This is a genomic window from Pseudomonas sp. KT_2_4 (genome assembly GCF_041410225.1).
Taxonomy (GTDB): domain Bacteria; phylum Pseudomonadota; class Gammaproteobacteria; order Pseudomonadales; family Pseudomonadaceae; genus Aquipseudomonas; species Aquipseudomonas paracarnis.
On record NZ_CP166962.1, the window covers coordinates 630888 to 1092260 of the forward strand.

At 59.4% G+C, this 461373-nt stretch carries 414 protein-coding genes, 2 tRNA genes and 12 pseudogenes (2 of these 428 running past the window's edge); 218 read left to right on the plus strand and 210 right to left on the minus strand.

Annotation, left to right across the window (positions count from 1 at the left end; all coding sequences use genetic code 11):
* The 10 genes from AB9N64_RS02780 to AB9N64_RS02825 form a co-directional block, all read right to left on the minus strand.
* A protein-coding gene (locus AB9N64_RS02780) for a hypothetical protein (protein WP_146036630.1) crosses the window boundary here: on the minus strand, positions 1–174 show its 5' portion. Its footprint begins 558 nt before the window's first position; the window shows 174 of its 732 coding nt (coding positions 1–174); the start codon lies at positions 172–174; the stop codon falls past the left edge of the window.
* 233 nt (positions 175–407) lie between these two features.
* Positions 408–3149, minus strand: a complete 2742-nt coding sequence (locus tag AB9N64_RS02785; protein ID WP_371359949.1) for a conjugative transfer ATPase — start codon at positions 3147–3149, stop codon at positions 408–410.
* Positions 3146–3562, minus strand: a complete 417-nt coding sequence (locus AB9N64_RS02790; RefSeq protein WP_102879525.1) for a TIGR03751 family conjugal transfer lipoprotein — start codon at positions 3560–3562, stop codon at positions 3146–3148. Before AB9N64_RS02790 ends, AB9N64_RS02785 begins: the two co-directional genes overlap by 4 nt.
* Positions 3525–5042 (minus strand): TIGR03752 family integrating conjugative element protein, encoded by a 1518-nt coding sequence (locus AB9N64_RS02795; protein ID WP_102879524.1) that lies wholly within the window; start codon positions 5040–5042, stop codon positions 3525–3527. The genes AB9N64_RS02790 and AB9N64_RS02795 overlap by 38 nt, the downstream gene beginning before the upstream one ends.
* Positions 5032–5847, minus strand: a complete 816-nt coding sequence (locus AB9N64_RS02800) for a TIGR03749 family integrating conjugative element protein (RefSeq protein ID WP_102879523.1) — start codon at positions 5845–5847, stop codon at positions 5032–5034. The genes AB9N64_RS02795 and AB9N64_RS02800 overlap by 11 nt, the downstream gene beginning before the upstream one ends.
* A complete protein-coding gene (locus AB9N64_RS02805) occupies positions 5844–6485 on the minus strand; it encodes a PFL_4703 family integrating conjugative element protein (protein ID WP_102879522.1) in 642 nt (213 codons plus the stop codon). The genes AB9N64_RS02800 and AB9N64_RS02805 overlap by 4 nt, the downstream gene beginning before the upstream one ends.
* A complete protein-coding gene (locus tag AB9N64_RS02810) occupies positions 6482–6895 on the minus strand; it encodes a TIGR03750 family conjugal transfer protein (RefSeq protein WP_102879521.1) in 414 nt (137 codons plus the stop codon). Before AB9N64_RS02810 ends, AB9N64_RS02805 begins: the two co-directional genes overlap by 4 nt.
* Positions 6896–6902: 7 nt before the next feature.
* Entirely contained in the window at positions 6903–7274 is a 372-nt protein-coding gene (locus tag AB9N64_RS02815; protein ID WP_060738069.1) for a TIGR03745 family integrating conjugative element membrane protein, read from the minus strand.
* A 17-nt stretch (positions 7275–7291) separates the two neighbouring features.
* Complete coding sequence (locus AB9N64_RS02820) at positions 7292–7531, minus strand: TIGR03758 family integrating conjugative element protein (protein ID WP_102879520.1); 240 nt, start codon at positions 7529–7531, stop codon at positions 7292–7294.
* On the minus strand, positions 7528–7863 hold the full coding sequence (locus AB9N64_RS02825) for an RAQPRD family integrative conjugative element protein (protein ID WP_102880068.1): 336 nt from the start codon (positions 7861–7863) through the stop codon (positions 7528–7530). Before AB9N64_RS02825 ends, AB9N64_RS02820 begins: the two co-directional genes overlap by 4 nt.
* A 299-nt stretch (positions 7864–8162) precedes the next feature.
* On the opposite strand from AB9N64_RS02825, the gene AB9N64_RS02830 reads away from it, so the two are divergent.
* On the plus strand, positions 8163–8744 hold the full coding sequence (locus AB9N64_RS02830; RefSeq protein ID WP_102880067.1) for a hypothetical protein: 582 nt from the start codon (positions 8163–8165) through the stop codon (positions 8742–8744).
* A 20-nt stretch (positions 8745–8764) separates the two neighbouring features.
* Here the strand turns inward: AB9N64_RS02830 and AB9N64_RS02835 are convergent, their stop codons facing one another.
* The 12 genes from AB9N64_RS02835 to AB9N64_RS02890 form a co-directional block, all read right to left on the minus strand.
* On the minus strand, positions 8765–9496 hold the full coding sequence (locus tag AB9N64_RS02835; protein ID WP_102879519.1) for a TIGR03747 family integrating conjugative element membrane protein: 732 nt from the start codon (positions 9494–9496) through the stop codon (positions 8765–8767).
* Positions 9497–9585: 89 nt separating this feature from the next.
* Entirely contained in the window at positions 9586–11691 is a 2106-nt protein-coding gene (traD, locus tag AB9N64_RS02840; protein WP_102879518.1) for a type IV conjugative transfer system coupling protein TraD, read from the minus strand.
* A 9-nt stretch (positions 11692–11700) separates the two neighbouring features.
* A complete protein-coding gene (locus AB9N64_RS02845; RefSeq protein ID WP_102879517.1) occupies positions 11701–12216 on the minus strand; it encodes an integrating conjugative element protein in 516 nt (171 codons plus the stop codon).
* Complete coding sequence (locus AB9N64_RS02850) at positions 12213–12761, minus strand: lytic transglycosylase (protein WP_102879516.1); 549 nt, start codon at positions 12759–12761, stop codon at positions 12213–12215. Before AB9N64_RS02850 ends, AB9N64_RS02845 begins: the two co-directional genes overlap by 4 nt.
* On the minus strand, positions 12743–13456 hold the full coding sequence (locus AB9N64_RS02855; protein WP_102879515.1) for a TIGR03759 family integrating conjugative element protein: 714 nt from the start codon (positions 13454–13456) through the stop codon (positions 12743–12745). The genes AB9N64_RS02850 and AB9N64_RS02855 overlap by 19 nt, the downstream gene beginning before the upstream one ends.
* Positions 13457–13465: 9 nt before the next feature.
* Complete coding sequence (locus tag AB9N64_RS02860) at positions 13466–14134, minus strand: chemotaxis protein (RefSeq protein ID WP_102879514.1); 669 nt, start codon at positions 14132–14134, stop codon at positions 13466–13468.
* Entirely contained in the window at positions 14131–14673 is a 543-nt protein-coding gene (locus tag AB9N64_RS02865; protein ID WP_102879513.1) for a PilL N-terminal domain-containing protein, read from the minus strand. The genes AB9N64_RS02860 and AB9N64_RS02865 overlap by 4 nt, the downstream gene beginning before the upstream one ends.
* A gap of 88 nt (positions 14674–14761) precedes the next feature.
* Positions 14762–15517 carry an ABC transporter substrate-binding protein gene (locus AB9N64_RS02870; RefSeq protein WP_102879512.1) on the minus strand — a complete coding sequence of 252 codons (756 nt, stop codon included), beginning with the start codon at positions 15515–15517 and terminating at the stop codon, positions 14762–14764.
* A gap of 52 nt (positions 15518–15569) precedes the next feature.
* Positions 15570–16064: a DNA repair protein RadC gene (gene radC, locus AB9N64_RS02875; RefSeq protein WP_102879511.1), complete on the minus strand. Its 495-nt coding sequence runs from the start codon at positions 16062–16064 to the stop codon at positions 15570–15572.
* A gap of 100 nt (positions 16065–16164) precedes the next feature.
* A complete protein-coding gene (locus AB9N64_RS02880; protein ID WP_102879510.1) occupies positions 16165–16422 on the minus strand; it encodes a hypothetical protein in 258 nt (85 codons plus the stop codon).
* Between the two features lie 70 nt (positions 16423–16492).
* Complete coding sequence (locus AB9N64_RS02885; protein WP_102879509.1) at positions 16493–17074, minus strand: STY4534 family ICE replication protein; 582 nt, start codon at positions 17072–17074, stop codon at positions 16493–16495.
* Positions 17075–17986: 912 nt separating this feature from the next.
* On the minus strand, positions 17987–18328 hold the full coding sequence (locus AB9N64_RS02890) for a helix-turn-helix domain-containing protein (protein ID WP_102879508.1): 342 nt from the start codon (positions 18326–18328) through the stop codon (positions 17987–17989).
* A gap of 208 nt (positions 18329–18536) precedes the next feature.
* Here AB9N64_RS02890 and AB9N64_RS02895 point away from each other — a divergent pair, with 208 nt between their 5' ends.
* A complete protein-coding gene (locus AB9N64_RS02895) occupies positions 18537–18791 on the plus strand; it encodes a hypothetical protein (RefSeq protein ID WP_102879507.1) in 255 nt (84 codons plus the stop codon).
* Between the two features lie 41 nt (positions 18792–18832).
* Here AB9N64_RS02895 and AB9N64_RS02900 read toward each other — a convergent pair whose 3' ends face one another.
* The 12 genes from AB9N64_RS02900 to AB9N64_RS02955 form a co-directional block, all read right to left on the minus strand.
* Positions 18833–20800, minus strand: a complete 1968-nt coding sequence (locus AB9N64_RS02900) for a DNA topoisomerase III (protein WP_102879506.1) — start codon at positions 20798–20800, stop codon at positions 18833–18835.
* Between the two features lie 222 nt (positions 20801–21022).
* Entirely contained in the window at positions 21023–21493 is a 471-nt protein-coding gene (locus tag AB9N64_RS02905) for a single-stranded DNA-binding protein (RefSeq protein WP_102879505.1), read from the minus strand.
* Complete coding sequence (locus AB9N64_RS02910; protein ID WP_102879504.1) at positions 21490–22008, minus strand: DUF3158 family protein; 519 nt, start codon at positions 22006–22008, stop codon at positions 21490–21492. The genes AB9N64_RS02905 and AB9N64_RS02910 overlap by 4 nt, the downstream gene beginning before the upstream one ends.
* Positions 22005–22760 carry a PFL_4669 family integrating conjugative element protein gene (locus AB9N64_RS02915; RefSeq protein WP_102879503.1) on the minus strand — a complete coding sequence of 252 codons (756 nt, stop codon included), beginning with the start codon at positions 22758–22760 and terminating at the stop codon, positions 22005–22007. The genes AB9N64_RS02910 and AB9N64_RS02915 overlap by 4 nt, the downstream gene beginning before the upstream one ends.
* 145 nt (positions 22761–22905) lie before the next feature.
* The gene (locus tag AB9N64_RS02920; RefSeq protein ID WP_102879502.1) at positions 22906–24096 is read right to left on the minus strand and encodes an STY4528 family pathogenicity island replication protein; all 1191 of its coding nucleotides are present in this window, start codon (positions 24094–24096) and stop codon (positions 22906–22908) included.
* Complete coding sequence (locus AB9N64_RS02925) at positions 24093–24641, minus strand: DUF2857 domain-containing protein (RefSeq protein WP_102879501.1); 549 nt, start codon at positions 24639–24641, stop codon at positions 24093–24095. Before AB9N64_RS02925 ends, AB9N64_RS02920 begins: the two co-directional genes overlap by 4 nt.
* Positions 24638–26218, minus strand: coding sequence for a ParB family protein (locus AB9N64_RS02930; RefSeq protein WP_102879500.1), 1581 nt, complete (start codon positions 26216–26218; stop codon positions 24638–24640). Before AB9N64_RS02930 ends, AB9N64_RS02925 begins: the two co-directional genes overlap by 4 nt.
* 14 nt (positions 26219–26232) lie before the next feature.
* Positions 26233–26442 carry a hypothetical protein gene (locus tag AB9N64_RS02935; protein WP_102879499.1) on the minus strand — a complete coding sequence of 70 codons (210 nt, stop codon included), beginning with the start codon at positions 26440–26442 and terminating at the stop codon, positions 26233–26235.
* Between the two features lie 85 nt (positions 26443–26527).
* On the minus strand, positions 26528–27367 hold the full coding sequence (locus AB9N64_RS02940) for a ParA family protein (RefSeq protein ID WP_102879498.1): 840 nt from the start codon (positions 27365–27367) through the stop codon (positions 26528–26530).
* A 4-nt stretch (positions 27368–27371) separates the two neighbouring features.
* The gene (locus AB9N64_RS02945) at positions 27372–27602 is read right to left on the minus strand and encodes an AlpA family transcriptional regulator (RefSeq protein WP_102879497.1); all 231 of its coding nucleotides are present in this window, start codon (positions 27600–27602) and stop codon (positions 27372–27374) included.
* A 109-nt stretch (positions 27603–27711) separates the two neighbouring features.
* Positions 27712–28467 (minus strand): hypothetical protein, encoded by a 756-nt coding sequence (locus AB9N64_RS02950; RefSeq protein ID WP_169905052.1) that lies wholly within the window; start codon positions 28465–28467, stop codon positions 27712–27714.
* Between the two features lie 284 nt (positions 28468–28751).
* Positions 28752–29030, minus strand: a complete 279-nt coding sequence (locus AB9N64_RS02955) for a hypothetical protein (RefSeq protein WP_102879496.1) — start codon at positions 29028–29030, stop codon at positions 28752–28754.
* 1031 nt (positions 29031–30061) lie between these two features.
* Here AB9N64_RS02955 and AB9N64_RS02960 point away from each other — a divergent pair.
* Both AB9N64_RS02960 and AB9N64_RS02965 read left to right on the plus strand, forming a co-directional pair.
* Complete coding sequence (locus AB9N64_RS02960) at positions 30062–30250, plus strand: hypothetical protein (protein ID WP_102879495.1); 189 nt, start codon at positions 30062–30064, stop codon at positions 30248–30250.
* A 301-nt stretch (positions 30251–30551) separates the two neighbouring features.
* A pseudogene (locus AB9N64_RS02965) lies at positions 30552–31010 on the plus strand (glyoxalase superfamily protein); the annotation flags it as partial.
* Between the two features lie 606 nt (positions 31011–31616).
* Here the strand turns inward: AB9N64_RS02965 and AB9N64_RS02970 are convergent.
* The 4 genes from AB9N64_RS02970 to AB9N64_RS02985 all read right to left on the minus strand — a co-directional run bounded on the left by AB9N64_RS02970 (position 31617) and on the right by AB9N64_RS02985 (position 38196).
* The gene (locus AB9N64_RS02970; RefSeq protein WP_102879494.1) at positions 31617–34703 is read right to left on the minus strand and encodes an efflux RND transporter permease subunit; all 3087 of its coding nucleotides are present in this window, start codon (positions 34701–34703) and stop codon (positions 31617–31619) included.
* The gene (locus tag AB9N64_RS02975) at positions 34700–35704 is read right to left on the minus strand and encodes an efflux RND transporter periplasmic adaptor subunit (RefSeq protein WP_169905047.1); all 1005 of its coding nucleotides are present in this window, start codon (positions 35702–35704) and stop codon (positions 34700–34702) included. The genes AB9N64_RS02970 and AB9N64_RS02975 overlap by 4 nt, the downstream gene beginning before the upstream one ends.
* Positions 35705–35857: 153 nt before the next feature.
* A complete protein-coding gene (locus AB9N64_RS02980; RefSeq protein WP_102879492.1) occupies positions 35858–36691 on the minus strand; it encodes a MipA/OmpV family protein in 834 nt (277 codons plus the stop codon).
* A complete protein-coding gene (locus AB9N64_RS02985) occupies positions 36688–38196 on the minus strand; it encodes an efflux transporter outer membrane subunit (protein WP_197880421.1) in 1509 nt (502 codons plus the stop codon). Before AB9N64_RS02985 ends, AB9N64_RS02980 begins: the two co-directional genes overlap by 4 nt.
* Positions 38197–38280: 84 nt before the next feature.
* Here AB9N64_RS02985 and AB9N64_RS02990 point away from each other — a divergent pair, with 84 nt between their 5' ends.
* The 11 genes and pseudogenes from AB9N64_RS02990 to AB9N64_RS03040 all read left to right on the plus strand — a co-directional run bounded on the left by AB9N64_RS02990 (position 38281) and on the right by AB9N64_RS03040 (position 46738).
* The gene (locus AB9N64_RS02990) at positions 38281–38982 is read left to right on the plus strand and encodes a response regulator (protein WP_102879491.1); all 702 of its coding nucleotides are present in this window, start codon (positions 38281–38283) and stop codon (positions 38980–38982) included.
* On the plus strand, positions 38979–40163 hold the full coding sequence (locus AB9N64_RS02995) for an ATP-binding protein (RefSeq protein WP_102879490.1): 1185 nt from the start codon (positions 38979–38981) through the stop codon (positions 40161–40163). The genes AB9N64_RS02990 and AB9N64_RS02995 overlap by 4 nt, the downstream gene beginning before the upstream one ends.
* Positions 40164–40426: 263 nt before the next feature.
* Positions 40427–41032: a paraquat-inducible protein A gene (locus AB9N64_RS03000; RefSeq protein ID WP_102879489.1), complete on the plus strand. Its 606-nt coding sequence runs from the start codon at positions 40427–40429 to the stop codon at positions 41030–41032.
* A complete protein-coding gene (locus AB9N64_RS03005) occupies positions 41029–41649 on the plus strand; it encodes a paraquat-inducible protein A (RefSeq protein WP_232103917.1) in 621 nt (206 codons plus the stop codon). Before AB9N64_RS03000 ends, AB9N64_RS03005 begins: the two co-directional genes overlap by 4 nt.
* A complete protein-coding gene (locus tag AB9N64_RS03010) occupies positions 41642–43333 on the plus strand; it encodes an intermembrane transport protein PqiB (protein WP_102879488.1) in 1692 nt (563 codons plus the stop codon). The genes AB9N64_RS03005 and AB9N64_RS03010 overlap by 8 nt, the downstream gene beginning before the upstream one ends.
* Before the next feature lie 77 nt (positions 43334–43410).
* Positions 43411–43932 carry a membrane integrity-associated transporter subunit PqiC gene (locus tag AB9N64_RS03015; protein WP_102880063.1) on the plus strand — a complete coding sequence of 174 codons (522 nt, stop codon included), beginning with the start codon at positions 43411–43413 and terminating at the stop codon, positions 43930–43932.
* A 66-nt stretch (positions 43933–43998) separates the two neighbouring features.
* The gene (locus AB9N64_RS03020) at positions 43999–44340 is read left to right on the plus strand and encodes a multidrug efflux SMR transporter (protein ID WP_102879487.1); all 342 of its coding nucleotides are present in this window, start codon (positions 43999–44001) and stop codon (positions 44338–44340) included.
* A gap of 2 nt (positions 44341–44342) precedes the next feature.
* The gene (locus AB9N64_RS03025) at positions 44343–44672 is read left to right on the plus strand and encodes a multidrug efflux SMR transporter (RefSeq protein ID WP_102879486.1); all 330 of its coding nucleotides are present in this window, start codon (positions 44343–44345) and stop codon (positions 44670–44672) included.
* Between the two features lie 135 nt (positions 44673–44807).
* Positions 44808–45331 (plus strand): annotated as a pseudogene (locus AB9N64_RS03030) (acyloxyacyl hydrolase).
* Positions 45332–45560: 229 nt separating this feature from the next.
* Positions 45561–46241 carry a DUF3313 family protein gene (locus tag AB9N64_RS03035; RefSeq protein ID WP_102879485.1) on the plus strand — a complete coding sequence of 227 codons (681 nt, stop codon included), beginning with the start codon at positions 45561–45563 and terminating at the stop codon, positions 46239–46241.
* Positions 46242–46351: 110 nt separating this feature from the next.
* Positions 46352–46738, plus strand: coding sequence for a hypothetical protein (locus AB9N64_RS03040; RefSeq protein WP_146036628.1), 387 nt, complete (start codon positions 46352–46354; stop codon positions 46736–46738).
* Between the two features lie 33 nt (positions 46739–46771).
* Here the strand turns inward: AB9N64_RS03040 and AB9N64_RS03045 are convergent, their stop codons facing one another.
* The 4 genes and pseudogenes from AB9N64_RS03045 to AB9N64_RS03060 form a co-directional block, all read right to left on the minus strand.
* Positions 46772–47566: an IclR family transcriptional regulator gene (locus AB9N64_RS03045; RefSeq protein WP_102879484.1), complete on the minus strand. Its 795-nt coding sequence runs from the start codon at positions 47564–47566 to the stop codon at positions 46772–46774.
* A 113-nt stretch (positions 47567–47679) separates the two neighbouring features.
* Positions 47680–48285, minus strand: coding sequence for a sarcosine oxidase subunit gamma (locus AB9N64_RS03050; protein WP_102879483.1), 606 nt, complete (start codon positions 48283–48285; stop codon positions 47680–47682).
* Between the two features lies 1 nt (position 48286).
* A pseudogene (locus AB9N64_RS03055) lies at positions 48287–49945 on the minus strand (glycine cleavage T C-terminal barrel domain-containing protein); the annotation flags it as partial.
* Positions 49917–50348, minus strand: coding sequence for an alcohol dehydrogenase catalytic domain-containing protein (locus AB9N64_RS03060; RefSeq protein WP_102879482.1), 432 nt, complete (start codon positions 50346–50348; stop codon positions 49917–49919). The gene AB9N64_RS03060 and the pseudogene AB9N64_RS03055, both read right to left, overlap by 29 nt.
* Positions 50349–50383: 35 nt before the next feature.
* Here AB9N64_RS03060 and AB9N64_RS03065 point away from each other — a divergent pair, with 35 nt between their 5' ends.
* A complete protein-coding gene (locus AB9N64_RS03065) occupies positions 50384–51355 on the plus strand; it encodes a LysR substrate-binding domain-containing protein (RefSeq protein WP_102879481.1) in 972 nt (323 codons plus the stop codon).
* A gap of 15 nt (positions 51356–51370) precedes the next feature.
* On the opposite strand, the gene AB9N64_RS03070 is transcribed toward AB9N64_RS03065, so the two are convergent.
* From AB9N64_RS03070 to AB9N64_RS03120, 11 genes are all read right to left on the minus strand, one after another.
* Positions 51371–52828 carry an aldehyde dehydrogenase family protein gene (locus AB9N64_RS03070; RefSeq protein ID WP_102879480.1) on the minus strand — a complete coding sequence of 486 codons (1458 nt, stop codon included), beginning with the start codon at positions 52826–52828 and terminating at the stop codon, positions 51371–51373.
* Positions 52829–52870: 42 nt separating this feature from the next.
* Positions 52871–53968, minus strand: coding sequence for an NAD(P)-dependent alcohol dehydrogenase (locus AB9N64_RS03075; protein ID WP_102879479.1), 1098 nt, complete (start codon positions 53966–53968; stop codon positions 52871–52873).
* Positions 53969–54235: 267 nt separating this feature from the next.
* Positions 54236–54988 (minus strand): SDR family oxidoreductase, encoded by a 753-nt coding sequence (locus AB9N64_RS03080; protein ID WP_102879478.1) that lies wholly within the window; start codon positions 54986–54988, stop codon positions 54236–54238.
* 44 nt (positions 54989–55032) lie between these two features.
* Entirely contained in the window at positions 55033–56466 is a 1434-nt protein-coding gene (locus tag AB9N64_RS03085) for an aldehyde dehydrogenase family protein (RefSeq protein WP_102879477.1), read from the minus strand.
* Positions 56463–57197 carry an ABC transporter ATP-binding protein gene (locus tag AB9N64_RS03090; protein ID WP_197881983.1) on the minus strand — a complete coding sequence of 245 codons (735 nt, stop codon included), beginning with the start codon at positions 57195–57197 and terminating at the stop codon, positions 56463–56465. The genes AB9N64_RS03085 and AB9N64_RS03090 overlap by 4 nt, the downstream gene beginning before the upstream one ends.
* The gene (locus AB9N64_RS03095) at positions 57194–57934 is read right to left on the minus strand and encodes an ABC transporter ATP-binding protein (protein ID WP_102879476.1); all 741 of its coding nucleotides are present in this window, start codon (positions 57932–57934) and stop codon (positions 57194–57196) included. The genes AB9N64_RS03090 and AB9N64_RS03095 overlap by 4 nt, the downstream gene beginning before the upstream one ends.
* Positions 57931–58872 carry a branched-chain amino acid ABC transporter permease gene (locus AB9N64_RS03100; protein WP_102879475.1) on the minus strand — a complete coding sequence of 314 codons (942 nt, stop codon included), beginning with the start codon at positions 58870–58872 and terminating at the stop codon, positions 57931–57933. The genes AB9N64_RS03095 and AB9N64_RS03100 overlap by 4 nt, the downstream gene beginning before the upstream one ends.
* On the minus strand, positions 58872–59774 hold the full coding sequence (locus tag AB9N64_RS03105; RefSeq protein ID WP_102879474.1) for a branched-chain amino acid ABC transporter permease: 903 nt from the start codon (positions 59772–59774) through the stop codon (positions 58872–58874). The genes AB9N64_RS03100 and AB9N64_RS03105 overlap by 1 nt, the downstream gene beginning before the upstream one ends.
* On the minus strand, positions 59771–61051 hold the full coding sequence (locus tag AB9N64_RS03110; protein WP_197881981.1) for an ABC transporter substrate-binding protein: 1281 nt from the start codon (positions 61049–61051) through the stop codon (positions 59771–59773). The genes AB9N64_RS03105 and AB9N64_RS03110 overlap by 4 nt, the downstream gene beginning before the upstream one ends.
* A gap of 397 nt (positions 61052–61448) precedes the next feature.
* Complete coding sequence (locus AB9N64_RS03115) at positions 61449–62438, minus strand: zinc-dependent alcohol dehydrogenase family protein (protein WP_102879473.1); 990 nt, start codon at positions 62436–62438, stop codon at positions 61449–61451.
* A gap of 77 nt (positions 62439–62515) precedes the next feature.
* Positions 62516–63379 (minus strand): NmrA family NAD(P)-binding protein, encoded by an 864-nt coding sequence (locus tag AB9N64_RS03120; RefSeq protein ID WP_102879472.1) that lies wholly within the window; start codon positions 63377–63379, stop codon positions 62516–62518.
* Positions 63380–63614: 235 nt separating this feature from the next.
* Between AB9N64_RS03120 and AB9N64_RS03125 the strand changes: the two genes are divergently transcribed.
* The 3 genes and pseudogenes from AB9N64_RS03125 to AB9N64_RS03135 all read left to right on the plus strand — a co-directional run.
* Positions 63615–64037, plus strand: coding sequence for a helix-turn-helix domain-containing protein (locus tag AB9N64_RS03125; protein ID WP_102879471.1), 423 nt, complete (start codon positions 63615–63617; stop codon positions 64035–64037).
* A 203-nt stretch (positions 64038–64240) separates the two neighbouring features.
* The gene (gene namA, locus AB9N64_RS03130; protein WP_232104046.1) at positions 64241–65242 is read left to right on the plus strand and encodes an NADPH dehydrogenase NamA; all 1002 of its coding nucleotides are present in this window, start codon (positions 64241–64243) and stop codon (positions 65240–65242) included.
* Between the two features lie 135 nt (positions 65243–65377).
* Positions 65378–65935, plus strand: a pseudogene (locus AB9N64_RS03135) (zinc-binding alcohol dehydrogenase family protein); the annotation flags it as partial.
* A 168-nt stretch (positions 65936–66103) separates the two neighbouring features.
* On the opposite strand, the gene AB9N64_RS03140 reads toward AB9N64_RS03135, so the two are convergent.
* On the minus strand, positions 66104–67372 hold the full coding sequence (locus tag AB9N64_RS03140) for an integrase arm-type DNA-binding domain-containing protein (protein WP_102879468.1): 1269 nt from the start codon (positions 67370–67372) through the stop codon (positions 66104–66106).
* Positions 67373–67525: 153 nt separating this feature from the next.
* A complete protein-coding gene (locus tag AB9N64_RS03145) occupies positions 67526–68440 on the minus strand; it encodes a LysR family transcriptional regulator (protein ID WP_014718389.1) in 915 nt (304 codons plus the stop codon).
* Positions 68441–68708: 268 nt separating this feature from the next.
* Here AB9N64_RS03145 and AB9N64_RS03150 point away from each other — a divergent pair, with 268 nt between their 5' ends.
* The 4 genes from AB9N64_RS03150 to pgm all read left to right on the plus strand — a co-directional run bounded on the left by AB9N64_RS03150 (position 68709) and on the right by pgm (position 75050).
* On the plus strand, positions 68709–69731 hold the full coding sequence (locus AB9N64_RS03150) for a zinc-dependent alcohol dehydrogenase family protein (protein ID WP_014718390.1): 1023 nt from the start codon (positions 68709–68711) through the stop codon (positions 69729–69731).
* Between the two features lie 706 nt (positions 69732–70437).
* The gene (locus tag AB9N64_RS03155; RefSeq protein ID WP_371359950.1) at positions 70438–71862 is read left to right on the plus strand and encodes a hypothetical protein; all 1425 of its coding nucleotides are present in this window, start codon (positions 70438–70440) and stop codon (positions 71860–71862) included.
* A 36-nt stretch (positions 71863–71898) separates the two neighbouring features.
* Positions 71899–73302 (plus strand): PLP-dependent aminotransferase family protein, encoded by a 1404-nt coding sequence (locus AB9N64_RS03160; protein ID WP_060766471.1) that lies wholly within the window; start codon positions 71899–71901, stop codon positions 73300–73302.
* A 104-nt stretch (positions 73303–73406) separates the two neighbouring features.
* Positions 73407–75050: a phosphoglucomutase (alpha-D-glucose-1,6-bisphosphate-dependent) gene (gene pgm, locus AB9N64_RS03165; RefSeq protein ID WP_060766472.1), complete on the plus strand. Its 1644-nt coding sequence runs from the start codon at positions 73407–73409 to the stop codon at positions 75048–75050.
* Positions 75051–75122: 72 nt separating this feature from the next.
* Here pgm and AB9N64_RS03170 read toward each other — a convergent pair whose 3' ends face one another.
* Positions 75123–75818 (minus strand): pirin family protein, encoded by a 696-nt coding sequence (locus tag AB9N64_RS03170; protein WP_014718393.1) that lies wholly within the window; start codon positions 75816–75818, stop codon positions 75123–75125.
* A gap of 217 nt (positions 75819–76035) precedes the next feature.
* Between AB9N64_RS03170 and AB9N64_RS03175 the strand changes: the two genes are divergently transcribed.
* Positions 76036–78498: a UvrD-helicase domain-containing protein gene (locus AB9N64_RS03175; protein WP_106111143.1), complete on the plus strand. Its 2463-nt coding sequence runs from the start codon at positions 76036–76038 to the stop codon at positions 78496–78498.
* 264 nt (positions 78499–78762) lie between these two features.
* Here the strand turns inward: AB9N64_RS03175 and AB9N64_RS03180 are convergent, their stop codons facing one another.
* A complete protein-coding gene (locus AB9N64_RS03180; protein WP_014718395.1) occupies positions 78763–79035 on the minus strand; it encodes a DUF1652 domain-containing protein in 273 nt (90 codons plus the stop codon).
* Between the two features lie 257 nt (positions 79036–79292).
* Between AB9N64_RS03180 and AB9N64_RS03185 the strand changes: the two genes are divergently transcribed.
* From AB9N64_RS03185 to AB9N64_RS03205, 5 genes are all read left to right on the plus strand, one after another.
* Complete coding sequence (locus tag AB9N64_RS03185; RefSeq protein ID WP_014718396.1) at positions 79293–80102, plus strand: AraC family transcriptional regulator; 810 nt, start codon at positions 79293–79295, stop codon at positions 80100–80102.
* A 49-nt stretch (positions 80103–80151) separates the two neighbouring features.
* Positions 80152–81558 (plus strand): FAD-binding oxidoreductase, encoded by a 1407-nt coding sequence (locus AB9N64_RS03190; protein WP_038450061.1) that lies wholly within the window; start codon positions 80152–80154, stop codon positions 81556–81558.
* 23 nt (positions 81559–81581) lie between these two features.
* The gene (locus AB9N64_RS03195) at positions 81582–81923 is read left to right on the plus strand and encodes a cupin domain-containing protein (RefSeq protein WP_032903416.1); all 342 of its coding nucleotides are present in this window, start codon (positions 81582–81584) and stop codon (positions 81921–81923) included.
* Positions 81924–81983: 60 nt separating this feature from the next.
* A complete protein-coding gene (locus AB9N64_RS03200; RefSeq protein WP_014718399.1) occupies positions 81984–83063 on the plus strand; it encodes a polyamine ABC transporter substrate-binding protein in 1080 nt (359 codons plus the stop codon).
* Positions 83064–83252: 189 nt separating this feature from the next.
* Positions 83253–83720 carry a M10 family metallopeptidase C-terminal domain-containing protein gene (locus AB9N64_RS03205; RefSeq protein WP_371359951.1) on the plus strand — a complete coding sequence of 156 codons (468 nt, stop codon included), beginning with the start codon at positions 83253–83255 and terminating at the stop codon, positions 83718–83720.
* A 2-nt stretch (positions 83721–83722) separates the two neighbouring features.
* Here AB9N64_RS03205 and AB9N64_RS03210 read toward each other — a convergent pair whose 3' ends face one another.
* Positions 83723–84508, minus strand: a complete 786-nt coding sequence (locus AB9N64_RS03210; protein ID WP_014718401.1) for a helix-turn-helix transcriptional regulator — start codon at positions 84506–84508, stop codon at positions 83723–83725.
* Positions 84509–84707: 199 nt separating this feature from the next.
* On the opposite strand from AB9N64_RS03210, the gene AB9N64_RS03215 reads away from it, so the two are divergent.
* From AB9N64_RS03215 to AB9N64_RS03260, 10 genes are all read left to right on the plus strand, one after another.
* The gene (locus AB9N64_RS03215) at positions 84708–86072 is read left to right on the plus strand and encodes an APC family permease (RefSeq protein WP_014718402.1); all 1365 of its coding nucleotides are present in this window, start codon (positions 84708–84710) and stop codon (positions 86070–86072) included.
* 9 nt (positions 86073–86081) lie between these two features.
* The gene (locus AB9N64_RS03220) at positions 86082–87185 is read left to right on the plus strand and encodes a P1 family peptidase (protein ID WP_019820089.1); all 1104 of its coding nucleotides are present in this window, start codon (positions 86082–86084) and stop codon (positions 87183–87185) included.
* 369 nt (positions 87186–87554) lie between these two features.
* Positions 87555–88988 (plus strand): serralysin family metalloprotease, encoded by a 1434-nt coding sequence (locus AB9N64_RS03225; RefSeq protein WP_014718404.1) that lies wholly within the window; start codon positions 87555–87557, stop codon positions 88986–88988.
* A gap of 48 nt (positions 88989–89036) precedes the next feature.
* A complete protein-coding gene (locus AB9N64_RS03230) occupies positions 89037–89405 on the plus strand; it encodes an AprI/Inh family metalloprotease inhibitor (protein ID WP_014718405.1) in 369 nt (122 codons plus the stop codon).
* A 100-nt stretch (positions 89406–89505) separates the two neighbouring features.
* Positions 89506–91257 carry a type I secretion system permease/ATPase gene (locus tag AB9N64_RS03235; protein ID WP_371359953.1) on the plus strand — a complete coding sequence of 584 codons (1752 nt, stop codon included), beginning with the start codon at positions 89506–89508 and terminating at the stop codon, positions 91255–91257.
* On the plus strand, positions 91254–92567 hold the full coding sequence (locus AB9N64_RS03240; protein ID WP_014718407.1) for an HlyD family type I secretion periplasmic adaptor subunit: 1314 nt from the start codon (positions 91254–91256) through the stop codon (positions 92565–92567). The genes AB9N64_RS03235 and AB9N64_RS03240 overlap by 4 nt, the downstream gene beginning before the upstream one ends.
* 2 nt (positions 92568–92569) lie before the next feature.
* The gene (locus AB9N64_RS03245; protein ID WP_003191155.1) at positions 92570–93910 is read left to right on the plus strand and encodes a TolC family outer membrane protein; all 1341 of its coding nucleotides are present in this window, start codon (positions 92570–92572) and stop codon (positions 93908–93910) included.
* A gap of 125 nt (positions 93911–94035) precedes the next feature.
* The gene (locus AB9N64_RS03250) at positions 94036–96993 is read left to right on the plus strand and encodes an autotransporter serine protease (protein WP_038450070.1); all 2958 of its coding nucleotides are present in this window, start codon (positions 94036–94038) and stop codon (positions 96991–96993) included.
* A 205-nt stretch (positions 96994–97198) separates the two neighbouring features.
* Positions 97199–100306, plus strand: a complete 3108-nt coding sequence (locus tag AB9N64_RS03255; protein WP_371359954.1) for an autotransporter domain-containing protein — start codon at positions 97199–97201, stop codon at positions 100304–100306.
* A gap of 128 nt (positions 100307–100434) precedes the next feature.
* Complete coding sequence (locus AB9N64_RS03260; protein WP_058410435.1) at positions 100435–101859, plus strand: lipase; 1425 nt, start codon at positions 100435–100437, stop codon at positions 101857–101859.
* Between the two features lie 123 nt (positions 101860–101982).
* Here AB9N64_RS03260 and AB9N64_RS03265 read toward each other — a convergent pair whose 3' ends face one another.
* The 3 genes from AB9N64_RS03265 to AB9N64_RS03275 all read right to left on the minus strand — a co-directional run bounded on the left by AB9N64_RS03265 (position 101983) and on the right by AB9N64_RS03275 (position 103451).
* Positions 101983–102819, minus strand: coding sequence for an IS3 family transposase (locus AB9N64_RS03265; protein WP_371360382.1), 837 nt, complete (start codon positions 102817–102819; stop codon positions 101983–101985).
* On the minus strand, positions 102816–103118 hold the full coding sequence (locus AB9N64_RS03270) for a transposase (protein ID WP_014717988.1): 303 nt from the start codon (positions 103116–103118) through the stop codon (positions 102816–102818). The genes AB9N64_RS03265 and AB9N64_RS03270 overlap by 4 nt, the downstream gene beginning before the upstream one ends.
* 108 nt (positions 103119–103226) lie before the next feature.
* Entirely contained in the window at positions 103227–103451 is a 225-nt protein-coding gene (locus tag AB9N64_RS03275) for a YgdI/YgdR family lipoprotein (RefSeq protein ID WP_003191162.1), read from the minus strand.
* Between the two features lie 189 nt (positions 103452–103640).
* Between AB9N64_RS03275 and AB9N64_RS03280 the strand changes: the two genes are divergently transcribed.
* Together AB9N64_RS03280 and AB9N64_RS03285 are read left to right on the plus strand one after the other, a co-directional pair.
* Positions 103641–105287: a VRR-NUC domain-containing protein gene (locus AB9N64_RS03280; protein ID WP_102666186.1), complete on the plus strand. Its 1647-nt coding sequence runs from the start codon at positions 103641–103643 to the stop codon at positions 105285–105287.
* Positions 105284–107545, plus strand: coding sequence for an ATP-dependent DNA helicase (locus AB9N64_RS03285; protein ID WP_106111149.1), 2262 nt, complete (start codon positions 105284–105286; stop codon positions 107543–107545). The genes AB9N64_RS03280 and AB9N64_RS03285 overlap by 4 nt, the downstream gene beginning before the upstream one ends.
* Positions 107546–107576: 31 nt before the next feature.
* On the opposite strand, the gene AB9N64_RS03290 is transcribed toward AB9N64_RS03285, so the two are convergent.
* Entirely contained in the window at positions 107577–108527 is a 951-nt protein-coding gene (locus AB9N64_RS03290; RefSeq protein WP_014718413.1) for an alpha-E domain-containing protein, read from the minus strand.
* Positions 108528–108529: 2 nt separating this feature from the next.
* Entirely contained in the window at positions 108530–109939 is a 1410-nt protein-coding gene (locus AB9N64_RS03295; RefSeq protein ID WP_014718414.1) for a circularly permuted type 2 ATP-grasp protein, read from the minus strand.
* A 407-nt stretch (positions 109940–110346) separates the two neighbouring features.
* On the opposite strand from AB9N64_RS03295, the gene AB9N64_RS03300 reads away from it, so the two are divergent.
* The 3 genes from AB9N64_RS03300 to AB9N64_RS03310 all read left to right on the plus strand — a co-directional run bounded on the left by AB9N64_RS03300 (position 110347) and on the right by AB9N64_RS03310 (position 111336).
* Positions 110347–110892, plus strand: coding sequence for a hypothetical protein (locus AB9N64_RS03300; RefSeq protein ID WP_014718415.1), 546 nt, complete (start codon positions 110347–110349; stop codon positions 110890–110892).
* An 85-nt stretch (positions 110893–110977) separates the two neighbouring features.
* Positions 110978–111190: a hypothetical protein gene (locus tag AB9N64_RS03305; protein WP_014718416.1), complete on the plus strand. Its 213-nt coding sequence runs from the start codon at positions 110978–110980 to the stop codon at positions 111188–111190.
* 11 nt (positions 111191–111201) lie between these two features.
* Positions 111202–111336 carry a hypothetical protein gene (locus AB9N64_RS03310; protein ID WP_014718417.1) on the plus strand — a complete coding sequence of 45 codons (135 nt, stop codon included), beginning with the start codon at positions 111202–111204 and terminating at the stop codon, positions 111334–111336.
* Here the strand turns inward: AB9N64_RS03310 and AB9N64_RS03315 are convergent.
* The 3 genes from AB9N64_RS03315 to AB9N64_RS03325 form a co-directional block, all read right to left on the minus strand.
* A complete protein-coding gene (locus AB9N64_RS03315) occupies positions 111327–111674 on the minus strand; it encodes a helix-turn-helix domain-containing protein (RefSeq protein WP_014718418.1) in 348 nt (115 codons plus the stop codon). The genes AB9N64_RS03310 and AB9N64_RS03315 overlap by 10 nt on opposite strands.
* Before the next feature lie 55 nt (positions 111675–111729).
* Positions 111730–113076: a sodium:proton antiporter gene (locus AB9N64_RS03320; protein WP_019820078.1), complete on the minus strand. Its 1347-nt coding sequence runs from the start codon at positions 113074–113076 to the stop codon at positions 111730–111732.
* Between the two features lie 214 nt (positions 113077–113290).
* Entirely contained in the window at positions 113291–113734 is a 444-nt protein-coding gene (locus AB9N64_RS03325; protein WP_014718420.1) for an Lrp/AsnC family transcriptional regulator, read from the minus strand.
* 108 nt (positions 113735–113842) lie between these two features.
* Here AB9N64_RS03325 and AB9N64_RS03330 point away from each other — a divergent pair, with 108 nt between their 5' ends.
* The gene (locus AB9N64_RS03330; protein WP_032903427.1) at positions 113843–114751 is read left to right on the plus strand and encodes a DMT family transporter; all 909 of its coding nucleotides are present in this window, start codon (positions 113843–113845) and stop codon (positions 114749–114751) included.
* A 76-nt stretch (positions 114752–114827) separates the two neighbouring features.
* Here AB9N64_RS03330 and AB9N64_RS03335 read toward each other — a convergent pair whose 3' ends face one another.
* From AB9N64_RS03335 to fabF, 3 genes are all read right to left on the minus strand, one after another.
* Positions 114828–116807: a U32 family peptidase gene (locus AB9N64_RS03335; protein WP_014718422.1), complete on the minus strand. Its 1980-nt coding sequence runs from the start codon at positions 116805–116807 to the stop codon at positions 114828–114830.
* Between the two features lie 262 nt (positions 116808–117069).
* A complete protein-coding gene (locus AB9N64_RS03340; protein WP_014718423.1) occupies positions 117070–117450 on the minus strand; it encodes a RidA family protein in 381 nt (126 codons plus the stop codon).
* 71 nt (positions 117451–117521) lie between these two features.
* Entirely contained in the window at positions 117522–118790 is a 1269-nt protein-coding gene (fabF, locus tag AB9N64_RS03345; RefSeq protein WP_371359955.1) for a beta-ketoacyl-ACP synthase II, read from the minus strand.
* A gap of 107 nt (positions 118791–118897) precedes the next feature.
* Here fabF and AB9N64_RS03350 point away from each other — a divergent pair, with 107 nt between their 5' ends.
* Positions 118898–119374, plus strand: coding sequence for a helix-turn-helix domain-containing protein (locus AB9N64_RS03350; RefSeq protein WP_014718425.1), 477 nt, complete (start codon positions 118898–118900; stop codon positions 119372–119374).
* A gap of 4 nt (positions 119375–119378) precedes the next feature.
* Here AB9N64_RS03350 and AB9N64_RS03355 read toward each other — a convergent pair whose 3' ends face one another.
* Positions 119379–120248, minus strand: a complete 870-nt coding sequence (locus AB9N64_RS03355; RefSeq protein ID WP_019820071.1) for an oxaloacetate decarboxylase — start codon at positions 120246–120248, stop codon at positions 119379–119381.
* Between the two features lie 142 nt (positions 120249–120390).
* Here AB9N64_RS03355 and AB9N64_RS03360 point away from each other — a divergent pair.
* From AB9N64_RS03360 to AB9N64_RS03395, 8 genes and pseudogenes are all read left to right on the plus strand, one after another.
* Positions 120391–120507, plus strand: a pseudogene (locus AB9N64_RS03360) (ATP-binding protein); the annotation flags it as partial.
* A gap of 176 nt (positions 120508–120683) precedes the next feature.
* Positions 120684–121640 (plus strand): ABC transporter substrate-binding protein, encoded by a 957-nt coding sequence (locus tag AB9N64_RS03365; RefSeq protein ID WP_019820070.1) that lies wholly within the window; start codon positions 120684–120686, stop codon positions 121638–121640.
* Between the two features lie 22 nt (positions 121641–121662).
* Positions 121663–122994 carry an LLM class flavin-dependent oxidoreductase gene (locus tag AB9N64_RS03370; protein ID WP_371359956.1) on the plus strand — a complete coding sequence of 444 codons (1332 nt, stop codon included), beginning with the start codon at positions 121663–121665 and terminating at the stop codon, positions 122992–122994.
* 101 nt (positions 122995–123095) lie between these two features.
* Positions 123096–123935, plus strand: coding sequence for a helix-turn-helix transcriptional regulator (locus AB9N64_RS03375; protein ID WP_014718430.1), 840 nt, complete (start codon positions 123096–123098; stop codon positions 123933–123935).
* Positions 123936–123971: 36 nt separating this feature from the next.
* Entirely contained in the window at positions 123972–125354 is a 1383-nt protein-coding gene (locus tag AB9N64_RS03380; protein WP_014718431.1) for an aspartate aminotransferase family protein, read from the plus strand.
* A gap of 145 nt (positions 125355–125499) precedes the next feature.
* Positions 125500–126879 carry an APC family permease gene (locus tag AB9N64_RS03385; protein ID WP_014718432.1) on the plus strand — a complete coding sequence of 460 codons (1380 nt, stop codon included), beginning with the start codon at positions 125500–125502 and terminating at the stop codon, positions 126877–126879.
* 222 nt (positions 126880–127101) lie between these two features.
* The gene (locus tag AB9N64_RS03390; RefSeq protein ID WP_371359957.1) at positions 127102–128592 is read left to right on the plus strand and encodes an aldehyde dehydrogenase; all 1491 of its coding nucleotides are present in this window, start codon (positions 127102–127104) and stop codon (positions 128590–128592) included.
* Positions 128593–128723: 131 nt separating this feature from the next.
* A complete protein-coding gene (locus AB9N64_RS03395; RefSeq protein WP_371359959.1) occupies positions 128724–129656 on the plus strand; it encodes a cupin in 933 nt (310 codons plus the stop codon).
* A gap of 1 nt (position 129657) precedes the next feature.
* On the opposite strand, the gene AB9N64_RS03400 is transcribed toward AB9N64_RS03395, so the two are convergent.
* The 3 genes from AB9N64_RS03400 to AB9N64_RS03410 form a co-directional block, all read right to left on the minus strand.
* On the minus strand, positions 129658–130563 hold the full coding sequence (locus AB9N64_RS03400; RefSeq protein WP_371359960.1) for a LysR substrate-binding domain-containing protein: 906 nt from the start codon (positions 130561–130563) through the stop codon (positions 129658–129660).
* A 117-nt stretch (positions 130564–130680) separates the two neighbouring features.
* The gene (locus AB9N64_RS03405) at positions 130681–130941 is read right to left on the minus strand and encodes a metallothionein (protein ID WP_014718436.1); all 261 of its coding nucleotides are present in this window, start codon (positions 130939–130941) and stop codon (positions 130681–130683) included.
* A 56-nt stretch (positions 130942–130997) separates the two neighbouring features.
* Positions 130998–131225, minus strand: a complete 228-nt coding sequence (locus AB9N64_RS03410; RefSeq protein WP_003191203.1) for a hypothetical protein — start codon at positions 131223–131225, stop codon at positions 130998–131000.
* A 217-nt stretch (positions 131226–131442) separates the two neighbouring features.
* On the opposite strand from AB9N64_RS03410, the gene AB9N64_RS03415 reads away from it, so the two are divergent.
* The 9 genes and pseudogenes from AB9N64_RS03415 to AB9N64_RS03455 form a co-directional block, all read left to right on the plus strand.
* Positions 131443–133170, plus strand: coding sequence for a hydrogenase maturation protein (locus AB9N64_RS03415; protein ID WP_371359961.1), 1728 nt, complete (start codon positions 131443–131445; stop codon positions 133168–133170).
* Between the two features lie 142 nt (positions 133171–133312).
* Positions 133313–133922: pseudogene (locus tag AB9N64_RS03420) on the plus strand (dTMP kinase).
* A gap of 319 nt (positions 133923–134241) precedes the next feature.
* A complete protein-coding gene (locus AB9N64_RS03425) occupies positions 134242–134490 on the plus strand; it encodes a CsbD family protein (protein WP_014718439.1) in 249 nt (82 codons plus the stop codon).
* Between the two features lie 490 nt (positions 134491–134980).
* Positions 134981–136348 carry an epoxide hydrolase family protein gene (locus tag AB9N64_RS03430; protein ID WP_288856694.1) on the plus strand — a complete coding sequence of 456 codons (1368 nt, stop codon included), beginning with the start codon at positions 134981–134983 and terminating at the stop codon, positions 136346–136348.
* Between the two features lie 62 nt (positions 136349–136410).
* Positions 136411–137484: an alpha/beta fold hydrolase gene (locus AB9N64_RS03435; RefSeq protein ID WP_288856695.1), complete on the plus strand. Its 1074-nt coding sequence runs from the start codon at positions 136411–136413 to the stop codon at positions 137482–137484.
* A 24-nt stretch (positions 137485–137508) separates the two neighbouring features.
* Complete coding sequence (locus tag AB9N64_RS03440; RefSeq protein WP_288856697.1) at positions 137509–138018, plus strand: cytochrome P460 family protein; 510 nt, start codon at positions 137509–137511, stop codon at positions 138016–138018.
* 25 nt (positions 138019–138043) lie between these two features.
* Positions 138044–138820 carry an alpha/beta fold hydrolase gene (locus AB9N64_RS03445; RefSeq protein WP_288856698.1) on the plus strand — a complete coding sequence of 259 codons (777 nt, stop codon included), beginning with the start codon at positions 138044–138046 and terminating at the stop codon, positions 138818–138820.
* A 12-nt stretch (positions 138821–138832) separates the two neighbouring features.
* Positions 138833–138910, plus strand: a pseudogene (locus AB9N64_RS03450) (creatininase family protein); the annotation flags it as partial.
* A 74-nt stretch (positions 138911–138984) separates the two neighbouring features.
* Positions 138985–139161 (plus strand): annotated as a pseudogene (locus AB9N64_RS03455) (aldehyde dehydrogenase family protein); the annotation flags it as partial.
* 99 nt (positions 139162–139260) lie between these two features.
* Here AB9N64_RS03455 and AB9N64_RS03460 read toward each other — a convergent pair.
* The gene (locus AB9N64_RS03460; RefSeq protein ID WP_014718445.1) at positions 139261–140472 is read right to left on the minus strand and encodes a cytochrome c biogenesis protein DipZ; all 1212 of its coding nucleotides are present in this window, start codon (positions 140470–140472) and stop codon (positions 139261–139263) included.
* Positions 140473–140502: 30 nt separating this feature from the next.
* A complete protein-coding gene (locus AB9N64_RS03465; RefSeq protein ID WP_014718446.1) occupies positions 140503–140763 on the minus strand; it encodes a DUF2790 domain-containing protein in 261 nt (86 codons plus the stop codon).
* Positions 140764–141067: 304 nt separating this feature from the next.
* Between AB9N64_RS03465 and AB9N64_RS03470 the strand changes: the two genes are divergently transcribed.
* Together AB9N64_RS03470 and AB9N64_RS03475 are read left to right on the plus strand one after the other, a co-directional pair.
* Complete coding sequence (locus AB9N64_RS03470; RefSeq protein WP_014718447.1) at positions 141068–141808, plus strand: response regulator; 741 nt, start codon at positions 141068–141070, stop codon at positions 141806–141808.
* Complete coding sequence (locus AB9N64_RS03475; RefSeq protein ID WP_102666198.1) at positions 141805–143112, plus strand: HAMP domain-containing sensor histidine kinase; 1308 nt, start codon at positions 141805–141807, stop codon at positions 143110–143112. The genes AB9N64_RS03470 and AB9N64_RS03475 overlap by 4 nt, the downstream gene beginning before the upstream one ends.
* Positions 143113–143543: 431 nt before the next feature.
* On the opposite strand, the gene AB9N64_RS03480 is transcribed toward AB9N64_RS03475, so the two are convergent.
* The 4 genes and pseudogenes from AB9N64_RS03480 to AB9N64_RS03495 all read right to left on the minus strand — a co-directional run.
* Positions 143544–144125 carry a hypothetical protein gene (locus tag AB9N64_RS03480; protein WP_201915053.1) on the minus strand — a complete coding sequence of 194 codons (582 nt, stop codon included), beginning with the start codon at positions 144123–144125 and terminating at the stop codon, positions 143544–143546.
* Between the two features lie 162 nt (positions 144126–144287).
* Entirely contained in the window at positions 144288–146138 is a 1851-nt protein-coding gene (locus AB9N64_RS03485) for a hypothetical protein (protein WP_371359963.1), read from the minus strand.
* Between the two features lie 51 nt (positions 146139–146189).
* Positions 146190–147053, minus strand: a complete 864-nt coding sequence (locus tag AB9N64_RS03490; protein WP_370694803.1) for a methyl-accepting chemotaxis protein — start codon at positions 147051–147053, stop codon at positions 146190–146192.
* Between the two features lie 42 nt (positions 147054–147095).
* Positions 147096–147803 (minus strand): annotated as a pseudogene (locus tag AB9N64_RS03495) (MCP four helix bundle domain-containing protein); the annotation flags it as partial.
* A gap of 157 nt (positions 147804–147960) precedes the next feature.
* Between AB9N64_RS03495 and AB9N64_RS03500 the strand changes: the two are divergent.
* Positions 147961–149172: a multidrug effflux MFS transporter gene (locus AB9N64_RS03500; protein ID WP_014718460.1), complete on the plus strand. Its 1212-nt coding sequence runs from the start codon at positions 147961–147963 to the stop codon at positions 149170–149172.
* Between the two features lie 96 nt (positions 149173–149268).
* Here the strand turns inward: AB9N64_RS03500 and xerC are convergent, their stop codons facing one another.
* Positions 149269–150183, minus strand: a complete 915-nt coding sequence (gene xerC, locus AB9N64_RS03505) for a tyrosine recombinase XerC (RefSeq protein ID WP_371359964.1) — start codon at positions 150181–150183, stop codon at positions 149269–149271.
* A 108-nt stretch (positions 150184–150291) separates the two neighbouring features.
* Positions 150292–151104, minus strand: coding sequence for a M949_RS01915 family surface polysaccharide biosynthesis protein (locus AB9N64_RS03510; RefSeq protein ID WP_032902545.1), 813 nt, complete (start codon positions 151102–151104; stop codon positions 150292–150294).
* Between the two features lie 411 nt (positions 151105–151515).
* Here AB9N64_RS03510 and arnC point away from each other — a divergent pair, with 411 nt between their 5' ends.
* The 12 genes from arnC (at position 151516) to AB9N64_RS03570 (ending at position 164602) form a co-directional block, all read left to right on the plus strand.
* A complete protein-coding gene (arnC, locus tag AB9N64_RS03515; protein WP_003191219.1) occupies positions 151516–152550 on the plus strand; it encodes an undecaprenyl-phosphate 4-deoxy-4-formamido-L-arabinose transferase in 1035 nt (344 codons plus the stop codon).
* On the plus strand, positions 152547–154538 hold the full coding sequence (gene arnA, locus AB9N64_RS03520) for a bifunctional UDP-4-amino-4-deoxy-L-arabinose formyltransferase/UDP-glucuronic acid oxidase ArnA (RefSeq protein ID WP_038450150.1): 1992 nt from the start codon (positions 152547–152549) through the stop codon (positions 154536–154538). Before arnC ends, arnA begins: the two co-directional genes overlap by 4 nt.
* Positions 154538–155422, plus strand: coding sequence for a 4-deoxy-4-formamido-L-arabinose-phosphoundecaprenol deformylase (gene arnD / locus AB9N64_RS03525; RefSeq protein ID WP_289329098.1), 885 nt, complete (start codon positions 154538–154540; stop codon positions 155420–155422). Before arnA ends, arnD begins: the two co-directional genes overlap by 1 nt.
* Positions 155419–157074, plus strand: a complete 1656-nt coding sequence (arnT, locus tag AB9N64_RS03530; protein ID WP_014718465.1) for a lipid IV(A) 4-amino-4-deoxy-L-arabinosyltransferase — start codon at positions 155419–155421, stop codon at positions 157072–157074. Before arnD ends, arnT begins: the two co-directional genes overlap by 4 nt.
* Complete coding sequence (gene arnE / locus AB9N64_RS03535; RefSeq protein WP_014718466.1) at positions 157071–157418, plus strand: 4-amino-4-deoxy-L-arabinose-phosphoundecaprenol flippase subunit ArnE; 348 nt, start codon at positions 157071–157073, stop codon at positions 157416–157418. The genes arnT and arnE overlap by 4 nt, the downstream gene beginning before the upstream one ends.
* Positions 157415–157828 carry a 4-amino-4-deoxy-L-arabinose-phosphoundecaprenol flippase subunit ArnF gene (arnF, locus tag AB9N64_RS03540; protein ID WP_371359965.1) on the plus strand — a complete coding sequence of 138 codons (414 nt, stop codon included), beginning with the start codon at positions 157415–157417 and terminating at the stop codon, positions 157826–157828. The genes arnE and arnF overlap by 4 nt, the downstream gene beginning before the upstream one ends.
* A complete protein-coding gene (locus AB9N64_RS03545; RefSeq protein WP_014718468.1) occupies positions 157825–159207 on the plus strand; it encodes a UDP-glucose/GDP-mannose dehydrogenase family protein in 1383 nt (460 codons plus the stop codon). The genes arnF and AB9N64_RS03545 overlap by 4 nt, the downstream gene beginning before the upstream one ends.
* A complete protein-coding gene (locus AB9N64_RS03550; RefSeq protein WP_371359967.1) occupies positions 159208–160830 on the plus strand; it encodes an ArnT family glycosyltransferase in 1623 nt (540 codons plus the stop codon).
* Between the two features lie 329 nt (positions 160831–161159).
* The gene (locus AB9N64_RS03555) at positions 161160–161336 is read left to right on the plus strand and encodes a hypothetical protein (RefSeq protein WP_014718470.1); all 177 of its coding nucleotides are present in this window, start codon (positions 161160–161162) and stop codon (positions 161334–161336) included.
* A 165-nt stretch (positions 161337–161501) separates the two neighbouring features.
* A complete protein-coding gene (locus tag AB9N64_RS03560; RefSeq protein ID WP_019817055.1) occupies positions 161502–162212 on the plus strand; it encodes an HPP family protein in 711 nt (236 codons plus the stop codon).
* Positions 162213–162343: 131 nt separating this feature from the next.
* Positions 162344–163447, plus strand: a complete 1104-nt coding sequence (locus tag AB9N64_RS03565; RefSeq protein WP_014718472.1) for an enoyl-CoA hydratase/isomerase family protein — start codon at positions 162344–162346, stop codon at positions 163445–163447.
* A gap of 3 nt (positions 163448–163450) precedes the next feature.
* Positions 163451–164602 (plus strand): acyl-CoA dehydrogenase family protein, encoded by a 1152-nt coding sequence (locus tag AB9N64_RS03570; protein ID WP_014718473.1) that lies wholly within the window; start codon positions 163451–163453, stop codon positions 164600–164602.
* A gap of 131 nt (positions 164603–164733) precedes the next feature.
* Here the strand turns inward: AB9N64_RS03570 and AB9N64_RS03575 are convergent, their stop codons facing one another.
* From AB9N64_RS03575 to AB9N64_RS03595, 5 genes are read right to left on the minus strand one after another with little or no spacing between them, the layout of a single operon-like run.
* Entirely contained in the window at positions 164734–165507 is a 774-nt protein-coding gene (locus AB9N64_RS03575; protein WP_014718474.1) for an enoyl-CoA hydratase, read from the minus strand.
* A gap of 11 nt (positions 165508–165518) precedes the next feature.
* Positions 165519–166646, minus strand: a complete 1128-nt coding sequence (locus AB9N64_RS03580) for an acyl-CoA dehydrogenase (protein WP_019817058.1) — start codon at positions 166644–166646, stop codon at positions 165519–165521.
* A 9-nt stretch (positions 166647–166655) separates the two neighbouring features.
* Positions 166656–167840, minus strand: a complete 1185-nt coding sequence (locus AB9N64_RS03585; protein ID WP_371359968.1) for an acetyl-CoA C-acyltransferase — start codon at positions 167838–167840, stop codon at positions 166656–166658.
* A gap of 12 nt (positions 167841–167852) precedes the next feature.
* Positions 167853–168620, minus strand: coding sequence for an SDR family NAD(P)-dependent oxidoreductase (locus tag AB9N64_RS03590; protein ID WP_014718477.1), 768 nt, complete (start codon positions 168618–168620; stop codon positions 167853–167855).
* Between the two features lie 21 nt (positions 168621–168641).
* Positions 168642–170291, minus strand: a complete 1650-nt coding sequence (locus tag AB9N64_RS03595) for an AMP-binding protein (RefSeq protein ID WP_014718478.1) — start codon at positions 170289–170291, stop codon at positions 168642–168644.
* Positions 170292–170668: 377 nt separating this feature from the next.
* Between AB9N64_RS03595 and AB9N64_RS03600 the strand changes: the two genes are divergently transcribed.
* From AB9N64_RS03600 to AB9N64_RS03625, 6 genes are all read left to right on the plus strand, one after another.
* Positions 170669–171562 carry a bestrophin family protein gene (locus AB9N64_RS03600; protein WP_014718479.1) on the plus strand — a complete coding sequence of 298 codons (894 nt, stop codon included), beginning with the start codon at positions 170669–170671 and terminating at the stop codon, positions 171560–171562.
* Positions 171563–171632: 70 nt separating this feature from the next.
* Complete coding sequence (locus tag AB9N64_RS03605) at positions 171633–172691, plus strand: tetratricopeptide repeat protein (RefSeq protein ID WP_003191245.1); 1059 nt, start codon at positions 171633–171635, stop codon at positions 172689–172691.
* 156 nt (positions 172692–172847) lie between these two features.
* The gene (locus AB9N64_RS03610; protein WP_371359969.1) at positions 172848–174347 is read left to right on the plus strand and encodes an ATPase domain-containing protein; all 1500 of its coding nucleotides are present in this window, start codon (positions 172848–172850) and stop codon (positions 174345–174347) included.
* Positions 174347–176017, plus strand: coding sequence for an ATP-binding protein (locus tag AB9N64_RS03615; RefSeq protein WP_371359970.1), 1671 nt, complete (start codon positions 174347–174349; stop codon positions 176015–176017). Before AB9N64_RS03610 ends, AB9N64_RS03615 begins: the two co-directional genes overlap by 1 nt.
* 121 nt (positions 176018–176138) lie before the next feature.
* Positions 176139–178979 (plus strand): hypothetical protein, encoded by a 2841-nt coding sequence (locus tag AB9N64_RS03620; protein ID WP_371359971.1) that lies wholly within the window; start codon positions 176139–176141, stop codon positions 178977–178979.
* Positions 178980–179050: 71 nt separating this feature from the next.
* Complete coding sequence (locus tag AB9N64_RS03625) at positions 179051–179473, plus strand: hypothetical protein (RefSeq protein WP_371359972.1); 423 nt, start codon at positions 179051–179053, stop codon at positions 179471–179473.
* A 108-nt stretch (positions 179474–179581) separates the two neighbouring features.
* On the opposite strand, the gene AB9N64_RS03630 is transcribed toward AB9N64_RS03625, so the two are convergent.
* From AB9N64_RS03630 to AB9N64_RS03650, 5 genes are all read right to left on the minus strand, one after another.
* Positions 179582–179959 carry a response regulator gene (locus AB9N64_RS03630; RefSeq protein WP_005788286.1) on the minus strand — a complete coding sequence of 126 codons (378 nt, stop codon included), beginning with the start codon at positions 179957–179959 and terminating at the stop codon, positions 179582–179584.
* A 78-nt stretch (positions 179960–180037) separates the two neighbouring features.
* On the minus strand, positions 180038–181231 hold the full coding sequence (locus AB9N64_RS03635; RefSeq protein WP_020302773.1) for a hybrid sensor histidine kinase/response regulator: 1194 nt from the start codon (positions 181229–181231) through the stop codon (positions 180038–180040).
* Positions 181225–181824 carry a chemotaxis protein CheB gene (locus tag AB9N64_RS03640; protein WP_020302772.1) on the minus strand — a complete coding sequence of 200 codons (600 nt, stop codon included), beginning with the start codon at positions 181822–181824 and terminating at the stop codon, positions 181225–181227. Before AB9N64_RS03640 ends, AB9N64_RS03635 begins: the two co-directional genes overlap by 7 nt.
* Positions 181821–182651 carry a protein-glutamate O-methyltransferase CheR gene (locus AB9N64_RS03645; RefSeq protein WP_019817062.1) on the minus strand — a complete coding sequence of 277 codons (831 nt, stop codon included), beginning with the start codon at positions 182649–182651 and terminating at the stop codon, positions 181821–181823. The genes AB9N64_RS03640 and AB9N64_RS03645 overlap by 4 nt, the downstream gene beginning before the upstream one ends.
* Positions 182652–186149: a response regulator gene (locus tag AB9N64_RS03650; protein ID WP_014718486.1), complete on the minus strand. Its 3498-nt coding sequence runs from the start codon at positions 186147–186149 to the stop codon at positions 182652–182654.
* Between the two features lie 262 nt (positions 186150–186411).
* Between AB9N64_RS03650 and AB9N64_RS03655 the strand changes: the two genes are divergently transcribed.
* Both AB9N64_RS03655 and AB9N64_RS03660 read left to right on the plus strand, forming a co-directional pair.
* Positions 186412–186765: a response regulator gene (locus tag AB9N64_RS03655; RefSeq protein WP_014718487.1), complete on the plus strand. Its 354-nt coding sequence runs from the start codon at positions 186412–186414 to the stop codon at positions 186763–186765.
* A gap of 114 nt (positions 186766–186879) precedes the next feature.
* Positions 186880–188280, plus strand: a complete 1401-nt coding sequence (locus AB9N64_RS03660; RefSeq protein ID WP_371359973.1) for a DUF1254 domain-containing protein — start codon at positions 186880–186882, stop codon at positions 188278–188280.
* A gap of 52 nt (positions 188281–188332) precedes the next feature.
* On the opposite strand, the gene AB9N64_RS03665 is transcribed toward AB9N64_RS03660, so the two are convergent.
* Entirely contained in the window at positions 188333–189004 is a 672-nt protein-coding gene (locus AB9N64_RS03665; protein WP_038450173.1) for a DUF3313 domain-containing protein, read from the minus strand.
* Positions 189005–189216: 212 nt separating this feature from the next.
* On the opposite strand from AB9N64_RS03665, the gene AB9N64_RS03670 reads away from it, so the two are divergent.
* On the plus strand, positions 189217–189924 hold the full coding sequence (locus tag AB9N64_RS03670; RefSeq protein ID WP_019817064.1) for an aspartate/glutamate racemase family protein: 708 nt from the start codon (positions 189217–189219) through the stop codon (positions 189922–189924).
* A 123-nt stretch (positions 189925–190047) separates the two neighbouring features.
* Here the strand turns inward: AB9N64_RS03670 and AB9N64_RS03675 are convergent, their stop codons facing one another.
* Positions 190048–190560, minus strand: a complete 513-nt coding sequence (locus AB9N64_RS03675) for a GNAT family N-acetyltransferase (protein ID WP_020302768.1) — start codon at positions 190558–190560, stop codon at positions 190048–190050.
* A gap of 227 nt (positions 190561–190787) precedes the next feature.
* Here AB9N64_RS03675 and AB9N64_RS03680 point away from each other — a divergent pair, with 227 nt between their 5' ends.
* The 4 genes from AB9N64_RS03680 (at position 190788) to AB9N64_RS03695 (ending at position 195017) form a co-directional block, all read left to right on the plus strand.
* Positions 190788–191759 carry a helix-turn-helix transcriptional regulator gene (locus AB9N64_RS03680; protein ID WP_073452454.1) on the plus strand — a complete coding sequence of 324 codons (972 nt, stop codon included), beginning with the start codon at positions 190788–190790 and terminating at the stop codon, positions 191757–191759.
* A 99-nt stretch (positions 191760–191858) separates the two neighbouring features.
* Entirely contained in the window at positions 191859–192731 is an 873-nt protein-coding gene (locus AB9N64_RS03685; protein ID WP_019817065.1) for a transporter, read from the plus strand.
* Between the two features lie 22 nt (positions 192732–192753).
* Complete coding sequence (locus AB9N64_RS03690) at positions 192754–193908, plus strand: MFS transporter (RefSeq protein WP_038450181.1); 1155 nt, start codon at positions 192754–192756, stop codon at positions 193906–193908.
* The gene (locus AB9N64_RS03695) at positions 193905–195017 is read left to right on the plus strand and encodes a class II histone deacetylase (RefSeq protein WP_073452450.1); all 1113 of its coding nucleotides are present in this window, start codon (positions 193905–193907) and stop codon (positions 195015–195017) included. The genes AB9N64_RS03690 and AB9N64_RS03695 overlap by 4 nt, the downstream gene beginning before the upstream one ends.
* Here AB9N64_RS03695 and AB9N64_RS03700 read toward each other — a convergent pair.
* A complete protein-coding gene (locus AB9N64_RS03700; RefSeq protein WP_019817067.1) occupies positions 195007–196146 on the minus strand; it encodes a glycerate kinase in 1140 nt (379 codons plus the stop codon). The two genes, AB9N64_RS03695 and AB9N64_RS03700, sit on opposite strands and share 11 nt — an antisense overlap.
* Positions 196147–196279: 133 nt before the next feature.
* A complete protein-coding gene (locus AB9N64_RS03705) occupies positions 196280–197380 on the minus strand; it encodes a sugar diacid recognition domain-containing protein (protein WP_073844687.1) in 1101 nt (366 codons plus the stop codon).
* 157 nt (positions 197381–197537) lie between these two features.
* Here AB9N64_RS03705 and AB9N64_RS03710 point away from each other — a divergent pair, with 157 nt between their 5' ends.
* Positions 197538–198848 (plus strand): MFS transporter, encoded by a 1311-nt coding sequence (locus tag AB9N64_RS03710; RefSeq protein WP_032903042.1) that lies wholly within the window; start codon positions 197538–197540, stop codon positions 198846–198848.
* A gap of 48 nt (positions 198849–198896) precedes the next feature.
* On the opposite strand, the gene AB9N64_RS03715 is transcribed toward AB9N64_RS03710, so the two are convergent.
* Positions 198897–199601: an SDR family oxidoreductase gene (locus tag AB9N64_RS03715; protein ID WP_038450187.1), complete on the minus strand. Its 705-nt coding sequence runs from the start codon at positions 199599–199601 to the stop codon at positions 198897–198899.
* A 101-nt stretch (positions 199602–199702) separates the two neighbouring features.
* Between AB9N64_RS03715 and AB9N64_RS03720 the strand changes: the two genes are divergently transcribed.
* The 3 genes from AB9N64_RS03720 (at position 199703) to rarD (ending at position 202615) form a co-directional block, all read left to right on the plus strand.
* Entirely contained in the window at positions 199703–200605 is a 903-nt protein-coding gene (locus tag AB9N64_RS03720; protein WP_014718500.1) for a LysR family transcriptional regulator, read from the plus strand.
* 81 nt (positions 200606–200686) lie between these two features.
* Positions 200687–201697 carry an aldo/keto reductase gene (locus tag AB9N64_RS03725; protein WP_122365609.1) on the plus strand — a complete coding sequence of 337 codons (1011 nt, stop codon included), beginning with the start codon at positions 200687–200689 and terminating at the stop codon, positions 201695–201697.
* A gap of 36 nt (positions 201698–201733) precedes the next feature.
* Positions 201734–202615, plus strand: a complete 882-nt coding sequence (gene rarD / locus AB9N64_RS03730) for an EamA family transporter RarD (protein WP_014718502.1) — start codon at positions 201734–201736, stop codon at positions 202613–202615.
* Between the two features lie 58 nt (positions 202616–202673).
* Here rarD and AB9N64_RS03735 read toward each other — a convergent pair whose 3' ends face one another.
* From AB9N64_RS03735 to AB9N64_RS03745, 3 genes are all read right to left on the minus strand, one after another.
* On the minus strand, positions 202674–203834 hold the full coding sequence (locus AB9N64_RS03735; protein ID WP_200599205.1) for a dermonecrotic toxin domain-containing protein: 1161 nt from the start codon (positions 203832–203834) through the stop codon (positions 202674–202676).
* 235 nt (positions 203835–204069) lie between these two features.
* The gene (hppD, locus tag AB9N64_RS03740; RefSeq protein WP_371359974.1) at positions 204070–205146 is read right to left on the minus strand and encodes a 4-hydroxyphenylpyruvate dioxygenase; all 1077 of its coding nucleotides are present in this window, start codon (positions 205144–205146) and stop codon (positions 204070–204072) included.
* 246 nt (positions 205147–205392) lie between these two features.
* Positions 205393–206316: a DMT family transporter gene (locus AB9N64_RS03745; protein ID WP_191948715.1), complete on the minus strand. Its 924-nt coding sequence runs from the start codon at positions 206314–206316 to the stop codon at positions 205393–205395.
* 77 nt (positions 206317–206393) lie between these two features.
* Here AB9N64_RS03745 and AB9N64_RS03750 point away from each other — a divergent pair, with 77 nt between their 5' ends.
* The 3 genes from AB9N64_RS03750 (at position 206394) to AB9N64_RS03760 (ending at position 209632) form a co-directional block, all read left to right on the plus strand.
* Entirely contained in the window at positions 206394–207272 is an 879-nt protein-coding gene (locus tag AB9N64_RS03750) for a LysR family transcriptional regulator (RefSeq protein WP_014718506.1), read from the plus strand.
* A 255-nt stretch (positions 207273–207527) separates the two neighbouring features.
* Positions 207528–209072, plus strand: coding sequence for an EAL domain-containing protein (locus AB9N64_RS03755; RefSeq protein WP_072434588.1), 1545 nt, complete (start codon positions 207528–207530; stop codon positions 209070–209072).
* Between the two features lie 194 nt (positions 209073–209266).
* Positions 209267–209632, plus strand: a complete 366-nt coding sequence (locus tag AB9N64_RS03760) for a histone-like nucleoid-structuring protein, MvaT/MvaU family (protein ID WP_014718508.1) — start codon at positions 209267–209269, stop codon at positions 209630–209632.
* 110 nt (positions 209633–209742) lie between these two features.
* Here the strand turns inward: AB9N64_RS03760 and AB9N64_RS03765 are convergent, their stop codons facing one another.
* Complete coding sequence (locus AB9N64_RS03765; protein WP_032872390.1) at positions 209743–210279, minus strand: DUF4946 domain-containing protein; 537 nt, start codon at positions 210277–210279, stop codon at positions 209743–209745.
* Positions 210280–210458: 179 nt separating this feature from the next.
* Here AB9N64_RS03765 and gloA point away from each other — a divergent pair, with 179 nt between their 5' ends.
* Complete coding sequence (gene gloA / locus AB9N64_RS03770) at positions 210459–210980, plus strand: lactoylglutathione lyase (protein ID WP_003191301.1); 522 nt, start codon at positions 210459–210461, stop codon at positions 210978–210980.
* A 132-nt stretch (positions 210981–211112) separates the two neighbouring features.
* On the opposite strand, the gene ahpF is transcribed toward gloA, so the two are convergent.
* The 5 genes from ahpF to AB9N64_RS03795 all read right to left on the minus strand — a co-directional run bounded on the left by ahpF (position 211113) and on the right by AB9N64_RS03795 (position 218087).
* A complete protein-coding gene (gene ahpF / locus AB9N64_RS03775; protein WP_020302758.1) occupies positions 211113–212678 on the minus strand; it encodes an alkyl hydroperoxide reductase subunit F in 1566 nt (521 codons plus the stop codon).
* A 130-nt stretch (positions 212679–212808) separates the two neighbouring features.
* A complete protein-coding gene (gene ahpC, locus AB9N64_RS03780; protein ID WP_003191303.1) occupies positions 212809–213372 on the minus strand; it encodes an alkyl hydroperoxide reductase subunit C in 564 nt (187 codons plus the stop codon).
* A gap of 133 nt (positions 213373–213505) precedes the next feature.
* Positions 213506–214438, minus strand: coding sequence for a site-specific integrase (locus AB9N64_RS03785; RefSeq protein ID WP_020302757.1), 933 nt, complete (start codon positions 214436–214438; stop codon positions 213506–213508).
* Between the two features lie 33 nt (positions 214439–214471).
* Positions 214472–217501, minus strand: a complete 3030-nt coding sequence (locus AB9N64_RS03790) for a Tn3 family transposase (RefSeq protein WP_010799689.1) — start codon at positions 217499–217501, stop codon at positions 214472–214474.
* Positions 217485–218087: a recombinase family protein gene (locus AB9N64_RS03795; RefSeq protein WP_010465829.1), complete on the minus strand. Its 603-nt coding sequence runs from the start codon at positions 218085–218087 to the stop codon at positions 217485–217487. Before AB9N64_RS03795 ends, AB9N64_RS03790 begins: the two co-directional genes overlap by 17 nt.
* A 191-nt stretch (positions 218088–218278) precedes the next feature.
* Here AB9N64_RS03795 and AB9N64_RS03800 point away from each other — a divergent pair, with 191 nt between their 5' ends.
* Genes AB9N64_RS03800 through AB9N64_RS03840 form a run of 9 tightly spaced genes read left to right on the plus strand, consistent with a single transcriptional unit; the run spans position 218279 to position 222620 of the window.
* Positions 218279–218656, plus strand: a complete 378-nt coding sequence (locus AB9N64_RS03800; RefSeq protein WP_003151133.1) for a type II toxin-antitoxin system RelE/ParE family toxin — start codon at positions 218279–218281, stop codon at positions 218654–218656.
* Positions 218637–218972 carry a helix-turn-helix domain-containing protein gene (locus AB9N64_RS03805; RefSeq protein WP_001172026.1) on the plus strand — a complete coding sequence of 112 codons (336 nt, stop codon included), beginning with the start codon at positions 218637–218639 and terminating at the stop codon, positions 218970–218972. The genes AB9N64_RS03800 and AB9N64_RS03805 overlap by 20 nt, the downstream gene beginning before the upstream one ends.
* Positions 218973–218986: 14 nt before the next feature.
* Entirely contained in the window at positions 218987–219322 is a 336-nt protein-coding gene (locus tag AB9N64_RS03810) for a hypothetical protein (protein WP_000741275.1), read from the plus strand.
* A gap of 23 nt (positions 219323–219345) precedes the next feature.
* Positions 219346–219672, plus strand: coding sequence for a hypothetical protein (locus tag AB9N64_RS03815; RefSeq protein WP_000091614.1), 327 nt, complete (start codon positions 219346–219348; stop codon positions 219670–219672).
* A 15-nt stretch (positions 219673–219687) separates the two neighbouring features.
* Positions 219688–220029: a hypothetical protein gene (locus AB9N64_RS03820; RefSeq protein ID WP_025999701.1), complete on the plus strand. Its 342-nt coding sequence runs from the start codon at positions 219688–219690 to the stop codon at positions 220027–220029.
* A gap of 40 nt (positions 220030–220069) precedes the next feature.
* Positions 220070–220360 (plus strand): hypothetical protein, encoded by a 291-nt coding sequence (locus AB9N64_RS03825; protein WP_004423344.1) that lies wholly within the window; start codon positions 220070–220072, stop codon positions 220358–220360.
* Positions 220357–220701, plus strand: coding sequence for an IS66 family insertion sequence element accessory protein TnpB (tnpB, locus tag AB9N64_RS03830; RefSeq protein ID WP_004423345.1), 345 nt, complete (start codon positions 220357–220359; stop codon positions 220699–220701). The genes AB9N64_RS03825 and tnpB overlap by 4 nt, the downstream gene beginning before the upstream one ends.
* A gap of 28 nt (positions 220702–220729) precedes the next feature.
* Positions 220730–222361: an IS66 family transposase gene (locus AB9N64_RS03835; RefSeq protein ID WP_004423346.1), complete on the plus strand. Its 1632-nt coding sequence runs from the start codon at positions 220730–220732 to the stop codon at positions 222359–222361.
* On the plus strand, positions 222351–222620 hold the full coding sequence (locus tag AB9N64_RS03840) for a hypothetical protein (RefSeq protein ID WP_003458515.1): 270 nt from the start codon (positions 222351–222353) through the stop codon (positions 222618–222620). Before AB9N64_RS03835 ends, AB9N64_RS03840 begins: the two co-directional genes overlap by 11 nt.
* Before the next feature lie 185 nt (positions 222621–222805).
* Here the strand turns inward: AB9N64_RS03840 and AB9N64_RS03845 are convergent, their stop codons facing one another.
* A complete protein-coding gene (locus AB9N64_RS03845) occupies positions 222806–223135 on the minus strand; it encodes a four-helix bundle copper-binding protein (RefSeq protein ID WP_032489165.1) in 330 nt (109 codons plus the stop codon).
* Between the two features lie 192 nt (positions 223136–223327).
* On the opposite strand from AB9N64_RS03845, the pseudogene AB9N64_RS03850 reads away from it, so the two are divergent.
* Together AB9N64_RS03850 and AB9N64_RS03855 are read left to right on the plus strand one after the other, a co-directional pair.
* Positions 223328–223414: pseudogene (locus AB9N64_RS03850) on the plus strand (AAA family ATPase); the annotation flags it as partial.
* Between the two features lie 476 nt (positions 223415–223890).
* Entirely contained in the window at positions 223891–224898 is a 1008-nt protein-coding gene (locus AB9N64_RS03855; RefSeq protein WP_020302756.1) for a DNA-binding protein, read from the plus strand.
* On the opposite strand, the gene gorA is transcribed toward AB9N64_RS03855, so the two are convergent.
* Positions 224899–226257, minus strand: a complete 1359-nt coding sequence (gorA, locus tag AB9N64_RS03860; protein WP_282399080.1) for a glutathione-disulfide reductase — start codon at positions 226255–226257, stop codon at positions 224899–224901.
* Positions 226258–226362: 105 nt separating this feature from the next.
* Positions 226363–227202, minus strand: coding sequence for a UTP--glucose-1-phosphate uridylyltransferase GalU (gene galU / locus AB9N64_RS03865; RefSeq protein WP_003173830.1), 840 nt, complete (start codon positions 227200–227202; stop codon positions 226363–226365).
* Between the two features lie 311 nt (positions 227203–227513).
* Here galU and AB9N64_RS03870 point away from each other — a divergent pair, with 311 nt between their 5' ends.
* Positions 227514–227699, plus strand: a complete 186-nt coding sequence (locus tag AB9N64_RS03870) for a hypothetical protein (protein ID WP_003191311.1) — start codon at positions 227514–227516, stop codon at positions 227697–227699.
* Between the two features lie 139 nt (positions 227700–227838).
* A complete protein-coding gene (locus AB9N64_RS03875) occupies positions 227839–228120 on the plus strand; it encodes a hypothetical protein (protein ID WP_014718514.1) in 282 nt (93 codons plus the stop codon).
* Positions 228121–228125: 5 nt separating this feature from the next.
* Here AB9N64_RS03875 and AB9N64_RS03880 read toward each other — a convergent pair whose 3' ends face one another.
* Both AB9N64_RS03880 and AB9N64_RS03885 read right to left on the minus strand, forming a co-directional pair.
* A complete protein-coding gene (locus AB9N64_RS03880) occupies positions 228126–228356 on the minus strand; it encodes a hypothetical protein (protein WP_003191314.1) in 231 nt (76 codons plus the stop codon).
* Between the two features lie 145 nt (positions 228357–228501).
* The gene (locus AB9N64_RS03885; RefSeq protein WP_003191317.1) at positions 228502–228852 is read right to left on the minus strand and encodes a hypothetical protein; all 351 of its coding nucleotides are present in this window, start codon (positions 228850–228852) and stop codon (positions 228502–228504) included.
* A 212-nt stretch (positions 228853–229064) separates the two neighbouring features.
* On the opposite strand from AB9N64_RS03885, the gene AB9N64_RS03890 reads away from it, so the two are divergent.
* The 11 genes from AB9N64_RS03890 to AB9N64_RS03940 all read left to right on the plus strand — a co-directional run bounded on the left by AB9N64_RS03890 (position 229065) and on the right by AB9N64_RS03940 (position 238803).
* On the plus strand, positions 229065–229367 hold the full coding sequence (locus AB9N64_RS03890) for a DUF1883 domain-containing protein (RefSeq protein ID WP_003191319.1): 303 nt from the start codon (positions 229065–229067) through the stop codon (positions 229365–229367).
* 26 nt (positions 229368–229393) lie between these two features.
* Positions 229394–229561: a hypothetical protein gene (locus AB9N64_RS03895; RefSeq protein ID WP_014718516.1), complete on the plus strand. Its 168-nt coding sequence runs from the start codon at positions 229394–229396 to the stop codon at positions 229559–229561.
* A gap of 3 nt (positions 229562–229564) precedes the next feature.
* Positions 229565–230230 carry a DNA oxidative demethylase AlkB gene (gene alkB / locus AB9N64_RS03900; protein ID WP_020302754.1) on the plus strand — a complete coding sequence of 222 codons (666 nt, stop codon included), beginning with the start codon at positions 229565–229567 and terminating at the stop codon, positions 230228–230230.
* A gap of 75 nt (positions 230231–230305) precedes the next feature.
* Positions 230306–231379 carry a bifunctional DNA-binding transcriptional regulator/O6-methylguanine-DNA methyltransferase Ada gene (gene ada / locus AB9N64_RS03905; RefSeq protein WP_014718518.1) on the plus strand — a complete coding sequence of 358 codons (1074 nt, stop codon included), beginning with the start codon at positions 230306–230308 and terminating at the stop codon, positions 231377–231379.
* A gap of 71 nt (positions 231380–231450) precedes the next feature.
* Positions 231451–232515, plus strand: coding sequence for a nitronate monooxygenase family protein (locus AB9N64_RS03910; RefSeq protein ID WP_014718519.1), 1065 nt, complete (start codon positions 231451–231453; stop codon positions 232513–232515).
* A gap of 112 nt (positions 232516–232627) precedes the next feature.
* The gene (gene modA, locus AB9N64_RS03915) at positions 232628–233380 is read left to right on the plus strand and encodes a molybdate ABC transporter substrate-binding protein (RefSeq protein ID WP_371359975.1); all 753 of its coding nucleotides are present in this window, start codon (positions 232628–232630) and stop codon (positions 233378–233380) included.
* Positions 233381–234061, plus strand: coding sequence for a molybdate ABC transporter permease subunit (gene modB / locus AB9N64_RS03920; protein WP_072434594.1), 681 nt, complete (start codon positions 233381–233383; stop codon positions 234059–234061).
* 5 nt (positions 234062–234066) lie between these two features.
* Positions 234067–235146: a molybdenum ABC transporter ATP-binding protein gene (gene modC / locus AB9N64_RS03925; protein ID WP_014718522.1), complete on the plus strand. Its 1080-nt coding sequence runs from the start codon at positions 234067–234069 to the stop codon at positions 235144–235146.
* A gap of 74 nt (positions 235147–235220) precedes the next feature.
* A complete protein-coding gene (locus tag AB9N64_RS03930) occupies positions 235221–236261 on the plus strand; it encodes a DNA topoisomerase IB (RefSeq protein ID WP_072434596.1) in 1041 nt (346 codons plus the stop codon).
* Positions 236262–236394: 133 nt separating this feature from the next.
* Positions 236395–238029, plus strand: a complete 1635-nt coding sequence (locus tag AB9N64_RS03935) for an ABC-F family ATP-binding cassette domain-containing protein (protein ID WP_014718524.1) — start codon at positions 236395–236397, stop codon at positions 238027–238029.
* A 69-nt stretch (positions 238030–238098) separates the two neighbouring features.
* Positions 238099–238803: a YoaK family protein gene (locus tag AB9N64_RS03940; protein ID WP_014718525.1), complete on the plus strand. Its 705-nt coding sequence runs from the start codon at positions 238099–238101 to the stop codon at positions 238801–238803.
* A 147-nt stretch (positions 238804–238950) separates the two neighbouring features.
* Here the strand turns inward: AB9N64_RS03940 and AB9N64_RS03945 are convergent, their stop codons facing one another.
* From AB9N64_RS03945 to AB9N64_RS03960, 4 genes are all read right to left on the minus strand, one after another.
* Positions 238951–239304 carry a hypothetical protein gene (locus AB9N64_RS03945; protein ID WP_014718526.1) on the minus strand — a complete coding sequence of 118 codons (354 nt, stop codon included), beginning with the start codon at positions 239302–239304 and terminating at the stop codon, positions 238951–238953.
* A 172-nt stretch (positions 239305–239476) separates the two neighbouring features.
* Complete coding sequence (locus tag AB9N64_RS03950; RefSeq protein ID WP_014718527.1) at positions 239477–239788, minus strand: AzlD domain-containing protein; 312 nt, start codon at positions 239786–239788, stop codon at positions 239477–239479.
* On the minus strand, positions 239785–240480 hold the full coding sequence (locus tag AB9N64_RS03955) for an AzlC family ABC transporter permease (protein ID WP_014718528.1): 696 nt from the start codon (positions 240478–240480) through the stop codon (positions 239785–239787). Before AB9N64_RS03955 ends, AB9N64_RS03950 begins: the two co-directional genes overlap by 4 nt.
* 72 nt (positions 240481–240552) lie before the next feature.
* Complete coding sequence (locus AB9N64_RS03960; RefSeq protein WP_003191339.1) at positions 240553–240768, minus strand: hypothetical protein; 216 nt, start codon at positions 240766–240768, stop codon at positions 240553–240555.
* Between the two features lie 224 nt (positions 240769–240992).
* Between AB9N64_RS03960 and AB9N64_RS03965 the strand changes: the two genes are divergently transcribed.
* The 7 genes from AB9N64_RS03965 (at position 240993) to AB9N64_RS03995 (ending at position 248936) form a co-directional block, all read left to right on the plus strand.
* Positions 240993–242276: an arsenic transporter gene (locus AB9N64_RS03965; protein WP_073452436.1), complete on the plus strand. Its 1284-nt coding sequence runs from the start codon at positions 240993–240995 to the stop codon at positions 242274–242276.
* Positions 242277–242287: 11 nt separating this feature from the next.
* Positions 242288–242770 (plus strand): arsenate reductase ArsC, encoded by a 483-nt coding sequence (locus AB9N64_RS03970; protein WP_371359976.1) that lies wholly within the window; start codon positions 242288–242290, stop codon positions 242768–242770.
* A gap of 750 nt (positions 242771–243520) precedes the next feature.
* Positions 243521–244132, plus strand: coding sequence for a LysE family transporter (locus AB9N64_RS03975; RefSeq protein WP_014718532.1), 612 nt, complete (start codon positions 243521–243523; stop codon positions 244130–244132).
* 316 nt (positions 244133–244448) lie between these two features.
* Entirely contained in the window at positions 244449–244742 is a 294-nt protein-coding gene (locus AB9N64_RS03980; protein ID WP_014718533.1) for a hypothetical protein, read from the plus strand.
* A gap of 236 nt (positions 244743–244978) precedes the next feature.
* Positions 244979–247693, plus strand: a complete 2715-nt coding sequence (mgtA, locus tag AB9N64_RS03985; protein WP_371359978.1) for a magnesium-translocating P-type ATPase — start codon at positions 244979–244981, stop codon at positions 247691–247693.
* A 64-nt stretch (positions 247694–247757) separates the two neighbouring features.
* A complete protein-coding gene (locus AB9N64_RS03990; protein WP_003191350.1) occupies positions 247758–248105 on the plus strand; it encodes a DUF2493 domain-containing protein in 348 nt (115 codons plus the stop codon).
* Between the two features lie 18 nt (positions 248106–248123).
* Positions 248124–248936: a hypothetical protein gene (locus AB9N64_RS03995; protein ID WP_166405581.1), complete on the plus strand. Its 813-nt coding sequence runs from the start codon at positions 248124–248126 to the stop codon at positions 248934–248936.
* Here AB9N64_RS03995 and AB9N64_RS04000 read toward each other — a convergent pair.
* The gene (locus tag AB9N64_RS04000) at positions 248933–249631 is read right to left on the minus strand and encodes a tellurite resistance TerB family protein (protein WP_032903063.1); all 699 of its coding nucleotides are present in this window, start codon (positions 249629–249631) and stop codon (positions 248933–248935) included. The genes AB9N64_RS03995 and AB9N64_RS04000 overlap by 4 nt on opposite strands.
* A gap of 124 nt (positions 249632–249755) precedes the next feature.
* On the opposite strand from AB9N64_RS04000, the gene AB9N64_RS04005 reads away from it, so the two are divergent.
* A complete protein-coding gene (locus AB9N64_RS04005) occupies positions 249756–250283 on the plus strand; it encodes a DinB family protein (RefSeq protein ID WP_371359979.1) in 528 nt (175 codons plus the stop codon).
* Between the two features lie 137 nt (positions 250284–250420).
* On the opposite strand, the gene AB9N64_RS04010 is transcribed toward AB9N64_RS04005, so the two are convergent.
* On the minus strand, positions 250421–250897 hold the full coding sequence (locus AB9N64_RS04010; RefSeq protein WP_019817088.1) for a hypothetical protein: 477 nt from the start codon (positions 250895–250897) through the stop codon (positions 250421–250423).
* Positions 250898–251121: 224 nt separating this feature from the next.
* On the opposite strand from AB9N64_RS04010, the gene AB9N64_RS04015 reads away from it, so the two are divergent.
* A tRNA-Leu gene (locus AB9N64_RS04015) sits at positions 251122–251208 on the plus strand.
* A gap of 209 nt (positions 251209–251417) precedes the next feature.
* Here the strand turns inward: AB9N64_RS04015 and AB9N64_RS04020 are convergent.
* The 8 genes from AB9N64_RS04020 to AB9N64_RS04055 form a co-directional block, all read right to left on the minus strand.
* Entirely contained in the window at positions 251418–253664 is a 2247-nt protein-coding gene (locus tag AB9N64_RS04020; protein WP_014718540.1) for a TonB-dependent siderophore receptor, read from the minus strand.
* A 158-nt stretch (positions 253665–253822) separates the two neighbouring features.
* Positions 253823–254806, minus strand: a complete 984-nt coding sequence (locus AB9N64_RS04025) for a siderophore ABC transporter substrate-binding protein (protein WP_069868512.1) — start codon at positions 254804–254806, stop codon at positions 253823–253825.
* Entirely contained in the window at positions 254803–255585 is a 783-nt protein-coding gene (locus AB9N64_RS04030; RefSeq protein ID WP_019817091.1) for an ABC transporter ATP-binding protein, read from the minus strand. Before AB9N64_RS04030 ends, AB9N64_RS04025 begins: the two co-directional genes overlap by 4 nt.
* Positions 255582–256532: an iron chelate uptake ABC transporter family permease subunit gene (locus AB9N64_RS04035; protein ID WP_371359980.1), complete on the minus strand. Its 951-nt coding sequence runs from the start codon at positions 256530–256532 to the stop codon at positions 255582–255584. Before AB9N64_RS04035 ends, AB9N64_RS04030 begins: the two co-directional genes overlap by 4 nt.
* The gene (locus AB9N64_RS04040; RefSeq protein WP_014718544.1) at positions 256529–257473 is read right to left on the minus strand and encodes an ABC transporter permease; all 945 of its coding nucleotides are present in this window, start codon (positions 257471–257473) and stop codon (positions 256529–256531) included. The genes AB9N64_RS04035 and AB9N64_RS04040 overlap by 4 nt, the downstream gene beginning before the upstream one ends.
* Positions 257470–259239: an ABC transporter ATP-binding protein gene (locus AB9N64_RS04045; protein ID WP_019817094.1), complete on the minus strand. Its 1770-nt coding sequence runs from the start codon at positions 259237–259239 to the stop codon at positions 257470–257472. The genes AB9N64_RS04040 and AB9N64_RS04045 overlap by 4 nt, the downstream gene beginning before the upstream one ends.
* Positions 259233–261026: an ABC transporter ATP-binding protein gene (locus tag AB9N64_RS04050; RefSeq protein ID WP_371359981.1), complete on the minus strand. Its 1794-nt coding sequence runs from the start codon at positions 261024–261026 to the stop codon at positions 259233–259235. The genes AB9N64_RS04045 and AB9N64_RS04050 overlap by 7 nt, the downstream gene beginning before the upstream one ends.
* A gap of 108 nt (positions 261027–261134) precedes the next feature.
* The gene (locus tag AB9N64_RS04055; protein WP_014718547.1) at positions 261135–261686 is read right to left on the minus strand and encodes a sigma-70 family RNA polymerase sigma factor; all 552 of its coding nucleotides are present in this window, start codon (positions 261684–261686) and stop codon (positions 261135–261137) included.
* Positions 261687–261916: 230 nt separating this feature from the next.
* On the opposite strand from AB9N64_RS04055, the gene AB9N64_RS04060 reads away from it, so the two are divergent.
* Complete coding sequence (locus AB9N64_RS04060; protein WP_371359982.1) at positions 261917–264082, plus strand: condensation domain-containing protein; 2166 nt, start codon at positions 261917–261919, stop codon at positions 264080–264082.
* Between the two features lie 47 nt (positions 264083–264129).
* On the opposite strand, the gene basC is transcribed toward AB9N64_RS04060, so the two are convergent.
* The 3 genes from basC to AB9N64_RS04075 all read right to left on the minus strand — a co-directional run bounded on the left by basC (position 264130) and on the right by AB9N64_RS04075 (position 269904).
* On the minus strand, positions 264130–265449 hold the full coding sequence (gene basC, locus AB9N64_RS04065; protein ID WP_014718549.1) for a putative histamine N-monooxygenase: 1320 nt from the start codon (positions 265447–265449) through the stop codon (positions 264130–264132).
* 92 nt (positions 265450–265541) lie between these two features.
* Complete coding sequence (locus tag AB9N64_RS04070) at positions 265542–266429, minus strand: hypothetical protein (protein ID WP_371360383.1); 888 nt, start codon at positions 266427–266429, stop codon at positions 265542–265544.
* Positions 266410–269904 (minus strand): AMP-binding protein, encoded by a 3495-nt coding sequence (locus AB9N64_RS04075; protein ID WP_371359984.1) that lies wholly within the window; start codon positions 269902–269904, stop codon positions 266410–266412. Before AB9N64_RS04075 ends, AB9N64_RS04070 begins: the two co-directional genes overlap by 20 nt.
* A 140-nt stretch (positions 269905–270044) precedes the next feature.
* Here AB9N64_RS04075 and AB9N64_RS04080 point away from each other — a divergent pair, with 140 nt between their 5' ends.
* From AB9N64_RS04080 to AB9N64_RS04095, 4 genes are read left to right on the plus strand one after another with little or no spacing between them, the layout of a single operon-like run.
* Positions 270045–271190: an isochorismate synthase MenF gene (locus tag AB9N64_RS04080; protein WP_323558344.1), complete on the plus strand. Its 1146-nt coding sequence runs from the start codon at positions 270045–270047 to the stop codon at positions 271188–271190.
* A 26-nt stretch (positions 271191–271216) separates the two neighbouring features.
* Positions 271217–273052: a (2,3-dihydroxybenzoyl)adenylate synthase gene (locus AB9N64_RS04085; RefSeq protein WP_019817101.1), complete on the plus strand. Its 1836-nt coding sequence runs from the start codon at positions 271217–271219 to the stop codon at positions 273050–273052.
* A 39-nt stretch (positions 273053–273091) separates the two neighbouring features.
* Entirely contained in the window at positions 273092–274306 is a 1215-nt protein-coding gene (locus tag AB9N64_RS04090) for a histidine decarboxylase (RefSeq protein WP_137270473.1), read from the plus strand.
* A gap of 14 nt (positions 274307–274320) precedes the next feature.
* Positions 274321–274656 (plus strand): isochorismate lyase, encoded by a 336-nt coding sequence (locus tag AB9N64_RS04095; protein WP_014718554.1) that lies wholly within the window; start codon positions 274321–274323, stop codon positions 274654–274656.
* Positions 274657–274692: 36 nt separating this feature from the next.
* On the opposite strand, the gene AB9N64_RS04100 is transcribed toward AB9N64_RS04095, so the two are convergent.
* From AB9N64_RS04100 to AB9N64_RS04175, 16 genes and pseudogenes are all read right to left on the minus strand, one after another.
* Entirely contained in the window at positions 274693–274842 is a 150-nt protein-coding gene (locus tag AB9N64_RS04100) for a hypothetical protein (RefSeq protein ID WP_156890641.1), read from the minus strand.
* Between the two features lie 194 nt (positions 274843–275036).
* Positions 275037–275474: a hypothetical protein gene (locus tag AB9N64_RS04105; RefSeq protein ID WP_020302733.1), complete on the minus strand. Its 438-nt coding sequence runs from the start codon at positions 275472–275474 to the stop codon at positions 275037–275039.
* A gap of 3 nt (positions 275475–275477) precedes the next feature.
* Positions 275478–280490, minus strand: a pseudogene (locus tag AB9N64_RS04110) (hemagglutinin repeat-containing protein); the annotation flags it as partial.
* A gap of 284 nt (positions 280491–280774) precedes the next feature.
* Positions 280775–282634: a calcium-binding protein gene (locus AB9N64_RS04115; protein ID WP_371359985.1), complete on the minus strand. Its 1860-nt coding sequence runs from the start codon at positions 282632–282634 to the stop codon at positions 280775–280777.
* 369 nt (positions 282635–283003) lie between these two features.
* Positions 283004–283621: a hypothetical protein gene (locus AB9N64_RS04120; RefSeq protein ID WP_020302730.1), complete on the minus strand. Its 618-nt coding sequence runs from the start codon at positions 283619–283621 to the stop codon at positions 283004–283006.
* Positions 283621–284319 carry a hypothetical protein gene (locus AB9N64_RS04125; RefSeq protein WP_019817111.1) on the minus strand — a complete coding sequence of 233 codons (699 nt, stop codon included), beginning with the start codon at positions 284317–284319 and terminating at the stop codon, positions 283621–283623. Before AB9N64_RS04125 ends, AB9N64_RS04120 begins: the two co-directional genes overlap by 1 nt.
* Before the next feature lie 56 nt (positions 284320–284375).
* Entirely contained in the window at positions 284376–285137 is a 762-nt protein-coding gene (gene pstB, locus AB9N64_RS04130) for a phosphate ABC transporter ATP-binding protein PstB (RefSeq protein WP_019817112.1), read from the minus strand.
* Between the two features lie 76 nt (positions 285138–285213).
* Positions 285214–286107, minus strand: a complete 894-nt coding sequence (gene pstA / locus AB9N64_RS04135; RefSeq protein WP_014718563.1) for a phosphate ABC transporter permease PstA — start codon at positions 286105–286107, stop codon at positions 285214–285216.
* Entirely contained in the window at positions 286107–287072 is a 966-nt protein-coding gene (gene pstC / locus AB9N64_RS04140; RefSeq protein WP_003191517.1) for a phosphate ABC transporter permease subunit PstC, read from the minus strand. The genes pstA and pstC overlap by 1 nt, the downstream gene beginning before the upstream one ends.
* 74 nt (positions 287073–287146) lie before the next feature.
* Entirely contained in the window at positions 287147–288178 is a 1032-nt protein-coding gene (pstS, locus tag AB9N64_RS04145) for a phosphate ABC transporter substrate-binding protein PstS (RefSeq protein ID WP_014718564.1), read from the minus strand.
* Positions 288179–288430: 252 nt separating this feature from the next.
* A complete protein-coding gene (locus AB9N64_RS04150) occupies positions 288431–289231 on the minus strand; it encodes a hypothetical protein (RefSeq protein ID WP_371359986.1) in 801 nt (266 codons plus the stop codon).
* A 180-nt stretch (positions 289232–289411) separates the two neighbouring features.
* Positions 289412–289795, minus strand: a complete 384-nt coding sequence (locus AB9N64_RS04155; RefSeq protein WP_014718565.1) for a nuclear transport factor 2 family protein — start codon at positions 289793–289795, stop codon at positions 289412–289414.
* A gap of 30 nt (positions 289796–289825) precedes the next feature.
* On the minus strand, positions 289826–291058 hold the full coding sequence (locus tag AB9N64_RS04160; RefSeq protein ID WP_014718566.1) for an MFS transporter: 1233 nt from the start codon (positions 291056–291058) through the stop codon (positions 289826–289828).
* A 104-nt stretch (positions 291059–291162) separates the two neighbouring features.
* A complete protein-coding gene (locus AB9N64_RS04165; protein ID WP_014718567.1) occupies positions 291163–291786 on the minus strand; it encodes a malonic semialdehyde reductase in 624 nt (207 codons plus the stop codon).
* Positions 291787–291797: 11 nt separating this feature from the next.
* Positions 291798–292793 (minus strand): VOC family protein, encoded by a 996-nt coding sequence (locus AB9N64_RS04170; protein ID WP_003191528.1) that lies wholly within the window; start codon positions 292791–292793, stop codon positions 291798–291800.
* A gap of 128 nt (positions 292794–292921) precedes the next feature.
* On the minus strand, positions 292922–293788 hold the full coding sequence (locus tag AB9N64_RS04175; RefSeq protein ID WP_057711360.1) for a fumarylacetoacetate hydrolase family protein: 867 nt from the start codon (positions 293786–293788) through the stop codon (positions 292922–292924).
* A gap of 226 nt (positions 293789–294014) precedes the next feature.
* Here AB9N64_RS04175 and AB9N64_RS04180 point away from each other — a divergent pair, with 226 nt between their 5' ends.
* The gene (locus AB9N64_RS04180) at positions 294015–294635 is read left to right on the plus strand and encodes a TetR/AcrR family transcriptional regulator (protein ID WP_014718568.1); all 621 of its coding nucleotides are present in this window, start codon (positions 294015–294017) and stop codon (positions 294633–294635) included.
* Here the strand turns inward: AB9N64_RS04180 and AB9N64_RS04185 are convergent.
* The 7 genes from AB9N64_RS04185 to AB9N64_RS04215 all read right to left on the minus strand — a co-directional run bounded on the left by AB9N64_RS04185 (position 294632) and on the right by AB9N64_RS04215 (position 301853).
* Positions 294632–295555 (minus strand): transporter, encoded by a 924-nt coding sequence (locus tag AB9N64_RS04185; protein WP_003191531.1) that lies wholly within the window; start codon positions 295553–295555, stop codon positions 294632–294634. The two genes, AB9N64_RS04180 and AB9N64_RS04185, sit on opposite strands and share 4 nt — an antisense overlap.
* A gap of 23 nt (positions 295556–295578) precedes the next feature.
* Entirely contained in the window at positions 295579–297000 is a 1422-nt protein-coding gene (locus tag AB9N64_RS04190; protein ID WP_371359987.1) for an OprD family outer membrane porin, read from the minus strand.
* Positions 297000–297956 carry an HlyD family secretion protein gene (locus AB9N64_RS04195; RefSeq protein ID WP_057711362.1) on the minus strand — a complete coding sequence of 319 codons (957 nt, stop codon included), beginning with the start codon at positions 297954–297956 and terminating at the stop codon, positions 297000–297002. Before AB9N64_RS04195 ends, AB9N64_RS04190 begins: the two co-directional genes overlap by 1 nt.
* On the minus strand, positions 297953–298162 hold the full coding sequence (locus AB9N64_RS04200; protein WP_003191536.1) for a DUF1656 domain-containing protein: 210 nt from the start codon (positions 298160–298162) through the stop codon (positions 297953–297955). The genes AB9N64_RS04195 and AB9N64_RS04200 overlap by 4 nt, the downstream gene beginning before the upstream one ends.
* Positions 298152–300299: an FUSC family protein gene (locus AB9N64_RS04205; RefSeq protein ID WP_003191540.1), complete on the minus strand. Its 2148-nt coding sequence runs from the start codon at positions 300297–300299 to the stop codon at positions 298152–298154. The genes AB9N64_RS04200 and AB9N64_RS04205 overlap by 11 nt, the downstream gene beginning before the upstream one ends.
* A 174-nt stretch (positions 300300–300473) precedes the next feature.
* Positions 300474–301100: an isochorismate family cysteine hydrolase YcaC gene (gene ycaC / locus AB9N64_RS04210; RefSeq protein ID WP_003191542.1), complete on the minus strand. Its 627-nt coding sequence runs from the start codon at positions 301098–301100 to the stop codon at positions 300474–300476.
* Positions 301101–301163: 63 nt separating this feature from the next.
* Positions 301164–301853 (minus strand): isochorismatase family protein, encoded by a 690-nt coding sequence (locus AB9N64_RS04215; RefSeq protein ID WP_003191543.1) that lies wholly within the window; start codon positions 301851–301853, stop codon positions 301164–301166.
* 338 nt (positions 301854–302191) lie between these two features.
* Here AB9N64_RS04215 and AB9N64_RS04220 point away from each other — a divergent pair, with 338 nt between their 5' ends.
* Positions 302192–303088 (plus strand): LysR family transcriptional regulator, encoded by an 897-nt coding sequence (locus AB9N64_RS04220; RefSeq protein ID WP_014718572.1) that lies wholly within the window; start codon positions 302192–302194, stop codon positions 303086–303088.
* A 66-nt stretch (positions 303089–303154) separates the two neighbouring features.
* On the opposite strand, the gene AB9N64_RS04225 is transcribed toward AB9N64_RS04220, so the two are convergent.
* Entirely contained in the window at positions 303155–303613 is a 459-nt protein-coding gene (locus tag AB9N64_RS04225) for an Hsp20 family protein (RefSeq protein WP_014718573.1), read from the minus strand.
* Positions 303614–303840: 227 nt separating this feature from the next.
* On the opposite strand from AB9N64_RS04225, the gene AB9N64_RS04230 reads away from it, so the two are divergent.
* Positions 303841–304269: a glycine zipper domain-containing protein gene (locus AB9N64_RS04230; RefSeq protein WP_014718574.1), complete on the plus strand. Its 429-nt coding sequence runs from the start codon at positions 303841–303843 to the stop codon at positions 304267–304269.
* Between the two features lie 64 nt (positions 304270–304333).
* Here AB9N64_RS04230 and treS (AB9N64_RS04235) read toward each other — a convergent pair whose 3' ends face one another.
* On the minus strand, positions 304334–306397 hold the full coding sequence (treS, locus tag AB9N64_RS04235; RefSeq protein WP_014718575.1) for a maltose alpha-D-glucosyltransferase: 2064 nt from the start codon (positions 306395–306397) through the stop codon (positions 304334–304336).
* A gap of 153 nt (positions 306398–306550) precedes the next feature.
* Positions 306551–307360: an AraC family transcriptional regulator gene (locus AB9N64_RS04240; RefSeq protein WP_014718576.1), complete on the minus strand. Its 810-nt coding sequence runs from the start codon at positions 307358–307360 to the stop codon at positions 306551–306553.
* 187 nt (positions 307361–307547) lie between these two features.
* On the opposite strand from AB9N64_RS04240, the gene AB9N64_RS04245 reads away from it, so the two are divergent.
* The 5 genes from AB9N64_RS04245 to AB9N64_RS04265 all read left to right on the plus strand — a co-directional run bounded on the left by AB9N64_RS04245 (position 307548) and on the right by AB9N64_RS04265 (position 314080).
* Entirely contained in the window at positions 307548–309173 is a 1626-nt protein-coding gene (locus AB9N64_RS04245) for an APC family permease (RefSeq protein ID WP_014718577.1), read from the plus strand.
* A gap of 11 nt (positions 309174–309184) precedes the next feature.
* On the plus strand, positions 309185–310111 hold the full coding sequence (locus AB9N64_RS04250) for a 4-hydroxyproline epimerase (protein ID WP_371359988.1): 927 nt from the start codon (positions 309185–309187) through the stop codon (positions 310109–310111).
* 37 nt (positions 310112–310148) lie between these two features.
* The gene (locus tag AB9N64_RS04255; RefSeq protein WP_038450257.1) at positions 310149–311096 is read left to right on the plus strand and encodes a dihydrodipicolinate synthase family protein; all 948 of its coding nucleotides are present in this window, start codon (positions 310149–310151) and stop codon (positions 311094–311096) included.
* Between the two features lie 162 nt (positions 311097–311258).
* Positions 311259–312830: an aldehyde dehydrogenase (NADP(+)) gene (locus tag AB9N64_RS04260; RefSeq protein ID WP_371359989.1), complete on the plus strand. Its 1572-nt coding sequence runs from the start codon at positions 311259–311261 to the stop codon at positions 312828–312830.
* Positions 312831–312832: 2 nt separating this feature from the next.
* Positions 312833–314080, plus strand: coding sequence for an NAD(P)/FAD-dependent oxidoreductase (locus AB9N64_RS04265; protein WP_371359990.1), 1248 nt, complete (start codon positions 312833–312835; stop codon positions 314078–314080).
* 3 nt (positions 314081–314083) lie between these two features.
* Here the strand turns inward: AB9N64_RS04265 and AB9N64_RS04270 are convergent, their stop codons facing one another.
* The 4 genes from AB9N64_RS04270 to AB9N64_RS04285 all read right to left on the minus strand — a co-directional run bounded on the left by AB9N64_RS04270 (position 314084) and on the right by AB9N64_RS04285 (position 317944).
* Positions 314084–314998 (minus strand): ADP-ribosylglycohydrolase family protein, encoded by a 915-nt coding sequence (locus tag AB9N64_RS04270; protein WP_020302720.1) that lies wholly within the window; start codon positions 314996–314998, stop codon positions 314084–314086.
* A 37-nt stretch (positions 314999–315035) separates the two neighbouring features.
* Positions 315036–316019, minus strand: coding sequence for a GlxA family transcriptional regulator (locus tag AB9N64_RS04275; protein ID WP_019817121.1), 984 nt, complete (start codon positions 316017–316019; stop codon positions 315036–315038).
* Positions 316020–316774: 755 nt separating this feature from the next.
* Entirely contained in the window at positions 316775–317383 is a 609-nt protein-coding gene (locus tag AB9N64_RS04280; protein ID WP_069868529.1) for a LysE family translocator, read from the minus strand.
* A gap of 111 nt (positions 317384–317494) precedes the next feature.
* On the minus strand, positions 317495–317944 hold the full coding sequence (locus AB9N64_RS04285) for a helix-turn-helix domain-containing protein (protein ID WP_019817122.1): 450 nt from the start codon (positions 317942–317944) through the stop codon (positions 317495–317497).
* A 96-nt stretch (positions 317945–318040) separates the two neighbouring features.
* Here AB9N64_RS04285 and AB9N64_RS04290 point away from each other — a divergent pair, with 96 nt between their 5' ends.
* Positions 318041–318982 carry an aromatic alcohol reductase gene (locus AB9N64_RS04290; protein WP_014718585.1) on the plus strand — a complete coding sequence of 314 codons (942 nt, stop codon included), beginning with the start codon at positions 318041–318043 and terminating at the stop codon, positions 318980–318982.
* A gap of 50 nt (positions 318983–319032) precedes the next feature.
* Here the strand turns inward: AB9N64_RS04290 and AB9N64_RS04295 are convergent, their stop codons facing one another.
* Both AB9N64_RS04295 and AB9N64_RS04300 read right to left on the minus strand, forming a co-directional pair.
* The gene (locus AB9N64_RS04295) at positions 319033–319200 is read right to left on the minus strand and encodes a hypothetical protein (RefSeq protein WP_014718586.1); all 168 of its coding nucleotides are present in this window, start codon (positions 319198–319200) and stop codon (positions 319033–319035) included.
* A 218-nt stretch (positions 319201–319418) separates the two neighbouring features.
* Positions 319419–320138 (minus strand): META and DUF4377 domain-containing protein, encoded by a 720-nt coding sequence (locus AB9N64_RS04300; RefSeq protein WP_236466805.1) that lies wholly within the window; start codon positions 320136–320138, stop codon positions 319419–319421.
* 359 nt (positions 320139–320497) lie between these two features.
* Between AB9N64_RS04300 and AB9N64_RS04305 the strand changes: the two genes are divergently transcribed.
* Positions 320498–321067 (plus strand): DJ-1/PfpI family protein, encoded by a 570-nt coding sequence (locus tag AB9N64_RS04305; protein WP_371359991.1) that lies wholly within the window; start codon positions 320498–320500, stop codon positions 321065–321067.
* Positions 321068–321134: 67 nt separating this feature from the next.
* On the opposite strand, the gene pgeF is transcribed toward AB9N64_RS04305, so the two are convergent.
* The 3 genes from pgeF to AB9N64_RS04320 all read right to left on the minus strand — a co-directional run bounded on the left by pgeF (position 321135) and on the right by AB9N64_RS04320 (position 324691).
* Positions 321135–321890 (minus strand): peptidoglycan editing factor PgeF, encoded by a 756-nt coding sequence (gene pgeF, locus AB9N64_RS04310; RefSeq protein ID WP_073452387.1) that lies wholly within the window; start codon positions 321888–321890, stop codon positions 321135–321137.
* A gap of 233 nt (positions 321891–322123) precedes the next feature.
* A tRNA-Cys gene (locus AB9N64_RS04315) sits at positions 322124–322197 on the minus strand.
* Between the two features lie 214 nt (positions 322198–322411).
* Positions 322412–324691, minus strand: a complete 2280-nt coding sequence (locus AB9N64_RS04320; protein ID WP_371359992.1) for an acylase — start codon at positions 324689–324691, stop codon at positions 322412–322414.
* A gap of 242 nt (positions 324692–324933) precedes the next feature.
* Between AB9N64_RS04320 and AB9N64_RS04325 the strand changes: the two genes are divergently transcribed.
* Positions 324934–325314 carry a hypothetical protein gene (locus tag AB9N64_RS04325; RefSeq protein WP_019817127.1) on the plus strand — a complete coding sequence of 127 codons (381 nt, stop codon included), beginning with the start codon at positions 324934–324936 and terminating at the stop codon, positions 325312–325314.
* A gap of 10 nt (positions 325315–325324) precedes the next feature.
* On the opposite strand, the gene AB9N64_RS04330 is transcribed toward AB9N64_RS04325, so the two are convergent.
* Positions 325325–325519: a hypothetical protein gene (locus tag AB9N64_RS04330; RefSeq protein ID WP_014718591.1), complete on the minus strand. Its 195-nt coding sequence runs from the start codon at positions 325517–325519 to the stop codon at positions 325325–325327.
* Positions 325520–325691: 172 nt separating this feature from the next.
* Between AB9N64_RS04330 and AB9N64_RS04335 the strand changes: the two genes are divergently transcribed.
* Both AB9N64_RS04335 and AB9N64_RS04340 read left to right on the plus strand, forming a co-directional pair.
* Positions 325692–325823 (plus strand): hypothetical protein, encoded by a 132-nt coding sequence (locus AB9N64_RS04335; RefSeq protein WP_019817128.1) that lies wholly within the window; start codon positions 325692–325694, stop codon positions 325821–325823.
* 235 nt (positions 325824–326058) lie between these two features.
* On the plus strand, positions 326059–330978 hold the full coding sequence (locus tag AB9N64_RS04340) for a membrane-targeted effector domain-containing toxin (protein WP_371359993.1): 4920 nt from the start codon (positions 326059–326061) through the stop codon (positions 330976–330978).
* 50 nt (positions 330979–331028) lie between these two features.
* On the opposite strand, the gene AB9N64_RS04345 is transcribed toward AB9N64_RS04340, so the two are convergent.
* The 5 genes from AB9N64_RS04345 to AB9N64_RS04365 are packed head-to-tail and all read right to left on the minus strand — an operon-like array spanning position 331029 to position 335434.
* Positions 331029–331790: an ABC transporter permease gene (locus tag AB9N64_RS04345; RefSeq protein ID WP_371359994.1), complete on the minus strand. Its 762-nt coding sequence runs from the start codon at positions 331788–331790 to the stop codon at positions 331029–331031.
* Positions 331787–332986, minus strand: a complete 1200-nt coding sequence (locus tag AB9N64_RS04350) for an ABC transporter substrate-binding protein (RefSeq protein ID WP_019817131.1) — start codon at positions 332984–332986, stop codon at positions 331787–331789. Before AB9N64_RS04350 ends, AB9N64_RS04345 begins: the two co-directional genes overlap by 4 nt.
* Positions 332973–333776 carry an ABC transporter ATP-binding protein gene (locus tag AB9N64_RS04355; protein WP_014718595.1) on the minus strand — a complete coding sequence of 268 codons (804 nt, stop codon included), beginning with the start codon at positions 333774–333776 and terminating at the stop codon, positions 332973–332975. The genes AB9N64_RS04350 and AB9N64_RS04355 overlap by 14 nt, the downstream gene beginning before the upstream one ends.
* A complete protein-coding gene (locus AB9N64_RS04360; protein ID WP_014718596.1) occupies positions 333773–334834 on the minus strand; it encodes an acyl-CoA dehydrogenase family protein in 1062 nt (353 codons plus the stop codon). Before AB9N64_RS04360 ends, AB9N64_RS04355 begins: the two co-directional genes overlap by 4 nt.
* Positions 334835–334873: 39 nt before the next feature.
* A complete protein-coding gene (locus AB9N64_RS04365; protein WP_032902407.1) occupies positions 334874–335434 on the minus strand; it encodes a carboxymuconolactone decarboxylase family protein in 561 nt (186 codons plus the stop codon).
* A gap of 103 nt (positions 335435–335537) precedes the next feature.
* On the opposite strand from AB9N64_RS04365, the gene AB9N64_RS04370 reads away from it, so the two are divergent.
* On the plus strand, positions 335538–336443 hold the full coding sequence (locus AB9N64_RS04370; RefSeq protein ID WP_058409931.1) for an AraC family transcriptional regulator: 906 nt from the start codon (positions 335538–335540) through the stop codon (positions 336441–336443).
* Here the strand turns inward: AB9N64_RS04370 and AB9N64_RS04375 are convergent.
* Positions 336440–337351, minus strand: coding sequence for a LysR family transcriptional regulator (locus AB9N64_RS04375; protein WP_371359995.1), 912 nt, complete (start codon positions 337349–337351; stop codon positions 336440–336442). The two genes, AB9N64_RS04370 and AB9N64_RS04375, sit on opposite strands and share 4 nt — an antisense overlap.
* A gap of 116 nt (positions 337352–337467) precedes the next feature.
* On the opposite strand from AB9N64_RS04375, the gene AB9N64_RS04380 reads away from it, so the two are divergent.
* From AB9N64_RS04380 to AB9N64_RS04470, 19 genes are all read left to right on the plus strand, one after another.
* Positions 337468–338463 (plus strand): aldo/keto reductase, encoded by a 996-nt coding sequence (locus AB9N64_RS04380; RefSeq protein ID WP_019817132.1) that lies wholly within the window; start codon positions 337468–337470, stop codon positions 338461–338463.
* Between the two features lie 133 nt (positions 338464–338596).
* Entirely contained in the window at positions 338597–339055 is a 459-nt protein-coding gene (locus AB9N64_RS04385; protein ID WP_014718601.1) for an SRPBCC family protein, read from the plus strand.
* Between the two features lie 93 nt (positions 339056–339148).
* On the plus strand, positions 339149–339595 hold the full coding sequence (locus AB9N64_RS04390; protein ID WP_014718602.1) for a DUF411 domain-containing protein: 447 nt from the start codon (positions 339149–339151) through the stop codon (positions 339593–339595).
* A 3-nt stretch (positions 339596–339598) separates the two neighbouring features.
* A complete protein-coding gene (locus tag AB9N64_RS04395; RefSeq protein WP_032872364.1) occupies positions 339599–340042 on the plus strand; it encodes a YqaA family protein in 444 nt (147 codons plus the stop codon).
* Between the two features lie 45 nt (positions 340043–340087).
* The gene (locus AB9N64_RS04400; RefSeq protein WP_060767722.1) at positions 340088–341089 is read left to right on the plus strand and encodes an alpha/beta fold hydrolase; all 1002 of its coding nucleotides are present in this window, start codon (positions 340088–340090) and stop codon (positions 341087–341089) included.
* A gap of 25 nt (positions 341090–341114) precedes the next feature.
* On the plus strand, positions 341115–342068 hold the full coding sequence (locus AB9N64_RS04405; protein WP_106111195.1) for a D-2-hydroxyacid dehydrogenase family protein: 954 nt from the start codon (positions 341115–341117) through the stop codon (positions 342066–342068).
* A gap of 480 nt (positions 342069–342548) precedes the next feature.
* Entirely contained in the window at positions 342549–344105 is a 1557-nt protein-coding gene (gene glgA, locus AB9N64_RS04410) for a glycogen synthase GlgA (protein WP_014718606.1), read from the plus strand.
* Between the two features lie 31 nt (positions 344106–344136).
* A complete protein-coding gene (gene treZ, locus AB9N64_RS04415) occupies positions 344137–345882 on the plus strand; it encodes a malto-oligosyltrehalose trehalohydrolase (protein ID WP_200599724.1) in 1746 nt (581 codons plus the stop codon).
* Positions 345879–347963 (plus strand): 4-alpha-glucanotransferase, encoded by a 2085-nt coding sequence (gene malQ / locus AB9N64_RS04420; protein ID WP_371359996.1) that lies wholly within the window; start codon positions 345879–345881, stop codon positions 347961–347963. Before treZ ends, malQ begins: the two co-directional genes overlap by 4 nt.
* Positions 347960–350710 carry a malto-oligosyltrehalose synthase gene (locus tag AB9N64_RS04425; RefSeq protein ID WP_371359997.1) on the plus strand — a complete coding sequence of 917 codons (2751 nt, stop codon included), beginning with the start codon at positions 347960–347962 and terminating at the stop codon, positions 350708–350710. The genes malQ and AB9N64_RS04425 overlap by 4 nt, the downstream gene beginning before the upstream one ends.
* 23 nt (positions 350711–350733) lie before the next feature.
* Positions 350734–351003, plus strand: a complete 270-nt coding sequence (locus AB9N64_RS04430; protein WP_282399040.1) for a DUF2934 domain-containing protein — start codon at positions 350734–350736, stop codon at positions 351001–351003.
* A gap of 121 nt (positions 351004–351124) precedes the next feature.
* Positions 351125–353284: a glycogen debranching protein GlgX gene (glgX, locus tag AB9N64_RS04435; protein WP_014718610.1), complete on the plus strand. Its 2160-nt coding sequence runs from the start codon at positions 351125–351127 to the stop codon at positions 353282–353284.
* A 1-nt stretch (position 353285) separates the two neighbouring features.
* Positions 353286–354284, plus strand: coding sequence for an acyl-CoA dehydrogenase family protein (locus AB9N64_RS04440; protein ID WP_058409923.1), 999 nt, complete (start codon positions 353286–353288; stop codon positions 354282–354284).
* A complete protein-coding gene (locus AB9N64_RS04445) occupies positions 354281–355039 on the plus strand; it encodes a PIG-L deacetylase family protein (RefSeq protein WP_371359998.1) in 759 nt (252 codons plus the stop codon). Before AB9N64_RS04440 ends, AB9N64_RS04445 begins: the two co-directional genes overlap by 4 nt.
* Entirely contained in the window at positions 355036–355635 is a 600-nt protein-coding gene (locus AB9N64_RS04450; RefSeq protein WP_201914902.1) for an SAM-dependent methyltransferase, read from the plus strand. Before AB9N64_RS04445 ends, AB9N64_RS04450 begins: the two co-directional genes overlap by 4 nt.
* Positions 355632–356291 carry a glycosyltransferase family 2 protein gene (locus tag AB9N64_RS04455; RefSeq protein WP_020302308.1) on the plus strand — a complete coding sequence of 220 codons (660 nt, stop codon included), beginning with the start codon at positions 355632–355634 and terminating at the stop codon, positions 356289–356291. The genes AB9N64_RS04450 and AB9N64_RS04455 overlap by 4 nt, the downstream gene beginning before the upstream one ends.
* Positions 356292–356581: 290 nt before the next feature.
* Positions 356582–357343 carry a PIG-L deacetylase family protein gene (locus AB9N64_RS04460; protein ID WP_014718615.1) on the plus strand — a complete coding sequence of 254 codons (762 nt, stop codon included), beginning with the start codon at positions 356582–356584 and terminating at the stop codon, positions 357341–357343.
* A gap of 212 nt (positions 357344–357555) precedes the next feature.
* Positions 357556–359703, plus strand: a complete 2148-nt coding sequence (locus AB9N64_RS04465; RefSeq protein WP_371359999.1) for a TonB-dependent siderophore receptor — start codon at positions 357556–357558, stop codon at positions 359701–359703.
* A 979-nt stretch (positions 359704–360682) separates the two neighbouring features.
* Positions 360683–361375 (plus strand): methyl-accepting chemotaxis protein, encoded by a 693-nt coding sequence (locus AB9N64_RS04470; protein WP_256200705.1) that lies wholly within the window; start codon positions 360683–360685, stop codon positions 361373–361375.
* Between the two features lie 57 nt (positions 361376–361432).
* On the opposite strand, the gene AB9N64_RS04475 is transcribed toward AB9N64_RS04470, so the two are convergent.
* The gene (locus AB9N64_RS04475; protein ID WP_060767730.1) at positions 361433–362338 is read right to left on the minus strand and encodes a LysR family transcriptional regulator; all 906 of its coding nucleotides are present in this window, start codon (positions 362336–362338) and stop codon (positions 361433–361435) included.
* Between the two features lie 68 nt (positions 362339–362406).
* Entirely contained in the window at positions 362407–363180 is a 774-nt protein-coding gene (locus tag AB9N64_RS04480; RefSeq protein ID WP_038450297.1) for an SDR family oxidoreductase, read from the minus strand.
* Positions 363181–363313: 133 nt separating this feature from the next.
* On the opposite strand from AB9N64_RS04480, the pseudogene AB9N64_RS04485 reads away from it, so the two are divergent.
* Positions 363314–363469: pseudogene (locus AB9N64_RS04485) on the plus strand (VOC family protein); the annotation flags it as partial.
* A 4-nt stretch (positions 363470–363473) separates the two neighbouring features.
* Here the strand turns inward: AB9N64_RS04485 and AB9N64_RS04490 are convergent.
* Entirely contained in the window at positions 363474–364139 is a 666-nt protein-coding gene (locus AB9N64_RS04490; protein ID WP_032902435.1) for a TIGR02466 family protein, read from the minus strand.
* A gap of 217 nt (positions 364140–364356) precedes the next feature.
* Here AB9N64_RS04490 and AB9N64_RS04495 point away from each other — a divergent pair, with 217 nt between their 5' ends.
* Entirely contained in the window at positions 364357–364617 is a 261-nt protein-coding gene (locus AB9N64_RS04495) for a DUF6429 family protein (protein WP_014718621.1), read from the plus strand.
* Between the two features lie 95 nt (positions 364618–364712).
* Entirely contained in the window at positions 364713–365330 is a 618-nt protein-coding gene (locus tag AB9N64_RS04500) for a LysE family translocator (RefSeq protein ID WP_032902438.1), read from the plus strand.
* A 273-nt stretch (positions 365331–365603) separates the two neighbouring features.
* Here the strand turns inward: AB9N64_RS04500 and AB9N64_RS04505 are convergent, their stop codons facing one another.
* From AB9N64_RS04505 to AB9N64_RS04525, 5 genes are all read right to left on the minus strand, one after another.
* Positions 365604–366119, minus strand: a complete 516-nt coding sequence (locus AB9N64_RS04505) for a GNAT family N-acetyltransferase (RefSeq protein ID WP_032902439.1) — start codon at positions 366117–366119, stop codon at positions 365604–365606.
* A 117-nt stretch (positions 366120–366236) separates the two neighbouring features.
* Complete coding sequence (locus AB9N64_RS04510) at positions 366237–367451, minus strand: aldose 1-epimerase family protein (RefSeq protein ID WP_166405669.1); 1215 nt, start codon at positions 367449–367451, stop codon at positions 366237–366239.
* Between the two features lie 109 nt (positions 367452–367560).
* Positions 367561–368469 carry a CDF family Co(II)/Ni(II) efflux transporter DmeF gene (dmeF, locus tag AB9N64_RS04515; protein WP_166405670.1) on the minus strand — a complete coding sequence of 303 codons (909 nt, stop codon included), beginning with the start codon at positions 368467–368469 and terminating at the stop codon, positions 367561–367563.
* A gap of 20 nt (positions 368470–368489) precedes the next feature.
* Positions 368490–368765, minus strand: a complete 276-nt coding sequence (locus AB9N64_RS04520; protein ID WP_014718626.1) for a metal/formaldehyde-sensitive transcriptional repressor — start codon at positions 368763–368765, stop codon at positions 368490–368492.
* A gap of 81 nt (positions 368766–368846) precedes the next feature.
* Positions 368847–369740, minus strand: a complete 894-nt coding sequence (locus AB9N64_RS04525) for a LysR family transcriptional regulator (protein ID WP_166405677.1) — start codon at positions 369738–369740, stop codon at positions 368847–368849.
* Positions 369741–369834: 94 nt separating this feature from the next.
* Between AB9N64_RS04525 and AB9N64_RS04530 the strand changes: the two genes are divergently transcribed.
* Complete coding sequence (locus tag AB9N64_RS04530) at positions 369835–371019, plus strand: MFS transporter (RefSeq protein ID WP_200601169.1); 1185 nt, start codon at positions 369835–369837, stop codon at positions 371017–371019.
* 81 nt (positions 371020–371100) lie between these two features.
* Here AB9N64_RS04530 and AB9N64_RS04535 read toward each other — a convergent pair whose 3' ends face one another.
* On the minus strand, positions 371101–372069 hold the full coding sequence (locus AB9N64_RS04535) for a hypothetical protein (RefSeq protein ID WP_019817155.1): 969 nt from the start codon (positions 372067–372069) through the stop codon (positions 371101–371103).
* 172 nt (positions 372070–372241) lie between these two features.
* Here AB9N64_RS04535 and AB9N64_RS04540 point away from each other — a divergent pair, with 172 nt between their 5' ends.
* The 4 genes from AB9N64_RS04540 to AB9N64_RS04555 all read left to right on the plus strand — a co-directional run bounded on the left by AB9N64_RS04540 (position 372242) and on the right by AB9N64_RS04555 (position 376298).
* Positions 372242–372961, plus strand: a complete 720-nt coding sequence (locus AB9N64_RS04540; RefSeq protein WP_019817156.1) for an SDR family oxidoreductase — start codon at positions 372242–372244, stop codon at positions 372959–372961.
* A 65-nt stretch (positions 372962–373026) separates the two neighbouring features.
* Positions 373027–373509: a VOC family protein gene (locus AB9N64_RS04545; RefSeq protein ID WP_019817157.1), complete on the plus strand. Its 483-nt coding sequence runs from the start codon at positions 373027–373029 to the stop codon at positions 373507–373509.
* Positions 373510–373758: 249 nt separating this feature from the next.
* Positions 373759–375135 (plus strand): pyridoxal-phosphate dependent enzyme, encoded by a 1377-nt coding sequence (locus AB9N64_RS04550; protein ID WP_019817158.1) that lies wholly within the window; start codon positions 373759–373761, stop codon positions 375133–375135.
* Positions 375132–376298 (plus strand): cystathionine gamma-synthase, encoded by a 1167-nt coding sequence (locus AB9N64_RS04555; RefSeq protein WP_019817159.1) that lies wholly within the window; start codon positions 375132–375134, stop codon positions 376296–376298. The genes AB9N64_RS04550 and AB9N64_RS04555 overlap by 4 nt, the downstream gene beginning before the upstream one ends.
* Positions 376299–376420: 122 nt before the next feature.
* Here AB9N64_RS04555 and AB9N64_RS04560 read toward each other — a convergent pair whose 3' ends face one another.
* Positions 376421–378619, minus strand: coding sequence for an OsmC domain/YcaO domain-containing protein (locus AB9N64_RS04560; RefSeq protein WP_371360000.1), 2199 nt, complete (start codon positions 378617–378619; stop codon positions 376421–376423).
* Between the two features lie 145 nt (positions 378620–378764).
* Here AB9N64_RS04560 and AB9N64_RS04565 point away from each other — a divergent pair, with 145 nt between their 5' ends.
* Entirely contained in the window at positions 378765–379325 is a 561-nt protein-coding gene (locus tag AB9N64_RS04565) for a cysteine hydrolase family protein (RefSeq protein WP_014718633.1), read from the plus strand.
* A gap of 62 nt (positions 379326–379387) precedes the next feature.
* Here AB9N64_RS04565 and AB9N64_RS04570 read toward each other — a convergent pair whose 3' ends face one another.
* The 3 genes from AB9N64_RS04570 to AB9N64_RS04580 are packed head-to-tail and all read right to left on the minus strand — an operon-like array spanning position 379388 to position 381103.
* A complete protein-coding gene (locus AB9N64_RS04570) occupies positions 379388–379837 on the minus strand; it encodes an NUDIX hydrolase (protein WP_014718634.1) in 450 nt (149 codons plus the stop codon).
* Positions 379830–380627: a nucleotidyltransferase domain-containing protein gene (locus AB9N64_RS04575; RefSeq protein ID WP_166405674.1), complete on the minus strand. Its 798-nt coding sequence runs from the start codon at positions 380625–380627 to the stop codon at positions 379830–379832. The genes AB9N64_RS04570 and AB9N64_RS04575 overlap by 8 nt, the downstream gene beginning before the upstream one ends.
* Positions 380624–381103: an ATP-binding protein gene (locus AB9N64_RS04580; protein WP_019817164.1), complete on the minus strand. Its 480-nt coding sequence runs from the start codon at positions 381101–381103 to the stop codon at positions 380624–380626. Before AB9N64_RS04580 ends, AB9N64_RS04575 begins: the two co-directional genes overlap by 4 nt.
* Positions 381104–381830: 727 nt before the next feature.
* On the opposite strand from AB9N64_RS04580, the gene AB9N64_RS04585 reads away from it, so the two are divergent.
* Positions 381831–382256: a DUF2231 domain-containing protein gene (locus AB9N64_RS04585; RefSeq protein ID WP_014718637.1), complete on the plus strand. Its 426-nt coding sequence runs from the start codon at positions 381831–381833 to the stop codon at positions 382254–382256.
* Positions 382253–383545 carry a sorbosone dehydrogenase family protein gene (locus AB9N64_RS04590; RefSeq protein ID WP_058411000.1) on the plus strand — a complete coding sequence of 431 codons (1293 nt, stop codon included), beginning with the start codon at positions 382253–382255 and terminating at the stop codon, positions 383543–383545. Before AB9N64_RS04585 ends, AB9N64_RS04590 begins: the two co-directional genes overlap by 4 nt.
* Positions 383546–383575: 30 nt before the next feature.
* On the opposite strand, the gene AB9N64_RS04595 is transcribed toward AB9N64_RS04590, so the two are convergent.
* The gene (locus AB9N64_RS04595; RefSeq protein ID WP_371360001.1) at positions 383576–384481 is read right to left on the minus strand and encodes a LysR substrate-binding domain-containing protein; all 906 of its coding nucleotides are present in this window, start codon (positions 384479–384481) and stop codon (positions 383576–383578) included.
* Positions 384482–384573: 92 nt separating this feature from the next.
* On the opposite strand from AB9N64_RS04595, the gene AB9N64_RS04600 reads away from it, so the two are divergent.
* Positions 384574–385557: a DMT family transporter gene (locus AB9N64_RS04600; protein ID WP_058411002.1), complete on the plus strand. Its 984-nt coding sequence runs from the start codon at positions 384574–384576 to the stop codon at positions 385555–385557.
* The gene (locus tag AB9N64_RS04605) at positions 385554–386399 is read left to right on the plus strand and encodes an alpha/beta fold hydrolase (RefSeq protein ID WP_019817167.1); all 846 of its coding nucleotides are present in this window, start codon (positions 385554–385556) and stop codon (positions 386397–386399) included. Before AB9N64_RS04600 ends, AB9N64_RS04605 begins: the two co-directional genes overlap by 4 nt.
* Here the strand turns inward: AB9N64_RS04605 and AB9N64_RS04610 are convergent.
* Both AB9N64_RS04610 and AB9N64_RS04615 read right to left on the minus strand, forming a co-directional pair.
* Positions 386386–387789, minus strand: a complete 1404-nt coding sequence (locus AB9N64_RS04610) for an MFS transporter (RefSeq protein ID WP_019817168.1) — start codon at positions 387787–387789, stop codon at positions 386386–386388. The two genes, AB9N64_RS04605 and AB9N64_RS04610, sit on opposite strands and share 14 nt — an antisense overlap.
* A gap of 143 nt (positions 387790–387932) precedes the next feature.
* Positions 387933–388463 carry a GNAT family N-acetyltransferase gene (locus tag AB9N64_RS04615; RefSeq protein WP_032872378.1) on the minus strand — a complete coding sequence of 177 codons (531 nt, stop codon included), beginning with the start codon at positions 388461–388463 and terminating at the stop codon, positions 387933–387935.
* 1110 nt (positions 388464–389573) lie between these two features.
* Here AB9N64_RS04615 and proP point away from each other — a divergent pair.
* Both proP and AB9N64_RS04625 read left to right on the plus strand, forming a co-directional pair.
* Positions 389574–391076: a glycine betaine/L-proline transporter ProP gene (gene proP / locus AB9N64_RS04620; protein ID WP_014718644.1), complete on the plus strand. Its 1503-nt coding sequence runs from the start codon at positions 389574–389576 to the stop codon at positions 391074–391076.
* A gap of 53 nt (positions 391077–391129) precedes the next feature.
* Complete coding sequence (locus AB9N64_RS04625) at positions 391130–391636, plus strand: GAF domain-containing protein (RefSeq protein ID WP_014718645.1); 507 nt, start codon at positions 391130–391132, stop codon at positions 391634–391636.
* Here AB9N64_RS04625 and AB9N64_RS04630 read toward each other — a convergent pair.
* Complete coding sequence (locus tag AB9N64_RS04630; protein ID WP_019817170.1) at positions 391611–392534, minus strand: AraC family transcriptional regulator; 924 nt, start codon at positions 392532–392534, stop codon at positions 391611–391613. The two genes, AB9N64_RS04625 and AB9N64_RS04630, sit on opposite strands and share 26 nt — an antisense overlap.
* 163 nt (positions 392535–392697) lie before the next feature.
* Here AB9N64_RS04630 and AB9N64_RS04635 point away from each other — a divergent pair, with 163 nt between their 5' ends.
* The gene (locus tag AB9N64_RS04635) at positions 392698–393720 is read left to right on the plus strand and encodes an alpha/beta hydrolase (protein ID WP_019817171.1); all 1023 of its coding nucleotides are present in this window, start codon (positions 392698–392700) and stop codon (positions 393718–393720) included.
* Positions 393717–394907, plus strand: coding sequence for an MFS transporter (locus AB9N64_RS04640; RefSeq protein WP_019817172.1), 1191 nt, complete (start codon positions 393717–393719; stop codon positions 394905–394907). The genes AB9N64_RS04635 and AB9N64_RS04640 overlap by 4 nt, the downstream gene beginning before the upstream one ends.
* Here the strand turns inward: AB9N64_RS04640 and AB9N64_RS04645 are convergent.
* Entirely contained in the window at positions 394900–395721 is an 822-nt protein-coding gene (locus AB9N64_RS04645) for a helix-turn-helix domain-containing protein (RefSeq protein WP_014718649.1), read from the minus strand. The genes AB9N64_RS04640 and AB9N64_RS04645 overlap by 8 nt on opposite strands.
* A gap of 102 nt (positions 395722–395823) precedes the next feature.
* Here AB9N64_RS04645 and AB9N64_RS04650 point away from each other — a divergent pair, with 102 nt between their 5' ends.
* Positions 395824–397035: an MFS transporter gene (locus tag AB9N64_RS04650; protein WP_032872382.1), complete on the plus strand. Its 1212-nt coding sequence runs from the start codon at positions 395824–395826 to the stop codon at positions 397033–397035.
* A 497-nt stretch (positions 397036–397532) separates the two neighbouring features.
* On the opposite strand, the gene AB9N64_RS04655 is transcribed toward AB9N64_RS04650, so the two are convergent.
* Positions 397533–397847, minus strand: a complete 315-nt coding sequence (locus AB9N64_RS04655; protein WP_014718650.1) for a DUF2834 domain-containing protein — start codon at positions 397845–397847, stop codon at positions 397533–397535.
* 191 nt (positions 397848–398038) lie between these two features.
* Here AB9N64_RS04655 and AB9N64_RS04660 point away from each other — a divergent pair, with 191 nt between their 5' ends.
* A complete protein-coding gene (locus tag AB9N64_RS04660) occupies positions 398039–399748 on the plus strand; it encodes an amidase (RefSeq protein WP_058410782.1) in 1710 nt (569 codons plus the stop codon).
* Between the two features lie 161 nt (positions 399749–399909).
* On the opposite strand, the gene AB9N64_RS04665 is transcribed toward AB9N64_RS04660, so the two are convergent.
* Complete coding sequence (locus AB9N64_RS04665; protein WP_014718652.1) at positions 399910–400143, minus strand: DUF6434 domain-containing protein; 234 nt, start codon at positions 400141–400143, stop codon at positions 399910–399912.
* Between the two features lie 154 nt (positions 400144–400297).
* Between AB9N64_RS04665 and AB9N64_RS04670 the strand changes: the two genes are divergently transcribed.
* Positions 400298–400729, plus strand: coding sequence for a nuclear transport factor 2 family protein (locus tag AB9N64_RS04670; RefSeq protein ID WP_014718653.1), 432 nt, complete (start codon positions 400298–400300; stop codon positions 400727–400729).
* Positions 400730–400736: 7 nt separating this feature from the next.
* On the opposite strand, the gene AB9N64_RS04675 is transcribed toward AB9N64_RS04670, so the two are convergent.
* Positions 400737–402062: a PLP-dependent aminotransferase family protein gene (locus tag AB9N64_RS04675; RefSeq protein WP_130175711.1), complete on the minus strand. Its 1326-nt coding sequence runs from the start codon at positions 402060–402062 to the stop codon at positions 400737–400739.
* Positions 402063–402151: 89 nt separating this feature from the next.
* Between AB9N64_RS04675 and AB9N64_RS04680 the strand changes: the two genes are divergently transcribed.
* The 3 genes from AB9N64_RS04680 to yghX are packed head-to-tail and all read left to right on the plus strand — an operon-like array spanning position 402152 to position 404519.
* Positions 402152–403042, plus strand: a complete 891-nt coding sequence (locus AB9N64_RS04680; protein WP_003190848.1) for a DMT family transporter — start codon at positions 402152–402154, stop codon at positions 403040–403042.
* Between the two features lie 50 nt (positions 403043–403092).
* Positions 403093–403587 (plus strand): PaaI family thioesterase, encoded by a 495-nt coding sequence (locus AB9N64_RS04685; protein ID WP_003190847.1) that lies wholly within the window; start codon positions 403093–403095, stop codon positions 403585–403587.
* Positions 403588–403631: 44 nt separating this feature from the next.
* Positions 403632–404519, plus strand: a complete 888-nt coding sequence (gene yghX, locus AB9N64_RS04690; RefSeq protein WP_032902927.1) for a YghX family hydrolase — start codon at positions 403632–403634, stop codon at positions 404517–404519.
* Positions 404520–404672: 153 nt separating this feature from the next.
* Here the strand turns inward: yghX and AB9N64_RS04695 are convergent, their stop codons facing one another.
* A complete protein-coding gene (locus tag AB9N64_RS04695) occupies positions 404673–405545 on the minus strand; it encodes a LysR family transcriptional regulator (protein WP_014718657.1) in 873 nt (290 codons plus the stop codon).
* A 129-nt stretch (positions 405546–405674) separates the two neighbouring features.
* Between AB9N64_RS04695 and ampC the strand changes: the two genes are divergently transcribed.
* The 3 genes from ampC to AB9N64_RS04710 all read left to right on the plus strand — a co-directional run bounded on the left by ampC (position 405675) and on the right by AB9N64_RS04710 (position 408015).
* Complete coding sequence (gene ampC / locus AB9N64_RS04700) at positions 405675–406817, plus strand: class C beta-lactamase (protein WP_282399180.1); 1143 nt, start codon at positions 405675–405677, stop codon at positions 406815–406817.
* 113 nt (positions 406818–406930) lie between these two features.
* Positions 406931–407494 carry a nicotinamide riboside transporter PnuC gene (gene pnuC / locus AB9N64_RS04705; RefSeq protein ID WP_014718659.1) on the plus strand — a complete coding sequence of 188 codons (564 nt, stop codon included), beginning with the start codon at positions 406931–406933 and terminating at the stop codon, positions 407492–407494.
* The gene (locus tag AB9N64_RS04710) at positions 407491–408015 is read left to right on the plus strand and encodes an AAA family ATPase (protein ID WP_014718660.1); all 525 of its coding nucleotides are present in this window, start codon (positions 407491–407493) and stop codon (positions 408013–408015) included. The genes pnuC and AB9N64_RS04710 overlap by 4 nt, the downstream gene beginning before the upstream one ends.
* A 121-nt stretch (positions 408016–408136) precedes the next feature.
* On the opposite strand, the gene ggt is transcribed toward AB9N64_RS04710, so the two are convergent.
* Complete coding sequence (gene ggt / locus AB9N64_RS04715) at positions 408137–409861, minus strand: gamma-glutamyltransferase (RefSeq protein WP_032902925.1); 1725 nt, start codon at positions 409859–409861, stop codon at positions 408137–408139.
* Positions 409862–410122: 261 nt separating this feature from the next.
* On the opposite strand from ggt, the gene AB9N64_RS04720 reads away from it, so the two are divergent.
* Positions 410123–412210, plus strand: coding sequence for a M10 family metallopeptidase C-terminal domain-containing protein (locus tag AB9N64_RS04720; protein WP_102666879.1), 2088 nt, complete (start codon positions 410123–410125; stop codon positions 412208–412210).
* 84 nt (positions 412211–412294) lie between these two features.
* On the plus strand, positions 412295–413440 hold the full coding sequence (locus tag AB9N64_RS04725; protein WP_032903947.1) for a MalY/PatB family protein: 1146 nt from the start codon (positions 412295–412297) through the stop codon (positions 413438–413440).
* A gap of 57 nt (positions 413441–413497) precedes the next feature.
* On the opposite strand, the gene AB9N64_RS04730 is transcribed toward AB9N64_RS04725, so the two are convergent.
* Positions 413498–413713 carry a molybdopterin-binding protein gene (locus AB9N64_RS04730; RefSeq protein WP_003173733.1) on the minus strand — a complete coding sequence of 72 codons (216 nt, stop codon included), beginning with the start codon at positions 413711–413713 and terminating at the stop codon, positions 413498–413500.
* Between the two features lie 334 nt (positions 413714–414047).
* Here AB9N64_RS04730 and AB9N64_RS04735 point away from each other — a divergent pair, with 334 nt between their 5' ends.
* The 5 genes from AB9N64_RS04735 to AB9N64_RS04755 all read left to right on the plus strand — a co-directional run bounded on the left by AB9N64_RS04735 (position 414048) and on the right by AB9N64_RS04755 (position 418657).
* Positions 414048–415298: a ribonucleotide-diphosphate reductase subunit beta gene (locus AB9N64_RS04735; RefSeq protein WP_032892020.1), complete on the plus strand. Its 1251-nt coding sequence runs from the start codon at positions 414048–414050 to the stop codon at positions 415296–415298.
* Positions 415299–415444: 146 nt separating this feature from the next.
* Entirely contained in the window at positions 415445–415933 is a 489-nt protein-coding gene (locus tag AB9N64_RS04740; protein ID WP_014718664.1) for a DUF1289 domain-containing protein, read from the plus strand.
* A gap of 49 nt (positions 415934–415982) precedes the next feature.
* Positions 415983–416903, plus strand: coding sequence for a class I SAM-dependent methyltransferase (locus AB9N64_RS04745; protein WP_014718665.1), 921 nt, complete (start codon positions 415983–415985; stop codon positions 416901–416903).
* Positions 416904–417051: 148 nt separating this feature from the next.
* Positions 417052–417768, plus strand: a complete 717-nt coding sequence (pcsA, locus tag AB9N64_RS04750; protein ID WP_014718666.1) for a phosphatidylcholine synthase — start codon at positions 417052–417054, stop codon at positions 417766–417768.
* A 109-nt stretch (positions 417769–417877) separates the two neighbouring features.
* On the plus strand, positions 417878–418657 hold the full coding sequence (locus AB9N64_RS04755) for a TSUP family transporter (protein ID WP_003191011.1): 780 nt from the start codon (positions 417878–417880) through the stop codon (positions 418655–418657).
* Here the strand turns inward: AB9N64_RS04755 and nudC are convergent.
* Positions 418625–419458: an NAD(+) diphosphatase gene (nudC, locus tag AB9N64_RS04760; protein ID WP_032901605.1), complete on the minus strand. Its 834-nt coding sequence runs from the start codon at positions 419456–419458 to the stop codon at positions 418625–418627. The genes AB9N64_RS04755 and nudC overlap by 33 nt on opposite strands.
* A gap of 5 nt (positions 419459–419463) precedes the next feature.
* Positions 419464–420276: a crotonase/enoyl-CoA hydratase family protein gene (locus tag AB9N64_RS04765; protein WP_032901606.1), complete on the minus strand. Its 813-nt coding sequence runs from the start codon at positions 420274–420276 to the stop codon at positions 419464–419466.
* A gap of 184 nt (positions 420277–420460) precedes the next feature.
* Between AB9N64_RS04765 and AB9N64_RS04770 the strand changes: the two genes are divergently transcribed.
* The 3 genes from AB9N64_RS04770 (at position 420461) to AB9N64_RS04780 (ending at position 422856) form a co-directional block, all read left to right on the plus strand.
* Positions 420461–421015 carry a UPF0149 family protein gene (locus AB9N64_RS04770; protein WP_019816886.1) on the plus strand — a complete coding sequence of 185 codons (555 nt, stop codon included), beginning with the start codon at positions 420461–420463 and terminating at the stop codon, positions 421013–421015.
* 133 nt (positions 421016–421148) lie between these two features.
* Complete coding sequence (gene aroA / locus AB9N64_RS04775; RefSeq protein WP_014718670.1) at positions 421149–422405, plus strand: 3-phosphoshikimate 1-carboxyvinyltransferase; 1257 nt, start codon at positions 421149–421151, stop codon at positions 422403–422405.
* A gap of 61 nt (positions 422406–422466) precedes the next feature.
* A complete protein-coding gene (locus AB9N64_RS04780; RefSeq protein ID WP_019816884.1) occupies positions 422467–422856 on the plus strand; it encodes a hypothetical protein in 390 nt (129 codons plus the stop codon).
* 1 nt (position 422857) lies between these two features.
* On the opposite strand, the gene AB9N64_RS04785 is transcribed toward AB9N64_RS04780, so the two are convergent.
* Positions 422858–423457: an NAD(P)H-dependent oxidoreductase gene (locus tag AB9N64_RS04785; RefSeq protein ID WP_014718672.1), complete on the minus strand. Its 600-nt coding sequence runs from the start codon at positions 423455–423457 to the stop codon at positions 422858–422860.
* A gap of 72 nt (positions 423458–423529) precedes the next feature.
* On the opposite strand from AB9N64_RS04785, the gene AB9N64_RS04790 reads away from it, so the two are divergent.
* Positions 423530–424132: a TetR/AcrR family transcriptional regulator gene (locus AB9N64_RS04790; protein WP_019816882.1), complete on the plus strand. Its 603-nt coding sequence runs from the start codon at positions 423530–423532 to the stop codon at positions 424130–424132.
* Here AB9N64_RS04790 and AB9N64_RS04795 read toward each other — a convergent pair.
* Positions 424122–424799 carry a GNAT family N-acetyltransferase gene (locus AB9N64_RS04795; protein ID WP_014718674.1) on the minus strand — a complete coding sequence of 226 codons (678 nt, stop codon included), beginning with the start codon at positions 424797–424799 and terminating at the stop codon, positions 424122–424124. The genes AB9N64_RS04790 and AB9N64_RS04795 overlap by 11 nt on opposite strands.
* Before the next feature lie 56 nt (positions 424800–424855).
* Positions 424856–425740: a LysR family transcriptional regulator gene (locus AB9N64_RS04800; protein WP_019816880.1), complete on the minus strand. Its 885-nt coding sequence runs from the start codon at positions 425738–425740 to the stop codon at positions 424856–424858.
* Positions 425741–425853: 113 nt separating this feature from the next.
* Here AB9N64_RS04800 and AB9N64_RS04805 point away from each other — a divergent pair, with 113 nt between their 5' ends.
* From AB9N64_RS04805 to AB9N64_RS04830, 6 genes are all read left to right on the plus strand, one after another.
* The gene (locus AB9N64_RS04805) at positions 425854–427086 is read left to right on the plus strand and encodes an MFS transporter (protein ID WP_371360003.1); all 1233 of its coding nucleotides are present in this window, start codon (positions 425854–425856) and stop codon (positions 427084–427086) included.
* Positions 427087–427124: 38 nt separating this feature from the next.
* Positions 427125–427835, plus strand: coding sequence for a FadR/GntR family transcriptional regulator (locus AB9N64_RS04810; RefSeq protein ID WP_019816878.1), 711 nt, complete (start codon positions 427125–427127; stop codon positions 427833–427835).
* A 106-nt stretch (positions 427836–427941) separates the two neighbouring features.
* Positions 427942–429135 carry an L-2-hydroxyglutarate oxidase gene (lhgO, locus tag AB9N64_RS04815; RefSeq protein WP_060767711.1) on the plus strand — a complete coding sequence of 398 codons (1194 nt, stop codon included), beginning with the start codon at positions 427942–427944 and terminating at the stop codon, positions 429133–429135.
* A gap of 56 nt (positions 429136–429191) precedes the next feature.
* Positions 429192–430517, plus strand: a complete 1326-nt coding sequence (locus AB9N64_RS04820) for an MFS transporter (RefSeq protein WP_014718679.1) — start codon at positions 429192–429194, stop codon at positions 430515–430517.
* Positions 430518–430599: 82 nt separating this feature from the next.
* Positions 430600–431451, plus strand: a complete 852-nt coding sequence (locus AB9N64_RS04825) for a CAP domain-containing protein (RefSeq protein WP_014718680.1) — start codon at positions 430600–430602, stop codon at positions 431449–431451.
* Between the two features lie 171 nt (positions 431452–431622).
* Positions 431623–433827: a GAF domain-containing protein gene (locus tag AB9N64_RS04830; protein ID WP_371360004.1), complete on the plus strand. Its 2205-nt coding sequence runs from the start codon at positions 431623–431625 to the stop codon at positions 433825–433827.
* Here AB9N64_RS04830 and AB9N64_RS04835 read toward each other — a convergent pair.
* The 4 genes from AB9N64_RS04835 to AB9N64_RS04850 all read right to left on the minus strand — a co-directional run bounded on the left by AB9N64_RS04835 (position 433806) and on the right by AB9N64_RS04850 (position 442752).
* A complete protein-coding gene (locus AB9N64_RS04835) occupies positions 433806–434966 on the minus strand; it encodes a diguanylate cyclase (protein ID WP_019816876.1) in 1161 nt (386 codons plus the stop codon). The genes AB9N64_RS04830 and AB9N64_RS04835 overlap by 22 nt on opposite strands.
* Before the next feature lie 42 nt (positions 434967–435008).
* A complete protein-coding gene (gene glgB, locus AB9N64_RS04840; RefSeq protein ID WP_371360006.1) occupies positions 435009–437255 on the minus strand; it encodes a 1,4-alpha-glucan branching protein GlgB in 2247 nt (748 codons plus the stop codon).
* Complete coding sequence (gene treS / locus AB9N64_RS04845; RefSeq protein ID WP_371360007.1) at positions 437252–440599, minus strand: maltose alpha-D-glucosyltransferase; 3348 nt, start codon at positions 440597–440599, stop codon at positions 437252–437254. The genes glgB and treS (AB9N64_RS04845) overlap by 4 nt, the downstream gene beginning before the upstream one ends.
* A 164-nt stretch (positions 440600–440763) precedes the next feature.
* Positions 440764–442752: an alpha-1,4-glucan--maltose-1-phosphate maltosyltransferase gene (locus AB9N64_RS04850; protein WP_371360008.1), complete on the minus strand. Its 1989-nt coding sequence runs from the start codon at positions 442750–442752 to the stop codon at positions 440764–440766.
* A gap of 204 nt (positions 442753–442956) precedes the next feature.
* Between AB9N64_RS04850 and AB9N64_RS04855 the strand changes: the two genes are divergently transcribed.
* Both AB9N64_RS04855 and AB9N64_RS04860 read left to right on the plus strand, forming a co-directional pair.
* Positions 442957–443121: a hypothetical protein gene (locus AB9N64_RS04855; protein ID WP_165835081.1), complete on the plus strand. Its 165-nt coding sequence runs from the start codon at positions 442957–442959 to the stop codon at positions 443119–443121.
* Between the two features lie 195 nt (positions 443122–443316).
* A complete protein-coding gene (locus AB9N64_RS04860; protein ID WP_231125710.1) occupies positions 443317–444330 on the plus strand; it encodes a M10 family metallopeptidase C-terminal domain-containing protein in 1014 nt (337 codons plus the stop codon).
* Between the two features lie 19 nt (positions 444331–444349).
* Here AB9N64_RS04860 and AB9N64_RS04865 read toward each other — a convergent pair whose 3' ends face one another.
* Entirely contained in the window at positions 444350–444841 is a 492-nt protein-coding gene (locus tag AB9N64_RS04865) for an MgtC/SapB family protein (protein ID WP_014718686.1), read from the minus strand.
* A gap of 122 nt (positions 444842–444963) precedes the next feature.
* On the opposite strand from AB9N64_RS04865, the gene AB9N64_RS04870 reads away from it, so the two are divergent.
* The 3 genes from AB9N64_RS04870 to mapR all read left to right on the plus strand — a co-directional run bounded on the left by AB9N64_RS04870 (position 444964) and on the right by mapR (position 448362).
* Positions 444964–445203, plus strand: coding sequence for a DUF3203 family protein (locus AB9N64_RS04870; RefSeq protein ID WP_014718687.1), 240 nt, complete (start codon positions 444964–444966; stop codon positions 445201–445203).
* A 184-nt stretch (positions 445204–445387) separates the two neighbouring features.
* Positions 445388–446797 (plus strand): cytochrome c oxidase accessory protein CcoG, encoded by a 1410-nt coding sequence (gene ccoG / locus AB9N64_RS04875; protein WP_371360010.1) that lies wholly within the window; start codon positions 445388–445390, stop codon positions 446795–446797.
* Between the two features lie 155 nt (positions 446798–446952).
* Positions 446953–448362, plus strand: coding sequence for a GntR family transcriptional regulator MpaR (mapR, locus tag AB9N64_RS04880; protein ID WP_103452169.1), 1410 nt, complete (start codon positions 446953–446955; stop codon positions 448360–448362).
* Here mapR and AB9N64_RS04885 read toward each other — a convergent pair.
* The 7 genes from AB9N64_RS04885 to tpx form a co-directional block, all read right to left on the minus strand.
* Positions 448359–449105: an SDR family oxidoreductase gene (locus AB9N64_RS04885; protein ID WP_014718690.1), complete on the minus strand. Its 747-nt coding sequence runs from the start codon at positions 449103–449105 to the stop codon at positions 448359–448361. The two genes, mapR and AB9N64_RS04885, sit on opposite strands and share 4 nt — an antisense overlap.
* A gap of 54 nt (positions 449106–449159) precedes the next feature.
* On the minus strand, positions 449160–451256 hold the full coding sequence (locus tag AB9N64_RS04890) for a bifunctional diguanylate cyclase/phosphodiesterase (RefSeq protein ID WP_019816867.1): 2097 nt from the start codon (positions 451254–451256) through the stop codon (positions 449160–449162).
* A gap of 364 nt (positions 451257–451620) precedes the next feature.
* The gene (locus AB9N64_RS04895; protein WP_370694787.1) at positions 451621–453078 is read right to left on the minus strand and encodes an efflux transporter outer membrane subunit; all 1458 of its coding nucleotides are present in this window, start codon (positions 453076–453078) and stop codon (positions 451621–451623) included.
* Positions 453079–453158: 80 nt separating this feature from the next.
* Positions 453159–456266, minus strand: coding sequence for an efflux RND transporter permease subunit (locus tag AB9N64_RS04900; RefSeq protein ID WP_014718693.1), 3108 nt, complete (start codon positions 456264–456266; stop codon positions 453159–453161).
* Positions 456263–459364 (minus strand): MdtB/MuxB family multidrug efflux RND transporter permease subunit, encoded by a 3102-nt coding sequence (locus AB9N64_RS04905; RefSeq protein WP_371360011.1) that lies wholly within the window; start codon positions 459362–459364, stop codon positions 456263–456265. The genes AB9N64_RS04900 and AB9N64_RS04905 overlap by 4 nt, the downstream gene beginning before the upstream one ends.
* On the minus strand, positions 459361–460659 hold the full coding sequence (locus AB9N64_RS04910) for an MdtA/MuxA family multidrug efflux RND transporter periplasmic adaptor subunit (protein ID WP_014718695.1): 1299 nt from the start codon (positions 460657–460659) through the stop codon (positions 459361–459363). The genes AB9N64_RS04905 and AB9N64_RS04910 overlap by 4 nt, the downstream gene beginning before the upstream one ends.
* A gap of 232 nt (positions 460660–460891) precedes the next feature.
* Positions 460892–461373 carry the 3' portion of a thiol peroxidase gene (tpx, locus tag AB9N64_RS04915; protein ID WP_014718696.1) on the minus strand. It continues 19 nt past the right edge of the window, so 482 of the gene's 501 nt are visible here — the last part of the coding sequence; its start codon lies off the right edge, out of view — the gene reads right to left on this strand; the stop codon is at positions 460892–460894.

Consider the following 461373-nt stretch of genomic DNA (forward strand, 5'->3'; position numbering starts at 1 on the left):
AGTGAACGCCGTGAACATGACGATCCAAAAGTTTTGTTTCTTTGTGAGGTTCGGAAAGATGACCTTTGCAATGATGTCACGGCCAACGCAAAGGGCCGCTCCAATAGCTAGTCCTGCCGGTGCTGCAATTGGTGCGACTGATTTGATTAGGTCGAGTGTAATTGTTGAAGACATAGGGGATGGCAGTGCCTAGCTATCGAGTTGATGCGGTGTGCTTGAGACTCCGCGTAGTTTGATGTTCAAGAAAGACTCTGCCGAACCACCCCTACTAGGTGTTTCACGGCCTATAGACAAGGCTCCTATCGCCCTGAGAGGGTGGCCAAGGGCCACTTGAGTATGCAAGATGCGCTAACTTGCATTGTCCAGTCAAGTTGCAAGAAAGGCAGGAGGATGCGTAAACAGATGTCCTACACAGGTTCTATTCCTCGCGCTCTATCGATCCGTTCAGCTACCCGGTAGGCCGCTTCCAACTCTGAGCAGCCGTTCTCCTGCATCAGTGTCCAGCGCTCGGCTTTTTCCTCGGGCTCCGTCATGGCCAGGGCGAGATAAAGGCTGGGCGGCACGGCCCGAAACAGCGTTTCGATCTTTTTCGACAGCACGACCCCCTCAGTGTATTTCCCCGGCTCCTTACTGGAGGAGAGCAACAAGGCTTTCTGTGCCAGCGTGAGCTTCTTGAACCGTGCGATTTCCTCAATCTCCGCGGGCGGCATGTTCAAACAAATCCACCATTCGATCATGTTGAGCATGGTCTGCGCAGCAGTGGGAAAGTCGGCAAGGTTTTGCGTCGCCAGCCAGAACCAAGCGCCGAGCTTGCGCCACATCTTCGTGCCCTTGACCACGAAGGGCGCCAGCAGCGGGTTTTTGGTGATGATATGGCCCTCGTCGGTGACCATGATGATCGGTCGCCCCAGGTATTGGTCGCGCTCGGCAAGGTTGTTCACGGTGTTCATCAGGCTGATGTAGCTGATGGACATCTGTGCCTCATAGCCTTCGCGAGCGTAAGTGGCCAAGTCGACAATGGTCACATCGCTCTCGGGCCAAGGTGTGCCCTCGCGATCGAACAACTCACCCTCGAAACCCTGACAAAACAGGTCAATGGACTCGCCCATTTCCTGGGCACGCTCACGACGCTTCTCCGGTAAGTGCGGGTCAGCAGCGACGCGCAGCAAGGCGTCGCGCACGTCGCGAGTCAGCACCTGGCGGCCCGCCGTGACGCAGGTCTGCGCCGCATCCAGGATGCACTCGCGGATCAGGCTGCGGTCGGCTCGACTCAGGCGGGCTTCTTCCTTGGCCTCGCCGCCGGTGATCATCAGCCGGGCGGTGATTTCCAATTCGCCGAGAATGTCGCGCTGGTCTTCGCGACTGGTTACCACCTCATCGTCCAGCTCATCGATCGACAGACTCGCCACCTGATCCGGCTGCTCGACCAGGCGCCTAGCATCAGTAAAGGGAGCGAGACTGACCGAAGCGCCAGGTTTCAATTGGACCTTATTGACCGACAGGCCCTGTGTCGCGAAGTAGTCGCCCTGCAAGCCGAATGAGTTACCGGCCTCGACGATAAACAGGCGAGGGCGGTACACCGCCATGACCTGCATCAGCAGGGTGACCAGGGTCGCCGACTTGCCGGCACCGGTGGGGCCGAACAACAGCAGATGACCGTTCATAGCCCGATCCAGGCGTGACAGAGGGTCGAAACTCAATGGCGAACCGCCACGATTGAACAGGGTGATACCCGGATGTCCTGTTCCTGTGCTGCGGCCCCACACCGGAACCAGGTTCGCCAGGTGCTGGGCGAATATCAGGCGCGTGTACCAGTTGCGCGTGTCTCGGGCCGGGTTGTAAGCCATCGGCAACCAACGCAGATAGCTGTTGCAGGCTGCGACTTCATCGCCTTCACGTACCGGTTGCAGCCCCGCGCCCAACAGCGCGTTGGCCAGGCTGACGGAGCGCTGGTGCAATTGCTGTTCATCGTGACCGCGCACGTAAAACGCCAGGGTTCCCCGATACAGCTTGTGCTGGCGGCCGATGATCGCGCGGGCTTCTTCGACATCCTGACGGGTTTGGGTCGAGGCCAGGTTTTCACCGATGGATTTGCGTGCCAAGCGGTTCAACTGATCCTCGAGCGCATCTTGCGGTTTGACCACCAGGGTCAGACTCATCACCGTGCCTTCAGGCAACTGGTCGAACAGGGCGTTCACCGCGTCACCCTTACGGGTTTCGCCAGTGAGTTGGCCAATCAAAGGTGCCCGCCGCAGCTTGTCCACCACCATGACCCGATGGGGTTGACCATCGAAGTACCAGAGTCCGTGCTGCACATTTGAACGCGGCTCATTGAAAAACAACCGTTCGGCGAAGTCGTGATCGAAAGGTAGTTCCAGCGACTCGCCGTTGCCTGACTCTGGATAGGCCACACGGTGATAGAACTCTTCGGGCGACTCATCGGTGAGCCTGGGTGCTGGATTGAACCAGGGCAACAACCAGGCATACAAATCTCGCCCATCGACTCGCGTTGATTGCACTCCGCACGCCTGCAACGAAGCACCGATACGTTCGCAAGCCTGTTGCAGGGATTGCAACGGGGTGAGTCCCGTCTCTTCAGCGCCAGACTCGAGCCAGCGATAGACCACCAGGCGCACCCGGCGGTTATTGCCTCGCCAGGGTAGGCGTGTCACAACCTTATCCTCAAACAGGCCACCGGGCTTGGCGATGGCCTTTAGATGACGGCGGCTGAGCTCCAAATACGCCTCGGTGAAGGCCGTGCCTCGTGCGCTGTCCTGAATGTAATCGGTAAGCCGGGACAGGTAGGTTGTGAAGTCGTTGTCGTCCTGGCAGAAAAACTGCGCCACCCAAGGCGATTGATCCAGCTCGTCAAAGCTGTCTTGCAGGGCATCCTCAAGGGCATCGCGGGCTGCCATCAGCCAATCAGGTTCGCGCCCTTCGGTGCCAACGGGCAGTAACTCAAACACCGCGCCCACCGAGCGATTGTCATCGAGCAGAAAACACTGCTCGGTGTCGAGGTACTCGACCCACGGCAGGTGATCGGTGAAGCTGGGGTTGTGCGCGTAGAGTGCGGCTTCGTCGGCTAAGGTCGCGCGAGGGCGCAAAGGGGTGCGCCAGCTTTTCCACGCGGGAGTGCCGGTTCGCATCATAAGTCTTCCTGACGTTCACCAGGTAATGCGTACTGCACACGTTGGTAGAACGGAAAGACGGTCGAGTAGCCCGGGACCGGTGCCTGCTCGGTACCACTCAAATGCGGATACACGTACAGCACTAGATCGGGATTGGGCAGGCGAGGGAACAGGTTGCGGATCTCGTTCGCTGCGGTGCGCGTATACGGTTCCTGGAGAGCCGCGGAGACATCTGCCTGAGCCAGCGGGCGGCGTAACTGCTGTCGAGCATCCAGCAGTTGCTGCTGAGTACCTTGCGAACCGGCGCCGTTCCAGATATCCATCATGGTTTGCTCGCCATGGGGCAGCAGCGTGTCTTTGTCGGTGGAACACCCCGTCAGGACCCAGCAGAGCAAGCTAATCCAGGTCAGGCAGGGAAGCATGGTCTTTTTCATGGTGAACGCTCCGGCCCTTGGGCTCGTAGTCGATGGTGATCTCATGGTCGAGGTGCAGTGCGACCTGTGCTGCAGGTGGCACGTACACGGCAGCAAAGGCTTCGCCATACAGTTTGTTGACCCACTCGCGGACGTCGCTGACCCCACCACTGAGAATTGAATTCAGTGCGCTATTGCCACTGCTGCTGGTGACCCCGAAGGCACTGCCGCCCGAACTGATCACGCTGCTGTTGTTCTGCTCATTCCCGAGCAAGGCAGCAACACCCGCGCCGGCTGCAGTGATCAGGCTCTGGCTGCCGAGGTACTGCTGTGCGTTCGAGCGGCGCTCGCCGGCAATGCAAGGAATGCCATACGGATCGGACAGGTAACCGAGCCCACCGCGGATCTTGTCGGTGTTTGAGCTCTGGGTGGTGGAGGCGTTTCGGCTGGCTACCGCCTTCGGCTGAGGCACCGTACGGATGGTGCCATCGGTAAACACAAAGGTGATCGACTCGACCTGTCCGCGTACGCACGACAGGGTCCAATCCCCGGACGCCGTGCCGCTCATCACGGCCCCCGCAATGTCTGGCAGGTCGATGCCGTTGGCGGTCAGGTTCTCCGGACCGACCAGCACCTTGAAGGGATAAGGATCATTCACTGTTCCGTCCACCGGGACTCGGCCGATCATCGCGGTCATGGCGACCGAGCCCATCAGCGTGGCGTTTTCAGGAATGGTGTAGACCGGCTTCGCGCCCTCGGTACGATCAGCGGATCGTGTCAGGTCACGCTCACCCTTGCTGACTGCACGTAGCTGTTTCTGGCTACGATCAATCGCGTTATCTTTCAAGCCTTCCAGCGAGTTGAAGGTGGTAGGCAGACTCAGTGCGGAGGCGGACTTGGTTTTGCCTCGGGCGCCGGTGGGCTGAGCATCCGAAGGTTCAATCCACTGCAGTGCATCATTGGCAGAATGCTGCCCTTCGAACTGAGCACCGTCACCCGGCTCAAGCCCCAATCCGATAGGTATGTCCTTGCCTTTGCCGGTCAGCCCCGACAACTGCTCCTGCAATTGCGTCAGCAGACCACGGGCCTGACGACTGTCTTGTTCTGCTTTGAGTCGGGCCTCGTTGGCTTGGCGTCGGCCTTCGTCGACCTGCTGGGTTACGCTGCCAAGCGCTGTCTGGATACGCGAATCGACGCTGTTTTCCCGCTCGCGCAGGCGGTTGTTCTCCGTCTGCAGCGACTCGTTGTGTTTCTTCAGGCCGAGCATGTCACTGCGCATGGCCTTCACCTGCCCGACCAGCGTGGCGACCGTGTCGCGTGGGGTATCGCCAGCAATGCCGAGCGACTTGGCTTGCTCGGCGGATAACTGAATATTTCCCTGATCAACTGGGTGCTCTGGAGAGGGCGTGCTGCCACCCGCGACCCAGCTTTTCAGGATGATCAGCACCACGCCCAGCAGCGCAGCCGGTACCAGCCATTTGAGCAAGGCGTTAGCGCTCATGGCCGCTACCTTGCGTAACAGATGGGATCAATAGGACCGCTTGTTCGAGGCCGGCACCGAGGGTGACGAGGTAGGTAATCGTGGTGTCTTCAGCATTGCCGACAGGTCCGAGGAAAGCATGCTGGAAGGCCGCGGCGAACAGCTTGGCCTGAAGCCGGCGCGGATCGAGTTGCACCGTCTCTGAACCACGATTGCGCAACTTCACCGCCGTCACCCAGTAATCACCGAGTCTCCAGGCGGCGATGGGCGTGCTGGACACGTTTTCGGTCGGCAGCAGGGTCGGCAGTTCGGTGCGCAGCTTGAGCGGTACGCGGCGTACACCGGGTAGGGATTCTACGGTGCGCAGCGGCGCGTACAGGCTCTGTGCGGCGTAGCGCGTCAAAGCGACCGGGATCGGCGTACGTTCTGGAATAGGTGCGGTGCTCGATTCCGCCTCGGTAGCCTGCACCGGAGCATTCTTGAGAATACGCACGGGCTCCAGCGGTTGATCGCCAGGGGTGGCCGCGATATCCAGGAGGATGATCTCGCCCGTCGTGACCGATTGCAGTTGCAGTCGGGTCGGTGCAATGGCTTCCGACGCTCGCAGGTACAGCGTGCCGCCGGTTGATTGCACGCGCAGCTTGCCCGTCAGGGTTGAGGGCAGGCCGACTCGAACATCCTCATCGATAAAGACCACCCGTTCCTGATTGATCACCAGAGGGACCGCGAGGGGGAGGCGTTCCCAGTGCATCAGTTCGACGGCCTGCGCCACAGCTCCCCATGTAGTCAGTGCGACGGCGAGTCCCAGGGTAGAAATCCGCTTCATGGCTCACCTCCAGGCAGGGAGATTTTTTGGGGAGTGCCCTGATAACAATCCAGTGCCAGCCCCCACTTATTGCGTTCGGCGTCCAGATCAAAACGCACCACGCGCAATGGATACCGCACCACCACCCGTTTCACCGGTTCGGCGGCGTAATATTCATCGGCATTGAGATCGAGCTTGACCAGCCAGCTGTCGCGGTCGAGTTGCTTGACCCTGAGTTCCGGATCCTCGCTGTAGCCTCGGCCCAGAATTTCGTAGACGCCACGCACCCGCTGGCGCAGCTCGCCGGCGGCCTTACGGTACTCATAATCACCGTCGAGAAAGGCCTTGCAGGCGGGGGTCAGGTAGGATTGCAAGCCATAGATGGCGCGGCGATAATCCTGCTCGCCATCCGAGGGCCAGCGGTTGAGTTGGCCAAAGATGTACAGGGCAAAGGCATAGATATTCTCTGGGGGGACATCCCACCACTTACGCGTGCTGCCCGAGCGCAGATCCGGGGGGACATGCACCGTCAGATCGGTCGGTGCCGAGCGCCAGCCATACCAAAGTCCGGCACAGACCAGGGCCAAAATCACTACCGCCAGACGCAGGCTGAAGATGTGGGCCTGTTGGGCATCCACCTTGTTTCGAAATCGGCTCATGGCTGCCACCGGGACAGGGCAGGGCGCAGCCGACGCGAACGGCGAACCGTCCAGGCGCCGGAGTGCAGGATCAGACTTCCGCGACCCAGGCGCCAACGGCTGGCCAGTACCCATTCGAGTTTGCGGTACAACCAGGTCTCTGGCCGGGCCCGTTTGGCCCGACGCAGTAGTGTGCCACCGGCAAATAGCACCACCGCCATGCCTGCGATCATGCTGGTTGGCGCCACGGCAATGGAGACGGTGGCGATCGCCAGAGGAACACCCAGCACCAGGCCGACAAGTGCGCCGGCACCGAGCGCCACCCACATCTCATCATTGGTCAAACCACGCAATACGGCAGGATCACGATTGAGTCGCTCTGGTAGAAAAACCAAAGTGCCGTCGGCAAGGTGTTCGATAGCGTCATTCATGCCAACCTCAAAGAATCGCGGCAGCCTTGGTCAGGAACCAGATGATGATCACCACCAACAGAGCACCGATACCGACCACCGCACCCAAGTCCTTCCAGGTCTTACGCTGGTTTTGCACGTCGGCGTACACGGTCAACGAATGCCAGGCCACCCCCAAGAAAGCGAGCAGGGCAATCAGCAGACCGAGCAGGATGCCGCCGTCGTAGGCGTAGTTTTTGATCGTCTCGATCAACCCGGAACCTTCACCACGTGAAGGAGCTTCCATAGTCGGTAGTTCGGCAAAAGCCAGGCTTGGACCGAGTACTAACAGCAGACCGATCAAGCGCTGGCTAGCGCGATCACGCAGATTGTTTTTCAGGGGGGCAAGGCACTTGAGCATGACGGCGATCTCCGGGGTTAGGACAAGGTGAAGAACATCAGAACCAGCAAGGTGAGCAGCACGCGCGCGGCGCTGCCGCCAAACGCGCCGAAGCGCACACTGCCTGTTGCCCAGCCCCGGTAAGCCGTCCACATCACCCAGGCACACCACAGCAAAACCAGGACGAGAACCAGGGACAGCCAGAGCGTCGAACTGCTCTGCGGTGAGAAGCCGGAGGCGTTTTGAAAGGCAGCGGTCTGCGCGTCGGTCATGCTCATGGCGACGGCTCCGGGGGCGGAGTGTCGAGGCGGTAATCGCCGACCAGCTCACCAGGATCGTGAGGTTGAGCACGCGAGGGCGACAGATAGTTCTGCATTCCTTGGCGAATGCGTTGGATGTCCTGAGACAGGCGGGGATAGTCGAAGCGATAGCGTTCGTTTGGTTCAGAGGTCCTGGCTACCTTAGCTTGCGCCGCAAGGCGCTCAATAGCATCGAGCTGCTGCTGAACTAGGCTGAGCTGTTCGCGCTCATGAGCAGATGCGGCATAGCCGCCGCTATGGAACGTCATCAATATGAGCAGCGTGCAGATTCGGAAAAATGTAGTCGGCATGTGGATAGCCCATTTGGAGATGGGGCCAGCATTCAACTAACGTCCAGAACTCAGCAGTAAGAAACACGAAACACGCAGCGTCATTTTATTTCGATACAGTCTCTGATCGTGTACCGAGTTCGAACATCGTATCGAGAGCTACGAAACGCGGAAAAATGACACGATTGGACCGCAAGTACAGCATTGGTTACTCATGAAAAACGATAAGTAGCCGTTAACGTTTGATTCCGCTAACAACATTGTTAGCGGGGCGCAGATAAGCGCGGACGAAATCAGTTAACGAAGAGTGATTGCAGAGAGTGAACATCCAACAAGCAATTCGGCGGTATCGTATTCGACAGGCCGTGGGCGTCTCCTTGATGGTCTTCGGGGCGCTATTTTATTTGGTTTCATCGTTGATTTTTCTGCACCATCAAGCAGAGATTCTCGCGAGCACAAAAATTTTTGGGCATTTTGGAGGGGTTGTGCAAAATTTAGTAGCCGATGTTTACCAGGCCACATCACCCTACATCGGTTTTGTATGGGAGCACGCGCCTACCCTCAGCCAGGAAAACCCGCTCAGCTATGGAAATTTGCTGTTTTTCGGTTTGCTGGGTGTGATGATTATTGGAAAGCAAATTCTCCTTTCCGCTAGCCAACTCAAGAGGCGTGTTCAGGTTCAACTCGAACGTCTTGAGGAAGCTCAGTGGCGCAACTCGATGCAAAATGGAGCAGCCACCCAACTCAACGCAAATCAGATCGGGCAGATCAATTTTTATCAGCAGTCTATGCCGCCGTCCCCTAGCGGTGATTGGTGGCAGCGGCCATTGGGTATTGTTGGTTTGTCTATTATTGGCGGTTATGTCGTCGCTATTTTGGCCAAATTCACCGGAATGGTTTAACACGTCAGCGTTACATTTTATTAAATGTATTTTTTAAACGTCGCCGCGGTGATAGCTGTCGTTGCTCCGAGCATCACTGCGCAAGGCAAAAAAATGGCCATGGGATTGAGCGAAAAGGGCAATGACAGGTAAATGATCCAGGGCACGATCAGCAGCGGTAGCACTGCTCGTTTAGCGCGGTGATAGACAAAACTGCTTTCTCGCCCGGCTCCAAACTTGCGCAGGTCGCGGCGCATCAAACCATCAACAAAACCGGAGAGCGTGGCCAACAAAAATAGTGGTGTGGCCAGGACTAGAATCGTCAGGCGCACCACGAAGGTAAAGGTCACATACACTGCGGCCACTACGAAATCCTCAATGCTCACGTAGAGTTGGTTGATCCAGCCCCAGATGCCGTTGCCCTGGCTCGACATCCGCGCCTGCCGGGCAAAATCCGCAAAGCCAGTCTTAACTAATAGCCATTGATTGAGAAAATCCAGCCATTGAACAATCGTCTGTCCAGGTTGTTGGAGGATGAGAGAAGATTTGAAGTGCTCACTCAGCCAGCCCAGTTCGTTCGCCAACATGGCTTGGCTGTGCCGCCAACCCTGATCGGCCCAGAACAGCAGCAAGCCGGCGAACTCGGTGAGGATCGAGAATAGCAACGAGGCAATCAGCAGTCCGATGATGCGCAGGACCAGGCTGATCGCCGAGGTGAACAACCCCGGGCGCTGGATCGGTTGTGGCGGCGTGTTCTGGACGGAAGTCGCCATCGTTCACTCCATTGCGCGCTGCAGTGTTGATGTCGTCATGAGGCCTTCTGGATAGTTTTTGCTGAATCGAAACCTGTGCCAGGGGCGGGCTACCCCACCTGATCCAGATCGAAGTTTGTTGTTGGGCCGCCACCGCTTGCGCTCCACCATTGCCCCGCCTGCTCGTTGTAGGCGGCCCGCATTCGCTGGGTGAGCTCCTGCAGGTCCTTGGGCATGGCATCGTCGTTGGAGGGTTTTGGCAAAGGCATTCGGACTTTCCAGAGCTGCCCACCGGCCTGGAAGGAGAACATTTGCCCCTTGGGCAAGCTGACGATGTGAGCGGGCTCGATCAACGGCACGCTGGTGCTGCTGACGCGATCTTGCGAGGATGAGGTGAAGTCTGTATTGGCCTCAGGATCGGAGGTGTCGGTGGCACCGGAGACCAGGGTTTTGGTCAGTACGTTGACCTTGGGCAACTGTTGGGTGAGTAGTTCAGCAGTGGCGGTCTCGCGTACCCGGAGCATCTGCAAGGTGTTGAAGTTACCAATGACCTGGCCAGCCTTGGCGCGGTTGCCGATTCGCGCTTCGATATCGCTGAGGGTCTGGGTGTAGGCCGTCACCTGGATGCCGGCCCCGCCACCCTTATTGATCAGTGGGATGAACTCATCGCCCATCAACTCGTTGAACTCATCGGCGTGCAGGTTGATCGGCAACTTGTCACTGCTGCTGCCCGATGCGGGTAGGCCATGGTCAATTCCATGTTTGTAGATGTGCCCCGCGACCGAGACCAAATCGGCGAACATGGAGTTGCCCACAGCAGCGGCCACCTCGGCGTCGGTCAGTGCATCCAGGCCGATATAGACGATGCCACGTTTTCGGATGATCTGCATCCAGTCGAAGATTGGCCGCGGGTCCTCTAAATCGGTGTAGTTGGGGGCCAGTAACTGGGCGGTCTTGCCGGTGGTGAGTTTCTCCAGCAGCGGCAGTAGCGAGGCAACGATTTTATCGAAGTACGTACGGTCATATCGTACCGCCGAACGCAGTCCGTCCATTACCGGATCAAATACACGCTTCACCGCCAGGTACTGCTCGATGGCCACCACACGCTTTTCGCGCCCGATCATATGCCGGGGAATGTTTTTCTCGGTGAGCTTGCCTTCAAGCTGGACGATCACCTCCCACGCTTTCGGATCAGTCTTGGCGAAAAACTGCTGGGCGTATTCGATGAACAGTGCGTCGATGTTGACCACATGTCGCTGGATCTGCAGGTAGTCCGGACGTCGGCCCAGCTCGATCAGGGCGCGGGCGATGATGTTGACGAAACGCCAGGCGAACTCACGGAAGGCCGCAGAGTTCCCTTCGCCACTGAGTTGCCCAGCAATGCGTGACGCCACTTCCGAGATGCGACCGAAACGTCCCACGGCGTTGTAGCGGGCGGAGATTTCTGGCCAGCCCAGATGGAAGACATAAAACTCCTTCTCCCGACCGGCTCGCTTGGCTTCGACGTACATGCGTTTGAGCAGGTCGGCATCACCCTTCGGATCGAAGACAATCACCACTTCATGTTCGACGCGGTGAATGTCCTGGGTGATGTACACCTCGGCGAGTCGCGTCTTGCCGACACGGGTAGTGCCCAGCACCAGGGTGTGTCCGACCCGTTCGCCCAGTGGCAGACTGACCTCCGTTTCGTTGGGCTCGACCCCATGCAACAGCGGCGAGCCACCTACTGGGGGCAAAGGGCGCAACGGATTGAAGGCACTGTCCCAAGCGGTGACACGGGCCAATGTGGAGAGCGGAAACGGTGCATGTTCCAGGCGGCGTTCGAGACCGCGTGCCAGACGATAGCGAGTCGGTTGGTCGATATAGTGAGCAACAGCCGGATCCTGGGCCTCGACCAAGCGCTGGGTGTGCAGGCGGGTCCAGCGAAAGCCGCGACCCATAAACAAACGCTTACGGCTGACCGGAATCTGCCGACTGGTCAGTTCGTAGCGGGGCAGCCGGCGGATATTGCGCCGATAGCGTAACACATCCCAGGCTTGTCGCAGCCGGATCAGGCCGAACAGGGCATAGGCCAGCGCTGTAACCAGACCGATCTCGGGTGACAGGGCCACAGCCCAGGGCGAGTACACGCACAACACCGCGGCAGCGATGCAGATCGCTACGGTGTACAGCTCCACCGCTGGCCGGAGCTTGGACTCCATCGCATGCTCGGCCATGACCTGGACTCACTGTTCCAGTGAGGTGGCAGTTATCAGGACGGGATAGTGCTCAATCTGCAGGCGGGTGGCGATGTCGTTGCCGTTGACCGGCAGGATGGTGATGCCCGGAGCGGCTGCTCGAATCCGGGCCAGGGCTTCAGCATCGGCCACTTCGACGGCGAGGCCGGCTGCGCCCATTTCGTGCAGTTCAGTCGCACGTTGATGCAGCCAAGCCCGCGAACGGGGATCGTCGCCCACCAGAAAGAAGGGTTGTAGGCCAGGCATGTTCAGGGTACGAGATGCGATCTGGCCGGGGCTCAAATGGGAGCTGCGGACGGGCAGTATCCAGGCTTCATCGGCAAACGTGGACAGGTCCGCCTGCATGACGCGATCAGGCTGGGTCTTGTTGTTTATTGGCGTCCTGGAACCTTGAAAATGGGGCCGGGTGAAGTCGCTAGGCTGATCCCCGGCTACGGTCAGTTCCGGCTGGGCGAAAGGAGCCAAGAGCAGGATGAAATAACAGATAAGGAATATTCGCTTCATGGCGGTGTGCCCTGTTTGAAGGAAACCTGCAGTCGTTCGAGTTGTCGGGAAAAGCCGGCGCGGTAACGCGCGGCTGGCGTTCCTCCTGCCGGGCGGTGATAACGTCCGGCAGCCAACACCCAATCACCTGTGGCAGCGTGATGCTCCTGCAACAGCGCGGCGGTCACGGCGAGATTTCGGTAGGGATCGAGAGCGTCACAGGGGCTGGAAAAACGTTGTCCCAGGTAACCCAGGTTGGTTTGTCCGAGACCGACATCGACCCGCTTGGCGTCATGCCGGGTGAGCGCTTGAAGCAAGGCGTGACAGGCGGCCTGGTGAGTGGCGAAGCGGTAGGGTGTTCCGGCGATGTTCAGGGTCCAAGGCCAGGGCAGCAGTCGACCACGGACGCGGATACCACTCTCCTGCAGGACAATCGCGAACAGCACCGTAGAAGGGATGTCGGCGTCATGCGCCGCCAGTTGGTAGGCCGGAGGCGGAAGTTCGTCAGCCTGGACGGCGAGCATTGTCAGCAGGAGCGCAATAGCACTCAGTTGAGGCGTTGCCATTTTCCATTCACCTGTTGAAATGTGGCAGGCAATGGCCCCGGAGCACCCAGGTTGAACCAGCGACCACGGTCATGGTTCAGGGTGATCTGCCGGCGTTGAACCTTGGCCGGATCGATGTCCGCTTGCCGAGCCCAGCTACGGACGCGTTTATCCTCGCCTTGGCTGCCCACCAGATAGATATCGAACGCCGTGTCGCCGCTTTGCAGACGCTGCGCTTCGGCGGTGCACGCTGGGCAGTGGTCCTCCACAAACAGGGCTTGGCGCGGCACGACCGATGAGCTGCCAGGGGACGCCGCGCCCTGGATCGGCTGCAGCCCGGGAAACAGCTTGGCCCAGGCCGCGGTGTAAGCGTTTTGGTAAGCCAACTCGCGCTCGGCGCGTTTGGCTTCCAGCGCCACCTGTAATTCGGCATAGCGCTGGCGCTCTTGGTCGGTCTGGGCCTCGACCCCGAGTGCGGTCAACGGATCGAGGTTCGGGCTCCAGAAGCTGCGCGGGCCGGCTTGGATCTGTTCGAAGCGCGTCCACTCCTGCTCCGTCAGACCCCAGCTCGCCGCCTGTTCAGAGTCAGAGCGCCCCAGCGGAGCAGACTGCGTGTCCTGGGTCCGTGACTGTGTCGTGACGGGGTTGCCCATCGCAGCGCCCATGGCCAATAGCGAAGCGAGACAGACGACGGTGGGCAGTAGCGCTCTGTTCATGATCGCTTCTCAAGGGAGGTGCACGGTCTGGTCTGGCTGAGCGGCCACCGCGAAGATAGCTGAGTTCGGCTCCAGCACTTTCAGGTGCCAGGTACCGAACTGCTCGCCGCTGTGCAGCAGCCGAACATCCATGAGCGAGCGACTGTCATGAGGTGCCACCGCCAGAAAACGCTCACCACCGCGGAACTCGACGCTCAACACTGAGAACGGTGGCGAGAGCGATACGGGCTTGGGGCGAGCGGTCTTTTTCGGTTTAGTCGCGGAAGGCGGCGGTGGGGGTGATGGCTGGGGCTTGTGCTCGTGGAACTGCTGCTCGACCTGTTCAAGGCTTGCGCGCAGCGCTGTCAGGTCTGCCGCGGTGGCGCGGGTTGCCAGACCGTCGCGCAGTTCCTGTATTTCTTGCGCCCATTGATCTAGCATCGGATCGAGGGTATTGGCCTGTTGCTCGCCGTTATCGACCATCTGCTTCAGGTCTTTTAGCGCGTACTGCAACTGCTCCTGTGCGTCCTTGAGGGCGTTTGAATCACGTTGCAGAGTGTCCAGGGTTTTTAGGTGTTGGGTGTTCGTACTCTGTAGCTCGGCCACACGTTTATACTGGTTATATAAAACCCCGCTCAGCCCGGCGGCCGCCAGACAAAGCAATCCAATAATGAAGGTTTGTAACGTCGAGGCTTTCATGGATGTGCCTCCGCCTGATGGTACGAGTTGGGTGTGACCCGCACGCTGCCGACATCAGCTTTCTGCTGTTCGAAGCAGACCGAACGGCCGACTTCATCGGCCGTGAGTTGCCAGGCGGGGCCAGCCAGCACTTGTAGCGCGCGGCGCAAAGGGATCGGGCCCAGCCGGTAATGGGCTGCGGGCAGGGGCCGGGTGAACAGCACCTTCACCGACGCAGTATCTGCGCAAAGCGCATAACCCGAACGCTGCAGCACGTAGTGCAGCGCCTCCTGTACCGAGGGGTTCAGGCTGGGCGGGATATTCACTTCAATGATTTGGGCAAGAAGATCGCGTTGTTCCTTGGTGGGCTCGGTGTTGACCAGCGTGTAGCGGCCATAACGAAGCTCTGCCGGATGGCATTCTTCGGCTATGCCCTTCGAGTGCTGGGGCCGATTGGAGCCACTGTCGATCTCTGGATTGGTCGGCAACGGGTTGGGGATTTGCGCGGTGCAGGCGCTCAACAAACCCAGCATGCAGACAGGCGTGAAAAAACGCTCCATGGAAGAAACCTCATGTCAGATTCAGTGCAGAACCTGACATGAGGTGAAGGAGCGATTCAGTGAGAAAGTTGATTCAAGGTGGGTCGTGTTAACGCTGAACACGTTGCTGTTCAACGAAAATGGCGAGCCCATCCAAGACGGCAGCGTCGGGGTCGAAGATCAAGAATCGCACATCCACCAATGCCGCCATATACAGTACGTTGACCAAGGCTTCCGGCGTACAGGCATCGAGTTGCTCCTGCCTCAGCGATGAGTAAGGACAGCCCTCGATTTTCTCCAGGTTATCGTCGGTCCAAGGCGTGCCAATCAGCTTACACCCGACGCCATTGCAGTCCGCCAGGGTAAAGGGTTCGAACAGCAGACCAGTTGGTTTGAAGTCGAAATTGCTAGCCCGGCGCTCCAAATAGCGCAATGCTTCTTCAGTGAGGTGTGCGGTACTGATCTCCCAGGTTCGACTGTAGTGTCCCGTCTCGAAGCTCAAGCAATGGATCATTGCTTGAGCATCTTCCCGGGAGTACAGATCGCCGACATGATGCCGCTCGTTAAGCATTTCGCCCATCACGGCGTAGATCACTTGGCGCACCAGTCCGGTTGATTGGAAGCGTTCATCCAACTCCTCCGGAATGGATTGGCCTTCGCTGATCAAGGCGAAATCGTCATTGAGCAGGCAGGGTAACAGTTGCAACTCATTGTCGGGCAGATGGGCTTGTGAGTCGTGCAGGGGTCGAAAGCAGGGAGGGCAGTCGTCTTCGTAAGTGATCAGTAGTCGACGTTCAATATGCAGGTTGTCGTAACCGCGAGAAAATGGGTTTGAGCCTTGCAGCAGGGCTGGGGTTTGGTTCATGAGGGTTCTCCAGAATGGAAATGAACAAGGCGCCCGTAGGCGCCTGTGAGGGTTAAAGCCAACCGTATTCGGCAAGGGAGAGAGGATGACCTTCTCCCACGATGAAGTGATCCAGTACGCGCACTTCGATTAAGGCTAAGGCCTCCTTCAGCCGTGCCGTCAGCACGCGATCCGCCTGGCTGGGTTCCGTGCACCCTGAGGGGTGGTTGTGAACAAAAATGGCGGCCGCAGCGTTATGCGCCAATGAGCGTTTAACGACCTGTCTGGGGTAAACGCTGGCCCCATCAATGCTGCCGTGAAACAGGACTTCGAACGCCAACACGCGGTGCTTTGCGTCGAGAAAGATCACACCGAAGACTTCATGCTCTTGTTGCGCAAGGTGCAGTTTTAGGTATGAGGCCACAGTATCAGGCGACGTCAGGTTAGGGCCGCGGGCGAACAGCCGACGATCCAGAATATGCAGCGCTTCGTCGATCACCTGGTTTTCTTGGACGATACGATCAGCTTCGAAATCCGAGGTTTCAATCAGTGTGAGTTGGGTGCTCATGGGGGTACCTCCGAAGGGAACAATCAGGGGTACACGCCCGAGGGGAGTGGTGTCCCCAAGGTGGATATAGAGTCGCGGGCCTTAGCAGATGGCGCGCTGTTTACAGCCGAGTGAATCGGTGGCGTTGACCGTGCAGGGGTGAACCACAACCGTCACAGGGAAATGGGGAAAAGGCTTTTATTCCCCAGCCGGCTTCGGGATCAAAGTCGGCACTGATGGGCATCAACCGAACCAGCCCACATTGCATCGCGGCGATGCGTTCCCCGGTTTCATCCGTCGTGTAGTAGAGCGATAACGTGCTGTAGTCCTCGTAAGCCGCCGCGAACAGGCAGTCGTCGCAAAGCCAGAAGGATTCCATGTGGGTTCTCCTGTGCTAATTGAAGAAAAGGCGCTCGAGGGAGCGCCTTGATGTGTACATCGTGGACTGTTCAGGCGGACTGAACGGTACGGGGGGCGTCACGGCGGGCCGTGCGGGGAGTGGGTTGAGATTCAGGTTCGACCTGAGCCTCTGTTGGGTTAGCGGTCTCCTCGGCGTCGACATCAGCCGACGTTAGAGAGGGTTCATTGATCGGCGCTTGCTCAGCAGGTGCTGTTGCTTCCTGCCTGGCGGGCGCTTTGTATTCGAACGTGCCGTTGACTTTGATCCAGTCGATGAACAGCAAACGACCTTTCAGGCTGGCGCCCGGTTGGCCTTGTTTAACGCCTTTCTCGTAGAGAAACGGATCGATCCACAGGTCGCCGATACGGAACGACAGCAAGACCTTTTTCTCGGCTTTGACGGCGTCCATATAGAGACGAATCAAGCGTTCAGCTTCACCCCCGGCGACTTTGCAGTCGAAACGGGTGTACTCCACCGCATCGGTTGCACCGTGTAGGGCTGCAATATCGCAGGCCATGAATGGCTGACCGCGGCGGACTTGTACTTCACGAACACGGTTGAGGTAACCGATACCGACGGTGTGCAGATTGAAGTAAGTGGTCGCTTCTTGGGATTGGTTGGCGTGGGCCATGGTGGTTCTCCTGTTTCATGGGAAAACGGCGACGCACAATCCCTGACGGGGATGTGAGCCCCCGTCAGGGTGGGTAGGTGAAGGCGAGCAATGTACAACTCGTCACCGGCAATCCGATGACGATCAGAACGATGCGTCCGGGGAATAGCGGTGAAGCAGAAGAGAATCCGCAGTAGTGGTCTGCGGATCTGGTGTAGTGGGCATTCATCACCGCCGAAGCGGTAACCGCGCGAGCTTCCGAACGCTGATCGCACTTGGGTAAACCACCACGAACGTGGCGTAGCCTTGAAGGTTCAAGCTACCTGGGCTGGGCTGTCGACGACAGCGAACCACGCCCTTTGTATAAGCCTGTAACAGGGGGGCGTCAAGACGCTGCAACCCGTTTTTTTAAGGCTGGAATACGGTGGCAGTCACTGGAATTAAGAAAATGAAAAAAATGAAGAGTGGGCCCGGCTGGGCGCCAGGCGAGGAAGAGAAAAGCCACCTTTGGCGGTCTTACGCAGTCGACAAGCTCCTCGCAAAACTTGGTTGAACTGCGCAATGATTCGCCAACCGACCCTTGTCGTGGCCTGGGTCGGAACATGCTGGCACGCATCCGCGCACAAAGGGTGCCCCCTTCTTTCCCCGGTGGGCTCCGGGACTGAATACGATCGCAGAAGCGGATGACCGCTATTGCCGGATAGAGGCAACAGTGGTCATCCGCCACCACAATCAGGTCGAGCAAAAAACGGGAATTAAATTCCGCAGAATAGGAGGCTCCGAACTCGAAGAGTTCGACCGAGCTGCCCGGAGCTAATCGGTCTTGGGTCGCCGTTGGCGGTGATCTGAAGCTACTACAGCAAAGAGGTCAACACGACGTCAAGTCTGTAGGAGCCCCTTCATAAGACGCTACGTTGAGCGCGATGAAAGAGGTCACTTACTGCCTAGATGTGCGGCTAATTGTTCGACGGTTGCCAAGATAAAGGCACGGTCGCTTTCTTTCAGTCCACTCAGCAGACCCGCAATCATCTGGCTCTGGTCATTGGGGCGATTACTCGATTCCGTCAGCAATTCATCCATGCGGCAATCGAAAATGTCCGCCAGTTGCATCAGTTTGACCACGGTAAGCTCCACTACTCCCCGTTCCAGGCGAGAGATGGCTTCGCTACCGATCCCTAAACGCTCAGCTACCTCTTCTTGGGTCAGATTACGTTCGCTGCGGTGCTTCGCGATCATGCGCCCGATTTGGGCTTGGGTAGGATGTTTATGTGCCAAGTGATGAGTTCTCCAGTTCAACCCGAATGGTTGAGCAAAGACCCGTTGACATGAACATCCCTAAGGGTTGAGTATCGACTCATTGGGTTGTTATAGTGACTGAAATAGCTGTGTACCGCGACGTGGTTTCTATTCCACCAGGAATCAGCGTCCAAGGTGGTCGGTGAGAATGAAAGCCTGATAGGGCCAAGCTGAGGGACGGTTGAGCATGGAAGACGAAAACAAGGACATGGATCTGATTTGGGATCGAACACTGGAGCTGTTCATCAAAATCCATGATTGCCCTGATAACCCCGAACACTTCGACAGCCTTGTTCATTGGCTCAACGAAAGTCCTGCTCATCTGAAAGCGTTCAACGAACTCGGGCAGATATGGATTTCTATTGGCATCGCCTTGGCCCGAGAAAACGGACAACCTTTGATCGATTTGGAGCGGGCTCAGGCGCCGCTGATAATGCACTGAACAGTGCAACCCCCAACATCATGACGAATTCAACTGAACGGTCATTGACGCTGCGTCTCTTTTCTTATAGGCGTCGTGCCCTTGCAGTTCGGGTACTGCGAGCATGACCAGAACGGACCAGATTTTCCCTTACGCTTGATCATTGATGCATTGCAAATGGGGCAGGTCGGCCCGGCTTTGATCGGTATCGACAAGGTGAGCGATCCACAGTGTTCGACCAATTGCGCAATCCAGTTCGCCTGCTTGGCGACGAATGCATCCAAGGTCAGGCGTCCCGCTTCGATCTCCTCCAGAGCTTGTTCCCAAACGGCGGTCATACCTGGATCTGCGACGGCGGCTGGTACCGCCTCGATCAGTGTATGGGCAGCAGCGGAGGCCATTAAGGCACGTTTTTTCTTCAGCAGATAACCGCGATCAATCAACCCCTTGATGATGCCGGCTCGGGTGGCTTCGGTACCGATACCGGTGGTGTCCCGAAGTTTCTGTTTAAGTCGTGGGTCGGTGACCAGCTTGGCGACGTTTTTCATGGCCTTGATCAGATCACCCTCGGTGAAAGGTTTGGGAGCGGTGGTACGCAAGGGCTCGAGTTCGACGTCGTCCACTGCGCACTGTGTACCCTGTTGTAAAACCGGTAAGACTTGGGACTTGTGATTGGGCTCATCCTCCTCGGTGTTTTCGCAGAGTAAGCCTTTCCAGCCCTGGACCAGGATCTGTTTGCCAACAGCGATCAAACGTTCTTCGCCACACTCCAGCTCGACCTGGGTTCGATCAAACTCATGGTGCGGCAGAAATTGCACGAGGTAGTGGCTACGAATCAGTTCGTAGACTTGGCGTTCTTGTTCAGACATCCGCGCCAGGTTTGCCGGCTCGGTGGTGGGAATGATGCCGTGGTGCGCGGTGACCTTGGCATCGCTCCACACGCGGGAGCGCAATGATCGATCGAGGCTCCCGAATGCAGGTCTGAGTGCCGGATCCGTTTCGAGCAGGGCGTCGAGCACTGCGGGCGCCTCGTTGAACATACTCTCTGGCAAATAGCGGCAATCGCTGCGCGGGTAGGTGGTGGCTTTGTGAGTTTCATACAGGGCTTGGGCGATATTAAGGGTTTCCTGGACGCCGAGCCCCAGCTTACGCGAGCAGACTTCCTGCAATGTGCTCAGGTCGAAGGGCAGGGGTGGTGCTTCGCGGGAATGTTCAGTCTGCAACGAGAGCACCGTGGCGGACTTACCATGGGTGATTGTTTGGACCGCCTGATGGGCAAGTGCCTGCTGCAGGCAGCGGCCCGTCTCATCCCTTCCCGAGTGTGGCGGTAACCACGATGCGATGAATCGATGGCCCATTGACGATAGGTGCACTTCAACGCACCAGTAAGGTACCGGGACGAAGCTGGCAATCTCACGATCCCGATCGACTACCAAACGTAAGGTGGGTGTCTGGACGCGCCCCACTGACAATACGCCGTCGTAGCCTGCCCGCCGACCAAGAAGGGTAAACAGACGACTTAGGTTCATGCCGATCAGCCAGTCGGCGCGGCTGCGGGCGAGGGCTGAGAGATAAAGCGGGTAGGTCTCCTGACCAGACTTCAGCGAGGAGAGGGCTTTGCGAATCGACGCCTCGTTGAGGGCGGACAACCAGAGGCGCTGAACGAAGCCTCGATACTTGCAGAGCTCCAACAACTCGCGGGCAATCATTTCACCTTCGCGGTCGGCGTCGGTTGCGATGACGACGGTGGTGGCTTCAGTGAGCAGGCGCTTGATGACTTTGAATTGTGCCGCGGTCTTGGGTTTGACCTTGACCTGCCACTGCACGGGAATGATCGGTAGATCATCCAACGACCAACTCTTGAATTGCTCGCCATAGGCTTGAGGCGATGCTGTCTCCAGTAGGTGGCCGATACACCAGGTGACAGTTATCTCGGGGCCGATCAGGCAGCCATCACCACGCCGGTTGGCTCCGAGAACCTTGGCGATGTCACGACCTTGGGAAGGTTTTTCGCAGAGGAAGAGGTACATATAACTACTCCGGATTGAGTTCGGAGCAGCGTTGTTCGAGGTAGCAGGGGCGAGATATGAGAAACCTGAATGGCAGGTTCCTCATATTAGTCGGTGAGGGCGGGATGGACCGAGGCTGGTACCCCGTTGTAGCGTGGACGACAGGGTCGGTCTTCACGAGCAGTGAGTAAAAGTAGACCAGCAACTTCGCGCAAAGGCGCAATTTCCATGCCTGAAAGTCTGTCAGTCCGTAGGTGGCTGCCCTCTGCGCTTTCTGGGTTTCGACGCAGGTGAACTGGCCTGTTCTGTACTTTTCCCGACGTGTGTCGCAGATACCGCCGGTTCACTGGATCGTTCGCGCATGACCACGCTGTGCACCCGGTGAGGCAGGATGCCGACTCGACGGGCCTCGATCTTGAAGGTGACCCGCGCATTGTCTTCGCTGTCCTCCCACTCATCACGTACGGTGCGGCCTTCGACCAGCACACGCATGCCTTTCTGGTACAGTGTGCTCCAGTGTTCAGCCTCACGGTGCCATAGCTCAACCGGCGCCCAATAGCCGCCTCGATCTTCATAGCTGCCCTCGCGTGGCACAGGGTTGTCGAAGTACACATTCAGCCGCAGCAAACGCCGTGGCTCGTCATTGCCTGATGGAAATTCCTGGAACTCTGGCGCACTGCCGATATTGCCTTCGCCGACAAAAAAAGTACTCATCGTGATATCTCCACTGCGGTTGTGAACTGGCGCAATAACCGTTCGGCACTGGCCATTTTGATCGCGCAGGTCGAGGCCTGGCGGTAGAGCGAATGCACCACGCTCATCTGCAGGTTCAGTGCAATGCGATCGCATTCGAAACGGTGCAATCTCTCGCGTACGGCCTGCGGCAGGGCGTTGTTGCAGATCTGGCGTTCCCAGACCGCAACCCCCATACGGGCGAAGTCACGGGTGCGCCAACGCAAAAAGGTGCTGCCTGCGCTGGTGTTCTGCAGCACTAAACGAATGTCCAGCAGCGAGTAAGGGGGCTGTCCGGCTTGCTGCACCACAGCCTCCATTAGGTGACATAACTGCGCCTCGATTTCCCTCGCCAGCTGCGCCAAGTGCTCCAACTCCCCCTTACCCTTAAAAGGTTTTAAAAGGCCTTTTAGGGAGGCTGCGTGTTCGAGCTGTCGATAGGCATCCGGTGTTAACGCTTCGAAGGGCATTGGTTGAGCCGGGATCATCCGATTCATGCTTCGTCCTCCGGCACAATCACTGTCGCAGACGACACTCCGACGTCCTCTGCCAGCGCGTCGGCGTCATGCACTGCCACAGCACCACGGCGAGTGATTGGCGGCGCGAACTGGGAGCGGCGATGACCCTCCAGGATGTCCATTGGGGGCAAACCCATCTTCTCGATGGCCGCAATGGCTCGGGCGTTGTTCGCCGCCATATCATCGCGTGTGACGCCGGCATGCCGATAGCGCTGGGCCTGGCCGAATAGGCTGCGCAACAGATGGGCGCCGTCGTCGATCCAGGCTTCCATGTCGATGCGGCCGATCAAGGCGGTGTGATGGGCCAATAGAGTCTGGCGTACCAGGGTGTCGTAGTCGGTCAGCAGGTAGACCGCGAGAAAGCCCAGCTGGCTGCCGATGTACAACGGCAAGGTGACGGGGTGGATGTTGAGGTTGTCGCCCATGTCGATCTGTGTCGGCAGGTCCTGCCTGATTCGGTCCAGCTGTCGGGTCAATTCCAGCATCCCAGCCTTGGCCTGCATCAGCTTTTCTTCGAGTTGCACCATGGCCCAGTCGGCATAGGGGTCGTCTTGGGCCGCGGTTTGTTTGATTAGGTTGGTGACGCTGATGTAGCCGGCCATGCCCATGATCGAGTGGACGCCTTCGCGTGCGGTTCGACCCTGCCAGATACGGGCGGCATGGTGAGTGTGCAGGGTCAGGGTGATGCTGCTGCGCAATGAACCCAGATTGAGTTGATAGTGATCGGCCACGGTGTTGTCCTCGCATTCGCTTGGACGGGAACGTTGCGACAGATGAGGGGCAAGGGCAGCCAAAAAGCTGAATGCGGTCTGTTCGGTTTGGTTTAAGGGGCTAACTATGAAGACCTCAGTGGATTTGATGCCACTGGCATCAAATCTACTGGCGTCCACCCCGTTTGCCGCGCAGTTGGCGCAGCTCATTCAGGCACGCTTGAGCAAGGGCAGACACGGGTTCGCCCTGTTTTCGAATCGGGCGCAAGGGTGGTTGTGCAGGCGGTTCTGCAATGGGTGGCGGTTCGGCCTGACCTGCCCAAGGATGAAAGTCACCTTTCAGCGCGCGCTGGATCAGGCCCATCAGATACGCCGCTGGCTTGCGGATTCCACCGGCCGCACAGCGTGCCCCCGCTTCGTTGAGCACCGCCTGCCGATCCGCTGGTTTGAGCTTGTTCAGCGCCACGGCGACGGCCTGACGCTCGCTTGGGCTCAGGTGCAGCGCAGCGGGCCAGTGCAGGTTATCCACCGTCGGAGTCGCGCGCGGTACTGTACAAATACTTTCTTTTAATACAGTACAGGCGGCGTTCGGATTCCGAACAGTGCCGGAAACACTGGCGTTCAGCCCCGGTTCGGAATCCGAACGAGGGCCTGCACGATTCCGAACGAGGGCATCTTCCCCCCGTCCGGAATCGAGCAGAGCGGTACCGGTTGCCGGATCCAATCCTTGCTGCGTCCAAATTTCGCCCCAGCTGTCGAGCCGTGTCGGTAATCGACCCTGATCGATATCGGTGTCCTGGCGGATTTCTTCCACAATGTTCTGCGCGACAATGCGCACCGCCTTGGTCGCATGACCGAGGGCATGTCCGACCATCGCCAGGTAATCCTGATCCAGTTCGATGGCTTCGGCGGGGGTTAACGGCTCATCGTGCAGAACGTACAGCGAACCTTGAAGACGTCCGCTGAGCTGATCGCGTCCGCGACTCACCAAACTCAGCCAACGCGTCAACCTGAGCATCGTCAACACCCGAGCAATGGTTTCCCGGGAGGCTGACGCACCGTAGGGCACGCTTGACAGGTAAGGCTGCAAATCCTCATAGCGCGGCGTGACCACGCCCTGGCCTTGCAGCATGAGTCGGAACACTTGCCAGGCATTCCGTTCCAATGGCGTCAATCGACTATCCAACAGCAGCCGACGTGGCACGACTTCGTGAGATTGGCCGCTGAACAGAAAGCCCGCCTGCAGAGCCGGGTTGGAGGGGTGTTCAGTGGTGGGGCGTGCGGGCCAGCGTTCACTCAGCTGCTGGGTGCATTGTTGCAGGACACGCTGCCAGCGACTGGAAGGGGCAGTATTCATGTGTTGTTGCTGTACTGGTCAATCTGCTGCCACACGATGGTCAAGCTGATCTGTTGCTCCTCCGCCAGCATCATCATGGCGTCGAGCTGATCCTCGGTACCGTCCTGAGCCCGCAGTTGGCACCAACGCTGCCATAGCGCGTGTTCCTGGGTTTCGCTCAAATGCTGAGGGCGGCCCTTACGGGTTTCTATCTTGAGCAGGCGTCGACGCAGGGCGGTTTCCGAATGCGCCAGGCCGAAGCACTGATACATGATGGTGCTGCTGGCGCCAAGCTTGAGCGCTCGATTGATCAAGCGCTCGTTCTGCTCGTCGCGCTCGGCTTGTTCGATCAATCGATGCAGCACCGGCGAGTCGATCTTGACCTCTACCCAAGGTACGGTGGCATGGGCCAAACGCGACAGCGTGGTGGGTGGTAAAGATTGCAGCAGGTAGATGTCGTCTTCACTCAGCCCGAGCGCCTTACAGCGTTGCAGGTTACCCAGGCGCAGCTCATGCAGTACCTGAGTCAGCATGGCCTGGTTGAGCACATTGAAGGACAGGTTCATGGCAGTTCCTTCGGTGAGTCATCTTCAGGGGTAAGTGTTAAGTCGATCAGGCGACGGGCCAGGCGGATCAGGCGATATAATTTGATTAACAGACTATCAGGTAGTCGTTCGAGGCCTACGTCCATGACGGGACGGTCTGGTAGCGAAAGTTGATAGATCCCCAGCAACAACTGGCCGAATAGCGCTGACGGCAGTTGCTTACGATCTTCCCAGTTCACGTCGTCTTGAGCGCGCAACAGGGCCAGGAGCAGCAGGTGAACGCCGGCCGCGCGAGGCGTGGCAAGATCAACCCGTTCGATGTCTAGAGCGAAGCCCAAGCCATGCTTCTGATCGATAATGCTCTCAGGATGTCCGGCATAGGCCGCCATTTCCCGAGCCAGCCCGGCAATGGCTAAACGCAGTTGTTCGGGGGTATCGAGTGCTGGTGCGATGATCCAGATGTCGTCGATCGTGCAGGTTTCGACGGTGGGCGCTGCATCGGTGGAAGTCTCGCGGTCAATCTGTTCACGAATCTTTTGAACGCGTGACGGAGGGTTGGCCGCTGAGACGACATCCATTTCAGGCGGTTCTGGCAGTTTCTCGCCCCGTGGTTCGATCAGACTCTCGGTTGACTTGGGACCGGGCTTGGAGGAACGCGGTCCTGTCTCGGCTTCATCAATACCCGGCGGAACACTGTTCTCCGAAGGTTTGGTGACTACAAAGCCAGGTGTAGGAGTGACGCGTTGGGTATCGGTCAGCTCTAAGGCCAACATACGGTAGGACTGTCCGAGTAAACCGCTCATGCGTTCGAGCAGTTCATCCTGGATCTGCTCAAGATCGAAGGATTCGGGATCGGCATCGAAGATGACCAAGGTGCCGAGCCAAAACTCGGCGAACGAAACGGTGACGGGCGGGTAACGGTTCCAGGTTCGTTCTGCCTGGCTACGCAGAGCGATCAGGCGTTCGATCTGAGGCTTACCCAATCCGGCATATAGTGTTTGCGGAATGGCGGGCAGCAAGTGTTCAAGGGTGTCCAACATTCGGCTGATATGCGACTGCGAAATGGGATAGCCGCCAGCGGCAAGACGTCGTGCCAGCTCACGTTGAGAGAGCACAGCTCCCTCTGGTTCGAGCATGGTTTTGAGTTTGGCCACGGCCAGCGCACGTTCGATAAAGGTGAGCTGACCATGCAGATCGCTTTCGGCCAAATGGCCGAGCAGGGCGGTGAGTTCATCGGTCCAGGGGCGGAACAAGCAGTGAATGCGAAAGAACCGCTCCTCGCGGGTTTCCTGCCACAGTTCGCCGAGAATCGCCAAGCGTGTATTGCCTCCGTTACGGATTATGAAATAAGACTCTCCCGGACGGCGGGTAATCGGCGGTGGTTGATCCAGCCCGCGCTCACGGATCGAGGCTTTGATATCGTCATACAGAGGATTACGGATGAAACGCGGGTTGTGTTCGTAGGGCCGCAACTGCTCCAGCGTGACCAACATAGGCGTGTCAGCAAGTGGATCGGACAGCCGCTCCAGTTCCGGCCCTCGAGGGAAATGCTCCTGGTGCAGCTTGTCGGTGATCTCTTCCTGACTGAGCTTCTTCATCGGAACAACCTCAGTTAACGCCGGTTACGCAAATGGTCACCGACCTCGAATTTTACGATCTCGGCAGTTCCCGAACCTTCGAAATGTCGGGAGAGCTCTTCGAGGAGCCAACCCATGGCCGAGCGCCCACCCCGCAGGCGAAACACCACAGTGCAGTACTCCTCGCGGGGTGGGTGCTGTGGGCGAGTGGATGGTTGAGCGATGATGGGAAGCTGATCCAACATCAAAAGACTCCTTGCCAAACGCTGTTGGCATCAATGTCGATAAAAAATGACTTGGCGAGAAATGCCGGCTTGGTATTTCGTCTTATTAAATCTCCGCGCATCCGTTCACCCTAGAGATCGCCTCGCGCCATTCCGGAAACAATTCGATAGCTAGCGATTGCATGGTTTGATGCGCGGATGGAGAGCGTTTTTGATGTGACCGACGCTTCTCGATTCGATGGGCCGGTAACCCAAGAGAAGCAGCGTTGAGATACGCCACTCGGTCAGGAACTATGTTATCTAGTACAGAGATGTTATTAACCTTAGCGAAGCTTTCACGCAGGCCACGGATGATCATTCGGCTGTCTACCCGATTGGCGTTCACTTGGTTAAGTAGTAGCCGCAAGGCTGGCGGTGAAACGCCCAGGTGACTAAACGGTTCGAGCTCACTGAGCAGCTTCAAGGTACCGCGGCGCAGTTCGCGGGCCGCGAGCATTTCCGGAGTGATGGGAGAGAGGGCGAGGTCAGAGGCCAGTAAGGCCATCTCCAGTAGGACGCTGCGTGCGCCCTGTGTATCGATCAACAGCAGGTCATAATGGGGGCGCAATGTGTATAGCAGATTGCGCAGCCGCAGCCGCCCATCTGGGGCATGTAGTAACAATGAGCTCAGTCGGCCTTGATCATCGTTGGATAGGATCAGGTCAAGTCCTACAATCACTGTCTTGGAAATAAACTGCGCAGGGGTTGTTAAGTTGAGCGCGATGAACTCGTACGCACCCACATCAGCCTTCTGACTCAAGGCGTAATAGCTGGAGAGGGTGGGTTGGCTATCCAGATCGAGTAGCAGAACGCGGAGACCCGCATCTGCCAATAGACCGCCAAGGTTGGCAGCTATTGTGGTTTTGCCCACCCCACCTTTGGTGGAGACCACCGAAATCACACGCATTGCATCAGGCCTGCGTATCTAAGCGTTCTACGACCCACTGCTCAATCTCCAGCGAGTCCCAGCCGACAGCACGCATCCCAATGCGTTTAGCCTGAGGAAATTTACCTTCCTTCATCAAGTTGTAGATGTGGGCACGCTTGAAACCGGTTTTACGCTCCACCTCGTCGCGCCGCATGATATGACGTTCGATTTGTTTTGGTGGCGGAGCAACGATGGGGGAGGATTGATGGGACATGGTGGTCACTCCTAGAGCCAGATGGCGTTGGGTGGGAAGTGACCTGGATTCAATACCAGAAAATGCTATCGGTCATTGCAATGCAACGTCGATGATTGCAATGCAATCCTCATGTTTTGGCTTGGGCGAGACTACGTTTTGCGGCTGCAAATTTCTCATCCAACGATCGCTTGCTCAGCCCTGGTACTCCGTCGTAATAAGCGGTTATGGAGTCGACGATCGAAGCCTGACTATCGAATATGGAATGCTTTCTTCCTGTTGAAGACGATCCCAGTATGGTGTTTACCAGCGCTCCAATGACATTCAGGTAGCTCGCTTTACTTTGGTTACTGATCTGCTCTTTGTTTTCGGCAAACATGCGCAGATTTTCGCGCTCCAGCCCAGCTGCTTTTAGCTCATCGATCAGCATTTGGAGATGCTTTTTGGTTGCCTTTAACTGCACCCGCAAGGCGTCCCGATCTGCTTGTAAAATCAAGTAGGTGCTGTAATGGATCGCAACCTGATCGGCTGCAACTGGGCTGAAAAGGAAGGTGGGCCGCTGATCTGGATGGTAGTGAAACATCCACCGCTTTAAGTCCGAATGCCTGACGGTCAGTAGTTTAATATCAACGGGAGTGCCTGGTGCAACCGTAGTTCCCAGAGCTCCGTAAGGTAGTTCGTGGTTTCGAATGGCATCCAGAATTTTTTCTATTTTTATGTGCAAGCAGGGCCATTGTGGAAAGGAATGGATAATCCGGCCTGGGGTCTCCCATTCTGATTCCAGAATCTGAGCCTCATAAGCAATTAAATCGCACCAGCGTATCGCTGCTTCGATGGGACTATAGAACAGCTTTTCGATCGAGCCGAAGCTATTGAGGTCGTACATAAAGGTCGCCTTGTTATCAAAGGGCAGACCCGCTAGGTATTGTCTAAAGATCCAACACTTGACCTAGGCTTCCATGCGGTTGCTGTCCTATTTCCCTGATAGGTTGCAATTTCTGTGGTCCTGATGCTGTTTTTCAGGTGGTTTTGTGGGGCACTGTTCGAAGATTGCCAGGCCGTTCCCTCACAGGGCGGTTTGGACGTCACAAAGCAACACGAACGATTGATACGATACCCGTAATTATTTTTTCACCCGTCAGTAGTCCGTTGTACCGGCTGAAGCACTCATCAACGCCATCCAACGTCATGACAATTATCGAGGCGCTGATTCAGGTGCCGACCTTGTTCGATGTCCAATATCTCGGAGACCATGAGGCCGCACAAAAAACCTTGTATTTGATGATATGTGTTTACCATTCCCGCATGATGTAGGGTTTCCCAGCGATATGCTTCGACCTGAGGCCGCAAAAGGGGCAGCTCTTCTCTAGCGTCCACCAACCGGCACAAGTCATCAAAGAACTGATTGGTGGCCGCGATGGTGGCTACGCCTTGTAGGGGCTCAAGCATGAATCGACCTCCTTCCCGTTGATACCTGACCCAGAGCGGAAAACTGACGAACATGGGGGATTCGCGCTGTCTAGAGTCAAGCCGTGATCTGCTGAAGTTTATCACCCTAATCACTATGCATTTTGGCGTCGCCCTGTCTCTGCCGCGAAGGTCTTTTACTCAAATAGGAAGCAGGGAATTCATAGTAGGTCGCACATTGGCTTTCGAACACATGAGCTTTCCGCTACCAATCGACTCAAACGAATGCTGCTATTTTGAGGCACAGCCCAGCAGGGTTAGTGAATGGCTGTGTAGACAGTATTAGCGGTCGATGAGGTTAAGTTAAGATTCTTCTTCTGATCGATAGCTAGCGTCTTGAAATCAACGATCCAGTACTAAAGTTGCCGGCAGGTCTTGGCAGCCGAGGCCTAAGGCGACAGCTGCAGGAGAAAAACGCCATAGCCCCAAAGGAGAAAATGCTTATGGCGGAGAGCCATCAGACCTCAAAGTAGGATCAACCCAATTTAAGCAAGTGGCATCTAAAACGAATTTCGCGCTGTGTCTGCCTATAGGCTGTCACTTGATTATCAAGATTGTATGAAGGATCTATCAATTTTTTATTGAGGGCTGGATATTCAGAGACTTGGGCGATGAATGGCTCATCGGCGTGCAGTAAAAGCTTCGAATGATGGCTTTTGGCCCAGAAAGCCTGAACCTGATGGCTGCCCATGGTTTCGCTAGCTGGCTGCTTGAGGCGACTCAGGTCTTGAGCATAGTGTGCCCGTCTTATCGGCCCGGCTCTATCGTTGATCAGCACTCTGAGTCTGAGAGTTCGTGGCGCAAGCACAGTCCTTCGCCAAGCAACCGCAACGTTTAACATGTGTACGCAGTTGGCTATTGCTTATTTTTTAAATCAATTGGCTGGTGATTTTGGCGAAGTTTTAGTTTCTAGTAAATCAACATCTTGACGAAATATTGAAAAAAGCTCGACCGTTTATTAAAAAACCCGAGCTAATTTTAGAGGCCATGATCATAAAAATATAGGTGTTGTGATGGCCCAAACGTCCAAGTTCGAGCGCTCGCTTATCATAAGCAAGCTTGAGTTGTATGCCGAACGGCTTGCCGAGCTAGCGTATGATCTTAAATGTTCTGGCCAACCCGACAATGCGGCCGAGTTTATGGCCCAGGTGGAGCAGTTGATCAATGTCATTGATCGCCTTATGGCGATAGATAACGATTAGTCGTGTGCGTCCGTCTAACCCACCTTGCGTGATTACACTCGGTCTACCTGAAAGATTTCGCCTCCAATAGCAGTTGAGTACTATAAGGGGTCGCCGATGCTGCCAGCCGCTCGCTCCGTAAAGGAAAGGGGAGAGCATGTTTTTACGAACCATATCGAATTTCTCTTGATGAAAGAGGTTTGGCAAGGCGAGCACCAAATGTCTCCATTTCAAGAGAAATAATGTCTTCAATCTAGAAGCCAAACGGATGGCCAAGGGCCTGTGTGCTTCGTTAGGGACGCGCAATTAACGCAATTAAGAAGTGTCGCCCACCGTTGCACTCGAACTGGTCGCACAGCAGTTGGGTTATAAGGGCTGGAAGGTAGCATCAGCGATGCTTCCGGATGAAAATCCTGACCCCGCTGTTACATTTGACAAATCGACTCCCGTATTGCGAATTTTTGACGAAACTAAGGCCCGCGAGTTATATGTTGATTTTCTGGGCTTCAGCGTCGAGTTTGATCACCGATTCGAAGCGAATCTACCGTTGTATTCAGGGGGCAACAGAAACAGTTTATAGCTCCACTTGTCCGAACAGCAGGGTGATGCCTGTCCAGGATCGACAATATTTATTCCGATGCAAAATATCGAAATTCTACGCAATGAGTTACTTGGCAAACGGTACGGATTTGGTCATCCGGATATTGTTCAGCAGGGAGGGGGGCAGGTTCTGGAGGTTTATGACCCTTTCGGTAATCGGATACGATTCTGCCAAAGTTGATTCGAGCGCCATATCGATCTGATTCGTCTCGGATCCTATAGCTAGCGGAATAGCGCTCACCTAAAACCACCTGCGTGGTTAGGTGGCGCCCACCGATTTGACAACAATTGGCCAATTTCACTCGCTCGCTGCATCGGTAGACGGGGGGAGAAAGACCTTCAAATTTTGCGTCCCAGAATCCATGGTCGAATATGGTTCTCGCGCCAATTATTATCAGTGGGTTGGCCCGCTGCGTATTACCCACATCAGGGACCTTTCCAGCAAATAAGAGAATTCCCTGCTAAGAGTGCTTCATCATGCCTCGGTCTCTGGTCGCCGAAGGGCGCGCCTCAACAAATAACCAGGACGCCTACAAAGAAATGCACCAGGCCCGTATTCACCTCTGCGCTAAAGTGGTGTGAAGAGTTTCCGATCAGTTGCACTAGGGATGGCGTTTCGCCGGAGCATTGCTTCCAATGGGTCCCATCCATGCACTCCTTCGTTGCTGGGCCTCCCTGTGATACATCGGTCTCATCAAAAAATCGACGCGACCGATGCCCGGCTCCGCCTATCACGCATCCAAGAGAACGCATATTGGGGGGGCGCTTGCGATTCAGCGCTTCCGCCTTAGACGTTCTGTTCCTTTTCCTTGTTGGTAATCCGCTCCCCGATGGCGCCCGCGAAAAGCAGGTCATACAACACCGGGATCAACCCTAATGTAACTAAGGTGCCGAGCGCCAAACCGCCAATTAGCGTGATCGCCATGCCTGTCCACAAAGGACCGGCAAACATCATCAACGGGATCAGTCCGACAATGCAGGTCAGTTTGGTCATCAAGATTGGCCGTAGCCGTTCTACTGCTGCCGTCAGTACAGCATCGTGACGGGATTGGCCTTCGGCGACACCCACCTCGATTCGCTCAAGCAGCAGGACCGCGTTGTTCACAATTATCCCTGCCAAGGATAGCAATCCAAATGTGGCCATAAATCCAAACGGATAGCCGGTCACCACCAATGCCAGTGCGGCGCCAATAAGTACAAATGGGATGCTGGCAACGATGATCAGCAGTTTTCGGAACGAGTTGAATTGCCAGACGAACAGTAACAACATCGACAATACGGCAACTGGCATATATTGCACTAACGACTCATTGGCCTCTGCGGACTCCTCCATTTCCCCGCCGATTTCAATATGATATCCAGGTGGCAGTTTAAACTCTGCCACCTTAGGCGCAATCTGCGCGACTAGGGTCGCCGCCGTCAGCCCGGGATTACGGCCTGAGATGGTAATGGTCCGATTTAAATTCCGACGCTGAATCGCAGAGGGCTCTGAACTAAGCGTCACTTGCGCGATAGCCGCCAGCGGAACCGGCGAGCCGTTCGCTTGCGGATAGATCAATGTGCTACCCACGTCTTCAGCTTGGTCACGCTCAGTCATCGACCCACGTAGCATGATTGGCACCGTCGTGTCATCGTCATGGATCTGAGACACCTGTGCGCCTGAGTACCGAGTCTGTAGCGCTTGAGCGACATCGGCGCTGGTCACGCCCGCGCGTCGGGCGCGCACTTGGTCAACCACCACTTCGTAACGTGAGATTCGAGCATCCCAATCGTCCTGCACGTTGACCGTGCCTGGCAGGCCATGCAAAGCCTTAGCTATATGGTCGGCCGCTGCACGTAATACGGTCTCGTCCGGTCCGCTGACGCGATAGACCGCCTTTCCAGATTCGGTGGTGCCAAGGGAAAATCGTTTTGGCTCAGCACGCACTTGCGGGTAGGTCTCAAGCATATGATTGCGCACGCGCGCGATCACCGCATCCATGTCGCTCCCTTGGCGCACACTGATGGTGAAGTAACCGGCGTTCGTGGCAGGCAGCGGTGGATTCAATCCCAGTACGATGCGTGGGCCACCGTCTGAGACGTAGCCGATGCTGTCGACAACTTCCGGATTTACCTGGTCATTCGCTAGCCAGTTGCTGATCTCCTTGACGGTCTGCAGTGTCTGACGAGAATCGCTACCCGGTTCAAGCGTCAATGGCATCTGAAATTGCAGCCGATCTGACTCAGGCAAAAAACTGTAGGGGAGGGACGCGAGTACGGCGACAGCTCCAGTCAGCATCAACAGCATCATGGCAATGAACATCAGTTTATGGAGCATGAGCGCTTGGATAACACGGCGATAGCCCCGATACAGTTTTGAATCGTAGGCGGCCTCCTTATTGCCCGCTGGGGCATGAGCCTTGGCAAAGTAAAGGCATAACAAGGGGGTTACCGTCAGGCTCAATACCCATGATCCCAGCAGCGTTACGGCGAGCACGATCGGAAGTGATCTCAAGTACTCGTTTGTGCTGGTCTGGCCAAGGAAAAAAGGTGAAAACGCCAACACAATAACCAACGATGAAGTCAACAGTGGAATGGCTAGCGTGCGCCCCGCCTCTATGCAGGCGGAGCGTCTCTCCTCTCCGGCCTGAAGACGTCGTTCGATGTCTTCGGCAATCACTATGCCATTATCCACCAGAAGTCCCAGTGCGATGATGATCGCTGCGATGGACACCGTTTGAAGTTCGACCTTCAGCGCGCTCATGACAATCAGTGAGCCGAGAATGGTCAGCGGCACGATTGCCCCCACCACAAGCCCAGTGCGCCAGCCCAGAAACAACATCACCACCGCCATCACAATAATGACTGTCTCGGCCATCACGCTGTTCATCTTGCCCATTTCGCGCTCAACCACGTCGGCCTGGAAGGTCACGATATGTTGGGCAAAACCGGCCGGCAGTTGCTTGGCGATTTCGTTCAATCGTTGGCGTAATTGAAGGCCGAAAGCGGCGATGTTCTGGCCGGATGCCATCGAAACGGCAAGTACCACGGCCGGTTGTCCTTCATAAATTGCCGCCGTTTCCGGCGGGTCGGCTGGCATCAAGCGAATGTCTGCCAATTCACCCAACGCCACAATTGTTGTGTCATTTCCCCTCGGGACGGAGATTAGAAATCGACGCAGGTCGTCCAGAGTTCGCATCTCTCCGGTAGTCATCACGGTGAAAGCCGATCCGGAAACAGAGGGCAGTCCGCCAGGCGTCACAACGTTTTGAGTACGCAGTTGCTCCAGTACAGCGTTGGGACCCAGCCCGAGGCCAGCAAGGCGCTGGCGGTCAAATTCGAGGTAGATGCGTTCTTCTTGTAAACCGTATATAGAGACACGTTCAACGCCTGGTAAAGCGTAGAGCTGCTCACGAGTATTTTTAAGTTGCTCGCGTATTTCGCTCATACTAAAACCGGGCGCGGTGACTGCGACGGACGCTACGGCCACGCGGCCGAAATCATCATCGACAAACGGCCCGAGGCTGCCCTGCGGGTATCCTGCAGCTGCCTCGTTCGCCTTAGCGCGTACACGCTGCCACAGCGCGCTAAGGTCTTTGACCTGATCGTAGGCCGTGATCTGAATCATTGCGCTTCCGGGGCGCACGGTTGTGATGATCTTTTTGATGCCCGCCAGTTCACGTAACTTTTCTTCGGTCGGTCTGGCTAGCAAATTTTCTATGCGCTCTGCCGGCATACCCGGAAAGTAAATTGCAACAAGCGCGTCACGAATGGTGATCGTTGGCTCCTCTTGGGAGGGGAACCGCAGGAACGTTAGTACGCCGCCTATCAAAATCAGAAGTGCGGTAAATAAGGTCAGGCGGCTGGCGCCGAGTGCGCTTCGCGTCAGGTTCATAAGGCTTTGTCTCGGCCAATGTGTGTGGCGGGTTGATACAGACGTACCTCCTGACCATCAACCAGGAATGCGGCGCCTGCGACCACGACGGTTTCGCCGACGGCAAGGCCGTCATGTACAAGTACTCGACCGTTTTCCACCGTTTCTGGGGTGACCTCGCGACGGCTGACTTTTGCGGTCCCTGAGTCATACACAAAGACACTCGCTTGTTTGCTCTGTGTTTGTGGGATAAGTGCTGTCACCGGTACAGAGGGCGATCGTGCTTGCGCTGTTGGCAATGTAATTAGTACTGCCTCGCCGCTGCGCAGCTCGCTGTTAGCATCGACGGGACGAAAGATGGCTTGTACCAGCGCGCCATTTTCCAGGCGACTGGATAGGCTTTCCAATCGGATGGAGACGATTCGCGTGGGGTTTGCATTTGTATAGGCTGACGCGACATCCCCAGGCTTAAGTTTAGTGACCAATGCCGCGGGAAGCATTCCGACGACTTCAGCCTTCTCGGCGCCCTCAATCTGAAGCACGCTTTGTCCCGCTGTCACGTCTACGAAGGGCTGAACTGAACGAGCGACGATGCGTCCATTAAATGGCGACACAATGGCGCTGGTGCGCACGGCTCGACTGGCCATTGCTTCTGTTGCCTTTGCGCTGTCCAACTGCTCGTTGGCGCTCAGGTAGGCTGCACGAGCAGCAGCGAGCGTAGCGGGTGAGATCACGCGATCATCAAACAATGCTTGTTGCTGGCGAAAATTCAGCTCTCGTTCAGCTTTTTGCGCTTTTGCAGCGCTCACATCCGCACGGGCCTGTTGTAGTTTGAGTTGTGCCGGCTCTGGATCCAGCCGTGCGAGTGTTTGTCCGCGCCGAACCGTATCGCCGACATCCACGGCAATGGAAGCTATACGGCCTGAACCTTCAAAGCTCAGATCAGCGCGTTGTTCAATCCGGACCCGACCCGTAATAGGGAGGCGATTGCCATCGCTATCCCGCACGGTTTCAACCTTCACCGAACGAGGCGGGGGTTGTGGGGGCGGTGTTGAACGACCGCACCCAGCAATTAGACTTAACATCATTATTAAAGGTACAAGAGGCGCACGAGGGGCATGGATCACGACATGTATTCCCGATATTTATAGTTGAGCGGCTGCCGTCTAGCAGGGTCAGAACGTATAACTGATGGAGGTAACGGCGCTCACAGCTCCTTTGCGTTCGATCAGAGGGCTGTCCTCAACTTTTCCGCCCAATTCCGATGCGGTTACCAGCACATACGTTGACCAGTTTTCGTCAAATTTATGAGTCCAGTTCGCGTTCAGAGCGTACTGATTCAGGCCGCCCCCAGGGGTAAATGCGGTAAACCTCGATTGCTGAGATTGCTGACCAGTTACGCCGAAATAGGCCTGGTTGTAGCGATGATCGGCAGCTCGGACGTCAAGCCCAAGCACAATGATGTCTCTGGACTGGTTCAATACCGTCGCTTCTAGCCCGGCGCGATAGCGTGTTCCCCTTTCTCCACCATCCAGCGCAAATTCGGCTTCGCCATTGACCGAGAGCCATGGCGTCACTTGCTGACTTAGATACAGAATACTGGTTGCTGTGCTGTTGACTTCGCCCATGCCTGAGAGTCGGTTAGACCCAGGCCTGAAGTCGTTATTGCGATCATCCCTGCCAGCGTCGTAGAAAAATGACTGACTGATGTAGAAGCCGGAAGACGACTGCCACTGCAAGCCTAACCCTCGGTAGGTATCAACAAAAAAAATGCCGCGGCTTAGCGAGAGCACCGGAACCGGCACACTCCGGTAATCCTTTGAGCCCATGTAGCGGGGCCCACCGGCAACACCTACACCGATGCTAGCTTGAGTTTCGCCACCAAAGATGCTGTCGGTAATTGAGGGCGTTTCAGCCTGCACTTGAAGCGCCAACGGCAAGGACATGACCGAACCGTAGAATATGTGGGCAGCAGAGCGTCTTAATGCGTGCGCAGAAAGTTTTTTCATGATTTTTTTCCTAACGTTGCTGGAGCGTTCATGGTTACGCCATAGAAGGCGTGGAAAAGGGCGATACGATTAAGGGCTAAGTCCCGTTGCGCGAAAATACCGTCGATGCGGGTTTGGTGGAGCCGAAGGCGTGCCGACAATAGCCGCGGTTGGTCCTCCCATCCCGCTTCGAAGCGCGCAGTCGCTCGCCGAACACGTTCATCCTCTGTGATCCCCAGTCCACGCTCGCTACGTACTCGTTCAATCAGCGCGGTGCGGGCAATGAGCGCATCGGATACTTCTCGGAACGCTGATTGCACGGTTCTTTCGTAGTCGGCCACTGCCGCTTCTTTACGTAGCTGTGCCAGATCGAGATTGGCGCTGTTACGGCCATGATTGAAAATGGGCAGCGTGATTTGAGGAATGAAGGTCCAAACGCGGCCACCTGAATCGAACAGGTTTCCCAGACCATCGCTGGCAGTACCCAATGAGGTACTCAACGTAATTGATGGAAAGAACGCGGCTCTGGCTGCGCCGATGTCAGCATTGGAGGCCCGCAGTTGCTCCTCCGCCTGAAGGATGTCGGGACGTTCCAGCAGTACCTCAGAGTGCAACGAATTCATCCAGTCGAGCGACTCATTGGGATTGGCCAACTCCTCGACCTTTCCCGCGGGGGGCGCGCCGGCGTAGCCAGTCAGCAACTGCAGCGCATTTCGTGCGCCAGCCGCGTCGGTTTGAGCCTGCTGCATGCTTGCGTGTGAGTGTTCGGTGTCGCTGCGTTGCAGGTTCACTTCATCTTCAGATAACGTCCCAACGTCTCGTTGGCGTTCGGCGAGATTGAGTAGGGTCAGCGTATCGAGATATGCGTTTCGCAGTTGTTGTGCTTGAGCCGCAGCTGCGCGATCAATGACATAAGCACGTAGAACTTCTGAAATCAGAGCACCGCGAAACGCGCGTTGTCCTTGAGCGCTGGCCAGATACCGATGCCTGGATGCGTCGGAAAGGCTGCGAACCCGGCCGAAGAAATCCAGCTCGAAATCCGATGTACCAATGGTCGCAGCACTCAATTTCTGTCCGTAGCGCGCATCGAGGCTGGGATCATCGAATTTCTGACGGAAGCGTTGGACTGAGGCACTCACGCTGGGAAGCTGTTGTGCGCGATCAATGCGATTTAGCGCGCGTGCTTGTTCGACCTGGAGCGTTGCGACTTTAAAGTCACGATTGTTAGCCAAAGCACGTTCGACGAGCGGGACGAGATCATCGCTTGTCGAAAACGCCTTAAGAAAAAGGCGTTCCTGCGTAGAGAGCGGTTCCGATCTTCCTTCCGAAACCTTCGAGGTGGGAACCGTCGAAGTATCAAATTTTGCAGGAATCGATGCTTCAGGTCGCTGGTACGTTGGTGCCAGTGAACAAGCAGATAGACTGATGACTACGGGGAGCAGAACCCCGAATACCAGCGTCCCACTGCGTCGGAAGAAACTGGTCTGATTCTCTGTTGGTAAGAAAGTAGCCATCAACTCAACCATTCGCTGTTATCTTGGAAACAGATGGTTGCATATGACTTTCAAGAATCGTTGCGGAAATTATCAAGGTTTCATCAAGAGGCTATTATGGTAGGCAAAAAGGTGCTGGTGGTTGAGGACGACGCCTTAAGTGCAAACACGCTCGAGGCATATCTTCGTCGTGACGGATTTGAAGTGGCTATCGCCGAGGATGGCGAGCGCGGTGTAGAAATGCATGCCCGTTGGAGACCGGATTTGGTCCTGCTGGATGTGATGCTGCCTAAACTTAGTGGTACGGAAGTTCTTTCAATCATTCGCCGTTTGGGAAACACACCGGTAATTATGGTGACTGCGATTGGTGACGAGCCAGAAAAATTAGGGGCACTTCGTTACGGTGCAGATGACTATGTTGTTAAACCTTATAATCCTAAGGAGGTGGTTGCCAGGGTAGTTGCAGTTCTTCGTAGAACAGATGCCGGTGTCCTTGCGCCAAAAAATCAACTTCGCGATGGTTCTCTACTGGTTGATCTCCAAACATTTACCGCGCATGTAGAAGGAGGGAAAATGGGTGGCGAATTGTTGGATCTCACTCCGACTGAATTTAATTTATTAGCAACCTTGCTCCGCGCCCCATTCAAAGCATTTACGCGCAATGAGTTGTTAGAGGCGTGTTTGCCTGAAAGTGGAGCTTTAGATCGCGTTATAGACACTCATATTCACAATCTCCGCAAGAAATTGGAGGTGAATGGTATAACTGATGTGTTGGTCACCGTCCGAGCCGTCGGTTATCGGTTTCGGAGGGCACAATGAAACTCCCTTTTTCGCGTAAAACTCGCTCAACACTTTGGTACTGGGTTTGCCTACGCATGAGCTTGCTTGCACTAGGTGTGGTTTTCAGTATTACATTTGGCATGTGGCTACGATTTGCGATTTGGGACTACACCACGACTCAGCAGATCCCTGCGTCGGTAAGGCCCGAACTCGAAGAGCTTCGCGCAGATCCAAATTACAATCAAGCTCGATTGTGGGAGCTATTTCAACGTTATTATGACGTAGGAGACTTTCTCCCGGGTATGGCAAACCGTGATTGGTGGTGGCTTGCACTATTTGTCATGGTCTCAATACCGGTCGTGATTTTAGGTGGCCTATTGGCTTCTCGGCCATTGTCTCAACAATTTTCAGATGTTGCCCGTGCTGCCCGGAAAGTTGCACAGGGGGACTTTTCGGTGCGGGCGCCAAGTGTCCCTGGTGCTCCCGCCGAGCTTAGAAAACTGGCGAAAGACTTCAACAGGATGACTGCGAAGCTTGAGCAGTATGAGCGCGAGGTTCGTGTGTCCAGTGCGGTGCTCGCCCATGAGCTTAGAACTCCGCTCAATGCGGCGATGGGGCGCGTGCAAGGCATGCTGGACGAGGTGTTCCCCAGTGATCCTCAACAGCTAATGCTGGTCAAAGGTCAGCTTGACCAGTTGAATCGACTAGTGGGTGATTTGCATTTGTTGTCTCTGGCCCGGGCTGGTCAGTTAGCGATGGAGAAATACCAGTTTTCCGTGAATGAGCTGATTTCTGAGCGCCTTGAATGGGCTGCGCCTCAGATTGTCGCTGCGGGTGTCGTGGTGCAGGTTAATGCTGTACGTGAATTCACGCTGATGGCTGATCGAGATAGGATTGGCCAGGCGTTGTCGATTCTGATTGACAACTTGCTGCGCTATGCCGCTCAAGGTAGACATTGCGAAGTGACAGCAAGTCAGTTTGACGGTGCTTTTTTCTTGGTTGTCGCCGATAGAGGCCCTGGAGTGAAGGAGGACCAGCTATCACGCATGTTCGACCGTTTTTGGCGAGCTGAAAGTTCTCGCGCTCGGCCTTGGGGCGGTACGGGGTTGGGGTTGTCAATTGCCTCGGCGATTTGTGAGGCTCATGGCGGTAATATCAGTGCGTCCAACCGCGATGGTGGGGGCTTGGCTATTCAAATATCAATCCCTGCGCTTAATTGAGAACCTCCACACGGTAATCGTGGCGATCGTCGCGCACTGCCTTAGTGAGTATTGCTAAATCTTGATAAAATCTTGATATTTTCTGAATCGTTTATTGAAAAGCGCAGTGTAGCCTTGCTCTGTGCTTTTCAAATTAGACCATCGCTCCCCGTTTACTGACCGCTTGTGGGTTCCTGGTTAAGAATCTTCGAGTGTTCTATACGTTTACGTAGTTACTCAGTAAGAGTGGATGGTGTGTCGAACCCACGTTTAGGAAAACTTACATGCAGCAAAATTCTGACTGGATTATCTGTGAGCATTGCGATTCAGTTTTCGAATATGTAATGCTGGAATCTGGTCAGACAGCGTTTTGCACACGGTGCAAGGGAGTGCTTCAACAGGGATCTACATTTACGATTGAACAGTTGTTTGCGATCTCTATCGCCAGTGCGCTTTTGTTCGTCTTTGCTAATGTATTTTCTGTCATAGATGTGAGTTTTCAGGGGGTGGGTAATCAGGCAACATTGTGGTCTTCGGTTTGGGCATTAGCGCAAGGCGAAGTTACCCCGATCGCTTTTGTGGCTGGATTATGCATTATTTTGGCTCCGGGTCTGCAGATTGCTTTATTGTGCTGGTTGCTTGGATTTGCTAACCGACATCGACGTGCGCCCGGTTTCGAGCGCTGCATGCGTCTGCTAGTGGACTTAAAACCTTGGAGCATGCTCGAGGTATGTTTGCTGGGTATTCTAGTCGCGCTTATTAAACTGAATGGGTTGTTAGATGTTCGGCCAGGATTGGGGCTGTTGGCGTTAGTTTTACTTTGCGTTGTCAGTATTGTTGTAACCAATAAAAGCATTGAGCAGTTATGGGGCGAGGCGCGTTACGTATGATGGCCCGACGTCCTCCAAATGCCTCAGAGTTACAGTTGGTTCTTTGTCATACCTGTAAAAAGACATGCTCCATTCTCGTGAACATTTGTGATCGTTGTGGAGCACAACTTCACCACCGTAAGCCCAATAGCCTTATTCGAACGTGGGCGCTGCTCCTCACGGGCATGATTTTTTATCTGCCGGCTAATTTAATGCCGGTTATGCGTACTGATATTCTAGGTCATGGTCGTGATAGCACCATCATGGGTGGTGTGATCGAACTGTGGAAAAGTGGTGCTTGGGACATCGCGTTATTGATATTTGTAGCCAGTGTAGTAGTGCCGTGCATGAAGTTTCTTATTATGTTCCTGCTACTGACAAGCACTCAGCGCCGCAGCCGATGGCGCACATTAGAGCGATCCAGTCTCTATCGCATTGTTGAACGCATTGGCTATTGGTCCATGCTCGATGTGCTGGTCGTCGCGGTGCTGGCTGCACTTGTACAATTTCAGTTGTTGAGCAATATCGAACCCAGAATAGGGATCGTTTTTTTTGGCCTCGTGGTGGTCTTCACCATGCTGGCTTCTATGAGTTTTGATCCCCGACTTATTTGGGATTCTGAGGTAGAAAATGTCTGATCAACTGAGTGTCGGTGCTAACCAAGAGCCTGAAAGACCTCGTGTAAAAGATCGAAGCAAGGGCTTCTCACTGGTTTGGTTGCTTCCTATAGTTGCTGCATTGATCGGCGTATCGATGGCTGCGCATAACCTTCTGTCAGAGGGACCAGAAATCCAAGTCAGTTTTTCAAGTGCCGAAGGTCTCGTGGCGGGAAAAACTCAGGTGAAATACAAAAATGTAGTCATCGGCCAAGTCGCTAATATTTCTTTGAGCGATGATCGTGATCACGCTGTGGCGACTGTTCAATTAGAACGTTCCGCTAAAGCGTTTACAGCTCAGAATTCGCGTTTTTGGGTTGTTCGACCCCGCGTCGGTGCACAGGGTATTTCGGGCATCGACACGCTTATGTCGGGCGCCTTTATTGGCGCAGATCCCGGTGAATCAAGTGAAACCAAGGTAGCTTTCAAGGGGTTGGAAAGTCCGCCGCCAATAACCTATGGGCAGAAAGGGACGCGTTTTACATTGAACGCTGACGATCTTGGCTCGCTTGACGTCGGTTCTCCGGTTTACTACAGGCGCATCGAAGTCGGGCAGGTTGTCTCTTACCAGCTGTCTGTTGATGGCAAAGGTGTCGAAATCGAAATTTTCATTAACGCGCCAAATGATAAATTTATCACCTCTGGAACTCGATTCTGGAATGCCAGTGGGGTAGACGTGAGTTTTGGCGCAGAAGGGCTGAAGGTTAATACCCAGTCTGTGGCGTCCATCGTATCGGGCGGTATTGCTTTTATGGAGCCGCCCTATGGGGCCGATGCTAAAAATACTGAAGAGCATAGCGCCTTTCCATTATTTAAAGACCAAGCAACTGCTTTGGCTCCGCCAGATGGTGAGCCCTTCTTCATTCGAATGCATTTCGATCAGTCAATGCGCGGTTTAGCGGTAAATGCGCCTGTCGAATTCCTAGGCGTGAACATTGGGAAGGTTGTGTCCACCGATCTGGACTTCAACCCGTCAACCAATAGCTTCGCGGTTATGGTTGGCGCGGTTATTTACCCCCAACGCTTAGGCCAGGCTTATGACCAAATACTTACTGCGTATGGTACAGGTGAAGATGAAGACGGTAAAAAGTCAGCACAGTTAATATCAACATTCGTCAAAGAGGGGCTGCGCGCTCAAGTCCGAACAGCAAACTTGTTGACGGGCCAACTTTATATTGCACTTGATTTCGTCCCAAATGCTCAGCCCGTACATTTTAATTTAGCCGCTCGTCCTATGGAAATGCCAACAGTTCCTGGCAGTTTAGACAAACTGCAGGACCAGGTTCAGCGTATCGTGGAAAAAATCAGTAAAGTTCCGTTCGAGCAGATTGCAGGTAACTTCAATAACAACTTAGTAGAAATGCGTAAGACGTTGCAGCAGGTTAATGGACAGGTACTGCCGCAAATGCGTGATGCGTTAGGCCAGACACAAAAAACGCTGACCATAGTCAACGAGAGTTTTGCTGAGGACTCCCCACAGCGCCAGCAGTTTGGTCAGGTGATGGATGAAGTACAACGTTCTGCACGATCAGTGCGTGTGCTTAGCGATTTGCTGAGCCGACACCCAGAAGCGTTGATTCGCGGCAGAGTGAAGGATGGGCAACCTGACGGTATTCGCTCAAGCAATTCCTCTTCACCCGCTCTATCTTCGGAGTCTTCTGAGTGAAAATAGGTTTTTATGTCCTTGTAGCGTGCCTAACCCTGACTGCTTGCAGCTCTGCGCCCACGCATTATTACACGCTGATGCCTGCTACGGATTCACTTATCACCCCAACAGTGGTGCCGTTTCAGTATGAGCTGACGACCGTTAACGTACCGGCTCAAGTTGATCAGCCTCAGATAGTTGTTCGTCAAGGAGAGAGTGGCGTTCAGATACTGGAGACAGAACGCTGGGCCTCCCCTTTGTCAGATGAGGTGAGATCTGCGCTACGGCATCACCTAAGACTGCAGATGGGGCGGGCGGACAGTGCGGGTGTCGCTCGCGACTCAGGTTTGCAAAATGCGTCTATACAGGTCGACATACGTCGTCTCGAGATGGTTCCAGGGCACTATGCTTTGATTGAGGCAATTTGGAGCCTGAGAAATACTAGGGGAGCTGGTCCACGCAGAAGCTTGAGCTGCACATCAGTGATTCGTCAGGAGGCGACCGCTGAAATGAGCGCGTTGGTTTTGGCGCATCAACAATTGATAAGGGAGCTCAGCGTCCGCATTGTTCAGACGGTGATACCTTGGATGGCAAGCTCGGACTACGCTTGCCCAAATTAAATCAAGGATTTCTACAAACTCTGGCTGTGCGGCGGCTACAGCCTAATTAGCTAACGAGGAAACCGAATGAAACAGTGGATATGGCTTCTTATGGCGATAGTACTTGAGGTTGTGGCGACGCTCTCACTCCGCGCTGCAGTGGATAATCCTCAGTGGATCGTGGTCGTTATTTGCGGCTATGTGGGGGCGTTTGTAGCGCTTTCCATGGTGCTGCGAGAAGGCATGGCTATTGGCGTCGCCTATGGTATCTGGGCCGCTTGCGGAGTGGCGTTTACCGCCGTGGTGGCACACATTTTGTTCAGCGATCCCCTTACTTGGATTATGGGACTAGGCATCGTTTGCATCATCGCTGGCGTCTGGCTAGTTGAAGCGGGATCTGTCGCATCTCATCGCAAAGTGGAGGAATGACAATGAGTTGGATCTACTTGATTGGTGCCATTTTGTTCGAAGTCGCAGGCACGCTCTCAATGCGTGCTTCAGATGGTTTTCGCCGTAAAGTATGGATTTTGCCAGTTCTGGCTTCCTATTTAATTGCGTTTTCATTGCTCAGTTTGACTCTTGCTGAAGGGTTGAGTGTCGGAGTCGCTTATGGGATATGGTCTGCCTGTGGTGTGGCCCTGACTGCAATTGTTGCGAACTATCTTTTTAAAGATCCACTTACTAAATTAATGGGGTTGGGTATTGTCTTAATCGTTGGTGGGGTTTTGCTAATTAAACTAGGCGCTCAGCAGGCTGGTTGATTGTGTCATGCTCGCAGTTAATGCTGGTCAAGGGGATGGTAGGATAATTTTTCACTAGTACTACGCATCTCGGAATCTCCCCTGGCGGTATTTTTATAGAAAAATCTTAAGTGATGGAAGAGTTAAATATCTGAAATTAAGGGGTGTGGGTATGAAAAGAGTCATCATGGCAATACTTCTGTTTTTTTTTCCTCTGCCTCGCAGGCCGTTGAGCTGTCCTCGTCTGTTGGTTCGACAAGTCAGGGCGGCCTGACTGGTCGCGCTGGTCTGAGCGTGAATTGGGGCAGTTCATGGTTGCAGAGTCGAATAGGGAAACTTACAGGATATTGGGATTTTGGTTACACCTTTTGGGAGGCTGGTAGAAAAGCTGGTGCTAGACATTCCTTATCTTTTGCTCCCGTTTTCGTCTACGAATTCGGTACCTCTCACATCAAACCTTTCATAGAGTTGGGGGTGGGTTTAGCCGTTTTCTCCGGAGGAAATGCAGGTGATAGGGCTATGGGGTCCGCTTTAACTTTGAGGATCGTCTAGGTGCTGGCTTGAAAATCGGTGAGACTCAAAAAGTAGGTGTTCGAGCAATACATTACTCAAATGCTGGGATAAAAGAACCGAATGATGGGATTGAGTCTTTTTCTTTATTCTATAGTCGCGCTTTTTAGTGCGCCTCTGCAAATGCTTTGAAGTTATGCTGATCAGACTGCTGGCTAAATTTCTAACGTCTGATATCTGAAGTTTTAGATATAATCTTTTGCACAGTGATTGTTGTTTCGGCATGTTTAATGCGAGGCGCGCGATCGCGCTGTATCCTATTTTTTTACGAGCGTTGGTTTTATGTGTTCGCGCTATTTTTGCGCGAGACCAGGTGTTTCAATCATTAAGGGCTAATATATGAATGCTTCAAAAAGTGCGTGGCGTGCAAGTTTGGTATGTGGGTCTTCGCATAAAGCCTCAGATAAAATCCATTATTTTGGGAGAGGCTGTTTTTTGATCGCGGCGGTTTTCGGTATTAGTGCGTGTGCCTCGCATACTCCACTAAAATCTGACCAGGCGACGTCTTATCAGGGCTTGGCAGCAAGTGGTGAAAACGAGATGTCGATTCCTCCCCAGCCTGTCGATTTTGGTCGGTATAGAGTGGCCGTTATAGAGTCGGTGCAGGTTGCTCCTGCCGTTGCCAAGGAAGTATCTCCTGAGGTCTGCACAGAAATTTCAGACGTGCTGCGTGATGATGTTAATGCGCAGATGCGAAAGAAGTTTGATTTGAAGGGTGACCCTACTACTGAGCCGGTTCTTCGTATAAAAATTCGTATTACACGAATTACAGAGGCATCTCCTGTGATCAATACTGTAACTTCCTTGGCCATAGGACCGCTACTGAACGGCGCCTTGGCTGTCGAATTGGAGGCGTTAGATGGCAACACTGGGGAGCAAAAGGCAATGTTGTTGTGGGCAGGCTCGGGAGGACTTAAGGAGTTCTTTGGGAACTATAGCCGTACCTCCCACGCACGTACGCTCGCTGGACGCTTCGCCGTTGATGCTACAGCGTTCATCTCTCCGTTGAGTAAACGCTGACGCTGAGCCGATTAGGCGGTGAATTAATAATTAATGGGGAAAGGTGGCGTGTGATAAACGTTTTCAATGATGATGTAAATGCTGGTGGCCTCACACGAGTTACTAGCAGGATGGCTGCTAGTGATATTAACAACACAGATGCAGCTAAGTTACAGCTCTCTAATGTAGCAGCTGCAAGAGGTGCAAACAGTTCAGAAGTTGATAAAGAAACGAGTAGGGGGGAGGGTAACTCTGGCGCTGCATCATCTGATATAATGTCGCAATTGAAACGTCAGATAGCTCAGCTTCAAAAGCAGCTCCAGCAAGAACAACAACAGCTACAAAAAATTCAATCCAGCCAACAGGCTGCCGAGTTGAAAGCGGCCGCCGTTGGCGCTGTTCAGACTCAGATATCAAGCACGTCAGCAGCGTTACAGACTGTAATGGCTGCATTGTTGCAAGCTGTAAAAGGCGCTGGGAGTGAAAATTCTGGCAATATGGTTAACGTCACTGCATAAGAGAACGGCCACTCTCATTAGAGAGTGGCTTTTTTACGGTGGCCCTTGTTGCTTTTGGTAACCTAGCTCGCTGCTAATGCTAAAGCTGCAATCCAATAATAATTCTCGATATTGCGTTTCAATCCCGTCGGGATCCATTACTGCATCGGGCCCAGACAGATTAATAGCGGCCACTACTTTCCCGCTATAATCTTTGATTGATGCTGCAATAGCTGTCGAATAATCGGACCGATGCAGTACCCAGCCTCGTGCTCTGTCTTCGGCAATCAAGCTTTGTAATTCCACTAGTGTACGGGGTGCTGGGTTCGGATAGTCGTCCAGACGGATGTGTTGATAAAGTTGTCCTAGCTCTATTTCGCCAAGTGAGGTTAGAAGCATACGACCCATTGCGGTACAGTGGCACGCAATGCGCGTGCCCACAGGAATATTCACCGAGAGCCGCTGGGCGGCGAAGGCCCGATATAGATAGACGCTGTCACTTTGCTCACGAATGCTTAGATGGCAGGACAAAGATGTGCGATCACGCAGCTCGTTTAAGTGCGGCATCGCCACTTCGACTATATCGCGGCTGGCCAGGTAACTGAAACCATCGCTGATGACGCGAGCGCCGAGTTCGTATTGAGTGTTGTGTTTGTTCAGATAACCCATTTTGGTCAGAGTGAATAGGATGCGGTATACCGCCGAAGTGCTGACCCCCAGCCGCTCAGCGATTTCCTGAATGCTTAGGATGCGTGTGCCGGCGTTGAACATGCCCAGCACACTGAGCCCACGGGTAAGAGCGGGGACACTGTAGTCGGTGTCATTGTCGGGCGTTTCGGCCATTTTCATCCGGGCGTCTCCTTGATAATAGCCCTAGTACTGCCCGTAGCGGTCCGGCTTGCCGGCAGTGAGGCTTTTGAAACCGCTGCCGCCGATAAGCTGTGCTGATAAAGGAGTTGAGTTCACTGGAGTGCTTCAATCTCCAACACCTGCCCATCGAACTCGGTAACGGCATCCATCACTGCGTCCTTGAAATACGCCAGCGACGCCCGGTCGAAGAGGATCTGGAACGCCGGTTGGTCTTTCGCTCCCAGGTTGATCACGATCACGTTGATGCGGGCCGCCGAGGTCTGCGCGACAGCGCCCGGCGGAAAGGCAGCGGGGCGCAGGTCGACGCCACAGAGTTTGGCCATGACTTCGGCAATGCATACGCCACTCAAGTGCAGCCAGGCGTGACTGTCTTCCCGGGGCAATAGGTAGTTGGCGCTGTGATCCAGCTCCCAGCGCGCTTCCTCATCGGCGATGCGTTCGCCACGGTCCTGAAGACTGCCGAGAATCAGGTACTCAGTCTGCGACAGGCGTGCCACATGGCTGCCATCGGCCTGAGTGACCGCCCGGTTTGGCTCATCCGGCAGGTTAAAACCTCGCGCCTGCAAGTAATCGGCGCTTTGTTGACCGCGAAAGCCGACCCTCGGTACTTCGGTCAGATCGACCAGCACGCATTGTTGTAAAGCGCCGAGCTGAAGCGGAGCGGGTTCGATGTATGTTTCTGTGTTGAGGCTCGACATGTCAGAGCTCCTGGCGCTGGTTTTCAGGATCGAAGAAAGGCAGTTTCACCACCGTGGCCTGGACGATCACGCCGCCCTCCACCCGAATCGGAATCTGCTGCCCTGGCTGGCTCTGATCGAACGCGGCATAGGCCAGGCCGATGATCGTGTCCAGGGATTGCGAGTACTCGCAGGAGGTCACGTTGCCGCTGATGTCCGGACCGCGGAGCACCAGATGGCCTTCCAGCGGTTGCGGGCTGGTCTTGGGCAGCGTGAAACCCACCAGTTTGCGTTTCTGCGGCTGGGCTTCGAGGATGTCCACCGAGCGGCGTCCGACGAAGAACGGCTTGGTCCGGCTCACCGCCCAACCCATGTCGATCTCTCCGGGATGGGTCATGCCGTCGGTGTCCTGACTGATGATCACGTGGCCTTTTTCCAGGCGTAGCAAGCGTTGGGTCTCGACGCCGAACGGGCGGATATCCAAAGCCTTGCCGGCTTCCATCAAAGCGTCCCACAGCTTCAGCGCATGGCGCGCGGGAAGGTGAATTTCATAGCCCAGTTCGCCGACGAAACCGACTCGTAGCAAGCGCGCCTTGATTCCCGCCACCGTGCCCTGACGCACGCCCAGATAAGGGAAGCCTTCAGCGGACAGGTCCAGGTCCTGGCATACCTTTTCCAGCACTTTGCGCGAATCCGGCCCAGCCACGTTGACCGCCGAAATCGCCGCCGTGACGTTGGCGATGTCCACATCCAGCCGCCACTGTGCGTTCCACTTGAGCATCTGCTGATAAATGCGATCAACGCCGCTGGTGGTGGCGGTGACGTAAAAATGGTGCTCGCCGAAGCGTGCGCACACACCGTCGTCGATCACCGCGCCCTGTTCGTTGGTCATTAGCGCATAACGGGAGCGACCAATCGGTTGCTTGAGGAAGGCGAAGGTGTACATACGGTTGAGCAGTTCGGCGGCATCCGGGCCGCGCACGTCCAGACCGCCCAACGTCGAGACATCGATGATGCCGACCTTGTTGCGCACGTGCAGCGCTTCAGCCTGCATGCACGCGTCGCGCTCGCTGGCCTTGCCGTAATACGCGGGACGCTGCCAGATGCCGGCAGGCATCATCTTCGCCCCGGCCTCCACATGCCGTTTGTGCATTGGCGTCTGGCGGTACGGATCGAACGCCCGCCCTGCGACATGGGCGAGTTTCTCGGCTTCAAAAGGCGGACGTGCCGTGGTGACGCCGGTTTCGCTGACGCTGCGTTGCGTCGAGGCGGCAACCAGCCGTGCGGTTGGCAGCGCCGAATGACGCCCTTGGGACGGGCCCATGCCGACCGTGGAGTAGCGCTTGACCAGCTGGATGTCGCGGTAGCCGATTTTGGTGGCATTCACTATGTCACGCACCTGCAGGTCTTCATCGAAGTCGACGAAGTCCTTGCCCTTGGGGTGTGGGAAGATCGGCCATGGGAAGTTCACCTGCGCTTCCGGGCGCATCGCCAGCGGCCTGGCAGCGAGTTCCAAATTCAGCGCCATGACGATATTGGCTGCAGCGTGAATTGCATCGGCCAGCACGTTGTCCAACGCGTGATAACCGTGGGCCGAGCCTGCAACGGTGAGGTTTTTCGGTAGACCGCTGAGGGTGAATTCCGCCAGTTGGTCATCGTAGGCCAGCTTGCCACCCGCCTGACCCTTCCAGCATGAAAGGCCATGAGGCGTCGTCGCAAATATTCTGAGAGCCCTTGCGGCACTGTGGGCAGCATCCGCACGCGAAGTTGAACGGGACGCTGACACGGGTACCTGCGGTAAGTCCTTTGACGCGTGAGCCGACTTTCTCGACCACTCCGCCAATTTCGTGACCCAGGGTTGTTGGCATTGGCAGCTTCAAACCCAACCAGGCCCAGTCGCCATTCCACAGATGCCAATCGGTACGGCAAATCCCCGATGCGGTGACCCGCACGAGGGCCTCGTCATCACCGATTTCCGGGATGTTCACTCGGCAGATCTTTAGCGGTTCTCGTAGGGTGTCTACTCGAACAGTACGCATGGTGGTCATGTTTTTCTCCATCTGTAATGCTGGTGAAAAAAGCATAGCGAGCACACATAGATTCGACTAGAGTGAACATTATGAAGAGCGAATTCACTTTAAATGAACTTAGGAAAATGGATCTCAACCTGTTGGTAGTGTTGAGCGTCTTGGTACGTGAGCGCAGCGTCAGGCAAACAGCGGCGCTTTTGCATGTGGGATCTCCCGCGATCAGCATGTCGCTGAACCGGCTTCGAGAGTTGATGAATGATCAGCTCTTGGTGCGAACGGGGAGGGGCATGGCACCTACCCCCAAGGCGTTGGAGCTGGTGACGCTGATCGATCCATTTCTGCAAGACCTTCGATTGGCACTTTTGGAACGAGGGCATTTCGATCCAGCCACCGTCACACGTGTGGTGCGATTTGCGATAGCCGATGACCTGGAGGCGGCGCTGCTTCCGCGCCTCATTCGTGCGCTTCAGGAGCAGGCACCCGGCGTTCGACTGGTCGTCAGAGACGCTGACTACCACTGCATCGACAAAATGCTGCAGTCGGGCGACGCGGAGGTGGTGCTGGCTGCATTACTGCCAGAACTGCAGCTCAGAGAGCCTTGCCAAATCCTCTATGAAGAGGGGTTTGTGGCGCTGTTTGACCCCAAACAAATCGTGTTGGCCGCTCCCATAGGACTGGATGAGTACTTAGCGACCCCGCAGCTGCTGATCTCGCCTCGTGGTGAGATCTGCGGAATGCTTGAGCCTCAACTACAGGCGCTAGGACGCACCCGAAATGTCATTGCCACATTGGCGAGGTTTTCAACGCTGCCGCTGGTGCTCAAAGAGACCCCCATCCTGTGCAACGTACCTTCCACCACAGCACACTTCCTGGCCGACCATTTCGGACTGGCCATAAGCGCTCTGCCGTTCAACTCCTCCCGATTCAATATCGGGATAGCGTGGCAGCATGTGTTGAATCAGGATCCGTTCACTCGATGGTTCACATCACTTGTGAGCGAGCTGATGATGGAGCTAAGGGAACAATCACAAGCCAATCAGGCCCCAGCGCAAACACGCTGAGGCCGCGTCCGGGGCCTATTTCTTGAACATGTAGCTCTTGGTGTTGGTGAACCCAGCCAGACCTTCCTGGCCGTTCTCAACGCCCATCCCGGATAGCTTGTGTCCACCAAACGGAATGTCAATGCCGTGGATGTGGATCTCGTTGACCCACACTGTCCCGGTTTCCATTCGCTTGGCGACCGCGATCGCGGCAGCGCGATCGCCACCCCATACAGAACCTGCAAGGCCGTAAGGGCTAGCGTTGACCCGAGCAATTACATCTTCCACATCGTCAAACGCAATGACGGGCAGAATGGGGCCAAACGGCTCCTCCTGCACAATGCGGCTATTCTCGGGCGGGTTGTCCACAACGGTAATCGGAACAAAATTGCCGGCCAGGCTCTGGTCAATAACACCGCCTAGCGGAACGTTGTAGCCCTGCTTGCGGGTATCCTCGAACAGGTCAATCAACTTTTCGTACTGCATACGGTTCTGGATCGGGCCCAGGTCAGTTGACTGATCCATCCCGTCACCCACCTTGACCGTCTTGGCGTACTCCACAAAGGCTGCTGTAAAAGCCGCATGAATGCTGGAGTGCACGTAAAGCCGCTTCACGGCAATGCACCACTGCCCAGAGTTGCCAAACGCTGCCCAGAACAAGGGTTTGACGATCGATGGCCAGTCAGCATCGGCCAGTACCACAGCTGCATCGTTGCCGCCCAGCTCCAATGTGATGCGCTTAAGATTGGAGGCGCCGCTGGCCATTACTTTCTTGCCTGTCGCGGTGCTGCCGGTAAAGCTGATCTTGGCGATAGCGGGGTGTTCTGTGATGATCTGTCCGAGTTCATTGCCCCCGGACAGCACACTGAGCACGCCTGGCGGCAACACAGACTGGGCGATCTCACCAAAGAACAGGGAGGTGAGAGGCGTGTAGGGCGACGGCTTCATCACCATGGTGTTGCCGGTGATCAGGCATGGCGCCACTTTCCACAAGCCAAGAAGCACTGGGAAGTTCCAAGGAGTGATCGCACCCACCACGCCCAATGGCGTGTGGTGAACTTCGACGACGTGCTCCGCCGTATCTTCGATCACCTGGACTGGAATTTCGCGCTTTGCCACTTCCCGAACCCAGTAGATCGCAGCTTCCACCTCTGACTTTGCCTGACTGTGCTTGGGCTTACCCTGTTCCAGTGTCAGCAAGGTAATCAGCTCATCCTGGCGGGCTTCGAGCGCGTCAGCGTATCGCAGGATGTAATCCGATCGGGTCTGCCAAGACAGAGCAGACCAGCTCTTGAACGCCTGAGCCGCAGCCTGGATGGCCTCTTCAAGCTGCTGAGCAGAAGCCTGGGGCGCCTGAGCGATGACCTTATTGTTAGCAGGGTTCAAGACGTCGAAGGAGCGGTCAGCGTCGACCAGCTTCCCATTAATGGATAGGTGGAAAACCGACGGCAATCCAGCCGCTTGGAGCAGATCCAACGAATGAGCAGTATTCATTATGCAATCCTTCTTATTATCTTCGAATGAGTAGACACATCCTCAAGGCTTCAGGATGGGCTTGAGCACGACACCGCTTTCGGAGTCGGCTACGGCCTGATTGATGTCTTCAAGATCGTAGTACTTCACTAATTGATCAAATGGGAAACGGCCGGCGCGCCATAGCTCAATCAGCTGCGGGATGAACACGTGAGGAACGCTATCGCCCTCGATGATGCCCCGCACGCTTCGACCGAAAAGCAGCGTGTTCATGTCCAGCGATACCTCGGCGCCCAGTGGAGCAGCTCCCACAAGCCCGCACACGCCCGGAATCGACAGGCAGTCGACCGCTTGGCGAAGCACTTTAGGGCTGGAGGTGCATTCAAGGCTGTATTGAACGCCGCCATCAGTGATCTCGCGGATGCGATCAAGCGCGTTGGTAGTGCCTGCATTGATGATGTGGGTAGCACCCAGTTCAAGTGCCAGCTCCAGGCGGCTATCATTCATGTCAATGGCGATGATGGTAGTGCAGCCGACGGCTTTGGCCGCCATAACGGCTGCAAGTCCTACCGAACCCGCTCCGAACACGGCAATGCTGCTACCAACGCCCGGTTTGAGCGCATTCATCACAGCTCCAGCACCCGTCTGGATGCCACAACCCAGCGGGCCCATCAGCTCCAGAGGGACATCCTGGGCGATCTTGATCGCATTGCGCTCTGATACCAGCGCATGTGTGCCGAATGAGGACTGATTGAAGAAACATCCACAGACAGTACCGCCATCCCCGCCTTTATAAGGGCTGGTCCCATCGGGCCGATAGCCGCCGAAATTCTGTTCGTAGAACTGAGAGCAATACCCGGGCAAGCCCTTCAAGCAGTTCCCACAGTGGCCGCAGCTGGCATAGCTCAGAACCACATGGTCGCCGGGTTTGAGGGTTTTCACCTCAGAACCTACCGCTTCCACAACCCCGGATCCTTCATGCCCTAACACGAGAGGAAGTGGGACAGGGTAGCCCTGATCTCTGACCACCATATCGGTGTGGCACACACCAACACCGACGATTTTTACGAGCACTTCGTCCTTACGTGGAGCCTCAAGCGTGAGGGTTTCGACCACGAAAGGAGCTGATTTTTGACGAACGACTGCCGCTCTGATTTGCATATTTATTATTCTCCGTGCGCCCCAGGCCAACTTGTTGGTGGTTTTGAAAAATGACAAGGGCGCGGCTATCGCCACCATGCATCAGAATTGGCGTAAGTTGAATCTGCATTCTGAAAAGGGGGTGTTAATCCAGGGCGAACGCTAACTGGCCGCGTTGAGCGAGCTAAATTCCAAGCATTGCGCTTTGAGTGCATGAAGAGTCCAGATGAGTCATTGAATAATCCCGAGGCACGCAGTCGTGGGCGGGCGCCCCGGGATTCAATGCATTTACACCACTCGGCCACCGTCGACCGGAAGTTCAACGCCGTTCAGGAAGGCGGCGCCGTCTGTTGCCAGGAACACTGCGACAGCCGCGATATCATCAGGCTTGGCCAAGCGACCTAACGGGATGGTGGAAAGAAACTTCTGGCGGTTCGCAGGCGTGTCCGGCATACCCATGAAGTCTTCAAGCAGGGCTGTCTCGCCCATGACCGGGCAGATGTTGTTGACCCGAATGCCGTCTGGGCCCAGCTCTACAGCCAGGGACTTGGACAGCAGATTCACAGCGCCTTTCGAGCCGTTGTACCAGGTCAGACCAGGGCGCGGGCGAATACCGGCAACCGAACCGACGTTGATGATCGAGCCGTTCTTGCGCTCGCGCATCAGTGGCACGACGGCCTTGGTCATGTGGAAAATCGATTTCACGTTGACAGCGAAGACTCGATCAAAGGTTTTTTCGTCAACGTCCATCAGTGGCTGATTGCGATGCGTTGTCCCTGCGTTATTGACCACAACATCGGGAACGCCGAAGGTCTTGACGCAAAGATCCACTGCTGCTTGAACCTGGTCTGCTTGAGTGACGTCGCAGGCAGCGGCGATCGCGTTGGCGCCGAGTTCATCGGCCAGTTTGCTGGCAGCTTCGAAGTTGATATCCGCGAGGACGACCTTGGCGCCTTCCTCGATGTAGCGACGTGCGATGCAAGCGCCGAAGCCGCTTGCCGCGCCGGTTACGATGGCGACTTTATTATTGAGCTGTGCCATTTTTCTCTCCGTTACCATTAAGAATCTGATTGTTCGATACAGGCTTAGCCGTGGTGACTGACCACGGTCTTGGTGATGCTGAATTCATCCAAGGCGAGGAGGCCTTTTTCACGCCCGTGCCCGCTTTTGCGGATACCGCCGAATGGCAGCTCGACACCGCCGCCTGCTCCATAGCAATTGATAAACACTTGCCCGCCTTCCAGGCGTTTGGCCATGCGCTGCTGACGTGCACCGTTTTCGCTCCAGATCGATGCAACCAGGCCATAGTCAGTGCCGTTGGCCAGGGCCACAGCATCGTCTTCGTCATCAAATGACAACGCCGCGAGCACAGGGCCGAACACTTCTTCACGCGCCAGTTTGTGGTCGCGTGGAACGGGGCCGAACAGAGTCGGACGCACGTAGTAGCCGCCTTTGGGCAGATCGTTGTCCATGGCACCTTCTGCGATCACTGGCAGATCGGAGTCCTTGCACTCCTGGATGAATTGGTTGACCCGGCCAAATTGAGCTTTGGTGATGATTGGGCCGCAGTCTGGCGCGGTCTCAGGCAGTCCGACACGTACTTCACGGAACTTGGCAGCTACGCGTGTGATGACGTCCTCGTAGACCTCTTTTTGAATGAGGACACGGCTACCAGCAGAGCAGGTCTGGCCTGCGTTCTGGATGATCGCTCCCACGATCACAGGCACTGCCTTGTCGAGGTCGGCATCTGCAAACACCACCTGAGGGCATTTACCACCCAGCTCCAGCACGCATTTGACGTGGTTGACGGCAGCAGCGGTTTGAATGGCGACTCCGACATCAGGAGAGCCGGTGAAGGTGATCAGGTTGATGCCTGGGTGACCCGCCAGCGCGGCGCCCGCTTCGCGACCATAGCCGGTCACGATATTCAGCGCACCAGCAGGCAGACCGGCCTCTGCGGCAATCTCGGCGAAGCGAAGCGACGTCATGCATGCATCTTCTGCTGGCTTGACGATCGATGCGTTGCCCATGGCCAACGCAGGCGCAATCGTACGCCCGAGCATCTGAGCCGGGTAGTTCCAGGGGATGATGTGACCCACCACACCACAGGCTTCTCTGACCACGCTGACCGTGTAGCCAGACAGGTACGGAATTACCTCGCCATGGACTTTATCGGCTGCACCACCGTAGAACTCAAAGTAGCGTGCAAGCGCCTCGATATCCTTGCGGGCCAGGGCAATAGGTTTGCCCGTGTCCTTGGCTTCGATCTCTGCCAGTTCCTCAATGTTCGCCAGCACGCCGTTGCCGATACGAACCAATATGCGGCCTCGCTCGGTAGCGCTCATCCGACCCCAGTCGCCATTGACTGCACTGCGCGCGGCCTTTACTGCCAAGTCGATGTCTTCAGGCATGCCCCGGGCGATTTCGGCATACGCCTCGCCAGTGACAGGTGAGTAGACAGGAATGCTCTGCCCGCCGGTAGCAGGGACTTTGCGGCCGTCGATGTAAAGCGTGCTCATGATTGTGCCTCCATTGGCAGATGGTTAATTGAGTCGGAACCAGTTTCGCGGCTGGTATTGAGGACAGGTGACAGCTCCCCCCGCTCGATGTGCAACACATGGTCAGGGACATCCTTTAGCAGGCTGCCGTTTGATTCAGTCACGACGATGCAGAGGTCTGGAAGACGCTGCTGCAGCTGTTTGAGGGCGTTGCTGTACTCGGTCGCGAGGGCAGGTGCCAAACCCTGAAATGGCTCATCCAGCAAGATCAGCTTGCTGCCGATCATAAGCGCTCGACCAAGGGCAGCCATTTTGCCTTGGCCACCTGATAAGGCTGCGCCAGAGCGGTTTAGCATGGGCTTGAGCTGAGACACGACCTCAAGCGTCGTCGCCAATCGTTCATCAACCTCACGTTTGTTCATCCCCGCAACCTGGCAGGGCAGGCGAAGGTTTTCTTCAATTGAAAGGGTCGGGAACATCACGCGCTCCTGCGGCGCGTAACCAATGCCCAGGCGTGCGCGGCCATGGGCTGGCACACGCGCAAGGTCAGCGCCTTCGAACAGGATTTGCCCTTCCTTGGGCTTGATGAGGCCCATAATCGTACGCAGCAGGGTCGTTTTGCCCGCGCCATTTCGGCCTACCACGGCGATGATGTTTCCTTTATTCAGATCAGCGTTTACGCCTCTGAGAATAGGTACTCGGACGATGTCGGCGCTGACGTTGGCAAGGTGGATCAGGATGTCGTTTTTCATTCGCCAAGCACCTCACGCTGGATGAGCGGATTGCTCAGTACACTGGCAGGACTACCGTCAGCAGCGACCGCTCCACTGATCCAGGCAGCCACGCGGGTTGCGTAACGCTTAACGATATCCACGTCATGTTCGACGAAGATCGCGGTGACCTTCTGGTCGTCCAGAGCACGCATGAGAATCTCCATCACGCCATGCTTCTCTTCTGTCGACACGCCACTGGTGGGTTCATCGAGGATCAGCAATTTGGGCTGAAGCATGAGCGACATGCCCACATCCAGCAGCTTGCGCTGGCCTTCAGGAAGGTTGTTGCACAGCTCATCCTGTCGATCGCACAGACTGATCAGATCAAGCATCCGATCGATTTCTACTGCGCTGCTGCCGCCAGCCAACGAACTCCAGGAAGACAAATTCTCAGCACGCGCGACTGCGGACAGCTGCAGGCATTCGCGCACGGTATGTTCAAGGAACAACTGGGGAAGCTGGAAAGACCTTGCCATGCCCTGTCTGACGATTTTTCGCGGTGACTGGGCTGTAATGTCACGGCCGGCGAAGCTGACCCGACCTTTGCTAGGCTTGAGCAGCCCAGTGCAAATATTGATGAAAGTCGTTTTGCCCGCACCGTTCTGGCCAATCACTGCCAGGCGCTCGCCCTGTTCCAGGCTGAAGTTGATGCCGTTTGCCACCACCAGTCCGCCAAAGGCCAGCGTCAAGTCATGAGTCTGCAAAAGCGCTGTCATGCTGCACCTCCGATGAGGCGTTTACGACGATTCATCAGACCGGTAATGCCTTTGGGCAGGAAGTAGATAATCACGATCAGGATGGAGCCCAACACGAGCTGCCAGGAACCACTGACCAACGCGGCTGCATACATCTTCAAAAACTCGTAAAGGATCGCCCCGACGAATGCGCCGACTGCGTGACCGGCACCTCCCAGGATGGCGATGAAGACGAACTCACCAGACCGAAGCCAGTAGCCCATCTCGGGTGTGACCAGACCTTGAGAGAGGCCAAACAACGACCCTGACAGGCCACACAGCGAGGCCGACAGAACGTACCCTTTCCAAAGCACCTTCTTGGCCGAAACCCCGAGGTATTCCAGGCGGGTTTCATTGGTCTTGATGGCGGCTAGGGCTTGTCCACCGCTGGACACAAAGTAGCGCTGTACCCCCCAGATAGCCGCAAGCGAGATCGCAACGACCAGTACCAACAAGGCAATCTCGAATGGGTCACGGGTCAGTTCAAACCCCAGCAGTGTCGGGCGGTTGATCCGCAATCCATCAGTGCCGCCTGTGACCGCGTAGAACTTGCCAAGGACGGTGAACAGCACCATCGAGATGGCAAGGTTAAGCATGCCGAAGAAGATCTCCCGGTAGCGAACAACGAACGCACCAATGAGCATCCCCGCGACCACACTCGCCAAGGTGCCAAGCGCGATTAGCAAGACCCCGTCCATGCCTGGGAAGCGATGCCCAACAAAGGCCACCACGTATCCAGAGATACAGGCGTACATGGCGTGACCGAACGAGATCTGTCCGGCTTTGAGCAGAACGACAATGCCCAACGCGGCCAAGCCGTAGCACAGCGACAAAATCAGGGGAAGCTTGAGCCAAGGGAATGTCATTGCCAGACCAAGGATGACAACGACCGCTGCAGCATTAAGTAGGAGAGCGCGCATCAGATTTTCCTCGCCTGAACGACAGTGAACAGGCCTTGAGGCCTCGCCAGCAACACCAGAACCATGATCAGGTAGGGCATGACGACTTCAAATTCGGGGGCAAGGTACACGCAGAAAGAACGTGATAGCCCAATCAGCAGGGCGGTGATCAGTGCCCCCGTTATTTGACCCAGACCGGCACTTGCGACGACTGCGAACGACAGTACGATCATGTCCGCGCCGATACCCGGCACCAGTGACGTGGTGGGTGAAGCCAGTGCTCCGCCCAAGGCCCCCAGGACTGCGCCGACGACAAAGGTTAGATAGGCGATGCGCCGAGCATTGATGCCAAGAGCTGTCGCCACTTCTCGGTCATGGGTGACGGCGATGATCTGCCGTCCCATTAGGGTGCTGTTCAGGAACCACTTGAGGAGGAAGTAGACCGCCATCGCCGCGCCTGGGACGAAGAGCAACTGGTAGTTCATGTACACCACGCCCAGCAGTTCAGATGTCCCCATCTGGTTGACGACATCCGCCACAAAATAAGGCTGCGTCCCCCAGATCATCCTTTGCAGATCCTCAAAGATCATGAAGGTGCCATAGGTCACCAGGAGCTGGAGAATCGGGTCGCGATCCTGGAACTGCCTGAGCAAAAGCATCAGTACCGTACCCAGTACAATCCCCACCGCGATAGCGCCTGTGACCAGCAGCAGTACGGATGCCACCGCAGATTCCGACCCCTGCCCAAGCCATAGCCCCAAAGACGCTGCACCATAGCCACCGAACGCGTAGAGGCTACCGTGTGCCACATTCAGGATGCGCACTACGCCAAAGATGAAGGTCAGCCCCAGTGCAACCAGAAACAGCAATCCGGCGTAAGACATGCCGTCCAGCATGGCCAGGATGAAAATATCCCGGCTCATTGCAAGGCGCTCACAGGTTGAACCTGGTCAAGCAACGCTGGCGTCACGGTCTTGACCCACAAAGGGGACTTTTCACCTGGCGGCGTCGTGATCTTGTCGGCAGGGACGATCACGATGTCTTTCAACACTTTGAATTTGTAGTCGGGACTTGAGGTGGTGATGCCAAAGAGCTGAGATTCCAGGCCCTGCCCGTCTTCTGGGCGTATGCGGATCTGACTGGTCAGCCCCCGAAATTCGAGCCCCTTGAAGGCATCGGCCAACTGTTCCTCATTGGGCCATTTGCCGCCGTTGGCCTGGATCGCCCTCAGGTAGGCCGCCTTCATGCCGTCGAGCGCCTGCACCATGTGGTACACCGAGTAGATCGGGTAGGTGCCCGTGCGCTCGTGGTATTTGGTGACGAACGCCTGATGCCGGGCATCCTTGGCGTATTGGGGATTCAAGAAATAATGGTCGCCGCGCGCACCAATCAGGACGCCATCAGGCAGCGTATTACCAAGGCGCTCAAGTGAGGTTTCGCCCAGGGCCAGGAAAAACTTAGAGGTCTTCAGCAGGCCTCTCTGGCTGGCTTGGCGTACGAAGGTATCCAGGTCGCCTCCCCACGAGGTGGTGAGCACGACTTCTGGTCGCAAGACCTGCAGTCGGCTGACCTCGGCAGAAAAATCAGAAGCTCCGAATTTGGGGAACAACTCAGCAACGACTTTCACGTCTGGTTTGAGCTGCTTCAGCACAGCGCTGAAGATTTCCCATGAGTCTCGGCCCCATGCGTAATCCTGGTTTACGACTGCGATGGTTTTGAAATCAGGATTGACCTTTAGCAAGTAAAGGACGCTGGCAACCATTTCGGTGACTGCGTTTGCCTGGGTGCGAAAGACATATTTGTAAGAATGGCCTTCGAGTGCTTTTTCTGTCCCACAGTCCCAGAGAATGTTCACAACCTTCAGGTCTTCAGCGACGGGGGCGAGTGTGTTGCAGTTACCGCTGGAGATCGAGGCGATCATCACCTTCGCACCCTGTTCCTGCACGACCCGGCGGTATTCAGATAAAAGCCGATCACCCCCTACGCCCTCGTCAACGTAGACAGGATCTACCTTGACGCCATCAATACCGCCGGCTGCGTTGAGTTCTTCTATATATAGCTCGGCTGCAGCCTTAGCCGGCATGCCAAAGACTGAGGCGGAGCCGGACATAAATGTCGTGATGCCGATTTTGACGGAGTCAGGCTTATCGCCTTCGGCGTACGCAGGTAGCGTAGAAAGACCCACAACCGCACTGGTCATGATCCGCACGCACATCAACTTGAGTCTGGATGGGGACATAGGAGGTATCTCGATCGGCTTTTGTTGTTTTTATGAAGCTGTGTGCCGAGGATGCGCCGGGGAGGCCGTTTACGGAATTTGCAATTTGGTAAGAGGGTGTTTAGCAAAACAAAACGCGTCGCGGCATAGCGCACATGCGGCTCCCAGCGCCTATTGGGGTCTCAGGGTAGTTTGACGGCTTTGGGATAGGATGGGATCTTGCTTAGAAAGTCGGGTTAAATACATGTGAGGGCTAAGGCATTCATGAGCAATTAATGCCGGCTTAAAGTCCCCGTCCGGCTTTAGTGACACCGATATGGTGCTATTCACCATTCAAACTGCGCTGGCGACGAAGCCACCAGACGCGGAAGAATAGATCTTAGATCTCGATAGCTATCTTGCCAATTTGTGCGTTCGACTCCATGAACCGGTGGGCGTCGACGATTTGAGCAAGCGGGAAGACCTTTGCTATCAATGGACGCAGCGAGCCGGATTGCAGGCCCTTGGTGATGAATGCTTTAGCGCCGTCCAGACGTTCGGGGTCTTGAGTGATTTCAAACAACTGGTATCCACGAATGGTCAGATCTTTGCCAAGCACTTCCATCACAGGGATGCTCATGTCTGCTGTATCGAGCGCTCCGTACTGGAAGAAAATTCCGAGGTAGGAGAGTGCTCGCAGGACATTGGCTACCTCTGGTCCGCCCACTGGGTCAAACGCCATGCGGGCACCTGCGCCTGCGGTGATCCGGTTCACTTCGGAGACGAGATCCTGTTCCTGTGTCGCAATAACGTGGGCGGCTCCCGCGTCCAACAACGCTTGGCGCTTTTCACTGGTGCGGGTTAGCGCGACCGGAACTGCCCCCAGAATGTTTGCAATCTGGATGGCCGCCAACCCTACGCTGCTCGACGCTGCGCGAATCAGAACGGTGTCACCCTTCTGCAGATTCCCGATATCAACCAGAGCACCGTATGCGGTAACGAACTGCATCCAAGTACCGGCGGCTTCTACGGATGTCATTCCTGCTGGCTGACGAACTAAAGCGTGCACCGGGGCAACAGCGAGTTCGCCGTACATGCCGTAGTCTGCGAACGAGAAAGCGGGGATTACATTCACCTCATCGCCCACAGCATACTCGGTGACACCAGGCCCAACGCTCTCGATTGTACCGGCTGCTTCGTAACCGAGAGTGGCGGGCATCTCAGGGGTAAAGGTGTACTGGCCGAGCCGATACATCGCTTCTGCTCGATTGAGGCCAAGAGCCTTAACCTTGATACGAACCTCTCCGGCGTTTGGGCTACGCACATCAACGTCATCAATCTGAAGCACTTCTGGGCCGCCGATACGGTGGAAGCGGACGACTTTGGACATAATGAATTCCTCAAGATAAAGGGCGGACACATACTCGCTCTGGACGTATGCGCCGGCCTGAAGGGTTGCGCCGGCTATTACGCCCGCTCTGCAACCAATTGCGAGATGGCTTCGTTCAACGTTGTCGAACCTTTGCGCATCTCGATACCGCCGCCTTCGAAATCAATCCACCCTTCATTGAAACCATTGATCATTTGAATGCGGGGAAGGGGATTGGTAGCCCCTTGGGATCGGAAAAGTGGCTCCCATTCGGAGCGAGGTATAACGTTGGTTGTTACTCGATGACCGAATGCGAGTGAGAGGGCATTTTCGATGTCCTTAGCGGAATAACGTGATGGGCCCTCCAGTTCCACAAACCTTGCCCCGTCCCACTCCTCATGCAGCAGTTGCGAAACCGTGGTGCCAATGTCGCGGATAGCAATCATGGGAATGGGGTGGTCGGCAGGCTGGAGAAAACTGTTGATGTTGCCGACGCGGGCGTCGCTCAAGTCCCAGGATGAGTTCTCCATAAACCATGCCGCACGCACAAAGGTGATTGGCAGGTTCAAGGTTCGAAAGCTCTCTTCGGACATCTTCAAATTGTTGAGCAGGTTCACGCGCTCGACGTGGGCGCCTACCGTAGACAACACGACGACTTTCGCTGGTTTCGCCTTATCCAGGGCTTCACGCACCGAGCGGTTTGCCTCGACGGTATCCGGGAAACCGGGTGAGGGGTCATAGTTGGGTGGCATCAGGATGAATGCACCGTCCACACCAGTCAGCGCCCGTGTCATGGCCGGTATATTGCGATTATCCGTGACGGCGACTTCACACCCGCGAGCAGCCCATACCGCACCTTTGGCAGCATCCCGGACGATCACTCTGACCTGCTCCCCGGCATCCAGCAATGCGTTGGCAACAGCTCTGCCAACTTGGCCAGTTACACCCATAACTGCAAACATTTGCACCCCCAATCATGAATACCAACATGAATCTCAACGAGAAAAAACCTTGGTCGGCCGCTCACGGCCGCCGACCTGTAGCGTGTATTCGCCCATCATTTTCGGTCGTTTGAGAAGCGAGGCGGGCCATTGCGCTCACTCGACATGCGCATGTTAAAGTTATGATCGTCACCGCGTATATGGCATTTATTTGCACGTAGTGCCAAAAAGCGTACTACCCAACTGAGGATGATGTATGACCAAGCTTAGGAACTATGACGGCGCACCGGGGTGTTCCATCGAAGCCGCGCTTCACATAATGGGCGGCAAGTGGAAGGGGGTCATCCTTTACCACCTGCTGCTGGATGGCACGCATCGATTCAATGAGCTACAACGGCGCCTTACCGGCGTACCGCCGAGATTGTTGATCAAGCAGCTTCGGGATATGGAAGAGGATGGACTTGTGGTACGCAAGGTCTACCCAGTGGTACCACCTAAAGTTGAATACTCGCTAAGCGACGAAGGTCGGAGCCTTGAGCCTTTCATCTTGGGATTATGCGGTTGGGGAGATGCCTGGTTGAAACGTCGGGGTATGACCACAGCAGCGCAGATGAGAGCGGACGAGGATGCTGCAGGGCTGAAATCAGATGCACCGTGCTTAGCTGAAGAGCAAGGGTAGGGCAGTACGCTTAAGCGTACTATATGCAAATTTTCGCAGTATTTACGTTTCTGCCCACTCCGATAGGCTTGTTTGCAAACGGGCATTTGACTGGATCGAGAACTCCAGCCTAGCCCTGAACAACCCTCGGAGGATTGATTTTGTCCGCAAAACTTTTTGAACCAGTAACCATCGGTGGCTTGACACTTCGCAACCGGATTGCGATGTCACCAATGTGCATGCACTCAGCCGATGATGGATGCGTTACGGATTTCCATACCGTGCACTACGGTGCTCGAGCCCTTGGTGGCGCAGGTCTCGTATTTCTGGAAACCACTGCCATTATGAGTAATGGAATGATTGGCCCTGGCGATATTGGGATCTGGGACGACGTCCAAGTTCCAGGGTTAGCCGAGCTGGTCAAAACTATTCAGCGGTTTGGGGCGAAAGCAGGCTGCCAGTTGGGGCATGCAGGCCGTCAGTTGGGTGTCCCAGGCCCATCCATCGCACCTTCGGCCATCTCGTTCACTGCCGATTCACCTGTGCCGCAGGCACTCGATCTGGCAGGAATCAAGCAGGTGGTAGAGGCTTTCCGACAAGGCGCACGCCGTGCTCATGAGGCGGGCTTCGACGTAGTGGAAGTGCACACTGCCCACGGATATCTGCTCAATGAGTTTCTCTCGCCACTCGCGAACCATCGCACCGACGAATACGGTGGCAGCCATGAGAACCGCTATCGCATCGTCCGTGAAGTGATCGATGCCGTTCGCTCCGAGTGGAAAGGCCCATTGTTCGTCCGGATCTCGTCCACCGACTACACCGAAGGCGGTAACACACCTGAAGACTTCCTCATCTACGGCAAATGGATGAAGGAGCAGGGCGTAGACCTCATCGACTGTTCGTCAGGCGGTATCGCTATGGTGAAGGTAAAGGCTTTCCCTGCCTACCAAGTTCCAGCGGCTGAATTGCTGCGTCGTGAGCTTGGGATCATGACAGGCGCCGTCGGTCTGATCGAAAGCGGCCGCCAGGCTGAAGAAATCGTACAGAACGGTCGGGCAGACATTGTTCTGGTTGGCCGTGACATGCTGCGAGACCCCTTCTGGGCCCGCACCGCCGCAGACGAATTGCGAACGGCTATCCCGGTTCCTCCGCAATACACCCGTTATGGATCGGTATGGCAGCGCAGCCAACCGCCGGTGCCATCAGCACCAATGACCGAAAGCTGATCTGCCCACAAGTACAACAGGCTTGATCCAATTTACCCCTGATGCGCCACGCAGCGTTCAGGGGTTTTCTCCATCCGAATTTATCCAGGTCGTTTTCTTTGTTGAAGCGGCTCCTTACCGACTTGAAGGAATAACATGAAAGCCATTGCATTCACTCAACATGGTCTGCCAATCGAAGACCCCAATTCGCTGATGGACATGGATCTGCCAAGGCCAACTCCAGGCTCGCGTGATCTATTGGTGGAGGTGCAGGCCATCTCAGTCAATCCTGTCGACACCAAGATCAGGGCAGGCTCCGCGACTACTGAACCCAAGGTGCTGGGTTGGGACGCAGTGGGAGTAGTCCGTGAGATCGGCGCTGATGTAACGCTGTTCAAAGTCGGCGACGAGGTCTTCTACGCAGGCTCTATTTTGCGTCCTGGTAGCTACAGCGAATTTCACTGCGTGGATGAGCGTCTCGTTGGTCATAAGCCTAAAACCATCAATGCAGCTCAAGCAGCAGCATTACCTCTCACGTCTATTACCGCTTGGGAGTTGCTCTTTGACCGCCTTGGCGTTGCTGAAGGGGGTGGAGAGGGGAACAGTTTACTCATCATGGGGGCTGGGGGCGGAGTGGGCTCAATCCTCGTCCAATTGGCTCGCAAGCTAACCAAAATGACAGTTATTGGAACAGCTTCACGGTCTGAAACGAACGCACCATGCATCCATCCACACGAGCCATCCTTCAGGCGTCTCTGCCTCTTCGATTTTGATCATTTCCTACTTCGGCAAGAAGGGAAACCCCTTAGATTTCAATGGGTAGGACGCTAGATGCGAGTCTCGTTTCCCGCTACAATCTCCTGATTTGTATTCGCTGTATCGTCAATCTGTGGTTATTCGCGCCGCGTTTTGACGCAACTGATCTAGGTAGTTCGCCCATTGTTGGGCAGCCTCTCGGCGTTGCGCCAGCAATTGAGCCCGTGCATACACTGCCCCGAGCGCACCCGGCATTCGGTGAGATAACGAAAGTTCGAGCACGATTGGATCGATACCCAAGTGCTCGTGGGCAATGGTTCTGTAGGTCGCGCGAAAGCCGTGGGCAGTAATGTTGTACTCCGGCCAGATACGCTGAAAGGACTTGAGCATGGAGGTCGGATTGATGGGGCGACCCGGATAGACCGGCGAGACGAACACCCAGCCTTTGCCTTCTTCATCCACCACGCGGGTTCTATGTAGCTCGCGTAACAGAATCAAGGCTTGCTCAGGCAACGGCACGATGTGTTTGCTCTTGTCCAGATGCTTGGTCTTGCTCACCACATAACGCCAATCGGCGCCCACCAAGTCGACATCTTCCCATCGCATCTGCACCAGTTCGCCTGGGCGGACGGGCAATATGACCAGCAGGCGCATTGCCGCGGCAACGCTGCCGTCGCTGCAGTCATCAAGGCGTAGAAGAAACCTGCCCAGGTCGGATGGCCTTTCGATCGCCGGGTTGCTGGTCACAATGTGGCGAATCTTCAACTCCTCAATGTTGCTGAGCGCCACGTTGCGCTCCACCCAGCCGCGACCTTCGGCAAAGCCCAGAACGGCACGTATGATGGTGCGCACGCGCCGGGCCATGGCCATGGTGCGCTGGCGGCGCAACTCAGTGATGATCGTAGTGATGTGTTCCAACTTGATCTCGCTGACCGGTTTATTGCCGATAGCGGGCAAGATGTGGTTATTCAGCGCGCCACTAAACCCCGAGATGGATTTGGGCACCAGTTCCGCAGACTTAAATGCTAACCATTGTTTGGCCACATACGCGAAGGTGCGCTCTTCGTTGAGCAGCTGTGCCTCGATCTTCGCGGTCTTGGCTTTGAGGGGAGCAATGTGGTTGGCTACGTCGCGGCGTGCGCCGCGGGCAATGTCGCGTGCCTCCTTCAGACTGATGTCAGGGTAAGCGCCAATGGAGAAGCGGTTTTCCTTACCATGCAGCCGATACTTCAAGCGCCAGAATTTGGACGGGGATTTACCGGCCCTGCTCGACGCCCTTACCTCCAAGTAGAGGCCAGGGACTTCGCCGTCGGCGTGCTTGCCGGGCTCAGTCAGCGAGCGGATGAAGGCATCGCTGAGTTTTCGTTTGAAAGCAGTAGCAATATCTGGCGGCATCGGTGGGGGCATCCTTTTTAAGGAACCGAAATTTGCCCCCAATTATGCCCCCATGAGCTCTGGAATCCACTGGATTTAGACAGGCGGCGGTGGATTGATTTTTCCTTCAAGTAGTTGTTATTTAAGGATTTTATGGAATACAGTGGAACTCCATTACAAGCTATCGGGGTCCCCAAAGAACATCTGAATCCGCGACCTCAACCACCGCTCCCCCGGGTCATTATCCTGCGAACCCCGCCACGCCATATGCAGCTCAAACGAGCGCACCGGCAACGGCGGGTCTTCGGCACGCAACCCACCCGCCGAGGTCAGCGCTTCCGCCGCATAATCCGGCACGGTGGCCAGAATGTCCGTACCCGCCAGCAAGGTACCCAAGCCATTGAATTGCGGCACCGCGAGTACAACGTGGCGCTTGCGGCCGAGTTTTTCCAGCTCTTCATCGATAAACCCGCTCAAGTCGCCGGCAAAGGACACCAGCGCGTGGGGCCGTGAGCAGAAGTCATCCAGGCTCAGCGAGCCCGGTACGCTGTCGGCGCGCAGCAGTTTGGGCAGGCTGCGGCGCAGCACCTTGCGCTTGGCGTTGGCGGGCAGGTCGGCGGTGTAGCTGACGCCAATGGAGATTTCACCGGAGGCCAGCAGGCCGGGCATCAGGATGTAGTTGACGCGGCGTACCACCAGCACGATGCCGGGGGCTTCGGAACGCAGGCGTTTGAGCAGTTGCGGGAGCAGGGCGAATTCCACGTCGTCGGACAGGCCAATGCGAAACACGGCGGTGCTGGTGGCCGGGTCGAATTCGGCGGCGCGGCTGACGGCGGTGGAGATCGAGTCCAGGGCCGGGGAGAGCAGGGCGAAGATTTCCACGGCGCGGGCCGAGGGTTCCATGCTGCGCCCGGTGCGCACGAACAGGGGGTCATCGAACAACCCGCGCAGGCGTGACAACGCTGCGCTGATGGCCGGCTGGCCGAGGAACAATTTCTCGGCGGCGCGGGTCACACTGCGCTCATGCATCAAGGTTTCGAATACGATCAAGAGGTTAAGGTCGACACGACGCAGGTCGTTACGGTTCATCTTGTGTCCTGGAAGAGTCAGCAAACTTGATGTGAGCGGTCATGTAGCAACCCCTGAGGTTCGATTCAGAGGGATGACCGGCATGAATCTTACGGGGAAAGGCTGGTACTCTGCACCGGCTAATTGATTTTTCCTACGATAGTTGAGGGGTGTTCCTCCTTCGCGGAATCAATGACAGGCATGTCGACTATTAATGGTGACCGGTGGTCTTACCCCCAAAGCCCAGATAAAGTTCATGGCATTAGAGGTTACTTTGACGAGGTTTGCGATGTCCCGCACGATCCGTTTTCACAAGTTTGGTCCGGCCGAGGTGCTCAAATGCGAAGAGCATGCGGCCGCGCAGCCCGCACCGGGCGAAGTGCAGGTGCGTGTCGACGCGATCGGCATCAGTTGGTACGACATCCTGTGGCGCCAGAACCTGGCGTCTTCCCATGCACGCCTGCCTTCTGGCCTGGGCCATGAGATGGCCGGGGTTGTGGTTGCCCTCGGCGACGGCGTGGATGACTTGGCGGTGGGCGATAAAGTGGCCAGTTTTCCGGCCGAGAGCCCCAATGATTACCCGGTGTATGGCGAGCAGATCGTCTTGCCCCGTTCGGCCCTGACCCGTTATCCGGATGTCTTGAGTCCGATTGAAGCGAGCGTGCACTACACGCCACTGCTGATTGCGTACTTTGCCTACATGGACCTAGCGCGGGTCAAACCCGGCCAGTTCGCTTTGGTGACCGATGCCAGCCACTGTGCCGGCCCTTCGTTTGTGCAGTTGGGCAAGGCCCTGGGTGTGCGGGTGATTGCCGCCACCAAAGACAGTGCTGAACGTGAATACCTGCTGTCCCTCGGGGCAGAAAAAGTCATCGTGACCGAAGAACAAGACCTGCTGATGCAGATCAACAAGTTCACCGACAACCGGGGCGTCGACGTAGTGTTCGATGGCCTGGGTGGCCCGCAGATGTCGCTGCTCGGGGACGTCCTGGCGCCGCGCGGCAGCCTGGTGCTGTATGGCCTGCAAGGTGGCAACCAGACGCCATTCCCGGCCTGTGCGGCGTTCCAGAAGAACATTCAGTTCTTTGTGCACTGTATCGGCAACTTCACCGGCAAGCCGGAGTTGGGCATTATCCAGGATCACGTGGCGTTGCAGCGCGCGTTGCGCGATATCAACCAGCTGACAGCCGACCGGGTGCTTGTCCCACTGAAGACTACGGTATTTCCATTCAGTCAGTTCGTCGAAGCGCACCGATACATGGACGAATGCCCGTGCCGCGAACGGGTGGCGTTGCAGGTTGAAGCTGTTTGAGCTGTAGGAGTATTCGCAAATGAATACGCTGGCGCCTGAGCTGATGAGGCAAATGCGCCATTTGACAGGGCTTAACCCGCACCGGGGTTGAGCCGCCGCAGGGGCGTTCTGCCCCGTAAACAATACTGTTATTGCCTTGCGCCGCCCTGAAATCCAGTGCGGCGCTTGTGTGTGGGCGTCATTTAAGTTGGGCAGGCAGTTCATCTGAGCTGCTTTTTGACGCTGTTCTGTATCTGTTAATCATTATTTGAGTGCCGATAATTGAGTCTTCATTGTTATCTCAAGGATTGAGCCATGATTGATTACACGGCAGTTGCGTCACGCACCTTCAGAACTAACGAGGCTCGGATTGTTTTTTCCCGGCAAGTGCAAAACGAATACCCTTTTGCTTTACGCGCACCCAAGGTGCGCAGGTGATTAATATTTGTCGGACAATTCTCTAATTGCTTAGTTAAAACAGTGTAGGACGTTGTCGGAACATTCCTAAGGCTAATAGCTATTTCGCTAGAGCCCGCGCAGGCGCTGGATTCTCCGGCGGGGCGGCCATAGGCCCCCTCAATGCTCTCACCTGCGCTTTTGTTGCAAGGTGCTAATGTTGACTCAAACTTGTGCTGCGCACTGGATGACAAGCCTACAGATGTAATAAGTCGAGCAACGCTGTTTGGTAGTTGCTTGAAACTGATATTTCAACTCGGGTAGTAGAACGATGAGCACTATTCATGAACAAGCCATGAGCTATGTTTACCAGCAAGTTCTGCAACGTTTAATCGGGCACTTTACGCGTGCCGAACGAACGTCACTTCAATTGCTCGTTCAGCGCATCGTGGTGGCCGCAGGCGGCATGGAACAAGTGGGCAATTACAAAGTACTGATCGCCCACGGTGGCGGCGAAGTGAGCAGCTACACCCTCGCGTTGCTGCGTGCGGCGCAACTGACCATTGCCGGCCGCTCGCCCAAGACTTTTCAGATACGGGTGGCAACATTGCGGCATGCGGGTATGACTCAAGCAACGCTCGACTGCCTGAATCAGGGCTACGCAGCGCTGTTCTTCCATGACGACCCACGGGTAGAGCTGTTGATGGTGGAAAACCATGAGGTGCTGCCGTTCAACCATCAGCGCCCGGCGTCCAGTGCCGCTCGGGAAATCAGCCAGCGTAACAAACTGATGATTGGGCACCTGACGTCCGGCGATATCCGCGCCGCCCTGTGCGATGACACGCTCCTGGCCCTGGGCGATTTCTACCAGCGGGTCGCTACCTGGAACGGCGGCGTGCATGCCCTGGTCAGCGGTGATTCAGTGCGCAAGCAAAGCCAATACATCGCGTGGCTGAAAAAAACTGCGCTGGCGACCGGCCTTGCATTTGCGCCCGGCAAGCCATCGTCGCTCAATGGGTGGTTTGCACGCATGGAGGAATGGAGCGTGGGGTGCTACCGCGACCTCTATGGCGAGCACTATGCCGGCAACGAAAGTCCGGGCCGGGGCGGGCATCGTCATTTGGCCTATATCGGCATCGCTGATCTGCTCAAGGACGCCGATGTCGCCCATGCGCCACTGCTCACCGGGTTCCTCGCCTACAAACGGGACCCGTTCGAGTTCCATTTCAGCCATCCCGCCTATCCCAACCCATTGCTCATGGCGCATTTGCACGGCGTGCAGGCCCAGTGTCTGCGTGAGCTGTCCTACGAACATGGCGTCGCGGGGTTTGTTCGGCGTGCGGCAGACTTCCTGCACCGCAGGCAAGTACCGGTCGCGCTGATCAAAGAAGCGTCAGGGCCAGAGGGGCAGTTGCTGTCCACCGCCTACATTCAGGAGTTCTCCGGCCTGGACGACAGCCAGTTGACGTGCCTGTTGTTTGCGCCCTTCGTTCAACATGGCGAACGGTTGGAGAGCTTCTTGCGTCAATGCCATCCCGGCATGCTGGTGGCACTTCCTGAACTGCACAAGGCACTACAGGGCAAACCCGCTGCGGACATCCTGCACCAGTGGCTAGTGGATACCAGTGGGCTGCCGCTGCCGCTGTTGCAGCACCTGTATCGTAAGCGCCCGCTGCTGGGAGGGCGCGGCATGCGGGTATGCAAACAAACGCTGGCGCGGCCCAAGGTGCGCATCGCCCAAGTGTCGGGGCGTTAGCAGCGTGTATTCGCCAATCAAAGCCGGTGATCAACAATGAACCTTCGGGGGGAGCGGCAAGTAGACTTTGCCTATCAGGCGGTGTACCGCTACATGATCAATCTGATCAACGAAGTCAGCCGGGAAACGCCAGTGAAACTGCCTTCCCTGCGGCAGTTATCGACGCGCATGAATGTGTCGATCTCGACGATTCAGTACGCCTATTCGTTGCTGGAAAAGGAAGGACGAGTGTACTCGGTGGCCAAGTCCGGCTACTTCGCCTGGCCCGTGGCTGCAAACGCGCCCCTTATGGCGGGTACAGACTTGCTCGAGCGCTTGTACACGGCCGCCCGGCGCCCGGCGATGGTGGTGCTCAGTGGCGATGAACCGGCGCTGTTGGGGTCGCTGGATGGCGCGTTGCTGGCGCTGGAACGTCAGCTGGTACGCCGGTATCCCCATCACCTGCAACCTTCGCAACCCTGTGGTGTGTGGGAGTTGCGCGCCGCCTTGGCCGCACGCTATACCTCGTCGCCCACCCGTTGTTGGCAAGCGGATGAGGTGTATGTGGGGGCCGACCTTCAAGGCGTACTGGACATCCTGATTGATGCCCTGGGCCTTAAAGGCACCGTGGTGGTGGTTGAATCTCCCTGCGATTACCTGGTGTTGCGCCTGCTACAGGCCGCTGGTGTGCGGGTCATTGAATGGCCCTGGCGCGCCGACGGCCGCCCCGATTTGGCCACTTTTGAGCACCTGCTGCGCCACGAGCCGGTGCACTTGGTGCTGCTCTCGTCCGTGGTCAGCATGCCCTCGGGTAACGCCATGACCGAGCCCGAGCGGCTGCACGTAGCGCGTCTGCTCGACCAGCACGGCTGCTGGTTGCTGGAGAACGATACCTTTGGTGACCTGAGCTTTGCGCCGCCCGGATCGGCCTTGCGCGGCCTGGTCAACCCAGAGCGGCTGATCGTATTTTCTTCGTTCGAAAAGGTGTTGGGCCCGGAGGCGCCCTTTGGTTACCTGCTGGCGCAGCAGATGAGCAGTGAATTGCAGCGCCAATTCTTACTGCGTTCGTTTCGATTGTCCGCTATCCGACAACGCGCCATTGCCCGGCTGTACGAAAGCGGTCGGTTCGACCAGCACCTGCAGACGTTGCGCCAGCGCCTCCATGAGCAGGCGCACGCCATGAGTCACCGCTTGGATGCGCGTATGCAAGGGCGTGTGCACTACCGCATGCCCGTGGCCGGGGCGAGTTTCTGGTTGCAGTCCATGACGCCGGTGGACATGCGCCTGGTGTTCCAACGCATGCTCGCCCAGCAGGTAGTGATTGCCCCCGGCGAGCTGTTCAGCCTCAGTGGTTTACATCACCAGCATATGCGCTTGAGCCATACCTTCAGCGGCCATCCCAACCTGGACATCGCCCTGGATACGCTGGCGCAGTCACTACGGCAGGCGCAGACTGAGTAGTGTGTGAAATTTCTCTTTAGATCGTCGGATCGATACCGTCGCGCAGTAGTCCAAGTCCCAGTAAACTGTCATTTTTTCCGAATCCTTCTTTTCGAGGTTTATGCATGACTATCAGTCCTTTTGCGGGCAAACCGGCGCCAGCCCAGTTGCTGGTGGATATCCCGCGACTGGTCACGGCCTACTACACCGGCCAGCCTGATGCAGCGATCTCCACTCAGCGTGTGGCTTTTGGTACTTCCGGGCACCGCGGTAGCTCGTTTGAACTGAGTTTCAACGAGTGGCATGTGCTGGCTATCAGCCAGGCCATCTGCCTGTACCGCGAAGCGCAGGGCATCACTGGCCCTTTGTTTGTCGGCCTGGATACCCATGCATTGTCGACGCCAGCCGGTGCCAGCGCCTTGGAAGTACTGGCGGCCAACGGCGTGCATGTGATGCTGGCCGAGGGCGACGAGTACACGCCGACGCCGGCGATTTCCCACGCCATCATCTGCTACAACCGCGGCCGTACCAGCGGCCTGGCGGACGGCATTGTGATTACACCGTCCCACAATCCGCCGCAAAGTGGCGGCTACAAGTACAACCCGCCTAACGGTGGCCCGGCTGATACCCATGTCACCAAGTGGATCGAAGCCAAGGCCAACGAACTGCTCGCCAACAAGCTGGCCGGGGTCAAGCGCATCACTCACGCCCAGGCGCTCAAGGCCGACACCACCCATCGCCATGACTACCTCAACAGCTATGTGGCCGACCTGATCAATGTGATCGACATGGACGCGATCCGCAGCGCCGACCTGCGCTTGGGCGTGGACCCACTGGGCGGAGCAGGGGTGCGCTACTGGTCGGCGATTGCCGAGCACTACCGCTTGAACCTGGAGGTGGTGAATACCGAGGTCGACGCAACCTTCCGCTTCATGAGCGTCGACTGGGACGGCCAGATTCGCATGGACCCGTCTTCCAGCTACGCCATGCAAAGTCTGATCGGGCTCAAGGAGCGTTTCGACGTTGCCTTCGCCTGCGACCCGGACCACGACCGCCACGGCATTGTCACGCCTTCCGGAGGTTTACTGGCGCCCAACAACTACCTGGCGGTGTCCATCGACTACCTGTTCCAGAACCGTCCGGACTGGCGCGCCGATGCAGCCGTAGGCAAGACCGTGGTGAGCAGCGGCCTGATCGACCGCGTCGCAGCGCGTATTGGTCGTCGCCTGTACGAAGTGCCAGTGGGCTTCAAATGGTTTGCCGATGGCTTGTTTGAAGGGTCGTTGGGGTTTGGCGGCGAAGAAAGCGCCGGTGCCTCGTTCCTGCGCAAGGACGGCAGCGTGTGGAGCACCGACAAGGACGGCCTTATCCCGGCCTTACTGGCCGCCGAAATGACCTCGCGCAAAGGTCAGGACCCCAGCCAGATCTACCGCGGCCTGACCGATGCCCTCGGTGAGCCGTTCGCTATCCGTGTGGATGCCAAAGCCACTCCAGCGCAAAAAGCCCTGCTGGGCAAACTGTCGCCGGAGCAGGTCACGTCCACGCAATTGGCCGGGGAGACCATTCAGCAGGTCCTCAGCCATGCGCCGGGCAACAACCAGGCGATTGGCGGCTTGAAAGTCATGACCGAAAACGGCTGGTTTGCCGCACGGCCCTCGGGCACTGAGGACATCTACAAGATCTACGCCGAGAGTTTCGTTGGCGAAGAGCACCTCAAGCAACTGGTGGAGGAGGCGCAGGTGTTGGTTGATGGTGCAATCAGCCAATAACTGACACTCATGCGGTAGAAGTGTGGGAGGGAGCAAGCCGCCTCCCACATTAGATAGCAACGAGAGTTGAGATCAGGCCAGGTCCACCAGCACGATTTCGCTGTCCTCAATCGCCGTTACCCGCAATACCTGTTCATCCTCAACCGCCACACCATCTCGCGCCTTTGCCTGCACGCCATTGACGTCAATCACGCCCGTGGCGGGCACCAGGTACGCCCGGCGGCCACTGTCCAGCCGGTACTCCGCACTTTCTCCAGCTTTCAGGTTAGCTGCCACCAAGCGTGCATCCGCACGAATTCGCAAGCTTTCACTGTCGCCAGCCTTGCCGCTGGCCAGGGTTACAAAGCCCTCGCGGTTGCCCTGTGGAAACGGTTTGGCGCCCCAGGACGGCGGCAAGCCAGCCTCATTGGGAATGATCCAGATCTGAAAGATCTTGGTTGGCGTAGCCTCCAGGTTGTACTCGCTGTGGGCAATGCCGGTGCCTGCGCTCATTACTTGCACGTCGCCGGCTTCGGTGCGGCCTTTGTTACCCAGGTTGTCGGCATGGCTGATGGCCCCTTCGCGCACATAGGTGATGATTTCCATGTCGCGGTGCGGGTGCTGGGGAAAGCCGCTGCCGGGGGCGATGATGTCGTCGTTCCATACCCGCAAGTTGCCCCAGTGCATGCGCTGGGGGTCGTGGTATTCGGCAAAGGAAAAGTGGTGATGAGCGTCAAGCCAGCCATGGTGGGCGCCGCCCAGTGTGTTGAAAGGTCGAAGTTCAAGCATGATCGTCTCCTGTTGATGAACCTATCATCCAGCAGCGCATTATCGAGAAAAAGCGTAAAAAATGCCTGTTTATGATTCATTTATTCGATGTTTAACCCCGGTGTTCACTTTCACTTCATCGCCTAACTGCATGACAACAAAGCATTTGGCTGGAACTGAGCGGCGTTTCCGGCGACCATGACGGCTTGGTCAAAACAAGCTCACCGCAGGAGTCCGCGTGTCGCAACAACAGCCTGATCTACCCCCCGAACTGCGCCCCTTGGCTGAAATGCCGTTGTTGAAGCGGCTTGCCGCGCGCCTGTTCGGCCATGGCCTCACCCGTTTGCGTGCGCAGCATCGATTTTCCTGGTTGCATGGCCAGGCCGACGGCTTTCGCAGTGGGCATGAGGCGGGCGTTGAGTACGGTTACCGTGAGGGTAGGGCTGATGGCATCGAGGAGGGCCGACAAGTCCTGCTGATTCGTGACTTTCGCCCCGATGAGCACCGTGCGCCAGGCATAGATGACAGCCTGTTCGACGATTGGCGATTGCCGCTCACCGCAGAGGTGAAGAAGCGCATGAAGGCCGATGTCGCGCGCCTGCTGCCAGCCCATGCGCAGCCAAGCGCGGCGCAATGGAAGATGATCTTCAGCGACACCCCCTCGACCTCAGTGATTGCGGGGGCCGGCGCTGGCAAGTCGACGTCCCTGGTGCTGCGCATCCTGCTGCTCAGCCATTACCTGGGCTTTGAACTGAGTTCGATGACTGTGGTGACGTTCACCCGCGAGTCGCGCAAGGACTTTATCAACAAACTCATGGAAATTCTCAACCTGTGGGGCCAACCCCTTGGCAGCAAGGAAGCCCAGGCGCTGGTGCGCACCTTTCATTCGCGCATCCTGCCGATGGTGCGCAGCCTGCCGGGTTTTGAGCGGCTGCAGGCCTTTGAGAACCTCAGCGGTGGTTTTGAAGACGCCGACAGCAACGCCTTCGACCTGCGTATCAGTGACGCCCAGCGCCAGCAGATGAACGCTTGTTATCACCGCTTGTATGGCCGCCATCAGCGTTTTCGCGAGTTGATTGCACCCTTGGCCCGCCATAGCCTTCAGCTCAAGGAGCTGGAGCGCGATCATCCTGACGTGCAAAAGCGTATGGCCGTGACTGAATTGGCCGCCAAGCGCGATGAAGAACTCTGTGATGTGATTGAGGACCTGTGGTTTCGCGCCGGTGCCTGGCCGATCAAAGGTATCGAACCCAGCCGTCAGACCTTTGAAATCAACGGCGCGCGATTTCATTGCCACGGCTACATCCCGGAGCTGGACGCCTGGGTGGTACTGGGGTTCGATGGGCGTGAAAACCCGCAGATCAGTCGGCCGAATTCGAAACTCTCGGTTCGTGCAGAATGGGCAGTAAAGCGCACGTTGTTTCAAGCTTTCTGTAATAAGCCGCTGATATGGCTGGATAATTACGAATCTTCAAAGCGCCTTTTGAGCAGTCTGGGCGGCGATGCCACGGCCGGGCCAGGCTTCGATTACAAGGTTAAAGGCGAACTCGCCTCGGCGCCCCTGTTGGACAGTTTTGTCATGGCAGCCGGGTTTATCGAGAACCTCGGCCTGGATGTCCCCACGGCGGTTGGCCAGATGAGTTTTGCCAAGGACGACCCGGATCGGCTGTTCTTCGAGGCCCTGAGCATTTTCTGGAAGGCGCTGGAAGATCACCTGCTGGAACAATCGCCGCCGATCATGACCTACAACCGGATGTTCTCGCTGTTTGGCGAAAACACCCCGGAGAACCTCAAGCTGCTGAGTGATCCCTTGTTGCGGCCGATGTCGCACTTGATGATCGATGAATTCCAGGACGTATCGCCGCAGATCGTGTCCTGGATCCGCGCCAGCCTGCGCGAAATCCGCAGCCGTGGGCCGGCCATGCACGTCGGGCGCGCAGCCCAACGCTCATCCTTGCTGTGCGTGGGGGATGACTGGCAATCCATCTATGGCTGGCGCGGCAGCTCGCCCAAGTACTTCATGGAGTTCAACAAGGAGTTTGTTTCGCCCAGCACCACCCGCGTGATGCTGGGCGAGAACTACCGCAGCCACCAGCACATCATCGACGCTGCCGAACATATCGTCCGTAGCGCGCCGGCCATCCCGGGCAAGAAGGCCAAGGCCAGTGGCGAGCCCAAGGTATTGGTGCCCGTCACGGTGTTGGAGCGTGACGACGCGGCACTGGGGCAGCGGTTGCTCGAGCACTATCAGCGGGGCGATTCGATCCTGATGCTTTATCGAAAAAGTAGCGATAAGTTATTGATTCAAGAGCATATTCAGTCTGTAGTTAATGTGGATTCTAGCTCGGCGCCTCAGGCGCGCAGGCTTAAACAGCTGACTTATCACAGTGCCAAGGGCTTGCAGGCGGATGCGGTGTTTTTGCTGGGCGATTGTCAGCATGTCACCAGCTCGCCGTATAAGAATCAGGTCTATCGCATGGCGGGCTTGGGTAAGGATGGCGACAGTGAGCCTTATGACAATGCCCAGAGAGACGAGGTGTTGCGCCTGGCCTATGTGGGGATCACCCGGGCGGTCAGCCATTGCTATTGGTATGTGGAGAAGCCGGAAGGCCAAGGCGTGAATGTGCCCAGGGCGTCTGAGCGGGTGGATGGCAGGAAGGTGTTTTTTGATGATCAGCGTGCGCCGAAGGGGGCTGGCTGACCTGCGATAAGAGCCCGACAGCCGACGCGTCTCTACCTGACAACACGGGATCGAACATGTGGGAGCTGGCTTGCCTGCGATGGCGGCCTGACAGCCGACGCCTATCTACCTGACACTCCACGATCCAACTGTGGGAGCGGGCTTGCTCGCGACGGCGGCCTGACAGGCGACACAGTTGGAACGGGGCGCCTGAGATCAAAAGCAGATCAAGAGCGACTCGCTTCGCATCGTGGTTACCGTCAGAGTGGGGCGGTTAGCCCCGCCTCACGCCCGCAACGAAACCGGCGGCACGAAACTCTCCAATTCATCCTCCACGGCCTCGATGATGCGCTCCACATCAGCCGCGTTCATCACCGTAGCGCACGGAATCCCCGCGATAGCGATCAACGTCTCGCCGCTGGCCCGGTCGAACAGGCGGGCGATCATGCTGCCGGGGGCGTCCATGCTGCCCTCGAAGCCCATGGGGTGAAAATGCCAGCGCATCAGCTGGCAGGCGTTGGGAAATGTCACTTTGTTCATGTTGCCCACCTTGTTCATTGAGCGCTTCCTTTAGCTCGCGGCAGGGGCCAGGACCTTCGCTGGTCATGACATCTAGGGCTTAAAAATAGCATTCGTTCGCAACGCCAAGGTGACTTTTTTGCGCCCGTTCGGCGGTTCTTTCGCCTGGTTTTGATATAGATCATGTCCTACAGAGGAATAGGCAAAAGGCCATTAGTCAGGCGCTCGATTTGACCATTGAAGGGGCGGGTAAACTTCGGCACTCTCAAACATTTTCTCCCGTCGTAGAGCCCAATATGCCCGACATCGCCCCAGACGATGAGTGTCAGAATTCCCACGCTACCGGCCAGTTGGTGCTGCGCCATCACCTGTGCTGGCGTCATCGCGATCTGGACGGGGTGATGGCTTACTACCATCCCGAGATCCAGTACCACGATTTTTTCCAGAACCGTGTGGTGGGCTATGCCGAGTTGCGCGAGTACTTGCAAGCCAGCATGCCCCGTGAGGCGGATGAGGCCATTGAACACACTGACCGCATCCGCGCCGATGGCGATACGGCGTTTATCCAGTACCGCATCACCTTGCGTGGCGGCCAGGGCCTGGTGTCGTTTCGTACCAGTGAGGCCATTACGGTGCGCGACGGGTTGATTTGGCGGGTGAATGAATATGCGTCCCTGGTGCACGAGCAACCAGCCCAGGCCTTGCGCCCTACGGTCAGCCGCCTGGGCCTGTCGCCCCAGCAGTTGGGTTATATGGCCAATGACCTGCAACAATATTTTGAGCGTCAGCAGCCGTATCTGGACCCGGAGCTGGATCTGCAGCGGGTCGCCAAGGCCTGTGGCTACAGTCGCAACCAGATGTCCTACCTGCTGAACCAAGTGCTGGGGCAGAGCTTCTATCGCTACGTCAACCAGGCGCGACTCCAGCATTTACTGGCCGCGCTGGATCACGCCACCGCGCCGGTCAAAGTTGATGAGTTGGCCTTTGCGGCCGGTTTCAATTCACTCTCGGCGTTTTACAGCGCTTTTCGCCAGCACACCGGGCAATCGCCCAAGGCGTACCTCAAACAAATTTCCCTGCGTGCACGCGCGCAAGACAGCCCCTGACACTGCACTCTAGGATCGGCCCTATCGAACCGAGGTAGGGGAAGCTGGCATGCCGGCATGGCGCAATATCAGTTTATGGATGGACCAGTTGGACGACCCGCTGTTAGCGCGTCCATCGCTGGAGCACGACCTGGACGTCAATGTGGCGATTATCGGCGCCGGCTACACCGGCCTGTGGACCGCCTATTACCTGAAGCGCCAGGCCCCCGAGCTGAAAATCGCGATCATCGAGGCACAGACTGCTGGGTTTGGCGCATCCGGTCGCAATGGTGGCTGGTTGATGGGCAACCTCTTGGGGGAAGACCGACTGCTGGCTGAGCTTGCCCCTCAGCACCGGCGCGCTTCGTTTGACCTGCTGCACGGTATCCCTGATGAAGTGGCCCAGGTGCTGGCCCGCGAAGGCATTGACTGCGACTACCGCAAAGGCGGCGCCTTGTATTGCGCCGCACGCTACCCCGAGCAGGAAGTCAGCCTGCGCCGCTATCTGGACAAGCTGTACGCCCAGGGCCTCACCGAAGACGACTACCGCTGGCTCAGCCCGCAGCAATTGGCCGAGCAGGTCCGCATTGCCAAGCCTTATGGCGGCATCTATGCCCCCCACGTCGCGACGATCAACCCGGCAAAGCTGGTGCGTGGCCTGGCGCGGGCGGTTGAGAACCTGGGCGTGACCATTTACGAAAACAGCCCCGTGACCCATTGGCAGTCCGGCGGCCTGCGCACCGCCAAGGCCAGCGTGCGCGCCGCCTGGGTGGTGCCTGCTGTCGAGGGTTACGCCAATACCTTGCCCCCATTGGGCCGCTACCAGTTACCGGTGCAGAGCTTGATCGTCGCCACCGAACCGCTGCCGGCCAGTACCTGGGCAGACATCGGGCTCAGTCAGGGTCAGGCCTTTGGCGAGAGCAGCCGACAGGTCACCTACGGCCAGCGTACGGCCGACAATCGTCTGGTCTTCGGCGCCCGTGGTGGCTATCAATTTGCCGGCAAGTTGCGGCACAACTTCGACCTGACCGACAGCGAAGTGGAGTTGCGTCGCTACCTGTTTGGCGAACTCTTCCCACAGCTGAAAAAGGCCAGGATTACCCATTCCTGGGGCGGCAACCTCGGCATGTCGCGCCGTTTTCGTCCGCACATGCTCTGTGACCACGCCACGGGCATCGCACTGTCCGGCGGTTATGGCGGGGAGGGCGTGGGCGCCACCCACCTCGGCGGCCGCACCCTGGCCGATTTGATCCTCGGCCGCGACACCTTGCTGACCCAACAACCCTGGGTGATTCGCGAAGGCGGCCTCAAAGCACTCAAGGCCTGGGAGCCGGAGCCGTGCCGCTGGCTGGGTTACAACGCGATCATCCGTAGTTTTGTTCATGAAGACCAGGTCTTGGCCAACCCCAACACTGCGCCCTGGCGCCGCAAGCTGGCGACCGGCATTGCCGGTTTCATGGAAGGTTTCATGCACTGACTCGTCACCCACAGGGAAAAACCATGAGCATTACCCAATTCAAAGACACGCTGAACACCCCTCTGCCAGATTCATCACCGGTGGCGGTGCCCCTGGGCGCGCCCATCGCCGTGGCCTCCACCTTGAGCGTGGAGCGCAACGATGGCGTCGAGACCGGCATCTGGGCCTGCACCCCGGGGCGCTGGCGTCGGCAGATCACGTCCCAGGAGTTTTGCCATTTCATCCAAGGGCGCTGCACCTTCACGCCCGACAATGGGGAAACCCTGCACATACAAGCCGGTGACGCACTGATGTTGCCAGCCAATAGCACCGGTATCTGGGATATCCAGGAAACCGTGCGCAAGACCTATGTCCTGATTCTGTAACGCTTTGATCCTTGATCGCCTGCCATAAAAACAGCCCTAAAACCGCCAGGAAATCGAACCATGAAAGCCATTGCCCTGTTGCCCTTGATGTTAGTGGCCTCTATCAGCCAGGCCGCCGAGACCGTGAAGATCTATAACTGGTCGGACTACATCGCGCCGGACACCACCAGGAATTTCCAGAAAGACACTGGCATCGGTTTCACCTATGACGTGTACGACAGCAACGAAACCCTCGACGGCAAGCTGATGACCGGTAAATCGGGCTATGACGTGGTGTTCCCCTCCAACCATTTCATGGCGCGACAGATCCAGGGCGGCGCCCTGAAAAAACTCGACAGGAGCCAGTTGCCCAACTGGAAAAATCTCAACCCCGTGCTGCTCAAGGCCCTGGAAGACAACGACCCCGGCAATGCCCACGGTTTCCCGTACCTGTGGGGCAGCACCGGTATCGGCTACAACATCGACAAGGTCAAGGCGGTACTCGGCGACAACGCCCCGGTGGATTCCTGGGACTTGATCTTCAAACCGGAAAACATGGCCAAGCTGCAAAAATGCGGCGTCGCCATTCTCGACAACGGCCCCGAACTGCTGCCAGCTGCGCTGAATTACCTGGGCTTGCCGCACCACAGCAAAAAAGCCGAAGACTACAAGAAGGCCGAGGCCTTGCTGATGAAAGTGCGACCTTACGTGGCGTATTTCCATTCCTCGAAATACACCGCCGATCTGGCCAATGGTGACATCTGTGTCGCCGTCGGTTTCTCCGGCGACATCCTGCAGGCCGAAAGCCGCGCCAAAGAAGCCAAAAACGGCGTGAATATCGGCTACAACATTCCCAAGGAAGGCGCGGCAATCTGGTTCGACATGGTCGCCATGCCTGTCGACGCACCGAATGACAAAGCCGGCTATGCGTTCATGAACTACCTGCTGCGCCCCGACGTGATGGCGAGTATCACCAACTACGTGCATTACGCTAACGGCAACGCGGCGGCCGACAGCCTGGTAGACCCGGCGATCAAGGCCGATACCAAGGTGTATCCAAGCGCGGAAATGATGGGCAAGTTATTTGCACTGCAAGCCATGCCGTTGAACATCGACCGGGTGCGTACTCGGGTTTGGAATACCATTCGTACGGGGCGTTAAATAACAGGAAAACAGCGCCACCAGGAAGGCCGATAAGTCATCGGTACTGGGTGGAATAAATAATCACGTTATAGTTAAGACATGTGATGTCAATTATTTGGAGTGGAAAGTGTTATTGCCTGCGTGAGAGATTTCAATCCGCAACGCGTAACACTTTCACATACACTCATGATCTGACAGGTGACTTATATGTCTTCCATACAAAGCCTTCCCACTGGCGGCACTTGGACCCAACCGGAAAACAGCCCGCCCACCTTACGCGGCACAGACCAGCGTGAGCGCCTCGAAGCCAGGCGTGGCGAGCCCTCGGTCCTCATCGGCGGTGGCGGTGGCGACCAGCTGGTGGGGCGCCAGGGTGAAAACACATTCAAATATGAAAAAAGTACCGACTCCCTTAGCGATGACCCTGACACCCTGTTGAATTTCAACCCCAAGGAGGATGAAATTGATGTGGCCGAGGTATTAAAAGACCACAACATCTCAGCTATTAATATTCAGCCAGGCCCGCCCGTGGAAGTGGGGGATGTGCAACTGACTCATGAGTTTGGCGTGAGCACTTTGACTATCAAGGTCAACCCTGAAGGGCCGAACTTTTCTATACGCGTTGATGGCGTAAATCTTTTGCCGCAGCATATTAATTTCTTTCATTCGGACTAAGCCTATGGATTCTCCAAGTCATGCCCCAACGACTGAATGAATAACGAAAACAACTCGGGTTGCGACGAAATGTCCAGCTTGGCGTACAAATGCCTGCGGTGCACCTTGACGGTGTCCGGCGAGATCTTCAGGCGTTCGGCCATGGCCTTGGAGGAGAAGCCCCGCAACACCAGCCGGGCGATTTCCAGTTCGCGGTCCGACAGTACACCGCTGCCGAAATGACTCAGGGCATCGCGAATCTGGCTGTCCATGGCCGGTGCCCGCTCGGTGCTTTGCTGCCAATGCTGCTGCATGAGCGGCAACACCCAGGCCGACAGCGTGGTCAACAGCCCGGTTTCTTCAAAGCTGAAGCGCCGTTGCATGCCCAGTGACAACGACAGGGTGCCGGCGCCAGGCAATTGCAGGATCAATTGCACTTCGTCTTCCAGCACATTGTCATGGAAATAATTGAGGAAGTACTCACTCTGGCGAAAATGGTCCGGCGCCACTTCCTCCAGGCGGTATACGCCGCTGGCGTAGTTTTCGCGGCAGGCCTGGTAAAACGGGTCGAGCAGGTACAAGCCGTTGAGGTACACCAGCATCGACGCCGGCTTGCTGCTGGGCTGGGCGTCGTACTCTTCCAGGGCCTGGGGCGGGCCATCCAGCGGGTAGAAAATCGCCAGAGCATTATCGAAGGGCAGGCATTGGTGCAATAACAGCACCAATTGCTTCCAGAACCGTTCGGTGCCGATCTGAGACAGGGTGCGGCCCAACCCCGCGTGCATACCGATTTCCCGGAACAGGTTCATCTCAACATCCCCACCCTCAAATGATCGGCCAAGGGTTAGGCTTCTGGGGGGCACCGTCAAGGGGAGTACGCCAATAGGGGAATTGGCCGACAGCCCCGCCAGCCGATAACGTCGTCACTGTCCAACGGGAAGCATATCCCGAGGAAAAATCATGTTTCGTTTCTGCCTCACACCAAAAACAACGACAGAGGATAACGATATGAGTGCTTCCCCCGCGCCCGATGGCGTGCTCAAGCCCACCCTGAGCGTCTTCGATGTAGTGGCCATTACCGTTTCAGCGGTAACGCCGGCCAGTTCCGTCTTCGTGATCGCCCCGTTTGCCATCCAGCAGGCGGGCAGTGGCGTGTTCCTGGCGTTTGTGATGGCGGCGTTGCTCGCGTTGATGTTTGCCTTCTGTTACGCCGAGCTCGGCCGCGCCCATAACAGCGCCGGTGGCGAATACGTGTATGCCAAGCGCGTGTTTGGTGGCATGGCCGGTTACGCCACCTTCCTGACGGTTCTGGTGATGTTGCTGTTTATCCCGCCGGTATTGGCGACCGGTGCGGCGACTTATCTGAATAACGCTCTGGGCACGACATTCGACGCGCAAACTGTCGCCCTGGTGATCGTGGTATGCAGCTATGCCCTGGGCATCCTCAATATCAAGCTCAACGCCTGGATCACCGGCACCTGCCTGCTATTGGAAGTGGCGGCGTTACTGGTGATTGTGGTGATCGGCTTCGGTAATCCGGTGCAGCCGGCCAGTGTGTTGCTGCAGCCGCAAATCGTCGAAAACGGCGTGTTGCACCTGGCGCCCTGGGCGCTGGTGATCGGCGCCGTCGGCATCGGCCTGTTCTCGTTCAACGGCTACGGCCCGGCGGTGTTGCTGGCCGAAGACATGAAGTGCGGCGGCAAGGGCGTGCACAAGGCGGTGCTCTGGTCCCTGGGGTTGGTGGTGGTGATTGAGTTGGTGCCGATCACCGCGCTGTTGATCGGCGCGCCGTCCCTGAGCGAGATGATCAGCAGCCCCGACCCGATCGGCTACCTGTTGACCAGCCATGGCAATGAAACCCTGTCGCGGTTGGTGAGCGCCGGGATCTTCCTGTCGGTGTTCAACGCCATCGTTGCCATCGTGATCCAGATTGGCCGGGTGGTGTTCAGCAGCGGCCGCGATGCGTTGTGGACGCCTGGCATCAACAAGCTGTTCACGCGTATTCACCCGCGCTGGGACTCACCGTGGCTGGCGACGCTGTTCCTGGCGATACCCTCGGCGCTGTTGAGCTTCAGTTCTAACCTGGCTGACCTGACCTCATTCAGCGTGCTGCTGATCATGCTGGTGTACCTGGTGGTGGCGCTGAGCGCGCTGATGAGCCGGGTGCTGTTGCGTGATCGCGAGCATCCCTATCGCATGCCGTTATGGCCGCTGCCGGCATTGCTGGCGGTACTGGGTGCCGGTTACCTGCTGGTCACCTTGATCCTTGAGGCCTCGGTACGCGACATCATGATCATCATCGGCTTGCTGGCCCTGTCGGTGATTTTGTATTGCATCAGTGGCCGGTTGAGTCCGGCGTTTCAGAAATTGTAAGGAGTGGGTATGCGTGCACGTCAATTGGGCATCACGTTGGGGCTGGGCATGCCCGGCGAATTGAATGCCATCACCGATGTTCCCGGGGTTCGCGTCGGTCATGCCACGCTCAAGGCACAGGTCGACGGCAAGCAGGTGCGCACCGGCGTTACGCTGATCCAGCCGCGTGCCGGGGAAGCGCGACATCAACCGTGTTTTGCCGGCTATCACGTGCTCAACGGCAATGGCGACGCCACGGGGCTTGAATGGATCAGCGAGGCGGGGCTGCTGACCACGCCGATGGCCATTACCAACACCCACAGTATCGGGGTGGTGCGCGACAGCCTGATCGCCCTGGAGCGCGAGCGTCTGGCGGACCCGGCGGTGTACTGGTGCATGCCGGTGGTCATGGAAACTTATGACGGCCTGCTCAACGACATCTGGGGCCAGCATGTTCGCCCTGAGCATGTGCGCCAGGCCCTGGACCAGGCTGAAAGCGGCCCGGTGCAGGAAGGCGCGGTAGGCGGTGGCACCGGCATGATTTGCCACGAGTTCAAGGGCGGCATCGGCACTGCGTCACGGCGCTTGCCAACGGAGCAGGGCGGCTGGACCGTGGGCGTACTGGTGCAGGCCAACCATGGCAAGCGCCAGGAGCTGCGGGTCGATGGTTACCCGGTGGGCCGTCATTTGACGGACATTGCTTCGCCCTTTGCCGAGCGTGGCACTCCCGGCATGGGCTCCATCGTGGTGATCATCGCCACGGACGCCCCCTTGCTGCCGCACCAATGCCAGCGCCTGGCACAGCGCGCGTCCATTGGCATTGCGCGCACCGGTGGCGGCACCGAGGATTCCAGCGGCGACCTGTTCCTGGCGTTTGCCACCGGTAACCGTGATTTGCCGCCGGCCGACTATGGGCGCAAGGACCTGCCGCTCAGCACCGGGTTGCAGATGGTCAACAACGACCATATTTCGCCGCTGTTCAGCGCGGCGGCAGAGGCGGTGGAGGAGGCGATCATCAATGCCATTCTGGCAGGTGAAGACATGACCACTCAAGACGGCGTCAAGGTGCCGGGCCTGGCTGGCGAAACCCTCTTGGCAGCCATGCAACAGTGTGGCTGGAGTATGTCCCGGTAATGGGGGGCAGCGCACTTTAATAGTGCGAATAGTGGCTCTTTAATGTTGCTAATGACACCGTGACAATATATTGGATCCATTAATCAAGTGGGCCGCTCACTTAGAGTGGCTTTACTTGTATTTAATATTTAAATAGTGGTGTGCGCCGATTCGGCCACACAAACGCAACGGCCCCCAATAAACACTGCGTGCGACTTCTTCAACTTGAACCTGCGTCACAAGTGTGCGATGGAAATAGATGTAGACGAAAGATTTCAAGTTGTGTCAGTTTTCTTACGCCTTCAAAAGAGGTGAGTGATAGGACTATCCTCGCCCGCGAGGTTCCTATCGAACAAAGACTGATGCACTTGCAAACAAGGAAGTACGTTTATGTCAAAAGTAAAAGACAAAGCTATTGTATCTGCCGCGCAAGCCAGCACTGCTTACTCGCAAATCGATAGCTTCAGCCATTTGTATGACCGTGGCGGCAACCTCACGGTCAATGGCAAACCGTCCTACACCGTAGACCAGGCAGCGACCCAGCTGCTGCGGGATGGTGCTGCGTACCGGGACTTTGATGGCAACGGCAAGATCGATCTGACCTACACCTTCCTCACCTCGGCTACCCAGAGCACCATGAACAAACATGGCATCTCGGGGTTCAGCCAATTCAACACCCAGCAGAAAGCACAGGCCGCACTGGCCATGCAATCCTGGGCGGATGTCGCCAACGTGACCTTTACTGAAAAGGCTTCCGGCGGTGACGGCCATATGACCTTCGGCAACTACAGCAGCGGCCAGGACGGCGCCGCGGCCTTCGCTTACCTGCCCGGCACCGGTGCGGGCTACGATGGCACCTCGTGGTACCTGACCAACAACAGCTACACGCCGAACAAGACCCCGGACCTGAACAACTATGGCCGGCAGACCCTGACCCACGAAATCGGCCACACCCTGGGCCTGGCTCACCCTGGCGACTACAACGCCGGGAACGGCAACCCGACCTATAACGACGCCACCTATGGACAGGACACGCGTGGCTATAGCCTCATGAGTTACTGGAGCGAGAGCAACACCAACCAGAACTTCAGCAAAGGCGGTGTCGAGGCTTACGCTTCCGGCCCGCTGATCGACGACATCGCCGCGATCCAGAAGCTCTACGGTGCCAACCTCAGCACCCGCGCCACGGACACCACCTACGGGTTCAACTCCAACACCGGGCGTGACTTCCTCAGCGCCAGTTCCAATGCCGACAAGCTGGTGTTCTCGGTATGGGACGGTGGCGGCAACGACACCCTGGACTTCTCCGGTTTTACCCAGAACCAGAAGATCAACCTCACTGCCACCTCGTTCTCTGATGTGGGCGGCCTGGTGGGCAATGTATCCATCGCCAAGGGCGTCACCATCGAGAACGCGTTCGGCGGTTCGGGCAACGACCTGATCATTGGTAACCAAGTCGCCAACACCATCAAGGGCGGGGCCGGCAACGACCTCATCTACGGCGGCGGCGGTGCGGACCAGCTGTGGGGCGGCACTGGCAGCGACACTTTCGTGTACGGTGCCAGTTCCGACTCCAGGCCAGGGGCTGCGGACAAGATCTTCGACTTCACCTCCGGTTCGGACAAGATCGACCTGTCCGGTATCACCAAGGGTGCGGGCGTGACCTTCGTCAACGCATTTACCGGGCATGCCGGCGATGCTGTACTGACCTATGCCTCAGGTACCAACCTGGGCACCTTGGCGGTGGACTTCTCCGGGCACGGCGTGGCGGATTTCCTCGTCACCACCGTTGGCCAGGCGGCTGCCAGTGACATCGTAGCCTGATGTAAAGCGCGCGGTGCTTCGGCGCCGCGCTCCAGGCCGGAGTTGGATATGCCACGTTTTTCCCATTTGATCGCCTGTGTTGTGCAGGTGTTGTTCGTGTCGGCAGGAGCCCACGCAATGGCTAGCAGTCTTGTATTACCCACCTCCGCGCAGCTTGCCGGGCAGTGGGAGCTGAAGCAGCAGGATCAGGTGTGCGCGCTCAAGTTAGTGGAGCAAGCCAACGCCCTGGAGGGCGATATCGCCTGTGCCGAGCAATGGCTGGGCGACAAGCCGCTGACGTGGTCGCCCACCCCGGATGGTATTTGGCTGTTTAACGCTGAAGGCTCAGGGATCACCCATTTGAATCGCCAGAAAGAGGGCGACTATCAAGCCCGCACTAAAGCGGGCGAAGTTGTAAGGCTGCAACGAAAACTTTAATTAAAAGTTATAAGCATATAACTCGATTTGTTAGGCGGCCGTACCCTACTTGGTAGGGGTGACCCTTTTGCGTAATTCGCTGCAAGGAAAAACAATTAATATGGCGAAGTCCCATGGGGTGGCGCCCTTATTCAGGGCGTTGGGTGAATACAAGAGTATTTTGATCAGCGTTGGCTGTTTCACGGCATTGATTAACCTATTAATGCTGGTGCCCTCGATTTACATGCTGCAAGTGTATGACCGGGTGTTGTCCTCCCAGAATGAAACCACCCTGGTGATGTTGACGCTGATGGTCGTGGGCTTCTTTGCGTTTATCGGCCTGCTGGAAGTGGTGCGCAGCTTTATCGTGATCCGCATTGGCAGCCAGTTGGAGCGACGTTTCAACTTGCGCGTGTACAAAGCCGCGTTCGAACGCAACCTGCAGCGCGGCCAAGGGCACGCCGGGCAATCCTTGGGCGACCTGACCGCTCTGCGCCAATTCATCACGGGGCCAGCGCTGTTCGCGTTTTTCGATGCGCCCTGGTTCCCGATCTACCTGTTCGTGATTTTCCTGTTCAATGTGTGGCTCGGCGTGCTGGCCACGGCCGGCGCGGTGCTGTTGATTGGCCTGGCGTGCCTTAACGAATACCTGACCAAAAAGCCATTGGGCGAGGCCAGCGGTTATTCGCAGCAGTCCACCCAACTGGCCACCAGCCATTTGCACAACGCCGAAACCATCCAGGCCATGGGCATGCTCGGTGCGCTGCGCCAACGCTGGTTTGGCGTGCATTCGCTGTTCCTGGGCTTGCAGAACCAGGCCAGCGACACCGGTTCGATCATCACCTCCTTAAGCAAATCCTTGCGCCTGTGCCTGCAATCTTTGGTGCTGGGCCTGGGCGCCTACCTGGTGATCAAGGGCGACATGACCGCCGGGATGATGATCGCAGGCTCCATCTTGATGGGCCGCGTACTCAGCCCCATCGACCAACTGATTGCAGTGTGGAAGCAATGGAGTTCGGCCAAGCTGGCCTATCAGCGCCTCGACGAACTGCTGCGCGAATTCCCGCCAGAGGTCGAGCACATGGCCTTGCCTGCGCCCAACGGCCAAGTCAGTTTCGAGCAGGTCAGCGCCGGCCCGCCGGGGCGGCGCATGGCGACCCTGCATCAGGTCAGCTTTAACCTGGCTGCCGGTGAAGTGCTGGGCGTGCTCGGCGCGTCCGGTTCCGGTAAGTCCACCCTGGCTCGCGTGCTGGTGGGCGTGTGGCCAACCCTGGCCGGTACCGTACGCCTGGACGGCGCGGATATTCACCGCTGGAACCGCGACGACCTCGGCCCGCATATCGGCTATTTGCCCCAGGACATCGAGCTGTTTAGTGGCAGCATCGCCGACAACATCGCGCGCTTTCGCGAAGCCGACCCGGAACTGGTGGTCAAGGCCGCGCAACAGGCCGGCGTGCATGAACTGATCCTGCGCCTGCCCCAAGGCTACGACACCGTGCTGGGCGACAACGGCGGTGGCTTGTCCGGCGGCCAGAAACAACGCGTGGCCCTGGCCCGCGCCCTGTACGGCGGGCCGCGCCTGATCGTGCTGGACGAACCCAACTCCAACCTCGACACCGTCGGCGAAGCCGCATTGGCCAGCGCCATCATGCAGATGAAAGCCCAGGGCAGCAGCGTGGTGCTGGTCACCCATCGTTCCTCGGCATTGGCCCAGGCCGATAAGTTGCTAGTGCTCGGCGAAGGCCAACTGCAAGCGTTCGGGCCCAGTCAGGAGGTGCTGCGGGCGTTGTCCGGGCAGCAGGAAGCGCCGAAAGAAAAAACCGGTGTCAGCTTCAGCCGTCACTACCAGGCCGGAAGGAATCCAGGCGCATGAGCAGCCTTACCGTTGAACCTCAAATCAAAGAACGCGATGCCGGCTTTTTCGTAAAAATGGGCTGGGTGATGACCATTGTCGGTGCCGGTGGGTTTTTCCTCTGGGCCAGCCTCGCACCGTTGGACCAAGGCATTCCGGTCCAAGGCACCGTGGTGGTGTCTGGCAAGCGCAAGGCGGTACAAACCTTCAGCCCCGGCGTGGTCAGCCGCATCCTGGTGAAAGAGGGCGAGTTGGTCAAGCAAGGCCAGCCGCTGTTTCGTCTCGACCAGACCCAGAACCAGGCCGATGTGCAATCGCTGCAAGCCCAGTACCGCATGGCCTGGGCCAGCGTGGCGCGCTGGCAGAGCGAGCGTGACAACCTCTCCAGCATCACCTTTCCTGCAGAACTGAGTGCCAACCCCGATCCGGCCTTGATGCTGGTGCTAGAAGGTCAGCGCCAACTGTTCAGCAGCCGTCGCGACGCGTTTGCCCGTGAACAAGCCGGGATCCGCGCCAGCATCGAGGGCGCAAACTCTCAGCTAAGTGGTATGCGCCGTGCCCGCAGTGACTTGACCGCCCAGGCCCAATCTCTGCGCGCGCAACTGAGCAACCTGCAACCCTTGGCCGACAACGGCTACATCCCGCGCAACCGCCTGATGGACTACCAGCGCCAGTTATCCCAGGTGCAGCAGGACCTGGCGCAAAACGCCGGTGAAAGCGGCCGGATAGAGCAGGGCATTGTTGAGTCGCGGCTCAAATTGCAGCAGCACAGCGAGGAATATCAAAAAGAGGTGCGCAGCCAATTGGCCGACGCGCAACTGCGCAGCCTGACCCTTGAACAGCAACTGACCTCCGCCGGCTTCAACCTGCAACACAGCGAGATCAACGCGCCGGCCGATGGCATCGCGGTCAACCTCAGCGTGCACACCGAAGGCGCCGTGGTGCGTGCCGGTGAAACCCTGTTGGAGATCGTGCCCCAGGGCACACGCCTGGAAGTGGAAGGGCACCTGCCGGTGCATTTGGTGGACAAGGTCGGCACACACTTGCCTGTCGACATCCTCTTCACCGCCTTCAACCAAAGCCGCACGCCACGGGTGCCGGGCGAAGTCAGCCTGATCTCCGCCGACCAGATGCTCGATGAAAAGACCGGTGCGCCGTACTACGTGCTGCGCACCAGCGTCAGCGAGGCGGCGATGGAAAAACTCAACGGCCTGGTGATCAAGCCCGGCATGCCCGCCGAGATGTTCGTGCGCACCGGCGAGCGTTCACTGCTCAACTATCTGTTCAAGCCGCTGCTGGACCGCGCCGGCTCTGCGTTGACTGAGGAATGAGCATGAAGCCAGTGTTCATTTCGCTGTTGCTGGTGTGTGGCAGTGCCCAGGCCGCGATGGGGCCCTTCGATGTGTACGAGCAGGCGCTGCGCAACGACCCGGTGTTCCTCGGCGCCATCAAGGAGCGCGACGCCGGCCTGGAAAACCGCACCATTGGCCGTGCCGGCTTGCTGCCGCGGCTGTCCTACAACTACAACAAGGGCCGCAACAATTCCGAAGCGCACCTGCCCGACGGGCGCGGCGGTAGTTACCGCGACGACCGTAACTACAACAGCTATGGCTCGACCTTCAGCCTGCAACAGCCGTTGTTCGACTACGAAGCCTATGCCAACTACCGCAAGGGCGTGGCCCAGGCGCTGTTCGCCGATGAAAGCTTTCGCGACAAGAGCCAGGCGTTGCTGGTGCGGGTGTTGAGCTATTACACCCAGGCGCTGTTTGCCCAGGACCAGATCGACATCGCCAGGGCCAAGAAGAAGGCGTTCGAACAACAGTTCCAGCAGAACCGGCATTTGTTCCAGCAAGGCGAGGGCACCCGCACCGATATCCTTGAAGCTGAGTCGCGCTACGAGTTGGCCACCGCCGAAGAGATCCAGGCCCTGGATGAGCAGGACGCCTCGCTCCGGGAGTTGGGCGCATTGATCGGTGTGCAAAGCGTCAACATCAACGACCTGGCACCGCTGAACCAGAGCTTTGCCGCGTTCACCCTGACCCCGGCCAACTACGACACCTGGCATGAGTTGGCGCTGACCAACAACCCTGTGCTGGCTTCGCAGCGCCAGTCCCTGGAAGTGGCGCGCTATGAAGTGGAACGCAACCGTGCCGGGCATTTGCCCAGAATCACCGCGTATGCCACCTCGCGCAAGCAGGAGTCCGACAGCGGCAACACCTATAACCAGCGCTACGACACCAACACCATCGGCGTCGAAGTGAGCATGCCGCTGTATGCCGGTGGCGGTATCTCGGCCTCCACCCGCCAGGCCAGCCGCGCGATGGAGCAGGCGGAGTACGAGTTGGAAGGCAAGACCCGGGAAACCCTGATCGAATTGCGTCGCCAGTTCAGTGCGTGCCTGTCGGGCGTGAGTAAGTTGCGCGCCTATCAGAAAGCGCTGGCATCCGCCGAGGCGCTGGTGGTGTCGACCAAGCAGAGCATTCTCGGCGGCGAGCGCGTCAACCTCGATGCCTTGAACGCCGAACAGCAGCTGTACAGCACCCGCCGCGACCTCGCCCAGGCGCGTTATGACTACTTGATGGCCTGGACCAAATTGCACTACTACGCGGGCAACTTGCGTGACACCGACTTGGCCAAAGTGGACGAAGCCTTCGGCCCGGATGGAAAACTGTAGGAGCGAGCTTGCTCGCGAAAAACGTCAACGATGACGTGGACATCCTGGCTACACGCGGTGCCAGTGAGTTCTTCGCGAGCAAGCTCGCTCCTACAGGGGGAATAACAATAAAAGGGAGTGTGCACATGATCACCGATTCACCACGTTTCAAACCCTTCACCGCAGGTTCCTTGCTCTTGCTGTCCGTTGCGGCACAGGCGCAATACACCGAGACCGGCCAACCGGGTAACCCCGCCAGTTGGCGCTCCGCCGAGTACCAGAGCGACTGGGGACTGGGCCGCATGAAGGCCGATGAAGCCTACGCCGCCGGGATCAGCGGCCAAGGCGTGAAAATCGGTGCGCTGGACTCAGGGTTCGATACCAATCACCCGGAAGCTTCCAAAGACCGTTTTCACCCGGTCACCGCCACGGGCACCTATGTCGATGGCAGCGCCTTCAGCACCACGGGCGCGCTCAACCCGAACAATGATTCCCACGGCACCCACGTCACCGGCACCATGGGCGCCGCCCGCGACGGCGTGGGTATGCATGGCGTTGCTTACAACGCGCAGGTCTATGTGGGCAACACCAACGCCAACGACAGCTTCCTGTTCGGCCCCACGCCAGACCCCAAATACTTCAAGACCGTGTACACCGCACTGGTGGATTCCGGCGTGCGCGCCATCAACAACAGCTGGGGCAGCCAGCCCAAGGACGTCAGCTACCAGACCTTGGACAATATGCACGCGGCGTACGCCCAGCATTACAACCGTGGCACCTGGCTGGACGCGGCCGCGGACGTGGCCAAGGCCGGTGTGATCAACGTGTTCAGCGCCGGCAACAGCGGCTATGCCAATGCCAGCGTGCGCTCGGCCTTGCCGTATTTCCAGCCGGAACTGGAAGGCCACTGGCTGGCCGTGTCCGGGTTGGATAAGGCCAATAACCAGAAATACAACAAATGCGGCGTCGCCAAGTACTGGTGTATTTCTACCCCCGGCGCGCTGATCAACAGCACCATTCCTGACGGGGGGTATGGGGTGAAGTCCGGCACCTCGATGTCAGCGCCCCATGCCACCGGCGCGTTGGCGCTGGTGATGGAACGTTATCCCTACATGACCAACGAGCAAGCCTTGCAGGTGCTGCTGACCACCGCCACGCAGCTCGACGGCTCGATCACCCAGGCGCCCAACGCCATTGTCGGCTGGGGCGTGCCTGACCTGGGCCGGGCGATGCACGGTCCTGGGCAACTGCTCGGGCCCATGGAGGTCAACCTGGCCGCCGGGCAGGGCGATGTGTGGAGCAACGGCATCTCCGACCAGGCGCTCATCCAGCGCCAGGCCGAGGACCGCGCCGAGCACACGGCCTGGCAGCAAACCCTGATCGACAAGGGTTGGCAAAACGGCGTGGGTGCCTCTGCCAGCCAGCAGGACCAGACTGATTACGCCATCGGCAGTGCCCGCGACCAAGCGGCGGCCCAGCGTGTGTACGAGGGCAGCCTGATCAAGGCCGGTGCCGGTAGCCTGGTGCTCAGCGGCGACAGCACCTATCGCGGTGCGACCCTGGTCAACGGCGGTCTGTTGGCGGTCAATGGCTCGCTGACTTCGGCAGTGACGGTCAATGACAGCGGCACCCTCGGCGGTTCCGGGCGTATCGCCGCGTTGTCGGTAAACAACGGCGGCCGTGTGGCGCCGGGCAATTCCGTGGGCACCTTGCAAGTGGCAGGGGACGTAAACCTCGGCGCCGGCTCGACCTATGCCGTGGAGCTGACGCCCACCAGCAGTGACCGCATTGTCGCCGGTGGCCAGGCGATTCTTGGCGGCGGCACCGTCACACTGGCGCTGGAAAACAGCCCGACCTTGCTCAGCCAGAGCGAGGCCCAAAGCCTGATCGGCCGGCAGTACTCGATTCTCGAGGCGGCGGGCGGCATTCAGGGCCAGTTCGGGCAAGTGCTGCCCAACTACCTGTTCCTCGGTGGCACCCTCGACTACGCCGCCAATGCCGTGCAACTGAACGTGGGTCGCAACGACGCCAGCTTCGCCAGCGTCGGCGCGACCCGCAACCAGCGCAACGTCGCGGTGGCCGCCGAGCAATTGGGCGCCGGCAACCCGGTGTATGAAAGCCTGCTGCAGTCGCAATCGGTTGCCGTGGCCCAGCAGGGCTTGCAACAACTGTCCGGGGAAATCTACCCGGCTGTGGGTGCGATGCTGATCAACGACAGCCTGCAACTGCGTAACGCCGTGGGCGAGCGCCTGCGCCATGTGCCAGTGGCCGGTGAAAGCAACCTGTGGTTCAAAGCACTGGGCGCCTGGGGCAAGACTGATAGCCGCACTGAAACGGCGGGGTCCACCACCTCCATCGGCGGCCTGTTGGCGGGTGTGGACGGCGCGCTGGATGAGCAGACCCGCGTGGGTGTGGTTGCCGGCTACAGCGACAGCTCCTTGAACATGGGCAGCGGTACCCATTCATCGGCGTCCATCGACAGCTACCACTTTGGCGCGTACGCCGGGCGCGAGCTGGGTGATTGGCGCCTGAGCGTCGGCGGTGCCTACAGCTGGCATCGCGGCGACGTGAAGCGCGACCTGCAATGGGGGGATGTCAGCGGCAAGCAAAAAACCAAGCTGGACGCGACCACGGCGCAAGTCTTCACCGAAGCCGCGTACCGCATCCGCCTGCAAGCGGTGGCCCTGGAGCCGTTCGCCAACCTGGCCTATGTGCATCTGAACAGCGAGTCCTTCCACGAAAAAGGTGATGCCGCTGCCCTGGAACGCGGCAGCGACCGGCGTGATGCGGTGCTCAGCACCCTCGGTGTGCGCGCCCTGAAAACTCTGGCCCTCAATGACCACCAGCAACTGGACCTGTCCGGTTCGTTGGGCTGGCAACACAGCCTGACGGCGGTGGAGTCAGAGGAACACCTGGCTTTTGTCGCCGGCGGGCCTTCATTTGCGGTGCGCAGTGCGCCATTGCTGCGCGATGCTGCCCTGGTGGGCGTGCAGGCCAGCCTGGCGTTGAATGCGTCGACGCGGGTCAACCTGGATTACAACGGCCAGCTGGGTGGGCGCGCGAAAACCCAGGGCGTTGGCTTGAGCCTGAACTGGCAGTTCTGAAGACACCGCGAACCTGATCGTTCCCACGCTCCGCTGATCGTTCCCACGCTCCGCGTGGTAACGCCTCTTGTGACGCTCCGCGTCACGCTTTGGGACGCAGAGCGTCCGGGGCCGCATTCCCACGCGGAGCGTGGGAACGATCAGCGGCGGTGTTCTGGAGAAAGTGATTTACACACGTGCAATAAGAAAACTAAGGAAGGTCACCGTGAAAAAACGCAAGTCAGGGTTAACTACCGCCATCCACACAGGCCCGGGCTATCCGCTCAAGGCGCTGAGCTGCGTGCCATACGGCGCGTTGCTGTGTTGCCTGGCAAGCCTGGGGACCGCCCAGGCTGCACCCTATGTGGAAACCGGCAAACTGGGCGACGCCGCCAGCTGGCGCAGCAATGAGTTCAAGGCCGACTGGGGCCTGGGCGCCGTGCACGCCGACACCGCCTATGCGGCTGGCTATACCGGCAAGGGCGTCAAGCTGGGGATCTTCGACCAGCCGGTGTACGCCCAGCACCCGGAGTTTGCCAGCCCCGACAAGGTGGTGACGATTGTCACCGAGGGCATTCGCCAATACACCGACCCGTATATCCCAGTGAAGGCCGGCGACGCGTTCCGCTACGACGGCACGCCGTCCAAGGACTCCAACGGCAAGCTAGGTAACCACGGCACCCATGTCGGCGGCATTGCGGCCGGTAACCGCGATGGCGGGCCGATGCACGGCGTGGCATTCAACGCACAAATCCTCACCGCCGAAAACGGTGACCCGGGCCCGGAAGACGGGATCATCCTCGGCAACGACGGCGCCGTGTACAAGGCCGGCTGGGATGGGCTGGTCGCCAGTGGCGCGCGTATCATCAACAACAGCTGGGGCATCGGCATCGGTGATCAGTACGCCAAGGGCGGCCGCGATCCGGCGTTCCCCAATTTCACCGTCAACGAAGCCCAGGCGCAGTTCAATACCATCAGGCCGATCCTTGGCACCCTAGCAGGTGGCGCGTACCAAGGCGCCATCGACGCGGCCCGCAGCGGTGTGCTGACCATCTTTGCTGCAGGCAATGACTACAACCTCAACAACCCGGATGCGATTTCCGGCCTTGCGTATTTTGTGCCAGAGATCGCGCCTAACTGGCTGTCCGTCGCGGCCCTCCAGCAGAACCCGAATACCGCAAGCCCCGATCCGTATGTGATCAGTACTTTCTCCTCGCGTTGTGGCTATGCGGCGAGCTTTTGCGTGTCGGCACCCGGCACCAAGATCTACAGTTCGATCATCAACGGTACCGACCTGAGCAACCTCACCACCGACTGGGCCAACAAAAATGGCACCTCCATGGCCGCACCTCACGTGGCAGGCGCCGCAGCGGTGCTGATGGAGCGCTTCCAATACATGAGCGGCGACCAGATCTCCACCGTGCTCAAGACCACCGCCACCGACCTCGGCGCGCCGGGCATCGATTCGCTGTATGGCTGGGGCATGATCAACCTGGGCAAGGCGGTCAACGGCCCCGGGATGTTTATCACCGCTGAGGATATCCCGGCCGAGTTCCGTATCGACGGCGCCTACGGCAGCGGCCAGTTCGTCGCGGACCTGCCGGGTGTCGGCGCGGTGGTGGATGCCGGCAAACCCACCCAGCGTGTGTGCGATGACCTGCACTGCGGGCGGGATGTGTGGAGCAACGACATCTCGGGCCATGGCGGCCTGACCAAGCAAGGCATCGGTACCTTGGTGCTCACCGGCGCCAATACTTACAGCGGGCCGACGCTGGTCAACCAGGGCTTGCTGGCAATCAACGGTTCGGTCACCTCCGACGTTACCGTCAGCCAGAGCGGTGTGGTCGGTGGTTCGGGGCGTATCGGTTCGCTGAGCGCGAAAAGCGGCGGCACCGTGGCGCCGGGCAATTCCATCGGCACCTTGAACGTGGCGGGCAACGTCAACTTTGAACCGGGTTCGACCTACGCGGTAGAACTGTCGCCCACCAGCAGCGATCGCATCGTCGCCGGCGGCACGGCCACCCTCAACGGCGGCACCGTGACTCTTGCCCTGGAAAACAGCCCGACCTTGCTGAGCGCCACCCAGGCCCAAAGCCTGATCGGCCGTCAGTACAACATCCTGCAAGCGGCAGGCGGCGTCACCGGTAGCTTCGCGGCAGTGGTGCCCAATTACCTGTTTGTCGGCGGCACCTTGAACTACGCCGCCAACGGTGTGCAGCTGGATGTGGCACGCACTAACAGCTTCGCCAGCGTGGCGGCTACGCCGAACCAGCGCGCCGTGGCCGCCGCCGCCGAGCAATTGGGCGCAGGCAATGGCGTGTATGAAAGCTTGCTGCTGGCACCCACCGCCGCTTCGGCTCAAGGCGCGTTCCAGCAACTGAGCGGGGAGGTATACCCGTCGCTGGAAACCGCACTGGTCAATGACAGCCGCTACGTACGCGAAGCGGTGGGCGAACGCCTGCGCAATGGCGAGATGGGCGCTACCAGCCAAGCCATCGACAGCCGTGGCAACGTGTGGGTCAAGGCACTGGGTGCATGGGGCAAGACCGACAGCCGCAACGACACGGCGGGCTACACCACCTCTATCGGCGGCATGCTCGCCGGTGTGGACGGCGCCCTCGATGAGGCCACACGCATCGGCCTGGTGGCCGGCTACAGCGACACGTCGCTGAACATGGGCAGCGGCACCCACAGCCGCGCCTCGGTCGACAGCTATCATTTCGGCGCCTATGCCGGGCATGAAATCGGCGCCTGGCGCCTGAGTGGCGGCGCGACCTACAGCTGGCACCGCGCCGATGTCAAACGCGACCTGCAATACGGCGACGTCAGCGGCAAGCAAAAAGCCAAGGTCGATGCCCACAGCACCCAGGTATTCACGGAGGCGGCGTACCGTATCAACCTGCAACCGCTGGCCCTGGAGCCGTTCGCCAATCTGGCCTACGTGCACCTGGACACTGACAGCTTCAAAGAGAAGGGCGACGCCGCCGCGCTGAGAAGTGGCGACGACAGCCGTGACCTGGTGCTCAGCACCCTGGGTATGCGTGCCTTGAAGACCTTCAATATCAACGACCATCAGCAACTGGAAGTCTCCGGCACCCTGGGCTGGCAGCACAACCTGAGCAGCGCCGATTCGGAGCAGCACCTGGCGTTTGCCTCGGGCGGCCCGTCGTTCACGGTGGAAAGTGCGCCAATGGTGCGCGATGCCGCGTTGGTCGGAGCACGGGTCAGCCTGGCATTGAGCAAGGATGCGCGGGTGAACTTCGATTACAACGGCCTGCTGGCCAGCAAGGAGAAGGTGCACGGCGTCGGCTTGAGCCTGGACTGGGCGTTCTAAAGGCCAGATGCAGTGGGTTGTGGCGAGGGAGCAAGCTCCCTCGCCACACAAGCTCGCTCCTACAGGTGGTAACGGATAACAGGTGTTTTGGCTTTCTCTACAAATCCAACAACAGAGAGGCACTACCAATGGGTATCTTTGACTATAAAAACCTCGGTACCGAGGACTCCAAGGCGTTGTTCGCCGATGCCATGGCGATCACGCTGTATTCCTACCACAACCTGGATAACGGCTTTGCCGTCGGTTACCAGAACAACGGCCTCGGGCTGGGCTTGCCTGCCACCCTGGTCAGCGCGCTGATTGGCGGCAGCAATGCCCAAGGGGTCATCCCCGGGATCCCCTGGAACCCCGACTCGGAAAAAGCCGCCCTGGAGGCGGTGCAAGCAGCCGGCTGGACGCCCATCAGCGCCAGTACCCTGGGCTACAGCGGCAAGGTCGATGCGCGCGGCACCTTCTTTGGCGAAAAATTCGGCTACGGCACGGCGCAGGCTGAGGTGCTGGGCAAGTACGATGATGCGGGCAAGCTGCAGGAAATCGGCATCAGTTTTCGCGGCACTTCGGGGCCTCGGGAAAGTGTGATCACCGACTCCATCGGCGATGTGATCAGCGACCTGCTCGCCGCCTTCGGGCCCAAGGATTATGCCAAGAACTACGCGGGGGAAGCCTTCGGCGGCTTGCTCAAAAACGTGGCGGACTACGCCAGTGCCCAGGGCCTGGGCGGCAACGACGTAGTGGTCAGCGGCCACAGCCTTGGGGGCCTCGCGGTCAACAGCATGGCCGACTTGAGCGACAACAGCTGGTCGGGGTTCTATAAGGACTCCAACTACGTGGCCTACGCGTCGCCGACCCAGAGCGCCGGCGACAAGGTGCTTAACGTCGGCTATGAAAACGACCCGGTGTTCCGCGCCCTGGATGGCTCGTCATTCAACCTGTCGTCCCTGGGCGTGCACGACAAGCCCCACGAGTCGAGCACCGACAACATCGTCAGCTTCAACGACCACTACGCTTCATCCCTGTGGAACCTGCTGCCATTTTCCATCCTCAACCTGCCCACCTGGGTCTCGCACTTGCCCACCGGTTACGGCGACGGCATGACCCGCATCCTCGACTCGGGCTTCTACGAACAGATGACCCGCGACTCGACGGTGATCGTCGCCAACCTGTCCGATCCGGCACGGGCCACCACCTGGGTGCAAGACCTCAACCGCAATGCCGAGGCGCACAAGGGCAATACCTTCATCATTGGCAGTGACGGCGACGACTTGATCAAAGGCGGCAGGGGCGCGGACTTTATCGAAGGTGGCAAGGGCAATGACACCATCCGTGACAGCAGCGGGCATAACACGTTTTTGTTTAGCGGGCAGTTTGGCAATGACCGGGTGATTGGCTACCAGACGACGGACAAGCTGGTGTTCAACGACGTGGCGGGCAGCACCGATTACCGCGATCACGTCAAGGTGGTGGGCGCGGATACCGTCATTAGCTTTGGTACGGATTCGGTGACGCTGGTGGGTGTGAGCAGTCTGTCGGGGGAGGGGATAGTCATCAGCTAACGTATTCGGTGTGGGAGCTTGCTTGCCTGCGATGGCGGCGGTCGAGACAGCCATGCGGTGACTGACAAATCGCTATCGCAGGCAAGCTGAACTGGTCAAGTAATCTTGGACACCGATTAAGGTTCACGCCACCAACCTTTCCTTCGCGACCGGCGACCGGTAGTCGTTGTAGCTGTGAGGCCTGCTGATGTTGTAGCGCGAGACATAGCGCTGCACGTCTGCCTGGGCCTCATGTTCCAGTTTGTAGCCCGTTTCAGGAACCCACTCTGATTTCAAACTACCAAAGAAACGCTCCATGGGGGCGTTGTCCCAGCACTCGCCTTTACGGCTCATACTTTGTCTAAATCCGTGTTTCACAAGCTCGTTTCGGAATTTATGACTGGTGTACTGACAACCTTGGTCTGAATGAAACAACACATCCTGGGGGCGGCCGCGTAGCTCAACCGCCATGCGTAGCGCTTCGCAGGTCAGATTGGCATCAGAAATCATCGAGAACGACCAACCCACGATCCTCCGAGCGTACAAATCCAGAACGGCGGCGAAGTACATCCATCGCTTGCCGACCTTGATGTAAGTTACGTCGCCACACCACACCTGGTTAACCGCCGTTACATCAAATTTTCGCTTGAGCACGTGCGGCGCAACCAATGCCTCAACGCCCGGCGACTTGTACTTATGGCGCCTGCGCTGACGACTAGCGATGCCAGCTTCGCGCATCAAACTGCGAGCCATATAACGTCCGATACGATGCCCTTTGGCTTTTAGCTCCTTGGACAAAGTACGTGCGCCGGCCGACTCTCTGGACGCCCTGTGGTGCTTGACCAGCGCGGCTTTGAGCTTGTCCCGTTCAGGATTTGCTCTGCCCTGGCGCCGGCGCCAGGCGTAGAAACTACTACGGTTGATCCCAAACGCCCGGCAACACCTTTTAACGCCGTATTGCTCGTCCAGCTCATCGATCAGCGTGAATGATCTTTGGCGTCCAAAAGCAGGAGAGCACTGGCCTTTTTTAGGATTTCAATGTCCAGGTCTTTCTCCCTGAGTAGGGCTTTGAGCCTCTGGATTTCTCGCTGATCAGCGGTAATTGCCTTGGCCCCTACCGGGGTCGAACCCAGGCGTTCTTTCTGCACTTGATCGACCCAGCGGCGTAGAGCAGTGGGGCCGATATCTAGGCTGGCACAGACCTCAGTAACCGGCTGGCCTTCATCCAGCACCATGCTGGCAGCCTTGAGCTTGAACTCACTCGAATAAGATTTACGCATATCCAAACACCTCAGATTTGGGCGCTATCATAACGCCCGATTGAAGTGTCCAAAATCATTAGGCCAGTTCACGCCAGCTCCCACATTTGATGGGGTGTTGCTAGAAGATCACTTTTCCTTACGCACCGTGGCCACATCATCGGCCTTGATACGAATACGCTTGCCGGCAATATCGGTGAACTCGTAGAAGCCGTCGGCGGTCTTGGCGTTGGGCGTGTCCTTGGTCAAATACTGCGTGCCGTTCTGCAAGGTCACCACGGTTTGCGTGGAGCAACCGGCCAATACCAGAAAAGTGAGTGCAACCAGTGGCAGACCCAAATTCTTCATGTTCATAACCCTTACCTTTAACCCTGAAAAGTCCCGCAGCGTCTGGCTGCGCGGCCATAAATATTACTTGATCAACCCCCTCATCAGATTGTTTTTTTGCAAAAAGTTGCAGGCGCCATTTATCTATTACTGATTGCAACAACCGCTTTGCCCCGGCACTCTGTATGCATAACCAGTATTTGATTGCTCTGCGCCATGGCCAACCCCCTCGAAGATCCCTTGTATTACCTGCATAACTTCCGCCAAGTGCTGGTTTGGTTGGGGCAGCGCTATGCCGATTTGCTCGATGCACACGAACAGCATTTCATTCAGCAATTTGACAGGTTGCCTCTGGCGTCCCAGGCGTTGTTGGTGCGGATGGTGATGCGCAAGGGCGTGCATTTTCGCGCCACCAAGCTCCATTACCTGGAAATCGGTTGCCCTCATGCGGCGGCGGGGCCACTGCGGGAGTTGGGGTGGGTGGAGGATCAAAGCCCGCTGCCGTTTGCCACCCTGTTCGCCCTGCTGCAAAAAAGTGAATTGCTCGGCGCCTTCAGGCCCTGGATCGACCAACCCAAGGGCAACAAGGCCGACTGGCTTGAACCCTTGGCGGCGCAATTTACCGAACCGCGCAGCTTTACCCAGTGGTGTCCCGACGTGGGCGATGTGCTGTATAGCCTGACAGTGATGGAGTTGTGTGATCGCCTGCGCCTGATGTTCTTCGGCAACCTGCACCAGGACTGGTCGGAATTCGTGTTGGCAGATCTGGGCATCTATACCTATGAAAAAGTCGAGTTCTGCGCCGAGTCTCGTGGTTTACGCAGCCGTGACGACGTGCATGGGTTTTTATTCCTGCACCAGTGCCAGCAAGCCTTTGAAGCCGGTGAGGCACTGGATACGGTGTTGGCGCAGGTCGCCACGTTGTGTACCGACAACCCGTGGCTGGAAAAGCGTCGTGCCAAGCTGCTGTTCCAGATCGGCCAGTATTGCGAACGGTGCGCCGAGCTGGCACTGGCCGAACAGATCTACCGCAATTGCACTCATCCCGGCGCGCGGGCGCGGCTGATCCGCGTACTGGAACGTCAGGAGGATTACGCCCAAGCCATGGCCCTGGCGACCGAGGCGCAACAGGCCCCACACAGCGCAGCGGAACACCAACACCTGCTTCGCGTAGTGCCGCGCCTGCGGCGCAAACTCGGCGGGCCGGCGCTGCCCAGGGCCAAGCCCCAAGCGGTGGCACGCCTGGACCTTTCGCTGGTGCAGGAACCGCTGCTGTCGGTGGAATCCTGCGTGCTGGCGCACTTGAGCGAACCGGATGCACCGGTGCATTACGTCGAGAATGGCCTGATCAATTCGCTGTTTGGCTTGCTGTGCTGGGAGGCGATTTTTGCGCCGCTGCCGGGGGCGTTCTTCCACCCGTTCCAGCGCGGGCCGGCGGACCTGCACAGCGAGGACTTTTATCAACGCCGAGAAGCTTTGTTTGCCGCGTGCTTTGCGCAATTGAAGGACGGTCGCTACAAGGCAAGCATCCGCCAACGCTACGTGGATAAATGGGGCATCCAGTCGCCCTTTGTGTTCTGGAACCTGCTGAGCGAAGACCTGCTGGAGCAAGCCCTGGCCTGCCTGCCCGCCGAGCATTTGCGCCATTGGTTCACGCGCCTGTTGCAGGATATCCGTGCCAACCGGGCCGGGATGCCGGACCTCATCCAGTTCTGGCCGGCGCAAAACACCTATCGCATGATCGAGGTCAAGGGCCCCGGCGACCGCCTGCAAGACAACCAGTTGCGTTGGCTGGCGTTCTGCGGCGAGTACCAGATGCCGGTCACCGTCTGCTACGTGCGTTGGGCGGAGCAACCCGCTTGAGTTACAGCGTGGCCGTGCGGGCGCTGTGTGAGTTCACGGCCAAGGTCGGCGACCTCGACCTGCGTTTTACGCCGTCGCCCAGCGCCCAGGAAGGCATCGTCGGCCATCGCACGGTGGCATCCCGGCGCAGCGCGCACTATCAGCACGAGGTCACCCTGGAGGGCGATTACCAGCAGCTCAAGGTGCGGGGCAGGGCGGACGGCTACGACCCGGACGCCAACCGCCTGGAAGAAGTCAAAACCTACCGTGGCGACCTCGCTGCCCAGCCCGCCAACCATCGGCAACTGCACTGGGCCCAGGTCAAGGTGTATGGCTGGCTGATGTGCCAGAAACTCGGGCTCGATCATATCGACCTGGCGCTGGTGTACTTCGACATCGTCGGCGAAGGCGAAACCGTGCTGAACCAGCGGTTCGATGCACCCGACCTTGAGCAGTTCTTCAATCAGCAATGCGCGCTGTTCCTGGACTGGGCCCGGCAGGAGATGCAGCACCGTGCGGCACGCAACGCTGGCGCGCAGAGCCTGGCGTTTCCCCATGTCGACTTCCGTACCGGGCAGCGCGACTTGGCCGAGTCGGTCTACAAAGCGGTGACTACGGGCCGGTGCCTGATGGCCCAGGCGCCCACGGGTATTGGCAAGACCATCGGCACCATCTTCCCGCTGCTCAAGGCCCTGGCGCCGCAGCAACTGGACAAGCTGTTCTTCCTCACCGCCAAGACGCCCGGGCGCAAGCTGGCGCTGGATGCCGCCCAGGTGCTGTACGACAGCAGCCCCGAGCTGTCACTGCGTGTGCTTGAACTGGTGGCCCGGGACAAGGCGTGCGAACACTTGGACAAAGCCTGCCACGGCGATTCCTGCCCATTGGCCAAGGGCTTTTACGACCGCCTGCCTGCCGCCCGCCAGGCCGCGTCCAAGGTGCGCCTGCTCGATCAAAAAAGTCTGCGCCACGTGGCGCTGGCCCATCAGGTATGCCCGTACTACCTGAGCCAGGAAATGGCGCGCTGGAGCGACCTGATCGTCGCCGACTACAACTATTACTTCGACTTTGGCGCCATGCTGTTCGGCCTGGCCCAGCTCAACCAGTGGCGTGTCGCGGTGCTGGTGGACGAGGCGCACAACCTGGTCGAACGCGCGCGCTCGATGTACAGCGCCAGCCTGGACCAGTACAGCCTCAAGACCTTGCGCGATAACGCGCCCGAGCCCCTGAACAAACCCTTGCAGCGCTTGAACCGTGAGTGGAATGCCTTGCACAAGGACCAACTCGCACCGTATCAGGCGTACGCCGCCAAACCTGACAAACTGCTCCAGGCCCTGAGCCTGTGCACCAGCGCCATGGGCGACTACTTCAACGACCACCCCGAAGCCCTCAGCGGTGACCTGCAAGCCTTCTACTTCGACGCGCTGCAATGGGCCAAAGTGGCCGAGCTGTTCAATGAGCACTTTATCTTCGATATCACCAAGCGCTCGTTCAGCGGCAAGCGCAATAGCTCGACTCTGTGCCTGCGCAACGTGGTGCCGGCCGAGTTCATCCGGCCCAGGCTGACCGCCGCGCGCAGCAGTGTGCTGTTTTCCGCGACCTTGAGCCCGCGCCATTATTACGCGGACTTGCTGGGCCTGCCGGCGGATACCGCCTGGGTTGATGTGGCATCACCGTTCAAGGCCGAGCAATTGCAGGTCAGCATCGTTGACCGCATCTCTACGCGGTTTGTGCATCGCCAGGCGTCGCTGGAACCTATCGTGGAACTGCTCGCGCGGCAATTCGCTGCGCAACCGGGTAACTACCTGGCGTTTTTCTCAAGCTTCGATTACCTGCAACAGGTGGCCCAGTTAATGGCCGAACGGCACCCGCAGATTGCGTTGTGGTTGCAGGCGCGGGGCATGGCCGAGGCCGAGCGCCAAGCCTTTTTGGAGCAGTTCACCCACCACAGCCAGGGCATTGGCTTTGCGGTGCTGGGCGGTGCGTTTGGCGAAGGTATCGACCTGCCCGGAGCGCGCCTGATCGGTGCGTTTATCGCCACCCTGGGTTTACCGCAGCTCAACCCGGTGAATGAGCAGATCAAGGCACGTATGGGCGCTGTTTTCGGCGCGGGGTATGACTACACCTACCTGTATCCCGGTATTCAGAAAGTTGTGCAGGCAGCGGGGAGGGTGATCCGCAGCCAGCAGGATCGCGGGGTGGTGATGCTGATCGATGACCGCTTTGGCGAATCGCGGGTGCAGCAGTTGTTGCCGCGTTGGTGGGCGATCAAGCCCCTGTAGGAGCGAGCAAGCGCGCTCCTACAGGTTTGGGCTACACCACTTCCAGGTAGGAGCTCTGTATCTCCCGGGCCAACTCACGCACGGTGTCGATGAATTCTGTCAGCCGAGTGTGCAGCCCATCTTCCAGAATCTCATCAATCCCCGTGTACCGCAGCCGCGCCTCGAACTCCGCCGCCAGGCGTTGCGCCGTGCGCCCATAACTGCCGGGCAGGTCGGCCAGGATATGGCTCAACTCCTCGATGCAGGCATGCAGCGAACGCGGCACATCGCTGCGCAACAGCAGCAACTCTGACACCGAGCGTGCATTCAAGGCATTCGGATACAGCTCGGTATAGGCCTCGAACGACGACAACGCGCGCAGCAGGGCGCTCCACTGGTAATAACCGCGTGCCGATACGTCGCTGACTTCTTCCGACTCCTCGCCGAACATCTCATATCGCGCATCCAGCAGGCGCAAGGTGTTGTCAGCACGTTCGACAAAGGTGCCCAGGCGAATGAAGCGGTAGGCGTCATTGCGCATGATGGTGCCCGAGGTCGCGCCCCGAAACAGGTGCGAGCGTTGCTTGACCCAATCACAGAAGTGGCTGATGCCATGCCGTGCCAGGCCGCCGGCGGCGATGCTGCGCATTTCCAGCCAGGTGGCGTTGAGGTTTTCCCACATGTCGGCGGTGATGCGCCCGCGTACCGCATGGGCATTGCCTCGGGCGGCACGCAGGCAGTTGTAGATGCTCGCGGGGTTTTGCGCGTCGAGCGCAAAGAAGTGCAACATGCGTTCGGCATCCAGGGTCTGGTGCCGCTCCAGGTAGCTGTCCAGGGTGCCGCTGCTGAGCAACGACATCGCCAGTTCATCCAGGCCATCGCTGCGCCCGGCCTGGGGCATCAAGGACAACGAATAACTGACTTCCAGCATGCGTGCCAGGTTCTCGGCGCGCTCCAGGTAACGCGACATCCAATACAGATCTGCAGCTGTTCTACTCAGCATACTCAGCCCTCCACCACCCAGGTGTCCTTGGTTCCACCGCCTTGCGACGAGTTGACGACCAGCGAGCCTTCCTTCAGCGCCACGCGGGTCAAGCCACCGGGCACCAGGCGGGTTTCCTTGCCCGAGAGCACGAAGGGTCGCAAGTCGATGTGCCGGGGCGCGATGCCGTTTTCGACAAAGGTCGGGCAGGTGGACAGGCTCAAGGTGGGTTGGGCGATATAGGCATGGGGGCGGGCCTTGATGCGCTGGCGGAAGTCTTCGATCTCGGCGGCCGTCGACGCCGGGCCCACCAGCATGCCGTAGCCGCCGGAGCCCTGGGTTTCCTTGACCACCAACTGCTCGAGGTTGGCCAGCACATGGGACAGCTCATCGGGCTTGCGGCATTGGAAGGTCGGCACGTTCTGCAGGACCGGTTCCTCGTCCAGGTAGAAGCGGATCATCGCGGGTACGTAGGGGTAGATCGACTTGTCGTCAGCCACCCCGGTGCCGATGGCATTGGCCAGCACCACATTGCCGGCGCAGTAAGCCGCCACCAGCCCCGGCACGCCGAGCATCGACTCGGGATTGAACGCCTGGGGGTCGAGGAAAGCGTCGTCGATGCGTCGGTAGATCACGTCCACGGCCTTGGGGCCGTCGGTGGTGCGCATGAACACCTTGAGGTCCTGCACGAACAGGTCGGCGCCTTCCACCAGTTCCACGCCCATTTCCCGGGCAAGGAAGGCGTGTTCGAAGAAAGCGCTGTTGAAGCGCCCAGGGGTCAACACCACCACATTCGGGTTATCGAGGCGGCTCGCGCTCTTGAGGGTCTTGAGCAAGAGGTTGGGGTAGTGGTCCACCGGGGCAATGCGCTGCTTGGCGAACACTTCCGGGAACAGGCGCATCATCATCTTGCGGTCTTCGAGCATGTAGCTCACGCCGCTGGGGGTGCGCAGGTTGTCTTCCAGCACGTAGTAGGTACCGTCGCCGTCGCGCACCAGGTCGACGCCCGAGATGTGCGAATAGATGCCGCGGTGCAGGTCGAGACCGACCATGGCTTTCTGATAGCCCTCATTGCCCAGGACCTGATCGGCGGGAATGATCCCGGCCTTGATAATGCGCTGGTCGTGGTAGATGTCGGCCAAAAACAGGTTCAGCGCGTTGACCCGTTGGATACAGCCGCGTTCGATCAGGCTCCACTCACTGGCGGGGATGCTGCGGGGAATGATGTCGAAGGGGATCAGGCGTTCGGTGTCTTGCTCGTCGCCATACAGGGTGAAGGTGATCCCGGCGCGATGGAACAGCAAATCCGCTTCACGGCGACGCTGGGCCAGCAGTTCCGGCGGCGTGTGGGCCAGCCAGCGAGAGAAGTCCTGATAATGCGCACGGCATACGCCGTTTGCGTCATTCATTTCATCAAAGAAAGATCGAGCCATTCCAGTACCTTGTCAGTGCCCAGTGTGGCTTTGGGTGGCACTGCCGCTTAAAAAAACGCATGTTTTTATGAGCCCGTGGCTGAAGGTGCCAACAGACCTGGTCCTTACTTTCTTATGGGGGCGGCTCTGGGTCGGGGGGTAACGCATGCTCCTGTTTTCGGGATGGTGAATGGATAAAGCAATGCCTGTGCCGGAATGCCGTTAATCCCCTGTAGGAGCGAGCTTGCTCGCGAAAAACTCACCGGCACCGCGTTTAATCAGGCAGCCCGCGTTAGCGTTGACGTATTTCGCGAGCTAACTCGCTCCTACAGAGGGCGGCGGTCGCCCTGAATTGGTGCGCGAACCTACTTGAACTTCACAAGGCCCCGATTCTTCTAAGGAGTTTCGTCACCTTGTGGAGCACCGTCGTGTCCAGAATCATCTCCCCCCACACTCCGGAAGCGGCCCTGAACGACCACAGCGAACACAACGCAAAGATATTCGGCTCGCCCAAGGACCGCCTCGACTTTTACCGGCGCGAGATCCAGTACGAAACCAGCATCCTGGCCAACCGCACCGACGCCTACCTGACCGCGCAATCCTTCCTGGTGATTGCCTTTGTCTCCGGCATGGGCAACCTCAACCCGGAATGGGGCAAGCTGTTCACGCTGGTGGTGCCGATCTTCCTGGTTTCGCTGGGTATTCTCAGTTCGCTGAATGCCTGGCCCGGTATCCGTGCGGCGTATGAAATCATCGACCACTGGCACTACAAGCAAAGCGAATTGCTGCGCAGCGAGCCAGTGATGGGCATGGCCTACGATGAGTCGCCCCTGTTTTCCGAAGTGGAGTCGAGCCACAAGGGCTATCGCAAGTCGTTGTTGTTTTCCATGCGTGCGCCGTGGTTGTTCATGGTGTTCTGGCTGGTGTTGGGCATCTATGCGTTCTATATTCAGGTGGACAATCCACTGCGCTGACCACGCGAACGGAACTTCAGCCGTGGCCGTGACGCCTTAGCTCTATGCGGTTCAGATTTTTCACCGGCCTGCAAAGAGGTGCCTCATGCCCCAGCCTAAAGATCCCCAGACCCACAATCGCAACGACCCCGCCATCGACGGCGGCGAGCCTGCCCCTGGCACCGCCGCCGATGCGCCCAAGGATCCAACGCCTGCGAGCGACCCGAAGGCCAAGGAAAACGACTACAGTCCAGACTTCAAGCCCGAGCGCGAGCACAAGCCTGAAACCGATGCCGATATCGATACCCAAGGCGGTTAGAGGAAATGCACATGTCAAAAGAACTGGACGATGAACTCAACGACCCCGGCAATGAAGACCCGGGTTCGTTGATGGACGATGCCGAGGTGCCGCTGAACGACCTGGATGAAGCGGCGGACGTTGGCAACACTGAAAATCAGGACTGATCCGGCGGCGGTCCCGAGGGATTGCTGAGCTTGAAGTAGACGTCTTCCTCGGCCCCGCCGTCCAGCGACACCTCCTGGCCCACCACGCGGTTATCGATCAGCGTCTGCGCCTGATCGCGGCTGATATTGACCACCGTGCTGCGCTTGCCAGTGATCACATACACCACATCCACCCCATGCTCGGCCAAAGCTGCCAGGTAGTTGGCATGGGGCAGGTCTTCGCCCAGTTCATATTGACGTTGCTCGCGTGTGGTCACGCCGCCTGCCTGCGCCAGGTATTGCTGCGAATATCCCAGGCGTTGGCGTTCCTCAAGCAATCGTTGGGCGATCTTTTTCATTAGCTGACTCGCAGTGTGGGTCTTGGCTGTTTGAAACCCCGGCGTGGTGCAGGATTCAATTTTTTTGCGCAGCCTGACGCTCATACCATGCCAGCATGGGCTGGGTAGTCAGGCCATGGGCCAGGATGCTCAATGCGATGACCGACAACGTCAGGTTGACCGCCACCGCACTGCTGGTGCCTACCAGACCGTGGTTGAGCGCATAGAACAGGTAGTAAATGCTGCCGATCCCACGGATGCCGAACCAACTGACCAGGCTGCGTTGGCGATGGTCCAGCAGGCGGCCCCAAGGCATGGCGAATACACTGGCGGGGCGAATCACACAGAACAGTAACGGCGCCACCGCCAACGCGGCCCACTCCCAGTGGCTGACCAGCACGATGCCCAAGACGGTCACCAGGAACACCTCCATGGCCCGCTCCACCAGACTGCCGAAGGCCAGCATGTCACCCATCATCACGCCTGCCGCGATCTGGGTGTCCTTCAACTGGCTGACGTCGCCGTGCAAGGCTTGCTCGGGCTCGATTTCGAGGTGGCCCACCACCGGTTGCGCCAGGTGCTCGGCGGGTGTCTGGGCGTTGCCGGTGGACTTCACCTCGGCCTGACGCAACCCCAGGCCCGCCGCGAATACCGACAGGAAGCCATAGCCGCCCACGGCTTCGGCGGTCACATAGGCAAGGGCGATCAATGCCAGTGTCAGGTAATCATTGGGCGAGAGGGTGCTGTCGGCATTGATCAGGCGCAGGCGCAACGTCACACGGCCGATACCTCGGCCCATCCAGTAGCCGATCAATAGCCCGACCGGCACCGCCCATACCAGGTTTTTCAACACCCAACCGCCGACCCAGTCGCCATCGAAGCCGCCGTGTTGCATGAACAGCAAGCCGAAGATCACAAACGGAAAGGCGCTGCCATCGTTCAGCCCCGCTTCGCCGGACAGACCGAAGCGCAGCGCGTCGTAGTCCTGGGCATTGTTGACCTGAACCAGACCCGCCAGCACCGGGTCGGTCGGCGCCAGGATCGCGCCCACCAACAAAGACACCCCCCACGACAGATCAAGCAGGTAATGCAGCAACAGCCCGGTGCCGAGGATGGTCAACAGCATGACCGGGCCGGCCAGGCCGAAGGCGATGCGCCAGGTGCGATGCTTGAGCGGCAGGCGCAATTTAAGGCCGCTGACAAACAGCGAAAACAGCACTGCCACTTCGGTCAGGTGCTCCATCCAGCGCGCCGACCCCTTGATGTCCAGGTGCAGCAGGTCCACACCGAGGGGGCCGATGGCGATGCCGAGCAACAGGCACACCGCCGAAGTGGTGACCGGCATCCAGCGCAGGTAGGAGGACGTGAGGGCGAGGGTGAGCAGCACCGCGCCCAATACGGCCAACCATAGAATGAAAGTCATAGTGCGTGCACCCGGCCGTGGTTCATTCAGGTTGGAGGGCGGTGGCCAAGTGCGGGTTCAAACAATCACCGGGTCGAAGTGGCATTCTGTGGGAGCGGGCTTGCCCGCGAATGCGGTATACCCGTCAACATAGTCGGTGACTGACACCCTGTATTCGCGAGCAAGCCCGCACATTTGACTGTGTTTGGTCATAACACTCCCTTGGCATGACACCTCAGCGAGCCCCCAGCGGCGGCAAGCGCCGTTTCACCGGGGTTTTCTTCACAATCGCAGTATTGGTCTCGGCGTACCCATTGATTCGGTCCAGCAGGCTGTCCAACTGATCCATGGTGCGCACATGCAGGCGGGCGATGAAGCAGTCCTCGCCGGTGACCTTGTCGCATTCGGTGAACTCAGGGATCGCCTGGATCTGGCGCTCCACCTCCTGCAGTTTGCCGGGCAGGGGGCGGATGCGCACGATGGCTTGCAGCAGGTAACCGAAGTGTTTGGGGTCGATGTCGACGGTGTAGTGGGTCAGCACGCCGCGTTCTTCCAGGCGCCGCAGACGTTCGCTGACGCTGGGTGACGACAGCCCGGTGATGCCTGCCAGGGCCTTGAGGGACAACCGCGAGTCGTCCATCAAAGCGGCGATCAATTGCTGGTCGATGGTGTCGATCATGGTCTGTGCCTAATAAGAAAAGGTGATTTCGGGCTTTTGCCTTTTTTAGTCGCTGTAGCCGTCGCCGACAGATTGCCATACTGGAGCCTCACTTGAGGAGCCTCAATCATGGATTCATCCATCCGTCGCGGGTCGTGGGAAATGGTCGCCGCCATGCTGATCTCGGGCAGCATTGGCTGGTTTGTGCTGGTGTCTGGCGTGTCGGTGATCGAGGTGGTGTTCTGGCGCTGCGTGATCGGTGCGCTGACGCTGGTGCTGGTGTGCGCCTGGCTGGGTTACCTGCGCCTGGACCTGCTCAGTTGGGCAAAACTGGGGCTGGCCGTGCTCAGCGGTGTGGCCATTGTCGGCAACTGGTTGCTGCTGTTCGAATCCTACTCCCGTGCCTCCATCGCGATCAGCACCGCGGTGTACAACGTGCAGCCGTTTATTCTGGTAATGCTGGCGGCGGTGTTTCTCGGTGAAAAAATCACCGTGCAGAAACTGGCGTGGTTGAGCGTGGCGTTCCTGGGCATGTTGGCGATTGTTACCGCCCATGGCGAGCAAACGGGTGGAGGAGATTACCTGGTAGGCATCGCGCTAGCCCTGGGCGCGGCATTTTTGTATGCGGTCGCGGCGTTGATCATCAAGCGCCTCAAGGAAGTACCGCCGCATTTGATGGCATTGATCCAGGTGGCCACTGGCGCGCTATTGCTGGCGCCGCTGGTGCCCTGGAATGGCCTGCCGGCATCCACCACGACGTGGGCGGCCTTGGTCACCTTGGGGGTGGTGCACACGGGTTTGATGTATGTACTGCTGTATGGCGCGATCCAGAAACTGCCGACGGCCATTACCGGCGCACTGTCGTTCATCTACCCGATTGCGGCGATCTTTGTGGATTGGATTGCGTTCGGGCATCGCCTGGGGTGGCTGCAATGGCTGGGTGTGGCGGCGATTCTGCTGGCAGCGGCAGGGTTGCAGCGGGGCTGGTGGTGGCCCCGCAACCTCGGTAGGCGCGAGCTTGCTCGCGAAGAAGGCTAACGATGACGCAGCGCATCGGGTTGAAACGCGGCGTCCTCGAGCTTTTCGCGAGCAAGCTCGCTCCTACAGATGAGGGTTAGTGCGTGCCCTGATAGATGAGGTTTTCCGGGTTGAAATGCTCCACCGCGCTGCCAGGCTGCGGCAGGCCGAGGATATGCCCCTTGATCTTGCCCACCACATGCATCTCGCAGGGTTTGCAGTCGAACTTCAGGGTCAGCACTTCGTCACCGTGGATCAATTGCATCGGCGCCACCTTGGTCTTTACCCCGGTCACACCCTTGGCCTGTTTAGGGCACAGGTTGAACGAGAAACGCAGGCAGTGCTTGGTGATCATCACCGGCACTTCGCCGGTTTCTTCGTGGGCTTCGAAGGCTGCATCGATCAGCTTCACGCCGTGACGATGGTAGAAGTCCCGGGCCTTCTGGTTGTAGACGTTGGCCAGGAACGACAGGTGCGCCTCAGGGTAAACCGGCGGGGGCGAGGTTTCAGCCTTGCGCCCGCCCCGCGGATGCGCGGCGACGCGTGCGGCGGTCAGTGCTTCGATCACTTCACGGCGCAAGGCCTTGAGCTGTGAATTGGGAATGAAGAACGCCTGTGGCGCATCCAGTTCGATGCGGGTGGCATGGTACTCGGTGGTGCCGAGTTGGCCGAGCAGGTCGCGCAGGGTATCCAGCGCCTGTTCCGGCTTGTTGGCCACGCCAAACGGGCCGGGCAGGGTGACGCTGGCGCTGATGCCTTCTTCGCTGGTCGCGGTGATTTGCAGCTGCTCTTCACGCAGGCACGCGACCCATGACAAGCCGATACGGCGCTCGGCCGAGGTCTTGAGCAGGGCCTGTTGCCAGTTGTGGTCCAGGTTGCGATTGAGCGGGTGATGGGGGCGCAGTTGATGCAGGCCGGCCGGCATTTCGTTGGGCTCGACGCGGTAGCGGTAGCGCTTTTCACCGTCTTCCTCGAACTCACCCTTGGGCTCGGCGATGTTGGCGCGAAAACCCACCACTTCACGTTTGATCAGCACATTGAGGCCGTCGCCGTTGGACAGCGGCTCATGGGTGACCACCTGCAAGTCGCGCTTGCCGGCTTTTTCCACGGTGCCCACGGGCAGGCCGGTAAAGGTCGGGGTGTCAAACGCGCCGATGTCGATCTTGCGGTCGCTGACAAAGTAATCGGTGCTGCCCCGGTGGAAGGTTTTTTCCGGGTCGGGCAGGAAGAAGTGCGCGGTACGCCCGCTGGAAGCGCGGGCCAGGTCCGGGCGGTCTTCGAGGATCTCGTCGAGGCGCTGTCGGTAGTAGGCGGTGATGTTCTTCACATAGCCCATGTCCTTGTAGCGGCCTTCGATCTTGAACGAACGCACACCCGCTTCGACCAGGGCGCGCAGGTTGGCGCTCTGATTGTTGTCTTTCATCGACAGCAGGTGCTTTTCAAAGGCTACCACGCGGCCTTGGTCATCTTTCAGGGTGTAGGGCAGGCGGCAGGCCTGGGAGCAATCGCCACGGTTGGCGCTGCGGCCATTTTGCGCGTGGGAGATATTGCACTGCCCGGAGAACGCCACGCACAGGGCGCCGTGGATAAAGAACTCGATGGCGGCATCGGTCTCGTCGGCAATGGCGCGGATCTCTTGCAGGTTCAACTCGCGGGCCAGTACCAACTGCGAGAAACCGGCCTGGTCGAGAAACCTGGCCCGGCCCAGGGTGCGGATGTCGGTCTGGGTGCTGGCGTGCAGCTCGATCGGCGGAATATCCAGCTCCATCACGCCCAGGTCTTGCACGATCAGCGCATCCACACCGGCATCGTAGAGCTGATGGATCAGCTTGCGCGCGGGCTCCAGCTCGTTGTCATGCAAAATGGTGTTGATGGTGGTGAAGACGCGGGCGTGGTAACGGCGGGCGAATTCCACCAGTTGGGCGATATCGCTCACCTCGTTACACGCATTATGGCGGGCGCCAAAGCTCGGCCCGCCGATGTAAACGGCGTCGGCGCCGTGCAGGATAGCCTCGCGCGCAATGGCGACATCGCGGGCAGGGCTGAGCAATTCCAGGTGATGCTTGGGCAAGGACATAGTTTTTTTAGTCAGGCTTGTCACGGTTGAGGCGCGCATTGTAGCTGTGAAATGCCTGGGCGGCATCTACCGCAGGGCTGTCGGGCCTAATGCAAGTTCGTTAAGCAAACGCAATGCTCAACGCAACGAAGCCCCAATGTGGGAGCTGGCTTGCCTGCGATGGCGATTGAACATTCACCACCGCTATCGCAGGCAAGCCAGCTCCCACCTTTTTGACCGCGTTCGACATTCCGATCAGATCGGCGCTAACGGCGTCACAGATTCAAGCCTTGGCAGCCATCGCCGTCACTTCCACCCGCATACCTTCTACCGCCAAGGCGGCAACGCCCACTGCTGCCCGCACTGGCCAGGGCTTGGCGAAAAAGCGCTTGTAGACCTCGTTGAACGCCGCGCGGTCGGCCATGTCGGTGAGGTAGATGGTCAGGTGCATGACCCGGTCCATGGAGCTGCCGGCTTTTTCCAGCGCAACTTTCAGCGCTTGCAGGGTGCACTCGCTTTGCAGGGTGATATCGCCCAGCTCCAGGCTGCCATCGGCATGGGTGGGAATCTGGGTGGAGACCAGGATGCCGTTGAAGCCGATCACGTCGGAGGAGATGGAATCGGCGTCCGGGTCAGGGGTATAGGACAGGTCGTGGTTGGCCATGGGCACCTCGTGTTGGCAGGAACAGAAAGGCGCCATGGTCGGTGAAATTCAGCCCAGGGGCAAACCCCGGCTTATATCCAGCGTCGGAACAGTACGCTGGCGTTCACGCCGCCAAAGCCGAAGCCATTGGACAGCGCATATTCAATCGGCATGGGACGCGCCTCATCGCGCACCATGTCCAGGCCGTCGGCGAGGGCGTCCGGGTTTTCCAGGTTGAGTGTCATTGGCGCGATCTGGTCACGCAGGGCAAGCACGGTAAAGACGGCTTCGATGCCCCCCGCAGCACCGAGCAAGTGGCCGGTGGCGGATTTTGTCGAGCTGATCGCCGGGCTGCCGCCGGTACCGAATACCGTCCTGATCGCCGCCAGCTCGCCTTTGTCGCCCACAGGCGTGGAGGTCGCGTGGGCATTCAGGTACTGCACCTGCGATGCCTCGATGCCCGCCTGGCGCAACGCTTGAGTCATTGCCCGGCGCGCACCGTCACCGTCTTCAGGCCCTGCGGTCATGTGATAGGCGTCTGCACTGGTGCCATAGCCCACCAGTTCGGCAATCGGCTGTGCGCCCCGCGCCTGGGCATGCTCCAGTTCTTCAATTACCAGAATGCCGGCGCCTTCGCCCATCACAAAGCCGTCGCGCGCCTGATCGAAGGGGCGCGAAGCGCGCTGCGGGGTGGCATTGAAATCGCTGGACAACGCTCGCGCTGCGGCGAAACCGGCCAGGCTGACGCGATGAATCGCCGCTTCGGCACCGCCGCATACCGCGACGTCGACTTCCCCGGCGCGGATCATTCGCGCTGCGTCGCCGATAGCCTGAACCCCGGCTGCACACGCGGTTACTGGCGCACCCAGCGGGCCTTTCAAGCCATAGTTGATCGACACATGCCCGGCGGCCATGTTGCTCAGAAACGATGGAATGGTGAAGGGCGACAGACGACGCGGGCCCTTGCTGTCAGTGGTGCGCACCGCATCGGCAATGGCCGGGAAACCACCGACACCGGAGGCGATGATGGTCGCTGTGCGCGCCTGCTCCTCAGGTGTTTTGGGTGCCCAATTGGCCTGCTTCAGGGCTTCACCCGCCGCCGCCAGGGCGAACAGGATAAAGCGGTCCATCTTGCGCTGTTCCTTGGCCGCCAACAGTCGATCAGGATCAAAACCGGCTTCGGGGTCTTGCAACGCACTTTGCACCTGGCCGCCGATGCTGACCGCCAGATCACCGATCAACTCTTGCGGCAAACGGCGGATGCCCGACTGCCCGTCCAGCAAGCGCTGCCAAGTGGATTCCACGCTCGACCCCAGCGGCGTCAGCGCGCCCATGCCCGTCACGACGATACGTTTACTCATGCTCAATCGACTCCTGTTGCTTGAAGGATACACAGCGTATGGACGTCACTATCATCATGAAAGTAACATGGTGTCGTACAAGTTTGTACTCGCACACAGGAATACTTATGCAGCGCAAATCCCTCATCAGTGCCGAATGCCCCATCGCCCGTAGCCTTGAACGGGTAGGGGAGTGGTGGAGCATGCTGATCATGCGCGATGCCTTGCACGGCCTGCGCCGTTTTGACGAGTTCTCGCGCAGCCTGGGCATCGCGCCCAACATGCTGACGCGGCGCCTTAATGGCTTGGTAGAAGCGGGCATGCTGGAGCGCCGCGCCTACAGCGAGCGGCCGCCACGGTACGAATACGTGCCGACGGCCAGGGGCGAAGACTTTCGTATGGTGCTGATGGCGTTGGTGGCCTGGGGCAATCGGCATTACGCCGAGGAGGGCATCAGTGTCGAGGTGGTGGAACGCGAGACGGGCCGGCCGGTGCAGCCGATGATGGCGACGGCGCAAGGTGCGTGGGTGGCGATGGATCAGTGCGTGGTACAGCCCGGCCCGGCCGCCAGCGCAGGGATGCGCCAACGGCTGAGCCGTGAGTGATTGATTACTCTTTTACATCCATGAACTCTTCGGCCCACGCCACATAGCTCTCAGGCAAGGTGTAGGTGTGGGTCAACTCCGTCGCACTGAGGTTCGAGGTGCTGTGGGTCAGCTGACGCTGGGCACGCAGGCTGTCGTAAGTGGCCTTGATCGCGGCGAAGTAGGCGCCATGCCCGGCCACCACGATGCGCACGCCCAGGCTGGCCAGGCGCTCGCTGTCGTGCAGTTGCGGGTTGCCGTAGGTCACCAGCATCAGCGGAACGCTGAGGTTCTGCGCGATTTGCTCCAGGTGGTCGAAGTCCTTGACGCCGACCATGCAGATGCCGTCAGCACCGGCCTTTTCGTAGGCCTTGGTCCGCGCAATCACGTCGCTGGTGGGCAGCACGCCGGCATTGGTGCGCGCAATGATCGACAGCGCCGGGTCGACACGTGCCTCCAGCGCGGCCTTGACCTTGCCGATGCCTTCTTCGACGGAAATCAGGTCCGTGGATTTACGCCCGAATTGCGCGGGCAAGAGGGTGTCTTCGATGGTCAGCGCAGCGACGCCGGCGCGTTCCAGTTCTTCGACGGTGCGCATCACGTTCAGGGCGTTGCCGTAGCCATGGTCGGCATCGGCGATGAAGGGCAACTGGGCCACACGGCCGATGCGGGTGGCTTGCTCGACGAACTCACTCAGGGTAATCAACGCAAAATCGGGGGCCGCCAGCACCTGCAGGGAGGCGACCGAGCCGCCCAGGATTCCCACTTCAAATCCCAGGTCGGCCGCTATGCGGGCAGACATGGGGTCGAATACGGAGGCGGTTTCAACGCACAGGGGCGTTGCCAGCAGGTCACGGAAGTTACGGCGTAGCGCTGAGTGAGAAATCTTGGGCATGGTCTTTCCTGGCTTTGGTCATCGTCAAGTGACGATCAATGTCTATTCGTGGTGCCGGGAGATTACCACGCAGATGCCCCTGTGATTATGACGTTTGAGCAGGCGTGCTAACGAGCGCCGGGGCTGTATGCCGGGCCGGCCTGAGGTCAGCGACGAGGGGCCGGGGATTCCCGAAGCGGACCTGGAGCGTGTATTCGACCCGTTCTTTCGCCTTCGGCGTGGTTCGGGCTTGGTGGCCCGGATTGAATTTGCGCGCTAGCGTGATGCGATATACGCATTTTTATTGAATTAGGTTATGCGTAATCAGTATTTTACATCTCGCCTTCAGCCCGCAAAAATAGCCCTCACACCCCATAGCTATAAACAATAACCTTTTAAACCGAGACCGTGCGTGCGGATCGACTTGCATGCCCCACAAGGCATCTGGAGACGAACGTGCGTTACCTCAAAATCCTGGCGGCCGGGTTCGCCGCCTCATTTCTGTGCCTGACGGCGCAAGCGCAAACCCTGGTGGTCGGCGACCAGAGCTACAACGCCCAGGCCGTGATGGAAGCGGCGGGGGTGCTGGATGACTTGCCCTACACGCTGGACTGGAAACAGTTCACGGCCGGCTCACCAGTGGCCGAAGCGCTCAACGTCGGCAGCCTGGACCTGGGCCTGCTCGGCGATGCCCCGGTGTTGTTCCTGGGCGCCTTGGGTGCACCGATCAAGGTGATTGCCGTCAGCCGGCAGAATCTCGACGGCGTAGCCATCCTGGTAAAAAAAGACTCGTCGATCCGCAGCCTGGCCGATCTGGCAGGCAAACGCGCCGCGATCTGGAAGGGCTCCTGGAGCCAGCAATTGTTGCTGACCGCGCTGGACAAGGCCGGGGTTGCGCGGGATTCGCTGCAATGGCGTTACCTCAGCGCCCTGGACGCCTCCCACGCGCTGGAAGGCGGTGCCGTTGACGTGATCGCCACTTGGGAACCCTACGTCACGCAACAGGAACGCCAAGGTGCGCGGGTGCTGGCAACCGCTGAAGACTTGATCCCGGCCCAGAGCTTCATTGCCGCCAACGCCAGTGCTGTGGAGGCCAAGCGTGAACCCATCAGTGACTTTCTCCAGCGCCTGAAAAAAGCCCGCGACTGGGCGCGCCAGAGCCCGGCCAACGCCAACGCGTATGCCGATGCCTGGGCCAAGCGCACCCGCGCTGATGCCGACATCGCCCGCGTCTGGTTTGCCCGCGCACGCACCACCGTCGAGCCGCTGACGCCTCAGGCGCCCATCGAGGCGCAAAAGACCGTGGACTTTTTTGCCGGCCTGGGTCTGGTCAAGTCTTACTCGGCCGCCACGTTGTTTGACCCTTCATTCGCGGCCGCCTTGCAACCCGCCGTCGTCACCACCCAGCCCTGACCGCTTGAAGGACTAGTGCGCAATGACTAAAAGACAGCTCAAACTGGGCGCCCTGACCATGGGCTGCGGTGGGCCGGGCCGCCATAACCTGTGGCTTGACCCGCAATTGCCGGCCGATGCCAGCGTCAACGTCGATTGGTACATCGAGATAGCGCGCCAGGCCGAGGCGGCGCTGTTCGACCTGATGTTCATCGTCGACAGCCAGTTCATCACCGAAGGCTCGCCCTCCCATTACCTCAATCGCCTGGAGCCGCTGACCTTGCTGTCGGCACTGGCCGTGAGCACGCGGCATATCGGCCTGGTCGGTACGCTGACCACCTCGTATAACTCGCCGTATAACGTCGCCCGGCGCCTGGCCTCCCTGGACCTGATCAGCAAAGGCCGCGCCGGCTGGAACGTGGTGACCAGTGGCGATGCCGGTACCGCCGGCAATTACAGCCGCGACGAACACTACGACTACGCCACCCGCTACGGGCGTGCCGCCGAACATGTTCAGGTGGTGCAGGGGCTGTGGAACTCCTATGAAGATGATGCGTTTGTGCGCAACCGTGCCACTGGGCAGTTTCTCGACCCGAGCAAGCTGCACAGCCTGAACCACCAGGGCGAACACTTTTCGGTGGTGGGCCCGCTGAATATCCAGCGCTCCCCCCAGGGCCAACCGGTGATATTCCAGGCTGGCGACTCCGAACAAGGCCGCGACCTGGGCGCCGCCACCGCCGATGTGATCTTCACCCACGCAGCCAGTATCGAGCAGGGCCAGGCGTTTTACCGGGATATCAAGGGTAGGGCGGCACAACGGGGGCGCGATCCGGAACAGGTACTGATCATGCCCGGTGCGGAAATTTACGTGGGCGACACCGATGCCCATGCCCGGGAAATCGAGCAGCACTATCATCAGCTCGACCACAGTTTCGCGCTGGCGCTCAAGGAGTTCGGGCGCAATTTTGGTTGGCATGATTTCAGCCAATACGACCTGGACGCGCCGTTCCCGCAAGAGAGCCTGGAGGCCGCGCGCAGCAGTTTTTTCACCGCAGCCAAACGCATCGCAGACCAGGCCCGGGAAAAGGGCTTTACCCTGCGCCAGGCCGTCGAATTTGGCCGGCAATTACGCCCAGGCGCGTTCGTGGGCAGCGCCGCCACGGTGGCGCAGAAACTGGCGGATTGGTTCCAGGCGCGGGCGGTGGATGGGTTCAATATCTACATCGGGCACCCTGGGCAATTTGATCGTTTTACTCAGGAGGTGATCCCTTTGCTGCAGGAGCGCGGTGTTTATCGCACGGCCTACGAGGGCTCGACCTTGCGTGAAAGCCTGGGCTTGGCGATTCCGACGTTTGCGCGCACCCCCTCACCCTAAGGGGTGATTTCGATGACTTTGCGGGTGTGGGACTATCACTTCAGTCCCCGGCGCCAGTGACCTGGTGTCGCACCCAACCGTTATGACGGCGAGTCTTCGAAGTGGATAATGATCGACTGTCTTCAGCCCAGTGGTTCGAACAGATAGCCAGGGTGACCGAGAGCATCGGGCAAGCGGGGTTTGCCGCCACGTTGTTCGATGCCCTGGGGTGTATCCGCCCCATTCAGGCCACGACCTTGTACCTGTACCCCCACGACGGTATGCCCAGCGCAGTGTTCGAACTGGACGGGCCATGGCTGCCCCAGGGCAATGTGCGCCAGTACCTCTCCGGGTTTTACTTGCTCGACCCGTTCTACGGCGCCTGCGTGGAGGGGGCGGCTTCCGGCTGCTACGACCTCGCCGACGTAGCCCCCGATCACTTCGAGCACAGCGAGTACTACCAGTCGTTTTACCGGCATTCGCACCTGGAGGATGAGCTCAACTACATCCTGCAGGCGAGCAACGGCTTGAGCCTGGCGGTGTCGCTGGCCTTTACGCAAAAGCTCGACGCGGCCACCACCGAGCAATTCAAGCGCATAGCACCTTGGGTACTGGCGGTGCTGGGCAAGCACTTCGCCGGCCTGGAGACTCAGGGCGCGCGCTTCGAAAGCCTGTTGGAACAGCGTATTCACTCGGCACTCAACAACTTCGGCTCGTCGCTGCTCACCGAACGCGAATGCCGGATCACCCAGTTGATCCTGCGCGGCCACTCCACACGTTCGCTGGCCGAGCGCCTCGGAGTCTCCGAAGACACTATCAAGTCCCACCGCAAGCACATCTACAGCAAGCTCGACATCGGCACGCAATCGGAACTGTTTTCCCTGTTTATCGACTCGTTGGCCGAGGCCCAGGGCGGGCTGAGCAAAGACCCCCTCGAACGCTACATGAGCAAAAGCCGTTGACCGACTGCATGACCACCCACAACAAGAGAAAAAGCCATGAACCTACCCTTTGAACCGCAACGCCAGACCCAGGACTACCAGGCCTCGGACGCGGCGCACCATATCCATGCCTTTGTGGATCAAAAGGCGCTGAATGCCGAAGGCCCACGCGTAATGGTCCGCGGTGAGGGCCTGTACCTGTGGGACAGCGAGGGTAAGCGTTACCTGGACGGGATGTCGGGCCTGTGGTGCACGCAGCTGGGTTATGGGCGCAAGGACCTGACGGCTGCGGCGGCTGCGCAGATGGATCAGCTGGCGTACTACAACATGTTCTTTCACACCACCCATCCGGCGGTGATCGAGCTGTCCGAGTTGCTGTTCAGCCTGTTGCCAAAGCACTACAGCCATGTGATCTACACCAACTCCGGTTCCGAAGCCAACGAGGTGCTGATCCGCACGGTACGGCGCTACTGGCAAGTGCTCGGCAAGCCGCAGAAGAAGATCATGATCGGTCGCTGGAATGGCTATCACGGCTCCACCCTGGCGGCGTCTGCCCTGGGCGGCATGAAATTCATGCATGAAATGGGCGGCTTGATCCCGGACGTCGCGCACATTGACGAGCCTTATTGGTACGCCCAGGGCGGTGAGTTGACCCCGGCCGAGTTCGGGCGGCGCTGCGCCCTGCAACTGGAAGAAAAGATACTGGAGTTGGGCGCGCAAAACGTCGCCGGTTTTATCGCTGAACCTTTCCAGGGCGCCGGCGGCATGATTTTCCCCCCAGAAAGCTACTGGCCAGAGATCCAGCGCATCTGTCGCCAATACGATGTGCTGCTGTGCGCTGATGAAGTGATTGGCGGTTTCGGCCGTACCGGTGAATGGTTTGCCCATCAGCATTTCGGCTTCGAACCCGACACGTTGTCGATCGCCAAGGGCCTGACCTCCGGTTACCTGCCCATGGGCGGTTTGGTATTGAGCAAGCGCATGGCCGAAGCCCTGGTGGAGCGGGGCGGGGTGTTTGCCCATGGACTGACGTATTCCGGGCACCCGGTTGCGGCGGCGGTGGCCCTGGCCAACCTCAAGGCGCTGCGTGACGAAGGGATCGTGCGCCAGGTGAAGGACGACACCGGGCCGTATTTGCACACGCTCCTGCATGAAGTCTTTGGTAACCACCCGCTGATCGGCGAGATCCAGGGTACCGGCCTGCTGGCAGCCTTGCAGTTTGTCGAGGACAAGGGCACGCGCAAACGCTTTGCCAATGAAAACGACCTGGCCTGGCAATGCCGCACGTTTGGCTTCGAAGAAGGCGTGATTATTCGCTCGACCCTGGGCCGTATGATCATGGCGCCGGCCCTGGTGGCCAGCCGCGCGGAGCTTGATGAGCTGGTCGACAAAACCCGCATCGCGGTGGACCGCACCGCACGGATCGCGGGAAAACTGTGAAGGGCTAAGCCCCTGCATGCCGCCCGGTTGAACAGGGTGGGCGCCCCATAGCGGCCTGCCCACCGCTCCCAATGGATGACTCATCAACGGTGTCGATTTGATCGAACGCCGCGGTGCCCTGCATTCCACTTTCCAGGAGTCAGCAATGAATACAATAACAAACGTAGCCGATACTCCCGCCCATCAAACCTCAACCCAACTGACCTCATCGCGCCGCTTTCGACAACCCCTGGGCCTTGTCGGGCTTGTACTGTTCGGCCTGGCGTATATGGTGCCGCTGGCGGTGTTCACCACCTACGGCCTGGTCACCCAGATGACCAAAGGGCATCTGGCCACCGCCTACCTGTTGACCCTGGCTGCCATGCTGCTGACGGCCTACAGCTATGGGTGCATGGTCAAGGCGCACCCCTATTCGGGCTCGGTCTACACCTATACGCGCAAGGCGTTTGGCGCCTCCTTCGGCTTTATCGCCGGCTGGACCTTGCTGCTGGACTACATCTTCCTGCCGCTGCTCAGCTATTTGCTGATCGGCATCTACTTGTCCGAATACTTTCCTACCGTGCCCACCGCCGTATGGGTATTGGGCTCCATTGCCCTGGTGACGGCGCTGAATCTGGTGGGTATCGAGTCGATTACCCGGGTCAATTGGGTGCTGATCGTGGCCCAACTGGTGTTCATCGTGGTGTTCGTGGCGTTGTCGATCCACAACCTCAGCGGGCAAGCCGAGCCGGTGCCGCTGCTCAAGCCGTTTTACCATGAAGGTTTCAGTGTGCCGCTGATCATGACCGGTGCGGCGGTGCTGTGCCTGTCGTTCCTGGGGTTTGATGCGGTATCGACCATGGCCGAGGAGACGCCGGACCCGCGCCGTACCATTCCGCAGGCGATCATGGCGGTGTCGCTGATCGGTGGGCTGCTGTTTCTGGTGGTGTCGTATTGCGCCCAGATGGTCTTCCCGGAATGGAACAGTTTCGCCGATCCCGACGCGGCTTCGGTGGATGTGATGCGTCGGGTCGGCGGTGAGCTGCTGGTGAGTGCATTTACCGCCACCTACGTGGCGGGTTGTTTCGCTTCCGCGATGGTCTCCCAGGCCAGCGTGTCACGGGTGCTGTTCGCCATGGGCCGCGACGGCGCATTGCCCAGGGTATTCGGCAAGCTGGTGACGAAAAAACGCGTCCCGGCCAACGCGATCATGCTGGTCAGCCTGTTTTCGCTGATTGCGCTGTTTATCAGCCTGGACACCGTGGCCAACATGATTAGCTTTGGCGCGCTGTTCGCGTTTTCGGCGGTGAACCTGGCCGTGATCAAGCATTACCTGGGCGACCAGAAGCTGCGCGGTACACGCAACTATCTGCTGTACGCCGCCCTGCCAGGCCTGGGGTTTCTCAGCACGCTGTGGTTGTGGACGAGCCTGTCGGGCCTGTCGTTCACCATCGGCCTGGGCTGGATGGGCCTGGGGCTGCTGTGTTTGCTGTGCCTCACCCGAGGGTTCCGGGTGGGGATGCCGGAATTGCACATGGCCGAATAAGAAAAAAAACGGGCGTTCCCTAATGCCAATCAGTCAAGCGCAGGCCCCCTGTGGGAGCGGGCTTGCTCGCGAAGACGTCGGCCCAGCAAACATTGATATTGACTGATACACCGCCTTCGCGAGCAAGCCCGCTCCCACATTGGCACTGCGTTGCCTTGAGCATTGCGTTCGGCGTCGGGCTTGCCGCCGCGTGGATTAGACCCAATTACATAGGAGTACAGCATGTTCAACCTCGACTACTGGCAGCAACGCGCTGCCCGTCAAACCTTCACCAACACCGCCTTGATCGACGGCCAGGCCGTCGCCGCACTGTCCGGGGCGACCTTTGACGCCATCAACCCGGCGACCAACCAGCTCCTTGCACGTGTCGCCGCCTGCGGTGACGTTGAAGTGGACTTGGCAGTGCGCGCCGCACGCCGCGCCTTTGACAACGGCCCGTGGCGGCGCATGCCTCCAGGCGAACGCAAAAAAGTCCTGATCAAACTCGCCGACCTGTTGATGACCCACCGCGAAGAACTCGCACTGCTGGACTCCCTGAACATGGGCAAGCCGGTAATGGACGCCTATAACGTCGACGTGCCCGGCGCGGCCCATGTGTTCGCCTGGTACGGTGAAGCCCTGGACAAGCTCTACGATCAGGTCGCGCCGACTGCCCACAACGCGTTGGCGACCATCACCCGCGAAGCCCTGGGTGTGATTGCCGCGGTGGTGCCGTGGAATTTTCCGCTGGACATGGCCGCCTGGAAACTGGCACCCGCCTTGGCGGCCGGCAATAGCGTGGTGCTCAAGCCCGCTGAGCAATCGCCGTTTTCCGCCCTGCGCCTGGCCCAACTGGCGCTGGAGGCAGGCATCCCCGAAGGCGTGCTAAACGTGGTGCCAGGTATGGGCGAGGGCGCCGGCAAGGCACTGGGGTTGCACCCGGACGTTGATTGCCTGGTGTTTACCGGCTCCACCCAGGTGGGCAAATACTTCATGCAGTACGCCGCCCAGTCCAACCTCAAACAGGTGTGGCTGGAGTGTGGTGGCAAGAGCCCGAACCTGGTGTTTGCAGACTGTCAGGACCTGGACCTGGCGGCGGAGAAGGCGGCCTTTGGGATTTTCTTCAACCAGGGCGAGGTGTGTTCGGCCAATTCGCGCCTCTACGTGCAGCGCTGCATCCACGACGAGTTCATCGAGCGCCTGATCGATAAATCCCGCGCCTGGATGCCCGGCAACCCACTTAATCCCGCCAGCGCCGCCGGTGCAATTGTCGACAGCGGGCAAACCGCACGCATCATGCAAGCCATCGGCCGGGCGCACGCAGACGGTGCCACGCTGTTGACCGGCGGCCAACAGTTGAACATTGAGGGTTGTTCAAACTTCATCCAGCCGACGATATTCGCCAACGTCACCGCTGACATGCGCCTTTCCCAGGAGGAGGTGTTTGGGCCTGTGCTGGCGGTGAGCGCTTTCGATACCGAAGAACAGGCCATTCAGCAAGCCAACGACAGCCTTTATGGCCTGGCGGCCTCGGTGTGGAGTGATGACCTGAACCGTGCGCATCGCGTGGCCCGTGCCCTGAACGCCGGCACCGTGTCGGTCAACACCATTGATGCGCTGGATGTGACCGTGCCGTTTGGCGGCGGCAAACAGTCGGGGTTCGGGCGCGATTTGTCGCTGCATTCGTTTGATAAGTACACGCAACTGAAAACCACCTGGTTCCAGTTGCGTTAACTGCCCCGTTTCGCATAACTGCTGTGCCGTCACAGGCATTCATCCGCCAGTGGGCAATGCCTATAGTCCACTCACCCCGTGCAGCGCTTCAACCGCGCTGCGCGATCCAGCCCAAGACTGAGGTGAGCCTGATGAACCGTGAATTGGACCCCGCACTGACGGATATCAACCAAGTGGACGCCGAGTACTTCGAGTACAGCAAGGCGGCGAACCCCATCAGTGCCAACCTGATTTCCCGCATTCCCTACCACAGCTTTCCCGCCTCGCTGTATGACAATGGCCCCTCCCGCGTGGTACCGCTGGACCTCAGCGAGGCTTTGGGCTGCGAAGGCCCCGCCACCGGCCCCGGGTTATGCGCAAACTTCATGCGCCTTAACCGTGGTGACACACTGACCCTGCAACCCAACGCCACTTCCCAGGTGTTCTACGTGATTGCCGGGCAAGGCAGCGTGGTTCAGGGGGAGTATGAGATTCAATGGTCCAAGGGCTGCTTTATTGCCCTGCCGGGATTACAGCAGGCGCACTTCAATGCCCGCGAGGATGCGCGTCTTTACTACGTGCATGATGAGCCACTGTTGCGTTACCTGGGGGTGACACCCCGCGCCGATCGCTTTGCGCCGACCCTGTACCCAGCAGCGCTGGCCAACGCGAAGTTGCGTGAAGCGGCCGATGATCCCAGGGCACAGGACCGCAGCCGCATCAGCATCCTGCTGGGCAACCGCCGCTTCCCGCAGACGCGCACGGTGACTCACGTGCTGTGGGCCATGTACGGAATTCTGCCGGCGGGATCGGTGCAGAAACCCCATCGGCATCAGTCGATTGCACTGGACTTCATTATTGATTGCCCCAAGGGCTGTTATTCATTGGTGGGCACCGAGCTGGACGCGGATGGGCAAATCCGTAACCCGCAGCGGGTCGACTGGTCGCCCGGCCTGGCGTTTGTCACACCACCCGGTTACTGGCATGCGCATTTTAATGAATCGGATAGCGAGGCGTTGCTGATCCCGATTCAGGATGCGGGGCTGCAAACCTACTTGCGTGCGCTGGATATCCGCTTCAGTTGAGTCACTTCCAATCCGGTGTTTCGCCCAGTCGTTCAACGATAAAGTCGATAAAACACCGGACCTTCGATGACACGATGCGCTTGGGCGGGTACACAAACCACACCGCAAACGCCCGCTCCACGCCCTGGATGTGCCATTCGGGTAGCCACACTGCCAACTCACCGGCCTCGATACTTCGCGCCACCAGCCAGTCCGGCAACAGCCCAAAGCCCAAGCCTTGGCGCACGGCGATGAGTTGCGCGTCCAGGTCATTGATTCGAATAACGCCGTCATGCAGCAACGGGAGCGCGCGGCCGGAGGATACAAGACTGATATCGCCGGTGGTAGCCGTGCCCCGCACCGCAGGCACACCGGCCAAGTCCGTGGGCGTGGACGGAGGAGGGTGCTGCGTGCCAAACGCCGGGCTGACCACCAAGCGGTAGTGGCCGTCGCTGAGCTTGCGTGCCTTGAGCGTCGAATCGGCCAGCTCGCCAATGCGGATGGCCAAGTCGACGCCGGCATGAATCAAATTGACCTTGTTGTTATCCAGCACCAGTTCCACGCTGATCTGCGGGTAGCGCGCCAGAAAGTCATTCAACGCCGGCAGGATGTGATGGCGAGCAAACGCCGGTGGCAGGTTGAGTTTCAACACGCCCCGGGGATGCTGGTTCAGCGCAGACGTGGCTGCCTTGGCGTGTTCCAGTTCATCCAATACTCTGCGTGCGTGTATCAGGAAGGTCTGGCCGCCTTCGGTCAGATGCAGCGTGCGTGTGGAGCGGTTGAACAGCGCGATGCCCAGGTCTTGCTCAAGGTCCTTCACATAGCGTGAAACCGTTGAGGCCTTGATCCCCAAGCGCTCGGCGGCACGCGAGAAGTTGTTGCCTTCGGCGGCTTCGATGAAGGCGGTGAGCGCGGTGAAATAGTCCAAGGGCAGCCTCAGGGCAGGGCGGTGAGACGTGCAGGTTGTTGATTTTTGCCGGGGGCTGTCAACTGCTAGACCCTAGAGCCACGATGCAACCCCCGTTTTCCTAGTGGGGCTGAATGATCAAGGCGATATGGGATCGCTTGCAGGAAAGGTTTCTTCGATCGCCTCGTCGAGCTGGCTATCGCTGACGGAGCGGTCTCGCACCTTCACATTCGACTCGCAATGGCAATCGGCACTGGGGCACGCTTGACCCTGTGGGTGCAAGTCGGCGCATGCCTGGCTGCAGTAGGCTTTGCCGTTGCGCTGGTGACGCGTGTCATGGGTCACCTGGCAGGTGCAGCCTGGGCAGGCGCAGGGCAAACCTTGAGTTGTCGGGTTCATAGGTCCTCCGAATATTCAGTGATTGATAAACGGGCAGCGCTTTTCTGATACGCAAATCAGGGCTGCTGGTAATGCCCTGGGATGTCATGGCCTTCATCGGCGGGCTTGTTGCGCTTTTGCACCTGGACGTCGCTCAATTTCGCGTCCTTGAGCTCTGCAAAGCGCTGCCTGAGCAGGGACTCGGCCCATTGAGGGTCCAGCGTGTCGGCATCGTGCTCAAGCGTGCGGCTTTGTGGCTGGTTGTCGAGGATGAAACTGATGAGGTAATGCGGTTTCTCGAACATGAACGTGGCTCCGTCACGGTTAACAAGGCGTACCCGAGCAGGGCATGTTCATTTGATGAGTAGGTTGCGCGGTGATTCAGAAAAAATAAGCCGCTTTCATCTATTGATCTCGATCAGGTGGGGAGGCTGGCTCGCTCTATAACCTTGGGCGCTTATCGATGGCCAGGGACGGCTCAACGGGCTGCTCTGGTCGCATATTTTCAAGGAAGAGTCAGCCATGCGATCACTGAAGATCCTGTTGTTATCATCGGCATTCAACGGTTTAACCCAACGGGCCTGGCTGGATCTGCGCCAAGCGGGTCACGACCCCAGCGTTGTGGTGTTCACCGATCAAGCCACGGTATGCCAGCAGGTCGAGGCGTCTGGCGCCGACCTGGTGATCTGCCCATTTTTGAAGGACCGTGTGCCGCATCAACTGTGGAGCCATCCGCAGCGCCCGGTGGTGATCATCCATCCGGGCATCGTCGGCGACCGTGGCGCCAGTGCGCTGGACTGGGCCATCACCCAGCAGGCCCGCCGTTGGGGCGTCACCGCCTTGCAAGCGGTGGAGGAAATGGACGCCGGGCCAATCTGGTCCACCTGTGAGTTCGACATGCCCGCCCAGGTGCGCAAATCCGAGCTGTACAACGGCCTGGTGAGCGACGCCGCGATGGTTTGCATCCGTGATGTAGTGGCGAAATTCGCCAAAGGCTTCGTCCCGACACCGCTCGATTACACCCAACCCAGCGTCATCGGACGCTTGCAGCCGAACATGACCCAGGCCGACCGCACCTTCAGTTGGTTCGATTGCGCAGGCTTTATCAAGCGCAGCATCGACGCTGCCGATGGCCAGCCCGGCGTGTTGGCCAGCCTGTTGGGCGGGCAATATTACCTCTACGACGCGCACTTGGACGCTCGCCAGGGCACCCCGGGAGAAATCCTCGCAGTGCAGGACGATGCCGTGCTGGTAGCGGCTGGAGATCACAGCCTGTGGATCGGCTCGCTCAAACCCAAAGGCCCAGAGACCTTCAAGCGACCGGCACGGCACGTTCTGGCTGAGCAGTTGGCCGGGGTGCCGGTGCTGGACAGTTCAATCGCCTGCCAGGCGTTCAACGAGCGGGTCTATCAACCCATTCGCTACCAAGAGTTCGGCCACATCGGCGAACTGACGTTCGAGTTCTACAACGGCGCCATGAGCACCGAACAATGCCAGCGGCTGGTCGCAGCGTTGCGCTGGGCCAAGGCGCGAGATACCCAAGTGTTGCTGATCAAGGGCGGGCGCGGCAGCTTTTCCAATGGGGTGCACCTAAACGTCATCCAGGCCGACGACGTGCCTGGGCTGGAAGCCTGGGCCAACATTCAAGCCATCGACGATGTGTGCCTGGAGCTGCTCACTGCCAGGCAACTGGTGATCAGCGGCCTGACCGGCAGCGCAGGCGCAGGCGGTGTGATGCTGGCGCTGGCCGCCGACATTGTATTGGCCCGCGAAGGTGTGGTGCTCAACCCGCACTACAAGACCATGGGACTCTACGGCTCCGAATACTGGACCTACAGCCTGCCACGGGCCGTGGGCAGCGAAATCGCGCATAAGCTTACCGAAGAATGCCTGCCCATCAGCGCCATCCAGGCCCAGCAGTACGGCATGGTTCAGGCCATCGGCCCGCGTTGCCCACAAGCATTTGGCTTGTGGCTTTTGCAACAGGCCGACAGTGCGTTGACCGATGATAAGTACCTTCATGCACGCACACGTAAAGCCACGCTGGATACTCAGCAAGTTGAACGCTGTCGCGAGCAGGAACTGGCACAGATGCGATTCGACATGGTGGGAAATCGCCAGCAGTTTGCCGAGAAATGCCGCAACTTCGTGTTTAAACGCAAAACCTGCCAGACCCCGCAGCGGTTGATTGCGCCGTGGGCGTTGAGCTACGAGGCTGGCGTGCCGCAAAGCCGGATGCTGAATGACTGACCGTCGACGCGGGGAGGGCGCGGCGGCCAGCCCAGCCTCGCGTTGGGCGATAGGGTTCCCCATAATGAAGTCCAATTTGCCCAAACGCTCAAACTAGAGGCCCCATGGAACTGTACAACCTTAACGATGACGCAGCGCTCGTATGACTCGGGCGCTGTTTATTTCGTTGGATGGGCCCAAGGGTACCGGCAAAACCACGCTGTTGGAGGCCGTTACGACAGCGTTGAGGGCCGACAATAAAAAGGTCGTCCGACTGTGCGAGCGCAAGAGCGATCCCTATCGAGCGCAAACGATGGCGCTGGTTAACAAATTCGCCAGAGACCCCAGCCGGGATCTGGAACTTGAGGTGTGTGAGCGCTTTGCTGACAGCCGCAGCTGGATTACCCAGCACGTACTGGCCGCACAGCCACCTGACAGCATCATCCTGATGGATCGCTGGTACCCGTCTGATGCTGCGTTTCGTCGATTGATACCCTTTGCAGACATTCTTGAGCTGAACATTGATCGACAGGTGCAAGTGCCGGATCTGCATGTGGGGGGTTGTCACCGCGGCGCAAATATCCTGGGCACGGGCGGCAGCACGACGGCGCGGGCTGAGCAGTACGGTGATGTTTAAGCTGGAGGAGCAAGTTGTGTGTACCGAGGCGTTTGAACGAGCGGCGGTGGGGCAGGGGTGGGTGATCTGTCGCAATGAAGGAACGATTGAGGAGGCGATGAGGCGGGTGGTTTCGCAGATATATAAAGTCCTTTGATCGAATTCAAGATGAAGAGCGCAAAGGCAACGAGAGTTAGCGGCGCTTGAGCAAAACATAGAAGCGTTGAAACGCCAGGGTGGTGACGCCGCCATTATTGACTGCGAGGGACGCCCGTGCGTGCGCACGCGAGAGGTCCCGGGCGAAAACCCTTATCACGATGCCGCTACAGGGAAGAAGACTTATCGGTTGATCTGGACTAAGTGAGGCTCATCAACTTTGAACTAATCAATAAGCCTGTCCACCTAACGCTTTGCACGTTGCCTCAAACCCAGGTTTTTCCTGGGTTACCCAATCACACACGAAGGTTTGGTTAATCATGAAGAGCGAACAGGTAGAAGGCGTTGTAGAAAAGGTTGCCGGCAAAGCGCAGAGCGCAGTCGGGAAGCTTTTTGGTGATTCGAAGTTGGAAGCTGAGGGCGCTGGACGCCAGGCTGCGGGTCAACTGACGCAAACCTATGGTGACGCACTGGACAGCGTTTCTACATTCGTCAAAGAAAAACCGGTTGCGGCACTGGCAATCGGGGCTGTTGCTCTACTGGTGCTGAAGAGATTGCTTGGTCGCTGAACAGCAGTAGCTTCAATAAGATTGCTAACGCGGTAGAAACGATGGTGAACGCTAACCAGAATCAGGGGCAAATTTCTGCAGTTTCTTGCAGGCGTGGAAGGGCGTGAAGTGGAGCGGGGGAACTGCCTGTTCCTTGGGTAGCCAAGTCATGCTGCCTGGCAATCGACGCGGTCTCTATGCCCTTTGCCGAGCTTGATGGGCTGAAAAGCCCTTATGTTTTCCAGGTCCCAGAAAAGCCAATGCCCCGACAAGTCGGGGCATTGGCTTTTTTATGAGCGAGTGGTCGGTTTGTATCGTTTTGTATCTGCGCTTTGGATAGATACACAGCGATTCCTTTAAGTCGGTTGATGACACATACGGGATACCCGCGGGGCTTTAAATGAACCCATCGAGAAGGCGCAAACCTTTTCCAATGGATGACTCATTTAACTCGCGGTTATCCCTGCGCGTTTCGCGACGTTGTCGACCAATGACTTATAGGAAATTCAAAATGCCTGCAGCTACGTTCGGTTTCACCTGGCGCCATTGTCTGGCTTCTTCCGTGAGAATGGGCGCTTTGGGGTTGGCCCTGATAGCCGGCAGCGGTGCTGCCTGGGCTGCTGGCCCGGCCGTCGATGCGTCAGGTGCCAGCTCGGCCTCGACCCATCCCGAATCGATTAGACCTTATCGAATTCACGTCGATGAAGCTCAATTGGCCGATCTGAAAAAGCGCATTGCGGCGACCCGCTGGCCGGACAAAGAGACCGTCAACGACGTTTCCCAAGGCGTGCAGTTGGCCCAGGTCCAGGCGCTGGTGAAGTATTGGGGCAGCGGCTATGACTGGCGCAAGGCCGAAGCGAAGCTCAATGCGCTGCCTGAATTCATCACGACTATCGACGGCGTGGACATTCAATTCATCCATGTTCGCTCGCCAAACCCCAACGCGATGCCGCTGCTTCTGACACACGGATGGCCTGGCTCACAGTTTGAGTTCTTGAAGACTATCGGCCCGCTGACGGATCCCGTTGCTTACGGCGGTAAGGTTGAAGATTCGTTCGACGTGATCATTCCATCGATTCCAGGACACGGTTTTTCCGGTAAGCCAACTGAATTGGGCTGGGGGCCGGATCGAGTCGCGAAGGCTTGGGATGTGCTCATCAAGCGTCTGGGTTATACCCACTATGTTTCCCAGGGCGGAGATCACGGTTCGGTCATATCGGATGCATTGGGCCGCCTGAATCCGCCGGGGCTGTTGGGCATTCACTTGAACATGCCGGCCACCATCCCGCCCGAATTGGTCAAGCCGATCAATAGTGGTGACCCGGCCCCTGACGGGCTCACTGAGCCTGAACGCAAAGCGTTTGATTCCTTGAGCACCTTCTTCGGCCGCAATGCAGCATACGGCGCGATGATGGTTACGCGCCCGCAGACTATCGGTTACCTGCTGGCCGATTCGCCTACCGGAACTGCGGCGTGGATGTACGAAAAAATCGCCGCGTGGACGGACAGTGATGGCCAGCCTGAACGGGTATTGACCCGTGACGAGATGCTGGACGATATCAGCCTGTACTGGCTGACGAACGCAGGCGCATCGTCATCGCGTTTCTACTGGGAAAACAACAACAACAATTTCAGCGCTGCCGCGCAGAACACCGCAAGCATCAAGGTGCCGGTGGCGATCACGGTCTTCCCGCACGAGATCTATCAGGCGCCAAAAAGCTGGGCGCAACGCGCTTACCCATCACTTTCCTACTACAACCAGGTTAACAAGGGCGGCCACTTCGCTTCCTGGGAGCAACCTCAATTGTTCAGCGAAGAGTTGCGGGAGGCCTTCCGGCCGCTGCGCGCCAAGCTGAGCGCAACGAAGACAGGCCAGTAGCTCACACGTAATCGAGCCAACACACCGGGCCGCTATTCGGCGGCTCGCTACGGAGAAATACCATGGAGATGACCTTGCTGAACAATCAAAATAAATCCAGCCGCCTGCGGGGTCTTGCCCCATCGCTGTTGGCAGCAGCAGTGCTGCAATTCGCGGCGGTGGCTGTCGGTTTTTCCCAAGCCAACGCGGCTGATGTACCCGCGTCCACCATTGGGGCGATCAACCCGGGAGCTCACACCTCTCTCGGTGCACTTAAGCATGTGAAAGCGGGGTTGCTGAACGTTTCTTACGCGGAACTCGGCCCAGCCGATGGCCCTGTGGTCATTTTGTTGCACGGCTGGCCCTACGATATCAACGCATACGCTGATGTCGCTCCTGCTTTGGCGGGCAAGGGATATCGAGTGTTGATCCCTTCTGCGCGTGGTTATGGCGATACGCATTTTCTCTCGGCCAAGACCATTCGCAATGGTCAACCTGCTGCGCTGGCGACCGACCTGATCGACTTCATGGACGCGCTGAAGATCAAGACCGCGGTGCTGGGTGGGTTTGACTGGGGCGCCCGCACTGCGGATATCGTTGCCGCACTGTGGCCGGAAAGAGTGAAAGCCCTGGTCGCTGTGAGCGGTTACCTGATAGGCAGCCAAGAGGCGGGCAAGGCGCCATTGCCGCCAGCCGCCGAGCTGCAGTGGTGGTACCAGTTCTACTTCGCGACCGAGCGCGGGCGCCTGGGCTACGAAAAAAACACCCATGACTTCGCCAAGCTCATCTGGAAGCTGGCGTCGCCACAGTGGAATTTCGACGACGCCACTTATGAGCGCAGCGCGGCGTCCTTGCAAAACCCTGATCACGTGGCCGTGTCGATTTTCAACTATCGCTGGCGCCTGGGGTTGGTCAAGGGCGAGGCCAGATACGACGCGCTGGAGAAGAAACTCGCGGCATTTCCATCCATCAGTGTGCCCACCATCACCCTGGAAGGTGATGCGAACGGCGCACCGCACCCACCTGCCGAAGCGTACGCCAAGCGCTTCACTGGCAAGTATGAGTACCGATTGATCACCGGTGGTGTAGGCCACAACTTGCCGCAGGAAGCGCCGAAAGCCTTCGCCCAGGCGGTGATCGACGCCGATCATCTTTGAAAACCGGCTGAGAGGATGGCGATGATGAAGCTGAAATTTCTGGCCGCGATGTCGGCTGCCATTGCAATCGCAGCGTTGAGCGCTGCCGGTGTGGCCTCGGGCGACGCCAGTAATGGCGACGCCTCACCAATCTATGGCGTGAAATTGCCGGAAAACTACCGCCTATGGCCGCTGATTGCGCCGGCGCAGGAAGCGGCCCCCTTGAACGAACTGCGAGCCGTGCTGGGCAATGACTTGGCCATCAAGGCTTATCAGGATTCAACGCTGCCATTCCCTGATGGCACGGTGCTGGTAAAGCTGGCCTGGAAACATGTGCAGTCCCCGGAATTCGAGCCGGCGTCCATCCCGGGTTCGGCCACGACCGTGCAGGTGATGGTCAAGGACTCGAAAAAATATGCAGCAACCGGTGGTTGGGGATTCGGGCGGTTTATCAACGGTAAACCGGCCGATGAAGCCCAACACCAAACCTGCTTCGCCTGTCACCAGGCGCGAGTGCGTAATCACGATTTTGTCTTCACTCGCTTCGCTCCCTGATTTCCCGTCAAACCTGGAGTCAACAATGAAAAAAGTAGTAACCGCACTGGCCGTCGCCGTCAGCCTGAGCATGGCGACACACGCCAGGTCGCAAACTGAAAAACCCACGATTGTGCTCGTACATGGCGCCTTTGCCGATGCGTCGAGTTGGAATGGGGTCGTGAAGATTCTCGAGAAGGACGGTTATCCAGTGGTTGCCGCTGCCAACCCATTGCGCAGTGTAAAGAGCGATGGTTCGGCAATCTCGGCATTGTTGACGAGCATTCATTCGCCGGTGGTGCTGGTCGGCCACTCCTATGGCGGCAACGTTATCAGTGATGCGGCCTACGATCATGCAAACGTCAAAGCCCTGGTTTACGTCAGTGCGTTTGCACCTGAGGCCGGGGAAACCGTCGCCGGGCTGGCCGGCAAATTCCCGGGCAGTACGCTGGGCCCAACGCTGGCTGCGCCTGTACCGCTGGCCGATGGGGGCAAGGACTTGTACATCCAGCAGGACAAGTTTCACAACCAGTTCGCCGCTGACGTCCCCGCTAAAGAGGCGGCATTGATGGCCGCCACCCAACGCCCGGTAACGGAAGCGGCGCTCAACGAAGCGTCCGGCAGCCCTGCCTGGAAGCATATACCGTCCTGGTACATCTACGGCGACAAGGACAAGAACATTCCCCCGCAAGCCATGGCATTCATGGCCAAGCGCGCCGCTGCCAAAGCCGTGGAAGTGGTCAAGGGCGCTTCACATGTGGTGATGGTTTCGAACCCGGAACCGGTTGCCCGCCTCATCGAAAAAGCCGCCACGGCGAAATAACACGCCAAGGGCGAAGCGGCGTTTTCAGCGCTCTACGCCGAGGCGAGTTTTGCACGTCGCCCGGCGGGTTTCGTTTTCAAGTTGTGCAACGCTGAAACGCGGGAGAGGGGGATTCGACGCGGCCAACGCCTGGGCATACCGGGCGTTGTGCTTATCGCGGGCAACCGGACCGTGCCCAACACCTGGCGGCCCAGCTGCAGGCCGGCTCGGTGTTGATCAACAGAATTTCGCCAGAGTTGCTGGCGCCGTTCGGCGGGGTAAAGCAGTCCGGTGTCGGCCGGGAGTTTGGAGTCTTTGGGCTGCAAGCATTTCTTGAGGCCAAAAGCATCGTGTCGGATTAGCCTGGGGTTGGCGGGAGAGGGTGGTCGCGCAACCCAGGCCGCAGGAGAAAAAGCTAATGGCCCACAGCACGTTGCCTGTGGGCCATGGATTTTCAAGGGTTACGCGGCTGGAGCTTTCGCCTCTTGCAGCAGTTGCTGAATCATCTTTTCCTGCGTCTCGTAGCGTCCTTCTCCGAAGTGGGTGAAACGCACTTGCCCTTTGGCGTCGATCAGGTAGTGCGCGGGCCAGTACTGGTTATCGAAGTTGCGCCAGATCGCGTAGTTGTTATCGATGGCTACCGGGTAAGTGATGCCGAGCTTTTTCACCTCATCCCTGACATTGCTGATGATGCGTTCAAAACCGTATTCCGGGGTGTGGACGCCGATTACCACCAAGCCATCCTTCTGGTACTTCTGCGCCCAGTCCTTCACGTACGGCAGGGTATGCTGGCAATTGATGCAGTCGTAAGTCCAGAAATCGACGAGCACCACCTTGCCTCTGAGCGATTCACTGGTCAGTGCGGGCGAATTGAGCCATTCCACCGCGCCAGAAAGCGACGGCATCGGGCCTCGGGCGTTGTCGAGGGTGGGTTCGGCCTTGGCCTTGCTTACCAGGTATTCGACGACTTTGGGGACGCTTTGCAGCACGCCGTTTTCCAGCACGCTGACGCCTTCGGACGACGCCCCGGCCAACAGCGTCTTGTCGGCACCGGTAGAAATCATCAGCGCTGCGGCCAGGACCGCAAAACCGGTGGCGCGCCGCAGCCAACCAGTAACCGGAATCGAGGCCTTCAGGCGATTGACTAAACCACGTCCGGCGAAAATCAGCGTACCCAACGACAGTGCACTGCCCAGGCCGTAGGCCACCAGCAGCAGGCTGGTTTGCGCATTGGCGCCTTGCAGCATGGCGCCGGTAAGGATCACCCCGAGGATAGGCCCGGCGCACGGCGCCCAGAGCAGGCCGGTGGCGACGCCGATCATCAGCGAACCCAGCGGCCCGGACATTTTGCGCGTCTGGGGGTCGAGGCAATTGCCCAGTAACACGAACGGGCTGGCCAGCCAGCCACTGATTCGCGCCGAGATCAGCGACAAGGCAAACAGCGCCATCACCACCAGTGCCACATGACGCCCGGTGTTGTTGGCCTGAATCACCCATTCACTGCTGACCACGGCCAGGCTGGAAACCAGCGCGAAGGTCAGGACCATGCCACCAAGGGTAAGCAGGATCGATGAGCGTGTGCGGTCGATACCCGCGAACAGAAATGGCACGACCGGCAGGATACAAGGGCTGAGGACGGTCAATAAGCCGCCCAGGAATGCGATGAGGAACATAAGGGTCTCCTGATGAAATGTGGGCCGGGCTCAGTTATCGCTGTGGCACTCGGCAAATTTGCGGTAGTTCAGGATCTCGGTCTTGCCCTGCGAATTCAGGTAGGTCAGTTGGGCATCGACAATGCCGCAGGCCGCCCCGGCATCCTGTGTCAATGCCACGACTTTCTGGATGTCCAGATGCGTGCCGTAGGTGTAGGTTTGCGGCGTGACGTCGGCTTCGGCGCGGGCCGAGAAGGTGCAGATATTCAGGGCGGCAAACAGGCAAGTGGCATAGAGGGTATTGGTGTTCATGGTCGTTTCCTCAAGGCTTCAAGGGTTGGGTCGTTCGGTTGAGCCGAGGCGCTAGGGTTGGCCTCGATGTGGCTCATTAGAAGCCCGCGAGGTATCTCGCCTGTGTCAAAAACAGGCGCGGATAAATCGGTTCGTATCAGGACCCCGTCCCGATACACAGCCATACAAAGCCTAGAAAATTGTGGTTTTTGCCTCTGCATGTATCCTTCGCCACAGCAGATACACTGCAATACAAACCGCCGCGGGCGAACGGGCTCAGCCTCTATAGACTGAGCCGCAATTCCCATTGACAGAGGCTTGGCCCATGGAACACGTTGATCACATCCTCATCGTGGACGATGACCGTGAGATTCGAGAGATGGTAGGCAACTACCTGAAGAAGAACGGCCTGCGCACCACCGTGGTTGCGGATGGCCGCCAGATGCGCTCGTTTCTCGAGGCCACGCCGGTAGACCTGATCGTGCTTGACATCATGATGCCCGGCGACGATGGCCTGGTACTCTGCCGCGACATTCGCGCCGGCAAACACAAGGCCACGCCGGTGCTGATGCTGACCGCCCGCAACGACGAAACCGATCGCATCATCGGCTTGGAAATGGGCGCCGACGATTACCTGGTCAAGCCGTTCGCCGCCCGTGAATTGCTGGCACGCATCAACGCTGTGCTGCGCCGTACGCGCATGCTGCCGCCCAACCTGGTCGTTACCGAAACCGGAAGGTGGCTGGGGTTCGGGCGCTGGCGCCTGGACACCTCCGCCCGCCATCTGCTTGATGAAGACGGCACCATGGTCGCCCTCAGCGGCGCTGAATATCGCCTGCTGCGGGTGTTCCTCGACCATCCGCAACGGGTACTCAATCGCGACCAGTTGCTCAACCTGACCCAGGGCCGTGACGCCGACCTGTTCGACCGTTCCATTGATCTGCTGGTCAGCCGCCTGCGCCAACGCCTGCTTGACGATGCGCGCGAGCCGGCTTACATCAAAACCGTACGCAGCGAGGGGTATGTCTTCTCGCTGCCGGTGCAAGTGCTTGGAGCACCGGCATGAAGCCTTCGCTGCATTGGCCTCGTACCCTCATCTCGCGGCTGTCGCTGATCTTTCTGGTAGGGCTGACCCTGGCGCAGGCCTTGTCCTTCGGCGTGCAGTATTACGAGCGTTACGAAACCGCGAAAAACACCATGCTCGGTAACCTGGAAACCGATGTATCGACGTCCATTGCCATCCTTGACCGCTTGCCCGCCGAGGAACGCATGAGTTGGTTGAAACAACTGGATCGACGCAATTACCGCTATTTGCTCGACGAAGGCTCGCCAGGCGTCGCTCTGCGTGACACGCCGATTGCAGTGACCTCGATCAAGGAGGCCATCGGCAAGGATTACCCGATGACCGTGACAGACATTCCCGGACCTATCAAACATTTCCAGGTCCATCTGAAACTGGCCGACGGCAGCCCGGTGACCATCGACGTGCGCCCCTCGATGGTGCCGTTGTCGCCGTGGCTGCCGGTGGTTTTGCTGGGCCAGTTGGCCTTGATGATTCTATGCACGTGGCTGGCCGTTCGCATTGCCATAAGCCCGCTGACCCGCCTGGCCCAGGCCGTGGAAAACCTCGATCCCAACACTCACCCGGTGCATCTGGATGAACAAGGCCCGACCGAAGTCGCACACGCTGCCATCGCCTTCAATGCCATGCAGGCGCGCATCGCGGCCTATCTGAGAGAACGCATGCAACTGCTGGCGGCGATTTCCCACGACCTGCAAACCCCCATCACGCGCATGAAGCTGCGTGCCGAATTGATGGACGACTGCGGTGACAAAGACAAATTGTGGAATGACCTCGGCGAGATGGAACATCTGGTGCGTGAAGGCGTTGCCTATGCCCGCAGCGTGCATGGCGCCACCGAGGAAAGCCGCCGTACCGATCTTGATTCATTCCTCGACAGCCTCGTGTTCGACTACCAGGACATGGGCAAGGACGTGCAGCTCAGCGGCAAAAGCAACGCGGTGATTCACACTCGGCCCCACGCGCTGCGCCGAGTGCTGGTAAACCTCACGGATAACGCGCTCAAATTCGCCGGTGCCGCGCAGCTGCGGGTCGAGCCGGAGGAGGGCGACAGCCTCTCGGTGACCGTGATGGATCGTGGTCCCGGCATTGCCGAAGAGGAGCTGGCCCGTGTGATTGAGCCATTTTACCGCGTGGAAAATTCGCGCAACCGCAGCACCGGCGGCACGGGCCTGGGCCTGGCTATCGCCCAGCAACTGGCACAAGCCCTCGGCGGCACCCTAACCTTGAGAAATCGCGAAGGCGGCGGACTGTGCGCTGAACTGAGATTACCGACGCGCTTCTCGTAGGAGGCGCGAAGCGGCGCTAGTCAACTGTGCTTTGAATCTGGATGTGGAAGAGTTGATCAACGCGAGTTTCATCAAGCGCTTTCGCCAGCGCCCGCGTCAAACCGAGTCGACATCGAGGGCTTCAAGGTACTCGCCGCCAGGCATCATTGAAAGCGCGGTTCCTCAGTCTGAGTTGGACGTACATGAACGGGACAAGCATGGACAACGGCGCCGCGTCACCAGTTTGCACGAACAGCGGTAGTCGTTGACCTGAAGAGAAACGGCATTATGGACATGGCCCGCTGAGAGAGTAGGCGTAAAAAGGAATTCGTCGAATCAGTGACTTACGTGGCTTATGAACATATCTGACATAGCACCTCGTTTAACATAATATACATTATGCGTATCGTCTTCTGCGGAGCTGGGGGCTCTGGGCAGATTTGAAGCTTGGCTCACAGGGGCTCCGCCTCTTGATCAAGATGGGACGGCAATTCAAGCGGCGGCATTCCGTAAAACACGATGAACACATCTTTGCAGCCCAGTTCACGATACCAGTGCACAACGTCCTCAATCAGTTCGTCCAGAACTCCGATCAGAATATCGTTGTAGTCTCCTGGAGCACCGGCTTCATATCGATAACGCGCATTGGTAAAAACTTCACGATCCCTTTCGATCCGATGCTCATGACGATCAAGCCGAATACGTTGCCTGATCGGCTCACGTATGGCATGAAACAAAGTGAGCAAATCGTGCTTATTAGGCCCTTTGTCTATCCGATAAGCCGGAATTTTGTCTGCCGCTTTCAAATACTGATGCGCTGCCTTGATAGCGCCGTTGTCCAGTTCGTAGGTTTCATTGACTTGGCCAAGGTTGCCATTGGGCTTCGATACGAAGCTTTTAAGCAAGATTTCCATACCGATCGCAGCATTGATCTGTGCAACGTCCAGCATGTCATGACCACGTCTAAGATGCTTAGCAGCCTGCAAATAGCGATAAGCACTCTCAACCATCCAAGGCGATAATTTTTCCTTCATTTCTAAAGTCCTTTTCGGTTAAAAAATAAAGTCTACTCTAGTCTTTTTTATTCCGTTCAGCTATAACTATACTAAATGACTATTTAGTATAGTTATATCGCGGGGCTACCAGCAGTTGTAAGGATTTTAGAAGTCGCAGTAGTTAAACAGCACAAATGCTCGTTAATCCTCGAAGCTTGTCAAGCTGCGTTGCACCAAAAATTCGTAAATGAGCCGCGGCCGACCATTCTCTTGACCATTGGCTTTCTTCACAAGTTTTTCACTTTTGTCCCCCGTCCAAAGTCCAATGACGTCTTCCAATAGCCAAGTGCCGAAGCTTTTGCCTAATCCAGCAGCACGTGAAGGAGACAACGACATCGTTTTATTCTGCTTCATAAGGTCAACCATTAGGCTGGCGGATATCACGGGTAAGCAGCGCCAAACCTGCGCTGGGCCTAGCAGTAGTAGAAAGCTAGCGAGTGTCTGCATGGCGATATCATTGAGCTGATCACGCTTGAGTGAATAAACGTGACGTCGATCTGAAATGATTTGCAGCCTTTTGGCTTGAATTAACGTTACTCGTTCAGTCAGACACACGCCCTCGTCCATGGCCTTGAAAATAAGACAGATGTCAGTAGAAAACCTATCATAGTCCACACCTTCTCCGCCCTCCTCTGGCTTCCCGATAATCCTTTGGGAAAGGCTGAAGTCGAATCGCTCGTGCGCATCAAGCTCCTTTGCCGCAAACGCAAGCTGTCTTGACAGTGTTTCAAGGCAATACTTCAAATCCTTGAAAAACTCACCTACGTGTGTTTCTTCACCTGCATGAAGATTATCGAAAATTTCGCCGCCTGCCCTCCTCGCCATATCATTGACGGCGGCCTCGAAGAGTTGTTCGATGCGAGGGTTATCCAACCATGTTCTGGGAACTTGATCGGCGCCAGCGACCGTTCTTGGTGCAATGGGTTGGTAGGAGACAAGCATCAGATCCAATACATCAGGGTTCTCTCGCAGTAGGCTTATACATGCTCGGGCCCTCCGATTGGCCAATGTCGTCTCAGTACCTACAAAAGTGGACAATTCGTCATGGGTCTTTTTATCGGCAAGTTTGATAGCAACAGATAATAACTCGTCTTCTTCGCCAGCCGGCCCCATGACGAACAACGTTTCCAGCGTCGCAGTTGCTAGAGCTTTATCCCCCTCAACAACAGCTGAAACTTCCTCCCGCCATGACGTCTTCATCGCGCTGTTCAGTCCATGAAGATTGTAATGATTTTGGCCTGTCTTTGAGCCTACACCAAACTCAAATAGCAGACTCGCGAGCTTCTCGATCTTCTTGGAAATAGTCACATCGCAGACCACTTGTTCGCGATCCGGTTGCGCTGGCGCGTACCACAGAGCGAATTGCAGCTTTCCGTAAGCACTTGTGCCTGCCCATTGTGCACAAAGCAAAGCGAATTGATGATCTGCGCAGCGATACCCTGCTGCACCAATTGCCCGAAGAACACGGACAGCGCGGGTTTCATCTCCGTTCAACGCCCTCATTTGGTGAATTAGTGTTTCCAAATTGGTATGTCTGCTCTCAATCAAATCAATAAGCTGTTCGAAGATTTTTTTGTCATCAGCGAGGGGTGGAAAATCTTCGATAACGTTACGAAATTGAGTGCAGTGCACCCCCGAATTGTGCCGTGATATATGACCTGTCGCTAATGTTCTTATAGCGTCTTTTAATGTTTCCCAGCGTGCGAGGCCATAATCGACGACGTGTGTTCGAGAAGTGTTGGCGGAATAGCCAATGGATTTTAAAGCGTCGTAAAGACTGGCGTATTTTGCACCGCTCAGACATAGATTCTCCAGCCCCTGCGTTAACGAGTTCTCAAACGCCTGCCAGTTAATTGGAGTCTGGTTGAACGTCATGCGATCTTGAGCGAACTTGATAACTGCTTCGATAGCGGCTTCCACGCTTTGGTAATGGTCCGGAGCCTCTATTGTTTTACGCTCGATAAAGTCAAATCCTTCATCATACAGATTCATTCTATGCCGCTCCTTAGCGTGCTTGACGGAAATTAAATATGATTTGTTAGTTCACAACCTAAACCGATCCACCGACTGCGAAAGCTTCCCCGCCAAACTCGACAATTCATCCGTCGTCGACGCCGTCTCGCCAATCACCCGACTGTTACTTTCCGACATCCCCGCAATTCTCTCCACCTGATGAGCGATCTCATTACTGGCCAGGCTCTGCTCACTAATCGTGCGTGAAATATCGTTGACCAATTCAGTGGTACTCAGCGTAGCCTGGAGGATCTCGCGAATGGCGCGCTCCACCTCGGCAGTCACCGCCATGCCCTTGTCCACTTGGGCAACGCCCTCCTCCATGCTGATCACCGCTTCACGGGTGTTCTGCTGGATACTCCCGACCATGCTGGCTATTTCCTGGGTGGAGGCGCTGGTGCGCCCGGCCAGGCTGCGCACTTCGTCGGCCACGACCGCAAAGCCGCGCCCTTGTTCACCGGCGCGGGCGGCTTCGATGGCGGCGTTCAGGGCCAGCAGGTTGGTCTGGTCGGCAATCCCCTTGATCACCTGGATAATGCTGTAGATCGCCTCGGACTCCTTGTCCAGCGTGCGGATCACTTGGGCTGACTGTTGGGCAGAACGGGCGATGCCATCCATGTCGCTGACCACCTGGTGGATAACCCGGCCGCCGTCCTTGGCCAGGGTTTCAGCCTGGCTGGCCATGTCCAGGGCACGTTGGGCGTGACGGGTGATTTCTTCGATGCTGGCGGTCATTTCGCTCGCGGCGGCGGCCATGGTGCTGGCGGCGACGCTTTGTTGCTGGCTGCTGCCTGCCACTTCATGGCAACCCTGGCTGAGGCGCTCGCTCATGCCATTGACGCCATGGGCGTTGCTGCGAACCACTTCGATCATGCCGCGCAAATCCCGCTGCATCGTCGCCAGGCTGCGAATCAGTGCACTGGCTTCGTCCTGGTTCTTGGGTTCGACAATCGGCTCGCTCAGGTTGCCATGGGCAATGCTCTGGGCAATACGGCTGGCGGTGCGCAACGGCCCCATGATGCTCAGGGTCACCCAACGTCCTTGCGCAAGCAGCAATAGCAGGCTCGCCCCCAATACGATAATCAAGGTCCAGTTAGCGTTACTGATGGTTTGCCGGGTACCGGTGCTGGTGAGTTGGGTATTGTTTTCGATCAGTTCGCTCAACGCCGCCATTTGATCTTCCAGTTGGCTGAACGCGGCATTGAAGGTCTGCAGTTCCCCTCGTGCGGCCTCGGGATTGTCCAGGGCCAGCGCGACGATGCGCTCGCCGGCACTGATGTAGGTGTCCAGGCTGGGTTTGATTTTTTCCAGGCTGGCCTTGATCGAGGCGTCCAACGGCAGCTTGAGATTGTCCGCCAGCACCTCGCGAAAGTGCTCGGCATGCTCCTTGATCGAGCTGTTGACCTCGGCCGGCGTACTGGTGCTTTTGCCCAGCCCGACCAACATCGCCGACAGTACATCCGCACGCAGGGCGTCGTGCATCATGTCGGCTTCCATGTGGTTGCGCAGTACCGTCATGCTGACGTCGTTGTCCTGTACCGCATCGGCCATCCGCGTATTGCCCAGGTAGCCAGCCAGGCTCATGATCAAAGCGGTGAGCAACCCGGTCGCAATCAACAGCACCAAGCGTAATTTGATCGTCATAGTGGTACCCCGTGCCAGGACCGCCGGTTGGGAACCCAACCGTTTCAATGTCGCTGCTAGCTGTATCGGCAGCTGTTGCTTGTTAGTGAAGCCTAAGTTTGCGGATCTGCGCGGTTCCCTTAAGCTGACCGTCCGTTGCTCTACCTGGATCTGCCAAATGCCTCAACGTATCGCCCGTCTCGCCCTGTTGCTGGGCTTGATCACCGCCGTAGGCCCGTTTGCTATCGACATCTATCTGCCGGCGCTGCCGACCCTGGGCGCCAGCCTCCAGGCCTCGCCGGCGGCCGTGCAGATGAGTTTGACGGTGTTCTTCATGATTATCGGCGTGTGCCAGTTGTTCTACGGCCCCCTCAGCGACGTGTTCGGGCGTAAACCACCGATTTATGCGGGTTTGGTGATCTTTGCCATTGGCAGCGTCGGCTGCGCGCTGGCACCGACCATCGAAGTGTTGATTGGTTTTCGTGCAGTGCAGGCGTTCGGTGCTTGTGCGGGCATGGTGATCCCACGGGCGATTGTCCGTGACCTGTATACCGGCCATGAAGCGGCGCGTCTGATGGCTTTGTTGATGCTGGTGATGAGTGTTTCGCCGATCCTCGCGCCGCTGGCCGGTAGCCTGGTGATTTCGATCTGGAGCTGGCGCGAAGTGTTTGCCGTGTTGGCGGTGGTGGCCGTGCTGTGTCTGGTGATGACCGCCGTACAACTGCCAGAAACCCACCCGGCCGAGCGCCGCCTGGGCAAGACACTGGGCCAGGCGTTCGGCAGTTATGGCGCCCTCCTCCGCGACCCGGTCTTTACGGGTTTGTCGGTGGTGTGCGGGTTTGGCCTGGCCACCTTTTTCGTGTTCATCGGCAGCGCGCCCTTCGTGTACATCGAATTTTTTGGCCTGACACCGACCCAGTTCAGCCTGTGCTTTGCGCTCAACGCGGCTTCGTTTTTTGCCATGAGCCAATTGACCGCCCGCCTCAGCGCCCGCTTTGGCCTGGCGCCGCTGATTCGCTGGTCGGTGGTGGGCGTGGCGGCGGTCATGAGCTTGCTGGCGGCTACTACGCTGTGGGGTGACAGCCTGGGCTTGATGATGGGGCTGTTGTTTATCGGTTTTGGCTTTCTTGGCCTGCTATTGCCGGCGGCCGGGGTACTGTCGCTGGAGGATCATGGTGCGGTGGCGGGTTCTGCGTCTGCACTGCTGGGCGCGATCCAGATGGTCACGGCGGCTGTGGCGATGACCTTGGTGGGGATCTTTGCCGACCATACACCGGCGCCGATGTTGATCGGCATTGCGCTGTGTGCGCTTGCCGCGATGCTGACCACCTTGTGGACGTTGCGGCGCTTGCCGGCTCACCTGGTTTCAAGCGTCCCGCCTTCCTCCTGAGCAGAGGAGCAGGCAGATTCAACATTCTGGTTGCCTGTGAGGCCCTCTTCGCAGGCAAGCCAGCTCCCACATTTGAATCGTGGTGTATCCACAAGCCTACAAATCAAATCGATCCACCGCCCGCCGCCGCTCATTGTCGTCACGCACGTCATAGCTGGCGGTGGTCTGGATATTGGTGTGATGCGCCAGTTTCTGCGCAATCGACAAATCATGCTCCTCGATCACCCGCGTGATAAACGAACGACGGAAATCATGGGGCATGATCTTGACCCCCACTTGATCGCCGCGCTGGCGCGCGATGTAGTAAATCGCATGCTTGGTGATGCGTTCCCGGGTGATATGGCTGCCTCGCCGGATACGGTTGAACAAGAAGCTGTCGTCCTGCTCGCCTTCCTTGAGGTGCTCGCGTCGGAACGCCAGCCAGGCCTGCAGCTTGGCAAACGCCCAGTCCGGCGCGTACTTGACCAGCTCTTTGTTGCCCTTGCCGATCACGCGCAAGCTGCGCTCGTCAAAGTTGATCTGTGCCAGGTCCAGGTTCACCGACTCCGACTTGCGCATGCCCGAGCCATATAACAGACCGATCACTGCGGCATCCCGCAGGCCCTGAGGCCGGGGGTCGGCGGCGCAGACGTCGAGCATCTCGCGGATCAAGGTGCGGCGCAGGTTGCGGCCCTGGCCCAGGCGCGTACCGGGTGTGGCCTTGACCGAGCGCATCTTCAACAGGTGGTCCTGGCTGATCAAGCTCATGCGCCACGCTTCATTCATGACCCCGCGCACCGCATTCACATACAGCGACGAAGTGTTCGGCGCTAAGCCGTCCTCGCGCAAGGCAGCCACCAATGCGATGACGTGGTCAGGCTGCAGCAGGTGCCAGTCAATCTCTTCGAGGTTGAGGTCTTCGAAACCCAGGCGGTCGGCGGCATCCTGCAGCACGTAGCGCATGGTCAACTGGCTGGAAGGCGCCAGGCGGGTGAGGTAAAGGGTCAGCGGGTTGCGAATGGACTCGGTCAAGGTAGATCAGCCTTTGGATTAAATACACCGACCAACTATTTGATTACTCGATGTATTTAGTGGGTTGGCGAAGGCCGAGTCTAACCCAGGAGCGGCCTTGGCACAAAATCACGGGGCTGTATCGTCGTCCTCACTGGCTGCCTGGGGTTGGGCCTGGGACTGGCTCCAGTCGGCGTCCTGTTGCTGCATCAGCGCGAACCACTGCTGGCGCATAAAAGCGAGGTAACTGTCCGGCGCCTTGGCAAAGTCCTTCTCGTCGCCATAGCAGCCTGGCAGGGGCAGTTCGGTGCCCTGCTCCTTGTATTGGCTGACCAACGCTTGCTGCGCCACGACGCTGCAGTCAGTAGGCAGTGGCATACCGCGCAAGGCGCCAGCGTCCTCATCCCACCAACTTGCGCCCACGCGGTCGAGGCCGCGCAGACGATACTTCTCGGACTTTCCGGCATGCATGATCAGCTTGAATTCGTTGGGGCTGACATCACTGGTGCAGGCCCGCGAATAACCGACCGTGGCCTGGGTATTGCCGTCGCCCAGCAGGTCGGTGACCTTGGTGGCAGCCCGGTCAAAGCGCAGCCCGGCGTCGAATTCGCAGTGCTGTACATCGTCGTACAGCATCCACACGCGCTTGGGGCGCTCGCCTCCCAGCACGTATTGCGCCGCGTAGACAAAGGCCGACTGGGTACCATCGTCATCGCGCTCACCGACTTGCTCGGCGAGTACCAGCAGGTTTTTGCCTTGGCGGTCATCCCAGGTATAGGCGGCGACCTGCTTGCCGCGCACTTCCACCCCGTCCGGCACCTGGTCCAGTGGGGTCAGCGCGACGCCCTGATCAGCCCGCACGCTGGTGACACAGGCCACCGTCATCAACAATCCCATCAGCGCTGGCCGCAACTGGCCGCGTAAAAGCTGCACGCTATTCATCCGAGTACCCTGGCAAGAGAGGGCTTACTTTACCGGCACTTGAGCGCTAATGCAGAGAAGATTGTTGAAGGGCGAGCATTGGGCTGATCGCCTCGCTCAGATTGAACCAAGCGTCTTGCACGAAGCTCCGATATCGCCCTGTGAGGCCTACATGTAACGCCTTGATTACTTAGCTGAACCCTAGCTGTCTGCCTGTCAAATAAACGAGTTTTTCATCCGCCTTTCATATTCGTTGCACATTTTTGCGCTTAACCTTGTAGGCAACACTTGAGAGCAATCCGTGGATTATCGACTAACCTATTGAAAACGCATCATCTTTAGCCCCGTTTTGTATCCTGCGGGCTGTAGTTTTGCCCAATGAACGCTGCTGTTTTCACGCTTGAAGTCGCTTTAGCCCGAGGTCATGAATCTTTGAAACCCTACCCTATTCATTGCGTGTCGATCGTTATCCCGGTCTACAACGAACAAGAAAGCCTGCCTGAGTTGCTGCGCCGCACCACGGCAGCCTGCAAGCAATTGGCTTACGAATACGAAATCATCCTGGTGGATGACGGTAGCCGCGACAATTCGGCCCAACTGCTCGAAGACGCCGCCGCCGAAGACGGCAGCAATGTGGTGGCGGTGATCCTTAACCGCAACTACGGCCAGCACGCGGCGATCATGGCCGGCTTTGAACAGTGCCGTGGCGAAGTGGTGATCACCCTTGACGCCGACCTGCAGAACCCGCCGGAAGAAATCCCGCGCCTGGTCGAGCAAGCCGCCCTGGGCTACGACGTGGTCGCCACCGTGCGTAATAACCGCCAGGACTCGGCCTTCCGCCGCTGGCCCTCGCGCTTGATCAACCTTGCCGTGCAGCGCTCTACCGGCGTGGCCATGACCGACTACGGCTGCATGTTGCGCGCCTACCGCCGCACCATCGTCGACGCCATGCTCGCCTGCCGTGAGCGCAGCACGTTCATCCCGATCCTGGCCAACGGCTTTGCCCGCCACACCACGGAAATCCTGGTGCACCACGCCGAACGTGAGCACGGCGAATCCAAATACAGCGCCATGCGCCTGATCAGCCTGATGTTCGACCTGCTGACCTGCATGACCACCACGCCCTTGCGCCTGCTGTCCATCGTCGGCTTCAGCCTCGCGGCGCTGGGCGTGCTGTTTGCCTTTGCCCTGATCGTCATGCGCCTGGCCTTCGGCGCCGACTGGGCCGGTGATGGCCTGTTCGTGCTGTTTGCGGTGTTGTTCGTGTTCACCGGTGGCCAGTTCATCGGCATGGGCCTTTTGGGCGAATACCTGGGCCGCATGTACAGCGATGTCCGCGCCCGCCCACGCTTCTTTATTGAAAAAGTGCTGCGCAACCAACCGGCAGCACCGGCTCCAGTCGTCGTGGTCGACGGCCTGGTGTCTTCCCATACTTCTACTTCTTCTTCGGATCAGGTCCAGTCATGAGTTCAAAAGCTGTTGTATTCGCCTACCACGATATTGGCTGCGCAGGCATTGAAGCGCTGCTCAGCGCCGGTTACGACATTGCCGCCGTATTCACCCATGCCGATGACCCCAAGGAAAACAACTTCTACGGTTCCGTCGCCCAACTCTGCGCCCGCAATGGCATCCCGGTGCATGCACCGGAAGACGCCAACCACCCGCTGTGGATCGAACGCATCGCCAAGCTGAACCCGGAGTACATCTTCTCGTTCTACTACCGCAACCTGCTGAGCGAGCCGCTGTTGGCCACCGCCCGCAAAGGCGCGTTCAACCTGCACGGCTCGTTGCTGCCCAAGTACCGTGGCCGCGCCCCGGCCAACTGGGTGCTGGTCAACGGCGAAACCGAAACCGGCGTGACCCTGCATCGCATGGTCAAGCGTGCCGATGCCGGCGCCATCCTGGCCCAGCAGAAAGTCACCATCGAGCGCACCGATACCGGCCTGAGCCTGCACGCCAAGCTGCGTGAGGCGGCCACGGCGCTGCTGCGTGATGCCCTGCCACAGCTGGCCCAGGGCAAGCTGATCGAAACCGCCCAGGATGACAGCAAAGCCACCTACTTCGGTCGTCGCACCGCCGCCGATGGCAAGCTGGACTGGAAAAAACCTGCCGAGCAACTGTTCAACCTGGTACGCGCAGTGACCCAGCCGTACCCGGGCGCCTTCTGCGCCGTGGGCGAGCACAAGTTGATCGTGTGGCAAGCCGACGTGGTCAAGGGCAACGAAGGTCTGGCGCCTGGCCGTGTAATCAGCGTCAACCCCCTGCGCATTGCCTGCGGTGAAGATTCCCTGGTGGTCAAGTTCGGCCAGCGCAACGAAAACGGCCTGTACCTGGCCGGCCCGTCCCTGGCCGATGAGTTGGGCCTGGTAGACGGTTCCGTGCTGCGCGGCGCCGAGTCGGGCCGCAAGCCGCGCCGTACCCGTGTGCTGATCCTGGGCGTGAACGGTTTTATCGGTAACCACTTGTCCGAGCGCCTGCTGCGTGACGACCGCTACGAAGTCTATGGCCTGGACATCGGCTCCGACGCCATCGAGCGCCTGCGCAGCCACCCGAACTTCCATTACGTGGAAGGCGACATCAGCATCCACACCGAATGGATCGAGTACCACATCAAGAAGTGCGATGTGGTGCTGCCGCTGGTGGCCATCGCCACGCCGATCGAATACACCCGTAACCCGCTGCGTGTGTTCGAACTGGACTTCGAAGAAAACCTCAAGCTGGTGCGCTACTGCGTCAAGTACAACAAGCGCGTGATTTTCCCGTCGACCTCCGAAGTCTATGGCATGTGCCAAGACCAGTATTTCGACGAAGACACCTCCAACCTGGTGGTGGGCCCGGTCAACAAGCAACGCTGGATCTACTCCGTCTCCAAGCAACTGCTGGACCGCGTGATCTGGGCCTACGGCGACAAGGGCCTGAAGTTCACCCTGTTCCGGCCATTCAACTGGATGGGCCCGCGCCTGGACCGCCTGGACTCGGCGCGTATCGGCAGCTCCCGCGCCATTACCCAACTGATCCTGAACCTGGTGGAAGGCACGCCGATCCGTCTGTTCGACGGCGGTGAGCAGAAGCGTTGCTTCACCGACATTGCCGACGGCATCGAAGCCCTGGCGCGCATCATTGATAACGACAATGGCGTCTGCGACGGGCAGATCATCAACATCGGCAACCCCGAAAACGAAGCCAGCATTCGCCAGTTGGGCGAAGAACTGCTGCGTCAGTTCGAGGCTCACCCACTGCGCCACAACTTCCCGCCGTTCGCCGGTTTCCGCGACGTCGAGAGCAAGGCGTTCTACGGCACAGGCTACCAGGACGTGGCGCACCGCAAGCCGAGCATCGACAACGCCAAGCGCCTGCTGAACTGGGAGCCGAGCGTAGAGATGAGCGAAACCATCGGCAACACGCTCGATTTCTTCCTGCGTGAAGCCATGCTTGAAATTGCGGATAAAAAGTAATGCAGGCAGGTCTTCGCATCGACGTCGACACCTACCGCGGCACCCGTGAAGGTGTGCCGCGGTTGCTCGACTCCCTGGCCGAAGCCGGGGTCAAGGCGACGTTCTTCTTCAGTGTCGGGCCGGACAACATGGGGCGTCACTTGTGGCGCTTGATCCGCCCGCAGTTCCTGTGGAAGATGCTGCGCTCCAACGCGGCCGGCCTGTATGGCTGGGACATCTTGTTGGCCGGCACTGCCTGGCCAGGCAAGCCGATTGGCCGAGACCTGGGGCATTTGATGCGCCAGGCCAAGGCGGCCGGGCATGAAGTCGGCCTGCACGCCTGGGACCACCATGGCTGGCAAGCCAACACCGGGCGTTGGAGCGAGGCCCAACTGGTCGAGCAGATTCGACGCGGCGTAGACACCTTGAGCGACATCCTCGGCGAACGCATCGACTGTTCAGCGGCCGCCGGCTGGCGTGCCGATGAGCGTGTGGTGCAAGCCAAGCAAGGCTTCAACTTTCGCTACAACAGCGATTGCCGGGGCTCCAGTCTGTTTCGACCAACCCTGGCCGATGGCAGCGCGGGCACCCCACAAATTCCGGTAGACCTGCCGACCTTCGACGAAGTCGTCGGGCCGGTGGTGGCTGCCAACGATTTCAACCGCTTCATTCTTGAGCGGTTCAACGCGTCAAAGCTGAACGTCTACACGATCCACGCGGAAGTAGAAGGGATTCTGATGGCCAATGATTTTCGCCAGTTGCTCGCCCAGGCCGGGCAGCGCGGCATCGAGTTCAAACCCTTGGGCGAGCTGTTGCCCGCGGATGTGACCACCCTGCCCCAGCAACAGCTGGTGCGCGGCGCCTTGAGCGGCCGCGAGGGTTGGCTGGGAGTGCAGCAGGCATGATCCGCCGCTGGGCTTTGCCCCTGCTCCTGCTGGCGTTCGCCGTGTTCTACCTGCTGCCGTTGGCCACCCATGGCCTGTGGATTCCCGATGAGACCCGCTATGCGCAAATCAGCCAGGAGATGCTGCTGACCGGCAAGTGGGCCGCGCCGCACTTCATGGGCATTCGCTACTTCGAAAAGCCCGCCGCAGGCTATTGGATGATCGCGCTGGGCCAGGCGATCTTCGGGCAGAACCTGTTCGGCGTGCGGTTTGCCTCGGCGTTGAGCACCGGTTTGAGCATTTTGCTGGTGTACCTGGTCTCTCGTCGGTTGTGGAATGATCCGCAAAAAAGCCTGGTCAGCACGTTGCTCTACATGAGCTTCGTCAGCGTGGCCGCGCTGGGCGGCTATGCCAACCTGGACCCGCAGTTCACCTTCTGGGTCAACCTGACGGGCGTGGCCTTGTGGTTCTGTTTCGACAGCACCACGCGGCGCGCGCGCTTGTGGTCATGGGCCTTGCTGGGCCTGGCGTGCGGCATGGGCTTCATGACCAAGGGCTTCCTGGCCTGGTTGCTGCCGGTGCTGGTCGCCCTGCCCTACGCCGTCTGGCAAAAACGTTTTGTCGAGTTGTGCAAATTTGGCCCTGTTGCCGTGGTGGTGGCGATTGCTGTCAGCGTGCCGTGGGCGTTGGCTGTGCACCTGCAAGAGCCGGACTACTGGCATTTCTTTTTCTGGCACGAGCACATCCAACGCTTTGCCGGTGAAGACGCCCAGCACGCCGAACCCTTCTGGTATTACCTGCCGCTGCTGGTAGGGTTCGCGCTGCCGTGGGTCGCGCTGTTGCCGTCCGCGCTCAAGCAGGCCTGGCTGCAGCGGCGCGTGCCGAAAACCGCGTTCCTGCTACTGTGGCTGTTGATGCCCCTGGCCTTTTTCAGCCTGGCCAAAGGCAAGCTGCCCTCCTACATCATGCCGTGCATGCTCCCCCTGGCCTTGCTGATGGGCTCGGCCCTGAGCGACAAACTGGCTCAAGGCCGCGGCCGTGTGCTGCGCATCAATGGCTGGTTGAACCTGGTGATGGGTGTGCTGGTGTTGCTGGCCCTCAGCTGGTTCCAGTTGAAGAAGCCGGTCTACGAACCGGGTGAGGAAACCGTCAGCCTGGTGCTGGTGTTCATCTTTTTGTTCGGCTGGATCGTGGTCAATCTGCTGCAAGCGGCACGCCCCTTGGCATTGTGGGCCGCGCCGCTGATCGGCAGTGGATTTCTGGTGCTGCTGGTGCCTGCGGCGTTGCCCCATTCGGTGGTTTACAACAAGACCCCGGACCAGTTCATCATTGATCACATCGACGAGTTGCAGCCCAGCGTTGCCCTGCTGAGCAACGACCTGGGCGCCGCGTCGGCGCTGTCCTGGCGCCTCAAACGCCCGGATATCACGCTGTACAACACCTCGGGTGAGGTCAAGTACGGCCTGGCTTACGAGGACACGGCCCCGCGTCTGGTCGACCGTAACCGCATCCAGACGTGGATGGCCGAAACCCGTCGTACCGGTGCGGTGGGCGTGGTGATGCGCGTCAATAGCACCGGCGAAAAGGAAGAACTCGCGCTGCTGCCCACTGACGGCAAGCGTTATGCGCAAGGCAAGATCGTGATCCTGATTTTCCCGCAGGTCGCGCCATGATCACCCTGCTGCTACTGCTCACGGCCTGCCTGCTCACCTGCATGGGCCAGGTCTCGCAAAAATTCGCCGTGGAGAGCTGGCGCGGCGTGCCGGACGGCTGGGCACCGAAACTGCGCTCCCCGTGGTTGTGGTCGGCGCTGGTGTGCCTAGGCCTGGGCTTGCTGGTGTGGCTGCTGGTGTTGCAGCGCCTGGAAGTCGGCATTGCCTACCCCATGCTCAGCCTGAATTTTGTGCTGGTCACGCTGATGGCGCGCTTTGTGTTTCACGAACCCATTGATGCCCGTCATTGGCTGGGTGTGGGGCTGGTGATTGCCGGCGTGGTCTTGCTGGGGCGCCAGGTATGAGCCGCATGCGGGGTTTCGCCCTGGCCCTGGGCAGTGTCGGCCTGGTGAGTGGCGCCCAATTGGGCATGCGTTGGAGCATGACGCGCCTGCCGCTGCCCACCCAATGGCTGGCTGCCTTCACGGATAACAGCATCGACCTCGGCCCCCTGGGCGTGGTGATCCTGGCGATCATCGCCTATGCGCTGTCGATGCTGTGCTGGCTCGGCGCACTGAAGCACTTACCCCTGGGCCGCGCCTATTCGCTGCTCAGCATCAGTTACGCGCTGGTGTATTTGCTGGCCGCCAGCCTGCCGGTGTTCAACGAAGATTTTTCGCTTTCAAAAACCCTGGGGGTGGCCTTGGTCATCCTCGGCGTACTGGTTATCAACTCTCGTCGTGCTAGCACCTCAAGTCCCAGGAATACCCCATGAAAATCAGTGTATTTGGTAGTGGTTACGTTGGTCTGGTTCAGGCCACGGTATTAGCCGAAGTCGGTCACGATGTCATTTGCATGGACGTTGACAAGCACAAAGTCGAGTCGCTGCAGAAGGGGCATGTGACCATCTTCGAGCCGGGCCTGGCAGCCATGGTCAAGGACAACCTGGAAAGCGGACGCCTGCGCTTTACCCACGACGAAAAACTCGCCGTCGAGCACGGTGAAGTATTGTTTATTGCTGTGGGCACGCCGTCGGATGAAGACGGTTCGGCCGACTTGAAATACGTGCTGTCGGTGGGTGATGCAGTTGCCCGCCATCGCGTGGCGCCGGTGATCCTGGTGGAGAAATCCACCGTACCGGTAGGCACCGGCGACACGTTGCGTGACCACATCCTCAATAACCTGCGTGCCGCCGGCCGTGAGCTGCAGTTCGATATCGTCTCCAACCCGGAATTCCTCAAGGAAGGCTCCGCCGTTGCCGACTGCCGCCGCCCGGACCGGATCATCATCGGCTGCGAGCGTGAAGAAGTGCGCGACGTGATGCGCGACCTGTACGCACCGTTCAACCGCAACCACGACCGCATCATCTTCATGGACCTGCGCAGCGCAGAACTGACCAAGTACGCCGCCAACTGCATGCTGGCCACCAAGATCAGCTTCATCAACCAGATCGCCGAGTTGGCTGAACACCTGGGTGCCGACATTGAGTCGGTGCGCCTGGGCATCGGTGCCGACTCACGCATCGGCTACCACTTTATCTACCCCGGCTGCGGTTATGGCGGCTCGTGCTTCCCCAAAGACATGCGCGCCCTGATCCACAGCGCCAAGCAGGCCAACTGCTCCAGCGACCTGCTCGAAGCCGTGGAAGCCATCAACCAGCGCCAGAAGAGCAAGTTGTTCGAGCGCATCAACGCGTTCTTCCAGGGCAACCTCAAGGGCAAGACGTTTGCCCTGTGGGGCCTGGCCTTCAAGCCCAACACCGATGACATGCGTGATGCCCCCAGCCGCGTGCTGATGGAAGCGCTGTGGGCTGCCGGCGCCAATGTGCGCGCCTTTGACCCTGAAGCCATGCAGGAAACCCAACGCATCTACGGCGATGACCCGCGCCTGATGCTGATGGGCACCCCGGAATCCACCTTGGGCGGCGCCGATGCGTTGATCGTGTGCACCGAATGGCAGCAATTCAAGGCGCCGGACTTTGACCTGATTCACCAGCGCCTGAAAACCCCGGTGATCTTCGACGGCCGTAACCTGTACGACGGCGAGCGCCTGGCGCGCAAAGGCTTCAAATACTTCCCCATCGGCCGCGGCGATTCCTGCGAGTTGCCGATCCCCCAGCAAAACTGGGTGGAACAGGTCAAGGACGCTTGCTAGGTGAACATCGCCTTACCGTCCGCGCAGCGCGCAACGATCCGCCACCAGTCGCTGGGGCTTGGGCTCTTGGCGCTGGTGCTGTTTATCGTCGGCAACTGGCACCAGGCGATCATCGGCTTTGATTCGCGCTTTGTGCTGTTTGCCCAGGAAATGCTGCGTCACGGGCCGAGTTTCTTTCCCACCACCTATGGTCAGCCGTATGCCGATTACCTGGCGACGTCGACCCTGTTGACGTGGCTGCTGTCGGTGCCCTTGGGCCAGGTCACCAGCCTGACGGCGTGGCTGCCCACTGCGGTCGCGTCGGCGCTGATTGTGGTGCTGGTCTATCGCCTCACTGCACCCTACTCGCCACGTTGGGGCCTGCTGAGTATTGCGATGCTGCTGCTCAGCAGTACGTTCATCAGCGAAACCCGTGCAGTCTCCCTCGACCAGATGCTCGCCGCCGTGGCGTTGGCGGTGTTCTACCTGGCCTACGCCCATGATCATTTCGCCGCAGCCAAGCGCCTGCATTGGGTGTTTTTGCTGGTGCTGCTGGGGTTTGCCATTCGCGGCCCGATAGGCCTGGTGATCCCTACGGGCGTGTTGTGCAGCTACTACCTGATCAACCGCCAGTGGCGCCAACTGTTCAGCTTCGGCCTGCTGGCACTGGCGCTGCTGGCGGCGTGCGTCGGCCTGTTGCTGCTGCTGGCCAAGCTCAGCGGCGGCGAAGATTTTATGCATGACGTGATTCGCATGCAGTTCCTGGGGCGCATGGATGGCAGCGAAGGCTCCGGCGGCGTGCTGTATTACTTCACCAGCTCCCTGGGCAACTACGCCCTGGCCTATCCAATCGCGTTGTTGGTGCTGCTGGCGGTGCTGATGGGCGGTCGACGTGCGCCGGACCCGGCATTGAAGCTGGTGCTCTACTGCGCGGCAGCCGGTGTGTTGGTGATGCTGGGGCTGTCGGTGCCCCAAGCCAAGAAAGCGCGCTATATCCTGCCGATGTTGCCGATGGCCGCGATCATTGCCGCGTATCCCTTCGCGGTCACACAAGGGCGACTGTTTGCGTGGCTGCGCGCCTTGATGCTGGGCATCTGGACGCTGTTGCCAACGCTGTTGGCCATTGGCTTGGTGGTGGCGCGGCGGCGCTACCCGGAACCGCTGGCCGACCTTGAGCTGATCTTCGTCGTGCTTGGCTTGCTACAGGTGCTGGCCCTGCTGGCATTGTTCCGCTCGCGGCTGCGTACCTACGGTCCCGCCTTGGCCGCCGTGCTCTCACTCTGGGCCACCTACATCATGGTGGTTGAACCCCTGGAACGTCAGGTGTACGACACCCGCACCTTCAGCCTCGCCGTCAAGGCACAGGTTCAACAGCAACCGGCGCCGCTGGTGTTGCACGCACTGGGCAAAGACGCGAAAGCCATCAAATTCATGGTCAACTTCGATTGCGACAAGGTTCCGCTGTTTACCCAATTGCCTGCCGAATTGAAACCGGTCCAGGCGCCGGCATGGTTGGTCATGAGCCAGGCTGATTTCCAGGCGCTGGACGATCCGCGCCTGCGTTCAATCACGCCAACGCTTACCGCAGCGTTCGACAAAACCCCCTATGTGTTGCTGCATTTGGCAAAAGCCTCGACGCCTTGAGTGCTTTTCCGGCTGCACTGTAAGAAGAACGCCCACTCCCTCCACGAGTGGGCGACTTTCATCATAGGTACCAAGAAAACACCTACATTTGTTTGCGTAATGGCTGGTGCACTTTCCCTTCCGGTGCTCGGAGCCCAACTGTAGACTCGCTGCCACGTGCACTTACTATCTACCACCCGATCGTCAGGACTGCCCTGAAACGCTTGGGTCAGGGCACTTCACAACAAGGACGTTGTAGGCTGCCCGCGCGCGATGGCTTACTTCATTGAGAGGACAATGCCGTGCGAGAAGACCTGTTAACCGTACCCTTACCCAGGCTGGATCGTTTGATGGCATTGCGTGACGCACTGGTGGCGTTAAAGGGGCCGTTGGCCGACGACCCCAGGCTGCGCGAAGACTTGCAAGCGCGCCTGTTCAACGAAGAAACCCATAGTCGCGTGCTGGGCAAAATCAACCCCGCTGCATCCGCGTCAACCGGGCAGATAACCTATGGCGAAGCCGGTTAACTGCATTTATTTTGCATTCAATGTTCATTAATATGCAGTGGCGCCACCAGATCAAGCGCGGCACACTGCGCAGGTTCCTTCCCCCAATGTTGGAACCTTCAAAGGGCTGTTCCGGGAAACCAGGCAGGCCTTTTTTTTCGCCCGCTGTTTATGGACCGTCTTTCAATGCTCGCTCGCTGGTTACCCGCTGCAATCAACACCCGTCCCGCCGAATGGAGCCGTGCAGCCATCGGCATGGCCCTGGGCACGCTGTTCAGTGTCTGGGCCTGTGCCCAGGTGTTCGGCATGGAGGTGGCCCTGCACCTGCTCGGCCCTCTTGGCGCATCGGCCGTATTGCTGTTTGCCGTGTCGTCGGGGGCGCTGGCCCAACCCTGGTCGATAATCGGCAGTTACCTGTGTGCAGGCGTCGTCGCGTTGCTGGTCGCCCGCGTCCTGGGGCGCACCTTGGGCAGCGCCTGCCTGGCGGCAGGCATGACGGTGATCCTCATCTGCTGGCTGCGCTGCCTGCACCCGCCGGCCGGCGGCCTGGCCATGACCCTGGTGCTGGCCGATCCGGCATCGGTCGGCCTCGGCTGGTACGAGCTTGCGCCGGTGATGCTAGGGGCCGGCGCCCTGCTCGCCTGCGCGCTGGCCTATAACAATGCCACGCGCACGCGTTATCCCAAGGGGCTTGCCGAGCCTGCCCCGGTTATCCTGGGCACTGCCACCGCCGTGAGCGAGCCGAGCATCACGGCAGCCGACCTCAAGCTAGCGTTGGCCGAGATGGAGCAGTTCTACGATGTCGAACCGACAGAGCTTGAACAACTGATCCACGCCGCCGAGGGCCATGCCCGGCGTCGCAGTATCGGTGAGGTTCTGGCCAGCCGGGTGGTTTGAGCGACACTGCATAAATGCAACAACGACCTGCATGATTCCAAGTTGTACGAGGCAAATTTGCACTGGTACGATCACGAGAGAGTTCGCCCGCGAACGTCTTGATAAAGAACAATAAAAGCAGGGAGTTAGAGATGACTGCTCAGGTTTCATCCCAAGCAAGCCACGCCGAGATCCAGCAGGATGCAGTTCTTGCACAGGTGCGTAACCATATCGGCCACCTCACCCTCAACCGCCCCGCAGGCCTTAACGCCATCACCCTGAACATGGTCCGCCAATTGGCCGCGCACTTGCAGGTCTGGGCCGACGACCCTGAGGTCTATGCCGTCGTCCTGCGCGGCGCCGGTGAGAAGGCCTTTTGCGCCGGTGGCGACATCCGTTCGCTGTACGACAGCTTCAAGCAAGGCGACACCCTGCATCAGGATTTCTTCGTCGAGGAATATGCCCTCGACCTGGCCATCCACCATTACCGTAAACCCGTACTGGCATTGATGGACGGCTTCGTACTCGGCGGTGGCATGGGCCTGGTGCAAGGCGCGGACCTGCGGGTGGTCACCGAACGCAGCCGCCTGGCGATGCCGGAAGTGGCCATCGGGTACTTCCCGGATGTGGGCGGCAGTTATTTCCTCTCGCGTATTCCTGGCGAACTGGGCACCTACCTTGGGGTGACCGGCGTGCAAATCCGCGCGGCGGATGCCTTGTATTGCGGGCTGGCGGACTGGTACATCGACAGCGCCAAGCTGGTTGAACTGGATCAGAAGCTCGACCGTCTGCAATGGAGCGAGTCTCCCCTCAAGGACTTGCAAGGCGCACTTGCCAGGCTGGCCGTGCAGCAATTGCCCGACGCCCCGCTGGCGGCCTTGCGCCCGGCCATTGACCACTTTTTCGGGTTGCCGGACGTGCCCAGCATCGTCGAGCAACTGCAACAAGTCACCGTGGCCGATAGCCATGACTGGGCGCTGACCACCGCCAACCTCATGCAGACCCGCTCGCCCCTGGCCATGGCCGTGACCCTGGAGATGCTGCGCCGTGGCCGCCACCTGCCACTGGAACACTGCTTTGCCCTCGAACTGCACCTGGACCGCCAATGGTTCGAGCGCGGCGACCTGATCGAAGGGGTTCGCGCCCTGATCATCGACAAGGACAAGACGCCGAAGTGGAACCCGCCCACCCTCCATGCGCTGGATGCCAGCCATGTGGAGAGCTTCTTCCGCGACTTCGCGCAGATTGAGAAATAAGCCATGCAAGATCTTGAATACACTGAAGAACAAGTGATGATCCGCGACATGGCGCGGGATTTTGCCCGTGGCGAAATCGCCCCCTACGCCCAAGCCTGGGAAAAAGCCGGCTGGATCGACGACGCCCTGGTGGCGAAGATGGGGGAGCTGGGCCTGCTGGGCATGGTGGTCCCGGAAGAATGGGGTGGCACCTATGTCGATTACGTGGCCTACGCCCTGGCCGTGGAGGAAATATCCGCCGGTGACGGCGCCACTGGCGCCTTGATGAGCATCCATAATTCAGTCGGTTGCGGGCCTATCCTCAACTACGGCACCACCGAACAGAAACACACCTGGCTGGCCGAACTCGCCAGCGGCCAGGCCATCGGTTGCTTCTGCCTGACCGAGCCCCAGGCCGGCTCCGAAGCCCATAACCTGCGCACACGCGCCGAACTGCGTGATGGCCAATGGGTCATCAATGGCGCCAAACAGTTCGTCAGCAACGGCAAGCGCGCCAAATTGGCCATCGTGTTCGCCGTGACCGACCCGGAACTGGGCAAGAAAGGCATTTCGGCGTTCCTGGTGCCGACCGACACCCCAGGTTTCGTGGTCGACCGCACCGAGCACAAGATGGGCATTCGTGCGTCAGACACCTGCGCCGTCACCCTCAACCAATGCAAGGTTCCCGAAGCCAACCTGCTGGGTGAGCGCGGCAAGGGGCTGGCCATCGCCCTCTCCAACCTGGAAGGCGGCCGCATTGGTATCGCCGCCCAGGCCCTGGGCATCGCCCGCGCCGCGTTTGAAGCCGCGCTGGCCTACGCCCGTGATCGGGTGCAGTTCGACAAGGCAATCATCGAACACCAGAGCGTGGCCAACCTGCTGGCCGACATGCAAACCCAGCTCAACGCTGCGCGCCTGCTGATCCTCCACGCCGCGCGCCTGCGCACCGCCGGCAAACCGTGCTTGTCCGAAGCCTCCCAGGCCAAGCTGTTCGCCTCGGAAATGGCCGAGCGGGTCTGCTCCAAGGCAATGCAGATTCATGGAGGGTATGGGTATCTGGAGGATTACCCGGTGGAGCGTTACTACCGGGACGCACGGATCACGCAGATTTACGAAGGCACCAGCGAGATTCAGCGGATGGTGATTGCCAGGGAGTTGAAAAACTACCAGCTCTGATGGGCATGACCCAAAGCCCTGTGGGAGCTGGCTTGCCTGCGATGCAGACACCTCGGTACATCAGTTAAACCGAGGCGATGCCATCGCAGGCATGCCAGCTCCCACCTTTGCTTTGCGGCGTTTGGCAGGGGTTACTTATCCTTGAATTGCGGCGCCCGCTTGGCCACAAACGCGGCCATGCCTTCTTTCTGGTCCTGGGTCGCGAACGCCGCATGGAACACCCGGCGCTCAAAGCGCACGCCTTCGGACAGGCTGACTTCAAACGCACGGTTCACGCTTTCCTTGACCATCATGCTGATCGGTACGGATTTACCGGCGATCAGGGCGGCCACTTTCAGCGCTTCTTCCAGCAATTCATCGGCGGGCACGATGCGCGCCACGATCCCGCAGCGCTCGGCCTCTACCGCGTCGATAAAACGCCCGGTCAAGCACATCTCCATGGCCTTGGCCTTGCCCACTGCACGGGTCAGGCGCTGGGTGCCGCCCATGCCTGGCAGCACGCCCAGGTTGATTTCCGGCTGGCCGAACTTGGCAGTGTCGCCGGCGAGGATAAAGTCGCACATCAAGGCCAGTTCGCAGCCGCCGCCCAGGGCGAAGCCATTCACGGCGGCGATGATCGGCTTGCGGCGGTTGGCCACGCGGTCGCTGTCGCTGAACAAGTCGTCCATGTAGATCTGCGGGTAGGTCAGCTCGGCCATTTCCTTGATGTCGGCACCGGCCGCGAAGGCTTTTTTCGAGCCAGTCAGCACGATGCAGCCAATTTCAGGGTTGGCTTCCAGGCTGTCCAGCGCCTGGTTCAGCTCACTGACCAGTTGTGCATTCAAAGCGTTCAGGGCGTTGGGGCGGTTAAGCGTGATCAGCCCCACACGGCCCTGGACGTCAAGCAGGATGGTTTCGTAACTCATGTATCGGCTCCTTAAAGATTGCGTGAGATGACCATGCGTTGAATATCGCTGGTGCCTTCGTAAATCTGGCAGACCCGCACATCGCGGTAGATCCGCTCCAGGGGAAAGTCGTTCAGGTAACCGTAACCGCCCAGGGTTTGCAAGGCGGCCGAGCAGACTTTCTCGGCCATTTCGGACGCAAACAGCTTGGCCATGGACGCTTCCACCAGCGCCGGCTTGCCACTGTCACGCAGGGCGGCGGCGTAATGCACCATCTGCCGGGCGACGGCGATCTGGGTGGCCATGTCGGCCAGGCGAAAGGCCACGGCCTGGTGTTCGACCAACGGCTTGCCAAAGCTTTCACGCTCACGGGCATAGTCGCGGGCCGCTTCGAAGGCGGCACGGGCCATGCCCACCGACTGGGAGGCGATGCCCACGCGGCCACCTTCCAGGTTGGCCAAGGCGATTTTGTAGCCCTCGCCCTCCTCGCCCAGACGGTTGGCCACCGGTACTTTCACGTCTTCAAACAGGATCTGGCAAGTGTCCGAGGCATGCTGCCCCAGCTTGTCTTCCACCCGTGCCACGGTATAACCGGGCGAATCGGTGGGCACGATAAACGCGCTGATCCCACGCTTGCCTGCGGCGGGGTCGGTGACCGCAAACACAATCACGATCCCGGCGTTTTGCCCGGAGGTGATGAACTGTTTGCAGCCGTTGAGTACATAGTGGTCGCCTTCAAGGCGCGCACGGGTTTTCAGGCTGCTGGCATCGGAGCCTGCCTGGGGTTCGGTCAGCGCGAAGGCACCGAGCATGGCGCCACTGGCCAGGGGCGTGAGGAACTGCTCTTTCTGCTGGTCATTGCCAAACTTGAGGATCGGCACACAACCCACCGAGTTGTGCACGCTCATGATCGTGGAGCAGGCACCGTCGCCGGCGGCGATTTCTTCCAGGGCCATGGCGTAGGCCAGGTAGCCAGTGTCGCAACCGCCCCACTGTTCCGGGACCAGCATGCCGAAAAAGCCCAGTTCGGCCATTTGCGCAATGGCCTCCTTGGGAAAACGATGCTCGCGGTCCCACTCGGCGGCGAAGGGTTTCAAACGTTCCTGGGCAAATTGCCGGGCGGCGTCGCTGATCTGCAGTTGTTCGTCATTGGGCAACATAGGTCATCCTCAATACAAGCATTCAACGGCCATGGCCGTGGCTTCACCGCCGCCAATGCAGATAGCGGCGACGCCACGCTTGAGGCCCTTCTGGCGCAGGGCCGCAAGCAACGTCACCAGGATGCGTGCGCCGGAGGCACCAATGGGGTGGCCCAATGCACAGGCACCACCATGCACGTTGACCTTGTCATGGGGAATCTCCAGCTTGCTCATGGTCACCAGGCTGACCACGGCGAAGGCCTCGTTGATTTCGAACAGGTCCACCTCGTCGAGGCTCCAGCCGGTCTTGCTCATCAGTTTGCGAATCGCCCCCACCGGCGCCACCGGAAATAGCCCAGGCTCATCGGCAAACGCGGCGTGCCCGTGGATCACTGCCAACGGCTTGAGGCCGCGCTTGAGCGCCTCGGACTCACGCATCAGCAACAACGCCGCGGCGCCATCGGAGATCGAGCTGGAGTTGGCTGCTGTCACTGTACCGCCGTCACGGAACGCCGGTTTCAGGCTGGCAATCTTGTCCAGCCTGGCTTTCGGCGGTTGCTCATCGTGCAGAATGGTTTTTTGTTCTTTGCCCACGGTGACCTGCACCGGGACGATTTCACTGGCAAAGCTGCCGTGGGTGATAGCCTCTTGTGCGCGGGTCAGGGAAGCGATGGCAAACGCGTCCTGAGCTTCACGGGTAAAACCATTGTGCTCGGCGCAGTCCTCGGCAAAGGTGCCCATCAGGCACCCCTTGTCGTAGGCATCTTCAAGGCCGTCGAGGAACATATGGTCCAGCACCTTGCCGTGGCCCATGCGGTAGCCGCTGCGCGCACGGTCCAGCAGGTACGGGGCGTTGGACATGCTTTCCATGCCGCCAGCGATCACCACATCGACACTGCCAGCGCGCAGCGAATCGTGGGCCAGAATCGTCGCTTCCATGCCGGAACCGCACATTTTGTTGAGGGTGGTGCAGCGCGTGCCCTTGTCCAGCCCGGCGCCCAAGGCAGCCTGGCGAGCAGGCGCTTGCCCAAGCCCGGCGGGCAGTACACAGCCAAACAGCACTTCGTCGACGGCATCGGTGGCGATACCGGCACGCTCGACCGCCGCACGAATGGCGGCTGCGCCCAGTTGCGGCGCGGTCAGGCTTTTGAGGTCGCCCTGGAACCCGCCCATGGGCGTGCGCACGGCGCTGACAATAACAATTGGATCGTTCATAGCCATTGCTCCTTATTTGGCGGCCATGCGCAAGGCACCGTCGAGACGGATCACCTCACCATTAAGCATGCTGTTTTCAATGATGTGGCGTACCAGCGCGGCATATTCGGCGGGTTTGCCCAGGCGTGGCGGGAACGGCACGCCGGCAGCCAGGGAGTTGCGGACTTCGTCGGTCATGCCGGCCATCATCGGGGTTTCGAAAATGCCGGGTGCAATGGTCATCACCCGGATACCAAAGCGCGCCAGTTCCCGCGCGGCAGGCAAGGTGAGGCTGGCGATCGCGCCCTTGGACGCGGCATACGCAGCCTGGCCGATCTGCCCATCGAATGCCGCCACCGAGGCGGTATTAATGATGACGCCCCGCTCGCCGTCGGCATTCGCCTCGGTTTCAGCGATCGCCGCAGCGGCCAGGCGCAGCAGGTTGAAACTGCCGATCAAGTTGACGTTGATGACTTGGGCAAAGCTCGCCAGGCCGTGCGGGCCGTTCTTGCCGAGGATCTTCTCGCCACGCACGACACCCGCGCAGTTGACCAGGCCGTGCAAGCCCCCAAAGGCCTCGACCGCCGCCGTCACGGCCGCTTCTGCAGCGGCTTCCTGGCTGATGTCCGCCACGGCGCTGCGGGCATTGTCGCCCAGTTGCTTGGCCTTGGCAGTCACGGCGTCGGCGTTCAAGTCCACCAGCATCACCTTGGCACCCGCGGCGACCAGCATTTCGGCCGTGGCCGCGCCGAGGCCCGACGCGCCGCCGCTGACCAGGAATACCTTGTTTTCAATCTGCATCGTTGTTTCCTTTTAAAAGGGTCAAGCCACGGCCGCCTGGGCCTTGGCTATTTCCTGATTGCGCAAAATAAAGCGTTGCAGCTTGCCGCTCGGGGTCTTGGGCAAGTCGCTGACAAATTCGATTTCCCGCGGGTACGCATGGGCGGCCAGGCGCTGGCGCACATGCAGGCGCAGCTCTTCAGCCAGCTCCGGGGTGGCGCGGTATTGCTCGCTGATCACCACAAAGGCTTTGACCAGCTCAGTGCGCTCCGGGCAAGGCTTGCCGACCACGGCAGCCTCGACCACCGCCGGGTGTTCGACCAACGCGCTTTCCACGTCGAAGGGGCCCACGCGGTAGCCGGATGTAGTGATCACGTCGTCGCTGCGTCCGACAAAGCTGATGCTGCCGTCCGGGTTCAGCTCCACGGTATCGCCGCTGAGGTAGTACTTGCCGACGAACGCCTTGGTTTTCACGCCGTCGTACCCGGCAAACCAGCACATAGGCGATTGCTCGCGGTCGATGGCCAGGATGCCGGGTTGGCCGGCTGGCAGCTCCTGATGGTTGTCATCCAGCACCACGATGCGATGCCCTGGCGAGGCAAAACCCGCCGAGCCCACATGCACCGGATGCGCCAAACCATGGTGATTGCACAGCACCATGCCCAGCTCGGTCTGGCCGTAATGGTCGTGGATGGTCACGCCCAGGTGGTCGGCGAACCAGCGGATCACCTCCGGGTTCAAAGGCTCACCGGCGCTGCTGACGATGCGCAGCTTGCCCTTGATCGAACCGGCGAACTGTTCGCCACCGGCAATCAACAGCCGATACGCCGTGGGCGAACCGGTCAGGTTGGTGATCGCGTATTTATTGATGACCCGGCAGGTGCTTTCCAGGGTGAACGGGCCATCGTAGAAGGTGATCGGGTGCCCCATGGACAACGGCCCGGTCACGCCGAAATAGATGCCATAGGCCCAGCCAGGGTCGGCAACGTTCCAGAATGCGTCCTCGGGGCGCAAGTCCACGGCGTCGCGCATGTAGCCCTGGAACGCGACGATGGCCTTGAGCGGTACCGACAGCGCCTTGGACGGGCCGGTGGTGCCGGAGGTGAACATCAGCAGGAACGGCTCCTCTGCGCCCAGCAGCACCGGCTCGCAGTGAGAAGAGTAGCTGGGCAGTTCGGCCCAGAAGCTGTAGTCGCCCCGCACGATACCTTCGCCCTTGGCCCCGGCGACCGTGACGATGGTCGGGCAGTCGGCGACTTCCGCCAGCTTGGGACGGTTCACTGCATCGGTGACCACCAGCGCTGCGCCCGAGCTGTTCAAGCGATGTTCAATTGCCTTGGGTCCGAACGCGGTAAACAGCGGCTGATAGACCGCGCCGATGCGCCACGTCGCCAGCACGACCACCAACAATTCGGCAGTACGGGGCAACAGGCCCGCCACCTTGTCACCGCGCTTGACGCCCTGGGCCAAGAGGAAGTTGGCGAAACGCGCGGCCTGCTCTTGCAGTTCGGTAAAGGTCGACGTGGCGCTGCGTCCGTCCTTGCCCTCCCAGAACAACGCGATGCGCCCCGGCAACGCGTGACGGTCACAGCATTCCACGCAGGCATTGAGCGCTTGCAGGTTGCCGGCCAGTGCGGCGTCGACGGTGTGCTGGTAATCAAACTCGGTGGTGGCAGCCAAATACTCACGCATCGCTTCCTATCCTTCTGTGTTTTTATTTTCAGGACGTTTTCAACTCGAGAAAAGCGCTGAAATAGTCGCTCCAGAGCGGCGCAGCGGCAATGGTCAAAGCTTTCAACTTGGCTGACTGGTTTGGCCAGTCCGTAGCGAAACGCGGGGGGCTTTTTCGCTTTTCTGTGGGAGCGGGCTGGCCTGCGAAAGCGGTGGGTCAGTCACCACAGCTGTCACTGCACCACCGCTTTCGCAGGCAAGCCAGCTCCCACAGGGTTATGTACTGCCCGGCTCCCACGTTAGTCATTGAGTCGACTGATCAGGCGGTCGATCCAAGTGATTGGACGCGATGCATAGCAGCTTCTAATCTGACCGCCTGCACGCCACAGAAGCCCTCCATGATCGTTCGCCCTAAACCCAACGTCCTGGGTATCCTGTTCTCCCTCAAAGGCTCCATTGCCAAGCGCATTGCCTGGCGCAGCCTGCTGGTCACGCTGTTGGCCTCGGTCATCGTGCTGGTGGAAACCCTGCACCCCGCCTATTTTTCCAAGGTCAACGCTACGCCCTTCACCTTGTTGGGCCTGTCACTGTCGATCTTCATGAGTTTTCGCAACAACGCCTGCTACGACCGTTGGTGGGAGGGCCGCAAGCAACTGGGGCAAATGGTCATTGACGTGCGCTCGCTGATTCGCGAGACCCAGGTGCTGGGGGACACCGCCGAGCGTGCTGGCCTGCTGCGCGGCCTGTGCGGTTTTGCCCATGGCTTGGTCGCGCATTTGCGCCATGAAGATCAAGCCCGGGCGATACACCCTTGGATCAGCATGCCAGTGGGCCACCCCAACTTGCCGGACAGCGTGCTGCAAACGGTCGGTGCGCGCTTTTCGGTCCTGGCACAACAGGGCGTGATCAGCGAATGGCGCTACACCCAACTGGAAGCCCGGCTAGTCAGCCTGAGCCAGGTGCAGGCGGCATGCGAGCGCATCAAGACCACGCCACTGCCCTTTCCCTACACCCTGCTGTTGCACCGCACCATTTACCTGTTCTGCATCTTGCTGCCATTCGCCATGGCCGAGCCACTTGGCTGGTTGACGCCAGTGTTCACCGCGATTGTCAGCTACACCTTCTTTGGCCTGGATGCGATTGGCGACGAATTGGAAGACCCCTTCGGCTTCGACGAAAACGACTTGCCGTGTGACGCTATCCTGCGGACATTGGAGCGCGAGATCCTCGCCGCCCTTGGTGAAGTCAACCTGCCGCCAGCGTTGGAGCCAGCGGACTACGTGCTGACCTGACGCGGGTTTGACACTCGCCTCGCACTGACCGAAGCTTGGAACTTTGCTGCCCAAGCTTTCGGACGCCTGCATGTCAAAGTCACGCCGTTACTCCATCATCGGCCTGTGCGCCCTGTTGTTGATCGTACTGATCACCTGGTTTTTCTCCCGCACCCCTGCAGTGGCCGTACCCCCAGCCATCGCCCATGGCTATTCCAAGGCCTTGAAGCAGGCGCATAACGGCGAGCCCGGCGCCGCACGTGTGTTGTACCAACAGTTGGGCCGGCCGGACCTGTCGCCCGAGCGCCGCGCCGCCTTGCATGCTGAGCTGCCCAATTACCCCAGCCCCCAGGCGCTGAAGCTGGCCGATAAAGACCTCGCCAATGAGTCGGCGCTGGTGCGCGAAGCCGCTATTCACAGCATCGTCGGCCTGGTGCCCACTGGCCAGCGCACCTTACTGCTCGGCCCGGTGCTGGACGATCCGGAACAATCGGTGCGCTTTGCCGCCGCCAACGCCTTGCTGGGCCTGTCGCCCGATACACTGGGTTTGTACTTTGGCCCACTGCAGCAGGTGCTCGATGAATTCGTGACAACGCTCAAGGCCCAGCCCGAAACCGCTGAAGGCTGGATTCAATTGGCGCGCCTGTACATCCACAGCGCCCTGCTGCCGGAGGCGCAAAACGCCCTGGAGCAGGCAATGCGCTTGCAGCCGGACAACCTGCAAGCGGTGGTATCGCAAATCGAACTGCTGGACAAGCAAGGCAAGACCGACGAGTCGCGCCAACTGCTGGCCCGGCAACTGGCGGCGCATCCGGAGTCGGCTTACCTGCAACATGCCTTGGGCATGTGGCTGTTGCACCATGGCGAGCGCCCCTACGCCCTGCTCGGCCTGTCCAAGGCGGTGGAGCTTGCGCCGGACAACCCGGATTATCGCTATGACCTGGCCACCACCCTGCACGCCCAGGACGAAGTAGAGGCGGCCCAGCGCCAGTTGGAAGAAATCGTCCAGCGGCATCCCGCCAATCGCAAAGCCCGCGTGTTGCTGGTCAATTACTGGAAAGAGACCGGGCAGTTGCAGAACGTTCAGGTGCTGCTCGCCCAACTGGAGCAACAGAACCCGGATGATCCGGCGCTACAACAGGGCCTCTGATAGGCGATCAGCTCAGCACTGCAAAAACGTGTAAAGCGACCTCTCTTCGTACAATTCATCCAAAACGTTGAACCGCTAGTGGCCACTACGGTCAAGTGAATATGGCGCGTCCCAGTCGGCGTGCCCCTCTACTTGTACGTGACCTGAGGGCACTTCTTGAGTACATCCAAACAGCTGTTGAGTGAAAAGGCGGCCACCGGCGTCGAAGGTCTTGATGACATTCTTGCCGGGGGGCTATCGCGAAGCCACGTGTTTTTGCTCGAAGGCGAACCCGGCACCGGTAAAACCACCGTGGCCCTGCATTTTCTGCGGGCCGGTGCGCAGAACGGCGAACGTTGCTTATATATCACCCTGTCCGAATCCGAGCACGAACTGCGCCAGGGTGCCAAATCCCACGGCTGGGACTTGGATGAGCATATTCATATCTTCGAGCTGACCCCACCGGAAAGCCTGCTCAACGCCGATCACCAGCAAAGCCTGCTGTACTCCTCCGACTTGGAGCTGGGTGAAGCCACCCGCCAGATCTTTGAAGTGGTAGAGCGGGTCAAGCCGACCCGCGTGGTGGTCGACAGCCTGTCTGAGATCCGCCTTCTGGCGCAAAGCTCGTTGCGCTATCGCCGGCAGATCCTGGCGATCAAGCACTACTTCGTGCGTTATGACGCCACCGTGTTACTGCTGGATGACTTGACCACCGAATCCCTGGATAAGACCGTGCACAGCGTTGCGCACGGGGTGATTCGCCTGGAGGAGCTGACGCCCAACTATGGCGCCGAGCGTCGGCGTATCCGTGTGGTCAAGTACCGGGGCCAGAAATACCGTGGCGGCTTCCACGACTTCACCATCATGGGCGACGGCATTCACGTATTCCCGCGCCTGGTGGCGGCCGAGCATCGCGGCGGTTACAACCGTCAAACCTTGAGCAGCGGTATCGAGGAGTTGGATTCTCTGCTCGGCGGGGGGATCGAGACCGGCTCCAGCAGCCTGATTCTCGGCCCGGCCGGTACCGGCAAGTCTTTGATCTCGATGATCTTCGCTGCCGCCGCCGTGGCCCGTGGCGAAAAGGCTGCGCTGTTCATCTTCGATGAAGAGCTGGGCCTGCTGTTCGAGCGCATGAAGAACATGGGCATCGACCTCGCCGCCTTACGGGACACCGGAAACCTGCTGATCGAACAGGTCGATGCGGCCGAACTCTCCCCCGGCGAATTTTCCCACCGGGTTCGCCGCTGCGTGGATGAGCGCGGTATCAAGACCGTGGTCATCGACAGTATCAACGGCTACCAGGCGGCCATGCCCGAAGAAAACGCGCTGATCCTGCATATGCATGAACTGCTGCTGTACCTTAACCGCCGTGGTGCAGCCACCTTCATGACGGTGGCCCAGCACGGCCTGGTCGGCGACATGCAGACGCCGGTCGACATCACCTACCTGGCCGACACCGTGATCTTGCTGCGTTATTTCGAGGCCCTGGGTAAAGTTCGCCGGGCCATTTCGGTCATCAAAAAAAGAACGGGCTCCCACGAGTCGACCATTCGTGAATATCGCATCGGCAGCCGCGGTATGACGGTAGGTGTACCCCTGGATAACTTCCAGGGTGTGCTGCGGGGCATTCCAACCTATATGGGTGCCGGCTCCCCTCTGCTCAAGGATGAGGGCTAGTGCCGGCCCTGTCTCCCGTCTACGAGCGTGCCATCGTGCTGGCGCCCATGGGCCGCGATGGCTCATTGGCGCTGATGATGCTTAACGAAGCCGGCTACAGCGGGATTGTCGCCAACAGCCTGGCCGCTCTGTGCGAAGAGCTGACGCAAGGCGCCGGGCTGCTCATCATTGCGGCTGAGGCACTGCGTGGCGTCGACCTTGAGCCGTTACTCGAGCTGTTGCATCAGCAACCGGCCTGGTCCGACCTGCCTATCGTGCTGATGACCCAGCATGGCGGCAAAGAGCAGAACGGCTCGACGCGGCTGAGCGGCTTGCTGGGCAACGTCACGTTTCTGGAGCGGCCGTTCCATCCCATCACCTTGATCAGCCTGGTGAGCGCGGCCCTGCGCGGTCGACGGCGCCAGTACGAAGCGCGGGACCGGTTGATTGACTTGAGCGAGAGTGAGTTGCGTCTCCAGCGCACTTTGGAAACGCTTGAGCAGCAAGTGGAGGAACGCACCGCCCAACTGCGTCACAATGAAGAAGCCCTGCGTCAATCGCAGAAAATGGAAGCCGTTGGCCAGTTGACCGGTGGTATCGCCCATGACTTCAACAATATGCTTACCGGCATTATCGGTAGCCTGGAACTGCTACGCCGACGTGTGTCCCGGGGCAAACTGGATGACCTGGACAGCCTGATCGACCTGGGCGTGACCTCGGCCAACCGCGCGGCGAGCCTCACCCATCGACTGTTGGCGTTCTCCCGTCGACAATCACTGGACTCCAAGCCTGTGCAGATCAACCAGTTGGTCACGTCCATGGGCGAATTATTGCAACGCAGCATCAACGAAAGTATCAACCTGGACATGCGCCTGAGCGACGCCTTGTGGACGGCCGAGGCCGACCCGAACCAGCTCGAAAGCGCCCTGCTCAACCTGGTGATCAACGCGCGCGACGCCATGCCCACGGGTGGCACGCTGACCGTGGAGACCACCAATCGTCACCTCGACAGTGTCTTTACCGCCGCCTACGGCACCTTGACCCCGGGCGACTACGTAGAACTGAGTGTCAGCGACAACGGTTGCGGCATACCGCAACACCTGATGGATCGCGTGTTTGATCCGTTTTTTACCACCAAACCCATCGGCCAAGGCACCGGTCTTGGGCTGTCGATGATCTACGGCTTCGCTCGCCAGTCTCGTGGGCATGTGACCATCCACAGCGAAGTCGGCAAAGGTACGACGGTCAGTTTGTTCCTGCCGCGCTTTATCGGTGAGCCCCAAGCTCAGGAGCCGCTCAACCCGACATTGCTGCCGTTTGCCAATGCAGGGGAAACGGTTTTGATCGTCGAGGATGATCCCGCAGTTCGGGTGTTGGTCAGCGCGGTGCTCAAAGAACTGGGTTACGGGTTTATCGAGGCAGGGGACGCGAATGCGGCGGTGCCGATCATTGAATCCGAACAGCGCATCGACCTGATGATCAGCGACGTCGGTTTGCCGGGGATGAACGGCCGACAACTGGCGGAAATCGGCCGGCAGATTCGTCCGGAACTCAAAGTATTGTTTATTACCGGATACGCCGAGCACGCCGCGGTGCGGGGTGGCTTCCTGGACGCGGGGATGCAACTGATCACCAAGCCTTTTACGTTTGATTTGTTGACGGCCAAGGTGCGGGAGATGATCCAGGCGTAGAGCGGCCACATGTGGCAATAAGTCGTCACGGTTTAGCAGGCAGCAGATGGAATCGATGTGAGTTTTTTTCCACATACGTTGGCGAATAACGCACTACCCACATCGACCAGGAATATTTCTGATGACTGCCATTTCCAATTCACGCTTTTCCGAACCTTATACGTCCCAACTGGCAAACGCCGTTCCACAACCGCAATCTGCCCGCCTCGAGGTCGCGACAGAGCTTCCGGGAACAAGACAAACCTCTCTGCAAGATAAGGATCAGTGGTTAGCCAGCATATACGGTGGTACGTTGCGAGATTTGTTGGGTGACAATCAAGACTATCGCGAAGTTGAAGTTGACAGAATCCCGTGGAATTCGTCCTTAGGGCAGACGCGTGCGCTGATGCTTAAACTACTTGGAAGCCCTGCGTTCAAGGACTGGGCCAAGCAGAATGATGTAGACCTATCAAAGCCGCTTACTATCAATGTCGACAGCGGTACCCTCGACGTCACTACCACGGGGGCCAAACAGCGAAACCCCTTCGACTTTTCACCGCCCACGCCCACCGCCAAATCCTTGGATATTCACAGCTTTACGGGTTGGCCCCTGCTCATGAGTGTTGCCAAAACGCTGGCAGGCCCCGGCAATGTCGTAAGTTTCGATACCGCATCCACCGCGACCACCGCAACGATCGCAGACATCGCACGGTTTCATGGTCATGCCGTGCCCTCCGACCGCATACTATCGCCTTCTCAGCGACAGGCATCCATCCAGCAGCTACTTGATAAACTGCAGGATCCGGATTCTGACACCTACAATGAGAGGTTTAATTTCCCTCCCCAGCAATACCTGAATAATCAAGTGTCGGAGTTGGGGGATCTGAACAATCGAAATGCCGTGATTGGGGTAATATCAAACGTCGTAAACGAAAAAGCTAAGGACCTTGAGGACCTGGAGGCCGAGCTCCAATTCTGGCAAAAAAGATCTGGTTACGAAGAAACTATCGAAAAGCTCCAGCTAACCATTAAGCAACGGTTGCAAAATGTTCTGGATACGCCAGTTGAGATAGATCCCACCTCTTCCTACTTCCGGGACCACAATCTGAAACCGGATGTGGCGGTGACACTGCGCGACTACCTCGTAGGGCATGGCATAGTACTTCCAACTAATGCGTCGGAGTTAAAGAACATTGCGCAGTCGTTGGCAAGCCCTCCCATTGAAAAACCGGCGCATGGCAATCTAGGTGGGGCGCACTCATGGCCAACGCCGATGAGCAATGATGATCGGCGTGCACTTGCCGCCATGACCAGTAAGTTTTTGGAAGGTCAGCCAGAAAACACCCTGCTCGCCTATTTGACTCGCGGGGTTGAATATCGACAGAATTTCGGTGCAAGCTTTCTGGAAGATCGTAGCCGCGGCATTGACAACGTCCTGGAGTTTCCCAATGTTAAAAAATTCGCCCTTGCGGCGGAGCGCGAATTTGGCGAAATTGCATCGCCTAACGTGATCGCTGATTGGATGTTGACAGCGCTCTACGACTCGTTGGACCCCCTCAGCATCAACGCAACTTCACCCGATTCGAACAGGACTAAAGTTGCAGGCTTCGACCTCGCCAACATGAACCTCTCCGGAATGAACGCCCAAGACATATACGCAACGCTGTCTGATCACTTGCGCGAAACCGGAGTGACGAACCATTACAACGGCGTGCTGGCCATGGAAGTTCTATTGGCCCGCAAGGCTCCGGAACTCCTGGTCAAAGACATACCCGAAACATTGACCAAGGGTACCCACTCTTGGGTCAGTTTCGTTACGGCAGTAGCCCGTATAGAGGCTGAGGCTCCTGGCTCGACCAGCCGAATGACGTATGCCCAAGTCATGATGCGACATGAACTGGCGCCAATAACGCTGGCAGACAAACTGGTTGAGCAGCAGGCTCAAACGGACGCCCTGAAAGACTGGGGCGTTTACAATGGTGTGCTGACCAGGAGCAGCACAGATCAATACTCAGAAGAAGATATGGCAAAGGTGCGCGCTGCATTCAATGAGCAGATGCATCAGTTGAATGAGTCTTCCAAGACGTTTGCAACGCCGTTCCCTGTGCTGCATGAAATGGCAGTGGCCAGCATCAAAGAGCAAAATCCGCACTTGTCGGAAGAGCAAATCAAACGAAAAGTGCTGACACCAAAGGACTCTGGCTTTTTGGAATTTCCAGGGCCCTACTCATTGGTAGATATATTGATTAACGCGGAGCGACACCATAAGGATGTCGCTTTAGATAGCTATACATCCAGCGATAAAGATATCGACCTTAGCACCATCGCCTTGCGAAAATTTACAAACAGCTTCGTAGTGTCTACCTTCGAAGCACAGCTTTCTGTTTTATTCGATCGCTTTGAACGAGCCACGCAAACGCAAGTCAAGAACTTGATTTCCAAACTCCCTGTTGAAGACCGAAATATAATTGAGCATGGGAAAATCACTGTATCCAGAGAAGTTGACGTTACCTACTCTGGCGCTTCTAGCACACCAGTAGGGTTAGAACCTTCGCCCCACAGCATCATTGTGCAAAGCGAGTTTGTAGATGCAAGCGGCCGTAAAGGCATTCATACTTATGAAATAGATGGGCCAAATAATATTATTCGCAAACGTGAGGATTTGAATGATAAAACACCCGCAACCATCCCTGGCATACCTGACAAGTCGACCGGCCCCCTCCCTCCCGTAGGTGACAGTGTGGTCCGCACACGGAGCCTTATTCCTATCGTCCCGGATGGCGACTACAAGGAAGATGTCCTAGCGCCTCGGTCAAACGACAACGTCAACAACGCGCCCAACAGCTTCGCCAGCGAAAAGACACAGTACATCGCTGACGCCTTGGTAAAAAAATCAGTATTCGGGATAACGCAGAGTCACTGCGGGGCACCACTGCATTCGATGGTGAAGTCCCTTTCTGGCAAAAAATCGAAGATTTTGTAGTAGGGCTTATTCCGGGTTATAACGCCGTCAAAAACTTTATCGCAGGAAACTGGCGCGAGGGCCTCATCGATGTGGCGTTTGATGTTTTTGGCTTTCTTCTTGCCGGCGCCGGTGGGGCGGCGCGGGCCGCTGGCGCTGGTGCCAGAGCGGGCTCGTCTGCGTTTGGGAGCACCGCAAAAAGATTGGTGCGTGGCGCCATAGGCGCACTCAACCCTATCGATCCAAAGGGTATTGCGCAAGGCGTCGTTCAAGAAGGTATAACTTACTTGGCGAACAGTGGTCCCGGGCGGAATAATCAACCTTCGTTTAAAATCAAGTATGACCCTGTAAAGATCTTCAGGAATGTTGAGAACGCCACAATAGGCAACGCCAGCATGCAAGGGACAACAACAGCAATCGCTGCCACCCAGAAAAACGGCAAATGGTATGCCCTTGACCCTGTCAGTAAACAGCCGTTTGGTCTTCCCTTGAAGGATTTCGTGCCTTCGGCATAAAGGATGTCGTCAAGCGGGAAAAACGCGCAATACCTCAAAAAGGTTCTTCTCGGTGGTTCGAGAAGAACTTTTGCTATCGCACAAAACTTGCGCGTCTCGTTTGAATCATCACGCCAATAAACGCTGGATATGCTCCTGCAGCGTATCCAGATCAAACGGCTTGGCCAAAATCGGCGCGTTGCGCGTGATCGGGCTGTTGCAGTCGAGAATTTCCTGCGGATAGCCGCTGATAAAGATCACTTTCAGTTCCGGTCGCAGCTTGAGCGCCGGCTCAGCGATCTGCACCCCGGAAATTCCACCCGGCAGGCGGTAATCGGTGACCATCAAGTCCAGGTGCGGTTTGGTCGCAAGGATTTCGAAGGCCTGCTCCCCGTCGATCGCCTTCAAGACCCGGTAGCCCAAGCCTGCCAGGTACTCACCCAGCACAAACATAATGGATTCGTCGTCCTCGACGATCAGTACGACATCTTGTGCATCTTCACTCATGGGAAGCCTTTGTCCGGTCAATTGCTGCAGTTACGACCATGGGGTCACGCAGAGGTTGCGTCGAGCTGACGATTGATTTCACGCGGTCGCCTCAAGGGGCAAGCACACACGAAACAAGGCGCCCTCGCCTATCTGGCTCTCCACCTCGATGGTGCCGCCATGGGCCGCTACTATCTGCTCGGAAATAAACAATCCCAGGCCCAGGCCGGCGGCGGCATGATTGGCGGAAACCCGTTCGAACTGCTGGAAAATACGCTTCTGGTTGTCTTCACTGATACCAATGCCACGGTCGCGCACTTCCACGCGCGCCTCGCCATGCTCGGTATACACCCGTACATCCACCGGGCTTTTAGCCCCGTAGCGCAGGGCATTGGTCAGCAGGTTGGTGATCACCTGCTCGATACGGAATTCATCCCAGTGGCCCTCTACAGGCTCGTCTGCCACCAACTGCATCGACGATTCAGCCGCGGCGACCTGTGGCTCGAAGTTGTGCACGAGGTTGCGCACCAACTGCGCCAGGTCAAAACGCGCCGGGCGTATGGACAGCTTGCCGGTACGGATGCGTGACACGTCAAGCATGTCTTCGATCAGACGGATCAGGCTTTTGATCTGGCGCTCATCGCGGTCAACCATGGCGTGCATCTTGTCCAGAGTGAACGCGGCGGCGTTGTCCCGGGCCAGGTGCATCTTGCGCAACTGGGTCTCCAGAATCAGCCCGTTCAGGGGTGTACGCACTTCGTGGGCGACAATCGACATGAAATCGTCACGCATGCGCACCGCTTGTTCCAGTTCGGCCTGAGTGGCCTGCAGGCGCGTGAGCAACAGTTCCTGCTCGCGGCGGCTACGCTCCAGCTCTTCGACTTGCAGCTTCATCGCCTTGCTCTGGCGATACAGGTCGACGAACACATTGACCTTGCTCTTGACCGCATGGATATCCAAGGGCTTATGCAGGAAGTCCACCGCGCCGCTCTCATAACCCTTGAAGGCGTAGTTGAGTTCGCGCCCGGCGGCGCTGACGAACACGATGGGGATGTTCTTGGTCTTTTCGGTGCCGCGCATCAGTTCGGCCAGCTCGAACCCGTTCATGCCAGGCATCTGCACGTCGAGGATCGCCATGGCGAATTCATGTTCCAGCAACAGGGACAACGCCTCATCGGCACTCAATGCCTTGAAGACCTGGCGATCCTCACGCTTGATCAGCGCCTCTAGGGCCAGCAGGTTTTCCGGCAGATCGTCGACGATCAGCAGTTTGGCCTGGACAGTACTTAACATGGGAAGGGTTCCAGGGAAGCCAGCAATGAGCCGATTCGGCTCAAGGAAAGAATATGGTCAGGTGTGTGCAAGGCCAGGGCCGCCAGGGGCATGACGGCAATGCGTGCCTCTTGTGGGTCCTGCACGATGGTAATGCCACCCGATTGCTTGACGTGGGCCAGCCCACTTGCGCCGTCCTGGTTGGCGCCAGTCAACAAAATGGCGAGCAGGCGAGGCCCATACACATCGGCCGCCGAGGAAAACAGGTAGTCGATGGCGGGTCTGGAATGGTGCACCCGGTCTTCCTGGCTCAGGGACAGGCTGCGGTCCTGCTCTACCGACAGGTGATAACCGGGCCCGGCAAAGTACAAGGTGCCCGCCTCCAGCGCTTCTTTGTCCCTCGCCTCCTTGACCGGGATGTTCAGGCGCCGCGCAAAGACTTCCGCCAATTGGCTGCGGCGCTCGTCCGGCAGGTGCAGCACGGCAATGATCGGCAGGCCGAAGGTACTGGGCAACTGGCCGAAAATACTCAGCAACGCCTCGACGCCGCCGGCGGACGCGCCGACGACGATGGCTTCGATCCCCGAAATCGGGGTGTCCGGCGCGTCGCTCATGATTTTCGGTAGATCCGTTCCTGCTTGACCAAGGGTTCGAATTGCTTGCTGTAGGCGGAAAAATCCAGGGTTTCCTTGCTGCCCAGCACCAAAAAGCCGCGATGACACAGCGACTCATGAAACAAGCCAAACGCTCGATCTTGCAATTTTTTATTGAAATAAATCAATACGTTACGACATGAAATTAATTGCGTTTCTGAAAATACGCTGTCGGTCGCCAGGCTGTGATCGGCAAAGGTCACGTTCTCGCGCAATGTCTTGTCAAAGATCGCGTAATCGTAAGCTGCTGTGTAGTAGTCGGCAAATGAACGTTGCCCGCCGGCCTGCTGATAATTGGCGGTATAGGCGCGCACGTTCTCCAGGGAAAAGATGCCCTGCTTGGCTTTATCCAGCGACGCCGGGTTGATGTCCGTGGCGTAGATGATGGTGCGTTCCAGCAAGCCTTCTTCACGCAGCAGGATGGCCATGGAGTACACCTCCTCGCCTGTGCTGCAGCCGGCGATCCAGATCTTGATCGACGGGTAGGTCTTGAGCAGCGGCACGACTTCCTGGCGAATCGCGAGGAAGTGCGACGGGTCGCGAAACATCTCGCTCACCGGGATGGTCAAGAATTGCAGCAACTGCATGAACGCCGCAGGGTCGTGCAACACGCGCTCTTGCAGTGCGGAAATGGTCGCGCAGTCGAACTGACGCAAGGCATGGGCCACACGGCGTTTGACCGACGCGCCCGAATAGTCGCGAAAGTCGTAGCTGTACTTGAGGTAAATCGCCTCGATCAACAGGCGCAGCTCAATATCGCTACTCTTATCCAAGAAACACTGCTCCACTTAAATGCGTTCCATCTTCGGTAGCCATACGCGAATCAGTGAGAACAGGCGGTCCAGGTCAATCGGCTTGGCCAGGTAATCGTTTGAGCCTGCTGCCAGGCAACGTTCCTGATCGTCCTTCATGGCCTTGGCCGTCACGGCAATGATTGGCAGTTTTTTCCAGCGTGGGTCCTGGCGGATCAAGGCGGTGGCCTCGTAACCGTCCATCTCCGGCATCATCACGTCCATCAGCACCAGGTCGATATCTTCGACTTCATTGAGTTTATCGATAGCCTCCTGGCCGTTACGCCCGATCACCACCACAGCACCTTTGTGCTCCAGGGCGCTGGTCAGGGCGAAGATATTGCGCACGTCGTCGTCCACCAAGAGGATTTTGCGCCCCTCGAACACCTTGTCGCGGCTGCGGGCGGTCTTGAGCATCTTCTGGCGGTCATGGGACAACTGGGATTCGACTTTGTGCAGAAACAGCGTGACTTCATCCAGCAGACGCTCGGGCGAGCGCGCGCCCTTGATGATGATCGAGCGTGAATACTTGCGCAGTTCGGCCTCTTCATCCCGGGTCAGGTTACGCCCGGTGTAGACGATTACTGGCGGGAACGAGCAGATGTCCTCGGTGGCCATGCGCTTGAGCAGCTCGTTGCCGAGCATGTCCGGCAGCTTGAGGTCGATGATCATGCAGTCGTAGATGGTGGTGCGCAACAGGTCGAGGGCCTCTTGGGCGAAGCCTACGGCAGTGATCTCGATGTCATCGTCGCCGATCAGGCGGGCAATGCTGTCGCGCTGCAGGTCATCGTCTTCCACCAGCAGGATGCGCTTGACCTTCTGGGTCAACTTGGCTTCCAGGCGCGCGAACACGTCCTTGAGCTCTTCGCGGGTGGTGGGCTTGACCGCATAACCGATGGCACCCATGTGCATGGCGGCTTCGACACGGTCTTCCACAGAGATCACGTGCACCGGGATGTGGCGCGTGTTGGCGTGCTCCTTGAGGCGTTGCAGCACAGTCAGTCCTGAGTGGTCGGGCAGGCGCATGTCCAGCAGAATCGCGTCGGGGATGTATTGCTCGGCGAGGCTGTAGCCCTCGTCGGCACCGTGGGCGACCAGGCAGTGGTAACCCAGCTCGTGGGCAAGATCGAACAGAATGCGCGCAAAATTCGGCTCGTCTTCCACTACCAGGATGCAGCGAGTGCTGAACGGCGCTTTTTCGCGGTCATCGGCAAAGCGCGGGATCAACTCGGCGTCAGCCACCGGCAGCGGCGATACCTTGACGGGCGTTGGTGCCGGCGCGACCACCACTTGGCGCGGTGGCTCGATCGGCGCCGCGGCCTCGTCGCGTTCCACATACTGTTCAGGCAATACGAGCGTGAAAATACTGCCTTTGCCCGGTTCGCTGGTCACACTGATATAGCCGCCCAGCAAGGTGGCCAGGTCACGGGAAATCGACAAGCCCAGGCCTGTACCGCCGTAACGGCGATTGGTGGTGCCGTCGGCCTGGCGGAAAGCTTCGAAGATGCTTTCCTGTTGATCCGGGGCGATACCAATGCCGGAATCGCGCACGGTAAAGGCAATGCCCTCCCCCGGCGCGCGGGACACCGACAGGCTGACCTCGCCCTGTTCAGTGAACTTGATGGCGTTGGACAACAGGTTCTTGAGGATCTGCTCCAGGCGTTGGCGATCAGTAAACAGCAGGGTTGGCGAGCCTTGTTGCACGTCCACCTGGAAGCCCAGTTTGCGGTCCATTGCCAGCGGCTCGAACATGCCACGCAGGCCATCCACCAGGCGCTCGACGCTGGCGTTTTCCGGGCGCACTTCCAGCTTGCCGGCTTCGACCTTGGAAATATCCAGGATGTCGTTGATCAGGTTGAGCAAGTCATTGCCGGCCGAATAGATCGACTCGGCAAACTTGACCTGCTCGGCGCTGAGGTTTTCCTGCGGGTTATCCGCCAGCAGTTTGGCCAGGATCAGCGAACTGTTGAGCGGTGTGCGCAGCTCATGGGACATGTTGGCAAGAAATTCGGATTTGTACTTGCTGGAGCGCTGCAACTCATCGGCGCGGTCTTCCAGCTCAAGCTGGGCCTGGTTCAGCTCGATGTTCTTGCGGTCCATGGCGTCGCGCTGTTCGGCCAGGGTCTGGGTCTGTTCGGCGAGTTGCTCGTTGGTCTGTTCAAGCTCAGCCTGTTGGGTTTCCAGGTGAGCCTGGGACTCCTTGAGGATGCGCGATTGCTCTTCGAGCTCTTCGTTGGCGGTCTTGAGCTCTTCCTGCTGCACTTGCAGCTCTTCGTTGAGTTGCTGGGTCTCGGCCAGCACTTCCTGCAAGCGCTGGCGATAGCGCGCGGCTTCGATGGAGGTGCCGATATTGCCGGCGATCAGTTCCAGCAGTTCGATATCACGCTCATCCAGAGGGCGCAGGAAGCCCAGCTCGACTACGCCGTTGACACGGTCATCATCGCTGGTCGGCATCACCAGGATGCTGCGAGTGGCCCCTTCGCCAAGACCGGAACTGACCTTGAAGTAATCCACCGGCACATCGTCCAGGCGAATCAGACGATTGAGCTGAGCGGCCTGCCCGACGATGCCTTCGTCGCTGTAGATCGACTGTTCTTGCTGTTCCTGCTCGCGGGAGAAACCATACGTGGCCACGCGCTTGAGGCCGCCGTGTTCTTCACGCACGTACAGCGCGGCGACCGCAGAGCCCATGTACTGGGCGAAGAATTGCAGGATATTGCGTCCCAGCATGTTCAGGGTCAGTTGGCCCAGCACTTGCTCGGCCAGCTCGGTCTGGCCATTGCGCAGCCAGGCGGTTTGCTCCAGGCGCCGTGCAATCTTCTGTTGTGACGCGAGGTTTGCGCTGTAACTCTTTGAAAGTGAAATTAAATTCTTCCTGCCGATGTAGGCCAGAAAACCACTCAGCCCCAGTACAAACGCCAGGTACAACGTGACACTGATCACCGTCGTGCGGGTAACCTCTGCGTTACGGGTGATACGGAACTGTTGTTCCATCGCCACCGCGTCCTCATATTCCTTGCGAATTTCATCAGTGAGCCGCTTGCCCCGGCCCGCCTTGACCGCGCCACGGTAATCACCGCTGTTGCGCTGCAGCTCAATCATCGACTGCGCGTAGGTGTTCCATTCGGTCTGCAAGGTTTCCAAGCGCTTGAGCCGGTCAACCTGCTGCGGATTGTCGGCTACCAGGTCTTGCAGATTGCGCAGGTCGGCAATGATCCGCGGCTTGGCCACTTCGTACGGATCAAGGAAGTGCTCGTCACCGGTGATCAGGAACCCGCGCATCCCTGTTTCCAGGTCAACCGTCAGTTTGGACGTCTCATTGAGGTTGTTAATGACGCGGTCGGTGTGCTCCACCCACTGGATCACCGAGAGCAAATAGGTAATCAGGCAGACGAAAAACACCGCGCTGAGCACGCCCACGCCCAAGGGCAGGGCCACGTTCCGGCTCAGCAGGGTACGAAAGCTTTTTTCATCGACGGACGACGCGGGTGTCATGGGCATGCCTTGGCCAAATGCGGGAAAACCGCAAGTTTGCCCGAATAACATCGCTCAACGCTATGTTTGTGCGTTGATTGACAGCGGATGCGGTCAAGCGCATGGCGCCGGTACCTTGGTGAGTCGACACGCAAGCGGACGGGACTTTTTGCGCCGCTAAGGTCACAATGCCAGCAATTGCTTCGGAACTTGCTGGCATTGTTATTACTCACAATCTAGTTGCCTTTAAGCCCAGCGCTCTCACTGTTCAGGAAAGTTCACTATGTCCCACACCTCCACCATCCTTGTAGTCGAAGACGACGCCATCGTGCGCATGCTGATCGTCGATGTCCTCGAAGAGTTGGAGTTCACGGTGCTCGAAGCCGCGGATGCTGGGGAAGCACTGGCGCAGGTGCAAAATACCGACCAGATCATCGACCTGATGATGACCGACGTCGGCCTGCCCGACATGGACGGCAAACAACTGGCAACCAAAGTCCGCGAACTGCGCGCTACCCTGCCTATCCTGTTTGCCAGCGGCTATGCCGAAAACATTGATGTGCCCGCCGGTATGCAGGTGATTGGCAAGCCGTTCTCCATTGATCAATTGCGTGACAAAGTCAAATCCATGCTCTAACGCCCCTTCCTCATCGTCCTTTGCAGAGATTAACGTGACGACCGGCCAATAAAACAGGAAACTCAGCGCCTTCACGCCACGCTCTCAGATAGCACTCAGGAAGGACGCAACAACATGATTGGAAAACCGACGCGCCTGCTGTTGGCGAGCCTCTCGATACTCATGAGCTCCGGCGCCTGGGCTGACTTCACCGCAAGCCCCAGCGAAGCCAGGGCCATTGCCAAGGAAGCCTACTTGTACGGCTTCCCGGTGGTGCAGATGTACAAGACGCTCTACACCCAGGCCGTTGATAAAGGCGGTGCCCACTTCAAGGCGCCGTTTAACCGTATCGACAACGGCGCCCAGGTGCTCACCCCCAAGGACAACGCGGTTACCACCCCCAACGTCGACACGCCCTACTCGTTCGTGTGGATGGACCTGCGTAAAGAGCCGCTGGTGCTGACCCTGCCCAAGATTGAAGACAAGCGCTATTACTCGGTGCAGTTGATCGACCTCTATACACAGAATTTTGCCTACCTGGGCACCCGCAGTACTGGCAATAACGGCGGCCACTACATGATCGCCGGGCCAGACTGGAAAGGTCAGCAGCCGGTGGACATCGACCGTGTGGTCTACAGCGAAAGCAACATCGCCTACGCCCTTTACCGCACGCAGCTGTTTGATGACAAAGACCTGGGCAAGGTCAAGCAGGTCCAGAGCGGCTACAAGGTGCAGGCGCTGAGCAGTTATGTGAAGCAACCCGCGCCTGCCACTGTGCCGAAGATCCAATGGCCCAAGCCGATGGCAACCATGACCGAAGGCCCGCAGCTGTTTCGCTACCTGAACTTCATGCTGGCCTTCGCCGCGCCCCAGGACAGCGAAAAAGATCTGCTGGCACGCTTTGCCAAGATCGGTATCGCCCCAGGCGCGCCGTTCAAGGTCAAGCAGTTGACTACCGAGCAGCGCAAGGCCCTGGAGGACGGCATCGCCGATGGCCGCGCCGAATTCGCCGCGTTCAAGAAGGCCAAGGTGGATACCCACCAAGTGACCGACGCAGACCTGTACGGCAGCCGCGACCACCTGCAAAACAACTACCTGTACCGCTACGCCGGTGCCGAGCTGGGGATGTTCGGCAACTCCAGTGATGAAGCCGCGCACTTGAGCTACGTCATCGACAGCGAGGGCAAGCCGGCTAATGGTGCACGCCACAGCTACACCGTGCATTTTGCCAAGGACCAGCTGCCGCCGGCCGATGCGTTCTGGTCACTGACGATGTATGACGCAAAGACCAAATTGCTGGTGCCGAATCACAAGAAGCGCTACCTGATCAATTCGCAGATGCTGCCGACCCTCAAGCTCGATGCCGATGGTGGCTTGACCCTGGCGCTGCAGCACCACGAACCTCCCAAGGCTGAGCAGAGCAACTGGTTGCCGGCCCCGCCCGGCCCGTTCTACGCGGTGTTGCGCATTTACCTGCCCAAGCCTGAAGTCGCTGGCGGCCAGTGGAAGCTACCAGCGTTGACGCCGCTTAAATAAGCTCGGCGAAAAAAAAGCACGGCGGGCGATGACCCACCGTGCTTTTTTTGACTCAGTGTTTTTTCAGCTTCACGTAGGACTGGTGCAGGTCCGACGCCCAACCATCGATGACGCTTTTCACATCGTCGGTCTTCATCACTTGGGAGTCATTAGCCAGCGGCTTGCCGGTGCCTTTGCGCACCACTTGGGCCAGCACTTTATGAGTGGCGCCGTCGAGAAACTGCGCCTCGGTGCCCAGGGTGGTCTCCTGGTCGCGAATGCCGGTGCCGGTGCTCACTGCCGCAGCCACCAGGGCGACGGGAATAAATTCATAAGGCTTGAGGCTCTCGGTCTTGCTGCTCACGGCGGTAATCGCCGCCCTTACCACGATCACTCCAGGGCCAGGGGCATTGGCCACGGGCAATGACTGAGCCAGCTCGCGCTTGAGCGCCTGGTTGTAATAGTCGTTGATTCCCCGCAACGTGCTCTCTGGAATGCGGGAAGTGGCCTGGGGCTTGGGGTAAAACTGGGTGGGCTCGATGTACACCGCCGTGTAACGGTTCAAATCCAGTTGTGGATCAACCCAGCGCATCACCTCAGCCCCCGAGGGTGACTTGGCCTCCTTGAGCTGGCTGTAGTTGGAAAGAAACCCTGAATACTCATTCGGTTGCACCACCTTGCTGGCGCAACCGGCCATACCGAGCGAAGCGACGCACAGTGTGCCGATCATTAGCCTTAATTTCATTATTGAACTCCCTGGCGAGCATCATCGTAAGAACGAGTGGTAGGTATAGCCAATGTTGAGGCATCGCACCTTAATTTAGCGCCGGGTATTGATCAGAAGTGATCGTTGATCAAGGTTATTTGAACTGCTCCGGTGAATTGGCTGGCAACTGCGTATGACTCATCCGCCTTCAATGGGTAAGGTGAAGCCACACTTTTTGTCCGGAGCACCACATGCACACCATCGGCCTTATCGGCGGCATGAGCTGGGAGTCCAGCGCCGAGTATTACCGCCTTATCAACCAGCGTGTGCGCGACCAGCTCGGCCCGCTGCGGTCGGCGCAAGTGTTGATGTACAGCGTGGATTTCGGCCCGGTGGAACAGGCTCAGCATGCCGGGCGTTGGGACGATACCGCGCTGATCCTGGAAGATGCCGCGCGACGCTTGCAGGCCGGGGGGGCTGATTGTGTGGTGCTGTGTACCAACACCATGCATTTAGTGGCACCGCGCATTGAGGCGGCAGTGTCGATTCCCTTCCTGCATATTGCCGATGCCACGGCGGCTGCGGCCCTGGAGGCCGGGACCTTGACGGTGGGCTTGTTGGGTACCGCGTTCACCATGGAGCAGGATTTCCTTAAATCGCGCCTCGCCGGCCAGGGGCTCACCGTGCTGGTGCCAGACGCGGATGAACGCAAGGCGGTGCACCGAATCATCTATGAAGAGTTGTGCGTGGGCGTCATCAGCGACGCCTCGCGCCAGGTGTATCAGCAGGCGATCCAGACACTCGCCGCACGCGGCGCTCAGGCGATTATTCTTGGCTGCACGGAAATCTGCCTGCTGATCCAGCCCGAACACAGCGCCCTGCCGCTGCTGGACACCACCGCGTTGCACGCGCAGGCCGCGGTGGGGTTTGCCTTGCAGGGCATCTGTACCGGGCGCTGACTCTGTGGGCAATGCATGAGCCGTGTGGGAGCTGGCTTGCCTGCGATAGCGGTGGTTCAGTTGAAGATTCAGTGACTGACACTCCGCCTTCGCGGGCAAGCCCGCTCCCACAGTTTTACAGGATCAAGCCGACGTGCGCAGGCGCGCCATGCTCAGGGTGTCGACAAACATACCGTCGCGCAGGGCGTAATCGCGCAGCCGCCCTTCCACTTCGAAGCCGAACTTGCGGTACAGGTTGTGCGCAGGCTCGTTGTCGGCGTAGACCGTCAGCTCCACACGGCGCAGGTTCATCCAGTTGTCGGCCACCTCCAGCGCGGCCGCCAACAGCCGCGAACCGACACCCTTGCCCTGCCAGGCGGGCGCCACGCCCATACCCAACGAACCAACGTGGCTCTGGCGTACGCGCAGGTACTGCTCAAGCCCTAATTGGCCAATCACCTCACCGCCATGCAACGCCACCAGTTGCAGGCGCCGCTCGTTATCCATCACCAGGCGCTTGCGCCACATCTCAACCGACTGAAAAGGCATTTGCAGCACCTGACGGCAAACAGCCGGTTCGTTGTATAGCGAGGCGACGCCCTCCAGGTGGGCCTCGGTAAAACGCTGGATCACGATAGACGGTTCAGGTGGGTGCATTGCATTTCATCCTTTGAAAGACAAGTGGCGGACCAGTTTAGAGGCTAAGCGCCTGGCTGACGAGTCGGGCGTTTTCTTACCAGCCAACCAGCACCATCCTGCATCTGAACGATGGCGATCCCTATGCGCAGCGCCGATACTCAGCTCAGGCCCTGCCCCGTCAACCCGACACTTCGGCCTTCACCCTGTGACGAGAACAACAAAAAAAGTCCCACAGAGGAATACCCATGAGCCGTCTTGATTACTCGGGCCTGTTGCAGGCCTTCAGCACCCTGACCCTGGACCTGCAACGCTTGGCCCAACACCAGGACATCGAACACTTCCAGTGCCATGCCCTGGCACGCGTCAGCCAATTGCTGGCCTTCGACAGTGCCTGGTGGGGGCGCTCGGCTGTCATCAACGGTCTGCCGCAAGAGCACAACAGCTACCTCTACCAGTTGCCGCCCGACTACCTGGCGGACTGGCAGTCAATCCGCCATCTGGACGTGACCGTTGCACGGGTGCATGCCTCGCCTGGCGAGGCAGTAATTATCGATATGCGCGACCCCGCCAGCGGCAGCGCCTTGAACTGGCTAGCGCAACGCCACGGCCTAGGTGAATTGCTATGTGTCATCCATATCGACCCGCAAACCCACCTCAGCCACCACCTGACGCTCTACCGCCAGCCCACTGCGCCCACGTTCAACGTGCAGGATTGCCAGTTGCTCAATAACCTGATGCTGCATCTGGTGGCGGCGGTCTCGGCAAACCAGATCCGCACCTTGGTGGCCATGCGTGAAACCCTGGCCAGCCCGCGCAATCTGGCCCTGGCGGTGTGCGACCCCCGGGGTGTGTTGCAATGCGCCGAGCGCGGTTTTGTCGACCTGCTGCTCAGCGAATGGCCGCAATGGTGTGGCCCCACTCTGCCGGTGCCGCTTGATGAGCGCGGGTATGACGGCAAGCGCATCCACATCCAGGCGTCCCCAGTGGGCGACCAATTGCTGTTGGCCGCGCGCCTCAACCGTGCCCTGCCCCAGCTCAGCCCACGGGAAAACGACGTGGCCCAAGGCTTCGGCGAGGGCAAGACCTACAAGGAAGTGGCCCGCGACCTTGGCCTTTCGCCCAATACCGTGCGCCACCATATTCGCGCCATCTACGCCAAGCTCGGCGTCAAGGACAAGGCGCGCATAGCGCACCTGGTGCACGCCCCGCCCGACTGACCCTGCCCGCTTCTCCCACGGTTTTGCCACGGTCGTTTTTTACGGTCACGGGCTGCTGTTGCCCATTTTCCGGCCTCCTCTAACACGAGACGCTTCGCCATGACTTCAACGCGCCTACGTAACCTGACAGTGCTGTGCGCCAGCCTGTTCAGCCTCGACAGCCAGGCTGCCGACCTCAACGCCCGCGATTTTTTCGCCGCCCCACCGGGCACCCGCCTGGGTGTGCTGTACCTGCCCGCCACCCGTGCCAGCGATTTCCATGGCCCCGCCGACAGCACCGGCAAGGCCGACCTCAGGGTCAACGCCGTGGCCTACCGTCAGGTGTATTTCACCGACGCCTGCGGCACGTTGTGCACGCCGCAATTCATCCTGCCCTTTGCCGACATCAGCGCACGCCTTCCCGGCGCCAACCAGCGCAGCCGCGAGCGCGGCCTGGGCGATCCACAGGTGGGCGGCACGCTGTTTTTCGTCAACGACCCGGTGACGCGCACTTACAGCGGCTTGTTGAGCCTGATCACTGTGCCGATAGGTGAGTACCACAGCCAAAACCCGGACGTGTCCCCCGGTGCCAATCGCTGGGGCGCCACCTTTGTCTACAACTACACCCACGGTATCGGTGAGAAATGGGTGCTGGAAGCCAACCTGGAAGCCCAGCTCTATGGCCGCAATGACGATTACTTCGGCAGCGAACTCAAGCAAGCCCCGCTGTATCGCCTGCAGGCTTTTGCCTCGTATGACTTCAGCGCCGCCACTTACGGCGCATTGCGCCTGATCCAGGCCGACGGTGGCGCCCTGCGCCTCAACAACCGTCGCCTCGACGATACCCACAAGCGCTACACCCAAGTCGGCTTCGAACTCGGGCACTGGCTCGACCGGCAGAACCAACTGATGGTCAGCCTTTCGCAACACGTTGCGGCTTCCAATGGTTATGCCGGCACCGAAGCGCTGTTGCGCCTCGTGCATGTGTTCTGACCCCTTTCCCTGGAGCTTGAAAATGCCCATTTCCAACCCTGCGATAACGGCACGGCTGGCGGCGATCGTACTGTTTGCCGCCATCACTCCGACCCTCCTGATGACTGCTCCCGCCGTGGCCGCGCAGTTGGCCAGCCAATGGCAACTGAGCCCGGCGCGGATTGGCGACTTGTTTTCCGTGGAACTGGGCGCCATGAGCCTGGCGACCTTGCCCGCCTGGTGGTGGCTCAAGCGGGTCGACTGGCGCACTGCCGCCCGGGTCGCCGCGCTGTTGTTCATTGCGGCCAACCTGCTGTCGATGCTCGCCGACACCTACGCCGTGCTGCTGGTGTTGCGCGGGGCCAGCGCCCTGGCCGGCGGTTCGTTGATGATCCTCTGCCTGGCCAGTGCCGCCACCACCGCCAATCCCAGCCGAGTCTATGGTTTGTGGGTGATGGGACAGTTGATCGTCGGTGCCGTCGGCCTGGTGGTGCTGCCTGGTTTGTTCGAACGGTTTGGCTTGAATGCCTGCTACCTGATCCTGGCAGGGTTGATGGCTCTGCTGCTGCCATTGGCGCGGGCTTTTCCCGCCGGTAGCCGTGCGTTGCCCGCCAGCCGCACCCCGGTCTTGCCCGGTTCACGCTGGAAAGCCGCCCTGGGGGTTGGCGCGGTCCTGGCCTTTTATATCAGCTTGGGAGGCGTCTGGACCTTTATCGGTGCCTTGGGCGCCAGTGCCGGGATTTCGGCGCAGCACAGCGGCGACATCCTCGCCATCGCCACCGTGATGGGCATTGCCGGGGCCGCGAGCGCTTCACTGATCGGGACCCGCTTGCCGCGTGGAGTGCTGTTGTTGCTGGGCTACCTGTTGATGGCGGCAGCGGTGCTTCTGTTGTTCGGCCAGCCCGCATTGCTGCGATTTGCTTTGGCGGCGCTGCTGTTCAAATTCACCTGGACCTTCATTCTGCCGCTGATCCTGGCCTGCCTGGCCGACCTTGATCACAGCGGCAAGCTGATGAACGCCTCCAACCTGGTCATCGGCGGCGGCCTGGCCATCGGCCCGGCGCTCGCTGGCCGCCTGATCGAGGCCAGCGGCGGTTTCAGCCTGTTGCTGCTTGGTGCAGCCGCTATCACCTTGCTGTCTCTGGTGATGATCGTCGCCAGCCGTCCCCATTCCCCCACTGAACTGGAACCGGTATGAACCCAACCACCGCATTTTTTTTCGACGAAATGAGCCTGTGGCACAGCGCCGGCGCCCATGCGCTGACCCTGCCCGTGGGCGGCTGGGTGCAGCCGCCGGCCGGCAGCGGGCATGCCGAGTCACCGGAGACCAAGCGCCGCCTGAAAAGCCTGTTGGATGTCTCCGGACTGAGCCGCCAACTACAACTGCATAGCGCGCCGCCCGCCAGTGAAGAGGATCTGCTGCGGGTCCACAGCCGCGCTTACCTGCAGCGTTTCAAGGCCTTGAGCGATGCGGGTGGCGGTGAGCTTGGCCCCCAGGCACCGATTGGGCCGGGCAGCTTCGAAATTGCGCAACTGTCCGCCGGACTGACCCTGGCCGCCGTGGACATGGTGCTCAAGGGCCAGGCGCACAACGCCTATTCGCTGTCGCGGCCACCGGGTCATCACTGCCTGGCAGACAGTGCTATGGGCTTTTGTTTTCTGGCCAACATTGCCATTGCCATCGAGGCCGCCAAGGCCCGCAACGGTCTGGGCAAAGTCGCGGTGATCGACTGGGATGTGCACCACGGTAACGGCACGCAGTCGATCTTCGAAGAACGGGCCGATGTGTTGACGGTATCCTTGCACCAGGACGGCTGCTACCCGCCCGGTTACAGCGGCGAGCAGGATCGCGGCCGCGGGGCGGGCGTGGGGGCCAACATCAATATCCCCTTGCCGCCAGGCAGTGGCCACGCCACCTATCTACACGCCATGGAACGCATCGTAGTGCCCGCGCTGGAGCGCTTCGAGCCGGAGTTGATCATCGTCGCCTGTGGTTATGACGCCAACGCCGTCGACCCGTTGGCGCGCATGCTGTTGCACAGTGAATCGTTCCGGCTGCTGACCCGCGCCCTGCGCCTGGCCGCCGAGCGTCTGTGCCAGGGCCGCCTGGTGCTGGTACATGAAGGCGGCTACAGCGAAGCCTATGTGCCGTTCTGCGGCTTGGCGACCCTGGAGGAACTGAGCGGAGTGCGCACGGCGGTGCAAGACCCGATGCTTGAATTTGTGCAGTTGCAGCAACCCGGTGTGCAGCTACAGGGGTTTCAAGCGCAGTGGGTGGAGCGGCTGGCGCGCGGGGTCAGCGAGTAGCTGCCAGGCGCCATACCCGTGCAACGTCCGAGGCCCGCTCACGCAACAGGCGCGGCGCCTCGTGACAGGCTTGCTCCAGAGACATCGGCCCCGACGGCAAGGCGAACGCTGCATCCACACCGTGGGCGTACATCTGCTCGTAGCCGTCGCCCAAGGTGCCCGCGATCACGACCACCGGCACGCCGTGTCGCCGGGCAATGCGCGCCACGCCAAACGGAGTTTTTCCCCGCAGCGTCTGGGCGTCGAAGCGACCTTCACCGGTGATTACCAGGTCGGCGCCACGCACCGCTTCATCGAGGCCAACCAGTTCAGCGACTACCTCAACCCCTGGACGAAACTGGGCAGCGAGAAACGCCTTGGCAGCAAAGCCCAGGCCACCGGCGGCGCCGCTGCCAGGTTCGTCGCGCACATCCTTGGGCAGCACCTGAGCGCAATGGTCAGCGAAGTGCCCAAGGGCCGCGTCCAGGTGTGCCACTTGCTCGGGACTCGCGCCTTTTTGCGGGCCGAAAATCGACGAGGCACCGTGGGGGCCGCACAGGGGATTGTTGACGTCGGCGGCGATTTCAAAACGCACCTGCGCCAGGCGCGGGTCGAGTTGTTCAAGGCTGATATGGGCCAGGCGTGCCAATGCCAACCCACCCGCCGGCAGTGGCTGACGTTCGCTATCCAATAGCTGCACGCCAAGGGCCTGCATCGCTCCCGCCCCGCCATCGTTGGTGGCACTGCCGCCAATCGCCAGGATGATGCGCTGCGCCCCGGCATCCAGCGCGGCGCGGATCAACTCGCCGGTGCCATAGGTGGTACTGGAACAGGCGTCGCGCTGCCCCGGCGCGACGAGTTGCAGGCCGCTGGCCTCGGCCATCTCGATCATCGCGGTATGGCTGTCGGCCAACCAGCCCCAACGTGCTTCGACGCTGTCGCCCAGCGGGCCTCGGACTGTTTGCCGACGTAATTGCCCCTTACACGCGGCGAGCACCGCATCCACCGTGCCTTCACCGCCATCGGCCATCGGGCATTGAAGCACGTGCGCATCCGGCCAGACCTCGGCCCACCCCTCGGCAATCGCCTGGGCGACGCCTGCGGCACTCAGGCTGTCTTTGAACGAGTCAGGGGCGATCACGATTTTCATGGACGTTCTCCGGTTTTTATAACGCCCATGCTGCCAGTTGGCAGGGGCAATGACGCGGGGCCGATGCACAAGTGTGGGGCGGGTTTGTTGTTCATTTCTACAATGCCCCCTGTAGGAGCGAGCTTGCTCGCGCCTACAGGGGGTGGGGCAGCAGTTGTACGCCCAGGTACAAGGCAAGCATCCCATCTAGCGTCAGCGGGTCTACGCCGCTGAGTTCGGCTATGCGTTCCATGCGGTAGCGCAGGCTGTTGCGGTGAATGCCCAAGGCGTCGGCACACGCCTGGCTTTGCCCGTCGTGCTCGCACCAACTGCGCAACGTGGCGAGCAGTTGCCCGTTGCTGTCCTTGGCCAACACCTTGCGCAACGGGTTGAGCAATTCGTCCAGGGCGTCGTCGTTGCGATGACGCCAAAGCATGACCGGCAGGCGATAACGGTTGAGGGTCAACAGGCGTGATTGCGGCAGGATATCGCGGCCATAAGCCAGCAGATCTCCTACCCGGCGGTAACAGCGGCGCAGCCCCGCCAAGCCCTCCGCTTGCCCGCCGATGGCAATGCGCTGGATGTTCCAACCCAGGCCCTCGAGCTTTTCCAGCAAGCGGGGGTTATCGACCTGCACCGCAGCAGGTCGACACCACAGCAAGGAGAACTGCGCAGAGCTGACGCACCAACTGTCCGGGTAGCGGCTGGCGAGCCAGGCGCTCAGGGCCTCCGCCGTTTGGCCCGGGCCCAGTTCAAACAGGTACGGCGTGCGCGCCAGTTGTGGCTTGAGCCCCAATTGCTGGGCTTCGTCCACCAGGCGCGGGGAGTCGCCGCTGTCGGCCAACAGCAGGGCCAGCAGATCATCGCAACGCTGGCGGCGCCATTGTTGCTCGGCTTGCTGGTGGCGTTGGCTGACCAGCATTTCGGCGGTCATACGCACCAGTTCGGCGTAGGTGCGTAACCCATCTGGTTCTCCGGTGATACCCAGCACGCCAATCAGGCGCTGATCATGCAACAGCGGGAGGTTGATGCCGGGTTGCACACCCTTGAGATGCTTGGCGGTCTGCCCGTCGATTTCCACCACACGCCCATTGGCCAACACCAATTGCGCACCTTCATGGCGTGTGTTGATACGCTCCGGCTCGCCGCTGCCCAGGATCAAGCCCTGGCTGTCCATGACATTGACGTTATAGGGCAGGATTGCCATGGTGCGATCGACAATCTCCTGCGCCAGGGCATGATCCAGCTCGAACATGGGGCTAATTTCCTAAAAAAGGTTGTTCACCGGCACAGCGCAAAGGCAGCTTGACTGTGCGCCAGCACAAAGACAGCTGCCCGTCACGTCACCGAGACTGTCAGGGCGGTCAACGTTACCCTCGCACCGCGAAAAATCATAATAAAGAGAGAATCCCATGTCACAGAGCGCCACTGCCGCACTGGCCAGCGATGACGATAAGAACGCCATCTACAAGCGCATCACCCTGCGCCTGATCCCCTTCATCTTTATCTGCTATCTGTTCAATTACCTCGACCGGGTAAACGTTGGCTTTGCCAAGCTGCAGATGCTCGATGCGTTGAAATTCAGTGAAACCGTGTACGGCCTGGGGGCCGGGATTTTCTTTATCGGCTACGTGCTGTGCGGCGTGCCGAGTAACCTGGCGCTGACCCGGTTTGGCCCGCGGCGCTGGATCGCATTGATGATGATCGTGTGGGGTACGCTCTCCACATGCCTGCTGTTTGTGACCACACCCACGCATTTCTACGCCCTGCGCCTGCTCACCGGTGCCGCTGAAGCCGGCTTCTTCCCCGGTGTGGTGTTGTACCTTTCGCAGTGGTTCCCGACCTTCCGCCGTGGGCGAATCATGGCACTGTTCATGTCGGCGATCCCGGTGTCCGGTTTGCTCGGCAGCCCGTTTTCCGGCTGGATTCTCAATCACTTTGCCGCAGGCCAAGGTGGCTTGGCGGGCTGGCAGTGGATGTTCCTGCTGCAAGGCATCCCGACCGTGATCCTCGGCGCCCTCGCCTATTTCCTGCTCAGTGACAGTTTCGCCAACGCCAAGTGGCTCAAGCCCCATGAGCGTGCGGTACTGGAAGCTGACCAGGCCACAGACCTGGCAAACAAGCCGAAAACCACCAGCGACTCCCTGGCCCAAGTGTTCAAGAACCCGGCGATCTGGGCATTCGGCCTGATCTACTTCTGCATCCAGAGTGGCGTGTATGCGATCAACTTCTGGCTGCCGTCGATCATCAAGAACATGGGTTTCAGCGACAACCTGGTGATTGGCTGGCTCAGCGCGATTCCGTATCTGTTGGCGGCAGTGTTCATGCTGCTGGTGGGCCGCTCTGCCGATTTGCGCAAGGAGCGCCGCTGGCATTTGGTGGTACCGATGTTGATGGGCGCCATTGGCCTGGTGATCGCCGTTAACTTCGCCACCACCCCCGCTATCGCCATTCTCGGCCTAACCATCGCCACCATGGGCGCCCTCACCGGCCTGCCGATGTTCTGGCCGGTGCCCACCGCGATGCTCAGCGCGGGTGCGGCGGCGGGTGGCTTGGCGTTGATCAACTCCATGGGGCAGATGGCGGGGTTTCTCAGCCCCTATATCGTGGGTTTTGTGAAGGATGCTACCGGCTCTACGGATGTGGCGTTGTACCTGCTGGCGGCGGTGATTGTGAGCGGCAGTGTTCTGGCATTGCGGATGACGCGCACGCTCAAGGCCTGACGCCTTCAACGTGGGAGGGATCTGCTCCCTCCCACTTGGGCCATGTATTTACAACAGGCCGCCACCGTCGATATCAACCACCGCACCGGTCATAAAGCCATTTTCCATGGCCAGTACATACCCCGCCGCCACTTCTTCAGCCTGCCCCACCCGCCCAACCGGCAACCCTTGGCCCGCCTTGGCAAACATTGCCAAACGTTGCTCTTGGCCAAGCCCTGCATAGGCCGGTGTGTCTATCACCCCTGGGCTGATCACATTGACTCGACGCGGCGCCAGTTCCTTGGCCAGTTGCTTGCCCAAGGCCTCGGTCGCAGCGTTAATGCCCGTCTTGATGAACTGCCCTGCCGCCAACTTGCGCCCCAACTGGCCCGAGGTCAGGGTGATGCTGCCCTGCTCGTGCAAAAACGGCAGCGCGTGTTGAATGGCGCGTAGTGCGCCCCAGAGCTTTACATCGAAGTTGTCCCGGGCTTCATCCAGGTCTGTTTCGATCAAAGGCTTGGCCCGCACCGAAGGCCCCGAGGTGTAGACCAGATGGTCAAAGCGCCCCACGGTTTCGAACAACTGCTTTAACGAGGCGCTGTCGGTGACGTCCACCGGCTCGTTGCGCAGCCCGCTGTCGGAACCTGGCGCCAAGCGGCGCCCGGCCACGATCACATGCGCGCCTCGCGCCAAGGCGGCCTGGGCAATTGCCGCGCCGATACCGCTGCTGCCACCGATGACGATGATGGTTTTACCGCTCAGAGAAGAGGTCATGAGAAAACTACCTGGGTCAGAAAGTGAACGTTCATCTTCCCAGCTTGGTAATCGATGAAAAATCCGGGTAAAACGACAAGATCTTTAAAGGATTTTTATCAATGAGCTCGATTCTCGACCTTGAAGTCTTCGTGCGCAGCGCCGACACCGGTAGCCTGACGGCCGCCGCCCGTGGCCTGGGCCTCACGCCAGCGGCCGCGAGTATCGCCCTCAAGCGCCTTGAAACCCGTCTCGGCATCCGCCTGCTTGCCCGCTCCACCCGCAGCATGCGCCTGACCGAAGAAGGCCGGCGTTATCTGGACAGCGTGCGGGTAGCGCTGGAAGCCCTGTCCGAAGGCGAACATGCCATCAAGCAACAAGGCCAAAGCCTCAGTGGTTTATTGCAATTGGCCGCTCCCTCGGACTTCGGTCGCAATGTGCTGTTGGGCTGGTTGGATGAGTTCAAGCTGGAGCACCCCACTATCCGTCTGCAACTGTTGCTCAACGACAGCAATGCCGATTTGTTTCGCGACACTGTCGACATCGCCTTGCGCTTTGGCGTGCCGAGAGACTCCAGCCTGGTGGCCCTGCCGGTGGTACCCGATCACCATCGCATTGCCTGCGCCAGCCCCGACTACTTGGCGCGCCACGGCACCCCGCATACGCCCGAAGACTTGGCCCACCACAGCACGCTGCGCTACATGCGCCGGGGCCAGGCCAATAGCACCTGGTATTTCCGCCAGGGGACCTTGCTCCAGGAGGTTGAAGTGAGCGGTGACTATCTCAGCGACGATGGCGAGATTGTCCGCCGCTGGGCGTTGGCGGGGCATGGCATTGCCTATAAAGCCAACCTGGACGTGGCCCGTGATATCCAGGCTGGGCGGCTGGTGCCCCTGCTACTCGACTGGCAAGGCGAACCCACGCCATTCAACCTGATGTGCCCTCACCGCCTGCAAGTGTCAGAACGCGTGAAAGTGCTGCATCGTTTTTTACAGGCCCGTTGCGAGACTTTGCTACGCGCATGAACAAATCCGCTCAGGGCTTGTTCCAGAGCGCTCGGGTCTGGTATTGCATGACTCACGTTTACCTGCCATGAGGAGCTTTGCATGATTTACCGTACATTGGGTCAGTCCGGGTTAAAGGTCAGCGCTCTGACCCTCGGCACCATGATGTTTGGCGAGCAGACCAGTACCGAAGACTCGCTGCGCATCATCGACAAGGCCTGGGACCAGGGCATCAACTTCATCGATACAGCTGACGTGTATACAGGCGGACGCTCCGAGGAAATCGTCGGCGAGGCGATTGCACGCAACCGCCAGGATTGGGTGGTGGCCTCCAAGGTCGGCTTCGGCCCTACCGACGGCGTGCCCAACCGCAGCGGTTTGAGCCGCAAGCGTCTGTTCAACGCGCTGGACGCCAGCCTGGCACGCCTGGATACCGACTACCTGGACATCTACTACCTGCACCGCGAAGACCACCACACGCCGTTGGAAGTGACCGTGTCCGCCATCGGCGACCTGATCCGCCAGGGCAAAGTCCGCTACTGGGGCCTGTCCAACTACCGAGGCTGGCGCATCGCTGAAGTGATTCGCGTGGCTGAACGCCTGGGCGTGGATAAACCCATTATCAGCCAGCCGCTGTACAACATCGTCAACCGTCAGGCCGAGATAGAACAGATCACCGCTGCAGCGGCCTACGGCCTGGGTGTGGTGCCTTACAGCCCGCTGGCCCGAGGGGTCCTTAGCGGCAAGTACGCCCCGGACGTCACGCCCGAGCCCGGCAGCCGTGCCGCGCGCCAGGACAAGCGCATCCTGGAAACCGAGTGGCGGGTTGAATCACTGCGCATTGCCCAGCAGATCCAGCAATACACTCAAGGGCGTGGCGTGGGGATCGTCGAGTTCGCAATCGCCTGGGTGCTGAACAATGCGGCGGTGAGCTCGGCGATTGTCGGGCCGCGAACCGAGGCGCAGTGGGACGCCTACACCGGAGCGCTGGCGGTGAAGATCAGCGCTGAGGACGAGGCGTTCATTGATTCGTTGGTTACGCCAGGGCATTCGTCCTCGCCGGGGTTCAACGATGTCGGGCATTTTGTATCCGGTCGATTGGCACGCCTGTAGACTACCCGCGCAATAATTGGCTTTCGCGAGGGCAGCGTGTCTAAAGGTGTTGTGTTATCGGTCTTGGCCTCGGTGTTGTTTGCCGTGATGTATTACTTCACATCACTGCTTACGCCCCTGAGTGGCCTGGAGATTTTCGGCTGGCGCATGCTGCTCACCGTGCCCTGCATGACGGTGTTCATGCTCGTCAGCGGCGAGTGGCGCAGGGTCTGGGAACTGCTGCGCATGCTGGCGGCCAAGCCACGGCTGGTCGGCGGCGTACTGGTGTCGTCGGCCTTGCTCGGCGTGCAGTTGTGGTTGTTCATGTGGGCGCCGCTCAATGGGCGCAGCCTGGACGTGTCCGTGGGGTATTTTCTGCTGCCGTTGACCATGGTGCTCACCGGGCGCCTGGTCTACGGCGAGCGCCTGTCGCGGCTGCAACAGATTGCTGTGGTGTTTGCCGCGCTGGGTGTGCTGAATGAGCTGTATCAGGCCGGTGGTTTTTCCTGGGCAACACTGGTAGTGATCATCGGCTACCCGGTGTACTTCGTGGTGCGTAAATACCTGACCACTGATCATCTGGGAGGGCTGTGGCTGGATATGGCGTTGATGCTGCCGGTGGCCTGGTGGTTTGTACAAAGCGGCGAACAAGGCTTTGCCGTACTGGATGGGCATCCAAAGCTCTATGCATTGATTCCCATGCTGGGCCTTATCAGTGCCTCGGCGCTGGTGAGTTACATCATTGCCAGTCGCTTGTTGGCGTTCAGCCTGTTCGGGCTGCTGAGCTATGTGGAGCCGGTATTGCTGCTCGCGGTGGCGTTGCTGTTGGGCGAAGGGATCGAGGGCGGACAGTGGCTGACCTATATTCCGATCTGGCTGGCGGTGATGGTGCTGGTGTATGAGGGATTCAAGCATTTGGTGCGTCAGCGCCGGGCTTGATGGGAGGCTGAGAGTGGGTGTCGGCTGTGGGGGCGTCCGTACCCCTCTGTCAATTGAGTCAGGTCCTGACTTCGGTTGTCGGCACATCAGGTGTGCCGGCAACTTGTTCAATGACGTTGGCGGTATCTTCCAACCTCTCTCGCCACTTACCGTAATAGGGGATGTTGTGTTGAGCTTGGTTGCCTGCGCTTTCCAGCTTGGCATCCATCTCTTGCTGATCGACACCAAACAGCTTGCCGATACGGTTGTCGCGGTTCAATTCAAGCAACGTTCCTTTGACGGGGTCTTTCGCGATGGTTTCGATGGAGTGGGCTATGTCTTCAGGAACACCCAGCGCTTTCAACGCGGTGGCGAGGCCATGCCCAGGACTTCTGAGTTGCTTCAGGAATTCGTCGTAAAGACCGTTTAGATTATTGGCATCCACATTGTCCAAGGAAACACTGGCTATTTTTTTGCGGAACGCATTGAACGTCATGGGTTCAAGCGGTTTGTTTTCGTTCAACCCATTTTGAACGAAATAAAATCTGCGCTTCTTGGCGTCCTTTTTTTGTCCCTCGCCGTACAAGTTTCCATAAGCGTCGTAACTATAGACGATGGCTTCTCCATCTGGCCGATATCCGACATAAAACGCCTTGCCATCAGGTTCCAGTTTATAGAGCTGTGTTCGCACCAGCCCGTCGACCTGAACCGGAGGGATCGAAGTGTCCTTGTTTAAACGCTCGAAGATATTCCCCTTCTCATAACCAAAACTTCCTACCACTGCATTGCTATCGCCATCAGCGAACATGCCAAATTTCTGGTTGACCCGCTCCTCCTGCTTGGGTGCTTGATCATTGGCAAAATGCTTCGTAAATCGCTTGCGCTCAATCGGATCATTGGCCACGTCTTTGAGCCAGTCCGTCATCTGCTGCGCATTATCGAACTCATGGAACGAGGTCACGTCGTCTTCCGGCATGTACAGGACGAAATTAGGCCCCTCTTCTGTAAGCGGCACCCGCTTGATCATTATCAGGTCGTTGGACTGAACACCATCAACGGCAAATGTCGAGACCTGCACCCCTGGACTTCCCGGTTTGTTGGGTGACAGCGCGGCCTCCGTCAGTTGATGCGCTTTGGCGGTGAGTGTGTTGCCCACATACTCGGTTTCACTGTCATCGAGAAACTTTTTACGCGCCTGATCGACTGGGTCTGCATTACCGGCTGAGCGAACATTGCGCACAGGCCCTATCTGCTCGGTTGATGTAGATGGGCCAATCGGGCGTTGAAGGGGAGGAGAATTCACATTCATAAGAGGGCCTCTTGATATTGGACACGCAGAAATTGTCTGCGCCCTACCCTCTGAGTGATATTTCAAGAAACGTCTGTTCCCAATAAACCACAGGCCATTTGCAACACGCTGCATCAGGCACAAAACAGCCCGGTAAAAACCGGGCTGTTTTGCTTTAGCCTGTCGATCAATCGGCGGTCAGCACACCACGACGCACCTGGTCGCGCTCGATCGACTCGAACAGCGCCTTGAAGTTGCCCTCTCCAAACCCATCGTCGCCTTTACGCTGGATGAATTCGAAGAACACCGGGCCCATCAGGGTTTCCGAGAAGATCTGCAGCAGCAGGCGCTTGTCACCGGCAACCGACGAGCCGTCCAGCAGGATGCCGCGCGATTGCAATTGATCCACTGGCTCGCCATGGTTCGGCAGGCGACCTTCGAGCATTTCGTAGTAAGTGTCTGGCGGCGCGGTCATAAAGCGCATGCCGATCTTCTTCAGCGCGTCCCAGGTCTTGATCAGGTTGTCGGTGAGGAACGCTACGTGCTGGATCCCCTCGCCATTGAACTGCATCAGGAACTCTTCGATCTGCCCGGCGCCCTTGGACGACTCTTCGTTCAACGGGATCCGGATCTGGCCGTCCGGCGCGCTCATGGCCTTGGAGGTCAGGCCGGTGTACTCGCCCTTGATATCGAAATAACGCGCTTCACGGAAGTTGAACAGCTTCTCGTAGAAATTGGCCCAATAGATCATGCGCCCGCGATAGACGTTGTGGGTCAGGTGGTCGATGACCTTCAGGCCAGCGCCTACCGGATGGCGGTCAACGCCTTCAAGGTAGACGAAGTCGATGTCGTAGATCGAGTTGCCTTCGCCGAAACGGTCGATCAGGTACAACGGCGAACCGCCAATGCCTTTGATCGCCGGCAGGTTCAATTCCATCGGGCCGGTGTCGATGTGGATCGGCTGGGCACCCAGTTCCAGGGCGCGCTTGTAAGCCTGCTGCGAGTCCTTGACCCGGAACGCCATGCCGCACACCGACGGGCCGTGCTCGGCCGCGAAGTAGGAAGCGAGGCTGTCGGGTTCGTTGTTGAGGATCAGGTTGATCTCGCCCTGGCGATACAGGTGCACGTTCTTGGAACGGTGGGTGGCCACTTTGGTGAAGCCCATGATCTCGAAGATCGGCTCCAGTGTGCCCGGGGTCGGCGAGGCGAATTCGATGAATTCAAAGCCCATCAGGCCCATTGGGTTTGCATGTTGGTCGGTCATGTTCGGTGCCTCATCATTCTTGTAGGTAGCAATTGTTTAGTTGCGAGCAAGGATGAGGCTGGAGGGTGGCGCACAAGAAAGGCCTCGCACGCTGCGGGCGAGGAAGTCACCAAAGATGAGGGGCGAGCCAAGTAGCTTCATGGTGTCATCAGTCTCTGACGGCCGAGGCTTGCGTGAGCGCAAGTCCATATTCTTGTATGCGTAAACTGATTCTACACAGCGTAACCGGGTTTGTCCGTAGTCTTATCAAATCCCCATTACCCTGCCCTGCGCAAGGGGTTTGTTACACAGGTAGATGCCCAGCAGGATGACCGCCCCCCCCACCCACATCGCCATCGTCAGCGGTTCGTCCAGCAGCACCGCGCCGCAAATGACCGCCGTCAATGGGTTGAGCGCGATGAACACCCCGGACCGTGTGGCGCCTATGCGACGAATGCCATCGTAATAGCCGATATACGCCAGCGCCGACCCCATCACGCCCAGGTACATCAGGCTGAGCAGTTGCGGCAGATCAATAGCGTGCAGCCCTGCCATGGTCACGCTGGGTGAAACCAGCGCCGTAACGCTTAGCATCAGCGTGCCCAGCAGCACCGACCAGGTCACGGTCTGCAACGGCCCCAGGCTCTGATTGAGCCCACGGGAGAACAGCGTGTAAACGCCCCACCCCGCCACGCAACCGAGGATCAGCAGGTCACCGGCCCAGGCCATGGTCGCGCCCTGCAATGCCTGGGGATTGCGACTGATGATGACGGTCGCCGCGCCTGCCAGGCACAACGCGATACCGATACATTTGATGCGGCCCAGGCGCTCCTTGAACAACCACCAGGACGCCAGGCCGATCACCGCCGGGTTCAACGCGACAATCAACGAGGCGCGTGACGCATTGGTGTACTGCAGCCCATAAAAGAAGCACAGGTTGTAAAAGAAAATCCCAAAGAACCCCAACACCGCCAATTGGCCCCATTGGCGCGTGCTGGGGCGCACCAGGGCCGTGCGCGAAGCGGCCATGTACAGCAGCAATGCAGCGCTGGCCAAGGTGAAACGCAGAGTGGCGGCCAGCAACGGGTGGACCTGATCAGCCAGGTAGCGCCCTGCGACAAAGGTGCCGCCCCAGATCATGGTGACAGCGGCAAGCTTCAGATAAGTGAGGCCATCGGCGACGTGACGCATAAGGCGGTGCTCAGGTGAGGGACGAATGGGTGTATTCTTTGGCTAATCAATCATCATCGTAAAATGAGCCTTTACTCATGACCCTGACCCAACTGGAAATCTTTTCTCTGGTGGCCGAACTGCAAGGTTTTACCAGTGCGGCGCATCGCCTGGGTATCAGCCAGTCGGCGGTGTCCCACGCGATCAAGGCCTTGGAGCAGGAACTGGGGGTGGAGTTGTTTCGGCGCCATCAGACGGCGGTGGAACTGAGCGAAATCGGCGCACAATTGCTGGGACGCGCCCGGGCCATGCTGGGGCTGGCCAACACCTTGCAGCAGGAAGCGGCGGATGCACGCGGCATGAAGCGTGGCACGCTGCGTATCGGCTCGTTCGGGCCGACGGCGTCGGTTCGGTTGTTGCCGCCTATCCTCAGGCGCTTTCGCCAGGTTTATCCGGGTATTGAAGTGCATGTGGATGAAGGGCCTGATCGCCAGGTCATTCAGTGGCTGGATGAGCGCCGTGTGGATATCGGTTTTGTGGTGCTGGAGCAGGAACGCTTCGATACGGTCGCGCTGCTGGAAGATCAACTGGTGGCGCTGCTACCGGCCGGGCACCGGTTGGCCGCCCTTGAGGCCGTGCCCCTGCAAGCGCTCTGCGATGAACCCTTTATTCTGACTGAAGCCGGCTCGTCGGAGCTGGTGATGCGCTTGTTCAGTCAAGCCCGATTGCAGCCCAAAGTCCGGTACCGCTGTGCGCAGTTGCTCAGTACGTTGGAGGCGGTCAGTCGGGGCGATGGTTTGAGTGTGGTTGCGCAGGCCTCCTTGCCGGAACATAGCGACTGGCGTTATGTGGCGTTGCCATTGGCGCCGCAGGTCCCACGCCGGATCGGACTGGCGGTGCTGGATCGACGACAGTCCTCCCCGGCTACCCTGGCATTCATCGAGCTGGCGCAAGGGTTGTACCCCTCGCTCACTTAGTGACCTGGCTATGCGCAGCGTCCTCTCATGCGTCGCACCCTACATAGTCACCCAATGTAGTGAAACGCAGCGTCGGCGACACCCTCCACACTCTGTACTTCAACGGACTTTGCGGGTTCGGGCGGGGGCGGTGCCTGATCCCCGCCACCACTGACCGAACGGCGAGGTCAACCCGCTTGAAACAAGTGAGCAGGCCTGCGTAATGCCATCTATCATCGGCTTATCTCACTCTTTTTCTCGCGACTGACTGCCCCTATGCCCCTGACTGTCAAAGGCCCACGAAGCCGAGCCGCACGCTATTTCATCAGTGCAACCAGCGGCGTGTTGCCCATCTTGCTGGGGGTTGTGATTCTGTACTGGCAAGCCGAGCGCACCCTTGAGCAAAGCACGGCGCAAACCGCTCAAGAAGCGGTCCGCCAGTTCGACCTGATGCTCGACAATACCGCCATCGCTGCCCAGGCTTTGCTGCCGCTGGCCGGTAAACCTTGTGACAGCAGCGCCAAGTTGGCGCTACGTGAACAAGTCACGCGCCGGCCGTTTGTGCGGGCCACGACGCTGTCCTGGCAGAAAAACATCTATTGCAGCTCGTTGTTTGGCGGTCGCTACCAATCGCCCGTCAACCCGGACGACTATGTGGATGGGCGCCTGTGGTTGATGAAAGGTAACCCCGTTACACCCGATACCGCCCTGCTGGTGTACCGCCTGGTGGAAGGCGATCAAGGCGCGTTTGCCTCGGTTGACGGTTACCACCTCACCAACGCCTTGCGCTTGATCAGCCGTTACGCGTACTTGGTATTGCAAGTCGGCCCGAACTGGCTGGGGGCCGACGGCAAGGTGCATCAAGGCGCGTTGCCGGTATTTGCCGTGGCCCCACAACGCCTGGCTTCCGAGCGCTATCGCTACAGTGTCGAAGCCGGGATGCCCGAGGGTGAAGTCTGGCGCTACATGCAGGCGCGGTATCCGGCGCTGTTCAGCCTGGTGGTGTTTTTCGGCATATTGGCGGGGCTGCTCGCTCACTGGCTGCAAAAACGCTCGTCCGCGCCAACCCACGAGTTACAACGCGCCTTGGGCGCCAATGAGTTCATCCCGTATTTCCAACCGGTGGTACGGGGTGACACACGCCAATGGGCCGGCTGTGAGGTGCTGATGCGCTGGAGGCATCCCAAAGAAGGCCTGGTGCGCCCGGACCTGTTTATTCCCCTGGCCGAAGACTCTGGCCTGATCGTGCCGATGACCCGCGCCCTGCTGCGCCAGACCGCCGCGCAACTGGCGCCCCATGCCGCACGTTTCAGCCCCGGCTTTCATATCGGCGTGAACATCACTGCACGCCATTGCCAGGACATGGCGCTGGTGCAGGACTGCCAGGAATTTCTGGCCGCGTTCCCACCCGGCCAGGTCACCCTGGTGCTGGAGCTGACTGAGCGGGAGCTGATCGAACCCACCGAGACCACCCGCCGGCTGTTCGAGGCCCTGCATCAACTGGGCGTCATGATCGCCATTGATGACTTCGGCACCGGCCACTCCAGCTTGGGCTATTTGCGCAATTTCAATGTCGACTACTTGAAGATCGATCAAAGCTTTGTCGCCATGATCGGTGCAGATGCGCTGTCGCGGCATATTCTCGACAGCATCATAGAGTTGTCGGTCAAGCTGGATCTAGGCATTGTTGCCGAAGGTGTAGAAACAGCCCAACAGTGTGAATACCTCGTGGCCCAAGGCGTGGATTTCCTACAGGGTTACCTGTTTGGCCGACCATTACCCTGCGATGAATTCATTAAATCCTTGGGGATCGTTGAATAGCCTTGCGCGGTCTACGATGAAAGATTGGTCTTTCTTTAAAAGACATGATTTACTCGGAATGAATTAACTACTACAATTTTTTCTGCCTGTGCAGAACTCGCAGAAGGGTCTTTTTCGTTGACGTGGCTTAACGTTCTTGGCTTATAGCTTTGTCTGCAGTTGATATCCGCAACTACATTATTGGAGTACAGATTTTGTCCAGACTCGCCGAATTTCGCGCAGCAGAAAAAGCCCTTCAAGAGCAGCTTGCACAGCTGGAATCTTTGAAGAATGACGCTGGCTTGAAGAAAGAAATCGAATTCGAAGAAAAGCTCAAGACGCTGATGGGCAAATACGACAAAAGCCTGCGCGACGTGATCGCTATCCTCGACCCAGCGCCACGCAAAGGCGGCGCACCGGCCGCCGCCGCGCCAAAACAGCGCCGCGCACGGGTGGTCAAGGTTTACCACAACCCGCATACCGGCGAGCTGATCGAGACCAAAGGTGGCAACCACCGCGGCCTTAAAGCCTGGAAAGAACAGTACGGCGCTGCCACTGTAGATTCCTGGCTTCGCGGCTGAAACATGTACTAAAAAAAAGCCCCGCATACGCGGGGCTTTTTTGCTCTAGCGGTTCGGAATCGAATTTAACTTAGCGTTCACATTGTTCACATTCGCTCAGCTTGAGCGGGTCAAAGTTTCAGACTGTTACGCACCGAACTGATTTCCTCCTTGCTCGCCTCGTACGCTTGCGCTTGGCCCGCGTATGAAAATACATAGGCCTTATCGACATCCAGCGCACCGACTAATGTTTGCGACAATACGTGTCGACCGTTCTCGGTAATCACACAGGTAGTTTCCAGCGCGTCAAGCCGACTCAATGTCGTGGGGTGCATTTTGCTGCACACGCTTTGATAACCGCCACGGGCAAAGTCTTTCTGGATCGACTTGCGCATCTCCAGCAACACGCCGGGAAGATTAACTTTATGGCCGGTTTCTATCGGCGTCCCGGTCAACTCCATCACCATCAACGTGGCGCCATTTTCATCATTCTTGATCGCTCGCTGCCGGGACACTGCTTGGGGTTTGGCAGGGAGTTCGCCGTCAGGCACGACTTCTTCGACCTGCCAACCGCTGGGCCAATGGACCTGCGGGTCAGCTGCCAGCACAAACGGGCTGCCCAACAACACGCACACAGCACTCAACAGCGGCCTACGAAACTCGATCATTGCAAAAAACACCCAAGGTTCCAGCCGCAAAGTGTGCGGCCCGGCGCGCGCTGACCGCAAGGGTTTAGCGCGCTTTTTCATTTGGCGCAGCCGGTGCGCCTTGCGTATCATGGCCCGCCTGCATGGAGGCAGGCCGCAAGCCAATGGACCGCTCATCTCACATTTTTTCTGGAGGGCCCATGAGCCTGCACGAATTGAACACCTTCCCGGGCGTCACTGCCCAACCCGACAACGCTACGGCAAACTTCGTGTTCAACCACACCATGTTGCGGGTCAAGGACATCACCAAGTCGCTGGACTTCTACACGCGCATCCTGGGTTTCTCCCTGGTCGAGAAACGTGACTTCCCGGAAGCCGAATTCAGCCTGTACTTCCTGGCCCTGGTGGACAAGGCCCAGATCCCGGCCGACGCCGCCGAGCGTACCCAATGGATGAAATCGATTCCGGGCATCCTCGAACTGACCCACAACCACGGCACCGAAAACGATGCCGACTTTGCCTACCACAACGGCAACACCGACCCACGCGGCTTTGGCCATATCTGCATCTCGGTGCCGGACATTGTGGCGGCGTGCGAACGTTTCGAAGCCTTGGGCTGTGATTTCCAGAAACGCCTGACGGATGGCCGCATGAAGAGCCTCGCGTTCATCAAGGACCCGGATGCCTATTGGGTTGAGATCATCCAGCCGGCGCCGATGTAATAAGCACTGCGTGACGCGGAGCGTCACCGGATGCATTCCCCCGCGGAGCGTGGGAACGAGAATCCCGCGCCGGGCGTGGGAACGAGAAAAACCCCATGATCGCTCATGGGGTTTTTCATTTTCAGCCCAGGATTACGCCGGAGCAGAGGTGCGGATCAAGTGATCGAACGCGCTCAACGAAGCCTTGGCGCCCTCGCCTACTGCAATCACGATCTGCTTGTACGGCACGGTGGTTACGTCACCGGCGGCGAACACGCCAGGCAGTGAAGTCTCGCCACGGGCATCGACAATGATCTCGCCGCGCGGCGACAGCTCTACCGTGCCTTTGAGCCAGTCGGTGTTGGGCAGCAAGCCAATCTGCACGAAGATGCCTTCCAGGTCGATGGTCTTGAACTCACCGCTGTCGCGGTCCTTGTAGGCAAGGCCGGTGACTTTCTGGCCATCGCCTTTGACCTCACTGGTCAATGCACTGGTAATCACATCCACGTTCGGCAGGCTGTAGAGCTTGCGTTGCAACACGGCGTCGGCGCGCAGCTTGCTGTCGAACTCAAGCAAGGTGACATGGCTGACGATACCGGCCAGGTCAATGGCCGCTTCCACGCCGGAGTTACCGCCGCCGATCACCGCCACACGCTTGCCTTTGAACAGCGGGCCATCGCAGTGCGGGCAGAAGCACACGCCGCGGGCTTTGTATTCCTGCTCACCGGGCACACCCATCTCTCTCCAGCGGGCGCCTGTGGCCAGGATCACGGTCTTGGACTTGAGGGTCGCACCGCTTTCGAAGCGAATTTCGTGCAGCTCCCCGGCATTTTTCGCCGGTACCAGGCTGCTAGCGCGTTGCAGGTTCATGATGTCCACATCGTACTGACGCACATGGGCTTCCAGCGCACTAGCCAGTTTCGGCCCTTCGGTTTCCTGTACCGAGATAAAATTCTCGATGGACATGGTGTCCAGTACCTGGCCACCAAAGCGTTCAGCCGCCACACCGGTACGAATACCTTTACGTGCCGCGTAAATGGCAGCCGAGGACCCGGCGGGGCCACCGCCAACCACCAGGACGTCGAAGGCGTCCTTGGCGCTGATTTTTTCCGCGGCTTTCTCGATACCGCTGGTGTCGAGCTTGGCGAGGATTTCTTCGAGGCCCATGCGGCCCTGGCCAAAGTTGACTCCGTTCAAGTAGACACTCGGGACCGCCATGATCTGGCGCTCATCGACTTCAGCCTGGAACAGCGCGCCATCAATCGCAACGTGGCGGATGTTCGGGTTCAGCACGGCCATCAGATTCAGCGCCTGGACCACGTCCGGGCAGTTCTGGCACGACAGCGAGAAGTACGTCTCGAAGCTGAACTCGCCTTTGAGGGCGCGGATCTGTTCAATTACTTCGACACTGGCTTTCGATGGGTGGCCACCCACTTGCAACAGGGCCAGCACCAACGAGGTGAATTCATGGCCCATAGGGATGCCGGCGAAACGCAGGCTGATCTCAGCACCCGGGCGATTGATGGAGAACGATGGCTTGCGCGCATCATTGCCATCGGTGTTCAGGGTAATCAGCGTTGAGAGGCTGGTTACGTCCTGCAAAAGAGCAAGCATTTCCTGGGATTTCGCACCGTCGTCGAGGGAGGCGATGATCTCGATCGGCTGGGTGACCCGTTCCAGGTATGACTTCAACTGAGCTTTAAGATTGGCGTCCAACATACGGGCGATTTCCTGTTCATTCGGTTTATTGCAGACAAAAAAACGCCCGAGCGACTCTCGCCCGGGCGTTTTGAGGGCGGATGCAGCTTACTTAAGTGCGGATACCCGCCCTTGATACGCGTTCACAGACTTAGATCTTGCCGACCAGGTCCAGAGACGGCGCCAGAGTGGCCTCGCCTTCTTTCCATTTGGCTGGGCAGACTTCACCCGGGTGGGCAGCGACGTACTGAGCGGCCTTGATCTTGCGCAGCAGCTCGGAAGCGTCACGACCTACACCGCCGTCGTTCAGCTCAACGATCTTGATCTGACCTTCCGGGTTGATCACGAAGGTGCCGCGGTCTGCCAGGCCAGCCTCTTCGATCAGCACGTCGAAGTTACGGGAGATGGTCAGGGTTGGGTCGCCAATCATGGTGTACTGGATTTTGCCGATGGCTGGCGACGTGTTGTGCCAGGCAGCGTGGGCAAAGTGAGTGTCGGTAGAAACGCTGTAGATTTCGACGCCCAGCTTCTGGAATTCGGCATAGTTGTCAGCCAGGTCTTCCAGTTCGGTTGGGCAAACGAAGGTGAAGTCGGCTGGGTAGAAGAAGACAACCGACCACTTGCCTTTCAGGTCAGCGTCGGTCACATCGACGAAGCTGCCGTTTTTGAAAGCGGTGGCTTTAAACGGTTTTACTTGGCTGTTGATGATAGGCATCGTTGACTCTCCGTCAGGGGTTAAGAAGTTGATGAGGTGAATCCTACCGGCTCTCTCGGTCGATGGCTCATTGGCAAACCTGATGCTGACGATTGGGGTTCTCTATCAGGTGACGCTATTAATAGAAAAAATCTCAAATCAGCGGTTGGGTTGCCAGGGTCATGCCCAGAAACGGCGTCGCTTCAACATAGCGCATCGCAGATTTCATGTCGTTCCAGCCGACGTAACTCATCAGGGACTTCAAATCCCAACCACTGCGATGCGCCCAAGTGGCAAAGCCCCGACGCAGGGAGTGGCTGGTGTATTGATCGGCGGGGATGCCTGCGCGCTCAAGGGCCTGGCGCAATAACGGGATCACACTGTTGGGATGCAAGCCCTCCTCACCCAGGTTGCCCCAGCGGTCGATGCCGCGAAACACCGGGCCGCGCACCAAAGCCGAGGCGCTGAGCCACTCGCTATAAGCCTGCACCGGGCACAGCCGGAGCAACGCTGGGGTCTGGTAGGTTTTGCCGAGGTTGTCACGGTCACTTTTGCTGCGTGGCAAGTACAGGCTAATGCCTGCGCCTGGCACGGCCTGCACGTGCTCGATGCTTAATCGGCACAGCTCATCACTGCGAAAACCCCGCCAGAAGCCCAGCAGAATCAGCGCAGCGTCGCGCTTGGCCCGTAGCAAGCGCGGCGGGTCGTGATGCTCGCTGGCCTGTTTGGCTTCAATGTCCAGGGCGGCGATTACTTGCTCCAACTGCGTGAGCTGCAGAGGCTCGGCCTGCCGCTCCCGCGCCGGGTGCACGGCGCGGATGCCCTTGAGCACCTTGCGTACCACCGGCGCCTTCGTCGGGTCGGCAAACCCTTGGCTGGTATGCCATTGCGCCAAGGCCGAGAGCCGCAGTTTCAAGGTGTTGACTGCCAACACCCCGGCATGCGCCACGAGGTAGCGCGCCACGCTGTCGCTGGTGGCCGGCAAGAACCCTCCCCAACTGACTTCGAAATGCTCGATGGCCGCGCGGTAGCTGCGGCGCGTGTTGTCGCGGGTGGCAGCGTTGAGATATCGGTCCAGGTCGCTCATAGGGGTTGTACGCCGGAATCCCAGAAATTTCCGTCAGCCCAGCTCCAGTCCCGCCACGAGCGCATCCAGGTCGATGAACTTGCCGTCAGTCTGGAAGGTGTAATGCCCGTTCAGCAGGATGTGCCGCCAGGCCGCTGGCGACATCTGCGTGATCAACGCCAGCGCCTTGGCATTGCCAGCTGCCTCGTACTTCGTCAGCAGCAGGGACAGGATCGCCGAGTTGTAGAAGATGATCGCGTTGCCGATCAGCCTGGCGCACTGGTTGCTGATCTCGATTTCGATGTCGGTGCGGCCGGTCAATTCCTTCTTCCCACCGACTTGGGCGATGGTCGAGCGTAGCTGGTGATAGGACTCAATGCGGTTCTGCGAGCGGTGAACATTACGCTCCAGTTGCGGGTCGCGCAGGTAGCGCAGTGTGTAGATACTGCGGATGAGCTTGTCGAACTCGAAGATTGCGCGCCGCGTCGGGTTCGGCGCCGTATAGGTGCACAGCTTGCGGATCAGCGTGCCCTGCGTCATTTCCTTCAGGCCCAGTGTGGCGACGATTCGGTCGATGTTCGCCTTCTCACCGACGATGAGTTGCCGGTCGATCTGGCCAGCCGGCCGGATCAGGCATTTCTCGTACAATGCCAGATCATCGGCGCAATACAGCTCCTGCAACTGGTCGTCGAGGTCGGTGAAGCGCGGCTCGAAACGAAGTCCGAACCAGTGCAGGATGGCGAAGTTGGCCTTGTTGATGCTGTGCATGTCGCCGGTGATCGCGCTCGGCACGATGTCCGACGTGTTGCGGTACCAGATGTCGAACACGTGGTGAGCCTCGTACTCGTGTGCGCCTATCAGGTAGCCGTTCAACGGCACGTGATTGCACAGCAGCGTGTAGGCGACGACGCCCTTGCCGCGGCCGAAATATTTGCGCGAGTAGCGCGCCTTCACAGTTGGTCGCTCGACGCCGAATTTCTGCCCATCAACGGCACCGTACAACGAATCGAGGTCGAACGAGTAATGCGGGAAGATCGGCAGTGCGGCGATGGCGTTGCTGATGCAATCGTTGGCCACATGTAGCGTCGCCTGGCGCAGGTACTGCTGGTAGGTACTCTCCAGGACGTGGTACGGGATGTCGCTGGTACGTGCCATAACCTGGTTGCCGTGGTTCATGGCTTGGGCAATGATCACCGCCATCAGACTGTCGGCGTCGGCTACCTTCTTCGCATAGCGTGGCTGCAATGGTGTCAGCGCCGACAGGAACTGGCACTGGCCGTTGACGAAGCGAAACACGTCGGCGACATCGCAGTATGGCAGTTGCTCGTAGAGAGCTTGCTCGCGCGCCTTCTGGTTCTCCCCCTTGGGCTTGCGCCAGGTCAGTCTCTGCGTGTCCTTGTCGTATTCCAGGTGCGTCAGCTTGCCCTGTTTCAGCTCGCGATTGAACGCCACCCATTGCGCACGCAACTCGGCCGCCAGTGCATCGAGCTGGGCACTGACCGGCTGCCGCAGGAAGGGGATGTCCATCTGCGCGAGCACGGCGGCTTTCTCGTCCATCGAAACCAACTCGTCGGACAAATGCCGGTGCTGCAAGCTGTCGTCAATGTAGAGCTCGCCCGCCTGGAAGCGTTTCCTGACCTGACGGTAAAGCCAGAATTCGTAACGATCGGCATGCAGGCCTGTCGGCGTGCCTTCGGCATCGAACATCAGCAGGTACGGACGCAAGCGTTTCGGCAGCGTTGCCGCCGGACATTCGTCGAGTGGCCGTTGTGATAGGCGCTGCTGCTTGGCGAACACGCTCTTGGCCCAAGTCAGCGCCGCGAGCCATGGGTTATCGGGGGCCGTGCCGGCGAAGTCGAGCGCGACGTACAGCGGCCGTAGATGGCGTCGAATGCGTTCGGCCAGGCCGTCCACCGCCTGCCAGTGCAGCGCCAGTTTGTTCAGTGGCTTGACGCTCATGCGCTGCGCCGTGTTTTGCAGCAATTCCCTGGACATGATTTTGTAGGCGCGTTGGCGCACCTCGCCGAACGGCGTCGGATCGGCCACGCTGTCGTCCACGTACAGCGACAGCAGGCGGCCAACCTGCGGCGTTTCCTGATGGCGTCGCAGCTGTTCGGCGACAAAGGACTGTTTCGCACCCGTGCGGCTCTCGTCCTCAAGTTTTTTCATGTGGAAGGCCATCGCGTCGACCAGGTTGTCGGTGAGCTGCCGGTAACGTACCCAGGCATAGCACAGCAGGTAGAGCCGGGTCTGCTCCGCCTTCAGGTGGCGCAGGTCATGGACGGTATAGAAGTTCGCCAGGCTCGCGTAGTACAGCAGGTTCTGCTGCGAGATGCCGAGCTTGGGCAGCAGCGCCTTGGCGATCCCGTGCAAGGACTTCAGCGTGGCGCGCTTCTCGCGCTCCCCTGCCATCTGACGCCAGCCGAAATCTTTAGCGTCCTGCTTGAGCGCTGCCAGTTGAGACAGGGTGTCGTCACGCACCAGGAGCTGGCCCAGCGCAGCTTTGGCCGATTCGTCCAACACTTCTGCCAGCAAGCCGCCCAAGCGCCTGCGTTCGGTGGACAGGGCTTCACTGACCAGCTCTTGTAAGGTGGTGTGGCCGGGCCGGATGATTTTGTGCTCGCTGAGCCAAACGATCAGTTCGGCGGCCACGAATCCTGGCATTACGTCGCGCCGCACGATCTGTTCAGCCTGCTGTGCCAGTTGCGGCAGGAAGCTAGCCGCCCACGACCGGTAGCCGAACAGTTCGGCGATCTGACCCCTCTGGCTGTAGTGCTCATGCTTGGTGATCGCCTTGCGTTCGAACGCTTCGCCGTGGAAATAGCGACTCAGCACGAAGGCGCAATCGTCCTCGACCTCATGCCAATCGAAGCGGAAGAAAGCATGCTTGGCCTTGAAGTAGCCGATCTGCAAGACGCAATAGACTTGGGCCTGCAGGCTAGGCCGGCTGCTGGCGAACGCCAGTTCAGATTCGGTCAACGCCAGGTATTCCAGCCGCTGAGCATCGTCGAAGTCCGGTAGGCCGTACAAGGCTTCCTGCTCTGCGTCAGAAAAGACGGTGAGTAGCTTATTCTTGTTGCTCATCGACCGTCCTTCCCGCACCACGCCAACCTGCTCGCGTCAATGTTTCGATCAACGTAGTGCGCTTGACATTGAAGTTGCGGCACACCGCCGCCTTAGACATGCCGCCATCGAGCGCGGCGACGATGGCGTCCAGCTTCTCACCAGTGATCGCCTGCGGCCGGCCGCCGATCCGGCCGCGTTTGCGTGCGGCGGCCAAGCCCGCGACGACGCGCTCCTGAATCAAGGCGCGCTCGTACTGCGCGAGCGCACCGAACACCTGGAACAGGAATTCGCCCGAGGGCGTCGTAGTGTCCAGGTTCTCTGTCAGCGAGCGGAACGCCACCCGCTTGTCCTTGAGCGAAGTCACAATGGCGAGCAGGTGCGACAGCGAGCGACCGAGCCGGTCGAGTTTCCACACCACCAGCACATCGCCGGCTCGAACGAACTCAAGCGCCCGCGCCAAGCCGGCACGGTCATCCTTCGCGCCAGAGGCACGATCCTCAAACAGGTGACGCGGATCGACGCCGGCGGCGAGCAGCGCGTCGCGCTGCAAGTCCGTGCTCTGGCGGTCGGAGTCCGACGACACGCGCATGTAGCCAACCAACATAGGCGGATAACCATCAAAAACAGGTTTCCGCATAATAGTGAATAGCGATAGAGTTTTCCGTACATTTTTGAGGGGGTGTTGCACAGGTAGCACAGCGGCGGCTGACAGCCTGTCGCAAAACAAATGTTTTACGACACCTCCTTGAGGTTGCCGCGTTTACATCATTACCTGAACAGGTATAAAATTCCGTCATGACAAACAAAGAAAAACCGCTCGAATGGATCGCGAGCAGCCACAAGGATTTGATGGCGTTGCCGTCCGACGTGCGTCGCCGTTTCGGTTACGCGCTCTCGTTGGCGCAGATAGGCGATCAGGATGACGCAGCAAAGGTGCTCAAGGGGTTCGGTGGTGCCGGCGTGCTGGAGGTCGTCGAAGACGATGCCGGCGGCACCTATCGAGCGGTATACACGGTCAAGTTTGCGGAAGCGGTGTTCGTCCTGCACTGCTTCCAGAAGAAGAGCAAGAGCGGAATCGCCACGCCAAAGGCCGACATGGACATCATCCGCGCTCGGCTGAAGGTGGCCGAGGTATTGGCACAGGAGCTACGAAATGCAAAAACGAATCATTGAAGGCGTCGAGGTTCAGCGCAGCTCGGGCAACGTCTTTGCCGACCTTGGACTGCCTGACGCTGAAAAGCTCAAGATCAAGACCGGCCTGGTGGTCGAGATCAGGAGGGCCATGCGCGCCCTTGGGCTGACTCAACAAGCGGCGGCCAAACGCATGGGCATCCCGCAACCGAAGGTGTCGGGCATGATGCGCGGCGACTTCACCAATCTATCCGAACGCAAGCTGATGGATTGTCTGAATCGCCTCGGCTACGACATCGAAATCAAGGTACGGCCAGCAGCCGAGCCGATCGGGCATCTAACGCTCGCAACCGCTTAATCGGAGCCCTCCTGATGGCAGCCCGCATCACCGACGACGAATGGGACGAACTGACTCCCGAGAATTTCGATACCACGGCACTGCTGCGTGCAGTCGATGCCGTGGACGTGCTGCGCGGCGATTTGAATGACAGCGCAGACGGCGCACCTCCGCAACTGCGCACCGACCTGTTGAAGCTGCATCAACTGGCAATGGCCGCGTTCAACGAGGGATCACGCAGCCGAGTGGCTGAGCTATTTGATCTCGCCGTGGATCTTCAGGATCAGGTTGATCATCTGATGACCTCGCTGGAACAAGTGCAAGAAACCCTGTCCCGGTTGACGGCGCTCTACCCAGAAAGCCTGTCCTGAATGTTCTTGGAGACAACCACATCATGAGCCGCAGCCGCCGCAAAACGCCCATCGTTGGGCACACGACCTGCCGTAGCGAGCGCGAGGACAAGAAACTCTGGCATCAGCGCTGGCGAACTCACGAGCGCACCGCGCTGGCCAGCGCGTCGCCGGAAGCTCTATGCGCCCATCTGCCTCTACTGGAAAACCAGGTCAGCAACGTCTGGTCGATGGGTAAGGATGGCCGCTCCTACTGGCCCATCAAGCGCCAGGCCGCCACGGCGGATCGCATTGCCAACCACAAGGGACGCAATCCGCAAGAGCGCGCCTCCCTGAAAAAGCGTCTGCTGCGCAAGTGGATGAGCAAATGAACCTGTCCACCGGCTATCGCTTGGGCGCGAATCGCTGAAGAAGCAGAACTCCCAGCCGGCTACGAGGGCACGGCGACGCCAGAGGCGCATCGGGCCTGCGAGGTGATCCAGGAGCGGATTCGAGAGCACGTCGTCGCCACCAATGACATGCGGCTGTTCGGCCTGCTGCACCTGCTTGGGCAGGCGTCGCTGCGCATGGAGCAAGCGCTGTGGCCGGAAGAATATGCGCGGATGACCCGCGAGGTCGAGGAAGCTCTCCGAGAGGCCGACGACCCCAACGCCAAGTCGTACACCCACGAAGAAGTCATGCGGGCGATGCAGGAACTCATCGACCAAGCGCGAGACAAGCCATGTTGATCGGCTGACGGAAATTTCTGGGTTTCCGGCTTACAACCCCATGAGAAAACACCGCACCGCAGAACAGTGGCAAGTCCTAATCGGTCAGCAGCGTGACAGCGGCCTGTCGGCCACGCAGTTCTGCAAGGAGCACAAACTCGGTTATGCCAGCTTCTGTAGTTGGCGCAAGCGCCTGTTGAGTCAGCCGGTCGGTGAGGCTGCGGATTCTGGTTATGCCAGCTTCCTGGATCTGTCATCGCTGATGGATGACTCGGCCTCTCCCGGAAGCGGCTGGAATATCGTGCTGAGCCTGGGTAATGGTGTTGAGCTAAGGCTGAGCCAGATCAGATGATCGGTCTGGATAGCCAGGCCCGGATCTGGCTGTGCACCGAGCCCACGGATATGCGCAAATCCTTCCGGGGGCTGAGCGCTCTGGTCCGCAATCAACTCAAGCAAGATCCGCTCAGCGGGCAGTATTTTGTCTTCGTTAACCGTCGCAAGACCCAAATGAAGATGTTGTATTTCACGCCCACGGGCTACTGCCTGTGGGCCAAGCGACTGGAGCAGGGGCAGTTCCGGGTACGGCCGTCTTCTTCGGGACAGCGCCCCTTAAACCTGACTGATCTCCAGTTGCTGATTGACGGTATCGAGGTGCAAAAGTACCGTCAGTTCAAGCGTTTTCGGGGCACGTAGCGGGTTGTGTTCCGGTATAATATCGGCCATGAATTCAATGGCTTCCGCGTCCTATTCCAACGCCCCTTCCTACTCGGTACTGGCCGAGGAGAATGCCCTGTTGCGTGAGCAGCTACAGGTCATGCAGCGGCAGTTGGACTGGTTCAAGAAGCAGCTGTTCGGCCCCAAGTCCGAGAAGCAGGTGTATGACCTCCCGGAGCAGGGCGGCCTGTTCCAATCGAATGATGCGGCTAGCCCGGAGAAGCCTCTCGATGCGGAGAAACGCCCGGTTCGGGCTTATCAGCGAGGCACCGGAAAGAAACAGCGGGACGACGACTGCCTGAACGATACGGGTCTGCGTTTTACAGCGGACGTGCCAGTGGAAGTTGTTGAACACCTGCCGCCGGAGCTAAGCGGCCCCGACGCCGACCAGTACGACATCCTTGGCACCAAAACGACCTATCGGCTGGCCCAGCGGACGTCCAGTTACGTGGTGTTGCAAGTGGAACGCCCCGTATTTCGGCGCAAGGGCAGCGACAAGCCCGTGACCACGCCGGCCCCGTCCAACGTACTGGACAACAGCCTGGCCGACGTCAGCTTGTTGGCGGGTCTGATGGTCGACAAGTTCCAGTTTCACCTACCGCTGTATCGCCAACACCAACGCATCCAGCAAGCGGGTATTACCCTCAGCCGCAGCACCCTCACCAATCTGATCAAGCGATCTATTGATCTGCTGCGGCCGATCGTGGATGCCCAGACCGACAATGTTCTGCGCAGCCGGGTGTTGGCGATGGATGAGACGCCGATTAAAGCTGGCCACCAGGGTCGGGCAGGCCCACAAAAAGGCAAGATGAAATCCGGCTGGTTCTGGCCGTTATACGGCGATGCCGATGAAGTGGTGTTCACTTACTCGAACAGTCGAGGCCGAGCCCATATCGAGCAGGTACTGAACGAACAGTTCAGCGGAACTCTGATCAGTGACGGCTATGCTGCTTATGCCCGCTATGCCGCCGCACAGCAGAACATCATCCACGCGCAGTGCTGGGTGCACAGTCGTCGTTACTTCATTGAGGCGCAGAAGGACCACCCGATAACTGCCACCGAAGCCCTTCAGCAGATTGCCAAGCTATACACCAACGAAGAAGAGATCCGCGTCCAGCAACTGACCGGCGAAAAGAAACGCCAGTACCGGCTGCTCCACTCAAAGCCGGTGGTCAGCGACTTCTTCCAATGGTGCCGGGATCAACTGGCACAGGGCGGTCTGCTGCCCAGTGATTTATTGACCAAAGCACTGAACTACGTGCTCAGCCGTGAAGCCAGCCTGACCGTCTTCCTGGAAGACCCAGACGTCCAGCCAGACACCAACCACCTGGAACGGGCCCTGCGCCCCATTCCCATGGGACGCAAGAACTGGCTGTTCTGCTGGACTGAACTCGGCGCGGAACACGTGGGCATCATCCAGAGCCTGATCACTACGTGCAAACTGCACGACATCAACCCGTACACCTATCTGGTGGACGTGCTGCAGCGCATCAGTCAGCACCCGGCCAGCAAGGTCGCTGACCTGACGCCTCGGCTCTGGAAGACCCGGTTCGCCGATAATCCGTTACGCTCGCTGATCGATCCGCGCCATTCTGATCGACAGACCGCACAGCCAAAGGGCACCCTCCATGCGCATTGAAGACATGAGCATCGATCAGCTATTGGAGCTGAACCGAATGATCTGCCGGCGCATTGATGAACTGCAAGATCAAGAAAACCTGCAGGCGCTGAGTCGGCTGCACGTGGGGCTGAAGGTGACCTTCGAAAGCCGAACTGGCTTGACTATGGGGATCGTCACCAAGATCAACCGCAAGAGCGTGATCGTCCTGGCCGAGAACGGCACGAAACAGTACAAGGTCTCACCGGAATTGCTAAGGCCCCTTCGGGACGTAAAGTAAGTCCAGTACGTCGTGGAATGAACGCTTACGGTTTGGGTGAGCTCGGCCAGCGGATATCTAGGCCTTTTCTGCTAGCAAGTCAGCTGGCTTAGCTTCAACTGCACATGCTGGGATATAAGGTCATTCCGGCGAAGCTGCTCTGGCAACGAGATGACGAGCTTTGCCAGAGCAGCAAGTCGCGAATGTTACGCAGCCATGCGCTCGCATTCTTCAGCGCACTTCATGCACGCTTTGGCACACTCTTGGCAGTGATCCACTTGATGTTTCGCGCATTCCTCTCCGCATGCACGGCAGATCTTGGCGCAAAGGGCACAAAATTCTTTAGCGTAATCACTTTCGCGACTCATCAGTATGGCGGCCAACCTACAAATGTCCGCGCAGTCGCGGTCAAGCTCGATGCAGCGTGCCATCATTTTTACGTCATCCTCACGCAGGCAAGCAGAGGCGCACGTTTCGCACACAAGGGCGCAGTTCGAACAAGCTTGGATACAGGAAGCGAACATTGAGTTTGTCATTGCGTTCTCCAGGGTTCGATAGTTGTATGTCGTCGGTGCCTACTGACCGATACGGCTCATCAGCCTGTTAGCAGACACTGAATTATGACACGCTCCTACCGAGCCCGTTTCGAAAAACTTCATTACAATGTTGTAAGGTAAATCCAACCGCACCGGGGCTCTGCGGGCGCAGTTGGTGGCGATGTGGCAGTCAGTAGCTTGGCGGCCCAGGCCAAGATCAAATCACGGGAGCGAAAGCGTAAGGGCAGCCAGGAACCGGAGGACGATGAGCCGTTCTGATTTCATGGCGACGACGGCCTGCTACATGGCTGCGTGTGGCAGGTCTTAAACAACTGAACTGGGCTAGCGAAGGAGTGGGGGCAACAGCAGCTGCGCTGGTAGACTTATCCACAGTTGCTGGTAACAAAATCAGCAATCCGCCCTGGGTCAAATTTCAATCGGCAGGGTGGGTCAATTTTCCATCAGCGCCAACATACACCCACGAAGAAGTCATGCGGGCGATGCAGGAACTCATCGACCAAGCGCGAGACAAGCCATGTTGATCGGCTGACGGAAATTTCTGGGTTTCCGGCTTACAACCCCTCATAGGCGTCTTTTCGTACCGCTGACGGGTGAATGGCTGATGAAAATGCTTATGACACGGGATAATACGCCAATATCCCATCTGTTAAATCATGAATTTCAACGAGTTTTTAATCATGTTATAGTATGTATATACATACCATGTACCACAGTACTAAATCGACGGAGACCCCATGGCTCGCGGCGGCATAAACAAAGCAGTAGTGCAAACGGCACGCCTGGCGATCCTCGCCCGTGGCGAAAACCCCAGCATCGATGCGGTGCGTATCGAAATGGGTAATACCGGCTCGAAAACCACCATTCATCGCTATTTGAAAGAGCTGGACGAAAGTGAGACGCGCCAGACCATCACCCAAGCGCCGATCGACGATGAGCTTGGTGAACTGGTCGCACGCCTGTCCCAACGCCTGAAAGAGAAGGCCCAAGAGCCGATCGACCTGGCCCTGGCGCAATTCGAGCAACAAAAAGCCGCCCTGCTCGCCCAGTTAGAAACCCTGGAAGAAGCGCACACCCAGCTCAAACAGCAATTTGATATCCAGGCCGCTGCCCTCGCTGAAGAAAGCGCGGCGCTGCAAACCGCCAGCACCAGCCTGCAGGCCGAGCAAACCCGTAACGCCGGGCTGAGCCAGGCGTGCAGCGACTACGAGCTAAGGCTCAACGACAAAGACGAGCAGATTCGCTCACTGGAAGAAAAGCACCTGCACGCCCGCGATGCGCTTGAGCATTACCGCACTGCCATCAAGGAGCAGCGTGAACAGGAACAGCGTCGCCATGAGGGCCAGTTGCAACAGGTACAGGCCGAATTGCGTCAGGCCCAGCAAAGCGCTCTGGTGCGCCAGGACGAAATCACGCAACTGCATCGCGACAACGAGCGCCTGCTGAGTGAGCAGCGAGTGACAACCAAGGAATTGAATACGCTGCAGGAGCACGCTCGCCAGGACCAGGCGCTACAGTTGAAACTCAAGGAACAGCTCAGCCAGATCGACAGCGAGCGCACCCTGCTCCAGGAGCGCCTACGGGTTGCCGTGCTGGACAGCCAATCGCGCCAAGCGTCACTGCTTGAATATCAGCAGCACAACAAGGCGCTTGAGCTGGACCTGATCAAGGCCCAGGCAAGCATCGAAGCCCTGCGCCTGGCGACCGTCGTTGCAACGGTGCCAGAGGCAGCAGAGCCAAGCTGATCAGGGCGCCACAGGCGTGCGCATGGTGACGAATTCTTCCGCCGCCGTAGGATGCACGCCGATGGTTTCATCGAAATGCTGCTTGGTCGCGCCCGCCTTGAGCGCGATCGCCAGCCCTTGCACGATCTCACCCGCATCCGGGCCGACCATGTGGCAACCCAACACTTTGTCGGTGTCGGCGTCGACCACCAACTTCATCAAGGTCTTTTCCTGGCAATCGGTCAGGGTCAGCTTCATCGGCCGGAACCGGCTTTCAAAGATCTGCACGTTGTGGCCATTTTGGCGTGCATCCTCTTCAGTCAGGCCGACTGTGCCGATATTCGGCAGGCTGAACACCGCCGTCGCGATATTGGCGTAATCCACCGGGCGGTATTGCTCGGGCTTGAACAACCGCCGCGCCACGGCCATGCCTTCAGCCAGGGCCACCGGCGTCAGTTGCACACGACCAATCACATCGCCAATCGCCAGGATCGACGGCTCGGCGGTCTGGTAGAGATCATCCACCGCGACGAAACCGCGCTCGTCCAGTTTGACCCCGGTATTTTCCAGGCCCAGGTTATCCAGCATCGGACGGCGGCCAGTGGCGTAGAACACGCAATCGGCTTCCAGCACGCGGCCATCCTTCAAAGTGGCCTTGAGGCTGCCGTCGGCCTGCTTGTCGATGCGCTCGATGTCGGCATTGAACTGCAAGTCCAGGCCGCGCTTGGTCAGCTCTTCTTGCAGGTGTTTGCGCACCGAACCGTCAAAGCCGCGCAAGAACAGATCGCCGCGATACAGCAATGACGTTTGGGCGCTCAAGCCGTGGAAGATGCCGGCGAACTCAACGGCGATATAACCACCACCCACTACCAGCACGCGCTTGGGCAGCTCTTTAAGAAAGAATGCCTCATTGGAGCCAATGGCGTGCTCGCGCCCTGGAATCTCAGGGATCTGCGGCCAGCCGCCGGTGGCAATCAGGATGTGCTTGGCAGTGAAGCGCTCACCGTTGATCTCCACCTGATGGGCATCGACCAGGCGTGCATGCCCTTCATGCAGGGTCACGCCGCTGTTGACCAACAGGTTGCGATAGATACCGTTGAGGCGGTTGATCTCACGATCCTTGTTGGCGATCAGGGTCGCCCAATCAAAGTTCGCCTCACCCAGGGACCAGCCAAAGCCGCTGGCCTGTTCAAAGTCTTCGGCAAAATGCGCGCCGTACACCAACAGCTTCTTTGGCACGCAGCCGACGTTCACACAGGTGCCACCCAGGTAGCGGCTCTCGGCCACCGCCACCTTGGCGCCAAAGCCTGCGGCAAAACGCGCCGCGCGAACACCGCCGGAACCGGCGCCAATTACATACAGGTCAAAATCGTAGGCCATTTCACTCTCCTCGGCAGGACACCAGCATACCGACTTACATGGGGCTGAAAAACGAAAAAGCCACCCGAAGGTGGCTTTCGCTTAAAACGTACCGGCAAGCGTGAATCAGTAAGCCTTGCCCGTCTTGTAGAAATGCTCGTAGCAGAAGTTGGTCGCTTCGATGTAGCCCTCAGCGCCGCCGCAGTCGAAACGCTGGCCCTTGAACTTGTAGGCAATCACGCAGCCGTCTTTGGCTTGCTTGAGCAGAGCGTCGGTGATCTGGATCTCGCCGCCCTTGCCTGGCTCGGTTTCTTCGATCAGCTTGAAGATGTCCGGCGTGAGGATGTAACGACCGATAATCGCCAGGTTCGATGGCGCGTCTTCCGGTGCTGGTTTCTCGACCATGTCGCGTACGCGGATCAGGCCATCGCCAATATCGTCGCCGGCGATAACACCGTACTTATTGGTTTCGGTTGGGTTGACTTCCATTACCGCAACGATGGTGCAGCGGTATTTCTGGTAGAGCTTGACCATCTGGGTCAGCACACCGTCGCCTTCCAGGTTGACGCACAGGTCGTCCGCCAGGACCACGGCGAAGGGTTCATCACCGATCAGCGGGCGGCCGGTAAGGATGGCGTGGCCGAGGCCTTTCATCTGGGTCTGACGGGTGTAGGAGAACGAGCACTCGTCGAGCAGTTTACGGATACCGACCAGGTATTTTTCCTTGTCGGTGCCCTTGATCTGGTTTTCCAGCTCATAGCTGATGTCGAAGTGGTCTTCCAGCGCGCGCTTACCACGACCCGTGACGATGGAGATCTCGTTCAAACCGGCATCCAGTGCCTCTTCCACACCGTACTGAATCAGTGGCTTGTTCACCACTGGCAGCATTTCTTTGGGCATGGCTTTGGTCGCTGGCAAGAAGCGAGTGCCGTAACCGGCTGCTGGGAACAAGCATTTCTTGATCATATGAGTCCTTACAAAGGGCTGTGCGTACGGAATTCGGCGCAGTCTAATCAGGCCGCAGTCACCTTACAATGGGGTCCTGCTGGCGTTGCAATGTCATCATAGAGAAAAAATGTCGGCGTAAGTTCCGCTGATGCTGCATAGCGCATCACCAACGGTCGGCCAGAATCCGACTTGGCCCCTTGTTTAGAAGGGCTGCATTGGTTTTAGCACGCTTTGGCGCCCCTGGCACTGACCCGCAACAACTTGCGCCCCGCCCCGGCATTTGGCGCTATCATGGGCGCCTTGAACCAAGACCACGAGATTGCCAACAGATGTCAGAACCCAAAGGTGTAAACGGCTACCTGATCACGAAGCGAGCGGACGGCTGGCACTTGATCAATTTTCACGGTGACAGCGTTGCCGGCGTATTCGAGACCGAAAGCATGGCGATCGCCGTCGCCGAAGTGTTTGTAGATGAGGCAGGCCATGCATCGAGCAAGCGGCCGAAAACCAAGTAAGCCTCGTTGCACCGCTTTTAAAGCCCCGTTAAGCGGGGCTTTTTTGTTTGTCTGTACCTAGATGGCAGTTCGCTATAACCTTCAACAACGCCACGACAGTGTCAGCGCGCCCTTCCAATACCCTCGATGACGAACCTCTATGAAAAAAATCCTGGCACTGACCGCGGTACTGGCACTCGCCGGCTGCACCACCGCTTCCGACACCGTGCTGAAAAATGGTGAACAAGGCTTGACCATCGACTGCTCGGGCGAGGCCAATTCATGGGCCAGTTGCTACGAGAAAGCGGACGCATCCTGCGCCGGCACCGGTTACCGCATCGTTGGCACCAATGGCACGCCGGCACTCAAGGAAAGCGACAAGACCCTGGGCCAGGACGTGGGCAACTTCAAAGGCCGTAGCGTGGTGGTGGTCTGCAAGTAACGCTGCTACAGGTGCACTTCAGCGAACTTGATCCCCAGGCCACGCAGGGTTTCGATCAAGTCATCCAGGCGAGCAAATGATTCGACCTCATCCTGTTCGTCCACCAGGAAGTAGCTGCGCCCGCCGCTCTTCTTGAAAAACACGATCCACTCGCCCAGATCGGCGGGGTTCTGGATGACATGGGTGGCCGAGATCTGCCCTTCGGCATGGCGGGCTTTGACGTGTTCTCGTTTCATAACGGGCTTTCCAGAAAAACAAATGCCGCTCAAACCCAGGGTTTGAGCGGCATCTTTGTAGTGAATGCCCGACAGTTTAACGGATGCAGGCCGTCCCTGCAGGGTGATGGCTTTTTTTATCGGGTTTGAGGGGTAGGCCTGTGGCTCAACCGGAAATGCACTCTTCCCCTGCCTTCTTCACGTCGCCCGGGCGGATGGGCACATTGGACATGCTTTCATAAAGCTTGATGCTGCTACCGCTGGAGCGGTCTTCAATTTCAAAGATCGCCGACGGGTCTGCCGAGAACTTCTGCGGCACGATCACCTGAATGCCGTCTTTATGGGGCTCGATCTGCGGCGGCCGACGGGTCGCCTCCAATTTGCGCACCACGCACGCCGCATATTCCTGCGGCTTCTTCCCTGAGATGACCACCAATGTTGGCGGGGTCTGCTTGATATCTGCAACCGAAGCACACCCACCTATTGCCAAGGCCAGCACCAACACACTCCACTTCATACAAAAACCTCCGATAAAGACCCTACGACAGCGGGGATGGTAATTTTCTCCCACCAACGTAGGATTTATCTGTGATAACTCGGTAAATAACTGTTTTAAATTGTCGAAGTCGTCGACGACGGCCCGATAATAAACGCGCTGGGGCTGATAAACTCCATCTTAACCTACGTATCGTTCTGATTTTTCAGAAAAAGCCCTTCTGGAGACACCCCATGAAATTCATCCACCAGCGTGAGCACCTCAACGAGGGAGACATTGTCGTCATCGAATGCTCGCAGACCTGCAATATTCGCCTGATGAGCGATGCGAACTTTCGCAGCTTCAAAAATGGCGGCCGCCATACCTACCACGGCGGCGCATTTGATAAATTCCCGGCCAAGATCACCGCGCCCAGCACCGGCTTCTGGAACATCACCTTGGATGTGGTGACCCGTCGCGCCATCAGCGTGACCCGCAAGCCTGCGTTGTCCCACAAGATTCGTATCGTTCGTCGTACCAGCAGCAAGCTGAGCTGACCCGAACACCTGACAGGAAAAAAGCTGTGACCACCACAACCAAATACGTCATCAAGTACAAGCTCAACGGCGAACGCCGCTTTGAATTTGCCCAGTTGCAAAACAACAGCGTCGAAGAAGCCAAGCAAGCCTTGGCAAAAATTCATGATGCCAGCGACGAAATCACCGACATCAACGTGAGCAAGGCGCTGTAAGCCATGCCAGGCCCTACCGCCGATTTGTTTGCCGATGAGGCCCTGCAACAGCCTGCCGGGCGCGAGCAAATTGGCGAAGAGTCGTATGTACTGAGGGGCTATGCCTTGCCCTGGATCGAGCGGTTATTGCCTGAACTGCGGCGTGTCCTGGCTCAATCACCGTTTCGGCAGATGGTCACCCCCGGCGGCTTTACCATGTCGGCGGCGCTGAGCAGTTGCGGCGAGCTGGGCTGGACCACCGACGCCCGTGGCTATCGCTACAGCCCATTCGACCCGCGCAACCAGCAGCCCTGGCCCGCCATGCCCGAGACGTTGCGCCAACTGGCCGTGACAGCGGCAATCGAGGCCGGTTTCAGCGGTTTTCTACCCGATGCCTGCCTGATCAACCGTTACGTACCGGGGGCGAAGATGTCCCTGCACCAGGACAAGAACGAGCGCAACTACAGCGCGCCCGTGGTCTCGGTGTCCCTGGGGCTGCCGGCGATTTTCCTGTTCGGTGGGCATGCGCGCAGCGACAACACCCAAAAGGTCTCGCTGTTTCATGGTGATGTGGTCGTGTGGGGCGGCGTTGATCGCCTGCGCTTTCATGGCGTGATGCCGATCAAAGACGGCCTGCATTCGATCATGGGCCCGCAGCGCATCAACCTGACCTTTCGCACCGCGGGCTAATTTGACCGCAAGCTTCGGAGTGTCGATGACGAGCGGCAGGCTTAATCTGCTCCTGAACCGTCAAGAGTGCAGGCCATGAACAACGAACACGATCCGCGCTGGGCTGCCATTATTGCCCGTGATGCCAAGGCTGACGCCTTGTTTGTCTACGGCGTGAAAACCACCGGCGTGTATTGCCGCCCCAGCAGCGCTTCGCGTTTGCCGCGCCCGGAGAATGTCGAATTTTTCGACACGCCGGCGCAGGCCGAAGCCGCCGGTTATCGTCCCAGTAAACGCGCTGCCGGCGACCAGACGCAGTTGGCTGCACACCATGGGCAGTTAGTGGCCGAAGCCTGCCGGCAAATCGAACAAGCCGAAACCCCGCCTAGCCTGGACGCGCTCGCCCGATCCGCCGGGCTGAGTCCGTTTCACTTTCACCGCGTATTCAAAGCCAACACCGGGTTGACCCCCAAGGGTTACGCCAGCGCCCTGCGTTCGCGCAGAGTGCGCGACGGCCTCAAGGGCCAGCATTCGGTGACAGACACCCTGTACGACGCGGGCTTTAATTCCAATAGCCGCTTTTATGAAGCCGCCGACCAGGTGCTCGGCATGAAACCGCGAGATTACAAAGGCGGCGGCGCCAATAACACCATCCGCTTTGCCGTTGGCCAGTGCTCGCTGGGGGCGATTCTGGTGGCGCAAAGCCAACGTGGCGTGTGTGCGATTTTATTGGGTGATGATCCGGACAAACTGGTGCGCGACCTGCAAGACCAGTTTCCCAAGGCTGAGTTGATCGGCGCGGATCAGGGGTTCGAACAACTGGTGGCCCAGGTCGTTGGCTTTGTCGAGGCCCCTGCCGTGGGCCTGGATTTGCCCTTGGACCTGCGCGGCACGGCCTTTCAGGAGCGGGTGTGGCAGGCGTTGCGCGAAATCCCTGCGGGCAGCACCGCCAGCTATGCGCAGATTGCCGAGCGTATCGGCGCACCCTCCTCCTTTCGCGCCGTGGCCCAGGCGTGTGGTGCCAACCACCTGGCGGTGGCGATTCCCTGTCATCGCGTGGTGCGCAGCAATGGCGAGCTGTCGGGCTACCGCTGGGGCGTAGAGCGCAAGCGCCAGTTACTTGAGCGCGAAACCCAGCCCCACAAAACGCCGCTCCCGTCCAGTGAATAAAACAGACTGGCCGGGTGCTGATTGCCCTGCTAAAACAGCGAAAAGCCCTACTAACGCTGGAGAAGCAACCCATGAGCACCTGGCCAGACACCCGCATTCTTGACCTGTTGGGCATTGAGGTGCCGATCATCCAGGCGCCGATGGCTGGCGCGACGACCACCGCCATGGTCATCGCCGCTCAGCAAGCCGGTGCCCTGGGCTCCATGCCTGCGGCGGCGCTGAGCCTGGAGCAACTGCGCGAGGCCTTGGCCCTCATTCGCCAGGCCAATCATGCGCCGCTGAACGTCAACTTCTTCTGCCATCAACCGTCCGATGCCGATGAAGCGCGGGATCAGGCTTGGAAGGCCTTGCTGCAACCTTACTACCATGAGCTGGGCGCCGACTTTGATGCGCCAACCCCGGTGTCCAACCGTGCGCCGTTCAATGACGCAGCCTGCCAGGTGGTGGAAGCGTTTCGGCCAGAAGTGGTGAGCTTTCATTTTGGCCTGCCAGAGAAGTCTTTGCTGGACCGGGTAAAAGCCACCGGTGCCAAGGTGCTGTCATCGGCCACCACCGTCGAGGAAGCCGTGTGGCTGGAACAGCACGGCTGCGACGCGATCATCGCCATGGGCATCGAAGCGGGTGGGCACCGTGGCCTGTTTCTCAGCGATGACCTCAATAGCCAGATCGGCTTGATGGCGCTGCTGCCACAGATCGTCGACGCGGTCAGCGTGCCGGTGATTGCTGCGGGCGGAATCGCCGATGCACGCGGCATCGTTGCGGCCTTTGCCCTCGGCGCTTCGGCGGTGCAGATCGGCACGGCGTACCTGTTCACGCCCGAAGCCACTGTAAGCGCCGCCCATCACCATGCGCTGCGCCATGCCCAGGCCAGCGAAACCGCGCTGACCAACCTGTTCACCGGCCGCCCGGCGCGGGGCATCGTCAACCGGGTGATGCGTGAACTCGGCGCAATCAACCCAGCGGCGCCGGCGTTCCCCAAAGCCGGAGGCGCATTAATGCCACTCAAGGCCAAGGATGAAGCCGGTTTCAGCAACCTGTGGGCGGGCCAGGCCCTGAGGCTGGGCAAAAACCTGTCCACCTATGACCTGACCCGCGAATTGGCCGAGCACGCGATAGCCAGATTCACCCGCGACTGACCTGCGCAGCAACTTGGTGCTGTACCGGCAATAGCCTACCGCTATATATTCCCATACATAGCGGTAAGCCTTTTTACCTACAACCTGCCGTACACCTTCAAGGAGTTGCTTCATGATGACCCGCGTTTCGCGCCTGGCCCCCCTGCTTGCCGCCTTTGCCTTGGGTACGGCCCATGCCGATGAAGTGCAGGTGGCCGTGGCCGCCAACTTCACCGCCCCGATCCAGGCGATTGCCGCCGACTTCGAGAAAGACACCGGCCATAAACTGGTCGCGGCCTACGGTGCCACCGGGCAGTTCTACACCCAGATCAAGAATGGCGCGCCGTTTGAAGTGTTCCTCAGCGCCGATGACACCACCGCGCAAAAACTCGAAAGCGAAGGCGCTACCGTCAAGGGTTCACGCTTCACCTACGCGGTCGGCACCCTGGCGCTGTGGTCGGCCAAAGAAGGCTATGTGGATGCCAACTGTGATGTGCTGAAGAAAAACCAATTCAAGCACTTGTCCATCGCCAACCCCAAAACAGCGCCCTACGGCCTGGCCGCCACCCAGGTACTGGCCAGGGAAGGCTTGACTGACAAGGTCAAGGACAAGCTCGTCGAGGGCCAGAACATCACCCAGGCTTATCAGTTTGTGTCTACCGGCAACGCCGAGCTGGGTTTTGTGGCCTTGTCGCAAATCTACAAAGACGGCAAAGTCACCGGCGGTTCGGCGTGGATTGTTCCGGCCTCCCTGCATGACCCGATCAAACAGGACGCCGTGATCCTCAACAAGGGCAAGGACAGCGCCGCCGCCAAGGCCCTGGTGGACTACCTCAAAGGCCCGAAAGCGGCTGCCGTTATCAAATCCTACGGTTACGAGCTGTAAATGCCCCTGACAAGTGCTGATGTTTCTGCGATCTGGTTGACCCTCAAACTGGCCTCGTTGACCACCCTGATCCTGTTGATCATCGGCACACCGATCGCCCTGTGGCTGTCGCGCACCCGTTCCAAGTGGCGCGGCCCCATCGGCGCAGTGGTCGCACTGCCGTTGGTGTTGCCGCCAACGGTCATCGGCTTTTACTTGCTGTTGGCCATGGGGCCCAATGGGTACGTCGGCCAATTCACGCAGTGGCTGGGCCTGGGCACCCTCACCTTCAGTTTCGCCGGGCTGGTGATTGGCTCGGTGATCTACTCCATGCCCTTCGTGGTGCAGCCGTTGCAGAATGCGTTTTCTGCCATCGGCACGCGCCCGCTGGAAGTGGCCGCGACCTTGCGCGCCAACCCGTGGGATACGTTTTTCACGGTGATCCTGCCGCTGGCACGCCCTGGGTTTATCACCGCCTCGATTCTGGGCTTCGCCCATACCGTTGGTGAGTTCGGCGTGGTGCTGATGATCGGCGGCAATATCCCGGACAAGACCCGTGTCGTCTCGGTGCAAATCTACGACCACGTCGAAGCCATGGAATATGCTCAGGCCCATTGGCTGGCCGGGGCCATGGTGGTATTCGCCTTCCTCGTGTTGCTGGCGCTCTATTCCAGCCGTAAAACCAAGATGGGCTGGAGTTGATCGCGATGATGGATATACGCCTGCACCTGAAATACTCCGCCTTCGCACTGGATGTGGACCTGCAATTGCCCGGCCGTGGCGTGAGCGCGCTGTACGGACATTCCGGTTCAGGCAAGACCACCTGCCTGCGCTGCATCGCCGGTCTGGAACGCGCCGAACACGGTTTTGTGCACATCAACGACGAGGTGTGGCAAGACAGCCGCAAAGGGCTGTTTGTGCCGCCGCATAAACGCGCCCTGGGCTATGTGTTCCAAGAGGCGAGCCTGTTTCCTCACCTGTCGGTGCTCGCCAATCTGGAGTTCGGCCTCAAACGTATCCCACGCCCGCAACGGCGCGTGGACATGGCCCAGGCCACCGAACTGTTGGGTATCGGGCACTTGCTTGAGCGTCATCCGCAACACTTGTCCGGCGGCGAGCGCCAGCGCATCGGCATCGCCCGCGCCTTGCTCACCAGCCCCAAGTTGTTGTTGATGGATGAACCGCTGGCGGCCCTGGACAGCCAGCGCAAAAGCGAGATATTGCCTTACCTGGAACGCCTGCACGACGAACTGGATATCCCGGTGCTCTACGTCAGCCATGCCCAGGACGAAGTGGCGCGACTGGCCGACCATATCGTCCTGCTCAGCGACGGCAAGGCCCTGGCCAGTGGCCCGATCGGCGAGACCCTGGCGCGCCTCGACCTGCCCCTGGCGCTGGGCGACGATGCTGGCGTGGTGATCACCGGGAGCGTCGTTGCCTACGACGCGCACTATCAGTTGCTCACTCTGCAGTTGCCCGATTGCCCGTTGCAGATGCGCGTGGCCCATGTCCCGCTGGCGGTGGGCAACCCGCTGCGGGTCAAGGTCCAGGCGCGGGATGTAAGCCTGAGCCTGCAGGCCCAAGAACACAGCAGCATCCTCAACCGCTTGCCGGTGACCGTCACCCAGACTATCGGCGCGGACAACAGCGCCCATGTGCTGGTGCGCCTGGACGCCGGCGGCACGCCGTTACTGGCGCGCATCACGCGCTTCTCCCGCGACCAATTGCAACTGCATCCGGGCCAGACGTTGTGGGCGCAAATCAAGGCGGTGGCCGTACTGGCTTAAGCATTTGGCACGACCGCAGGGCGCTGCGGTCAATCAGACATACCGGCCTGATTTGTTGCCAAGGAACCCGCCCCATGCCTGACTCTTCGTTACCCGCCGACCTGCCTCGCGACCTGCATTATGTGGATGACACCCAGCCCGGCATCCGCCGTAAAAAAGTGCGAGGCAAATTCCAGTATCTGAACGCCAAAGGCGAGCGCATTACCGACGCGGACGAAATCAAACGCCTGAACGCCTTGGCGGTGCCACCCGCCTACACCGATGTGTGGATCTGCGCCGACCCTCGCGGCCACCTGCAAGCCACCGGCCGCGACGCCCGTGGCCGTAAGCAGTACCGTTACCACCCACGCTGGCGCGAGGTGCGCGACAGCGACAAGTACTCGCGCTTACAGGCTTTTGGCGCCGCTTTGCCCAGATTGCGCAAACAGCTCGAAGCACAAATCGCCGAGCCGGGGTTTACCCGCGAAAAGGTGTTGGCCACGGTGGTGATGTTGCTGGACGCCACGCTGATCCGCGTCGGCAATACCCAATATGCCCGTGAAAACAAATCCTACGGCCTGACCACCCTGCGCAACCGCCATGTGGACATCAAGGGCAGCGAGATCCAGTTCCAGTTTCGTGGCAAGAGTGGCGTGGAGCACCAAGTCAGCGTCAAGGATCGGCGCCTGGCCCGGGTGGTCAAGCGTTGCATGGAATTGCCAGGGCAAAACCTGTTCCAGTACCTGGACGAAGACGGTGAGCGGCATACCGTCAGCTCCCAGGACGTCAACGACTACCTGCACCGCCTGACCGGCGAAGACTTTACCGCCAAGGACTACCGCACCTGGGCCGGCACAGCAATGGCGCTGGCGGTGTTGCGCGAGTTGGCGTGGCAGCCCGAATCCGACGCTAAGCGGCATGTGGTGGCGATGGTCAAGGATGTCGCCCGGCAGTTGGGCAATACGCCGGCGGTGTGTCGCAAGTGCTATATCCACCCGGCGGTGCTTGAGCATTTCAGCCTCGGTGAATTGTCGAAGCTGCCCAAGCCGCGAGTGCGCAAAGGCCTGAAAGCCGAAGAAGTCGCGCTGGCAATGTTCCTGGAAAAACTGGCCGAAGACTTGCCGCACAAAGTTTAGGTGGGTTAGGCTCTGCCTCCCTTCTGACTCACGGGATGACCGCCGACGTGAACAACTAAGCCTTCCAAAATGTATCTGCAACGAGCCGCCTGGCGCGCTTGTTGGCCTGTTCGACATTTTTTTGGAGGTGCTGATGACTGACGTCAAACGGCTGCCCGCACTTGTTTCCCTGCAACACCTGTCTTTCCAGTTCGCCAATGGCGAAACCTTGCTGGCCGACGTGAACCTGTCCATTGATCAAACGCCTACCGGTATCGTCGGGCGCAATGGACGGGGCAAAAGTATCCTGGCCAAGTTGATCGCCGGCGTGCTGCTGCCCTCCTCCGGCACGTTGAAAAAACCGGCCCACGTTGCCTATGTGCCCCAGGCCATCACGGCTCAACCAGGGCAAACCATCGCCGATATCACCGCAACTGCCGCGGCCTTGGCTGCCCTTGAGCGAATGGGCCAGGGCGATGCACGCCTCGGTGACCTGGAACTGATCGACGATCGCTGGGACCTCGCCGAACGCCTGCGTCAGGCACTGGATGCAGCGGGTTTGCAGACTCTCAGTGGCAGTACCCCGGCCGATCAACTCAGCGGCGGCCAACTTGCCAGGGTCGCGCTGATCGGGGCGTTGTTGGCGGCGCCGCAGTTGCTGATTCTGGATGAGCCCAGCAACCATCTTGATGCTGACGGGCGCGACTGGCTGTTGCGTGTGTTGCGCGATTGGCGCGGTGGCCTGGTGGTGGTCAGCCATGATCGACAGTTGCTCAATGCCATGGGCCGCATCATCGAGCTGTCGCCCCTGGGCATTCAAGTGTATGGCGGCAACTACGATGCCTATCGCCAGCAACGCGACACTCATCAGCAGGCCGCGATTGCTGCGTGGGAACAGGCGCGTCTGGCCCGCAGCCGCGAGCGTCGGCGCCTGCAAAAAGATCACGACGACCTGCAGCGCCACGCCGCACGCGCACGTAAACAGGCCGAGACCGCCAACGTCGACCGTTTTACCAAGGCCCGCTGGAAAAGCGCAGCCAAGGAGATTGTCAGCACGGTACGCAGTGCCCATCACGATCACAAAAACCAACTCGACGCCCAAGTGCGCCAAGCTTACGAGCGCGTGGCGGATGAGACGCCCACACTGCTCGCATTACCAGGCTCAACCGTCCCGAATGGCCGCCAGGTGCTGGTGCTGGAACAGGCGCAATTACCCTGGCTTGATCCCCAAGCACCCGCCAGCTACCTGACGCTCAACCTGACAGGCCCGGCTCGCGTTGCCGTACGCGGGCCGAACGGTTGCGGCAAATCGACCTTGCTCAAACTGCTTGCGGGCCATCGGCGCGCGGTCAGTGGCAAGTGCAGCGTCGCGGTGCCCAGCGCCTATATCGATCAGCACCTGGCGCTGCTGGACGACCGTCGCAGCCTTGTCGAGCAACTCAACCTGCTCGACACGCCCCTGGCCGAAGCCGAACTGCGCACACGTCTGGCGTTGTTGCAGCTGGACGCGCTGCGGGTCACGCAGCCGGCAGGGCACCTCAGCGGCGGCGAGCGTTTGAAAGCCGCGATGGCGGTAGCCTTGTGGCGTGAAACACCGGCGCAACTGCTGCTGTTGGATGAACCCACCAATCACCTGGACCTGGAGTCGGTGCTGGCGTTTGAGCAGGCATTGAAGGGGTTTGCCGGCGCGCTGCTGGCCGTATCACACGACGAGGCATTCTTGCAGGCGATTGAGCCGACTCACCATCTGACGTGGCACGCCACCGGCTGGCAACTGGAGCGTGTCTGAGGTCATTGCGCAGACAGGCAAAGCGTCCTACGGTAGTGGCCGGATAATCTCACCGAGGAAACCGGCCCCATGCTGCCTTCGTCTCGCAAGCCTTACACCAATGCCACGCTCGCCCATCGACAGCGCTGGCGCGGGCGGGTGGGCTTGATGCTGGTGGCTTGTCTGTCGGTGCTGGCGGGTATGACCGATGCCATCGGTTTTATGGCCAGCGGCGATTTCGTCTCGTTCATGAGCGGTAACACCACGCGCCTGGCGGTGGCCATCAGTGCGGGCGACCTGGGGCTCACCGGGCGGCTGGTGCTGCTGGTCGCCACCTTCGTGGTCGGTAATGCCTTGGGCGTGCTGGTCAGCCGTTTCAGCAAGCGCCATGCGTTGCCCTTATTGCTGTGCATCGGCGCCTTGCTCTGTGCTGCGGCGTTGTGGCCATCGACCGATACCTTGCCCGCGTTGCTCGCAGCGATCATTGCCATGGGCATGCTCAATGCGGCCGTCGAGGAGGTGAACGGGTTACCGGTGGGGCTGACCTACGTCACCGGAGCGCTGTCACGCTTTGGTCGCGGGCTGGGCCGTTGGTTATTGGGCGAGCGCCGCAATGGCTGGCGCGTGCAATTGATTCCGTGGGGCGGAATGTTCATTGGCGCTGTGATCGGTGCACTGCTGGAACAGCAGATGGGCCTGCGCGCATTGTGGGTCAGTGGTGCGTTGGCTGGGGCCTTGGGGGTGGCGACACTGTTGATTCCGCGACGCTGGCACTTGGGTTTCATGCCCCGTTGAGGTGGGGTTGAGGAGCTCGTTCGACGTTTAAGCCTCGACATCCGTGTACCGGTAAAGAGCCATCACGTCGAACGAGCGAGTGAATCATAAGCCAATGCCCGGCGGCTGTCCCGCCAGGCGTTTCTGAATATGACTAAGGCAACCGACTTACAGACAAGTGGCCAGTGCTGCCAGGCGACGTTTGGCTGGCATATTGTCCTGTGCGGCGTAGTAGTTGACCGTAGAACCCGCGCCGGTGCTGAGTACATCGACAAAGTAATCGCCACCGGTGGTGTACACCGTAAAACCACCCGCCTCGGTCGCTTCCTTGAAGCCGCCGGCATCGATGCCGAACACGCTTTCATCCTGCCAACCGAACTGGATGCATTGGGCAACCACCAGAGTGGCCTTGTCCGATGCCAGGGTCTTGTAGGGGCTGCCTGCGCGCGCCTCTTTCATCTTGGAACCTGCACAACCGGCCAGTGCCGCCAGTATCAATGCGCCTATTACCACTTTGTGCATGCCATTGCTTCCTTGGAAAAACCGTGACTCTACCACTGTGCGAAAGCCAACTGACGCGCCCATGAACTTTGTTTCACTGTGAAAGGCAAACACGCCGCCTATAGTGGCCAGGCTCATTTTTTGGAAGTCTCCCTTCTGCCCGCCACCCCGCGGGCTTTTTTTTGCCTGGGTATCAAAACCACCAACGGAACAGATAGAACAGCGCCATGCTCAATAGCACGGTGGTCAATACGCTGCGCGTCCAATACATCAACGCCACGGCGCAGATGCCGGCCAGCAGGTAAGGGTTGCTCGGGCTCAGGTTAAGCCGATGGTCAGCCAGAAAAATAATCGGCCCGCAGATCGCCGTGAGCATGCCCGGCACGGCGAAGCCCAAAAATTCACGCGCGCCGCGATTGAGCCGTACCGGCAAGCGTGGCTCGATAAACAGGTAACGGTTGAAGAACACCACCAGGCCCATGGCCACAATCATCAGGTAAATCATCGTTGCCCCACTCCCAGCCGTTTACAAGCAAACCCCGCGCTCATCCCCAACACACCCGAGACCACCACCGCCGACTCCCAATGCAGATAACTCAACCAGACCGAGCTCAGCAGTGCCACGGCAACGCATACCACCGTGGGCACGTCGCGCACCACGGGGGTGATCAAGGCGATAAAGGTGGCGGCAATCGAGAACTCCAGCCCCAACTGATCAAGGCCGGGAATGCTCTTGCCCAGCACAATGCCGGCGAGGGTGAAGAGGTTCCAGATCAGGTAAAACGTCAGGCCGACGCCCAGGGCGTACCAGCGATTGAAGGTCTGGCGGTCATAGTGGTTGACCAGGGCAAAGAATTCATCGGTCAACAAAAACCCCAGGCTCATGCGCCAGCGGGTGTTGAGCGAAGACAGTGTGGGACGCATATGCATGCCATAGAGCAGGTGCTGGGAGGTCAGCAGCAAGGTGGTCAGCACGATGGAAATCAGGCTGGCACCGCTCTTGACCATGCCGATGGCCACCAGTTGTGCGGCACCGGCAAACACAATGGCAGACAAGCCTTGGGCTTGCAGCGGGGTAAATTGCGCGTCGATGGCCATGGAGCCGGCCAGCAACCCCCAGGGCGCACAGGCCAGGGATAAGGGAATGACGGCGATGGCGCCGCGGGTGAAGGCGTAATGAGGCAATGCAGTGGGCATGGAAAACGGCTCATCGACAGACAGTCGACAAGCATGCCAGCACGAACGAAGGCTTGTCTTGAACGATCTTGCTCAGGCGAGCTTGACTGATACCTGCTCCACCGAATCCCGCGCTTCGCGCAATTCATACGCATCCTGGTTCAGCCGGTGGATGGTATTGAGCAGGCGCTGGCGCAGCACTTCATCGCCGAGTTTTTCCACGGCGCGCATCAGGTCAAAGGCCGCGGTTTCGTTATTTTCCGCGACGGAATCCAGGGTCTTGCGCAGGTTGCGGGTGGCTCGGGTCACGCGGGGTCTTCCTTCATCAGCAATGGGCAGGCACGTTAGGACATTTGTGTTTCATTTTAATTTCAAACAGTTGTGGCGGTTTCAAAGGCCTTTGATCCATATCAATTGAAACAAGATTTGACCGGGACATAGAGAAATACGTATAGACGCACTGCGTCTGAACGCAATGGGCGACAGACCACAACGGGCCAGCAACTGCTGCTGAGCCATCGGAGCTTTTATTCATGCTTGTCGCAATTGCGATTTTCCTCGTCACCATCGTGCTGGTCATCTGGCAACCCAAGGGTCTGGGCGTCGGCTGGAGTGCCACATTGGGCGCGATCCTGGCGCTGGCCTGTGGGGTGATCAGCCTGGCGGACATCCCAGTGGTGTGGCACATCATCTGGAACGCCACCGGTACTTTTGTCGCGCTGATCATCATCAGCCTGTTGCTGGACGAAGCCGGCTTCTTCGCCTGGACGGCCCTGCATGTGGCGCGCTGGGGCCGTGGCCGCGGCCGGCGGTTGTTTGCTTATATGGTGCTGCTGGGTGCGCTGGTATCGGCACTGTTTGCCAATGACGGTGCGGCGTTGATCCTGACGCCTATCGTGATGTCGATGCTGTTGGCCTTGCGTTTTTCCCCGGCGGCGACCCTGGCCTTCGTCATGGGCGCCGGGTTTATCGCCGATACGGCGAGCCTGCCATTGGTGGTGTCGAACCTGGTGAATATCGTTTCGGCGGACTATTTCAAGATCGGCTTCAACGAATATGCTGCCGTGATGGTGCCGGTGAACCTGGTCAGCGTGGCCGCGACCCTGGCAGTGCTGCTGTGGTTTTTTCGCCGGGACATTCCTCAAACCTACGACCCGGCTGACCTGGAAGACCCCAACAGTGCCATCCATGACCCTGCGACGTTCCGCGCCGGTTGGTGGGTACTGGGTATTCTGCTCATCGGCTGTTTCGCCTTGGAGCCTCTGGGTATTCCCATCAGTGCGATTTCCGCCGTCTGCGCCGTGCTGCTGCTGGTGATTGCCGCCAAGGGCCATAAGATTTCCACGCGCAAAGTCCTCAAGGAAGCGCCTTGGCAGATCGTGATTTTTTCCTTGGGCATGTACCTGGTGGTGTACGGCCTGCGTAACGCCGGCCTGACCGACTATCTGGCCACCTGGCTCGACACCTTCGCCACCTATGGTGTGTGGGGCGCGGCCATGGGCACCGGGTTGCTGACGGCGCTGCTCTCATCGGCGATGAATAACCTGCCGACGGTACTGATTGGCGCATTGTCCATCGAGTCCAGCCATGCTGTGGGCGTGGTCAAGGACGCGATGATCTACGCCAACGTGATTGGCAGCGACCTGGGCCCGAAAATCACCCCCATAGGCAGTTTGGCCACTTTGCTGTGGCTGCATATCCTGGCGCGCAAAGGCATCACTATCACCTGGGGTTACTACTTCAAGGTCGGGATCGTGCTGACCTTGCCCGTGCTGCTGATCACCCTGGCCGCCCTCGCCTTGCGCTTGAGTTTCTAAAGGAACGCGCCATGAAAGTCCTGTTCATGTGTACCGCCAACAGTTGCCGCAGCATCTTGTCCGAAGCGATGTTCAATCACCTGGCGCCAGAGGGTTTCGAGGCGGTCAGCTCGCGCAGTTTTCCCAAGGGCCAGGTGTTGCCCCGTAGCCTGAGCACGCTGCAGGCGGCGGGCATCAGCATCGAAGGTTTGTACAGCAAGGGCAATGACGCCTTTCAAGGCTGCCCGCCGGATGTGGTCATCACCGTGTGCGATAAAGCAGCCGGTGAAGCGTGCCCGGTGTATTTTGGCCCGGCGGTGAAGGCCCATTGGGGCTTGGAAGACCCCTCCGAGATGCAGGGTGATGAGGCGCAAGTAGACGCTGCATTCAAGGCCACCCTCAACATCATCGCCGCACGCTGCGAAGCGTTTTTTGCGCTCCCCTTTGCGAGTTTATCGCCAGATGAATTGAAGGCTGCAGTCGACCGCATTGCCTCAACACCGCAGCCTTTTTAGGAGCGAGCTTGCTCACTCCTACAGGGTCCTGTGACAGGCGCTGACTCTGTGGGCAATGCATGACCAGTGTGGGAGCTGGCTTGCCTGCGAAAGCGTTGGTTCAGTAAAAGATTCAGTGGCTGACACACCGCCTTCGCGAGCAAGCCCGCTCCCACAGGAGATCTGCGCCGGGCGTTGATTCTGTGGGCAGTACATAACCAATGTGGGAGCTGGCTTGCCTGCGAAAGCGTTGGTTCAGTAAAAGATTCAGTGGCCGACACACCGCCATCGCGGGCAAGCCCGCTCCCACAGGGGATCTGCGCCGGGCGTCGATTCTGTGGGCAGTACATAACCAATGTGGGAGCTGGCTTGCCTGCGAAAGCGTTGGTTCAGTAAAAGATTCAGTGGCTGACACACCGCCTTCGCGAGCAAGCCCGCTCCCACAGGAGATCTGCGCCGGGCGTTGATTCTGTGGGCAGTACATAACCAATGTGGGAGCTGGCTTGCCTGCGAAAGCGTTGGTTCAGTAAAAGATTCAGTGGCTGACACACCGCCTTCGCGAGCAAGCCCGCTCCCACAGGGGTTCTGCGCCGGGCACTGATTCTGTGGGCAATGCATGACCAGTGTGGGAGCTGGCTTGCCTGCGATGGCGGTGGCTCAGTTGAAGATTGAGTGGCTGACATACCGCCATCGCGGACGTTCCTACAGAGGACGTGGTATCCCTCTCTCGGACTGACGTATGCTCTGGCACTTTCTCGAAAGGAACTGAGCATGCTGTCGATCTTTGTCTATGCGCTGGTATTCGGTTTTGTATTTTGCCTTTCTCCCGGCGCCGTGCTGGCAGAGACTCTGCGCCGCGGCTTGCTCCATGGCTTCACGCCGGCGTTGCTGGTGCAGTTCGGCTCACTGGTGGGCGACGCCGTCTGGGCCGTGATTGGCCTCACCGGTATCGCACTGCTGATTCAGCATGATGCAGTGCGGGTTCCACTTACAATCGTCTGTGCGCTCTACCTGGCCTGGCTGGGCATCCGCAGCCTGATTGATGCCTGGCAGTTACCCGCAACCGACAACGCCCCTGCCAGCTCAGGCAAAAATGCGTTGGCGGTGGGCGCGGCGATTTCCTTGGCTAATCCGAAAAACATCGTCTACTGGGGCGCCTTGGGCAGCGCACTGTCGGGGATTGTCGGCACCACCCCCAGTCACGGGCAGACCCTGATGTTTTTTGCCGGCTTCATGCTGGCGTCGGTACTCTCGTGTTTTCTTACCGCCGCCTTGGTGAACCTGCTACGCAAGAACGCATCACCTAGCTGGCAACGTGTGAGTTATGCGGCGTGCGGTTTAGTATTGATTTATCTGGCGATACTCGCCGCGCACGGTATATAAAGTTATCCAGCCAATAACTTGCATGCCTCTTGTCTGAACAAACTCTGAACACGGGCTAATTTAATTAATCATGCGTTGACATTCTGTGACGCCCTGAGTAGATTGCCCGTGCCCGCAACTGGGGCCTTTTTTAAACCTCACAAAAGAAGCCAATGGACACAGTATCTAGTCGCTGTCCGAGCACCGCCTCTGCGGGCATCGGGCGCCAAACCCAGAATATGACAGGACTCGCGTTCCAGGTCCGGTAAGCTGCGCTAGAGCTTGATGCTCCATCGTAACTGCCTCACCGGTCGCCCGTCCGGTCCCGAGGTGTGTTATGACCTTCCAACTCCTTGTTTTGCCTGATACACGCACACTGGTCGCCGCCCTGCGCGCCAAGCTGTGCCGAGCGCCGGCGGGCTTTTCGCCAACCCGCTCGACCTTTGTCACACCCTCCCCTCAAGTGCGCCCGGCACCGCCGCTGGCGCACTGGCGCATCTGCCCTGAAAGCGGCCACCTGGTGCAGCATTGGGATCATGCTGACCCTCAAGACCCGCAGAGACCCAAGGTTTCCCGCCTGGCGCAAGCGCGCCTGATGCTCGGTCTTTACCTGAGCACTCGCGCCGCCTGAGCTAGCTGGAAACAGCAACTTTCTTATTGATGACCCTGGAGTTCTTTATGAACAAATCCAGTAGTAGCCCGCTGCACGCTCGTTAACTAACGCGCTGTTAGCGGGCCCTTCAGAAGTTATGTGAACACCTTATTTAAACCGATCGCAAAGTTTGCGGCTCGGCATGCTTTCGCTCGCCTGTATTCAGGTAAGTACCGGGTATGTTTTGTCGAGAATTGGCGACAGGAGTACAGACAATGAGCGCCGTAAAAAACACGCCTCTGAACAAAAAAAATGGCACCGCTGCCGACACCAAGCTGTCGATGCGTGCCGCCCGTGAAGCCCACAATGGCCTGGCGGCCACCCTCGCCAATGTACGGGCCACCCAGGACGGCCTGACCGAACTGGACGCTTCGGCGCGTCTGCAACGAGAAGGCTATAACGAAGTCGCCCACGACAAGCCGCCACACGCTATCGTCCAGTTCCTGCAGGCTCTGAACAACCCGTTCATCTACGTGCTGCTGACCCTGGGTGGCATCAGCTTTGTGACTGACTGCTGGCTGCCGATGCAGGAAGGCGAAGAAGCCGACCCGACCAAGGTCGTCATCATCATGACCATGGTGTTGCTCAGCAGCCTGCTGCGTTTCTGGCAGGAACACCGTTCGGCCAAATCCGCCGAGGCCCTCAAGGCCATGGTACGCACCACCGCCACCGTACTGCGCCGCGAGCAGGTTGGTGCTCAGCCCACCTTGCGCGAAGTGCCGATGCGTGACCTGGTGGCCGGCGATATCGTGCAATTGTCCGCCGGCGACATGATCCCCGCCGATATCCGCCTGATCGAGTCCCGCGACCTGTTTATCAGCCAGGCCGTGCTGACCGGCGAAGCCCTGCCGGTGGAGAAGTACGACACCCTGGGCGATGTCACGCAAAAATCCGCCTCTACCCTGGCCGCCGACCAGGGCAACTTGCTGGACTTGCCGAACATCTGCTTCATGGGCACCAACGTGGTCAGCGGCCGCGCTAAAGCAGTGGTGGTGGCAACGGGGCCGCGCACCTACTTTGGCTCCCTGGCCAAGGCGATTGTCGGCTCGCGGGTGCAAACCGCCTTCGACCGGGGCGTGAACAGTGTCAGTTGGCTGCTGATCCGCTTCATGCTGGTGATGGTGCCCATCGTGTTCCTCCTCAATGGCTTCTCCAAGGGCGATTGGGGTGATGCCTTCCTGTTTGCTCTGGCGGTCGCCGTCGGCCTTACCCCGGAAATGCTGCCGATGATCGTCAGCGCCAACCTGGCCAAGGGCGCCACGGCCATGGCCAAGCGCAAAGTAGTGGTCAAGCGCCTCAATGCGATCCAGAACTTCGGTTCGATGGACGTGCTGTGCACCGACAAGACCGGCACCCTTACCCAGGACAAGATCATCCTCGAACATCACGTCAATGCCTTCGGCCAGCGCGATGACGCCGTGCTGTCCCTGGCCTGGCTCAACAGCTTTCATCAGAGCGGCATGAAAAACCTGATGGACCAGGCAGTGGTGCAGTTCTCGGAACAAAACCCCAAGTTCCAGGTGCCGTTTGCCTACAGCAAGGTCGATGAATTGCCGTTCGACTTTGTCCGTCGTCGCCTGTCGATCGTGGTCAAGGATGCCGCCGATGACCAGTTGCTGGTGTGCAAGGGCGCGGTGGAAGAGATGCTGAGCATTTCTACCCATGTCATGGAGGCCGGCGAAGCCTTGCCTCTGGATGACGGCCGTCGTGACGCCCTGCTGGCGCTCGCCAATGACTACAACGAAGACGGTTTCCGCGTACTCGTAGTGGCGACCCGCAATATCCCCAAAGCATTGGCACGCCAGCAGTACACCACCAGCGACGAGCGCAACCTGGTGATCCAGGGCTTCCTGACCTTCCTCGACCCACCGAAAGAAACCGCAGGCCCGGCGATTGCGGCGCTGCAACAGATTGGTGTGGCGATCAAGGTGTTGACCGGTGACAACGCCGTGGTCACCAGTAAGATCTGCCGCCAGGTTGGCCTGGAACCCGGCCAGCCGCTGCTGGGCGTGGAAATCGAAGCCATGGACGACGCCACCCTGCTGCGCCGCGTGGAAGAACGCACGGTGTTCGCCAAGCTCACGCCGCTGCAAAAATCCCGCGTGCTCAAGGCCCTGCAAGCTAACGGGCACACCGTCGGCTTCCTCGGCGACGGTATCAACGATGCACCGGCGCTGCGGGATGCCGATGTGGGTATTTCGGTGGACAGCGGCACCGACATCGCCAAGGAATCGGCCGACATCATCCTGCTGGAAAAGAGCCTGATGGTGCTGGAAGAAGGCGTGCTCAAGGGCCGCGAAACCTTCGGCAATATCATGAAGTACCTGAACATGACCGCCAGCTCCAACTTCGGCAACGTGTTCTCGGTGCTGGTGGCCAGTGCGTTCATCCCGTTCATGCCCATGCTGGCGATCCATCTGCTGCTGCAGAACCTGATGTATGACATCTCCCAACTGGCCCTGCCGTGGGACAAGATGGACAAGGAATACCTGGCCAAGCCACGCAAGTGGGATGCGAAAAACATCGGCCGCTTCATGATCTGGATTGGCCCTACCTCGTCGATCTTTGACATCACCACCTTTGCGCTGATGTGGTACGTGTTCTCGGCCAACAGTGTGGAAATGCAGACCCTGTTCCAGTCCGGCTGGTTTATCGAGGGGCTGCTTTCGCAAACCCTGGTGGTGCATATGCTGCGCACCCGCAAGATCCCGTTCTTCCAGAGCACGGCCGCCTGGCCGGTGTTGATGATGACCTGCATCGTGATCGCCCTGGGCATCTACGTACCGTTCTCGCCACTGGGCACCCTGGTGGGCCTGCAACCGCTGCCGCTGGCGTACTTCCCATGGCTGGTGGGCACCTTGCTGGCTTACTGCTGCGTCGCCCAACTGATGAAGACGATCTACATCCGCCGCTTCAAACAGTGGTACTGACCCTCCCCGCCGTTCAAACGCAGGCGGCTGCCTGGTCGCCTGCGTGCAATACAAGGATTTGCTCATGCGCGTGTTGATCTGTGCAGGTCGTCATTACGCCGACACCAAAAAGTCCCGCCATGTGCTGGACGCTTACCACCGCCTGCGCCCGGTGCAGGTACTGATTCACGGCGGCAACCAGTTCCTGGGCAGTGAGATCGAGGAATGGGCGCGGGAAATCGGTATCGACGTGGTGCGTTATCCACCCAATTGGCAGCGCCATGGCAAACAGGCGGAACGCCAGCGCAACCACTTCATGCTGGCCGACAGCCGCCCCGACCTGATCATTGCCCTGCCGGGTGGTGACGATACCTCGGAGCTGGTTTGCCAGGCCAAAGCCAGCGGCATTTCGGTGCTGACCGTAGAAAGCTGAATTCAAGCGAGGTGCATCATGCACAAAAAATACACGCCGGCACGCCGCGACGGGTTTACCAAATATCGCGCACGCCACTCTCGTCACACCCTGCTGTTACTGCCGCCAGCAAAGCGCCGTGCATTGCAGCGCAACTTGATCTTTATCGGCATGACCCTGGGCCTGGTCTTTGTCGTCGCGTTGATTTCAAAAGCCCAAGCCGCAGGCGGCGCTTATGTGGTTGATGACGGTGCGATCAACGCGCCGGGGGAATGCAACGTCGACGCCTGGTACAGCGCCCATCGGCACGCGGGCAGCACCCACAACAGCAGCTTGTCGCCCGCGTGCACGTTCAGCGCTATGCCTGCCGTGCAATGGGGCGCCGCGTTGTCACGAGCCGTGGATGCAGGCAAAGGCGAGACGCAGATCAGCCCGCAAGCCAAGGTACAGGTGCTGTCACGACAAGAGTTGGGCTTGGAACTGGCGATTGCGGTCGGGGCGCATGTCGCGCTGGATCGCCATCACGGGTTTGATGGCGCAGACCTGAACGTCCCATTGACATGGCAACCCCTGGCGCCCTTGCGGCTGAACCTGAACGCCGGTTGGGGCCACGCCTACAACGACGGTGATCAACAGCATCGCCTGACTTGGGGCACGGGGTTCGAATATCAGTTGGCAGAGAAGCTCACGCTGATTGGCGAGCGCTATGGCCAGGAAGGCGGCGAACAGGCCTGGCAGGCTGGGCCGCGCTTGCACATTGGCGAATGTGTCGACGTGGACCTGCTGGTCGGGCGCAGCCTGATTGGCGATCGCGCCCAGTGGCTGACCACTGGGGCGACGCTGAGGTTCTAGGCGTTGGCCTGCTGCTCCAGATGCACCTGCAATTGCGGATCGATGTGCAACTGACCAGCCAGGTCGTCAAGGTAATTGCGCTCGGCGTCCTGCTGATCATCGACCAGCATCACGCTCGCCAGGTAAATCTCCGCAGCAAGTGCCCGGTCATTGGCATACTCGGCAAAATCGGCGGCATCCAGGGGCTTGGCGACTTCGGCGTCGAGCCACTGCTGCAACTGAGGGTCGTCGGTGTGACGGCCAATCTCGGCAGAAATCATTTGCTGCTCTTGCGCATCGATTTTGCCATCGGCCTTGGCCGCCGCGATCAACGCACGCAGTACGCCGTGGCTATGGGCTTCGGCTTCAGGCCCTTCAAGCTGGTCAACGGTCTGGATAGCTTGCTGCGGGGCCGAAGCCTGTTGGCGTTGCCACGCTTGGTACGCCTGGAACGCCGCCATGCCCAGGGACGCCAGCGCCGCGTAGTTCATCCCACCGCCGCTACGCGTTTGGGTGGCCCCACCCGCCGGCGCGCCGCCCAACAAGCCACCCAGGCCACCTAATAAACCACCCAAACCGCCGCCCGCCGCAGACGCATTGCCGGTGCCGGCGCCCTTCAACAACCCTCCAAGCAACCCGCCCAGGCCGCCGCCCGCAGCTCCGCCGCCTTGCTGCCCTGCACGCAACAGTTGTTCCAGTAGATCGCTGGTATTCATGGTGTCGCCCTCCGGGGCGCAATAGTGGCGTTGATCAAACATAGTCCTCCCCTGATGGAACACCATGACCGTCGGGCGGGCAAGCTTTATGATGACGCCATCACGCCGAAAAGGGAGAACAGCGGTGAATCGCATCGAGCATATTGCGTTGATGGCCACTTACAACCAATGGATGAACCGCAAGGTCTACGACACCGCCGGCACCCTCACGCACGCACAATTGACCCTGGACGGCCAGGCGTTTTTCGGCTCGATCCTCGGCACTTTGAACCACCTGATGCTGGGCGACACCGTCTGGCTCAAACGCTTTGCCGAACACCCGGCCCACTTTGCGGCCTTGGCGCCACTCAACGGCATTGCTACGCCCGGTGACCTCAAGCAATTGGCCTTCGCCAGCCTTGCTGAATTATCGGCCCATCGCGCCTGGCTGGATCAACTGATCATCGATTGGGCCAACAGCCTGCACGAGTCCCACCTTGATCAACACCTGCGCTATCACAACATGCGCGGCGTGGCCGCCGAGAAACCCTTTTTCGGCCTGCTGGTGCACTTTTTCAACCACCAGACCCACCACCGCGGCCAAGTGACGACACTGCTGAGCCAGGCGGGTGTGGATGTGGGGATTACCGACTTGCTGGCACTGATTGACTAAATACAGACACGATCAATGTGAGAGCTGGCTTGCCTGCGATGGCGGTGTAACGGGTTCAATACCTGTGACTGACACATCGCTATCGCAGGCAAGCCAGCTCCCACAGTTGCGCTATATTGCCCACAGCATCAGTGCTGTCACTTCACCTTGCTGCTCAAGTTTTCCACACTGCGCTTCACATCATCCAGGCTTCGCTTGAGGCCGTCGATTTCGCTTTTCTGCCGCTCTATCGTGCTCTTCTGCTCATCCACCGTACGCTTGAGACTCGACAGCTGGCTGTCACTGCTACTGGCACTCGAGCCGTCCTTGCGCTTGAACTCATCAAACGCCCGCTCCTGGCCCTCCACTTTGCTTTTCAAGCTTTGCAATTCGCTTTGACTCTGTTTTTGCCCAGCCTGCAGCGCCTCGACATCACCAACGGAAACACCCGAGGGCTTCAACACATAGGCGCCGCCCACATCCATCGAGCCGGCCGTCAACTTGTCTGAAGACGACGCACTGAACTCCCCCCACTGCACCGCACTCCCCGCCTGCGCCAGACTGAATACGCCAGTGCCCAACAACCCCGCGACACCTGCGGCCATGATCCAAGCCTGCTTACGGATACTGAGCATCAAACGACTCCCTGCGAAAATGCCGAAATGGCCTATCGCTATGACTGTCATTTATGGGGCTTGTTCCTGGGTGGCTTGCGTTCATCGGGACTTGACACAAAGGCCCTGTAGATCACTGATCTGCCACGCTTTTTCCTGCGCATCTTTATGCGGGAAAACCGGCTTGGAGGTTGCGCTGAAGCGGCTGGATCTATATATTCCCAACCCTGTTACACCGCGCTACCGCCCGAATGGCGAAACTGGTAGACGCATGGGACTTAAAATCCCCCGCTCGTAAGGGCGTCCCGGTTCGATTCCGGGTTCGGGCACCATCTCCTGTTCCACTGACGGCCAGCACTGTTTGTGGAACCCTTGAAAACCCGCCGTTTGGCGGGTTTTTTCGTTTATGGCGTTTCGTCGGTTTCCGTATGTTTGCAGACTTTCGTGTTTCCGAACTCTGCCAGCGAGGAAGCGCTCAGCCTGTATGAACGCTGGCTTGGCATTCCTCGCCAGGGTCCAGTGCTTTTGGACTTGCAAACCCTCAGAAATCTACCGTACCCGAGAGCAATACCGTGCGCGGCGCGCCCAAGCCGCCAGAAAGGCCGCTGCCATCCCCGCCGTTCCACGAACCAAGCCAGTACGCCTTATTGGTGACGTTCTGCACGGTGGCGCGCAAGGTCACAGGCTTGGTCTCGACCTTGAAGGCATAGCGAGCCCCCACATCGTAGGTGGTGTACGAGTCCAGCGACACCCGATGATCGTTGGTCGCGTATTGTTTGCCCGTGTGGTTGATGTTGCCGGTCAGGGTCAACCCAGGGACGTCGAGGAGGTCATACTCCGTGCCTAGCTTGGCAATCACCTTGGGCACGCCTGTCACTTGCTTGTCTTTGACACCACCGGTGACCACCTTGGTCATTTCTGCCTGGGTATAGGTCGCACCGCCCATCAGGCGCAATCTTGGTTGCAACTCGCCAAAGAACGACCATTCCACGCCACGGTTTTGTTGCTCGCCGTAGACGCCGAAGACATTGGTGAGCGGATCGGTAAAGGCACTGGGCTTCTCAATCTGGAACAGGCTGACGGTATGGGCGAAAGAGCCCAGGTCTACCTTGGTCCCCAGTTCGTATTGCTTGGTCTGGTACGGCTGCATGACCGCACCTGCGTTCTCTGCCGAGTCAGGGGCCGACGCGCCTTGGCTGAGGCCCTCGATGTAGTTGGCATAGAGCGACACCTCATCCGTCACCTTGACCAGAAGTGCGGTGGCGGGCGAGACACGGCTTTCGTCATAGCTGGTTTTCGAAGCCCTGGGGCCGAAAGCGTCGGTGGTGTTTTGCACGCGCTGACGACGGGCGCCTACGGTCCATTGCACACGGCCTTCGGCGAAGGACAGCGTATCGGCAATCGCATAGCTGCCCAGGTTGGCCCTGGTTTGCGAGGTGGTTGCACCATAGCCCGGGAAGGTCGGCGCGTTGCCAAAGTCGAGGTTGTCGTAATTTGTGGTGCCGGGGATGGCGGCTCTCGCGTCCTTGAAACTGTTGTCGGAGGTAAAACGGGTCGCGGCGATGGTCCAGGCATGATCCACGGGGCCCGTCTGGAATTTGCCCTTCAACCCGACCTCACCCGATTGCTGGGTGCCACTGCGAATCGAACGAATGGCCGAAGAGCTGATGCCACCCACATTGTTCACCAGGGTGCTTGAGTTGATCATCGCGTTGTAACCACCATCGCGCTGCCCCCACGCCGCGTAGGCAGTAAGCGAATCCGTCAGGTCGTATTCGCCCCGCACCATCGTGGTAGTGGTGTTGTTGATGGTGTAGGCCCACTTGGGTGCCAACGCATAATCGCCCTTCTTGGGGCTTGGCAAGTGGGTGACGTTGGGGGCAATTGTGTTGATCCCGAAGTAGTTGAGACCATCAATGCGTTCACGCTGTTTGTAGAAATCGAGCGATATCCGAGCCCGCTCGCCACGCCAATCCAGCCCGAGGGAAGACAGTGCCATTTTGTGTTGCTGATTATCCACGGGGGTATCGCCGTCACGGTAAACGCCGTTGAAGCGCACACCAAACTGCTTCTGATCACCAAAACGTTGCCCCAGGTCCGCGTGCACACCCCCTAGGCCCCGGGACTCATAAGTGGTGGTCAAGCGTGCCAACGGTTCGTCGCCGGCGCGCTTGGGTACCAGATTGATGCTGCCACCTACACTGCCGCTTGGCGGCATGCCGTTGAGCAGCGCCGAAGGGCCCTTGAGCACTTCGATGCGCTCCGCCAATTCGGTAGAGCCGCGCATATTCGGCGCCATGCCGACCAGGCCGTTAAAGGTGATGTCATCGGCGTTGCTGTAGAAGCCGCGGATGAAAAAGGTTTCAAAGTTGCTGCGTTTGGTGGGCACGTACACCGAGGGGTCGGTCGCACCGATCACCGAGCCGATATCCTGCGCCTGACGGTTCTGTATGTATTCATCGGTATAGCTGATGGTATTGAAAGGCGTCTCCATGAAATCCTTGTTGCCCAACAGCCCAACGCGGCTGCCGGAGGCAACCTGCCCGCCAGCATAAGCCGGCGGCAGACCTGTAGCGGGGTCCATGACGCCCTCCACCACCGTTTCCGACAACTCCAGGCTGGCGCTGCTTGTGCCTGCTTGCGGGGCAGCGCTCGCGGCGGTGGGCGCCGCCGTCAGCCCCAGTACCAGCGCCATCTGCACAGCCGTGAACATATGACTCAAAGTAAAGCGTTGCGCAGCCTGCGGTGAATCAGGGGTAGCGCGATGTTGGCGACAGCGTTCCGACATGCTGAATTCCTTTTGATTCGGAGAATGTGTATGTGCTCACTAGGCTTTCCGAACCAGAAGGTAAAACCCTCAATAACAATCATTAGCATTTGTGTTTTTTTGAAAATAAAGGCGAGTGCCTGCACGGCACCCGCCCTTGCGACCCCAAGCGCAGCGGGTCAGCCCTTGTAGCCTTGAACCACCTCGTCGGCCATGCGACCCAGACACGTTGCACTGACGGTACACAGGTACCAGGTCTGGGCGTCGACAAAGATCACACGTCCGTTGGTCCAGGCCTTGGTTTTGCGCAGCAGCGGGTTATCCAGGCTCTTCATGTCCAGCGCCGGCCGCCGTTCCATCACTGCGGTACGGTCGATCACGTAGAGAATGTCGGGATCGGCCTGCTGGATGAATTCATTGGAGATGGGCTGGCCATGTAAGCCAGCCTCGATGTCGGTGCTGGCGGGTTTTACGCCCAGGGTGTCGAAGATGAAACCGTAGCGTGACTTCACGCCATAGGAGGTGAATGCGCCGTTGTTATGCAAAACGATCAGCGCTTTCTCCGGGCGCCCATCGGTGACGCGCCGAGTCTGTTCAACCTTGGCGTCCATTTGCGCAACCTTCTGACGAGCCAACGCTTCTTTGCCTAGAATGCGCCCCAGGGTCATGAGGTGATCCTTGGCGGTGGCGAAGAGATTGCCGTGTTGGTTGGTCAGGTCCACATCGTCATAGAGCGTCGGTGCGATCTGGCTCAGTTCTGGGTAACTTTGCGCCTGGAGCGGCGAGATCAGGATCAGGTCGGGCTTGAGGGCATGCAACCGCTCAAGGTTGGGTTGGATGGTCGACCCCACGTCCATGATGTTCGGATTGTCACGGTACTGGATAAGGAAACTCGCGACATAGTCCTTGGCGATACCCACCACCGGCGCGTCCAGCTGGTCGAGTGTATCGAGTTCACTCATATCGAACGCCACCACACGTTGGGGGAGCTGGGTGATCATCGTGCTACCCAGTGGATGCTCGATCTTGATCGGCTCGTAGTGCGTATGCGCAGCGACTGGCGCGGACGCCTGTGCCGAGGGTTTGTCACAGCCCTGCAGGCCGGCCGCCACCGCGACCGCCAGCAGTGCCCCACGGATTGTTTTTGCCTTACCAATACTCATATCTGCTCCCTTGATAATGATGGGTTGAAGTAGTTGCAGACGAACCCCTGCTCGCTCTGCAGAATCTCGAAATCCAAATCAAAGAGATCGCGCAGGTGCGCCTCGGTGACAACCTCCGCTACCGGGCCACGCAAGTGCACCGCGCCGTTTTTCATGGCCACGATATGATCGGAGTAGTTGGCCGCGAAGTTGATGTCATGCACCACCAGGATCACGGTGCGACCTTGTTCGTCACATAAGCGGCGCAGCGCACGCATGATTTGTACGGCATGCTTCATGTCCAGGTTATTGAGCGGCTCGTCCAACAGCAGGTAATCGGTTTGCTGGGCAATGGTCATTGCCAGGAACGCCATTTGCCGCTGCCCGCCGCTCAGCTCGTCGATGTAAGAAAGGCGTAATGGTTGCAACGACAGAAACTCGATGGCTTCGTCAATGACCTGGCGATCCTGGACGGTGAGCGCCCCTCGGCTATAAGGGAAACGCCCGAAAGCCACCAATTCTTCAACGGTCAGCCGCAGGTTGAAATCGGGTGTCTGGCGTAAGGTGGCGACGCGCCTGGCATATTCGCGGATGGGCACATCCGCAATGCTACGCCCGCCAATCAGCAGTTCGCCGCGGGTCGGCGCCAGCAGACGTGCGATCAACATCAGCAAGGTAGTCTTGCCTGCCCCGTTGGGCCCAATCAGCGAAGTCACCTGCCCTGGCGGGAACTGAACGCTGACGTCACTCAGGACGTGCTTGGTGCCGTAGGTCTTATAGACGTGACGAAGGGAAATCATGAAGCGCCTCGGGTTCGAATCATCAGCGCGAGGAAATACCCGCCGCACACCAGGTTGATGAGAATGCTGACGGAGGTGTTGTAGTTGAACATCTGCTCGACCATGTACTGGGCGACGATGAAAATGCCAATGGCAATGGCGCAACTCATGGGCAATGTAATCCGGTGCCGGGCGGTGCGGGCAAGCGGATAGGTGATGTTTGCCACAAACACGCCCATGAAGGCCGTCGGCCCGACGAGACTGGTTGAGACAGCCACCAGAATCGCGATCAGCGCAAGTTGCAGGCGCACGCTGCGTTGAAAATCGACACCCAGGGAAATCGCCTGGTCACGCCCCAGCGACAACACATCGAGCACCGGCAGGCTTCTTTGCGCGATAAAGCACGCCGCCGCCACCAGCAGCCCCGAATAGATCACTTGCGTGGGTTGCGCCTTGTTAAAGGAGGCGTAGTTGAAACCCTGGAAGATCGAGAACTCACCAGGGCTGATCTTCAGTTGGATAAACTGGGTAAAGGTGCCCATCACCATGCTCAGTACCAGCCCAAGCAGGAGCAGCAGGTACACGTTGTTGCGTCCGTCATGGAACAGCCAACGGTGAATGAGCCCTGAATAAGCGAGCATCAATAGGATCGACAACAATACGTTACCGTTACGCCCTAACAGCACCAGGCTCTGGGTACCCAGCACCAGGATCAGCAAGGCCTGGAACAACAGGTAGATTGCCTCATACCCCATGATCGCCGGCGTCAGTATTCGGTTGCCGGCAAGGGTCTGGAAAATCACCGAAGAATAAGCAACGCATACTCCGGCAATAACCATCGCGGCCAAACGGGTCATTCGCTTGGGAATGACGTACTCGAAGTCAAAGCCTGAGCCCAAGAACAGGAACGCTATCGCCAGGACCAGCACCAGTGCCCATAGACCATAGCGGGTAGCCACACGCCTCATGCGTATTTCCTGATCAGCAACACCAGGAACAACACACCGCCTACGCTTCCCGCGGTGAGACCGATGGGCACTTCGAAGGGATAGATCAACAAGCGGCCGAGAATGTCGCACGCCAGCAACAGCGACGCGCCGCACAACGCGACGATGGGCAATGTTCGCTCCAGGTTCTCGCCGTAGTGCAACGCCACCAGGTTGGGAATAACCAGCCCGACAAAGGGAATGGCCCCTACGGTAATGACCGTGGCGGAAACGGTGACCGCCACCAGCATCAGCCCCAACGCCGCATTTGCCGTGTAGTTCAGGCCCAAGCTGCCGGCCATGCCCTCGCCCATGCCGAGTACAGTAAAGCGGTGCGCGAACAGATAGGTGAGCACGACTATCGGCAAGATCAGGTAGATGATCTCGTAATTGCCCTGGACGATCTTCGAGAAGTCTCCGAGCATCCAGCCCTGCATGCTCTGCAAGATATTGTGACGATAGGCGTAGAACTCGGCGATGGCGCTCAATACGCTGCCGTACATCAGGCCGATGACCGGAACCATCACGGTGTTCTTGAACTTGATGCGGCGGATGATCGCGACATAAAGCAGGCTCGCCGCAAAGCAAAACGCCAAGGCAAACAGCATACGGCCGGCCGCACCGGCAGCGGGGGCCACCGTCAATGAAATCAGAATGCCCAGCTTTGCTGCATCCAGCCCGCCGGAAGTTGCCGGTTCGACGAAGCGGTTGCGCACGATCTGCTGCAGAATCACGCCGCACACGGCCAGCCCCACCCCCGTGAGAATCAGGGCGGCCAGGCGAGGAAGGCGGCTGGCAGTCAGTGTCAGCCAAGCGTCATCGGATAACGTGAACAGTGCCGTCCAGGAAACCTCTTTGACCCCCACCATCAACGAAAGGCAACAAAGCACGGCAAACACGCAGAGTAAGATTGCACGGCTCAAGAACCGCCCTCACCGTCTGATTCTCCAGCAATCCGCCAGCCTTTCGCGGCTTGGCGTTGGGCGAGAAAGTGCGCGTAGAGCCCTGGCTTGGCATTCAACTGCGCATGGGAGCCCTGCTCGCTGATCTGGCCGTGGTCGAGCACTAGAATCTGGTCGGCCATGACCACTGTCGACAGCTGGTGCGCGATGACAATCAGCGTGCGCGTGCCGCGTAAACGCGCCAACGCTTGCGCGATCGCCGCTTGGTTCTCGGCGTCGAGAGCGGCGGTGGCCTCATCGACCAACAAAATCGGCGCCTCTTTGATCAGCGCACGGGCGATGGAGATTCGCTGTCGCTCTCCCCCGGACAGGCGTGCACCGCCCTCGCCTACTGGCGTGTCCAGGCCTTGGGGCAAGCGTTCGATGATCTCCAGGACGCCAGCCTGTGTTGCTGCTTGCATCACTTGGGCATCAGTGGCATCGGGTTTACCGATGCGAATGTTGTCGGCGATGCTGCCCTGGAACAGGTAAGCATCCTGAAAGATCTGGCTGATCTGACCGGCCAGCTGCCCACTGGACATCTGCCGAACATCTACACCGCCCACCATCACGCGGCCTTGCGTCACATCGAAAAAGCGCGCAATCAGCCGCACCAGGGTGGTCTTGCCCGAGCCAGAAGCACCGACCAGCGCCGTCATGCTGCCGGGCTCGATACGCAGGCTGACATCGCGCAACACATCGGCCTGATCCTCGGCATAGCAAAAGCTCACGTTTTCCAATACGACCGATCCATCGACCGGCGCTTGCGGGGCCTGCGGCTCCGGCAAAGGGTCGACCTCGAAGATTTCGCGCACGGCATCAAGCTGACCGCGCGCGCCACGTAGCACTTCGCTATAACCTGCGACCTCCAGAAGCGGGTCGATAAAGCGGCTGACCAACAGCAACGACACGATCACGGCTATGACCGAAGACGGTGCCAGGCTTGCGCTCAACTGATCACCCAGCCATAGCGTGGCAGCCACCAGCAAGACGGCGAAGCCGGCCTGCACCGCCCAGGCATTGAACACCACCGACATCGCCGAGACGTGGATCAGCCGCTTTGCAGACTGCTGCTGGCGCCCGATGGCCTGCTCGAGAAACTGGGTGCCGCCGTCCTCGCCATTAAAGGCGCGGAGCACCGATTGTGCCTGGGCAAACTCGACCATGCGCTGGCTGGTCTGCGCGGCGCTGTGCTGAAAGCGTTGGTCGGCGCGCTGCCCCAGATGAGCTGTCAGTGCAAAGATACCCAACAAGAGGGGTAAAGCCAGTAGCGCGATCAACCCCATTTGCCAATGTAAGTTGAACAACGCGGCAACGATTACAACCGGTGTGACCACCCCTGTGATCAACGGCGTGAAAACGTGGGCCGGAAGCTGAGCCAATTCCATCATGCCCTGGGAGGCCAAATGGCTCAGTCGTGCGGTATTTTGTGCGCTGAACCAACCGACCGGCAAACGCGCCACATGGTCGCCGAGCCGATGACGACCACGCTGCAGAACAGCGATACCGACGCGGATACCCGCCTTCTCCACCGTCCGTCGCAAGGCCCAGCAAACCAGCACCCCGATCACGAGCGCAGTCAGCCATTGCCCTGCTGAGCGCACATCACCGTTCAGCAGACGAGTGAGCACCGGTACCAGAGTGACAATCGTCAGCCCGCAGAGCAGGCCGTAGACGAGCGTCATCCAAAGGTAGCGGCGCAATACGCGGGCATCTTCGCCCAGCAGTTGATTAAAGGTTTTCAGCATGACGATACCGCCTGTTCCTTGGCCTGTTCGTAGCCGCCCAGCGCCCACATTCGAGCGTAGCGGCCGTTGCGGGCGAGCAGTTCGTGGTGGCGTCCCTGCTCGCAGATCGTGCCGTTGTCGATCAGGATGATTTGGTCAGCATGCATCACCGTATCGAGGCGGTGCGCGATCACCATCAAGGTTCGGCCCCGGGCGAAGCGCGACAGTGCTTGTTGAAGCTTCACCTCGTTCTCGGCATCGGCCGCCGCCGTGGCTTCGTCGAGCACCAGCAGTGGTGGGTCCAACAATATGGCGCGGGCAATACTCACGCGCTGCAACTCGCCGCCGGAAAGCTGTACATCCTCCCCGATCACCGAGTCGTAACCTCGCGGCAAGGCGCAGATGCGCTCATGGATATTGGCAGTGCGGGCTGCGTCTTCGATTTCCTGCTGACTGGCCGAGGGGCGGCCCAAGGCGATGTTGTCGCGCAGGCTGGCATGGATAAGGCGTACCTCCTGCAACACAAAACCGATGCGCCGGTACAACTGCGTGCTCTCGATGTGCCTGAGGTCGACGCCGCCCAAGGTGATGCGCCCTTCACTCGGGTCGAAGAAGCGCAACAACAGGCGGGCCAGGGTCGACTTGCCGGAGCCCGAAGCACCGACAATCGCGGTCACTGTGCCCGGCTTGAGGGTGAAGTTGATGTCCTTGAGCACCGGGGTCTGGCCGTCGTAGCTGTAGCCGAGCTGCTCGACACGTATTTCGGCATTTTCCGGCAACGCTGGCGCGGCAGCTGCCAAGGTTTCCAGCACGGGCGTTTGCAACAGCGTATGAACGCGCTGCGCTGCGCCCGTAGCATTGTTCAAGTCATGAGTAACGTAGCTCAGCAGCAACAGCGGCGCACAGATTCCCGGCGCCACCAAGGCAAAGGGCAACACGTCTACCGGTGTGATCCAGCCCAGGCTCACCCAAAGCGTGCCAAACGTCAGCACTACGCCGAGCACCGCCACCGGGGCAATCATCGCGTGAGCGTTGGCCATCGCGCTGACCAGCGGGCGGGTGAAGTCGGTAAAGGCCTCAGCGAAGCCATCAACCGCCTTGCGGTAGCTGCCATGGGCCTTGCCCTCGACCCCGAAAGCCTTGACTACAGGAATGCCATTGACGAACTCAACCACTGCATTATTGATGCGTGCCATTCCGGCGCCAAATGACTGCATGTTCGCCCCACTGGCCTTGGTGGCCCTGGAGAAAAACAGGAAGAACAGCGGGAACGGCAACAGCGAAACAATCGCCATGCGCCAGTCCATGACGAATAGGTAGAGAACCGAAACAAGAATTGCGCCGATGGTACGACCCAAGGTGGTAAAGAAGTGCGCGGTCAGGCTGTGCAACGTGCCAATGTCGTCTTGCATCGCTTGCTTGACCTCGCCGGAAGCCCGACTGGTAAACCATCCCAATGGCACCTTGGCCAGACGGCGGGTAATCGCCCGACGCAAATGGCCGGTGATGCGGTTGTCGGCCAGGTGCGCAGCCATTTCGCCCAGCGAAATCAAGGTCATCCCGAGAAACAGGCAGGCCAGACTGATGATGACAACCCGCCAGACTTGATCCTGCATCTGGCTCCAGGCTGTCGCCACCTCATCTTGGGCCATTGCAAGCTGTGCGATATGGGCGATACCGGCCAGGGGCACCAGCGTCAGCATGGTACCGATGGCGGCCAATACCGCCGCGACTATCAGTTGCCCACGTATGGGTCTGAGTATCTGAGATACCGTGCCGGCAACGCCGGGTTCATCTGTAGCACTCATGAGTTCTCCTGAATAACCACTGCAGGTAGCCTGAAGGCCACCTGGCTTCCTTTAGGTTTGAGTGGTATGCGCTGCGTACTTTGTATTCCGAACGGCAACGCAAAATCCTCAATCGAGACGTTCATTAATCGATGAGGCGGTGCCAGGCACCAGCCCGGGCACGAATGGGTAGCAGGCTCGCAGGCCAGACGCGATGTACTTCTCGACGGAAGACACCGACACTTTCAACTCGCAGGCAATGTCGCGGTGGCCCATACCATGCAACTTGCACAGCAGCAGCGCTTGGCGGGTTTTGGCTGGCTTGCGGCGCAATGCGTCATCGATCTGAGCCAGCGCTTCACTCACGAGGGCACGTCGCTCCTCTGACGGGACCAACAGTTCGGCCTGCAACTTGAGCGCCTCCAGATGGCGGGCCTCAAGATGACGTCGGCGATAAAGATCGATCACCATGCCTTTGGCGATTTGGGTCAGGTGGGCGCGAGAATCCTCGGTGGAAGGAACCCGGCCTTTCTTGATGAGATTGAGATAGACATCGTGAGCGAGATCAGCGGCATCGACCGAGCTGCCCAACTTGCGGCGCAACAGGCTGCATAGCCAACCGTGATGGTCGACATAGAGCTTTTCAAATTGCTGCGTGGACGCGAACGCTCCGTTGTTCACAACACCTCTCCTGAGACGGTCAATTCGCGATCAGCTTTTGACTAATGCGAATAGGTATGATTACTATTTAACATCATACGGCGTTCATTGACCCCCTGCAAATGTGAGTTGCTTGCACCTTCTCTTGCGCCTGGATTTCTGAGCGTTGCAGCAGACCGAGGATCGGCCTGTCGGCACTGCGGTGCCCTCTCTACTTCTTACTGTTCAGTTTGATAAGGCGGGAAATTTCCATGATGGAACTCAATCCAGACTCGTTACCGAAACTGTCTGTCACTAATAACGAAGAGCATTTCTGGCTCTTGCAGCAGCAATATCCCGAACGCGTGCTCAAGCACTTCAGCGCCTGGCGATTCGACGCCGACATTGACCTTTCACGACTTACGTCAGCGATCAGGAGCGTTATCGAAACACTCCCCGATCTGAATGCGCGCTACCTGTTCAACGACGATGGTGAAGTGCACAAAGTGCACGCCGCTGACTGGCAGTCCTGCTTTGAACTCATGCATCTACACTCGGACGTAGAGGCCACCGAGCATTTGCGCGCGCAGCAAATGGCACCCTGGGACGCGCAAAGCCAGCCGCCATTCAAGGCGTTGATTATCCAAACCGGGCAAGACACTATCCTTGGCTTCATACTCCATCAGGTCCTCGACCAGAGTTGCCAGGAAGGCCATTTGTATCACCAGGTATTGAGCGCCTATATAGGCCACTCGGCCAGCAGTACGCCTTGGTTGCACGGCTTGGCGAATGGTGAAGCGCTATCGTCACCCATCAGTGCGCCCACCGCCCAGCCTGCGGCCAACGACGACGTTGCGTCGATTATTCTTGATGAGTTTCGAGCGGCCCTGGTAGAGCCTGACATGCAACTCACTGATGATTTCTTTGATTTCGGCGGTCATTCGCTACTGGCCACACGCATCATTGGCAAGCTGCTGAGCGGCCATGGCATTGAAGTCCAGTTCAATGATTTTTTCAGCGCGCCGTCGGCCGCCGCCTTGGCCGCACACGCCCATATCATCGAGCAAAACGATGCAACTGCTGTTGCCATGGACCGCCAGCAAGACGTACAGAGGGCACCTTTCGCGCTGGCCCAAGCCTCCCTTGGGCGGGCTTACGCAGCCTTTGAGTTCGGGACAATTTTCAACCTGCCCTTTGCCCTGGACTTCCTCGACCAGGTGGATGAAGCACTGTTCGAGCAAGCTTTCCGTGACCTGCTCAAGCGTCACGCCAGCCTGCGTTCAACCTTCCACTTCGAGGGCTCTGAGGCGTACCAGCAGATCGTGCCGTTCGAGCAACTGTCCGAATACAAGTGGTTCTGGCCAAGCCAGGAAAGCCGGGGTGCAACGCTCAAAAGCGAAGCCACCTATCAGTTCGACCTGACCCGCGAGCTACCCCTACGGGTTCGTTTCATTTACGACCCGCAACGCCAACGCCAAACCCTATCATTGCTGATCCACCACATGGCCATTGATGAATGGTCACTCAACGTGATGATGGAGGAACTGGCTCAGGCCTACCTCGCCCGTGCAGCAGTCAAAGCACCCACCTGGTCAGCGCCTGCACCGTCATTCCATGAGTTCGCCCTACGACAACAGGCCACTGGCATCAATCAACAGCATCTCGACTACTGGACGAACATGTTGCGCGGCGCAACCCAGGGCCTGGCACTGCCCTCCCCTGACTATCAGGCCAGCGTGCCGGCCAGCGAAGTGTCGACGAACGCGCAATGGTTCGAAATCAAACCCGACCAGGCGCTCACCGATAACCTGTATGCCTTCGCCAGACGGAATAACGCTTCGCTGTTCGGTGTGGTCTATACAGCGATTGCGTTATCCCTGCATAAGCTCGGTAATTTGAAAGACCTTGTGATCGGCACGTCCGCCTCCGGCCGCACCGACCCAGGGTTTTATGAAACGGTCGGTTACTTCACCACGATGGTGGCGCATCGGGTGCAGTTCGATCCCCAGCAGGCCGTTGGCGCACTGATTGAAAACACCACTCGCCTGATCAATGATTCCATGGCTTATGCCGATATTCCGATGGAGCAGATCCAACAGGCCCTCGGCATGACGCCCGCAGACGGCCTGCTGTTCGACGTGTACATTCAAATACACGCCAACAACGCCTTGAATGGCACCCTGAGCACACCGGACGCCGGGACGATCCGCTACCGGCAGATTGACCCGGACAAGAACCAATCGATGTTCGGTATTCAGTTCGAAATCATGGAGAACACGATCGACGGCAAACGCTCACTGCGCCTGGTCATTACTTACCGTTCGGACCGCTACAGCGCAGCACAGATGGCGCGCCTGAGCACGACCATAGATCAGGTGTTCGCGCTGTTTACGACGCCCGACGCAGCCCGCACCGCCCTTAACCATATCCACCTATAACCTGATCAGGGTCTTGGTAATGCTACCAAGACCCTCAACCCTCGGCTCTACGCCTCATGCATCCCGTAGCGCTGGAACGATGACCGTTTGGGCAAGCGGTAGTAAGGCTGGCCAAGCAACTGGTTGATAATCGTTGCATTGCGAATCGCCGCAATCCCCAAGTCCGGCGAACCAACACCATGCTGGAAGATCTCCGCATTCTGCACGAAGACACGGCCCGTGCCTGCATCGCAGCGGCGTGCGGTGAAATCGTCCTGGACAATACAGTCACCATACTCATCGGTTTCAAGCACCACGCCCTTGAGCCTTTCAAACCACTGCGGCCATGTATGCCCGTAGCCTGTCGCCGCCACAATGGCATCAGCTTCAAGAGTGCCGGTCTGGTTCAATTCACGGTGCCGGTAAGCGATTTTCAGCATGCCATCAATCTCTTCCACGGCCTGCACCTCGCAATTGGATAGCAACGTCAGGCCCGGATCACTGCCGCCAATCGAGCGTTCATAGATCAGGTCGTAGATATCAGCGATGGTCGAGAAGCTAATGCCTTTGTACAGCAGCCCTTGCCCTGCAACGATGGCACGGCGTCGCTCCCTCGGAATGCTGTGGAAGTACTCCATGTAGGACGGCGTAAAACACTCCTGCCCCAGTTTCGAATACTCCATGGGATGAAAACCCGCTGAGCGTGTGATCCAGCGAATCGACGCCCCTGCTGCAATCCGCTCGGGTGTCAACTCGCTGAACAAGGCCAACACACATTCGGCCGCACTTTGGCCGGAGCCAATGACCGTGACCCGCTGGCATTTCGACAACTGTTGCTGACGCTTGCCGAACTCCGCCGAGTGCATCACCGGCGCGGTGCTCTTGACCTGTGCCCACTGGGGCAATACAGGCGCCGTACCGACACCAATCGCCAGGTCCCGACTGTGATAATAGCGCTTGAAGCCTGACACTGATTGGCTCTCTACCAGAAACTGGCCAGCGTTGGCGTCATACGTCACATCACAGATCTCCTCGCCGAAATGGCAGGCTGGCAGCTGCTGCGACGCCCAGCGGCAGTAGTGATCGTATTCACGGCGAGGCACCTGAAAGTTTTCGTAATAGTAGAACGGGTACAGGCGATCGTGCTGATGCAGGTAGTTCAGATAACTGAGCTGATGGGTGGGATCCGCCATCGTCACCAGGTCGGCCAGAAACGGAACCTGAAGCGTTGTGCCTGGTAACAAAAGCCCTTCATGCCAGCGAAATTCCGCTTTCCGGTCAAGGAAAACACCGGTCACGCCAGGATGCTTGGACAGTAACGCGGCCAAACCCAGATTAAAGGGGCCAATGCCAACGCCGGTAATATCAACACTTTGTACATCCATCATCCAATCCATCTCCCTAGGCCCAACTGTTTGGTTATTGCAGTTGACGTGCGCGCAGGCGCGCCACCGCGCTTATATCAACATCCGTTACACGCTCAGGAACCCTCAGCCATGAGCAGGCGTTCAACGTCTTGTGCATTGCGACAGCGTAGGAGCTGCCCTGGCGAAAGGCGCACCGAGAAATCCTCTTGGACCCGCGCCGAAATCGCCTTCAAATGCTGGGGCCGTAGCCCAAGGCTAATAAAGTCCACGCTGGCATTCGCCCCATCCGCCAGCGGTCGCCCCAGTACGCTCAAGTAGATATCCAATACCTTGTTGCGTGGCGTCGAGCGCCTCATCGCAGCGGGCTCACTTGCGTCATTTACCGAAGCCGTAAGCAGGCTGCGGGCCCGTTGACGATCAGGCTTGCCGTTCTGCGACAGCGGCAACGCGTCCACCCTGAGCAAACGCGTGGGCACATGGGAGTGCGGCAGGTGCTGACGGGCGAAGTTGCGGAGTTCGGTGGTGGTCGGCTCTTCGCCGCCCTGCTGACAGACATACAAAGCGCCAATGCAGACCTCGCCTTGGCGCTGCTCGCCGTAATCCACGACCAACACGTGCCTGAGCGACGGATGATTGATCAGCGCTATCTCGATATCCGGAAGCGATACCCGCACACCGCGAACTTTCACGTAGCCATTTACCCGACTGTCGAAGATCAAGGTACCGTCGCGGCGGTAACGCCCGCAGTCACCGGTCCGGAACGCCCGAACGGCTTGGCCATGTTCATCAGTGACGGTCACGAACTCGCTTTGAGCCAACTCGCCGTTTTCGAGGTACCCCAGCGCGAGATTGACGCCGGCGGTGTGAAGTCGGCCAACTACGCCTGCCGGGCAATGCTCGCCTCGTGGGTCTAGGACGAAGTAGCTATTTCCGGGCAAGGGCCTTCCATAAGGAATCAGCGCACGGTCATCGTCCGTAATTTCATGCCAAATACTCCAGATGGTGGTCTCCGTCGGCCCCCCCCAGGGAAATCAACCGAGATGACGGCAGCAGTTCACGCAACTCGGCGATCACGGCCGGCTTGATGTAATCACCGCCCTGAGCAATCAAACGCAGGCTCTTCAAATCATGGCTGGTGCGGCATGAAAGGAGCATTTCCAAAATAGCGGGCACAGAGCACCACAACGTCACCTGATGTTGGGCGATCAACTGGTTCCAGCGTACGGCGTCCTTTTCCTCGCCACCCCCGGTAAGCACCAGTGTTGCCCCTGCCGTCAGGCATCCGAAAACGTCGAACACCGACATGTCATGGTGAAGTGGAGTCACGGACATGAACACATCGCGCTCGGTGACAGCCCAACGTTCAAGGGTGCTGCCGACGACATTGGCGGTGGCTCGGTTGTTCAGAACCACGCATTTGGGTTTACCAGTGGTGCCCGAGGTATAAAGGTAATAGGCCGGGGCGTCGCTTAACGACAGGTCATCCAGCACGGGCATCGCCTGGGTCTGCACAGCCAAGAGTTCCGCCGGTGTAGCCGTGACTGAGCCGACAGACTCATGCTGGGCAATCACCACAAGATCGGGCTGACAGTTTTCCAGCAGGTAACGCAACCGCTCGGCCGGCGCTGAAACGTCGATGGGAACCCAGATTACGCCTGTCAGAGCACACGCCAACGTCACCATCGTATGTTCCGGGCTGCGAGGCAGGCAGATGGCGACGACTTGCCCACGTGATAATCCGCGCGCTTTCAATGCCCCGATGATGCAGCACACGCTGTGGCCGAGTTCGGCATAGCTGATTAGCCGATCACCACTGATAAGAGCAGTTTTGGTATTACTCCGATCAAAGATGTTGGTCGCGATCCTGTCGAGAAACCCTTCGCGGCACGCTTCAGTGACCCGACTATTGAAACGGTAGTGGCCTTTTTCGATTATCGCCTTGGCATCAACGGCCAAAACCCCGCTTGTGGTGGCTTGGTCGACCGCTTTTTCGATTGCGTTCAAAACGGCGCTGACAAGCTCCGGCTCCAGCACTGCGCGTGCATAGTCGATATCGAACACCAATTCGCCGTCGGCATTGGCCGAGAAGCGAATATCCATCGCCACCTGTGGCGTCTGGGTCAGACCGCCGTGCAGGCTCATCGGGCTGCCCTGCGCCGAGACTGGCCAGGAAAACCCGTTGGTGATCACCACCGGAAGCACCGGGCCGGGACCATGGGACTCGAACAGCAAACGAGCAAGGTCCACCCCTGAAAAGCTCAGGTGCTGCAACCCTTCCAGCACATCTACTTGCAGCTTGGCAGCGCGTTCGGCAAAACCATCTGGCTCGGCGCTCCAATTGATCGCGATAAAGCTTGAGCGATTCGCAAAGGCACCGACCGTTTGCGGGGCAACAGGCACCGCAACACACAAACCACCCTCATCGAGCCAGTGCGAGAGCACTTCCAGCACCAGTGCCATTAGCGTGGTGTTTTTAAACAGCCGCTGCCGCGCGCCCAACTTGCAATAGGCGCCGAACGTAGGCTTGGGGATCAGCAGGCTCTGTCGCTCGTAGCGTGAAGCGCCCACCCGATCCAGCGCAGTGATCCACGGCAGCCGCGGTGCCCCGCTGACCGCAGCAAGCTTGGCTTTCCAATAAACGGAATCTGCCTTGCGCTTACTGTCCAAATCCTCTGGCTCGGATGCCGTCTGCGGGAACGACTCCTCGCCAGTTGTGCCGTCGAACAGCTCGACCATGAGGGTGGCGATTGAGCGCCCATCGAGAATCAAGGCGTCGAGGCGTACGAAGACGCTCAACTGGCCCTCCGGAAGCTTGAAGATCGTGACGTTCCAGGGCGAACGGTCCAGCTCGAACAACGCATGCGCATACGCCTCGCGGCGCGCCTCGACGTAGTTGAGCGCCTCTTCTGGCGATAAGGTCGTAAGGTCGACTTCGTCCAGGTTCAACTGCACCTCATCGCTGACGAACTGCACGAGTTTCTGCGCGTCGATGCGTACTCTCAGGCTTTCGTGGCGCTGGACCATCTCGACCAGCCGGCTCCGCAGCAGTGCCGGATCCATAGCGCCGCGGTACTCGCGAAACTCTTGCATGGCCACACCACCCAGCGGCATCTGCGCGCTGCGCCCAAGCAAATAAGCCTGCTGTAAAGCGGTCAGTGGTTTTGCGACAACCGCTGGCTGGGAGAGTGGCTGGTCCAGAACAGCGGAGCAAGCGGCCACCTCGCGCACCATCAGCACGAAACGGTCGAAAAACTCCGACACCCAGGCTGGTGGTAACGCATCCAGACGGATATCCCAATTGATCAAGATGCCGCCGTCGGCGCAGACAACCTGCGCGTCTAGCGCAACCTGAGGCCCTTGGGAAACCACCCAGCTCATGGGGCCCAACACTCGCCGCACCCGCTCAGAAAGAAGGTCTGCGCCAGACAGATCCAGCCCGGCGGTAAACACAACAGGGGCCAGTTGCGCAGCGCCATGATGACGCGACAGGTCGCGCATCAGGTTCACCCCGGGATAAGCGCAATGCTCGAGCAAATCCACCATATTGCCTGCCAGTTGCCTGCACAGCTCGGCCAGGCTCCGGGCCGCCTCCAGATCGATATCCAGAATCAGCATGTTGGCAAAATCGCCGACGATCCGCTCAACCTCGCCCACCAGCGCAGGTCGCCAGAACGTAGGGACATTGAGGCGAAATCGCTTGTCTCCCGTTTGGGCGCCGAGGGCCGCTGCAAACACCCCCATCATCAAGGTAGACAGCGTTATTCTGCGTTCGCGGGCGAGACGCTGTAACGCCTGGCGCTCTTCTGGACCCAGCCATGTGCTGAGTCGATCGCTGTGCGGCTGGTCAGGCGGGGTTTCAAGAAAAGGTAACGTCGGCGCCGGCGTGATATCAGACAGACGCTCGCGCCACCAGCGACGGTCCCGGTCGCGGGCCGTTTTAAGTGCGCTATCGGTGCGCGCTTTGTCATACCAGTCGAAGAACGATGGCGTGTGTGGCAGAGCGGCCTCTGGATGTTCATAGAGGTCTGCCAGGTCTTCTATCAACGTGCGAAAACTGGATGGGTCAATGGCGATCATGTCCGTATCGACATGCAGCCGAAACGCATCATTGGCCAGCAGGCTCACACAAAACCGTGCTGCGGGCCCTTGACACAGATCAAGCTGCTGATGAGTCCATTCCTCACGCTTGCAGAGCAGGCGCTGCGCAACCTCCTCTTCACTCATCCTACGTAAATCCTCCACCTCCAATAGCGGTGACTGGTCCATCGCAGCAATGGATTGAAGCCCTTCCGCATTCAGCCTGACTCGCAGCATGGGGTGCAGCCGACATACCTGCTCAAGTGCCTTGCGCAGCCGCTCCAGCTCAATGCAATGGCCATCGAATTCGGCATACAGATGAGCTGAAACTTTCCCTAAAAACGCATGAGCAGTCCGCCCGATCCAACAGGCGGCTTGCATTGAAGTTAACTCTCTCATGGCTCACTCATGTGATTGACAAATCGTAATGATTAGCATCACATATTAGAAACGATAATGATTCTATTTCAAGTTTCTTTTTATCCCTAGGCCACGGAGGCTTCCCCCAAATGAGAACGGGCACCCTAAGAACGACCGAGATGGAAGAGGTGCAACTCGCAGAGGTACAACGTAGTTTTTCGTTCACATCCGGCGATCGCGAGTTAGCGGTCACCGGGATGCTGCAGAGAATTGAAACACCTGCCATTGGCGGCGATGACGCCAATAGCCTGTTCCAGCAGACAATTGTGCAAGCGCTTGATCGGGCGCGCGAAGCTGGCCAGAGCAACCCAATCATCGTTGGCGCCATCCCTTTCGACCCTGCTGAACCTTCCTGCCTCTACATTCCCGAACACGCGCAATGGCGGACCCGAGACATCCACGCGAAAACGGGTATGTCGACGCTGCCTGAGTTGATCGAACAGAAAAACATTCCGGACGAACAGGCCTTCAAACGGGCGGTGGAACACGCCGTCGTCAACTTCCGCCACAGCGACGTACGCAAGGCTGTGCTCTCGGTTCAACGCGAGCTGATATTTGCAAACGATGTGGATGTGAGTGCCCTGCAGCACAACCTGAAAACCCAGAACCCGAGCGGCTACCACTTCCGTGTGCCAATGCCTGATGGCACCACGCTGATCGGTGTCAGTCCCGAACTTCTGGTCCGCAAGGAAGGCCTGAGCTTTCTGTCCAACCCGCTGGCAGGGTCAGCCAAGCGCATGGCCGATCCAGAAGCCGACCGGCGCAATGCAGACTGGTTGCTGACATCGGAAAAAGATCACTACGAACACGGGTTCGTGACCCAGGACATCGTCAGCCAACTGGGGAAACTGTGCACGCAGCTGAATGTGCCGCAACGCCCCTCCCTCATCAGCACGCCCGCGCTCTGGCACCTCTCGACCCGCATCGAAGGTACGCTGGCAGACCCGGCTGTATCGGCCTTGCAGCTTGCCTGCCGCTTGCACCCCACACCGGCTGTGTGCGGCTTCCCCACCGAGCGCGCCCGGCGCCTGATTCGCTTCGTCGAACCCTTCGAGCGCGGCCTGTTCACCGGCATGGTGGGTTGGTGCGATGCCCAGGGCAATGGCGAATGGGTCGTAACGATTCGTTGCGGCACGGTCAGGCGAAACAAGGTCCGCCTGTTCGCCGGCGCAGGCATCGTTGAAGCCTCAAGCCCCGACTCCGAATGGGCAGAAGTCCAGACCAAACTTGGCACCATGCTGCGCGCCTGCGGATTGGCCCACTAACTCGAATTTTTTCACACGTGAATACTATGACTATTGAATTTAACCACTGGCCTCTGGAAAGCGCACAGCGTTATCGGGACAAAGGCTATTGGCTCGACAAACCGCTCACCCACCTCCTTCAGGAACGCAGCCAGTCGCAACCCGACGCCCCCGCGATTATTTGCGGCGATCGCCACTTCAGCTATGCCGAGTTGGACCAATTGTCTTCCAACCTGGCCTCGCGACTGGCCGCCAGCGGGCTTGGCAACGGTGACACTGCACTGGTGCAGTTGCCCAATATCGCGGAGTTTTACATTGTCCTTTTTGCCCTGCTCAAGTCAGGAATCGCACCCCTCAACGCGCTCTACAGCCATCGCAAACTTGAACTCAAGAGTTACGCCAAACAAATCGCGCCAACGTTGTTGATTGCCTCCCGCGAACATGAAGTCTTCCGTGACGACAGCTATATCGCCGACTTCAAGGAGGTGGGTTCAAGTCCAGACATCATCTTGCTGTTGGGCGAGCAACGTCACGAAAACAACCTCGCCGACTGGATCAATACGCCGAGCGAGAGCAACGTGAACGTCTCCCCCTCGGGGCCCGGCGAGGTCGCATTGTTCCAACTGTCAGGCGGCAGCACGGGCACCCCCAAACTCATCCCCCGCACTCACAACGACTATTACTACAACGCCAGGGCAAGCGCGCAAGTATGCGAACTTACGCCACGCACGCGCTTTCTATGCGCGCTACCTGCCGCCCATAACTTCTTGCTCAGTTCCCCCGGCGCCCTCGGTGTTCTACATGCTGGCGGCTGCATCATCATGGCGCCCAGCCCGGAGCCCTTGACCTGTTTTTCGATCATCCAGCGCCAAGAAGTCAATACTGTGGCCTTGGTGCCAAGTGCAGTCGCCTTGTGGCTGCAGGCAGCGCCGGAGCATAAAGAACAACTGCAATCGCTTGAGTTCCTCCAGGTCGGTGGCGCCTGTTTTGCCGACTCGCTGGCACGCCAGGTGCCCGGCGTGCTCGGTTGTAAGCTGCAACAGGTATTCGGGATGGCCGAAGGCCTGATCAACTACACCCGGCTAAATGACTCCGACGAACAGATTTTTACTACCCAGGGCCGTCCGATCAGCCCCGACGATGAAATCAAAATCGTTGACGAACAAGGCCTCCCCGTCCCGGACGGAGAACCTGGCATGCTCGCCACACGTGGCCCTTACACTTTTTGCGGGTACTACCAAAGCCCCGAACAAAATGCCCAGGCGTTCGATAACGAGGGGTACTACTACTCCGGCGACCTCGTCCAACTCATGCCCAGCGGCGATTTGCGCGTGGTCGGCAGGGTCAAGGACCAGATCAACCGTGGCGGTGAAAAAGTCGCCTCGGAGGAAATCGAAAACCTCATCGTCCTCCATCCTGATGTGACTCACGCGGGCTTGGTGGCCATGCCCGATGACAGGCTGGGAGAAAAAAGCTGCGCGTTCGTCGTATCACGCAACCCGAGCCTGAAGCCGCCCGCGCTCAGACGTCACCTGATGGAACTCGGCATCGCCGAATACAAACTGCCCGACCGCATCCGGTTAATCGAAACCATGCCGCTGACACCCGTGGGCAAGATTGACAAGAAGCACCTGCGTCAGCTTCTGGCAGCGGAAACCACCCGCGCCTGGTTGCAGACTCGCGTGCGGCAACTCGTCGAGGACTGTGAAGACCTGGACCCTGAGGAAAACCTGATTTTCTATGGCCTCGACTCCTTGCAAGTGATGAGACTCGCTGCCGAACTCAAGGAGCGTGGCATTGCCGTCAGCTTCGAAGAACTGGCGGATTCGCCCACGCTCAGCAGCTGGTGGTCATTGGTAGACGCGAGGCAGATAGCCGCCTGACCGGGCGGCGTCACCCAGTCGTTTTAAAAGGAGTTAGACATGACTTTATCCCCTGCCGACCAAAGCAAGCTTGAAGGCTTCTGGCAGCACTGCGTGACACATCAGTATTTCAACATTGGGTATCCCGAATCAGCCGATTTTGATTACTCCCAGCTGCACCGTTTCTTGCAATTTTCAATTAACAACTGCGGGGACTGGAACGAGTACAGCAACTACCTGTTGAACTCGTTCGACTTTGAAAAAGACGTCATGACGTATTTCGCCGAGCTGTTCAACATTGCCCTTGAAGACAGTTGGGGTTACGTCACCAATGGCGGGACGGAAGGCAATATGTTTGGCTGCTACCTGGGACGCGAACTGTTTCCGGACGGCACCCTGTACTACTCGAAAGACACCCACTACTCCGTGGCAAAGATCGTCAAATTATTGCGGATCAAATGCCGTGCGGTCGAATCGTTGCCCAATGGCGAAATCGACTACGACGACCTGATGGTAAAAATAACCGCCGACCAGGAGCGTCACCCCATCATCTTCGCCAACATCGGCACCACGATGCGTGGAGCCGTGGATAATATCGAGACCATCCAGCAACGCCTGCAACAGGCAGGCATTGCCCGCCACGACTACTACCTGCACGCTGATGCGGCCTTGAGCGGGATGATCCTGCCCTTCGTCGATCACCCACAACCCTTCTCGTTTGCCGACGGCATCGACTCGATCTGCGTCTCCGGCCACAAGATGATCGGCTCGCCCATTCCTTGCGGAATTGTCGTGGCCAAACGCAACAACGTCGCGCGCATTTCAGTGGAAGTGGATTATATCCGGGCCCATGACAAGACCATCAGCGGCTCGCGCAACGGCCACACACCCCTGATGATGTGGGCGGCACTGCGCAGCTACTCATGGGCTGAATGGCGCCATCGAATCAAACACAGCCTGGACACGGCACAGTACGCCGTCGACCGCTTCCAGGCCTCGGGCATTGATGCCTGGCGCAACGAAAACTCCATCACCGTCGTGTTCCCTTGCCCATCAGAAAGAATTGCGACGAAATACTGCCTGGCCACCTCCGGTAATTCGGCACACCTGATCACCACACCTCATCATCACGACTGCAGCATGATCGACGCCTTGATCGACGAAGTGGTTGCCGAAGCTCAACTGAATACCCTTCGATCCAAGCGAGCATTCACTGATCAAACGGTCGTCGAGCGATTGCCCGCGGCGTCATTCAACTTGCGTACCCATTATTGAAAGAGACCAGCCTCATGCTGCCGCTAAAACCGCCACAAGCCTGCGAGAACCTCAATGACATTCGAGCGGGCATCGACTTTTTTGACCGCCAGATCCTTGACTCGCTACAAAAACGCCTGCGTTACGTAAAGGCTGCGGCGCAGTTCAAAGCCAACGAACAGGACATTCCAGCACCTGAACGCGTCGCGGCCATGCTTGAGGAGCGGCGACTATGGGCGGTAGAAGCCGAACTTGATGTCGCTTTCGTCGAGAAGCTCTACGAGCAGATTATTCACTGGAATATTCAACAGCAAATCCTGCATTGGCGGGCCACCCGACAACCAACGTACTCGGCGCAGGCCAAGTCATGACGATGGCGGGTGAATGAATTCGGGCTGGATACCACTCTAGGCAAAACGCTGCAAATAGTTATCCAGCCCGTCGCTGTTACGACAGTCAGAAACGAACCGCTCCCCCAACGCACGGCCATTGCTGCTTTTGGCGTGATGCTGCATGCGTTGCTGTTGATGCTTGAGGATTTGAGGTCTGCGATTCACGCAGGCTGTCCTTGTTCGAGGGGTGGGTGTTCACAACTATCACCGTAGATCAAGGGCGGCCTATTCTTCATTTTTTGTAATCAGATCAGCTGGTTAGCTGTTACGTAAGTGCCATTCGGGACAGATTTATTAGTTACAGACAATAACCAAATAAACCTGTCACCTTCTATGCTGTCATCTTCTTATGTCGCAGCTTAGCGCTCGGGAAACTCCCTTATGGTCTCTTCAACAGAACGAATCAAATTAGCCAAGCCTTTATTATCAACATTGAAAGGCAATGAAAACTCTCTGTCACTTGAGTAGTCATACGCTGCGCCCTTAGGATGAAAATTAAAGTCAAGTATTACTGTCAGCTGCTTATCACCCAAATACGAAAATGCCAATTCCCCTTCCGTGAATGCAATCCTTGAGGGTGGCACTCCAGTTTTTAAACTTCTCAACCATCTCAACAGCCCTAATAGTTCATGAGTGCGCAGATAGGGCCCACACGCGCTCCATGACTCCCCAGCCTTATGTTCGACATCTATACTGACAACCAACCAATTAGCATCTAGCTCATCCTGCGCACCGGGAAATTCGTACCCTTTCACTTTGAGTGAAAACTTATTACCTTTATCGAATAAGTCAATCATATTTCACTCCCTATTTTTCGCCGGCCTAAAGGTAACAATCTTCTTCGTTGCTGGGTTAATAATCACCTCAAGCCCTTTGTACCCATATCCAATGGCACCATTACCAGCATCAAATCTAGCGCCATCATTGAATATTTTTGCAATGTCATTGGGTGTTTCAAAACCAATATTTTTCGTTCGAGAATCCTTGAGCCTAGTAATGGCATGGTTGGATAGATCAATCCCAGCTGTACCGAAAATCCCAAGCAGCTCCTGATGAGTAAGATCTTGCAGAGGTCTATTTTGTGCTAAACCTTTCAGCTCCACTCTATCACTGTACATATTCCCCGGATCAAGTCGATGCTCCGGCGTCACATACTTGCCATCATCCTGTCGCCCGTCCAGCGGCGTCCCACCGGTATGAACCGTCGGAGCAACCACACTGCCATCACCAAACCCACCACTGCTCGGATGCACGGCGATGTCAGTGAGGATCGGATTGACCAGACTGCGATTGCTAGGGTCAAGCAGGTGGATCGGGAATGCCGTACCGACAATCACATCCCAGATCAGTATGCTGCTTTTCATGCTTTGCGCAGCATTCTCTCCAGTTTTGGCTGCAGCCTCAACCATGGAGTTTGCCGCAATACGCAAGTTTTCCTGCGTGGTTGGGTTAGCTGCGACTAACGCGCCTCCTAAGGCTGTGATGCCCGCCATAGCGAGAGGTATGGCCGGTAAGAAATTACTTTCTCCATGACTGCTTTTATTCAAGCCTTTCAGCAACACCAACACCTGCAGGGCTTTTTGCGGGTCGTCCCCTGCTATCTGAGTGAGCTTATCTGCCAGTGCTTGAGTTTCAGGCGAGTGGGCGTTGTTCGTGATATTACCAAGCACCCGGTTGACGATAGCGGACCTTTCTTCTTGGTGACGACTGCCTAGCTGCCGTATGGCGGCCTGGCCTTTCATCTCGATTCCGACTAAGTCAGGGTTTATACCTTGCGCAATCTGCGAGCCAGCGCCAAGCAGGTCCACCATCTGGAAAATCGTCTCTTCGGTTCTGTCACCTAACTTGGCGGCGTCGGTTTTCCATTGTTCTAATGTTGCCTTTGGGGATGTCACCGCTTTCAACGAAGAGTCAGTTACATACAGATCCGTACGTTTTTCCTGGTCCTTGGTAACTTCGTAAGCCTTATCAACATCGCGATTGAGCCCCGTCACTGCAGATGTAGCATCGCCCACATCCCGCACAACGATCTCACCCGCGCCCACTGTCGCGCGGACTGATTGCTCGCGGTCCTTATCGTACTTCCAGCCAGTAACACTCCACCCCGTCTGCCCCGTCTTGCCTTTACCGACCTGGCTCGGATCCTGGGTAGTGCTTTCACCGTTTTTATAGGTGCCACCGACGTTCAAGTAATACCCGTGCTCTTTATCTTCTCCAGAGATGTCTCTGAACCCCAGCGTGCCGGTGTCCAGTTTCAAGTTGCCATTGTCCGAAGCGATTAAAGCGCCATCGAGTTGTGTGTGCTTCTCCGTACGGATATCCAGCTTGTCGCTGGCGGTGATCCGCGTCTGGTCTTCGACCCAATTGGTTTTTCCAGAGGTCTGACCGTAACCAACCGAACCGCTGACACCGGCGCCCGGCCCGATGGTGACGGTGACACTTACATCAAATTCTTTGCCTTTGACTTTGCCGGTGTCTGGGACAGAAGAAACATTCAGGTCACCGCCGACCCGGCCAATGACTTTATCTCCCCGTAAGTCGGCACCTGCGACCTGGGTATCGCGGCCGCTCTCGAAGCCCAAACGATCTGCAGCATAGAGATAGGCATCCTGTTGACGCTGCCCTTCCCGGTCCAGGTTCCCTTTGCCCATGCTGACGCTGGCATAAACGCCGACCCCCTCATTACCAAAGGTAAACCCGACTTCGCCACCACCACTGTTTCTATTACTGTCGCTTGAACTGTCGTTCTGCGCAGCACGGATGCTCAAGTCGTTTCCTGCCTTGAGATCGATGTCGCGACCAGCCTTGGCTTGCGTACCTACCAGGCTCAGGTCATTGCTCGCGTTCAGGTTAATATCGCGCCCGGCCTGAGCTGTCGTGACGGTAGAAGTACCGTTACTACCCTTCTCACTAGCAACGCCATGGCTCCCACCTACGCCTAACTTTATGCCACCACTGGTACCGCCATGGATGCCACCCCAGCTCTGACTCTCACTGTCATTTTGGTTAATGCTGCCCTTCGCTACATCAAGCGAAACATCCCGACCTTTGATGTTGATATCACGGCTGGCATTCAACTGGCCGCCGCTGATGGCCACATCATTCCCGGCGACCAAGTTGAGATCTTTACCGGCCTTCAGGGTCGATGAGCGATTGGTCTCTTCAATCAGCTGCGTGCTGGTGCTGTGCTTGCTATTGCCGAATTTTACGTCCCCAGTAGGACCAGCAAGGAATTGGCCGACTGCATCAACACCTTTCAGCGTACTGGAGCCCTTGCTGATGTTGTCCTCTCCCTTCCCGGCCCCGCTCACCGCATCCTTGGTGTTGCCATAGTTGTGGTTGATAGCCACACTCAACCCGTTACGCTCCGTCTCCCGCTGCTGCTCCATCAGCAAACGCTCACGCGCCGCATCGATGTTGATATCCCGCCCGGCCGTCAGCTCAGCATCATTGGCAGCCGATATATCCGACCCACGCTGGTTGATATCGCGCTTGGCATTGATCGCCAAATCTTGCCCTGCATTGATCTGGCTGGCGGCTGCTGTTTGCTGCTCAAGTCTATTTTTCTCTGCACTTTTATCAGCGCCCACAAACAAGGTCACACCATTGGCGTCACTCGATACGCCAATACCGGTCTGTTTGCTTTTTTGCCAATCGCGCTCACTGGTACTGCTTTGGGCCGCAAGTACATTGACATCGCGCCCCGCATTGAGACTGACATCACGCCCGGCGCTGACCCCACTGCCCACCAAGTTAATATCTCGCTCGGCGTGCAAGTTCGCATCACGATCCGCGGACACCTGGCTCCCCACGCTGGTGCTGCTTTGGGCTTCCTGACCAGCTTTTTTGGCCGAGGAGATCGCAATAAACCCACCGGAGATCGTGCCGGTTTTCTTCTCGTATTTTTCACTACGGCTATAGGCGGTGTCGTTAGCAGAGACGAGGTTGATATCGCCCGTTTCCTTGACCAGTCCAGACCTCAACTCGACATCATTTTCTGCACTTATCTCACTGGCCCGCACCCGTACATCATTACCCGCCGCCACCACAACATCATTGCCCGCCTCCAACTCACTGCCCACTTGGCTCGCAGTGGTCTTCAACTGGCTCTTGCCGCTTTTGGACAGCCCCAGGAATCCAGACTTGGTCTTCTTGCTGTAGGAGCCATGTTCCTCGACACCCGACAACACCGCGACGTCCCCCGTGGACCCCAGCAACATGTCCCCACCAGCCTTCAACTGGCTGCCGATCACGGTGACGTCACGCCCGCCGTCGATGCTCATCCCGCCATCAGTCTTCTTGGTGGCATTGATGGTCAGGTCTTTGCCGGCTTCGACGACGGAGGCTACGTTGGTGCTGTCGTAACTTTCCCGCTGCTGGCTTTTGCTACGACCGAACGAGCCCTTGCTCTTTTTCGAGTAGAACGAAGCGTCTTCGTCCAGGGCCGAGAGGATGCTCACATCGCGCTGTGCATCGAGGGCCACGTTGCCGCCGCCGGCGATTCGGCTGGCGGTGAGTTCCAGGTCTTTACCGGCATTGAGCGACACGTCGCCACCGGCCGTCAGCACGCTGGAAACCTGACTGAGGTGGTCCTTGGACTGGGTGACCTTCTTGGACTTGCTGGAGGAATGCTGTTCGTCGGCGGCCGACGAAATACTCAGGTTCTCAGTCGTCGTGATGCTCAAGTCGCGCTTGGCGTCGATACGGCTGGCAATGGCGCTGAAGTCTCGCCCTGCCGATACCTTGAGGTCGCGGCCGGCCTCCACACTGGCGCCGTTTTGCGTCACGGTTTCGGTACGCAGGCGGTTGCCCAGGTCCAAACCATTGCGTTGCTCAACGGCATCGATGTGCACATCGCGGCCAGCGACCAATGTGGTGTCACGCCCGCTTTGCAGCACGCCACCGGTATTGGCGATGTCACGGCCTGCATTCATCGTCAGGTCATTAGCTGCCTCGATGCGTGACGCACTGTCGAGATAGTCGCGGCGCTCAGCGGTGCCGTTGCCGGTACGGGTTACTGCACGGTCGTTGATCACATCACCCTTGATCGCCGTCAGCGTGACATCGCGTCCGGCGATGATGCCGCCGGACTTGTTGACGATGTTGTTACCCGCCAGCAGGTCGAGGCGGTTGCCGGCTTCGATCAAGCCGCTGTTGATCAGGTCATTGCCCGCTTTGGCGGACAGGTTGTTGGTGGCACGCAGGGTCCCGGCGTTCTCCAGGTTTTCGCCGGCGATCAGGTTAAGGTCGTTGCCTGCGATCAATGCGCCATTGGGTGCAAGACGATTGTCGGCCTGGGCCATGTACAGCACCGGCACCAGCACCTTTTCACCGTTCACTTCGTGCTGTTCGAGCCAGACGATGTCATGGGTCAGCGCCGCGACCTGTTGCGAGGTCAAGGTAACGCCCACTGCCAGGTTCAGTTGCTGCTTGCTCTGGATCGCATTGTCCATCAGGTACTTGAACAGCTTTTCGTCGGTGTTCTGGCCGTCGATAAAACGCTGCCCTGTGCGCGCTTGCACGGCCTGCTGGATCAAGCGTTGCTCATAGAGCCCGTCGCCCAGGCGCTTGGCACTTTCGTCCGGGTTGTAACCCAGCCCTGCGAGCAAGTAGTCGGAACTCATGAACTGCTTGAGGTCCGTGAGCACCGGGTTGGTTTCGATCAGGTATTTATGCGGTTGCGACTTTGGCGCGGTAGGCGTGAAGCCTTGCACGCGGTTGATGGTCTGGCTGGCGACCGGAGTGGTTTGCGCCAGCGCATTGACCGGCTGCGCAATCACGTCTGCGGTCTGAGTGGGGCTGCTACCCGCACCTTAAACGCCACACTGTATAGATCCCTCTATATGGCTTTATGCCATCCAATGTGGCGATGATAAGATGTCATTTTGATGGCGTCAATTAACAGTGCAAACTCGTTCAACCCTTCACGCAGAGCGGCTCAGGCGTGAAAATGGAGAGTTTTTGCCCGTTTGAGTCCGACCGCTAGGCACTGACGCTGCGTGTGGTACCGAGCCATTGCGTCAAACAGCAGGCCATAAAAAACCCCACAGCTTCGGGGAGCCTGTGAGGTTTTACCTTCCGTTTCGCAGGTGTCGCATCACACCACGCTGATCATCTCTGCACTCAACTGCGCCGCATTGAACCCCACCAAGGTGACACTGCTGTCCCCCGCCAGAATTACGCTGTCACTGCCATGCTGGGTAGTGGCACCGAGCACGGCATCGGCGCTGGCAAACAGCGACTTGGCGAACACCAGCAGGTCCTGCCCATTCTGGTGAATGTTGAAGTCGCTGATCACGTCGTGGCCAAACCCGCGTTGATCGAAAACAAACAGGTCGCTGCCCACGCCACCGCTGAGTTGGTCATTGCCCAGCCCGCCGATCAAGACGTCATTGCCGCTGGCGCCATACAGCGCGTCGTTGCCCGTGCCGCCCAGCAGTGTGTCGTTGCCGTCGCCGCCGTGCAGCAGGTCGTTGCCGGCGCCACCGTCGAGCCGGTCATTGCCGTTCTGGCCGAATATCAGGTCACGCGCGGCGGTGCCTTTGAGGGTGTCGGCCAGTTGGCTGCCTTCGATGGATCTGGCATACGCCTTATCGGCGCCGAACAGGCCTTCGAAGTCGAGTTTGCCACTGGTCACCGTATAGGCCGGCGTGAGGACCTCGCCAATGCCACCGAAGAGCCCGCCGAACACGGGCACCTGGCCGAGGCTATTGGCCAGGCCGGTTTCGAACTCCACATGCTCTACGCCGTGCAATTCCTTGAGGCCGTATTGGCCGCTGCTGTCGTTCAAAAACAACGTGCCATCGCTGAGTTTCACCGCTTCGTAGGAAGATGCAGTGCCTTTGAGGAAGACTTTGTCGTTGCCTTCACCGCCGGCGACAATATCGGTACCGGTACTCACGCGGAAACTGTCGTCACCCTTGAACCCGTCGAGGAAGTCATCGCTGCGCCCGTCCTGCAGCTTGTCCGCACTGTCGGTGCCCAGCAGGAAGGCCGGTGTGCCGTAATGGTTGGAGGTGGCGGTCTGTTTGTCGCTGACCCAGGTAAAGCTGCGGCTGATGGCGTCGAGATTGCTGATGATGATGGAGCTGTCGCGTTCGATGTAATCGTAGAAGGTCGATTGGGCGATACGCTGGATAGGGTTGATGAAAATGCCTTCCAGATGCGCGGCCCAGCCTGACAGGTTGGCAATTGAGAACGGACCATTGGGCCAGGTTGGCAGCGCGTAGATCGTGTCGAACAGCACGATGTTGTCAGTCGTCGAAGTGTAACTGGCGTCACTGCCTTGAAGCGCATCGATAATGGCGCTGCCCACGTTGGTCTCTTGCCCCGTGAGGCGGTGGACCACATCGTTTTCAAAACCGAAGTTGAAGATTCCGTCGCTGTTGCTGGACTTGGGCGACTCCATGCCAAAGTAGTCCGAATCCTTGAAAAAACCGTCTGCCAAAGTGTCCTTGCCGATATACATGCTGTTGGTGACAGAACCACCCTGGCTGTAGCCGGTGACCAGAACATCCTTGCCGCTCAGGTTGTGGTCGGTGGCGTAATCCTTGATTGAATTGAGCAGGTAGTCGTAGCCGTTGATATAAGAGTTATCGATCATCGCCGGCCAACCCAGCAGATCAATTGGCGAGTTGGTGCCGGCAATGGAAAAACCCATTTTGACTAATTGGCCGCTGTCATCGTATTGACCAAACACCCTGGCCTGGGAGCCGAACACGCCGTCACCGGTAAAACTTCCAGTGATGTCGGTGTGACTGCTATCCACCTGCAGTTCGCTCGCGCCGATTTCACGCCAGCCCTTGGGCAGCGCGAAGGTGTTGCCCTCGCCCAGCACAAGCCCCGGAATGTTGTAGAGCGCGCCGACGGTCGCGACACCACTGGTGTAAGTGGCAAGGGTCCAGGCATCTGAAATCAGGACGCGGGCATCTTGCCCCTTGTAATCGAATATAGCCATGTCAGTACTCCTTGAGCCCAGCGATCAACACCGAAAGTCAACGGTAATACCTGATGCGTCGGGCTAAACAATATGCATTGAAGTTGTTGTTGTGCATTCTGTTCAGGCTGCTTCGTTGCTTAATATCGAGGTTGACCATTAAGGAAGCTCGTCAACACTAGCCTAGAAGTGCCGCGTTAAAGTGACCGACTATCGGATGATAAGGGTATGTACTTAGGGAGATAGACGACAAAAGCGCCATAAGCGCTGTTTGACGAACACGAGGTGAAGTTCTGTGTTGTTCGTGACTGGCGAGTCGAAGAAAATCAAACCCTTATGGCAAGTTGTGAACTGCAATAAGGGCTCGATAAGTTCAGGTTTCACTGGAACTCAGGAAGAATAAACCTCAGCACCTTGGCATACAGGCTGCTTGAACCTGGGTAATTGCTGCCGGGCCAGTTGTGCCTGCACGCCCGCGACCGCTTCAAGCACTCGTTGCGCCCAGTGCTCATCCTGCGGGTCGACCACCACCACGCGAAAGCCGTGGTCGTTGCCTTCAAGGCGCACGCCCTCGGAATCATCCACGTGCAAATCAATGTCGAAGGCCGGCGGAAATTTCGAGGGGGTGTTCGACAGCCCATGCACCGTGAGGGCGTGGTTATGCCGCTCGCTATTGACTACGCCGTCGACACGAATGCCGTACAGCATCAGCCAACGCCTGATGTAGGAAGGCGCCCTTCCCGATGAGGTATAGACCCAGATACTGCAACCCTGGCGCCGCAGCTGCCGCGTCAGCGAACGAGTGCCGATACGCAGCGGCTCTCCCCACCAACGATGAGCACAAGCCGGTAGCCAGCTGCTCTCGACGTCAGCGTGGTGGAGCTGGCAAGCCAATGTGTCGTCGATATCAAAGGAGATGCGTACGCGCGGGCGCTTGGCGGCACGCGTGAGAAGCGCCTGCTGGATGGCTTGCACGGCTCGGCTGGCGAGTGTTGGATACCGGCGCATTAATGGCCTCCCTGATAAATAGGCTGTGGTGCGTCGTTCAAGAAAAACGCCTTGGGATCCGGCGCCTGTTCCTCCAGGAAGGCGGCGTACTTTTTCTTGATCTTGGGCAATTCATACAACGCCTTGACCCCATGTTTGGCCGAGTTGCGGATTACCGAGGAAGGATTGAAGTAACCCTCGGCATTTTCCAGCGTCAGCACGAACGGTGGCAACCCGGCCCGCATCAGCAGATAACTGACGATCAGCGAACCACTGCGGTTGTTGCCTTCGATGAACAACTGCGGCTTGCTGAGGATGCGCACATACACACCGGCCGCACGCTTCCACACCGATTCACTGCGATACGCGCAGTACCAATTGAACAAGTCCTTGATACCGCCTTCAACGTTGTTGAAGAAGTGCTCCTCGGTGGCGGCCAGGTGCTGCGCGTATTCCACGCGGCGCGCCGGGTCGCTACCGCAGAGCACCGTGGCGTTGATCTCCAGCATCAGGTCCAGATGATGAAGGTCAAACAGGTCAACGCCCCGTGCGACATAGTCGTCAACCAGCGCATAGCCTTCAAGCACGTTGTGCAGCACTTCGTCGGTCAAGGGGTCGCGCGGCTCGGTAAATTGCGTGCTGAGCTCGGCAAAGCGGCTCTGCACTTTACGGAGCGCGCGTTCAATCGCTGACAAATCAAGACGATGCGTTGCAGACATTGGCATTCCTGGGCTGACGGTGGCGCACCTGTGGTTTCTATCGAACATGGAGTTACTCAGCTGAACTTGCCACTGATGTAATCCTCGGTCATCTGTTCACGCGGGCTGCCAAAAATCTGCGCGGTCGGGCCCATTTCCACCAGGTAGCCGGTACGCGTGCCCTGGGAAATATCCACCGAGAAAAACGCCGTGGTGTCCGCCACGCGAATGGCCTGCTGCATGTTGTGGGTGACCAGGGCGATGGTGTAATCCTTCTTCAGTTCCACCATCAGCTCCTCTACCCGGCGAGTCGCAATCGGGTCGAGTGCCGAGCACGGCTCATCGAGCAACAGCACTTCCGGCTCGGTGGCGATAGCGCGGGCAATACACAGCCGTTGCTGCTGGCCGCCGGAGAGCGACAGGCCGCTGACCTTGAGCTTGTCCTTGACTTCATCCCACAGCGCAGCGCCTTGCAGGGCGTGCTTGACGCGATCGCCCAAGTCGCCTTTGTAGCGGTTCAGGCGCAGGCCGAAGGCGACGTTGTCGAAGATGCTCATGGAAAACGGGTTCGGCTGCTGGAACACCATGCCGATGTAACGGCGCACCACCACCGGGTCTACACCCTTGCCGTACACGTCCTGCCCCAGGAAGTGCACATGGCCCTCGAAGCGAAAGCCTTTCACCAGGTCGTTCATGCGGTTGAGGCTGCGCAGTACCGTACTTTTGCCGCAGCCGGACGGGCCGATGAACCCGGTGATCTTGTTTTTTTCGATCGGCACATGGCTGTCACGCACTGCCATGAAGTTGCCGTAGAAAATCCTGTCCAGCTTGCAGTCCATGACCACAGGCGATTGGGTAACAAACGGAGCGGCTATTTGCGCAGTTGAGACGTTCAAGATTCAGATGCTCCCGTTCTTAATACTTAGGCTTGCCGAAGATACGGCTCACAATATTCACGACCAGCACGATCATCACCAACACCAATGAAGCCGCCCAGGCGAGCTCCAGCTGGTTGTCGAAGGGCATGCCGGAAAAGTTGTAGATCAGCACGGCAAGGGAGGCTGTGGGGTTCATCACCGCCAGGTCGCCGTCGTGGTAGATCCAGTAGTTGCTGAACAGCGCGGTGAACAACAACGGCGCGGTTTCGCCTGCGGCACGAGCCACAGCAAGCATTACGCCGGTGAGGATCGCCGGCAGGCCGGTCGGCAAGATGATCTTCCAGATCACCTGCGAGCGGGTGCACCCCATGCCGTAGGCAGCGTCCTTCATGATCTTGGGCACCATGCGCATCGACTCTTCAGCCGTCAGCACCACGATGGGCAGCATCAGTACCGCCAGGGCTACGCCGCCTGCCGGTGCCGAGTAGGTGCCGGTGGTCATCACCACCAAGGCATAGGCAAACACGCCGGCCAGGATCGAAGGCAAGCCGGTGAGCATCTTGGCGGCAAAGCGTGCAGCGTTGGCCAATTTGCTGTCCGGCCCCAGTTCGGCCAGGAAGATCGCGGCCATGATGCCGACCGGCACCGCAATCGCCGCAGCGATACCGACCATCACAAAGGTGCCTGCCATGGCGTTGCCGAAACCGCCGCCCGTCTCGAAGCCGGTGGGCGGCAGTTCGGTGAACACCTCCAGGCTCAGGCGTGCGCCGCCACGGGTGATCAGCATGTAGAGCACGGAAATCAGCGGCACACTGGCCAGCAGCGCGCCAAACCATACCAATGTGGTCAACACCAGGCTGCGCAAGGCGCGGCCTTCGAACTTGCGCTGCAAGCTCGGTACAGCGGTGATAGGGGATGTGAGATTCGTCATCATCGGTTACCCCGTTGGGCGTAGAGCATGATCATGGAACCGATGACATTCACCAGCAGCGTGATGAACATCAAGACGAGAGCGGCGTACATCAATACCTCCACCTCGTTGGGCCCGGCTTCGGGGAAGTTCAGCGCCAACAAGGCTGCCAACGTATTGGCCGGCGCGAACAGCGACAGGGAAATGTTGTTGGCGTTGCCCACCAGCATCGCCAGCGCCATGGTTTCGCCCAGCGCACGGCCGAGGCCAAGTACCAGGGAGCCAAAAATACCGGTGGCGGCGGATGGCACCATCACCTTGAGAATCGCCTCCCAATGGGTGGTGCCCATGCCGTAGGCGGCCTGCTTGGTCTTCATCGGCACGCTGGTGAGCGCGTCCTGGGACACGGCGGCAATCGTCGGCAGAATCATGATGGCCAACACCAGCGCCGCCGGCAGCAACCCCGGCCCGCTCAAGGACGTGCCGAAAAACGGGATCCAACCCAGTTCGCTGTTCAACCAGGTGGTCAGTGGCCGAATGGCCGGGATCACCACGTAGATGCCCCACAGGCCGTACACTACGCTGGGGATAGCAGCGAGCAGTTCAACGATGGTGCGAAACACAGCGGCCAGCTTGGCCGGCAGAAAATCCTGAGTCAGGAAAATCGCCATGCTGACACCGAAAAAGCCTGCAATCAGCAGCGCGATGAAAGCGCTGTAGAGCGTGCCCCAAATGGCCGGCAAGATCCCGTACTTGCCCTGATTAACGTCCCAGACGCTGCCAAAAAGCACATCGAACCCGTGCTTTTCCATGCCCGGCAAGGCCTTGCGTCCCACCTCGAATACCAAGGCTGCGACCAACGCCAGAATCAGTACCACCCCGATTCGCGCGAGCCCACGGAAGGTGCGATCAACCAGGAAGTCCTTGGCGGAGGGAGGTTGGCAGGCAGAATCCCGGTTAACCGGTACGACGAAAGGTTTGTTCATTGGCTAATTCCGGAACAGGGGGGAAACGCCCCCGGCGCGGCAAACAGCCCACACCGAGAGCGGCCTCACAGGTGTTACTGAATGTTGGCGGAGGCTTTGCGAACCTGCTCCACCACCGATGGCGGCAGCGGGATGTACCCCATCGAATCGGCGATTTTCTGCCCCTCGGTCAGGCTGTACTCAACCATTTCGCGCATGGCCTTGGCCTTGGCGGGGTTGCCGTTGTCCTTGCGGAAGATCATCCAGGTGTACGAGGTGATCGGGTAGGACTTGGCACCGTCCGGGTCCGGCAACCAGGCCACCAGGCTTTCCGGCATTTTCACAGCGGCCAGGGCCTCGGCGCCGCTTTCGGCGTTCGGCACTACGTACTGGCCGGCCTTGTTCTGCAACTGGGCGAAGTCAACCTTGGCCAGTTTGGCGAAGCCGTATTCGATGTAGCCAATCGCGCCTGGGGTCTGGCGTACGGTGGCAGTCACACCATCGTTCTTGGGCGACTTGATGAATTTGTCGCTGGCCGGCCAGTTGACGGTGTTGCCCTCCCCCAGTGCCGTTTTGAATTCAGGGTTGATGGTCGCCAGGTGTTTGGTGAATACCGCCGTGGTGCCGCTGGAGTCTGCGCGCACCACCACGGTGATCGGCGTGTCGCCAAGCTTCAGGTCCGGGTTGGCGGCGACGATCTGTGGGTCGTTCCACTTGGTGATCTTGCCCAGGAAGATATTGGAGTAAACATCGCGTGGCAGCTTGAGGCCCTTGGGATTGCCCGGCAGGTTATAGGCCAGCACGATTTCACCGGCGGTCATTGGCAGCAGTTGCACGCCCTCGGCGACCTTGGCGATGTCTTCGTCTTTCATGGCCGAGTCACTGGCGGCGAAGTCGACGGTTTTATTCAGGAAGTCCTGCACACCTGCGCCGCTGCCCTTGGACTGGTAATCCACGGTGACGCCAGCGGTCTTCTTGCTGAAATCCTTGAACCAGGTGAGGTAGATAGGTGCAGGGAAGCTGGCGCCAGAGCCGGTGAGGCGCACGTTTTCGGCGGCGAAGGTCACGGAGGAGGCACACAGGGATACCGTAATGGCGAGTGCTGCGGACTTCATCAAGCTTTTCATTAAAAGGAACTCGTTGTGGTGACGGGCTCCCGAACTGTGAAGCAGGGTTGTTACATTTTTATGAAAATTGAATGGCGAGAGGGTGTTTTGTCCTGCTTTGCCGCCGCAGGCCTGAATTTTTAGGGCATTGGTTAGTAACAAAATAAGACTAAGAACCTGCACGCGCCGCTTTTTTGACGCCTTTTTTGGACAGCGTGAGGTGAGCTTGAAGACATACAGCTCACCTCGCCCTGTCACAATCGGGTTTAAACTTCAGAAGTGCCACTCAAGGTGGAACGTCGGCGCATGCGTATCGGTACCCGGTTTATTGATCGCGCCATACTTGTGTTTCCAGTACTCATAGCCCGGACCGACCAATAGGGTATTTTTGCGACCCCATGCCAGTTGCCCGACATCGACCATCAATGACGCGCGCACCAGGCTTTCCTCGGCCGTATCCTGCTTGAAGTAATCCTTGCCCTTCTCGGTCTTGTAGCTGGCAAAACCCTGGAATTTGAGGGGCACGCCGGCCACCTGGAACGGGATGCCCCAGACCATGTGCAACACATAGTACGGGTCGAACTGGATGTTTTCGGCCTGGCACGCATTCAACCCGCAGTGGTTCCATTCCATGGCATACAGCAGGCTGATATCCAGGTAACCGGGCACGTCGAACTTGAGCGTCGGACCGGCCACCAACATGCGCTTGCGGGTAGCGAACTCGGTGTTCTTGTAGTTGAGCTCAACTCCGCCGCTCAGGGCCACCTCCTTGACCGGACCAAAGGCCATCGACCGCTCGAACACCTGGCTGAGGAACAGTTGATGGCGGTACACCAGATAGGCCTCGGTCGCACCCGAATCGCTGTCTTTCTTTGGATCGTTACTGTCGGACTTGAGTACGTCCAGGTTGAAGAAATTGGAACCGGTCTCATTGCCGCTGGCATGGCCCAGTTGGTAGATCTCCTTCTGGACCTTGCCACGGATGCTGGGTTCGGTGAAGTCGGTACCGTAGCGAAAACCGATGAAGGTATCGCTCCAGTCCTTGGCCTGTGCCGGGTTTGAGATCAGACTCATTGCACCCGCGGTTATCAAAAGAGCCTTGCAATACGTTTTTTGTAATTGTTGTACGTACATGTTCAGGATTCCATCACGTCAAAGTTCCAGCCATCCCGGTTTCCAGGCATGCGCAAGCCTTGCCCGGACGACCACGAGGGCCGGGTTCAAGTTGCCAGGGGTGCTATGGCTTAGCGGACGTTAGCCATGGGTATGACGAGTGGATTGCCAGGCAATCATTTGCCAGCCGTTATTGCCCGCCTTCCACACGCTGATGTACCGCGAGTTGAGAACCATGGGTTCGCCACGGATCACCACGTCCATGTCGATCAGCCCGGTAACGACCACGCATTCCCCTACCCTGCGCATCTGCTCGTCACGGCTGGTGAAGCCGCGATAGCGCCAGACGCCCTCTCGCATGCCCTGCAGGTAGCTGCTCTTGCTGTCGCTCTTGCCGTCCGAGTGGCTGTAGGTCAAGTCGCGGGTATAGATACTTTCCAGGAAGTCCATATCGCCCTCGACCATGGCCTGGCGGCGGCGCAATTCCAGGGTTTGGATCTGTTGTTCTACGCGTTGCTCTGACATCGTTTGATACTCCAGTGTTGATCTCAAACTTCAGGAATCCGTGGTTTTCAGCGCCCCTCCCGCGCGAGCGGGCACGTCTGACTCCACCTGGGGCATAAACAACAGCGTGACAGTGGCCAAGGCAAAAAAACCGGCGCACACCAACAGGCCCCACGCCAGGCTGTAGTGGGTGGCGATACCACTCAGCAGGAGCGGCGCAAAAGCCGCCAGGCCCCGGCCAAAGTTGAAGCAGAAGCCCGCGCCGAGAGTGCGTACCCGCGTGGGGTACAACGCACTGAAGTAGGAGGCAAACAAACTGGCAAAGGCATAGAAGAAGGCATAGATCGGCCCTAGCCAGAACAGAATGGCGTTATCGGTGGTGAGTGCATAAATCGATAACATCAGCGCGCTGCCGAGCAATGACAGGAGCGTGGCGTTGCGTTTACCGATGTGGTCAGCGATGAAGCCGAAGGCATTGATACCGATAAAGGCGCCGATGTTGAGGATCGCCATGAAGTTGGCCATCATCCCAATGTCCAGTCCGCGCTCCTTGATCAAGTAGGTGGGCAACCAAGTGCTCGCCCCCCAGAAGCCAATCACCGCAAAACTCGCCGCCAGGGTACCCAGCAGGGTCAGGCGCAGCAGTTCGGGGGAAAATATTTCGCGTATCGAGACATGCTTGTGCTGGCTGGGGCCGGCCATGTTGTGGATTTTCTGCGCGGTCCATTCCGGTGACTCAGGCACAAAGAAAAACAGATACGCCAGCGGGATCAAGGTGGAGATCCCCGCCACCATGAACAGGGTTTGCCAGTCTGGCAGGTAGCTGGCCGCCACCATTGCCGCGATGGCGGCGCCAATCGGGAATGAACTCAACACGAACCCGATCGCTCGTGCCCGTTGATGGGCAGGCCAGGTTTCCGTTACATAGGCTGAGACAATCCCCCACACCCCGCCCAAGCCCAGCCCGGACAGAAACCGCAGGAGCAGGAGCAAGCCCCAGTTGTGCGTGGTAGCGACCAGCGTGGTCAACACGCCGAACACGATCAACGAGATCAGCAGGGCTTTGCGTCGACCGTAGTTGTCGCAATACCACCCGGTGGTAATGCCGCTCAAACCGATCCCCAGCAAGGTTGCCGAGGCGAGCATGCCAGCTTCATTGAACGTCAGGCCCAGGTCCTGGCGGATCACCGGGAGCGCAATGGTGAGTAGGATGATCTCCATGGCGTCAAACAGATACGCAAGGAAACCGCCGATAAGTACATGCCATTTGGATAGAGCTCGCATTGCAGGTTTTCCTTATTGTTGTTGTTTTGCCAGGCCGATCGACAGACGTGATGCATCGCAGCACGCTTGATCGGCCTGGAGGATTTACGGGTGCGGTTAGTCAGTTACAGCAGGGCGCAGGCCTCGTCGAAGCCCAGCCGCGGGTTACGGGCAAAGAGTTTTGCGGGGTCGCCATAGCCGAGGTTGCACAGGAAGTTCGTCTTGATCTTCATCCCGGCAAAGGCCTGCATGCCCTCGGTCCCTGGAGCAAAGAACGTCTGGTCGACCTGTGCGTGGTCAAACCCGGACATCGGCCCGCAGTCAAGGCCCAGAGCCCGGGCCGCGAGAATGAAGTAGCCGCCCTGCAGCGAACTGTTGCGAAACGCGGTGGACTCAAGCAAATCCGGCTGGTCGGCAAACCAGTCGCGTACTGTGGGGTTGTGCGCAAACAACCTGGGCAACTGCGTATGGAACTGCGTGTCGTAGCCAATGATTGCCGTCACCGGGGCGCCCAGGGTCTTCTCGACATTGCCGGCGCTCAGGGCTGGCAGCAAACGCTGCCGGGATTGGGCACTGCGTAAAAACACAATGCGCGCAGGGCAGCCGTTGGCGCTGGTCGGGCCCCAGCGCATCAGGTCGTAGAGTGCCTTGAGGGTTTGATCATCCACCGGTTTATCCAGCCAGCCGTTCTGGCTACGGGCCTGGCGAAACAACTTATCGAGCACCTGCTCGCTGATTACCTGACTCATGGCATCTGTCCTCAACTGCGTCGTTGACGGTCTGAAGTCGACCGGGGCAAGGTCTGTTCAGCGGCACACTCGCCGCCCAGAAAGAACTCCACCGACATCGGCGGGCCCCACTGGTAGAGGCTGGCGTCGCACGCCTGGGTGTAACCCGAGGGCGAGTCCTGGTTGAACAGGTCGCCATCGGTGAAGTGCTCGATAAGGTTGCCGGACGGGTCCCGCCAATAATCGAAGATCTGGCTGCCCAGCATGTGCCGGCCTACCCCCCAGAACGGCGACCAACCTTGCAGGGTCATCCACTCGTGGCCCAGGCACTGCGCGTCAAAATCCTGCACCTCGAAGGACACGTGATGGACGAAGTCCTTCGGTGCCTGGAACAAGGCGATGGTGTGATGGTCAGTCCAGGCGCTGCCACGGTTCAACCGCAGGAAGGCCGCGCTCGGGCGGTCCCGGTCAGGCTCCTGAACCACAAGGTCCGAAGGCAGCATGCCGAGCACTTGCTGGTACCAGGCCAGGTGCTGCGGCATGTCCTGCACGCCAATCGCCGCATGACCCAGGCGCAGGACTTGTGCCGCGCCCTTGCCGGGCCGCTGCACATCGCCAAAGCGTTGCTTGTGATGGGCCGAGTTGAGGGTCAACGCAGCACGCTGGGGCAGCGTGCCCACGGCTTCGATACCGTGGGCCAGCTCGATGCGCCGCCCCGAGGGATCATGCAAGGCGACGTACTGCCCTCCTCCGGGGCCTTCCAGCGGCCGGATCGCCGAGGCCCCCGGCAACCGGGTAGCCTGGTGCAAGTCATCGAGGCTTTCGACGGCGAACGCGATGGCGCCAAAGCTGGCTTCAACAGCCTTCTCGGCGATGTACACATAGGGCAGTGAGCAGGTACCGCGAAAATACAGGCGTTGCTCGGTACGGTGCATAACCACCAGGCCGAAATCGGTCAGGAAACGTTCGACCACTCCAAGGTCGGGATGACGGTAGAGCACATGGTTGATGTCTTTGATCTGCAGCACGGTAGTTGCTCCTGGGCATTCAATGGGCAGGACAACCGGTGGTCAAAACCAGGGCAGCCGGGATCGCTGCCCACCGTAGTGACGGTGGGTCGGTTGTGCTGCGCGCTCGAAAAAACTGAGGCGTGGACTCAGGCCGCTGAAGGCTCGTCGGCGATCAGGTTGCTCAAGGTGCCAAGGCCTTCGATCTCCACGGTGCAGAGGTCGCCAGGCTTCATGAACAGTGGCGGACGTCGCGCCCAGCCAATCCCTGCCGGGGTGCCGGTGACGATCACGTCACCGGGTTCCAGGGTCACCGCTTCACTGAGCACGGCGATCAGTTCGGCGACCCCAAAGATCATGTCGGCGGTATTGCCCTGCTGCACCACCGTGCCATTGAGGCGGGTCACCAGGTTGAGGCCGACTGCCCCCGCTGGCAGTTCGTCTGCACTGACGAAGGTCGGACCAAACGCGCCAGTGGCGTCGAAGTTCTTGCCAATGGTCCATTGCGGCGATTTGAACTGGTAATCGCGAACCGAGGCTTCATTGAAGATCGCGTAGCCCGCCACATGCTCCAGGGCCTGCGCGCGCGCGATATGCCGGCCCCCAGTGCCGATCACTACCGCCAGCTCTCCTTCGTAGTCCAGTTGTTCGGAGACACGCGGGCGCAGGATGGGTTCGCCATGGCCGACCAGGCTGGTGCTGAAACGCGGAAAAAAGGTCGGATAGGTCGGCTGTTCATAAGGGCTTTCCTTGGTGTGATCGGCGTAATTCAGGCCGACACACACAATCTTGCCCGGGCGCTCCAGCGGGGGCAGGTAACGCAGCTTCGATGGATCGAGCAAACGGGCGTCGCTCAAGCGCTGATGAGCCGCTTGCAGCGCGTTCGGACCGGCCTTGAGCAAGCTCTCCAGGGCACCCGGATAACCACTTTCCTGTTCGGTCAAACCTCGCAGCGCGCCTGCTTTTTCAATGGCCAGACCTTTGGTGGAGCCTTCCAAAAAGTGTACGAAACGCATGATCACTACCTCTGTTGTTGTTATAGTTCGGTACGGTACGTTACCGTACCCTTTTGTCGAAAATGCGCCCAAATAAATAACTCGTCAAGGGTCATCAAAGTGTTTTTACAAAAAACATTCCGGGGCAATCGCTTGATTCGTCCCTCTGCGCGGCTGGAAGGCTTGTGCAGAGCGGCGTAGGCTAGGAGAACTTTTGAATTGTTCTTTTCAGGAATAGCCGAGCCACATGCAAACCCCTACCCCGAGGCAAGCAGCAAAGCGTCAAAGTATTCTCCAGGCTGCGACTGATATGTTTCTCGCAGAAGGCTATTCAGGGGTCAGTGTTGACGGGATCATCGCCAACATTGGCGGCTCCAAACGCACGCTCTATGCCTACTTCGGCGGCAAGGAAGGGTTGTTCGCCGCGATTATCGAGCAACTGTGCGCAGAAAACGTCAGCCCGCTGACTCACATGACCCTCGCTCAGAAGCCTCTACAGGAGGCACTGACGACCATTGCACGGGTCTTTCTCGATGTGGTGCTGTCGCCTCGCACCCTGGCCCTGCATCGCCTAATCGTGTCCGAGGCCCTGCGCGCGCCGGAGGCTGCAAAGTCGTTCTTCGAGGCTGCCCCCGCCACGGCCTATAGCTGCCTGGCCGATTACTTTACCTGGGCCGAGGAAGCCGGGCTGGTCATGCCGGGCAACCCGCAGACCCGCGCGAAGATCTTCCTTGATGCGCTGACCGGCGACATGCAGTTGCGCTGCCTGCTCGGGCTTAGCTCATGCCCTGGAAAAGCCGCGCGCGAGCACCTGATCAGTGAGACCACAGCGATTTTCATCAACGGGTTGTCAACTGACAGGCACTAGAACCCATGAAGGTAACGTAGCGTCAATTGGGTGCCCTGCGCGCGGTTTTCAGCGCCACTTTCAAAATACAGATTGGCGAAGAATGTCTGGCTTCCCTGCTGGTACATCACCCCTGGCCCGATCCCTGTCACCTGTTCCCTGGAGTCACGCTGGCGATGCCCATCAATGCGGTCATCGCTGATCTGATTGAGTTGATAGCCTGCAACGCCGATACGCCACTTCTCGGCAACGGCATAAGAAACCGACAGGTTGCTATGAAACGCCTCTCCCGGCTGGATACTGCCGGCTTGCAGGACTGACGCCGGATCGTTATTGCGGCTTGACCACGCATAATTGAAACGACCACTGACCTCCAGGCGGTCAGTCAACTCCCAGGTGAACACGTAATGGGGGTTGAACACCCAGACATTGCTCCCGGTATTGAGGCTCGAATCCTTGTTATAGGAACCCGTCGGCAAGGAGAACACGAAATTCAAGCGCTGCCAGTACGGGCGGCCGAAGAACGACACCGGGGCCCACTGCAACAGAAACGGACTGACGATCATGTCACCCTGGCGAGTCCGTCGTCCCTTGGGGCCCTGATCGATCTCTATCTCCAGGTTCACCAGTGGCAATAGCACTTCGGCGCCATAGTTCGCTCCCAGCAGAGTCTTGTCGCTGAAGTAAGCCAGGTGCGGCAGTACCGTGGTGCTGTGCACCTGCTGCCGCCCCGGCAACGCATGTCCATGGGCATCGTAGGCCGAGTTGCTGCGGTAATACTGCACCGGTAACTCGAACAACGCACCGGGGCCGGCGACCCCATCCATGAAACTGGCATTGCCCAGGGCCAGAGGTGGCAGGCTGATGCTGTCAGCCTCGCTCGTGGCGCAGGCCAGTGCCGAGCTGATGCCCAGCACCCGAATCCATTGGGTTTGACTCATACAACACCTTCATTGAATAACGACTAGAAAACACTGAATGGGTAATCGACAATCACCCGGTACTCATCGGCGTTTGAATTGCCACGGGTGTTGCCCGGTGCGGTATACCCCTGTGCCGAACGGTGTGCGGCCCAGCGCAAGGTGATATTCAAGCCTTTGGCCTTGCCGTCTGGCACGGCATAGCGCAGGGCAACGTCCCGCTCCCAATGGTGTGCATCTTTGCCGGCGGCGTTATAGATGTAGCCGTAGCCCGTGCTATTGGGATCGACCCGGGTCAGGTCCGCTTCACCGCGAGTGTATGAAGTGCTGAGCTGGAAATCCGGCGCGTTGATAAACGCCAGGCTGGTCTGGTATTGAATCTTCCAGGACTTTTCGCCAGGTGCATTGAAGTCTGCGTATTGCTGGGAGTTGCCCAGGTAAAGGAAGGTCCGGTCGTCCTGGACCATGTAGTCGAACGGCGTGTTGCCGTCCACCTTCTGCAGCCCCAGGGTCAGGCTCTGGCCTGCGCCGGACAGCGTCAGGCCACCGCTATAAGTGTTGTTGTCGATATGGCCCAACTGGCGCTGGCCCTGATCGCGGGTTTTGAAGTAACGCAGGTACGGTGTCAGCGTAAGCCCAGGCGTCAGCTTGAATGGCTGGCTGACCCCGGCGTAGTACTGGTTCCAGATATCACTCAATTGGCCGCCATACAGGGTCACTGTTATTGCGCCGGGCACCGCGTAGACGCCGCCCAGCCAACTCATGGACGCGCTTTCACGATCAGCGGCCACCCCAGCCTTGTTGCCGGTGCCGTAACTGGTGGTCAAGTGGCTTTGGCCGCTCTGGTTGCGCTGGCGTGTTGAGTCGATCCAGCCAGTGTCCAGTGTCAGGTGTTCCAGGCTGTAGTTCTTGAGCGTGACACCACGAAATGTCTGGGGAAAGACTCGGCTGACGCCACTGGCGATCAGCGGGTTTTCTAGGTACTGATCACCTGCCTGCATCAGGCTGTCAAACCCGCGCAACTTGAGCGCCGCGCCCGCAGCCGAGAAGTCAGACTCCGACGCGCCTTTTGAGTCCAGCGGCAGCAAGCCGGCCCCGCCGCTGCCCCCTCCTCCATCCAGCTTGAGCCCATAAAAACCATGCACGTCGAGCCCGACACCAATGGGTGTGTCGGTGTATCCCGAACGAAAGGACAAGTACACGCCCTGCACCCATTCGCGCTGGTCACGCCTGGACGGTGTGTTGTGATTATCGCGGCCCAGGTAGTAATTGCGCAGCAAGCCGTTAAGAGACGAGCCGCTGACAAATCCCGGCGTGACCGACAGCTCAGCCTTTTGGCGCTCATTGATACCGGTGCTGAGGTTATCTCTCTGGTCCATGGAGTTATCGGCATAGGTCCCTGTCGCCGACAACGAGACAGTCAGCGAGATTGAGACCCTTATAAGCCGGCGCAATGACACACTCATCAGCGTTGCTCCTGTTGTTCAAGCACCGTCACCGTCGCCGTAGTGCCTGCGCGCAAGCGGTCCTTGGCGGCATAGGCAGGATCGATCCTGATTCTTACGGGGACCCGCTGGGCCAGCTTGACCCAGGTGTAGCTGGGGTTGATGTTGGCCAGCAAGCGACTGCCAGGCGCGTTCTCCCGGTCGGTGATGGCGAAGGCGATGCTCTGCACGGTTCCGCTAAAGGTCTCGCCGCTCATCAACTGGATCCGCACTGGGTTACCTTGTGCGATACGCGGTAACTTGGTTTCCTCAAAGTAGCCACTGACATAAAACGAATCGCTGTCCACCAACGCCAGCAAGGCACCGCCGGCACTGGCGTAATCGCCTTGGCGGGTCAGCAGGTTGGTCACATAACCACTGACGGGTGCCACCACCCGGGTGCGCTGCAGGTCGAGTTCGGCCTGGGTCAAGGCAGCCTGTGCCAGCTGCACATTGGCTTGGGCCAGCCCCAGGTTGGCCTGGTTGCTGAGCAACTGCGCCTGAGCGATAGCCACGTCGGTATTGGACTTCTCCCACTCCTCACCGGAGATGGCGAACCCTTGTTTGAGGCTACGCCGGCGCCGCTCTTCACTTTGGCGCTGTTTGAGCTGCGCCTGGCTGGCAATGATTGCAGCCTCCGACTGGCCCATTGCGGCCTGGGCCACTTCAACAGAGCGTCGTGCGTGCTCGACTGCCAGGGCATAGCGCGCCGGGTCGATTTGCAGTAGCAGGTCCCCTTTGCTCACATGCTGGTTATCCTGAACCCGCAAACTGGCGATCAGCCCGGAGACGTCCGCCGACAAGGTCACCACATCAGCGCGCACCCTGGCATCGCGAGTCCAGGGTGAACGGGTGTAGTGCTCCCAGGCGAACCAGCCCAGGACCAGCGCCAGCAAGACAACCGCCAGGGTAATCAGTTGGGCGATGTATTTTTTCAAGGTGACGAGGCTCCCATTACTAGAATCACAACAGCACACACGCAGACATAGAGCGCGCCTTCGAACAGCGCCTCATGCCACACAAACCGCAGCACGCCCAGCCGACGCAAGGACCAGCCCAGCACCATGAAAATCGGCAGCGCCAGCAACAAAGCCTGCGCAATGGGCGGCAGGTAGACGCCACCTACCTCAAAATCAATGTGCAAGAGACGGCACTCCTTTTTCATCGAGCTCAAGAAATTCGCGGTAGCGCTCAATAAACGAGGCAACGATCAGCAGTGCCACGCGAATGCGAAACACCGACCAGAGCTGTTCATGCCCGGACGAAAGCTCAGCGGCATGCAGTTGGTCCAGGTCATCGCCCAGGTGCCGCAATGCATCGGTCAATGCCTGCCAGTCGACGGTGGGCCTTCCCGCCACATAACGGCCTGACTGGTCCAGAACCGACTGCAAACGGGCCTGGGTTTGCGCCGTCAGCAATGTATTGTTCTGCCCTTGTTGCTTGAGCTGGTTCAACGCCACGCCCAGGGCCATGCAGGCCAGAGTGACCTCGAACAGCGCATGGGCTCGCGGGTCTTTGGTCGCGGGCAACAAACCCAGCATCATGGTCAGGCGATCCATCATCCGGCTTTCAAAGGCGAACTGCTGCTGATCCGTCGCTGAGGTCTTGAGCAATACGTAGACCTGCTCCCGGCTCTCATCGAACAGACGGTGAATGCGCCGGGCCGGATTGAATGGAAACACCCAGGAGTACACCAGTAACGACAAGGTGCAAGCTCCGATATAGGCACCGGCAAATTCGAACCACTGACTCGCGGTGTTTTGCCAGGCCCCGATATTCTGCGGGCCCACCATCAGGAAGGTCGAAAGCCCCAGGCCCATGCCTATCCCGGCAGTCAGCGGGCTGGCCAGGCCCACAGCAATCACATAGAGCAACGGCGCCAGAATCAACAGCAGCATTTCGACGTCGCCAATGGCGGGCACCAGCATGAATTGATAGACCGCTGAAATCACCAGCGACAGGCCAAACCCACGTGCGTAGTTCTGGCTCGCCGCCAAGGGCCGTGGAAAGGTCGCCATCAATGAGCACAGAATTCCCACCAGGATCATCCCTGCCCGGGCGCCATCCCAAGCCGTTTCGATCCAGATCAATCCACACACAAGCAAGGCAATAAACGCACGGGCAGCGTTCATTCCCGCCAGGCGCCAGTCCAGGTACAGCGGATTACTTCGGCTCTGGCGGTGCAGGCAGTTGGCCGGACGGCCCTCCTGAATGGCATCACTCAGTTGCAGGATCTCTTCCAGTTGTTGCAACAGCCTGGCCTGCTCCCAACGCAAGGCCCACGCCAGCGCGCGTAACGTACCTGTTATGGGCTCATCACGTTGCTCAACCTTATTGGCCTGCTGGTCAAAGCGCTGCTGCAACACGCTAAAGCGCTGGCGCGCCTGCGTCGATAATGAACGCCCCGCCACTGCCAACTCATCCAGGAACGCCAGTTCGTCAGCGCGCAGCTGTTGAATGTCTTCGGGAAGCTCACCTTGCCAACGCTCATCGATCAGCGTGCGTTGACGACGCAGCACTGTCAGACGTGAAGTCAGCAATACCAATTGATTACCCAGCAGTTGCACCAGGCCGTTGGCACTGCGCAACCGTGGCGCATCGAAATACAAATGCCGGCGCAGGCCTTCCAGTGCGTTGATTTCTCCGAGTAACTGCATCTGGCGCTTACGGAAATCGGCCTCGCTCTCCTCGGTACGAATCACCGCCGCCGCATGGGCCGCCATCAATTTCAGGACTTGATCTACTTTGGCAAAGTACCCCCGGGCGACCGCTTCCGGGCGCGCCGTCAACAGGCTGACCACGCCGACACAGGCAACCGCCAACAGCGTCTCAGTGAGTCGGGTGATCGCCAGCATCAAGGTATTATCCTGCTCCGGTACAGCAAGCAGCCCAACGACGACCGCCGTGAACCCGCTGAGCACAAAGGCGTGGGAACTGGTGTAGCGCAGCAACGTGCCACCCGCCGTGCAGAACGCCAGCCACAGCGACAAGGTAACAATGAATGGGACCGGTGCCTGGGGGAAAACGCCCATGATCAGCACCGCCACTGCCGCGCCGACCAGGGTGCCGATAATCTGTGAAAAACTACGCTGCAACGCCATGCCACCCAAGGGTTGGCTGACGATAATCACCGCCATCACTGACCATTTTGGCTGGTCTAGGTCGAAGATGAAGGCCAGGTACAAGGTCAACAATCCAGCTGCAACGGTGCGCAACGCAAATAGCAGCGCGCCCATACCTGGATTGAACACCACTTTGAAATAGTTGATCAGGGGCTGCATAAACGGCTCAAGCGGGCTGCCAAGGCCTGCGGACCGAGACACAACCTTTGGTCAAAAGCTGCGCCCAATTCATAACAGGTCGTTAGCTGGAAACCGGTTCATGCTCATCTGAACGCACCTGGTGCTAGGTTGAAATGAGGACTGCCTGTCGCAGCACAGCCCCCATGCTCGGGCTTACTTGCCTTCAGTCAAGGCGTTGTAGCTGGTGAACAGGTTGCGGTAGTCCGGAATGTGGTTGGAGAACAACGTCCCCAAGCCCTCGATGTCGTTGCGCCAGTCGCGGTGCAGCTCACAGGCCAGGCCAAACCAGGTCATCAGTTGCGCGCCGTTGGCCGACATGCGGGCCCAGGCGGACTGCTGGGTCAGTTCGTTGAAAGTGCCGGAGGCGTCGGTGACCACGAACACTTCAAAGCCTTCGGCCAGGGCCGACAGCGCCGGGAACGCCACGCACACTTCGGTCACGACGCCGGCAATGATCAATTGTTTCTTGCCGGTGGCCTTGATGGCCTTGACGAAGTCTTCGTTGTCCCAGGCATTGATCTGGCCTGGGCGCGCAATGTACGGCGCATCCGGGAACAGTGCCTTGAGCTCGGGCACCAGCGGGCCATTGGGGCCGGTTTCGAAACTGGTGGTGAGGATGGTCGGCAGCTTGAAGTACTTGGCCAAGTCAGCCAGGGCCAGCACGTTGTTCTTGAATTTGTCCGGGTCGATGTCACGGACTAGTGACAGCAAGCCGGCCTGATGGTCGACCAACAGCACAGCGGCGTTGTCTTTGTCCAAGCGAACGTAAGGTGTAGACATCGTGGTACTCCTGATAAAGAAGGTGACGCCCCGAGTAGGCGCCCCGTAAAGAACCCAGCGTGTTTACTTGCGCTGTGAGTCTAGTACTTCGTGGTTGTTTGCCACTTCCTGAGCCTTGACGTAGCTCTCGATGAGAAGCTGGTAGTGCGGCATGGCCTGGGTGTAGACGTTGGCCCACTCCTGGGCATCCGGGCGGTTCCAGGAGCCTTGCAACTCCGACAGCGTGCCCATGATGTCGATCGGCACCACGCCGGCCTGGGCCAGGCGTGCAACGGTCAGGTCGGTGGCCAGCCTGGAGTGGTTGCCCGAGGCATCGACCACCGCGAACACCTTGTAGCCTTCATGCACCGCCGCAATCGATGGGAACGCCAGGCACACGCTGGTCAGGGTGCCGGCGATCACCAGGGTCTTCTTGCCGGTGGCTTTGACGGCGGCATGAAACTCCGGGTTGTCCCACGCGTTGATTTCGCCACGGCGGGCCACGTACTGGGCGTGCGGCGCGGCTTCGTGGATTTCCGGGATCAACGGGCCGTTGGGTCCTTGCGGCACCGAAGCGGTGGTGATAACCGGTATTTTCAGCAGGGTTGCGGCCTTGGCCAGCGCGATGGCGTTGGCGCGCAATTGAGGAACATCAATGTCCTTGACGATCTGGAACAGACCACTCTGGTGGTCGATCAGCAACATGGCGGTGTCAGCGGGGTCAATCGTCGGCTTTTGACCATTGAAGTTTGCAGCGTTACCTGATGCAGTCATTTGCATTTCCTCTTGCTTGGCGATACCTCCCTGGCGTGTGCGCCGGAACTGCGCCCGGCCGTGCCTGCACTTCCTGTACAGACACGCTTGGGCAACGACCTGGACGTGTGTCAGCAGGCCCACCCAAAAAAACAGTGGAACCACCTTAATCATCGCGTTCAGGGTTAGGTAGTGGCTGAAACGGGCCGCTCCATCTCAAAAATGGAACAATGCAGCCGCACGGTGGCAAGGGCACTTGGACGTGCCGGTCGTTACAATGCGATCATCGGCTCCATCCCGTGGATTTCAGGCACTTGCGCCAATCATGACCGTTCACTTATTTCCAGGCAGGTGCCTTCATGGACATCAAACAACTTAAATTCCTGATCGCGCTGGAGCAGACCCGCCATTTCGGCCAGGCCGCCGCCCGCTGCAACATCACCCAGCCCACCCTGTCGATGCGCCTGCGCAACCTGGAGGAAGAACTGGGCTTGGAACTGGTGACCCGCGGCCAACGCTTCGAAGGCTTCACCCAGGCCGGCGAACGCGTGCTGGCCTGGGCCAGGACTTTACTCGCCGCCCACGACGGCCTGTTCGCCGAAGCCGCTGCGTGTCGCGGCCAGTTGGTCGGTAACCTGCGCCTGGGCCTGGTGCCCCTGAGCGGCTTCAATCCGATCAGCTTCATCCAGGGCTTGTCCCACAGCTTCCCGGAACTCAAGTTCAGCCTCACCTCCATGAGTTCGGACAAAATCATCGAAGCGCTGGGCACCAATCAACTGGACTTGGGCGTGTGCTACCTGGACCACGTGAGCCCCAACTACCTGGAATTTTTCGAACTGGGCGAAACCCGTGTCGGCCTGCTGTACGACACTCGCCACTTCCACTTCGAAGGCACGCAGATGAGCTGGGAAGAAGCCGCCGAACTGCCCCTGGGGATGATCAGCAATGGCATGCACTACCGAAAATCCATCGACTTGAGTTTCCGCAGTCGCGGTCTCGATCCCCAGCCGATTCTGGAAAGCGACTCCACCTATCAACTGTTCCAGGCCATCCACGAAGGCTTCTGTTGCGCAATCATGCCGTTGGACAGCGGCCTGGAAAACCCCATCGAAAACCTGGCATTTATCCACCTGCCAGACGCCAGTGTCCTTGCGCCCCTGGGCATGGTGATGCGCAAGACCGAACCGCGCTCGGTCATCGCAGAGAAGTGTTTTGCCGAGGCCAGGCAGTTGTTTGCACCCAATACCCAGGCTTAGCCGGCCTGCGTTTGCAGCGCGCACAAAAAAGGCGCTCCGTAGAGCGCCTTTTTACCGCCGATTGTTTTACTGCAAGCTGACCTGACGCAGCTCGGGTTTGGTCTCACCACCAATCATGATGCGTTTTGGCTTGGCCTCTTCAGGCACTTCACGCAGCAGGTCGATGTTGAGCAAACCGTTGGTCAGGGATGCGCCACGTACTTCGATATGGTCCGCCAAGCGGAACGACAACCGGAACGCACGTTGGGCAATGCCCTGGTGCAGGTAAGCGACCTTATCGTCGGTTTCGCGTTTTCCGCCGGAAACCGTCAATACACCCCTCTCGACCTGGATATCCAGATCCTCCTCCGTCAGGCCAGCCACGGCGATCACGATGCGGTACGCGTCGTCACCGTGCTTTTCCACGTTGTGAGGTGGATAGGAATTCGGAGCCTCGCTGCGCAGCGCCGACTCGAACAGGTCATTGAAGCGATCAAAGCCCACCGATTGACGGAACAGTGGGGCCAACGACAGGGTAGTAGCCATTTTAAAATCTCCTGAGTTTCTCCAAGTGATTTAGTACGCAACCCGGATTCGGCATCGCGTGATCCAAAATTTATGGACGCGCAAAAGGAATTCAAGAGGGCTGGAAAAAAATTTTCTTGTGCAAGGGGCGATCACCGAAGCCCAAGTGTTATGACGTGTGCTCTAATCAAAATGCCAGGCGTGCTTTACGCCGTGAGCGCCTGAGACAGCCCTTGAGGTACAAAAAAATGAAAATGACATTCCCGGCCCTGGCATTGGGCATTCTGATCTCCCAAGGGGCCCTGGCCGCTGGAGATGGTACAGCCGCGCTGGGAGGCGGTGTCGGCGGTGTGTTGGGCAACGTGGTAGGCCAGCAGCTTGGTGGCTCGACCGGTGCGGCCATCGGCGCCGGCGTGGGGGGCGCCGCCGGGAGTGCGGTAGGGGCGCAAAAGGGCAACAAGACCGAAGCGGCGATTGGCGGCGGTTTGGGCTCGGCAGGCGGTTCGCTGATTGGCAATCGCCTGGGCGGCACCACCGGCTCGACCATCGGCGCCGGCGTGGGGGGCGCAGCCGGTGGCGCGCTGGGTAATAACCTGGCCGATGACGAGAGCGGCCATCGTTCAGGCGGTGCCAAGCACAAAGGCAACAAGCATAAGCACAAGAACAAGCACCACTGATCGCGTGGCGCGGCTTGCCATGTAGGAGCGAGCTTGCTCGCTCCTACGCCGGGCCAATATCCCTTTACATCGGCGTGCTGCTCACCACCCGCAACGCCAACCCTTCATACGCGTCCAGCGTGATCGTGAACGCACCCTCCTCTGTCAAATCGCCTTCCACCCGCTCATTGATGATATCCACCACCGGCCCCGGTGCGATGTTGGGCAGGTGCAGGGTTTCGGTGATCGGCGTGGCGCCAAAGTTCAGCGCAGTGATTTGAGTGCCCTTACCCGCCGGCAGTTCGTGGACCATGATCAGCAAGCCGGGATGCTCGACGTCCGGCACCAGGATCTGGCGGCTGGCGGCGATGTCGTAGGCGCGGCGTACGGCGAGGATTTTTTGCAGTTGGGAGGCAAAGGAGTCCGGGTCCTGCAGCTGGCTGTTCAGACTGCCATACAGGCTTTTTGAGCGCGGCATTTGCCCCGCCGACAGTTCGGCGTCGGGGTTCAGGTCTACCAGATCATAAGCGCCACGATGGATCCAGCGGGTGTCGCCATCGGCCATCAAATGCGCCACCTCTTCGGCCGCCAACGGCAGCGCGCCCACCAGGTCCCAGCCGGACAAGGCAAACACCCCAGGTTGCATGGCGTTGTACATCACCAGTAGCAAGTGGATCTGGCGAACCTGCTGTATATCCGCCGAAGTGATCGCCTCCAGGTCACGGATACCCAGGGCTGCGGTGATGATGCTGGCGGTGGTGCAGGACACGCCGTTGGTGACGAATTTGAGGTTATACGGCGCATGTTCGCCGGTGAGGCGTTCATACATCTGCTCGCGGATATGCTCGCGCAGGATGTTGCCGGGGAAGGTCTGGCCCTGGAACAGGAAGCTGTCATGGGCGTGCAGCGTCCAGAAATGCACCAGCTCCAGGGTCAGTTCATCATGGTTCTGCAGCGCGTGAATCAGCGAGCCGGGGTCGATGCCGAGGCTGTGCATCTGGCGCAGCATCAGGCGCAGGAATTCGGTATCGCCCATCAGCAATGCATGCTGGTAGGCCGGCCGGGTGATGAAGTCATAAGACAGGTCAGCGCCGCCGTGGGACATCGACGCGATGTCGTCCACGGTGAGGTTGAGTTCCTGAAAACTGAACCCGCCCGCCTTGCGAATGGCGCCGCCGAGTAACTGATTGCCGGTGATCGACAGCGGATGGCTTTCGGACCAGGCCGTGCCATCGAGCTTGCGCTCCACGCCGAGAAAGCCGTTGGCATCCAGGCGCAGGATTTTCGCGCCCATCACATCAATGGCGTGCAGCGCATCACCGATGATCATCTGCTGCGCAGCAAACGAAGGGTCGAGCCAGTTGAGCGACGGCTGGCCTTCCTTGAAGTAATGCAGGTACACCCAGCGCCGCGGCTTGCCATCCACGCCGAGCACCACCGGGGTGGCGCTCCAGTCGGTTTCTTTGACGCCGGGCTCGAAGAAAATCACCCGCTGCAATTGGCCGACGATGTAGTGCTTGTCACGCAGTGCGTCTACCTGGGAGGGGCTGAGGTTGTGTGCATCGCGCCCGGCGGCCACGTCGGGCAGCAACGGCCAGTCTTCCTCGCGGATTTCGACCATATGGTACAGGCCGGGATAGTCCTCATAGGCCATTTCTGCCAGACGAAAGTCCGCGCCCTTGCCGGTGTGCGACGGGATCACATCGTCGATGATCACCGCATTGTGCGCGGCAGCCATGCGCGTCAAAGCCTGCAGTTGTGCCTCGGTGCCCAGTTGCGGATCGATGTCGAAACTGATGCGGTCGAAATTGCCGTCGATGGTCGGGGTGTGCTCGGTGCCAGACAAGCCACCGGACTTCTTCAACGGGCCGTTGTGAATGCCCTGGATGCCGATCTTGGACAGGGTATGCCACAAGGTTTCGTCCCCCAGCGCCTCAAGCACGGTGCCGCCTTCGCGGGTGACAATCGAGGCGGGGTAGGCCGTGAACCACACCGACGACAAGGCCGAAGCGTCACGCGGCCGGGTCTGTGCATAGGGCTGCTGCCACAGGCGGCCTTGCCCCGAATAAAGCTTGGCCCGCTGCCGCGCTGCGTGGAGCATGGAATGTTGCACCAGCCAGTTCACATGGTCGTTGTTCGCCGCGGTCATAAGCTCGGTACCTGTCGTGGTGAAAAGGGTCGGTGTAAGCATATGAGGGGCGTGCGCGGCATTCGTTGCATCGACTTGGCTTCATCCAAATGTGGGAGGGGGCTTGCCCCCGATGGCGGTGGATCAGATAAAAATAGCCTGACTGACACACTGCTATCGGGGGCAAGCCCCCTCCCACATTAGATTTTCATCTGGCCTGCCGCCTTGCGTCGCTTGCCGGTACTGCCTCGGGGTGAACCCGGTTGAAGATTTGAACTGCCGGGTAAACGCGCTGTGATCGGTGTACCCGCATTGCAGCGCCACCTCGGTAATTGGCAGCTCGGTATGCAACAACCGCCGGGCATGTTCAAGCCGGACTTTCTGGATCATTTGCCGAGGCGTGAGGTGAAACACGCGCTTGCAGTAGCGCTCCAGTTGCGCCACGGAAATCCCGGCGATGCGAGTCAATTCACCCAGGGTGACGCGGCGGTTGAAGTGGCTGCGGATGTGTTCGTCCACCGCCGCCAGGCGCTGATAGGCCGGGTGGGTTTCGCTGGCAGACTGCAAGTCCACTGAAATTCCGGCCAGGCCGATGATCGCGCCGAGTTGGTTGTACAGCGGCCACTTGTGGGTCAGGCACCAGCCGGGTTCGCGGGTGCCGTAGAGGTGCAATTCGAGTTGATCTTCCAACACCAGGCCCTGCCTCAGCACCCGACGGTCCTGTTCGGTATAGCCGGGGCCCAATTGTGCGGGAAACACTTCGGCGCTGGTCTTGCCCAGCAGCGGTTGCAGCTGCTTGAGGCCGCAGCGTTGCACCAGGGTGCGGTTGGCGAGCACGTAGCGGGCGTCGATGTCCTTGATGAAAATCGCGGCATTGGGCAGTACATCGAGCATCGGCAGCAACTGCTCTACCCCGCTCAATAGCTGCTCGATGTTGTGGGGTCGGCTGCCCTGGAAAAGGCTCGCGAACGCGCTCTGCAACATGACTTTATCTGCCCTTTTATTCGTCGACAGCCAGCAGATTGCGCCATGGAACGAGCGCTGTCGAGCGCGGCAAATTGTGCTGAATTCGTCATCCATCGCCGCATAAAACATCAATCGTCAGCCGGGCATGTGGGTTCAGGATAGCGCCACTGCATGCCTATCCAATAACTCACAAGAAGGCGCCGCTATGTCAGGCCAAGGCAAGTTCAAGAAACAGCTGTCACTGATGGACCTCACCTTTATCGGGTTGGGGGCCATCTTCGGTTCGGGTTGGTTGTTCGCTGCCAGCCACGTGTCTGCCATCGCAGGCCCGGCAGGAATTTTTTCCTGGTTGCTCGGTGGTTTCGCCGTGCTGCTGCTGGGCATTGTCTACTGCGAACTCGGCGCCGCCCTGCCCCGCGCCGGTGGCGTGGTGCGCTACCCGGTGTATTCCCACGGTCCGCTGCTCGGGTACCTGATGGGTTTTATCACGCTGATCGCGTTTTCCAGCCTGGTAGCAATTGAAGTGGTCGCCTCGCGCCAATACGCCGCAGCCTGGTTTCCGCAGTTGACCAAGGCAGGTTCCAGCGACCCCACCACCCTGGGCTGGCTGGTGCAATTTGCCCTGCTGTGCCTGTTCTTTGTGCTCAACTACCGCAGCGTGAAGACCTTTGCGATCGCCAATAACCTGGTGAGCGTGTTCAAGTTCATCGTGCCGTTACTGGTGATCGGCGTGCTGTTCACCTTCTTCAAGCCGGCGAATTTCCAGGTGCATGGCTTCGCGCCGTTCGGCTTATCAGGTATCGAGATGGCCGTGTCGGCAGGCGGGGTGATCTTTGCCTACCTGGGCCTGACGCCGATCATTTCGGTGGCCAGCGAAGTGAAAAACCCACAGCGCACCATCCCCATCGCCCTGATCCTCTCGGTACTGTTGTCTACGGCCATCTATGTGCTGCTGCAAACCGCGTTCCTCGGCGGCGTGCCTACCGACATGCTCGCCAATGGCTGGGCCGGCATCAGCAAGGAACTGGCCCTGCCCTATCGCGATATCGCCCTGGCGCTGGGCGTGGGCTGGCTGGCCTACCTGGTGGTGGCCGATGCGGTGATCTCTCCCAGCGGCTGCGGCAATATCTACATGAACGCCACCCCGCGCGTGGTGTATGGCTGGGCGCAGACTGGCACCTTCTTCAAGATATTCACGCGCATCGATGAAAAGTCCGGTATCCCGCGCCCGGCGCTGTGGCTGACCTTTGGCCTGTCGGTGTTCTGGACCTTGCCGTTCCCGTCCTGGGAAGCGCTGATTAACGTGGTGTCTGCCGCCCTGATCCTCAGTTATGCCGTGGCCCCGGTGACAGTCGCCGCCCTGCGCCGCAATGCACCCGACATGGCGCGCCCGTTTCGGGTCAAGGGCATGGCGGTGCTGGGCCCGCTGTCATTCATCATCGCTGCGTTGATCGTCTACTGGTCGGGCTGGAGCACGGTGTCGTGGCTGTTGGGCCTGCAAATCCTGATGTTTGTGGTGTACCTGCTGTGCGCGCGCTGGGTGCCGACCGCGCACCTGAACCTCAAGCAACAAGTACGCTCCTCGGCCTGGCTGATCGGCTTCTACGCCGTGACCATCCTGCTCTCCAAGCTCGGCAGCTTTGGAGGTATTGGTGTGATCAGCCACCCGTTTGACACCCTGGTGGTGGCGGCCTGCGCCCTGGGCATTTACTACTGGGGCGCCGCCACCGGCGTACCCGCCCACTTGGTACGCCTGGAGCAGGAAGAGGACGAAAGCGAAGCCGTCATCGACGCGCACTACAGCGCCCCACTGTCCCCGACTACCCACTGATGGAGCGCCTTATGAAACGACTGCACGTGATTGACTCACACACCGGCGGTGAACCTACACGCCTGGTCATGAACGGCTTTCCCGAACTGGCGGGTGCCTCGATCGCCGATCAACTGGACCACCTGCGCACCCACCACGATCAATGGCGCCGCGCCTGCCTGCTGGAGCCCCGGGGCAACGATGTGCTGGTGGGCGCGCTGTACTGTGCGCCAGTCACGCCGGGGGCGACCTGCGGGGTGATCTTCTTCAACAACGCCGGCTACCTCGGCATGTGCGGCCACGGCACCATTGGCCTGATTGCCTCGCTGCACCACCTGGGGCTGATCCAACCGGGCGTGCACAGCCTCGACACGCCGGTCGGCCCGGTCGCGGCCACCTTGCACGAAGACGGCAGCGTGACCCTGCGCAATGTGCCCGCTTACCGCTACCGCAAGCAGGTGCCGGTTGAGGTGCCTGGGCATGGCGTGGTGCTGGGCGACATCGCCTGGGGCGGCAACTGGTTCTTCCTGGTGTCGGACCACGGCCATGAGTTGCAGCTGGATAACGTGGAGGCCCTGACCGACTACACCTGGGCCATGCTCAAGGCCCTCGAAGCCCAAGGCATCCGTGGCGCAGACGGTGCGCTGATCGACCATATCGAATTGTTCGCCGACGACGCCCACGCCGACAGCCGCAACTTCGTAATGTGCCCCGGCAAAGCCTATGACCGCTCCCCCTGCGGCACCGGCACCAGCGCCAAGCTCGCCTGCCTGGCCGCCGACGCAAAACTGGCCGCAGGAGAACCCTGGGTACAAGCCAGCATTACCGGCAGCCAGTTCCTCGGCCGCTATGAGTGGGACGGCGAACACGTACGCCCATTCATCACCGGCCGCGCCTACATGACCGCCGACAGCACCTTGCTGATCGACGAACAAGACCCGTTTGCCTGGGGCATCTGAGCCCATTATTCATTCAACTGAAACCGGAGTTAGCACCATGAGCGACAACATCTTCACCGGCTGCATGCCCGCCCTGATGACCCCTTGCACCGCCGAGCGCCAACCGGACTTCGATGCCCTGGTGGCCAAGGGTCGCGAGCTGATCGACATCGGCATGAGTGCCGTGGTGTATTGCGGTTCCATGGGCGACTGGCCGCTGCTCACCGAGGCCCAGCGCCAGGAAGGCGTGGCGCGCCTGGTGGCTGCGGGTGTGCCGACCATCGTCGGCACCGGTGCGGTGAACAGCCGTGAAGCCGTATCTCACGCAGCCCATGCCGCCAAAGTCGGCGCCGATGGTTTGATGGTGATTCCCCGCGTGCTGTCCCGAGGTGCTTCGGCCACTGCGCAAAAGGCCCACTTTGCAGCGATCCTCAACGCCGCCCCCAACCTGCCGGCGGTGATCTACAACAGCCCCTACTACGGTTTCGCCACCCGCGCTGATTTGTTCTTCGAACTGCGCCGCGAGCACCCTAACCTGATCGGCTTCAAGGAGTTCGGCGGCGCCGCCGACCTGCGCTACGCCGCCGAAAACATCACCTCCCAGGATGACGATGTGACTCTGATGGTCGGCGTCGATACCCAAGTGGTGCACGGCTTCGTCAACTGCAACGCCACCGGCGCCATTACCGGCATCGGCAACGCACTGCCCCGCGAAGTGCTGCAACTGGTGGCGCTGAGCAAAAAAGCCGCCAAGGGCGATGCCAAGGCGCGTCGCCAGGCCCGCGAGCTGGAAGCTGCACTGGCGGTGTTGTCGTCGTTCGACGAGGGCTGCGACCTGGTGCTGTATTACAAGCATCTGATGGTGCTCAACGGCGACCAGGGTTACGCCCTGCACTTCAACGAAACCGACGACCTCAGCGCTGCCCAGCGCCGGTATGCCGAGCAGCAGTACGCGCTGTTCCGCCAGTGGTATGCCAACTGGTCGGCCGAACAGAACGTCGCTTGATTTTCTGTAGGCGCGAGCTTGCTGTGGCGAGGGAGCTTGCTCCCGCTGACTGCGCAGCAGTCTCCGGCTTTTATTGGGGGCGCTTCGCACCCCAGCGCAAGCATGCTTGCTCGCCACATAAGCTCGCGCCTACAACACCTCTTTTTGTTCCAGGATGTCCCCATGACTCTGACAGGCAAGATGCTGATCGGTCAGCAATCCGTTTGCGGCCATCGCGATGCGATCCGGGCCATCAACCCCGCCACCAACACCCCACTGGAACCCGCCTATGCCGGCGGGGATGAGCAACACGTCGAACAGGCCTGCGCACTGGCTTGGCTCGCGTTCGACGCCTACCGCGAAACCACCTTGGCAGATCGCGCCGCGTTGCTTGAAACCATCGCCACCCACATCGAAGCCTTGGGTGATGAGTTGATCGAACGCGCCTGCGCCGAAACCGGCTTGCCTCGCGCACGCATTGAAGGTGAACGCGGCCGTACCTGCGGGCAACTGCGCGCTTTTGCCCGCACCGTGCGCCTGGGCGAATGGCTCGACGTGCGCGTCGATACCGCACAGCCCCAGCGCCAGCCCCTGCCCCGCGCCGACCTGCGCCAGCGCCATATCGCCCTGGGCCCGGTAGCCGTGTTCGGAGCCAGCAACTTCCCTCTGGCCTTCTCAGTGGCGGGCGGCGATACCGCATCGGCCCTTGCCGCCGGTTGCCCGGTGATCGTCAAGGCGCATAACGCGCACCCCGGCACTAGCGAACTGGTGGGCCGCGCCATCGCCCAGGCGGTTAAAGAGTGTGGCTTGCCGGAAGGTGTGTTTTCACTGCTCTACGGCGCGGGTAACGAGGTGGGTATCGCATTGGTGCGCGACCCGCGCATCAAGGCCGTAGGCTTCACGGGGTCGCGCAGTGGCGGTATCGCCCTGTACCAAGCGGCGCAGGCACGCCCGGAGCCGATCCCGGTGTACGCGGAAATGAGCTCGATCAACCCGGTGTACCTGTTTCCTGCTGCGCTTGAAGCTCGGAGCGAAGCCTTGGCCGATGGGTTCGTCGCGTCGCTGACCCAAGGCGCCGGCCAGTTCTGTACCAACCCTGGCCTGGTGATCGCCCTGCAAGGCGCCGCTCTGGACCGTTTTGTCCAATCCGCCAGTGAGCGTCTCTCGCGTTGCCCGTCCCAGACCATGCTCACACCGGGTATTTTCAGCGCCTGCGAAACCGGCCTGAAGACCCTGGCCCAGCACGCCACCATAGCCGCCAAAGGCTTGCCAGCGACCGGGCCAAACCAGGGCCAGCCCCATCTGTTCGTGACCCAGGCCGAGGCGTTCCTGAACAATGAACACCTGCAAGCCGAAGTATTCGGCGCCGCCTCGCTGGTGGTGCAGTGCCGCGATGTCGAGCACATGCGCCAGGTGTCCGAGCACCTGGAAGGTCAACTCACCGCCACCCTGCACATGGATGACCACGACCTGCCAAAGGCGCGGGCATTGCTGCCGGTGCTGGAGCGCAAGGCTGGGCGCCTGCTGGTGAACGGCTGGCCGACCGGCGTAGAAGTGTGCGACGCCATGGTGCATGGCGGGCCCTTTCCGGCGACTTCGGATGCGCGCAGTACCTCGGTGGGCACGGCGGCGATCCTGCGATTCCTGCGCCCGGTGTGTTACCAGGACGTCCCGGACGCCTTGCTGCCCACCGCGCTGCAGCACGACAACCCGCTGCGGTTGCGGCGCCTGCTCGACGGCCAGCGAGAAGCATGATCATGGCCGATCCCAAGCAAGCAGACATCGTAGTAGTCGGCGCCGGCATTATCGGCGTCGCCTGCGCCTTGCAGCTGGCACGCCAAGGCCGCCGAGTCGTCGTGCTCGACCCGCAGGCACCCGGCATGGGTGCCTCCTACGGCAACGCCGGCCACCTGGCGACGGAACAGGTGTTTCCCATCGCCGACCTGTCGATCCTCAAGCGCTTGCCCGCCATGCTCCTGGACCCCATGGGCCCGCTGCGCCTGGACTGGACCTATCTGCCCCGCGCCCTGCCCTGGTTTATCCGCCTGTTGCTCAACCTGCGGCCAGCGCGTTACCAGCGCACCGTGGCCGGCCTTCGCGCGCTGAACGAAGGTAGCCTGGGCGCGTGGCAACGCTTGCTGCAATCGATTGGGCAAGCGCCATTGCTGCGTGAAGACGGTTCGCTGTTGGTGTATGAGCGCGCCGAATCCCGCGCTGCACTGGATGCAGTGCAGCAACGCTTGCGGCAACAAGGCGTCGCCGTGGACTTCTGGAGCGGCGATGCGGTGCGCAAGGCTGCGCCGCAACTGAGCGACGCCATACAAGGCGGGTTGTTCTTCCCCGCTACCGGACACTTTCTGGACCCGTACACGGTGGTTGGCGAACTGGTGAACGCGGCCAAGGCTGAGGGGGTGCAATTTCTTCAGCAGCGCGTTCTGGACGGACGCGTGGAGGGTAGCGGCGTTTCCCTGACGACCGACCAAGGCGTACTGACAGCGCAGCAAGTGCTGATCGCCTGCGGCGCCCACTCGGCCAAACTCACCGCAGCTCTCACCGGCAAACAAGTGCCGCTGGACACCGAACGCGGTTACCACCTGATGCTGCCCCACGAACAACAGCGCCTGCCCTTCGCGGTCACTTCACTGGAGCGCAAATTCATCATGACGCCCATGACCGGTGGCCTGCGCCTGGCCGGCACGGTCGAATTCGCCGGCCTCGACCGGCCGGCCAATATGCAACGGGCCTGGCAGTTGCACCGCTTGAGCAAAGGGCTGTTCCAACACGACTTGAGCGACAGCGAAGCCACGCCCTGGATGGGGTTTCGCCCTTCCCTGCCCGACTCGCTGCCGATCATTGACCGGGTGTGCGAAGGCAAAGTGCTGCTTGCATTTGGTCACCAGCATTTGGGACTGACACAAGCGGCGGTGACGGCCGAGCGGGTTGGGCAGCTTGCTGCGGGTGAGCAGGTGCCAGAACTGCAGCCTTATCGGCTGGATCGTTTCTGAACCTTACTGTGGTAAGCGCGAAGTGCTGAATAACGCATCAGCCGTTTCTTGGATTTCATCGCGCATCCATAGCTTGTTCAACCAACCGACAGGGATAGCCTGGACGCCGTAATACGCCCCCGCCAGTTGCCCAACGATTGCGGCAGTAGTGTCTGCGTCATCCCCAAGGTTGGCGGCGGCCAGTATCGCTTCAGCAAAGTTGGAGGTCTGATCGAAACACCAGAATGCAGCCTCCAGCGAAGCCACCGCATAACCTGAGCCAACGATTTGAGCAGAGGTCTTATCGCGATAGTCGCCAGAGGCGATAGCCTTGACCTTAGGAGCCGACAGCGCGGTGTGGGAAAAACTCAGCACCTGTTTCTTTGGCACGCCGCTCAGGGCATTGCTGATAGCCTCGGCCAGCAGCAGGCAGCACTCGATAGCCTCCTGCGCGGCATGCGTAGTTCGCGAGCTTTGCTCGGCAAACAGGTGGATGTCCGCCCTATCTGGAAAGTAAAACAACACGACAGGTGCGAGACGCATCATTGAACCATTGCCGGCCGAATACGGATGTGTTGAGCCCGCAAAAGCGTTGCCACTTTGCTGAAATTGCTCCAGCGCTTCCCGAACCGTCATGCCGATATCAAAGCACTCTCCGGTAGAACTCAAGTAACCCCACTTCCACCAATTCAGATAACGTCCCATCTGGTCCATCGCGTCAAAACCGCCTTTGCGCAACAGGCTTTCGGCCAGACACAGTGCCATGGACGTATCGTCAGTCCATTGGCCAGGCTTGAGACTAAACGGTCCGCCGCCTAGCATATCCGTCACGGGAGAAAAGCTGCCGCGGGGCATGAATTCAACCGTCGTCCCTACAGCATCGCCACACGCCAGCCCAAGTAGGCTGCCGCGATAACGATCCAAAAGCGTGATATCCATTGCCACTCCTCGTGAAAATCTTGCTACACCCGCCAGGCTACTTGACCAACCGCTTCTCCTTGGAGGGGCGATAGCCGAAATACGCGCTGTAGCATTTGCTGAAATGGCTCGGCGAGACAAACCCGCACGCCACCAGCACATCCACTTGGGATAACTCGGTGTGCTGCAACAGGCGTCGCGCCTCAGTGACGCGCAGTTCCATGTAGTAGCGCTGCGGCGTGGTACCCAGCTGTTCTTTGAACAGGCGCTCCAACTGGCGGCGGGAACGGCCGGCGTAGACGGCGAGTTGATCGAGTTCCAGGGGTTCTTCGAGGTTGGCGTCCATCAACTTCACCACCTCGCGCAGCGGCGCGCTGACACAGATGTTTTCGGTGGGTTTGATGCGGCGGTAGCGCGATTCTTCGAACGCCAGAATATCTTCGATGCCTTCGACCAAGGCTTTGCCATGCAGGCTCTTGATCCAGTCCAGGGCCATATGGAAAGCCCCCGAGGGGCTGGACGCGGTGAGGCGGTCGCGGTCGATGACGTAGGGTTCGCTGGTGACCTGCGCCGCCTTGGACACTTCGGCCAGTGCCGGCCGATGCTCGGGATGGATGGCACAGCGATAACCCTGCAGCAGCCCCGCACGCCCGAGGAACCACGAGCCGTTCCACAAACCGGCGAGGCGCACGCCCGCTTCACCCGCACTGCGCAGCCATTGGATAAATGGCTCGCTGGCCTTGAGTTCGGTACGAAAACCACCGCAGATCACCAATAGGTCCAAGTCCTGCAAGGTCGTCAGCATCAGGTTCGCATCCGGGCGAATGACCAGGCCCAGGTCGCTGATGACTTCGCCCTCACCCCAGCCGAAGGTGCGCGTAGCGAACAGATCAGGGCGCAACAGATTGGCAGTCACCAGCGTATCGAGGGTCTGGGTAAAGGCCGGCAAGGAGAAGTGTTCGAGCAGCAGGAAACCGACACGGGTGACCGAGGTTGATTGCTGGGGGTTATCACTGAGGTAGCGCAGGTTCTTGCCTTGCATGCCACCGCTGAACTGGCGTCTTTCCATCGAGGGTCGGCCCACGCTTATTGTTGTGCAGTGGGCGCTATCTTAGGGGCAAATGCAGTGGCTGTCTCAGGTGACGCTCAAGGCGGGTAGCGGCCATTGCACTGATCTTGATAAAAACTGTTCGCTTCAAAAGCCACGGCCCAGGCGCTGCGCGCTGATCTGATACGGTTTTTTCTTTTCAATCTGCGCCTGTATTGAAAACCGCTTGAGGCGGACAATAGCCCCATCCCGACATTCCTGTCGTCCCCTTCCCCTCGGAGGCCTTATGACCAAGATGGCAATTTTCCTGTTTGGCTTTTTGGTGTTGACCATTGGCATCGGCATGTTGGCGACCATCTCACCGGTCTAAGCCCGCATCAACGTGGCGAGGGAGCTTGCTCCCGTGACGGCCTCATACCCGACGCCCCACGATCCAACTGTGGGAGCTGGCTTGCCTGCGATGACGGCCTGACAGCCGACGCCTATCTACCTGACACCCCGCGATCAAACTGTGGGAGCGGGCTTGCTCGCGAAGGCGGCCTGACAGCCGACACAATTGGATTGTGTGCATATCCATCGCTGCGGTAACGGCCACTTAGGGTTCCGCCTGACGGCGGGTCACTTTGGAAAAGAGCCGGAATGCCGGCCCAGCCCAAAGTAACCAAAGGGCTCTTGCCCCACCCTCGGCACCTCGCCTTGGCTCGGTGTGCCCGAACGCAGGCTTCGCATCGTGGTTACCTACGCCCGCCTCAACCCACAAACAGCATCGGATACAGCGACAGCACCAACAGCCCGGCCATGGACCAGTTGAACATCCGTAACCAGCGCGGCTCGCGCAGCAAGTTGCGCAAGCCACTGCCACACCCCACCCATACGCACACACTCGGCAGGTTGACCACCGCAAAAACCAGGGCGATCACCAGCACATTGGTGACATAACCCTCGGCCGGCGTGTAGGTGGTAATCGCCCCCAACGCCATGATCCAGGCTTTGGGATTGACCCACTGGAAGGCCGCCGCACCGAGGAAGGTCATCGGCTTGCCATGTTCATTTGGGTTATCAGACATACCGCCCGCATTGGCAATCTTCCACGCCAGATACAACAAATACGCGGCGCCGACATAACGCAACAGCGTGTAGGCCCACGGAAACAGCTTGAACACCTCGCCCAAGCCAAGCCCCACACAAATCACCAACAGCATGAAACCGATACTGATCCCCAGCGCATGGGGCATCGAACGGCGAAAGCCGAAATTCACGCCTGAGGCCAGCAACATGGTGTTGTTGGGCCCCGGGGTGATCGAAGAGACAAAAGCGAACAGCACGAAAGCTGATAACAGGCTGGTAGACATGATCATGGCGCGGCATCCAAGCGGTGGTGATGTGCCTGCGACAGTAGTGGGTTATGGCGCGCTGCGCCTCGTACAGCTAGGGGGGGATCGAGGCATACACTTGCACAGCCTAAGCGCTTACCGAGACGCGTCGGGAACCGGTGTGGGAACCTGCCATGCCGGTTTTTTGCCCTCCTGACTGTCGAACATACGCCGCGCCTTGCGAAAGTCCTCCACGTTTTCGACCACCCAGGTCCAGACAGGCGACATGCGAATCAAAAGCTCCCTGCCCAGGGGCGTCAGCTCGTACTCGACGCGTGGCGGAATCTCACCGAACTCGCGTCGAACCAAAAAACCATCGCGCTCCATGGCGCGTAGGGTCTTGGTCAACATGCGCTGAGTCACACCCGTCATCTGCCGTTTTATCTCGGCATGACGCATCGCACCGTACACACCCAAGGCATGCAGGATGCCCAATGACCAGCGGCTACCGGCGTGAGCCAGGACTTCACGCCTGACGCCATCGTCTTCTTCCCTGAGCGACTGGCAGATAATTTCTGCCTGGCTGAGCGTTTCATGATCGGTCATTTCTACCCCTGGTATCACACGTGTGCCTTCTTATGAGCGCTGCCGAATCGTGCCAGCATGGGCTCATCTTATCGCCAACAGGTCTGCGGAGAAATCATGCCTGAAATGCCCCCACTTCCCTCTCAATCGATCCTCGTTCTAGGCGCCGGCGAACTCGGCCTGCCGGTTTTGCGCAACCTGGCGCGTGAGGCCAAACGCGCGCCCGGTTCCACTATTAGCGTGCTGCTCAGGGAATCGACCATCAACACGCAAATGCCCGAAAAAAAGGCAGAGGTCGACGAGCTGCGCAGCCTGGGCATCCAGATGGTCGCCGCAGACTTGGTGAACGACTCAATCGATCAACTTGCCAAGGTCTTCGCACGCTTCGATACCGTGATCGGCTGCGCAGGCATGGTCGCGGGCCGAGAAACCCCGATGAAGCTGGCGACCGCCGCGCTCAAGTCCGGCGTGAATCGCTACTTCCCCTGGCAGTTCGGCGTGGATTTCGAAGTAATTGGTCGGGGCAGCCCCCAGGATCTGTTCGATGCCCAGCTCGATGTGCGCGAGTTGCTGCGCGCCCAGCACAACACTGAATGGGTCATCATCTCGACAGGCATGTTCACCAGCTTCCTGTTCGAGCCGGTGTTCGAGGTCGTCGACTTCGACAACAACACAGTCAACGCCCTGGGCAGTCTGGAGAACAGCGTGACGCTCACCACACCGGACGACATCGGTACGCTGACAGCACACATCGTGTTCTTCGAACCCCGCCTGCGCAATCAGATTGTCTACCTGGCCGGCGACACCGTGACGTATGGGCAGGTTGCGAGCATGCTGGAGCGTGTTCTGGATCGCCCGTTCAAACGCAACGTGTGGACGGTTGACTATCTCATGCAGGCACTGGAGCAAGACCCCACACACCACATCAAGAAGTACCGTGCCGTATTCGCACAAGGCAAGGGTGTGGCCTGGCCTAAGGCGGCCACCTTCAACGAGCAACAGTCGATTCCGGTCACCACTGCCGAGCAGTGGGCTCGGGAAAACCTTGCAGGCCATTGAAAGTCGGACTCTGAAGCCAGCCGTAAAGGCTGGCACAGGTGAAGGGACGGTTAGCGGCTTTGAGCTTCACGCTGCTGGTCAGAGGCATGTTGTTTTTTTACATGCTTGCGCGACCTGAGCTCGTATTGATGGTGAATAAACCAGGCGACCAACAACACCCCAGTGACGCCAAAAACCAAGACCAACAGCTCTAGTGCGGTACCTTCATGTGAAAACATTTTTCGTTCCTCGTCCTGAAGCCGTGTGACCGAAAAAACAGCCACACCGAAATTGTTTGTAATAATTCAAACATTTTCAGGGTAGTCTGCAAAAGCTCAGGTGACAACCCCCGTTCGACCCAGAACCCTTGATCTAGACGTGTCACTCGTCGAAAACACGGATAAATCACAGGCGATAAAAAACCCCGTAGACGCGAATCTACGGGGTTTCTTTTCGCTTATTTGCTGCCTGAAGCGTCCTGCTCGACCACCATATCCAACACGTAGACCGTCGAAGGCGCATCCGCTGGCGGATTCTTCCATTCGTACTGCTTGACCCGCAGCACAGTGCGCACGCCGTCATGATGCACAAAGCCTTCGATAGGCTGGTACAGCGGATGCCAGGTGTCTTGGGTCGCCAGTTGCAGGCCCGCGTCGTCATAGCGACGCTCGCGCACTTGCAGGCACTGATAACCTGGGATCAAAGGATGGCTGCACTTGACCGTCTTGGCCGCCACTTCCAGAAACTTGACCTCACCCTCGCTACCGTAGCGGGTCTGCGGGGTGGCCTCGCCTTGCAGCTTGAGCACCGAGCCATCCGCTGTCGTCAGTTGCAGCATCGGCGCCACGTTATCGCCGGTGATCACAGCGCGCAGATCACCCTTGAACAGCCGCCCTACCTGGGCATCAAGGTCCATCAGGCTCTTGTCACAGGCCATCAGCGTAGAGGCCAGTGGCTGAACCTTCAGAACCCCGTCCTGATAGTGAAAGCCGCCGAACTGACGATTGCAGCCACCGCTGATGCTCAGGTTCTTGTCACCGAAGGCAACACGCAACTTGCGCTCGATGCCTTTGTTCATCGCCACCAGAGGCTTGCCCGACGCATCCGTTGCCGAGACCAGGTTCCAGTCGTAAGCGGATAAGGTTGGCTGGGCTACAGCAACTGAGGTAGTAGGCATTGAAGGTGATTCTTCATGGCTTTTGGAAGGGGCGGCACAGCCTTGGATGAGTGCAGCACAAACGGCTACAAGAAGAATTTTTTGTTTCATGGTTCACTCTGTCAGCTTTGATGAGCCCGGGCGTTATCCTGCGCTGGCAGGATAAGCGCGCGGCTGAACCGGCATGAGGAGGTCGCTTGAGGCTTTACTGAGCGTAGACCCAATGCGCGCTTGGCGGACCTCTTCCTTGGCCGATAGCAATCGGACATCATTTGCTTCGATCAGTTTCACGCATGACGCGCCGTTATCAACCCACGGCTGCCCTTGATGTATGTGTGTTGTCGCCCTATGTTATTGGCATTCATGGAGGATTCTGACTGATGCCACGCGTGGGATTGATACTGACACCCGGTTTTTCGGACTGGGAATACGCTTTCATTGCTGGAACTGCGTCTCCGTATTACGGGATCGACGTCAGGTTTTTCGCTTCTGCTACGGGGCAATTTCGCTCGCAGGGTGGATTGGCGGTAACGGTCGATAGCAGTTTGCAACAATGTCTGGACTGGAAGCCGGACGTTGTAGCCGTGATTGGAGGAATGGTCTGGGAGCGTGCAGACGCACCCGATATTCGAGCGTTTCTTCATGCTAGTCGTTCAAGTGGAGCGACAATTGCCGGTATCTGTGGAGGAACGCTGGCACTCGCCAGGGCCAGCCTTCTCGACACCGTTCCTCATACATCGAACAGCGCTGACTTCCTGCAACAGAATGCCGTGGGTTATAAGGGGGGCACGCTTTATCGAAGCAGTCCAGTGGCTGTGGTTGCAGACCGCATCATAACTGCTCCAGGCCCTGCACCCGTTAGCTTCACCTGCGCAGTGTTCGAAGCTGCCGGGCTATCTTGCGAGACCACTTCTCAATTCAGATCAATGTTGGCAGCGGAACATCGGTGACTGCGTCGTCCTACAAAACAGCCGGTTAGGTGATGTGTTCGAGTCGCCGCCCATGGACGATTTTTGCCTATTGTGAACGACTGAAATCGCCATTCAATGAACCGGATTCCGAGAACGTTATCCAGGAATACTGGAAGGATTTAGGCTCGACTTGATGGCTCCGCCGCCGATAGCTGCCCAGATCAGCGCTGTGGCAATAAGTACAATGTTCGAGCACCTGAATCTGTTCAATACTCACACCGCTCGCCACCAAGTGGCGCAGCGCATATTTTCGTAGATCAAACCAGGCTTCATTATGTGTGATCTCAGGTTCGACCCAAGGCACACTCGCCGGTGGCACGCGATAGGGGGTCCACGGCGCAGAATCGTTTTGCCAAAGATGGCTGTCGACATGTTCAATACCTTCGACAAACTTCCTGCTCACCTCATAACAACAGGGGCCGATAGATGGGCCTATCGCTATTCTCAATCCCGCAAGAGAAGCACCTTCTTTCTCTAGCCGGCCGATCGAATGACCGAGAATACCTGCTTTCAAACCCTGCCATCCGGCGTGGATTGCCGCTACAAGTGGTTGATCAACCGAAGCAACCAGAACAGGCAAGCAATCGGCAGTAATGACCGCTATCGCACCCTGGACTCCTCTTGAGAATAGTGCATCGGCGACAGGACGTTCATCTCGTCCTTTCCCGTCAGCATCGACGATGTGCGTACCGTGAACCTGAGCACAGTAAAGTGTTCCTTCCGGCAGCGTTAAATTTCCCGAAGTCTCGAAACCGTGGTCCACGCCGGGGATTTCGAGCAGCAACGAAGACAGGTAGGTCATAGAGCAGATCCTATCGACGGCAACCCGGGTACCGGCATATCATCCGTAAGAGGGATGGGTCAAGTTCGCTTAGAACTCTATGTTTCGGATGAGGTGAGCCCACGTTTAACGGCGTCTCAAATTTGCTGAAAAAAGGCAGGGTTACGCAAGCGATCCGGAAAATTGCGGAAGCGATGACTAAATCGCAGGCATTAAAAAACCCCGTAGACGCTAATCTACGGGGTTTCTAAGAGTGGAGGCCGAGGTCGGAATCGAACCGGCGTAGGCGGATTTGCAATCCGCTGCATAACCATTTTGCTACTCGGCCTCAAACGATCAATGCCCTTGTTGCTGACATTCACCGCATACAAACTTGAGTGGGCTACGTGATGCCTGCCTCTACTCTAAACCATTGAATACATTGAAGTTTTTAATGCTTCATTGCGTTCGATGGGCGCCATTATGTACTCATTTGCCTAGGCCTGCAACCCCTTGATTTCAAAAAATATTCTGCCTTGGCATCAAGGGGTTGCGCGTCTGCCCTACTCCTTCACTGTTTGGATTTGGTAGTGCGGGTCGGCCTTGATCTGGGCTTCGGTGAAGGGCAACGGGTGCAGTTTTTTCTCGGAGAAGCCTTGGGTCTGGTCCTTTGAATAAGCGGACGCCGGGTTGCTGGACTCGGAGAATGCCAGGACGCCGACTGCGTTGGGGCCTTTGTCGTCGAAGCTGACGATTTGCAGGTAGCTGGTGCCGCTGACGACTTCGCGTTTGCCGTCGGCGCGGGGCACGGTTTGCATGGCGTTGTAGATACCCAGTTCTTGCGGGCCGCCGTGGATGGGGGTTTGGCCGGAGACTTGGATATCGCCCCAGCGGGTCTGCCCCAGTTTGCTGACCTCAGCGCTGGAGGCCAGCATGGCTTCCAGCAGGGCCTTGGCGACAGGGGCGCGGTCAATGGCGAGGCCGCTTGGGGTGGTCAGTGGATGGGCCGGGTCGAAGGCCACGCGCCAGGCATCGGGGATTTGCTGCAGGTGTTGCATCAGGTTGATGAAGTGCACCAAGCCCACGCCGCTGTCGAGGTTGGCGCGCTGGTCCCAGTTTTTCAGGCTGGTGCACAGCGGTTGTAGCGCGTTGGCGTCGGTGCCGAGTTGGTTGGCGCAGAATGTCAGCAAGTCGGGCATGACCTGGCCCGCCAGGTACACCTCGTTGTCCATGACCATGTCTTGCAGGTCGGTGACGCTGATCGGCTGCTGCTCAAGGGCTTGCAGGCGCTGGAGCGCGAAGCGCGCACGCGGGCCGAGGCCGATGTTGTCCTGGCTGATCACCGGCGAAAAGCCCGTTAGCGGCGCCTTGGGGTTGGCCATCCAGGCAGAATCATTGGAGTGCTGCACGTAGTCGGTGCGTTGCAGTTGGGGCAACTGGTCGGCCGGAAAGATACCGGGCTGGGCCGCGCGCGGGTCGATATCCCAGGCGCAGGCGCTGTGGGCGCCGTCAAGCATGATCATTTGCAGGCCGGCCCGTGGGTCGCTGCATGTTGCCAGTTTAGCGGCGCTGACGTTGGGCACCACCGACAGGTTCATGTACAGGCTCTGGCCCTGGTCATCGGCGGCCAGGGTGTTGACCCAGGGGATGCCTTGCAGGGTATGCACCGAGCTTTGCAGTTCCTTGAGGCTGCTGGCGCGGTTCATGGCGTACCACTGTTGCAGCACCCGGTCGTTGCTCAGGTTGGCGTCGCGCAGGCTGAAGGCGTAGTGGCTGTCCCAGTCGAGCTTGCCCGGCCATTGCACCACGGGGCCGAACTGCGAACTGTAGACGTTGTGGGACACGGCCTTGAGGCTGCCGTCAGCTTGCTTGACCTGCACTGTTACGGCCGTTTTTTCCAGTGGGATGGACTTGCCGTCCAGCAGATAACGGGTGGCGTCCTTGGGGTCGAGGGTCAAGCGGTACAGGGTGAAGTGTTTGGAGGTGTCGACGGTGTGGGTCCACGCCACATGCTGGTTGAAACCGATGTTCACCACGGGCAGCCCTGGCAATGCGGCGCCCATCACATCCAGCTGGCCAGGGATGGTCAGGTGCATCTGGTAAAAACGCATGCCGCCCAGCCAAGGAAAATGCGGGTTGGCCAGCAGCATGCCACGGCCATTGAATGAGCGGTCACGGCCCACGGCGACGGCATTGCTGCCTCGGTCCAGCGTGAAGCGTTGCTGGTTGGCCGCGGCCAGTGCAAAGCCTTTGGCGTCGGATTGGACATCGGCGGTGGCTTGGGGTGGTGTTGCCCCGACCAGGGCTTCGGCGAATTGGCCGACGCCCCCTTCCACCAATAGCCTGCGGGTCAACTTGACCAGGTCTTGGACTACCAAGGGCCGTACCCACGCGGCCTGGCAATGCGCGGGTGCGCCCTGCTCCTTGAGGTAACGGTTGTAGCCGGCCACGTACCCTTCGAGGCGCTGTTGCATCTGCGGGCTCTGGGCTTTCCAGAATGCCGCCACTGCCTCGGGGGTATTCAACCAATTGAAGAACACATCGCTGGCGAGGTTGTTGCGCTCTTCCAGGGTCGCTTGGTCCGGCCCGAAAAACTTGGCGCGCTCGCCATTGACCGTGACCACTTCATTGGCCAGCAAGCACAGGTTGTCCTGGGCATAGGCGTACCCCATACCCACCCCCAGGCCACGCTCGTCAAAGGCGCGAATATGCGGCACACCATAACTGGTACGCCGGATATCCGCCGACGCCTGCGTAACTTGCTCCCGTGCCGATACGGCCAGGCTCAACCCCAGCAACAGCCCTGCCACGCCCACTCTGGACAACCCGTTGGAAATAATCACGCCGACTCCACAGTCAAATTGAACACCCTCACAAGGGATGGTTACCCCACCGTAAGAACGCAAATCGACCGGAATAATTTAGCCGCACAAGGCTGTATATCGTCAGCGCTTGAAAGGTGACAAATCTGATACCGACAAATTTTCTACATTCATCGTTTCATGATTTGCCCCACTCGTTCGTCTTATTACTCAAGAGCACCATCTTTTCCTGATCAGGCTCTGAAAAGAAAAGGAGTTTTTGCATGTATAACCCGCAAGTGCCCACGGATGGACATTCAAAGGCCACCGATACTCACTTTGGCAACGATACACAGGCGTTCGGCAACGCGCCCGAACAGCAAGGCAACCAGCGCATACGCCACTTACTCAAGTGTTTCGGTTTGCGCACCAGCCTGATTCGACTGAAGGTCATCGACGCCCTCCTCACCGCTGCCGCCAACCAGCGCACCCTCGGGGTACGCGGCGTGCACAGCCACCTGCTGGAGCTGGGCATTCCGTTGTCGTTTCTCAGCGTGCGCGAGGTACTCAAGCGTCTGTGCAGCGAGGGTGTGATCACCCTGAACGCCGACAAGAGCTACAGCCTCCATGAAGAGGCTGCCAAGGTACTCGAAGGTCGTGCCTGACTGACACGCGTCAGAAGTTAGGCTTGACCTTGCGGCGCATGATGCCGTTGATCACCACGACGACCACGGCAATCGCGATGGCCAGGTACTGGAAGGTTTTCTCGCTGATCACGCCAGTGTTCTGCAGATAAGACAGGCCGAACATCGCGCCCAGTACAGCCAGGGCAATCAGAAGCGAGTATTTCAAGCGTTGCTTTTGGGTCATGACGAATTCCTGGACCTGAAGGATGTATCCACTGTGTATCGCCGCGCATGCCAAGCACATACCCAACTACGGGGATGGCACGGCGTCGGCGGGGTCTTATGTTACAGGCGATGAACAGATTTGGCTTGTCCTACGCCTGACAGACCTTTGAAGCCCCTTGGAGAATTGTGAAATGCTTCGACGACTCATCCTGCTGGTTCCCTTGATGATCATGCTGAGCCTGGGCGGTTGTTTCTTCTTCCCGCGCGGCGGTGGCTGGCATGATCGCCACGATGATGGCGGCCGAGTTTACGAACGTCGCTGATCCCCTCGGGAGTACTCCGCCCTAACGAGCTGCCCCTGCGTGCTCACTGTGTGCAGCAAGCCCACTTTCCCCGTGTTGCTGCACCGACGCGTTACATATTCGTTAATAACATTTCCCCGGATGCCTTCGGAACCTTCCGTCGCTCTCATCCCAATCATTCGAGGCCCAAACAAGGAAGAATCATCCCTCGGATTATCATCAGGACGCGTGGGCCAATGCCATTGGAATAACTCACTTGATTTCAGGTATCGCCCACCATCGCCTGCGCCGAAACGTCTCCAGCGATGAAATCGCCGCTCCTGCCCACACCCGTCCGATGCCAGGGACGGTCCAGACGATAGCCGTTCCGGACGTGGATGCGATCACGCCGGTCAGTGCGATTCGTTCTGACCTGATCAAGGGCCTTCAAATAACTGATCAACGCTTGTTGCTCAATCAATACCAACAACTCAACCAGGACATCCAGGCACTGCTGCTGCGCCAGCCGACGCTCAGCAGTGTTATCGAGCAGCAATTGAATCGCAGCTTCGGTACTACACCGCCTGTAGACGCCTCGTCACTGTATGTGCATCGCTATCACACTGATGAACACGGCCAACGCACATTAATCTCGGTGCAGAGCATCACTGAAGCCCTGTTCAACGCACTGCGCCAGCTCAAGGCACCTCCCGGCGCCCAGGCCTCGACCAGTACTGCCAGCACGGAAGTCGGCTTCTACACCAGCGCCTCGCCAAGCGAAAGCAGCCAGCAATTGCACGCTCGCGACACCCTCCTTTCGATTGCACAAACCATCGAAAAAGAACTGCCCCTGAGCCTTTCCCGATTCTGGACCGAGCCACGCACGGGCGAACCCAACCCCGAGTCACCCCAGAACGAATTGCTCAGTATCCACCGAGAGATGCTATCCACCCTCGCCGCCTTGGGCGTGGAAGACGGTGCGTTAACGCCCGCCGCCAAATCATTGATCGACAAGGCGCTTGAGTATCCAACCCTGCAGGCTCGGGAAAGCGCGATGAGGGATGGCGAAAGGCCCGGTGTCTACCCGCTCAAATTGGATACCCCGAGCCCAGAGGGCAGCCTGCTGGCAGGGGCCTTCCTGATCACCAGCAGCGATGGATCGTCGGCGACACGCCCATTCAGTAGCGCACAGACAGACCGCACCTTACTTCCTGGCCAACAGCAAGGGCTGACGGTGCTTTACACACCTCGCGATGGCTACGAAACATTCGACAGCCCGGCCAAGGCACTTGCGACCTTGCGTCAACGCATTAATGACGACCCCGAAGCCGCAGCGCAGCTACTGCAGAGTTTGCCGGTGGAGGTTCAAAACGGCTTGAAGGATGACTGGAAAAACCACTTGAGCCAGGACCTCGCCCCAGTGACCGGCGACGTCATTGCCACAGGCGTGCCGCAGTTGCTGGAGCGCCAGCGGCATCAGGTGAGTAACGCACTGCAGGCGTTGTATGAGTCGAACAACGTTGAGCCGACGCTTGTCGACCCATGGGGGCATCTACTGACTGAGACGGGCCTGCCTGAGGCTGCCGACCTGGGACCGCATTTCGACGGCAACAGCGCCCTGTTGGCGCGTGCGCAATGGCTGGACGAGCGCGCGAACAGCATCGACGCGCGCCAGGCATTGGATCAACGCCTGGGTGATCAGAAAAACTGGCGATACCTTGCGCAAAAACTCAACGAGTCTGCCCAGGCCTTGCCGCAAAGCCCGACAGAACGTGAGGTGTCGGCCCTGCTGAAAAATACGCCGATGAATATCGCGCCAGACTCAGCCCATTACCAAGCCTACATACGGACACCTGGCATGTCCGTAAGCCTCGAAGCCTTCCTGCTTGAAAACGGCGTGCCATTGCCCAAGACCGTGGTCGACTTGCTGGCCTTGGCGCAAAGCGCAAAAGCACGCGCACAGCAACACCCCTTGGGCAACTTCGCAGGGGGCCTGTCCTGGCCGATCCCCTTGGATGTCAGCCAACAAGACACGCTGCGCACGGCCGCCGTCGAACATGCCAACAGCGATCCCGACTTACCGCAGGGGAATCCCAAGCGCGGCGTACTGGAACATCTGGGTAGAAACCTGAGTTTCTCCGAGCAGGCACTGGCGGACCCGGTCAAGGTGCTCGAAACCCTGATCAGCTCCAAGGATGGCCAGGCTCTCGGCCAAGCCATGCAAACCAAAATGAATGGTATCGCCACCGACACCAGCGCAAACGACTATGCCCTGGCGGCGATCCAATTGATGCTGGACCCCGAGTCGTTGACGGCGCCTGTGCGAAACCATGTGGCGGGTTTCGACCTGGCGCAGAAAAGTCATTGGGGCAAACCGCTTTCGACCATCACCAACAGCCTGCGCCAACACTTGATTGACACGGGGCGCGAATCCCCTGAGCTCGCTGGCGCGGCCGCACATCTGTTACTCAGACGCACTGCGCCGCAATTGCTGGTCAAGGACATTCCTGATTCGGTAGTTTACGGCAGCGCCGCGTGGGCGAACCTTTGCATTGCAGTAGCCGCCATTGAAGCCAAGACTCCAGGCCGCGTGGCCGCCCTGTCTTATGCCGAAGTGATGATCACCGCCGACACTGCTGGCGCCGTGCCCGCCTCTGCGCAAGCCGCAGTGATGTTGGATTGGGCCGTGGCCAATGACATTCTTCCAGCGAAAGACGATGCCCTGTATCAGCCAGCCGACCTGGAAAAAGCCCAGGCGCTGTTCAAAGCACAACTCGATACGCTGATAGAAGCCTCATCGCTCATCGGCGGGAGTTTTCCAAGCCGTAAACACATGGCGCTGGACCTCCTCGTGAAGACATTCGGCCCTGGCATGGACTTCGAGCTCAAGATGTTTTCCAGATACAATGGCGATACGCCCAGCGCGCCGCGCTCACTGGTGGAAATCGTCATGGAAGAACGGGTCATGGAGGGTCGCTGGGTACTCACGAAAGAAAATACCGGCGTGGACCTTGATGCCGTTATTGCCTTCACCCACAGCGCGCCATTCAATATTCAACGAGCGTTTGAGGATGCCTTTTCTACCGCCTTGGACAATCATAAGACCGTTAAAAAAACAGCTCTCCTCAACGCGCTCAGCAACCTGCCGCCCGAAGACAGAAAAAACTTGACCCAGGGCAAGCTCAATTATTTTCAAGAAAAAAGTTACAAGGTGGGCATGATCCCTTTCGAAGGTGACACCTTGTTTCACACCAGCCCTACGGTACTGGTCACCGCGCAAAACAATGGACAAACCACCACCTATGAGTTCGATACGGTAAACGGCGTTATCCGAAGCCGGGGCAACCGAAAAACACCGGCGGCCCCTGTCAAGTTCTCCAACGAGATAATCAGGGAAGAGCCATTTTATCCGGACAGAGACAACGTCAAGATCGTCGACAGCGGGCAATCGATTCTCGCAAGTATCCCGGCCAACCCTGTGCCGTTTTCATGGATCGACCTGGGTGATTTGAAGGAAAGCAAGCTGGATCGCGAACAGCCCTCCACGGCACCCCAGCCGTATATGTTCCTGAACCCACGCACTCACCATATCGCCGACTCCGTGCTCAAGGCGTTGGACCTGGACAATCCCGCCATCAAGAAAGCCGCTGCGGGGACCACGACCTTTGAGCGTAATCATGAAAAGCTGACGAACTTCAAAGAGTTTTTGCTCGACCTTATTCCCTTCCGTTCCGCAATCGTCAATTTCATGGACGGCAACTACGGCGAGGGGATCACTGACGTCACCCTGGATATTTTCGGTTTGGTCACCGCCGGCATCGGCTTGGCGGCCAAACTCGGAAAATTACTGGGTACGGCTGGGTCAGCAGTGAGCAAGGCGCTCAAGGCAACGAAAATCATGGTGCCAGCCCTGCTCAAGGAGTTGAACCCGTTAAACGGCGTGGGTGATCTGCTAAAGGGCTCGGGTAAATTCATTTACGAAAGCGTTGAAGCGATAGCTGGTGCGGTGCCATCCCTGAAGGGAAGCGCAAGCCACGAAGCGCTGATCAGCGCCGCAAGCCGCTACGAGGCAGCGGCAACCGGGACCTTCAAGGTGGGCAACCAGCGGGTTCATGGCTCTGCCGTCAAACACAACGGTAAATGGTACCCCTACGATGTGCATAAGCAGGAGGCTTACGGTGCGCCTCAAGCTTTTGATCCTGCACATACGCTGATGCCACCCTCACCCCATGCTGACTTTTCCCCTCGGGGGCACATGAACGCTCGGCAAAACACGCGATTTCAACCCTACAAAAGACCCACCCCAAAAGCGCCGAACATCAATGGACACACGCCGACGATCGTAAACAAAACCGATCATCTGGACGCCATCAAAGACGAATACGTAAAACATATTAAAGGCGCCCCCAACGAAGGCCACTTCACACCCAGCCGAAGGCAACCGACACAAGAGCGGTTCAACGCAGAAATGGAAGCTTTCCATCAAAAACTGGACCCGTTGAACCCACAAAATCGCCCCATAATTCCAGAAACGAAACCTTACGAGACAGTGCCCGACCTGATCGAAAAAGCCTTGGACAATTCGGACGTGGTGGTATTCGGGGAGAGTCACCAGCATTTGGCCATGTTCCGCGAAATTGACGCAAGCATCGACCTGTTCAAGCGCAAAAATGTAAAGGTGGTCGGCATTGAAGGTGTCGTCTATGACAACAATGGACTACTCAAGGACGATGGCATGGGCCATACCGGCCACGGTTTGCGACCCGCCCACCCTCAATTCAATCTGCAGACGTTGATCAGAAAATTCAAGGATGCCGGAATAGAAGTCGTGCCCCTTGACCACTTTTATCTGACACGCCACCGGCATGACCGTAAGGCCTACACGACGCTAAGCGAAACCGAACGAAACCTGAAAAGACTCAAAGAGTTCAACTACTACGCCGCACGCGTCATTGAACAACACAAGCATAAGGGTAAAGTGATCGCCTTGGTGGGCCGCCAACACATCAACTCCACTCAAGGCGTCACCGGCTTGGCTGAGGCGACCGGAGGCATTGGCATCGGTGTTTACGAACGAACAGGCATGAAGGTGGGCTACGGCACGAACTCCACGGATGCCAAACCGGGCCCGCTGGGTACCCTGAACGCTGACAACGATCTGGCGGGAGATCTGCAAATCTTTTCGCCAGCAACCTGATAACACGCTAAATAGTTGCCTGCGTAGCACGCAGGCAACGTTCGAGCCCATCAGCCGCCATGCACCCACCGCTGGTGCAACCAACGCGCTAACGCATCCAGCGCAAACCCCAGCCCCCCAATCACCACCACCATCGCCATCAACTCCGAATACGCCAGGCGATCACGCGTATCGAGGATGTAATACCCCAGTCCCGCACTGACCCCAAGCATTTCGCAGGGCACCAGTACGATCCACAGGATGCCGATGGCCAGGCGCACGCCGGTCAGCACATGGCCGACGACGCCAGGAATGATCACCCGACGCAATGTCTCCCAACGCGTCGCGCTCAAGCTCTTGCTCAACTGCAACCAGCGCGGGTCGAGCTGACGCACGCCCGCTACGGTGTTGAGCATGATCGGCCAGACAGCGGCAAAGGCCAGAAGGAAGTAGATAGGCTGATCGCCCACACCCATCAGCATCACCACGATCGGCATCCAGGACAGTGGTGAAATCATCCGCAGAAACTGGAACGCCGGCGTGGTCGCCGCCTCTAGGTTACGCGAACTGCCCACCAGCAACCCGAGGGGTACGCCTACCAACAACGCGATAAACAGCCCGACGAAAATACGCTTCAGGCTCACGGCGATATGCAGGTACAACTCACCCCGCCCGAGCAATTCCCACAAGCTGCTGGCGGTGGCTTCCAGGGAAAAGCGCGCCGATAGGCCATCAGCCTCGCCGAACACGTTCACGCCCAGCCACCACAGCACCAACAAACCCGCCAAGCCACTCAGCCCCAGCCACCAGCCGGGGATTCTGCTGTTGTTCAAACGCCGATCTCCTCGTGCCGCTCATAACCATCCGGCAAACCGAAGGTCTGCATGCCACCCACGGCTTCGATCGCGTTGCGCACGAAGCGGTCGTCCACCAGGTCCTTGGCCACGAAGGCAGGGTCCAGGCCTGCGAGAAACTTCTTGTCGCCTTCGATCAAGGTGTCCTTCAAGCGCCGCACCAGTTCTTCGGTGTAGCTGGGGAACGGGTACGGTTGGAAGTCGATGCGGTGCTCGTCCCAGTTGGCGTGCTGGATCGCGCCGTCGGCCACGTAGGAGGCGCGGTCGCTGGCCGCCGGCGCCAGGACTTTGCTCAGCACCGGCTCGGCATGGGGCGTGTAACGGTTCGGGCCATCCTTGGACAGCAGCTTCACTGCCTCTTCACGGTTGTCGCGGGTCCACACCTGGGCCTTGACGATGGCGTTCACCACCTTCTGCGACCACTCCGGACGGTTGGCCAGGTCGTGCTCGTGCATGAACACCACGCAGCAGGCATGGTTTCGCCACACGTCACCCGTGAAGCGTTGCACGCGACCGACCTTGAGGTTTTCTGCCAAGGCATTGAACGGCTCGGCGACGATGTAGCCGTCGATGCGTTTGCTCGCCAAAGCCGGAGGCATGTCCGAGGGCGGCAACACGATCAGGTTGACCTCATTGGCAGCAATCGAACTGCCGGTGGCACGGGTGACCGGCGTGAGGCCGTTATCGCGGAACAGTTGCTGCACCACCACGTTATGGATCGAGTACCAGAACGGAATCGCCACCGACTTACCGCCCAGTTGCTTCACGTCGGTAATGCCAGGGGATACGGTCAAGCCCGAACCGCCCACATGGTTCCATGCCACGACTTTGGCCGGGACCTTACTGGCGTAGCGCGCCCATACGGTCATTGGCGACAGCAGGTGTATCACGTTGACCTGGCCGGAGATAAACGCCTCGATCACCTGGGCCCAGCTACGCAACAACACCGGGCGCTCGGCCTTGATGCCTTCGGCTTCGAACAGGCCGTTGTTGTGGGCAACCAGCAGTGGCGTGGCGTCAGTGATGGGCAAGTAGCCGATGCGGACCGGCGCGTCGGGCTCATTGGCGGCGCGCGCCTGCAGGCTGCTCAACAGGGGCAAGGCGCCCGCGGCACTGAGCACGGCAGAGAGCTTGAGAAAGTCACGGCGCGAGTGGGTCAGGTCATCCAGACACATGGGTAAACTCCTGTTGTTCAAGGGGGTTGGGTTGAGGGCGGCTCGCCTGCCGTAAGGTTTTCAAAATCTCGATACGCAGCGCGCCAATGGCCTCGACCTGCTCTTCCCGAGGGTGCGGCAGGTCGATAGCCCACTCGCCCAACGTCCGCGCCGGGCGGTTACCCAGTAGCAGGATGCGGTCCGACAGCAACAGCGCTTCGTCGATGTCGTGGGTGATCAATACGGCCGCCGAGCCTTGCTCACGATTGACCTTGAGCAACAGGTGCTGCATATCGGCGCGAGTCACTTCATCGAGCGCGCCGAAGGGCTCGTCGAGCAGTAACACTTGTGGCTGACGCGCCAGGCAGCGGGCCAGTGCCGTGCGCTGTGCCATGCCACCGGACAATTGCGCCGGGAACTGCTGACGCGCAGGCTCCAGCCCCACCGCTGCAATGGCGTGGTCAACACGACGGCGGCGTTCTTCACCACTCAAGTGCGGTTGGCGAGCGAAATCCAGGCCGAAGGCAACGTTTTTTTCCAGGGTCAGCCAAGGCAACAGGCTCGGGTCTTGAAAAGCCACCACCACGCGCGGATGCGGGCCGCTCAACGGCTCGCCCAATACCTGCACGCGGCCAGCCTGAGGTGCCTGCAAGCCGGCTAGCACGCGCAGCAGGCTGGATTTGCCCACGCCGCTCGGGCCCAGGATCGACACCACTTCACCCGGTTGCAAGTGCAAGTCGAAGCCTTGCAACACCGGCCCGCTGCCATACCCCAGGCAAATGCCCTGGGCCGTCAATACCGCCTGGCTCATAGATTGGCCTGGCGGTGGAGCTCGGTACGCAGTTGCACCAGGCTGGGCGTTACGATCGGTACAAAGGCCGACTCGCGCCAGCGCCGGGCAAAGCCGCTGCCGTGGGCGGTCAGGTAGGCCTTGCCACCGCTGGCTTGCAGTTCAAGCTGCACAGCGCTGGCGGCGGTTTCGGCCAGCGCGATACGCAGCTTGAACAGCGGTATCGGCTCGGCGGTAAAGCGCCCGGCCAACAGCCCGCTTTTAAGCTCGCTGACCAGATGATCCAGGGTCACGCGCAGGGCTTCCAACTCGTCGCGCAACACGGTGCGACTGGCGCCCAAATGGTGGGCTACTTCAGCCAGGGAACGCCGCGCCAAACCAATCGACATGCCGCACTGCAAGCCTAGAAACGCCGGGCGTACCGCCGGTAAAAACTTGCGCGCATCCTCGTGCAGCAACCATTCGCGACTCAGCTCCACGCCTTCCAGGCCAAGCGCTGCGGTGTTGCTCGATTGCAGCCCGAGCAGCTCCAGGTCGCGGGAGCGCTGCAACCCGGCCACCGAATCCGGAATCGCCAGGATAAATGGCGCGCCGCCCCCTGCATGCTCGATGGCCGCCGCAGCGACAAAGCCATTCTTGCGCAAGTTGGTCACCCAGTGCAGGCGACCGTTGAGGGTCCAACCGTGGTCGTTGGGCTCGGCGCTGATCTGCAACGACTCGATACCCGACAGAAACTTCATCGCATTCGACAGCCCGGTGGCCCCAGCCAACTTGCCGCTGAGCAGGTCAGGCATCAGTTGCTCGCGCAGACGCTGATTGGGACTCTGCAGCAAGTACTCGATAAACGAGCGCTGGCCCCAGCACACAAACGCCGCCGCCAGGGAATGGCTGGCTACATTGGCGATGGCCTCGACCGCACCCGCCACGTCACCGCCCAGGCCGCCCAACTGGGTGGGTACACCGATTTTCAGAATATTGGCTTCTGCCAGCCGCGGCAGCACTTCCTGTGGATCGCAACTGCCCACGTCCAGGGCCTGCGCTTGAACATCGAGCCAACGGCTCAAGATTGGGTCAAGCATTCATGTTTCTCCTTTTACAGCGGGTGGGCCAACGCCAAATCAGTTGGCCGGTTTTTCCCAACGGTATTGCGCCAGCTCCGGGTTCAGCGGGGTACGGGCAAACACGTTGGCGAAGTTGCACAGGGTTGCCAGGCTGACCCCCAGGATGACTTCCAGCGCGTGGCCGTCGGTGTAGCCGGCGGCGCGGAACGCCTCAAAGCCCGCGTCACTCACATCCCCACGGGTGGCGATCACCTCACGCGTAAAGGCGGCGAGTGTCTCATAGCGTGCGTCAGGCAACTCACCCCGGCGGCGCAAGGCCTCGATCACCTCCTCGGGCAGCTTCGCTTTGTTGCGGGCAACCGCGGTGTGGCCAGCGACACAGAAATCACAACCGTGGCTGGTGGCGGCAATCAATTGCACCACTTCACGGTCGGCCAGGCTCAGTTCTGCCTTGGCATTCAAGCCGGAGACGGTGATGTAGGTTTCCAGCGCGGCCGGTGCGTTGGCCAGTACGCCCAGCAGGTTAGGAATAAAACCCGAGGCTTTGAGCGCGTTTTCCAGGAAGGGTTTGGCGGCTTCCGGTGCGGTTTCAGGCGTGAGCAACGGTACACGGGACATGAAGTGGACTCCTGTTGGGTTTCAATGCCCCAGTCTGTTGGTTCTAAAAAAAGCGCTCAATAGGCTAAAGTAGTGATTACTTGCTCTTGAGTCTTTCCATTAGATGAATTCGTCCGATGTACTTGTCGATTGGTTATTAGATAGCCTCGAACTCAACACCAGTTTGTTTCACGTCGGCCGTTATTGCGGTGACTGGCACGCGAGCACCCACGGCCTGGCACAGGCGAGCTTCCATTTGATTGTGCAAGGCGAATGCTGGCTGCATATCGACGGCGATCCAATGCCCCACCACCTGAATAATGGTGACGCGGTGTTTCTGCTGCGTGACTTTGCTTTTCGCCTGTCCGGCCAAGCCACGGCAGCCGGCGCCCAGGAGTGCCCACGCCGTGCGATGCTGCCCCTCGACAACACGGCCACCGACGGTGTGGGATTAGTATGCGGTTTCTTTCACTTTCAATCCGGCTTGTCGACACTGATCGTCGACACCCTGCCCAGCTGGATCATCCTGCGCGCCGGCGACCCGTCGCTGACGGCCGCACGCAGCCTGTTCGAGTTGATCCTGCACGAATGCGCACGCACGCCAGCGCCCTCTTCCGCGCTGCTGGAGCGCCTGTGCCACCTGCTGTTCCTGTATGTATTGCGCCAGCAAGTACTCGACAACACCGAGCTTGGCGGCTTGGCGGCGCTGGGCCGGGCACCGGCGTTTGCGCATTTGCTGGAACAATTGATCGCCCGCCCGGCCGAGCCCTGGAGCCTGGAAAGCATGGCGGCCTGTACCGGGTTGTCGCGCTCGGCGTTTTTCAAGCGCTTCAGCGAATTGTGCGGGCAGTCACCCGGGCAAGTACTGCTGATGATCCGCATGCGCCACGCCTGTGGGTTGCTCAAGGCGGACCAGACCGTGGCCGAGGTTTCGCTGGCAGCCGGGTATCAATCGGTGGCGGCGTTTACCCGAGCCTTTCATAAAGTTACCGGGCAACAGCCTGGCGCCTATCGCAGGGCGCAAGCCTAGCCTTGTAAACCGGTGCCGGGCCGGGCGCACAACTGCACCAGCCAATCGACGAACACCCGCACCCGCTGCGACAATTGCCGATGGGGCGGGTACAACGCAGTCAGCGCCATCTTCGGCACGGCCACATCAGGGAGCACCTGCACCAGGGTGCCCTCGGCCAGTTGGCGCAGGGCGTGATAACGAGGTGCCTGGATCAGCCCGTAGCCGGCTTCGCACGCAGCGAAGTAACCCGCGGAGCTGTTCACGGCAACCACTTTCGGCAGGTTGATCGGATGCAACTCGCCGCCCAGCAGAAATTCCAGGCCAAACCTTTTACCGCTGGCACGGGAAACATACTCGACCATTTGGTGACCCGCCAACTGCTCCAGGCAGGTGGGCGTGCCCATGCGTTCAAGGTACGCGGGGCTGGCCAGCGTCAGTTGTTCCATCATCGCCAAGGGCCGCGCCACCAGCGATTCGTCCAAGGCCGGACCGCCCCGCAACACACAATCGACGCCTTCGCGAATCAAATCCACTGGCCGATCATTGAGGCCGATCTCCAACTCGATCTGTGGGTACAACGCGGTAAACGTTGGCAAAGCCGGAATGACAATCAAGCTCCCAATGCCTGAGGGCATATCGATGCTCAAGATGCCCCGAGGGTTCTGGCGCCGCGTGGAGAACACCGCCTCGGTTTCCTCAAGATCGGTCAGCAACTGCACGCAACGTTGATAGTACGCCGCGCCATCCAGGGTCGGGCTGACGTGGCGCGTGGTGCGCTGCAGCAGTTGCACGCCGAGATGGGCCTCCAGTTGCTTGATCAGAATTGTCACGGAGGCGCGTGGCAATTGCAGGCTGTCGGCGGCCTTGGCAAACCCGCCCAACTCGACAATCCGAGTGAACACGCGCATGGCGTTAAAACGATCCAAGAGAATGCTCCTGTGGGAGATTGTTTAGATATTACGAACAGTGATAGCATTTTTAGCGGGTTTATCTGCATTTTTTCAAGGGTAACAATGGGCTCCTCATCACCAGGAGCTTCCCTATGCACACTCGACAACTCGGTAAAAACGGCCCGCATGTATCTGCCATTGGCCTTGGCTGCATGGGCATGACCGACTTCTACACGCCCGGCAGCGATACCACCGAAGCCACCGCAACCTTGCACCGCGCCCTAGAGCTGGGCGTCAATTTTCTAGATACCGCGGACATGTACGGCCCGCACACCAATGAGCAACTGATCGGCAAGGCTATTGCCGGCAAGCGCGACCAGGTGTTCCTGGCCAGTAAATTCGGGATTGTGCGCGACCCTGCCAACCCCATAGTGCGCGGGGTGAATGGCCGGCCCGAGTATATCCGCAACGCCATCGACGGCACCTTGCAACGCCTGGGGGTGGATACGCTGGACCTGTACTACCAGCACCGTATCGACCCCGACGTGGCCATCGAAGAAACCGTGGGTGCCATGGCCGACCTGGTAAAACAGGGCAAGGTGCGCTATCTGGGCCTGAGCGAGGCGTCCGCCGCTACTCTGGAACGGGCGCATAAGGTCCATCCCATCAGCGCCCTGCAAAGTGAATATTCGCTATGGAGCCGCGACCAGCAAGACAATGGCTGCCTCGCGGCCTGCCAGCGCCTGGGCATCGCGTTTGTGCCGTACAGCCCACTGGGCCGAGGCTTTCTCACCGGCGCCTTGAAGAGCCCGGATGATTTCGGCGCCGATGATTACCGACGCTTCAGCCCGCGCTTTCAGGGTGAGAACTTTGCGAAAAACCTGCGGCTGGTAGAACAGGTCAAGACGCTGGCGGCAGACAAAGGTGTGACGGCCGGGCAACTGGCGCTGGCCTGGGTCTTGGCTCAAGGCGATTACATCATCCCGATTCCCGGCACCAAGCGGCGCACCTATCTGCAAGAGAATGTGGAGGCGCTGTCGATTTCTCTCAGCGCGGACGAACTGGCTGCGCTGGATGCGATCTTCCCTGCCGATGCAACCGCAGGCCTGCGTTACCCCAAGGACGTGCTGGCCATGCTGGATATCTAGTGCCTGCTGGGAGCCCTTGTCCGGGCCGTTCTCAGCGGGATTGACGAACGGCCTGCCGACGCCCGTGCAAAGCGCGGGCGTCAGACTATCCTCACAGCTCCTAGTGTAAAAACCGCCACACAGGAGGTGTGTCATGCACGCGACTGAGCATTCGGTCCGCTTGGAGCAGATCAGTCAGGAACGCTTCATCCACACGCCGATCGAGGCGGTTTATGACTATGTGACCCAGCCCGACCGCTGGCACGAGTGGCACCCCACTTCCCTTAGCGCCGACACCGGCAACACCGGCTCATTGCCGATCGGCACGCGCTTTACCGAAATCATCGACCTGCTGGGCATACGCGTCCCCATGAGTTACCGCGTACAAATCGCCCGCCGCCCCAGCGAGTTCAAAACCGTGTTCACCTCCCTGGCGGTTGATGGTTCCATTCATTACTACTTGCGCGCTCATCAGGGCGGCACGCTGTTCAAGCGGGTGCTGACTTATGAAACCGAACTGCAACTGGCGTCTTTGCACGAGCGCATGGTCGCGTTGTCGGCGATTGCGTTGGACCGGCTCAAGCAGCGACTGGAAAACCAGCGCTTCGTATAATTTAGAAACATTACAACGGCGTCACATTGCAAACATACCCGCAAAAGCAGGGAGAATGCCCGGCTTATCGCCGCGCCTTCAGTGAGACCCACGATGAAAACCCCATTGCGACTGGCCCTGCTCAGTGCCTTGTTCACCACTACCTTGGCCCAGGCCGCCGAGTTGATCCCCATCGACGTCCACCGCGACGCCAACTGCGGCTGCTGCAAAAAGTGGATCAGCCACTTGGAGAGCAACGGTTTCAAGGTCAACGACCACGTTGAAGCCAACATGAGCGCGGTGAAGCAGCGCCTGGGCGTCGCGCCACGGCTTGGCTCCTGCCACACCGCGGTCATCGACGGCAAATTCGTCGAAGGCCACGTACCCGCCGAGCAGGTCCTGGCCTTGCGCAAGCGCAACGACCTGCTGGGCCTTGCCGCACCGGGTATGCCCTTAGGCTCACCAGGGATGGAAGTGGACGGACGCAGCGAGGCCTATCAAATCATTGGCCTGACCCGAGACGGTAAAGATGTAGTGGTAGCGGACTACCCGGCTCACTGACCGGTGTTGATGGGTTACCTGGGGCTGTTCGTCGCGGCATTTGGCGCCGCGACGTTATTGCCCCTGCAATCGGAAGCCGTGTTGGTGGGCCTGCTGCTCAGCGGGCATTACAACCTATGGCTGCTGCTGGGCATCGCGACTTTGGGTAACGTGCTGGGCTCGCTGGTCAATTGGCTGCTGGGGCGCTCGGTGGAACGCTTCAAGGAACGGCGCTGGTTCCCGGTCAGCACCAGGCAGCTGGACAAGGCTCGCAGCCATTACGCGCGCTGGGGGCATTGGACGTTGCTACTCAGTTGGGTGCCGATTATCGGTGACCCGCTGACGTTGGTGGCTGGGGTGATGCGTGAGCCGTTGTGGCGTTTTCTACTGCTGGTAACCCTGGCGAAAAGCCTGCGGTATGGCGTACTCGCAGCACTGACGTTGCAGTGGGCGTTAATCCCCCGTTAATCGCGAGCAAAGAGCATCCGGGCATCTGTCTCGGAGCCAAAACCCATGCCTTTTATCCGTACATTGTGCGTAGCCGGTTTGTTTTCGGTCAGCGCGGCGCCCGTGTTAGCTGACACCTACGGTCCTGAGTTGCAGGGCTTTGCATACCCCTACCCTTTGAATCATTTTGCCTTCCAATCCCAGGGCAAATCCCTGCAAATGGGCTACATGGACGTCCCCGCCACCGGTACTCCAAACGGTCGCAGCGTGGTGCTGATGCACGGCAAGAACTTCTGCGGCGCCACCTGGGAAGGTTCGATCAAGGCGCTGAGTGACGCCGGTTACCGCGTCATCGCCCCAGACCAGATCGGCTTTTGCACCTCCAGCAAGCCCGACCACTACCAGTACAGCTTCCAGCAACTGGCGACCAACACCCATCAACTGCTGGAAAAGCTCGGCATTCAAAAGGCCACGGTGATCGGCCATTCCACCGGCGGCATGCTCGCCACACGCTATGCGCTGATGTACCCCCAGCAAACCGAACAGTTGGGGCTGGTGAACCCCATTGGGCTGGAAGATTGGAAAGCCCTCGGCGTGCCTTACCAGAGCGTCGACCAGTGGTACCAGCGCGAGCTGAAACTGAGCGCCGACGGTGTACGCAACTATGAGCGAAACACCTATTACGTGGGGCGCTGGAAACCCGAGTACGAGCGCTGGGTAGACATGCTCGCCGGCTTGAACAAAGGCCCCGGGCATCTTCAGGTTGCCTGGAACTCGGCGTTGATTTACGACATGATCTTCACCCAACCGGTGTACTACGAGTTCAAGGACTTGCAGGTGCCCACCCTGCTGCTGATCGGCACCAGCGACACCACCGCTATCGGCAAAGATGTGGCGCCGGCGGCGGTCAAGGCCAAAATTGGTCATTACGAGGTACTGGGCAAGCAGGTGGCCAAGCTGATTCCCCGCGCCACGTTGGTGGAGTTCCCCGGCCTGGGCCATGCGCCCCAGATGGAAGAGCCGGAACAGTTTCATAAAGGCCTGTTGCAGGGGTTGAACGCCCTTTAATTCAACCTTTTCGAGGCCCGCGTGTATGTCGATACAGATCGCAGTATTGGATGACTGGCAAAACGTGGCCAGCGACGTGGTGGATTGGTCGACGCTGGGCAGCGTAGGCAAGGTGCATTTTCTCAACGACTACCCCGCCGATACCGCCACCATGATCGAGCGCTTGAAAGGGTTCGAGGTGATTTGCCTGATGCGCGAACGCTCAACCTTTGACAAAGCCCTGCTGCAACGGCTGCCCAAGCTCAAATTGCTGGTGACCGGCGGCATGCGCAATGCCGCCATCGACCTTCCCGCAGCCAAGGCTCTGGGCATCCAGGTGTGCGGCACCGACAGCTATAAACACGCCGCACCGGAACTGACCTGGGCCTTGATCATGGCCTCTACACGTAACCTGCTCGCCGAAGCCAACTCACTGCGTGCGGGCGGATGGCAGGTCGGTCTGGGCGGCGATCTGCATGGCAAGACCTTGGGCATTCTGGGGCTGGGCAGCATTGGCCAGAAAGTCGCAAAGTTCGCCCAGGTCTTTGGTATGCGGGTGATTGCCTGGAGTGAAAACCTCACACCGGAGCGTGCGGCTGAATCGGGCGTGACCTGGGTCAGCAAGCGCGAGCTGTTTGAGCAGGCGGATATTCTGACCATCCACCTGGTGCTCAGCGAGCGCAGCCGTGGCCTGGTGGATGCGCAAGCCTTGGGCTGGATGAAACCCACCGCGCGGCTGGTGAACACCGCACGCGGGCCGATTGTGGATGAGCAGGCGCTGGTGCAAGCGTTACGCAGCGGTCGTCTGGCCGGGGCGGCGCTGGATGTATATGCCCAGGAACCGCTGCCGGCTGACCATCCGTTTCGCCACTTGCCCAATGTACTGGCGACGCCACACGTGGGGTATGTGAGCGAGCAGAATTACCGGCAGTTCTATCAGCAGATGATCGAAGATATCCAAGCCTGGGCCAAGGGTGTGCCCATTCGCGGGCTCACCTGACGCACCACTTTAGTGCGTTATTTCACCCTGTCTTTTGGTAGGAGCGAGCTTGCTCGCGAAAAACGCCAACGATAACGCGGTCATTCTGGTTTTACTCGGCGGCCTTTGGTTTTTCGCGAGCAAGCTCGCTCCTACAGAGGCAGGGCGGTATATCGATAAAAGTTTTTTGTCCTACAAAATCGGCTTGAAAACCCAGCAGGCGCTGGGATCTGTCCTAGACTCATGACCGATGGGTCCGTTCCAAAACAAAAACCCCGCAAAAAATCTAAACTTTCGAAACCTGCCGCTGGTCAAGTTTTAGGTAAGGGCGAGCACGCGCGCTTCAGGCCGAATGCCCGCTCATCCAATCTTTTTAAGCCGACGTTGCAACTGGCATACGCCTTGCCAGCTTGTATAGCGCTTGTGTGCCTGGCCGCAGGATGCGGTCACTCGGAGCCGATGGCAGCGGGCCATTAGCCAACCAACAGATGGGAGTGCATTATGATCAGTGCCGCAGTAGATACTCAGGGAGAGCGTTTTAGTCAGCCGGCAGGAGGGCCAAAGTCTTTGGCCGACCTGCCCAACACTGTGCGGCCGGTCGTGAGTCAGAATCCGAATCGAAAGAAAGTCTTGTTTGTCACCTCCGAGTTCGCGGACCTGGTGAAAACCGGTGGCCTGGGCGACGTCTCCGCTGCCCTGCCCCGCGCCATGGCCCACCTGCATGATGTGCGAGTACTGATTCCGGGTTACCCGCAAGTGATGGAAAGCGACAACCCGATTCATATCGTCGGTGAACTAGGCGGCCACGCTGCGTTGCCACCGTGCAAGATCGGGCGCATGGACCTCAAGGACGGCCTGGTCATCTACGTGCTGATCTGCCCCGAACTGTATGAGCGTGAAGGCACGCCCTACGGCGCCAACAATGGTCGCGACTGGCCAGACAACCATATCCGCTTCGCCCGTCTGGGCCTGGCCGCCGCCGACATGGCCGCCAACCTCGCGCAAATCCACTGGTGCCCGGACCTGGTGCATGCCCATGACTGGCCTGCGGGCCTGGCTCCGGCGTACATGCACTGGCGTGGGTCGCGCACGCCAACCCTGTTCACCATTCATAACCTGGCCTACCAGGGCGTGGTCAGCCTGGCCTCGACGCCAGAGCTAGGCATTCCGCCCCATGCCCTGCAACAAGAAGGCATGGAGTTCTACGGCAAGATGTCGTTTCTCAAGGCGGGCATGGCGTATTCCAGCCATATCACCACCGTGAGCGCCACCTACGCCCAGGAGATCACCACCCCGGAATTCGGTTGCGGCCTGGATGGATTCCTCGCCAGCAAGACCCAGCAAGGTCTGCTCAGCGGCATTCCCAACGGTATCGACGAAAGCTGGGAGACGTCCACCGACACGCATCTGATCCACAACTTCAATATCGGCGACTGGGAGGGCAAGGCTATCAACGCCGCCCATGTGCGCGAGTTGTTTGAGCTGCAGCCATCCAGTGGCCCGCTGTTCGCTGTGGTCTCGCGCCTGGTCTACCAGAAAGGCCTGGACCTGACCGAAGCCGTCGCCAGTTTCATCGTCGAAAACGGCGGCCAGATTGCGATCATCGGCCGTGGCGAGCCGGAAGAGGAACAGGCCATGCGCGAATTGGCACTGCGCTTCCCGGGCCAGGTGGGGGTACGTATCGGCTTCAACGAGACCGATGCGCGCCGCATGTTCGCCGGCAGCGATTTCCTGCTGATGCCGTCACGCTATGAACCCTGCGGCCTGAGCCAGATGTATGCGCAGCGCTTCGGCTCGTTGCCGGTGGCGCGTAACACCGGCGGGCTGGCGGACACCATTGAGGATGGCGTCACCGGCTTCCTGTTCAATGAATCCACCGTGCAAAGCTACGAAGAGGCGCTGCGCCGCGCCTTCAAGGTGTTCGCCTTCCCCGGTCTGCTCAACGCCATGCGCAGCCGTGCCATGACCCAGCCGTTCAACTGGTGCCAGGCCGTGGAACCCTACGCCGAACTCTATGAACGACTGGTGGCCAAGGCATTGGGAAAATCGAACAAGTAACGACTGGAACAACTAAGGGAGGTCTTAATAGATGCCGTTACGGACTCTGGAAACCTGGCCCCACGGCGCAATCATGCTGGACGCGCACCGCACGCGCTTTGCGTTATGGGCGCCAGACGCATTTTATGTCAGCGTTGAATTGGAACAGGGTAAAACCATCGTCATGCTTCCCCAGGCCGGTGGTTGGTTCGAAGTCGAAGTCGCGTGCCCTGCCGGCACGCTTTACCGCTTTAATATCGATGGCGAAAACACGGTGCCCGACCCCGCTTCCAGGGCCCAGGCGCTGGATGTGCATGGGTGGAGCCGAGTAGTCGACCCCCTCGCCTATGAATGGCGCCACAGCCAGTGGCAGGGTCGCCCGTGGCACACGGCGGTGATCTACGAACTCCACGTCGGCGCCATGGGCGGCTACGCTGCCGTCGAGAAACACCTGCCCCGCCTGGCCGAACTAGGCGTCACCGCAATTGAATTGATGCCTTTGGCGCAATTTCCCGGCGAACGCAATTGGGGCTATGACGGCGTGCTGCCCTATGCGCCCCACGCCACCTACGGCACTCCCGAGCAACTCAAGCAACTGATCGACAGTGCCCACGGCCACGGTTTGGCCGTGATCCTCGATGTGGTCTACAACCACTTCGGCCCCGACGGCAATTACCTGGGCCAGTACGCCCAGGGGTTCTTCCAGGAGGACGTGCACACCCCCTGGGGCGCTGGTATTGATTTCGAGCGCCGTGAAGTGCGGGATTTCTTCCTCGATAACGCCCTGATGTGGCTGCTCGAATACCGCTTCGACGGCCTGCGCCTGGATGCCGTGCACGCCATTGACAACCCCGGGTTTCTACAGGAACTGGCACAACGGGTACGCCAGCAGGTGGACGGCGGACGCCACGTGTGGCTGATGCTGGAAAACGAACTGAACCAGGCCAGCCTGTTGCAGCACGATTTCGACGCCCAATGGAATGACGACTTTCATAATGTGCTGCACGTACTGCTCACCGGTGAAACCGACGCTTACTACAGCGATTTTGCCGAGCAGCCCACCGCCAAGCTGGCGCGCTGCCTGGCCGAGGGGTTCATCTACCAGGGCGAAACGACACGCCATGGTCATGCACGGGGCGAACCCAGTGCGGAACTGCCCCCCAGCGCCTTCGTCGCATTCCTGCAGAACCACGACCAGGTTGGCAACCGCGCTCTGGGCGAACGCCTGCACCAGTTGTGTTCGCCCCAGGCCCTGAAAGCCGCGACCGCCCTGCTGCTGCTGTGCCCCATGATCCCGATGCTGTTCATGGGCGACGAAGTAAATGCCGCCGAGCCCTTCCTGTTTTTTACCGACCATCATGGCGAACTGGCCGAGGCGGTGCGTGAGGGGCGGCGCAATGAATTTGCCGACTTCGCGGCGTTTCACGACCCCGAGCAACGCCAGCGCATCCCCGACCCCAACGCGCTGCAAACCTTTTTACAGTCGGTGCCCTCCTTCGTCGAGAACGACCACACCCAGCTCTACCGTCACCTGCTGAGCCTGCGTCACACACACGTGGTGCCGCACTTGCCCGGCACGGTGGCCCTGGGCGCGCAGGTGCTGGCTGACCATGCCGTCACCGCGCGCTGGCGTCTGGGCAACGGCCGTGTGCTGCAGATCGACCTGAACCTGAGTGAACAGCCCCTGGATCATCCGGCACCCCACCCGATTATTTTCCAAACGCCTGCCCAGCAAGGTGCGCACTTACCGCCCTTGAGCGCACGCGTTTGCTTATCCCCTGTTGGAGACATTCTTTGAGCGAAGCGAACCTGGAAATTCTCGCCAGCCGCGCAGGCCTGGCCGTCGATTGGATCGATGCCAACGGTCGCCCGCAGCATGTAAAGCCTGACGCCCTGCGCGCTGTGCTCAAAGGCCTTGGGCACCCGGCCGACAGCGATGCCGAGATCGACGCCAGCCTGCAGCAACTTGAGCAGGCGCAGCAAGACACCCACCTGCCGCCGTTGATGACCACCGACAGTGGTGCGGGCCTGGACCTGGCGCGTTATTTCGCCCCCGATACCCCGTGTCGCGTCAGCCTGGAAATCGGCGAAACCCTGGAGCTGCGCCTGGATGGCGAGGCTGTGCTGCCCGGCGTGATCGCCCTGGGCTACCACCAGGTGCATATCGACGGGCAAACCTTCACCCTGGCCGTCGCTCCCAGCCACTGCTACAGCGTGGCCGACGCGGTCGACAGCCAACCCGCTCGCGCCTGGGGCCTCAGCGCCCAACTCTATGCCTTGCGCCGCCTCGGCGATGGCGGTTTTGGCGACACCCTGGCTCTGGAGCACCTGGTGCGTTCCGCCGCCGAGCGCGGCGCCGACGCTGTGGCGATCAGCCCGATGCACGCGATGTTCAGCGCCGACACCGAGCGTTTCAGCCCTTATTCACCCTCCAGCCGCCTGTTTCTCACCAGCCTGTATGCTTCGCCGGCGTGCATCCTCGGTGAACGTGAGGTGCGCAACGCCATCGAAGCTGCCGGGTTGGCTGACGAGTTGCATGCCCTGGAACAGCTCCCGCTGATCGACTGGCCGGCCGCCGCCAAGGCCAAGCAACGCCTGCTGCGCACACTGTATGAAGACTTCCGCCACGGCGCGCATCCCCAGCATGCCGACTTCCAAAGCTTCCGCCAGACCGGCGGCGAAGCCCTGGAAAACCACTGCCGCTTCGAAGCCATACAGGCCCAGCGTGCTGCCGCCGGTGAGGACCTGGACTGGCGCCAATGGCCCGAAGCCTGGCGCACGCCGCAAAGTCCGGCCCTGGCGCAGTTCGCCGAGGAAAACCGCGACGAAATCGGCTATTTCGCCTTCACCCAATGGCTGATCGCCCGTAGCCTTGAGCGCGCGCAACAAGCCGCCCGTGGCAGCGGCATGGGCATCGGCCTGATCGCCGACCTAGCGGTGGGTGCCGATGGCGGCGGTAGCCAGGCCTGGAGCCGTCAAGACGAACTGCTGGCCGACCTGACCGTGGGCGCGCCACCGGACATTCTCAACCGCGCAGGCCAAGGTTGGGGGATCTCTGCCTTTTCCCCAGAGGGCCTCAAGCGCAATGGCTTTCGCGCCTTTATCGAAATGCTGCGGGCCAACTTCGCCCATGCCGGCGGCTTGCGCATCGACCATGTGATGGGCCTGCAACGCCTGTGGGTGATCCCCCTGGGTGCATCACCCCGCGAAGGCGCCTATTTGTATTACCCGGTGGACGACCTGCTGCGTTTGCTCGCCTTGGAATCGCACCGCCACCAGGCCATCGTCCTCGGTGAAGACCTGGGCACCGTGCCTGAGGGCCTGCGCGAAAAGCTCAGCGCCCGCTCGATCCTGGGTATGCGTGTGCTGCTGTTCGAACAGAACCATGACGGCCAGTTCAAGCCCATCCTCGATTGGCCCGACAACGCCTTGGCCACCACCAGTACCCACGACTTGCCGACCCTCAATGGCTGGTGGCACAGCCGCGATATCGAATGGAATATCCAGCTGGGCCTGATCGATGCGCCCACCGTGGACCAATGGAGCGAACACCGCCTGCGCGAACGCCAGGCACTGCGCCAAGCCTTGAGCCAGGACCCGCAGAACTTCATCGATGAGATCCGCAACGACACCGACCATATGATCGACGCCAGCGTGCGCTACCTGGGCCATACCCGCGCGCCCCTGGTGTTGTTGCCCCTGGAAGATGCTTTGGGCATCGAGGAGCAAGCCAACCTGCCGGGCACCCTCGACACCCACCCCAATTGGCGCCGCCGCTTGCCCGGCGAAGCCGCCAGCCTGCTCGACAATGACAGCGCCGCGCGTCGCCTCGAACTGCTGGCCGTGGCGCGCAACCAAGCCTATGAGCGTGACCGATGAACGCACTGCCCCTGCGCGCCACCCAGCGCCTGCAATTTCATAAAGGTTTTACCCTCGATGACGCGGTGCCACTGGTGCCGTACTTTGCCCAACTGGGTATCAGCCACCTGTATGCTTCACCACTGTTAAGCGCCCGCGCAGGCTCCATGCACGGCTACGATGTGGTAGACCCGACCCGCGTCAACCCAGAGCTGGGTGGCGAAGCGGCGTTGCGTCGCCTGGTCAGCGCGCTGCGTGAGCACGACATGGGCTTGATCCTCGATATCGTCTCCAACCATATGGCCGTGGGCGGCGCGGATAACCCTTGGTGGCTCGACCTGCTGGAGTGGGGCCGCCTGAGCCCCTACAGCGAGTTTTTCGACATCCAGTGGCACTCCCCCGACCCGCTGCTCAAGGGCCAGTTGCTGATGCCCTTCCTCGGCAGCGATTACGGCGAAGCCTTGCAAAACGGCACGCTCCCGCTCAAGTTCGATGCCGCCCAGGGGAGTTTCTACGTCGAGCATTACGAACACCGTTTTCCGATTTGCCCCAGGGACTACGGCCTGATCCTGGGCAACGATGAGTTACTCAAACCGCTGGCCGAACGTTTCGCCGCCCTCGCCTATCAGCACGACGCCTACGCCGAAGCCACCACGCTCAAACAAGCCTTGGCCGAACGCGCCAGCGAGCTGCTACCCGCTATTGAACAACGCCTGGCCGCATTCGACAGTCGCCAGCCCGAGGGCTTCGAGCGCCTGCATCACCTGCTGGAACAACAGACTTATCGCCTGGCCAGTTGGCGCACCGCCGCGGACGACATCAACTGGCGGCGCTTCTTCGACGTCAATGAATTGGGCGGCCTGCGGGTCGAACGCGCGGCGGTGTTCGAAGCCACCCATGGCAAGATTTTCGAGCTGATCAGCGCTGGGCTGGTCGACGGGCTGCGCATCGACCATATCGACGGCCTGGCTGACCCGCGTGGCTATTGCCGCAAATTGCGTCGGCGTGTGGACGCGCTGTCACCCGAGCGCCACTTGCCGATCTTCGTCGAAAAGATCCTTGGCGAAGGCGAAACTTTGCGTGAAGACTGGCAGGTGGACGGCACTACCGGCTACGAGTTCATGAACCAGTTGGCCTTGCTGCAACACCATCCCGAAGGTTTTGCACCGCTGGCCGAGATGTGGACGCGTCACAGCGAACGGCCTTCAGCCTTCAGCGAAGAAGCGCGGCTGGCGCGCCAGCAGATCCTCAATGGTTCGTTGGGCGGCGACTTCGAAAGCGTGGCCCAGGCCCTGCTGCAAGTGGCCCGCGATGACGTGATGACCCGCGACCTGACCCTGGGCGCCATCCGCCGGGCCCTGCAGGAACTGATTGTGCATTTCCCGGTGTACCGCACCTATATCAGCGCCAAGGGCCGCAGTGCGGCCGACGACAAGGTGTTCCAGCAGGCCATGGAGGGTGCACGCAGTACCCTCAACGAAGGCGACTGGCCGGTGCTCGACCATCTGGAACAATGGTTGGGTGGTCAGCCCTGGCGCAATCGCCCGGTAGGCCGGGCGCGCAAGATGCTCAAGCATGCCTGCGTGCGCTTCCAGCAACTGACCTCGCCCGCCGCCGCCAAGGCTGTGGAAGACACCGCCTTCTATCGTTCGGCGGTGTTGTTGTCGCGCAACGATGTGGGTTTCAGTACCGAGCAATTCAGTGCGCCGTTGGCAGATTTCCATGCGGCCAATCAACAACGCCTGAAGACCTTCCCCGGCAACCTGCTGGCCACTGCCACCCACGACCACAAACGCGGCGAAGACACCCGTGCGCGCCTGGCGGTACTCAGCGAGTGCGCCTCCTGGTATGCCGAACAGGTCGAGCACTGGCGCCGCCTGGCCGAGCCTTTGCGCGAGAGCGCCGAGAGCCCCTCGGCGGGTGATGAGCTGGTTCTCTATCAGGTGCTGCTGGGCAGTTGGCCGCTGGAGCCCAACCCCGATCTGGAGGCGTACCAGCAACGCCTGTGGCAGTGGCAGCAAAAAGCCCTGCGCGAGGCCAAGTTGCAGAGCAGTTGGAGCGCGCCCAACGAGGCTTACGAACAGGCGGTGGAAGCGTTCCTCAAGCGCCTGCTGCTCAGTGAGGCCGGTGCGCCGCTGCGCAGTGCGTTGGACAGCGCTGCGCAGGCCATCGCCCCCGCCGGCGCCCTGAATGGGCTGGCGCAAACCTTGCTTCATCTGACCGTGCCGGGTGTGCCGGATATTTACCAGGGCGATGAGTTCTGGGACTTCAGCCTGGTCGACCCGGACAACCGTCGCCCGGTGGACTTCGCTGCGCGGCAACGTGCATTGCAGGCACCACCGGACATCGGCGAACTGTTGTTCAACTGGCGCGACGGGCGTATCAAACAGGCAGTGATCGCCCAGGTACTGGGCCTGCGTAAAGCCTGCCCCGAGCTGCTGCGCCATGGCAGCTATACACCGCTGGAAGTGCTGGGCCAGCACGCGGAACGGGTGGTTGCGTTCTACCGTGAACATCAGGGCAGGCAGTTGCTGGTGGTGGTGCCGCGCTGGTCTTATCCGCTGCTTGAAAACGGGATGTTTCCCCAGATCAATGCCCAGGTTTGGGGCGATACGCGGGTGAAATTACCGTTCGCCGCCCCTGCACAAAACTGGAAGGGACTTTTTCAAACGGGCGTAGTCACACCCAACAAGGAGCTGTTGATCAGCGCTGCCCTGGGGGATCTCCCGGTCAATGTCTTTATCAATCCTGATAATCAAGAAAGCTGAAAATTTTCTGTGAGGAGTTTGTGATGAGTAAAGAAGACAAACGCATTCGCGAACTGGCGCATCAGATCTGGGAGTCTGAAGGCCAGCCTGATGGCGCCCATGATCGCCACTGGGAGATGGCGCGCAAGCTGGCGGAAGCCGAGGCGCTGACGCCGAGCAAGCCTAAACCGGCCGCCAAGCCGAAAACCGCGCCCAAGGCTGCGGCAAAGCCCAAACCTGCTGCGCCTGCCGCCGCCAAACCTGCGGCGAAGAAACCCGCCGCCCCGAAGAAGCCCAAACCGCCCGCCCCATGATTTCCCGGGCCTGCAGCACGCATTACGCGCTGCAGGCCCTTTTCCGTCCAAGCCATGCGCTGAAGCACCGTCAGCACGGCGGCGTTCGGCCCGAAAAAAGACCCCTTGCAGGAGCAACTCGATGAGCAAACCCGACAACACCACAGCGACGCCGGTTCATGAGCCGTCGCGGATCCGTGAAGGTTTGCCCTTCCCCCTCGGCGCCACCTGGGATGGCCTGGGTGTGAATTTTGCGCTGTTTTCCGCCAACGCCACCAAGGTGGAGCTGTGCCTGTTTGACGATACCGGCGAGGTTGAGCTGGAACGCATCGAACTGCCCGAATACACCGACGAAATCTTTCATGGCTACCTGCCCGATGCTCACCCCGGGCTGATTTACGGTTATCGCGTATACGGCCCCTATGACCCGGCCAATGGTCATCGCTTCAACCACAACAAGCTGTTGATCGACCCCTACGCCAAGCAACTGGTGGGCGAACTCAAATGGTCCGAAGCGCTGTTTGGCTACACCATCGGCCACCCGGACGACGACCTCAGTTTCGATGAACGCGACAGTGCGCCCTTCGTGCCCAAGTGCAAGGTCATCGACCCGGCGCACACCTGGGGCAACGACCAACCGGTACGAGTGCCGTGGGACCGCACGATCATCTACGAAACCCACCTGCGCGGCATCAGCATGCGTCATCCTTCGGTCGGCGAGTCGGTGCGGGGGACCTGCGCCGGTTTGATGGAAGATGACGTGCTCAAGCATATCCGTCAGTTGGGCATTTCCTCGGTCGAGCTGTTGCCCGTGCACGCCTTCGTCAACGACCAGCATCTGCTGGAAAAAGGCATGACCAACTATTGGGGCTATAACAGCATTGCGTTCTTCGCCCCTGACCCGCGCTACCTGGCCAGCGGCAAGATCGCCGAGTTCAAGGAGATGGTCGCGCACCTGCATGAGCAGAAGCTGGAAGTGATTCTGGACGTGGTTTACAACCACACCGCCGAAGGCAACGAGCGCGGCCCGACCCTGTCGATGCGCGGCATCGACAACGCCTCCTACTACCGGCTGATGCCCGACGACAAGCGTTTCTACATCAACGATTCCGGCACCGGCAATACCCTGGATCTGAGCCACCCGTGCGTGCTGCAAATGGTCACCGACTCCCTGCGCTACTGGGCCACCGAGATGCACGTGGACGGCTTCCGCTTCGACCTGGCGACCATCCTCGGTCGCTACCGCGACGGGTTCGATGAGCGCCACAGTTTCCTCGTGGCTTGCCGCCAGGACCCGGTGCTGCGCCAGTTGAAACTCATCGCCGAACCCTGGGACTGCGGCCCCGGTGGCTACCAGGTGGGCAACTTCCCACCAGGCTGGGTGGAATGGAACGACCGCTTCCGCGACACCGTGCGTGCGTTCTGGAAAGGCGACGATGGCCAACTCGCCGATTTCGCCGGGCGCATGACTGCCTCGGGCGAGATGTTCAACCACCGCGGGCGCAGGCCATACAGCTCGGTGAACTTCATCACCGCCCACGACGGCTTCACCCTGCACGACCTGGTGTCGTACAACGACAAACACAATGAGGCCAACGACGAAAACAACCAGGACGGCAGCAATAACAACCTGTCCTGGAACCACGGTGTCGAAGGCCCTACCGACGACCCGGAGATCAACGCGCTGCGCCTGCGCCAGATGCGCAACTTCTTCGCCACTTTGCTGCTCGCCCAAGGCACGCCAATGATCGTCGCCGGGGACGAGTTCGCTCGCACTCAACACGGCAACAACAATGCCTATTGCCAGGACAGCGAGATCGGCTGGGTCAACTGGGACCTGGACGATGACGGCAAGGCCCTGCTCAAGTTCGTCAAGCGCCTGATCAAGCTGCGCCTGGCCTACCCGATCCTGCGGCGCGGGCGTTTCCTGGTGGGCGACTACAACGAAGACATCGGCGTGAAGGACGTCACCTGGCTCGCGCCGGATGGCAACGAAATGACCACCGAGCAATGGGAAGACAGCCAGGGCCGCTGCCTGGGCATGCTGATGGATGGCCGCGCCCAGGAAACCGGGATTCGTCGTGCCGGGGCCGACGCCACGCTGCTGCTGGTGGTCAACGCCCATCACGATCAGGTCAATTTCCGCCTGCCGCCGGTGCCGGAGGGCGAGTTCTGGACATGCCTGCTCGACACCAACGACCCGGCTGTGCGTGGCCAGGAACGCTTTGATTTCGAGCATGAGTACGCGGTCACCGCTCGCTCGCTGCTGCTGTTTGAACTGCAGCACGAAGGCGAGGTGTGAAATGGCGTTGCACGGTTTCCTTCAGGGCTACCGAGGCTATGCCGACACGCAAGCCCTGGGTAATGCCCTGAGGGCCCTTCAAGAGGAAGGCCTTGATCAACTGCCGTTGCCGGGCAGCGGCCAGACCCTGTCCCGCTTGAGCCAACTGGCCCAGGTGGCCGGGCATGACTTGCGCCTGTGCAAGTTGTTCGAAGGCCATACCGATGCCCTGGCGATCATTGCAGAACTCGACAGCCCCTTGCCGCCGCTGGGCAGCACCTGGGGCATGTGGGCGGCCGAGCCGCCGACTGCCAAGGTGCGCGTGCGTCGCGACGGCCAGCGGCTGCTCGTCGAGGGGCGCAAGGCCTGGTGTTCCGGTGCGGCGGTGGTCAGCCATGGTTTGCTGACGGCCTGGGACGAAGAGGACCGCCAGCAGTTGGTGGCCGTGGCGATGGATCAACCGGGCATCACGGTGACGGATGAGGGTTGGAAGGCGGTGGGCATGGCGGCGACCGGTAGTGTCGACATCCTGTTCAGCGCCGCCAGGGGGATTGCCGTGGGTGGCCCGGGCGACTACCTGTCTCGCCCGGGCTTCTGGCACGGCGGCATCGGCATCGCCGCGTGCTGGTACGGCGCGGCGCAACGCCTGGGTGAAGTGCTGCGCGCCCAGTGTGCCACGCGTTCGGAGCCCCATGCGCTGGCCCACCTCGGCGCGGTCGACAGCGCCCTGAACAGCGCCGCCTGCGTGTTACGCGCCAGCGCCGCGCAGATCGACCGCCAGCCACGCGCCGATGCGCGGCAACTGGCGCAACAGACGCGCGCGTGTATCGAAGATACGGTAGAGCAAGTGATCCAGCATGTGGGCCGTGCGGTCGGCGCCGGGCCGTATTGCAAGGACCCGCACTTTGCCCAGTTAATGGCGGATTTGCCGGTGTATGTGCGGCAAAGCCACGCCGAACGCGACTTGGCCGCCCTGGGCGAAAAAGTCGCTGGCGAGCCTACAGGGAGATGGGCGCTATGAAGCCCAATCCGATTGTTGGCCAGGGCACGCCGTTGAGCCACTGGCAAAACTCTGAACGGCTGGCCGAGTTGCCCCACATCAGCGTGGCGCAGTTAGTGCCCCCAGGGCATCGAGCGGTGATCGTCGCCCCGCACCCGGATGATGAAGTGCTGGGCAGCGGCGGCTTGCTGCAAGGGTTGGCTGCGCTGGATCGCCCCATCCAGTTGATCTCCGTCACCGACGGCAGCGCCAGCCACCCTGGCTCCCGGCGCTGGCCCGTGGAGCGCCTGAGCGTAGTGCGCCCGCAGGAATCAGCCCAGGCCCTGCATCGCCTTGGCTTGCCGCTGCACAGTTTGAAATGGCTGCGCGGCGGGTTTGCCGACAGCCATGTGGCCGAGCGCGAAACCCAGCTCTGCGAATTTATCGAGCGCCACCTCAAGCCTAACGATGTGGTGTTCGCCACGTGGTGCGAGGATGGCCATTGCGATCATGAAGCCGTGGGCCGCGCCAGCGCCAAGGCAGCCAAGGCCGTCGGCGCAGTGTTGTGTGAACTGCCGGTATGGACCTGGCACTGGGCCACTGCCGAAGACCACAAGGTGCCCTGGCATCGGGCGCGCAAGATCCCGCTGACCGCCGAGCAAGTGGCGCGCAAACGCCATGCGATCCACGCCTTTGCCAGCCAATTGGAGGGCGACCCGCAAATCGGCCTGCCACCGGTGCTGGCGCCCTATGTGGTGGAGCGCTTGCTGCAACCTTTTGAGATGGTATTCGTATGAGTGTGGCAACCCCCTACTTCGACCAGTTGTTTGCCGACAATGACGACCCTTGGGCTTTTCGTCAGCGCTGGTACGAACAACGCAAGCGCGCCCTGACCTTGGCCGTGCTGACGCGGCTGCGCTATGTGTCGATATTCGAGCCGGGTTGTGCCAACGGCGAACTGAGTGCCGAGCTCGCGCCGCGTTGCGACCGCCTGCTGTGTTGCGACACCGCCACCGCTGCGGTGCGTCTGACACAGGCGCGGCTGGAGCATTTTCCTCATGCCCGCGTGGAGCAGCGTCGCCTGCCAGAACAATGGCCCGGCGGGCAATTCGAACTGATCGTATTGAGTGAGCTTTGTTATTACCTTGATGTCGATGATTTTAATCGTCTGATCGATTGCGCCCTCGCCGCCTTGACCGCTGACGGGCAAATTCTGGCCTGTCATTGGCGAGTGCCCATTGACGGTTGCCCGCAAACCGCCGAACAGGTGCACGCCGTGCTCCAACAGCGTCTGGGTGTAGCACCATTGGTGCAGTACCATGACCCGGATTTCCTGCTCAACCTGTGGAGCCTCGATGGCACCTCGGTCGCTCGCCACGAGGGTTTACGATGATCGGTATTCTGATCCCGGCACATAACGAAGAAGCCCTATTGGATGATTGCCTGAGAGCTGCGCGGATCGCCGCCAACCACCCGGGCTTGCTGGGTGAAGCGGTACAGATTCTGGTAGTACTCGACAGTTGCAGCGATGCCAGCGCGGCGATTGCCCAGGCCCACGAGGTGCATTGCCTGCACGTGCAGGCCCGCAACGTCGGGCACGCCCGCGGCGTGGGTGCAGGGTACTTGCTGGAGCAAGGCGCGCGGTGGATTTCCTGCACCGACGCCGACAGCCGTGTCGCCCCTGACTGGTTGGTGGCCCAACTGGCCCAAGGTTGCGACGCGGTGTGCGGCACAGTCACCGTGGACGCCTGGAGCGAAGGCTTCGACCCGGCCGCGCAGATTCGCTATCAGCAGGCCTACCAGGCCCGCGACGGGCATCGGCATATCCACGGTGCCAACCTGGGCGTGAGTGCCCGCGCCTACGTAGAGGCCGGTGGGTTTGAACCGCTGGAATGCCACGAGGATGTACAACTGGTACGTGAATTGGAGCGTTGCGGTGCATCCATTGCCTGGAGCCATGCACCGCAAGTGGTGACCAGTGCGCGACTGGATTGCCGGGCTGAGGGTGGGTTCGGTGATTACTTGAAGAGCTTGATGCGGGCTGGGTAAAAACAAAATCGCAGGCAAGCCAGCTCCCGCAGGGATCCATGCCAGGCGCAGATTCTGTGGGCAACATAGACCCTCTGTGGGAGCTGGCTTGCCTGCGATGACGTCAGCCCAGCAAACATCGCATCAAAGTTGTGCAGATACCCATGCCTGTCTATGCTCCTAACGCCTCGCACAGCATTTCAGTATTGGCATGCCACGCACTCACCTCAGCGGAGCCTGCGGTGAAGACAAGAGCGTCGTTCCGTCAACGGAGCACGACCCGGTATCAACCGACAAGGATGTGACACCCCATGAAGCCTGCCTCCTTAAGCGAAGGCCGTCGCGGCCCCGCGCAAATCTGGAACACTGCGCCGCAGTTGGCGCAAACCCCCATCATCTCCCTGAACACCCTGGTACCGCCCGGCGCTCGCGTCGTGGTAATCGCACCCCATCCTGGCGATGAAGTGCTGGCGTGCGGCGGTTTGCTGCAACTGCTCAGCACCCACGAGCATCCGCTGCAATTGATCTCCATCACCGACGGCAGCGCCAGCCATCCCGGCTCTCAAGTATGGCCGGCCAGCCGTTTGAGCGTGGTGCGCCCCCAGGAAAGCGCCGAGGCCCTGCGTCGACTGGGCATGCCCTTGCACAGCCTGAAATGGATTCGTGGCGGGTTTTGTGACGACGCCCTGGCCGCCCGTGAATCGCCGATGAGCCAATTCATCGCGCGCTACCTGCAACCCGGCGACGTGGTGTTTACGACCTGGCGCAACGACGGCAATGACGACCACGATGCCGTCGGCCGCGCGAGTGCCAGGGCGTGCAGCCTGGTAGGTGCCCAACTGTATGAACTGCCGATCTGGGCTTGGCATTGGCCGGCCCGGGAAAGCGCGGTAATGCCCTGGCAGCGTGCACGCAAGGTCCGCCTGGATACCTGGACCGTCGCGCGCAAGCTGCACGCCGCCCACGCCTACGCCAGCCAATTGGTGGGTGACCCGCAGATCGGCTTACCACCGATGCTCGCGCAGATATTGCTGGAGCGCATGCGCGAACCCTACGAAATCCTGTTCACCTGAACACTACCCTGTAGGAGCGAGCTTGCTCGCGAAAAACCTCAACGATAACGCGGGCTTACTGAATTAACGCGGCGCCTGCGCGTCTTTCACGAGCAATCGCGCTCCTACAAACGTTGGGCTTTTCCCTACAGACTCAATCTGCCAAACTGATGCGAATAATTATCAACAGATTTACTATTCGCCACGGAAGGCACTTGGGGAGCCCTACTTTCATGTTTGTGCAACAACGCGGCGGCAACGTTTTTACACCCAGTCTGATGGCAATCACTATCGCTTTAGCAACCTCCAATGCGGCCATTGCCGCCGACGCACCGGCCACCATCGAGCTGGGCGCTACCGAGGTTTCGGGCCAACAGCTTGGCGCAACCACCGAAGGCAGCGAGTCGTACACCACCGGCTCGATGAAGACCGCGACCAAACTGCCGCTGACCCTGCGCGAAACCCCGCAGGCCGTCACCGTGATCACGCGCCAGCGCATGGATGACCAGGCCATGACCAGCATCAACGACGTGGTCAACGCCACGCCGGGGCTGTTCCTCAATTACTCCAACGGCCCTGGGCGACAAGGCTTTACCGCACGCGGTTTCGATATCGACAACCTCATGTATGACGGTATTCCCAGCGGCTACAACGGTGCGTCGGTAGGCGCCCAGCCGAACCTGGCGATGTTCGACCGCGTCGAAGTGGTGCGCGGCGCTACCGGCCTGGTGACCGGCGCAGGCAACCCTTCGGCCGCCATCAACCTGATCCGCAAGCGGCCACTGGATGAGCAGAAAGTCACGCTCACCGGCGCCGTCGGCAGCTGGGACGACTACCGTGGCGAGTTCGACGCCTCCAGCCCACTCAATGACAGTGGCACCTGGCGTGGCCGTGTCGTCACCTCTTACCGCGATGCCAACAGTTTTATCGACAAGGCCGAGCAGGATCATGGCCTTTTCTATGCCGTCACCGAAGCCGACCTGAGCGAAGACACCACCCTGACCCTCGGTTACTCGAACCAGAAGGACAAGACCAACTACTTCTGGGGCGCTTCGATGGTCGGCCTGGATGGACGCCACCTGGGCCTGTCGCGCTCTTACAACCCAGGCACCGACTGGGAAAACAAGGACCAGGAAATCAACACCGTTTTCGCCGAGCTGCGCCAGCGCCTGGCCAACGACTGGAGCCTGCAGGTCAACGCCAACTACGCCGAACAGAACGCCTTGTTCTCCGGCTCCTACCAATCGCGCTGGACCAACGACACCCTGGCCCGCACGGTGTACCAGGCCACCTACGATGAAAACCAGGCCGGGCTCGACGCCTTTGCCAGCGGCCCCTTCGAGGCGTTCGGCCGCACCCATGAACTGGTGGTGGGCGCCAGCAAGCGCATCTACGATATGACCACCCACAACTACAGCCCGTACGACCTCAACTGGCCGATCAATGCGGGCAAACCGAACTTCACCCGCACCAACAACGTTCGCGAAGTCACCACCCAGGACGGTTTCTACCTGACCAGCCGCCTGAGCCTGGCCGACCCGCTGAAGCTGATCCTCGGCGCTCGCCTGGACTGGTACGACTACGACAACCGTGATGCCGCTGGCGACTACAAGGTCACCCGCAACCTCACCCGCTACGCCGGCCTGATCTACGATCTGGACGACCAGCATTCGGTTTATGTGAGTTACAGCGACATCTTCACGCCGCAAAAAGACAAGAGCACAGCCGGCACTCCGCTCAAACCCATCGTCGGTAAAAATTATGAGGTGGGCGTCAAAGGCGAATACTTCGGTGGCACGTTGAATGCCAGCGTAGCGCTGTTCCGTGTCGACCAGGAAAACCGCGCCGTGGCCGTGGTGGTGCCCAACTGCCCGCAGGCGTCCTGTGCAGAGGCCTCGGGCGAAATCCGCAGCCAGGGTATCGACTTCGAACTGCAAGGCGCCTTGACCGAAAACTGGCAGGTCGGCGGCGGCTATACCTATGCGCGCACCCACACCATCAAGGACGACGCCAACCCGCAGAAGGTCAACAAACAGTTCGATACCGACATCCCGGAACATCTGTTCAAAGTGACTACACGCTACAACTTCCAGGGCCCGCTGGAAAAACTCCGCGTCGGCGGCAATATCTCCTGGCAGAGCCGCATGTACAACGACATCACGCTAGCGGATGGCAGCAACTACCGGCTCCAGCAAGGCGGCTACGCCGTCACCGACTTGATGGCGGGTTACCGGGTCAATCAACACCTGGACTTGCAGCTCAACGCCAACAACATCTTTGATCGCCACTACTACCAGTCCATCTCCAACGATGTGGACTATGGTGGCGACTCCTATGGCAGCCCCCGCAATATGATGTTGACTGCCAAGTACAGTTTCTGAGCCTCATGCCCACCTCGGCTGCCCGCTCGGGCGGCCGCTCTTAAAGTCCCGCGCCCGCGTGCCGATAACGCGTGGGTAACCGGCAACAATCTTGAACATCTGCTTCACTCCACAGCGGCGCGCCTGTGTGGCACACCGCGTGCTTGCTTGACCTCGACGCCCCCCTCTCATGGAGTAAGAGTGAATGCCCGTCCGTTTTCTAGAGCACTATCGCAAGGCCGACCGCATCATGCTGGCATTGATCTGGCTGATGTGCCTGTTCTCCCTCGGCCTGGCGTTCTGGCACGACACCCTCATGCAGGCCGTGATCGTTGGTGGCGGCACCGGCGTGGTGCTCACGGCGCTGTATCGCGTCATTGGCGGCACCCGGGTGATGCGCTGTGCACTGGGCGCCGGCTTGATGGTGATGGCGGCGTTGCACATCAACCAGGCGCACGGGGTGATCGAATCCCACTTCGGTATTTTCGCGCTGTTGGCGGTGCTGACCTTCTACCGTGACTGGCTGCCGATCCTGGTGGCGGCACTGACCATCGCGGTGCATCACGTGGTGTTCCATGCCTTGCAACACCAGGGCTTCCCGGTGTTTGTGATGGAGCATCACGGCGGCTGGACCATGGTGTTCGTTCACGCCTTCTATGTGGCGATGGAGACCGTTGCCCTGCTCTACCTGGCCGTTCATAGCCAGGCCGAAGCGGTGGAGAGCCAGGAAATGCTTGAGAAAATGCTCGCCGTCACCTCGCAGTTCACCGTGGAAACCGCCCAAGGTGAAGGCAAGGCCCACGTATCCCTCGCCAAGCGGTTCGACCACTTCCTGCAGCAACTCACCCACCTGATCGACGGCGTCGCTCGCGACTCCCATGGCCTGGGCCAGCTCGGCCAGGAACTGGCCAGCGCCAGCGGCACCTTGGAAAAAGGCGCACGGCATCAACTGGCGCAGATCGGCGAAATGACCGGCTCGATGCAGCGCATGGAAGACGCCATGGGCCACATTACGGTGCAGGTCGAACAGGCAGTGGAACATGCAGGCCAGGCCAGCCAGCAGATTGTGCGCGGCCAGGAAAGCGTCGGCCGCGCCCAGCATGAAATCAGCCAACTGGCTTCGCGTATCAACGGCACGGAGTCGACCGTGGAATCCCTGGCGGTGCAGGCAGAGCAAATCGGCTCGGTGCTGGACGTGATCAGCAGCATCGCCAACCAGACCAACCTGCTGGCCCTCAACGCCGCCATCGAGGCCGCCCGCGCCGGCGAGCAAGGTCGTGGCTTTGCCGTGGTTGCCGATGAAGTGCGCAGCCTGGCCCAGCGCACCGCCCTCTCCACCCAGGAAATCAAGAGCATCATCGAGGGCCTGCAACACGGCAGCCGCCAAGCCGTCGAAGCCATGCACGCCAGCCGCGAAGGCGTAGAGCGCTGCGTGGCAGACAGCCAAGAGGCGGTGGACATGCTACGGGCGGTGGGCGAGGACATCGCGCACATCGACCAACTCAACGGCCACATCGTCACCACCACCCGCGAGCAGACCTCGGCCAACCTGGAGATCGTCGAGCGCTTGCAGTCGGTGCAAAGCATCGCCCAGAACACCGCCGACGACGTCGAGACACTCGCCCGCAGCAGCGAACGCCTGCCACCGATCGCGGTGCGGCTGGATGCGTTGGGGCGCAGGTTTCATCCTTGAACCCAATCCGAAACACGGCGAGTCAAAGAGAATAGGTGGATATACCGCTGGAGTGCATCAAGGTTCCAGATGCGGAGCCATCAAAGCGGCAAACCAATCGATGAACGCGCCAAGGCGACGAGAGCGTTGGCGGCGAGTCGGGTACAGGGCTGAAACGCACATGGGGGCCGGCCGATAGGCCGTCATCACCTCAACCAATTCGCCGCTGTCCAATAAATGCTGAACATCGAACAACGGCACCTGAATCAAGCCAAGCCCTGCACAGCATCCTGCAATATAGCTTTCGGCATTGTTGACCACCACGCGGCTCGGCATCATGACAGCCTGCGCGGTGCCATCGACGCAATATTCCCACGCCGTTTCCTGACCGCCTGCGCTCGTGCTGTAGCCGATACAGACATGCCGATTTTGCAAATCGCCAGGCTGTGTGGGCACCCCGAATTCCGCCAAGTAGGCGGGGCTCGCGCAATTGACCAGCAACACCTTACCCAAAGGTTTCACCACCAGGCTGCTGTTCTGCGGGGTGCCAAAACGAATGACACAGTCAACGCCTTCCTGTACCAAATCAATGGCGCGATCGGTGGAGCCCAGGCCGAGTTGGAGCCCAGGGTAGCGGTGGAGAAACTCGGCCAACGCAGGCATCACCAGGCGCCGCGCTATGCGGCTGGGCACGTCCACTTCCAGACGGCCCATGACCTGTTCCTGATGGCGGTTAAACAGTTGGTCGATATCATCGATGTCCAGCAAGACCTGGCGCGCCTTCAGCAGTAACTGGGTGCCATCGGCGGTCAGGGAGACCTTGCGGGTTGTCCGGTGCAGCAGTCGAGTGCCGGCATTGGCCTCCAGCTGTTGAATGGCGGCCGACACGCTCGCGCGTGGCAGCCTCATCAGCCGTGCCGCTTGTATAAAACTGCCAAGCTCTGCGACCTGAACGAAGACGCGGTACTGTTCGATTCTATCCATGGACTCTCAATGCTCGGGGGGCACGGATCGATCGGCGCTCACCACGTCTGCGCCAGCGCGTTAACCGTTTACTTGGTGGTGTAGCCGCCATTGATCAAAATTGTCTGGCCCGTCACCCACCACCCGTCACTGACCAGGTTACGGATGAACGGGACCACATCCTCGATATCTGTCAGGCCCGTGCGCGAGAACGGCGACAGCGCGGCAGCCGTCTTGTGGTAACTGACCGCATCCTCACCTTCGGCCGGGTAGAAGAACGGCGTGTCCATGGGACCCGGCCCTACTGCCGTGACCGAAATCCCCCGAACGCCCAGCTCCTTCGCCGCCGCCCGCGTGAATTGCTCTACCGGCGCCTTGCTGCCGGCATACGCCGCGTAGAAGGGGGTGAAAGCGCCCAGCAATGAAGTGACGATAGTGCAGATCTTGCCATTGTCATTGAGGTGCTTGCCGGCTTCCTTGATAAAAAAGAACGCAGTCTTGGAATTGACGGCCATCATCTCGTCGTACTCCGCCTCCGTGATTTCAGCCATTGGCTTTTTCAGCACCTTGCCCACGGTATTGATCGCGATGTCCGGCCTGCCAACTGCCGCGACGGCATCATTGAAGAGTTTTTCCATCGCCCCCGCCGTGGTCAAGTCCGCTTGCAAAGCGACAGCCTTCGCGCCTAGCGCCTCGATTGCGGCAACGGTTGTGTTCGCGTCAGCCTGGCTGGAGGCGCTGTTGTAGTGCACGACCACAGCCTTGGCGCCATGCTTGGCCAGATCGCGGGCGATCAACCCTCCGAGGTTCTTCGCACCACCCGCGATCAGTGCAACCTTGCCGTTGATTGAATGATTAGGCATGACAACATTCCTTTAATTGGGAGAAGTACGCCGCCATTCTAGAGTGACCCTCGACAAAGATAAGCACACCTTGGCTGGATGCAGTGTCCAGAGATATTGCCTAATCACAAAGGCCCTATCGGTGAATGAAAAGTACGCAGATAACTTGGACAGTGTGCAGCAGCGGCTTCAACAGCTGGGTGCGGTGATAACCCGCCAGACGTTTTCGTTTCCCGGTGGCAGCCGGTTCCACTTCACCGATCCGGATGGGTATGAGTTAGCGGTGTGGAGTGTTGCATCGCTGACTTGAGCGTTCAGGCACCAAAATTGAAGGCAATGGAGATTCGCGGCCGTGTGCCTTCAAAGCGGCGTACCGAATGCATCAACCACGACGGAAACATCACGAATGTGCCCGTGGCGGCGGCGCAGGTGCTGCTGAACCCAGCAGTCAGGCAGTCTTCTACTCGCATGCGCAGGGCCGGGTTGTAGGTCGAAGCCACCATGCCGCGCGGGTCCAGGAACTCCAGGTCGCCGCCCACCGCCGGGTCATCCTCGCGGCCACCGGCATCGACCCAATAAACACCGGACCAAAACGCACCAGGGTGGCCGTGAAGCGCATTGCTGTGGCCCGCCTCATTCACGTTGACCCAGGCGTTCACCTTCCACTCGAAGCCGGGCTCGATGAACCCATATTGCTCGCTGTGCACGACGGTCATTTGGGTGGCGAACTGCGTGGCAAACCTCACCAGGGCTTCACAGGCCTCCCCGCCCCACTGCGCAAAATCACCGGCCGACTGCCAACCTCCGGCATTGCTGCGCTGCGTGCCGTAAACGTCGTCTGCCATGCGCTGGGCAATCTGGGCCTTGAGCTCAGTATTCAGCCTTTTCGCGTCGGGAAACTGAATGCTGGCCAATGGGCTTGGAAACAGCCGGCGGATGTTGATGAGCTGCGGGTCCAGTGGGTGTTCAAGGAACTGCATCGACGTTCTACCAAGTTGTGCAAGTCACTGAAAAACATACCGAATAGACGCAGTGACCGGTGTAAACCTTTGTTAAAAACTTGAGGGTTATTGATAGGTGTCGGCAAGTCGGCTAAAAAAGCTTTTGCAATCGCTCAAGTACGTGACTGCATGCATTCTTGAACCGCAAGGCCCCGAGGCTCGACAGGGTCTGTGTAATCCAAGCGGAGTACCCATTATGGAATACGACGAAAAACTGATTGAGGAAGTCGTACTTGCCCTGCTGACCACCTTCAGCTTTGATAACGGCAACTCATGGAAAGGCCACGACTTTCAAATAATGAACCGGCTTCACGAGCAAGGTTTTATCAGTAATCCGGTGAACAAAAACAAGTCCATTTGGCTGACGCAGGAAGGCTTGGAACGGGGCCGGCAAATCGCCGATCGGTTATTTGCCGCAACCCCTGAGGCCAAGCGTTCATCCAATCCGGACACCTGAAGCGCTCGCGGGGCCAGAAGCCCGGCCACGGAGTGTTAAACCGCGCTTCATCTGTTTATCCTCAAGACTCCCCGACCTGCCAACCCGGAGCCGCCATGGACCTCGCCACCCTCGCCCTCTTCCTCCCCGCCTGCTTCGCCCTGAATATGGCCCCCGGCCCCAATAACCTGCTATCCGTGAGCAACGCTACCCGCTATGGCTACCGCACCTCCTGCCTCGCCGGTCTCGGCCGCCTGCTGGCCTTCGCCGGCATGATCGCCCTCGCATCCGCTGGCTTGGCGGTGGTACTGCAAACCTCGGAGTTGTTGTTCTACGGGATCAAGATTCTCGGCGCGGCGTATCTGTTTTACTTGGCATATCAGCTATGGCGCGCAGACCCGCAGCAGGTAGAAACCGCGACGAGCAAGGTAGGCCTGTGGGCCTTGGCGCGGCAGGAATTTCTGGTGGCCGCGGGCAACCCCAAGGCGATCCTGATCTTCACCGCCTTCCTCCCGCAATTCGTGGTGCCCGGCCAACCCATCACCGCGCAATTTGCCCTGCTGGGTGTGATGTTCCTGGCCCTGGAATGGGTCGCCATCAGTGCCTACGCCTATATGGGCCTGCATATGCGTCGCTGGTTTGCCGAGCCGAAGGGCAAGCGCCTGTTCAATCGCTGCTGCGCAGGTTTGTTGTCAGCGGCCGCGGCGGTATTGTTGACTGCGCGCAGGGCGTAACCGCGGTGGGAGCGCCCCTGGCAGCCGACGCCGATCGAGCTGTGCCCCGCGATCCAAATGTGGGAGCTGGCTTGCCTGCGATGGCGGTGGTTCAGTTGAAAATTCAGTGACTGACACACCGCCTTCGCGGGCAAGCCCGCTCCCACAGGGGATCTGTGCCTGGCACTGATTTTGACGGCAATGCATGACCAATGTGGGAGCGGGCTTGCTCGCGAAGGCGGCCGGGCAGCCGACGACGATTCAACTGATGCCCAAGTTGCGTAGATACCTATGCTATCTCAACCGCAAACCATACCTCACCTCCACCAGCGCCACACCGCCCCTCTCAAGATGGCGCTCAGTCCCGGCCTCCTCGACACACCCCGCCCGGCGATAAAATCGAATAGCCCGTTCATTACCGGCCAAGACCCACAGCGTTAAACGCTCATAGCCTTGCGCCAACAGGTCTTGCAGGCCGGCATTCCACAAGGCCAGCCCGACGCCGGAGTGCCAATGCTCGGCGAGCACGTAGATGGCCATGACCTCACCTGCATTGGCCTGCACGGCGTCTTCGTCACGGCTGGCGCCAACGGATATCCAGCCGACAATCTGCTGGCCCACCTCGGCAACCCATACCGTCGACTCACCCGAGGCAAGCGAGCGAGCCCAATGGGCTTCGCGCCGAGCAAGCGTTACTTGCAATCCGCTCAAGAACTGGGCGGGCATCAGGTCACGGTAGGCGTCTTGCCAACTGCTGATATGCACCTGGGCAATGGCCTTTGCGTCGGCGGGTAATGCTCTGCGAATCACGGATAGGCTCCTGAAATACGGTTATTTCAGTATGCATGCCCATCGATGACAGTTGCAGGGCGCGGGTTCCGGCGTCGATGAAGAACGCCGGGGCCCGCGTGAAGGCTCCAGCCAATGTCACCCCTTGGTCAGATCCACCAAAGGCGTTTGCCGCACCTCAGTCTCCCGCCCACCCTGAATCTCGCTGACCTGCTTCAAAGCCTTATCAACAGCCGCCTTATCCGCCAACAAGCTGTAGCTGATACGGAACTGCTTGTATTCCTTCGCCCCGATCGTAGGCACCAGGTTCAGTGGCCGCTGATAACGACGGTTATAGGAAAAACTCGTCCCCGGCTCCAGCCCCGTCACATAACCCTGCCCTTGGGTATCGGTGTTCTTCCACAGGGAAAACACCGGCAGTGTCTGCGTATTGAAACCCACCGAAACCCCCAGGCTGCCGGCCTTGTTATGCAACACCGTCAAGGTATCACCCTTGGCATCGGCATACGGCACCACGTTGTAAACCGTTTCGTCATAGTCCTTGGTCGGTGCGCGATAGGTTTGCCAATCGGCCAGTTCGCCCTTGGCCTTGTCGTTGAACGGCGACACCTGCTTCACCGGCGCAACGAACCGCGCGCCTTGCTCCAAGAACGGGGTGCTGAAGTTACTGTGATACAGCGCCTGGTATTCCTTCGGATAATCGCCATTGTTGGTCAGCGTGTCGTTGAGGGCGAACACCACACTGCCAGGCTCGGTGACCAGTTCGGTCGCAACAGAGAAATCGACCTTCTTGAACGCCTGCTCTTTCAACTCGCCACGCAGGGTGATCGCGTACGGCGGTTTTTCATCGATATGCAGGGTGACTTTATTCGCAGGAATATTCGCGGCCCGCCCGTGCAGGGTCAGCAGCTCACCGTTGTCGATACCAGGGTGCCCGACCCATTCGTAGCCGCAGCGAGTAACCAGCTCATTGAAACCTTCCAGCCAACCCAGACCACCACGGCCATTGAGTTCGATAAAGGACGGATTCACCACTTCCTTGACCGGCGAATCCCAGCCCATGCGCACATCGCCGACCGACGCCTGCAACACGTTCATGCCACGTGTCGGCACTACCGAGAGCTTCATCGTGCCGTTATCGATATCGACGATGCTCACGCCCTCCTGCCGACCACCGTGCAGGGTGCGTAGGGTAACGCTGAAGGGCTTATCGGTTTGGATGCCGAGTTGCTGGCTGGTGACCTGCCAGTTCTGGGCGGCTTTGTCGGTGTCCAGCAGCACGTAATCCCAGGCCATGGCGTGGGAGGCAGCGGAAAGCGCGCTGAGGGTAACGAGGAGTTTTAGGGGGGTCATGATGGGCGCCTTTATTGGAGTTGTTTGCGATTTATAAACTCGATGAAACGTTTCAGCAAGCTTAAAAAGCGACACTACCGAGACACCCATAGCAACGGGAGGCATTGAATCAGCCTGATCGGAATTCGACCGTCAGATGACTGACCTCATGAACCAGCTTGAGTCGCTCACGAATACTCTCTGCATTCGTACTGGCCTTACCCACGACACTGACGATGGCGGCATGGGCTTGCGGTCCAACCCGCCAGACATGCAAGTCCGTGATAGTGGCATCGCCCGGTTTCTCGACCAGTTCGCGAATTTCCTCGGCAACGTGCGCATCGGTCTGATCCAGTAATACGCCTGCGGTAACTCCCATCAAGGTCCATGCCCAACGCGCGATCACCAGAGCCCCCACGATGCCCATGACCGGGTCCAGCCATACCCAGCCGAGATAGCGCCCGGCCAGAAGTGCGGCAATGGCCAGAACAGAAGTCAGCGCGTCTGCGATGACGTGGATATACGCTGATTGCAGGTTGTTATCGTTTCCATGATGAGCATGCGGATCATGGTCATCATGATCGTGCCCATGACCCAGTAGCAGGGCACTGATGATATTGACGATCAAACCGGCAATGGCGATGAGCGTAGCGGTGCCGAACTGTACTTGCGTGGGCTGTAGAAGACGCATGACTGACTCAACGCCAATTGCCAGGGAAACCAAACCGAGAATCAGCGCCGAAGCGAACCCGCCCAGCTCCCCTACCTTTCCCGTACCAAAACTGTACCGCTGGCTGGACGCGTGACGTTTAGCATATGCGTAAGCAGCCGCCGCGATGCCCAAAGCGCCAGCATGGGTTGCCATGTGAAAGCCATCAGCCAATAACGCCATTGAGCCCGTGATATACCCGGCGGTGATTTCGCCAATCATCATCACCACAGTCAGCGCCACCACCCAAAGCGTGCGCTTGGCATTTTCGTCGTGTGCTGAACCGAGGAACACATGATCGTGTGTGTAGTTGATGCTGGTGTTATTCATGAGGGTGAGCTCAGAGGTTTTCATTTGGAGTAACGGCGAATAGCTTCAAGAAGCTCTTCGACACCCTTGTTGCGCTCCTCTTCACTGAGCCCAGGGTTCGCAACATGCTCGCGCGCATGCTCCTCGATGATTTCTTCCATCAAGCCGTTAATGGCGCCACGAGTGGCAGCCACAAGATGCAGTGTCTTGGCGCAATCGAGGTCAGATTCCAATGCCCGTTCAACCGCCTGGATTTGCCCGGCGATACGTTTTACGCGTTTGAGAAGATCGTCTTTGTTTGCTGCGATATGGCCCACGGGATACCCCCCTACCTATGTTGGAGGTAGTATAGGCATACCCCCTACCCCTATACAAGAACTCCCGGTATTGTTTCCGTATCACACGCACTGCCTCTCCACCAAAAAATCCACAAACGCCCTAACCCGCGCCGGCATCGCCCCTCCCCCCACAAACACCGCATGAATCGGTTCCACATCTCCAGGATTAAATTCCTCCAACAACACCACCAACTCCCCCCTTCTCACCTCCTCCACCACACTAAACGCCCCAATCCTCGCCACCCCCGCCCCCAGCTTCGCCAACTGCGCCAATGCCTCGCCGCTATTTCCCTCAATCGTCCCCGCCACCTTCAACGAAAACTCCCGCCCCTCCACCCGAAACGGCCAATCCGGCGCCGCCCTACGGAAGTTGAAGCGCAGACAGTTGTGTTGCAGTAAATCCTGCGGCGTCACGGGGGTGCCATGCCGTGCCAGGTAGTCCGGTGAAGCAACGATAACCTGCCCGGTAGAGCCGATAAGGCGAGCAGTCAGAGGGCTGTCGGCGAGGGGACCGAAGCGGATGGCGACGTCGGCTTGGCCGCCGAGGATGTCCACGACTTCGTCGCCGAGCATCAGGTCGACGACGATGGCGGGATAGCGGGCGCTGAAGGCGGCGATCAGGGGGACGATGGTCATGCGGCCGTGGGCCAGTGCGGCGCTGACGCGCAAGCGTCCGCGTGGGGCGCCCTGGTCGGTGATGGCGTCTTCGACTTCGGCCATGTCGGCGAGGATGCGTCGGGCGCCGCGCAGGTAGGCTTCGCCTTCGGCGGTGAAGGTGATGGCGCGGGTGGTGCGCAGTAGCAGACGGGTGCCGATGCGCTGTTCGGTGCGGGTAATGATGCGGCTGATGGCCGATGGGGTCAGCCCCAAGGCCCTGGCCGCGCCCGACAGGCTGCCGTGCTCGGCGACCATGGTGAACACTTCCATCTCTCCCGAACGCCCGCCGATGTCCATTTGTGCCTCCTGCGCAAAGCTGTAGTTCCCAACCAAGGGCTACTGCTGCAAAAGGCAGGATTGTAGCATTTGGCTCACAGATGAGGAGTCACCCATGCGTATCAATCCCCCCCTTGTAGCATTGTCCGTCGGTGCCTTTGGCATCGGGGTCACAGAGTTTGCCCCTATGGGCATGTTGCCCGGTATCGCCGCTGATCTTGACGTCTCCATTCCTGCTGCGGGGCTGTTGGTAAGCGCCTACGCCATGGGCGTGTTGATTGGCGCGCCGATCATGACCCTGGCGACGGCCAGGGTGCCCCGCCGTTATCTGCTGATAGGGCTGATGGCGATTTTTACCCTGGGTAATTTGCTGTCGGCGTTGGCCAGCAACTACCAGACATTGATGATCGCCAGGCTGGTGACGTCGCTCAATCACGGAGCGTTCTTCGGGATTGGCTCGATCGTGGCCGCAAGCCTGGTGGCGCCCGAGAAGCGCGCGGGGGCTGTGGCGGCGATGTTCATGGGGCTGACCCTGGCAACCATTGGCGGCGTACCCCTGGCGACCTGGTTTGGCGAGAACTTTGGTTGGCGCACCGCGTTCTGGGGCATCAGTGGGCTTGGCGCGGTGGTCATGGCGGCGCTGTGGTGGGCCTTGCCCAATGCGCCGGCACCCAAAGGCGGCGGGCTGATGGCGGAAATCCGTGTGCTGGGGCGCGGGCCGGTGCTGGCCGCGCTGGCCCTGACCGTGGTGGGCTCGAGTGCGATGTTTACGGTATTCACCTACATCGCGCCGATTCTGCGCGATGTCACCCATGCCTCGACCAACTTCGTCACTGGAATGCTGGTGCTGTTCGGAATCGGGCTCACCCTGGGCAATGTGTGGGGTGGCAAATCTGCGGACCGCTCAGTGGACCGCACTTTGATCATCTCGCTGGTGGTGTTGATTGCCGTGCTGTTGGCCTTTTCGGTGCTCATGCAATGGCCGCTGCCCGCTGCGCTGTCGATCCTGCTGTGGGGCGCTGCCAGCTTTGCCCTGGTGCCGCCGCTGCAGATGCGGGTGATGGAGGCCGCCAAAGACGCGCCTAACCTGGCTTCGGCGATGAACATCGGTGCGTTCAATTTTGGCAATGCGATTGGTGCGGCATTGGGTGGCGCGGTGATCAATGCCGGGCTGGGCTACCCGGCCATATCCCTGGCAGGCGCACTGATGGCGGGCCTGGGCTTGCTGATGGTATTGGGGCTGAGCTGGCGTTCGCGGCGGGCAGATTTACGCACCTGCCGGAAAGTTATAAAGGTATGAAGAAACGCTTTTTTAAGCTCATCTAGACAGACAGCCAACTATTCCAGTTCTGAATCATCCCGCTATCGTCTGCTCATCGTTTTAGTCACTTTCTAGCCAGGGAGGGCGTCGTATCTGTACGGAAAAGTTGTCCAAGAGAAAACGCCTGCTCATCCTAGCAGCATAGATTGAGCACACTTCCAAGGCGACGTCGTAGAAGCGCCATAAATCGTTCAAAGAGGGAACACCACCTTCCTGATAGCGCCACTTCATCACGCGTTGCTCCGACGGAAAGTGTCCTAGTACCGTTTTTACTGCAGACCAATCATGCGTTTTCGGTGAAGTCGCAACAAGATCGCGGAGATTATGAGTTTGCTCATATGGGATACCTTGCTGATTCAGATACGCCTTCATGACCTTTTCACACGCCATATGAAGGTCCCAAACGGAGAGCGACAATGCCTCCGGGCCTGGAGCACTAAGGTCAGCGGCTGCTTTGTCAAGGTGGCGCAAAACAGAGTTAGCCATTGCTCTAACAGCCACAACAGGCAGATCCGCAGTCATTAGGTGATTTCTGATACCGCGTAGTCGTGTCGCCGTGTTCGTGGCCTCTTTTCGGAGTGCCGCTAGCTGCTTCGGGGGCATTTGCTCCAGCGATGGACCGTTAGTCATCCAAGACGCAGGATCCTCTCCTGGAAGCACATCCTTCGCAGATGTGACCCAGCACGTTCCATCGCCCTGAGGCTTGGCGACTGTCAGCGGAATATGTAAAAGGAAAAACGCGCCGTGATGTTTTAAGACTCCTGCCAAGAAGCGATTGGGATGAACCTTCGTCTGCCCATAACGTTTTTCATACCAATATTGTATGTGGCCGAATATCGGCTTAAACCAGGACTTGAGCAGATAGTTTTCTTTCGTATCACCTTCTACATCTAGGACGAGATGATCAACAAAAAACATTGCAGCCTTCATCGAACGTTCACTTACCTCAACTCCTGCCGCGGACAGCGTTTGGTCAATCCCAGGTAAGAATTCGTTGATGTGTGATATCAATGTCTCCTGTTGTTGCATGGCAGGCCTATTTCGTTTAGCAGAATACCGGTCAGTTAAGCGTACATGGCGCCTATAAAAAAGCCTTATCTTCCGGCGAGCATTGGTCAGCCTAATCCCGCTCCTTATGCTCACACTATAAAACCCCACCCAACTGCCTTATAACTACGCTCTTCAGTCAAGGAGACGCGTAATGAAAACCATGGTAGTTGGCGCCAGCAAAGGCCTGGGCAAGGCCCTGATCGAGGGGTTGGGCGAAGCCGGAGATACGCTGATCGGTGTATCCCGTAGCCGTCCTGACCAGCTCAACCACAAGGCTGATGTGCAGGTGCACTGGGTCGAAGCCAACCTGGCCGAACCCGCCAAAGCAGCGCAGGCCATTGAGGCCTCGGTAGCCGAGAGCGGGCTGGATACTCTGATTTACAACCTGGGTATCTGGGAAGAGTTTGCCTTCGATCCGGCGTACCACTTTTTGGCAGACAGTGATGAGCAACTCGAAGCCATTGTCACGTGCAACATCACCTCTACTTTGTTGTTGATCAAACGCCTGCTGCCGGTGCTGCTCAACAGCGCCAACCCACGGATCATCCTGACCGGTTCCACCTCAGGCCTGCCGCAAAGTGGCCGCCCGGAGGTGGCCTTCGGTGCCTCCAAGTTTGCGCTGCGCGGGATTGCCGATGCCTTGCGTGAAGGTTATCGGCATCAACGCCTGGGCGTGACCTGCCTGAACCTCGGTTACCTGAACACCGAAGACCCGTTGAGCGCACCGCTCGCAGTGGCGGCGCAACGCGGTGAAGGTCAATTGATCCCTGTACACGACGTGGTTCGGGTGGTGCGCATGACGCTGAGCTTGTCGCCGGCGAGTTTCGTCAAGGACATCACCTTGCCGGCGATTCTGGATGAGCGGTTTTAGACGGGGAAGAACGTCTGTGGCTATCGTCTAGACTTCATGCACCTTTCAACCCGAGGAGCCTTGCGATGAACAACAAAAATACGATCTGCCTCTGGTACAACGGCGATGCCCTGGCGGCAGCGACCTTCTACGCCAACACCTTCCCCAACAGCGTAGTAAAGGCCGTGCACCGTGCGCCTGGCGACTACCCGGCTGGCAAGCAGGGCGATGAGTTGACCGTGGAGTTCACCGTGCTGGGTATCCCCTGCGTGGGCCTCAATGGCGGCCCGGCGTTCAAACACAGTGAGGCGTTTTCCTTTCAGGTGTCCACGGATAACCAGGAGGAAACAGACCGCTTGTGGCATGCCATCATCGACAACGGTGGGCAGGCGAGCGCTTGCGGTTGGTGCAAGGACAAGTGGGGGCTGTCGTGGCAGATCTCGCCGCGGGTGTTGGTCGATGCAGTTACCAGTAAAGATCCTGCCGTCGCCAAGCGTGCATTTGAAGCGATGATGACCATGACCAAAATCGACATCGCTGCCATCGAAGCCGCCATTGCCGGGAACTGAACGGTGGGAGCGCTCGAGCCCTAGCGAGGCCGCGATGGCGGTGGGTCAGGCAGCGCAAATGCCAACTGCACCACCGCCATCGCAGGCAAGCCAGCTCCCACATCTGGATTGCGCGCCCTCTCCCATGCGGCAAAAAAAGTCATACAACGGACGCCCGGTTGCGACACGGGCGATACCGGCCTATGTTCCAAGCCATGCTGTTTTTTTGCTGTCCCCCGCCCTGCGCCCATCCCGTAACCAGGAGACGACATGCCCACCCCTTCACGCCCCGCTGTACTCGAACTGATCGGCAATACCCCGCTGGTCAAGGTCAGCCGCTTCGATACCGGCCCCTGCACGCTGTTTCTCAAGCTTGAATCGCAAAACCCCGGTGGTTCCATCAAGGACCGCATCGGCCTGGCGATGATCGACGCCGCTGAACGCGACGGTCGCTTGCGCCCGGGCGGTACCATCATTGAAGCCACCGCCGGCAATACCGGCCTGGGCCTGGCGCTGGTGGGCCGGGCCAAGGGTTACCGGGTGGTGTTGGTGGTGCCCGACAAGATGTCCACGGAAAAAGTGCTGCACCTCAAGGCCATGGGCGCCGAGGTGCATATCACCCGTTCCGATGTGGGCAAGGGCCACCCCGAGTATTACCAGGACGTGGCGGCACGTTTGGCCAAAGGTATTCCGGGCTCGTTCTTCGCCGACCAGTTCAATAACCCGGCCAACCCATTGGCCCACGAGACCAGTACCGCGCCGGAGATTTGGGCTCAGACCCAGCACGATGTGGACGCGATTGTGGTAGGCGTCGGCTCGGCCGGCACCCTCACCGGCCTCACGCGTTTCTTCAAGCGCGTGCAACCCGAACTGGCCATGGTACTGGCCGACCCGGTCGGTTCGGTAATGGCCGAATACAGCCGCAGCCGCACCCTGGAAACTCCCGGTTCCTGGGCCGTTGAAGGGATAGGCGAAGACTTCATCCCCTCGATCGCCGACCTGTCCAGCGTGCGCCACGCCTACTCCATCAGCGATGCCGACAGCTTCGACCACGCCCGCCAACTGCTAAAGGCCGAAGGCATCCTCGGCGGCTCATCCACCGGCACCCTGCTCGCCGCGGCCTTGCGCTACTGCCGCGAGCAAACCGAGCCCAAGCGCGTGGTGACCTTTGTTTGCGACACCGGTACGCGCTATCTGTCCAAGGTTTACAACGACCAGTGGATGAACGACGCGGGCCTGTTGCAGTACAAACACTACGGCGACCTGCGCGATCTGATCGCGCGCCGCTTCGAAGACGGCCGCGTGATCAGCGTAAGCCCCGACGACACCCTGCTCACCGCCTTCCAGCGCATGCGCCTGGCGGACGTGTCGCAACTGCCGGTGCTGGTCGATGGCCAGACCCTGGTGGGCGTCATCGACGAGTCCGACATCCTGCTGGGCCTGCACCACGACGCCGCAGATTTTTCCATGACCGTCGCCAGCGCCATGACCAACACCCTGCACACCCTGGCCCCCAACGCCAGCCTGGCCGAACTGCAGGCTGAACTGGATCGCGGCCTGGTCGCCATCATTGCCGACGCCGCAGGCTTTCATGGCCTGATCACCCGCGTCGACCTGCTTAACCACCTACGGAGATCCCTTGCATGAGCCAGCCCGATAAAAGCGCGTTTGCCACCCGTGTGATCCACGCCGGGCAGTCACCCGACCCGACCACGGGCGCGCTGATGCCGCCGATCTACGCCAACTCCACCTACCTGCAAGACAGCCCCGGCGTACACAAGGGTTTTGACTATGGCCGCTCCCATAACCCCACGCGTTTCGCCCTGGAACGCTGCGTGGCCGACCTTGAAGGCGGCAGCCAGGCATTTGCGTTTGCCTCGGGGCTGGCGGCGATCTCTACCGTGCTGGAACTGCTGGATGCTGGCGCGCATATCGTCTCGGGCAATGACCTGTACGGCGGCACTTTCCGGCTGTTCGACAAGGTGCGCCAGCGCAGTGCCGGGCACCGCTTCAGCTATGTCGACCTCAGCGACTTATCGGCGTTTGAAGCGTCATTGCAGGACGACACGCGCATGGTCTGGGTCGAAACCCCAAGCAACCCGCTGCTGAGCCTGACCGACCTGCGCGCCGTGGCCCGCATCTGCCGTGCCCGCGGGATTATCTGCGTGGCCGACAATACCTTTGCCAGCCCCTGGATCCAGCGCCCGCTGGAGTTGGGCTTCGACATCGTGGTGCACTCCACCACCAAATACCTCAATGGGCATTCTGATGTGATCGGTGGTATCGCTGTTGTCGGTGATAACGCTGAATTGGCCGAACGCCTGGGCTTCCTGCAAAACTCCATCGGCGCCATCGCCGGGCCGTTCGATGCCTTCCTGACCCTGCGCGGGGTAAAAACCCTGGCGCTGCGCATGGAGCGCCATTGCAGCAATGCCCTGGACCTGGCCACCTGGCTGGAGCAACAGCCGCAAGTGTCACGGGTTCACTACCCGGGCCTCAAATCCCACCCACAGCACGACCTGGCGAAACAGCAGATGCGCGGGTTTGGCGGGATGATTTCAGTGGACTTGAACAGCGACCTGGCCGGCGCGACGCGCTTTCTGGAAAACGTGAAGATCTTCGCCCTGGCCGAGAGCCTGGGGGGCGTGGAAAGCCTGATCGAGCACCCGGCGATCATGACCCATGCCAGCATCCCGGCGGCGACGCGAGCGCAATTGGGGATTGGCGATGGGCTGGTGCGCTTGTCGGTGGGGGTTGAAGATGTGGAGGATTTGCGCGCCGATCTGGCGCAAGCCTTGGCCCACATCTAACCGCCATGATCGTTCCCACGCTCTGCGTGGGAACGCATTCGGTGACGCTCTGCGTCACGCTTGGGAACGCAGAGCGTCCCTGGCTGCATTCCCACGCGGAGCGTGGGAACGATCAGTGTGTATCAGGCTTGGGTAATGTTGGCCCGTGCCGCATGCAGCTTCTTGTAGCTATCGATCAAGCGCAAATGCCGGTCCAGGCCTTCCAGCTTCATGCTGGTCGGCGTGAGCCCATAAAAGCGCACACTGCCGTCGACCGAGCCGATCACCGCGTCCATGCGCTCGTTGCCAAACATGCGCCGGAAGTTGGCCTCGTAGTCAGCCAGTTCCAGGTCCTCATCCAGTTCCATCTCCAGCACCGCGTTCATCGCCTGGTAAAACAGGCCGCGCTCAACGGTGTTGTCGTTGTACTGCAGGAACATCTCTACGCATTCCTTGGCCTCTTCATACTGCTTCAGCGCCAGGAATATCAGCAGTTTCAGCTCCAGGATGGTCAACTGGCCCCACGCGGTGTTGTCGTCGAACTCAATGCCAATCAACGTAGTGATATCGGTGTAGTCGTCCAGCTCACTTTCTATCAGGCGCTCGACCAACGCCTGCAGCTCCTCCTCGCTGAGGCGGTGCAGGTTGAGGATGTCTTCGCGAAAAAACAGCGCCTTGTTGGTGTTGTCCCAGATCAGGTCATCCACCGGGTAGATTTCCGAGTAGTCCGGCACCAGGATGCGGCAGGCGGTAGCGCCCAAGTGCTCATACACCGCCATGTACGACTCTTTGCCCATGCCTTCGAGGATGCCGAACAGCGTGGCGGCTTCCTGGGCGTTGGAGTCTTCGCCCTGGCCGGAGAAGTCCCACTCGACGAATTCATAATCCGACTGGGCACTGAAGAAGCGCCACGACACTACGCCGCTGGAATCGATAAAATGCTCGACGAAGTTGTTCGGCTCGGTGACCGCCTGGCCTTCGAAGGTCGGCTGCGGCAGATCGTTCAAGCCTTCGAAGCTACGGCCTTGCAGCAGCTCGGTGAGGCTGCGTTCCAGCGCCACTTCCAGGCTCGGGTGCGCGCCGAACGAGGCGAACACGCCGCCGGTGCGCGGGTTCATCAAGGTCACGCACATCACCGGGAACTCACCGCCCAGGGAGGCATCCTTGACCAGCACCGGAAAGCCCTGGGCTTCCAGGCCTTCGATACCCGCCAGGATGCCCGGGTACTTGGCCAGCACTTCGGCCGGTACGTCCGGCAGCGCAAATTCGCCTTCGATGATTTCGCGCTTCACCGCCCGCTCGAAAATCTCCGACAGGCACTGCACCTGGGCTTCGGCCAAGGTGTTGCCCGCGCTCATGCCGTTGCTCACGTAAAGGTTTTCGATCAGGTTGGACGGAAAATACACCACCTCGCCATCGGACTGACGCACGAACGGCAGCGAGACAATGCCACGGGCTTCGTTGCCGGAGTTGGTGTCGAACAGGTGTGAACCGCGCAGCTCGCCCTCGCGGTTGTAGACTTTCAAGCAGTAGGCATCAAGGACTTCACTCGGCAACTCATCGTTGGGGCCCGGCTGGAACCAACGCTCGTCCGGGTAATGCACGAACGGCGCGTTGGCCAGGTCCTCACCCCAGAACTGGTCGTTGTAAAAGAAGTTGCAGTTCAGGCGCTCGATGAACTCACCCAGCGCCGACGCCAACGCGCCCTCTTTTGTCGCGCCTTTGCCGTTGGTAAAGCACATCGGCGAATGGGCGTCGCGGATATGCAGCGACCACACGTTGGGCACGATATTGCGCCACGAGGCAATCTCGATCTTCATGCCCAGGCCCGCGAGAATCGCCGACATGTTGGCGATGGTCTGCTCCAGCGGCAGGTCCTTGCCGGCAATGTAGGTGCCCGCTGCGGACGTGGAGTTGGGCATCAACAACGCCTGGGCATCGGCGTCGAGGTTGTCGACTTCCTCAATCACGAATTCCGGCCCGGCCTGCACCACCTTCTTCACGGTGCAGCGGTCGATGGAACGCAGGATGCCTTGGCGGTCCTTGTCGGAGATGTCTGCGGGCAATTCGACCTGAATCTTGAAAATCTGGTTGTAGCGGTTTTCCGGGTCGACGATGTTGTTCTGCGACAGGCGAATATTCTCGGTGGGAATATTGCGCGTCTGGCAGTACAACTTCACAAAGTACGCCGCACACAACGCCGACGAAGCCAGGAAGTAGTCGAATGGCCCCGGTGCCGAACCATCGCCCTTGTAGCGGATGGGCTGGTCGGCAATGACCGTGAAGTCATCGAACTTGGCTTCAAGCCGAAGGTTGTCGAGAAAGTTGACCTTAATTTCCATGCGGGCACACCAGAATAACGAGCTAAACAAATTGGCCGCCATTATGAAGCGTTTCGCCGGGAAGTCTCAGGGATTTGCGTATGGGCTGCCGATCGGTGCTAACTTCCAACCAGTTAGATAATGTTCACCTCTGCCAGGACAGGCCATGGAACCGATAGCGACTAACGCCGCATTGTTGATTATCGATATGCAAAAAGGCATGGCCGATCCCACCCTTGGCCGCCGCAACAACCCAGACGCCGAGCTGCGCATACAGCAATTGCTCAATGCCTGGCGCCAGGCGCAACGCCCGATCATCCATGTGCGGCATATCTCCCGCTCTGCCGCTTCAGTGTTCCGGCCAGGCCAGCCCGGCTGTGAGTTCCAGGATGCGCTGCACCCCCTGGCCCAGGAGCATGTGGTTGAAAAAAACGTACCAGATGCGTTCAGCGCCACGGGCCTGGAGCGCTGGCTGCACCTGCGCTCGATCCAGCAGTTGGTAATCGTCGGGGTCATCACCAACAATTCAGTGGAATCCACCGCACGCTCGGGCGGCAACCTGGGGTTCGACGTGATCGTGGCGGCGGATGCGTGTTTTACCTTCGATCAAACCGACTTGTCGGGGCGGCTCTGGGCCGCAGAGGATGTGCATGCACTGTCGCTCAGTAACTTGGCGATGGACTATGCAAGGGTGTTCCAAACGAGTGAAATCCTGGCCAGTCATTAATGAGCAATGCAGACATGCATCAGGGCAAACCCACGATGGCGACCGCTTGCCGGCCTGGACGGTTAAAACACCCCGGCATCCTCCAGCATTTGCGGTAACGCCTGCGGCCATACCGTATCGCTCGTGGCGCGCAACGCTTCTGCCGACCACCAGCGATGATCCGCCATCACTTGGGTCTCCTGTAGCGTCCACTCGGCCCTGGATAACGCCTCGCTGGGCGCATGCACAACGAAGTACCGCTCAACCGCCAGCACCGTTTCGCCGCAGGGCAGCATCAAGGTCACGTCGCGCTCTGCTACACATTCCCCGACGCTGCTGACCGTGATCCCAGTCTCTTCGCGCAACTCACGAATCGCGGCGCTGTGGAAGCTCTCCCCGGCCTCCACGCCACCGCCCGGCGTGGCCCAGTAATCCTGGCCGGCCAGGGCGCCGTCTTTATGCACGAAGCGAAACAGCAACACTTGCTGTGCAGGGTTTATGACCAGTAATCGTGCGGCTTTGCGTTCACGCATGTGATTGATTCCTTTCTATAAGTGCCGAAACCATCCAGCTCAGAAACGCCCGTAGGCGTGTCGTAAATGCCTCGCACTCGGCGCTCGGGTTGCGTGCTTCAAACAGGAAGTAGGCGATTTGCACGCGCATGGTCGGGTAATGATGAACAAACAGCCCGACGTAGTCTTCCAGGGTTTGCGGCCAGGTTTGCGCATCTTCCGCTCGCAGGATGTGGGTGGCGCGGATCAAGGCCCGTGATGCTTCCCGCTGCAGGCCAAGCCGCGTGTGTTCAGGGCTGGCCTGTTCAATGCGCACCAGGTAAGTCGTGAGCGCCTGTTCAAAATCACCATTGACCGCCAGGGCGATGGCGCGGGACGGGCGAAACGGTTCGACGTGCAGTGACAGGTCTTCGCCCCAGAGACAGCGGCAATGATGTTTGAGCCAGAAGCCCCAACTGTTTCGGTTTTCGGGCGCCAACACCTGGGCGCGGTGGCCGATGTCGAAGTCGATCTTGGTGACGCTCGGATGCCGTTGCTCCAAAGCGAGTCGGGCCGACTCCAATTGTTCAAGCACCGGCGCATTCGGTGGTTCGACCAGTATCAGTGAAAGGTCAAGGTCGCAAACTCCGGCCTCGCCCTCGCCCCGTGCAATGCTGCCATACAGGTAAATCCCGTGCAGCCCCAGCTCAGGCCGGGACAAAGTCGTGCAGATGTCCGTCAGCAGGTGCTGGAACTCGGGTTGTATAGGCGTATCGGCAACGGTGAGGATATAGCCATCGGCATCGATGCCAGCAGGTTTTTGGGTAGTCACGGGCGGTGCACCTCAATCACCAACCCTTCCTCTTCACTCGGCACACTGAAATGGCGAGTGATCAGGTCGAACTCGGCATCGCTGGCGGCAAAATCGTGGTCACCTCGGGCGTTGCGGGCGTGCAGGCGCGCACGACAGGTGGCATCGTCCAGCTCCAGGTAATGCAGGCAGTGCGGCACCTTGGCTGCCTGGGCCAGGCCGAGTAACCATTGACGATTGGCGAGGGTATTGGCCGGAAAATCCAGCACCACATTGACGCCGCACGCCAACAGATCGATCACCAGCGGCTCAAGTACCCCACGAACCCGCAGGGCACAGCGCAGGTAGTCGGCAATGCTCTGGATTTCGCCGGGATAGAGATTGGCCAGCCACTGGTCTTCGCTGAGCACAATGGCCCCATGCTCGGCGGCCAGGGTTTTGGCGAGTGTGGACTTACCGGAGGCGATCTTGCCGCAGAGCAGATGCAGGGTGGGCATAACGCGATTCCTCATGTCGGGCCAGGAAGAATGAGTCATATAGCCGCTGTGGTAAACATATGCAGGCATAGGTATCTACATAACGTTGTGGGCTGTAGCAGCAGACGGTAACCACGATGCGAAGCGAGCCGCTCTTGCTCTGCTTGTGATCTTGATCTCAGGCGCCCCGTTAAACCACGTTGGCCGGAATTCGACAGGGATTTGGGGGGTAAACCGGCAGGGATGCCGGTTTAGCCGCCCCGCGCCATGGATGGCGCGTGGCGGCGGCCCCCCAAATCACTGGCGGATTACGGGCACACCGAGCCTAGGCGAGGTGCCGAGTGGTGGGGCAAGAGCGTTTTGCTTACTTTTGCGCTTTTCAAAAGTGAGCCGCCGTCAGGGCGGAACCCTAGGTGGCCGTTACCTAAATAACGGATATGTACCCGGTCCAACTGTGTTGACTGTTAGGCCGCCTTCGCAGGCAAGCCAGCTCCCACAGTTGAATGGTGGGGTGTCAGGTAGATAGATGTCGGCTGTCAGGCCGTCACGGGAGCAAGCTCCCTCGCCACAGGTTCAGCGTCGCACCAAAATTGTGTAGATACCTATGCATATGCAGGGGAACGCCGGATCGAAACACACCTCGACACGCCCTCCCAGTGAACTTTCTTACAAGTGCCATGCTCCTTTCCTATGCGAAGTCAGCGCGCCCTGAGCCCAGGGTGCAGAACGATAAGGAGCCGCCACCAACATGACTACCCTCTCCACTTACCCCGTCGTCAGGCCTGGGCCGTTGCACGGGACTTTGCTTGCCGGCACCGTGCCGTTGTTTCTCGGGGCCTTGCTCAGTGATATCGCCTACGGCCAGACCTACCAGATTCAGTGGGCCAATTTCGCCTCCTGGCTTATCGCAGGAGCCTTGGTGTTCTGTGGTTTTGCCCTGCTGTTTGCGCTGGTCAACCTGGTGCGTGCCGAACACAAGGGCGGGCGCCCGGTGGCGTACTTCCTGCTGTTGCTGGGCACTTGGGTGCTTGGCTTGGTCAATGCCTTCCAGCATGCCAAGGACGCCTACGCCATGATGCCCACCGGCTTGGTGCTGTCGGCGATCGTCACCGTGCTGGCGATTGTCGCCACCTGGATCGGCTTGACCAACCTGCGCTCAGGAGCTGCCCGATGAAACCACTCAACACACTGACCCTGCTCAGCGCCGCCCTGTTGCTGAGTGCCTGTGGCGGCGAAGGTGACAAGACCCAGGCGCGCGGCCCTGACCCCAAGCTGCCCGAACAACAAAGCAGCCTGTTGCCGAGCATGAAGATTGCCGAGCCCACGCCGTGGGGCGATCAAAAGCCCAAGGTGCCCGAAGGCTACAGCGTCACCGCCATCGCCACCGACCTTGCGATCCCGCGCCAGACCCTGGTGCTGCCCAACGGCGATATCCTGGTGGCCGAAGGCCGTGGCGGCAGTGCGGCCAAGCTCAAGCCCAAGGACGTGATCGCCAGTGTGATCAAGGCCCAGGGCAACACCAAGGTCAAGGGCGGCAACCGCATTACGCTGCTGCGTGACGCCGACGGTGACGGCACCTATGAACTCAAGACGGTATTCGCCGACAACCTCAACGCTCCCTACGGGCTGGCATTCGCCGACGGCAAACTGTATGTGGCCAACCAGGACGCACTGGTGCGCTTTGACTACGCCGACGGCCAGACCAAGGCCAGCGCCCCGCCCGTCAAAGTCACCGACCTGCCGGCGCAGGTCAACCATCACTGGACCAAGTCATTGGCCGTCAGTGACGACGGGCGTCAGCTGTATGTGGGCATCGGTTCCAACAGCAACATCACCGAACGCGGCATGGAAGTGGAGATCGACCGCGCAATGGTCTGGCAGATCGATGCCGCCACCGGTGCGCATAAGCCCTACGCTACGGGCCTGCGCAATCCGACGGCGCTGACCATCCAACCGGGCTCAGGGCAACTGTGGACCGTGGTCAACGAGCGCGATGAACTCGGCCCCGACCTGGTGCCAGACTACCTGACATCGGTGCGTGAAGGTGCCTTCTACGGCTGGCCCTACAGCTACTGGGGCCAGAACGTCGACCCCCGCGCACAACCGCAAAACCCGGCCAAGGTGGCTGCGGCGATCAAACCCGATTACAGCCTGGGCTCCCATGTGGCCGCGTTGGGCGTGGATTTCTCCATCCCTGCCATGGGTGAAAAATTCGCTGACGGCGCGTTTGTCGGCGAGCACGGTAGTTGGAACCGTGACAACCCAGTGGGCTACAAGGTGATCTTCGTGCCGTTCAGCAACGGCAAACCGGCGGGCGAGCCCATCGACTTTGCCACCGGCTTCCGCGGCGACGACGGCAAGACCCGTGGGCGTCCAGTGGGGGTGACGGTGGACCCCAAAGGCGCGCTGATCATTGCCGACGACTTGGCCAATACGATTTGGCGCGTCACGCGTAACCAATAACCGCAGATGACAGGGGCTGCGACGCCCCTGTCAGCCGTCACTCTGCAATTGTGCGTCAAGCCAGGCCAACAACGCCGTAATCTCCTCCCGACTGCCCGTCCCTTGCTGCCTGTAGACCGAAATAGCCTCGGGCAAAAACACGCTTTCTGCGCAGGGCCGCACCAGCGCCCCACTCTCTATCAGCCGGCTTGCGGTACGACGCCAACCCATGGCGATACCGTGCCCTTCCACGGCAGCTTGCAACATCAGCGGGTAACTGTCGAAGGTGGCACTGCGCGCATCCCTGGGCAACGTGTGGCCGAACATCTGCAGCCACTCATCCCATTCCATCAAGTGCGGCGGCTCGGAGCTGTGGTGCAGAAATGTACAGGGCTGTAATTCAGTCAGCGCTAACGGCTTTTCCGGGCAGAGGTAGCCGGGGCTGCACACCGGGAACACCTCGTCGGAGGCGGTGAACATCAACGTATGGCTGCCACTGGCGCGCCGGGTACTTTGCAGGGCCACATCGAAATGCCCGTCGAACTGGGTGATCGGCCGCGTACAGGTCACCACCTGGATCTCGATCTGCGGGTATTGCTGGTGGAAGGTCGCCAGACGCGGCATCAACCAATAGAACGCCTCGCATAGCTGGCATAGCAGTACCACGCGATTGCGCTGGGGCGATGTTCTCAGGCTGACCGCGCCCTCACTGATGCTCTGCAAGGCCTGGCTGACCACCCGCCCCAGCTCACGCCCTTCTTGCGTCAGGAACACCCCACGGTTGCGCCGACAAAACAGCTTGACCCCCAGGTTGTCTTCCAGCCCGCGAATCTGCCGACTGACAGCCGCCTGAGTAATGTGCAATTCATCGGCCGCCTTGGAGAAACTCTCCAGGCGCGCCGCCGCTTCAAACGGCAAACTGGCCAGCGGCGGTAAGGTTTTGCCAAGTGCATTCATAATCTGTGGTTATGCATCCAAGGCTGAAAACTCGTTTGTAGCACACCCGCCGCGCTGGGCACCATGAATCCCTCACTTCATGGAGCAGCCTGATGACCACCGCCCGCGCCTCACTCTTTACCGGTGTGATATTGGCCGTTGTCGCCACCCTGGGCTGGGCGCTGAACTTCATTGCGCCCTACGTCACCGGCGTCTACAGCCTCTACGACTTGATGGCCGTACGGTTTCTGATGGCCGGTGGGCTGGGTCTCGTCTGGATCATGGTGTGCAGGGCGCAATTGAGTGTACTCAGCACCGGCCAGTGCGTACTGGCGGCAGCACTGGGCGCACTGGGTTGCCTCGGTTATGGCGTGTGCATTGCTGGCGGTGTGATGTTCGGCGGCCCGGTGCTGACGCCAGCGTTTGTCGGCATGGTCCCGGTGCTACTGGCGTTGATAGGCAACGCCAGTCACAAGACCCTGCAATGGCGCCAGTTGGTGATGCCGTTGTCCTGCCTCACTGTGGGGCTGTTGCTGGCGACAGTCAGCAGCCTCCACCTGCCCGCCTCCGGCACCGGTTCCTGGCTGGCGGGGTTGTGTTTCTCCTTGGGCGCAGTGGCCTTGTGGCTGGGGTTCAGCGTCATCAATCAACAGCAACTGGCACGCCTGCCTGCCCGCGCAACCGACCTGTGGACCGCCTTGATGCTGGTAGGCGCAGGCGGCGCGGCGCTGTGCCTGCTGCCGTGGCTATACACGCTGGGCTTGTTCCGGTTGCCGACCCTTGGCGCGGGCTGGAACCAGGCATGGCCGCTGTATGCCTGGAGCCTGGGCATCGCCGTGATGTCTACGGTGGTCGGCGCCTGGGCCTGGAACGCGGCAACGCGGCGCCTGCCCATGGTACTGAGTGGCCAATTGATTGCCCTGGAATCACTCTTCGCCAGCCTGCTCGGTCTAGGCTTTCACCGGCGCTGGCCGACGCCAATGGAAGCCGTGGGCCTGGCTGCCGTGCTCGTCGGTGTGGTCATGGCGGTTCGTACCCTCCTGGCGCAGGCAAAACCCGCCACAACCCATCAGACCTTCGGGGAGATTCAACCATGACCCATTCAAACGACGCACTGGCACTGCCCCACACCTTTGACTTTCGCAATCAAACTGTGCGCTGGGGCCAGCTGGGTACCCAGGGGCCGGCGCTGGTGATGGTGCATGGCACGCCGTTCTCTTCCCATGTGTGGCGGCGTATCGCGCCCTTGTTTACCCAGCAGTACCGCGTGTTCTATTACGACCTGCTTGGCTATGGCCAGTCTGAACAGGCGCCGGGCCAGGACGTGTCTCTGGGCGTGCAAAACCTGTTGCTCGCCGCCCTGCTACACCATTGGGGCCTGGAACGCCCCCATGTGCTCGCCCATGATTTTGGCGGCGCCACGGCCCTGCGCACGCATCTGCTTGATGGCTGCGACTATGCCAGCCTGACCTTGATCGACCCCGTCGCCATGGCGCCCTGGGGTTCGCCGCTGGTGCAGCATGTGCGCCGCCATGAACAGGCCTTCAGCGACGCGCCGGCCTATATCCATGAGGCGATTGTGCGTGCCTATCTACAGGGCGCCGCCTTCACGCCGCTGCCTGCCGAGGTGCTGCACGCCTATGTCACGCCCTGGACAGGCGAGGTAGGCCAGCCCGCCTTCTATCGCCAGATTGCACAGATGGACCAGCGCTATACCGACCAGATTGAAGAGCGGCTCGCCGAGCTGCGTTGCCCGGTGCAACTGCTCTGGGGCGAAGAAGACCAATGGATCAACGTGGCACAGGGCGACGCGCTCGCAGGTAGATTAGGTGCACGCTACCTGCGCGTCCCGCGTGCGGGGCATCTGGTGCAAGAGGACGCGCCCGAGGTCATCGTCGCTGCCTTGATGACCTTTCTAGCTAGCGTCACAGATCAGTGATTTCCTTGTGGCGCGGCACCAGCGTCTTCATCACGCTCCAGGCCACCAGGTAAGCCAGGGCGCATATGGCAAACATGATCATGTAGCCGGTATGGATGTCGTTGATGGACTTGTAATAGTCGAACACCCAGCCGCCGATCTTGGTCATGAGCACGCCTCCCAGGCCACCGGCCATGCCGCCAATGCCGACCACCGAAGCCACGGTTTTCTGCGGGAACATGTCGGACACGGTGGTGAAAATGTTGCATGACCACGCCTGGTGTGCCGAAGCGCCCACACCGATCAGCAACACCGGCACCCAGAAGCTGAGGTAACCCAACGGCTGCGCCAGCAACACCACCAGCGGGAACAGCGCAATCACCAGCATGGCTTTCATGCGCCCGTCATAGGGGGCATCGCCGCGCGCCATGAAGTAGCTGGGGAACCAGCCGCCGCCAATACTGCCGACCATGGTCATGCTGTACAGCACCGCCAGCGGCATCACGATATCGGCGCCTTTCATGCCGTATTGGGCAGACAGGTAGGTGGGCAGCCAGAACAGGAAAAACCACCACACGCCGTCAGTCATGAACTTGCCGAAGGCAAACGCCCAGGTCTGGCGGTAGGTCAACAGTTTGAACCAGGAGACTTTCTTTCCTGCGGTGCCCGTCGGTGCCGGGGTAAACGGTTGTACGGTCTGGTCGCTGCGGATGTAGGCCAGTTCCTCAGGTGACAGGCGTTTTTGCTGTTCCGGTTTTTCGTAAACGGCGGCCCACACGGCTACCCAGACAAAACCCAGCATGCCGATGACCATAAACGCCGCCTCCCAGCCCCACAGGCCGGCAATCAGAGGGACACAGATCGGCGCCAGGATCGCGCCGACGTTGGCGCCGGAATTGAAGATACCGGTGGCCAGGGAGCGTTCTTTCTTGGGGAAATATTCGGCAGTGGCCTTGATCGCGATCGGGAAGTTACCCGCTTCGCCAATCGCCAACACCGCCCGCGACAGCATGAAGCCGGCGATCGACACCGGGATCACCGCCAGGCCAATGGCACCACTGACGGCTGCGATACCCTCGCCCATCGGCACCGCAAACGCATGCATGATCGCGCCGGTGGACCAGATACCAATGGCTACCACATAGGCGGCCTTGGTGCCGATCCTGTCGACGAAGCGCCCGGCAAACAGCATGGAAATGGCGTAGACGAACTGGAACACCGCCGCGATGTTGGCGTAGTCGGTGTTGCTCCAGCCAAACTGCGTCGACAGTTGCGGTGCCAACAGGCTCAGCACCTGACGGTCGAGGTAATTGACCGTGGTCGCGAAAAACAACATCGCGCAGATCGTCCAGCGATAGCTGCCGACCGCCTGGCCGACACGAAGGGCACTGATGGGCTCGTTCAGATTCATGGCATCACTTTTTATTTTTGTTAGGTAGGACATATGTAACGTCATATGTCGTCGTACAACTGAGAGTTTTATAGCGAGACGCCCACGCAGTGTCAATCGCAAAGATTGCCGCTTATCGAGGATTTACGCGGAATAGGAAAATGTCAGGCTTGTGCAGTTGTAGGATGACAAACCCTGAGCACCAGGCTGGGCGCTTGGCCGGGTACATCATCCAGCAGGCCAAAACGTTGCATGCCGAGCTTCTCCAATACGCGGATCGACGCAGCATGATCGGGTCGCACTAACCCGAAGACTTCCGGTAGAGATAGCGTGTCAAACGCCAGCGCCAGGGCATCCCGCCCCAGTTCAGTGGCATACCCCTGCCCCCAGGCCTCGACGGCCAGGCGATAGCCAAGGTTGATGCGCTGCTGCGTCAGGTAGTTAAGTGGCGCAATGCCGCCAAACCCGATGATGTGCTCGGGGCTCTCTTTGCAGGCAATTGCCCACCAGCCGTAACCGTGGGACGCCCACTGTTGAATCCAGTGATCCAATAGCCGTTGTGCCGCATTTAGGTTGGGCAGCGGGCCGGCAGGATTGAACAAGTTGGTCTGTGGATCGCCGAAGATCGCGAACAATCGCTGAACGTCTGCGGCCCGTGGTTGGCGGTAGGTAAGGCGTGAATGACTGCTTGGCATTTAAATGACTTCCCTGCTTTGCCTGACTAACAATGACAATTCCCCTGTGGGAGCGCTCGAGCTTTAGCGAGGCCGCGATGGCGACAGTTCAGGCAACACAACTGCCAACAGTACCGCCGCCTTCGTAGCCTCGCCGGGGCTCGACAACTCCCACATCGGTTATGCGCCTGGCACAAATCCCCTGTGGGAGCGGGCTTGCCCGCGAAAGCGGAGTGCCAGTTACTGAATCTTCGACTGAACCACCGCTTTCGCAGGCAAGCCAGCTCCCACATGGGTCATGTACTACCCACAAAATCTGCGCCTGGCCCAGATCCCCTGTGCGGGCTTGCCCGCGAAAGCGGAGTGCCAGTCACTGAATCTTCGACTGAACCACCGCTTTCGCAGGCAAGCCAGCTCCCACATGGGTCATGTACTACCCACAAAATCTGCGCCTGGCCCAGATCCCCTGTGGGAGCGGGCTTGCTCGCGAAGGCGGTGTGTCAGTCACTGAATCTTTGACTGAACCACCGCTTTCGCAGGCAAGCCAGCTCCCACATGGGTCATGTACTACCCACAAAACCTGCGCCTGGCACAGATCCCCTGTAGGAGCGGGCTTGCCTGCGAAGGCGGTGTGTCAGTCACTGAATCTTTGACCGAACCACCGCTTTCGCAGGCAAGCCAGCTCCCACATTGGCCCTGTATTGCCCACAGAATCAGCGCCTGACACAAATCCCCTGTGGGAGCGGGCTTGCTCGCGAAGGCGGTGTGTCAGTCACTGAATCTTTGACTGAACCACCGCTTTCGCAGGCAAGCCAGCTCCCACATGGGTCATGTACTACCCACAAAATCTGCGCCTGGCCCAGATCCCCTGTGGGAGCGGGCTTGCCCGCGAAGGCGGTGTGTCAGTCACTGAATCTATGACTGAACCACCGTTTTCGCAGGCGAGCCAGCTCCCACATTTGATCTGTTTTGCCAATAGCCATGCTTCGGCCTCCAGAACCCGGCATTTTTACCCCCGTGAGAAAAAATACAGAAAGCGGTGAATTATTTCGTGTCCACTTGTATCTGAACTGACAGAGCGGTGCCATCGTAGCGATGGCACCTCCCCTGTTCAGCTTTTGAGTGGCCCGCATGAAACTACGTAAAAAACGCGTCAAACCCATCGGATTGAAAGACATCACCATTGTCGACGACAACAAGATGCGCAAGGCGATCACCGCCGCCGCACTTGGCAATGCCATGGAATGGTTCGACTTTGGCGTCTATGGCTTTGTCGCCTATGTGCTGGGCAAGGTGTTCTTCCCTGACGCTTCCCCCAGCGTGCAGATGATCGCAGCGCTGGCCACCTTCTCAGTACCTTTCCTGATTCGCCCGTTGGGCGGCCTGTTCTTCGGCGCACTGGGCGATAAGTACGGGCGGCAAAAAGTCCTGGCCGCCACCATCGTGATCATGTCTCTGAGCACGTTCGCCATCGGCTTGATCCCCGGCTATGCCTCCATTGGCATCTGGGCGCCGATCCTGTTGCTGCTGTGCAAAATGGCCCAGGGTTTCTCGGTGGGCGGTGAGTACACCGGCGCGTCGATTTTCGTGGCTGAATACGCCCCGGACCGCAAGCGCGGCTTCCTTGGCAGTTGGCTGGACTTCGGCTCCATCGCCGGTTTCGTGCTCGGCGCGGGTGTGGTGGTGTTGATCTCCACCGTGCTCGGTGAAGCAGAATTCGAGGCCTGGGGCTGGCGCTTGCCGTTCTTCCTCGCCCTGCCCCTGGGCATCATCGGCCTGTACCTGCGCCACGCGCTGGAAGAGACCCCGGCGTTTCAACAGCATGTCGACAAACTCGAACAGGGTGACCGCGAAGGCCTGAGCCACGGCCCCAAAGTCTCGTTCAAGGAAATCGCCACCAAGCACTGGCGCAGCCTGCTGACCTGCATTGGTATCGTCGCGGCCACCAACGTGACCTACTACATGCTGCTCACCTACATGCCGAGCTACCTGTCCCACAACCTGCACTATGCCGAAAACAGCGGCGTGCTGATCATCATTGCGATCATGGTTGGCATGTTGTTCGTGCAGCCGTTCATTGGTTTTGTCAGCGACAAGATCGGCCGCAAGCCGTTCATCATCGCCGGCAGCATCGGCCTGCTGTTCCTGTCGATTCCGGCCTTCATGCTGATCACCAGCGGCAAGACCGGCCTGATTTTCGGCGGTCTGTTGATTCTGGCGGTGGTGCTGAACTTCTTTATCGGTGTGATGGCGTCGACCTTGCCGGCAATGTTCCCCACCCACCTGCGCTACAGCGCCCTGGCTAGCGCCTTCAACGTCTCGGTACTGATCGCCGGTGTTACGCCGACCGCCGTGGCCTGGCTGGTGGAGAGCACCAACGACCTGTACATGCCCGCCTATTACCTGATGGTGTTTGCGGTGGTTGGCCTGATCACGGGCCTGACCATGAAGGAAACCGCCAACAAGCCCCTGCGTGGCGCGGCCCCGGCGGCTTCCGACATGGAAGAAGCCAAGGAGCTGCTGCAGGAGCATCACGACAATATCGAGCAGAAAATCGAAGACATCGATGCCGAGATTGCCGCGCTGCAAACCAAGCGGGAAAACCTGGTACAGCAACACCCGCGCATCAACTAATAACCTGACTGTGCGTGGTCGCGGCCTGCGACCACGCCATTGGAGCGTTCAGCATGGTTTCAAGCGTCACCGCCGCACACAGGTTACTCAGCGCAGACGAGCGCGCCGCCATTGCCGAAATTGAAGCAACCACCAATATCCTCAAGCTGGTCACTCGTCTGACCGGGATGAGATTCGCCGGCATCGCCAAGTTCACCGACCAGGAATGGGTGGTGTGTTCGGCCTACGACCCTCTACAAATGGGCATCAACGTCGACGACGTACTCGACCTGGAAACCACCCTGTGCAGTGAGTTCTGCATCAACCCACACACCCTGTTCGTCCCCCAGATCAGCCAGAACGGCCGTTTCGCGTCACGCCCGGTGGTCAAGCAATACGCCATCGAAAGCTACGCCGGTGCGCCGATCTTTCTGCCCGATGGCCGCCTGTTCGGGGCGCTGTGCGCGCTGGACTCACGGGCCATGCTGTTCGACGACCCGAACCTGCCGGAAACCCTGAGCCTGTTCGCACGGCTTATCGGCTGCATCTTCTACGCTAATCTGACCCCGGCGGATCACTGACACCCGCCCGGCCCCGCAGTGCTGCCATATCACGCTTGGGCGGCACCCCGAACAGCCGGCTGTACTCACGGCTGAATTGCGACGGGCTCTCATACCCGACTTTGAACGCGGCACTGGACACATCCTGGTGCTCGTTCAACATCAATCGTCGTGCTTCATTCAGACGCAGCCATTTCTGGTATTGCAGCGGGCTCATCGCGGTCAGTTGCCGGAAGTGATGGTGAAAGGTCGCCGCGCTCATTTGCACCCGCGCTGCCAGCTCTTCCACACGCAGGGCTGCGTCGAAATTCAACTTCAGCCAGTCGATGGCCTTGGCAATCCGATAGCCCTGCCCGTCCACCGAACAGATCTGGCGCAGTCGGCCGGCCTGGTCGCTTTTCAATAGCCGGTAATGAATCTCGCGCTGGATCAATGGCGCGAGTACCGGGATAGCCTCGGGTTCGTCCAGCAACGCCACCAGGCGCGCGAATGCGGCCAGCATGCCGTCGGTGACCGTGCCGATCCCCACGCCCTTCATGACTGCGCGCTCACGCACCGGCGGCAAGCCACCCTGGGCGATCAGCTCCGCGAGCATGCGCAGGTCCAGCTTGAACGTCAGCCCCAGGCACGGCTGCTCGGGGCTGGCGGCCAGCACCTCGGAATTGGCCGGAATGTCCAGCGACGTCACCAGGAACCGGGACGTGTCGTAGGGGTAGCCCTCGCCGCCGACCCACAACTGCTTCTCGCCCTGAGCCACCAGCACGATGCACGGCTCAACCATGCACACCACCGGCGCAGCGGGTTGCTCACGCCGATAAAAGCCCAGGCCGGGGATCGGCATCGCGTAGTCGCCGGGCGACGGGGTGCGCGAACCAATCGACTGGATCAGCGCGTTCAGGGGGGTGGGAGTGGACGTCATAACAGACCCTTTCAATGCTTCATTGCACTTTACCCGCGCAAGTCACGGACGTCGTCATCTGGCGCTGAAACTCAGAGGATCAGGCAAGTAATCCACTCAAATGCACTACAGAAGCCCTGCCGTCACCCGGAAAATGTGCGGACACTTCACAAGGAACATCCCTATGAAACGCCTCTTGCTCGCCCTGGGTTTGCTGGTGACTTCTCTTTCTTCATTTGGAGCCGATATGTCTAACGGTGCGGATAACTTTTACAGCAGCGACACAGTGACGGCCGAACCTGTCACCTTCAACAATCAATACGGCATGCAGGTGGCAGGCACGCTGTTCGTGCCCAAACACCTGGCCCCAGGCTCAAAGCACGCAGCCCTGGTCGTCGGCCACCCGATGGGCGCCGTCAAAGAGCAAAGCGCCAACCTCTACGCCACCAAAATGGCTGAACAGGGTTTCGTGACCCTGTCCCTGGACCTGTCGTTCTGGGGCCAAAGCGCCGGTACGCCGCGCAACGCGGTGTTGCCCGACCTCTACGTGGAAGACTTCAGCGCCGCCGTGGACTTTCTCGGCACTCGCCCACAGGTCGACCGGGAACGCATCGGTGCCATCGGCATTTGTGGCAGCGGCAGTTTTGTGATCAGTGCTGCGAAGATCGATCCGCGTCTCAAGGCAATCGCCACCGTCAGCATGTACGACATGGGCGCGGCCAACCGCAATGGCCTCAAGCACGGCATGACCTTGCAACAGCGCCAGCAGATCCTGCGCCAGGCCGCCAACCAGCGCTATGTAGAGTTCCAGGGCGGCGAGACCCTCTACACCGGTGGCACGCCGCACAGCCTTACCGGCGACCCGGTCGGCGACGAGTTCTACGACTTCTACCGCACCCCGCGCGGCGAAGTCACCCCGGCAGGCGCCTCATCGCAGACCACCACCCGCCCGACGCTGACCAGCAACGTCAAGTTCATGAACTTCTACCCCTTCAACGATATCGAGACGATCTCGCCGCGCCCACTGCTGCTGATTACCGGGGCCGACGCGCACTCCCGTGAATTCAGTGAAGACGCCTACCAACGCGCCGCCGAGCCCAAGCAATTGCTGGTCATCCCCAACGCCGGCCATGTAGACCTGTACGACCGCGTCGAACTGATCCCGTTTGACACGCTCACCACCTTCTTCCAGAGCCACTTGCAGTGAGTTCCGTCACCCCTCAACCGCAACGCTGGGGCGCGGTGCTGGCGATGTCGCTCGCGGCGTTTGCTTTGGTCGCCTCCGAGTTCATGCCGGTCAGCCTGTTGACGCCGCTGGCCGCTGACTTGCACATCACTGAAGGCCAGGCCGGCCAGGGCATTTCCGTGTCCGGGGTGTTTGCCTTGCTCACCAGCCTGGTGATCGCGGCGGTTGCCGCGAGGATGGATCGCAAGCGCCTGCTGATGGCCCTGACCCTGCTGATGATCGTCTCTGGCAGCGTGGTGGCGTTCGCACCGAATTACGCGGTGTTCATGTTCGGGCGCGCATTGATTGGGGTGGCGATTGGCGGTTTCTGGTCGCTGTCGGCGGCCACGGCAATGCGCCTGGTCGAGCCCGCCCAAGTGCCAAGGGCCTTGGCCATCGTCAACGGTGGCAACGCCCTGGCGACGGTGATCGCGGCGCCGCTGGGCAGCTTTCTTGGCGGCCTGATTGGCTGGCGCGGCGCATTTTTTTGCGTGGTGCCGGTCGCCGTGATTGCGCTGGCCTGGCTGTGGCTGAGCTTGCCTGCGCTCAAGCACAGCGGCGCAGCGAACACCGGCAATGCGCTGCGCCTGCTGAAAAACTCCAAGGTGGCCGTGGGCATGTGCGCCGTCAGCCTGTTCTTCATGGGCCAATTCATGCTGTTCACTTACTTGCGGCCATTCCTGGAAGGCGTGACCCGGGTCGAGGTGTCCACCCTGTCGCTGATGCTGCTGGTGCTCGGCCTGGCCGGCCTGGCGGGTACGGTGTTGATTGAGCATTTGCTCAAGCGTCACCTGTACCCGACGCTGATTGCCATTCCGTTGATCATGGCCGGCATTGCCCTTGCGCTGGTGGGGTTCGGCGGTTCAGCGATTGTCACCACTCTGCTGTTGGGCTGCTGGGGCCTGGTAGCGACAGCTGCACCGGTTGGCTGGTGGACATGGCTGGCGCGCACCGTGCCCGACGACGCTGAGGCCGGCGGGGGGTTGATGGTCGCCATCATCCAGTTGGCGATTGCCGCCGGTGCCACCGTCGGTGGTGTGGCATTCGACTTGAGCGGTTATCAGGCCACCTTCGAGTTGAGCGCCGCCTTGCTGGTAGTCGCCACACTGCTGGCTTACCTGGCATCCCGGCGCCCTGCTCACGCGCGCGTGGCGAGCGACGCTACTTGAAAAAATGACTCGGCGTTTTGCCAAACTGTTTCTTGAACATGCTGGTAAAAGCGCTGGGGCTTTCGTAGCCCAACTCAAACGCCACATCGATGATCTTCTCCCCCACCGCAATGCGCTCCAGCGCCAGCAGCAACCGCGCCTGCTGGCGCCATTGGCCGAAGGTCATGCCGGTTTCCTTACGGAACAGGCGCTGGATGGTGGTCTGGTCCAATCCCAACCGCGCACTCCAGTCGGCGACGGTGGAGGCATCACTCGGTTCATCCTGCAACGCCAGGCAGATCGGGCTCAGGCGCGGGTCGGCAGGCTGGGGCAGCGACAGCGGCAAGGCCGGGAGAATGGCCAGTTCGTCAAGAATCAGGTGCATGATCCGCGCGTCGCGTGAATCCTCGGCATACGGCGGTTTCAAGCTCACCGAGGCCTTGATCAGTTCACTCAGCAGCGGCGAAACCGTCACCGTCTTGGGCTCGGCCGGCAAGTTGGGGAAGCTGTCCGGGCGCACGAACACGCTGCGCATCTTCAGCGTACCCACGCAACGCAGTGAGTGAACTTGACCGCAAGGCATCCAGAAGCCACGATTGGGCGGCACCGTCCATTGCCTCAGGGCCGAGTACACCACCATCACACCGCCAATGGCGTACAGCAGTTGGTGCTTGTTGTGGCTGTGTTCGGGGATCACCCAGTTTTCGGGGTAATCAGTGGCCGAGCTGATGACGGCCCAATCGCCCTCATCGATTTCTCGCAGAAATTTATCCAGTGATTTGATCATTTCGCCCTTTTTGCGATGGTTTCTGCCCGAATTGCGCGAGACAGGCATTGGCGCCGAATCTAGCATAAACGCCGAGTCCAGATGGAGTGGCGGTTCACATCACCGCCGCCCGCCTCCACGCCTGTCAGTTGCCTTGTACGGAATGCCCGCATGTCCACAGTCACAGCGTCACCCGCCGCACCTTCGACCAGCTCGCAAGTAAGCCCCTTAGTCATGCGCGTCCTGGGCGCCTGTGCCCTGGCGCACCTGATCAATGACTTGATCCAGGCGGTACTGCCGTCGATCTACCCGATGCTCAAGGCCAACTACGGCCTGAGCTTTACCCAGGTCGGCCTGATCACCCTGACCTTCCAGTTGACCGCCTCCCTGCTGCAACCGTGGATCGGCTACCACACCGACCGCCACCCCAAACCCTGGCTATTGCCGGCGGGCATGGTGTGCACCTTGATCGGCATCTTGATGCTGGCCTTTGTCGGCAACTTCCCAGCGATATTGCTCGCGGCAGCGCTGGTAGGTGTGGGCTCATCGACCTTCCACCCGGAAACCTCCCGCGTCGCACGCCTGGCTTCCGGTGGGCGCTACGGCCTGGCGCAATCGACCTTCCAGGTCGGCGGCAACACCGGCAGCGCTTTCGGCCCGTTGCTGGCGGCGGCGATCATCATTCCCTACGGCCAAAGCCACATTGCCTGGTTCGGCCTGTTTGCGGTGTTCGCCATCCTGGTGCTGTACGGCTTGAGCCGCTGGTACCGCCACCACCTCAACCTGTTCAAGCTCAAGCAAGGCAGCCAGGCCACCCACGGTTTGTCCAAAGGCCGCGTGACCTTCGCCCTGGTGGTATTGGCTGTGCTGGTGTTCTCCAAATACTGGTACATGACCAGCCTGACCAGTTACTTCACGTTCTACCTGATCGAGAAGTTCCAGCTGTCGGTAGCCAGCTCGCAGATGTACCTGTTCCTGTTTCTCGGCGCAGTGGCCGTGGGCACCTTTGCCGGTGGCCCGATCGGCGACAAGATCGGCCGCAAGAAAGTCATCTGGTTCTCGATCCTCGGCGCCGCACCGTTCACCCTGGCCCTGCCCTACGTCGATCTGTTCTGGACCGCCGTACTCAGCGTGGTCATCGGCTTTATCATCGCCTCGGCGTTCTCGGCCATCGTGGTGTTTGCCCAGGAACTGGTGCCGGGAAATGTGGGCATGATCGCCGGGATATTCTTCGGCCTGATGTTCGGCTTCAGCGGGATCGGCGCGGCGCTGCTCGGGATGCTCGCTGACCATCACGGCATCGAATACGTGTACAAGCTGTGCTCGTTCCTGCCGCTGGTGGGCATCCTCACGGTACTGTTGCCGTCGACCAAAGGCGTTTGATCGATCACGTCGCCCCATAGCCTTAGTTATCTACAACTTTGGGGCGACGCGGGACCTGTGGCGAGGGAGCTTGCTCCCGTGACGGCCTGCCAGCCGACGCATATTTATCTGACACCACTAGATCCAAATGTGGGAGCTGGCTTGCCTGCGATGGCGGCCTGCTAGCCGAAGCCTATCTACCTGACACCCCCACGATCCAGATGTGGGTGGCTTGCCTGCGATGACCATAGGTATCGACACAATTCCGTAGCGCTCAACGGTAACCACGATGCGAAGCGAGCCGCTCTTGATCTGCTATGGATATGTCCACAATCCAACTGTGTTGACTGCCAGGCCGCCTTCGCGAGCAAGCCCGCTCCCACAGTGGGATCGCGGTGCTTCAGGTATAGAAGCGTCAACTGTCAGGCCGCCATCGCAGGCAAGCCAGCTCACACTTTGGATCGTCGTGTGTCAGTCAGATCAGCGTCGCTGGCAGGTCGTCACGGGAGCAACAAGCCTCACTTCATGGCCCGGCGAGAAAATCCATTAACCACGATATAGAGCAAAGGCCCTACCGACACAAACACTGCCGTCAGTAAAAAATACGGCAGCACTGAGGCCATCGACCGCCCTCGCCCACGCGCATCCCGGTACATCCACACACACGCCAGCACCGCCATCAGATACAGGTCAATCACCACCTGTGCCGTATCGGGTCTGGACATCAGTTCCCATCCAAATGCCAACAGTGACTGCTCGGCCGTGAGCATGGTCGCCACGGTATAGACGGTGAATCCCAGCAAGGCCGCCAGGGCGATATAAGGTTTTTGCATGGTCTCTTCCTTGAAGTGCAACGTTAATCAACGCGGCCACCTTAGCGACAAGAGACTGCCGCTCGCAATCCTGCTGACGTCTTTCTCGAGATGTCCTGCGCGCCGCCCACACGAAGTAGGCCGCGCTGGTTTTGTGAAATATCTGTACGTAGACTGCCGCCATACCCCCACTTGAAGGCGGCGAAAAAAACGTGATGCAAGTTACTGAAGTCTCCATTGCCCAATTGCGCGCTGCGCTTGAAGCCGGCCAGACCACGGCAGTTGAACTGGTGCAGGCGTACCTGGCGCGGATCGATGCCTACGATGGCCCGCAGACGGCCACTGCACTGAACGCCGTGGTGGTACGCAACCCCGATGCGCTCAAAGAAGCCCAGGCGTCTGATGCACGCCGCGCCAAGGGGCAAACCCTGGGGCCACTGGATGGTATCCCCTACACGGCCAAGGACAGTTACCTGGTCAAGGGGTTGACGGCTGCATCCGGCAGCCCGGCGTTTGCCAAGCTGGTGGCCCAGCGCGATGCCTTCACCATTGAGCGTCTGCGTGCCGGTGGCGCTATCTGCCTGGGCAAGACCAACATGCCGCCGATGGCCAATGGCGGTATGCAGCGTGGCGTGTACGGTCGCGCCGAAAGCCCCTACAACGCCGACTACCTCACCGCGCCGTTTGCGTCGGGTTCCTCCAACGGTGCCGGCACCGCCACCGCCGCCAGCTTTGCCGCGTTCGGGCTGGCTGAAGAAACCTGGTCCAGCGGTCGCGGCCCGGCCTCCAACAATGGCCTGTGTGCCTACACGCCTTCACGCGGGGTGATTTCCGTGCGCGGCAACTGGCCGCTGACCCCGACCATGGACGTGGTAGTGCCCTACGCTCGCACCATGGCCGACCTGCTGGAAGTGCTCGACGTCGTGGTGGCCGAAGACCCGGACACACGAGGCGACCTGTGGCGCCTGCAACCCTGGGTGCCAATCCCCAGCGTCACCTCGGTGCGCCCGGAGTCCTACGCGGCGCTGGTAGTCAACAGCGAAAGCCTGGCCGGCAAGCGCTTTGGCGTGCCGCGCATGTACATCAACGCCGACCCGGAGGCTGGCACCAGCGAAAAACCCGGTATCGGCGGCCCGACCGGGCAAAAAATCCACACCCGCGCCACGGTGATTGAACTGTGGCAAGCCGCGCGCCAGGCATTGGAAGCAGCGGGTGCCGAAGTGATCGAAGTGGATTTCCCGCTGGTGTCCAACTGCGAAGGCGACCGCCCCGGCGCACCGACGGTGTTTACCCGTGGCCTGGTCTCTAAAGAGTTCCTCCACGACGAACTGTGGGAACTGTCAGCCTGGGCCTTCGATGACTTCCTGCGCGCCAACGGCGACCCGCACCTGAACCGCCTGGCCGATGTGGACGGGCCGAACATCTTCCCCCACGACCCCGGCACCCTGCCCAACCGTGAAGACGACCTGGCCGCCGGCATGGACGAATACGTGCGCATGGCCCAACGCGGCATCACGCCATGGGACCAGATCAGCACCGTGCCCGATGGCCTGCGCGGCCTGGAGCAAACCCGGCGCCTGGACCTGGAAGACTGGATGGACACCCTGGGGCTTGACGCCGTGCTGTTCCCCACCGTGGCCGACGTAGGACCGGCCGATGCCGATGTGAACGAAGCGTCTGCCGATATCGCCTGGAGCAACGGCGTATGGGTCGCCAACGGCAACCTCGCCATCCGCCACCTGGGCGTACCCACCGTCACCGTGCCGATGGGCGTGATGGCGGACATTGGCATGCCGGTGGGGCTGACCTTCGCCGGGCGTGCCTATGACGATTCGGCGCTGTTGCGCTTTGCCTCGGCGTTCGAAGCCACCGGCAGCAAACGGATGATCCCGCCGCGTACGCCACCGCTGGCGGCTATCTAGCTGGGCTCCTCACTCAAATGCGGGCTTGCTGTGGCGAGCAAGCTTGCTTGCGCTGGGGTGCGTAGCGCCCCAAAAAAGCCGGCTCCAGCTGCGCTGTCGAGCGGGAGCAAGCTCCCTCGCCACAGCAAGCCCGCTCCCACACTTTTTGTTCATATTTCAGTTCAAACACCGTGGTGCGACGACCGAAGAACCTCGTTGCGACGCTGCCACTCCTCCACCACTTCCCCCAAGGTCTTGGGTGCGCCATTACGAATCCACGCCATGAATGGACGGTTGAACTTGAACGCCGGGCCGCACTGCTCAAGCATAAAGCGGCGCACGTTCTGGGTGTTTTTGTAGCTAGGGGTGACGGGTGTAGCACGGGTGATGACGTCGCTGTGCCAGTCAAAATCCATGATGTACCTCGGCTGCGCGGATGGTGATTAACACTCTAGCGCCTCCTCACCTCAAGCTCCTGCAAATTTCACTTTCCTTCCCCCTTGAGAATATTGCATGGTTGTACGACGACATACCTCGTCGTATTTCCCAACAACAATAAGGAAAACCCCCATGCCCAACTTCAAAGTGCTGATCGGATTTCTGTGCCTGTTCTGCGGCTACGTCGCCGCCGCGCCCGGCGCAGCCGAGAAGGATGTAGCCCAGGCAGTCGATCAATTGACCCAAGCCATGCTGCACCTGGACCTCAAGCAGCTTCATGCACTGACGTCCGACAAGCTCACCTACGGCCACTCCAGCGGCAAGGTGCAGAACAAGGCGCAATTCATTGCCGACCTGGAAACCCATACCAGCGCATTCAAAACCCTGGAGATGCAAAACCAGACCATCACCCTCAATGGCGATACCGCCCTGGTGCGCAACCACTTCCACGCCCTGGCAGTGAACAGCGGTGTGGACACACCAACCGATATCGATAACTTCCAGGTCTGGCAAAAACAGCATGGCAAGTGGCTGCTGATTGGTCGCCAGGCTTACAAGTACTGAAGATCGCTCACCACGCCACCACCTTGCGCACCTTCACCAGCGCCTCACGCAACGCCGCCATCGGCACCGAACCCAGGGCCAGGCGCAGTGCGTGGGGCACCTGGGCCGAGACCGCGAACGGTTCGGCGGTTGAAACCGAGATGCCCGCCCGCTGCAAGGTCATGGCGACCTGATCGGCGCGGGCGTCTTCCGCCAACGGTAGCCACAGAAAGTAGGATGACGGGTGGCTGATGGTCTTCACGCCCCTCAGCACCTGTGCTGCCAACGCTTGACGAGCCTGGGCATCCGCACGCTTTTGCGCCTCCAGTTGCGCCACCGTGCCGTCCTCGAGCCAGCCCACCGCAATCGCGCTCATCACCCCCGGCACGTTCCAGGTAGTGGCCATGATCGTGCGTTCCAACCCGCTTACCCACGCCATAGGCGCAGCGATAAAGCCCACACGCAAACCGGTGGCGACACTCTTGGACAACCCGCCGATGTACACCGTGCGCTCCGGTGCAAGAGTTGCCAAAGGTGGCGGTGCTTCTTCGGCGAGAAACGCATAGGCGCCATCCTCAATGATCATCAGGTCGTGCTGCCGGGCGATTGCCACCAAACGCTCGCGCTGCGCCAGGCTCATCACCCAGCCCAGCGGGTTATGCAGGGTCGGCATGCTGTACACCGCTCGCACCGGGCGCTGGCGACACAGGCTGTGCAGGTGGTCCAGGTCCGGGCCGCTGGCGGTGACTGGGATGGCGACCAGTTCCAGGTGCAGGGTTTCGGCCAGTACCTTGAACCCCGAATAGGTCAATGCATCCACCGCGACCACATCCCCAGGCTTGAGCAAGGTCATCATGCTCACCGCCAGGCCATGCTGGGCGCCGCTGACGACAAGCACCTGCTCGGCTTGCACCGCCAACCCTCGGTTCAACAAGTGCCGGGCCACGGCGGCGCGCTCGTGCACACGCCCGGCATGGGGCTGGTAGCGCAGCAGCGCCTCCAGATCGCCAGACAGGGCGAGCTGGCGCAACGCCGTGCGCAACAGCTCGGCCTGGCCCGGCAAGGACGGGTAGTTGAAATTCAGATCGAGCACACCCGCCGTAACCGTCATCTGCCCGCTGCCCTGCCCTGGCGGCAACGCGATTTCACGCACGAAGGTGCCGCGCCCGGTTTCGCCGCTGACCAGGCCCATGGCTTCCAACTCGCTGTACACCCGGCTGGCGGTGACCAGTGCCAGGCCATGCTCGGCGGCCAATTGCCGATGGGTAGGCAAGCGCGTGCCGGGCTGCAATTGGCCGCTGCGGATGGCCTCGGCGAAGGTATCGACCAGCGTCTTGTAGCGAGCACGGGGCATAGGGTTGTATCCATGACAATTTTTTGATTGTCTTAATCTTCAATCCTAGGATGCCCAGCATGCAACTGCCATTTTCGGACAGGTCCCCCATGGAACGCACTTCTCCTCTCGGCACTCTGGACAGCAGCACCCAGGGTTGGATCAACGGTTTTATCGGCGTGGTGATTTTCAGCGGCTCGCTGCCAGCCACGCGCCTGGCGGTGATGGAATTCGATCCGGTGTTCCTGACCATGATCCGCGCCACCCTCGCGGCACTATTGGGGTTGTGCCTATTGGGGGTATTCAAGGAAAAACGCCCCACACGCCAGCAATGGGCACCGCTGGTTATCGTCGCGCTTGGCGTGGTGATCGGCTTTCCACTGCTGACGGCCCTGGCCCTGCAGTACGTGACCTCGGCCCACTCCATCGTCTTTATCGGCCTGCTGCCACTGGCTACGGCGGTGTTCGGTGTGCTGCGCGGCGGTGAACGGCCGAGGCCGGTGTTCTGGTTGTTTTCGGTCCTGGGCAGCCTGTTGGTGATGGGATATGCCATTGCTCAAGGCTTGAGCGCCGCACCCGCGGGCGATGTGTTGATGCTGTTGGCCGTGCTGGCATGCGGCCTGGGGTATGCCGAAGGCGCCAAGCTGTCGCGCAACCTGGGCGGCTGGCAGGTGATCTGCTGGGCGCTGGTGGTGTCGCTGCCGGTGGTGGCGCCCTTGAGCCTGTTGTTGGCGCCGTCCACCCTCAGCGGTATCAGCTTGCCGGCATGGCTGAGCCTGGGCTATGTGGCGTTGTTCAGCATGTTGATCGGCTTTGTATTCTGGTACCGCGGCCTGGCCCAAGGCGGGATTGCCGCGGTTGGCCAGTTGCAGTTGCTGCAACCGTTCTTCGGCCTGGCGCTGGCGGCGGGTTTGCTGCATGAACAGGTCAGCCTGGGCATGGTGCTGGTGACGGTGGCGGTGATCGGCTGCGTGGCCGGGGCGAAGAAGTTTGCTCGCTGACCCCTGGCCTGCTAAATAGAAGCGTCGCCAAACAACAACAAGGACTCTGCATGCACAGCGCTTCTCTCCAGGACACCACGGCGCCGGACGGCATCTGTTACGGCTGCGGCAGCAGCAACCCCCATGGCCTGCACATCAAGAGCCGCTGGGATGACGATGGCGTGCACGTCATTGCCGAACACCAACCCGAGGCCAAATACAGCGGCTGGCCGGATCTGGTCTACGGTGGGCTGATCGCCATGCTGGTGGACTGCCATTCCAACTGGACCGCCATGGCCTACCACTACCGCGCCGAACAGCGTGAACCCGGCAGCCTGCCGCGCATCGACTGCGTCACCGGTAATCTGGGGATCAAATTCATCAAACCCACGCCCATGGGGGTGCCCCTGGTCCTGCGGGCTCGGGTCGAAGGCGAAATCGGCCGCAAAAGCCGTGTGGTCTGCGAAGTGTATGCAGGCAGCGTGCTCACCGCCGTCGGCGACTCGGTGTTCGTGCGCGTCGACACCGGGCAACTGGCCGCCGCTGCCCATGGCCGCGAGGTTTGATCCTGGTCTACAGTGACGGCAACCGCTAATCGAGGACTGCACCGATGACTCGTCTGACCGCGAAAGACTTTGCTCCCGAACTGCTGGAACTCTACGACGGCTATGCCCACGGCAAGATCAACCGCCGCGAATTTCTCGACCGCGCCGCGCTGTTCACCCTCGGTGGCCTCACCGCTTCGGCATTGCTCGCGGCCCTGAGCCCCAATTACGCCCTGGCCGAACAGGTGAAATTCACCGACCCGGATATCGTCGCCGACTACATCACCTACCCCTCGCCCAAAGGCAACGGCACCGTGCGCGGCTACTTGGTACGCCCAGCCAAGGCCGCAGGCAAACTGCCAGCCGTGGTGGTGGTGCATGAAAACCGAGGCCTGAACCCTTATATCGAAGACGTCGCACGACGCCTGGCCAAGGCCGGCTTTATCGCCTTGGCCCCGGACGGCCTGACCTCGGTGGGCGGCTACCCTGGCAATGATGAAAAAGGCGTGGCACTGCAACAGACCGTCGACCCGACCAAACTGATGAACGACTTCTTCGCCGCCATCGAATGGCTGATGCACCACGACAGCAGCACGGGCAAAGTCGGCATCACCGGGTTCTGTTATGGCGGTGGCGTGACCAATGCAGCGGCGGTGGCCTACCCGGAACTGGGCGCGGCAGTGTCTTTCTACGGGCGCCAACCCGACGCCAAGGACGTACCGCGCATCAAGGCGCCGATCCTGTTGCATTTCGGTGAACTGGATACGCGCATCAATGAAGGCTGGCCGGCGTATGAACAGGCATTGAAGGCCGCTGGGACGAGGTATGAGGCGTTTATCTACAAGGGCGCCAATCACGGCTTCCATAATGATTCGACACCGCGCTATGACGAAGCAGCGGCGAACCTTGCCTGGGAACGCACCCTGGGATGGTTCCGCCAATACCTCGCCTAGCCAAGCGCTGACGGTGGGAGCGGGCTTGCCCGCGAAGGCAGTGTGTCAGTCGCTGCACCTGTGACTGCACAACCGCTTTCGCAGGCAAGCCAGCTGCCACCTTTGATCTTCATTGCTTTGGGCATTGCGTTCGCTAGACTGATCGGCGTCAGCTCAGGCAACACTCGCCTGTAACCACCCTTTGAACGCCACCATCGCGGGTGTCTCAGCCCGCGACTGCAAGCGCGTCAACCAATAGCTGCCGGTGGTGATCCCCATCTCGAACGGCTGGCGGATCACATCGTTCTCCAATTGCCGCGAAAACATACGAGCTGGCGCCAGTGCCACGCCGGCACCTTGCAGCGCGGCCTCCATCATTGCCAGCGAGGAGTCGAACACCACGCTGCGCGGCACCCGGGTATCGCTGGGCAAACCGGCGGCCTGGAACCACAGGTTCCACTCATCGGCACGGTAGGAACGCAGCAAGGTATGCTTCAACACGTCAGCCGGGCTGCGCAGTTGTTCGGCAATCTGCGGCACGCACAACACCGTCAACGGTGCCTCAAGCAAAGGGCACGCATCGGTGCCGTGCCACGCGCCGGCGCCAAAGCGGATGGCATAATCCAGGCCCTCGGCGGCGACATCCACGCGGTTGTTGTGGGTGGACAAGCGCAAGTCGATCAACGGGTAGCGGCTATGAAAATCCGCCAGGCGTGGCAGCAACCAGCCCACCGCAAAGGTACCGACCGCCCCCACCGTCAGGACTTCACGGTAATGGCCGCCTTCAAACTGATCCAAGGTCAGGGCGATACGGTCGAAGGCGTCACGCAGCACGGGCAGCAGGGATTCGCCTTCGCTGGTGAGCATCAAGCCCCGAGGCAGGCGCTTGAACAGCGTGACGTTGAGTTGCGCTTCGAGACTTTTGACCTGATGACTGACTGCCGCTTGGGTCACGCACAGCTCAATGGCCGCACGGGTAAAGCTCAAATGGCGCGCCGACGCTTCGAAGGCGCGCAAGGCATTGAGCGGCAGGTGGGAACGCAGCATGACATGATCCAAATTTTTCTAATGGCTGGTGCGAGATATCATCGTTTGCCCACGTCGGGAAATCCACCTACATTTGCCACGCCTGCGCAGGCCACCATCGCCACTGCCTTATTTACATGGAAGCGAACCATGAAACACACCCTGAAAAAATATGCGGTTTCAGCCCTGTTGCTGGGCGCCGGCAGCTGCATGGCCGCCACCGACATGCGCCAGGTCGTGGACAGCCACGTCACCCCTCTGATGAAACAGCAAGGCATCCCGGGCCTGACGGTCGCGGTCGTCCAGCACGGCAAAGTGCAATACTTTAACTACGGCGTCGCCGCCAAAGACACCCAGGCACCCGTCACTGAAAACACCCTGTTCGAAATCGGCTCAGTGAGCAAAACCTTCAACGCCACCCTCGGCGGGTATGCCCAGGCCATCGGCAAGCTCAAGCTGTCGGACATGACCAGCCAACATCTGCCCGTTTTGGCTGGCAGCGCGTTCGATCGCATCAGCCTGCTGCAACTGGCCACCTATACCGCCGGCGGCCTGACGCTGCAGTTCCCGGATGCCGCCGACAGTGCAACCACCATGATGGATTATTTCCGGCAGTGGAAACCCACTTACGCACCGGGGGAACAACGTCTGTATTCCAACCCCAGCATTGGCCTGTTCGGTTACGTGACCGCAAAAAGCCTGGGCCAGCCGTTCACCGTCGCCATGGAAAAAACCCTGCTGCCCAAGCTGGGCTTGACCAATACCTACACTCGCGTCCCCGCCGACAAGGCCGGCCAGTACGCCCAGGGCTATGACAGCCAGCAGAAGCCGGTACGCGTCAACCCCGGGGCCCTGGACTTCGAAGCCTATGGCCTCAAGAGCAGCAGCCAGGACCTGGCCCGCTACGTGATCGCGAACATGCACCCGCAAACCCTGGAGCAACCGGTGCAGCAGGCCCTTGCCACCACTCACGCCGGCTACTACACCGTCAACGGCATGACCCAGGGCCTGGGCTGGGAACGCTACCCCTACCCCATCGCCCTGCAAGCGTTGCTTGACGGCAACTCCACACCGATGGCGATGGAGCCGCACAAGGTTAACTGGCTCAAACTCGCCCAGCCGCAGCCCGCCAACGTGCTCTACAACAAAACCGGCTCCACCGGCGGCTTTGGCGCCTATGTGGCGTATGTACCCAGCAAGGACATGGGTGTGGTAATCCTCGCCAACAAGAACTACCCGAATGCCGAACGGGTGAAAGTGGCTTATGCGATCTTGAGTGCAATGGATAACTGAAGCCGGTATACCCCGATGGGCGGGGGCTTGCCTTAGTGTCGGTGGTGCACGTTTGAAGATCGCTGGGCTCTAGGTACAATCACCGCCCTCTCCCACTCCCCCAAGGATCCGCCATGTCCGGGCTTGAACTGTTTGCCGCCGCCCTGGGGGTGATCGCCGTTTGGCTAACGGTCAAACAAAACCCCTGGTGCTGGCCCATCGGCCTGGTGATGGTGTTGCTCTACACCTGGGTTTTCTTTGAGGTCAAGCTCTACTCCGACATGCTCCTGCAATTGGTCTATGCGGCCTTGCAGGTCTACGGCTGGTGGCAGTGGACCCGCGCCGGCGAGGTCAAGCAGGGCCGCCAGGTCACTAGCCTGGGCGTGCCGGCGATCATGGCCAGCCTGGCTGTTGGCGCCGTCGGCAGCCTGTTGCTGGGTGCCGCCATGGCCCACTGGACCGACGCCGCCCAGCCCTGGCTGGACGCCGCGCTCACCGGTTTCAGCCTGGTGGCGCAGATGTGGATGGCACAAAAACGCGTGCAGTGCTGGGCATTATGGATCGTGGTCGATGTGATCTTCGTCGGCCTGTTCCTTTACAAAGGCCTCTACCTCACCGCCGCGCTCTACGCGCTGTTTACCGTGATTGCCGTGCAAGGTTGGCGCGAGTGGCGCGCCGACCCGGCGTTGCGCACATGAAAGTGGTGGTATTGGCGGGCCCCGAATCCAGCGGCAAGAGCTGGCTGGCGGCGCAGTTGCACGCGCACTTCGGCGGGTTGATGGTGGGGGAATATGTGCGGTACTTCATCGATCAGCATCAGCGCGACACCACCCTGGCGGATATCCCGGCCATCGCCGAAGGCCAGTTGGCCTGGGAGGATGCCGCCCGCGCCAAATGCCCCGCGTTGCTGATCCTCGACACCCACCTGCTGACCAACAAACTCTGGAGCCAGACCCTGTTCGGCGATTACCCCGGCTGGCTTGATGACGAACTCCTGGCGCGGCATTACGACCTGCACCTGCTGCTCTCCCCCGAAGACGTGGAATGGAGTGCCGACGGCCAGCGCTGCCAGCCGGAACTGGCGGATCGCCGGGCGTTTTTTCAGGCCAGCCTGGAGTGGATGCAGGAGCATCGACAGCCACGGGTGGTGATTGGTGGAGACTGGGAACAACGGCGCCAGGCGGCATTTGCCGCAGTAACCCAGCTGCTCAAGCCCTGACACACTGCCCCCTGTGGGAGCGGGCTTGCTCGCGAATGCTCTGTATCAGCTAGCACATGCATAGACTGACCCACCGCTTTCGCGGGCAAGCCCGCTCCCACATTTTTTACCGTACCAGGCTTCAGTAGCCCAACGACAACCCCGTATTGCGTCGCGGGTCATTGGCCCCATAGAAGCGGTTGTTACCCACCGGCTTGCCATCCAGAGAAGGCGCACCGACCAGGATCGCGGCCAAATGGTTGGCATCTTGGGGACCTGCAAACTTATGGCCCCAGCTCTCGAGAATCTTCTGGGTATCCGGGCTCACGGCAAACGTCTCAAGGTTGGTGGTCTCAGGCATCCACTGCTGGTGGAAACGCGGCGCGTCCACGGCTTCCTGGATATTCATCTTGTAGTCGATGACATTCAGGATGGTCAGCAAAGTCGCAGTGATGATGCGACTGCCCCCCGGTGTACCGACCACCATCACCGCCTTGCCGTCCTTGGTGACGATGGTCGGGCTCATCGACGACAGCGGCGCCTTGCCCGGTGCGATGGCGTTGGCTTCGCCCTGCACCAGCCCATACATATTCGGTACGCCGACCTTGACGGTGAAGTCGTCCATTTCATCGTTGAGGATCACCCCGGTCTTGCTCGCCATCACCCCGGCGCCAAACCAGTCGTTGAGGGTATAGGTCACCGAGACCGCGTTGCCCCATTGGTCGACGATGGAATAGTGGGTGGTGTTATTGCCTTCATGGGGCGATACACCTGGCTTGATCGCCTGGGAGTCACCGGCCTTCTGCGGTTCGATCGCCGCGCGCAGCTTGGCCGCGTAGTTTTTGTCCAGCAGGTGCTCAATGGGGTTCTTCACGAAGTCCGGGTCGCCGAGATAGCTGTTGCGGTCCACGTAGGCGTGGCGCATCGCTTCGATCTGGTAGTGCAGGCCCTGGGCCGAGTGATAGCCCAGATCGGCCATCGGGTAGCCTTCGAGGATATTCATGATCTGGCAGATCACCACACCGCCCGAGCTGGGTGGCGGCGCCGAGACCACATGGTAGCCACGGTAGTCGCACTCGATGGGGGCCAGTTCGCGGGTTTTGTAGGCGTCGAGGTCAGCCTGGGTGATGATGCCTTTGCCGGCCTGGCTGGAATCCACCACCGCCTTGGCGACCCAGCCTTTATAGAAACCGTCGGTGCCCTTGGCCGAGATTTCCTTGAGGGTCTTGGCCAGGTCCTTCTGCACCAGCTTCTGGCCTACCTGCATCGGCTCGCCGTTATGCAGGAAGATGCCACGCATATCCTGGTCTTTTTCGAACTCACCGGTGGCGGTGTGCAACAGGTCGATATCGCCCTGCTCCAGCTCAAAGCCGTTTTCCGCCAGCTTGATCGCCGGGGCAATCACTTGGGCGCGCTTGAGGGTGCCGTATTTGCTCAGGGCCAGCTCCATGCCGGACACCGTGCCCGGTACGCCGACCGCCAAATGGCCTTTGGCGCTGAGGCCTTCGACCACATTGCCGGCCTTGTCGAGGTACATGTCAGCCGTCGCCGCCAACGGGGCTTTTTCGCGGAAGTCGAGGAAGGTCTTGCGCCCGTCCGCCAGTTGCACGGTCATGAAGCCACCGCCGCCCAGGTTGCCCGCCGCCGGGTACACCACCGCCAGCGCATAACCTACCGCCACCGCCGCATCGACCGCGTTGCCGCCGGCCTTGAGCACATCGACACCCACATGGGTTGCCAGGTGCTGGGCCGTGACCACCATGCCATTTTCACCCGCAACCGGGGCCTGGGAAGCTGCATGCACCCCGTTGATCGTTACTACCAGCGCGGTAGCAATCAAGGTGTGACTCAAGGGTTGGTATTTCATCCATGGCTACTCTGATTATTGAGATGCACCAAAATAGCCCTCGCCTGACTAAATCCCCAGCGCGATGGCGCTTTTGACACAGAACTTGTCGGTCATGGGACACACTCGCCCTATTGGCCGCTATTTCACAGGCATGCAGCTTGAACACGCCAACATACTGCAATACAGAGTCAGTTTTCATCTAGCCATTGAATTAGGTACTTTGCGTCTGCCACCCCTATGTAAACACTCCCACTATTAACATTACATTGAGAAACAATCATGTCAGCGATCCCGCGCGTTCGGCCTAACTTTCTTCGCGACCACTCTGAATATTCAGCGCCACCCGCGCAACTTCAGTCGACTGCAAACAACTCAGTTGCCTCTTCACTTTCAGATAAAGTCGCAAAAAACCTCACGCGAAATAATTACAAAATCAAAGACAAAAATAACGACGGCAAAATTGACGTTTCCTACAAATTCTTCAACTCGAATGACCCCGACACGAATTGGCTCAAGAATGGGGGGGCCCTCGAGCTCAGCGAGGCCAGAAAAAAAGCCTTCAGAAGTTCAATGCAGGCCTGGGAGGATGTGGTAAAAGTCAAGTTTACCGAGCATGCCAAGAATACGGATGCTTCCTTTGTGCTTCACGCCAACAGCGGTGTAGGGGGCTATGCGGTCTACCCAAATGATCAAGGGAGTCTTCAGAATATAGGCATTGGTACAGGAGATAGCAGATTCCCCTTGAACGCTTCAATGATTCACGAACTGGGCCATGGTTTGGGGCTTCAACATCCGGAAGGTAACTATCCGGAGAATAGCAAAACCCATACTGCCATGAGCTATAACACACCTTGGTACCGTCCGGCGACCAATGGCGTCAGCGTCTCTGACGCCACCTCAACGCCAATGATGCATGATATCGAAGCGATTCAGCGTCTCTACGAACCCAACTATGAAACTCGTAAAGGCGATACAACTTATGGATTCAACTCAAACTCAGAACGCGACTACTACAGTTTAAAGTCTTCCGATGACATGGTAGCTTTTTGTATCTGGGATGGCGGTGGCAATGACACACTGGATTTCTCCGGATATAAACAGAACCAGAGAATTAACCTTAATGCCCAGGCACTCTCGGACGTGGGCGGCCGGCGCGGTAATGTGTCCATTGCCAAAGGCGTCGTTATGGAAAATGCCATTGGCGGCTCAGGAAATGACGTACTGATCGGCAATCAGGCCAACAATCATATAACCGGGGGAGCCGGGGCCGACAACCTCACAGGAGGTGGTGGTGCAGATACATTTGTATACAGCAAAGCCAGCGACACCTCTGCCAGCAAACCGGACACCATCACTGACTTCACCAGCGGCGTCGATAAAATTGACCTAGTTAACGTCCTTAAAGAGGCCGGCATCCGCCAGCCAGACATAGTCAGCAAATTGACCGGCCGTAAAGGTGAACTGGTATTGGCGTACGATGACACTATCAAGATGTACACGTTAACGCTGGACGTGAGCGGAGGTACCACGTCTGCGTTTAAGATTTTGAGTAAACATCCCATAAAGTCCGAAGACCTTATTACGTCTGCCGATACAGCGCCAACGCCACAGCCCAAGCCTGACCCTACCCCAGCACCCGAGCCGCAGCCAACCCCACGCCCGACACCTGAGCCAAAGCCCCAACCATGTCCCAAGCCTGCGCCTCAGCCTGAAAGCAGCCCTACCGATACCGTCTATGGATTCAACTCCAACAGCGGCAAAGCAGGTACGTCTCTTACGTCACCTTGCGATAAGCCGCACTTTACTGTCGCAGACAAAGCAGGCAACGACACGTTTGACTTCTCTGCCTTCTGCCAAAACCAGCGAATTGATCTCACGCCCGGCGCAAGCTCGGATATCGGGGGCCTGAAGGGCAATATCAGTATCGCAACTGACACCGTCATCGAGAATGCAATTGGCGGTAATGGCGCTGACCGTATTACCGGCAATAGCGCTGACAACGTACTGGTGGGTGCCGCCGGGGCCGACAAATTGATGGGCAACGGCGGTTTCAACACGTTCAAGTACCGCGCCGCCGCGGACTCGCTCCGTGATAGCGCCGACCTGCTAGTGGATTTCACTACAGGCAAAGACACAATCGACCTGAGCGAAATGAGCGCAAAAGAAGGTGTCACCCTTAACTATGTCAGCCAGTACAGCGGCCGGGCTGGCGACACTATCCTCGTGCGAAACCCTGCCACTAACAGGTACTTTCTGGGTATTGATCTGACCGGGGATCGCAAGACCGACTTCTTGATCAAAAGCACCCGGCCAATCAGCAGTGAGGATGTGATCGGCCTTAATTTGCCGGTAGGCACCTATCTCTGAAGGCGTGAGCAACATCGTGCATTAAAGCAAATGACGCTAGAATCGGCGCCATTCTTTTACCGCCGCCCTGATACGAGCCTGTCCATGAGCTTTGATTTCGAAACCATCCACCCACGCTTCGATACCGGCAGTACCAAGTGGAGCCGTTACCCGAAAGATGTTCTGCCGATGTGGATCGCTGACATGGACATCGCCGCGCCGCCCGCCATCTTGCAAGCCCTGCACGCGCGGCTCGACCAGCAGATTCTCGGCTACAGCGTGGCCGGCCCGGACGTGCGCGACGCCATCGTCGCTGACCTGTGGGCCAAGTACGCCTGGCGCGTACAGCCCGAAGAACTGCTGTTCCTGCCTGGCGTCGAGCCTGGCTTCAATATGGCCCTGCACGCCTTCGTCCAGCCTGGCCAGGCGGTGGTGCTGCAAACCCCCAACTATCGGCCGATTCGCCTGGCGCCCGGCAACTGGAACCTGCCACGCATCGAGGTGCCGTTCGAGCAAGTCAACGGCGAGTTCCTCACGCCCCTGCCCGCGATGCGCCAAGCCCTAAACGGGGCCGGAGCCCTGTTGCTGAGCAACCCGCACAACCCCATCGGCAAAGTGTTTCCCCGTGGAGAGCTGATGGCAGTGGCCAATGCCTGCCTGGAAACCGGCGCATTGATCATCAGCGACGAAATCCACGCCGAGCTGTGCTTTGACGGCCGCCGCCACATCCCCACCGCCAGCCTCAGCCCAGAGATTGCCCAGCGCACCATCACGCTGATGTCGGCGAGCAAGGCGTATAACGTGGCCGGCCTGAAGACCTGCTTCGCCGTGATCCAGAACGCCGAGGTGCGCGAGCGTTTCAATCAGGCGCGCTGCGGCATGGTCGACAGCGTCAGCCCTCTGGGCCTGGAAGCCACCCGCGCCGCCTACAGCGAATGCACCGACTGGCTCAGCGCGCTGGTGCAGTACCTGCAAGCCAACCGCGACTACCTGCTTGACGCGGTAAAAACCCGCCTGCCCGGCGTGGTGATGCATGCACCACAGGGCACCTTCCTGGCGTGGCTCGATTGCAGCGCTCTTGGCCTGGATGACCCACAGCAGTTTTTCCTTGAGCAGGCCAAGGTCGGCCTGAGCGCGGGGATCGAATTTGGTGATGACAGCCAACAGTTCGTGCGCCTGAACTTCGGTTGCCCACGATTGATGCTGGAGGAAGGCGTCGAACGCATGGAGATCTGCTTGCAAAACCGCTGACTTCGGTCGCAGTTGCACGGGAAGAGAACGCGCCTCTTCCCGGGCTGTTTTGTCCACTCACAACTTGGCGATGGACACTTCCGTCGATTTCACAAAGGCAATCACTTCGCTGCCCACCTTCAATTCCAGGTCACGCACCGAGCGCGTGGTGATCACCGACGTCACAATGCCCGATGCGGTTTGCACATCGATTTCCGACACCACTTCCCCCAGCAGAATCTCCTTGATCACGCCTTTGAACTGGTTGCGCACGTTGATCGCTTTGATGGTCATGTCGGCTTTCCTTTTGGCTGTTGGGTCAATCCGCACGAATGCGCAGGCCCTCAAAATGCGCTGCCGGATAAAATATTAAAAGGAATAAATACCTATTTATTTATTCGATAATGATATATCGAAAAATTATGTGTCGTGCCCAGCAGCGACCTATGACCGCACATCTTGTGCGTTGACCAACTTTGTTACACCCCATATAGTGTGCCTACAAACAGATCAGACCACTACATAGTGTGCAGCGCCGGTATTTTACCGATCACACTACGCGCAGTATTTCAATGCCTTGTAGCCTGCAAAAACATTTATTTTTCGAGTACCAGGAAGGAGTATTTCCATGCTGAGTTGGGATGAAGTCGACAACGAAGACACCGGTGCAGCGGTGATCAAAGGCGCCAACGCCGGCCACGCCACCGAAGCCAACATGGACCGCCTCGACGGTGCCGGCGCCGCTGCCGCCGTGGAAGCCCGCGCCGTCACCGCCAACGACTCCGCCGCCATCGTGCGCGCCAAGGCCGCCCTGGACAAACTCGACGTCGCCGAAGGCCTCGCCGAGCTGGAAGGTGCCTCCGCCCGCGTCGCCGTTGATGAAAAGCGCATGATCAACTGCCGCGCCGACCTCAACCAACTCGTGCCATTCAAGTACGACTGGGCCTGGCAGAAGTACCTCGACGGCTGCGCCAACCACTGGATGCCGCAAGAGGTCAACATGACCGCCGACATCGCCCTGTGGAAAAACCCCGAAGGCCTGACCGACGACGAGCGCCGCATCGTCATGCGCAACCTGGGCTTTTTCTCCACCGCCGACTCCCTGGTAGCCAACAACCTGGTGCTGGCCGTGTACCGCCTGATCACCAACCCGGAGTGCCGCCAGTACATCCTGCGCCAGGCCTTCGAAGAAGCGATCCACACCCACGCCTACCAGTACTGCATCGAATCGCTGGCCATGGATGAAGGCGAGATCTTCAACATGTACCACGAGATTCCATCGGTGGCCAAAAAGGCCGCCTGGGGCCTGAAGTACACCCGCTCGATCTCCGATCCGAAGTTCGAAACCGGCACCGTCGACACCGACAAGGAACTGCTGCGCAACCTGGTCGCCTACTACTGCGTACTGGAAGGCATCTTCTTCTACTGCGGCTTCACCCAGATCCTGTCCATGGGCCGCCGCAACAAGATGACCGGCGTGGCCGAGCAGTTCCAGTACATCCTGCGCGATGAGTCGATGCACCTGAACTTCGGTATCGACGTGATCAACCAGATCAAAATCGAAAACCCACACCTGTGGGATGCCGAGATGAAGGAAGAAGCGACCCAGATGATTCTGCAGGGTACGCAGCTGGAGATCGAATACGCGCGTGACACCATGCCGCGTGGGGTGCTGGGCATGAACGCGGCGATGATGGAGGATTACCTCAAGTTCATCGCGAATCGTCGCCTGTCGCAGATCGGCTTGAAGGAAGAGTACCCAGGCACCACCAACCCGTTCCCGTGGATGAGCGAGATCATGGACTTGAAGAAAGAGAAAAACTTCTTCGAGACCCGTGTGATCGAGTATCAGACCGGCGGCGCGTTGAGCTGGGACTAATCAACACGAACCAAAAAATGTGGGAGCGGGCTTGCCCGCGATAGCGGTGTATCAGTCACGGATGTACCCACTGACACACAGCTATCGCGGGCAAGCCAGCTCCCACATTGGCTATTGTGATCCATAGACTTTGCAAGTAAGCCTTTATGCCCAACCACACCATTAAAACCCCCTGCGTCGGGCTGTGTTCCACCGTCTACGGTGACCTGGTCTGTCGGGGCTGCAAGCGTTATCACCACGAGGTGATCCAGTGGAATGGCTATAACGCCGAGGAAAAACAGGCGGTGTGGCTGCGCCTGGAACAACTGCTGGTGCAGGTGATGGCCAGCAAGCTGGAAGTGTTCGACCCGCACTGCCTGCGACAGCAGCTGGAAGCGCGCAAGATTCGTTTTATGCCGCACCAGTCGCCGTATTGCTGGGCATACCAGTTGATTGCGCGCGGAGCGCGGGTGATTTCCAAGCTGGATGCCTATGGGTTGACGCTGTTACCGGAGTTTCGCGAACGCCACCTGGCGGATTTGCGCGATGCGATAGATCGAGAGTTTTTTCTGCTGTCCGAGGCACATTACGAACGCTATATCGCCCCGGTTTTCTTGAAAGAGTCATTCGGCCCGGCGCTGATTGCCACGCGCTGACCCACAGTTGTGTTTAAAATGCCGCCCGCCCGATGACTGACCCTTAACGATGAACCCAGACGCACTCGCTACCCTGCACGCCCACTTGCTCACTGCCCTGGCTGACGCGCCCGCGGAAACCCGGCGCCTGTTCCATGGCCGTGGCCGCTGCTGGCCGGGCCTGGAACAACTGACGGTGGACTGGCTGCAAGGGGTGGTGCTGGTGGCGTTGTTCAAGGAAACCGAGCACCTGCAGGCCCTGAAGCAGACGCTACTGCACATCGACTGGGCCGCTTTCGGCGCGCACACCGTGGCCCTGCAACACCGCTACCTGCCGCAAAGCACCACCGAATGGCTGGTGGGCGACGCCATCGACGAGTTGACCATCACCGAGGGCGGCCTGCGCTACCTGATCGACCTGGGTAAAAAACAGAACAGCGGGCTGTTTCTCGACATGCGTTACGGGCGCAACTGGGTACGTGAGCAAGCACAGGGCCAGCGCGTGCTGAATTTGTTTGCCTATACCTGCGGTTTTTCCGTGGCCGCCATCGAAGGCGGCGCCGACCATGTGGTGAACCTGGATATGGCCCGTGGTGCCCTCAGCCGTGGCCGCGACAACCATCGTTTGAATGGGCACGACCTGAGCCGGGTGAGTTTCCTGGGCCACGACCTGTTCAAGTCCTGGGCCAAGGTGACGAACAACGGTCCTTATGACCTGGTGATCATCGACCCGCCCTCCTTCCAGAAAGGCAGTTTCCTGCTGACCAAGGATTACCAGCGCGTGCTGCGCCGCCTGCCGGACTTGCTCAGTGCCCACGGCACCGTACTGGCATGCATGAACGATCCGGCCTTCGGCGAAGATTTCCTGATCGACGGCGTGACCCGCGAAGCACCGGGCCTGCGGTTTGTACAGCGGCTGGAAAACCCACCGGAATTTCCTGACATTGATCCGCAGAGTGGACTAAAGGCACTGGTGTTCCGTCAGGGCTGATGCCGAAACATCCTACGCTTGCTACGCTAACGGATACGCCGGGCGGTGAACCTTATCCTCCCCTTCCCGGTCGATACCTGCATTCCCTGGCCAGACTCGACGGCGCTACGTCGTCGGCTGCCCCGTTTGACCTTTTGGAGAACCGCCCGTGATATCGACCCTGCATGTAGCCAGACTCAAAGCCTGGGGCGCCCACGGCTTTACCGCCACCGGTGTGGTACTGGCCTTTTTGGCCACCCTGGCGCTGCTGGAAAACTCCCCCAAGGCGTGCCTGCTGTGGCTGGGCCTGGCACTGGTGGTGGATGGCGTCGACGGCTCGCTGGCGCGACGGGTGAATGTCAGCACGGTGCTGCCCAGCTTTGACGGCTCGGTGCTGGACCTGGTGATCGACTACCTCACCTACGTGTTCATTCCTGCCCTGTTTATCTACCGCTACATCGACCTGCCCGAGTTCACCCACTTGTTTGCGGTGTCGGTGATCCTGGTGTCGTCGCTGTTCTGCTTTTGCAATGTGAACATGAAGAGCAAGGACAACTACTTCGTCGGCTTCCCTGCCGCCTGGAACGTCGTTGCCCTGTGCGTCTATATCATCCAGCCGGATGCCTGGGTCACCTTGCTGACCGTGATCGGCCTGGCGCTGTTGACCGTGACGCCGATGAAGTTCCTGCACCCGTTCCGGGTCAAGCGTTTCATGCCGATCAACATCGCGGTGACCACTATCTGGCTGCTGTGCAGCTTCCTGATGGTGGTGGATTACCCGAATACCAACCCTTGGACATTTGGCTTGTGGTCGCTGATGTCGGCGTACTTCCTGGGTATCTGCATCTGGCGCACGGCCGTGGAATGGCTGGGCGCGCACAAATAACCAGGCGGGCCCGGTAAAAGATGTGGGAGAGGCTTGCCACCTCCCACATTTGAGTCACATCGCAGTAAGATGCTGGCCTTCTGCGGCCCTCCAACAATAAGCCCTGCCCATGCCCTTCGAACTCAGCGTAGACCTCACCACCCTGGCCATCCTGGCCGTTGTCGCTTTTATCGCCGGTTTTATCGACGCCATCGCCGGCGGTGGCGGTTTGTTGACCACCCCGGCCCTGCTCACCGCCGGTATGCCGCCGCATCTGGTGCTGGGCACCAACAAGCTCAGCTCCACCTTCGGCTCGGCCACCGCCAGTTTTACCTTCTACCGCCGCAAGCTGTTCCACCCACGCCAATGGGTGCACGCCATTGTCGGTACCTTGATCGGTGCACTGACCGGCGCGGTCGTCGCTCATTACTTGCCTGCCGAAACCCTGAACAAGATGCTCCCGGTAATCGTCTTCGCCTGCGGTGTGTACCTGCTGTTCGGGGGCACGCCCAAGGCGCCACTGGATGCCGAGGCACCGATCAAAAAGAAATGGCAAGCCACCCAGGGCTTTGGCCTGGGCTTTTACGATGGCGTGGCCGGGCCCGGCACGGGGGCGTTCTGGACGGTCAGCACGATGCTGCTGCACCCCATCGATCTGGTGAAGGCCAGCGGCGTGGCGCGCAGCATGAACTTCGTCAGCAACGCCGCGGCGCTGACGGTGTTCATCATCAATGGGTCGGTGGACTGGATCGTCGGCCTGGCGATGGGTGTGTCGGTGATGTGTGGCGCGTTCTTTGGCGCACGCAGCGCGATCAGCGGCGGCGCCAAATTCATCCGCCCAGTGTTTATCACCGTGGTGCTGGGCCTGACCGTGCGCCTAGCCTGGCAGCACTGGTTCAGCGTGGCCTAGGCGGCGGGCCACGTAGAGGTCGATCAGGTAACGCGCAATCGAGCGTGACGCCGGCAACGGCGGCAGCTCGTGGATATTGAACCACTGCGCGTCCTCGATCTCGTCGGCCTGGGGCACGATATCGCCACCGGCGTATTCGGCGTGAAAGCCCAGCATCATCGAGTGAGGGAACGGCCAGCATTGGCTGCCCATGTACTGGATGTTCTTGACCTCCAACTGCACCTCTTCGCGCACTTCACGGATCAGGCAGTCTTCGGCGGACTCACCCGGCTCGGCAAAACCGGCCAGGGTGCTGTAGACCCCCGTGACGAAACGCGGCGAGCGCGCCAGCAGGATGTCATCGCCACGAGTCACCAGCACGATCATGCTTGGCGAGATGCGTGGATAGCTGCGCAGGTCGCAGGCCTGGCAATACATCGCCCGCTCCCGCGGCACCTGTACCATCGCCTGGCCGCAACTGCCACAAAAACGGTGCTCCCGCGCCCAGGTGCCGATCTGCGCGGCGTAGCCCAGCACCTTGTACAGGGTGTGATCACCTTGCAGCATAAAGCCGCGCAAGCCTTGCCAACTGCACCCTGGCACCTCTGCCGACGCGTTGAGTTCCAACAGGTACACCGGCTCGCCATCGAGATGGCCGATGCCATGTTCGGCAAACACCGACAGGTCCTGGCGCTTGAGCCATTCGCGCGGGAACAGCGGGCCGTTGGTATCGTGTAAAAAGCCTTCGCGGCTGCGGGCGACGGCCCAGCCGCCGGGGGCGTCGTTGTCCAGCAGCGTTGTGGTAATCCAGCCTGGGGTCATGTCAGTCAATCCACGAATTCGGGTTTCTGCTTACTCATATGGGCCGCGATGGCCACGCGCAGGTCGTTGGATTGCAACATAGCCGAGTTCCAGGTGGCAACGTATTCCAGGCCGTCATTGACTGTGTGGTCACGCATGTAGCTGATCATGGCCTTGGTGCCAGTCACGGCAATCGGCGACTTGGCGGCGATTTGCTGGGCCAGGTCCATGACACCCGCCAGCAGGCTTTGCTGATCGGCAAACACGCGATTGACCAGGCCGATGCTGCGCGCTTCTTCAGCGCCGAATTGACGACCGGTATAGGCCAGTTCACGCAGCATGCCATCGCCAATAATGCGCGGCAGGCGTTGCAAGGTGCCGACGTCAGCGGCCATGCCGATGTCGATTTCCTTGATCGAGAATTGCGCGTCCTCGGCTGCGTAGCGCATGTCGCACGCGCTGATCAGGTCGATGGCGCCGCCAATGCAGTAGCCCTGAATCGCCGCCAGCACGGGCTTGCGGCAAGTGTCCACGGCGTTGAACGAAGCTTGCAGCTCGAGAATCTTGCGGCGCAGCAGGCGCGCATTGCGACCCACGTCCTTGCCAAAGTCATTGGCGATCGAGGCCAGCATCATCAGGTCGATGCCCGAGGAAAAGTGCTTGCCCGCCCCGCTGAGCACCACGGCACGCACGGCGTCGGTCTCGTCGACCCATTGGAAGATGTCGATGATTTCGGTCCAGAACGCCGCGTTCATGGCGTTGATCTTTTCCGGGCGATTGATCTGCACATGGGCAACGTTGCCACTGAGTTCGACAACGAAGGCTTGGTATTCGGACATGGCAGTGATCCCTGACTGGCGATTGAGAAAGGCCAGACTATATCAAGGGTGCGCCACGGCGCATCGGCCAAAAACGGGACTGGTCACGGTGAGGGAAAAGACGCTGGATAAAACCCGATGCACAGGCCATCCTTTGCGCTTTAAGCCGCGCTGTGCGCGGCGCTCGACGTTTTAAGGATATGCCATGCACGCCCAACCCCTCGCTCCCGCCGATTTCGAATTCATTGACGCCACCTTGCTCAAATACGGCGAAGACCACTCGGTGCTGAACATGGCCGAACTCGACGGTTATTTCACCGCCCTGGTTTCCAGCCCGGCCAAGGTGGATGTGTCCGAGTGGTTCCCGGCGATCTGGGGCGGGCAAAACCCTGAATGGGACAACATGGACGAGGCCCAGGCTTTTCTCGAGCTGTGTGTACGCCATATGAATACCCTGGCCGCGCAATTGGCCACTGACTCCCAGGCATTCAAAGCCCGTTTCGATGAAACCGAACATCAAGGCCAGGCGGTGACCCTTGCCGAGGAATGGTGCTTTGGTTATGTGCGCGGCGTGACAATCGCCAACTGGCCGCCATTGCCCGCTGTACAAGCCGGGCAACTGGAGCGGATTTCCTGGTGCGCCGAACAGGACAATTTCGAATTGCCGGCGGATCTGGATGTAAACGCCCATCAACTGCAGGTCAGCGCAATCGAACCGGCTGCGCGGGCGCTGCATGACTACTGGTTGAGCCAGCGTTAAGGCAGTAGGAGCGCATGCCAATAAATCACGCAGATCACCCACTCACTCGACAAGCATGGCGTGTTTGCCTGATGATTCGGGTCCGCACGTCGGCCACTCCACGCCACCTCGCCTTGACCAGGAGCCTTGTACCTTGAGTTCGCAGAAAACCGTGACCGTTACACCGCCCAACTTCCCCCTCACTGGCAAGGTCGCGCCCCCCGGCTCCAAATCCATTACCAATCGAGCGCTGTTGCTGGCGGCACTGGCCAAGGGCACCAGCCGTTTGAGCGGTGCGCTCAAAAGTGATGACACGCGCCACATGTCGGTCGCCCTGCGGCAGATGGGCGTCACCATCGACGAGCCGGACGACACCACCTTTGTCGTCACCAGCCAAGGCTCGCTGCAATTGCCGGCCCAGCCGTTGTTCCTCGGCAACGCCGGCACCGCCATGCGCTTTCTCACGGCTGCCGTCGCCACCGTGCAAGGCACCGTGGTACTGGACGGTGACGAGTACATGCAAAAACGCCCCATCGGCCCGCTGCTGGCCACCCTGGGCCAGAACGGCATCCAGGTCGACAGCCCCACCGGTTGCCCACCGGTAACCGTGCACGGCGCGGGCAAGGTTCAGGCCAGGCGTTTTGAGATTGACGCAGGTTTGTCCAGCCAGTACGTATCGGCCCTGCTGATGCTGGCGGCGTGCGGCGAAGCGCCGATTGAAGTGGCGCTGACCGGCAAGGACATTGGCGCCCGTGGCTACGTGGACCTGACCCTCGATTGCATGCGTGCGTTCGGGGCCCAGGTCGACGCCGTGGACGACACCACCTGGCGCGTGGCCCCCACCGGCTATACCGCCCATGACTACCTGATCGAACCCGACGCTTCCGCCGCCACTTACCTGTGGGCCGCAGAAGTACTGACCGGTGGCCGTATCGATATTGGTGTAGCCCCACAGGACTTCACCCAGCCCGACGCCAAGGCCCAGGCCGTGATCGCGCAATTCCCGAACATGCAGGCCACGGTGGTGGGTTCACAAATGCAGGATGCGATCCCGACCCTGGCGGTGCTCGCCGCGTTCAACAACACCCCGGTGCGCTTCACTGAACTGGCGAACCTGCGCGTCAAGGAATGTGACCGCGTGCAGGCGCTGCACGATGGCCTCAACGAAATTCGCCCGAGCCTGGCGACCATCGAGGGTGATGACTTGCTGGTTGCCAGCGACCCCGCTTTGGCTGGCACCGCCTGCACCGCACTGATCGACACCCACGCCGACCATCGCATCGCCATGTGCTTTGCCCTGGCCGGGCTGAAAGTCTCGGGCATTCGCATCCAAGACCCGGACTGCGTAGCCAAGACCTACCCTGACTACTGGAAAGCCCTCGGCAGCCTGGGCGTTCACTTGAGCTACTGACACACAAACCTGTAGGGGCGAGCAAGCTCGCTCCTACAACTGAACCTTGCCGGGAGCGTCAATGACCCTTCGCCAACCCTGCCCACCCGGCGCCTGTGTCTGCAACCGTGAACAACTGCTGGAAGCTCCCGGCGCTGATCTGCGCATTCTGCAACTGACGCGACAGCAGGAAAAAATCCTGCTGGAGCGCCTGGAAAACCTCAAGAGCCTGCAAGACCTCGAACACTTGCAACAGCGGATGTACGACCAACTCGGCATCCGCGTCCACATCGCGCCCGGGCATACCGAGGTCAAAAGCATGCGCGGGATCCAGATCGTCATCGACGAACTGCCGGGCATGTGCCGCAAGACTCGCCAGTCGATCCCCGCCTCCATTCGCCGCGGCCTGGAGAAAAAACCAGAGATTGCCTACCGCTTGCTGGACGCCCACGACCTGTTTCGCGACGCTTGAATTATCCCGCGACGGCCTCACGCTCAAACAACCCCTGCCCCACCGCCCGGGCCTTGTGCAAATGCGCCTGGGCCGTGCCACTTTCCGAGTCCAACAACAACTCGGAAGTGAGTACCCGCGCCCCGCAATAATCAAAGATGCCGTAGTCGATCTGGGTATTCATGGCCTTGGCATAACCGTGTCGCTCAAAGGCACTGTCATCAGCCCCACCCAGGGCCAGCAGATGCACCTGCAAATGCCTTAGTTTCTTCTGCACCGGTGTATCGGGGCCGTAATCAATCGCCCAGCCATTGACGAATACGCGGTCGACCCAACCCTTGAGCAATGCCGGCATTGACCACCAGTAGATGGGGAATGCCAGCACCAGCGCGTCGGCGCGATCGATGCGGGCCTGCTCGGCCACCACGTCGGCTGGCGGCGTCGCCCGAGTACGGTGCACCCGATGGTCGGCCGCGCTGTAGCGTGGGTCGAACCCTTCAGCGGCAAGGTCGGCTATTTCAAAGGTGTGGCCAGAGGCGCTCAAGCCCGCGCCCACCTCGGCGGCCACGCTATGGGTGAGGGATTGCGGGTCGTGATGGGCAACAACGATCAGTGCGTGCATGACTTTGACTCCGTTTCGGCTTAATCTACTTTTAGTAAGTTACGTCGAATAAGTTACTTTTGGTATATAAGCATGTCAAGCAATGAATCCCCTGCCCCCCGTCGTCGTTTGTCCCGTGAAGATCGCCTGCGCCAGTTACTCGACGTCGCCTGGCAATTGGTGCGTGACGAAGGCACCGACGCCCTGACCCTGGGCCGCCTGGCCGAGCTGGCGGGCGTCACCAAACCAGTGGTGTACGACCACTTCGCTACACGCGCGGGGTTGCTGGCCGCGCTGTATGCAGACTTCGACGAGCGCCAGGACCAGGTGTTTGCCGATGCCATCGCCACCAGCAAGGCGACGCTTGAGGACCGCGCGTGGGTTATCGCGTCGTCGTATGTCGATTGTGTGTTGTTGCAAGGTCGGGAAATCCCCGGGGTGATTGCCGCCTTGAGCGGTTCGCCGGAGTTGGAAGCGTCCAAGCGCGAATACGAGGCGATCTTCCTCGATAAGTGCAGAGACGCGCTGTCGCCCTTCACCCACGGCGGCAGTATTTCCCAGGCCGGGTTGCGCGCCATGCTCGGCGCGGCGGAAGCCCTGTCCCATGCGGCGGCCAATGGCGAGATCAGCCGCGAGGAAGCTCAGCAGGAACTGCTGGAGACTATCCTCGGGATGGTCAAGCGCGTCAGGCCGTAGGCAGACGGCCCTGGACGAACAGTTGCGCCTTGCGCGTCAACTGGTCCAGGTGCCGATCACGCTGTTTCTCCGCATCGACCATGGCGCGCTTGCCGTGTTTTTGCAGCAGGTAGGTGTGGATCTGCCGCACTTCCAGCGAGCTGTAGATTGAAGCCACATCCAACACGCCCATCAGCCCATCGGTGCCGTAGTTGCGGGTGTTCATCACGACCTGGGTGCCACGCGCACCGCGTACCTGGAAACCCATGGCTTCGAACACCGCAACCTTCTCTACCGCACAGGCCAGTTCGGCGTGGGGATAACGCGCCAACACCTCGTCCAGCATGCTGCGTGCCACACCCTGGCGACGAAAGCCGGCCTGCACCGCCATAAACGCGATGCCACACGCGTTCGGGTCATCCTTCACCGGTAGGTACAGGCAAAAGCCCACCACCGTCTCGTCTTCCATCGCCACGACCAACTCGACGGCGATGCCCTTTTCGCCATTCAACGCCTCAAGGTACAGGTGTACCTCAAACCCGATGGCGTACTGGTAGATGTTGTAGAGCAGGTTGCTCGGTGCCAGCGCTACGCTGCTGATATCGGTGAGGTTGTCCACCACCATCTGCAGGATCTGGCTGTTGACCGGTTCGGGGCACGGCGTGGTATAGCGGGTAAGGCTGAACATGCAAATTCCTGGGGTTTCGCGTCAAGGCAGCGGCGATTGTACCTGTTGCGCGCCGCTCATGGCCCGCACACCTCGCGCAAACACGCGCGCAGCCAGCGATGGGCCAGGTCGGCATCCTGTCGCGGGTGCCACAGCATCGCCACGGTAAATGGCGGCAATGTCACCGGTAGCTCAAAGCAATACAAGCCTCGAGGCGGCACTGTGATATAGCGCTCAGGCACGCTGGCGATCAGGTCGGTATCACGCGCCAGGGCGATGGCCGTGTTGAAACCGGCGACCACGATGCTGACCTGCCGGACCAGACCTTGCGCCTCAAGGGCCTCATCGATCTGGCCACGGTCCTGGCCGCGCCGCGACACGTAGACATGTTGTCCCTGGGCGAAACGCGCTGCGCTCAAGGGGCCGCGGCTCAGAGCATGGCCCTCGCGCACCACGCCCACCAGGCGATCACGGAACAGCGCCTGGGTCAGCACCTCCGGGCTGGCGCCGACATCGACCACACCGGTTTCCAGGTCGACGCCACCGTCGCGCAGCAGCGCACTGTGCTTGTCGCTCTTGTGCACGAAACGCAAGCGCACCCCTGGAGCCTCCTGGGCGATACGCGCGAGCAATGCAGGGCCGAAGCGTTCGACGAACTCCTCACTGGTGCGCAGGGTGAAGGTACGCACCACCTCACCCAAGTCCAGGGTGTGCGCCGGGCGCAATACCGCATGGGCGTCCTGCACCAGTTGGCTAACCTGTTCGCGCAATTGCAACGCCCGGGGCGTCGGCACCAGGCCGCGCCCGGCACGTACCAGTAGCGGATCGCCCGTGGCCGCACGCAAACGCGCCAGGGCCCGGCTCATGGCCGAAGGGCTCAGGCGCAGGCGCTGGGCGGCGCGAGCGACGCTGCCTTCGGCAAGCAACACGTCGAGGGTGATGAGTAAATTGAGGTCGGGCATGCGGGCTCCTGATGAGGCGTTGGGTGCAGCTATAACCTGCAAGCCATGCGTCTTCCGCCATGTTAGGCGACGCCGTAGATTTGTGACAGGTGCATTCACTCAAGGAAACGCGCATGCAAACCTCCACACGCGGCGGCCTGGTCGCCTTGTCGCTGTCCATGTTGCTGGCCGCCCTGGGCACCAGCATCGCCAATGTCGGCCTGCCCAGCCTGGCGCACGCCTTCGGTGCCTCGTTTCAGGCCGTGCAGTGGGTGGTGCTCGCCTACCTGCTGGCCATCACCGCCGTGATTGTCAGCGCCGGGCGCCTGGGCGACCGTCTGGGGCGCCGGCGCTTGCTGCTGGCCGGGTTGCTGGTGTTTGCCCTGGCCTGCGCCGGGTGTGCCGCCGCGCCAACCCTGCCCTGGCTGATCGGCGCACGGGCATTCCAGGGCCTGGGCGCGGCGATCATGATGGCGATGACCCTGGGCATGGTGGGTGACACTGTCACGAAAGAGAATACCGGCCGAGTCATGGGCCTGCTGGGCACCCTGTCGGCACTCGGCACGGCCATGGGGCCGAGTGTCGGCGGAGTATTGCTCAGCCTGTGGAGCTGGCGCGCGCTGTTTCTGATCGGCCTGCCCTTGGCGGGTGTGGCTGCCGCCTTCGCCTACCGTTATTTGCCGGTAGATGCTCACCGCCGCGACGTTTGGCCAGGCGATACACTCTGGGCGCCCCTGCGCGATGCGCCGTTGCGCGCCGGCCTGGTCATGAGTGTTCTGGTGTCGGCGGTGATCATGGCCACGTTTGTGGTGGGCCCGTTCTACCTGTCCCGTGGCCTGGGCCTCGATCCCGCCTGGATGGGCTTGGCCATGGCCGTCGGGCCAACGGTCGCGGCGGTGACCGGTGTACCGGCGGGTTACCTGACCGATCACCTTGGCAGCCAACGCCTGACCCTCGTGGGGCTAAGCGTGATGCTGTGCGGGGCCCTGTTGCTATCGCAGGCGTCCGGGCTTGGCGTTTATCTCGCGGGCCTGATCGTGTTGACGGCCGGCTACAGCCTGTTCCAGGCGGCCAACAACACGGCGGTGATGAGCGATATACAGGCGACACGCCGAGGCACAGTGTCCGGCCTGCTGAATCTGTCACGGAACCTGGGCCTGATTTTCGGCGCCTCGGCCCTCGGCGCGGTGTTCGCCCGCGCCACCCCGGATGTCAGCCTCGCCGCGCCCCAGGCGGTGGCTGCCGGCCTGCACGCGACCTTCACCATGGCGGTAGGTTTGCTGTTACTGGCGGTGCTGATCGCCTGGAGACGTGGGCATTCCCTGGCCAGCGCGAAGCAGACAAATATTGACAAGCTAAAATCGTAACGACTATTGTCTGACAACCTGATCACCAAGGTTTTCCCATGCTTGAGCTCCAGCGCCCCGATTCGCTTGTCGTACGGGTTGTCAGCGCCATTCGCGCAGAAATCGAATCCGGCCAACTGGCCCCGGAGTCGCGCCTGCCGACCGAACAGCAACTGGCCGAACAACTCAACGTCAGCCGTTCCGTGGTGCGTGAAGCCATTGCCCAGCTCAAGGCCGACGGTGTGCTCACCGCCCGCCGTGGCCTGGGCTCGTTTATTTCGCAGACCCCTGCAGGCACGGTGTTTCGGTTTCCGCAGCCCAACGGGCGACGACCTGACCTGGCGCAGATGTTCGAAGTGCGCCTGTGGATCGAAACCCAGGCCGCTTCGATTGCTGCCCAGCGCCGCGACAGCGCCGACCTGCAGCGCATGAAAAGCGCGTTGCAGGCCATGCAGGACAACCGCGACGACTTTGAAGCCGCAGCCCTGGCCGATGTGGAATTCCACCGTGCCATTGCCGACGCCAGCAAGAATGACTACTTCGTGGCCTTCCATGACTTCCTCAGGAGCCAGTTGGCCAGTGCGCGTAAAACCGCGTGGGAGAACTCGGCGTCGCGCTTTGCCACCGGTTCGGCCGATGCCACCCAGGAACATCAACAGCTCTACCAGGCCATTGCCGACGGCGACGCCCAACGCGCCGCCGCCAGTGCCGAGGCGCACCTGCGTGCCGCGGCGCGACGCCTGCAACTGGAATTACCGACCACGAACTGATCCACCTTGTTTGCAGCGTGTCCGCGGACACGCCATTTTTTTAACAAAAACATTAGTCTGACAACCTGATAAGCAGACTGAAATGTACAGCCTAGGTACTTCTGCAATGATTCATGACTTTTGCATTATCGGCGGCGGCATCGTCGGCCTGGCCACCGCCATGGAGCTGCTCAAGCGCCAACCTGGCGCGTCGCTGGTGATCCTGGAAAAAGAGACGGTGCTGGCCAAGCACCAGACCGGCCACAACAGCGGCGTGATCCATGCCGGCATCTACTATGCACCCGGCAGCCTCAAGGCCGACTTGTGCAAGCGCGGCGCCGAAGCCACCAAGCAGTTCTGCCGCGAACACGGGATCAAATTCGAGGTGTGCGGCAAGCTGCTGGTGGCCTCAAGCCCGCTTGAAATGCAACGCATGGAAGCGCTGTACGCCCGTGCCCAGCTCAATGGCATGCAGGTCGAGCGCTTGAATGCCGAACAACTGCGCCAGCGTGAACCGAACATCGTCGGCCTCGGCGGCTTGTTTCTCGATGCCACCGGGATTGTCGATTACCGCCAGGTGTGCGAGACCATGGCCCAGGTGATTCGTCGCAGCGGTGGGCAGATCTGCCTGGAGCGCACCGTCACCGCCATCCAAGAAAATACCGACACGGTCACCGTCAACACCGAGGGCGAGACCTGGCAGGCCCGCCACCTGGTGGTGTGTGCCGGCTTGCAGTCCGACCGCCTGGCCCGCCTGGCCGGCATCCGCATCGACCATCAGATCATCCCGTTTCGGGGCGAGTACTTCCGCCTGCCCGCCGCCAAGAACAACATCGTCAACCATCTGATCTACCCGATCCCTGACCCGGAGCTGCCCTTCCTCGGCGTGCACCTGACCCGCATGATCGACGGCAGCGTCACCGTCGGCCCGAATGCCGTGCTGGGCCTGGGCCGCGAGAACTACCGCAAGTTTTCGGTGAACTGGCGCGACGTGGCGCAGTACGCCAGCTTCCCGGGTTTCTGGAAAACCCTGTGGCAAAACCTCGGTTCCGGCACCACCGAGATGAAGAACTCGTTGTTCAAGTCCGGCTACCTGGAGCAGTGCCGCAAGTACTGCCCGTCCCTGACGCTCGATGACCTGCTGCCCTACGAGGCCGGCATCCGTGCCCAGGCGGTAATGCGCGACGGCAGCCTGGTGCACGACTTTCTGTTCGCCCAAACCTCACGAATGCTGCATGTGTGCAATGCGCCCTCACCGGCCGCCACCTCAGCCATGCCCATCGGCGCGATGATCGCCGACCGCCTGTTCCACCCCCAGTAAGACCGCACCGCCCGCTCACCCAACAATAACTACAAAGACCCAGAAGGAAGTCCAGCATGTCGGCATCCGCCTCCATTCCCGGTACCGAAACGCCCGAACAAACCCGCAAGCGCCTACGCAAAGTAGCCGCCGCCACCATCTTCGGCTCGATGCTGGAGTGGTATGACTTTTACCTGTACGCCACCATGGCGGCGATTGTGTTTTCGAAGATCTTCTTCGATAACAGCGACCCGAAGACCGCCACGCTGATGGCCTTTTCGACCTTTGCCATCGGCTTTATCGCCCGCCCCTTCGGCGGCATCCTGTTTGGCTACCTGGGCGACAAGTTCGGGCGCAAGCAAGTGCTGGTGCTGACCTTCTGCCTGATGGGCGTGTGCACCACCTTGATCGGCTTGATCCCCAGCTACGCCTCCATCGGCATCTGGGCTCCGATCCTGCTGGTGTTTATCCGCATCATCCAGGGCCTGGGCGCAGGTGCCGAGTTGTCGGGCGCGGCAGTCACCTCCTACGAGCATGCCTCCCAAGGCAAGCGTGGCAGCCAGGGCGCCTGGCCGGCACTGGGCCTGAACCTGGGCCTGTTGCTGTCCTCACTGACTATTTACCTGCTGACCATCAACGGCAACGAGTTCCTGCTGGCCGGCGGCTGGCGCATTCCGTTTATCTGCAGCATCGTGCTGGTAGGCGTCGGCCTGTGGGTGCGCAACAGCATTCCGGAGACCCCACAGTTCGAAGCGCTGAGCACAGAAAAAGCCAAGGCCAAGCCATCGCCTCTCAAAGCCTTGTTCAAGAATGACCTCAAGGGCCTCGCCGTGGTGTTTTTTGTCGCGATTGGCTACAACGCCCTGAGCTACATCTTCAAGACCTTCTCCCTGGCGTACCTGACCCAATTCAAAGGCGTGGACGTGCATGTCACCTCGCTGTCGGTGACCATCGCCAGCCTGGTGGCCATCGTCGCCGTGCCCTGCTTCGGCTGGCTGTGTGACAAGTGGAGCAGCAAGACCGTGTTGATGCTCGGCGGGCTGTGCTCGCTGTTGTTCGCCTACCCGTTCCTGGCCCTGCTCAACAGTGGTGAAAGCCTGATGATTTACCTCGCCATCGGGGTGGGCACCGGAATCCTCGCGCCGATGATGTTCGCCCCCCAGGGTTCGTTCCTGAGCCGGCAGTTCCCGACGCAAACGCGCTCATCGGGCTTTGGCACCGGGCGGGAGATCGGCACCGCCATTGCCGGTGGCCTGGCACCGCTGGGCGCGCTGTCGATGGTAGCGGCCTCGGCCACCCACTCCACCGATGGCGTGGTGGTGATCCTCGCGATTTCTGCCTTGTTGGTGGTGGTGTTTGCCCTCTGCGATCAGGGCGCGAAACACTCGACATTCAAGAACTGAGCAAAAAAAGTTCGGACCAACGGGTGCATGGATGCACCTGGATCGCGCATCATGGGCACTTTCAAGCTCAAGGGTAACGTCCATGCGCGTTCTGTCATTGATGATGGGTCTTACGACGCTGGCCGCCACTACGGTGTTCTGCGCCAGCGCGATGGCGAATGAAGAAAGTCAGTTAGTCCAACAGATCAACCAATACCGCAGCCAGGTGCAACGCTGCGGTGACCAGGGTTCCCAGGAGCTTCCGCCGCTGACCAGCGACACGCGGCTGGTGTTGCCGGCCTCCAATGTCGGCGATTTGCAGCAGTCGCTGGCGCGCGCTGCCTACCCGATGGTGAATGTGCAGGCCATCAGCCTGTCCGGGCCCAAGGATGCCGAGGCCGCGATGAAAGCGGTGCGCGAAAGCTTTTGCCGCGTAGTGCTCGACCCGCAATTTGTCGACATCGGCGTCAGCAACAGCGGCCAGGACTGGCGCATCGTGCTGGCCCGCCCGTTGGTGACCAGCGGCCTGGGCGATTGGCAGACCGAAGGCAGAAAACTGCTCGACCTGATCAACACCGCCCGTGCCGAGCCGCGCCAGTGTGGCACCCAGGCGTTCACCGCCACGGCGCCCCTGTCGTGGAACGACACCCTGGCCGGCGCAGCCAACAGCCATACCCGCAACATGGCCAACGGCAATTTCTTCGACCACCTGGACCCCGACGGCCGCACGCCGGGTGACCGCGCCGAGTTGGCGGGGTATATCGCGAAGAATATCGGCGAAAACATCGCCGCCGGCCTCGACACGCCGCGCAAGGTCGTCGACGGTTGGCTCGCCAGCCCCGGCCACTGCGCCAACCTGATGAACCCGCAGTTTCGCGAATTGGGTGCTGCCTACGCCATGGACCCCAAGAGTGACGCGGGCATCTATTGGACGGGCTTATTCGGCACGCAATAAGGTTGGGCGCCGGCCCAACCGGCCAATAATGACGGCGTGCAAATAGACAGTGAAATCAAAGTGCTATCAGGGAGATAATCGCGCTGAACTGAATGCGGTCATTCCGGTCTGTTGCTAGTCGGTATGACTCTTCAAAGCTAAACAGTACGTAGCAAGCAAGGTGTGAACCCCATGATGAATTGGCTGCAAGGCAGCAGCGAAATGGCAGAGCGGGTTCGTCAGCACGATTGGGCCAGTACGCCCCTGGGGCCACTTGAACACTGGCCCGATGTGTTGAAGACAACCGTTGCGCTGTGCTTCGCGTCGAGTTTCCCCCAGGCCATCGTCTGGGGGCCTCAGTTGATTACCCTCTACAACGACGCGTTCACGCCGATCCTGGGTAGCAAACCCGACGCCTTGGGCCGCCCGTTCAACGAGATCTGGCACGAGGTGTGGGACGATATCAGCCCTATCGCCGACGCCGCGTTCGATGGGCACGCCACCTATATCGAAAACTTCCCGCTGTTGATCCAACGCAACGAAGCGCCGGAACAAGCCTATTTCACCTTCTGCTACAGCCCGATTCGCAATGCCCAAGGTGTAGTGGTCGGTTTGCTCGACACGGTGACCGAAACCACTGCCACGGTGTTCCTCGCCCGTCGTCTTGAAGTGCTGGACGCCATTAGCAATAGCGTGACCAACGCTACCGACGCCGAAACCATCCTGACGTCTACGACTCGCCTGCTGGCCGAACATCTGCAGGTGTCCATCTGTGCCTACGCCGACATGGACGAGGATGAAGATGGCTTCACCATTCGAGGCGACTGGTCGGCGCAAGGCTCGCCGAGCATCATCGGCCATTACAGCCTGGCGGCGTTTGGCGAATGCGCGGTCAACTGCCTGCGTGCCGGCGAGCCACTGGTGATACGCAATAATCTGATCGAGCTGCCGCCCCAAGACGCCGCGAGCTTCCAGGCACTCGGTGTGACGGCCACCATTTGCATGCCCTTGATCAAAGACGGGCGGCTCACCGCACTGATGGCCGTACACGACAAAGTGCCGCGTTTTTGGTCGTCCTACGACATCGCGCTGTTGGGCGAAGTCACCGAACGTTCATGGGCGCATATCGAGCGCGTGCGTGCCGACGCCGCCGTGCGTAAGGGCCTGGCCGCCTATGCGGAACTCAATGCCAGCCTGGAGCAGCGCGTGAATGAGCGTACCCGTGCGCTGGCCGAAGCCGAAGCTGCACTGCGCCAGTCACAAAAACTTGAGGCCATCGGCCAACTGACCGGTGGCGTCGCCCATGACTTCAATAACCTGCTGACCATTATCCGCTCATCCGTTGATTTCCTGCGCCAACCGGGCCTGTCCGAAGAGCGTCGGCAACGTTATATGTGCGCGGTGTCCGACACGGTGGAGCGGGCCAGCAAGCTCACCAGCCAACTGCTCGCTTTTGCCCGTCGCCAACCATTGAACCCGCAGGTGTTCGATGTCGGCCAGCGCGTGCAGAACATCGGCGAGATGCTCGAAAGCGTCACCGGCGCACGCATTCATGTGCAGGTGCAATTGCCCGATCGGCCCTGCTATGCACGCATCGACCCAAGCCAGTTCGAAACCGCGCTGATCAACATCGCCCTCAACGCCCGCGATGCGATGGACGGCCAGGGTACCCTGACCCTCAAAGTCGCCAGCGAGCAAACGCTGCCACGTATTCGCGGGGATGCCGAGTCGTGCATGCCCTACATCGCCATTTCTCTGGCCGATACCGGCACCGGGATTCCCAGCGATACCTTCGAACGCATCTTCGAGCCGTTCTTCACCACCAAGGCCGTGGGCAAAGGCACGGGCCTTGGCCTGTCGCAGGTATTCGGCTTTGCCAAGCAGTCAGGCGGCAATATCGATGTGGCCAGCACCCTTGGCCAGGGTACGGTGTTTACCTTGTACCTGCCGCAGGTCGAAGGCGAAGCGGCGCCGGATCAAGACCCGCATACAGACTTGCCAGCGCCGCAAGAGGCTGCTCATCAGCACGTGCTGATCGTCGAGGACAACCTTGAGGTAGGACGCTTCGCCAGCCAGATCCTCAAGGACCTGGGTTACCAGACCACGTGGGCGACCAATGCCGAACAGGCGCTGAACCTCGCCGGCACAGACGTCCAGGGGTTCGATGCGATTTTCTCCGACGTGGTGATGCCCGGCATGACCGGCGTGGCCATGGCCAAGCTACTGCGCCAGCGCCGCCCGGACCTGCCCGTGGTACTCGTCTCCGGCTACAGCGAGGAACTGGCGGACAGCGGCTATGAAGGCTTTGAGTTCCTCGCCAAGCCCTACTCCGCCGACCAGGTTGCGCGAGTGCTGGCAAAGGCGATGAGCAAGGATCAGTCGACAACCGCCACCTGATTGCGGCCCGATGCCTTGGCCTGGTACAGGGCCTTGTCGGCGCTGTTCATCAAGCCGTTCAAATCCAGAGGCTGAGCGTGGGTCGATGCCACGCCCAAGCTTGCGCTCACCCCTTGTACCGGGTCGGCGGGCAAGTGATAAATCGTCTGGAGCAACTGCTCGGCAATGCTGCGTGCGGTCTCCAATGAGGTATTGGGCAGCAGCACTGCAAACTCCTCGCCCCCCAGGCGACCGTAGATATCGGTCTGGCGAAAGGACGCGCTGATCACCGCGCCAATCTGACGCAACACCTGGTCGCCGGCCTGGTGGCCGTAGGTGTCATTGATGGCTTTGAAGTGGTCCATGTCCATCATCAATGCACACAACGGCTGCTGCTCGCGAAGGCACTGGGCATACAGCAACTGAGCCTGTTCGTAGAACGCCCGACGGTTCATCAGCCCGGTCAGTTCATCGGTCTGAGCGGCGCGGGTGGAAATATGATGAGCGCGTTCCATTTGCCTCGTCAGGCGAAAGGCTTTTTCCAGGGCATCGGAGAGTTTGCGCGTGGCACCGGCCACAAACGAAGCAAACACCAGCACCGCCAACGCCACGCCGACCTGCATCGGCGAAGGCTGAAACAGCATCCATACCGTACAGGGAAGCAACACCAGCGCCATCGAGCCCAGCGTCATGTAGCGATAGGCTGAATAACAGGACACCGCGCTGACCGACATGCCCACGGTAAACAGCATCACCAACACCTGGGATAAGCGGTCATCGACCGGCATCACCGCCAGCGCCCCGCCGCCCCAGATACCCGCCGACAGCATCAGCGTGACCCAGTAGCGGCGTTCCCAACGGGCGGGCGTGCGCGCCGCGTCAGGGCAGCGAAACCATTGCACGAACAGATGCAGGCGCACCAATGACGAGCCCGCCAACAGTACCAACCACACCAGGATGACCTGATGATCGAACCGATCCCAGCACAGCCAGCAGAGCATGACGGCGCCCAGGTAGCTGCCGAAGATCGCCGAGAATGATTGACGAAACAGCTGGTGCAAACGGTCGGTTCGCACCTGCTCTTCAATGGAGTGACCCTGGTCCTGCCCGAGGCTATTCATGGGGTTGGCCTGTTTGACCGGCGACGGCAAAGGCGCCATTGTGGCACCTTGCCAGCAAGCCGAACAGCGGCATACGCCGCGCTAGAGCGTTTCAGGCTCTTGAGGTCGCAAAATCAGCACGCCCAGGGGCGGCAGGTTCAACGACAACGACACCGGTTGCCCATGGCGCGGCTCATCCTGGGTAAACACGGCTCCGCCATTCCCGTAATTGGAGCCGGCGTAGGTATCGGCATCACTGTTGATCACCTCACTCCAACGCCCACCAAACGGCACACCGACTGCGTAGCCTTCACGGGGCACCGGGGTGAAGTTGGCAACCACCAACACCGGCTTGCCACCCTTGCTCCAGCGCAGCCAGGCGTAGACGCTGTTGATCGCGTCATCACCGATCAGCCATTGGAAGCCCTGGGGCGCATCGTCCTGTTCGTGCAACGCCGGTTCTTCGCGGTACAGGCGGTTCAAATCGCCTACCAGCTTTTGCACGCCACGGTGCTCGGGATACTGCAGCAAATACCAATCCAGTTGCTGGTCGTGGTTCCACTCGCGCCATTGGCCAAATTCGCAGCCCATGAACAGCAGCTTCTTGCCGGGGTGCATCCACATGAAACTGAGGTAGGCGCGCAGGTTGGCAAATTTCTGCCAGCGGTCGCCGGGCATCTTGTCGATCAGCGAGTGCTTGCCGTGCACCACCTCATCATGGGAAATCGGCAGGATAAAGCGCTCCGACCAGGCGTACACCAGCCCGAAACTCAGCTCGTTGTGATGATGGGCGCGGTACACCGGGTCTTGCTGGATGTAATGCAGGGAGTCGTGCATCCAGCCCATGTTCCATTTGTAGTTGAAGCCCAGGCCTCCCTGTTGGGTCGGCTGGCTGACGCCGGGCCAGGCCGTGGACTCCTCGGCAATTACCAACGCGCCCGGCGCTTCAAGGGCAACCACGTCGTTCAGGTGCCGCAAGAAATCGATGGCTTCCAGGTTCTCGCGGCCGCCATGACGGTTGGGCACCCATTCACCGGCCTTGCGCGAATAATCGCGATACAGCATGGAGGCCACTGCGTCCACACGCAGGCCGTCCACGTGGAAATGCTTGAGCCAGTGCAAGGCCGACGCGAGCATGAAACCGTGGACCTCGGTGCGGCCCAGGTTGTAGATCAGCGTGTCCCAGTCCTGGTGAAAACCTTCCAGCGGGTTGGCGTATTCGTACAGCGCGGTACCGTCAAATTGCGCCAGGCCGTGGGTATCGGTGGGGAAATGCGCTGGCACCCAATCAAGGATCACGCCGATATCGGCCTGATGGCAGGCATTGACGAACCAGGCGAAGTCTTCCGGCGAGCCAAAGCGCGCGCTGGGGGCAAACTGGGATAACGCTTGATAACCCCACGAGCCACCAAAGGGGTGCTCCATGATCGGCATCAGTTCGATATGGGTGAAGCCCAATTGTTGAACGTAAGGAATCAGCCGCTCGGCCAATTCGCGCCAGCCATATTGCCGAGCCACTTCACCGGCCTCGTCCAGCTCGCACTGCCAGGACCCCACATGCAGCTCGTAGATCGACAACGGCGCGGTGGCTTTCTGCTTGTCTCCCCGCGATTGCATCCACTCATGGTCCTGCCAATCCACCTGCAAAGGTGCGGCGACCTTCGAGGCGGTGTCCGGCGGTAGTTGGGTGGCCAGCGCCACAGGGTCGGCCTTGAGCGGCAGAATGCCGTGGGCACCGAGAATTTCATACTTGTAGGCCGCGCCCGGTTGCAGGCGCGGGATAAAGATTTCCCACACCCCCGATGGATGACGCAGGCGCATCGGGTGGCGGCGCCCGTCCCAGATATTGAAGTCGCCCACCACCGAAACCCGCCGTGCGTTCGGCGCCCACACGGCAAAGCACACGCCTTGCACGCCATCGACGCTGACCACCTGAGCCCCCAGGCAGTTGCCCAGGTCACGGTGATTGCCTTCGGCAAACAGGTACAGGTCCATTTCCCCCAGCAGCAATTGGCTGAAGCTGTAGGGGTCTTCGGTGATCTGCTCACCGCCGGCCCACTGGATTTTCAGCAGGTAGGGCTGGCGAGTGCTGAAGTGCCCAATAAACAGGCCTGGCACCTGGGTGGCATCGAGGCTGCCAAACGGCTCACCTGTGTCACGCGCCAGTACCTGGACACTCAGGGCCTCGGGCAGGAACGCACGGATAAACTGGCCGCCCTGCTCGTCATCATGGGGCCCCAGGATCGAAAAGGGATCGGGGTGCTCGGCGCGCACCAGCGCATCGACGTCCTTGGACGCCGGCAATGCAGTCAACTTGGGCTGCAGCGGTTCTCTCTGTGTAAAACTCATGACGTCTCCCCACCGCGTACAGGTTTAGATATAGGTGTCAGCCCGCTCAACAAGCCGTGCAGCCCTTGCAGGGGCACCGGCAGCCAGGTCGGGCGGTTTTCTGCTTCGTAGGCCACTTCGTACGCGGCCTTTTCCAAGCTGAACAAGGTCAGCGCTGCGTCTTGGCCGTTGGCATCCTGCCAGTCATGCGCCAGTGTAGACGCAGCGGCCTGGTAAGCCTGGGTAAATGCTACGCGGGCTTCATTCAGGTAGCGGTCGGTCACGCGTTTGCGCGCAGCGTTCGCTTCTGGCGTGTGATCCACCCCTTGTACATTCAGCGCCATGGCCGCGGCATAATCAAAGGAACGCAGCACACCGCTCACATCTTTATAAGGGCTGTGTTTGCCGCGCCGCTCATGCAGCGGTCGCGCCGGTTCGCCCTCGAAGTCGATCAAGTAGGCATCGCCCTTGACCACCAATACCTGGCCCAGGTGCAAGTCACCGTGGACGCGAATGCGCAATCCGCCCGCCGTGGCTTTGGCCAACGCCTGGACATGCGCCGCGATGGCTTTTTTCTGCGCCAGTAATTCACTGACCAACGCCTGGTCGGCGGGGTTCAACTGGCTTTGATTAAGCTTGAGCAACTGCAAGGCACGGTCGATCTGGGCGCCGACATCCTTGGCCCAGGCTTGGGTGTCTTTGATTGTGGTGGGTTCGGGTTTGAAGGCCTTGTCGGCCGTTGGCGCACCCAGCACCAGGTGCATTTCACCCAGGCGCTGACCGAGCAAACCGGCAAAATCTGCCAGTTCCCCGAGGGCGTTGTAATGCTGTTCCTGTTCAGAGATCGCGTCGGCCAGCTCATCGCGGATCGCCCGCTCCAGGTTGTTCTGGGTCCAGCTCCAGGCATCGCCCTGATTGCTCAAGTAACCCTGGGCAATCATCAGCAAGTTGTCCTGTCCCTGCCCGTCCTGGCGGCTCATAAAGCCCAGCAGCGGCGAGATGTTCGGGTAGCCAGCGGCGGTCAGGTACGCACTCATTTCCAGCTCCGGGTGCACGCCGGCGCTGACTTTGCGAATCAGCTTGAGCACCAGACTCTCACCGACCACCACCGAGCTGTTGGACTGCTCGGCGGACAAGTAACGCACCGGCGATTCACGGGTCAGTTGCAATGCGGCCAAGTGATGAGTGGCCTCGAATCGCAGATCGCCGTCAGGGGTATTGAGCACGGTGCCGGCCTGCATGGCCTGGATCACCTCAAGGATAAAATGCTCAAGGCTGAAGGCATCGGTCACCAAACCTACCTGGCGGGTGCGTCGCACTCGGGCCAACGCCAATTGCTGGGGCAAGGCGCTGGTGAACTGGTCTTCGCCAAGGAAGCCCAAGGGCAGTTGGTAGCGGCTGACCTGGCCGGCACTGGTCACTTCGATCTCACTGAGCAACACCGGATGCTGCGGGTCGCCAAAACGCACGCCATATGCGATGTGCACCGTGTCGATTGCCGTATCTTTGCCGGCAAACCAGCGCCGCTTGGGCAGCCAGGCGGGCAGTGACGTATGTTCCAGGCTGGTGCGGCAAGGTTCTTCGAGTAGCTCTTCCATGCGTTTTTTCAGTACCAAAGTGGTGAAGTCGGGCATGCTTTGCGCCGGTTCCACATGCCAGCTGGGCATCTGGTTTTCCGCTGCCAGCACGAACCAATAGAAACCATAGGGCGCCAGGGTCAGCAGGAAATTCAGCTGGCCGATTGGCGGGAAGGCATTACCGCCAAGCATCTCCACCGGCACCATGCCGGCAAAGGCCGACAGGTCCAGCTCCGCCGCCTGGGCGCTGCGCGACACGTTGGCCACGCACAGGATGATCTCGGTGTGGCCGTCTTCATCGGTGTATTCACGGGTGTAAGCCAGGATGCGCCGGTTAGTCGGCGAGAGCATTTTCAAGCTGCCACGACCAAACGCCTTGGACTGCTTGCGCACTGCGAGCATGCGCCGGGTCCAGTTGAGCAATGAATGCGGGTCCTGGGCCTGGGTCTCGACGTTGACCGACTGGTAGCCGTATTGCGGGTCCATGATCGGCGGCAACACCAGACTGGCCGGGTCGGCACGGGAAAACCCGCCATTGCGGTCGATGGACCATTGCATGGGCGTGCGCACGCCGTCACGGTCGCCCAGGTAGATGTTGTCGCCCATGCCGATTTCATCGCCGTAGTACAGGGTCGGCGTGCCCGGCATCGACAGCAACAGGCTGTTGAGCAATTCCACCCGCCGACGATCGCGCTCCACCAGCGGCGCCAGGCGTCGCCGAATGCCCAGGTTGATGCGGGCGCGGCGGTCTGCGGCGTAGTAGTTCCACAGGTAGTCGCGCTCTTTGTCGGTGACCATTTCCAGGGTCAGCTCATCATGGTTGCGCAGGAAAATTGCCCACTGGCAGTTGGCGGGAATCTCCGGGGTCTGGCGCAGAATGTCGGTAATGGGGAAGCGATCTTCCTGGGCCAACGCCATGTACATGCGCGGCATCAGTGGAAAGTGAAAGGCCATGTGGCATTCATCGCCGTCATCACCCTTTCTATCCCCAAAGTACAGCTGCGTGTCTTCCGGCCACTGGTTGGCTTCGGCCAGCAGCATGCGGTCGGGATAATGGGCATCGATCTCAGCGCGGATCTGCTTGAGGACGTTGTGGGTTTCCGCCAGGTTTTCGTTGTTGGTGCCGTCCCGTTCGATCAGATAGGGAATGGCGTCCAGGCGCAGGCCGTCGATGCCCAGGTCGAGCCAATAGCGCATCACCGACAGCACCGCTTTCATGACCTGCGGGTTATCGAAGTTGAGGTCCGGTTGGTGCGAGTAAAAGCGGTGCCAGAAGTACTGGCCGGCCACCGGGTCCCAGGTCCAGTTGGACTTTTCGGTGTCCAGGAAAATAATGCGCGTGCCGTCGTATTTCTGGTCGTCGTCCGACCACACGTAGAAGTCCCGTGCGGCCGAGCCCGGCTTGGCCTTGCGCGCACGCTGGAACCAGGGGTGCTGGTCGGAGGTGTGGTTGATCACAAGCTCTGTGATCACGCGCAGCCCGCGTTGATGGGCTTGGGCAATAAAGCGCTTGGCGTCGGCCATCGTCCCGTAGTCGCTGTGCACGCCGCGGTATTCGGCAATGTCGTAGCCGTCATCACGGCGGGGAGACGGGTAGAACGGCAGCAGCCAGATGGTGTTCACGCCCAGGTCAGCGATGTAGTCGAGTTTGGCGATCAGCCCAGCAAAGTCACCAATGCCGTCGTTGTTGGAGTCGAAATAGGATTTGACGTGTACCTGGTAGATCACCGCGTCTTTGTACCAGAGCGGGTCTTTGATGAAGGTGGCTGCCTTGGGTTTCTTGGCCATTGCAAACTCCTGAAAATACAAAGTTCTCGAGGATCGTTCCCAGGCTCCGCGTGGGAATGCAGCCCCGGACGCTCCGCGTCCCAAGCGCGACGCAGAGCGTCCAGTGAGGCATTCCCACGCAGAGCGAAGTGAGTTGTTCCCACGCAGAGCGTGGGAACGAGCACTCAGGGGGTGCTGATGCGCCATATCCCGAACGGCATCTGCGGCTCCAGCCGGGTCCATTGGGTCTTGCCGTACCAGGTCCAGCGATGGCCGTTCATCAAGTCTTCGCCCTGGGTCTGGGCATCGTCGGGCAAGCCCATCTCCCACAGCGGCAATTCAAAGTGGGCTTCCTGGGCGTTGTGCGGGTCGAGGTTGACGGCGACCAGAATGAAATTGCTGCCGTCCTCGCTGCGCTTGCCGAAGTACAGGATGTTGTCGTTCCAGGCGTTGTAGAGATTGAGCCCCAGGTGCGTGTGCAACGCCGGGTTCTGGCGGCGGATGCGGTTGAGCTGGGCGATCTCGGCGATGATGTTGCCGGGGGCGGTAAAGTCGCGGGGGCGGATCTCGTACTTCTCGGAGTCGAGGTATTCTTCTTTGCCTGGCACGGGCGCCGACTCACACAACTCAAAGCCTGAATACATCCCCCACAGGCCCGAGCCCATCGTGGCCAGCGCAGCGCGGATCAGGAAGCCTGCGCGGCCGGAGTCATGCAGGAAACCCGGGTTGATGTCCGGCGTATTGACGAAGAAGTTCGGGCGGTAGCACTCACGCCAGGGCGATTGGTTCAGTTGAGTGAGGTACTCGCTCAGTTCAGCCTTGGTGTTGCGCCACGTAAAGTAGGTATAGCTCTGGGAATAGCCGACCTTGCCCAGGCGCGCCATCATTGCCGGGGTGGTGAAAGCTTCGGCGAGGAAGATCACCTCCGGGTACTTGGCACGCACGTCGCTGATCAGCCATTGCCAGAACGGCAGCGGCTTGGTGTGCGGGTTGTCGACGCGAAAGGTCTTCACGCCCTCTTCCACCCAGCCCACCACAATGTCGCGCAGTTCTGTCCATAAGCCCGGAATCGCATCCGCCGCATAGAAATCGACGTTGACGATGTCCTGATACTTTTTCGGCGGGTTCTCGGCGTACTTAATCGTGCCGTCGGGGCGCCAGTTGAACCAGCCAGGGTGCTGTTCAAGCCATGGGTGGTCCTGGGAGCACTGGATGGCGAAGTCCAGGGCAATTTCCAGGCCGTGGTCGGCAGCGGCCTTGACCAGGCGACGGAAATCCTCACGGTTGCCCAGTTGCGGGTGAATCGCCTCATGCCCGCCCTCCGCGCTGCCGATGGCATACGGACTGCCCGGATCATCGGGGCCTGCGGTGAGTGAGTTGTTCTTGCCCTTGCGGTGGCTGCGGCCGATAGGATGGATCGGCGGGAAGTACAGCACGTCAAAACCCATGTCGTGGATCATCGACAAGCGCGAGTGCACGTCGTTGAATGTACCGTGGCGGGCCGGATCATCGGTGATCGAGCGGGGAAACAGCTCATACCAACTGGCGAACTGCGCCGCCTCACGCTCTACGTCAATTGGGTAGGCGGGGCTGACGCTCAGATACGCGCGATGATCGGCCTGGGTCATCAGGTGTGCACTGTCTTCGTGCAGGAACAACGCCACCTGCTCGGTTTCCAGCAGGCCCGACAGTTCGTGGTGCAACACCATCAAACGGTCGCGCAATTCGTTGTCACTGCGCTCGGCAGCCTGCAACACCAGGCTGCGGCCTTCCTGCAATTCAAGGCTGACCGGCACCCCGGCCTCATGTTTCTTGCGCAATTCATAGCAGAAGCTGGCGAAGGTATCGATCCATGCCTCGATGCAGTATTCATGCGGCCCGAGTTGGGCGACGGTGAACGCGCCTTCCCAGCCATCGTTGCCGACATCGGTCATGACCACGCTGTGCCAGCTTTCTTCCTCCAGCACGCGCCAGCGGATCAGCACCGCCAGCTTGTCGTGACCATCAGCGAACACTTTGCTGGTGACATTGACACGCTGGCCGACCACAGCCTTGACGGCGAACTCACCATTGTCGATCACCGGCATTGTGCTTTCGATAGCGATCCTGGGTAACAACAGCGCTTGCGACAGCGGCAGTATCGAGCCTTCTGGAGCCAGTGTTTCAGCAATCATCGAGCATCTTCCCCTTACGCCCTGTGGACGCTCTTGGCTTGATCCGAATTCAAAGGCGGCGACGCTTTCCCTGAGCGTGGCCGTATAAGGTCCGAGCCTGGGCGCGCCGCAAAAGTTCAGGTGGATATGCCGCCGCTGGGCAGGGAATCAATTGCCCCAGGCAGCGGTCCACCGCTAGAGCAAAGCACAAAGGAGGCCACACCGATGAATATCCCGATACCACCTGAACCTGAAGATCCGAATATCGACACTCCGCCACTACCGACGCCGCCCAGTGAACCGGCGCCCATTCCAGAGAGAGAGCCGCCGGAAAACGACCCACCGCCCGTGCAAGAGCCGCCGACGACCCTGCCTCCGGTGATCGTCTAAATCATCAGAGCAAGAACACGGCCTGCTCGAACACCTAGACGTCCTGGTGTTCGAGCACACAAAAAAACGAGGAGTCCTACGAAGTTCCACGTCAAGGCTGAATGTTCGTTTTACTGTTCCTTTTTATATTGATCTCGCGTGAATGCTCAGCCTTTTTTTCACCTGGCCTTTAGCCCATTTATCACGAGTAGACCCATGTCGACTATCGCCTCCCCATCAACGCCCACTGCTCCAGTCACAACACCCACATCCTCCAATCCCGTCTCCAATCAACAGGCGCTGACGCCCGAGCGAATAAATACGTTGCTAAAGGCCGGCCCGAACTGGTCCTCCTCCCCTAAGGCGCCTGACCGCTCACCCCATACCCCCCTGTCGCCAACGACGAAGTCCAACACCTCACCTTCTATGTCGGAGGTAGAGGCGAAAAATAAGTTGGACGACCTGAATACGGCATTGACCCCAGACACCATCAAGGAGATACAACGCAATCCAAGCTCGCCGAAATCTCGCGCAATCACTGAGCAGTTCAACACCACATTGACCCCAGAGAATGTCAAATTAATGTCGAGGGGCGCCAACGCGAAAAAAAACCGCGAAACACTTCGAGAGATCAGGGACAAGCTCGACAAAAAAAATATTGATTCAAACCTGGAGTCTGCCAAGCACCAGGTGATCAATGAGGCGGCCGATAAAATGAGGCTCAAACTTCTGGAAATCATTACCGCCGCGTTCGACGGCGACATCTGGAACACCGTTGACCATCACAAAAATTGGCTCGAAGAACTGGGTGCTCTGAGCAAAAATTTTTCTGCAATGGAGACCAAGTCCAAAGCCCTCACGGATGCAGCTTCGTCCCTGAGCGACGAAAAGCTCGACCAATCGGCGGCGCCTGAAACGCAGGACTCATCGCCTGCCGACACTCGCGCTGCAACCTACAGTTTCAACGCCACCAGTGAATCTACCCTGGAGGCCCCCAGCGAGATCCGCAATTTCAAATCGGGAGATAAACTGGACCTGTCCGGCATCCAGCGGCAGCTGAACACGTCGCTGCGGCCGGTCGATCGGTTTCCAGAAGTAATCGGTGAAATGCAGATCCATCACTCGCCCAGCGCCAACACCAGCGTAATTGTCATCGCCGATGCGCCGGGCAAAGACCCCTTTTTGCTCAAGGTGTTTGGTGAGGTACGCCAAAGCAACATCGTGACCTGATCCGCGGTATGACTCAGGATCACTTTTCCAACAATCTGACGATTCTCGGCATGATGCTGAACACCGCCAGGGCCAGCAGTGTACTGAGTACTGCCGTCGATTCACGCCCCATCCCCGCCGCCACACCAATGGCGGCGGTCATCCACAACCCTGCAGCCGTGGTCAGGCCCTTCACATGCTGGCCCTCTTCATCTTCCTTGCCCTTGAGGATGGTGCCGGCGCCAAGGAAGCCGATACCCGCAATCACCCCCTGAACCACACGGCTCATGGCGTCCGCCTGGTTGCCGGACATCTGCGGCACCAGCACGAACAGCGCCGCACCAAGCGCAACCAGCATATGGGTGCGCACGCCAGCCGCCTTGCCCTTGTGCTCACGCTCAAAACCCAGGATGCCGCCCAGGATCGCGGCGATCAGCAGGCGCACCGTCACTTGGGTGAGTTGCCGGGCATCGCCGATGTCCGCGAATTCGGCTTGCAGGGTTTGCCACACTTGATGCCACCAGGCGTCCATGGATGCGCTCCTTTTATTATGGATAGATAAAGGATGGACAGCGCAGACCGCCAGTCAGTTGCCTGGAACCCCTTGTCATAGGGGTCGCCTAACGTGATAGAGCCCATAGAAAGGAGATCGCCATGCCCCTGCGCATCGAAAACCATTTGTGCTACTTCACGCTCGACGTGGACGGCCAGGAACAAAGCCTGCCAGCCACCCGCGTGAAGATCCTTACCGACCATGACAAAGCCATGTCCTATGTGGAGTTGGCGGGCGAGCGGATCTATATCACTGAAGCCGAAGCCGACGCGCTGACGGTTGAAGGGGCCACGGATGGCCGTAACCATGTAAAGGCGCAAAAGCCTGGTTCGGTGATTTGATTGATCTGTATCATCGAACCCTTTGAATCCCTGCACCCCTATAGACTCGGGGTGCAGCACATTGACGCACAAGAACGCATCAAGCCTATCTGATCCGCTTTTTATCCTTCCACCTGAGTCTGTTATGCAAACAGTCTGTCGCCCATAGTTCATCCGCCTGATGGAGGCTGATGAGCGAATGACCATGAGCGAACGAATCCCAACCGTGGAAACCTTTGAGCCCATTCACCCAAAGAAGGTGAAGGCCAAATCCAGCGACAACCTGATCCATACCCGCAGTTTTACCGGTGTGTTCCGCACCTTGCGCGTGGGCGGTGCCGGCCTGCTGTTTCTGGCTTTTTTTGGCACTGTGTGGCTGAACTGGGGTGGACGCCAAGCCGTACTATGGGACTTGGCCGAGAGCAAGTTCCATATCTTTGGTGCGACATTCTGGCCCCAGGATTTCATCCTGCTCTCGGCGCTGTTGATCATCTGTGCCTTCGGCCTCTTCGCGATCACGGTGTTTGCCGGCCGCGTCTGGTGCGGCTACACCTGCCCGCAAAGCTCGTTTACCTGGCTGTTCATGTGGTGCGAGAAGGTGACCGAGGGTGAACGCAACCAACGTATCAAACTGCAGGCGGCACCCTGGAGCCTGAATAAGCTGGCACGGCGCTCGGCCAAACATACGTTGTGGCTGGGTATCAGTGTGTTGACCGGGCTGACGTTTGTGGGCTACTTCACCCCCATCCGCCCCTTGGCCGCCGAACTGCTGACGTGGCAGATGGGCGGTGTGAGCCTGTTTTGGGTATTGTTTTTCACGGGGGCCACTTACATCAATGCCGGCTGGCTACGCGAAGCCGTATGCATGCACATGTGCCCCTATGCACGCTTCCAGAGCGTGATGTTTGATAAAGACACCCTGACTATTTCCTACGACGCCACCCGCGGCGAGCACCGTGGCCCGCGTAAACGTGACGTGCCGCCAGCGCAGGTTGGCCTCGGTGACTGCATCGATTGCCAGCTATGCGTGCAGGTATGCCCCACGGGCATCGATATCCGCGACGGCCTGCAGATGGAATGCATCGGCTGCGCAGCCTGCATCGACGCCTGCGATTCGATCATGGACAAAATGGGCTATGCCCGTGGCTTGGTCAGTTATACCAGTGAGCGCCAATTGCAGGGTGGCAAGACTCATCTGCTGCGGCCACGCCTGATCGGCTACAGTGCCGTGCTGGTGGTGATGCTCGCGGCACTGGTGGTGGCCCTGATTGAACGGCCGATGGTGTCGCTGGATGTGACCAAAGACCGTGGCATGTTCCGCGAAAACAGCCTGGGTTTGATCGAAAACATCTACAGCCTCAAGGTGATCAACAAAACCCAGCAGCGCCAGGAATACCGCCTGGAACTGGTGGATGCCGAGGGGTTCCAGTTGCAAGGCAAGACCCAGGTCAGCCTGGCTGCCGGGGAAATTGTCGATATACCGGTGTCGGTAGCATTGCTGGCGGACACACCGGCCAGCAGCTCTCAAACCTTACGTTTTAAAGTCACTGATGTGGATGAACCTTGGATCTATACCGCTGCTGACAGCCGCTTCGTAGCGCCCTTGAATCGCTGATACTTCATCAACAACAGAGATCAAATGTGGGAGCTGGCTTGCCTGCGAAAGGGGTAGAGCAGTAACAGATGCAGTGACTGACACACCGCCTTCGCAGGCAAGCCAGCGCCTACAATTTGCCCTGCGTACACATTCAAAAAGCTAATTAGGCCGCCATGAAACGCTACGAAAAATTTGCCGACGACATCGCAGAACTGATCCGCTCCGGCGTCCTCGGCCCCGGCCAGCGCGTGCCATCGGTGCGCTATGCCAGCCAGGCCTACGGCGTCAGCCCGTCCACCGTGTTCCAGGCCTACTACCTGCTGGAGCGTCGTGGCCTGATTCGCGCACGCCCCCGCTCTGGCTACTTCGTCAACGCCCATGCGCCCAGCCCGTTTTCCGAACCGGTGGTGAGTGAGCAGGTGCATGAGTCCACCGAGGTGGGCGTGAGTGAGCTGGTGTTCTCGGTACTGGACTCCATCAAAGACCCCAACACCGTGCCCTTCGGCTCGGCCTTCCCCAGCCCCATGCTGTTCCCGCTGCCGCGCCTGGCCCGCTCCCTGGCCAGCGCCAGCCGCGAAATGGACCCACGCTTGGTGGTCACCGACATGTCGCCGGGCAACCCGCAACTGCGCCGGCAGATTGCCCTGCGCTATATGGTCGGTGGCCTGATGCTGCCGATGGAGGAGCTGTTGATCACCAACGGTGCCCTCGAAGCGTTGAACCTGTGCCTGCAGGCTGTGACCGAACCGGGCGACCTGGTGGCCATCGAGGCGCCGGCGTTCTACGCGTGTTTGCAAGTGCTTGAACGCCTGAAGCTCAAGGCCGTGGAGATCCCGGTGCACCCGCGCGACGGTATTGACCTGAACGCCCTGGCCCAAAGCCTTGAGCGCTATCCGATCAAGGCCTGCTGGACCATGACCAGTTTCCAGAACCCCATGGGCGCCACGCTGCCTGAAGAGAAAAAACAGGCGCTGGTGGAACTGCTGCGCAGCCATCAAGTGCCGCTGATCGAAGATGACGTCTACGCCGAGCTGTACTACGGGCAACAAGCGCCTAAACCGGCCAAGGCCTTCGATACCGAAGGGCTGGTGATGCATTGCGGCTCCTTTGCCAAGAGCCTGGCGCCGGGTTACCGAGTGGGCTGGGTCGCCGCCGGGCGCTTTGCACAGAAGGTCGAGCGGCTCAAGTTGATGACCTCGTTATGCCCGTCGATGCCGGCCCAGGCGGCAATTGCCGACTACCTGCAACACGGCGGCTATGACCGCCACCTGCGCAAACTGCGCTACGCCCTGGAAGAACAGCAAAGCGCCATGCTCGCGGCTATCGCTCGCTACTTCCCGGCCCAGACACGGGTCAGCCAGCCGGCGGGGGGCTATTTCCTGTGGTTGGAATTGCCGGAGCAGACCGACTCGCTGAAGTTGTTCCAGATGGCCTTGGCCCAGGGCATCAGCATTGCGCCGGGGCCGATCTTTTCCGCAACTCAGCGGTTCAGAAACTGCATACGCTTGAACTATGGCAGCCCGTGGAACGAGGCATCGGAAGAGGCCATGGAGACATTAGGGCGGATTGTGCGATCGTTTTAACGGCCGCCTCCCAAGTCGATAAACGTTCCGGTGGAATACGATGCCTTGTCCGACAGTAACCAGATAATCGCCTCCGCCACTTCATCCGGACGCCCGCCGCGCGCCATCGGGATGCCGGACTCCAGCTTGCTGACCCGGTCCGGGTCGCCGCTCAGGGCATGGAAATCGGTAAAGATATAGCCTGGGCGCACGGCGTTGACGCGAATGCCCTCGCCCGCCACCTCCTTCGACAACCCCAGGGTAAAGGTATCCAGCGCGCCCTTGGAGGCGGCGTAGTCGACATACTCACCCGGCGAGCCCAGCCGCGCCGCCACCGAGGACACGTTGACGATACTGCCGCCCTGCCCGCCATGCCGGGGCGACATGCGTAACACCGCGTGCTTGGCACACAGAATCGGGCCCAGCACATTGGTCTTGAGGATTTTGAGGATACGAAACTCGGACATCTCGTCGACCCGCGATTTTTGCCCCACGGTACCGGCATTATTGACCAGCGCAGTGACACGCCCCAATTCGGCATCCACACGATTGAACAGCGCAATCACCTCATCTTCGATGCTGACATCGGCGCGCACCGCGATGGCCTGTGCTCCGAGGCCGCGCACTTGTTCAAGCACAGCATGGGCAGCCTTCTCGTCCGACTGATAATTAATGCAGATGCGATAACCTTCGCGAGCGGCCAGCAAGGCCGTCTCGGCGCCAATCCCTCGGCTGCCCCCGGTGATGATGACGACTTTGTCCATGGCTGCGGTCTCCTGAATCAACCTGATGTTTAGGGTTGGATCCAAGAATACCCGTCACTCAGGGCGTTTGTCAGGCACTGCTGCCTGTTCGGCACTGCGGATATTGGTCATGAAGCTGTCGGCCGGCAATGGATGCCCCAACAGATAGCCTTGCAAGGAATCACACCCCAGGCGGGTAAGGAAATTTTGCTGCGCATCGGTTTCCACGCCTTCGGCGACAATCCGTAAGTCCAGAGCCTGGCCGAGGGCCACGATGGCCGAGACGATGGCGGCGTCGTCGCTGTCGTGTTCCAGGTCACGTACAAAGCCGCGGTCGATCTTCAACTCATTGGCCGGCAGGCGCTTGAGGTACATGAGGCTGGAGTACCCGGTGCCAAAGTCATCGATGGACAGGTCCACACCCATGTCCGACAGTTGCTGCAATACCTTCATGCTCGCGTCGGCATCGCTCATGGCGGTGGTCTCGGTGATCTCCAGCGTGAGGCTGTTGGCCGGTAATTGGTGACGCTCCAGCGCGGCCGCTACGCTGTTGACCAACCCGGCGTGGCAGAACTGCAACGCCGAGAGGTTTACGGCAATGCGCCAGTGCTCATAACCCTGTGCGTACCACTGACTCATCTGGCGACAAGCTTCATCGAGTACCCATTCGCCGATGGGGATGATCAGCCCGGTTTTCTCCGCCAGTGCAATAAACGTAGCGGGCATCAACAAGCCTTGTTGCGGATGCTCCCAGCGCAACAGCGCCTCGGCCCCCACGGCAAGACCGCTGACGGCGTCGAACTTGGGTTGGTAGTGCAAACGAAATTGCCCCTGCTCCAGGGCATTGCGCAGGTCCTGCAGCAATTGCAGTTGTTTGCGCGCATTGGTGTTCATCGACACATCGAAGAAGCTGTAGCCGTTCTTGCCCATGCCCTTGGCGTGATACATCGCCGCGTCGGCGTTCATCAGCAGTTCCTGGGGACTATTACCGTTGCCTGGGAACATGGCGATACCGACGCTGGCCGAGATCTGCAACTCATGCTCGGCCACCGTGAAGGTGCGGTTGATCAGGCTCACCTGGCGCTCGGCCAAGCCCATGGCATCGTCGGGCTGGGTGAGTTGCACCAGCAATACAAACTCATCGCCGCCGATACGGGCCAGGGTGTCCTGGCTGCGCAAGTCCTCACGCAAGCGCAAGCCGACCTCGCGCAGTAACTGGTCGCCCAAGTGATGACCAAAGGCATCGTTGACCGGTTTGAAGCCATCCAGGTCGATAAACATCAAGGCAAAGCAACCGCCCCGCTCGTTCACCGCCTGGATGCCTTGTTGAATGCGATCAGCCAACAACGTGCGATTGGGCAGGCCGGTGAGCATGTCATGCAGGGCCAGGTGAGTAAGTTCCTGATTGGCCAGGGTCAGGGAATCGGCGAGTACGGCGGTGCGCGCTTCCAGGCGCGCATCCAGCACCGAGGTCAAGAGCGCAATGACCAGCACCGCCAGCGAAGTGACCAAGACCAGGTTATCCAGGCCCTTGCCGCTCAAGCCGGTCAATGCGGCGCCGCAGAAGCTGCCATCGGCAAAGCGCGCCGCAGCCATCCCGGTGTAGTGCATCCCCACGATGGCCACGCCCATCACGACGGCGGCGCCACCCCGTGCCAGCCGCACATAAGGTGTGTTGCGCCGCAGGTTGAAGGCGATCCACAGGGCGGCGCCGGAAGCCACCACCGCGATCACCAACGAAGCGCCAAATAAGGTCGGGTCGTAATCAATGCCGGGTGTCATGCGCATCGCGGCCATGCCGGTGTAATGCATGCTGGCAATTCCAGCGCCCATTACCAACGCCCCGAATGCCAGTTGCCAGACCGGCAAGCGTGGCTGGCTGACCAGCCATAACGCGAAACCACTGGATAGCACGGCGATCAACAGCGAAAACAGGGTAATGCCTACCTCAAACCCGAGGGCAAACGGCAGGCGCAGGGCCAACATCCCGATAAAGTGCATGGACCAGATGCCCACGCCCATCGCCACTGCGCCGCCAGTGATCCATAGGTATACAGCCCGCCCCTTGGCGGTCGCGATACGCCCGGCCAGGTCCAAGGCCGTGTAGGACGCCAGGATGGCCACGCACAGGGAAATCACGACAAGGGAGGTTGAATAGCTACCGATCAACATAGGTTTTCTCGCTGGCGACGGGGCGAAAAAGCCCGTGCCGGGTGGCAAAGCGGGCGATTGTAGCGAGTATGAATCCGAGGCAGGTGATTAATTAATCAGTTGGCCATTAGTGAGTTTTTGGCGTCAATCGGATGGCTTCGCCAGGCTGTTTTCAACGACGTCATGGACATCAAAATGTGGCCTGCGCAGATCCCCTGTGGGAGCGGGCTTGCCCGCGAAGGCGGTGTGTCAGTCACCGCAACTACTACTGCACTAACGCTATCGCAGGCAAGCCAGCTCCCACAGGGTACTGTGCTTAACTGACTGGCATTGGGGCAAGCCCACACAGTTGATCTTGCTCCCCCAGGATGCGCGGCGCATCCGGTTACTCCTTTTCAGCCAGGGAGGTCTGGCCGTCCCAGCCTCCGCCCAACGCTGCAATCAATTGCACACTCGCCACCAGGCGCGATTGCAGCAAGGTCAACACGGTGCGCTCGTTGCTCAAGGCCGTTGCCTGCACCGTGACCACATCCAGATAGGCAATCAACCCGGCCTTGTATTGGTTTTCGGTCAAGCGCAAGGATTCACGCGCCGATTCCAGCGCTTCATTGCTGACCACCGCCTCATCGGCGAGCACCTTGAGCTGGACCATGTAGTTTTCCACCTCACGGAAACCGTCCAACACGGTCTGGCGGTACTTGGCCACGGTCTCGTCATAGCTGGCCACGCTGCGGTCGACTTCCGCCGAGCGCTGGCCGCCATCGAACAGGGTCATGGCCAGTTTCGGCCCCACCGACCAGAAGCGGTTCGGCAGGCTGATCCAATCTTCATAAGTGCTGCTGGAATAGCCGCCCTGCAGGCTCAGGCTGAGGTCCGGGTAATAGGCCGCCTTGGCCACGCCGATATTGGCGTTGGCGGCGATCACCGAGCGTTCGGCCGAGGCAATATCGGGGCGACGCTCCAGCAGTTGGGACGGCAGGCTCACCGGTATTTGCGGTAGCGCCGGAATATCTTTGCTCACCGCCAGATTGAAGTTGGCCGGGGCTTCGCCAATCAGCACGGCTATGGCGTTTTCCAGCTGGGCGCGTTGCCAGATCAAGTCGATCAGGCTGGCCTGGGTGGTCTTGAGCTGGGTTTGCGCCTGGGCAATGGCGTCCTTGCCAGCCACACCGGCGCGGTATTGGTTTTCGGTCATTTTCAATGAACGCTGGTAGGTGTCCAGCGTGGCTTGCAGCAGCCGCGTCTGTTCGTCCATGACCCGCAGTTGCAGGTAGCTTTGCACCAGTTCGGACTGCTGGCTCAGACGCATTGCGGCCAAGTCGGCCGAGCTTGCCTCGGCGCTGGCTTCGTTGGCCTCCAGACCACGGCGCAACTTGCCCCAGATATCGGCTTCCCAGCTCACACCCAACTGGGCATTGAGGGTGTCGCGGATACCACTGCTGGAGCTGCTGAGGCTGGCGCTGCTGCTGCCGGTGCCCTGGCTGGCGCGGGTTTTACCCACGCTCAGGTCAACGCTGGGGTAAAACGCCCCGCGTGAGCTGCGCACCAGCGCCTTTGCCTGACGAAAACGCGCTTCGGCCTGGGCGACGGTCTGGTTGGACGCGTTGAGGCGCACCACCAGGTCGTTGAGTTGACGGTCACCGTACAGCTCCCACCAGGCGCCGCGGGCCAGGGAGTCGCTGGGGTTGGCCTGGCGCCAGCCCTGGGCCTCCTTGAACTGCACCGGCTCGATGACGTCCGGGCGTTTGTAGTCAGGGCCGATGGCGCAGGCGCTGAGCAACATGGCCAAGCCCACTGTAGGAGCAAGCTTGCTCGCGAAGACTGTCAACGTTAACGCGTTCATTCTGGATGAGCGCGGCGTCTGGGCCTTTTTCGCGAGCAAGCTCGCTCCTACAGAGGTCGCAGGGGCGTTGGTTGGGTCGGTCATAGCGCAGTGTCCAGGGCAGCATCGGTACGCACGCCGCGCCAGGCGTTGAAGCGATGGCGCGCGCGGTCCAGGTAAAGGTAAACCACCGGGGTGGTGTAAAGGGTCAGGATCTGGCTGAACACCAGGCCGCCAATAATGGTCAGGCCCAACGGGTGGCGCATTTCCGCGCCATCACCACTGCCGAGCAGCAACGGCAAGGCACCGAGGATCGCGGCCAGGGTGGTCATCAGGATCGGCCGCAGGCGCAACAGGCAGGCGCTGCGGATCGACTCCAGCGGGCTCATGCCATCGTTGCGCTCCAGTTGCAGCGCCAGGTCGATCATCAGGATCGCGTTTTTCTTCACCACGCCGATCAACAGGAACAAGCCCAGCAAGGAGATCAGGCTGAACTCGCCGCCCAGCAGGTAAATCGCAAGCAACGCGCCGACACCGGCCGACGGCAGCGTCGACAGGATGGTCAGCGGGTGAATGTAGCTTTCATACAGAATACCCAACACCAGGTACACCGCCACCAGCGCGCCGAGAATCATGAACGGCTGGCCTTTCTGGGTCGCGGCGAACGCATCGGCAGTACCGGCCATCTTGGCGATCACGTCCTCGGGCAACCCGACTTTGGCAATCGCACGCTCGATAGCCGCCGTGCCCTGCTCCACCGTGACCCCGGGCGCCATGTCGAAGGCGATATTCTCCGAAGCGAACTGGCCTTCATGGCTGACGCGATCGTCGGCCAGGCTATTCTCATAGTGGGCAATGGTCGACAACGGCACCCGTGCGCCGTCGGCAGTGATCACCTGCATCTGGTTAAGGGTGATCGGGTCCTGGGCGTATTTGGGGTTGACCTCCATCACCACCTGGTACTGGTTGAGGCTGTCGTAGATGGTGGAAATCTGCCGCTGACTGTAGGCGTTGTTGAGCACTGCCGTGACCATGTTCATGTCGATGCCCAGGCGCTTGGCCTGGTCGCGGTCGACAATCAGCGTGACCTGGGCCGCGCCCCGGCCTTCACGGGCGTCGATGGCGGTCAGCTCTGGCAATTCACGCATGGCCGCCACCACTTTCGGGTACCACAGGCGCAGCGCGGCCAAGTCACCGCTTTGCAGGATGTAAGAGTATTGCGCGCTGGTCTGGTCACGGCTGCCGCCAAATTGCAGGTCCTGGTCGGCCATCAGGAACAAGCGCCCGCCCGGCACCAGTGGCACCTCTTTGCGCAGGCGCTCGATCACCGCCTGGGCGGAAATTTTGCGTTCGCCGATCGGCTTGAGGCGTACCAGCATCACCGCATTGTTAGTGCCTTGGTTGCCACCGATAAAGCCGGCCACGCTGAGCACCGCCGGGTCCTTGAGCACCGCCTGGCGAAAGATCTCCATCTTCGGCTGCATCACGCTGAACGACAGGCCATCGTCGCCGCGTACAAAACCGATCAACTGGCCGGTGTCCTGCTGGGGCATGAAGGTTTTGGGCACCACCACGTACAGCGCGATATTCACGCCCACGGTGATCAACAGGCTCAGCAAGGTCAGGCGCCGATGGCGCAGCACCCAGTCCAGGCTGGTGGCGTAGCCGGCGACCATGCGGTCGTTGACCTTCTGGCTCCAGCGCTGCAAACCGGTCTGCCGATCCTTCACATGCGGCTTCAACCAGCGGGCGCACAGCATGGGCGTCAAGGTCAGCGAGACAATCAGCGAAACGATGATCGCCGCCGACAAGGTGATCGAAAACTCACGGAACAGGTTAGTGACGATCCCGCCCATGAACAGGATGGACAGGAACACCGCCACCAGCGACACGTTCATCGAGAGCAAGGTAAAACCGACTTCCTGAGCGCCCAGGTACGCGGCTTTCATCGGTGGCACGCCGTCGTCGATGTGCCGGGAAATGTTCTCCAGCACCACGATGGCATCGTCCACCACCAGCCCGGTGGCGAGGATCAGCGCCATCAGCGAGAAGTTGTTCAGAGAAAACCCGTACAGGTACATCACCGCGAAGGTGCCCACCAGCGATACCGGCACCGCCAGGGTCGGGATCAACGAAGCGCGGAAGTTGCCCAGGAACAGGTACACCACCAGGATCACCAGCCCTACAGCGATCAGCAAGGTCATTTCCGCCTCATGCAGGGTGGCGGTAATCACGGGCGAGCGGTCCATGGCCAGGCTGAGCTTGACGCTGGACGGCAGCACCGCCTGCAACGCCGGCAACTGCGCCTTGATCTGCCGCACGGTTTCGATGATGTTGGCGCCGGACTGGCGGTTGATCACCAGCAACACCGCCGAATCATTGTTGAAGAAGCCGCTGTTGTAGCGGTCTTCCACACCATCAGTGATCTTCGCCACGTCCTTGAGGCGCAGAGCGGCGCCGTCCTGGTAGCGAATCAGCAGGGGCTCATAGTCCTTGGCTTTTTCCAACTGGTCGTTGGCCTGGATCTGCCAGTTGCGCTCGCTGTCTTCCAAGGAGCCCTTGGGCCGGCGCTGGTTGGCATTGGCGATGGTGTTGCGCACATCGTCCAGGGCCACGCCGTACTGATCGAGGGCCTTGGGCTCCAGCTCGATACGCACCGCCGGCAGCGAACTGCCGCCGATCTGCACTTCGCCCACGCCCGGCACCTGGGACAGGCTCTGGGACAGGATGGTCGAGGCCAGGTCGTACAACTGGCCCTTCTGCAGCACGTCAGAGGTCAGCGACAGCACCATGATCGGCGCCTGGGACGGGTTGATCTTCTTGTAGGTGGGCATGCTGCGCATACCGCTGGGCAGCAGGTTGCGCGACGCGTTGATGGCCGCCTGCACTTCCCGCGCCGCCCCGTTGATGTCGCGGTCGGAATCGAACGCCAGAATCACCCGGGTTGAGCCCTGGCTCGACGAACTGCTCATGGTGGTGATACCGGCAATCGCGCCGAACGAGCGCTCCAGCGGCGTGGCCACCGTGGACGCCATCACCTCGGGGCTGGCACCGGGCAAGCTGGCCGACACCACGATCACCGGGAAGTCGATCTGCGGCAGCGGCGACACCGGCAGCAAGTTGAAGCTGACGCCACCGAGCAACATGATCGCCAGGCTCAGCAGCATGGTCGCTACCGGCCGGCGAATGAAAGGTCCGGACAGGTTCATGGCTCAACCGGCTCCAGGCGTTGCGGCTCTTTGCGCCAGCGACGGCCAAGACGATCGAAGTACAGGTAGATCACCGGCGTGGTGAACAGCGTCAACACCTGGCTCACCAGCAAGCCACCGACCATCACCAGGCCCAGGGGCTGGCGCAGTTCGGCGCCGGAACCGCTGGCGAGCATCAACGGCACCGCACCGAACAACGCGGCCAGGGTGGTCATCAAAATTGGCCGGAAGCGCAACAGCGCCGCCTGGTAGATCGCCGTCTGCGGGTCCAGGCCCTGGTTGCGTTCGGCGTCGAGGGCGAAGTCGATCATCATGATCGCGTTCTTTTTCACGATACCGATCAGCAGGATGATGCCGATGATCGCAATCATGCCCAGGTCATTGCCACTGAGCAGCAACGCCAGCAAGGCCCCCACCGCCGCCGATGGCAGGGTCGAGAGGATGGTGATCGGGTGGATATAGCTCTCATAGAGCACACCGAGCACGATGTACATGGTGACCACCGCCGCCAGGATCAACAGCAAGGTGCTCGACAACGAGGCTTCGAACGCCTGGGCCGCACCCTGGAACTGGGTTTGCACGCCCACCGGCATGCCAATGTCCTTCTGGGTCTGGTTGATCAGCTCCACGCCTTTGCCCAGCGCCACGCCGGGCGCCAGGTTGAACGACATCATCACCGCCGGGAACTGGCCGATATGGGCAATCGCCAACTGCGCCTGGCGCTGCTCCACATGGGCCAGGCTCGACAGCCGCACCTGGCCACCGTCGGTGGTTTTCACATGGATCTGGTTGAGGGCCGCCGGGCCGAGGGTTTCGCCGGACTGGGCCTGCAACACCACCCGGTACTGGCTGGCCTGGGTGTAGATGGTGGAAATCTGGCGCTGGCCGAAGGCGTCATACAACGCGTCGGTAATGGTCGAGACACTCACGCCCAGGCGCGAGGCCGCGTCGCGGTCTATCACCAGGTACACCTGCAAGCCTTTGTCCTGAAGGTCGCTGGCGACGTCGGTGAGTTCCGGCAACTGGCTGAGGGCGTGTACCAGCTTGCCGCTCCACAACGCCAGCAACTCGGCGTCCGGGGAGGACATGCTGAACTGGTACTGGGTACGGCTGACGCGGTCTTCGATGGTGAGGTCCTGCACCGGCTGCATGAACAGGCGGATGCCCACCAGCTTGTCGATTTGCGGTTGCAGGCGGGTGATCACCTCGGCTGCGCTCAAATCGCGCTGGCCGTGGGCCTTGAGATTGATCAACAAGCGGCCGCTGTTGAGGGTGGCGTTATCGCCGTCCACGCCAATGTAGGACGACAGGCTCTCGACCGCCGGGTCGGCAAGGATGATCTTCGCCAACTCCTGCTGGCGTTGGCTCATCGCCGCAAAGGAAATCGACTGCGGCGCTTCGGAAATACCCTGGATCACGCCGGTGTCCTGCACCGGGAAAAAGCCCTTGGGCACCACCAGGTACAGCACTACCGTAAGCCCCAGGGTGGCGATCGCCACCAGCAACGTGAGCGGCTGGTGCTTGAGCACCCATTGCAGCTTGCGGCCGTAGGCTTCGATCAACCAGTCAATCCAGGCGCCGCTGGCTTTGTAGAAGCGGCCCTGCTCTTCCTCCTTGGGTTCGCGCTTGAGCAGGCGCGCGCACATCATGGGCGTGAGGGTCAGGGACACCACCAGGGAAATCAGGATCGCCACTGCCAGGGTGATGGCGAACTCACGGAACAACCGCCCGACCACGTCGGCCATGAACAGCAAAGGGATCAACACCGCGATCAACGACAGCGTCAGGGACACCAGGGTGAAACCGATCTGCTTGGCGCCCTTGAGCGCGGCCGCCATCGGCGTCTCGCCTTCCTCGATATAGCGCGAGATGTTCTCCAGCATCACGATCGCGTCGTCTACCACAAACCCGGTGGCGATGGTCAGGGCCATCAGCGTCAGGTTATTGATGGAGAATCCGGCCAGGTACATCACACCAAAGGTGCCCACCAGGGACAGCGGCACGGCGATGGACGGAATGATCGTAGCGCTGACCCGGCGCAGAAACAGGAACGTCACCATGACCACCAGGGCAATGGCGATCAGAAGCTCGTGCTGTACGTCTTTGACCGAGGCGCGGATGGTCTGGGTGCGGTCGGTGAGCACCGTCACGTCCAGGCCGGCCGGCAGGTTGTCGGTGATGCTCGGCAGGAGGGCCTTGATGCGGTCCACCACCTCGATCACGTTGGCGCCCGGCTGGCGCTGGATATTGAGCAACACGGCCTGGTTCTCATTGGCCCAGGCGGCGAGGCGTTCGTTTTGGGCACCGTCGACAATCTGCGCGACATCCTTGAGCCGCAGCGGGGCGCCGTTGTTGTAGGCCAGGATCAGTTCGGCATATTGCTCGGGCGAGACCAATTGGTCGTTGGCGTCGAGCATCGACACGCGGGTGGGGCCGTCGAAGTTGCCCTTGGGCTGGTTGACGTTGGAGGCGGCGATCAGGGCGCGCACGTCCGAGAGGTTCAAGCCATTGGCCGCCAGGGCCTCGGGGTTGACCTTGATGCGCACGGCCTGGCGCTGGCCACCGGCGATGCTGACCATGCCGACGCCGCTGATCTGCGCGATTTTCTGCGCCATGCGCGTGTCGACCAAATCATTGAGCTTGGGCAGCAACATGGTCTTGGAGGTAATTGCCAGGGTCAGCACCGGGGTGTCCGCCGGGTTGACCTTGTTGTATACCGGCGGCGCCGGCAAATCCTTGGGCAACAGGTTGGTGGCGGCGTTGATCGCGGCCTGCACCTGTTGCTCGGCGACATCCATATTGATGTCGAGGTTGAAACGCAGGGTCAGCACCGACGCGCCGCCGGAACTGGTGGACGCCATCTGGGTCAGCCCGGGCATCTGCCCGAACTGACGCTCCAGCGGTGCGGTGACCGCACTGGTCATCACGTCGGGGCTGGCGCCGGGGTACAGGGTCATCACCCGGATAGTCGGGTAATCCACCTGGGGCAACGCCGATACCGGCAGCAGGCGGTACGAAATGATGCCGGCCAGGACAATGGCCAGCATGCTCAGCGTGGTGGCGACCGGGCGAAGGATGAACAGGCGCGACAGGTTCATGAACCGACCTTTTGCGCCTTGCCGGCGTCTGCCCCGGTCTCCCCTTTAGCTGCGGGCTTGCCTTGCAGGTGTTCGGTCGGCGTGGTCGGCACCTCGCTGCTGGCGTTGACCACTTCGATCTCGCTACCGTCCTTGAGGCGGTCGGTGCCTTCCAGCACCACGCGGTCGCCAGCGACCAGGCCCTCTTTGATCACGGTATTTTCGCCATCGGTATCCCCCACCACCAGCGGCTGGACCTTGACCTTCTTGTCACCGTCGAGCTTATAGACAAAGGTGCCATTGTTGCCGAACTGAATCGCCGCAGAGGGTGCCAGCACCACGTTCTTCAAGGTATCGGCCAGCAGGTGCACATTGACGAACTGGTTGGGGAACAGCGCCTGGTCCTTGTTATCGAACCGCGCCTTGAACTTCAGGGTGCCGGTGGTGACATCGATCTGGTTGTCCAGGCTTTGCAGTACACCGACCGCCTGTTTTTTCACGTCGCTACGGTCCCAGGCTTCCACTGGCAATTTGTTGCCGGCGTGGTAACGGGCCAACACGGTTTCCAGGGTATTTTCCGGCAGGGTGAAGGCCACGCTGATTGGCTGGGTCTGGGTGATCACCGCGAGGGCGGTAGTGTCGTTGGCCGCAACCAGGTTGCCGACGTCAAGCTGGCGCAAACCGACGCGGCCGCTGATGGGCGCACGGATCTTGGTGAATTCCAAGTTGAGCTTGGCGTCGTCCACCGCGCCCTGGTTGGTCTTGACCGTGCCCTGGTACTGCAACACCAGCGCTTCGGCGGTGTCCAGGGTTTGCTTGGCGATACTGTCCTGGGCGTACAGGTCGCGATAACGCTGTACATCGACCTGGGCGTTCTTCAACTGGGCCTGGTTTTGCAGCAAGGTGCCCTGGGCCTGGAGCAAGGCGTTCTGGTAGCTGCGCGGGTCGATTTCTGCCAGCAGGTCACCGGCCTTGACCATCTGCCCTTCCTCGAAGGCGATCTTGACCAACTCGCCGCCCACCCGGCTGCGCACATTAATGGTGTTCAGTGCAGTGACCGTCCCCAGGGCCTTGTAGTACACAGGAAACTCCCCCAGCACCGCCGGCGCCACACGCACCGGTACCGGCCCGGTGGAACCACCGAAGCCTGGGCGCGCCATGCCGGTCTTGCCCGTGTGTCCCGCCGGAGCATCTTTATGGGCCGCGCCACTGGGCCAGAATTTCCAGCACAGGCCGGCGATAACCAGCAGCACGAGCAGGCCAAACAGCCAGCGGCGGGAGTTGCGGGAGGAGGATTGCATGGAGTGATCAACCATTGGGGGTGAGAGCTTCTTCTTCGGGAGGCTGAAAGATAAGCACTGGGGTGCGTTTAGAAAAGCACCTTTACCGGCTATTTACCTTAGGCTTACAACGTTTAACTTTTTGATCTTAGTCCACCGGCTATTTCGCTAAGCCGCTGACGCTCAAATAAAAACGGCCTGGACTAGGCCAGGCCGCAATCATGCATCATACGTGTTACTGCCAAACGACAGTCATACGTAGAAACAGTTACTTCAACACAGCCAGGGCGGCGTCGTAGTTTGGCTCTTCAGCGATTTCCTTGACCAACTCGCTGTGCAGCACGTTGTCGTTTTCATCCAGCACCACGACAGCGCGAGCGGTCAGGCCCTGCAGCGGGCCGTCAGCGATGGAAACACCATAGTCGACGGCGAAGTCGGCGTTGCGGAAATCCGACAGGTTCTTAACGTTTTCCAGGCCTTCGGAACCACAGAAACGCGCTTGGGCGAATGGCAGGTCGGAGGAGATGCACAGCACCACGGTGTTGGCCACATCGTTGGCCTGGGCGTTGAACTTGCGCACCGAAGTGGCGCAGGTTGGGGTGTCAACGCTTGGGAAAATATTCAGCACTTTGCGCTTGCCGGCAAAGGTAGCCAGGGTGGCGTTGGACAGATCGCCGGCGGTCAGGGTGAAGTCTGCAGCTTTGGCGCCGACTTTCGGCAATTGGCCTTCAACCTGGACCGGGTTGCCTT

Excerpts from the sequence above, each read along its gene's own strand:
- AB9N64_RS04885 (WP_014718690.1), bottom strand. The coding sequence starts at position 449,105 with ATGGACAAAGTCGTCATCATCACCGGGGGCAGCCGAGGGATTGGCGCC.
- AB9N64_RS03215 (WP_014718402.1), top strand. The coding sequence starts at position 84,708 with ATGAGTGCTTCCCCCGCGCCCGATGGCGTGCTCAAGCCCACCCTGAGC.
- AB9N64_RS04360 (WP_014718596.1), bottom strand. The coding sequence starts at position 334,834 with ATGCTTGACCCAATCTTGAGCCGTTGGCTCGATGTTCAAGCGCAGGCC.
- AB9N64_RS04280 (WP_069868529.1), bottom strand. The coding sequence starts at position 317,383 with ATGATCATGTCTACCAGCCTGTTATCAGCTTTCGTGCTGTTCGCTTTT.
- fabF (WP_371359955.1), bottom strand. The coding sequence starts at position 118,790 with ATGAGTAAACGTATCGTCGTGACGGGCATGGGCGCGCTGACGCCGCTG.
- AB9N64_RS04215 (WP_003191543.1), bottom strand. The coding sequence starts at position 301,853 with ATGACTGCATCAGGTAACGCTGCAAACTTCAATGGTCAAAAGCCGACG.
- AB9N64_RS04785 (WP_014718672.1), bottom strand. The coding sequence starts at position 423,457 with ATGCACGCACTGATCGTTGTTGCCCATCACGACCCGCAATCCCTCACC.
- namA (WP_232104046.1), top strand. The coding sequence starts at position 64,241 with ATGTCACCAATGTGCATGCACTCAGCCGATGATGGATGCGTTACGGAT.
- AB9N64_RS02925 (WP_102879501.1), bottom strand. The coding sequence starts at position 24,641 with ATGAACCTGTCCTTCAATGTGCTCAACCAGGCCATGCTGACTCAGGTA.
- AB9N64_RS04185 (WP_003191531.1), bottom strand. The coding sequence starts at position 295,555 with ATGAGTCAAACCCAATGGATTCGGGTGCTGGGCATCAGCTCGGCACTG.
- AB9N64_RS04175 (WP_057711360.1), bottom strand. The coding sequence starts at position 293,788 with ATGCGTTTCGTACACTTTTTGGAAGGCTCCACCAAAGGTCTGGCCATT.
- dmeF (WP_166405670.1), bottom strand. The coding sequence starts at position 368,469 with ATGAATAACACCAGCATCAACTACACACACGATCATGTGTTCCTCGGT.
- AB9N64_RS03815 (WP_000091614.1), top strand. The coding sequence starts at position 219,346 with ATGAGCCGCAGCCGCCGCAAAACGCCCATCGTTGGGCACACGACCTGC.
- nudC (WP_032901605.1), bottom strand. The coding sequence starts at position 419,458 with ATGACCCCAGGCTGGATTACCACAACGCTGCTGGACAACGACGCCCCC.
- AB9N64_RS02910 (WP_102879504.1), bottom strand. The coding sequence starts at position 22,008 with ATGAATCGGATGATCCCGGCTCAACCAATGCCCTTCGAAGCGTTAACA.
- AB9N64_RS04850 (WP_371360008.1), bottom strand. The coding sequence starts at position 442,752 with ATGATTGCTGAAACACTGGCTCCAGAAGGCTCGATACTGCCGCTGTCG.
- AB9N64_RS02870 (WP_102879512.1), bottom strand. The coding sequence starts at position 15,517 with ATGAACCAAACCCCAGCCCTGCTGCAAGGCTCAAACCCATTTTCTCGC.
- AB9N64_RS04240 (WP_014718576.1), bottom strand. The coding sequence starts at position 307,360 with ATGTTGCAGAGCGCGTTCGCGAGCCTTTTCCAGGGCAGCCGACCCCAC.
- AB9N64_RS04385 (WP_014718601.1), top strand. The coding sequence starts at position 338,597 with ATGCACGCGACTGAGCATTCGGTCCGCTTGGAGCAGATCAGTCAGGAA.
- AB9N64_RS04535 (WP_019817155.1), bottom strand. The coding sequence starts at position 372,069 with ATGCAACAACAGGAGACATTGATATCACACATCAACGAATTCTTACCT.
- AB9N64_RS04825 (WP_014718680.1), top strand. The coding sequence starts at position 430,600 with ATGCGCGTTCTGTCATTGATGATGGGTCTTACGACGCTGGCCGCCACT.
- AB9N64_RS03570 (WP_014718473.1), top strand. The coding sequence starts at position 163,451 with ATGCAAGATCTTGAATACACTGAAGAACAAGTGATGATCCGCGACATG.
- AB9N64_RS03075 (WP_102879479.1), bottom strand. The coding sequence starts at position 53,968 with ATGCAAATCAGAGCGGCAGTCGTTCGTCAAAAATCAGCTCCTTTCGTG.
- AB9N64_RS02845 (WP_102879517.1), bottom strand. The coding sequence starts at position 12,216 with ATGAAGCGAATATTCCTTATCTGTTATTTCATCCTGCTCTTGGCTCCT.
- AB9N64_RS04615 (WP_032872378.1), bottom strand. The coding sequence starts at position 388,463 with ATGCCAAGCAGTCATTCACGCCTTACCTACCGCCAACCACGGGCCGCA.
- AB9N64_RS04820 (WP_014718679.1), top strand. The coding sequence starts at position 429,192 with ATGTCGGCATCCGCCTCCATTCCCGGTACCGAAACGCCCGAACAAACC.
- AB9N64_RS02970 (WP_102879494.1), bottom strand. The coding sequence starts at position 34,703 with ATGAACCTGACGCGAAGCGCACTCGGCGCCAGCCGCCTGACCTTATTT.
- pgm (WP_060766472.1), top strand. The coding sequence starts at position 73,407 with ATGACTATCAGTCCTTTTGCGGGCAAACCGGCGCCAGCCCAGTTGCTG.
- AB9N64_RS02800 (WP_102879523.1), bottom strand. The coding sequence starts at position 5,847 with ATGAAGCGGATTTCTACCCTGGGACTCGCCGTCGCACTGACTACATGG.
- AB9N64_RS04540 (WP_019817156.1), top strand. The coding sequence starts at position 372,242 with ATGAAAACCATGGTAGTTGGCGCCAGCAAAGGCCTGGGCAAGGCCCTG.
- AB9N64_RS02855 (WP_102879515.1), bottom strand. The coding sequence starts at position 13,456 with ATGAACAGAGCGCTACTGCCCACCGTCGTCTGTCTCGCTTCGCTATTG.
- AB9N64_RS04790 (WP_019816882.1), top strand. The coding sequence starts at position 423,530 with ATGTCAAGCAATGAATCCCCTGCCCCCCGTCGTCGTTTGTCCCGTGAA.
- AB9N64_RS04630 (WP_019817170.1), bottom strand. The coding sequence starts at position 392,534 with ATGACGTCCACTCCCACCCCCCTGAACGCGCTGATCCAGTCGATTGGT.
- AB9N64_RS03810 (WP_000741275.1), top strand. The coding sequence starts at position 218,987 with ATGGCAGCCCGCATCACCGACGACGAATGGGACGAACTGACTCCCGAG.
- ccoG (WP_371360010.1), top strand. The coding sequence starts at position 445,388 with ATGAGCGAACGAATCCCAACCGTGGAAACCTTTGAGCCCATTCACCCA.
- AB9N64_RS03995 (WP_166405581.1), top strand. The coding sequence starts at position 248,124 with ATGCACAAAAAATACACGCCGGCACGCCGCGACGGGTTTACCAAATAT.
- arnE (WP_014718466.1), top strand. The coding sequence starts at position 157,071 with ATGATCACCCTGCTGCTACTGCTCACGGCCTGCCTGCTCACCTGCATG.
- AB9N64_RS03270 (WP_014717988.1), bottom strand. The coding sequence starts at position 103,118 with ATGCGTAAATCTTATTCGAGTGAGTTCAAGCTCAAGGCTGCCAGCATG.
- AB9N64_RS03690 (WP_038450181.1), top strand. The coding sequence starts at position 192,754 with ATGCCCATTTCCAACCCTGCGATAACGGCACGGCTGGCGGCGATCGTA.
- AB9N64_RS03035 (WP_102879485.1), top strand. The coding sequence starts at position 45,561 with ATGAATGCTTCAAAAAGTGCGTGGCGTGCAAGTTTGGTATGTGGGTCT.
- AB9N64_RS03150 (WP_014718390.1), top strand. The coding sequence starts at position 68,709 with ATGTCCCGCACGATCCGTTTTCACAAGTTTGGTCCGGCCGAGGTGCTC.
- AB9N64_RS03095 (WP_102879476.1), bottom strand. The coding sequence starts at position 57,934 with ATGACAGCGCTTTTGCAGACTCATGACTTGACGCTGGCCTTTGGCGGA.
- AB9N64_RS04155 (WP_014718565.1), bottom strand. The coding sequence starts at position 289,795 with ATGTCAGAGCAACGCGTAGAACAACAGATCCAAACCCTGGAATTGCGC.
- ggt (WP_032902925.1), bottom strand. The coding sequence starts at position 409,861 with ATGAAATACCAACCCTTGAGTCACACCTTGATTGCTACCGCGCTGGTA.
- AB9N64_RS03070 (WP_102879480.1), bottom strand. The coding sequence starts at position 52,828 with ATGAATACTGCTCATTCGTTGGATCTGCTCCAAGCGGCTGGATTGCCG.
- hppD (WP_371359974.1), bottom strand. The coding sequence starts at position 205,146 with ATGACCGACCAACATGCAAACCCAATGGGCCTGATGGGCTTTGAATTC.
- AB9N64_RS04105 (WP_020302733.1), bottom strand. The coding sequence starts at position 275,474 with ATGATTGACTTATTCGATAAAGGTAATAAGTTTTCACTCAAAGTGAAA.
- AB9N64_RS04900 (WP_014718693.1), bottom strand. The coding sequence starts at position 456,266 with ATGAACCTGTCCGGACCTTTCATTCGCCGGCCGGTAGCGACCATGCTG.
- AB9N64_RS03390 (WP_371359957.1), top strand. The coding sequence starts at position 127,102 with ATGTTCAACCTCGACTACTGGCAGCAACGCGCTGCCCGTCAAACCTTC.
- AB9N64_RS03950 (WP_014718527.1), bottom strand. The coding sequence starts at position 239,788 with ATGATTTACCTGATGATTGTGGCCATGGGCCTGGTGGTGTTCTTCAAC.
- AB9N64_RS04230 (WP_014718574.1), top strand. The coding sequence starts at position 303,841 with ATGAAAATGACATTCCCGGCCCTGGCATTGGGCATTCTGATCTCCCAA.
- AB9N64_RS04650 (WP_032872382.1), top strand. The coding sequence starts at position 395,824 with ATGTCCACAGTCACAGCGTCACCCGCCGCACCTTCGACCAGCTCGCAA.
- modB (WP_072434594.1), top strand. The coding sequence starts at position 233,381 with ATGCCCCTGACAAGTGCTGATGTTTCTGCGATCTGGTTGACCCTCAAA.
- pstB (WP_019817112.1), bottom strand. The coding sequence starts at position 285,137 with ATGGACTGCAAGCTGGACAGGATTTTCTACGGCAACTTCATGGCAGTG.
- AB9N64_RS02850 (WP_102879516.1), bottom strand. The coding sequence starts at position 12,761 with ATGGCAACGCCTCAACTGAGTGCTATTGCGCTCCTGCTGACAATGCTC.
- AB9N64_RS04720 (WP_102666879.1), top strand. The coding sequence starts at position 410,123 with ATGTCAGCGATCCCGCGCGTTCGGCCTAACTTTCTTCGCGACCACTCT.
- AB9N64_RS04855 (WP_165835081.1), top strand. The coding sequence starts at position 442,957 with ATGAATATCCCGATACCACCTGAACCTGAAGATCCGAATATCGACACT.
- AB9N64_RS04795 (WP_014718674.1), bottom strand. The coding sequence starts at position 424,799 with ATGTTCAGCCTTACCCGCTATACCACGCCGTGCCCCGAACCGGTCAAC.
- AB9N64_RS04305 (WP_371359991.1), top strand. The coding sequence starts at position 320,498 with ATGCCACGCGTGGGATTGATACTGACACCCGGTTTTTCGGACTGGGAA.
- AB9N64_RS02880 (WP_102879510.1), bottom strand. The coding sequence starts at position 16,422 with ATGGAATCCTTCTGGCTTTGCGACGACTGCCTGTTCGCGGCGGCTTAC.
- AB9N64_RS03620 (WP_371359971.1), top strand. The coding sequence starts at position 176,139 with ATGACTGCCATTTCCAATTCACGCTTTTCCGAACCTTATACGTCCCAA.
- AB9N64_RS04490 (WP_032902435.1), bottom strand. The coding sequence starts at position 364,139 with ATGCAGTTCCTTGAACACCCACTGGACCCGCAGCTCATCAACATCCGC.
- AB9N64_RS03725 (WP_122365609.1), top strand. The coding sequence starts at position 200,687 with ATGATTTACCGTACATTGGGTCAGTCCGGGTTAAAGGTCAGCGCTCTG.
- AB9N64_RS04275 (WP_019817121.1), bottom strand. The coding sequence starts at position 316,019 with ATGCAAGGCAAGAACCTGCGCTACCTCAGTGATAACCCCCAGCAATCA.
- AB9N64_RS03705 (WP_073844687.1), bottom strand. The coding sequence starts at position 197,380 with ATGTTCGAGCTGGATCATGCCCTGGCGCAGGAGATTGTCGATCGCACC.
- treS (WP_371360007.1), bottom strand. The coding sequence starts at position 440,599 with ATGGCCAAGAAACCCAAGGCAGCCACCTTCATCAAAGACCCGCTCTGG.
- AB9N64_RS03315 (WP_014718418.1), bottom strand. The coding sequence starts at position 111,674 with ATGAAAAAGATCGCCCAACGATTGCTTGAGGAACGCCAACGCCTGGGA.
- AB9N64_RS03510 (WP_032902545.1), bottom strand. The coding sequence starts at position 151,104 with ATGAATAGCGTGCAGCTTTTACGCGGCCAGTTGCGGCCAGCGCTGATG.
- AB9N64_RS03090 (WP_197881983.1), bottom strand. The coding sequence starts at position 57,197 with ATGAAAAACGACATCCTGATCCACCTTGCCAACGTCAGCGCCGACATC.
- AB9N64_RS03565 (WP_014718472.1), top strand. The coding sequence starts at position 162,344 with ATGACTGCTCAGGTTTCATCCCAAGCAAGCCACGCCGAGATCCAGCAG.
- AB9N64_RS04745 (WP_014718665.1), top strand. The coding sequence starts at position 415,983 with ATGAACCCAGACGCACTCGCTACCCTGCACGCCCACTTGCTCACTGCC.
- AB9N64_RS04180 (WP_014718568.1), top strand. The coding sequence starts at position 294,015 with ATGCAAACCCCTACCCCGAGGCAAGCAGCAAAGCGTCAAAGTATTCTC.
- AB9N64_RS04525 (WP_166405677.1), bottom strand. The coding sequence starts at position 369,740 with ATGGACATCGGCGGGCGTTCGGGAGAGATGGAAGTGTTCACCATGGTC.
- AB9N64_RS03970 (WP_371359976.1), top strand. The coding sequence starts at position 242,288 with ATGAAAGTCCTGTTCATGTGTACCGCCAACAGTTGCCGCAGCATCTTG.
- AB9N64_RS04780 (WP_019816884.1), top strand. The coding sequence starts at position 422,467 with ATGACCCTTCGCCAACCCTGCCCACCCGGCGCCTGTGTCTGCAACCGT.
- glgA (WP_014718606.1), top strand. The coding sequence starts at position 342,549 with ATGATCAGTGCCGCAGTAGATACTCAGGGAGAGCGTTTTAGTCAGCCG.
- AB9N64_RS04670 (WP_014718653.1), top strand. The coding sequence starts at position 400,298 with ATGCCCAACTTCAAAGTGCTGATCGGATTTCTGTGCCTGTTCTGCGGC.
- AB9N64_RS04125 (WP_019817111.1), bottom strand. The coding sequence starts at position 284,319 with ATGTCTGCAACGCATCGTCTTGATTTGTCAGCGATTGAACGCGCGCTC.
- AB9N64_RS03350 (WP_014718425.1), top strand. The coding sequence starts at position 118,898 with ATGCAGCGCAAATCCCTCATCAGTGCCGAATGCCCCATCGCCCGTAGC.
- AB9N64_RS03430 (WP_288856694.1), top strand. The coding sequence starts at position 134,981 with ATGCCTGCAGCTACGTTCGGTTTCACCTGGCGCCATTGTCTGGCTTCT.
- AB9N64_RS03695 (WP_073452450.1), top strand. The coding sequence starts at position 193,905 with ATGAACCCAACCACCGCATTTTTTTTCGACGAAATGAGCCTGTGGCAC.
- AB9N64_RS03480 (WP_201915053.1), bottom strand. The coding sequence starts at position 144,125 with ATGAAGGAAAAATTATCGCCTTGGATGGTTGAGAGTGCTTATCGCTAT.
- AB9N64_RS02790 (WP_102879525.1), bottom strand. The coding sequence starts at position 3,562 with ATGAAAAAGACCATGCTTCCCTGCCTGACCTGGATTAGCTTGCTCTGC.
- AB9N64_RS03320 (WP_019820078.1), bottom strand. The coding sequence starts at position 113,076 with ATGACTTTCATTCTATGGTTGGCCGTATTGGGCGCGGTGCTGCTCACC.
- AB9N64_RS03665 (WP_038450173.1), bottom strand. The coding sequence starts at position 189,004 with ATGAAATTAAGGCTAATGATCGGCACACTGTGCGTCGCTTCGCTCGGT.
- AB9N64_RS03275 (WP_003191162.1), bottom strand. The coding sequence starts at position 103,451 with ATGAACATGAAGAATTTGGGTCTGCCACTGGTTGCACTCACTTTTCTG.
- AB9N64_RS04755 (WP_003191011.1), top strand. The coding sequence starts at position 417,878 with ATGCCCTTCGAACTCAGCGTAGACCTCACCACCCTGGCCATCCTGGCC.
- AB9N64_RS03640 (WP_020302772.1), bottom strand. The coding sequence starts at position 181,824 with ATGAGCGACGCGCCGGACACCCCGATTTCGGGGATCGAAGCCATCGTC.
- AB9N64_RS04600 (WP_058411002.1), top strand. The coding sequence starts at position 384,574 with ATGACCACCGCCCGCGCCTCACTCTTTACCGGTGTGATATTGGCCGTT.
- AB9N64_RS04010 (WP_019817088.1), bottom strand. The coding sequence starts at position 250,897 with ATGCTCAGTATCCGTAAGCAGGCTTGGATCATGGCCGCAGGTGTCGCG.
- AB9N64_RS03025 (WP_102879486.1), top strand. The coding sequence starts at position 44,343 with ATGAGTTGGATCTACTTGATTGGTGCCATTTTGTTCGAAGTCGCAGGC.
- AB9N64_RS03715 (WP_038450187.1), bottom strand. The coding sequence starts at position 199,601 with ATGACCTCTTCTCTGAGCGGTAAAACCATCATCGTCATCGGTGGCAGC.
- ahpC (WP_003191303.1), bottom strand. The coding sequence starts at position 213,372 with ATGCCTATCATCAACAGCCAAGTAAAACCGTTTAAAGCCACCGCTTTC.
- AB9N64_RS03180 (WP_014718395.1), bottom strand. The coding sequence starts at position 79,035 with ATGAACAAGGTGGGCAACATGAACAAAGTGACATTTCCCAACGCCTGC.
- AB9N64_RS03595 (WP_014718478.1), bottom strand. The coding sequence starts at position 170,291 with ATGCGTGAGTATTTGGCTGCCACCACCGAGTTTGATTACCAGCACACC.
- AB9N64_RS02935 (WP_102879499.1), bottom strand. The coding sequence starts at position 26,442 with ATGTTGGATCAGCTTCCCATCATCGCTCAACCATCCACTCGCCCACAG.
- AB9N64_RS03060 (WP_102879482.1), bottom strand. The coding sequence starts at position 50,348 with ATGCTTTTTTCACCAGCATTACAGATGGAGAAAAACATGACCACCATG.
- AB9N64_RS03355 (WP_019820071.1), bottom strand. The coding sequence starts at position 120,248 with ATGCCCAAGATTTCTCACTCAGCGCTACGCCGTAACTTCCGTGACCTG.
- AB9N64_RS03965 (WP_073452436.1), top strand. The coding sequence starts at position 240,993 with ATGCTTGTCGCAATTGCGATTTTCCTCGTCACCATCGTGCTGGTCATC.
- AB9N64_RS04665 (WP_014718652.1), bottom strand. The coding sequence starts at position 400,143 with ATGGATTTTGACTGGCACAGCGACGTCATCACCCGTGCTACACCCGTC.
- radC (WP_102879511.1), bottom strand. The coding sequence starts at position 16,064 with ATGAGCACCCAACTCACACTGATTGAAACCTCGGATTTCGAAGCTGAT.
- AB9N64_RS04675 (WP_130175711.1), bottom strand. The coding sequence starts at position 402,062 with ATGCCCCGTGCTCGCTACAAGACGCTGGTCGATACCTTCGCCGAGGCC.
- AB9N64_RS02795 (WP_102879524.1), bottom strand. The coding sequence starts at position 5,042 with ATGAGCGCTAACGCCTTGCTCAAATGGCTGGTACCGGCTGCGCTGCTG.
- AB9N64_RS03840 (WP_003458515.1), top strand. The coding sequence starts at position 222,351 with ATGCGCATTGAAGACATGAGCATCGATCAGCTATTGGAGCTGAACCGA.
- AB9N64_RS04680 (WP_003190848.1), top strand. The coding sequence starts at position 402,152 with ATGGAACGCACTTCTCCTCTCGGCACTCTGGACAGCAGCACCCAGGGT.
- AB9N64_RS03105 (WP_102879474.1), bottom strand. The coding sequence starts at position 59,774 with ATGAGCCGGGATATTTTCATCCTGGCCATGCTGGACGGCATGTCTTAC.
- AB9N64_RS03120 (WP_102879472.1), bottom strand. The coding sequence starts at position 63,379 with ATGTTTGCAGTTATGGGTGTAACTGGCCAAGTTGGCAGAGCTGTTGCC.
- pstA (WP_014718563.1), bottom strand. The coding sequence starts at position 286,107 with ATGACGAATCTCACATCCCCTATCACCGCTGTACCGAGCTTGCAGCGC.
- AB9N64_RS03720 (WP_014718500.1), top strand. The coding sequence starts at position 199,703 with ATGAGCTCGATTCTCGACCTTGAAGTCTTCGTGCGCAGCGCCGACACC.
- AB9N64_RS03235 (WP_371359953.1), top strand. The coding sequence starts at position 89,506 with ATGGCGAAGTCCCATGGGGTGGCGCCCTTATTCAGGGCGTTGGGTGAA.
- AB9N64_RS03955 (WP_014718528.1), bottom strand. The coding sequence starts at position 240,480 with ATGCCCACTGCATTGCCTCATTACGCCTTCACCCGCGGCGCCATCGCC.
- AB9N64_RS04025 (WP_069868512.1), bottom strand. The coding sequence starts at position 254,806 with ATGAGTATTGGTAAGGCAAAAACAATCCGTGGGGCACTGCTGGCGGTC.
- AB9N64_RS03410 (WP_003191203.1), bottom strand. The coding sequence starts at position 131,225 with ATGTTCGAGAAACCGCATTACCTCATCAGTTTCATCCTCGACAACCAG.
- AB9N64_RS04295 (WP_014718586.1), bottom strand. The coding sequence starts at position 319,200 with ATGTTTTCACATGAAGGTACCGCACTAGAGCTGTTGGTCTTGGTTTTT.
- AB9N64_RS04220 (WP_014718572.1), top strand. The coding sequence starts at position 302,192 with ATGGACATCAAACAACTTAAATTCCTGATCGCGCTGGAGCAGACCCGC.
- AB9N64_RS03435 (WP_288856695.1), top strand. The coding sequence starts at position 136,411 with ATGGAGATGACCTTGCTGAACAATCAAAATAAATCCAGCCGCCTGCGG.
- AB9N64_RS04205 (WP_003191540.1), bottom strand. The coding sequence starts at position 300,299 with ATGCAGCCCCTGATCAACTATTTCAAAGTGGTGTTCAATCCAGGTATG.
- AB9N64_RS02930 (WP_102879500.1), bottom strand. The coding sequence starts at position 26,218 with ATGAAGAAGCTCAGTCAGGAAGAGATCACCGACAAGCTGCACCAGGAG.
- AB9N64_RS03155 (WP_371359950.1), top strand. The coding sequence starts at position 70,438 with ATGAGCACTATTCATGAACAAGCCATGAGCTATGTTTACCAGCAAGTT.
- AB9N64_RS03260 (WP_058410435.1), top strand. The coding sequence starts at position 100,435 with ATGGGTATCTTTGACTATAAAAACCTCGGTACCGAGGACTCCAAGGCG.
- AB9N64_RS03590 (WP_014718477.1), bottom strand. The coding sequence starts at position 168,620 with ATGCAGATTGAAAACAAGGTATTCCTGGTCAGCGGCGGCGCGTCGGGC.
- AB9N64_RS03635 (WP_020302773.1), bottom strand. The coding sequence starts at position 181,231 with ATGTTAAGTACTGTCCAGGCCAAACTGCTGATCGTCGACGATCTGCCG.
- AB9N64_RS03670 (WP_019817064.1), top strand. The coding sequence starts at position 189,217 with ATGCACACCATCGGCCTTATCGGCGGCATGAGCTGGGAGTCCAGCGCC.
- AB9N64_RS03110 (WP_197881981.1), bottom strand. The coding sequence starts at position 61,051 with ATGACCAGTGCGGTTGTGGGTCTTTCTACGCTACCTGCGTACGCCGAA.
- AB9N64_RS04450 (WP_201914902.1), top strand. The coding sequence starts at position 355,036 with ATGAGTGTGGCAACCCCCTACTTCGACCAGTTGTTTGCCGACAATGAC.
- AB9N64_RS04545 (WP_019817157.1), top strand. The coding sequence starts at position 373,027 with ATGAACAACAAAAATACGATCTGCCTCTGGTACAACGGCGATGCCCTG.
- AB9N64_RS04150 (WP_371359986.1), bottom strand. The coding sequence starts at position 289,231 with ATGAGTCTGATCTCAAACCCGGCACAGGCCAAGGACTGGAGCGATACC.
- AB9N64_RS04225 (WP_014718573.1), bottom strand. The coding sequence starts at position 303,613 with ATGGCTACTACCCTGTCGTTGGCCCCACTGTTCCGTCAATCGGTGGGC.
- glgX (WP_014718610.1), top strand. The coding sequence starts at position 351,125 with ATGAGCAAACCCGACAACACCACAGCGACGCCGGTTCATGAGCCGTCG.
- AB9N64_RS03100 (WP_102879475.1), bottom strand. The coding sequence starts at position 58,872 with ATGCGCGCTCTCCTACTTAATGCTGCAGCGGTCGTTGTCATCCTTGGT.
- AB9N64_RS04610 (WP_019817168.1), bottom strand. The coding sequence starts at position 387,789 with ATGAATCTGAACGAGCCCATCAGTGCCCTTCGTGTCGGCCAGGCGGTC.
- AB9N64_RS03785 (WP_020302757.1), bottom strand. The coding sequence starts at position 214,438 with ATGAGCGACCTGGACCGATATCTCAACGCTGCCACCCGCGACAACACG.
- AB9N64_RS03050 (WP_102879483.1), bottom strand. The coding sequence starts at position 48,285 with ATGTCGAGCCTCAACACAGAAACATACATCGAACCCGCTCCGCTTCAG.
- AB9N64_RS03935 (WP_014718524.1), top strand. The coding sequence starts at position 236,395 with ATGACTGACGTCAAACGGCTGCCCGCACTTGTTTCCCTGCAACACCTG.
- AB9N64_RS04890 (WP_019816867.1), bottom strand. The coding sequence starts at position 451,256 with ATGTTGATCGGTAGCTATTCAACCTCCCTTGTCGTGATTTCCCTGTGC.
- AB9N64_RS04325 (WP_019817127.1), top strand. The coding sequence starts at position 324,934 with ATGTATAACCCGCAAGTGCCCACGGATGGACATTCAAAGGCCACCGAT.
- basC (WP_014718549.1), bottom strand. The coding sequence starts at position 265,449 with ATGATGGATGTACAAAGTGTTGATATTACCGGCGTTGGCATTGGCCCC.
- AB9N64_RS03650 (WP_014718486.1), bottom strand. The coding sequence starts at position 186,149 with ATGACACCCGCGTCGTCCGTCGATGAAAAAAGCTTTCGTACCCTGCTG.
- AB9N64_RS03220 (WP_019820089.1), top strand. The coding sequence starts at position 86,082 with ATGCGTGCACGTCAATTGGGCATCACGTTGGGGCTGGGCATGCCCGGC.
- AB9N64_RS04595 (WP_371360001.1), bottom strand. The coding sequence starts at position 384,481 with ATGAATGCACTTGGCAAAACCTTACCGCCGCTGGCCAGTTTGCCGTTT.
- AB9N64_RS03445 (WP_288856698.1), top strand. The coding sequence starts at position 138,044 with ATGAAAAAAGTAGTAACCGCACTGGCCGTCGCCGTCAGCCTGAGCATG.
- AB9N64_RS04580 (WP_019817164.1), bottom strand. The coding sequence starts at position 381,103 with ATGCCCACCCTGCATCTGCTCTGCGGCAAGATCGCCTCCGGTAAGTCC.
- AB9N64_RS04530 (WP_200601169.1), top strand. The coding sequence starts at position 369,835 with ATGCGTATCAATCCCCCCCTTGTAGCATTGTCCGTCGGTGCCTTTGGC.
- AB9N64_RS03305 (WP_014718416.1), top strand. The coding sequence starts at position 110,978 with ATGCCCCAGCCTAAAGATCCCCAGACCCACAATCGCAACGACCCCGCC.
- AB9N64_RS02905 (WP_102879505.1), bottom strand. The coding sequence starts at position 21,493 with ATGAGTACTTTTTTTGTCGGCGAAGGCAATATCGGCAGTGCGCCAGAG.
- AB9N64_RS04160 (WP_014718566.1), bottom strand. The coding sequence starts at position 291,058 with ATGCGAGCTCTATCCAAATGGCATGTACTTATCGGCGGTTTCCTTGCG.
- AB9N64_RS04550 (WP_019817158.1), top strand. The coding sequence starts at position 373,759 with ATGCCCACCCCTTCACGCCCCGCTGTACTCGAACTGATCGGCAATACC.
- AB9N64_RS04710 (WP_014718660.1), top strand. The coding sequence starts at position 407,491 with ATGAAAGTGGTGGTATTGGCGGGCCCCGAATCCAGCGGCAAGAGCTGG.
- AB9N64_RS03425 (WP_014718439.1), top strand. The coding sequence starts at position 134,242 with ATGAAGAGCGAACAGGTAGAAGGCGTTGTAGAAAAGGTTGCCGGCAAA.
- AB9N64_RS04590 (WP_058411000.1), top strand. The coding sequence starts at position 382,253 with ATGAAACCACTCAACACACTGACCCTGCTCAGCGCCGCCCTGTTGCTG.
- AB9N64_RS04495 (WP_014718621.1), top strand. The coding sequence starts at position 364,357 with ATGGAATACGACGAAAAACTGATTGAGGAAGTCGTACTTGCCCTGCTG.
- AB9N64_RS03415 (WP_371359961.1), top strand. The coding sequence starts at position 131,443 with ATGCGATCACTGAAGATCCTGTTGTTATCATCGGCATTCAACGGTTTA.
- AB9N64_RS03460 (WP_014718445.1), bottom strand. The coding sequence starts at position 140,472 with ATGTTCCTCATCGCATTCCTGGGCGGCTTATTGACCGTCCTCAGCCCT.
- AB9N64_RS02960 (WP_102879495.1), top strand. The coding sequence starts at position 30,062 with ATGGCCCAAACGTCCAAGTTCGAGCGCTCGCTTATCATAAGCAAGCTT.
- ampC (WP_282399180.1), top strand. The coding sequence starts at position 405,675 with ATGAAACACACCCTGAAAAAATATGCGGTTTCAGCCCTGTTGCTGGGC.
- mapR (WP_103452169.1), top strand. The coding sequence starts at position 446,953 with ATGAAACGCTACGAAAAATTTGCCGACGACATCGCAGAACTGATCCGC.
- AB9N64_RS02995 (WP_102879490.1), top strand. The coding sequence starts at position 38,979 with ATGAAACTCCCTTTTTCGCGTAAAACTCGCTCAACACTTTGGTACTGG.
- AB9N64_RS03465 (WP_014718446.1), bottom strand. The coding sequence starts at position 140,763 with ATGAACACCAATACCCTCTATGCCACTTGCCTGTTTGCCGCCCTGAAT.
- AB9N64_RS03845 (WP_032489165.1), bottom strand. The coding sequence starts at position 223,135 with ATGACAAACTCAATGTTCGCTTCCTGTATCCAAGCTTGTTCGAACTGC.
- AB9N64_RS04050 (WP_371359981.1), bottom strand. The coding sequence starts at position 261,026 with ATGAGTGCTACAGATGAACCCGGCGTTGCCGGCACGGTATCTCAGATA.
- ada (WP_014718518.1), top strand. The coding sequence starts at position 230,306 with ATGAACAACGAACACGATCCGCGCTGGGCTGCCATTATTGCCCGTGAT.
- AB9N64_RS04095 (WP_014718554.1), top strand. The coding sequence starts at position 274,321 with ATGCTGCCGCTAAAACCGCCACAAGCCTGCGAGAACCTCAATGACATT.
- AB9N64_RS03555 (WP_014718470.1), top strand. The coding sequence starts at position 161,160 with ATGGCATTGCGTGACGCACTGGTGGCGTTAAAGGGGCCGTTGGCCGAC.
- pstC (WP_003191517.1), bottom strand. The coding sequence starts at position 287,072 with ATGAACAAACCTTTCGTCGTACCGGTTAACCGGGATTCTGCCTGCCAA.
- ahpF (WP_020302758.1), bottom strand. The coding sequence starts at position 212,678 with ATGTTGGACGCCAATCTTAAAGCTCAGTTGAAGTCATACCTGGAACGG.
- AB9N64_RS02810 (WP_102879521.1), bottom strand. The coding sequence starts at position 6,895 with ATGAATGACGCTATCGAACACCTTGCCGACGGCACTTTGGTTTTTCTA.
- AB9N64_RS03325 (WP_014718420.1), bottom strand. The coding sequence starts at position 113,734 with ATGATCGACACCATCGACCAGCAATTGATCGCCGCTTTGATGGACGAC.
- AB9N64_RS04585 (WP_014718637.1), top strand. The coding sequence starts at position 381,831 with ATGACTACCCTCTCCACTTACCCCGTCGTCAGGCCTGGGCCGTTGCAC.
- AB9N64_RS04455 (WP_020302308.1), top strand. The coding sequence starts at position 355,632 with ATGATCGGTATTCTGATCCCGGCACATAACGAAGAAGCCCTATTGGAT.
- AB9N64_RS04285 (WP_019817122.1), bottom strand. The coding sequence starts at position 317,944 with ATGACCGATCATGAAACGCTCAGCCAGGCAGAAATTATCTGCCAGTCG.
- AB9N64_RS03370 (WP_371359956.1), top strand. The coding sequence starts at position 121,663 with ATGACTAAAAGACAGCTCAAACTGGGCGCCCTGACCATGGGCTGCGGT.
- AB9N64_RS03335 (WP_014718422.1), bottom strand. The coding sequence starts at position 116,807 with ATGTCCTTGCCCAAGCATCACCTGGAATTGCTCAGCCCTGCCCGCGAT.
- AB9N64_RS04030 (WP_019817091.1), bottom strand. The coding sequence starts at position 255,585 with ATGATTTCCCTTCGTCACGTCTATAAGACCTACGGCACCAAGCACGTC.
- AB9N64_RS04255 (WP_038450257.1), top strand. The coding sequence starts at position 310,149 with ATGAGCGACAACATCTTCACCGGCTGCATGCCCGCCCTGATGACCCCT.
- AB9N64_RS03805 (WP_001172026.1), top strand. The coding sequence starts at position 218,637 with ATGCAAAAACGAATCATTGAAGGCGTCGAGGTTCAGCGCAGCTCGGGC.
- AB9N64_RS03700 (WP_019817067.1), bottom strand. The coding sequence starts at position 196,146 with ATGAAAATCGTGATCGCCCCTGACTCGTTCAAAGACAGCCTGAGTGCC.
- AB9N64_RS03600 (WP_014718479.1), top strand. The coding sequence starts at position 170,669 with ATGATCGTTCGCCCTAAACCCAACGTCCTGGGTATCCTGTTCTCCCTC.
- AB9N64_RS03185 (WP_014718396.1), top strand. The coding sequence starts at position 79,293 with ATGCCCGACATCGCCCCAGACGATGAGTGTCAGAATTCCCACGCTACC.
- AB9N64_RS02990 (WP_102879491.1), top strand. The coding sequence starts at position 38,281 with ATGGTAGGCAAAAAGGTGCTGGTGGTTGAGGACGACGCCTTAAGTGCA.
- AB9N64_RS02900 (WP_102879506.1), bottom strand. The coding sequence starts at position 20,800 with ATGTACCTCTTCCTCTGCGAAAAACCTTCCCAAGGTCGTGACATCGCC.
- AB9N64_RS03045 (WP_102879484.1), bottom strand. The coding sequence starts at position 47,566 with ATGAAAATGGCCGAAACGCCCGACAATGACACCGACTACAGTGTCCCC.
- AB9N64_RS03065 (WP_102879481.1), top strand. The coding sequence starts at position 50,384 with ATGAAGAGCGAATTCACTTTAAATGAACTTAGGAAAATGGATCTCAAC.
- AB9N64_RS04570 (WP_014718634.1), bottom strand. The coding sequence starts at position 379,837 with ATGCGTGAACGCAAAGCCGCACGATTACTGGTCATAAACCCTGCACAG.
- AB9N64_RS03080 (WP_102879478.1), bottom strand. The coding sequence starts at position 54,988 with ATGGCACAGCTCAATAATAAAGTCGCCATCGTAACCGGCGCGGCAAGC.
- AB9N64_RS02980 (WP_102879492.1), bottom strand. The coding sequence starts at position 36,691 with ATGAAAAAACTTTCTGCGCACGCATTAAGACGCTCTGCTGCCCACATA.
- pgeF (WP_073452387.1), bottom strand. The coding sequence starts at position 321,890 with ATGACCTACCTGTCTTCGTTGCTGCTCGAAATCCCCGGCGTGGACCAC.
- AB9N64_RS03885 (WP_003191317.1), bottom strand. The coding sequence starts at position 228,852 with ATGAAGTGGAGTGTGTTGGTGCTGGCCTTGGCAATAGGTGGGTGTGCT.
- AB9N64_RS03655 (WP_014718487.1), top strand. The coding sequence starts at position 186,412 with ATGTCCCACACCTCCACCATCCTTGTAGTCGAAGACGACGCCATCGTG.
- AB9N64_RS03755 (WP_072434588.1), top strand. The coding sequence starts at position 207,528 with ATGCCCCTGACTGTCAAAGGCCCACGAAGCCGAGCCGCACGCTATTTC.
- arnD (WP_289329098.1), top strand. The coding sequence starts at position 154,538 with ATGCAGGCAGGTCTTCGCATCGACGTCGACACCTACCGCGGCACCCGT.
- yghX (WP_032902927.1), top strand. The coding sequence starts at position 403,632 with ATGACTCGTCTGACCGCGAAAGACTTTGCTCCCGAACTGCTGGAACTC.
- AB9N64_RS04765 (WP_032901606.1), bottom strand. The coding sequence starts at position 420,276 with ATGTCCGAATACCAAGCCTTCGTTGTCGAACTCAGTGGCAACGTTGCC.
- AB9N64_RS03490 (WP_370694803.1), bottom strand. The coding sequence starts at position 147,053 with ATGCAGCGGGATTTGCGCGGCATGATCGAAGTGGTTCGCAGCAACGCC.
- AB9N64_RS02785 (WP_371359949.1), bottom strand. The coding sequence starts at position 3,149 with ATGATGCGAACCGGCACTCCCGCGTGGAAAAGCTGGCGCACCCCTTTG.
- AB9N64_RS04115 (WP_371359985.1), bottom strand. The coding sequence starts at position 282,634 with ATGGCTATATTCGATTACAAGGGGCAAGATGCCCGCGTCCTGATTTCA.
- pstS (WP_014718564.1), bottom strand. The coding sequence starts at position 288,178 with ATGAAAAGCTTGATGAAGTCCGCAGCACTCGCCATTACGGTATCCCTG.
- AB9N64_RS04685 (WP_003190847.1), top strand. The coding sequence starts at position 403,093 with ATGCACAGCGCTTCTCTCCAGGACACCACGGCGCCGGACGGCATCTGT.
- AB9N64_RS04440 (WP_058409923.1), top strand. The coding sequence starts at position 353,286 with ATGGCGTTGCACGGTTTCCTTCAGGGCTACCGAGGCTATGCCGACACG.
- AB9N64_RS03795 (WP_010465829.1), bottom strand. The coding sequence starts at position 218,087 with ATGTTGGTTGGCTACATGCGCGTGTCGTCGGACTCCGACCGCCAGAGC.
- AB9N64_RS04445 (WP_371359998.1), top strand. The coding sequence starts at position 354,281 with ATGAAGCCCAATCCGATTGTTGGCCAGGGCACGCCGTTGAGCCACTGG.
- AB9N64_RS03745 (WP_191948715.1), bottom strand. The coding sequence starts at position 206,316 with ATGCGTCACGTCGCCGATGGCCTCACTTATCTGAAGCTTGCCGCTGTC.
- AB9N64_RS03500 (WP_014718460.1), top strand. The coding sequence starts at position 147,961 with ATGCCTCAACGTATCGCCCGTCTCGCCCTGTTGCTGGGCTTGATCACC.
- AB9N64_RS04300 (WP_236466805.1), bottom strand. The coding sequence starts at position 320,138 with ATGCCTACTACCTCAGTTGCTGTAGCCCAGCCAACCTTATCCGCTTAC.
- AB9N64_RS04860 (WP_231125710.1), top strand. The coding sequence starts at position 443,317 with ATGTCGACTATCGCCTCCCCATCAACGCCCACTGCTCCAGTCACAACA.
- AB9N64_RS02985 (WP_197880421.1), bottom strand. The coding sequence starts at position 38,196 with ATGGTTGAGTTGATGGCTACTTTCTTACCAACAGAGAATCAGACCAGT.
- AB9N64_RS04560 (WP_371360000.1), bottom strand. The coding sequence starts at position 378,619 with ATGGAAATTAAGGTCAACTTTCTCGACAACCTTCGGCTTGAAGCCAAG.
- AB9N64_RS03380 (WP_014718431.1), top strand. The coding sequence starts at position 123,972 with ATGAACCTACCCTTTGAACCGCAACGCCAGACCCAGGACTACCAGGCC.
- AB9N64_RS03040 (WP_146036628.1), top strand. The coding sequence starts at position 46,352 with ATGGCTGCTAGTGATATTAACAACACAGATGCAGCTAAGTTACAGCTC.
- AB9N64_RS02955 (WP_102879496.1), bottom strand. The coding sequence starts at position 29,030 with ATGCTTGAGCCCCTACAAGGCGTAGCCACCATCGCGGCCACCAATCAG.
- AB9N64_RS03835 (WP_004423346.1), top strand. The coding sequence starts at position 220,730 with ATGAATTCAATGGCTTCCGCGTCCTATTCCAACGCCCCTTCCTACTCG.
- AB9N64_RS03340 (WP_014718423.1), bottom strand. The coding sequence starts at position 117,450 with ATGGCCAACCACGACCTGTCCTATACCCCTGACCCGGACGCCGATTCC.
- AB9N64_RS02860 (WP_102879514.1), bottom strand. The coding sequence starts at position 14,134 with ATGAAAGCCTCGACGTTACAAACCTTCATTATTGGATTGCTTTGTCTG.
- modC (WP_014718522.1), top strand. The coding sequence starts at position 234,067 with ATGATGGATATACGCCTGCACCTGAAATACTCCGCCTTCGCACTGGAT.
- AB9N64_RS03160 (WP_060766471.1), top strand. The coding sequence starts at position 71,899 with ATGAACCTTCGGGGGGAGCGGCAAGTAGACTTTGCCTATCAGGCGGTG.
- AB9N64_RS04250 (WP_371359988.1), top strand. The coding sequence starts at position 309,185 with ATGAAACGACTGCACGTGATTGACTCACACACCGGCGGTGAACCTACA.
- AB9N64_RS03145 (WP_014718389.1), bottom strand. The coding sequence starts at position 68,440 with ATGAACCGTAACGACCTGCGTCGTGTCGACCTTAACCTCTTGATCGTA.
- AB9N64_RS03685 (WP_019817065.1), top strand. The coding sequence starts at position 191,859 with ATGACTTCAACGCGCCTACGTAACCTGACAGTGCTGTGCGCCAGCCTG.
- AB9N64_RS04085 (WP_019817101.1), top strand. The coding sequence starts at position 271,217 with ATGACTATTGAATTTAACCACTGGCCTCTGGAAAGCGCACAGCGTTAT.
- AB9N64_RS04460 (WP_014718615.1), top strand. The coding sequence starts at position 356,582 with ATGAAGCCTGCCTCCTTAAGCGAAGGCCGTCGCGGCCCCGCGCAAATC.
- AB9N64_RS04475 (WP_060767730.1), bottom strand. The coding sequence starts at position 362,338 with ATGGATAGAATCGAACAGTACCGCGTCTTCGTTCAGGTCGCAGAGCTT.
- AB9N64_RS04645 (WP_014718649.1), bottom strand. The coding sequence starts at position 395,721 with ATGCCTGTCTCGCGCAATTCGGGCAGAAACCATCGCAAAAAGGGCGAA.
- AB9N64_RS03085 (WP_102879477.1), bottom strand. The coding sequence starts at position 56,466 with ATGAGCACGCTTTACATCGACGGCCGCAAAGTCCCTGCTACCGGCGGG.
- AB9N64_RS03750 (WP_014718506.1), top strand. The coding sequence starts at position 206,394 with ATGACCCTGACCCAACTGGAAATCTTTTCTCTGGTGGCCGAACTGCAA.
- AB9N64_RS03940 (WP_014718525.1), top strand. The coding sequence starts at position 238,099 with ATGCTGCCTTCGTCTCGCAAGCCTTACACCAATGCCACGCTCGCCCAT.
- AB9N64_RS03330 (WP_032903427.1), top strand. The coding sequence starts at position 113,843 with ATGGATTCATCCATCCGTCGCGGGTCGTGGGAAATGGTCGCCGCCATG.
- gorA (WP_282399080.1), bottom strand. The coding sequence starts at position 226,257 with ATGGCCTACGATTTTGACCTGTATGTAATTGGCGCCGGTTCCGGCGGT.
- AB9N64_RS04800 (WP_019816880.1), bottom strand. The coding sequence starts at position 425,740 with ATGCCCGACCTCAATTTACTCATCACCCTCGACGTGTTGCTTGCCGAA.
- AB9N64_RS02820 (WP_102879520.1), bottom strand. The coding sequence starts at position 7,531 with ATGAGCATGACCGACGCGCAGACCGCTGCCTTTCAAAACGCCTCCGGC.
- AB9N64_RS04090 (WP_137270473.1), top strand. The coding sequence starts at position 273,092 with ATGACTTTATCCCCTGCCGACCAAAGCAAGCTTGAAGGCTTCTGGCAG.
- AB9N64_RS04500 (WP_032902438.1), top strand. The coding sequence starts at position 364,713 with ATGGACCTCGCCACCCTCGCCCTCTTCCTCCCCGCCTGCTTCGCCCTG.
- gloA (WP_003191301.1), top strand. The coding sequence starts at position 210,459 with ATGAGCCTGCACGAATTGAACACCTTCCCGGGCGTCACTGCCCAACCC.
- AB9N64_RS03605 (WP_003191245.1), top strand. The coding sequence starts at position 171,633 with ATGTCAAAGTCACGCCGTTACTCCATCATCGGCCTGTGCGCCCTGTTG.
- AB9N64_RS03585 (WP_371359968.1), bottom strand. The coding sequence starts at position 167,840 with ATGAACGATCCAATTGTTATTGTCAGCGCCGTGCGCACGCCCATGGGC.
- AB9N64_RS03870 (WP_003191311.1), top strand. The coding sequence starts at position 227,514 with ATGTCAGAACCCAAAGGTGTAAACGGCTACCTGATCACGAAGCGAGCG.
- AB9N64_RS04555 (WP_019817159.1), top strand. The coding sequence starts at position 375,132 with ATGAGCCAGCCCGATAAAAGCGCGTTTGCCACCCGTGTGATCCACGCC.
- AB9N64_RS03190 (WP_038450061.1), top strand. The coding sequence starts at position 80,152 with ATGCCGGCATGGCGCAATATCAGTTTATGGATGGACCAGTTGGACGAC.
- AB9N64_RS02950 (WP_169905052.1), bottom strand. The coding sequence starts at position 28,467 with ATGTACGACCTCAATAGCTTCGGCTCGATCGAAAAGCTGTTCTATAGT.
- AB9N64_RS04905 (WP_371360011.1), bottom strand. The coding sequence starts at position 459,364 with ATGAACCTGTCGCGCCTGTTCATCCTTCGCCCGGTCGCCACCACGCTG.
- AB9N64_RS03975 (WP_014718532.1), top strand. The coding sequence starts at position 243,521 with ATGCTGTCGATCTTTGTCTATGCGCTGGTATTCGGTTTTGTATTTTGC.
- AB9N64_RS03225 (WP_014718404.1), top strand. The coding sequence starts at position 87,555 with ATGTCAAAAGTAAAAGACAAAGCTATTGTATCTGCCGCGCAAGCCAGC.
- AB9N64_RS03980 (WP_014718533.1), top strand. The coding sequence starts at position 244,449 with ATGACCTTCCAACTCCTTGTTTTGCCTGATACACGCACACTGGTCGCC.
- arnT (WP_014718465.1), top strand. The coding sequence starts at position 155,419 with ATGATCCGCCGCTGGGCTTTGCCCCTGCTCCTGCTGGCGTTCGCCGTG.
- AB9N64_RS02835 (WP_102879519.1), bottom strand. The coding sequence starts at position 9,496 with ATGGCGACTTCCGTCCAGAACACGCCGCCACAACCGATCCAGCGCCCG.
- AB9N64_RS03630 (WP_005788286.1), bottom strand. The coding sequence starts at position 179,959 with ATGAGTGAAGATGCACAAGATGTCGTACTGATCGTCGAGGACGACGAA.
- AB9N64_RS03010 (WP_102879488.1), top strand. The coding sequence starts at position 41,642 with ATGTCTGATCAACTGAGTGTCGGTGCTAACCAAGAGCCTGAAAGACCT.
- AB9N64_RS04000 (WP_032903063.1), bottom strand. The coding sequence starts at position 249,631 with ATGAATACCAGCGATCTACTGGAACAACTGTTGCGTGCAGGGCAGCAA.
- AB9N64_RS04120 (WP_020302730.1), bottom strand. The coding sequence starts at position 283,621 with ATGCGCCGGTATCCAACACTCGCCAGCCGAGCCGTGCAAGCCATCCAG.
- AB9N64_RS02815 (WP_060738069.1), bottom strand. The coding sequence starts at position 7,274 with ATGCTCAAGTGCCTTGCCCCCCTGAAAAACAATCTGCGTGATCGCGCT.
- AB9N64_RS04735 (WP_032892020.1), top strand. The coding sequence starts at position 414,048 with ATGCTGAGTTGGGATGAAGTCGACAACGAAGACACCGGTGCAGCGGTG.
- AB9N64_RS03880 (WP_003191314.1), bottom strand. The coding sequence starts at position 228,356 with ATGAAACGAGAACACGTCAAAGCCCGCCATGCCGAAGGGCAGATCTCG.
- AB9N64_RS03680 (WP_073452454.1), top strand. The coding sequence starts at position 190,788 with ATGAGCCGTCTTGATTACTCGGGCCTGTTGCAGGCCTTCAGCACCCTG.
- treS (WP_014718575.1), bottom strand. The coding sequence starts at position 306,397 with ATGACCGCGGCGAACAACGACCATGTGAACTGGCTGGTGCAACATTCC.
- AB9N64_RS04245 (WP_014718577.1), top strand. The coding sequence starts at position 307,548 with ATGTCAGGCCAAGGCAAGTTCAAGAAACAGCTGTCACTGATGGACCTC.
- AB9N64_RS03675 (WP_020302768.1), bottom strand. The coding sequence starts at position 190,560 with ATGCACCCACCTGAACCGTCTATCGTGATCCAGCGTTTTACCGAGGCC.
- AB9N64_RS04365 (WP_032902407.1), bottom strand. The coding sequence starts at position 335,434 with ATGTCCCGTGTACCGTTGCTCACGCCTGAAACCGCACCGGAAGCCGCC.
- arnF (WP_371359965.1), top strand. The coding sequence starts at position 157,415 with ATGAGCCGCATGCGGGGTTTCGCCCTGGCCCTGGGCAGTGTCGGCCTG.
- arnA (WP_038450150.1), top strand. The coding sequence starts at position 152,547 with ATGAGTTCAAAAGCTGTTGTATTCGCCTACCACGATATTGGCTGCGCA.
- AB9N64_RS03205 (WP_371359951.1), top strand. The coding sequence starts at position 83,253 with ATGTCTTCCATACAAAGCCTTCCCACTGGCGGCACTTGGACCCAACCG.
- AB9N64_RS04400 (WP_060767722.1), top strand. The coding sequence starts at position 340,088 with ATGCCTTTTATCCGTACATTGTGCGTAGCCGGTTTGTTTTCGGTCAGC.
- AB9N64_RS04260 (WP_371359989.1), top strand. The coding sequence starts at position 311,259 with ATGACTCTGACAGGCAAGATGCTGATCGGTCAGCAATCCGTTTGCGGC.
- AB9N64_RS04060 (WP_371359982.1), top strand. The coding sequence starts at position 261,917 with ATGATGGAACTCAATCCAGACTCGTTACCGAAACTGTCTGTCACTAAT.
- AB9N64_RS03440 (WP_288856697.1), top strand. The coding sequence starts at position 137,509 with ATGAAGCTGAAATTTCTGGCCGCGATGTCGGCTGCCATTGCAATCGCA.
- AB9N64_RS03245 (WP_003191155.1), top strand. The coding sequence starts at position 92,570 with ATGAAGCCAGTGTTCATTTCGCTGTTGCTGGTGTGTGGCAGTGCCCAG.
- AB9N64_RS03890 (WP_003191319.1), top strand. The coding sequence starts at position 229,065 with ATGAAATTCATCCACCAGCGTGAGCACCTCAACGAGGGAGACATTGTC.
- AB9N64_RS04835 (WP_019816876.1), bottom strand. The coding sequence starts at position 434,966 with ATGGCGCCTTTGCCGTCGCCGGTCAAACAGGCCAACCCCATGAATAGC.
- AB9N64_RS03385 (WP_014718432.1), top strand. The coding sequence starts at position 125,500 with ATGAATACAATAACAAACGTAGCCGATACTCCCGCCCATCAAACCTCA.
- AB9N64_RS03290 (WP_014718413.1), bottom strand. The coding sequence starts at position 108,527 with ATGCTGAGTAGAACAGCTGCAGATCTGTATTGGATGTCGCGTTACCTG.
- AB9N64_RS02920 (WP_102879502.1), bottom strand. The coding sequence starts at position 24,096 with ATGAATACTGCCCCTTCCAGTCGCTGGCAGCGTGTCCTGCAACAATGC.
- AB9N64_RS02945 (WP_102879497.1), bottom strand. The coding sequence starts at position 27,602 with ATGTCCCATCAATCCTCCCCCATCGTTGCTCCGCCACCAAAACAAATC.
- AB9N64_RS03115 (WP_102879473.1), bottom strand. The coding sequence starts at position 62,438 with ATGTCCAAAGTCGTCCGCTTCCACCGTATCGGCGGCCCAGAAGTGCTT.
- AB9N64_RS03990 (WP_003191350.1), top strand. The coding sequence starts at position 247,758 with ATGCGCGTGTTGATCTGTGCAGGTCGTCATTACGCCGACACCAAAAAG.
- AB9N64_RS04510 (WP_166405669.1), bottom strand. The coding sequence starts at position 367,451 with ATGACCCCCCTAAAACTCCTCGTTACCCTCAGCGCGCTTTCCGCTGCC.
- glgB (WP_371360006.1), bottom strand. The coding sequence starts at position 437,255 with ATGAGTTTTACACAGAGAGAACCGCTGCAGCCCAAGTTGACTGCATTG.
- AB9N64_RS04330 (WP_014718591.1), bottom strand. The coding sequence starts at position 325,519 with ATGACCCAAAAGCAACGCTTGAAATACTCGCTTCTGATTGCCCTGGCT.
- AB9N64_RS03020 (WP_102879487.1), top strand. The coding sequence starts at position 43,999 with ATGAAACAGTGGATATGGCTTCTTATGGCGATAGTACTTGAGGTTGTG.
- AB9N64_RS04635 (WP_019817171.1), top strand. The coding sequence starts at position 392,698 with ATGAAACGCCTCTTGCTCGCCCTGGGTTTGCTGGTGACTTCTCTTTCT.
- AB9N64_RS04035 (WP_371359980.1), bottom strand. The coding sequence starts at position 256,532 with ATGAGGCGTGTGGCTACCCGCTATGGTCTATGGGCACTGGTGCTGGTC.
- AB9N64_RS03210 (WP_014718401.1), bottom strand. The coding sequence starts at position 84,508 with ATGAACCTGTTCCGGGAAATCGGTATGCACGCGGGGTTGGGCCGCACC.
- AB9N64_RS03280 (WP_102666186.1), top strand. The coding sequence starts at position 103,641 with ATGGCCAACCCCCTCGAAGATCCCTTGTATTACCTGCATAACTTCCGC.
- AB9N64_RS04625 (WP_014718645.1), top strand. The coding sequence starts at position 391,130 with ATGGTTTCAAGCGTCACCGCCGCACACAGGTTACTCAGCGCAGACGAG.
- AB9N64_RS03875 (WP_014718514.1), top strand. The coding sequence starts at position 227,839 with ATGAAAAAAATCCTGGCACTGACCGCGGTACTGGCACTCGCCGGCTGC.
- AB9N64_RS04870 (WP_014718687.1), top strand. The coding sequence starts at position 444,964 with ATGCCCCTGCGCATCGAAAACCATTTGTGCTACTTCACGCTCGACGTG.
- galU (WP_003173830.1), bottom strand. The coding sequence starts at position 227,202 with ATGATCAAGAAATGCTTGTTCCCAGCAGCCGGTTACGGCACTCGCTTC.
- AB9N64_RS04080 (WP_323558344.1), top strand. The coding sequence starts at position 270,045 with ATGGAAGAGGTGCAACTCGCAGAGGTACAACGTAGTTTTTCGTTCACA.
- ycaC (WP_003191542.1), bottom strand. The coding sequence starts at position 301,100 with ATGTCTACACCTTACGTTCGCTTGGACAAAGACAACGCCGCTGTGCTG.
- AB9N64_RS02825 (WP_102880068.1), bottom strand. The coding sequence starts at position 7,863 with ATGCCGACTACATTTTTCCGAATCTGCACGCTGCTCATATTGATGACG.
- AB9N64_RS03395 (WP_371359959.1), top strand. The coding sequence starts at position 128,724 with ATGAACCGTGAATTGGACCCCGCACTGACGGATATCAACCAAGTGGAC.
- AB9N64_RS02940 (WP_102879498.1), bottom strand. The coding sequence starts at position 27,367 with ATGCGTGTGATTTCGGTGGTCTCCACCAAAGGTGGGGTGGGCAAAACC.
- AB9N64_RS02885 (WP_102879509.1), bottom strand. The coding sequence starts at position 17,074 with ATGGCCCACGCCAACCAATCCCAAGAAGCGACCACTTACTTCAATCTG.
- AB9N64_RS03710 (WP_032903042.1), top strand. The coding sequence starts at position 197,538 with ATGTCACAGAGCGCCACTGCCGCACTGGCCAGCGATGACGATAAGAAC.
- AB9N64_RS03140 (WP_102879468.1), bottom strand. The coding sequence starts at position 67,372 with ATGCCGCCAGATATTGCTACTGCTTTCAAACGAAAACTCAGCGATGCC.
- AB9N64_RS04730 (WP_003173733.1), bottom strand. The coding sequence starts at position 413,713 with ATGACCATCAAAGCGATCAACGTGCGCAACCAGTTCAAAGGCGTGATC.
- AB9N64_RS04805 (WP_371360003.1), top strand. The coding sequence starts at position 425,854 with ATGCAAACCTCCACACGCGGCGGCCTGGTCGCCTTGTCGCTGTCCATG.
- AB9N64_RS02805 (WP_102879522.1), bottom strand. The coding sequence starts at position 6,485 with ATGAGCCGATTTCGAAACAAGGTGGATGCCCAACAGGCCCACATCTTC.
- traD (WP_102879518.1), bottom strand. The coding sequence starts at position 11,691 with ATGGCCGAGCATGCGATGGAGTCCAAGCTCCGGCCAGCGGTGGAGCTG.
- AB9N64_RS03790 (WP_010799689.1), bottom strand. The coding sequence starts at position 217,501 with ATGAGCAACAAGAATAAGCTACTCACCGTCTTTTCTGACGCAGAGCAG.
- AB9N64_RS04740 (WP_014718664.1), top strand. The coding sequence starts at position 415,445 with ATGCCCAACCACACCATTAAAACCCCCTGCGTCGGGCTGTGTTCCACC.
- AB9N64_RS03660 (WP_371359973.1), top strand. The coding sequence starts at position 186,880 with ATGATTGGAAAACCGACGCGCCTGCTGTTGGCGAGCCTCTCGATACTC.
- lhgO (WP_060767711.1), top strand. The coding sequence starts at position 427,942 with ATGATTCATGACTTTTGCATTATCGGCGGCGGCATCGTCGGCCTGGCC.
- AB9N64_RS04910 (WP_014718695.1), bottom strand. The coding sequence starts at position 460,659 with ATGGTTGATCACTCCATGCAATCCTCCTCCCGCAACTCCCGCCGCTGG.
- AB9N64_RS03125 (WP_102879471.1), top strand. The coding sequence starts at position 63,615 with ATGACCAAGCTTAGGAACTATGACGGCGCACCGGGGTGTTCCATCGAA.
- AB9N64_RS04270 (WP_020302720.1), bottom strand. The coding sequence starts at position 314,998 with ATGGATATCACGCTTTTGGATCGTTATCGCGGCAGCCTACTTGGGCTG.
- AB9N64_RS04380 (WP_019817132.1), top strand. The coding sequence starts at position 337,468 with ATGCACACTCGACAACTCGGTAAAAACGGCCCGCATGTATCTGCCATT.
- AB9N64_RS04190 (WP_371359987.1), bottom strand. The coding sequence starts at position 297,000 with ATGAGTGTGTCATTGCGCCGGCTTATAAGGGTCTCAATCTCGCTGACT.
- mgtA (WP_371359978.1), top strand. The coding sequence starts at position 244,979 with ATGAGCGCCGTAAAAAACACGCCTCTGAACAAAAAAAATGGCACCGCT.
- AB9N64_RS04370 (WP_058409931.1), top strand. The coding sequence starts at position 335,538 with ATGAATTCGTCCGATGTACTTGTCGATTGGTTATTAGATAGCCTCGAA.
- AB9N64_RS04565 (WP_014718633.1), top strand. The coding sequence starts at position 378,765 with ATGGAACCGATAGCGACTAACGCCGCATTGTTGATTATCGATATGCAA.
- AB9N64_RS03195 (WP_032903416.1), top strand. The coding sequence starts at position 81,582 with ATGAGCATTACCCAATTCAAAGACACGCTGAACACCCCTCTGCCAGAT.
- AB9N64_RS03910 (WP_014718519.1), top strand. The coding sequence starts at position 231,451 with ATGAGCACCTGGCCAGACACCCGCATTCTTGACCTGTTGGGCATTGAG.
- AB9N64_RS04830 (WP_371360004.1), top strand. The coding sequence starts at position 431,623 with ATGATGAATTGGCTGCAAGGCAGCAGCGAAATGGCAGAGCGGGTTCGT.
- AB9N64_RS03000 (WP_102879489.1), top strand. The coding sequence starts at position 40,427 with ATGCAGCAAAATTCTGACTGGATTATCTGTGAGCATTGCGATTCAGTT.
- AB9N64_RS03295 (WP_014718414.1), bottom strand. The coding sequence starts at position 109,939 with ATGGCTCGATCTTTCTTTGATGAAATGAATGACGCAAACGGCGTATGC.
- AB9N64_RS04265 (WP_371359990.1), top strand. The coding sequence starts at position 312,833 with ATGGCCGATCCCAAGCAAGCAGACATCGTAGTAGTCGGCGCCGGCATT.
- AB9N64_RS03855 (WP_020302756.1), top strand. The coding sequence starts at position 223,891 with ATGGCTCGCGGCGGCATAAACAAAGCAGTAGTGCAAACGGCACGCCTG.
- AB9N64_RS04355 (WP_014718595.1), bottom strand. The coding sequence starts at position 333,776 with ATGAGCCAGGCGGTATTGACGGCCCAGGGCATTTGCCTGGGGTATGGC.
- AB9N64_RS04350 (WP_019817131.1), bottom strand. The coding sequence starts at position 332,986 with ATGTGTCTGGATGACCTGACCCACTCGCGCCGTGACTTTCTCAAGCTC.
- AB9N64_RS04425 (WP_371359997.1), top strand. The coding sequence starts at position 347,960 with ATGAACGCACTGCCCCTGCGCGCCACCCAGCGCCTGCAATTTCATAAA.
- AB9N64_RS04165 (WP_014718567.1), bottom strand. The coding sequence starts at position 291,786 with ATGAGTCAGGTAATCAGCGAGCAGGTGCTCGATAAGTTGTTTCGCCAG.
- AB9N64_RS03250 (WP_038450070.1), top strand. The coding sequence starts at position 94,036 with ATGATCACCGATTCACCACGTTTCAAACCCTTCACCGCAGGTTCCTTG.
- AB9N64_RS04045 (WP_019817094.1), bottom strand. The coding sequence starts at position 259,239 with ATGCTGAAAACCTTTAATCAACTGCTGGGCGAAGATGCCCGCGTATTG.
- AB9N64_RS03170 (WP_014718393.1), bottom strand. The coding sequence starts at position 75,818 with ATGCTTGAACTTCGACCTTTCAACACACTGGGCGGCGCCCACCATGGC.
- AB9N64_RS04290 (WP_014718585.1), top strand. The coding sequence starts at position 318,041 with ATGCCTGAAATGCCCCCACTTCCCTCTCAATCGATCCTCGTTCTAGGC.
- AB9N64_RS04605 (WP_019817167.1), top strand. The coding sequence starts at position 385,554 with ATGACCCATTCAAACGACGCACTGGCACTGCCCCACACCTTTGACTTT.
- AB9N64_RS02895 (WP_102879507.1), top strand. The coding sequence starts at position 18,537 with ATGGAAGACGAAAACAAGGACATGGATCTGATTTGGGATCGAACACTG.
- AB9N64_RS04895 (WP_370694787.1), bottom strand. The coding sequence starts at position 453,078 with ATGAACGCGTTAACGTTGACAGTCTTCGCGAGCAAGCTTGCTCCTACA.
- AB9N64_RS03765 (WP_032872390.1), bottom strand. The coding sequence starts at position 210,279 with ATGATCGAGTTTCGTAGGCCGCTGTTGAGTGCTGTGTGCGTGTTGTTG.
- AB9N64_RS03575 (WP_014718474.1), bottom strand. The coding sequence starts at position 165,507 with ATGAGTTACGAAACCATCCTGCTTGACGTCCAGGGCCGTGTGGGGCTG.
- AB9N64_RS04465 (WP_371359999.1), top strand. The coding sequence starts at position 357,556 with ATGTTTGTGCAACAACGCGGCGGCAACGTTTTTACACCCAGTCTGATG.
- AB9N64_RS03470 (WP_014718447.1), top strand. The coding sequence starts at position 141,068 with ATGGAACACGTTGATCACATCCTCATCGTGGACGATGACCGTGAGATT.
- AB9N64_RS04335 (WP_019817128.1), top strand. The coding sequence starts at position 325,692 with ATGCTTCGACGACTCATCCTGCTGGTTCCCTTGATGATCATGCTGAGC.
- AB9N64_RS03930 (WP_072434596.1), top strand. The coding sequence starts at position 235,221 with ATGCCTGACTCTTCGTTACCCGCCGACCTGCCTCGCGACCTGCATTAT.
- AB9N64_RS04810 (WP_019816878.1), top strand. The coding sequence starts at position 427,125 with ATGCTTGAGCTCCAGCGCCCCGATTCGCTTGTCGTACGGGTTGTCAGC.
- AB9N64_RS04865 (WP_014718686.1), bottom strand. The coding sequence starts at position 444,841 with ATGGACGCCTGGTGGCATCAAGTGTGGCAAACCCTGCAAGCCGAATTC.
- alkB (WP_020302754.1), top strand. The coding sequence starts at position 229,565 with ATGCCAGGCCCTACCGCCGATTTGTTTGCCGATGAGGCCCTGCAACAG.
- AB9N64_RS04770 (WP_019816886.1), top strand. The coding sequence starts at position 420,461 with ATGCACGCCCAACCCCTCGCTCCCGCCGATTTCGAATTCATTGACGCC.
- treZ (WP_200599724.1), top strand. The coding sequence starts at position 344,137 with ATGCCGTTACGGACTCTGGAAACCTGGCCCCACGGCGCAATCATGCTG.
- AB9N64_RS04725 (WP_032903947.1), top strand. The coding sequence starts at position 412,295 with ATGAGCTTTGATTTCGAAACCATCCACCCACGCTTCGATACCGGCAGT.
- AB9N64_RS04390 (WP_014718602.1), top strand. The coding sequence starts at position 339,149 with ATGAAAACCCCATTGCGACTGGCCCTGCTCAGTGCCTTGTTCACCACT.
- AB9N64_RS04695 (WP_014718657.1), bottom strand. The coding sequence starts at position 405,545 with ATGCTGCGTTCCCACCTGCCGCTCAATGCCTTGCGCGCCTTCGAAGCG.
- AB9N64_RS03945 (WP_014718526.1), bottom strand. The coding sequence starts at position 239,304 with ATGCACAAAGTGGTAATAGGCGCATTGATACTGGCGGCACTGGCCGGT.
- AB9N64_RS03005 (WP_232103917.1), top strand. The coding sequence starts at position 41,029 with ATGATGGCCCGACGTCCTCCAAATGCCTCAGAGTTACAGTTGGTTCTT.
- AB9N64_RS04480 (WP_038450297.1), bottom strand. The coding sequence starts at position 363,180 with ATGCCTAATCATTCAATCAACGGCAAGGTTGCACTGATCGCGGGTGGT.
- proP (WP_014718644.1), top strand. The coding sequence starts at position 389,574 with ATGAAACTACGTAAAAAACGCGTCAAACCCATCGGATTGAAAGACATC.
- AB9N64_RS04020 (WP_014718540.1), bottom strand. The coding sequence starts at position 253,664 with ATGTCGGAACGCTGTCGCCAACATCGCGCTACCCCTGATTCACCGCAG.
- AB9N64_RS03405 (WP_014718436.1), bottom strand. The coding sequence starts at position 130,941 with ATGAACCCGACAACTCAAGGTTTGCCCTGCGCCTGCCCAGGCTGCACC.
- AB9N64_RS03200 (WP_014718399.1), top strand. The coding sequence starts at position 81,984 with ATGAAAGCCATTGCCCTGTTGCCCTTGATGTTAGTGGCCTCTATCAGC.
- AB9N64_RS03560 (WP_019817055.1), top strand. The coding sequence starts at position 161,502 with ATGCTCGCTCGCTGGTTACCCGCTGCAATCAACACCCGTCCCGCCGAA.
- AB9N64_RS04405 (WP_106111195.1), top strand. The coding sequence starts at position 341,115 with ATGTCGATACAGATCGCAGTATTGGATGACTGGCAAAACGTGGCCAGC.
- AB9N64_RS03015 (WP_102880063.1), top strand. The coding sequence starts at position 43,411 with ATGCCTGCTACGGATTCACTTATCACCCCAACAGTGGTGCCGTTTCAG.
- AB9N64_RS04430 (WP_282399040.1), top strand. The coding sequence starts at position 350,734 with ATGAGTAAAGAAGACAAACGCATTCGCGAACTGGCGCATCAGATCTGG.
- AB9N64_RS03240 (WP_014718407.1), top strand. The coding sequence starts at position 91,254 with ATGAGCAGCCTTACCGTTGAACCTCAAATCAAAGAACGCGATGCCGGC.
- AB9N64_RS04075 (WP_371359984.1), bottom strand. The coding sequence starts at position 269,904 with ATGAGAGAGTTAACTTCAATGCAAGCCGCCTGTTGGATCGGGCGGACT.
- AB9N64_RS03310 (WP_014718417.1), top strand. The coding sequence starts at position 111,202 with ATGTCAAAAGAACTGGACGATGAACTCAACGACCCCGGCAATGAAGAC.
- pnuC (WP_014718659.1), top strand. The coding sequence starts at position 406,931 with ATGTCCGGGCTTGAACTGTTTGCCGCCGCCCTGGGGGTGATCGCCGTT.
- AB9N64_RS02865 (WP_102879513.1), bottom strand. The coding sequence starts at position 14,673 with ATGGAGCGTTTTTTCACGCCTGTCTGCATGCTGGGTTTGTTGAGCGCC.
- AB9N64_RS03545 (WP_014718468.1), top strand. The coding sequence starts at position 157,825 with ATGAAAATCAGTGTATTTGGTAGTGGTTACGTTGGTCTGGTTCAGGCC.
- AB9N64_RS03825 (WP_004423344.1), top strand. The coding sequence starts at position 220,070 with ATGAGAAAACACCGCACCGCAGAACAGTGGCAAGTCCTAATCGGTCAG.
- AB9N64_RS03230 (WP_014718405.1), top strand. The coding sequence starts at position 89,037 with ATGCCACGTTTTTCCCATTTGATCGCCTGTGTTGTGCAGGTGTTGTTC.
- AB9N64_RS03475 (WP_102666198.1), top strand. The coding sequence starts at position 141,805 with ATGAAGCCTTCGCTGCATTGGCCTCGTACCCTCATCTCGCGGCTGTCG.
- AB9N64_RS04470 (WP_256200705.1), top strand. The coding sequence starts at position 360,683 with ATGGGCCACATTACGGTGCAGGTCGAACAGGCAGTGGAACATGCAGGC.
- AB9N64_RS03580 (WP_019817058.1), bottom strand. The coding sequence starts at position 166,646 with ATGTTGCCCAATGACGAACAACTGCAGATCAGCGACGCCGCCCGGCAA.
- AB9N64_RS04655 (WP_014718650.1), bottom strand. The coding sequence starts at position 397,847 with ATGCAAAAACCTTATATCGCCCTGGCGGCCTTGCTGGGATTCACCGTC.
- modA (WP_371359975.1), top strand. The coding sequence starts at position 232,628 with ATGATGACCCGCGTTTCGCGCCTGGCCCCCCTGCTTGCCGCCTTTGCC.
- tnpB (WP_004423345.1), top strand. The coding sequence starts at position 220,357 with ATGATCGGTCTGGATAGCCAGGCCCGGATCTGGCTGTGCACCGAGCCC.
- AB9N64_RS03485 (WP_371359963.1), bottom strand. The coding sequence starts at position 146,138 with ATGAATCTGTATGATGAAGGATTTGACTTTATCGAGCGTAAAACAATA.
- AB9N64_RS03800 (WP_003151133.1), top strand. The coding sequence starts at position 218,279 with ATGACAAACAAAGAAAAACCGCTCGAATGGATCGCGAGCAGCCACAAG.